This window comes from Micromonospora sp. NPDC005686 (assembly GCF_042871665.1).
Lineage (GTDB): Bacteria > Actinomycetota > Actinomycetes > Mycobacteriales > Micromonosporaceae > Micromonospora.
This window is the reverse complement of sequence record NZ_JBIAIY010000007.1, coordinates 1-344,014: the sequence shown is the minus strand read 5'-3', so window position 1 is coordinate 344,014 and position 344,014 is coordinate 1. Positions and strand designations below refer to the sequence as shown.

Here is a 344,014-nt window from a genome sequence, read left to right as displayed (position 1 = left end):
CCTCCACACCCCCCCCCCCCGCCGCGCCCCGCCCCCCCCCCCGCCGCGCGCCCCCCCCCCCCCCCCCCCCCCCCCCCCCCCCCCCCCCCCGGCCCCCGTTCTCAGTAGCGCCAGGGGTTTCCGGTCTCGCGGTACTCCTCCACCGGGACCAGTGGCACGCCGGGCGCCATCCGGTCGACGTAGAGGCGCCCGTCCAGGTGGTCGATCTCGTGCGCGACCAGCCGCGCCATCGCGTACTCGAAGGACGTGATCACCCGGCTGCCGTCCCACAGGGCGTGCTCCACGTCGATCCGCAGCGGCCGGGGCACCAGGCCGCGGTGGTCGAAGAAGGAGAGGCATCCCTCGTACTGCTCGTCGGTCTCCGCGGCGGCGTCCACCACCCGGGGGTTGAGCAGCACCACCGGGTCGGCCGCGCGGTCGGCCGGGCGCACGAGCGCGGCGGACCAGCCGATGCCGAGCTGCGGGGCGGCCAGGCCGACGCCCTTGCTGAACGGGTGCAGCTCGTCCAGGCGGGCCAGCATCACGGCGAGCCGGTCGATCACCTGCCGGGCGTGCTGTTCGTCGGCCGGGAGGTCGAACTGGCGGGCCCGCTGCCGCAGCAGGTCGTCGCCGCGCTGCACGATGCCCACGGCCCGCATCCGGTCGCTGGCCCGCACCCGGGCGCCGCCGACGGGCGCGCTGTCCGGCTCGGCGTCCGGCTCGGGGCTGCGGAACCGCCACTGCATCCGGTATCGGGCGTTCAGCGGCGGATCGTCGGTCCCCCAGCCGAAGATCACCCGGTCGCCGTCCACGGCCCGCTGGATCGGGGTACGCAGCGGCCCTTCCTCCGCCGACAGCGAGGTCTCCGCTCCCCACACCTTGGGGTCGAGGTCCGCGGGCAGGTCGAGCCGCACCGCCAGGTGCCGGGTGGGCAGGCGTACGGCGCGCTGGAACCAGGGGCCCCACTTGTCCCGGCCGACGCGGTACGCGTACTCGATGGTGACCCGGTCGCCGGGATAGAGCGGAAAGCGTCCCTCGTCGTTCTCGAACAGCACCCAGATCTCCTTGAACGCGTCCCGGTCGTGCTTGGCGCGCCAGTGCATCGGTTCGCGTCCGTTCCCGTCGTCCCGATACGCGGTGAGCTGCAGTTCGGCGAAGGTGAGCGGGTGTTCCCGGTGGTGCCGGTTGGAGCGGCCCGGGTCGTTGGGGTAGCGGTCGACGGCGACCCGGACCAGGTAGCGGGTGACCGGTTCGGTGCCCGCGTTGTACAGCTCCCGGCTGATCGCGCAGTGGTAGCCGTCCCCGGTGTAGGTGAGCGTGGCCATCTCCTGTTCCACCACCAGGCCGGTGCCCGGGGGCAGCCACTGGCCGGGAACCGTGTCACGGTGCGCCGCGCCGGCCCGGCCGTGCCGCAGCTCGTCGTACTCCCGGAAGCGCTGCCAGATCGCGCCGCCGGCCTCCAGGACGGCCTCGGCCCGGCGGGCGAAGTCCTCGGTGGGGCGGTGCCGGCGCCCTTCGACGTGGCTGACGTAGGACGGGTCGAAGCCCATGAGCGTCGCCAGCTGCTTCTTGGACAGCCCTCGGCCGGTACGGTGCTGGGCGAGTGCCGTCGCGAACGAGTCGGCGGCACGCTCGATCGGTGAGGTCGTCATCAGCTTCCTCGCACGCGGGAAGACCATTTTCACGTTCGGTGGCCGAACGTGTACGGAAACTGCCTCGTATTCGACATTCACCTTGACTTTTCAGCGACGTACGTCGATCATTACGTCGTCTGCCGCCGGCCTCCGGCGGCGTTTTTCGTCTCCCGGGCCGGGTAGTCACCGACCGAGCGGAGTGACCGGGACCTCCCCGCGATGCCCGGACGCCACTTCCCTCCCGCCTGAGGAGTAGTTAGGCTAGCCTTAGCTTTGGTCGACGGCACGCGCCGACCGGTACGGCGAGCAGACAGGGGACGCCAGGTGACTGCGGTGATGCCGGGGCGCGACGCCGCCACCCCGCTCGCCCCGGTGACCGCGACCCTGCGCGCCATGTTCGGCACCGACGACCTGCCCGGGCTCGCGCCCGGCCTGCTGGTCCACGACGAGCTGGACCGCTGGTCCCCCGCCACCCGGCTGATCGACGGCACGCTGCTGGCCCAGTTCCTGACCGCCGCCGGCCGCCGCTGGGGAGGCACCCCGCACGCCTGCGCCGCGCTGGCCTGGAAGTCCTACAGCTACTGGACCGCGCTGCCCGCGGTGCTCGGCTGGGCGTCCGCGCGCCGGGTGCCGCTGCTCGACGCGACCGACGTGCTCGTGCACTTCGAGGACCACCACCAGCTCCTCACGCTGGGGCTGCGCGCCTCGACGCCGGTGGCGGTGCTGCCCGGCGACCCGCTGGCGCTGGCCGGCGCTCCGGGCGTACGGGTGGTCCCGGACGAGGCGGCGCTGCTCGGCGCGCTGCGCGCGTCCCTGCTCGACGCCCACTTCGCCCCGCTGATCGCGGCCATCCAGGGCGAGGTCCGGATCGGCACCCGTACGCTGCTCGGCTCCGTGGCCTCCGGCATCGCGCACGGCATCCTGCGCGCGTCGGACGCGCTGCCCGGCTCGTCCACGGCGACCGTCGGCACGCTGCTCGACGCGCTCGATCTGAGCGACCTGGTCGAGCTGGTGCCCGGCCCGGCCGGCGAGCCGACGGTGCAGCGGCGCACCTGCTGCCTGGCGTTCACGCTGCCCCGGCCCAAGGTGTGCCAGGGCTGCTGCGTCCGCCAGGGCTGACCGCTCAGTCGACCAGCGGCCGGACGTCCCACAACCAGACCCCGCCGGTGCGTCTCGGCGTGATCCCGCTCAGCTCCGTCATCGCCCGGCGCAGCGCCTCCGCCTGCGGCAGCCGGGGGTCGAGGAGCACCGCCCCGGCCCGCCAGTAGCGGAGGTCGTCCACGGCGGCCACCCGGTCCTGCGGCGTGATCGGCGGCACCGCGTCGGTACGCCGTACCGTCTCGAAGAACGTGCTGGTGGGACGCGGCGGCGCGGTGAAAAGGGCGATCCGGTCCCCGCCGGGGCGGGTGTCCGGGTAGAGGAAGTAGCCGCGGGCCAGCGGCATGTCCAGCCGGGTCTCGGCGGACCAACGCAGCGGGACCGCGTACGTGGTGTCCGGTAGCGGCAGCGTGACGACGCTCCGGCCGTCGGCGACGTACGGACGCCAGGCGCCGGAGGTGACGAACGCCGGGGTCGGGTCGAGGCGCTTGGCGGGCAGCGGGGTGGGCAGGATCGGCACGAGCGCCATGGCGAGCACGGTGACCGTGGCGAACCGGATCCGGCCGTGCGCGTCCGGGTGCCGTACGGCGAGCCGCCGGGCCCGGTCCGCGCCGAACGCGAGCAGCACGCCGATGATCGGGGTGAGGGCGAGCGACCAGCGGGTGGGCACCACCGAGTGCAGGACCGGCAGGTTCTCCAGCGCGGCCCACGGGCCGGGTACACCGGTGTCCCGCCCGTCGTAGCGGATCTCCCGGCCGAGGGAGAAGAGGGCGAACACGAGCCCGAGCGCGGCGAGCCCGAGCACCACCGCGTTGCGGCGCAGCCACCAGACCAGCGCGATCACCAGGATCACCAGCGGCCAGCCGAAGAACGCGTTCTCCTCGGTGGCGTTCTTGACGAGCGGTTCGCTGCCCCGGGCGTCGCCAGCTACCGACTCCCGGGACCAGGCCAGGTACGCGGCGAGGTCGGTGGAGTAGCCCCGGATCAGCGTGGAGAGCCCGCTGTACGAGCCGGGGCCGAAGAACTGGACCCAGAGCGGGTATGCGAGCAGCGCCCCGGCGACCACCGCGGCCACCCCGAGTCCGGCGGCGAACGGGCGGGCCGCCGAGCGCAGCGCGGGACGGCCGAGCGCCAGCGCGAGGACCACCACGCCGAGGCCGATGGCGGTCATCAGCAGGATCTCCAGGTTGAGGAACGCCTGCCAGACGATCACCAGGGCGAGCAGTACGCCGTTGCGCAGCCACCGGCCGGGCTCGGCCAGCCGCAGCGTCCGCCAGATGATCAGCGGCACCACGAACTGACTGACGATGTTGGGGTGCGAGTTGGCGTGCGAGACCATCGCCGGCGCGAACGCGCAGAAAGCGGCACCGAGCCAGGCCGGACCGCGAGACTTCACGACAACTCGGGAGAGCAGGAAATACCAGGCCACTCCGGTCGCGGCGAGCCCGAGTGTGAGGAAGATCAGGAATGACCAGCGCGGCCCGGCCCAGAGCGTTATCGGGGCCAGCGGTATGGATACGGATAATACGGACGTATTAGCCATCAGATTGACGACGTCCGGCACATTCATCCGGTCGGAGGTGAACGGATAGGCGAAATCAGTGACGACTCGCGCACCGTGCGCCATCATCCATTCGAATTGCGCCTGATCTGTCCGATTATCTCGAATGCCATTGCGGGGATCCGCCCACAGGCGAGCCGTCACCCAGAGTGCGAGCAGCACGAAGCTCAGCACGGCCAGCGCGTCGCTCCGCCCACCCCGCCCCGATTTCGCCGGTTCCACGTCCGCGTCCGGAGTAGTCATGACATTTCAGAGCGTAGTCACGGAATGGCGGCCCCGTGCGAGGTTCCGCGGACTCACGTACCATGTGCCGGGTTCGCCGACCCGCCGATCCGGCGCCCCTCCGGACCACAATTCGGCCACCTCCGTCCCCCGATTTCCCCAACAGGCATCCAGATGGTTGACTCTGACGGTCCAGGCGCGGGTCAGTCATATCGTGAGGAATCGACGCATGGCAGAAATCACTGGGGATCAGCGCGTCCAGTCCGAGGTACTCGAAGGCCTGGCGACAGCTGTCAACCACCGGCAGTGGTTCGTGGAGCTGGCGGTGCCCTACCTCGGTGACAACCCGATCGAGATCGGCAGCGGCCTGGGCGACTACGCCTCGGCCTGGGCCGCCCACGCGCCCCGGATCACCGCCACCGAGGCCGACCCGGACCGGCTGATCCAGCTCAAGGAGCGGCTGTCCGACCTCCCGCACGTCGAGGTCCGGCAGATGCTGCTCCCGCACCACGAGCCCGGCGACTACAGCGCGGCCGTGTCCTACAACGTGCTGGAGCACATCGACGACCACGTCGGCGCGCTGCGCAGCATGCGGGAGCTGGTCCGTCCCGGCGGCGCCGTGGTCATCATCGTGCCGGCGTTCCAGTTCGCCATGAGCCCCGCCGACGTCGCCACCGGCCACGTCCGCCGCTACACGAAGAAGACGCTCGCCGCGGCGATGACCGAGGCGGGCCTGACCGTCGAGCGGATCCACTACGCCAACGCGCTCGGCCTGATCGGCTACTTCATGGCCACCAAGGTCTTCCGGCTGATGCCGAAGGAGGGCCCGATGGTCAAGGTGTACGACACCCTCGTCCTGCCCGTCACCAAGGCCGCCGAGCAGCGCTTCCGGCCGCCGTTCGGCCAGTCCGTCTTCGCCGTGGCCCGCGTACCGGCCTGAGGCCGGGGGCCGCGACGGCCCCCGGCCGCCGGTCACTCCTTGATCTGGTACGTCGGGCGGATGACCGCCCGTGCCAGGGTGTGGAACGCCAGGTTGAAGCCGACGAAGGCCGGGCTGGCCCCGGCGGGGATGTCGAGGCGGTCCACGTCCACCGCGTGCACCGCGAACACGTACCGGTGCGGGCGGTCACCGGCGGGCGGCGCGGCGCCGCCGTAGCCGGTCTCGCCGTAGTCGTTGCGGACGCTGAACGCGCCGCCCAGGTCGGCCTCCCGCACGCCGCTGGGCAGCTCGGTGACGGACGCGGGGAGGTTCACCAGCACCCAGTGCCAGAAGCCGCTGCCGGTCGGGGCGTCCGGGTCGAAGCAGGTGACCACGAAGCTCCTGGTCTCGGCGGGGAAGCCCGACCAGGACAGCTGCGGTGAGACGTTCTCGCCGCCGGTGCTGCCGTGCGCGTACCGGGCGTCCATCGGCTCGCCGTTGTGCACGTCGTCGCTGGTCAGGTCGAACGACGGCACCGTCGGCAGCAGCTCGTACGGGTCCGGGGCGATCGGTCGTTCCAGGGTCATCGAAACGGTCCTTCCGGGTACGCGAATGTCCTGCGCCCCTTCATACCCCGTTGTCCGCGCCACCGTGCTGTCGGCGCACCATCTCGTTGATCCAGACCGGCGCGTACGGCGACGTGCACCCAGGTGACGTCGGATAGTCCTTCAGCACCCCGAGCCGCTCGCCGATCCCGATCGCGCGCTCCCGGTACGCAGCATGCTCGATCCCGATCTGCGCCAGGCAGTGGTTCATCGCCCACTGGAGGTGCTCCGGCGCGCCGGCCATCTCCGCCTCGATCACGTCGAGCAGGGCGGCCAGGTCCAGCCCGTCCGGGTTCCGCGCCACCCGCTCGGTGGTCAGGGCCCACCCGGCGCTCGCCACCACCGGATCCGGATCGGTCGACCAGGCCAGGCGCAGCGGCTCCGCGTGCGGGCTCTTCTTCACCACGTAGTTCACCAGCCAGTCGTGCACCTTGGGCGTACGCGCCTCCCGCAGCATCGCGTCCAGCTCGTCCCGCCCGTACGCCTTCGGCCGGCAGATCAGCAGTGCCAGCAGCCGGGCCGCACTGTCGCCGGTCGCCCACAGCTCGCGGGCCAGGTCCTGCTGCGTCTTCAGCCGCTTGGCGATCACCCGCAGCTTGCCCAGGTTGACGCCGTGGTCGTCGCCGTGCCGCTCGTTGACCGCGCGGATCTTCGGGTCGTCGAGCGCGGCCAGCTCGGCCATCACCCCGGCCACCGTCGTCGTCTCTGCCACCCCGGCCTCCCGCCGTCGCCGCGACCCGCAGCCTACGGGTGGTCCGGCGCTCCCGCGCCCCAGTTCTGGACACGATGCTCGCGGCGTCACCGGCCAACAAGCGCTGACGGATTCCCACGGTCAGATTCAAGCCGAGGAAACGGAACTGGCGCTGATCAGGAAGCATGTTGCTGTCCAGGTGGCGGAGGGTGTGGGATTCGAACCCACGAAGACATCGCTGCCTTACCGGTTTTCAAGACCAGCGCCATCGGCCACTAGGCGAACCCTCCCGGCACGCCCCCGAGGGGTGCGCGACCGGGGACCAGTCTGCCACGAACGCCGTACCGGGCAAGCCGCCGTCCCACCTCCGCTGCGAGAACGGGTGCGTGTGGGAGAGCCCGGCAGTGGTGCTGATCAGCGGAATCATGGCCGCCGACGAGTCCACTGTGGCCGACAGGGCTGGCGCGGCGGCCGCCCCGGGCGGTGCACCTTCGCGACGACGTGTTCCGCCGCATGATCGTCAGCGGGGGGCCGACATGAGGGTGACGGAGATCCTCGCCCGCGCGTGGACCGACGGGCAGATCGGGTAAGACTGAACCATGCGCGCGATCACGATCACGGAACCCGGCGGACCCGAGGCGCTCGTCTGGACCCAGGTGCCGGACCCGGAGCCCGGCCCCGGTGAGGTGATCGTCGAGGTGCGCGCGAGCGCGGTGAACCGGGCCGACCTGTTGCAGCGGCAGGGCCACTACCCGCCGCCGCCGGGCGCGTCCGCGTACCCCGGTCTGGAGTGTTCGGGGACGGTGCGTGCGCTCGGTCCCGGCGTGACCGGCTGGTCGGTGGGCCAGGAGGTCTGCGCGCTGCTGGCCGGCGGCGGGTACGCCGAGCAGGTGGCCGTGCCGGCCGGGCAGTTGCTGCCGGTGCCGGCCGGGGTGGATCTGGTCGACGCGGCGGCGCTGCCGGAGGTGGCCTGCACGGTCTGGTCGAACGTGGTGGACCTGGCCCGGCTGGCCGAGGGGGACACGCTGCTGGTGCACGGCGGTGGCAGCGGGATCGGCACGTTCGCTATCCAGCTCGGCGTGGCGCTCGGCGCGACGGTGGTGACGACCGCCCGAGCGGCGAAGCACGAGCCGCTGCGGGAGCTGGGCGCCGCGCACACGATCGACTACCGCGAGCAGGACTTCGTCGACGAGGTACGCCGGGTCACCGGCGGCCGGGGCGCGGACGTGATCCTGGACATCATGGGCGCGTCCTACCTGCCCCGGAACGTGGCGGCGCTGGCAACCGGCGGGCGGCTCGTGGTGCTGCTGGTCCGGTGAGGGGTCAGCCCTGGCCGGGGCGCGGGAGCATGAGGCGCGGGCCGGGGCCCTCGGTGGCGAGCGAGTCGCCGGGGTTGTAGAGCGTGCAGCGCTGCAAGGACAGGCAGCCGCAGCCGATGCAGCCGTCCAGGTCGTCGCGGAGCTTGCCGAGCAGCCGGATCCGCTCGTCCAGCCGGTCCCGCCAGGCGCGGGACAGCGCGGCCCAGTCGTCGGGCGTGGGGGTACGCCCCGACGGCAGCGAGTCGAGCGCCGCCCGGATCTCCTCCAGCGAGACACCGACCTGCTGGGAGATCCGGATGAAGGCCACCCGGCGCAGCTCGGTGCGCGCGTAGCGGCGCTGGTTCCCGCCGGTGCGGGCGGCGTGGATCAGGCCGAGCCGCTCGTAGTAGCGCAGCGCCGAGGGGGCGACGCCGCTGCGGTCGGCGAGCTGCCCGATGGTCAGTGTTGCTTCGTGCATCACACGGCCTTGAGTTGAAGTTCGCTTCAAGTCGGAGGCTATCGGTATGACGACGACCACCGCCACCGAGTTGGGCGCGCTGCTGGACCGGGTGCGCGCCGGCCGCGAGTTCGGCGCCAACGTGTACTCGACGCTCGACGTGCTCCAGGTGCTCTACGACCGGGTGCTCCGGGTCACCCCGGCCACCGTGGCCGACCCGGACCGGGACCGCTTCCTGCTCTCCAAGGGCCACGCGGTCGCCGGTTACTACGCGCTGCTCGCCGCCCGCGGCTTCGTACCGCCCGAGTGGCTGGACGACCAGGGCGGCCCGGCGAGCCGGCTCGGCGACCACCCCGACCGCACGCTGGTGCCGGGCGTCGAGATCGGTTCCGGTTCGCTCGGCCACGGCCTCGGGCTGGGCGTGGGCACCGTGCTCGGCCTGCGGGCCCAGGGCCGCACCGGACCCCGGGTGTACGTGCTGCTCGGCGACGCCGAACTGGACGAGGGCTCCAACCACGAGGCGATCGCGTACGCGGGCGCGACCGGGCTGGGCAACCTGACCGCGATCGTGCTGGACAACCGCTCGGCCACGCACGGTTGGCCGGGCGGCGCGGCGAGCCGGTTCACGGTGAACGGGTGGAGCGCCACCACAGTCGACGGGCGCGACCACGACGCCCTGCACACCGCCCTCACCGGGCACGACGAGCACCGGCCGCACGTCGTCGTCGCGGTCGTCACGGACGGGGAGTGACGATGAGCAGCACCATGCGGGACGCGTTCGTGACAAGCACCGAGGAGGTGCTCGCCGATCCGCGTACGACAGTCGTGCTCGCCGACATCTCCGCCGACGCGTTCGAGCCGGCCGCCGCCCGGTACCCGGACCGGGTGATCAACGTGGGCATCCGGGAGCAGTTGATGATCGGGGTGGCCGGTGGGCTGGCGCTGACCGGGCAGCGGCCGATCGTGCACAGCTACGCCCCGTTCCTGGTCGAGCGGGCGTACGAGCAGATCAAGCTGGACCTCGACCACCAGGACGTCGGCGCGGTGCTCGTCGGCATCGGCGGCTCGTACGACCGGGCGGCGGCGGGACGCACCCACCTCGCGCCGGCCGACGTGGCGCTGCTCGACACGCTCCACTGCTGGACCGTGCACGTGCCGGGGCACCCGGACGAGGTCCGGCCACTGCTGCGAAACGTGGTGTGCGGGCAGGAATCGGCGTACCTGCGGTTGTCCGTCCAGACCAACGCGCAGGCGTACCCGCAGGCGGGCGACCTGCACGTGGTCCGGGACGCCGGGCCGGGCGCGCCGCTGCTGGTGGCGGTCGGTCCGGTGCTGGACGCGGCGGTGGCCGCGGTCGCCGGCCGGGCGGTCACCGTGGCCTACACCCACCGGCCGCGGCCGTTCGACACGGCCGGGTTGCGGGCGCTCGCCGGCACCGAGGTGATCCTGGTCGAGCCGTACCTGGCGGGCACCTCGGCGCGGGTGGTGTCCGAGGCGCTGACCGACCGGCCGCACCGGCTGCTCGCGCTCGGGGTGGGCCGCAGGGACCTGCGCCGCTACGGCAGCACCGAGGACCACGAGCGCTGGCACGGCCTGGACGCCGCAGGGCTGCGCCGCTCGGTCGATGCGTTCCTCACCTGAACGGCCCGGACACGACGGAACCCCGCGACCTCGGCTCGTGCCGGGATCCCGGGGTTCCGTCGGTGGGGCTCAGTGCGCGGCGGAGGGACCGGCCGGGCGGCGGCGGGCGCGCTCGCGGGCCAGGATCCAGATCGCCTCGACGCCGTCCTTCCAGGTGATCTTCTTGCCCTCCTCGCGGCCCCGCGCGCGGTAGCTGATCGGCACCTCGTAAGGGCGGATGCGGCGGCGCAGCAGCTTGCCGGTGACCTCGGCCTCCATGCCGAAACCACGGGCGCGGACCTCGAGCGAGCGGTACAGCTCCAGCGGCATCAGCTTGAAGCAGGTCTCCAGGTCGCCGATGTAGGAGTTGTAGAGCACGTTCGCGGCGAGCGTGACGCCCTTGTTGCCCATCACGTACCAGAAGCTGTACGAGCTGTGGCTGCCGAAGGTCCGGTTGCCGTAGACGACAGTCGCCCGGCCGTCCAGCACCGGCTCCAGCAGGCGCGGGATGTCCTGCGGGTCGTACTCCAGGTCGGCGTCGAGGATGACCATGTACTCGCCCTCGGCGCTGTCGACCGCCGTCTTGATGGCCGCGCCCTTACCGGCGTTGCGCTGGTGGGTGATCACCCGTAGGCGGGCGTCGTCGACCCGGCCGAGGACCTCGCCGGTGCCGTCCCGGCTGCCGTCGTCCACGACGACCAGCTCGATCTCGCAGGGGTAGTCGACGGCCAATGCCTGCTTGAGGGCATCCGCGATACGTTCTTCCTCGTTATAGACCGGCATGAGGATCGAGAGCTTCACGGAATCTCCACGGAGGCGATGGCAGGTCGGGGCATAGCGTAGCCTGGCACATTGCTCAGGTCACGACAGGCCAGGCACTCTATTCCTGGCGAAGCGGCACCACCACCAGTCGGGCCACGCTCTTGTCGCCGTCCTTCGCGCCGGCCACCCCGACCGTCGTACCGATCCTGATGTCGGTCGATCGGATCGTGGCCCGCCGCTCGACCACCCGCAGCTTCTCACCGAACGTCCACGTCGCTGTGAAGCCGTCGGTGGACTTGACGGTCATCGACCTGTCGTCGATCGCGGTCACCTCGCCGCGCTGAACCGCCACCGTCTTCGTACCGCCGTCCCTGGTCCGCACCACCGCCTCGCCGTGCAGCGTGTTGCGCCGCAGCAGCACCCGGGCCCGGTGCCGCTTGTGCCCCTCCTTCGCGCGCTCGCCCCTGCCGCCCGGCCCGGCCTGCGGCGTGCCCGACGGCGCCGGCGCGGCGACCGGATCCACGTCCAGTTCGCCGGCCTCCACGCCGAGCGCGGCGAGCGCCTGGCCGTCCACGCCCAGGGCGGCGCTCACCTCGACCGCCTCGCCGGGCGCCGGGCCGGACCGGGCCGCGCCGCACCCGGCGAGCCCGAGCGCCGCGACGGCGAGCAGTGCGGTGGCGCCGGTGACGATTCGCTGACGTGTCATCTGTGGTCCTCTCCTCACGGTGGTGGACCGAGCGTTCCGCACCGACGCGAGAGGACGGTCAAGCCGATGTTCGGGCCCGGTAAGGATCCGCGGGTACCCGGACCGTGAACGCGGCCCCGCCCTCCGGGGCGTGCCCGGCGGCGATGTCCCCGCCGAGCCGCCGGACCAGCCCGGCGGCGAGCGCAAGGCCGAGCCCGCTGCCCACCTTGCGCACCCCCCGGTACCGCTCGTGCAACGCGCCGCGCTCGAACGCCACCCTCAGGTCGTCGTCGGTGAAGCCGGGTCCGCCGTCCCGGACCTCCAGCACCCCGCCGCCGGCCGGGCCGGCCGTCCGCACCGCGAGCACCACCGGCGCCCCCGGGGGTACGACCCGCAGCGCGTTCTCCAGCAGCCCGTCCACCACCTGCCGGATCCGGCCCGGATCGGTGTACGCCGGCACCGGCTCACCCTGCGTCTCCAGCCGGAACGGCACCCCGAGCGCGGCGCACCGGCCGGACCAGGTGCGCTCCGCGTCGACGGCGATCCGGGTCAGGTCGACCGGCACCGGCTCCAGCGGGAAGTCGACCGCTTCCAACCGGGCCAGTGCCAGCAGGTCGCGGACCAGCCGGTCCAGGTGTTCGGCCTCGGCGAGCACGGTCCGGCCGGTCGCCGGCACCGCGTCGGCCTCGATCACCCCGTCGGCCAGCGCCTCGGCATAGCCGCGGATGGCGGTGAGCGGGGTACGCAACTCGTGCGAGACGGAGAGCAGGAACTCGCGCTGCCGTCCCTCGCTCGTGGCGAGCGCGGCGGCCAGGCCGTTCAGCGCGTACGCCAGGTCCGCCACCTCGTCGGGCGGCTCGACCGGCACCCGGACCGCCCGGTCCCCGGCACGCAGCCGCGCGGCGGCCGTGGCGGCGGTACGGATCGGCCGGGCCAGCCGGCGGGCGAGCAGCGCTCCGGCGGCCGCCCCGGCGGCGAGCCCGGCAAGCAGCGGCAGCCAGAGCCCACGCAGCACCTGCCGCCAGGGTCCGGTGCTACGGGCCCGGGTCAGCACCACCCCGTCCCGGCCGGGCAGCGCCCGCGCCTCGACCAGCCGGCGTTCCCCGTCGACCAGCCGCCGGCCGGAGACGTTCTCACCACCGGCCACCCGTGTCACGAGCGGTCTGGGCAGGCCCGGCCGGTCGGCCCGGCCGTCGCGGATCACGTACACCTCGATCTGCTGCTGTCGCAGTTGCCGGACGAGCCGGTCCCCGGCGCTGTCGCGCTGGCGGGCCGGCCGCACCCGGAGCACGTCGGCGGCGAGCCGGGCCTGGGCAGCGAGCGCCTCCTGGTCCCGGCGCTCCGCGCCGCGTACCGCCAGGGGCACCGCGACGAGCGCGGTGACGAGCACCGACACCAGCGCCACCGCGCAGGTGGCCAGCACGGCGCGGGCGGTGAGCGTCCGCCCGGGACGGCGCCGCGTCGGCCCGGTCCGTTGTTCAGGCATCGGCCGCGTATCCGACGCCCCGATGGGTGCGGATCACGCTCGCCGGGCCGAGTTTGGCCCGTACCTGCGCCACGTGCACGTCGACGGTCCGGGTGCCGGCGTGTGCCGCGTACCCCCACACGCCGGCCAGCAGTTCCTCCCGGGTGAACACCCGGCCGGGGCGGGCCATCAGGTGGGCCAGCAGGTCGAACTCGGTGGAGGTGAGCTGCACCGCCGTACCGGCGGCGGTCACCGTCCGGCGGCCCGGGTCGAGCGTGACGGCACCGAGCGTGCGGGGCTGGCCGGCGGGCGTGCCGGCGGTGCGGCGGAGCACCGCCCGTAACCGGGCGAGCAGCTCACGAGGGCTGAACGGCTTGGTGACGTAGTCGTCAGCGCCCAGTTCCAGGCCGACGACGCGGTCCACCTCGTCGTCGCGGGCGGTGAGGAAGATGACCGGCGTCCAGTCGCCGTCCGCGCGCAGCCTGCGGCAGATCTCGGTGCCGGCCAGGCCGGGCAGCGCGATGTCGAGCACGCAGGCCACCGGGCGCAGGCGCCGCGCGGCGGCCAGCCCGGCCTCGCCGTCACGTTCCAGGTGTACGCCGAACCCGTCCCGGGTCAGATAGAGCCGGACCAGGTCGGCGATGGCCGGCTCGTCCTCCACCACGAGGACGAGTCCGGGCGGGGCGGCGATGGTCACCGGCCCATGATGACCGACCGGTGGCCGCCCGGCGGCTCAGTGGATGTTCGGATCCGGTAAGGACGTCAGCGAGCCGTAGCCGGACGCAGCACCGGGGGCCGGGCGTCCGCGAGCGACTCACCGATGGTCGCCACCACCCGCTCGGCCGGGGTACGCAGGCGGGTCCGGAAGGCGTGGTTGAGCAGCGCGTCGAGCTGCCACACCTGCTTCGGATGACGGGTACGCAGGACGAAGCGCTCGCGTGCCCCGTCGATCGCGGTCGCCGCCAGTCCCACGCAGTGCGCGCGGGCGTCCGGGCTCCACGTCACGTTGCTCAGCTCGCGCAGTTCGGTGTTGAGGTGCAGGCGCAGCCGGTGCAGCACCCGGGTCTGCCGGGTGACCACCAGGCGGCGGTGGGTGAGCAGCATCAGGTAGTCGCCGCCGATCGGGTCGTCCGGGCGGCTGCATCGGGTGACCAGGATGGTCGCGTCGCCGGAGCCGACGCACCGGCGGAACACCGGCATGTGCCGGGTGACGGTCTGGGTCGCCAGGCCGGTGTCGGCGGCGGCCGGAAGGAACGTTCGCGAGAACACGTCCATGTCAGGTGCAACGAGCCGATGACCTGGGGTGATATGGGCCACGACCGATTTCTGGAACTTCCACACCTGCACGTCGCACCAGCGGTGCGACTCCGCCGCCGGTCGGATCAGAGCAGCTCGACGATCGTGGCGTTGGCCATGCCGCCTCCCTCGCACATGGTCTGGAGGCCGTAGCGGATGCCGTTGTCCCGCATGTGCTGGAGCATCGTGGTCATGATCCGCGCACCGGACCCGCCGAGCGGGTGACCCAGCGCGATGGCCCCGCCCCGGGGGTTGAGCCGCTCCGGGTCCGCCTCGGTCTCGGCCAGCCAGGCCAGCGGCACCGAGGCGAACGCCTCGTTCACCTCGTACACCCCGATCTCCTCGATGCCCAGCCCCGCGCGGCGCAGCGCCTTCGCGGTGGCCGGGATCGGCGCGGTGAGCATGGTGACCGGGTCGTCGGCGGCGACCACGGCGGTGTGCACCCGGGCCAGCGGGCGCAGGCCGTGCCGGCTGGCCCACTCGGCCGTGGTGACCGCGAGCGCGGCGGCGCCGTCGGAGATCTGCGACGCGGACCCGGCGGTGACCACGCCGTCGGCGCGGAACGGGGTGGCCAGCTCGCCCAGCTTCGCCAGCGAGGTGTCACGGCGGATGCCCTCGTCGGCGGAGAACTTGCCGCCGTCGGCGAGCGCCACCGGCGCCAGCTCGGCCTCGAACGCGCCCGCGTCCTGTGCGGCTGCCGCCTTCTCGTGGCTGGCCAGCGCGAACTCGTCGAGCTGAGTACGCGAGAGGCGCCACCGCTGGGCGATCAGCTCGGCTCCGACGCCCTGGTTGAACGGAAGTGGCGAGTCCGTGGCGACGCCCTCGACACCGCGGTAACGCTCCAGGATCGCCGGGCTGAACGGCATGCCGCCGGCGACGCTGGAACCCATCGGCACCCGGGTCATCGACTCGACGCCACCCGCGACAACCAGGTCGGCCTGGCCGGAGAGGACCGTCGCGGCGGCGAAGTGCAGCGCCTGCTGGCTCGACCCGCACTGGCGGTCGAGCGTGGTGCCGGGGACCGACTCCGGCCAGCCGGCCGCGAGCACGGCGTTGCGGGCCACGTTCCAGGACTGCTCGCCGACCTGCGACACGCAGCCCCACATCACGTCGTCGACCTGGCCGGGATCGATGCCGGTGCGCTCGGCGAGAGCGCGCAGCACGTGCGCTGAGAGGTCGACCGGGTGCACTCCGGCGAGGCTGCCCTTGCGCCGCCCGACCGGGGTCCGTACCGCGCCGACGATGACCGCGTCACTCATGTCTACTCCCGGGTAACCTCGCTTGCCCCGATACTACGTGCTGAGCCGACCGGTCGTCCTCCCCCGGCGTGCGGCCGGGGCGGCTGGCATGCTGGGCGGATGGATCCACAGTCGCCGCCGGCCCGGCAGTGGCGGGTGCCGCGCGAGGTGCCGGTGCTCAAGGCGCTCGGCGCGCTCGCGCTCGTCGCTCTGGGGCTGGTCTTCGCCGGCGGTGACCCGGTCCGTCCGGGGCTGGCCGGGCTGGCCGCCGCCGGTCTGCTCGGCTGGGCGCTGCGCGACGTGGTCGCACCGGTCCGCCTCACCGTCGACCCGGACGGGCTCACCGTGCTACGGGGGTTCGCCGGGCGACGCCGGCTGCCGTGGGACACGGTGGAGGCGATCCGCCTGGACCGGCGCAGCCGACGCGGGATCACCGCCGAGGCGCTGGAGATCGACGCCGGGGAGTCGCTGCACCTGTTCGGCCGCCGCGACCTGGACGCGCCGCTGGACGAGGTGGCGGCGGCGCTGACCGAGGCCCGCCCGACCGCGGGCTGACGCTCAGCCGAGCAGCGCGGCGGTGCGGACGAGGGTCAGGCCGATCAGCGCGACCAGCACGATCGCGCAGCCCGCCACCTGGAACACGGTCCGCCGCGACTGTGGCGCGTACGCCAGGACCAGCGCCACCAGCGCGCCGGCCACCAGGCCGCCGAGGTGCCCGGCCACCGAGATGCTCGGCACGGTGAACGTGAAGATCAGGTTGATCACCAGGATCGGCACGATCGCCGAGGTGTCCCGGCCGAGCCGCCGCATGATCACGAAGATGGCGGCGAACAGGCCGAAGACGGCGGTCGAGGCGCCGGCCGTGAAGCGGTTCGGCTCGGTGAAGACGTAGGCCGCGACGTTGCCGCCCAGCCCGGCGAGCAGGTAGAGCGCCAGGAAGCGCAGCGGCCCGAGCACCGCCTCCAGCGTCCGGCCGAGCACCCAGAGCGCCCACATGTTCAGCAGCAGGTGCAGCACGCCGTAGTGCAGGAACATGGCGGTGACCAGCCGGTACCACTCGCCGTCGGCCACCCCGCCGATGGTGTCGTCGGGGAAGCGCGCCAGGCCGAGCACCGCCCCCCACTCGGTGAGCGGGGTCCCGCTGCCCATCAGGCCGCCCAGGCCGCCACCGGCCACCGCGGCCCCGCTGCGGGCCGAGAGGATGGACAGCAGCATCATCGCCACGTTCAGCGCGATCAGCGCCTTCGTGACGTTGCCCCGGCGGCCGGCGGCACCGCCACCGAAGGCGGTACGCGCCGGCCGCACGCTGCGGCGTCCCTCGGCGACGCACTCCGGGCACTGGTGGCCCACGGAGGCGTCCCGCATGCACTCGGTGCAGACCGGCCGGTCGCACCGGCTGCACCGGATGTACGTCTCCCGACCGGGGTGCCGGTAGCAGACCGGAGTGGTCGGCACCGGACCCCCGGTGGCGTCGCCTGGCTGGCCGAAGCGCTCAGTCATGCGAGCAAAGGTACAGGCGTGCCGCTCAGGACTGCTTGCGCTCGATCTCGACCCGCTCGATCACCACGTCCTGCAGCGGCCGGTCGCTCGGGCCGGTCGGGGTGTTGGCGATCGAGTCGACCACCTTCACGGACTGCTCGTCGGCCACCTGGCCGAAGATGGTGTGCCGGTTGTTCAGGTGTGGCGTGGGCGACACCGTGATGAAGAACTGCGAGCCGTTGGTGCCCGGCCCGGCGTTCGCCATGGCCAGCAGGTACGGCCGGTCGAAGCGCAGCTCGGGGTGGAACTCGTCGGCGAACTTGTAGCCCGGACCACCGCGACCGGTGCCGGTCGGGTCGCCCATCTGAATCATGAAACCGCTGATCACACGGTGCGAGACGGTGCCGTCGTAGTACGGCCCGCTGCCCGGCTGACCGGTGCGCGGATCGGTGTACTCCCGGGTGCCCTCGGCCAGCTCCACGAAGTTGCGGACGGTCTTCGGCGCGTGGTTCGGGAAGAGCTCCAGCCGGATCGGGCCGGCGTTGGTGTGCAAGGTGGCGTAGACAGCCTCGGCCACGGGTACTCCTCACTCGTAGTTCAGTTCCTTGCGGATCCTCCCATGTGCCCGATCTGGCCATGCGGAGGCATTCGAAGGTGGAGGATGACGAAGGAACAACTCCCAGGAGGTGGGACCGTGTTTGGAATCGGGCGGCGAAAGACCCAGGGCCAGCTCGCCAAGGTCGAGTTGAACCAGGGCATCGGTCACCTGCGGCAGGCCGCGACGCACGCGGCGAAGGGCGCCGGCGCCACTGTCGGCCCGCGGGTCCAGGCAGCCCGGGTCGCCGTCGCGCCGACCGCGGTCATCGTGCGGGACCGGGCGTCCAGCGGCTTCGCGTCGACCGCCGCGGCGCTCGCGCCGGTGATGCTGGCCGTGCGCAACGCCCGGGTCGAGGCCGCCGGCAAGGCGTCGAGCGGCCGCAAGGTGATGGCCGCGAAGCAGACCGCGGTGACGAAGAAGGCGAAGAACATGAAGGCCGGAAAGAAGAAGCAGCGCAGGTCGCGGGGCATGACCGCAGGCCTGTTGGTGGCGGGCACCGTCGCCGGCCTGGCCGGTGCGATGGCCCTGCGCCGCCGTCGTGAGCAGCAGGAGTGGGCCGAGTACGACCCGACCGGCACGCTCAACTCGGCCGACACGCTCGGCGCGAGCGGTCGGGACAAGCTGGAGCCGATGCGGGAGGACGTGGACACGATCGTGGTGGAGACCCCGGACGCGAGCGCGAAGGTGACGCAGGCCGGCCCGACCGGCGCCGGTTCCTCGGCGGTGGCCAATGGCAGCAGCGCGTCGACCGCCACCTCCGGCAGCCAGCCGGTGATCCACCCCAACGACCAGGTCCCCTCCGTCGCCGAGGGTGCCCGGGACGTCACCGGTCGCCCGGCCGACGACATCACCAAGGCCGTGCAGGCCGGCAAGAACGCCGCGAAGGCCAGCGGTCGCCGCTGACCTCGTACCGTCGGATCAGCGCCGGCACGCGGGACACCCCGCGTGGCCGGCGCTTCCGCGTGTACGGGGAACCGGCCCGGCGGGGGTGACGTCGGTTACAGCCAGCCGTTGCGCCGGAACAGACGGTAGAGAGTGAAGGACGCCGCGAGCATCATCGCCCAGACGCCCGGATAGCCGTACGTCCATTTCAACTCGGGCATGTTGTCGAAGTTCATGCCGTAGATGCCGGCGATCGCCGTCCACACCGCACCGATCGCGGCCCAGGCGGCGATCTTGCGCATGTCGTTGTTCTGGTCGACGGTGACCTGGGCCAACCGGGCCTGCAGGATCGAGTTGAGCAGGTCGTCGTAGGAGTTCACCTGCTCGACCGTGCGGCTGAGATGGTCCTGCACGTCCCGGAAGTAGCGCCGCACCTCCTGCGGCACCGCGCGGTTGACCTGCGAGGTCAGCGTCATCAGCGGGCGCTGCAACGGCACCACCGCCCGCTTGAACTCGACCAGCTCCCGCTTCATCTGGTAGATCCGCTGGATCCGGCCGCTGCTCTGCCGGTCGAAGACGTCCGCCTCCAGCACGTCGAGGTCGTCCTCCAGCCGGTCGGCCACCTCCAGGTAGAGGTCCACCACACGGTCGGTGATCGCGTACGCGACCGCCCACGGGCCGTGCTCCAGCAGGTCCCGCTTCTCCTCCAGGTCGGCGCGGACCGGCGCCAGCCGGCAGGCGTCACCGTGGCGCACGCTGATCACGAAGTGCGGCCCGATGAAGAGCATCACCTGGCCGGTCTCCACCACCTCGGAGTTCTCGGTCAGCTCGGCGTGCTCGCAGTAGCGGGCGGTGCGCAGCACCAGGAAGACGATCTCACCGAAGCGTTCCAGCTTCGGCCGCTGCTGGGCCTTGACCGCGTCCTCCACGGCCAGTTCGTGCAGGCCGAAGGTGACGGCGATCTCGGTCATCTCGGTCAGGTCCGGCTCGTGCAGGCCGAGCCAGACGAAGCCGTCCCGCTCCTGCCGGGCGGCGGCCAGCGCCTCGGCGTAGTGAGGGCGGCCGGGACGGCGCTCGCCGTCGACGTACAGCCCGCAGTCGACGATCCCGCTGCGCTCCGGTCCGGCCGGCTGGGCCGTACGCGGGGAGCCGTCCGCGTTGAGGATGCGGGACATCGCGCGTACCGGGGCCGACCAGGCGCGGGGGCGCAGCGCCCGGTTGCTTTCGGCGCCGGCGGTGCGGTCGCGTGCCACCCGGTCCGTCATCTCTCGCCCCCTTCCCCTAGAGCTGCGGCTTGCAGGTTACGCCGACCGGCGGGAAGCGCAGTGCGGGCGCGGGACGGGCGGTTGCGACGGACGTCACGCGGCGGCGGCGCCGGGCGGGCCGGGCCGCGTCAGGGGGGTGAGGGGCGACACGGCCCACCCGGCACCCCTTGGGGGGCGGGAGTGATGCTGGGCGTACCGCCGGCCCGGCCGGTCGGGCCGGTGTACGGGCCGGTCACCGGCGAAAGGTGAATGGCACTCGCAGCATTGTGGGGTGTCGGCCGGTCCGGCGGGAGAGCCGGACCGGACCGCGAGCCGTTTTGTCAGAAACCCGACAGAAATCAGCCGCGCACGGCGGCCATCGCCTCGGCGAGACGCCGCACACCCTCGTCGATCCGGTCCGCAGTCACCGCCGAGTACGCCAGCCGCAGCGCGTGCCGACCGCCGTCGATCATGAAGTCGCTGCCCTTCACCACCGCCACGCCGCGCTCGGCCGCGGCCGGCGCGAGCCGGTCGACGTCGACGTCCTCCGGCAGCTCCACCCAGAGGAAGTAGCCGCCGTCCGGCTCCACGAACCGGGCCTCCGGAATGTGCCGGCGCAGCGACTCGGCCAGCACCGCCGACCGCTCCCCGAGCGCCGAGCGGACCGTCCGGATCGACTGCTCGATGGCGCCGGAGACGCAGAACTGGTGCACGATCGCCTGCGCCACCATGCCGGGCGAGATGTAGAGGTTGGTGGCCCGCTTGGCGATCGCCGCGATCAGCTCGGCCGGACCCACCAGGTAGCCGACCCGCACGCCCGGGCAGACCGTCTTGGTGAAGCTGGAGGCGTGCACCACCACGCCGCGCGTGTCCATCGACAGCATCGAGGGCAGCGGCTCGCCCCGGAACCGGATGTCCGCGTACGGGTCGTCCTCGAAGATCGTGAAGTCGTACTCGGCGGCGAGATCCAGCAGCTCACGACGCTTCTCCAGGGAGAGGGTCACGCCGGCCGGATTCTGGTAGTTGGGGATCACGTGCGCCAGCCGCGGGCGTACCCCGGACTCCAGCAGCTTGCGCAGCTCGGCGGTGTCCAGGCCGTCCGGCTGGATCGTCACGCCGTGCACCTCGCCGCCCATCTGCTTGAGGTTGAGCAGCGTGCGGTCGTACGTCGGGCGCTCGACCACCACCGCGTCGCCCCGGCGGACCAGGTGGTCGAAGAGGAACGCGTCGGCCTGCAACGAGCCGTTGGTGATCAGCACCTGGTCGGCCTCGACACCGTGCTTCTCGGCGATCCACTTCCGCAACGGCGGGTAGCCGACGGAGGTGCCGTACGCGGTGACCCCGGCGGGGTCGGCGTCGAAGGCGCGGACGGCGGCGGCCTTGAGCCCTTCGACATCGACGATGTCCAGCGAAGGCGCGCCACGGGCGAACGAGATCAGCTGCTCGGCGGTCATGCGCAGAGCCTAGGGCCTGGCTCGGCGGGTCCGACCGCGATACACGCGAAGTTCAACATGCGGGCGGCCGGCCGGGTCACCGGTGCGTCCGGGGGATCCGAGAACACCTCGCGCCTGTCTACGATCCGACGGACGCTGGCGCCGGTCCGACCGGACGCCGAAGGATGACGGGTCACGGCAGACCCGGGAGAACAAGGGATGGGGCTCGTGACCGAGGACGAGGCGGGACGGCTCGACGACCAGCGGTTCGCGCAGTGGCTGGCGGTCGAGGCCGGCGCGGTGCTCACCGCGCTGCGGGACCGGCAGGGCTTCGCCGACCCGAAGGCGCTCAAGGACGCCGGCGACCGCGCGTCGCACGAGCTGATGACGGCGGCGCTGGCCCGGCTGCGGCCGGCCGACGCGGTGCTCTCCGAGGAGGAGGCCGACGCGCGCCGCGCGTGGGCGGACGGCGAGCGCGCGCCCCGGCACGAGGCGGACCGGGTCTGGATCATCGACCCGCTGGACGGCACGCGCGAGTTCTCCGAGGCCGGACGCGACGACTGGGCGGTGCACGTGGCGCTCTGGCAGCGCTCCGCCGCCCCCGACGGCGCGCTGATCGCCGGTGCGGTGGGCATGCCGGCCCGGACCACAGGGGACGGTGCGCAGCTCGTGCTCGGCACCGACTGCCCGCAGCCGAAGCCGTCCGACGGGCCGATCCGGATCGCGGTGAGCCGCAGCCGCCCGCCGGCGTTCGTCGGCGAGCTGGTCGAGATGCTCGGCGCCACCGCCGTGCCGATGGGTTCGGCCGGTGTGAAGGTCTGCGCGGTGGTGACCGGCGAGGTCGACGCGTACGTCCACGCGGGCGGTCAGTACGAGTGGGACAGTGCCGCCCCGGTCGCCGTGGCGCTCGGTGCGGGCATGCACGCGTCCCGGATCGACGGTTCGCCGCTTCGCTACAACCGCGCCGACCCGCGCCTGCCCGATCTGCTGGTCTGCCGGCCCGAACTGGCCGATCAGTTGCTCGACGCGATCGCCCGGACCGGGGTCGAGATGCCCGCTTCGACCGTCACCGGCAGGCAGGGTGAAGCGTTCGGCTGAGTGTCACGGTACTAACGGCCGGGTGGATGAGGGTTATCGTCGGGCAGGGATGCATGACGATCTGAGCCCCGACACGGGCCGCCGACAGCCAGGGAGGGTCATGCCGGTCGACCGAGAGCCGCACAATGCCTTCGGGCAGCCGACCGGCCTGTGGCCGGGTCAGGACATTCCGCGCCAGGGGGGCGACCCTTCGCTGCCCTGGCCGGAAGCCGAGAGCACGCCGCCACCGCCGGCCCGCTTCGACGGTGACCTGCCCTGGCCCGAGCGGGACCGGCCCGACGCCGGTCACCACGGCGGGCCGGGGCACGACCCGGCGAGCTGGGAGCCCGTGCCCGCCACGGCGAACGGCTGGGCGCCGCAGCGTGAAGCGCACCACGACGCCTGGGCGGCGCAGGCCGGGCCGGCGCCGGACGGCTACGCCGGCTGGGCGCCGCACGACGAGCCCGGCCGGGTCGGCCCGGCCGGCGAGGCAGGCTGGGCCGCGGGCACCGCGGCGACCGCCACCCTGACCGGACCGCCCCCGGTGGACGTTCCGCACGGACCGGCCGCCGATGGGCCGGGCCAGCCGCCCGCACCGCCGCTCGCCCCGGCTCTTCCGCCATCATCCGGCGGCTCCCGGCGGCGCTGGCGCGTCGCCCTGGCGGCGGCCCTGGCGCTGGCCGTGGCCGGCAGCGGGGTCGCGGTGGCCGCGCTGCGGCCCGACGCCGCGAACCCGCAGGCCGGCGAGGCGCCGGGCGCGGTCGGGGCGGCGAGCTCGATGGGCCCGGGCACGCCCGGCGCGCCGAGTGCCTCCCCCGGCGCCGACCAGGGTCTCGGCGGTAAGCCCTCGGCTCGCCCGTCGGCCTCCGCGAACGCCGGGCCGGGCTTTGCCGGTACGCGACTGACGCTGCCCGGCGCCTCGATCGGCGTGCAGAACGGGGAGACTTTCGGCCAGGCGCTGGCCCGGTCCGACCGGACCTTCGGCAAGCTGCGGATGGCCCGGATCTTCTTCCCCGGCCTGCCGCCGGCCTGGTCCGGCAGCCGCGCCGACGTGGTGGACCGGACCGTGGTGGTGTCGTTCAAGGCGTCGCCGCAGGAGGTCAACACCGGCAAGTTCGACTCCCGCCTGACCTCCTGGTTCGCCTCGATTCCGCGCGAGCACAACGTCTACTGGTCGTACTTCCACGAGCCGGAGGACGACGTCGAGCGCGGCGCGTTCAGCACGGCGGCGTACCGGACGGCGTGGAAGCGGATCGCCGGCCTGGCCGACCGGACGGGCAACCCCAAGCTGATCAACACGCTGATCCTGATGTGCTGGACGCTCGACCCGAAGTCCGGGCGCAGCTTCGACGCGTTCTACCCGGGCGGCGACGTGATCGAGGCGCTCGGCTGGGACTGCTACAACTGGGGCAAGAAGTGGAAGCGGTACGCCCCGCCGCAGGAGATCTACGGCGCGATGATCAGCAAGTCCAAGGCGCTCGGCAAGCCGTGGGGCGTCGCCGAGACCGGCAGCGACCTGGTCCCGGGTGACGCGGGCGCCGGCCGGGCGGCCTGGATCCGGTCGATGACCGGCTTCCTCAACGGCCAGCGGCCGGAGTTCGTGGCGTACTACAACCAGACCGTCAGCCAGGGCGACTTCCGGCTGCTCGACCAGCCGAGCATCCAGGCGTGGAAGTCCTTCTGCACGGCCTGACCACGGCGGAACGACGACGGGCGGGCGACCGAGGTCGCCCGCCCGTTTCGCGTACGGCTCAGATGCCCCGGCCGCGCTTGTGCAGGGTGCGCAGCACCCGGTCGGCCTGTACCGCCCGGCTCGCCACGGCCAGCGCCAGATAGGCGCGCGGCTCCTTCGGGTTACGGGCCAGCGTGCGCCGGGCCCAGCGGACCGCGTCCCGCCGGTTGCCCATTGCGGCCTGCGCGAAGGCGATCTGACCGGCCACCCGCGCCTCGCCGTGCGGCACCGTGGCGAACTCCGGGTAGCGGCGCAGCAGCCACTGCAACGCGGTCGAGATGGTCTCCCAGCGCTGCGCGAAGTAGGACCGCTTGTGCCAGCGGACCAGCACGTACGGGCTCTCCACGTTCACCAGCGGGGCGTAACGGGCGGCGCGGAGCAGGAACTCGTAGTCCTCCGCGTAGCTGCCCGGGATCTGCTCGTCGACCAGGCCGATCGCGTCGAGCAGCGCGGCCCGGCGGATCAGGAACGTGGACGGGTGCAGCTCGGTGAGCCGGTCACGCAGCAGCGCCTCCAGCGAGATCCGGGCGCGGTCCAGTGAACGGTCCACCGTACGGTCGTCGTAGCTGACCCGGATGCCGCAGCTCACCAGCGCGCCGTCCGGGTGCGTGTCGAGCGCACCGAACTGGGCGGCCAGCTTGCCGGGCAGCCACTCGTCGTCGTCGTCGCAGAACGCCACCCAGTCGCCGACGGACGCCTCGATGCCGGTGTTGCGCGCGCCGGCCAGCCCGGCGGTACGGGTATTCGTGATCACCCGGACCCGCCGGTCCCCCCGGTCGCTCTCCAGCGACCGGTCCGGCTCGGACTGGTCGTAGACCACGATCGCCTCGATCAGGCCCGGGTGCGCCTGGCTGAGGATCGCCTCGAGCGCCGCACGCAGCAGCTCCGGACGGTCCCGCGTCGGTACGACGACCGAGATACTCGGCCCACTCATGCTCTCTCCACGGACTCGTCGGGTCCCCGCTGGCCCAGATAGCCGTAGCGGACCCGCAGGGGAAGCGTGGCCAGGCTGACCACGGCACGGCTGCGGCGCGGCAGGCGGTCCCGCCACGCCTCGTCCCGGCGCACCGTCAACGGCCCGCCGCTGAACCGCAGCGGGTTGCCGGCGACGCTGTGCGCGCGGAACGGCGCGGCCGGCTCGGACGCCACGCCGGTCCCGTCGGCCCCGGACAGGATGCGCAGCGCCGCCGGGTCGTCCGGCAGGCCGGCGAAGTCCCGCACCCCGCGTACGGTGCCGGCCGGGTCGGCGGTGAAGTCCTCGTACCGCAGCCGCAGCACCTTCGCCCGGGAGGCGAGCAGGTGGAACGCGGCGTTCTGCGCGGTCCACAGCTTGCTCACCTCGAACGGCGAGAAGGTCGGCATGAAGTCCTCGCCGTCGACCACCTCGGGGCGGCGCACCTGCTTGCCCCACGAGTACGCCACCGCCCGGCTGTCCCGGACCAGGTGCAGCACCCGCAGGTCGAGCCCTTCGGCCCAGCGCAACGCGAAGGCGAGCGAGGCGTGCTTGCTGGAGTCGACCACCACCCGCGCGCCGGTCGCCGAGAGCGCGGCCCGGTAGATCCGGGTGTACAGGTCGGCGTAGCGGCGCACGTCGGCCAGTTGGTCCGGCGGGAGCGCGTCCTTCGCCAGCCGGGGGATGTGCCGGGTCCGGTCGACCCGGTCCTTGAGGGCCAGCACGTCGTCCCGGTCGACAGCGGCCCAGCCGCCGAACGCCTGATCGCCCACCTGCCGCCAGAACGGGCAGGCGGTGAACCGCTCACCGCAACCGCACCGCTCGTCGGCGCCGAGCGCCCGCTCCCACAGGTGCACCACCTCGCCGACGGCACACACGTCGGCGCTCTGCGCCAGCAGCAGTTCCAGCAACGTCGACCCGCTGCGACCGAGACCGCCGACGAACAGGACCCGCGGCGGCGCCGGATCCGGGGCGCTCATCCGCGACGCCCGAGTGCTCGCTGTCGTACCCGGCGGGCCACCAGCTCGTCGATCACCGCGCCGACCCGGGCGACCGCCTCGGCGCGCGGGTCCGGACGGTTCGGGTCGGCGGCCAGCACGAACCGGCTCGGGTCGGCCAGCCCTTCGTCCAGCGCGGCGACCAGCTCGGCCTCGGACTCGCACAGCCGCACCATGCCCGCCGCGCCCAGCCGGCGGGAGAACATCTGCTGGTGGTTGTCGACGTGCTCGTCGTGCGTCGGGTCGCGGGGCACCACGATCGGCAGGTGGCCGTTGCGGCGGGCCTCGGTGATGGTGGCCGGGCCGCCGTGGCTGACCACGAGCGTCGACTCCGCCATCGCCCGCTGGAGTTCGTCGTGACCGAGGAACGGGGTGGCCTCGGGCAGGGCCGGGGTGCGGCTGTGCCCGTACTGGAGGACCAGCCGGACCTCGGGCCGGTTCGCGTGCCAGCGTTCCAGCCAGCCCACCAGCCGGTCGAAGCGGTGCACGTCGGTGCCGACCACGACGAGCACGTACGGCGCCGCGGAGCGCCGGTCCCGCTGCCGGGGGATCACAGGAGGTTCCCCACGACGGTCGCCTCCGGGTACATCCGGCGCTGCTCGTCCCACTGCACGAGCATCGCGGAGAGGAAGGGGCGGCAGAGCCGGGCGGTGAGCGTCGCGCTGTCGATCCGGTCGTACACCTCGATGTAGACCGTGGGGATCCTGCGCATCCGGGCCGCCACCACGAACGGCAGGGCGACCCCGGCGCCGGTGGTGACCACCGCGTCGACCTGACGACGGCGGATCACCTTGAGCGCGAGGAACGCGTTGCGTACCAGGTTCTTGACGTTGCGGGTGGTGGGGTGGTGCGCCCAGACCACGTCCTCACCGGCGAGCAGCGAGCGGGCGTCGGGGGTGTCGAACGTTACCCATGCGCGGCGCCGCTCCCGGTACCACGGTTCCAGGGCCAGGAGCTGGGCCAGGTGCCCGCCACTGGAACCCACCAGCAGGACCTGCCCCGAGTCCTCGGTTGACCCGCTCACCACAGACTTCCTCCCCGTACGCGGACGACCGCGTCCGGAATTTTGTGAATGCCCCTCGGACGCGTCCTGACAACCTACTGGCGCGGCCCTGGGCAACTGAAGGGGCCGTTGGACGGATACTGATGCGCCGGTCGGCTCACTCCTCGATTCCCGTCACTGGGACGTGCACCGACGGACCATCGACCAGGTCAGTCCGGTTCGCCCGGGACGCCGGGCCGGGCCACCGGAAGAAAGCGAGATGTGTCAGGATTCCGTCACCGCTCCGCACGAGGGCCGTCGGTGACGCCGGCTTGTCCGGGGGCAGGTCGGGCCCGACACCGGGAAACCCGCCAAATGGTCAGCGCCGATCGACCATTTCTACGCGGGCTGCCCACACCCGGGCAGGCTTACCGGAACGTGAGCAGACTTTCCCTCGTCGTTCGGATCGGGGACACTCAAGGCCACGGTCAGGTCCAGCTGTGCCGTGGACTGCCCGGCTCGGTCGAAAGGGAGCGACAGACTCTGATGCCCTCACCCCATTTGGCCGAGAGCGACGCTGACGGTCTTGCCCTGATGGCCTACCTGGGCTGGCTGCGCCGCCGCTGGTGGATCCTGCTGCTCGCCGCGGCCCTCGGCCTTGGTGGTGGGCTGGCGCTGAGCCAGATTCAGGAAGCGCGCTACACCTCGACCACCTCGCTGCTGGTGCGCCCGCTCGGCGCGGGGGCGGAGAGCAACCCCAACGCCAAGGTCAACCTCGACACCGAGGCCCAGGTGGTCCGCTCGCTCGTGGTGGCCGAACGGGCCAAGGCGCTGATGAAGGTCGACACCGGGGCCGACGTGCTCGTCAAGTCGGTGACCGTCAAGGTGCCGCCGAACAGCCAGATCCTCCAGGTGGTGTACGAGGCGAACAGCCCCGAGGGCGCCCAGTCCGGCTCGCACGCGTTCGCCCAGGCGTATCTGGACCTGCGCAAGGCCACCGCGCAGAAGGCGCTGGAGAACGAGACGAACGCGCTCAAGCAGCAGATCGCCGAGCTGAACAAGCAGCTCAGCGGCATCGCAGGGCGGATCGCGGCGGCGCCGTCCAACTCGCCGGAGCGGGAGCGGGCCGAGGCCGAGCGGAGCGTCGTGACCAACCAGATCACCGGCCTGAACAACCGGCTCAGCCCGCTGGTCTCGGCCGGCTCCGACCCGGGCGAGATCATTTCCGACGCCCGGCTGCCCGACTCGCCCAGCTCGCCGAACCGCACGCTCAACCTCGCCAGCGGCATGGGCGCGGGTCTGCTGCTCGGCATCGTGCTGGCACTGGTGCTGGACCGGCTGGACACCCGGATCCGGCGCGGCCGCGACATCTCCGACCGGGTCGGCCTGCCGCTGCTCGTGGAGCTGCCGTCGCGGACGCCCTCGCTCGCCGTCCTGCCGCCCACCCACCGGGTCTCCCGCGAGCTGGGCCGGCTGCGCAACGTGCTGCTGTCCGCCGTGCCCGAACCGGCGCAGGGCGGACGCGGCCGCCAACTGCTGCTCTGCGGCGCCTCGGCCGGCACCGCCGCCGGGTTCGTCGCCGCCAACCTCGCCGCCGCGTACGCCCGCACCGGCCAGCAGGTCGCGCTGATCACCACCAAGCCCGACTCGATGTTGGGCACCATCACCGGCGTGGCCGAGGGGCGGCACAACCTGGCCTCGGTGCTCCGCCGCGACGTCCCCCCGCTCAAGGCGCTGGCGCCGGTGCCGGGGCTGGGCCAGCTCCGCGTGCTGGTGCCGGGCGACCTGGACGCGGAGGTCGAGCTGCCGGTCGCCGGGCTGCTGGAGATCATGCACGAGCTGTCCGCGCGCTTCGACCACGTGATCATCGAGACCGCGCAGCCCACGTACGCCGTGGAGGCCCAGGCCCTGGGCCGGTACGTCGACGCGGTGATCATGGTGGCCGAGGCGGGCAAGACCCGCAGCGGCGAGATCACCGCCGCCCTGCAGCAGTTCGAGCAGGTGAACGCGCCGGTGATCGGCGCCGTGCTGGCCCCGCGCCTGCCCGCACCGACGGGCGGCACCGCCCGGCCGGCGGCCGGGAGCACGCCGAGCGGATCGAGCACGCCGAGCGCGCCGGCGACCCCGGCCAACCGGCCCAAGCCCCGGCCGAGCCCCGGCCCGTCCGCCGAGTCGACGATGGTCCTGCCGCGCATGCAGTCCTCCCGCCCCGCCCCGGCGAAGCCGGCTCCTGGCAAGGCCACCCCGCCGCCCGCCCCGCCGACCCCGCCCGCACCGGGCAGCCAGGGCCGGCCGGGTAAGCCGGCACCGCTGAACGGCACCGGCGGCACGTACCGCTCCCGGGGTGACGGCGACGGTCGCAGCTACGCCCTCGACTCCGGCGAGGACCTGGGGTGAACCGGCGGCAGATGCTCCGCGCCGCCCTCGCCCCGGCCGTCGTCCTCGGCGTCGGCACGGGGTGCAGCGAGCCCGAGCCCAAGCCGGGCAAGATCCAGGTGGTGGACCCGGGCGACGTCACCGCCTCGCCCTCGGCGGCCAGTGCCTCGCCGAGCCTGCCGGCCGGCCCGCTGACCGGTGCGCCGGTGAGCACGCCGGCCGCGGCGACCCGCCAGGCGGTCGCGGTGCCGCTGCGGGTGAGCCCCGCCACCACCCCGGCCGGCCTGGAGGCCGCCGACCTGGTGTACGCCGAGTTCGCCGAGTCCGACACGCTGCACCTGACCGCCGTGTTCCACTCCAGGGACGCCGCCAAGATCGGCCCGGTCACCGAGATCCGGCCGGTCGACATCCGGTCGCTCGCGGTGCTGCGCCCGTTCGTCGGGTACGACGGCGGTCCCACCGGCTTCCTCACCCAGTTCGAGAACTCCGACCTCGACGGCGTCACTCCCGACGACGACAGCAAGGTCTTCTCCGGCGACTACACGTCGACCGCCGCGCTGCTGAAGGCCGCCCCGAAGGGCGGCCAGCCGCCCACCCCGCCGATCGACCACGCCGGTGAGGGCGATCCGCTCGCCGTCCACGACATCGCGCCGGCCACCGAGCTGACCGTCACCGTCGCCGGTGGCCCGCCGATGGTCTGGCGGTACGACCAGGCGAAGTCCGTCTGGGCCGGCAAGGTCGGCAAGGTCACCGTGACCGCCGCCTCCGTCATCGTGCTGACCATGGAGTACCGCACGCTCGACGTACGCAACCCGTCCCCGCGCTCGCTGCCCTCGGCGAACGTCTTCGGTGAGGGCGCGGTGCTCGCCGTGTCCGGGCCGAACAGCGCGAAGGGCCGGTGGCGCAAGCCCGGCCTGGGCATGGTCTGCACGCTCGCCGACACCGGCGGCGACCTCCTGCGTCCGCAGCCCGGCAACGCGTGGGTGATCTACGCGCCGACCACCGCCAAGGTCTCCGTGAAATGAGCACCGCCACCCCGCCCCGCACCGCGCGCGGGACGGTCCCGGTCGGGGCGGTCTCGCCGCCGGGCGGGAACCGCCTCCGGCCGGTGACGGCACGGCCGGAGAGTTGGTCGTGGCGGCTGCCGACGGCATGGCCGCTGATCTCGCTCTTCCTGCTGTACCCGCTGTGGTGGGTGCTCGGCGTGTCGAGCTTCGTCTTCGTCATCTTCGCGGTGCCGATGGTGGTGCAGATGCGCCGGCGCGGCCCGGTCCGGGTGCCGCCCGGCTTCGGGATCTGGATGATCCTGCTGCTCTGGGTGTTCCTGTCGGTGCTCACGCTCGACCTCACCGCGCCGAACACGCTGTCCCCCGGTGGCAGCGGCAAGTACATCGGCTGGGGCATCCGGCTCGCCAACTACATCGCGATGACCGTGGCCATGCTCTATGTCTACAACCTGCGGCAACGGGAGCTCTCCCAGCGCCGGATGGTCCGGCTGTTCGGGTTCATGGGCGTGGTCGTGGTGCTCGGCGGCTGGATCGGCTCGCTCTTCCCGAACCTCAAGCTGGTCGCGCCGCTGCGCTTCGTCCTGCCCCAGTCGATCGCCGGCCACCCGTACGTCTCCTCGCTGATGGAGATCAAGTTCGCGCAGGTCCAGCAGGTGATCGAGGGGGAGGCCAGTTCGCCCCGCCCGTCCGCGCCGTTCACCTACACGAACTCGTGGGGCGAGAACACCGCGATCCTGCTGATCTGGCTGATCGCCGGCTGGATCGTGCTGGGCAAGCCGCTGCGCCGCACCGCCGGTTTGGCCATCGCCCTGGCGGCGATCTTCCCGATCGTCTACTCGCTGAACCGCGGCCTGTGGATCGGTCTGGGCATCGCCGCCGCCTACGTCGCGCTGCGGCTCGCCCTGCGCGGCCGGATGGTGGTGCTCGGCGGACTCGCCCTCGCGGTCGGGCTGATCGGGGTCCTGATCATCGCCACACCACTCGGCCGCACCTTCGACGAACGCCTCCAGAACGGGCACAGCGACGACATCCGCACCACGTTGTCCCAGGGCGCGGTCACCGCGGCGAACCATTCGCCGATCCTCGGGTACGGCGGCAACCGGGCACTGATCGGCAGCAACCGGTCCATCGCGATCGGCAAGTCAGACGACTGCAAGCAGTGCGGCAACCGGGAGCTGGGCAGCAACGGCCAGTTCTGGGCGCTGCTCGTCGGGCAGGGCTGGGTCGGCGCGATCTGCTACAACGCCTTCTTCATCTACGCCATCTGGCGCTATCGGCGCGACCACAGCGCGATCGGGATCGCCGGCACGCTCGTCCTCATCCTCATGCTGTTCTTCCAGTTCACCTACGGGGTGATGGAAGCGACGCTCGCCTACGCCCTGATCACGGTCGCCCTGCTGGCCCGCAACGACCGGATACGCCGGTCGCTCGCGCCGGCAGCACCGCAGGGCACGATCGCCGGGCTACGGGCCCGACTGGAAAAGACCGGTGACCGCTGATGGTGTTCCGCGTACCCCCGGACGGCGACGGCCGCGCCGCGTACCTCGGTGAACTGGCCGGGCTGATCTGGCCCGCGCCGGCGGAGCCCAGCCTGCGGCGTGGCGGCGCCGGCTGGGTGGTGGTGCCCTCGGCGGCCCGTCCCCGGCTGCTGGTGCCGACCGGCTCGGGCCGGGCGGCGGCGAGCGCCGTCCGGCACTCCACCGAGGCGGTCGGCCGCAAGGCCAAGCTGGTCCGGCAAGGGCTGGCCACCGCGTTCCGGCTCGGGCTGGGCCCGCTCGTGTTCCGCGACCGGTTGGTGGTCGACGGCGGCGGGCTGGACGCCCATCTGGCCGAGGTGCTCGGCGAGCCGGCGCTGGTGAGCCTGCACATCGGGCCGGCGCGGGCGAACCGCAAGCCGGTGCTGCAGCTGCTCGCCCCGGACGGCCGGGCCCTCGGGTACGCCAAGCTCGGCGTCGACCCGCTGACCCGCGCGCTCGTGCACGCGGAGGCCGACGCGCTGCGCCGCCTCGCAGAGGTGCCGCTCGGGCCGGTGGTCCTGGCCGGGGTACGCCATCACGGCGACTGGCACGGCCACGCGCTGCTGGTGCAGGAGGCGCTGCCGGTGCGGCTGCCCCGGGCCACCCCGGCCGCCGCGGAGGCGGCCGAACGCGCCGCCATGGTGGCGGTCGCCGGCTGTCTCGGCGTACGCAAGCAGTCGTGGGCGGGCAGCGGGCACGCGACGCGGCTCACCGCCGCGGTGGACGCGCTCGGCCCGCGGCCGGAGGCCGGCCGGCTGCGCGCGGCGCTGAAGTCGGTCGCGGACGCCGACCCGGTGGTGGCCTTCGGCGCCTGGCACGGGGACTGGAACGGCGGCAACAGCGCGGTGCTCGCGGACGGCCGGGTGCTGGTCTGGGACTGGGAACGGTTCGAGGCGGACGTGCCGGCCGGATACGACGCGCTGCACCTGGCGGTGCAGGGCGCGATGAGCCACGACGGGGTGGAGCCGGTCGAGGCGGCCCGGGCGCTGATCGCCGGCGCCGGGCCCACCCTGGCGCCGTTCGACCAGACCGGTGGGGGCGCCGATCTGGTCACCGTGCTCTACCTGGTGGAGCTGGCGGCGCGCTACCTGCGGGACCGGCAGGCGGAGGCGGGTGCGCGGCTGGGGCACGTCGACACCTGGCTGCTGCCCGCCGTTGAGGAACACCTGGCCCGCCGGGCCCGGTGAGAGTGAGGAGTGGGGACGTGACGGTAGCCAAGGAGCAGGCGCTCCGCGCGGTGAAGTCGGTGAGCCGGACGGTCGGACGGCTGACGGCCGGTTCGCGGATGGTGCCGGGATTCCTGATCGTGGGGGCGCAGCGCTGCGGCACCACCTCGCTGTTCAAGACGCTCTCGCAGCATCCCGGTGTGCTGCCGCCCGCGTACCACAAGGGCGTGCACTACTTCGACATGGACTACCACCGGGGGATGAGCTGGTACCTCGGGCACTTCCCCACCAACGGCAAGGCCGAGGCGGTGAAGGCCCAGATCGGGGTACGCGGGATCACCGGCGAGTCGAGCCCGTACTACATGTTCCACCCGCTGGCCGGGCAGCGCATCGCCCGGGACCTGCCGTCGGTGAAGCTGCTGGTGCTGCTGCGTGACCCGGTGGAGCGGGCCTACTCCGCGCACTCGCACGAGCTGGCCCGGGGCTACGAGCCCGAGGCGGACTTCGAGCGGGCGCTCGCGCTGGAGGAATCCCGTACGGCGGGCGAGCGGGAGCGCATGATCAGCTCCGCGTCGTACGCCAGCGAGCACCTGCAGCACAACGCGTACCTGGCCCGGGGCCGCTACATCGAGCAGTTGGAGCGCCTGGAGGCGCTCGTCGGCCGGGACCGGATGCACGTCATCGACAGCGACGACTTCTTCGCCGACCCGCGTCCCTCCTTCGACGCGGTCTGCGACTTCCTCGGGCTGCCCCGCTGGGCGGACATCGCGTTCGGCAAGCACAACTCGCGCTCCCGTTCGCCCATGTCGATGGAGCTGCGGACCCGGCTGGAGGACCACTTCGCGCCGTACGACGAGCGGCTGGCGACGTGGTGGGGACGCGTGCCGTCGTGGCGGCGGTGACCCGGACCGACGCCGGCGGCACCCCGACGCTCACCGCACCGCCCCCCGGGCCGGGCGCGGGGCTGGGCGGCGCGGCCCGGCAGGGCTTCGCCAACCTGGTCGGCGTCGGGCTGGCCGCGGTGGCCGGCTTCGGTCTTAACATCGTCATCGCCCGCGGCTGGTCGGTCAGCGAGGCGGGCATGTTCTTCGCGGCCACCAGCGCGTTCATGATCGCCGCCTCGGCGGCCCGGCTCGGCACCGACGTCGGCACCGTCTACTTCGTCAGCCGCCAGCGCACCCTCGACCGCCGCGACCAGATCCGGGGCACGATCCTGGCCGGGTTGCTGCCGGTGCTGGTGGTCGGCACGCTGCTCGGGCTGGCCGGCTGGCTGGCCGCACCGGCGCTGGCGCGGGCCACCATGCCGGAGGCCGGCCCGGAGGCGGTGACCGCGCTGCGCATCCTGCTGGCGTTCGTGCCGCTGGCCGCGCTCAACGACTACGCGCTCGCCGCCTGCCGTGGCTTCGGCCAGATGCGCCCGCTGCTCACAGTGGAGCGGCTGGGCCGCACGCTGGTGCAGTTCCTGGGCGTTGCGGTGGCCGCGTGGCTCGGCCTGTCCGCCACCGTCGGCCTGCCGCTGGCCTGGGTGGTGCCGTACCTGATCGCCGCGGCGGTCGCGCTGCTCTGGCTGAGCCGGCTGGTCGGCCGGGCGGGGCGGCAGGTGACCCGGCCGGTGCCGGCGCGCGAGCTGGCCGGGCCGTTCTGGCGGTTCACCGGGCCCCGGGCGATCAGCAGCCTGGCCGCGATCGTGGTGCAGCGGCTGGACATCGTGCTGCTCAGCGCGTTGCGCGGGCCGGCGGACGCGGCCGTCTACACGGCCGCGACCCGGTTCCTGGCGCTCGGTCAGCTCTCCAGCGTCGCGCTGTCCAGCTCGGTGCAGCACCGGCTGGCCGCCGCGTTCGCCCGCGACGACCCGGCCGAGGCGCGCCAGCTCTACCAGGCCGCCACCGGCTGGCTCGTGCTGCTGTCCTGGCCCGCCTACCTGATCTTCGCGGCGTTTGCCACGCCGATGCTGGCGTTGTTCGGATCCGGGTACGGCGACGGCCGCCGGGTCGTGCTGCTGCTGGCGCTGACGATGCTGCTGGCAACCGGCTGCGGCATGGTCGACATGGTGCTCAACATGGCCGGGCGCACCGCGTGGACGTTCTACAACGCGATGACCGGCACCGTGCTCAACGTGGTCGGGAACCTGCTGCTCATCCCGCGTTACGGCATCCTCGGCGCGGCCCTGGCCTGGACCGTCTCGATCCTGGTCACCAACCTGGTGCCGCTGACGCAGCTCTGGTGGTCGATGCGGCTGCACCCGTTCGGCGCCGGCACCCGTACCGCGATGGCGCTGGCAGTGGTCGCGCTGGGCGTGCCGCTGGGCGCGGCGAGCCTGCTCGGCGCCGATCCGCTGGTGCTCGCGCTGGTGGCCGCCGCCGGCTTGGCCGCGTACGCGGCGGGTGTCTGGCGCTGGCGGCGCACCCTGCACCTCGACGCGCTGCGCGCCCTGCGCCGTGGCCGCAACCGGGCCGGGGCGGACCCGGCCGCCCAGTCCTGACCGATCCTGCGCACCGATGGGACCTTCGATGACAAGCGACTCCCCCCTCACCTCGCCCTCCGGGCTGTCCACCGTGAAGGCCGCGAAGCTCGCCGCGGTCGGGCTGCTGGCCGACCGCAAGGAGCGCCGCGAGCTGGAACGGCCGGTGGAGGCGGGTGGCCGCCGGCTCACCCTGAAGGTGGAGCGGCCGATCTTCATCCTCGGCGCCCCGCGCTCCGGCACCACGTTCCTCGGCAGTTGCGTCGGCGCGCTGCCGGACGTGTCGTACCACTTCGAACCGCGGCTGACCAAGGCGGTCGCCCGCTGTGTCTACGAGGGAAGCTGGACGCCGCAGCGGGCCGCCCGCTACTTCCGCGGCTACTACGGCGCGCTGCTCGCCGCGTCCGGACACGGTGGACTGCGTTTCGCCGAGAAGGATCCGGAGAACTGCTTCATCGTGCCGTTCCTGACCGAGGTGTTCCCCGACGCGGTGTTCCTGCACGTCTACCGGGACGGGCGGGACGTGGCGGTGTCGCACGCCGAGCAGCCCTGGCTGAACGCGGCGTCCACCGGGAGCGGCCGCAGCGGCCGGGGCGGCACGCCGTGGGGCGCCGCGCCCCGGTTCTGGGTGGAGCCGGAGCGGCGCGAGGAGTTCACACAGGTCTCCGACCTGGGCCGGTCGGCCTGGATGTGGCGGCGCTTCACCGGCAGCGCGCTCACCCAGCTCGCCGAACTGCCGGCGGACCGGGTGCGGCACCTGCGGTACGAGGACGTCGTCACCCGCCCCGCGGAGGCGGCCGAGATCGTGGCCGACTTCCTGGAGGTCGGCGACCCGGCCGGGCGGGAGGCGCTGCACGCCCGCTTCGCCAAGGCACGGCCCGGCTCGGTGGGCCGCTGGCGGCAGCGACTGACCGAAAAGGACCTGGCCGACGTGATGGCTCAGGCCGGGCCGCTGCTGACGGAACTCGGCTACCCCGCCTGAGCGCCGCGTCACAGGTAGAGTGCCAGGGGTCGCCCGCCAGGCCCGGCGTGCCTCTCCGCCCCCGCGGATCGCAGGGCCCTCATGCCGTGGTCGGCGACCGTCCTGGGGAGAGGTTGCGGTGGTACGACGGTTACGACTGACGATGGCTGCCGTGCTGGGCCTGGCATTCCTGGCTCCGGCGGTGGCGGCCTGCGACTTCGGTTCCGAGCAGCCCGACGGGACGGCGACGACGGCAGTGCCGCCCCCGCCGACCGTGACACCGCGGACCGCGCCGGTCCGCACCACCGGCCGCGGGCCGGAGCTGCCGGAGGAGGGGGCCTGGCTCGGCGCCTGGGTCAAGCCGCAGTACCACAACGCCACCGGACGGGCCGCGGCGTTCGACGCGTTCAACCAGGCGGCCGGCGGCAAACTCGCCATCGCGCACATGTTCCACGAGTGGAACGAGCCGTTCCCGGGCAACACCGAGAAGTTGTTCCAGGCCCGGGGCAAGCTCCAGATGATCTCGTGGCAGGGCACCGACACCCGGTCCACGGTCAGCGGCGTCTACGACACGCTGATCCGGCAACGCGCGAAGGACGTCAAGGAGTTCGGCGTTCCGGTGCTGCTGCGCTACCGGTGGGAGATGGACCGGCCGAACCTGGCCGCGAGCATGCACTCGCCGGAGGACTACGTCGCTGCCTGGAAGCACGTCCGCGCCATCTTCACCGAGATGAACGTCACCAACGCCGCCTGGGTCTGGTGCCCGCACGCCGACGGGTTCGCGGAGCCGCAGCGCCGGGCCGCCGACTACTACCCCGGCGACGACCAGGTCGACTGGCTCTGCGCGGACGTCTATCCCAGCCCGGAGTGGAACAGCTTCACCGACCGGATGGACCACTTCATGGACTTCGCCAAGAAGCACCCACGGCCGGTCATCATCGGCGAGTACGGCCTGACCCAGGACGGGCGGCCGGGCCAGCGCGCCGACTGGATGAGCGAGGTCGGGCCGTACCTGAAGAAGCACCCGCAGATCAAGGGCGCGGTCTACTTCGCGGCCCGGCAGACGGAGAAGCCGCTGTACGACAGCACGTTCGGCGACGACCCGGAGAGCGAGCGGGTCTTTCGGGAGATGGCGACCGACCCGTACTTCCAGCCGCCTCTGCCCGACCTGAGTGTTCCCTCAGGGCAACCCTCTGTGTCCACCAGGTGATCGTCGCTCGTCTTTTCGTGTGACCCGGGCCGTTTCCTCGGCCAAAAAGGCCGAACCCGGGTGGACGGGCGACGCCTGAATGCGAGAAGGTATTGCTCTCACGTCTGCGGTCGGTCGAGTGACGCCCCGCCTCATGTCGGCACCGACCACGATCGCAGCGCCTCCGACGTTTCCCCCCGGAGTAGCCTGTGGCTTCCTCGATCCTGAGACACCGCTCGGTGTCCGCCTTCGGCGCTGCCGTGCTCGGCATCGCCACCCTGTTCACACCGGTGCCGGCGCTCGCCGCGCCGGCCTCGGCACCCGCGCCCGACCACAGCACGATGGTCGGCGAGGTGCCCTCGGACAAGACGCCGAACATCAACGACGGCAACGTCTTGGCCATCTACGACGCCGGCAGCAAGGTGATCGTCGGCGGCTCGTTCACGAACGCGCAGAACCGGGGTTCCTCACCCACTCCGGTCGACCGCCGCGGGCTGCTCGCCTTCGACAAGGCGACCGGCAAGATTGACAACGCGTTCGCGCCGGTGCTGGACAACGACGTCACCGCCGTCATCGCCGGCCCGACGCCGGACACCGTCTACGTCGCCGGCAAGTTCAACAAGGTCGGTGACAAGAACTTCCGCAAGCTGGTGCTGCTGAACGTCGCCGACGGCACCCCCGTCGACGGCTTCAAGGGCCCGGCGTTCAACGGCACCGTCAACGACATCGCGCTCGTCGACGGCCACCTGCTGGTCGGCGGCATCTTCACCACGGCGACCGCGACGATCAACCGCAACGGGCTGGCCTCGCTGAACCCGACCACCGGCGCGGTGGACGACTACCTCACCGTGGCGCTCACCGAGAACCACAACTGGACCCCGACCAACAACGGCGCCTCGGCCGGTGTCGGCGTGGAGAAGTTCACCGTCTCGCCGGACGGCAAGCACCTCGTGGTGATCGGCAACTTCAAGAAGGCCGACGGCGTCGTGCACGACCAGATCGTGCGGATCAACCTGGGTGCGAACTCGGCGACCGTCGCCGACTGGAACACCGACGGCTACTCCGCGGCCTGCAAGTACACCGCGTTCGACTCGTGGGTGCGCGACATCCAGTTCTCCCCGGACAGCAAGTACTTCGTCGTGGTCACCACCGGCGCGTCGTACCCGGGCACGCTCTGCGACTCCGCGGCCCGCTGGGAGACCGCCGCCACCGGTGACGGCCAGAAGCCGACCTGGACGAACTTCAGCGGCGGCGACACGTTCCTCTCCGTCGGCATCAGCGAGAAGGCCATCTACGTCGGCGGTCACTTCCGCTGGTCGAACAACCCGCTCGCCCGCGACAAGGCCGGACCGGGCGCGGTGCCGCGGGCCAGCATCGCCGCGCTCGACCCGGCGAGCGGCCTGCCGCTGTCCTGGAACCCGGGCCGCCACCCGCGCGGCTACGGCGTCACCGAGATGCTGGTGACCCAGGAGGGCCTCTGGCTCGGCAGCGACCAGGAGTACATCGGCAACTTCGACTACCAGCGCAAGCGGCTCGCCTTCTTCCCGCTGGACGGCGGCAACGCCCCGCACTCGACCAGCACCAAGGGCCTGCCGGGCAACGTCTACCAGGCCGGTCGCGCGGCGCAGACCGAGGTGCTCTACCGGGTCAACGCCGGTGGCCCGGCCATCCCGGCCACCGACGGCGGGCCGGACTGGGCCGCCGACAGCGCCACTGAGCCCAGCCCGTACCACAACACCGGCAACCAGGTCACCAGCTACACCACGAACGCGACGTTCGACCCCACCGTGCCGGCGAGCACGCCGGCCACGCTGTTCAACACGGAGCGGTGGGACGAGGCGACCACGCCGGACATGCAGTGGGACATCCCCGTCGCGGCCGGCACCCGGGTCGACGTCCGGATCTACATGGGCAACCGCTGGTCCGGCACGAGCAAGCCGGGCGCCCGCAAGTTCGACGTCAGCGTCGACGGCGTGCTCAAGCTGAACGACTTCGACCCGGTCGTCGCCGCCGGCGGGACCGACCGCGGCACCATGCAGTCCATCTCGGTGGTCAGCGACGGCGTCGTCGACATCGACTTCGGCCGGGTGCTCCAGAACCCGCTGCTGCACGGCATCGAGATCGTCAAGACCGCGCCCACGCCGGACGCCTCGGACGTGCTCTACCGGGTCAACGCCGGTGGCGACCAGTTGGCCGCGCCGAGCGGACCGGCCTGGGCCGCGGACAGCGCCACCGCGCCGAGCACCTACCACAACGCCGGCAACCAGGTGACCAGCTACACCACGAACGCCTCGCTCGACGGCACGGTGCCGTCGGGCACGCCGGTCGAGCTGTTCAACGCGGAGCGGTGGGACGAGTCGCCCGCGCCGGACATGCAGTGGGACTTCCCGGTCCCGGCCGGCACGCCGGTGCAGGTGCGTCTCTACCTGGCGAACCGCTGGGCCGGCACCGCCACCGCCGGCAAGCGCAAGTTCAACGTGACCATCGACGGCGTGGTCAAGCTGAGCAACTTCGATCCGATCGCCTCGATCGGCGCCACCAACCGGGGCACGATGCGCGCGTTCCCGATCACCAGCGACGGCAACATCGACATCGACTTCGGTCGCGTCTTGGAGAACCCGCTGGTGCAGGGCATCGAGATCGTCAAGCTGCCCCCGGTGCCGCCGGCCACCACCGTCGACAGCATCACCAAGCGGACGTACGACGGCGCGACCTCGGTCGGCAACGCGATGTCGGTGCCGAATGCGGACAGCACCCGCTGGTCGGGCGTCAAGGGCGCGTTCTGGGTCGGCGGTGACCTGTTCTACGGCGTCGGCGGCGACCTCTACAAGCGCTCGTTCGACGGCAGCGAGTTCGGCACCCCGAAGAAGCTGGACCCGTACCACGACGCCAAGTGGGACACGGTCGTCACCGGCTCCGCGCCGGAAGGCTCCACGTACGCCGGCATGACCGGCAACTTCGCCGCCGAACTGCCGAACGTGACCGCGATGTTCTACAAGAGCGGCCGGATCTACTACTCGCTGGCCGGTCAGAGCACGCTGTTCTGGCGTCAGTTCGCGCCGGACACCGGCACCGTCGGCGCCGAGCGCAACACCGTCACCGGCACCACGGCCTTCGCCGACGCGGGCGGCCTGTTCCTGGACGGCGACACGCTCTACGTCGTGTCCCGGAGCAACGGCAACCTGTCCTCGATGGCCTGGTCCGACGGCGTGCCGACCGGCTCCGCCACGGTGCGCAGCGGCCCGGCCGTCGACGACGTGGACTGGCGCGGCACCTCGGTCTTCGTCGGCCCCTGACGGGCGGACACGACCGAACAGCACGACGATGGCCCGGCCGGTATCGGCCGGGCCATCGCCCTTTCTCCGGCTTCTCCCTCGCCCGGGGGAGGATCAGGTCCGGTTCGGCGCGTGCTCTCCCGCCCAGACCCGCATCAGGTCCCGTACCGAGATCACTCCCGCCACCTCCCGCCCGTCGAGCACGACCAGGTGCCGGAACCCGCCCCGGGCCATCGCCGCGGCCGCCTCCTCGACCGTCCAGTCCGGGCCGGCGTAGACGACGTCCCAGGTCAGGTGTGCGCCGGTGCGCTCGACATCCGGGTCGAGCCCGGCGCCGATCGCCTTCAGCACATCGCGTTCGGTCATGATCCCGACCCCTTCGGAGTCCGGGTCGATCACGACCGCCGACCCGACACCGCGGGCCGACATCATCCGGGCCGCCTGCCGGAGCGTGTGCTCCGGCCCGACCACCAGTACCTCGCTGGACATCGCTTCGCGTACCTGCATCACACATCACCCCTGTGGGACGGCGACTGAGTACGGACATGGTGGGCCCTCGATGCGTACCGGGACAAGAACGGGCATCGCCGCAGACGGCGCGGATGGCTACTGTCGGAGGGTGCCTACCGAGCCCCTCCGCTGCGCCGGCGCGCTGATCGTCGACGACGACGCCCGCATCTTCATCCAACGCCGATCACCCGAGCGACGCCTCTTCCCGAACTGCTGGGACATCGTCGGCGGGCACCTCGAACCGGGCGAGGAGATCGACGACGCGCTGTGCCGGGAGGTCACCGAGGAGACCGGCTGGGCCGTCTCGCACGTGCTCGGCCTGGTCGGCGAATACCGGTACACCGCCGACGACGGGCTGACCCGGGTGGAGACCGACTTCCTGGTCCGGGTGGACGGCGACCTGAGCCGGCCCCGGCTGGAACCCGGCAAGCACACCGAGTTCCGCTGGCTGGCGGAGTCCGAGATCGCGCTGCTCGACGAGCACCGGGACGTCAACGAGGGGCTGATTCGGCGGATCGCCGAGGACGGCTTCGCCGCGCTGCGCTCGATCGGGTTGACGGGCTGACGGGCTGAACCACTGCGGGTCGGTGCCCGGCGATATCCTCGCCGGGTGGAATCGGGTCGAGAAGAGGAGCGTGTCGGCATGATCGGGATGGTGCTCGCCGCCGGTGCGGGGCGCCGGCTGCGGCCGTACACCGACACCCTGCCCAAGGCCCTGGTGCCGGTCGACGGGGAGACCACCATCCTCGACATCGCGCTGCGCAACCTCGCCGAGGTGGGGCTGAACGAGGTCGTGATCGTGGTCGGCTACGCGGCCGACGCGGTGCGGCAGCGCCAGGCCGCCCTGGAGGAGAAGTACGGCGTCACGCTCAACCTGGTGCACAACGACAAGGCCGAGGAGTGGAACAACGCGTACTCGCTCTGGCTGGCGCGGGAGCACTTCTCCCGGGGCGTGCTGCTCGTCAACGGCGACACCGTGCACCCGGTGAGCGTGGAGAAGACGCTGCTGGCCGAGCGCGGTCCGGGCATCCTGCTCGCCGTGGACACGCTCAAGCCGCTGGCCGAGGAGGAGATGAAGACCACCTTCGACGCGGCCGGCCAGCTCACCCGCATCACCAAGCTGATGGACCCGGGCGAGGCGTACGGCGAGTACATCGGCGCGACGCTGATCGAGCCGCAGGTGGCAGTGCCGCTCGCCGACGCGCTGGAGACGACCTGGCGGCGTGACCCGAACCTCTACTACGAGGACGGCTACCAGGAGTTCGCCGAGCGCGGTGGCGAGGTGCGGGCGGCCCCGATCGGCGACGTCTCCTGGGTCGAGGTCGACAACCACGCCGATCTGGCCCGGGCGCGGGAGATCGCGTGCCGCTACTAGCCCGCAGCGTCCTCACCCCGCTGCACATCGACGTGCGGCGGGGCGCGGTGGCCGACCTGGCGGCGATCCTGTCCGACGGCCGGATCTCGGCCGGTGGCGACGTCGCCGTGGTGGTCGGGCCGGGGCAGGGCGAACGGATCGCCGAACTGCTCCGGCCGTCGCTGCGCTCGGCGGACGTGTTCACCGTCGCCGGGGGCACGCTGGACGCCGCCGACGACCTGGGAGCGAAGCTGCGCAGCCGGTCGTACGACGCGGTGGTCGGCATCGGCGGCGGCAAGACGATCGACGTGGCGAAGTACGCGGCGACCCGGCGTGGGCTGCCGATGGTCTCGGTCGCGACGAGCCTCGCCAACGACGGCATCGCCTCCCCCGTGGCCAGCCTGATCACCGAGGGCCTGAAGGGCTCCTACGGCGTCCACATCCCGATCGCGGTGATCGTCGACCTGGACTTCGTGGACGCCGGGCCGGATCGGCACAACCGGGCCGGCATCGGCGACGTGATCAGCAACATCAGCGCGCTCGCGGACTGGGAACTCGCCCGGCGCGTACGCGGCGAGCGGGTCGACGGGCTGGCCGCCTCGCTGTCGCGGGCCGGCGCCGAGGCCGTGCTCAACCACCCCGGCGACATGAGCGACGACGGCTTCGTCACTGTGCTCGCCGACGCGCTGATCTCCAGCGGTCTGGCGATGGCGATCGAGGGCACCAGCCGGCCGTGCAGCGGCGGCTGCCACGAGATCATGCACGCGATCGACGCGCTGTTCCCCGGCACCGCCTCGCACGGCGAGCTGGCCGGGCTCGGCGCGTTGTTCTGCACGTTCCTGCGCGGCGACGAGCGCCGGTTCGCCGAGATGGCTGCCTGCCTGACCCGGCACGGGCTGCCCCGCCTGCCCGCCGAGGTCGAGCTGACCGACGACCAGTTCGTGGAGGCGGTGCAGTTCGCGCCCGCCACCCGGCCGGACCGCTACACCATCCTCGAACACCTCGCGATGTCCGCTACCGAGACGCGGGAGCGGCTGGCAGACTACGCCGGTGCCCTCCGCGACCACATTGGCTGAGCCCCGTCCCACCGTCGCCGACTTCCACCGGGTCAACCGGGGAGGCGGCCTGTTCAGCGAGTCGATCAGCCAGTGGATCGGGGCGGCGTTCGCGCTTGCGGCCCAGCGGTTGGGGCTGCGCCCGACCGCGCTGACGCTGACCAACCTGGTGCTGGGGCTGGCCGCCTCGGTCACCGTGGTGGCGCTCGCCGACGACGTGGCCGCCGGCACCGTCCCGGCCTGGGTGGTCGGGCTGGTCGCCCTGGTCGCCTGGCAGATCGCGTACGCGCTCGACTGCGCCGACGGTCAGCTCGCCCGGGTGACCGGTCAGAACAACGCGGCCGGGGCCCGGGTCGACGTGCTCTGCGACGTGGCCGCCCAGATCGCGCTGGTGGCCGCCCTGTCCGCCACGGCCGTGGCGCAGCGCCCGTCCACGCCGGTCTGGCTGGTGGCGGCCTTCGCCGGCACCTGGATGGTCAACCTGGTGACCTCGGTGATGCAGTCCGGGCCGAACGCGGCGAGCATGGTCACCTCGACCTCGTTCCCGGTACGCCTGGTCAAGCTGGTGCGCGACTACGGCGCCGTGATCTTCGTGGCCGGCCTGGTGCTGGCGTTCGCCCCCGCGCTGGCGCTCTGGCTGATGGTCGCGTTCACGGTCGTCAACGGCGGGTTCCTGCTGGCCAGCATCGCGTTCTCCGCCCGCGCCTCTTTGCGCTGAGGCCTGCCCTGGCTTTGCCGCTTGCGTCGGCCCCTCCGACGCTGCCCTGCGCTGTCGTGCCCTGCGCCGTCCTGTCCTGGCACCGTCCTGCTCGGTGAGACGGCCACCCGGGCGGGACGCGCCGATGACGCCTGCGCAGGCCAGCCCTTCTGCCGCCGCACCAGAGGCCGGTTACTGATAGTTACCTCCCAGGGAGGGGCGGGGTGCCTCTTCGGCGACTTTGCTCTGCAGCCATACGCGCACCAGGAACTCTCAGTTACCGCTGCCTCGATGGCTGCAGAGCGAAGGTGCGAAGGGGCATCTGTCGGCAAAAGCCAGCTTTCAGGTATTCGACCAGCTCAGGCTTATGATGGGTGACCCAGAGCAGGGATCGGCGACAAACCGACCGTCACAGATGGTGACCGACGCAGGGGCGCACCTACCAGTAACGCAAGGTGATCGAATTGCGTCAGGAGTGCCTCTGCAAGCCCGCGTAGACGTCGATCAGGCGCTTGGTGATCACGTCGGGGTGGAAGGTGCGCTCGTAGCGGCTTCGAGCCGCTGGGGCCAGCGCGGGCGCCTCGGCGGCGGCCAGCGGCAGGGCGGCGGCGAGCGCCTCGACCTCGGGCGCGACCACCCAGCCGGCCTCGCCGCGCTGCACCCCGGAGGGCAACGCGACCCGCCCGTCGCCCGGCGCCGAGGTGGCCACCACGGCCGGGCCGGTGCCGGCGGGCTCCCTCGGCCCGTCCGCGCCCACCAGGTACGGGATGCCGCCGAGCGCGGTCCCGAGCACCGGCCGCCCGGCAGCCAGCGCCTCGATGATCACGGTGGGCAGCACGTCGTGCCAGGTGGAGGTGGCCAGCACCACGGAGCTGTCGGCCAGCGCCGCGCGTACCCCGGAGCGGTCGAGCTGGCCCAGGTAGAGCACGTCGGGCCGTTCGGCGGCGGCCGCCTCGGCGAGCGGACGCAGCTCGCCGTCACCGGCGATGCGCAGCGGGCCGAGCGCGCCCACCGGGTGCCGCCGCCACGCCGAGAGCAGCAGGTCCAGGCCCTTCTCCGGGCTGAGCCGGCCCATGAACAGGAAGCCGTTCCCGGCCGGCGACGGGGTGCCCGGATCGGGCACCGCGTTCGGCTTGACCACGATCCGCTCGTCCGGGATGCCGTAGTCGCGCAGGTGGTCGGCGACCGCCGTGGTGAGCGCGATGAACCGGTCCACCGACTTCCAGGTGGGGCGGTGCACGGCCAGCGTGGTCGCCATCAGCGCGCTCTGCGCCCGGGAGTTGCGGTAGCAGCGGTGCACGATCGCCGGCACGCCGAGCGTCCGGCCCCGGCAGTCCTGGCAGATCACGCCGTCGCGGAAGTAGAGACCCGAGGAGCAGACCTGCCGGTAGTTGTGCACGGTCTGCACCACCGGCACGCCGCGCTTGTGCGCGGTCCGCACCACCCAGGGCGAGAGCAGGGGGTACGGGTTGTGCAGGTGCAACACGTCCGGCCGGTGCTCGGTGAGCAGGCGGTCGAGGTCGTGCTGGGCCTTCGGGGCCCAGATCGGCGAGATCGGCAGCAGCGCCTTGGCCGGCTTGGACATCGACGGGATCTCGTCGGAGCTGCGCAGGAACGGCAGCACCTCCACACCGGCGGCGGTGAGCTGGGCGATCTCCGCGTCGACGATGGTGTTCTCGCCGGAGGGCTGGGCTTCCCGGTACCGGTTGTGCGCCACCACGATTCTCACGGGAAAGAAGGCTACCGTTGGACGATGCCCGAACTACCGGAGGTGGAAGCGCTCGCCGGTTATCTGCGTGAGCGTGCGGTGGGCCGCCGCGTCGAGCGGTTCGAGGTCACCGCGATCAGTGCGCTGAAGACGTACGACCCGCCGCCGAGCGCGGTCACCGGCCGGACGGTCACCGGCACGGGCCGGCACGGCAAGTTCCTGGACGTCCGGTTCGACGAGGGACTGCACCTGGTGATCCACCTGGCCCGGGCGGGCTGGCTGCACTACCGGGAGGCGTTCCCGTCGGCGACCCCGCTGCGACCCGGCAAGGGCCCGATCGCGGTGCGGGTACGCCTCGACGACGGCTCCGGCTTCGACCTGACCGAGGCGGGCACCCAGAAGAAGCTGGCCGCCTACCTGGTCACCGATCCGGCGCAGGTGCCGGGCGTGTCGAAGCTCGGGCCGGACGCGCTGGAGGCGGACCTGCCGACCTTCGCCGAGCGGCTGCGCAGCCGCCGGGGCCAGGTGAAGGGCGTGCTGACCGACCAGTCGGTGCTGGCCGGCGTCGGGAACGCGTACTCGGACGAGATCCTGCACGCGGCGCGGCTCTCGCCGTTCGCGATCACCGACCGGCTCACCGATGACCAGCTCGCCGGTCTGCACGCGGCGACGCGCACGGTCCTGGCTGACGCGGTGCGCCGGTCGATGGGACAGGGGGCCGCGGAGCTGAAGGGTGAGAAGCGTTCGGGCCTGAAGGTGCACGCCCGCAAGGGACTGCCGTGTCCGGTCTGCGGCGACACCGTGCGGGAGGTCTCGTTCGCCGATTCGAGCCTCCAGTACTGCCCCACCTGTCAGACCGACGGCAAGCCGCTGGCTGACCGAAGGTTGTCCCGCCTCGTACGGTGAGTGATGGCATTCGCCGGTTACCGAGCGGAATCGACCCGCGATCACCCAAGGTCCGGTCCGCCCCTCTACCCGAGCCGTCATCCATCGGTATAGTGGCTCGGTCCCCGGCTTCACAACTGATTCGGAGCCGGCCAGATCTCACCGAGCACCAGCGGAGCGGCTTCCTCGCGGGGCCGGTCCGGGCCGGGCCCGCGTGGGAGACTGGGACGGTGAGCGACCCGGGCCCTCACGCCGAGTGAGGACGCGGGTCATGCGGGAGGACATGGGTTGAGGTGACGACAAGCCTCCAGCGCCCGGTAACCGAAAGAGGCCGGAGCAAGAGCGTGCGGCACGTCGACAGCTTTGAGATCCAGCCGCCGACTCCGCCGTCGCACAACGGCGTGCCCCGGTCGGCGTGGGCCCGCGCCCGGCGCCGGGTGTCCCGGTGGCACCGGCCCTACATCGTGTTCCTGCTGCTGCTCGACTTCGGCGCGGCGGCCCTGGCCAGCTTCCTGGCCGTGCAGATCTTCGAGCAGGCCGACTCCGGCTTCCGCAACTCGCCGCAGGTCTGGTTCTACACCGTGGCGTTCGTGCTGCTGCCGCTCGGCTGGCTGCTCTTCCTCTGGGGCAACCGGGCCTACGACCGGCGCTACCTGGGGCTCGGCCCGGACGAGTTCAAACGGGTGATCCGGGCCGGCGTCGCGGTGGCGGCGGCGGTCTCGTTCATCGCCTTCGCCACGAAGACCTACTCGCTGTCCCGGTGGACGGTCGGCTTCGCGCTGCTCGGCGCCCTGTTGCTGATCCTGCTCGGCCGCATGATCGCCCGGGCCTTCCTGCACGCGCTGCGCCGCCGCGCCGGCCACGCCGGGCACCGGATGGTGCTCATCGGCACGCTTCCGGAGTGCCTGGAGGTCTACACCACTGTCACCCGGAACCCGTCCGTCGGTCTGGTGCCGGTGGCCATCCACCTCACCGACGGATACGCCGCCGCGCGCGGCCTGGAGACCCCGGTGCCGGTGTACGCGGGCCGCGACGTGCTGGCCCTGGTGCGTGAGGTGGGCGGCGACACCATCGCGGTCTGCGGCTCGGCCAGTGCCGAGCCGGGCGAGCTGCGCCGGCTGGCCTGGCAACTGGAGGGCTCCGGCGTCGACCTGGTGGTCGCGCCCCAGCTCACCGACATCGCCGGTCCCCGGGTGCACATCCGCCCGATCGAGGGCCTGCCGCTGCTGCACGTCGAGGAGCCGACCCTGTCCGGGCCGGCGCTGCTGGCCAAGAACCTGATGGACCGGGTCGCCGCCGGGCTGGGCCTGCTGCTGCTGGTCCCGCTCTTCCTCGCCATCGGCCTCGCCATCCGCATCTCCGACCCCGGGCCGGTCTTCTTCCGTCAGCCCCGGGTGGGGCACGAGGGGCGGACGTTCCGGGTCTGGAAGTTCCGGACCATGTACGTCGACGCCGAGGAGCGGCTGGCCGGCCTGGTCGACCGGAACGAGACCGACGGCATGCTGTTCAAGATGAAGCAGGACCCCCGGGTCTTCCCGGTGGGCCGCTTCCTACGGGCCACGTCGCTCGACGAACTGCCCCAGTTGATCAATGTGCTCTGGGGCGAGATGTCGCTGGTCGGCCCGCGCCCGTTGCCCGCCGACGACGGCGACTTCCTCGGCGACGTCCGGCGCCGGCTGCTGGTCCGACCGGGCATGACGGGTCTGTGGCAGGTCTCCGGCCGCTCCGACCTTTCCTGGGACGAGGCGGTCCGGCTCGACCTCTACTACGTCGACAACTGGTCGCTGGCGTACGACCTGAGCATCCTGTGGCGGACCGTCGGCGTGGTGCTGGCCCGCAAGGGCGCGTACTAGCGCTACCGGGCCGACACCCGGCAGGATCGCTGCGTGGGTGGCAACCTCTCCGCCGTCTTGGCCGTCGTCTCGCTGGTCACCGCGTTGGCCGCGGCGCTCTGGGCGGTGCTGCGCCTGCGCGGTCGGCGGGGCATCGCCACCGCCACCCAGCGGGCCACGTACGAGGTGCTGCACACCGCCGGGCTCGCCGCCGAGCCGCTGCGGGCCGGCCTGACCGCGGCGGACGCGGCGAAGGCCGTACGCCATCTGCGGGCCCTGGTGGGTGCGGCCGGGCTGGCGCTCACGGACCGGGACGCGTTGCTCGCGATCGACGGGCAGGGGGCGCACCACGGCGACCAACTGGTCGCGGCGGCCCGGCGGGCGGCCGACAGCGGGCGCTCCACGGTGCTTGGCGACTCCGAGCTGCACTGCGACCTGGTCGACTGCCCGGTACGCGGCGCGGTGGTGGCGCCGCTGCGCGCGGACGGCCGGGTGGTCGGCGCGCTGGTGGCGGTGGCCGACGAGCGGCCGGCGCCGGGTCTGGTGCAGGCGACGCTGGAGACCGCGCACTGGGCCGGTGACCAGCTCGCGCTGGCCGAACTGGAGTCGTCGCGGGAGCGGCTGGCCCGGGCCGAGGTACGCGCGCTGCGCGCCCAGATCAGCCCGCACTTCATCTACAACGCGCTCACCGCGATCGGCTCGTTCGTGCGCACCGACCCGGAGCGGGCCCGGGAGCTGATCCTGGAGTTCGCCGAGTTCACCCGCTACTCGTTCCGGGCGCACGGCGAGTTCACCACGCTCGCCGAGGAGCTGCGCTCGATCGACCGCTACCTGACGATCGAGCGGGCACGCTTCGGCGAGCGGCTCCAGGTGCGCCTCCAGATCGCGCCCGAGGTGCTGCCGGTGACGCTGCCGTTCCTCTGCCTCCAGCCGCTCGTGGAGAACGCCGTCCGGCACGGGTTGTCCCGCAAGCCGGGCACCGGCATGGTGAGCATCGAGGCCCGGGACGCGGGCGCGGAGTGTCACATCACGGTGGAGGACGACGGGGTGGGGATGGATCCGACGACGCTCACCGCAGGCATCGCCGAGGTCTCCGGCGCGGCCGGCGACCCGGCCGACGACCCGGGGCAGCACGTCGGCCTCTCGAACGTCGACGAACGGCTCCGGTCGGTCTTCGGGAACGGTTTCGGCCTGGTCGTGGAGACCGGGCTGGGTTCGGGTACGAAGGTCAGCATGCGCGTACCGAAGTTCCACCCCGGGGTACGGGTGTCGTCATGACCGTCACCGGCACCGGGTTCCTGCGGGTGCTGGCGGTGGACGACGAGCCGCCCGCGCTGGACGAGCTGGCGTACCACCTGCGCGCCGACCCCCGGGTGGCCCGGCTGCACACGGCCGGCGACGCGACCGAGGCGCTACGCGTGCTCCGCGACGACGACGTGGACGTCGTGTTCCTCGACATCCGGATGCCAGGGCTGGACGGCATGGAGCTGGCCCGGGTGCTGCGCCGCTTCGCCCGGCCACCGGCGATCGTTTTCGTCACCGCGTACGACGACGGCGCGGTGGACGCGTTCGATCTGGGCGCCACCGACTACGTGCGCAAGCCGGTCCGCGCCGAGCGGCTGGCCGAGTCGCTGCGCCGGGTGATCGGTTCCCGGGTGGTGCCCTCGCATCCGGCCGCGCTGGCCAGGGCGGAGGAGGATCCGACCATCCCGATCGAGCTGGCCGGCACCACCCGGATGCTGCCCCGCTCGGCGGTGCGGTGGGTGGAGGCACAGGGTGACTATGCGCGGCTGCACACGGCGGAGGGGTCGCACCTGGTCCGGGTCTCGCTGGCCACGCTGGCCGAGCGCTGGGCCGATGCCGGCTTCGTCCGGATCCACCGCTCCTATCTGGTGCAGTTGCGGCTCATCGCCGAGCTGCGGCTGGTCAACTCCGGCTACGTGGTGGTGATCGACGGATCGGAGCTGCCGGTGAGCCGCCGGCACACCCGGGAGTTGAAGGACAAGCTGGTCCGCGCCGCGAAGCAGGACTGGAGCCGCTGAGGGACGGGGTGCCGACGGCATGTCGTCGGCTTGTCGCTGCGGCGCCCTGCCGTACACTGTACGGCAGACCGTACGACAGCATGGGGGACCGCATGTCCGACGCCCGCTTCGACGCCGCCGCCGAATTCGACAGTCAGCTCGACCGCCTCGTACAGCTCGGCTACCCGGCGCTGGCCGGACAGACCGAGGACGAGTTCCGCGCGCTGCTCAGCCCACTGCGCGACGCGGCCGTCACCGGTGCCGCCGGGCTGGCCGCCCCAACCGACGCGCGCGTGCCGTTCCTGCTGGTGACCACGCGGGAACTGGTGCCGGCACCGGAGCGCATCGCGCTCACCACGCTCGCCGGCAAGCGCAAGACCGGCGTCCTCGACCGGAACTTTCCCGCCGACGACCTGCCGGCGTTCCACCCGATCAAGGAGCTGGAGGTGCCGGCCGGTCCCGCGTACCTGCTGTTCGACGTGGACCGGGGCGAGGAGTACCGCAACGTGCCGCCGTCGGCCGCGCTGGAGGACATGACCGCGAAGGACCGGCTGCCGCTCACCATCGACGAGGGACTGGCCTTCGTCACGCTGCACCCCGCCGCGCTGGCGAGCAACAGGTGCTTCTCGCTTGTCGGGTCGCGCTGCGGCGACCGGCGGGTGCCGGCGCTGTGGATCAGCCAGGGGGCGCCGAAGCTCGGCTGGTGCTGGTTCGGCAACCCGCACACCTGGCTCGGCTCGGCGACCGCGAACCCGGTACGGGTAGGCCTGGACTGACCGGTGGTCGGGGCGGGCCGGAACGGTCCCGCCCCGGCACGGTCAGGAGGACGCCAGCGGGATCCGCGACCAGACCCGCGCGTCAGGCGTGAGGACCAGATGGTCCGCCTCCCCGTCCCGCCCGTCGTTCCGGCCGAACAGCCACGCGTAGCCCGGCGCGACACTCACCGAGGCGACCGGCATGCCGCCCGCCCGGGCCACGGCGAGGCTCCGGCCGTCGTCGCGGCTGACCCGCACCTCCGCGACCCGGTCGTCGCCCGCACCGGTCTGGGTGACGGCCAGCAGGGATCCGTCCGATCCCACTGTCAGATCCCAGTGCGCCACCTCCGGCAGCCCGGTGACCGTGGTGGACCAGGTCGTCCCGCCGTCCTGGGTCCGCTCCAGCGTCACCGCGCCGTCCGCGTCCGCGGCGATCTGGTAGCCCACCCGCCGGTCCACCCCGGCCAGCGCCAGAACCGTCTTCCCCGGGGCCGGCGTCCAGGTCGTCCAGGTCACTCCCCGGTCGGCGCTACGGGCCCCGACCGTCGTTCCGTTGCTCCCGTACGTGGTCCAGATGCTGCCGTCCGACGCGGGGTAGACGCCGGAGAACGCCAGTGGTGACGGCGGCTGCCCGCTGAGCCGGTAGACGTCCCCCGTCGACGGGTCCACCGCGAGCGGCTCGGTCACGGCCGGCGACGCCAGTCCGCGCGGGATGGGCCGGGCGGCGGGCGGGAAGGCCCGTACGGCGGTGATCGCCTGCTCGGCGTCCCGCCAGGTGCGGCCGTAGTCGGTGGAGAGCCGACGGACTCTCGTCGTGGACCAGATAGGTGCGGTCGCTCAGGACGGCGTAGTCCAGGCTCGTCGCGCTGCGGGCCGGACCGGGCTCGCAGTCGGCGGCCCGGTAACGCGCATCGTCCCAGTCGGTCCAGGTCCGGCCCCCGTCGGCGGTCCGGGCGAAGCGCAACACGCACGTCTCGACCCGTACGTCCACCCCGGAGGTCGGGCCGGTCAACGTGAAGTCGCCGGCCTTGCCCGGCAGGTTCGGCCCGGGTGGATCCGACGATCCGAACTGCGCGGACCGGCTCGCCAGCGGCGGGGCGACCAGGGCCGCCAGCACCACCAGGGCGGTGGCGCCCAGGACACCGGACCGACGTCGGCGGGAGTGGGCCACGGACCGCAGCGACGTTCACCGCGACCCGCCGCAGCCACGCCTCCGGATTCTCGAGCCGGGCGAACCTCCCGGGCGCGACCAGCGCCTTGGTGAACGCCTCCTGGACCGCCTCCTGAGCCTCGCTCAGGTCACCGGTCACCGCGTAAAGCTGGACCACCAGCCGGCGGAAGGACCCCGCGTACAGCTCCGCGATGAGATCACCGTCGGGCACCGTCACCCCCTCTCCCCACCTGTCCACTCACAGGACGGCGGGAAGGTTCCGGGGGCGTTCAGGAGATCTCGTAGTCCTGGCCGTCCTCGGGGAGATCCTGGAGGTCGTCGACCGTCCAGCATGCTGACATCCCGTCCGGTCGTCCACAACGACTCCGCGCCATCCACCGGGTTATCCACAACCGTGAAGCGTTATCCACAGGTTGTGCACAGGGCTCGGAATTGTGCTCTTGACATTCCCGCTGAGCGGGCGAGACTGCCGGGGGTGACCGGAGCCGAGGAACAGCACCCTTCGGGCCGGGCCGCCGAGGCCGCCCCGGTTCCGGGCCCGCGCGCGTCCCGCACGCCCGGCCTCCGCGAGCCGGGCAGCAGGCCGGAAAGCGGGCCGCAGCCGGCCGCCGCGCCGAAGCGGACGCGGATCGTGCTGGCCGAGGTCTCCAGGGTGGGCAGCCCGGCCGATCGCGCCCGCTCGGAGCTGACCCAGCAGACCCCGGTCGGCGAGACGCTCGTACGTGGGCTGATGCGCGCCCAGCTCTCGCTGGCGCTGCGGCTCAGCCTGCTGGTGCTGATCGGGCTCGGCGGCCTGCCCTGGCTGTTCGCCATCGCGCCCACCGTCGGCCGGGTCACCGTGCTCGGCGTCAACCTGCCGTGGCTGCTGCTCGGCGTGGTCTCGTTCCCGTTCCTGATCGTGGTGGGCTGGGCGTACGTGCGGCTGGCCGAACGCAACGAGCAGGACTTCGTCGACCTGATCCGACGGCCGGAACGCTGATGTCGAACGACTACGTGGTACCGGCGATCGTCGCCGTCACACTGGTCACCGTCGGCATCGGCTTCTACGGGCTGCGGCTGGCCCGGACCACCTCGGACTTCCTGGTCGCCTCCCGGTCGGTGAGCCCGACCTGGAACGCGGCCGCGATCGGCGGGGAGTACCTGTCGGCGGCGAGCTTCCTCGGCGTCGCCGGGCTGATCCTCAAGTACGGCGTGGACGTGCTCTGGTACCCGGTCGGCTTCGCCGCCGGATACCTGGCGCTGCTGCTGTTCGTGGCCGCGCCGCTGCGCCGCTCCGGCGCGTTCACGCTGCCCGACTTCTGCGAGGTGCGGCTCGGCTCGCGCCGGCTGCGCACGCTCGCCACCGTCTTCGTGATCTTCATCGGGTGGCTCTACCTGGTGCCGCAGTTGCAGGGCGCCGGGCTGACGCTCGCCACGCTCACCGGCTCGCCGTACCCGCTCGGTGCGCTGCTCGTCGCCGTGGTGGTGACCGCCAACGTGGCGCTGGGCGGCATGCGGGCGATCACGTTCGTGCAGGCGTTCCAGTACTGGCTGAAGCTCACCGCGCTCGCCGTACCCGCGATCTTCCTGGCGTTGCAGTGGCAGGCCGACGCCCGCCCGGCGGTGACCCCGCCCGACGGGCCGACGTTCCGGACCGCGACCACAGTGGTGGTCGAGCACCGCGCGACGCTCACCCTGCCCGACGGCGACATCCGGGAGGTACGCCCCGGCGACCGCATCGAATTCGCCGCCGGCGACCCGGTGCCGGAGGTGACCGGCGCGGCGAACGGCGCCGCCGAATGGCTGCTGCCGGACACCGCGGGCGAGGACGACCGAGGGCTGTTCGCCACGTACTCGCTGATCCTGGCCACGTTCCTCGGCACGATGGGTCTGCCGCACGTGCTGGTCCGCTTCTACACCAACCCCGACGGCGCCGCCGCCCGCCGCACCACGCTCGTGGTGCTGGCGCTCGTCGGCGTCTTCTACCTGCTGCCCACCGTCTACGGCGTGCTGGGCCGCGTCTACACCCCGCAACTGCTGGTGAGCGGCCAGACCGACGCGGTGGTGGTGCTGCTGCCCGAGGCGGCGCTCGGTGACGGCACCACCGGCCGGCTGCTCGCCGCGCTCGTCGCCGCCGGCGCGTTCGCGGCCTTCCTGTCCACCTCGTCCGGCCTGCTCACCAGCGTGGCCGGAGTGATCTCCACGGACGTGCTGGGACGCGGCTCGGTACGCGGTTTCCGGCTCGCCACGGTGATCGCCGGGGCGGTGCCGGCGGTGCTCTCCCTGAACGTCTCCGGGCTCGACGTGTCGCAGGTGGTGGGGCTGGCGTTCGCGGTGGCCGCGTCGAGCTTCTGCCCGCTGCTGGTGCTCGGCATCTGGTGGCGCGGCCTGACCGACCTGGGCGCCGCCGCCGGGGTGCTGGTCGGCGGCGGCGCGGCGATCGGGGCGGTGCTGCTCACCGTGCTCGGCCCGCCGCTGACCGGGTGGCCGGCGACGCTGACCAGCCAGCCGGCCGCGTGGACGGTGCCGCTGGCGTTCACGGTCATGGTGGTCGTCTCGATGGCGAGCCGGCGGCGGCTCCCGCGCGACGTCGGCGCCACCATGCTCCGCCTGCACACCCCGGAGTCGCTGCGGTTGTAGGGCAGGCGGTGCGGAGCGGCGATGCGACTCGTACCTCTCAGAAATGACGCGAGATCACCCTGCCGCCCGAGCAGCGGTTGGCCGGGGCCGGATACGGTCGGACCATGACCGATCAGCACCCGGCGCTCTCCCTTCGCGGTCTGGCCAAGCAGTTCGACACCAAGGTCGCGGTGGCGGGCGTCGACCTCGCCGTGCCGACCGGCTCGTTCTACGGCCTGCTCGGTCCGAACGGCGCGGGCAAGACGACCACGCTCTCCATGGCCGTCGGCCTGCTGCGGCCCGACGCCGGTGAGGCGCGGGTGCTCGGGTACGACGTCTGGGCCGACCCGGTACGCGCCAAGCGCCTGCTCGGTGTGATGCCGGACGGCGTACGCCTCTTCGACCGGCTGAGCGGGGCGGAGCTGCTGGCCTACCACGGTCTGCTGCGCGGCATGGACCCGGCGGTGGTCGATCAGCGGGCCGCGGAGCTGCTCGACGTGCTGGCGCTCTCCGACGCCGGCCGCACGCTCGTGGTCGACTACTCGGCCGGCATGAAGAAGAAGATCGGGCTGGCCTGCGCGCTGCTGCACGGTCCGCGCCTGCTGGTGCTGGACGAGCCGTTCGAGGCGGTCGACCCGGTCTCGGCGGCGCTGATCCGCGACATCCTGCACCGGTACGTCAGCGGTGGCGGCACGGTGATCTTCTCCAGCCACGTGATGGAGGTGGTCGAGCGGCTCTGCTCACACGTGGCGATCCTGGCCGAGGGCCGGATCAAGCGGGTGGGCACGCTCGCCGAGGTGCGCGGCGACCGGTCGCTGGAGGACGTCTTCGTGGAGGTGGTCGGCGGCCGGACCGCGACCGGCGAGGAGCTGTCGTGGCTGTCCCGGTGACCGTGCCCGAACGTCCGGCCCGGCGCGTGTCGCCCCGGCACTTCGTCCGGCTCAAGCTGCGGGTGCTCGCCAACAACTTCCGGGGCCAGAACTGGCGGATCGCGCTGTTCGTCCTCGGCCTGCTGTTCGGGCTCTGGTTCGCCGCCGTCGGGTTCTTCCTGCTCGCCGCGCCGGGGCTGGCCGGCGAGTCCCGGTACGCGCTGATGGTCGCCGCCTTCGGCGGTGGCCTGCTGACGCTCGGCTGGCTGCTCCTGCCGCTCGTCTTCTTCGGCGTGGACGAGACGCTCGACCCGGCCCGGTTCGCGCTGCTGCCGCTGTCCCGCCGCACCCTGGTCACCGGCCTGCTCGCCGCCGCGCTGGTCAGCGTGCCGGCCCTGGCGACGGTGATCGCGGCGGCCGGGCTGGTGGTCACCGCCGGTGCGCTGGGTGGATGGTCGGCCGCCCTGGTCGGCGCGCTCGGCGTGGTCGTCGGGCTGTTCGTCTGCCTGGCCGGCGCCCGCGCGCTGACCAGCGCGTTCGCCACCATGCTGCGGTCCCGCCGGGTACGCGACCTGGCCGCCGTGCTGCTGGCGGTGCTGGCCGCGCTGCTCGGGCCGTTGCAGTTGCTGGTGCTCGCGGCGGTACGGCAGACCGACTGGGACCGGCTGGACGGTGTGGCCCGGGTGGTCGGCTGGACGCCGTTCGGCGCGCCGTGGACGGCCGGTGTGGACGTGGCACAGGGCCGGGCCGGCACGGCGGTGGTGAAGCTGCTGATCGCGCTCGCGACGCTCGGCGTACTCCTGTTCTGGTGGTCCCGGTCGCTGGAGTCGGCGATGGTGGGCACGGCGAGCAGCGGCCCGGCGCGGGCACCGCGCGGCGTGGCCGGTGGCGCGGTGGCGCAACTCTTCCCCCGCGCGGTGGGCTGGGCCCGGCGGGGCCGGTTCGGGGCGCTCGTCGCCCGCGAGTGCCGCTACTGGTGGCGGGACGCCCGGCGGCGGGCCAACCTGATCACGATCGCCGTGGTCGGCGTGTTCGTGCCGGTGATGGTGAACCTCGGCGGCTTCTCGTTCAGCACCGACGACGGGGCGGCGTTCGGCGGGACCGCCGCCGACTCGTCGCCGGTGCTGGTCAGCATCTCCATGCTCTTCGTCGGGGTGCTCGCGTCGGTGACACTCGCCAACCAGTTCGGCTTCGACGGCAGCTCCTACGCCGCGAACGTGGTCGCTGGTGTGCCCGGACGGGTGGAGCTGCGGGCCCGGATGGCCGCGTTCTCGCTCTACGTGGTGCCGATGCTCGTCGTGATCGCGGTCGTGCTGGCGGTCGCGCTCGGGCGCCCCGGATGGCTCGGGGTGATGGTCGGGGCCCTGTTCGCGTCCTACGGCTGCGGGCTGGCGATCAACGGGTTCGTGTCGGTGCTCGGCGCCTACTCGCTGCCCGAGTCGAGCAACCCGTTCGCCATGAACAGCGGCGCGAGCTTCACCAAGGGACTGCTCACCCTCGTCTCCATGGTCGTCTCGGCGGTGGCGGCGGTGCCGTTCGTGGTGGCCGCCGCGCTGCTCGGCGACGTGTGGCTCTGGCTGGCGCTGCCGGTCGGCCTGGCGTACGGCGCAGGCGCGGCGCTGCTCGGCGCGTACATGGCGGGGGACACACTCGATCACCGGCAGCCGGAGCTGCTGGCCGCAGTCACCCCGAGGCGCTGATGCCTGTCGTCGAAGCGGTCACCACGGTCCCGGTTCCGCCGGAGCTGGCGTTCGCCGTCTCCCAGACCACCGCCCCGGTGCGGTACCGCTGGGACCCGTTCGTCCGCGAGCAGCACTTCGTCGACGGCGCGACGCGACCCGGCCGAGGCGTGCGCACGTTCACCCGCTCCCGGCACGGGCTGGTCATGGTCAGTGAGTACGTCTCCTGGTCACCACCGACGAACGTCGGCATGAAGATGGTGCGCGGACCGTGGTTCTTCGAGCGGTTCGGCGGCGGGTGGCGCTTCGCGCCCGGCCCGGAGCCCGGCACCACGATCGCGACGTGGCGGTACAACTTCCGCTGCCGCCCGGCGTTCCTGCGCCCGGTCGCCGAGCGGATCGGGGGATGGTTGCTCGGGCGCGACATCCGCCGCCGGATCGCCGGGTACGCGGCCGGCTGCGCCGACCCGGAGGTGCTGGCCGCCGCCCGTCTGTTGCTCGCCGACGGAACGCCGGACGGCGGCTGACCGGACGGCGGCGGGCCGGTCCGACGTCGACCGGTACGGCGGGTCTCAGCGGTCCCCGGCCGGTAACGCTCAGGCGGTCCGGCGCATCGCCGCGTAGAGAATGCTGCTCTCGCCGACGCTCGTGATGTTGATCAGCTCCCAGCCGTAGTTCGACAGGTGCTCGATCGCCTCCATGAGTGGCTGGAAGCTCTTGCGACCCCAGGAGGTAGCGCAGGCGATCACCAGGTGCCGGTGCGGATAGAGCCGCAGGTCGACCCGGCCCCCGACGATGGCGTCGGCGCTGACGACCCGTTCCTGGGCGAGCTTCTGCGGGGGTATGAGAGACATACCCGGCAGCGTAGGGCGCACCGGCGAGCGGCGCGGTCGCCGCAGGACCGGGCGGCCCGGGCGGCACAATGTTTCACGTGAATCCAGAGCCGGGCGCCGAGATCCATTCCACCGATCCGTTCGCGGCACCGGCCGCGCAACGCTCGCCGGCACGGCGGCTGCGCGGCCGGCTGGCTTCTCCGGTGACGCTCTGGACCGCGCCCGGCCCGGCCGGGCTGACCGTCTCCTCCACGCTCGTGGCCGAGGGGGAGCCGGACCGGCTGCTCGGGCTGATCGATCCGGAGTCCGACCTGTGGGCGGCGATCGAGGAGGCCGGGCGGTTCGCGGTGGCCCCGCTGGGCCCGCGGCACCGGCAGCTCGCCGACCGCTTCGCCGGCCTCTTCCCGTCGCCCGGCGGCCTGTTCGCCCTGGACGCCTGGACCGGGACGCCGTACGGCCCGGTGCCCGCGGACGCCGGCGGGTGGGCGGGCTGCCGCCTCACCGCCGCCCGGGAGTACGGCTGGAGCCTGCTGGTCGAGGCCACCATCGAGTCGGTGGACCTGCCCGGGGAGACACCCCCCTTGCTCCACTACCGAGGCCGCTACCACGACCTCCCCCACTGAGCCCCCTGCACGCCCGACGCCCCCGGGGGTGAGGGCTTTGCGGTTGGGCAGAGCGCGGGGGGGGGCGACCGGTTAGCGGAGTGATGTGGGTCACTGGGCGCAGTGGAGGTGCCGTTCGGCGCAGCCGTTCGCCGCCGGGCGGCGGAGCCTTCCGGGGCCGGGAGCGCGCTCTCTACGGTGCGCGAAACTCCCCACGCCTTGCGAAGGTGGTGATCCACAGATGTCCACGGACACACCCGCGTCCGCACCCGCCGAGTCGGCGGCGGAACGGTACCTCGCCGTCCAGCGGTCGGACGAGTTCGCCGGGTTGCGGCGCACTCTGCGCGGCTTCGTCTTCCCGATGACCGTCGCGTTCTTCCTGTGGTACGCGCTCTACGTCATCCTCTCCGCGTACGCGCGGGGATTCATGGGCACGAAGCTGATCGGCAACATCAACGTCGCCCTGGTCTTCGGCCTGCTCCAGTTCGTCTCCACGTTCGTCATCGCCTGGCTCTACTCGCGGTTCGCCAACCGCCGGATCGACCCGGTCGCCGACCGGATCCGCGACGAGATGGGGGAGGTGACCCATGAACACGGTCCTCGCGGCTGAGGCGGGCAGCACCACCGCCCGGAACCTCACCATCACGCTGTTCCTGGTGTTCGTGGCGATCACGCTGGCGATCACCGTCTGGGCCAGCCGGCAGACCAAGACCGCCACCGACTTCTACGCCGGCGGCCGTTCCTTCTCCGGCTTCCAGAACGGCATGGCGATCGGCGGCGACTACATGTCGGCGGCGTCCTTCCTGGGCATCGCCGGCATCATCGCGCTGTACGGCTACGACGGCTTCCTCTACTCGATCGGCTTCCTGGTCGCCTGGCTGGTGGCGTTGCTGCTGGTCGCCGAGCTGCTGCGGAACTCCGGCCGCTACACGATGGCGGACGTGCTGGCGTTCCGGATGCGGCAGCGGCCGGTCCGGACCGCGGCGGCGGTCTCCACCATCACCGTTTCGATCTTCTACCTGCTGGCCCAGATGGTCGGCGCGGGTGCGCTCGTCGCCCTGCTGCTCGGTATCAAGCCGGGCACCACCTTCCTCGGCATGGACGCCGGCACCGCCAAGGTCGCCACCATCATCATGGTCGGCGCTCTGATGATCATCTACGTGACGGTCGGTGGCATGAAGGGCACCACGTACGTGCAGATCGTCAAGGCGTTCCTGCTGATGGGCGGCGCGCTGCTGATGACGCTGCTGGTGCTCGCCAAGTACAAGTTCAACCTGTCGTCGCTGCTCGGTGACGCGGCGGCCGCGTCGGGCAAGGGAGCGTCCTTCCTCGAACCCGGGCTGCGCTACGGCGTGGAGACACCCGGCGACGCGCTGAAGACGTTCTACAGCAAGATGGACCTGCTCTCGCTGGGCATCGCGCTGGTCCTCGGCACGGCCGGCCTGCCGCACATCCTGATCCGCTTCTACACCGTGCCGACCGCGCGGGCGGCCCGCAAGAGCGTGCTCTGGGCGATCGGCATCATCGGCGCGTTCTACCTGCTGACCCTGGCGCTGGGCTTCGGCGCGGCGGCGATCGTCGGCGGGCAGGCGATCACCGCGCAGGACAAGGCCGGCAACACCGCGGCCCCACAGCTCGCCGAGGCACTGGGGATGGACTTCTTCGGCGGGAACCTGGGCGGGGCGACACTACTGGCGATCATCGCGGCGGTCGCGTTCGCCACGATCCTCGCGGTGGTCGCCGGGCTCACCCTGGCGTCGTCGTCGAGCCTGGCGCACGACTTCTACGCCAACGTGATGAAGAACGGTGAGGCGTCGGAGCGGCAGGAGGTGAACGTCGCCCGGATCTCCGCGCTGGTGATCGGCGCGGTCTCGATCGTCCTGTCGATCTTCGCGCAGAACCTGAACGTGGCGTTCCTGGTGGCGCTGGCGTTCGCGGTGGCCGCCTCGGGCAACCTGCCGGCGATCCTCTACAGCCTGTTCTGGAAGCGGTTCAACACCTCCGGGGCGGTCTGGTCGATCTACGGCGGCCTGCTCGCCGCCGTGGTGCTGGTCTTCTTCTCCCCGGTCGTCTCCGGCGCGGCGACGGCGATGTTCCCCGAGCACGACTGGCAGTGGTTCCCGCTGTCCAACCCGGGCATCATCTCGATCCCGTTCGGCTTCCTGTGCGGCTGGCTCGGCACGATCCTGTCGAAGGAGAACGACGAGGAGAAGTACGCGGAACTGGAGGTGCGCTCGCTCACCGGAGCCGGCGCCCACTGATCACCACGGTGGAGCGGGGCCCCTGCCTTACGCGGGGGCCCCGCCTCGCGTGTATAGGCTGACCGCCATGAAGGTCGCTCCCCGCTTCGGTACCGGACACCGCATCCTCGTCACCGGCGGCGCCGGTTTCGTCCCGTCCCACCTGGTCGACCGGCTCGTCGAGCGCGGCTGCACCGTCGTGGTGCTGGACAACTTCGTCACCGGGTCCAAGGACAACGTGGCCCACCTGCTGGACAAGCCGACCTTCACGCTCGTCGAGGCGGACATCTCCGACGGCCTGCCGCACCACCCGGCGATGACCGAGCGGTTCGACGCGATCCTGCACATGGCGTCCCCGGCCAGCCCCACCGACTTCGAAAAGCTGCCGGTGGAGATCCTCCGGGTCGGCTCGGTGGCCACGCTGGCGCTGCTGGAGCGGGCCACCGACGACGGCGCGCGGTTCCTGATGGCCTCCACCTCCGAGGCGTACGGCGACCCGAAGGAGCACCCGCAGCGCGAGACGTACTGGGGCAACGTCAACCCGATCGGCATCCGGAGCGTCTACGACGAGGCGAAGAGGTTCTCCGAGGCGGCCGCCATGGCCTACCACCGCAGCCGGGGCACCGACACGGCGATCGTGCGGATCTTCAACACGTACGGCCCGCGGATGCGCCCGGACGACGGCCGGGCCATTCCGACGTTCATCTCCCAGGCGCTGCGCGGGGAGCCGATCACGGTGCACGGCACCGGCAACCAGACCCGGTCGATCTGCTACGTCGACGATCTGGTGCGCGGCATCCTGCTGCTGCTGGACTCGACCGAGACCGGGCCGATCAACTGCGGCACCGAGCACGAGATGTCGATGCGGCAACTGGCCGAGACGATCGTGTCACTCACCGGAAGCAGGTCCGAGGTGAGCTACATCACTCGCGCCTCCGATGACCCGGAGATGCGCCGCCCGGACCTGACCCTCGCGCGCGAACTGCTCGGATACGAGCCGAGCGTCACGCCAGAGGACGGCCTCCGACGCACGATCGAGTACTTCCGCGAGCGTCTCGGGTACTGAACCCGCCGAGGACCCGGCTGACATCGGCGCGCGTACGAGGGCGTCGGTGGCCCGGCCGACCTACCCTCGGTTACATGTCAGCGACCTCGTCTGCCGGCGCACCGCTCCCCCGACACCTGAACCGGGGCGCGGGCCGCGCACCGGTTCCCGGCTCCGGCCGGGCCGCCACCGGGCGTACCCGGCCCTCGGAAGCCAGGTGGTACCCCGCACACGACGAGGCACCCCGCTCCGGCGGTCCCGGCGGCCCGGCGGGTCCGGCCGGTCCCGGTGGTCCGGGCGGCGGCGGTCCGGGCGGGTCCGGCCGGCGTGGTCCCCGGCCGCGCTGGGGGCGCATCGGCCTGGTGGCCGGCGTCGCGGTGCTGGTGCTGGCGCTGCTCGGCGGCCTCGGCGCCTGGTTCTACGCCCGCAACCTGGACGACGACCTGGCGCGTACCGACCCGTTCGCCGGACTCACCGGGGGCCGGCCGGCCAAGCAGGTCGACGGCGCGTTCAACATCCTGCTCGTCGGCAGCGACTCGCGTGATCCGGACGCCCCGGTCGACGGCTCCGGCAAGTGGCGCGCGGACACCGTGATCGTCATGCACATCCCGGCCGACCACAAGCGCGCCTATCTGGTCTCGGTGCCGCGCGACCTGTACGTGCCGATCCCGGAGAGCGCCGGCGCGTCCTGCGACTCCGGTTCCCGCAACAAGATCAACGCGGCGTTCGCGTTCGGCGGCCTGCCCCTCGCGGTGAAGACCGTCGAGTGCTTCACCGACGTACGGATAGACCACGTGATGGCCATCGACTTCGGCGGGTTCAAGGAGGTCACCGACGCGCTGGGCGGGGTCGACCTCAAGGTGGAGCGGACCATCACCTCGATCCACAAGCCGTACCGGACGTTCACCAAGGGCGTGAACCACATGAACGGCGCCGAGGCGCTGGACTGGGTCCGGCAGCGCAAGCAGTTCCCGGACGGCGACTTCGCCCGGATGCGGCACCAGCAGGAGTTCCTGAAGGCGCTGATGGACAAGGCGGCGAGCACCGGGACGCTCACCAACCCGAAGAAGCTCAACGATTTCCTCAAGGCGGTGACCGCCGCCGTCACGGTCGACCAGGGCTTCTCGTTGACCGACATGGCAGTGCAGTTCCGCAGCCTGCGGGGCGAGAACCTGACGTTCGTCACCAGCCCGCACCTGGGCGGCCAGACCATCGACGGCCAGTCGGTGGTGGTGTCCGATCGGGAGAAGGCGCTGGCGATGTACAAGGCGATCGCCGCGGACCGGATGGCCGAGTGGATGCAGGCCAACCAGAAGGATTCGGGCGACAGCGCGGGCGGCTGACGCCGGCACGGCATGACCGGTGTCGCGCGCTGGATCCCTCGCCACCACGGAGGCCAACCGCCGACCGGCTCCTTACTCCTGCCCGTTCGGCCACACCCCGAGGGTGCTGCCGGGATTGACGGGAATTGCCGCTCTACGAGGTCGCATAAACGAGAACCAGTACGTAAAGTGGTCCCGCCCCCGATCACCGAGCTGGAGCACGCATGCCGGTCCAGACCAGCCGTCGCACCCACTCACCGGGACCCGGATCATCCGGGCGGGTTCCTCCGGTCATCCCCCCACAGCCCGGTTCCGGCGGTCGCGGTCCCGGCGGTGGCAAGAAGAAGCGCACCAAGCGCAAGGACCCGCTCTGGGCGAAGCTCACGCTCGTGCTCGGCGCGGTGCTGATGGTGACGAGTGGCGTGGCGATCGTCGGCAGCAAGGCGGTCATCGGTCAGGCCACCAGCAACATCGCCCAGCGCAACCTGCTCGGCGAGGCGGGCAAGACCAAGGCCGAGGGCGGCAACAACCTCGAAGGCCCGATCGACATGCTGCTGCTCGGCGTGGACGCGCGTGCCCGCTGGGCCGCCGACGACGTCCGGGCCGACACGATCATCGTGCTGCACATTCCGGCCAGCCACGACCAGGCTTACCTGATCTCGATTCCGCGTGACACCGAGGCGCACATCCCGGCGTCCAAGAACGGCTTCAGGGGCGGCACCGACAAAATCAACTCCGCCTTCCAGATCGGCGCGCGCAACGGCGGCGGCTGGGAGGGCGGCGCCCAGATGATGGCCAAGACCATCAAGGGGATGACCGGGATCAGCTTCGACGGGGCCGCGATCATCAACTTCGGCGGATTCAAGAACGTCATCGACGAGCTCGGATCGGTGCGGATCTGCGTGACCGAGGAGGTCTCCTCCCTGCACATGTCGTACGTCGACGGCAAGCCGATGTGGAACGCGGACGCCAAGAAGACCGGCAAGCAGCGCAAGCCGGTGACGTACAAGAAGGGCTGCCAGGAGATGGAGGGCTGGCAGGCGCTCGACTACTCCCGGCAGCGCAAGACCCTCCGCAACGGCGACTACGACCGCCAGCAGAACCAGCAGCAGCTGATCAAGGCGATGGCCAAGAAGGCCTCCGAGAGCGGTACGCTGACCAACCCGATCAAGCTGAACGGGCTCATCAAGGCGGCCGGCAAGGCGTTCGTGCTGGACACCGGCGGCGTATCGATCGAGGACTTCATCTTCACGATGAAGGGTGTGACCGGCAACGACCTCGTCACCCTGCGGACCAACGGTGGCACCTTCAACGGCAACGGCAACAACCGCGAGGTGCTCAACCAGCTCAGCATGGACATGTTCCAGGCGGTCAAGGACGACAAGCTGGCCGAGTTCGTGGTGAACAACCCGGACGTCCTCTCCACCCGTAAATGACGTTCTGACCTGCGCGAAAGCGATACCGGTCGGCCGATCCCCCGTACCCTGGACGTGAGCGGGTCTCATGTCGCGGCTACGGGGGGATCGTCACGTCCAGGCCAGCACGGAACCGACGCGGGCGGGGTGGACCCGCCCGCTGGGCGCGGATCCTGCTCGGCGCCGGGCTCGCCCTGGTGCTGCTCGCCACGCTCGGCGTCGCCGGTCTGCGCTGGCTCAGCTCACGCTACGACCGCACGGTCGCCAAGGAGCAACTGCTCGACCCGGCCGCCCGGAAGAAGCGGACAGACCTGGACGGCGCACTCAACTACCTGCTGATCGGCTCGGACCACCGGCCCGGCGCGAGCCCGGACGACCAGCGCTCCGACAGCATCCTGATCGTGCACGTGCCGGCCGGGATGCGGCAGGCGTACCTGATCTCCGTGCCGCGCGACCTGCTGGTGGCGCTCCCCGCGACGCCCGGCTTCCCCGGCGGCCAGGACAAGGTGAACGCCGCGTACGAGCACGGCGGCGGCGGTGAGGGCGGCGCGCGGCTGCTCAGCGCCACCCTGAGCCGGCTCACCGGGATCCGCTTCGACGGCGCGGCGCTCGTCGACTTCTCCGGTTTCAAGCAGGTGATCGACCAGCTCGGCGGCATCCGGATGTGCGTGGACACGCCGGTGCGCTCGATCCACACCCAGCACCAGTTCGACGCCGGCTGCCAGCAGATGGACGGCGCGCGGACGCTCGACTACGTACGGCAGCGCTACGACCTGCCCGGCGGCGACTACGACAGGCAGCGGCACCAGCAGCAGATGCTGCGGGCGATGGTCGACCGGGCCGGCCAGACGCGGCTGCGCAACGACCCGGTCAAGCTGGACCGGGTGCTGCGCGCGGCGGGCGGGGCGCTGACCGTGGACACCAACGGCGTACCCCTGGACGAGCTGTTGTTCGCGCTGCGCGGCCTGCCCGCGGACGCCCTGCGCGGGGTCCAGGTGCCCTCCTACCCGCAGACCATCGACGGCGTCTCGTACGTGGTGCTGGACGACGACGGCGGCGGCGGGCTGTTCACCGCGCTGCGCGACACGCGCGTGCCGCAGTGGGCCGGCGCGAACCCGCGCTGGGTCAACCGGCTGTGAGCGGCTCGGGCGACTAGGCTTGGTTACCGTGTTCGGAGCCTCACTACCCAGCGTGCCCGCGTCGGCCGTGCCCGACGACGTCTACCTGCTCGACGTCCGGGAGGACGACGAGTGGGCCGCCGGCCACGCGCCGGCCGCCCATCACCTGCCGATGACCGAGTTGCCCGCCCGGATCGCCGAGATCCCGCAGGACCGCGACGTGGCGGTGATCTGCCGTTCGGGCGGACGGTCCGCCCAGGTGGTCGGTTACCTCATGCGCAACGGCTGGGACCAGGTGCGCAACGTCGACGGCGGGATGGGCGACTGGGCCGCCGCCGGTCGTCCGGTGGTCACCGACGACGGGCAGCCGGGCCGGGTCGCCTGAGCCGGTGACGCGTCCGTGACCGCCCCCCTGGTCTTCGCCCATCGCGGCGCCTCGTACGACCTGCCGGAGCACACGCTCGCCGCCTACCTGCGCGCCCTGGACGAGGGCGCGGACGGGCTGGAGTGCGATGTCCGGCTGACCCGCGACGGGCACCTGGTCTGCGTCCACGACCGCCGGCTGGACCGCACCAGCAACGGCCGTGGGCTGGTCAGCGCGCGAACGCTCGCCGAGCTGGAGGCGCTCGACTTCGGCTCCTGGCACCGGGCCGCGGCGCTCGCCGAGGACGACGTGCCGCTGGACGAGTCGCACACCCGGTTGCTCACGCTGGAACGGCTGCTCGACGCGGTGCTGGCCGCCGGGCGGCGGGTCCGGCTGCTGATCGAGACCAAGCACCCGTCGCGCTATCGGGGCGAGGTGGAGCGCCGCCTGGTCGAGTTGCTGCGCCGGTACGGGCTGGCCGAGCCGCGCCCGGACCATCCCGTCCAGGTGACCGCGATGTCGTTCTCGCCGTTCGCCGTACGCCGGATCCGGGAACTCGCGCCGGCGCTGCCCACGGTGCTGCTGCTGGAGGTCCTGCCGCGCCTGCTGCCGCTGGGCCGTTTGCCGTTCGGCACCCGGATCGCCGGTCCCGGCGTGGCTCTCGTCCGGGCCCGCCCGCGCCTGGTCCCCTCGCTGCGCGCCGCCGGCAACTCGGTGTACGTCTGGACCGTCAACGAGCCGGAGGACCTGGAACTCGTGCTCGAAGCGGGCGTGGACGGGGTGATCACGGACCGGCCGGCCCACGCGCTGGCCCGGTTGGGCCGGTGAGTCCCGTCGATCGGTACGGGGGGACGGTCGACCGGCCGGGGGTGTCCCCGACGCGCACGGCGCGGCACACTCGGGGCATGCCGGAGCGAACCGACTACCCCGCCTTCATCGCCGGCCACACCGCAGTGATCAATATGATCAACTCCGGCGAGTCCGGTCTCGCCGTGCTCACCCGCCTGCTCGGCGAGGTCCAGCCGACGGTCGGCGCGGCCGGCCTGGTCTTCGTGGAGTTCACCCCGGCCGGTGGACGGGTGATCGCGGCGACCGGCAACGCCGAGTTCGTGCTCGGCCGCCCGCTGCCCGCCAGCGATCCGGCCACCGTCTGCCTGCTCGCCGGCCCGCCGGTACGGGAGGTCCGGGTCGACGCGATCCCGGGCGCGCTCGCCGACGAGGTCGCCGGCCGTGGTCTCTGCCGGATGATCGTGGCGCGCGCCGAGATCGGCGGGCTCACAGTCGGCAGCCTGCACGCGCTCTACCCGCTGGGCGAGCCGCTGCAACCCTCGCAACGGGCCGTCATCGGCTACATCGCCGCGTGCGTCGCCCACATGTACGGCGACCAGACCGGTCTGCCGGTGCACGGGGACGGCCCGGTCGTGGCGGCGCTCGCCGACGGGCTGGCGGTGGTGGACCGGGACGGGCGGGTCCGGCTCTGGAACCCGGCCGCGGTCCAGGTCACCGGCCGGCCGGCGGACGAGGCGTTGAGCCGCCCGCTGCCGTTCCCGCTGCCGCCGCCCGGCCATGTGCTCGACCACCGGCTGCCCGACGGCCGCTGGCTGCGGATCACCTCCGGCGAGCTGCCCGGCCCGAACGCGCTGCGCGTGGTCACCTTCCGCGACACCACCGACCAGCAGCGGCGCGACCACGACCGGGATCTGTTCGTCGCGGTGACCAGCCACGAGCTGCGTACCCCGGTCACCGTCATCAAGGGGTACGCGGACACGCTCACCGACCACTGGGACTCGCTGAGCGACGGCGACCGCAGGCAGGCCGCCCGGATCATCGGCCAGCGCGCGAACGAGCTGGCCCGCCTGGTCGACCGACTGCTGACCGCCGCCACCGAGAACCGCCCCGGCGGTGAGCCGACCGCGCCGTTCGACCTGGTCGACGCGCTGCGCGCGGCGGTGACCGACCTGCCGGCCGACGTCCGGCACCGGGTCGTGCTCGACCTGCCCGCCGACCTGCCGAAGGCGCTCGGCGACCGGCACAGCCTCGCCACGGTACTCACCGAACTGGGCACCAACGCCGGAAAGTACTCGCTGCCGGACACGCCGATCGAGATCACCGCCGAGGCGAACGAGCGGACCGTCTCGTTCCGGGTGGCCGACCGGGGCATCGGCATCCGCCCGGAACACGTGGAGCGGGCCTTCGAACGGTTCTGGCAGGGGGAGTCCGGCGACCGCCGCCGCTATCCCGGGGCCGGGCTCGGCCTCTATCTCGTTCGCCAGATCGTTGAACAGCAGAAAGGATGGGTATCCCTACGGCCTAGAAACGGTGGCGGTACGGTCGCAGAGGTGCGGCTGCCCCGGGGCTGACCCGGGGCGCTCACGGGCGGGGAAGGAACTGCGGGTCGCCTGGCGGCTACGCCCGACCGAGCGGGGACCGAGCATCGAGCTACGGGTCACCGACGGCGACACCGGGGCCGGCCCGTGCATGCGTACCGCCTCGCCGGACGCGGCCGACGGGCGCGGGCTGCACATCGTCGCCGGGCTCGCCAGCGGCTGGGGGGTGGAGCGCGACGGTCTGGGCCAGAGCGTGTGGGCCCGGTTCGACCCGGTCCCGGCGCAGCGGACGGACCTGGTCGCCGCCGGCTGACCGACGCGACAGCCGGGTCCGGCCCCCACCGCCGGGGCTCGGCATCTAGGCTGTCTCGCCATGAGCGAGCGGAGCGGAGCGGGCGCATGAGCAAGCGTCGGAAGAACCAGCGGGCCGTCGAGGCCACCCCGAAGCGGGAGAAGGTACGCGACGTCTTCGTGCCCCGGCCGTTCGAGGGCTTGGCCGACGAGCCGGAGTGGATCGCCCTGCGCGAGCTGGTCCCGGCCGCGTCCGCGCCGCTGCGGCTGACCCCGGACCTGATCGAGGAGTACGGCGACCGGCCGGTCACGCTGGCCACGGTGCTGCCGATGGCCGCCCCGGCGATCACCAAGCCGGACGGGCGGGTCTTCATCGGCCTGCAGCGGCACCAGCAGTCCGGCGACGTCTCCCGGGACCTGGCCGACGCGCTGATCTCCGCGCTGCGCACCGAGCCGGGCGGCCAGGTGAGCGTGCCGCCGCTGCCCGGGCCGGGCCCCCGCCTCCAGGACATCCTGATGGACGGCCCGCTGGAGATCAGCATGCACGACGGGTTCGACTTCTGGCTCGACCCGGGCGCGGCCGACGACCCGAATGTGCAGGCGTCCCTGGAGCGAGCCAACTCGGCCATCTACCCGACCGTCAAGCTGGCCGCCGCGCGGGCCGCGTACTGGTGCCAGGTGCCGGAGAAGGCCCACGTTCGCCTGGTCCTGGCGGAGGACGAGGACGCCGCGCTGGACGCGCTGTCCCGGCTGGCCGCGGCGGGCGCGCTGACGCTCGGCGACGACACGAAGTTCGCGGGCATGTTCCGGGCGCACGGGCGGCTGGCGCCGGTCTGGGACCTGCCGGAGGACACCCCGGCCGCCGAGTGGGAGGCGCCGGTGGCGGAGTTCGCCAAGCGCTACGCCGAGGCGGTCGCGGAGCGGGAGCCACTCGACGCGGCCGGCCGCCGGGCCCGCCAGGGCCTGCTCGGCCGCCAGTTGACGCTGCGCTGACGTCTCCGGGTCAGGCGGCCCCGCCCTTCTCCCGCACCAGCGGGCAGGACATGCAGCGCGGGCCGCCCCGCCCGGAGCCCAGCTCCGACCCGGCGATGGCGATCACCTCGATGCCGGCCCGTTCCAGTTGCGCGTTGGTCTCCACGTTGCGCTCGTAGCCGACGCAGAGCCGGGGCGCGAGCGCGAGCGTGTTGTTGCCGTCATCCCACTGCTCCCGTTCGGCGGTGACCGGGTCGAGGCCGGTGTCGATCACCCGGAGCTGGTCGAGGTCCATCGCGTCGGCAGCGGCCCGCAGGAACGGCGCCGGCCCGTCGACCCGCAGGTCGTCGCCGTCCGCGCCGGCGATGACCGTGTACGCGGACAGCTCGTCGGCGACGTTCGGGTACATCAGCACGGCGTCGGCGTCGACCATCGTGCAGATCGTGTCCAGGTGCATGGTGGCGCGTTCCTGCGCGATCGGCACCACCAGGATGGTGTGTGCCAGGCCGGCCGCGAACACCTGCCGGGCCAGCCGTTCCGCGCCGGCCGGGGTGGTGCGCTCGCCGACGCCGACGGCGAGCACTCCTGGCGCGAGCAGCAGCACGTCGCCGCCCTCCAGGTGCTCCAGCCGGGGGTGGTAGACGAACTCGGTGCCGGCGAAGCGCGGGTGGTAGCGGTAGATGGCGTCGGTGAGCGTGGTCTCCCGCCGCCGGGCCGGCATGGCCAGGCTGGTCACACCGACCCGGTCGCCGATCCAGACCGACGAGTCGCGGGTGAACAGCAGGTTGGGCAGCGGGTCGATGACGAAGTCGTGCCGGTTCATCAGCGTCCAGACCAGACCGCCGGGGCGGTCGGCGCCGATCCGCAGTTCCTCGTGGGCCAGCCCGGCGGTGAGCACGTCGGCCAGCCCGGCCGGGTCGAGGTACGTCAGATGGTCGGCGACCCGGCGCCGCAGGGTGTGGCCGAGCCGGCGGGACCGCAGCACCTGCTCGGTCAGCTCGGCCCGGGCGTCGGCCACGGCGAGCGTCTCGACCAGCAGGTCGACCAGATAGAGCACCTCGACCCCGCGGGACCGCAGCGCCGCCGCGAACGCGTCGTGCTCCTCCTGCGCGCGTCCCACCCATGGGATAGCGTCGAACAGGAGACTGTCGTTGTTGCGTGGGGTGAGGCGGGCCAGTTCCGGTCCCGGACGGTGCAGCAGCACCGTCCCGAGGCGGGCGACTTCGCTGTCCACATAGTGGGTCACCCCCGCAGCCTAGGGCAGGCTTGCGCAGCATCCGGAAAAGAAGTGTGAATGAATATGGCATTCATCCGCACTCACTCCGGCGGTCCAACTTGCCGAGCCCCCGGGGGCGCAACGTAGGGTAGTGGAGACATAACTTCGAGAGACCTTTTGCCGGAGGTCGCGATGACTGTCTTTCCCGCTCGTCGAGCCGTATCGAGTAGGGCACTGCCGCCCCACACGGTGCCGCACTCCCGGGTCGAGCCCACCTCGGTGCTCGAACCGGCCCGACCGACTCCATTGGAGTGGGCCCGGCGTCGCCGGGCGGAGCGGGGGGCCCGCCGGTTGGAAGCGGCCGGGGCCCGCGCCCTGGGCCAACTCGACCACCTCGGTCCCGCCTGGCACGTCATCGAATGGCCCCGGACGGACCCGGCCGAGATGCTGCTCGACCGCGGCGGCGACGACCGCGCCGGGTTCCTGGCCATCGGGCCGAGCGGCCTGTTCGCGGTCACCATCGCCGACCACGGCCGGGCCCGGGTGCTGGTGGCCGGAGACGTGGTCCAGATCAACGGCAAGCGCCCGCCGTACGTGGCGGAGGCACGCCGGGACGCCAAGCGGGCCAGCAAGGCCCTCTCCGACGCGGTCGGCCTGCCGATCCCGGTTACCCCGGTGCTGACGTTCGTCGGCTCCGGGGTGATCAGCGTCTACGGCCTGCCGAAGGACTGCCTCATGGCCACCCACCGCGAGCTGGATCGCCTGCTGGTGGCCGGCGGAAACCGGATCAGCCCGGCCACCGCCGAGAAGCTCTCCCGCGTCGCCCAGGCACCGGCGACCTGGTTCAACGGCACGTACCGTCCATCCGCCGACTACCGGTGGTATGACGAGGGCCGAACGGCCGCTGACAAGCGGGCCGCCCGCCGGTAACGTCTCCGGCGACGCCACGCGGCCCCCGGCACCGCCCCCGACTGGTTCCGTCGGTCCGCGCCGTCGCCGGCCGCCCGGCAGCCGATGCTTCCGCCGCACCGACCGGCTAGCGTGGACAGACGGTCGGTGTACATAGGAGGCGCGGTGGCCCACGTCGAACTCTCACTCTCGGAAGTGTTCGCGCCCGCGGCATCCACCGAGCAGGAGTCCGACAACTTCGGGCAGTGGTCCGGCATGGTCTCCCGGGCCGCCGAGCCGTGCCTGCTGATCGACGCCGGCACCACTGTCGTGGCGATCTCCTCGTCCGGCTGCGGCCTGCTCTGCCTGGGCGCCCCGGAGGACGTGATCGGCCTGCCCCTGCTGGAGGGCGGCCTGCGCCTGGTCGACTTCACGGCCAGACCGAGCGAGCTGACCGAGCAGGAGACCGACAAGATCCCGCCGTTGCTCGCGCTGCACTCCGGGCGGCTCGCCCGCGGCCTGCTGCGCGTGCAGGGGCCCGGCTCCCACGCCGGCCGGACGGTCGACGCCATCTCCACGCCGGTGCTCACCGACGGCGCGGTGGCCGGCTCGCTCACCTTCCTCTCCGCGGTCTGACCCCCGCGACGGGACCCGGTGTGCTTCACCCGGGCCGGTCGACCTCCTACGATGACCTCGGCCCCGCAACACGACGACACCCCTCGATGTCGAGGACGCACACCGTGCCAGGCACCCCGCACCCCCGCCGCCACCGCCACCGCCCGCTGGCGCTGCTGATGCTGCTCGCCCTCACCGCCTGCGGCACCCCGCCCGAGCTGCGCGCACCACCATCCGCCGCCGCGACGCCCGGCCCGGCCCGGACGGCGTCCGCCACGCCGACCCCGAGCGCCACCCCGACCCCACCGGCGCCGGTCCTCCCGCCCACGCTCGCCCCGTCCGTGCCGTCGTCGGCGGCGCCCTGCCGGGGGCGGCCCTCCGGCGACCGGATAGTCGCGCTGTTGCGCGGCTCCGCAGGCGTGCTGCCCCGCGACGTCCGGGTCACCGTGACGACCGGTCCGCTCTGCGCCGACGGCTGGCAGTACACAGTGCTGACGGTCCCCGGGCACGAGGAGTTGCAGGTGGTCACCCGGGGCGAGACCGGCACGCCGAGGCTGGTCACCGCCGGCACCGACGTGTGCGGCGTCGAGGTACGGACCGTGGCGCCGGCCGGCATCCGCACCCTGGCCTGCGACGGCACGCCAGGTGCGTAGGCTGGTCGGCATGCCCGGAACACCGCCGACCCGCTTCATCTACCTGGGCCCCGAGGGCACCTTCGCCGAGCAGGCGCTGCGTACCGTGCCCGCCGCCGAGCGCGGGGACCGCACACCCGCCCGCAGCGTCGGCGAGGCGCTCGACGCGGTACGCGCCGGAGAGGCGGACGCGGCACTGGTGCCGCTGGAGAACTCCATCGGCGGCGCGGTCGGGGTGACGCTCGACGAACTGGTCGAGGGCGACCCGCTGGTGATCACCCGCGAGGTGGTCCTGCCGGTGGAGTTCGTGCTGGCCGCCCGCGCCGGCGGGCTGTCCGACGTCCGCGCCGTCGCGGCCCACCCGCAGGCGTCCACCCAGTGCCGGGGCTGGCTGCGGGAGCACCTGCCCGACGCCACAGTGGTCGACGTGCTCTCCAACGGCGCCGCCGCGGCCGGGGCGGCCAGCGGCGAGTACGACGCCGCCATCTGCGCCCCGATCGGGGCGACCCGGCACCGGTTGTCGGTGCTCGCCGACAAGATCGCCGACCACTCGGACGCGGTGACCCGGTTCGCGCTCGTGGCCCGCCCCGGACCGCCCCCGCCGCCCACCGGCGACGACCTCACCTCGCTCGCGGTGTTCCTCGCCCACGACCGGGTGGGCGCGCTGCTGGCGGTGCTGATGGAGCTGGCGGTACGCGGCGTGAACATGACCCGGATCGAGTCCCGCCCCACCGGCGAGGCGCTCGGCCGTTACGTGTTCTTCCTGGACTGCGCCGGGCACGTCGCCGACGTACGCCTCGGCGAGGCGTTGCAGGGGCTGCGCCGGGTCTGCGCCGACGTGCGGTTCCTGGGGTCGTACCCCCGGCACCGCTGGAGCACGGCGGTGGGTGAGCAGCCGGCGCCGGTGCCGCCCGGGCTCACGGACGCCGACTACGCCGACGCGGCGGCCTGGGTGGCCCGGCTACGGGCCGGAGAGCTGAGCTGACCGGCCCGGGGCGACCTCGCCGCCCCGGGCACCGGAGGGTCACTGAAGCAGGCCGCCGAGCACGCCGCCCTGCTGCTGGGAGCCGCTGCCGGCCACCGGAGGCTCCTCGGAGGGCTGGACCACCACGAAGCCCTGCCCGGCGAAGCTCATCGTGAACGCCTCGCCGGTGCTGCGGCCGAGCAGCGTGCCGAGGCCGAGCTGCTCAGCTCGGTGGTAGCCGGTCTGGAGGTTCGCCGACCAGCAGACCGCCGCCTGCGGGTCCACGTACGTCGGCGCGTCCACGTTCAGCACCACAGGGGTGCCCTTGGTGGTGATGGCGATCCGGCCGTGCCCGGTGAAGACGCAGTTGAACAGGCCGGAGGAGGACGCGAAACCGGCGCCGCCCACCATCTTGATGTCGTACTGAAGGGTCGGGTCGAACGCCAGCACGCTGGAACCGTTGATGGACAGCGCGTCGCCCGGCTCCAGGTCGATGATGTGCACGTCCTTGGCGAAGTCGGCGAGGAAGACGTCACCGCGCCCGGAGAGCTTCATCAGCGGCACGCCCTCACCGGTGAGCCGCTGCTTGATGAACTTGCCGATGCCGCCGGAACCGAGCGCCTGGAAGTGCACCTGCCCCTGGTAGGCGACCATCGACCCGACGCGGGCCATCGCCTCGCCGTTCAGCTCGATCTTCAGCATCTTGGCGTTCTGCAACCTCATGCCCGGCTGCTGGGACTCCTTCTCAAGGTTCTCTGCGGAGAACAGCGCGCTGCGCATGGGTCTTCCTCCTGCATCAGATCGGTCTGATCCGCAGGTTAGGGGACCGGCGCAACCGCCGGAATCGGCCGGGCGGGGACGCTCCGCAGGCCGGTCAGCCCCAGCCCAGGGCGTGCAGCCGCTCGTCGTCGATGCCGAAGTGGTGGGCGATCTCGTGCACCACCGTCACCGCCACCTCCTCGACGACGTCGTCGTCGGTGTCGCAGATCGCCAGGATCGGGTTGCGGTAGATCAGGATGCGGTCGGGCAGCACGCCCGAGTAGTCCCAGCCGCGATTGGTGAGGGCATGTCCCTCGTACAGGCCGAGCAGGTCCTCGCCCGGCGGCGGGTCGTCCTCCACCAGGATGACCACGTTGCTCATCAACCCGAGCAGTTCCTCGGGCACCTCGTCGAGCGCCTCGCCGACCAGTTCCTCGAACCGGTCCCGGCTCATCTCCACAGCCACGCGGCCCGGTCACTCCCTCCCGATCGGGCACACCGCAGGGCGAGGGCGTCCCGCAGGACACCCCCGCCGTGCCGTACGCGATGTCAGGCCAGACGGGCGTTCAGCGTGATCTGCGCGCCCGGGGACAGCAGCCGGGAGATCGGGCAGTTCTCCTTGGCCGCCTCGGCGAGCTTGGTGAACTCGGTCTGGTCGATGCCCGGTACCTGGCCCACGGTCTCCAGGTCGATGCGGGTCACCGTCATACCGGCGTCGGTCTTGTCGAAGTGCACCTTGGCGGTGGTCTCCACTGCCGACTCCTGGGCGCCGGCGTCGGCGAGCTGCTTGGAGAGGGCCATCGAGAAGCAGCCGGCGTGCGCGGCCCCGATCAGTTCCTCGGGGTTGGTGCCCTCGCCCTCCTCGAAGCGCGACTTGAAGGAGTAGTTGCCGGACAGGCCGCCCTTGCCGGTGCGGACGGTGCCGGACCCCTCGGTGAGGTTGCCCTGCCAGCGAGCGGATGCGGTACGGATAGGCATGGCACCGACGCTAACCGAAAGCGGGCCGCCCCGCACCGGACCTCGGGTCGCGATCCCGGCCGGTGGGCGTGGGCTGTGCCATGATTCGACCCAGGCCCGCGCACGGGAAGGGTGGCCATGTCGCAGGATCTCCCCGTTCCCCGGCAGGACAAGCGGATCCCCATGCAGGACAACCGGTCCGACGACACCACGATCGTCGAGTGGGGCGACACCGAGCCGGAGTCGTCCGGCCGGGCCGGGCGCTCGTTCGCCGCGCTGGGCCGGGACCGTCGCCTGCCGACGGTGCTCACCGGGCTCGGCGCGGTGGCCGCCGTCGCCTCGCTGATCGGCGAGTGGCTGGTGATCGCGGTGCCGGCCGAGGTCCGGGGCGGCGAGACACCCACCCGGCTGACGAACGGCATCTCCGACATCGGCGGGCTCGGGACGGCGTACCTGGTGGGCCTGCTCGGGCTGTCGGTCGCGGTGGTGCTGACGCTGCGCGGCGCCCCGACCGTACGGCGGCACGCCGGGCTGGCCGGGCTGGGCCTTGCCGCGGGCGTGCTCGGGGTGCTCGTCGCGACCGCCGCCTCCCTCGAACAGATCGCCCGGCGCATCCTGTTCTTCGTCGGCGAGCAGCGCCTCCAGGTCGAGCACGGACGCGGCCTGGTCAGCGCGTTCGTCGCCGTCGCGCTGCTGGCGGCCGCGCTGTACCTGGCCGGCCGGGCGCCCGGCGCCGAGGAGCCGGACGTGGACCGGCCCGGCCACGGCCGCCGGGCGGACGAGGACGATCTGCCCCCGGCCCCGGCGGACCTGACTGTGCAGCCCACGACGCCGTTCGCCGATCCCGGCCGGTCCCGCTGAGCCACGCCCGGCAGGGCGTACGCCGGCCACCGGAGCTTCGCCGCCGATTCGCCGGAAAGCCGTGGTTGCCGCCCGTCGCGCGAGATACGGTTGCTGCCCGCCGTCCCATGGTCGCGGCACCCGAGGACCTGGTCGGCCGGCGTGACGGCGGCGGGCGAAGGAGGAACCATGACCCGCCCGGGACTGCCCAAGCTGATCGCCACCGACCTCGACGGCACGCTCGTCCGCAGCGACGAGACCGTCTCCGCGTACACCCATCGGGTGCTGGACCGGGTGCGGTCCGCCGGGATCCCGGTGGTCGGCGCGACCGGCCGCGGACCGCGCCTGACCGAACTCACCCGCAACGACATCCGGGCCGCCGACTTTCTGGTGATGGCCGGCGGCGGCCGGGTGGTGGACCAGAGCGACCCCGAGGGGCCGCTGGTGCTGCGCGACGAGCGCCTGCCCGGCGAGGTGCTGGCCCGGATCCTCACCGACCTGGAGGCGGCGGTCGGTCCGCTGACGGTGATGGTGGAGGCGTCGGACGAGCACGACGCGCCGTTGTGGGGCGACTACCACCCGAGCTGGCCCTACCCGGACCGGTTCGAGGCGCGCAGCCGGACGGAATGCCTGTCCTGCGACGTCATCAAGGCGTTCGCCCGGACCGCCGACCACCACGTGGACGAGCTGCTGGCCGCGGCCCGCGCGATCGTGCCGCCGGAGGTGGCCACGCTCACCCAGGCCGGGCTCGGCTTCATCGAGATCTGCCCGCCCCGCACGGACAAGGCCAGCGGCCTGAGCGTGATCGCCGAGCGGCTCGGCGTGGACCCGGCGGACGTGCTGGTCTTCGGCGACCAGCCGAACGACCTGCCGATGTTCGGCTGGGCGGGATGGGCCCGGGTGGCGGTGGCGAACGCCCACCCGGAGGTGCGCGCCGCGGCGGACGAGGTCACCCTGCGCAACGACGACGACGGCGTCGCGGTCTACCTGGACCGACTACTGTCCCGATGATGGAAGATCCACCTCGGCTCGTCGCCTCCGACATCGACGGCACGCTGCTGCGCGACGACCGGACGCTCAGCCCGCGTACCGCCGCGGTGCTGGCCCGCATCGCCGCCGCCGGCACCCCGGTGGTCCTGGTCACCGGCCGTCCGATCCGCTGGCTCCAACTCGTGTACGAGCAGCTCACCGAGCCGCTGCCGGCCATCTGCGCGAACGGCGCCGTGGTGTACGACCCGCACACCGACCAGGTGCTGCGGGCCGACCCGTTCGCCCCGGAACTGCTGGCCGAGGTGGCCCGGCGGCTGCGCGCCGAGGTGCCCGGAATCAGCTTCGCGGTGGAGATCGTGGACAGCCGGCAGATGCGGCACGAGGCGCACTACCCGCTGCGCTGGGACGCCGACCACGACGCGATCCGGGCGATCGAGTCGCCCGAGGAGCTACTCGCCGCGCCCGCGGTGAAGCTGCTGGCCCGCGCCGGCGACCAGGACCCGGACGTGTTCGTCCGGGTGGTGGCGGGCGCGCTGGAAGGGCTGGCCGAGGCGACCCACTCGTCGTACAGCGGGCTGATCGAGATCTCCGCCGCCGGTGTGACGAAGGCGGCCGGCCTGGCCTGGTACGCGGAGCGGCTGGGCGTCGACGAGCGGGACGTGCTGGCCTTCGGCGACATGCCGAACGACGTGCCGATGCTGGCCTGGGCCGGACGGGCGGTGGCCGTCGCCAACGCCCACCCGGCCGTACGGGAGATCGCACACGAGGTCACCGGGCCGAACACCGAGGACGGCGTGGCGGCGTACCTGGAGAAGGTCTTCGGGGTGGACTGAGCGGCCGGGGCGCGCGACGCGCCCCGGCCTGCGGTCACAGGTACTGGCCGGGCGCGTGGCCCTCGGCGCTCCCGGGCATCCCGGGCATGCCCGGGATCACGCCGCCCGGGCCGCTGGGCAGCGCCTGACGGCCGGAACGCATCTGCTCCAACTGGACGCGGGCGGCCATCTGCTGGGCCACGAGCGCGGCCTGGATGCCGTGGAACAGCCCTTCCAGCCAGCCCACGAGCTGGGCGTGTGCGATGCGCAGCTCGCCCTCGCTCGGCGTCTGCTGCTCGGTGAACGGCAGCGAGATCCGCTCCAGCTCCTCGCGCAGCTCGGGGGCGAGGCCCTCCTTCAGCTCGACGATCGAGCGTTCGTGGATCTCCCGCATCCGGTTCCGGCTGGCGTCGTCCAGCGGCGCGGCCTTCACCTCCTCCAGCAGCTGCTTGATCATGCTGCCGATCCGCATCACCTTGGCCGGCTGCTCGACCAGCCGGGTCGGGTCCTCGCCCTTGTCCTCGTCGGTCTGCACCGTGCCGACCGGGCGGCCGTCCGGCCCGACCACCACCACGGTGCCGGGGATCCCATCGTTGCCCTGTTCGTCGTCGTGTCCGGCGGAATGCGCTTCGGTCATGGCACCCATCTTTACCCACGCGAACCAGGTGCACGCGGCCGGACCGGTGGCGCTACCGTCGCCGCATGCTCTCCGACCCGCGCGAGGTGCTGACCCGCCCGTCCCCGCCCCCGGATGCCACAGTCGCCTACGGCGACCATCCGGACCAGTGCGCCGACCTGCGCCGGCCGGCCGGCGACGGGCCACCCCGGCCGCTGGTGGTCGTGGTGCACGGGGGCTTCTGGCGGGCGGAGTACGACCCTACCCACACCGGTCCGATGGCGGCGGCGCTCGCCGCGCTCGGCCACCCGGTCGCGCAGATCGAGTACCGCCGGACCGGCCAGCCGGGCGGTGGCTGGCCGCACACGCTGGCCGACGTCCGCGCCGGGATCGCCGCGCTGCCGGAGCTGGCCGCCGCCGCACTGCCCGGCCGGGTGGCGCCGGCGCCGCCGATCCTGGTCGGTCACTCCGCAGGCGGGCACCTGGCCCTGTACGTGGCCGCGAAGGCCCCGGAGACGGTCGGCGGGGTGCTCGCGCTGGCGCCGGTTGCCGACCTCGCTCAGGCGTACCGGCTGGACCTGGACGGGGGTGCGGTGGCCGCGCTGCTCGGCGGCGGCCCGGAGGAGGTGCCGGACCGGTACGCGGAGGCGGATCCATCATCATTGGTGCCTTTTCGCACACGCACGGTAGTCATTCACGGCCAGGCGGACCTCCAGGTTCCGGTGGCGATCAGCCGGTCCTGGGTGGCCGCCGACCGGGCCGCCGGAGGCTCCGCCACCCTCGTTGAGCTGCCGGAATGCGAGCATTTCGGACTCATCGCCCCGGATTCCACCGCCTGGCCCCTGGTGATCGAGGCGTTGCGGTCGCTTCACGGTGATCTTCAGGGCATTGACGCAGCGTCTCCGAGCAGGTAGAACGCCGAAGGGGTGTGCACCATGGCCACCCTGTCGGGAAGGAAATCGGTGGCACAGATGAACCGCAGGCGGACGCTGCAACTGCTGGCCGCGCTGGGTACCACCGGACTGGCGGCGGGCTGCGGCTCCGGGGACGACTCCGGGGAGCAGGCCGGATCCGGCAGCCCGATCAAAGTCGGGCTGATCGTGCCCGGCAGCGGGGCGAACAAGGCCATCGGCGACGAGATCACGAACGGCTTCCAGCTCTTCCTCAGCATGCGCGGCCAGCAGATCGCCGGCCACCCGGTCACGCTCGTGGCCGCCGAGGAGGGCGACACCGCCGCCACCGGCAAGGCCGCCGTCGACCGGCTGCTCAAGGAGGGCGTTCTCGCGCTCACCGGCGTGGTCAACCCGGCCGTGATGACCGGCATCAAGGATGCCGTCGAAGAGGCCCGGGTGCCGCTGCTCGGCTCCAACGCCTCCCCGTCGACGCTCCAGGGCGTGGTCTACATCTGGCGCACGTCGTACGTGCTGACCGAGCCCGGCGAGGCGCTCGGCGAGTACCTGCGCCAGAAGCTGGACGCGTCGAGCCGGATCGCCATCTTCGGCACCCGCGGCCCGGGCAGCCAGGACGTCGTCGAGGGCCTGCGGCGCACGTACGAGCGGGGCCGCCGGCTCACCGAGGACCCGATCTTCACCGACGACGACCCCAACCCCTCCCGGACGCTCTACTCCGGGCCGATCAGCAAGGCGCTCGGGCGCAAGCCGGACGCGGTCTTCTGCCACTACTCCGGCGCGCAGGCCGTGCAGTTCGTCAAGCAGCTCTACGCGCAGGGCTACCGGGGACCGATCTACGCTCCCGGGTTCCTCACCGAGGGCACCGCGCTCGACCAGCTCGACGACGGGGAGAAGGGCCGCGAGCGCAAGCTGATCCAGTCGCACGGCATCGAGACCGCGCTGAACTACTCGGCCGACCTCAACAGCACCGCGAACCGGATCTTCGCCTCGGCGTACCGGAAGACGTTCAACTCGGCACCCACCACGTACGCGATGGCCTCCTACGACGCCGCGCTGGTGCTGGACAAGGCGATCCGGCTGGCCGGCGCGAACCCGTCGCCGCAGCAGGTCAACCTGGCACTCGGCAAGATCGGCCAGGTGGACAGCCCGCGCGGCACCTGGCAGTTCAACCAGACCCGTACCCCACAGCAGAAGTGGTACCTGCGCCGGGTGCAGACCGACGGCCGCCTGCTCTCCAACGTCGTGATCAACGAACTGGCCACGCTGGGCTGACCGGAACCCGTACGCGCCGAAGGGCGGTCTCCCCGGGGGAGGCCGCCCTTCGCGCGTCGAGGCGTGACGTCGAGGCGTGGCTCAGTGCCGCAGCTCGGCGATGCAGCACTTCACGCTGCCGCCGCCCTTCTTCAGCTCGGCCAGCTCCACCGGGACCGGGTGGTAGCCGGCCGCCTTCAGCTTGCCGGCCAGCCGGGTCGCCTCGTTGTTCAGCACCACGTTGAGCCCGTCGCTGACGAGGTTCAGGCCGAACGCCAGCGCGTCCTCGTCGTCCGCGACGATCGCGCCCGGGAAGAGCTGGGCCAGCACCTGCTGGCTCGCGTGGGAGAAGGCGCCCGGGTAGTAGACGATGTTCTCGTCGTCGATCGAGGCCAGCGCGACGTCCAGGTGGTAGAAGCGCGGATCGACCAGGTGCAACGAGACCACCGGCCGTCCGAGCGCCTCCTGCGCCTCCGCGTGCGCGGCCGGCTCGGTCCGAAAGCCGTAGCCGGCGAGGATCAGGCCGCCGTGCGCGTCCGGCAGGTACGCGAAGTCGCCCTCGCCCTCGTTCGTCTCGCTCGGCGCGATGAACCGCCAGCCCTGCTCCTCGTAGAACGCCCGGTGCGCGGCGGCCTCGGCGGACCGCTGCTCGTGCTTGAACCGGGCGCCGTAGGCGGTGCCGTCGACCACGAGGGCACCGTTGGCCGCGTACACCATGTCCGGCAGGCCCGCCTCGGGGGCGAGCAGGTGCACGTCGTGACCCAGCCCGACGAGCGTCTCCCGCAGCCGGTCCCACTGCTTGACCGCCAGTTCGGCGTCGACCGGCGTGGTCACGTCCATCCACGGGTTGATCGCGTACTCGACCGTGAAGTGCTCGGGCGAACACATGAGATATGTCCGCTTTCGCGGGACTCGCTGCTGGTTCACGGTCACCAACAGTAGGTACGGTACAACTTTGGTAACAGCCACAAGCATTGCTTCCCGGGAGCAGAACGTTGCAGATAGACGCGGTTGACCAGCGAATCATTGCGTTACTCGTCGCGGATGCTCGCGCCTCGTACGCGGACATCGGCAGCCGGGTGTCACTCTCCGCCCCCGCCGTCAAGCGACGGGTCGACCGCCTCCGATCCGCCGGGGTGATCCGGGGGTTCACCGCCGTCGTCGACCCGGCCGCGGTCGGCTGGACCACCGAGGCGTTCGTCGAGCTGTTCTGCGCCGGCCGGACCACTCCGGCGCAGATCGGCGCCGCCGCCCGCCGGCATCCCGAGGTGGTCGGCGCGTACACCGTCTCCGGAGAGGCGGACGCGCTCGTGCACCTGCGCGCCGCGGACATCTCCCACCTGGAGGACGCGCTGGAACGGCTGCGCGCCGAATCGTTCGTCACCTCGTCCCGCAGCACCATCGTGCTCTCCCGGCTCGTCGAGTCCCCGGGCGTCGGACCGTCCACTCCTTGACCTCAACCTCACTTCATGTCGTGCACTCGTCATCGGTGGACGACGAGGAGGCGGTATGCGTGCGGTGTGGCTACGAGAGTTCGGCGGACCGGAGATGCTCGTGCCCGGAACGGCGCCCGACCCGGCACCCGGACCGGGCCAGGTGCTCGTCGACGTGGCACACGCGAACATCACGTTCATCGAGACGATGTTCCGGGCCAGCGGATTCGGACCGTTCGGCACCGAGCTGCCGGTGATCCCCGGCAACGGCGTCGGCGGCACGATCACCGCGCTCGGACCGGACGTCGACCCGGCGCTCGCCGGACGCGTCGTGGTCACCGTGACCGGCGGCACCGGCGGGTACGCCGAGCGCGTCGTGGTCGACCAGGCCGCGCCCGTCCCCGTACCCCCGGGGTTGCCGCTGGACGCGGCGGTGGCGCTGATGGCCGACGGCCGGACCGCCCTGATGCTGGCCCGGGCAGCCGGGCTGCGGCCGGGCGACCGGGTCCTGGTCGAGGCGGCGGCCGGTGGCGTCGGATCCCTGCTCACGCAGTCGGCGGCGGCGGCCGGGGCGACGGTGGTGGCCGCCGCCGGCGGCCCGGCAAAGGTCGACCTGCTCCGCGCCGCCGGCCTCGACGTGGCCGTCGACTACCGGCAGGCCGGCTGGACCGACCGGGTCCGGGACGCCGTCGGCGCCGTCGACGTGGTGTTCGACGGCGTCGGCGGGCCGCTCGCCCGGGAGGCGTTCGACCTGCTGGACCGCGGCGGGCGGATGCTCAGCTTCGGGCTGGCCGGCGGCGCCTGGGCGGACATCCCGGCCGAGGCGGCAGCCGCACGCGGCGTCACGCTGCTGAGCCCACGCCCCGGCCCGGACGAGCTGCGCGCCCTCACCGAGGCGGCACTCGCCGAGGGCGCGGCCGGGCGGCTGCGACCGCTGATCGGGCAGCGTTTCCCGCTGGACCGGGCCGCCGCCGCGCACGCCGCGATCGAGGCCCGTCAGACGGTGGGCAAGACCCTGCTCGACGTACGCTGATCCGGGCTCAGAGGTACATGCCGGTGCGGTGCTCCTCGGCCCGCGCCGGCTTGTCGCCCTCGCCGAAAAAGCGCTTGCCGCCGAACTCGCCGTGCAGACGGTCGTCCAGCTCGTCCGCGAGACCGGTCATCACCTGCACCGCGAGCATCAGATGGGTGGCCTGGAAGTTGCGGCCGAAGACCGGGATCGACGCCCACACCGTGTCGTCGGCGCAGTAGAGCCGGCCGATCGGCATCCGGTTGGTCAACTCGGAGAGCTTCACGTAGAGGCGCTCGGTCGGCTCGACCTCGGTCAGCACCGGCGAGAAGACGTCCACCAGCGGCGGGTTGTCGCGCACCCGGACGAAAACCATGGCCGACCCGGCCCGGATGTTTATGTCACCGTCGGAGTCGACCTGGAGCTGGTCGGACGCGGACTTCAGCATCGTCGACACGACGGTGCGGACCCGCTCCTCCAGCGCCAGCACGTCGTTCTCGCCGGCCTGGGCGGCCGCCGCCGCGGCCAGCGCCTCCTCCAGGTCGGCCTCGACGTCGCGGTCCGGGCCGAACTCGCCGCGGGCGGTGCCGAGCGGCTCCACCGGTAGCGGCTCGTCCTCGGCGTCGTGCACCAGGTAGACGAGGAAGGCCGGGTGCGGGGCGCCGTAGACGTCACGCAGCGTCCGGGACAGCACGGCAGCCAGCCGGGTCGCCTCGTCGGCGCCGCAGTCCAGCCCGAACTGCTCGCCGGAACCCGCCACCACACCCGGCGGCGACCAGCCGAGCGCCACCATGTCGGCCACCGCCGCCCGGTCCAGCCGGTAGCCCTGCGGCAGCGTGGCGTTGCCGACCGCGCGGGCCGAGAGGCGTCCCTCCTCGCCGGCATCCGCACTCACCGAGTAGACGGCGTCCCCGGTGCCCGAGGCGGTCGGGTCGAGCGTCACCTCCAGATGCCCGCCCGTGGGCAGCCCGCGCAGCCGGTCGGCGAGGGCCCGGGCGAACTCCCGCCAGGCCTCGGTGACCTTGGCCCGGAGATCAGCAGTGGTCGGCTCGTCGAGCAGGATCGGCTCGTGGTGCTCCGGCGTGGCGCCGGTGGCCTGCTCCTCCGGCGCCGAGGGGTGGTCTGCCGTCATATATCGCCTCCGTCCGTTCCCGTCACCCTACCCAGGCGCGACGGGGACCGAATCCCGCGCGAGGCGCTATTCCTCAGGTGTGGAACCGCCCAGGTCCACCGGCCAGGAGCCGGCCAGCGCGATGAGCCGCTCGGCCGCCGCGGCCGGGTCCGCGCCGCGCCCCACCGCCACCCCCAGCAGGTACGCGGTGACCGGCGCACCGGGCCGGACCACCTGGTGGGCCACGTCCCGGGCCACGTCGAGCACTGCCGACACGGGCACGCCCGCCGGGTCCAGGTCCAGTTCGGCGCAGACCGCCGTGACCCAGTCGTCAAGCACCGTCATCTCGTCCACTCCTCCGCCCGGCGTACGTCCTCGTCAGTGTCGCAGTCGAACCAGGGCGGCGGCCCTGAGCCGGACCAGGACACCTCCCGTACCGGAATCCCGGCGAGCAGCCCGCGTACCGGCGCACCGTCGAGCGAGCCGCCGCGCGTCGCGGCGAGCCGGTCGAGGGCGGCCCGCAGGGCGGGCACCCGCCAGATGGCGCAGAGGTGCTGGCGGCGGCCGTCACCGTCCACGTAGCAGGCGAGCGCGCCGGCCGGCCCGTCGAGCGGAACGTCGAGCGCACGTCGCAGCTCGGCCACCGCTGCGGCAGTAAGTAGCGGCAGGTCGGCGGCGAGCAGGGCGACTGTCGTCGTACCGGGGTCGAGCAACGCCGACCCGGCCGCTGTGGCGGCCACCGGACCGCCCCCGGGCGGCTCCTCCCGGGTCGTCCGGACTCCCCTCGGCACCGGGCCGGACGAGCCGACCACGATCCGCTGGTCTGCGTCAGTCACCGCTTCCAGCACCCGGTGCAGCATCGGCCGGCCGCCGACCGCACGGGCCGGCTTGTCCACCCCGCCCATCCGCCGGGCCGCGCCACCGGCGAGCAGGATCGCCGCGTACCCCGTCACCGCCTCACAGTAGCGACAGCCACGACCGCCGCACCCCGGCTCGGGCCGGCGTTGTTCGGCGGTTCCGACGTCGATCGACCGCTCCTCGCCGAAGTGGTGGCGATCATCGGGCCGGGCAGGGCAGGCCGCACAGGCGAGGCGGAAAGGTGTGGGGCGAGGTGCGGGCGGCGGGGCGCCCGGGGAGGATGGCGGCATGGGACGGGCGACGGACAGGCATGCTGTGCTGCGGATCGACCTCGGCGCGCGGCACAACGGCCGAGGACGGATCCGGCGGCAGGACACCCTGGCGGTGGAGGAACCGCTGGAGATCCGCGTGGGCGCGGCCGGACCGGGCCGGCGCCGGCCGCTGGCGGTGACGATGCGTACGCCCGGCGACGACCTGGACCTGGCGATCGGCTTCCTGCTCACCGAAGGACTGATCCGGTCGGCGGAGGACGTGCACACCGCGCAACTCTGTGCCGGGGCGGAGACCCCGAACACCTACAACGTGGTCGACGTGGTGCTCTCGCCCGGAGTGCCCGAGCCCGTCACCGACCCGTCGCGCAACTTCTACACCACCAGCTCGTGCGGCGTGTGCGGCAAGGCGAGCATCGAGTCGGTGCGGACCCGCTCGCAGTTCGTGGTGCGGGACGACCCACTGGCGGTCAGCGACGAACTGTTGGCCGGGCTGCCGGACCGGCTGCGCGCGGCGCAGCGCGCCTTCGACCGCACCGGTGGCCTGCACGCCGCAGGTCTCTTCACCCCCGACGGGGAGCTGGTCGTGCTGCGCGAGGACGTCGGGCGGCACAACGCGGTGGACAAGGTGCTCGGCTGGGCCACCCGGGAAGGGCGGCTGCCGCTGGCCGGGCACGTGCTGCTGGTCTCCGGACGGGCCAGCTTCGAACTCACCCAGAAGGCGTGGATGGCGGGTGTGCCGCTGCTCGCGGCGGTGTCCGCACCCAGCACGCTCGCGGTCGAGCTGGCCGAGGAGGCCGGCATGACGCTCGTCGGCTTCCTGCGCGGGCCGACCATGAACGTCTACACCGGCGCGGAGCGCGTCGGCGGGTGACGGCTCACCCGCGTGGCCGGCGTCGGCGGCGCCGGAGGACCGCGCCGCCGTCGGAATCCGGCCACCCGTCCAGCGCGGCCGGGGCGACGCCGCGGCGGAGCGCCTCGTCGAGCAGCACCGCGAGCGAATAGCCGGGGTGGGCGGACAACACCCGTTCCAGGGCGACGGCCGCGAGTGCCCCGTATCCGGATCGCCAGGCGGCGAACGCGAGCAGACATCCCGGCGCGGCGATCAGGTCCGGCTCGGCGCGTCGCAGCACGTCCGTCCAGAGGCTGATGTCGTCGTCCCGGCCATCGGTGCGGGACCACGCGTGGTCGCGCACCGCCACGCGGGTGAGGAGCACTGTCAGCCAGGCCACCTCGTCGTCGTCCAGCCGCTCACCGCGCCGCTGCCGGCGGAAGGCGGCGCGCACGGCCGCCGTGCCCGCCGTCCGCACGGCCCGAGGCTCACCGCCCGATCCGGCACCGGCCACCGGGACCGACGGCTCCCCACCCACGCCGGCACCGTCGGCCCGGACCGGTGACTCCGGGGCCGGTCCGGGCTCGCCTTCCGGTGCGCCGCCCGCCGGAGGACTCCCGGCCGTCGGCGTGGACGGCCGTCCGGTGAGTGCGGCCAGGCGGAGACGGGCCCGGGCGGTGGCCCGGCGCATGGCGAGCCGGACCGGCCCGCCGAGCGGGGACACCTGCGCCGCGAGCGCCGCCCGGTCGGGCAGCGCCACCTGACCGGCGAACACCGCCGCCGCGCTGACCCGGCTGGCGGCCGGGTCGTACGGGGTGCCATCGGGTGGGCAGCAGGACGGCTCCGCGCACAGGTAGGAGAACCAGCGGCCCTCGGTGACCCGCAGCGCGTCGAGCACCACCAGGCCGGTGGCGGTCAGCGCCTCGCCGATCGCGTCCACGATCCCCGTCACCCGGGAAGCCGGACCGTAGCCGACGACGGTGGCGGCATCGGCGTCCTGCCGGGCCACCACCTGCGCCAGGTGCCGGGCCGCCGGACCGGGATCGGCGCCCGGTGCGGGCAGGTCGCCGCGGGCGGCGAAGAAGACGCGCCGGCCGCGTACCGCGACCACCACGATGCTGTCGGCGGGGTGGAAGCCGAGCAGGTAGGGCACGGCCGCCACCATGTCGGCGGGTGAGCGGACGGAGAGGCGCGCTGGCTCGGTGGAGTTCATGCCGGGAGCCTGGGCGGCCGGACGACACCGCGTCGGCCCCTGTGGACGACACGCGGTCCATCCACAGATACGGAGCGTATCGGCGCAGGTCAGCGGCGATCGGCGACGCCGCAAGGTACACAGATGTCCGGGGTACCCGTTACCTTGCGCACATGGACCTGGCGTACCTGCGGGCACACCCGGAGCACCTGCCGACCTTCCTGACCCACCAGCGGATCCGGGAGACCCCGGTCTCCGGCGGCGAGATCTGCGCCGCCTCCCGGCTCACGCTCGACGACGGGCACTCGGTGTTCGCCAAGACCTGGCCGGAACGGGCCGCGCGTCCGTTGCCGGAGGGCTTCTTCGCCGCCGAGGCGGCCGGGCTGCGCTGGCTGCGCGAGCCCGGTTCGGTGCCCGTACCGGACGTGATCGTCACTCTGCCCGGCCTGCTCGCGCTCGACTGGGTGGAGCCCGGCGAGCCGACGCCGGAGGCCGCGGAGGCGTTCGGCCGCGACCTGGCCGGGCTGCACCGCGCCGGGGCGCCTGCCTTCGGCGCGGACTGGGCCGGCTTCATCGGCGCGCTGCCGCAGGACAACACGCCCGACCCCGGCCCGTGGGCGGACTGGTTCGCCCGGCGCCGTCTCCTGCCCTATCTGCGCATGTCGGTCGACGGCGGCGCGCTCGACCGACCCGGGACGGCGCTCGTCGAGCAGGTCGTCGACCGGATCGGCGAGTTCGGCGGGGACGAGCCGCCGGCCCGGCTGCACGGCGACCTCTGGCCGGGCAACCTGATCTGGGGTGCCGACGACCGGGTCTGGCTGGTCGACCCGGCCGCGCACGGCGGGCACCGCGAGACCGACCTGGCGCAACTCGCGCTGTTCGGTGGCCCTCCGCACCTGGATCGGATCATGGCGGCCTACCGGGAGGCGTGGCCGCCGGGTGACGGGTGGCGGGAACGTGTGCCGCTGCACCAACTGCACCTGCTGCTCGTGCACACCGCGATCTTCGGAGCGGCATACGCGGATGCCGTGCGCTCCACCGCTCGGGCCGCCCTCCGAGGGCTCGACCGCGCTACGGTCGACGGATGAGCGCCCCCCGGACGACGACCGACGGCCTTCTCGCCGACCGGTACGGCCGTGTCGCCCAGGACCTGCGGGTCTCGCTCACCGACAAGTGCAACCTGCGCTGCACCTACTGCATGCCGGCGGAGGGCCTGCCCTGGCTGGCCAGTCCGCAGTTGCTCAGCGACGACGAGGTCGTCCGGCTGGTGGGTGTCGCGGTGACCCGGCTCGGCATCACCGAGGTGCGCTTCACCGGCGGTGAGCCGCTGATCCGGCCGGGCCTGCCGGGCATCGTCGCGGCGGTCGCCGCGCTCACGCCCCGGCCCCGCATCTCGCTGACCACGAACGGCATCGGCCTGGCCCGGATGGCGACGGCACTGCGTGCGGCCGGGCTGGACCGCGTGAACGTCTCGCTCGACACGCTGGACCGGGACCGGTTCACCGCGCTGACCCGTCGTGACCGGCTCGCCGACGTGCTCGCCGGGCTGGCCGGCGCGGCGGACGCCGGGCTGACCCCCGTGAAGATCAATTCGGTGCTGATGCGGGGCACGAACGACGACGAGGCGCCGGCGCTGCTCCGGTTCGCCCTGGCGCACGGCTACGAGCTGCGGTTCATCGAGCAGATGCCGCTCGACGCCCAGCACGGCTGGGACCGCTCGACCATGGTCACCGCCGACGAGATCCTGATCTCACTGCGCGCCGCGTTCGCGCTGACCCCGGACCCGTCCGATCGGGGTGCGGCGCCGGCCGAGACGTGGCTGGTGGACGGCGGGCCGGCCCGGGTCGGGGTGATCGCCAGCGTGACCCGGCCGTTCTGCGGCGACTGTGACCGCACCCGGCTCACCGCCGACGGCCAGGTGCGCAACTGCCTGTTCGCCACCGAGGAGTCGGACCTGCGCGGCGCGCTGCGTGACGGCGCGGACGACGAGGAACTGGCCCGGCGCTGGCGTGCGGCGATGTGGGTCAAGCGGGCCGGGCACGGCATCGACGACCCGACGTTCCTCCAGCCCGCGCGTTCGATGTCGGCGATCGGAGGCTGAGGGTGGAGCTGACCGTCCGCTACTTCGCCGGCGCCCGGGCGGCCGCCGGACGATCCGAGGAGACCGCATCCGCCGGCCGGTCGCTGGACGAACTCCTCGACGAACTGGCCGCCCGGCACGGCGAACGCCTCGGCGTGGTGCTGACGGCGGCGAGTTTCCTGGTCGACGGCGTCGCCTGTCATGATCGACGGGCGCTGTTGCCGGCCGGGGTGACGGTGGACGTGTTGCCGCCCTTCGCGGGCGGCTGAGGGGGGCACACGTGCTGGCCACGGCAACATTCCTGGGCTTCGTCGTGCTCGTGATCGGCCTGATCCACTTCTACCTGTGGAAGCGGCTGGTCCGGGACACCATGCGCCCCGGGCGGTGGCGGCGGGCCGGCACGGTGGCGATCGCGGCGCTGGCGGTGCTCGTACCGGTGACCCTGGCCGGCACGCGCACCGGCTGGTACTGGCTGGCCTGGCCCGGCTACCTCTGGGTCGCGCTCATGTTCTACCTGCTGGTGCTGCTGCTGGTGCTGGAGGCGCCGACCGCGGTGGCCCGGCTCGTGCTGCGCCGGCGGGCCCGCTCGGCGACCACCGCCGGTCCCGAGCCCGCGCCCGCACTCGTCGGCGCGGCCACCGCGGATGGTCCGGCGCCGCCGCCGGTCGACCCCACCGAGGCGCCGCCCGCCGGTACCGACGCGCCGGACCACGACCCCTCCCGGCGGCTGCTGCTCGCCCGTGGGGCGGCGATCTTCGCCGGACTCACCGCCGCCGGCATCACCGGGTACGGCGTGCGTACCGCGATCGGTCCACCGCAGCTCGACCGCGTGCAGATCCCGCTGGCCAAGCTGCCCCGCAGCATGGACGGGCTGCGCATCGCCACCGTCTCCGACATCCACCTCGGACCGTTGCGCGGCCGGGCGCACACCGAGCGGATCGTTGCCATGATCAACCGGATGGACGCCGACCTGGTCGCGGTGGTCGGTGACCTGGTCGACGGCACGGTGGCCGAACTGGGCGAGGCCGCCGAGCCGCTGCGCGACCTGCAGTCCCGGTACGGCAGCTTCTTCGTCACCGGCAACCACGAGTACTACTCGGGCGTGGAGGAGTGGGTCCGCGAGGTGGACCGGCTCGGCCTGCGGGTGCTCCAGAACGAGCGGCAGGAGATCCAGGCCCGGGGCGGTGTGCTGGACCTGGCCGGGGTGAACGACGTGAGCGCCGAGGGCACCGGGGTGGCCGGGCCCGCCGACTACGCCGCCGCCCTCGGCGACCGCGACCCGAGCCGGCCGGTGGTGCTGCTGGCGCACCAGCCGGTGGCAGCGCAGGAGGCGGCGAAGTTCGGCGTCGACCTCCAACTCTCCGGGCACACCCACGGCGGCCAGATGGTGCCGTTCAACCTGGCGGTGAAACTCGAACAGCCGGTGGTCTCCGGGCTCGGCGAGGTCGACGGCACGAAGGTCTACGTCACGAACGGCGCCGGTTTCTGGGGCCCGCCGGTGCGGGTTGGCGCGCCGCCCCAGGTGACGCTCGTCGAGCTGCGCGCGCAATAGCGTGCCGGGGCCGCCGAGTCCAGCACCGCATTGCTCAGGTCACCCGTACGCGTGGCGGCGGGCGGGCGGGGGACCGGACGTGACAGGATGCGGCGTGCCTCCGTTCAGCGCCGCACCCCCCGGTGGCCTCCCGCCATACGTCGCGGATCTGCACATCCACTCGAAGTACTCCCGCGCGTGCAGCCGCGACCTGACCCTGCCGAACCTGGCCTGGTGGGCCCGGCGCAAGGGCATCGGCGTGCTCGGCACCGGCGACTTCACCCATCCCGCCTGGTACGACCACCTGCGCGAGACACTGCACCCGGCCGAGCCGGGCCTGTACCGGCTCTCGCCCGACGCGGAGCGGGACGTCGCCCGGCGGCTGCCGCCCCGGCTCGCCAGCGAGGCGGAGGCCGACCCGGTCCGGTACATGCTCAGCGTGGAGATCTCCACGATCTACAAGCGCGACGACCGCACGCGCAAGGTGCACCACCTGATCTACCTGCCGGACCTGGACGCGGTGGCCCGGTTCAACGCCGCGCTGGGCCGGATCGGCAACCTCGGCTCGGACGGCCGGCCGATCCTCGGGCTGGACTCCCGCGACCTGCTGGAGATCACGCTGGAGGCGAGCCCGGACGGTTTCCTGGTGCCCGCGCACATCTGGACGCCCTGGTTCTCCGCGCTCGGCTCGAAGTCCGGCTTCGACGCGATCGCCGACTGCTACGCCGACCTGGCCGGGCACATCTTCGCGGTGGAGACCGGCCTGTCGTCCGACCCGGAGATGAACTGGCGGGTCGGCAGCCTGGACCGCTACCAACTGGTGTCGAACTCGGACGCCCACTCGCCGCCCGCGCTGGCCCGGGAGGCCACCGTCCTCACCGCCGCCCGCGACTACTTCGCGATCCGCGAGGCGCTGCGTACCGGCGACGGGCTCGCGGGCACCGTGGAGTTCTTCCCGGAGGAGGGCAAGTACCACGCCGACGGGCACCGGCTGTGCGGGGTGAACTGGTCGCCGGAGCGGACCCGCGAGGCCGGTGGACGCTGCCCGGAGTGCGGCAAGCCGCTGACAGTGGGCGTACTCAGCCGGGTCGAGGAGCTGGCGGACCGGCCGGCCGGGCACCGTCCGGCGCACGCGCGCGAGGTGACGCATCTGGTGCCGCTGGCCGAGATCCTGGGCGAGCTGAACCGGGTCGGCGCACGGTCGAAGAAGGTCGAGGGCAAGCTCAACGAGCTGATCGCCGCGCTCGGCCCGGAGCTGGAGATCCTCACGCGTACCCCGGTCGAGGAGATCGGCCGCGTCGGCGGCGAGCTGCTCGCGGAGGGCATCGGCCGGCTGCGCCGCGGCGAGGTGCGCCGGGTGCCGGGCTACGACGGCGAGTACGGCGTGATCACGCTGTTCGATCCGGCGGAACTGGGCGGCCCGGGTGCCGGCGCGGGGCAGGAGACGCTGTTCGACGTACCGGTGCCAGCGCAGCGGCGGCCGGCGGAGCCGGCGCCGAAGCCGAAGGCCAAGCGCCCGGCGGGGGCCCGGCCGGAGCCGAGGCGCACGCCGCCGCCCGCGCCTCCGATCGCGCCGCCACCGTCGCCGCACGAGCCGTTCGAGCCGATGCTCGCCGGGATGGAGGAGGTCGGCACCGGTCTGCTGGACCGGCTGGACGCGATGCAGCGGGTGGCCGCGTCCGCGCCGGGTGGTCCGCTGCTGATCGTGGCCGGTCCGGGCACCGGCAAGACGCGGACGCTGACCCACCGGATCGCGTACCTGTGCGCGGAGCTGAACGTCTTCCCGGACCAGTGCCTGGCGATCACGTTCACCCGGCGGGCCGCCGAGGAGCTGCGGCACCGGCTGGACGGGCTGCTCGGCCCGGTCGCCGAGGACGTCACGGTGGGTACGTTCCACTCGCTCGGCCTGACCGTGCTGCGGGAGAACGCGGCGGCGGCCGGGCTGCCGGCGGACTTCCGGATCGCCGACGACGCGGACCGGGCCGCGGCGCGCGCCGAGGCCGGTGCGGACGACGAGCGGTACGCGGCGCTGCTGCGCAAGCGGGACCTGGTCGACCTGGACGAGCTGCTGACGCTGCCGGTGGCCCTGCTCAAGGGGGACCGGAAGCTGGTCCGCGAGTACCGCGAGCGCTGGAAGTGGATCTTCGTCGACGAGTACCAGGACGTCGACGCGGTGCAGTACGAGCTGCTGCGGCTGCTCAGCCCGCCGGACGGGAACCTGTGCGCGATCGGTGACCCGGACCAGGCGATCTACTCGTTCCGGGGCGCCGACGTCGGCTACTTCCTGCGCTTCTCGCAGGACTTCACCGACGCGCGGCTGGTCCGGCTGAACCGCAACTACCGTTCCTCCGCGCCGATCCTGGCCGCCGCGGTGCAGGCCATCGCGCCGTCGTCGCTGGTGCGCGGCCGTCGCCTCGACCCGGCCCGGCTCGACCCGGAGGCGCCGTTGGTCGGCCGGTACGCGGCCAGTTCGGTCGCCGACGAGGCCGACTTCGTGGTCCGTACCGTCGACGAGCTGGTCGGCGGGCTGTCCCACCGCTCGCTCGACTCGGGCCGGATCGACGGGCGGGCCACCTCGCTGTCCTTCTCCGACATCGCGGTGCTGTACCGCACCGACGCGCAGGCCGCGCCGGTCGTGGACGCGCTGGCCCGGGCGAACATCCCGGTGCAGAAGCGCTCGCACGACCGGCTACGCGACCGCCCCGGTGTGCCGGCCATCGCCCGCGAGTTGCGTCACGCCGGTCTCGACGGTCCGCTCGCCACCCGGGTACGCCAGGCCGGGCAGATCGTGGCCGAACGCTTCGCCGTGCCCACGCTCGACGGCTCCGGCGCGGTACGCCCCGACGACGTCCGTACGGCGGTGGACCTGCTCGCCCCGCTGGCCCGGCGCTGCGAGGACGATCTCGACCTGTTCCTCAACCAGCTCGCCACCGGCGCGGAGGTGGACGCGCTGGACCCGCGCGCCGAGGCGGTCACGCTGCTCACGCTGCACGCCGCGAAGGGGCTGGAGTTCCCGGTGGTGTTCCTGGTCGGCGCCGAGGACGGGCTGCTGCCGCTGCGCTGGCCCGGCGCCGAGCCGGACGACGACGCGGTGGCCGAGGAGCGCCGGCTGTTCTTCGTCGGGCTGACCCGGGCGCAGGACCGGCTCTACGTCAGCCACGCGGGCCGGCGTGCCCGGCACGGCGCGGAACGCGACACCCGCCCGTCGCCGTTCCTCGACGTGATCGACCCGGCGTTGTTCGAGCGCCTGGACGCCGCCGAGCCCCGCCGCCCGAAGGACCACCAGCTCCGGCTGATCTGAGCGGCCCGCGTCAGGTCAGGACGGCGGCGAGCCACGCGCCGCCGAGCAGCGCCGGGCCGAACGGCACCGGCGTGTCCCGGCGTACCCGGCCGGTGGCGAGCAGGACGAGCACCGCGACTCCGGCGAGCACGTGCGGCAGGAGCAGCCCGAGGCGCAGGGCCGGCCAGCCGAGCCAGCCCAGCGGCAGCCCGAGCGCCGCGGCGAGCTTCACGTCGCCGAAGCCGAGCCGGGCGCGGGGCAGGAGCGTCAGCAGCGCGTACCCGGTGAAGGAGAGCGCGGCCCCGGCCACCGCGACGGCCAGGCGGCGCGGTTCGCCGGTGACCGCCGTGACAGCGGCCGGGCCGAGGCCACCCACGAGCGCGACCACGCCGACGAGCGGGTCCGGCAGCCGCAGCGCGGTCAGATCGGTGACCGCGAGGACCAGCCCTGCGACGGCGACGAGCAGCAGCGCGGGCAGCGCCGGATCGGCGCCCCGGGCGGCGGCGAGCCCGCCGAACACCACGCCGCCGACCAGTGCGAACGCCTCCCGGCTCGGCGTGTGTCTCCCGGCCATCCGATCCGTGCAGATCGACCGGCCGACCGGGACGGCAGCCCATCCGGCCGCCGCACCGAGCAGCGCGACCCCTGTCACCAGCACCGCCGACACGGGGCGGGACGCTACCGCCCGGCGGGCTTCCCGGCCGTCCCGTCGACGGCTGGTCGCGGGGACCGGCGCGGGCGGCCGTGGGCGAGTCCTGCAGCGGACAGACCAGCACGAGGACTGCCCAGATCAGTGCGGTCCGGCCGGTGGCGCCGCGGAATCGACGAGGTTCGTCGCACTCGTGGGGCGTGAGCTCATCGTGGGACCACGCTACGGTGGCCACGGCGTCGGCGTCGCCAGTTGGTGGCCGGCCCCTCAGCACTGGCGTACGCAGGAGGCGTTCATGTCGAACTTCGGTCCACCGGGCGGTGGCTCTACCGAGCCGTGGGGACGGCGCGACGACGGCTACGCCCCGCAGCCCGACCCGCGTTACCCCCCGCAGGGCGACCCGCGTTACGCCGCCCAGCCCGATCCGCGGTACGGCCCGCCGGACGCGCGGCCGTACGGCCCGCCCGCCGATCAGTACGGCCCGCCCGACCAGTACGGAACGCCCACCCAGCAGTACGGGCCCGCCGACCGGTACGGCCCGCCGGCCGATCAGTACGGCCCGTCGACGCAGCGCTACGAGCCGGGTCCGGCCTGGTCCCCCGGACCGCCGCAGCAGGGCCACCCGGCCGGCCCCTACGCCGGGCCGCAGTACGACGCCGGCCGGCCGCCCTACGCCGAGCCGACGCCGCCCAAGCGCGGAAAGGGCCCGTTGCTGGTGGTCGTGATCGTGCTGGCCGTGCTGCTGCTGGGCGGCGCCGGGGCGTACTGGATGCTGGGCCGGGACGAGCAGAGCCCGACCGGCGGCACGACCGCCGCCACCGCGCCGGCCGCGGATCCGACCGGGGCGGCGCCGAGCGAACCGGCCGACACGACGCCCACGACGGCGTCTCCGGCCTCCTCGACCGATCCGCGTTTCGTCAAGGCGGGCCAGTGCGTCGCCAACGAGGGTGGCGGCGGTCAGCCCAAGCTGGTGATCGCCGACTGCGGCCCGAAGACGTACGAGGTGCTGCGCCGCATCGACGGCGCGACGAGCGGCAAGAAGGACGCGGAGGCGAAGTGCGGGAAGGTGGCCGGTTACACCGACTGGTACTTCTTCGACAGCGAGCTGGACGCGCTCGACTTCGTGCTCTGCCTGAAGCGCCGCTGACGCTCCACGCGGGTCGGTAACCAAAACTAGGGCTGTCTAGCATCCACGCTAGACAGCCCTAGTTTTATCTCGACGCCGACACGCGGTAGCCGCCTCTACGCGCATCTAGCCTGGTCGCTAGAGAACCCGATACTGTGCGATTCGTGGATCCGGTCCGCAACCCGTACGCCCCGGGCGCCGGCCAGCGCCCGCCCGAACTCGCCGGGCGGGGGCGGGAACTGGACGTCTTCGACGTGGTGCTGGAACGGGTCGCCCGCGGTCGCCCGGAACGCAGCCTGATGCTCACCGGCCTTCGTGGAGTGGGCAAGACGGTCCTGCTCAACACGCTGCGCTCCGAGGCGATAAACCACCTCTGGGGCACCGGCAAGATCGAGGCCCGGCCGGACCAGTCGTTACGCCGGCCAATCGCCGCCGCGCTGCACATGGCGGTCCGTGAGCTGGCGCCCCGGCACCGTGCCCCGGACCGGATCGACGCGTTCCTCGGCGTCCTCAAGGCGTTCGCGCAACGCTCCGGGCCGACCGGCCGGGGCGGTGCGGCGCCCAAGCTGCGCGACCGCTGGCAGCCCGGCATCGACGTACCCGCCAGCAGCGGACGCGCCGACTCCGGCGACATCGAGATCGACCTGGTCGAGCTGCTGAGCGACGCGGCGGCGGTCGCCACCGACGTCGGCACCGGCATCGCGATCTTCATCGACGAGATGCAGGACGTCGGCGCCGAGGACGTCTCCGCGCTCTGCGCCGCCTGCCACGAGCTGTCCCAGCTCGGCGCGCCGCTGATCGTCGTGGGCGCGGGCCTGCCGCACCTGCCGGCCGTGCTCAGCGCCGCCAAGTCCTACTCCGAGCGGCTCTACCGCTACCAGCGCATCGACCGGCTCGACCGGATCGCCGCCGACCAGGCGCTCTGCGCGCCGGCCGAGCGGGAGGAGGTCGAGTACGAGCAGAAGGCCCTCGATCTGCTCTACGAGAAGTCCGGCGGCTATCCCTACTTCGTCCAGGCGTACGGCAAGGCCACCTGGGACCACGCGCCCCGCTCACCGATCACCGCGGCGGACGTCCGGGTCGCCGCGCCGGAGGCGGAGGCCGAGCTGGCGGTGGGGTTCTTCGGCTCCCGCTTCGAGCGGGCCACTCCCGCCGAACGCGAGTACATGCGCGCGATGGCCACGCTGGCGCTGGTGGACGGCGAGGAGGGCGGCCGGGACGACATGGACGCGGCGGTGCCGACCGCCGAGATCGCGCGCGCGCTCGGCCGCAAGCCGGCCAGTCTCTCCCCGGCACGGGACGCGCTGATCAAGAAGGGGCTGATCTACTCCGGTGAGCGGGGAACCGTGGCGTTCACGGTGCCGCACTTCGGCCGCTACCTGCGCACCCAGCCCGCCTGACGGTCCGGATCGCGTCGGCTCGGATCGCGTCGGCCCGGCCGCGTCGACTCAGACCCGCGACCACGGCGCCGGGAAGACCACCTCGCCGGCCGGCGGCGGTGGCTCGTCGCTCGCCGACGGCGGCAGCACCAGCGCCTGCCACGGCTCCCCCAGCCCGGACCAGGGACTGGTGAGGCCGAGCCGGGCCGCCGGGCCGAACCCGAACCGCCGGTAGTAGGCCGGATCGCCGAGCACCACCACCAGCCTTTCCCCCAGCTCGGTCGCGGCATCCAGCGCCGCCTGAACCGCGGCCGTCCCGTGCCCCAGCCGCTGCCGGTGCCGGGCCACCGCCACCGGGCCCAGTGCCAGCGCCGGCCAGGTGCCGCGTCCGGTGCGTACGCCGACGCGCGTGAGCAGCGCGTACGCCACCACCTCGCCGCCGTACTCGGCGACCATGGCCAGCTCCGGGATCCACGCCGGGCTGTGTCGCAACTCCTCGACCAGGCCCACCTCCGGTGGGGCGGCCACGTCGGGCCGGGCGAAGGCGGCGGCCAGCACCCGGGCCACCGGCGCCTCGTCGGCCGGGCCCTCCGGGCGCAGTCGCAGCGTCGTCACCCGCGCGACCTTACCGAACGCGACGGGTCCATCCGCGACTGTCGCTGAAATCGATACCGTTCGGACGTCCACGTCGGCCCATACCTTTCGTGTGTTGCGGGGATGACGACGCCGCCGACGGGGTAAGACTGAGCCATGAAGCCCGTGCGTTCCCTCGCCCGAGTCATGTTGAGCGGCATCTTCGTGGTCAGCGGCGCCCGCAACCTGCGCAACCCGGAACGCGTGGTGCAGGCCGCGGAACCGGTCACCGGGAAGGTCGCCCCGCTGATCCGGAACGTCCACCCCCGCATCCCCACCGACACGGTCTCGCTCATCCGCGCCAACGCCGCCGCCCAGCTGGCCGGCGGCCTGATGCTCGCCACCGGCCGGTTCACCCGGCCGGCCGCGCTGGTGCTCGCGGGCACGCTGATCCCGACCACCGCCGCCGGTCACCCCTTCTGGACCAACGACGACCCGGCCACGCGCACCAGCAACCAGGTCCACTTCCTGAAGAACCTCGGCCTGCTCGGTGGCCTCCTCCTCGCCGCCGCCGACACCGAGGGCAAGCCGGGGCTGCGCTGGCGCGCGGGCCACCGGATCGACCACTCGCGCCGGTCGGTGAAGCGTGCGGTCCGCACCGCGCGCCGCGAGGCGAAGATCGCCGTGCGCTCCGCGGCGACCGCCCGCCGGATGCCCGGCTGACCAGGCGTTTCGTACGGCCCACCACCCCCCGCCAAGGCCACCAATCACCTGAACCGTCCGACACCCGTTAACGCGGTGGAAATGTCGCAAACACGTGTGGGATCGGACACGGTCGTGTAACGCGGGAGGCAGCAACGTGAGGCGCCGTTCTAGGCTCCGTTCTGGACCTGAACGGGTACGACGACCTTGGTACGGGGGTGGCCACGCCATGCCGACGACAGTCGGTAGACGGACCAACCGCCTCGCCCCGGCCTCCCGCGTCGACCGCCGGATCGTGGTGCGTCTCGGCGTGGTCGCCGCCGTGTCGTACGCGGCGTGGCTCGCCATCGGCGCCTTCGGACGGCCCTACAACTTCTTCGACATGAAGATCTACCACGGCGCGGTGCTGTGGTGGGCCGGTGGCGACGGGCTGTACGACTTCGTCGCGCCCTCGACCACGCTGGGCTTCACCTACCCGCCGTTCGCCGCGCTGGTCATGCTGCCGATGTCCTGGCTCCCGGTCAACGGCGCCGGTTTCGTCAACGGGATGGCCAGCATCGGCGCGCTCGCTGTCGTCCTCGCGGCACTGCTCCGTCCCATCGTGGACCGGCTCGGCTGGCCGCTCTGGTTCAGCGTCGGCATCGCCACCCCGCTCGCCGTCGCCATCGAGCCGTCCCGGGAGACGCTCGGCTACGGGCAGATCAATCTGCTGCTGTTTGCGCTGATCATGGCGGACATGGTGGGCCTGCGCTGGCGGGCCAAGCGGGGCACCCACCATGAGACAGCCGACTCTCCGCTGGCCCGGTTCGTCTACAGCGGCGCCTGGGCCGGTGTGGGCATCGGGCTCGCCACCGCGGTCAAGCTCACCCCGGCGCTGTTCGTGGTGTACCTGATGCTCACCCGGCAGTGGCGGGCCGCGCTCACCGCGGTCGGCACCACGATCGGCGTGACCATCGCGACGTTCGGCGTGCTCGGTGAGGAGTCCCGCGCGTACTTCACCGGGGTTCTCTGGCAGACCGAGCGGGTCGGCGCGGCGGACATGACCGCCAACCAGTCCCTCGCCGGACTGCTGGCGCGGCTCTACGACTCGATCGAGACGCCCGGCCTGCTCTGGCTGGCGTTCTCGGTGCTGGTCCTGGCGCTGGGCCTGTCCCGGGCGATGAGCGCCCGCGCCGACGGCGACGAGCTGACCGCGTTCACGCTCGTCGGGCTCACCGCCAACGTGATCAGCCCGATCTCCTGGTCGCATCACCTGATCTGGGTCATCCCGGCGATCATCGTGCTGGCCGACGCCGCGGTACGCCGCCGCGAAGCCAGTCGCGGCCTGCCGTTGCGCGGCACCGGCGGCCCCTCGGCCAACGGCGTGCCGGCCCTGCGCCCGCCGATCTGGTACCCGACGCTGACCGGACTCCGCCACGGCGCCGGCGCGCTCGGGCTCTACCTGCTGTTCCTGATCTCACCGATCTGGCCGTACGAGCACCAACTCCCCGAGGTGTCCCACTACCAGGACGGCCTGTTCGGCGCGCTCATGGAGAACTCCCTGGCCATCGCGCTGATCGTGCTCGTCACGGCGCTGCCGTGGCGCCCCGGCGCCGAGCCGGCGTTCTACCACGACCGGTTGGGCCGCACCGCCGCCCTCGCCGCCCGCCGCTGAGCCCTCAGGGGCAGTTCACCCACTCCTCGGTGCCGTCGTCGAAAACCTGGCGCTTCCAGATCGGGAGCCGCGCCTTCACCTCGTCGACCAGCCGGGCGCAGGCGACGAACGCGGCCGCCCGGTGCGCCGTGCTGACCGCGGCCACCAGCGCCACGTCCCCGATCTCCAGCGGGCCGATCCGGTGCGACACCGCCACCGCGTACACCTGCGGGTCGGCTGCGATCTCGGCCGCCACCTCGCGCAGCACCGCCTCGGCGGTGGGGTGGCCCTCGTACTCCAGCCGGGTGACCACCCGCCCGTGGTCGTGGTCGCGGACCACGCCCTGGAAGGACACCACCGCACCGGCCCGGCGGTCGGTGACCGCCGCCTCGTGCGCGGCCAGGTCGAGCGGCCGGTCCGTGACCGTGCCGAGGACCACGCCTGCTCCCACCGTCACGACGTCTCCCGTCGGCTCGTTCGTCACGCTCACCCGAATCGCTCCCCCGGGGTCAGCGGCAGCGGCACGAGCGGCACCCGGTCGCCGGCCGCGCCGCTGGTACCGGGCCGGATCACCGCGAAGCCGTCGGCGCCGGCCAGCCCGCGCAGCATCGCCGAGCCCACGTGCCGCACCGGGTACGCGGTCCCGGCGACCCGGTCCCAGCGGGCCAGCGCCAGATGGGTGTAGGCGCCGCGTCCGGCAACCGGCTCGGCGAGCGTCACCTGCGGCAGCACCGGCATCGGCCGGCCGGTGAGACCGGCGAGCAGCGGCGCGACGAGCGACACGAGCGCCACCACGGCCGACTGCGGGTTGCCGGGCAGGCCGGCCACGAACCGGACCCGCCCGTCGCCGTCCACCAGCCGGGCGAGCAGCATCGGGAAGCCGGGGCGCACCGCCACCGTGTTCACCACGTAGTCGGCGCCGAGCGCCTCCAGCGTCGGGTGCAGGTGGTCGACCGGGCCGTGCATGGTGCCGCCGGTGGTGCAGATTACGTCGGCGTTGGCGAGCGCGCCCCGCACCGCAGCGACGTGCGCGGGCAGCGTGTCGGCGACCGGGCCGACCACGTCGGCCGCGCGCACCTGGCAGCCGTAGCGGCGCAGCCAGGCCGGCACCGACGGACCGAGCGCGTCCCGGACCCGCCCGGCGCCGGGCGGACCCGAGGTGAGCAGTTCGTCGCCGAAGACCAGCAGCGCGGCCCGGGGCGGGCGGCGGACCCGCAGCGTGTCGTGCCCGCAGGAGGCGGCCAGGCCGATCACCGCCGGGTCCACCGGCGTGCCGGCGGGCAACAGTTCCTCCCCGAGGCACGCCTCCTCGCCCGGCTCCCGCCACTCCGGCGCCGGGCGGGGCGTGCCGGTCACCAGGCCGTCCGCCGTACGTGTCGACTCCTCGATCCGCAGGATCGCCGTCGTGCCCTCGGGCACCATCGCGCCGGTGGCGATCTCCACGGTGCTGCCGTCCGCCTCCAGCGGCGGCGGGGTGTGCCCGGCGAGCACGCGCCCGACCACCCGCCACGGCCCGGGACCCCGCACCGCCCAGCCGTCCACACTGGAGGTCGGGAACGCCGGCAGATCGGTGCGCGTGCTCAACGGCTCGGCCAGCGTGTGCCCGTCGGCCTCCGCCAGCGGGCGGGCGACGGCGGGGAGCGCGGCGGACAGCCCCACCGCGTACACCCGGGAGCGGGCCTCATCCCACCCGGCGGGGGGTGGCGTGCCCGCCTCGGCCGCGGCGGCTTCGGTTTCCGTGCTCATCCGGCGAGCCTAGCGCCGGGACACGTGCCGCGCGGGTTCAGTGGTCGCCGCCGCGAAGCTGGTCCACGGCGTGGCGCAGGATCGGCCCGAGCACCGCCAGGCCGTCGCGGGCGCCGCCGCGCGAACCGGGCAGGTTGACCACGAGCGTCCGGCCGGTCACCCCGGCCAGCCCTCGGGACAGCGCGGCCGTCGGCACGGTGTCGCGGCTGTGCGCGCGGATCGCCTCGGCGATGCCGGGGATCTCGTAGTCGAGCAGCTCGCGGGTCACCTCGGGCGTGCGGTCGGTCGGGGTGACGCCGGTGCCACCGCTGGTCAGCACCACGTCGACGCCGTCGGCGCGGGCCGCGCGCAGGGCGTCGCCGACCGGTTCGCCGTCCGGCACCACCACCGGGGCGTCGACCTCGCACCCCAGCTCGCGCAGCCCGGTCACGAGCAGCGGGCCGCTGGTGTCCTCGTAGACTCCGGCGGCGGCCCGGTTGGACGCGACGATCACCCGGGCCCGGATCACGGCCGGTCCTCCGGCCGGGCCCACTCGCCGGTCTTGCCGCCCTCCTTGCGGAGCACCCGGACGGCGTCCACCGAGGCGGCCGGGTCGACCGCCTTGACCATGTCGACCAGGGCGAGGCCGGCGACCGCCACCGCGGTCAGCGCCTCCATCTCGACGCCCGTACGGTCGGCGGTCCTCGCGGTGGCGGTGATCTCCACCGTGTCGGCGGTGAGGTCGAGGTCGACTGTGACGCCGTGCAGCGCGATCGGGTGGCAGAGCGGGATCAGGTCGGGTGTGCGCTTGGCCCCCATGATGCCGGCGAGGCGGCCGACGGCGAGCGCGTCGCCCTTGGGCAGGCCGTCTCGGCGCAGTAGCTCCACCACCTCGGCCGTGGTGCGGAGGCGGCCGGCGGCGACCGCGAGCCGGCCCGAGACCGGCTTGGCGGAGACGTCGACCATCCGGGCCGCACCGGCCGGGTCGACGTGGGTGAGCTGCGTGGTTTCGGGCACGGCCCGACCCTATCCAGCAGCCGGATATCCACCAACTGTTCCTCCGCGCGCGCCGAACGCGCTGAATCAAAATTATCCGCACCCGGGTGGACTGTGCGAAATGCAGACTTATGGAAGATAGCACTCAATACTCCGCCGACGTTCCGGTGCCGGAGAGCGACGAGGCTTTTTCAGTGAGTTGTCGTGGCGGATGTTACGTAAGGGGAAACCGAACGGCTACAGACACCCGGTGCGGAGGAGCTTGATAATCCCACTTGAAAGGATGCACTGAATACGCGTTCAGTCTCCAACCAAAGACCGAGCGTAACAAGAACCAGGTGCATTGGCGCAATATGCGCATATGGACATCTAATGGGATGTATCAGGGCCTAAAAGCCATAACATGTTCGACGTTGGATGGGCCGGCAGCGCCGGTTCCGGGGGTCGAACGAAGGGGCGAGGCCATGCGCGGCAACGACTGGCTGTGAAGCGAACTTCCGAGGGCGCCTGAGCGGACCGTAGAGTACGGACACACGCACCGCTACGAACGAGCGCGGTGGAGGCAGACCACGTGACTCGCGCCCACGCACGCGACAATGGGACCGATCGGCGGCTCTTGCTGCTTGTCGGTCTCGTCGTGTTTCTGGCCGGCCTGGCCACGCTGGCGAGCATCCACCTGATCGCCGCCGGCGACCTGGTCACCCAGAAGGACGTCACCCGCGCGGCGACGATCGCCTTTCTGGTCGCCGCGGCCGCGACGGTGAATGTGCGAATCCGCATTCGCGCCACCACCCACGGCGTTTCCTGGACGGACGCGGCAACCGTGATCGGGCTCGCCGTCGCACCCGTGCCCTGGGTCGTCATCGCCACCGGCGTCGGTGTCGCCGTCACCCGCCTCATCGGTCGCCTCCCCCCGATCAAGCTGGTCTTCGGCATCGCCAAGGAGATGACGCTGGCGGCGGCCGGAGGCCTGGTCCTCATCGCCGCCGGCTGGTCCTGGCCCTGGTCCGGTCCGATCAGCCGCTCGCTGCCCGCCCTGGTGCTGGCCTACGTGACAGTCGTCGCCCTCGACGAGCTGCTCACCTTCCCGGTCCTGGCCTTCGCGACCGGGACGCCGATCCGCAAGCGCTTCCGGGAGCAGTGGGACCTCCGGCTGGCGAGCGTGCTCGCCCGCTTCTCGGTGATCGTGTGCACGCTGCTCATCCTCCGGATCGACCCGACCTTCCTGATCGTCGTACCCCCTCTCGTGCTGAGCCTGCATCTCGCCTACTCCAGCCGGCTTCGCAATCGCGCCGAACGGGAAGCCTGGCAACGGCTGGCCCGGACGACCGACGCATTGAATGTAATCGATCTGAATCGGGTACTCACGACGGCCGTCACACAGGCGACCGAGCTGTTCTCCGCCGACGAGGTGGAAATCGAACTGCGTGAGGAAGCGCTGGTGGTACGCGGCGTCGGCGGAGCGATCACCTACCGCGGCCCGGCCGGTGAACCGAGCTCGATCGAAGGTTCGGTGCTGACCAACCGCCTCGAAGGCCACGACCGGACCGTCGACGTCGGCGTGCTGCGGCTACGGTTCGCCGGGCCGGTGGAATTCTCCGAACGGGAGGAGTACACGCTGCGCACCTTCGCCTCCGCCCTCTGCACCGCGGTCCGCAACGCCCAGGCGTACGCCGAACTCGCCCGCATCGCCGAGGACCACGCCTACGCCGCCACCCACGACGCCCTCACCGGCCTGTCCAACCGCCGGCACCTGCTCGACGAGGGCGGCGCCCAGCTCACCACCCGGCACGCCGACGGCGTCACCGCCCTGGTGCTGATCGACCTCAACCACTTCAAGGAAGTGAACGACACCCTCGGCCACGGCGCCGGCGACCGGGTGCTCATCCAGGTCGCCGAACGGCTGCGCGACGCGGCCCGCCCCGACGACCTGGTCGCCCGGCTCGGCGGCGACGAGTTCGCCGTACTGCTGCGCGGCCTGCCCGCCCCGGCCGTCGCCGCCCACCGCGCCGAGGCCCTGCTCGCGGCGCTGCACGACCCGCTCGACCTCGACGGCATGCGGATCAGCGTCGAGGCCAGCGGCGGCATCGCCGTCGCCCCCGCCACCGGCGGCATGGCGGAACTGCTACGCCGCGCCGACGTGGCGATGTACCAGGCCAAACGAGCCGGCCAACGGGTCGCCACCTACGCGCCCGCCCGCGACACCGCCGACCTGAGCCGGCTCACCCTCGGCGGCGAACTGCCCCGCGCCGTCGCCGACCACGAGTTCACCGTCAACTTCCAGCCCATCGTCGACCTCGGCAGCGGCCAGGTGATCGGCGCCGAAGCCCTGGCCCGCTGGCACCACCCCACCCACGGGCTCATCGACCCGCTGCGCTTCCTCGAAGCGGTGGAACGCTCCGGGCTGCTCCCCGCGTTCGCCGAGGCCATCCTCGACCAGGCGCTCATCGCCGCCGGCTCCTGGCGCGACGCCGGCTTCGACCTGCCCGTCTCGGTGAACGTGTCCCCGCGCAGCCTCCTCGACGCCCGCTTCCCCGGCGCGGTGCTGGCCCGGCTACGAGCCCACGACCTCCCGCCGGACCGGCTCGTACTGGAACTCACCGAGACACTCACGCTCAGCCAGCTCGACGTGGTCGACCGCGTACTCAGCCGGCTACGTGACTCCGGCGTCCGGCTGGCACTCGACGACTTCGGCACCGGATACTCGTCGCTCTCCCTGCTCTCCCGCATCCCCGTACACGAATTGAAGATCGACCGCAGCTTCGTCGGCGCGATGGAGACCGCCCCCGAAGCCGCCGCCGTCATCCGCTCGACCCTCGACCTCGGCCGCAGCCTCGACCTCACAGTCGTCGCCGAGGGCGTGGAGAGCGAACCGCAACGCCGCGCGCTCTGGGAACTCGGCTGCGCCGCCGGGCAGGGCCACCTGTTCGCCCGGCCACTGCCCGCCGCCGCGCTGCTCGCCACCCTCCAACGCGGCCACGGCGGCCGGACCGGCGCGCTCGCACCGGCACTGCACGACGCTGGCGCCGTGATCCGCCTCCCCGGCCGCCGCACCGGCCGCACCCGCCCCTCACCCCCCGCCGCCACCGGCGACGCCCGGCAACCCTGACCCGGCCGGGGCACACCACCGGTCTGCCAGACTGGCCCGCGTGACCGCCCTCGCCGACCGACCGACCGCCCTCTCCCGCCGCTGGTCGGCGCTCGACACCGCAGCCGGCGGCCTCGCCCTCGACCTGGGCCTCTACGCCGCCGCCACGGCCTTCGCCGCGATCACCGCCGCCACCTCCACGCTCCCTCCGCACCGCGCCTGGGGCGCCGTCGCCACCATCGGGTACGCGCTCGCCACGCTCGCCGCCGCCACCCAACTGCTCGCCTACCGCCGCCACCCCGGCACCCCCCTGGCCGGCCTGCCCGCACGGTGGACGATCACCGGCCTCACCTGGGCCGCCACCGCGCTGCTGCCCGTCGTCACCCAGAGCGTCGAACGCGCTGCCGGACGCACCGACCGCGCCCAGGAGGAGGTGATCGTCGTCGAACACGCCGGCGCCCGCCTCGCCGAGCAGGGCACCCCCTACCTCGGACCCGACGCCATCGCCGCCCTGCCCCCCGGCGAGCAACTCCTCGGCTACACCCCCTACCAGCCCGGCATGGCACTGTTCGGACTGCCCAGAGCCGCCGTGGACGCCTGGTGGACCGACTCCCGCGTCTGGTTCGCAGTGGTCACCGCACTCACCCTCGTCGCCCTCGTCGCCACGCTGCGCGCACACGGCGGCCCCGCCGCACCCCGCCGCGACGCCGCAGTCCTACGCGCCGTCCAGGCCGCCACCGTCCTACCCGTCTGCACGCTCACCCTCGCCACCGGCGGCGACGACCTCCCCGTACTCGCGCTCTGCCTGCTCGCCCTCGCGCTCGCCGCCGCCGGACGACCCGGCCGGGCCGGCCTCGCGGTCGGCGCCGCCGGCGCGCTGAAACTCCTCGCCTGGCCGGTCGCCGTCGTCCTGATCTGCTGGGCCGCCACGCGCCGGGCCGTGCCCCGCACCGCCCTCGGAGCCCTCGGCCTCCCCGTCCTCGCCCTGCTCCCGGTGCTGCTGGTCGACCGCGACGCCCTCGTCGAGAACGTGCTGCGCTTCCCCCTCGGCCACGGCCTCGTCACCAGCCCCGCCCAGTCGCCGTTCCCCGGACACCTCATCGCCGAGGCCCTCCCCGCCGGACGCGCCGTCGCCGCCGCACTGCTCGTCGCCGCCGGACTCGCCATCGCCGCCCGGCTGCTGCGCCGCCCGCCCCGCACCGCCGCCGCCACGGCGCTCATCTGCGGGTACGGGCTGCTCGCCGCGATCCTGCTGATGCCCTCCACCCGCTTCGGGTACCTGCTCTACCCGGCCGCCCTGCTCGTCCTCGCCCCCGCGCTGGCGCTCACCCGACCGGACGACCCGGCCGCATTCCCGGCAACCGCCCCGCGCGATCCGGCCGGAAGGCGTACACCTGAGGGATGACCACCTACCGCGACCGGGCCGAGGCGGGACGGGAACTCGCCGAGCGACTCACCGACCTCGCCGGCCGACCCGACGTCATCGTGCTCGGCCTGGTCCGCGGCGGCGTACCCGTCGCCCGGGTGGTCGCCGACCGGCTCGGCGCACCACTCGACGTGCTCGTCGTCCGCAAGCTCGGCGTGCCCTGGGCGCCCGAGGTCGCGTACGGCGCACTCGGCCCCGGCGGCGTGCAGGTCCTCAACGAGATGGTCGCCGGCCGGATCAGCGAGAACGACAGGGCCCAGGTCCGCCGCCGCGAACAGGCCGAACTGGAACGCCGCGAGCAGCGCTACCGGGGCGGCCGGCCACCGCTCGACCTCACCGGACGCACCGCCGTCGTCGTCGACGACGGACTCGCCACCGGCGCCACCGCACGCGCCGCCGTCCAGGTCGCCCGCCACCTCGGAGCCGCCCGCGTCCTCGTCGCCGTCCCGGTCGGCTCCGAGCAGGCGTACGACATGCTCGCCACCGACGCCGACACGGTCGTGAGCAGCCGGCTCCCGCACGACTTCGCCGCCGTCGGCGCGTACTACGAGGACTTTCACGAGGTCTCCGACGACGAGGTCACGCAGGCGCTGACCGCCCCCGCGTGAGAACACCCGGTACCTTCGTTGTCATGCAGATGACCTGTCCCAAGTGCCGCGGAGAAATGCGCCAGTACGAGCGCAGCGGAGTAGTCATCGACCAGTGCGGCGAATGCCGCGGCATCTTCCTCGACCGTGGCGAGTTGGAGAAGCTGTTCGATGCCGAGGCCAACTGGAACCGGCAGCACGGCGGCGCCCCGCAGCAGCCCGCGCCGACCGGTGCCGGCTACCCGCCGCCCCCGCCACCCCCGCCCGCCGCCGCGCCGCACCAGCCCGGCTACGGCGCCGTCCCCCCGCCCCCTCCGCCGCCGCCCGGCCACGGCTACGCGCAGCCCGCGTACGGCCACAGCCAGCAGCAGCACTACGGCTACCACGGCCACTACCGGCGCAAGAAGAAGCACGGCTTCCTCGGCGAACTGTTCGACTGACCGCCGACCACACGCACGCCGGGTCGGTGCGCCGCACCGACCCGGCGCGCTCGTCGGCGTGCCGCACCCGCCACAGCGTGGCAGGCTGCACGGCATGAGCCCGATCCGGCAGCACGAGGCGCTGGCCCAGGCGTACGACGGCATCACCGCAGTGGTCAGCCCGCTCGACGACGCCGGCCTGCAACGGCCCACCCGATGCCGCGGCTGGCTCGTCGCCGACCTGCTCTTCCACGTGCTCTGCGACGCCCAGCGCGCACTCGTCGCCCTGGCCAGCCCCGCACCCGGACCGGCCGACGTGGACGACGTCAGCTACTGGCGTGCCTTCACGCCCGGCGATGACGACACGGGCATCAGGCACGCCTGGTGGGCCCGCCGGTCCGCCGTCGCCTTCGACCGGCCCACGGGCGTGGTCCGCCTCTGGGCCGACACCGCGCCCGCCGCCGTCCGCGCGGCAGCCACGGCAGACCCCGACGGGTACGTGACCACGCAGGGGCACGTGCTGCGCGTACCCCATCTGCTCGCCACCCTGACCACCGAGGCGGTCATCCATCACCTGGACCTGGTGGTGGACCTGCCGGACGCGCCGCGACCGGCGGCAGACCCGACGCGGGTCGCGGCGACCGCGATGGATGGTCTGCTCAGCGACGACGCGGTACGGCCGGCCGGCTGGGACGACCACGAATTCCTGCTGAAGGCGGCGGGGCGGGTGCCGCTCACCGACCGGGACCGGCTGGAACTGGGCGAGGCGGCGGGCTGGTTCCCGCTGCTCGGCTGACGCCGCTCAGACGATCGCCATGTCCACGAAGCGCGACAGGTGCAACTGGGCCGCCACCGTCACCGTGTCAGTCGGGCCATTCCGGTGCTTGGCGATGATGAAGTCCGCCTCGCCCGCTCGCGGCGACTCCTTGTCGTAGTAGTCGTCGCGGTGCAGAAGAATGACAACGTCTGCGTCCTGCTCGATCGAGTTGTGCGCGGCGATGCCGTTGGCGATGAAGTTGTGCGTGCCGAGCACCGTAGCGTCGTAGACGTCCTTCTCGCCGACGGATTCGATCGAGACGATCTCGTCCCAGAACACATCGTTCGTCGCGTGCAGGTCAAGATCCACGGAATCCAGGACTGCGGCGACCTTGACGAGACGTGACCGGCTGGGCGCACGCTTCCCCATCGCACTGCCGGAGAACTGGGTGCCGACGGCAGCCGCGAACTCTCGGTGACTCGTCTTGCGCTCCGCCAAGACCTCGCGAACCCGTGACCACACCTCCTTGGGCACCGTGTCCACGTTCGGATTGCTGACGACGGATTCGAGAATCACCAGCAGCGCCGCGCACCCGTTGGCGCGCTCGCCGTGCACACCGATCTCCCGAAGGAAGCGGAGTTGGTCGTCACGACCCGAGATGTCCAGGGTGTACTGCGGCCGGTGTTTAGTGACCGGAACCTGTCGCAACCGAGCAGAGATTCCGTAGCGCAGCAGCAGGCGTGAGATGTCCTCCAGCATCCGGCGCGAGGTGGAGGAGAAGTAGATTCGCCCTCCTCGACCGGACTTGTTGACGGTCACTGACCCGTCGGTGGCCCAGAGGTGCCGCAGGAAGAGGGTGATCTGCTCCTTAGGCAGGCCGAACACCGCTGGGGGCACGAACTTCTCGTGGGACCGCAGCCCGAACAGGCCCAAACCGTCCAGCCACTCGGCAATCGGGTTCCGCCGACCGCGGGCGAGCCGGAATGGTGCCGGTAGCCGGAGCGTGGTCACTCGGGCAGCCGGGTAGTCGTCTCGCACAGCCGTGATCCCGAAGTGCGTGGCCGCCTTCGTCACTGCCGCCAGGCTGGCCTCGTCGCAACTCGCGTAGCGGATCGGCTGCCGACGGACGAACGAACCGTCCCCGAGGAGGTGTGCCAGCATCACCACCTCCGGCTCGGCCCACGGCTGGATGTTCAACGGCGGCGGAATGTGCCGAGGCGCCGCAAGCCGAGTGCCAACCGTGAGTTCTCGCAGTGGCAGCCACCCGCCGAACGTGAGAAAAGGATGGTTGGCAGTCGCTTCTACCTGCTTGCCGGACGCAAGGGTCATCCGGAAGACCTCGCGCGTTCCGCTGGGGAAGGCGTGCGTGAGCGTTCGGGGGGTGTAGCGGAGACCCTCATCGAGTGCCCAGACGGGGATCTCCCTCAGGTTCCCGGCAAGAAGCGCCCCGAGAGTGATCTCCGAGTTGTCGTCGGCTCGAACGAGCCTGGTGTCGGCCGTCAGGCAGCCGGATTCGCGCAGATCGGAAAGCTGCGGCCGCTTGTCGGTACGCTGCTCGGGCCCACGGTTCAGCTGACTCACCGCGATCACCGGGCACTCGACCTCCTTCGCCAGCAGCTTCAGGCCACGGGACAGGTCCGCGACCTCCTGCTGCCGGCTCTCGGTGCGCTTCGGCGAGGTCATCAGCTGGAGATAGTCGACGACGATCAGCTTCAGGTCGTGCTTCTGCTTGAGCCGCCGCGCCTTCGCCCGGATCTCCATCAGGTTCATGCTCGGCGTGTCGTCGACGAAGAGCGGCGCCTCGCTGATCTCGCCCATGCAGCGCGCCAACTTGGTCCAGTCGTCGTCGGAGAGCTGCCCGCTCCGCAGCACATGCAGCGGCACGCGCGCCTCGGCCGAGAGGAGTCGCATGACGATCTCGACCTTGCTCATTTCCAGCGAGAAGATCGCCGCCGCCTGGTTGGCGCGAATCGCCGCATTTCGGGCGAAGTCCATACTCGCCGTGCTGTTGTGCGTCGGGATCATCGAGCGGCCCGCCAGATACAGATGGTCGGGATTGTCAACCGTCACACAACGCACCGGCACGCTCGGCACCGGACGAACATCCACGATGAACCGCGAGTGGGAGCGGACGTCCGAGGACGTCCGGCGTCGGGCCGCATGAGCGGTGCGCTTCCGGTCCAGCCGGAAGACCGTGTCCGGGGTGGAGAAGTTCAGCGTGTATGCGATCGACGATTCCTCGGTACGGCCGCGCACCTTGCGCTCGGTCATGGTGCACCGGTAGCCCAGGCTGACGACGAGTTCCCGAACGCCGTCGATCAGGCGCCGCGAGGTGGACGTGTACCGCAGGTTCCCGGTCGGCGCCACCGTGCCGTCGGTGTCCATGAGACCGGCGAGCAACGCCCGGCGCTGTGTTTCGGAGGCGCGTAGGTAGTCCCGCGGAATGTGCTTGTCGTTGGCCACCCCGACTCGGCGGAGCAGGGCCAGGAACGAGCCGTTCCGCTCGTGACACTCGGCGCAGCGGCGGGTTCCGGGGTTCTCCCGCAGGGCACGGGTGGAGCCGCCGCAGTCGACGCAGGTGCGGTCCACCGTCCTGGCCGGCGTGGGCAGCTGCACGCTGTAGACCATGGGGCCGCTCGGGCGTACCAGGAAGCCGTCCTGGGCCACGAGGTCGAGCATCTCCGCGTCCGCGGTGGTGAAGCGGCTGGCCCCGGTGTGCCCGTCGCCGAGCCACACCCCGAGGGTGTACGGCGGGACGACCAGATCGCGTTCCGGAAGTCGGAGCGGCGCGCAGTTCCGCACGGCGTGGTTGAGACGGCGGTCGGCCGTCTCGGTACGCAGCGTGGCCGCGATCTGCGCCGTCGTGACGATCCCGTCGTACTCGGCGCGGCTGCCGGCGTTCACCGGGCGTTCCGCGCGTGCACGGAGGCCGGAGACCAACGCGCCCACCGGGTAGCCCGGAGCCGTCCAGTTGCGTGTCTTGCCGGCCCGGGTCACCGGTCGGGTGGTGACCCGGCCGTTGGAGCCCACCGTGTGGAGCACGTTGCGGAATTCCGGGCCGGCCTGATCCAGGGTCTCCGCGAGAGTGACCAGCCGGTGCGGTTCGGCGGATGCGGCAGTCTCGGCCTCCCGCACCTTCGCCAACGCCGGCTCGGCCCAGTGGTGCCGCCGGCGTGCCTCCGGCTGACGTCGGCTGGCCCGGGTGGTGGTCTTCCACAGGTGCTCGGCGTCCGCCACGATGACGCTTCCGTCGGAGAACTCGACCTCGTAGCAGGGGCGGTCGTACATCACGTCGAAGACGTTGGTGATCGTCGTCGGAGTGCCGTCCGCGGCGAGGAGCTGCTCGCCGGCCCGCACCTCACCCATGGTGGTCCAGCCCTGTGGGGTGGGCAGCGGGGTGTCGAGTGCAAGCGCCTTACCGAGACCAGGCCGGCCGGCCACGATGATGAGCTGGCCGGCGTGCAGGCCGTTGAGCAGGCGGTCGAGGTCGGTGAACCCGGTCGGCACACCTGTCATCATCCCGCCCTGGGCACCGACCGCCTCGATCTCGTCGAGCGTCGGCTGGAGCATGTCGGCCAGGACGGCGAAGTCCTCACTGACACGCTTCTCCGTGATCTCGTAGACGGCCTGCTGGGCGAGGTCGACGATGTCGTCGACGTCGCGGCTGCCGCTCGGGCCGGTGCCGTAGCCGAGCTGCACGATCCGGGTGCCGGCCTCGACCAGCCGGCGGAGCACTGCCCGTTCGCCGACGATGCGGGCGTAGTAGGCCGCGTTCGCGGCGGTGGGCACGCTCGCGATGAGCGTGTGCAGGTAGGGAGCGCCGCCGATCCGGGCGAGGTCGCCGGAGTCGGCGAGCGCGGCCGCCACGGTGATCGGGTCGGCGGGCTCGCCACGTCCGTAGATGTCCAGGATCGCGTCGAAGATGGTGGCGTGGACCGGGCGGTAGAAGTCGTTGGTCTTCAGGATCTCCACGACGTCGGCGATGGCGTCCTTGGAGAGCAGCATGCCGCCGAGTACGCACTGCTCGGCGGCGACGTCCTGCGGTGGTGTCTTCTCGAACGGCGCGTCGCGCGGCGGCGGCTCGGGCGCTTGTCCCCCGGCCCGTTCCGCACGCGTCTCGTCGGTGACCGACACGGGTTCCCCCCTCGCTGCGTCGGATCGAGTCCAGCTCTATCGCCCGGGTGTGACAACTCCGCGCCGACCCTCCGGTCGATCGGGGGTCATCGCCCGGCGGTCGGGGGACAACGATACGGAACCCGAGGTCAGCCGCTCAACAAGGCCGGTGGACGAGCCTCGGGACAACCTGTGGACGCCGGTGCCCCCTCCTGTGCGCAGGGTGTGCACCAGGGTGTGGATAAGTGATGGGGAAATCCGGGCCTATCGCCTCTGACCTGCGGTTTTCCTGTCCCCACCCTGTGGACGAAAGATTTCCGGCTGAGCTTTGTCGTCGTTCGTCCCGTACTATCGCTGCGAACGGCGACACCTGGGACAGCGGGTTTACTTTCGGGTTGAGAGAGGTCACGCTCCGGCCGTGAGACACCAGGACTGGGGAAGCGGGGAGGACAGCCCGCGCGAGCGACGGCCGAGCGGTTCCTGGGACGAGCCCGCCGGCCGGCGCCGGGTCGACTCGTACGCGCTGGAGGGCCGTCGCACGGCGAGCCGGCGACGGGCGATCGAGCGTGGCCAGGACGAGCCGGTGGAGACGTACCTTCCTCGCTGGGCGCTGGAATCCGGGGTGAGTCGCGCGGACGGCGGCGGGCGGCATGCCGCGCCGGACGACGAGGTGGAGAAGCCCTCGTCGGCGGGCACCCGGCGGGATCTGCGCGCGATCGGTGCGGGTCCGCTGTCGGACCACACCGCCGAGTGGACGATGGACGCCCCGCAGGAGCGGGGGTACGTGGGCAACCGGCGGGCGGACGAGGACGACGAGCCGGTGTCGGGGGCGGCGCCCCGGAGTCGTCCGCGTCGCGCGGCGACGCGCCGGCCGCAGGTGACCTGGTCGGGGCTGCCGGAGTCGGCGGGTTCGGGCGAAGGGCCGGCCGGGCCGGAGGCCGGACTGCCGACGGATCGGCGGCGTCGGTCGGCGTCGGGCTCCTCCTGGCCGCCGGCGGGGTCGGACTCGGCCTGGTCGCGGTCGGCGGCCCCGGACGGCGCGTGGTCCCGGCCGGCGTCGGATGCCGAGTGGCCGGCGGTGCCGGATACGGGCTGGTCGCCGTCGACGGCCGCGGAGCCGGAGGCCACCTGGGGACGGACGGCGGCGTCCGCGAAGGCGGCGGAGCCGGAGTCAGCCCGGTCGCGGCCGGCGGCGAATCCGTGGCAGCGTCGCCGGGCGGCCGAGCGTGAGCCGGTGGAGCCGCCCGCTGTGGATCCGTGGGACGCGTCAGGGCTGCATGCCTGGGACCGGTCGGTGCCCGCGAGCGGCTGGGGTCGGGCGGAGAGCCGGTGGGACCGTACGGAGCACACGGGTGAGTGGGACCGGTTCACCGATACGGGTTTCCTGGAGCCGGTGCGGGACACCGACGACCGGTACGCGAATGCCGATCCGTGGGACCGTTCGGCGCCGCCGGTACGGGAGGGCTGGGCGTCGCCGGAGCGGGCCGAGGCGTTCTGGTCGGGTACCCGGCTCTCGGGTGACGATCCGCGGTGGATGGAGACGCCGCCGACGGCCCCGCGCTCGCCTGCCGTGGCGTATTCGGCGCCGCGTCCCCGTACCGCGCCTCGTCGTCGCCCGGTGGAGCCCGCGCCGTCGACGTTGCGGCGGCAGGTGGAGACGATCGGCGGCGGTTCGTGGGGCCGGCGACTGGAAGACGACCTGCTGGATCCGGATCCGGGTGGCCCGTTGCGTCCGCTGGTCTACACGGCGGCGTGCTATCTGGTGCCGGCGGTGCTGCTGGTGGTCGGTCTGCTCTTCCTGAGTGGCCAGCCGCCGGCGGGGTGTGTCACGGACATCACCGGTGGCGGCTGTGATTCGCCGCGTGCGCACGCGTTGGAGTCGTTGTTGTCGGCGGCGCCGCGGTTCGGGTTGGCGATGGTGAGCAGTCTGGTGGTGGCGGTGCTGTTGCGGCAGGTCGGGACGACGTGGCGGTCGGCGACCGTGGCGCTGGCGGCCGCGGTGGTGGGTGGTGGGCTGTCCACGGTGGTGATCAGCGCGGTGACGGGCAAGCCGCTCGGTTGAGCCGCTTCGGTCGAGCGGCCAGGTTGCGAAAGGCCCGCACCGGTTGCCGGTGCGGGCCTTTCACGTCGTGCTTCGGTGTCAGCCCTTGACCACGTTCAGGTCGAACTTGGCGGTCACCTCGGGGTGCAGCCGGATGCTGACCGGGTAGGAGCCGAGCGCCTTGATGTGACCAGGCAGCTCCAGCCGGCGGCGGTCCAGGGCCGGGCCGCCGGCGGCCTTCACGGCGTCGACGATCTCAGCCGGCGTGACCGAGCCGAAGAGCCGACCGCCGTCGCCGGCGCGGGCCTTCAGGTTGACCTTCAGGCCCTCGACCTGGGTCTTGACCTCGGTGGCGTGGCCGAGGTCGCGGATCTCGCGGGCCGAGCGGGCCCGCTTGATGACCGTGACCTGCTTCTCCGCACCCTTGGTCCAGGTGATCGCGAAGCCCTGCGGCAGCAGGTAGTTACGGCCGAAGCCGTCCTTCACCTCGACGATGTCGCCCGGAGAGCCGAGACCGGACACCTCCTGAGTCAGGATGATCTTCATGTCCGTGCCTCCTCTCAGCGGGCCGTGGCCGTGTAGGGCAGGAGCGCCATCTCACGGGCGTTCTTGACCGCACGGGCGATCTGCCGCTGCTGCTGCGAGGTCACGCCGGTCACCCGCCGAGCGCGGATCTTGCCGCGGTCGGAGATGAACTTGCGCAGCAGCGCGGTGTCCTTGTAATCGATATAGGTGATCCCGTCCTTGTCGAGCGGGTTCACCTTCTTCTTCGGCTTGCGCAGTGCCGCAGCCTTCGCCATTGCTCTTGCTCCTGGTTTGCGATCGCGGGCGCTCGGCGCCATCAGAACGGGGGCTCCTCGTCGAAGTTTCCGCCGCCCGAACCAGCGCGGGAGGGGGCGGGGGCAGCAGAGGCCCAGGGGTCGTCGAAGTTGCCTCCGCCGCCACCCTGGCCGCCACCACCACCGAAGCCGCCGCCACCGCCACCGGAGCGGGACATCTTCTGCACCTTCGCCGTGGCGTAGCGCAGCGACGGGCCGATCTCGTCGACCTCCAGCTCGATGACGGTGCGCTTCTCACCCTCACGGGTCTCGTACGACCGCTGACGCAGCCGGCCGGACACGATCACGCGAGCGCCGCGCTGCAGCGACTCGGCGACGTTCTCGGCGGCCTGGCGCCAGACCGTGCACGAGAGGAAGAGCGGCTCGCCGTCCTTCCACTCGCCGGAGGCCTTGTCCATGAAGCGGGGCGTCGAAGCGACCCGGAACTTGGCGACCGCCGCGCCGGAGGGGGTGAATCGCAACTCGGGGTCATCGGTCAGGTTGCCGATGACCGTGATGGTGGTGTCTCCTGCCATGACCATCTCCTCGCGCACTCATCGTTGTGCCGTACAGGCTCCCAGAGCCGTACGACAGCGTGGATGAGGCTTGATCCGGACGTGCCGGGTCTAGATGCTCAGCGCATCTCCGGACGGATGACCTTGGTGCGCAGCACCGACTCGTTGAGTCGGAGCTGACGGTCCAGCTCGCCAACGGCCTCCGGCGTCGCCTGGAGGTCGATGACGGCGTAGATGCCCTCGGCCTTCTTGTTGATCTCGTACGCGAGGCGCCGGCGGCCCCACACGTCGGTCTTCTCCACCGAGCCACCCGCGGTCCGGATCACGTTCAGATACGTGTCGAGCGACGGGGCGACGGTGCGCTCCTCGAGGCTGGGGTCGAGGATCACCATGACTTCGTAGTGACGCAAGACGTGCTCACCTCCTGTGGGCTAAGCGGCCACGGTCCTTCCGTGGCAGGAGGTCGTGCGTCGCTGCCCGCGCCGGTGCCGGGGGAACCCGGCCGGACACGGACAACCGCACCAGGATAGCCGGTCCGGACGATCATGGCCGCGCCGGTGGCTCCGGTGCGCCGGATGCGTGACAGGGGTCCACCTCCGGATGAGAGGTGGACCCCTGTCCACGGGACCGCGGGGCGTCCCGTCCGCATTCCTTGGGTGGGACCTGGGGAGGAACGACCACACCGATGAGGTTGGATCGAAGACGCCCCGCGGAGCTTTATCGTGTTGTCACCTGGTCTGACCATACAATGGCTCTCGTCACCACTTGGGGTAAATGGAAGAATTGGTCCTACTGCTGGTCTCCCGTACCGGAATGACGAGCGGATCCCGCCCCGTCGCGCCGGGCCGCACGGCGGGGCGTCCCGTTGCCGGGGGTCCACCCTCGCCCGTACGTGCTGTGGACCACGTGCGGGCGGAGCGTCGACCATCGATCCCATCTCGGACAACGACCGCCGGGCCCGGTGGTGACGCGTCCGACCCGCCGGACGCCTCGCGCGAGCGCGCCGACCGTCGCAGGCGCGACGTAGGCTGCCCAGCATGCGAATCGGAGCCCACGTCGATCCGACCGACCCGCTGGCCGAGGCGACCGCCCGGCAGGCCGAGGCGGTCCAGTTCTTCCTGGCCGACCCGCAGGGCTGGAAGGCCCCGAAGCCGCGCGAGGACGCCGAGCGTCTGCGCTCCGCCGACGTCGACATCTACGTGCACGCGCCGTACGTGATCAACGTAGCCACGCTCAACAACCGCATCCGCATCCCCAGCCGCAAGCTCCTGCTCGCCCACGCCACCGCGGCGGCCGACGTCGGGGCCAGCGGGCTGATCGTGCACGGCGGCCACGTCAACGCCGGCCACGACGTCGCCGTCGGCTTCGACAACTGGCGCAAGACCTTCGCGTACGCGGCGGATTCCGGCGGGTTCCCGCTGCCGGTGCTGATCGAGAACACCGCCGGCGGTGACAACGCCTGCGCCCGGCGCCTCGACTCCCTGGCCCGGCTCTGGGACGCGCTCGGCGACTACGAGGTCGGCTTCTGCCTGGACACCTGCCACGCGTACGCGGGCGGTGAGGAACTGCTGGGCCTGGTCGACCGGGTGAAGGCGATCACCGGCCGGATCGACCTGATCCACGCGAACAACTCCAAGGGCGCGTTCAACTCCGGCCAGGACCGGCACGACAACCTCACCGGAGGCACCATCGACCCGGAGCTGCTGGTGGCGGTGATCCGCGCGGCCGGCGCACCGGTGATCGTGGAGACCCCCGGTGGCGTCGAGGGCCAGGCCACCGACATCGCGTTCCTGCGCGGGCAGTTGGGCGCGGCGGCGTGACGACCGAGCAGTCCGGCACGACCGGACGCCGGTCCCGCGCCGGGACGCGGCCGGACGACGGCGCGAGCGCACCGGACGACACCGCCGGGGCGACCCCGCCCGGCGAGAGCGGGACCACGGGGATCGGGTCCGGCGAGGACGACACGGAGACGGCCGGGGCGTCCTCGTCCGACCAGGCCGGGAGTCCTGCGGGCAGCTCCGTCGAGGACGAGACCGCCGCCCCGGCGGTGAAGACCGGCAAGACGAGGAAGCCCGGCAGGGCAACCGGGGCCGGCAGGACAGCCGGGGCCCGGGACGGGACCGCCGCCGACGAGGACGACGCCCACGACACCCGGCCGAACGGCGGCGACGCCGATGACGGCGAGAAGGCGGACGCCGGGGACAGGAAGGCAGCGGGTACGGACGGCGACAAGCCCGCCGACCCCTGGTCCGCGTTCGGGCCGGCGCCGGAGCCGGTGCTCGGCCGGCCACGCCGGGCGGTCCGCGCGGTCGGCCGCTTCCTGGCGCACGAGTGGACGCTCGCCGCCGTCGCCGCGCTCGCGCTGGCCGCGGCGATGACGTGGCCCACGCTGCGCTATCCGCGGCACACGCTGCCGCAGGACTACTGGGATCCGAGCCTGCAGGCGTGGCAGATGGCGTGGTCCGGGCGCATCCTGCGCACCGACCCGGCGATGCTGTGGCACGCGAACACGTTCTATCCGGAGAACTGGAGCTTCGCGTTCTCCGACACGCTCCTCGGGTACGCCCCGGCCGGCCTGATCGGGGTCGGCCCGGAGCACGCCGTGCTGCGCTACAACATCATGTTCGTGCTGGCGCACGCGCTCGCCGCGTTCGGCGCGTACGCGCTGGCCCGGCAGCTCGGCGCGGGCCGCATCGGCGGCGCGGTGGCCGGGGCGAGCTTCGCCTACGCGCCGTGGCTGCTGGCCCAGGCGGGGCACCTGCACATCATCTCCAACGGCGGCATCCCGCTGGCGCTGGCCATGCTGGCCCGGGGTCACGGCTGGTCGCTGCGGCACGGCTACCGGCCGCGTCGCCGGCACGCGGGCTGGGCGCTCGCCGGGTGGCTGGTGGCCGCATGGCAGCTCAGCCTGGGGTTCGGCATCGGGTTGCCGTTCGCGTACATGCTGGCCGGGGCCGTGCTGGTCTCGGTGGTGCTGTGGTTCGTGCGGCGGCGCCGGGTGAAGCGTCCGTTCGGCCGGCGGCTGTTCCTGGCCGACGTGTTCGGCGGGCTCGCCTTCGCCGCGGTGGGCGCGGCGCTGGCGGTGCCCTACTTCAAGGTCGCCGAGATGCACCCGAACGCGGAGCGGACGCTCGGCGACATCGGGCTCTACTCACCACCCGCGAGCGGGTTCTTCACCGCGCCGGCCGAGTCGCGCGTCTGGGGCGGGCTGCACGAGGGCGCCCGCGCCGTGCTGCCCTGGCACCCGGAGATGACGCTGCTGCCGGGCTTCGCGCTCTACGCGCTCGCCGCCGGTGGCCTGTTCTTCTCGGTCTGGCGGGTCCGGCACCGGATCTTCCTGCTCGCCGGGGTGCTCGTGACGATGGCGCTGGCGATGGGCACCCGGTTCTTCGGCGGCCGGTTCACCTACGTGCCGTTGTTCGACTACCTGCCGGGCTGGAGCGGGCTGCGCACGCCGGGCCGGATGATGCTCTGGACCACGCTGCTGCTGGGTCTGCTCGCGGCCGGCGCGGTCACCGCGTTCTGCATGCGGGTCCGCGAGCTGGCCGCCGAGCGGGTGCCGCCGTGGCCGGGCCCGTGGCTGCGCCTGGCCACGCTGCTGCCGTTGGCGCTGGTGCTCGTGGAAGGGCTGAACGCCACGCCGCAGCCGGTGGTGCCGCAGCAGCCGGCGGCGCTGCGCACGGTGGACGGCCCGATGCTGGTGCTGCCGAGCAGCCAGAACCTGGACCAGCCGGTGATGCTCTGGTCCACCGACCGGTTCCAGCCGATGGTCAACGGCGGCAGTGGCTTCACGCCGCGCTCCCAGGCGCAGATCCGGGAGGCGACGGTGAGCTTCCCGGAATACGCGAGCGTCGAATACCTGCGGCAGATAGGCGTGAAGAACGTAATCGTGTTGCGCGACGAACTGGCGGGCACTCCGTGGGAGGGGATGCTCGACCGGCCGGTCGATGCGCCGGGGGTCACCCGGGAGCAGGTCGGCGAGGCGGTCGTCTATCGGCTGTGACATAAGGGCATGGTTCGCCCGAATGGTCGCACTTTACAGTCCGGCATCCCTTGACTAGCAAGATCCTCACTGCCATAGTCGCCTGACTACTAACGGGGAGCGTAGGGGTGCTGCGGTTCAGAATACTCGGGCCGTTGACGGTCCGGAGTGGGGATTCCTTTATCTCAATTTCGAGCTCACGTCAGCGGAAACTGTTGGCAGCGTTGTTGATCGGAAATTCGAAGAGCGTGTCGGTGGATCGCCTGATCGACGTGGTCTGGCCGGATTCCCCGCCAGTCACCGCGCGTCAACAGGTGCAGAACTGCGTGGGCCGGATCAATTCCTGGCTGATCCGGCACGAGCACCTGCATACGGTGCGGCGCTCCGGCTGCAACTACGTGCTCGAGGTCGAAGATGAATCGGTCGACGAACGCGTCTTCCGTGCCGAATACCGGGTCGCGGCGGAATTCGCGCGGGCGGGCAATTTGTCCACCGCGACCGCCCGTCTCCGGACGGCGCTGGCGATGTGGCGCGGGGAAGCGCTGGAGGACATCGGTTCCGAACGCCTCGTCGGGGAGGCCACGCATCTGCAGGAGATGCGGGTGCGGTCCCTGGAACAGTTGGCCGAATGGGAGTTCAGCCAGGGCCGGCACGGTGAACTGATCCCCGAGTTGAGTCTGTGGACCGAGTCCTATCCGTATAACGAGTACATGCACGGCTGCCTGGCGCGCGCGCTTCACCGCACCGGCCGGACGGCCGAAGCACTGCAGGTGCTCCAGCGGCTCCGCCGGCGGTTCGGGCAGGAGTTGGGACTCGGCCCCGGCCCGGCGCTGCTCCGCCTCGAAGACGACCTGCTGCGATCGGACGAGACGACCGAGCAGCACCCGCCGGCGATCCTTCCGATGCTCCGGGAGATTCAGTCCACTCTCAGCAACCTGTCCGAGGTCGTGCAGACTCTGATGATGAACACCGACGACCGGCAGTTGGTCGCTCCCCCGCCGGCGTCGACTCACGCCCGACGCGACGGGCCGGTGGTCGACTGCTCGACCACCGGCCGGAGCGGGAATGGACAGCCGTCCACCGTCCACTCATCCGCCTCGAACGGTGCCACCACCCACGTCGTTCAGACGGCCTGGGGCTCGGGATGGCCGGCAGAAGCACGGGAGCGCCAGCGCTGATACCAGGGTGCGTCGGCTGCGCCGTCGAGCACCCCGCCGTCCGGGTCGTCGGTGTAGGTGTGCCGGACCACGTCCAGTTCGGGCCGCAGGATGTCCCGGATAACGAGCCCGCAGAGCACCGCCACGGTGATCAGTCGCAGGCTCGACGCCAGCACGAAGACGCCTTCGGGGAAGACCGGCCGGGACATGGCCGTGCCGAGCAGTTCGCCGTAGAACGCGGCGAAGTAGCAGACCTCCGCGACCTGCCAGGCCAGGAACGCTCCCCAGCGCGGCCGGGCGAGCACCGCGAGCGGCAGCAGCCAGAGCACGAACTGCTGGGACCAGACCTTGCTGAAGATGAGGAACGCGGCGACCACCAGGAAGGCGAGCTGGGCCAGCCGAGGGCGGCGCGGGGCGAGCAGCGCCAGCCCGGCCACGCCGAGGCAGGCGAGGCCAAAGAGCAGGTACGACACCCAGTTGAGGGTGGAGATGTTGGCGTTCAGCCATTCGAACGGCCCGAGTTCCCCGGGCGCGGACGGGCTGATCCGGCCGTCCAGGTAGCGGCCGATGTACCAGAGCGTGCCCCAGTCGATGGGGCGTGTCGTGTTCAGATCGAAGAAGCGTTCCCAGTTCTCTCGGTAGGGGATCGCCACCGGCAGGTTCACCGCCACGAGCGTCACCAGCGCGGTCGCCGTGGCGGCCAGGCCGGCCAGGAGCTTGCCGGCGCGCAGCGTGAGGACCAGGATCGGGCCGAGGAGGAACAGCGGCCACATCTTGGCCGCGCCGCCCAGTCCGATCAGGACGCCGGCCAGTCCGGGCAGCAGTAGCGCGTACCGGTCGGGTCGGGCGCGCGCCCACGCCAGCAGGCCGAACGCGGCCAGGCCGATGGCGAGCAGGTCCCAGTTGACGGTGGCGGTGAGCACCAGGGCCGGGGAGAGCGCGAACAACGCGGCGTCCCATGGTCGCCGTCGGCGCAGGCTGAGGATCACGGCGACGGTGGCGACCGCGAGCGCGCCGAGCACCAGCGCGTTCAGGTTGTAGAACCACTGGCCCTGGTTGATGCCGGGGTTGTCGGCACCGAGGGCGTGCACCGGCAGGCCGAGCGCGCCCATGAAATAGCCGGTCAGCACCGGGTACTCCACCGGGTGGTCGGCGTAGGGCACCTTGCCCTCGTTGAGCCCTTCGGCGTAGTAGAGCGCCAGCACGTCCGTGTAGCACATGCGGGTGTACTGGACGTTGTTCTGCCAGGCCCCGTCCTGGCAGGGCGACTTCTGCACCCAGTGCAGGGCCAGCGTCAGGCAGACGAGTGCCAGCACGATCCGGCCGGCGGTCCAGAACCGGCTTTCCCGGTCGGCTGGCTGGTCCAGGGCGACGGCGTGGTCGCCGAGCGGCCCACCGATTGCCTCCGAGGCGCCGCGGACGAAACCGTCCGACCGGGACGGGTGGTCGCTCGGGCCGGCTTCGCCAGTACCCGGGATCGGCTGGATGCTCATGGCAATGCATCCTGCCGCAACCGGCTCGAGAGGACGAGTACCCTCGCGAGCTTGCCGGTCTCGCTCCGGTGAAGCTTGCCTGCGGCAAGCACCTCCTCACAGACTGGCTCGATTTGCACCCTTTAGCTCCTTATGAATCCCTTGACCGCCATCGACCGCGGGCTATGCTGAGCGCGGCTCGCCAGAGCCAGGAAGCGCAGCTCCACGGGGGAAAGAATGGAATATCGATTCCTTGGCCCTTTGGCCATGTGGTCGGAAAGCAAGACGGTTAGAATTTCCGGTGAGCGAAGTCGAAAATTGCTCGCCGGCCTTGTCGTAAATGCCAACCGAGACATCAGCATCGACCGCCTCATCGACATCGTATGGGGAGAGGATCCCCCGGCGACCGCTCGGCAGCAGATCCAGAACCGACTCGGCCGCCTCCGCTCAGTGGTCTCACTCAACGCGCCTGATCAGCAGGTCCGGCGACACGGCGACTCCTACCAGCTGACCACGGCCGAGGAGCATGTCGACGGGCTCAGGTTCCGCAGCCTCTGCGCCGAGGCGGAGATCGCCCATCGCCACGGTCACCTCCCGCGCGCCGCTGATCTCCTCCGGCAAGGGCTGACGCTCTGGCGCGGAAAGGCCATGCAGGACGTCCGTTCCGACGCACTTCAGGCCGATGCCGTCCGCTGGGAGGAATCGCGCCTGCGGGCGATCGAGCGCCTGGTCGCGCTGGAATTCGCCCAGGGAAACAGTGCCGCCACCATTCCGGAACTGCAATCCTGGGTCGACAGCCATCCCTATCACGAAAGTCTGCACTGTCAGCTGGCCGAGGCCCTGCACGCGGCGGGGCGGACGGCCGAGTCGTTGGCCGTGATCCGTGAGCTGCGCGCCCGGCTCGACACCGAGTTGGGCATCGCACCGGGCGTCACCGTCCACGAGGTCGAGCGCCGGATCCTGGTGGGGCAGGGCGGGGATTCCTCGACCGGCTTCCACCTCGACCGGGAGGCGGCCGAGGCGCTGCGACGTGCGCTGACCGAGACCACACGCGCGCTGTCGATCCTGACGGTAGCCCTCGCCTGAACCGCCTTCCGCCTCGGGCAGCGACGGCGGCCGAGCCCGGATGGCCGGCCGCCGTCGTCCCGTCCGATCGCGGTTTCCCGACCGCAGCCCGGTACGGCAGCGGGCGGCGTCGAATCCAGGATCAGTACTTGGCGGTGCAGTTGCGGACGTGCCGGGTCGTCATCGTCTCGTCGTCGTAGTAATACCAGCACGCCTGCGCGGTCATGCCCTTGTCGTTCACCATGAACGACCAGTCGCCCGAGGTCCCGTTGTCGTAGTACGTCTTGCGCAAGCTGCCGTCGGCCGCGTAGCTGCGGATCAGGACCCCGGTCAGGTAACCCCCGCCGCCGGTCCATCGTGCCCACGCCGTGCGGCACCAGGGGCTGTACCGCAGTTCGACGTCGGTGGAGGTCGCCACCGTCCTCCCGTCCTGGTAGCAGTAGCCGGCCTGACCGACGACCGCCACATAGGTCTGCGGGTCCTTGCCGTCACAGGAACTGCCGCAGCCGGTGGTGGCCGCGGAGGCGGCACCGGGAGCCACCATCGTCCCGGTGACCACGGCGGCGGCGACGACCGCGCCGAGGCGCGTGAAGGCCCGCCCCGAGGTGCCGACCGGATTCCGTCGCGTTCTGCTCAGCATCTGCATCTTCTCGCCCGTCCGCTCGGCTCGTATCGAATGAGCAGATCCTGGCGAGGATGGCCACGGCGACGTCACCGTGCGGTCATCACCGGCGCGGCCCACCGTGGAGACGGCGGCGGCCGGACCCACTCAGGGATCCGGCCGCCGCCGTCAGGTGGTACGCGTCAGTTCTGTCGTGTCGGTGGTGTGCTCGGTAGCAACCCGCCACCGCCACCGCCACCGCCGGGACGTCCACCGCCACCGGGGAGCCCGCCACCGGGGTTGTTGCCACCGCCGGGATTGCCGCCCTGGTTGCCGCCGCCGGGCGTGCCTCCGGGGCAGAACAGGCCCAGTGGGTCACAGTTCTGGCCGGGCTGGCCGGGCTCGTTCGTCGGCGGAGGCGGCGGAGCCTCGCCGTTACCGGCGTCGTCCTTGCCGATGTTCGCCGGCGGCGGGAAGTCCTCCTTGTCCTGGCCCTTCAGCGCGTCGTTCATGAAGCGCTGGAAGATGGCGCCCGGCATTCGGGAACCGGTGATGCTCTTACCCTGGTCGTCCTTGATCGCCTTGCGGGCGCCCTTGTTGCCGATCCAGACCGCTGTGGCGAGCTGCGGGGTGTAACCGATCATCCAGGCGTCACCGTTGTCGGCAGTGCCGTTACCGAGTTCCCAGGTACCGGTCTTCTCCGCCACCTTGCGCCCGTCGTCCAGCCGGCGGCTCACCTGGGCCGGGTACTTCTCCAGCACGGCGGTCACGTCCGCGACGACCTCCGGGCGGATGCGCTGCTCCGGCTTCAGCTTCTCGCCGCCGAGCGTGTCCCACTTGCCGGTGGCCGGGTTCTGCTTCTGGACCTTGTAGACGAAGTGCGCCTTGTTGTAGCGCCCCTTGTTGGCGAAGGTGGCGATGCCGTTGGCGTGGTCCAGCACGGTGATCGGGTACTTGCCGAAGCCGACGTTGTAGTAGAACGGCTCCGGGGCGACGTCGGCCGCCTTCACCTTGGTGAGGTCGTACGCCTTCGCCGGACTGGTGTCCGTCCGCCACATGGTGGTGACGCCGGCCCGCCTGGCCATGTCGACCACCTTGTCCGGGCCGATCTTCTCGGCGACGTGCCAGAACGGCACGTTCAGCGAGAGCAGCGTCGACCTCTCCAGGGTGCAGGAGTCGCCGCAGTCCGGATTGTCGTTACCGGCGTTGCTGATCTTGTCCTTGAAGCCTTCCGGCTTGAAGGCCTTACCCTTCCAGCGGGACTTGATCGAGATGTCGTTGTCCAGCGCCGCCGCCAACGTGTAGATCTTGAAACTCGAACCCGGCGAGTGGCCACCGGCCAGCACACCGTTGTCGATGTTCTTGCCGGCGTAGTCGAAGTCGGTGCCGTTGTCACCGCCGTAGTACGCCCGTACGCCGCCGGTCTTCGGGTCGATCGCGACCACGGCGGACATCAGGTGCTTCGGCTGCCCGGAGAGCTCCGAGCCCTTGGTCGCCGCCCGGGCCGCCTCGAGCGCCGCCTTCTGCGCCTTGGTGTCGATGGTAGTGGTGATCTTGTAGCCGCCTCGGCTCAGCGCCTTCGCGCAGAGCGGCCGGTCCTGGGTCGCCTCGGCCTCGTTGTCCGTGCAGAGCTTCATCTCGCGCAGTTCCTGCGAGACGTAGTTGACGATGTTGCCGTACGGGGTGTCGATGCCGAAGCTGCCGCCGTTGTTCTTCTTCGGCGGCGCGATCTTCTTCGGGTACTCGGTGGGGTGCTGCGGCGTGTTCGGCGCATCAAGCCACTTCTCCGTGATCATGCCGTTGATCACGTAGTTCCACCGGTCCAGCGCGTCCTGCGGGTTGATCGCCGGATCGTAGCCCCTGTGGGTCGCGCTCGGCTCCGGCTGCTTGATCACCGCGGCGAGCACCGCCGCCTCGGCCACCGTGAGGCTCTTGACGTCCTTGTCGAAGTAGGTCCGCGCCGCCGCCTGGATGCCGTACGCGCCACGCCCGAAGTAGATCACGTTCAGGTAGTGCTGCATGATCACGCGCTTGTCGTACTTGTCGTTCAGCTTGGAGGCGAGGACCGCCTCCTTCACCTTGCGACCGTACGTGTCCTGGTTCAGGTTCTCGAACGCGTTGCGCGCGTACTGCTGGGTGATGGTCGAGGCACCCTGCTTGTCACCGCCGGTGAGGTTGTTCCACGCGGCCCGGGTGATGCCCTTGTAGTCCACACCGGAGTGCCGGTAGAAGTTCCGGTCCTCAGCGGCCGCGACCGCGTGCTGGACGTGCTCCGGGATCTGGTCGATGGTGACGAGCTGGCGGTTCTGGTCGCCGATCTTGGCGATGGCGGTCTTGCCGGTGCGCTCGTAGATGGTGGTGGACAACGGCGGGATGGTGTCCTCGGGGAGCACCACCTTGGTGGAGTACCAGGTGAAGGTCACCACACCCATGCCGGCGAGCATGATGAACACGGCGAAGCCGGCGATCAGGATGTTGATCCGGCGGCGCTTCTTGGCGCGCGCCGGGTCCTCACCGCGGCCACCCCGGCCGGGGCCGGTCGGGCCGCCGGGGCCACCGGGACCGCCGCCGGCAGGGCCGGGCACCCGGGCGCGGCCACCGACCGCCGCCGCGCCGACTGTCGCCCGAGCGCCCACGCTCGCCCGCCCGCCGACGCCGGCCGCGCCGACGCCGGCCGCGCCGACGCTCGCCGCGCCCACCGAGGCACGCCCGGCCGGAGCGGCCGGGGAGACCGGCACGGACGCCCGGCCGGCGCCCGCACGTCCGGTGGCACCGGGTGCCGGCGACACCGGCACCGAGGCGCGGCCCGCACCGGCCCGGCCGACCGAGGCCGACCCGGACGCTCCGCGTGGCGCCGGAGCGGCGGGACCGACCGAGGCCCGGCCGCCCGCACCGTACGGTGTCACGGAGGCACGCGCCGAGGCGCCGCCGTCCGCCGCGCCGGACCAACCGTTCCCGCCCCGGCTCCCTTCGGAACCGGGGTCGCCGTTCGGGCCCGGGATCTGGGCCCGCGCACGCGAAGAACTGGAATCGCCGTAGTTCATTCCTCACACCCTGCCGGTCGCGGTGGGACGCGGGGGCGCCGCCACCGGGTTGCCGTGAGCTGGAACACGGGACGCTACCCGCCGGTGGTGCCGGCGCACGCCCGTCAAATCCGATCTATTCGGACCAGTTGCGCTCAAAGGCTGTCGTTCGTGCCACCCGGGGAATGGGCCGGCAGTGATCGGGACAGCCGTGTTCACCGTTGCGCCTCTCGCCTTCGCCGAGGGGTGGAGCCGTCGGCCGCGACCGCTTCGTCCGCGTCCTCCGCCAGACCGTCCCAGCCGAGCAGGAACTGCTCGACGAGATGGTTCCAGTCGCAGCCGGGGCAGACCTCCACCACGAACACCTGGAACTCACGCAGCGTCATGGCCAGGACGGGCAACTCAGCCCGGGTACGCGCCTGGCCGGCCGACTGCTTGAGCTCGTCACCGTAAATGTAGTGGACGTGGATCAGGTTCTCGCTGCGGCAGATCGGGCAGCGGTGGTCGGTCGGCTCGCCGTGGAAACGAGCAGCGTTCTTCAGGTACGGCGAGGCGTCGCAGACGTCGTACGTGCCGATCCGCCCGGCGAGCAGTTCACGCAGCACAGCCCGCTTCTGAAGCGAGTAGTCGACTACCTGGCGCTGCGTACGCATGCGGCAAAGGGTACGCGCTCCGGCGAACCCAGGCGACCATGGTCACGAGGCGTGACGAACGCGTCGCGTAAGCAGAGGGTTTGCCCCGACCCCACCTCTCCGCTAACGTGCGATGTATCGGTCCGATACATCGCGGTGGTCAGTGCTCCGCGCAGGGGAAAGAGGGGATGGCTCGTGCTCGAGTTCGCCATCCTCGGCCTCCTGCAGGAGGCGCCGATGCACGGCTACGAGCTGCGCAAGGAGCTGACCGCCAAACTCGGTGCCATCCGGGCGGCGATCAGCTACGGCTCGCTCTATCCGACGCTGCGCCGGCTCCAGGCGGCCGGATGGATCACCGAAGCCGCGGAGGCACCCGCGACCGCCGAGGAGGTTCCCGCGCTGACCAGCCGGCGCGGTCGGGTGGTCTACACCATTACCGCGGAGGGCAAGGAACGCTTCGCCCAGCTCATAGCGCAGGCTGGACCCGAGACGTACGACGACACGGGCTTCGGCGTGCACTTCGCGTTCTTCGCCCGGACCGACCAGGCCACCCGGCTCCGGATCCTGGAAGGTCGTCGCCGCAAGATCGAGGAACGTCGCGAAGGTCTTCGTGACGTGCTCGGCCGGGCAGCCGAGCGACTCGACGCGTACACCCTGGAACTGCAACGCCACGGGCTCGACGCCTGTGAGCGCGAGGTCCGCTGGCTGGAGGAGCTCATCGCCAACGAGCGCTCCGGCCGGGCCCCCGCCGACCCGCGACGCGGGACGGCCGGTGGCCGAGGAGACAACGACAGCCCGCCCACGCCTGGAACGTCCAGGACAGAGCGGCCGTGATGAAGAAGAAGGAGGCAGACGCTATGGGCTCCGTCCGCGTCGCCATCGTCGGTGTGGGTAACTGCGCCTCGTCCCTCGTACAGGGCGTGGAGTACTACCGGAACGCCGACCCGAACGACCGCGTCCCGGGTCTCATGCACGTCACCTTCGGCGACTACCACGTCTCGGACGTGAAGTTCGTCGCGGCGTTCGACGTGGACGCCAAGAAGGTGGGCATGGACCTCGCGGAGGCGATCGTCGCCAGCGAGAACAACACGATCAAGCTCTGCGACGTGCCGCCGACCGGCGTCACCGTGCAGCGCGGCCCGACCTTCGACGGTCTCGGCCAGTACTACCGCGAGATCGTCGAGGAGTCGGACGCCAAGCCGGTCGACGTGGCGCAGGCGCTGCGCGACGCCCAGGTCGACGTGGTCGTCTCCTACCTCCCGGTGGGTTCCGAGGAGGCCGACAAGTTCTACGCCCAGGCCGCGATCGACGCCGGCTGCGCGTTCGTGAACGCCCTGCCGGTGTTCATCGCCTCCGACCCGGAGTGGGCGAAGAAGTTCACCGACGCCGGCCTGCCGATCGTCGGCGACGACATCAAGAGCCAGGTCGGCGCCACCATCGTGCACCGCGCCCTGGCGAAGCTCTTCGAGGACCGCGGGGTCGAGCTGCTGCGCACGTACCAGCTCAACTTCGGCGGCAACATGGACTTCATGAACATGCTGGAGCGCAACCGCCTGGTCTCGAAGAAGATCTCGAAGACCCAGTCGGTCACCTCCCAGATCCCGCACGAGATGAGCAAGAGCGACGTGCACATCGGCCCGTCCGACCACGTGCCGTGGCTGGACGACCGCAAGTGGGCGTACATCCGCCTGGAGGGCCGTTCCTTCGGCGACACCCCGCTCAACGCGGAGCTGAAGCTCGAGGTGTGGGACTCGCCGAACTCGGCCGGTGTCATCATCGACGCCGTCCGGGCCGCGAAGATCGCGCTGGACCGCAAGATCGGCGGCCCGATCCTCTCCGCCTCCTCGTACTTCATGAAGTCCCCGCCGGAGCAGTACGCCGACCACGACGCGCACGCCGCCGTCGAGGCGTTCATCGCCGGCGAGATCGAGCGCTGACGCGCCGCACGAGCACACGAAGAAGGCCGGGTCCGTCGGACCCGGCCTTCTTTCTCTTCGCGTACGTCAGGACCAGGCTCGCCGCAGCGCCACGGACGCCTCCAACTCCAGCAGCGTCACCTTGCGCGGCAGTCCCCCGCCGAAGCCGACGAGCTTGCCGCCCGCGCCGACGATCCGGTGGCACGGCACGATCACCGGCACCGGGTTGCGGTTGCAGGCGACCCCGACCGCCCGGGCGGCTCCGGGGTCGCCGAGCGCCTTCGCCACCTCGCCGTAGGTGGTCGTCTCGCCGTACGGGATGCGGGTCATCTCCCGCCAGACGGCGCGTTCGAACTCCGAGCCCCGGGGTGCCGACACGGGAATGCCGAACTCGGTCAGCTCACCGGCGAAGTACGCCCGCAGCTCCGCCACCGCCAGCCGGGCCACCGCGTCGCCGGGCTCGTCGGCCGCCCCCGCCGCCCGGCCGAAGTGCGCGCCGCGCACCGCGTCGTCGTCGGTGCCGACGGAGAACTCCCCGATCGGCGAGTCGAGCACGGTCCAGCGCATGCCGCCCATTGTCGCGCGTACGCCGACATTCTCGGCGACCGGCTCTCTGAGGCCGGGCTGGACGACCGCTGAGCGAAGTCGATGTTGCGCGGAGTCGATACCGTGCAGGTCATGGCCACCGGGACGCTCATCTTCCTGATCATCGGCGGGATCGGGGTCGGCGTGCTGACCCTCGCCCTGCTCGGCTCGGGAGTACTCCACCTCGGCCAGCCGGACGTCGACGGCCCGGTCTCGCTGGAGGCGGTCGCCGGGTTCACCGGGGCGTTCGGTTTCGGCGGCGCGATCGTCAACGAGTTGCTCGGAGGCCGTACCCCCGGAATGATCGCGGCGGCGGCGGCCGGCGGCGCGCTGGCCGCCGTGCCCACCGCGTGGCTGGCGGCCCGGCTGAGCCGCGCGGCCCGCAACATGCGCACCGACGCCACCCCTACCCGCGACCACCTGGCCGGCGCGATCGGCCTGGTGGTCACCCCGATCCCCGGCGACGGTTACGGCGAGGTCCGGGTACACCTCGCCGGACAGCCGGTGAAGCTCAACGCCCGCGCCGCCCGGCCGATCCCGGTCGGCGCCCGGATCTTCGTGGTCGAAGCACTGAGCGAGACCAGCGTGCACGTCGAGACCTACTGACACCAAACCACAGACAGGAACCCCCATGCCCCTGCTCGTCGCCATCGGCGGCGCGGTCCTCCTCGCCGTCGTCCTCGTCCTGTTCGTGCTCTCCCGGATCAAGGTGGCCGGGCCGAACCAAGCGTTCATCGTCACCGGCCGCAAGGGCCGGACCACCCAGACCGCCGACGGGGCCCGGTCCACCGACATGTCCGGTCAGAAGGTCGTGCTCGGCGCCTCGGTCTTCGTGCTCCCGGTGGTGCAGAAGCTCCAGTCGCTCGACCTGTCCAGCCGCCGGATCGACGTCAGCATCCGCGGCGCGGTGAGCAAGCAGGGCATCCGGACCGAACTGCACGGCGTCGCCATCGTCAAGGTCGGCGGCACCGAGAACGCGATCCGGGCCGCCGCCCAGCGCTTCCTGAACCAGCAGGAGGAGATCGACAACTTCACCCGGGAGGTGCTGGCCGGCGCGCTGCGTTCCATCGTCGGCCGGCTCACCGTCGAGGAGATCATCCGGGACCGGGCGGCGTTCGCCAGTGCGGTCGCCGAGGAGGCCGAGCACTCGATGACCAACCAGGGCCTGGTCCTGGACACGTTCCAGCTCCAGGACATCCTGGCCGAGGGGTCCTACCTGCAGGACCTGGGCCGGCCGGAGGCCGCCCGGGTGCTCAAGGACGCGGCCATCGCCGAGGCGCGGGCCCGGCAGCAGGCCGAGCAGGAGCGGCTGCTCGCCGAGGAGGCGATCGCCGAGGCGAACCGGAACCTGTCGCTCAAGCAGGCCGGCATCCAGGCCGAGATCGACGCGGCGAAGGCCAGGTCGGCGGCGTCCGGCCCGCTCGCCCAGGCCGAGCGGGACCAGGCCATCCTCTCCGAGCAGCAGAAGGTGGCCGAGCGCAACGCCGAGCTGAAGCAGCGCCAGCTCGACACCGAGGTGCGCAAGCCGGCCGACGCGGCCCGGTACAAGGTCGAGCAGGAGGCCGAGGCGGCTCGCAACGCGGCGGTGCTCAACGCCGACGCGCAGCGGCAGGCCACCATCGCCGCCGCGCAGGCCTCCGCCGAGCAGGCGCGCCTCACCGGTGAGGGCGAGCGGGCCCGCCGCGCCGCGCTGGCCGAGGCGAACGCGATCGAGGGCGCCAAGGAGGGCGAGGCCGAGCAGCGTCGTCGTTCCGCCATCGCCGAGGCGGTCGAGCGGGAGGGCCAGGCCGAGGCGGCGGCCATCCTCGCAAAGGGTCAGGCCGAGGCCGACGCGATGGCCCGCAAGGCCGAGGCGTTCGCCGCGTACGGCGAGGCGGCGGTGCTGGACCTGCTGGTCAAGGTGCTGCCCGAGGTGGTCGGCGCGGCGAGCGCCCCGATCGGCGCGATCGACAAGATGACAGTGATCTCCACCGACGGCGCGTCGTCGCTGACCAAGTCCGTGGCCGGCAACGTCGCCCAGGGCCTCCAGCTCGGCACCGACCTGACCGGCATCGACCTGGCCGGGCTGCTGGCACGGCTGGGCAGCAACGCGCAGCCCAACGGCAAGAACACGGTGGACGGCAGCACCGTCACCCAGTGACGACGGCGACGCCCGCCGGTTCCCCTCGGGAGCCGGCGGGCGTCGTACTGTGGTTCAACCGGTGATGCCCTCGTCGCGCGCCCAGCGCAGCAGCTCCGCCTCGGCCTCGTCGCGGTCCAGCGGGCCGCGCTCCAGACGCAGCTCCTTGAGGTGCTGCCAGGCGCGGCCGACCACCGGCCCAGGCGGTACGCCGAGCAGCTCCATGATCGCGTTGCCGTCCAGGTCGGGCCGGACCCGGGCCAGGTCCTCCTCGGCGGCGAGCCGGGCGATCCGCTCCTCCAGCGCGTCGTAGTCGGCGGCGAGCTGGGCGGCCTTGCGCCGGTTGCGGGTGGTGCAATCGGACCGGGTCAGCTTGTGCAGCCGCGGCAGCAGGTCACCGGCGTCGGTGACGTACCGGCGCACCGCCGAGTCGGTCCACTCGCCCCGGCCGTACCCGTAGAAGCGCAGGTGCAGCCCGACCAGCTTGACCACCTGGGAGGTGATCTCCTTGGAGTAGCGCATCGCCTTCATGCGGCTCTTGGTCAGGCGGGCGCCGACCACCTCGTGGTGGTGGAAGCTGACCCGGCCGTCCGCGCCGACCGCCTTGGTGGCCGGCTTGCCGACGTCGTGCATCAGCGCGGCCATCCGCAGCACGAAGTCGCAGCCGTCGGACTCCAGCGACACGGCGTTGCTGACCACTGTGAGCGTGTGCTCGTAGACGTCCTTGTGCTGCGCGTGCTCGTCGATGGTGAGCTTCAGGCCGGTCAGCTCGGGCAGGAAGCGCTCGGCCAGCCCGGTGTCGACGAGCAGGCGCAGCCCGGTGATCGGGTCGGCGCCGCAGAGCAGCTTGGTGAACTCGTCCCTGATCCGCTCGGCGGTGATCCGGTCCAGGTCGCCGACCATCTCGGTCATGGCCGCGCGGACGTCCGGGTCGACGGCGAAGCGGAGCTGGGCGACGAACCGGGCCGCGCGCAGCATCCGCAGGGGGTCGTCGCGGAACGACTCCTGGGGCGTACCGGGGGTACGAATGATCTTGGCAGCCAGGTCGGCCAGCCCGCCGTACGGGTCGGTGAACCGGTGGTCGGGAAGGCTGACCGCCATCGCGTTGACGGTGAAGTCGCGGCGCTTGAGGTCTTCGGTGAGGCTGGTGCCGTACTGCACCACCGGGTTGCGGCTGACCTGGTCGTAGACCTCCGCCCGGAACGTGGTGATCTCCAGGTTGAGGCCGTCGCGCTGGCAGGCGATGGTGCCGAACTCGCGGCCGGTCTCCCAGATCGACTCCGCCCAGCCGCGGATGACCTTGATCGTCTCGTCCGGGTGGGCGTCGGTGCAGAAGTCGAGGTCGTTGCCGAGCCGGCCGAGCAGCGCGTCGCGGACGGATCCGCCCACCAGGTGCAGTTCGTGACCGGCCTGGGCGAAGCGCCGGCCCAGCTCGTCGGCGACCGGTGAGACTCGGAGCAGTTCGGCGACGGCGTTGCGCTGCGCGGCGGTCAGCTCGCGGCGGTCGGCGGCGTGGGAGGCGGAGGCTTCGGACATGGGATCGCCAGCCTATCGGGCCGGGGGCGGATCGACCGCGCCGGGCGCGGGTAACGGGCTCGGGTTGACTAAGGTTCCGGTTGGGCGGGGCCGGCCGGGCCCGGTTGCCACGTACCCCCTGGAGGCTGGCAGATGAGCGGCGGGCTCTACCGCAGCGCGAACGCGCACGGCGGCGGCCTGCCGCCGGACGACGGCGCCACCTTCATCTCGGCCGATCCGCTGAACCAGCCCGGCGCCGAGGCCGTCGCGCCCCCACAGGAGGTGGTCGCCGAGACCAGCGCCGCGGCGAACAGCGCGGTGATGGCGATCGGCAGCCTGGTCAGCCGGGGTACCGGCTTCATCCGCAACCTGATGATCGGCGCGGCGCTGGGCGGCGCGCTGGTCGGCGACGCCTTCACCACAGCCATCTTCCTGCCGAACCAGGTCTACGAGTTCCTGCTCGGCGGCGTGCTCACCAGCGTGCTGATCCCGGTTCTGGTCCGGCGGCGCAAGTCGGACCCGGACCGGGGCGAGGCGTACTCCCAGCGGCTGCTCACGCTGGCCGTGCTGGCCCTCGCCGCCGTCGCGCTGATCGCGATGATCGGCGCGCCGGTGCTGACCGCCATCTACGCGGGCGGCAAGGACGAGAACTATCGGAACCTCGTCACCGGCCTGTCGTACCTGATGCTGCCGATGCTGTTCTTCACCGGCGTGAGCGCGCTCATCGCCGCGGTGCTGAACACGCGCGGGCACTTCGCCGCCCCGATGTGGGCGCCGATCCTGAACAACCTCGTGGTGATCGGCGTCTGCGGGCTCTACATCGCGGTCTTCGGCGCCAAGATCATCGAGCCCGACGAGATGGGCTGGGACCGGATCCTGCTCATCGGCGGCGGCACGCTGCTCGGCGTCGCGGTCCAGACCGCCGGCCTGCTGCCCGCGCTGCGCAAGGTCGGCTTCCGGTGGAAGTGGCGGTTCGACTTCCGCGCCCTCGGCCTGAGCGAGCTGGCCCGGCTCGGCGGCTGGATGTTCTGCTACGTCGGGGTCAACCAGCTCGGCCTCTTCGTGGTGGTCAACCTGCTCACCCGAGCGGCCGGCGGCGACAACGCCGGCCTGCTGATCTACAACAACGTCTTCCTGTTGCTGATGATGGCGCACGGCATCATCGCGGTCTCGATCATCACCGCGCTGATGCCCCGGATGAGCGCTGCCGCCGCCGAGAACCGGTTCGGCGACGTCACCGCCGACCTGTCCCGCGGCACCCGGATGGTCAGCGCGGTGCTCGCACCCATCGCGGTCTGCTACGCGGTGCTGGCCGCCCCGATCTCGGTGGTGGTCTTCCGGTACGGCGCGTTCACCGGCGACAACGCGGTGGCCACCTCGACAGTGCTGCTGGTGGCGGCGCTCGGTCTGGTGCCGTTCGCGGTCAGCCAGCTCTTCACCTTCGCGTTCTACGCGCTGCCGGACACCCGTACCCCGGCTCTGGTCAACATCCCGGTGGTGATCCTGCGCGTCCTGCTCCAGGTGGGTCTGTTCCTGCTCTTCTCGAACACGTTCGCCGCGGCCGGGATGATGCTCGGCAACGCCGTGTCGTACCTGGCGGCGGCGATCATCTCGGCGATGCTGCTGCGGCCCCGGGTGGGCCGGATCGGGCTGGGCGGGATCGTGCGGACGCTCGGCCGGGTGGTAGTGGCAGCCCTCGGCGCGGCGGTCGTCGGCCTGCTCGTGGTGGCGGTGCTCCCCGGCGACCCGGAGAACCTGAGCTGGCTCGCCGCCGCGGCCCAGTTGGTGATCGGCGGCGCGGCGATCGGCGCGACCTACCTCGGACTCGCCATGGTGCTGCGGATCGGCGAGATCACCGAGGTGGTCGGGATGGTCCGGCGACGCCTCGGGCGTTGACGCCATCGGTGACCGACGGTGAACGAGGATCACCAGCCTGGGGATACGGCTGTGGATAACTCGGAATTCCCCCGTCCACTGGGCCTCTCGGCCTGTGGACAACCAACCGTACGGACGAGGGAGCGCAGGCCGGGGCGGGGGAAACCACTCCACCGCCGCACCGGTACGCCCCTGTGCCACCTCGTTGCCGTCAACCTCTAGATTGGCGGTGCGTGTCCGGCTCGCCCGCCGGGTGGGCGGGTGACCCGGCCGGGGCCAGTGGCGACTGGCCTTCCGGCCGGTCACAGCGGGAAGATGACATGTCGGAGAACCGGGCATCCCGGGTAAGGTCGCTCTCGACGGGTACGACCGGGATCGACGCGGGTGTCGAGACCGTCGGCCGTTCCACCGAAGGCAGAGCGGGAAGCCACATGCCCAGCAGCACGGGTCCATCGATCGACGCGATCACCGAGGGAGGACGGGTGACCCAGGTCGGCGAGGGTCAGGAAGCGGAGGAGACCACTCCTGCGAACGTGACCCTCGGTGCTCCCACGGTCGGTGAGCTGCTCGCCGAGCGGTACGAGCTGGTCGAGCACGTCAACAACGACAGCGCGGGCCGGCTGGTCTGGCGTGGTGTCGACGTGGTGCTGCGCCGTCCGGTCGCCGTGGTCCTCCGCTACCCGGGTGGCGACTCCGCCACCGAGATGCTTCAGGCCGCGGTCGCCGCGAGCCGCGTCATCCACCCCAACCTGGTCGGCGTCTACGACGCGATCGACGAGGACGACCGGGCCTACGTGGTCCGCGAGTGGGTCGACGGGCAGTCGCTGCGCGAGCTGGTCGCCGCCGACGGGCCGCTTGATCCGGCGCGGGCCACCGCGATCGGCAACGCCGTCGCCAGCGCCCTCGCCGCCGTGCACGCCACCGGCATGGTGCACGGCAACCTGCACCCCGGCACCGTGATGATCAGCGACGAGGGCCGGGTGGTGCTCGCCGACGCCCGTACCGACGGTGCGGACAGCCAGGAGAACGACCTGCGCGCGGTCGGCGGGGTGCTCTACTTCGCCCTGACCGGGCACTGGCCGCACGGTGAGGCCCCGCTGCACGGCGCCACCGCCGGGCACGGCCGCGCCGCCCTGCCGGACGCCGTCCGGGACGCCGGTGGCGCCATCGCCGCGCCCCGGCAGATGCGCGCCGGAGTGCCGGCCTACCTCGACGACCTGACCATGGACCTGCTCGACCCGGAGATCGCCCCGCCGTCGTCGGACGTGCTGGCCGCCGAGCTGAGCCGGCTCGACATCCCGGCCGACGAGCAGTTCCTGGAGCAGGCCGGCCCGCTGCGCTTCACCGCCGAGCCCGGCGAGGAGCCTTCCCCGCTGGCCGCGGCCGGCGGTCGCAAGGTCGCCATCGGCATCGCCGGTCTGCTGGCGGTGGCCCTGGTCGGGCTGCTCATCGGCATCAACGCGCTCGGTGGTGGCGACGACGGCGACAAGGAGCCGGTCGCCCAGCCGTCGAACAGCGCGCCGGCCACCGGCGGGGCCGAGCCCGCCGCGCAGGTCCGCAAGCTCACCATCGACGACGTACGGATCATCGATCCGGACGGCGACCGCGCCGAGGTGCGCAACGCCGAGAAGGTGATCGACGGTAACGACGACGAGGGCTGGGAGACAAACACCTACCGGACGAACGCCAAGTTCGGCGGGCTCAAGAAGGGCATGGGTGTCTGGATCGACCTGGGCGCCCCACACTCGGTCAAGCAGTTGGAGGCCACGCTCTCGGCCACCGGCGCCACGGTCGAACTGCGCGCCGGCACCCGCGGCGACTTCCCGTCCAGCTCCTCCGGCGACAAGCAGCTCGTCAACGCCTACTCGACGCTGATCGGTCCGCCGAACGAGGACGGCGGCACCAAGATGATCTTCAACGCCTTCGAGCCGGACCAGAAGTACCAGTACCTGCTGTTCTGGATCACCAAGCTGCCGGCGAAGGACAGCGGCAACTGGAAGCTCGGCGTCCAGGAGATCGTGGTCCAGGGCTCGTGACCCGGCCGCCGTCCCCGCCGCGCCACCTCCACCGGATGTGGTGATGGCGGAACGCGACGGCCTGCGGCCCGGCCGCACCGACCTGGAACTCCTGCGGGCGCACGTGGCCGGCGACCGGGACGCCTTCACCGAACTGTTCCAGCGGCACCGGGACCGGCTCTGGGCGGTCGCGCTGCGGACGATCGGCGACCGGGAGGAGGCCGCCGACGCCCTCCAGGACGCCATGCTGTCGGCGCACCGCGCGGCGGCCCGGTTCCGGGGCGACTCGGCGGTCACCACCTGGATGCACCGCATCGTGGTGAACGCCTGCCTGGACCGGATCCGGCGCCGGCAGACACACGCCACCGTCCCACTGCCCGACGGGGTGCACACCGACGGCGAGCCGGGCCGGCACACCGGCGGTCCGGAACCGGCCGCGCCGGCCCGCGACCACGACACCGCGCTCGTGGTCCGGCAGGCGCTCGCCGCACTGCCCGCGGAACAGCGGGCCGCGTTGGTCCTGGTCGACGTGCAGGGCTACCCGGTGGCCGAGGCCGCCGCCGTGCTCGGCGTCGCCGAGGGAACGGTCAAGAGCCGGTGCGCCAGGGGCCGGGCACGTCTCGCCGTGCTGCTCGGACACCTGCGGACCGGCACCGACGCCCCGGCCGGCGACGTGCCGCCGCTCACTCCCGGGAACCGTCGGCGTCCCGAGGGCGTCGGATCCTCGTCGGGAGCGTCCCGTCAGGCCGTCAGCCAGGAGGAGCCGTGACTTCCCGGGAGTTCAGCGAGGTCGACCACGACCTGCTCGCCGACTACCTCGGCGGTGCGCTGGACGGCACCCCCGAGCAGGCCACCGTGGCGCGGCTGGTCGAGCAGGACCCGGCCTGGCGTGCCGCGTACGAGAATCTCGCCGACGCGGTCGAGCTGGTCGGCGCCGACCTGGCCGGCTGGGCCGCGTCCTCCCCGCCGGAGATGCCACAGGCGGTGGCCGACCGGATCACGGCGGCGCTCGCCGGGGCAGGCCCGGCGCTGCGCGACGGTACGCCGCTCGTGCCGGCGCAGTCCGGCGGCCCGAGCCGGCCACCCGGCACGGCATCCCGTACCGACCGGCCCGGCGGCCCCGGCCGTCGCCCTCGGCGCTGGGCCCGCATCGCCGGGCCGGTGGCCCTGGCCGCGGCGTCGGTCGCCGCGGTGGGGCTCGGTGTCGGCCGGCTGGCGGACCCGGGCGACGGCGGTACGGCCGACCAGGCAGCCCGGGAGGCGGCGCCGATGGCCGCCGCGCCGTACCGGACCACCGGACCGGCCCTGCGCAGCGACACCGACTGGACACCGGAACGCCTCGCCGTCGACCGGATGCCCGCCCTAGCGAAGTCGATGCCGGCGGACATGGCCGGGCCGTCCGGCGCGGCGAAGGACGGCGCGGAGACGCCCCTGTACACCGAGAAGTACCGCGTCGGCGCCCTCGGCGGGCTGGACCGGCTGACCCGGCCGGAGACGCTCGCCGCGTGCCTCACCGCGATCGGTGCCGAGCACGCCGCCGGGCCGCTCACCGTGAACATGGTCGACTACGCCCGGTTCCAGGGCGCTCCGGCGCTCGTGGTGACGTTCGCGGACTCGACCGGCGCCCGCTGGGGCTGGGCGAGCGGGCCGGAGTGCGGCGTACCCGGGTCCGGCGCGGACACGCGCTTCCGTACGCGGGTAGGGTGAAAACGCGGTCATCACGCATGTCCCGCCACGTGACCTGACCCACCGGATGACCGGCTCGGGAATCCCCGCTTCGTACGATGACGTTCTGCAAGTCAGGCGCCGGCGCCGCTGAGCCGTCGGCACTCGGGATCGACATCGGTGCGGCCGGTGACGAACACACACATCGGGAGACGGCAGTGGACGAGGTCCGCAACCTGATCATCATCGGCTCCGGTCCGGCCGGCTACACGGCGGCGGTCTACGCCGCCCGCGCCAACCTGAAGCCGCTGGTGATCGAGGGCGTGCAGTCGGGTGGCGCGCTGATGACCACCACCGAGGTGGAGAACTTCCCCGGTTTCGCGGACGGCATCCTCGGCCCCGAGCTGATGGACAACATGCGCAAGCAGGCCGAGCGTTTCGGCGCCGAGTTCCTCACCGACGACGTGACCCGCGTCGAGCTGAAGGACACCGGCGAGATCGGCTCCGACACGGTGAGCACCGTGTGGGTGGGCGAGACCGCGTACCGCGCCCGCGCCGTGATCCTCTCCACCGGCTCGGCCTGGCGTCCGCTGGGCGTGCCGGGCGAGCAGGAATACCTGGGCCACGGCGTGTCGTCCTGCGCCACCTGTGACGGCTTCTTCTTCCGCAACCAGCACATCGTGGTGGTCGGCGGCGGCGACTCGGCGATGGAGGAGGCCAGCTTCCTCACCCGGTTCGCCGAGTCGGTGACCATCATCCACCGCCGCGACTCGTTCCGCGCCAGCAAGATCATGGCCGATCGGGCGCTGGGCAACGAGAAGATCAAGGTCGAGTGGAACTCCGTGGTCGAGGAGATCCTCGGCGACGACGGCAAGGTCAACGGCGTACGGGTGCGCAACGTGCACACCGGCGAGAGCAAGGTGCTCGACGTCACGGGCGTCTTCGTGGCGATCGGTCACGACCCCCGCAGCGAGCTGTTCCGCGGTCAGGTGGAGCTCGACGACGAGGGGTACGTGAAGGTCGAGGCACCGAGCACCCGTACCAGCGTGCCCGGCGTGTTCGCGGCGGGTGACGTGGTCGACCACACCTACCGGCAGGCCATCACGGCGGCCGGCACCGGCTGCGCCGCCGCGCTGGACGCCGAGCGCTTCATCGCCACCATCCAGGGCTGAGAGTTCGACGAGCAAGGTTCGGAGGAGGAGAGTTCATAGTGGGAGCAACCAAGGCGGTCACTGACGCGAGTTTCGTCAGCGACGTGCTGCAGTCCGACAAGCCGGTCCTGGTCGACTTCTGGGCGGAGTGGTGCGGCCCGTGCCGCAAGGTCTCGCCGCTGCTGGAGGAGATCGCCGGCGAAATGAAGGACCAGGTCACCATCGTCAAGCTGAACATCGACGAGAACCCGGAGACGGCCCGCGCCTACCGGGTGATGTCGGTGCCGACGCTGACGATCTTCAAGAACGGCCAGCCCGTCCAGTCGATCGCCGGCGCCAAGCCGAAGGGCGAGTTGCTCAAGCTCATCGAGTCGGCGCTCTGAGCCGTACCGACAGCGCCGGAACCCCCGTCACCCAGCCCGGGTGACGGGGGTTCCCGCTTTCCTGACCTGCATGAACACGAACCCGCTGGGTACCGGTCACGGTACGCTCCGTAAGCATCCGTCGGAGTTCCGGTCCTGCCAAAGTCCGTGCATAGGGGGTCGTCGTGCATCCGATCCGACCCGGTGACCAGGGACCGGCGGTGGCCGAGATCCGTACCGTGCTCGTCGGCCTGGAGCTTCTTCCCGCCGACAGCGGGGGCGACGACTACGACGCCGAGACCGAACGCGCGGTCCGGGCGTTCCAGCAGTCCCGCGGCCTCAGCGTCGACGGGCGCGTCGGTGCCGAGACCTGGCGGGCGCTGGACGCGGCCCGCTGGCGGTTCGGCGCCCGCGCGCTCTTCCACGCCGTACCCGAGCCGATCACCGGCGAGGACGTCCGCTCGCTCCAGGAACGCCTGCTGGAGATGGGGTACGACGTGGGACGCGCCGACGCCATCTACGGCATCCGAACCTCCCGCGCGGTGGCCCAGTTCCAGCGGGAGATGGGGCTGAAACCGGACGGCTCGTGCGGGCCGCACACCGTCAACGCGCTGCGCCGCCTCGGCCGGAAGGTGGTCGGCGGACGCCCGCAGTGGCTGCGCGAGTCCGACGCCATCCGGCAGGCCGGACCGGAACTCGTCGGGCGGACCGTGGTGATCGACCCGGGGCACGGGGGCACCGATCCGGGCGTGGTGGTGCCCGACGGCACGCTGCGCTGGACCGAGGCGGACCTCGTCCACGACCTCGCCAGCCGGCTGGAAGGGCGGCTCGCCGCCGCGGGCGTACGCGTGCAGCTCACCCGGGGCCCGTCGCCGGACGACTGCCTGCCGGACGCGGACCGGGCCGAGCTCGCCAACTCCCTCGGCGCCGACGTGTTCGTCTCGCTGCACACCGACGGGCACGCCAACCCGGAGGCCGAGGGGGTGGCCACCTACCACTACGGCACCGACAACGGCGTCACGTCGGCGACCGGCGAACGCCTGGCCGGGCTCGTGCAGCGGGAGATCGTGGCCCGCACCGGGCTGCGCGACTGCCGTACCCACGCCAAGGCGTGGGAGCTGCTCCGGCTCACCCGGATGCCCGCGGTACGTGTCGAGGTCGGCTACCTCACCTCACCTGACGACCGGGCGCGGCTCGTCGACCCGCGATTCCGGGACCGGGTGGTCGAGGCCATCGTGGCCGGCGTGCAGCGCATGTACCTGCCGATCGAACGGGACGTGCCGACCGGCTCGATCGACGTGAGCGAACTGCGGGCGATCGTCGCCGCCGGCAACGTGGTCGACTGACCCGCGGCTCAGCCGGTGGAGCGGGTGGCGGGCGCCGGGCGGACCGGCCGCAGCAGCGTCTCCGGGCTCATCGAGCCGAGCAGCTTCTCCAGCGCGTACTCGACGTCCGACTTCCAGCTCAGCGCCGTTCGCAACTCCAGCCGCAGGCGGGGGTAACGCGGGTGCGGCCGGACCGTCTTGAAGCCCACCGAGAGGAAGAAGTCGGCGGGCGCCACGCAGGCTCGGGCCGGGTCGTCCGCGTCGTCGCCGAACTTCGCGTCGCCGAACGCCTCGATCGCCTTGATGCCGCGCTTGGTCAGGTCGCGGGCCACACCCTGCACCAGCATCCGGCCCAGGCCGCCGTCGGCGAAGGCGGGCACCACGTGCGCCGTCATCAGCAGCGCCGCGTCCGCCGAGACCGGCGAGGTGGGAAACGCCATCGAGCGCGGGACGTACGCGGGCGGGGCGTACATGACGAAACCGGCCGGCATGCCGTCGACGTAGATGAGCTTGCCGCAGGAGCCCCACTCCAGCAGCGTCTGGGAGACCCACGCCTCCTTCTCCAGGCCCGGGTCGCCCGCGGCGCAGGCCCGCTCGGCGGAGACCGGATCCAGCTCCCAGTAGACGCACTGCCGGCAGGATCGAGGCAGGTCCTCCAGCGTGTCGAGGGTCAGGCTGACCAGACGTCGCGACATGAGCGCACCCCACCACTAGGCTCGGAGCGCCGGTGACCCCGCGCCCTCCTGCTCCCGACGAGCGATCGTACGCGTCTGTCCGGCGATACGGGAGGGAACGCGCGAACGCCCGCCCGGACCGGCGGGGGCGGGTCCGGGATGTGGACGTGTCCACACGGCCGGTGCCGCCGCCGTCACCGGGGACTACGATCGACAAACGGCCCCCGCCGCCAATGGATGTCGGCATCGCGGGTACCACACCGGGCGGCAGCCCCGCCGACACCCGATCGAGGTGATGTCATGACCGGCACGACGCTCGACGACTACACCGACCGGTACGCCCGGCGCGTCCGCGGGATGACCGCCTCGGAGATCCGGGCGCTCTTCGCGGTGGCCAGTCGGCCGGAGGTCGTCTCGCTCGCCGGTGGGGCACCCTACATCGCGGCGCTGCCGCTGGACGCAGTCGGCGAGATGCTCGGCCGGCTCGGCTCCGACCACGGCGCCACCACCCTCCAGTACGGCATCGGCCAGGGCACTCTCGAGCTGCGCGAGCGGATCTGCGAGGTGATGTCGCTGTCCGGGATCGACGCCTCCTGCGGCGCCTCACCGGAGGACGTGGTGGTCACGGTCGGCGGCCAGCAGGCCCTCGACCTGGTGGCTCGCCTCTTCCTGGATCCGGGTGACGTGGTGCTCGCCGAGGGCCCGACGTACGTCGGCGCGCTCGGGGTGTTCCAGGCCGCCCAGGCCCAGGTGGCCCACGTGCCGATGGACGACGAAGGACTCATCCCGGAGGCGCTGGAGGTGGCCATCGCCGACCTGGCGCGCGCCGGCCGGCGGGTGAAGTTCCTCTACACGATCCCCACCTACCAGAACCCCGCCGGCGTGACGCTGAGCGAGGAGCGGCGCGAACGGGTGCTCGACATCTGCGAGCGCGCCGGACTGCTCGTGGTGGAGGACGACCCGTACGGTCAGCTCGGTTTCGAGGGTGAGGCGCCCGCACCGCTGCGCGCCCGGCGCCGCGACGGCGTCTTCTACCTGAGCACGTTCTCCAAGACGTTCGCGCCGGGCCTGCGGGTGGGCTGGATCCTGGCGCCGCACGCGGTCCGCGACAAGCTGGTCATCGCCAGCGAGGCACAGATCCTCTGCCCGAGCGCCTACGCGCAGGCGGCCGTCTCGACGTACCTCGGCACCATGCCCTGGCGGCAGCAGCTCAAGGTCTACCGCGAGGTCTACCGCGAGCGCCGGGACGCGTTGCTCGACGCGATGGCCGACCTGATGCCCGAGGGCACCACGTGGACCAGGCCGCAAGGCGGCCTGTTCGTCTGGGCGACGCTGCCCGGCGGCCTCGACTCCAAGGCGATGATGCCGCGGGCCGTTGCCGCCCGCGTCGCGTACGTGCCGGGGACCGGCTTCTACGCCGACGGCACCGGCACCGGCAACATGCGGCTCAACTTCTCCTTCCCGACGCCGGAGCGGATCCGCGAGGGCGTTCGCCGGCTCGCCGGGGTGATGGAGCAGGAGATCGCCATGCGCAGGGTCTTCGGCGCGGTCGGCGGTGCCGGACCTCGCCGTCGCCAGGGCGGCTCGGACGCGCCCGGCCCCGACTTGGCATGATGCCCGCATGTCTGACAGCACCGCCGCACCCTCTCCCGTGACCGGATCCTCCGTCGACGAGTTGCACGTGCTCGTGCTCGCGGGTGGCCTCTCCTACGAGCGGGACGTCTCGCTGCGCTCCGGTCGCCGGGTCCTCGACGCGCTGCGCGCGGTGGGCGTACAGGCGGAACTCCGCGACGCCGACGTGACGCTGCTGCCCGCCCTGACCGCTGACCCCCCGGACGCGGTGGTGATCGCCCTGCACGGCGCCACCGGCGAGGACGGCTCGCTGCGCGGCGTACTCGACCTCTGGGACGTGCCCTACGTCGGCTGCGACGCCCGCTCGTCCCGGCTCGCCTGGGACAAGCCGTCGGCGAAGGCGGTGCTGCGCGAGGCGGGCATCCCCACGCCCGACTGGGTGGCGCTGCCGCACGACCGCTTCTCCGAGCTGGGCGCGGTGGCCGTCCTGGACCGGATCGTCGAGCGCCTCGGGCTGCCGCTGATGGTCAAGCCCGCGCAGGGCGGTTCGGGACTGGGCGCCGCCGTGGTCCGGGAGGCGGCGTCGCTGCCGGCCGCGATGGTGGGTTGTTTCGCGTACGACCAGACGGCGCTCGTGGAGCGCTACGTCCCCGGAATGGACGTGGCGGTCTCCGTGCTCGACCTCGGCGAGGGCCCGCAGGCCCTGCCCCCGGTCGAGATCGTGCCGCGCAACGGCGTCTACGACTACGCGGCCCGCTACACCGCCGGGCGTACCACCTGGCACGCGCCCGCCCGGCTCGACGCCGCGACCACCGCCCGGGTGACCGAGGTGGCGCTCGCCGCACACGCCGCGCTCGGCTTGCGCGACCTGTCCCGGGTCGACCTCATCGTCGACGCCGAGGGCGAGCCGCACGTGCTGGAGGTGAACGTCTCGCCGGGCATGACCGAGACGTCGCTCCTGCCGCTGGCGATCCAGGCGGCCGGGCTGGACTTCGGCCGGGTCCTGGGCGCGCTCGTGACCCGGGCCGCCGCCCGCCGCCGCTGACCTCAGCTCTCCGGGGTACGCCCCGCGCCCGGCCGGTCGTCCGGGACGTTCTTCGGCTCGTCCTCGTCGTCGCTGGTTGGATCGCCGCTCGGTGCGCTGTTTGATGCGCTGTCCGGCGCGCTGGCCGGCGCCGGGCCGGCCTGCGGCACCGGGCCGGGCTCCGAGGGGTCCGTCGAGGGGTCTGAGAGGTCCGCTACCGCGTCGGACTCCGGGATCTCGTCCGCAGCCTCGATGACCGACACGGACTCCTCCTCGATCTCCTCAGGGGTGTTCGCCGGGGAGGTCGCGGAGAGAGTCGACGGCGCCTGCCAGTGGATGCGCGGCGGCTCGGCCAGCGGACGGCCGCCGAACTCGGCGAGCCACGCGGCAACCATGGCGAGGTTCTCCCGCCACTGCTCCTCGGAGATCGGGGGCAGGATCGAGTCCCACAGCGACAGGAACGTGCCCCGCAGTTGCAGCCGCCCGTACGGCCGGGCCAGGAACCACAGGTGCAGGTGCGCCGACCCGTCGCCCCACCGGTTCACGTGAACCCGAGCCACCCCGTCGAGCGAGCGCACGGCCCGCTCCAGGCGCACTGTCATCACGCCAAGCTCGGCGGCGAGCAGGTTCGGCAGATCGCCCAGATCCAGGTGGGAGCGGGATTCCAGGATCAGGACCATCGGCAGGCCGGTGGGCCGGTCCATGGCGCGGACGCGCCACCGCTCACCGACCCAGATGTACGCCTCGTCGGGCGCGTTGCAGGCGGTGCACTCCCGGTCCGCCTCGCCACGGCGGGGAGGTTCGAACGGTACGGGGTCGTCGAGCTGCTTGACGCGGAGATCGCCCTCGAAGGGGAAGGACGGCCACTGGGTGAAGTCGGGAACTGAGGGAGGGGTGTCCGGCACGACGCTGACCCTAACCGAGTTGGCGACGCCTGTCCCTACCCGTTCCACTGACCGCACACAGGTTGTCCACCGCGTTGTCCACAGGCTGGCGAGATCACCAGCACAGCGCGTCATGCACTGCTCAGTAAGGGTTTCATCGCTCCGTTTCACGTGAAACGGAGCGAGCCTGTGGACAACCGCTGTGGATAACCCTGGGTGGATCCCGGGCCCGTTCATCAAACGATCCAGCGACGGATCGGCACCGGCGGTGGTGGCTTCTGGTATTCGTTTCACGTGAAACGGCCCGGGCGTCGTGGTCGCTGCTCTGCTCCGCGGCCGGCGTTAGCACCGCGCCTCGCTCTGTCTCAGATGGCCGCTTTTCTGGCCGGCGGCAAGTCATGGCACGGCGACGGCTGAAGCTGTCCGAGTGCGAGCTGCTGCTGTCGATCGGTCATGGGTCAGGGGTCTAGCCGACGACCGACCGACAGCGCGTCCTCGGTTGGATCGGGCGGCTTCGCCGCACCCGATGTCGGAGTTGCTGTTTCACGTGAAACGGCCGTCCTCGTCAGTCACCACACCGGAGCGCAAGAGTTGCGGGCTGGATGTGGTTCGGTAGCGGGAGGCCTCATCGCCGGAGCCTTCGACTGCCTCGGTCTGAACCAAGGGTGTCGGTCCTCGGATCTACCGCGCGTGACGTCGGCGAATGGGGCCAGGCTGTGCCGGAGCATCTACTCGCCAGGAGTGCCCCGTGGCTCGTCTTCGTCGCCATACTCCGGCGCCTGAGCCCGCCGCGCTCTGCTCAGCGTGACCCGCCGGAGGGTGGCAGGTCCGGGCTGCCCCACCCGAGCACGCTGATGCGGACTACAGCCGTCGGACCTCTACACGCCAAGGGTCAGGCTCTCCGGCTAACCGCTTGCGGCCACCGTTCGCGGTCTCCACCCGTTTGACTCCGTTCCCGGCTCGGCTTGGCGGCAACGGCTAAGACCAACCCGGCTCAGCGTGCCCAGCTAGGACCAACCCGGCTCAGCGGTCCCCAACTTCAGCGCTCCCGAACTCAGCGCCTCACCCGGCTGGCGCCTCACCCGGCTCAGCGGCGATCTGGCTCACCGCGTGGCGGCTCGCTTCGCGGCTTTGCGCGCCGCGGCTCGCGCACTTCGAGGCTTACGGTGCACGGTGCACGCCCAACGGCCGTGGCTCGCGCTTCAAGGCACCCCTCCAGCATCCGCGCTTCGCGCCCCAACGCTCAGCGCGCCACCGTTCAAACGCCCTGGCTCCCTTAGGCCCTCTTCGGCCCTCGGTCTTCGCCTGCCGACACGCCCGCTCGCCAGTTCGGGCTCGTCAAGCCACCGCAGGGTCGGCCGACCGCAGTCAGGCTCGGCCACAGGCTCTCCGTTTCACGTGAAACGGCGGTCAATGTCGGGGAGACTCCTCGCCCGCTCAAAGACCGGGAGGCGAGAGCCCTCGCTTCAACCTCCCGACCGGGGCAAGGCCCGGAAACGTTGATCCGGCCGCACCCCCTCGGCGGGGTGCGGCCGGATCAACGACCTGAGAAGCCGGGCTACGCCTCGGGCTGCCCCTCCTCGCCCATGCCGATGATCCCGACGATCCGCTCCAGGTCGTCAACGGTGGCGAACTCGATCGTGATCTTGCCCTTGCTGCGGCCGATGTCGACCTTCACCCGGGTGTCGAACCGGTCGGAGAGCCGGTCCGCGAGATCGGTGAGGGCCGGGGCGTGCGCCTTCGGCCTGCGCTTGGCCGCGGCGGACTTCGCCGGCTCCTCGGCGAGCGCCAGGTGCACGAGTTCCTCGGCGCCGCGTACGGTGATGCCCTCGCGCACGATGCGCTCCGCCAGCGCCTCCTGCGCCTCTGCGTTGTCCAGGCTGAGCAGGGCCCGGGCGTGGCCGGCGGAGAGGACGCCGGCGGCGACCCGGCGCTGCACGGCCGGCGGCAGGTTCATCAGCCGGATGGTGTTGGAGATCTGCGGGCGGCTACGGCCGATCCGCCGGGCCAACTCCTCGTGCGTGGCGCCGAACTCCTCCAGCAGTTGCTGGTACGCCGCCGCCTCTTCGAGCGGGTTGAGGTTCGCGCGGTGGATGTTCTCCAGCAGCGCGTCCCGGAGCATGGCGTCGTCCTTGGTGTCCCGGACGATGGCGGGGATGGTCTCCCGGCCGACCGCCTGGGCGGCACGCCAGCGCCGCTCGCCCATCACGAGTTCGAACTTCTCGAGGTCGAGCTGGCGAACCACGATCGGCTGGAGGAAGCCGACCTCCTGGATCGAGGTCTTCAGCTCCTCCAGTGCCTCCTCGTCGAAGACGTGCCGGGGCTGCTTCGGGTTCGGCACGATCGCGTCGACCGGGATCTCCGCGAAGCGGGCACCGGGCACCGGGCTCAGATGAGACTCGGGCTCGGCCGGCGGAGGCGGGGTGCTCCCGACGCCACCGGTTATGGCAGCGGTGGCGTCGGCAACCGGGGTCGGGGCCGACGGAGACGCGCTGCCAACTGACGGCTCCGGCTCGACGGCAGCCGGTTCGGTGCCCGGTACCGGGCCTGTGGGGATGAGTGCGCCGAGCCCTCGGCCCAGCCCGCCGCGGGGACGGTTCTTCATACGACGCCTCCCAGCGACATCTCCGCACTACGCATTCCGGCTCACCGGCTCCTTGACGCCTCGCTCCGCGATCTCCTGGGCGGCCTCGAAGTAACTCGTGGCCCCCCGCGAACCGGGATCGTAGGTCATCACCGACTGGCCGTAGCTCGGTGCCTCGGAGACACGCACGTTGCGGGGAATCACCGCTTGGAGCACCTTGTCCCCGAAGTGGTTCCGGACGTCCTGCTCCACCGCGTCGGCCAGCCGCGTACGCCTGTCGTACATGGTGAGCAGAATCGTGGAGACCTCAAGCTGCGGGTTGAGGTGCTGGCGAACCAGGTTGATGTTGTTGATCAGCTGGTTGAGGCCCTCCAGCGCGTAGTACTCGCACTGGATCGGGATCAGCACCTCCTGCGCGGCCACGAGCGCGTTGACGGTGAGCAGGCCGAGCGACGGCGGACAGTCTATGAAGACGTAGTCGAAGTGACCCGGGTACGCGGCGATGGCCCGCGCCAGACGCGACTCCCGAGCCACCACCGAGACCAGCTCGATCTCGGCGCCGGCAAGGTCGATGGTGGCCGGTACGCACCACAGGTTGGGGATGCCCTCGACCGCCTGGGCCACCTCTTCGAGCGGCACGCTGTCGATCAGGCAGTCGTACACGTCGGGTACGCCCGTGTGGTGCGGCACGTTCAGACCGGTGGAGGCGTTGCCCTGGGGGTCAAGATCGACCACGAGCACCCGGTTGCCGTGCAGCGCGAGCGCCACTGCGAGGTTCACGGTGGTGGTCGTCTTGCCGACGCCGCCCTTTTGGTTGGCGACGCACATCACCCGGGTCCGGTCGGGACGCGGCATGGTGACCTCGCCACTGGGATTCAGGATCTGCACGGCGCGCATCGCCTCCATAGCCAACGGTGGATCATCCTCTTCGCGCGTCGGGGTTTCACGTGAAACGTACGTGCTGGCGTCTACCTGGTCTCCGTACCCGTCCGCCTGTGGCGTGTCGGACGGCGTCACGGTGGCCTCGGGGGCGGCCTGGTGCGGTACGGCCGAAACGGGCGGCTGGGGTTCGTAGCGGGTGGGTACCGCGGCGTTCGCCCGCACTGCGGGCGGACGCGGGGTCGGCGCGTTCACCGGACCGTCGGCCGGGTCGAGCGGATCGCGGGCCGGTGGCACATTGGCAGGCACGGACGAGACCGGACGCATGCCGCCGGCCGACGACTCCCGTCGGTTCGCCGGCTGGTGCGGAGAGGACGGCTCGCCGGACTCGTTCACCGTCCACTCCTGGTAGTTGGTTTCACGTGAAACGGGGTCGGCGGAGGGCTTGCCTCCTGGTCCGGTCAATCGTGGATCGTCGTACCTGCCGTCGTCATGCACCTGTCATCCCTACCCGCTCCGGATGGTCGGTCCGCACCCGTCGAATCGCGTCCGCGCCGCGCGCGGCGCCATCGGCTCGGCGGGAACCGTCGGGCTCGAGTGCCGCCCGGCACCGCCGTTTCCACACTATCGACGCGCGGTCAGCCTACGGCCGACGGGCGTGGTGGGTCCATGTCGGGTTGTGATCGATCACGTCACGCCTACCGGTCCAACGACCGGACCGGGCGTGCGGAATGGCGTACCCGGTCAGCGGTCGCCGCGACGGCGGCCGCCCCGCGACCGCTTCGGCTTCTTGGGACGGCGCGGGTTGACCACGCGCTCCCGGACCACCTCGACCACAGTCGCCGGGGGTTCGATCACGCCGTCCCCGCACCGGTGCAGCTCCGGCGTCCCGCCGCCAAGGCGGATCACGGCCTCGGCGTGCTCGGCGATCTCGTCGGCCGCCGAGGCGCCCTTGAGGGCGACCAGGCGGCCGCCGGGCACCACGAGCGGCAGGCACCACGAGGCGAGCCGGTCCAGCGGCGCCACCGCGCGGGCCGTCACGACGTCGGCGCTCAGCGGTTCCCGGTCGCGCGAGCCGGCCGCCGCCTCCTCGGCCCGCCCACGGAACACACGCACGTCCCGGGTCAGGCCGAGACGCTGTACCGCCTCGATCAGGAAAGTCGTGCGCCGGGCCAGCGGCTCCACCAGCGTCACGGTGAGGTCGGGACGCGCGATCGCCAGCACCAAGCCGGGCAGCCCGGCTCCGGAGCCGACGTCGATCACGGTGGCCCCCTCCGGGATCCGTTCCGCCACCACCGCGCAGTTGAGCAGGTGCCGCTCCCACAGCCGCGGCGTCTCGCGCGGGCCGATCAGGCCGCGGACCACGCCGTCGGTGGCGAGCAGTTCGGCGTACGCGGCGGCCAGGTCGAGTCGGTCCCCGAACAGCGCGCGGGCGGCCTCCGCCAGTTCCGGCGGAAGCGTCGCCGACGCCGGGTCGGGCTCAGCCGGACCGTCCACCAGGGACGGTCCGTCCTCCGACGGCTCCGCGAAGAACGGGTCGGCCGCCGCGGCCGGGCCGACCGGCGTCACCTCCGCCGGGGGCTCACTGGAGAAGGCGGGCGTCACGTCCACCCCGGGATCGGCCGGCTCGATCCCGGTCACCACCTCCGGTTCGCCGGAGAAGGCAGGCTCGCCAGGGTCGGTCACGGCCCTTCCCGGGCACGCCGGTTCGGCCGTCCCGTTCTTGCCGGAGAAGACCGGGTCGACAGTGGGGTCGGGGCGCGCAGCCGACGGCCCGGGCGGCGTACCGCCCGGGCCGCTCACGGCTCCTGCCGTCGTCTCGTCGGAGATCACTGACCTCAGTCCGCCACCGGCCGGACGACGATGCGGCGGTTGGGCTCGACGCCCTCGGACTCGCTCTCCACCCCGCTCATCGCGTTCACCACGTCGTGCACGCACTTGCGCTCGAACGCGGACATCGGCTCCAGGCGCACCGGCTCACCGTGCTCCTTGACCTTCTCGACCGCGTTCTTCGCCACGGCGGCCAGCTCCTTGCGCCGGGTGGCCCGGTAGCCGCCGACGTCGAGCAGCAGCCGGCTCGGCGTGCCGGTCTGGCGGAACACGGCCAGCCGGGCCAGTTCCTGGAGCGCCTCAAGGGTCGCGCCGCGCTGGCCGACCAGGTTCTGCAACCGGCCACCGACCACCTCGACGACCGGGCGGCCACCGGACACCAGCTCGTCGATGTCGCCGTCGTAGTCGAGGATGTCCAGCAGACCCTCGACGTAGTCGGCGGCGATCTCGCTCTGCCGGAACAGGTCGCTCTCGGCCGGGGCCTTCTTCTCCCGGGCCTCGCCCGCGGCGTCCTCGGTCTCGGTGGCGGCGGTAACGGGGGCCTCCTCGTCCAGGGACTGGTCGGCGCTGGGGATGCTGGTCTCGGTCACGGGTCTCATCTCCGTACTCGCTCGGCCGGACCGTCGGGGGTCCGCTGGTCTCCCGGGGCCGGCGGGAGGTTCGCCGGGTGCCCTCGGGCACGTCTGTACGGGCCAGTTTCGCCCGTGTCCGCGCTCCGCGCGGCGATTCCGGCCGGGCGCCGACTCCTCGGATGGCAGCACGCGGCCGGAACGGGCCACCGACGACGTCGCGCCGGTGGCCCGAGGGCTCAGCCCTGTCGCTTGGCGGGCCGGTTGCCGCCCTTCTTCGGGTTGGCCGGCTTGGCGCCCGGCTTCGGGCCGGCCACCTTCGGCGCCGCGGCCGGAGCCTTCGCCGGCGGCTGCGCCGCCTTGCGGCCGAACAGGCCACCGGCCTTGGCCGGCTGCACCGGGCCCTTGGCGGCGCTGGTGCTCTTGGCGGTCACCGGCGGCGGGAACTTCCGCAGCACCCACTGCTGCTGGCCGAGCGTGAAGAGGTTGTTGGTGACCCAGTAGATGATCACACCGATCGGGAAGATCGCACCCGAGATCAGCAGCGACAGCGGGATGCCGTAGAGCATCAGTCGCTGCACCATGCGCTGCTGCGGGTCCTCGGCCCACCCGGTCTTCAGGATCATCTGCCGGCTGGTCAGGTAGGTGGTGGCGATCATGATGACCACCAGGATGCCGGCGACCACCTTGACCGTGCCGGTGCTCGCGCCCAGCCGGCTCAGCTCCTCGGCGGTGGAGCCGAACTTGCCGGAGATCGGCGCGGTGAACAGCGTCGCGTTGGAGGCGCTGTTGAACTGGTCGACGGTCCAGCCGTACAGCGTCTTGCCCTGGTTGTCGGGGCTGAGGCGGCGCAGCGTGTGGAACAGGCCCAGGAAGACCGGGATCTGGAGGAACATCGGAAGGCAGCCCATGAGTGGGTTGGCCTTTTCCTTCCGGTAGAGCTCCATCATCTCCTTCTGGAGCGTCTCCCGGTCACCCTTGTGCTTCTCCTGGAGCTCCTTCACCTTCGGCTGGAGCGCCTGCATTGCACGCTGCGACTTGATCTGCTTGACGAAGACCGGGAACAGGATCACCCGGACCGTCACCACGAGGAAGATGATGGCGAGGATCCAGGCCCAGTTCGTACCGATCACGGTCCCGACCGGCACTCCGATGGCGTCCCAGGCCGAGTGCCAGGTCAGCAGGATCCACGAGATCGCGTAGTAGATCCAGTCGAGACTAAACACTCAGGCTCCAGTCACGTCGGAACGGCGGCGGTCGCCCGGCTCCGGGACCGGGTCGTGTCCACCTGGGTGGAAGGGATGGCAGCGCGACAGCCGACGGACCGTCAGCCAGGCACCCCGCAGCGCACCGTGCCGGGAAACCGCCTCCACGGCGTAGGCACTGCACGACGGGTAGAACCGGCAGCGGGCCGGCAGAGCCGGACTTATCCACCGACGGTACGCGATGATGGGCGCCAGCAGCATGCGGGCACCGGTTGTGGGGGACGGCGTCGCCGTCGTCGGGCCGTTCACCGCGGCCGCCGTCCCCGGGAGGACCGCGCCGCGGCGAGGGCGGCGTCCAGGTCGGCCCCGAGCCGGGCGTACGTCGCGTCGGCGGACGCGGGCAGCGCGCGTACCACGACTGTGGTGCCGGCGGGCAGCTCGGCCAGCCGCTCGCGGACCAGGTGCCGCAGGCGACGGCGGACCTTGTTGCGGACCACGGCGCCGCCGACGGCCTTGGACACGACGAAGCCGGCGCGGCTGGGTGCGGAGGTCTCCGCACCGTTGCTTCGCGCCGGCTCCGGCAAGGGTGTCGCTGTGGTGCCGATCGGCTCGGGGATGGTCAGGTGGACCACGACGGCGCCACGGCCGACGCGTCGGCCACTGCGAACCGCTGCGGCGAAGTCGCTACTGCGCCGCAGTCGTTGCGCGGCTGCCAGCACGACTGCCCACGTCCCCGGACCGGACCTGTCGGCGTCAGGCCGACAGGCGCGCGCGGCCCTTGGAGCGACGGGTCGAGATGATGGCGCGGCCGGCACGGGTGCGCATGCGCAGCCGGAAGCCGTGGGTCTTCGCGCGCCGGCGGGTGTTCGGCTGGTAGGTGCGCTTGCTCACGTCAGGCTCTCCGTTGTCGTACGCCCCGCGCGGCGGATCGCCCGGGGTCGTGTGCTGGTTCAGATCACCTGTCGGTGACCTCCGATCGGCGCTGCCGTGACACTCGCCCCGGCGATGCGGGATGACAGCCACGGACAGCAAGCATCAATCACCCTAGCAGAGGGCGAGAGAGCAGCCGCTCCAGCCTACGCAGGGTCGCAATGACCGTCAACGTCACACTCAGGCGCCCGACCTGCGCGCAACCGCGACCGAAGGGGCGGTTTCACTGATGTTGCCAAGGTCGTCAGGGTGTCGCCGGTTGATGCTGTGGGGTCCGCGCTGTTAGCGTGCGCGATTGCGGTCGGCGTCGGGGTCCGGGGTTTGTCGCCGATCGGCAAGACCGGACACGCTGTTGAATCGTTCGGCACGGTGAACCCGCTTCAACGCCCCCGTGAATCGAGGGGGCAGGTCCGACCCGCGTCCGGCGGGCGGCCACAATCGGTCGGTACACAGGCTGTGGATAACTTGTGGATGACGACCGGTCAGCCGTCCGGGCGGGCGTGAGAAGGAGCAGGCGAGGGGGTGGGACGACGGTGACCGGAGCGACCGACCTTGCCGCGGTGTGGACGGCGACCACGGACGAACTCGCCGACGAGATCATCTCCGCGCAACAACGGGCATACCTCCGGCTCACCCGGCTACGGGCGATCGTCGAGGACACCGCGCTGCTCTCGGTGCCGGACGCCTTCACCCGGGACGTGATCGAGTCCCGGCTCCGCCCGGCCATCACCGAGGCGTTGAGCCGGCGGCTCGGGCGGCCGATCCAGGTGGCCGTCACCGTACGGGTCGCCGACGACCCCGCCGCCCGCCCGGCCGGCACGGTCTACCGCAGCAACCCGGAACCGCTGCCCGAGCACGACGGCGCCGCTCCACTGCCCGGTTTCGACCAGCCCGGCCCGTCCGCCCCGACCTACCCGTCACGGCGCCCGCAGTCCGGGTACGGCGAGCCCGGGTACGCCGATTCCGGATACGGCGAGCCCCGGCCGGAGCAGCCGGTCGACGAGCCGGCACCCCGCCAGCGGACCGCCGACACTTCCCGCTCGCACCTGATCCCGGCCGGCCGCGACGCGCAGGACACGCTGTTCAGCGCCGCGTTCGGCGAACCGGTGCGTACCGCGCCCGAGCGCCGCGCCTTCGACGAGCGCACCCGCGTCGAGCCGCCCGTGCCCGACGCCGGGGGGTACGAGCCCCGGTACCGGGAGAGCCCGGCCGCCGACCGCGCGCCGATGCGCGGCCTGCCCCGCGACGGCGCCACTGACAGCGGCCCTGGCCGGGGCGGTGCCGACCACCGCCGCCCGGGTAGCGGCCAGGCCGACCGCAGGCTCCCCGGCGGTACGGAGAGCGGCGGCAACCGGCTCAACCCGAAGTACATGTTCGAGACGTTCGTCATCGGCTCGTCCAACCGGTTCGCGCACGCCGCGAGCGTGGCGGTGGCCGAGTCGCCGGCGAAGGCCTACAACCCGCTGTTCATCTACGGCAGCTCCGGGCTGGGCAAGACCCACCTGCTGCACGCCATCGGGCACTACGCCACGACGCTCGGCAACGCGCGCTCGGTCCGGTACGTCTCGACCGAGGAGTTCACGAACGACTTCATCAACTCGCTGCGCGACGACAAGACGAGCGCGTTCCAGCGCCGCTACCGGGACGTGGACATCCTCCTGATCGACGACATCCAGTTCCTGGAGAACCGGGAGCGGACGCAGGAGGAGTTCTTCCACACGTTCAACACGCTGCACAACGCGAACAAGCAGATCGTGATCACGTCCGACCGCTCGCCGAAGCAACTGGCGACGCTGGAGGACCGGCTGCGTACCCGGTTCGAGTGGGGCCTGCTCGCCGACATCCAGCCGCCGGACCTGGAGACGCGCATCGCGATCCTGCAGAAGAAGGCGGCGCAGGAGCGGCTGTTCGCCCCGCCGGACGTACTGGAGTTCATCGCGTCCCGGGTGTCGAACTCGATCCGCGAACTGGAGGGGGCGCTGATCCGGGTCACCGCCTTCGCCAGCCTGACCCGCTCCTCGGTCGAGCTGTCGCTGGCCGAGGAGGTGCTGCGGGACTTCATCCCGGACGGCGCCGGCCCGGAGATCACCGCTGACCAGATCATGGTGTCCACGGCCGACTACTTCGGCGTGAGCATGGAGGACCTGCGCGGCCACTCCCGTTCCCGGGTGCTGGTGAACGCGCGTCAGGTGGCCATGTACCTGTGCCGCGAGTTGACCGACCTGTCGCTGCCCCGGATCGGGCAGGCGTTCGGCGGCCGGGACCACACCACTGTGATGCACGCGGACCGCAAGATCCGCCAGCAGATGGCCGAACGGCGCTCGCTCTACAACCAGATCGCCGAGCTGACCAACCGCATCAAGCAGAACACCTGACCCTCTCGCGGTCCCACCCTCCTCTGGCTCCCCGCTTCGGCGGTGAGATCAAGGAGTTCGTGGAGGCAGACCGCGTGTTTTCCGTCCCAAACTCCTTCGTCAACAGGAGAACCCGGGCGCCCGGACACAGCTGGAGCTGACGGGCGATCATGAGGTTGCCTATGACAAATCGGACGGTCGACGCCGTCAACCTCATGATCGACCTGAGCCGCGTCCGGGTGGGCGGATCGGCGTGCCGGCTGACGTGAGTGAGGCGACAGGTCGGGGGGCCGGGTTGGCGAGTGGCGGGAAGCCGACAACGGAACTTGTTGACCCTTGACCCGGTCGAGGGCCCAGGATCGGTCGCGTGCTCGTCCACAGCTCGTACCCGTTGTCCACAGCCCCTGTGTCACAGGCGGTGGACAACCACGCTTCGCACTCGGCCGGTTACCCACAGACTGTGGACAACTCCTGGGGACGAGCCTGTGGACGCCTGGGGACGACCGTCACGTTGTCCCCAGACGGCGGCACGGCTGTGGGCGGCCTGTTGAAGGTTCTGTGGATGACGGTCGCCGGCGCTGCCGCGGCTGTCCACAGAGCTGGGGAGAAAACCGGTGGATTACCGGTGGACAACCGGTGGACAGCCGTGGAAAACCCGGCGGCTGGCGAGGGCTGTGGACCGGGACACGAGTTCCACCCCTGGTTCTCCACAGCCAACCCACCTGTAGATAACGTGTCTGACCTGCGCGGACGCGGGTTCTCCACAGTTTGCACAGGTGCGATGAAGACGATGAGTTATCTCTTCTAAACAACAAAAACCAATCATCACCGTTGGACTTCCTGTGGATCGGGCCACGGCACTGCCGTCGGCAGTCGCCCGGGCACCTGGATCCACGGGGTCGGGCGCACAGCCGATGCCCGCGCGCCCTAAGGTGCGATGGGTACCCGCACGGTCGGGCGGGACGGGTGGCAGCGGTCGGCATGAGAGAGTTGTCGCTGACGTCGACGCGGAGGCATTGATGAAGTTCCGAGTGGAGCGCGACGCGCTCGCCGAGGCGGTCGCGTGGACCGCCAAGAGCCTGCCCAACCGACCCTCCGTACCGGTACTTGCCGGGGTGATGCTCCGGGTGACCGACGGCAACCTCCAGGTCTCCGGCTTCGACTACGAGGTTTCCAGCCAGGTCACCGTCGAGGTGCAGGGTGACGCGGACGGCGCCGCCCTGGTTTCCGGCCGGCTGCTCGCCGAGATCACCAAGGCCCTGCCGGCCAAGCCGGTGGACATCGCCGCCGTCGGCGCCCACCTGGAACTGGTCTGCGGCAGCGCCCGGTTCACGCTGCCCACCATGCCGGTGGAGGACTACCCGACGCTGCCGGAGATGCCGGAGAGCGCCGGCACCGTGGACGCCGCCGCCTTCGCCGCCGCCGTGGCCCAGGTGGCAGTCGCCGCCGGCCGTGACGAGACGCTGCCGATGATGACCGGCGTACGCCTCGAGCTGAGCGGCAGCACGATGGCCATGCTGGCGACTGACCGCTACCGCCTCGCGCTGCGTGAGATGGAGTGGAACCCGGACGACCCGGAGATCAGCCTCAACGCGCTGGTGCCGGCCCGCACGCTGCACGACACCGCCAAGGCGCTCGGCCCGCTGGGCGGCCACGTCACCATGGCGCTGTCCTCCGGCGGCGCCGGTGAAGGCATGATCGGTTTTTCCGGCGGCACCCGCCGGACCACCAGCCGGCTGCTCGACGGCGCCAACTACCTGCCGGTGCGTTCGCTGTTCCCGGCCGACCACAACGCCGAGGCCCGCGTCGCCGTCTCCGCGCTCATCGAGGTGGTCAAGCGCGTCGCGCTGGTCGCCGAGCGCACCACACCGGTCCTGCTGAGCTTCAGCGCCGACGGTCTGGTGGTCGAGGCGGGCGGCACCGAGGAGGCCCGGGCCAGCGAGGCCATGGATGCCACCTTCAGCGGCGAGCCGCTGACCATCGGGTTCAACCCGCAGTACCTCATCGACGGTCTGACCAACCTGGGCGCGCAGCACGCCCTGCTCCGGTTCGTCGACGCGTTCAAGCCCGCGGTCATCTCCCCGGCCGGCGAGGATGGCGAGGTCATCCCGGGGTACCGGTACCTCATCATGCCGATCCGCGTGTCCCGCTGATCGCAGGCAGCACGACCCTGACGTACGGAGGTAGGAGCAGATGCAGCTCGGCCTGGTAGGACTCGGCCGGATGGGCGGCAACATGCGGGAGCGGTTGCGCGCCGCCGGGCACGAGGTGGTCGGCTACGACCGCAACCCGGAGATCAGCGACGCCGCGAGCCTGGCTGAGCTGGCCGAGAAGCTCCAGTCGCCCCGCGCGATCTGGGTGATGGTCCCCGCAGGCGTCACCGACGCCACCATCGACGAGCTCGCCGGTGTGCTCGGCGAGGGCGACATCATCATCGACGGCGGCAACTCCCGGTTCAGCGACGACGCCCCGCGCGCCGAGCGGCTGAACGAGCACGGCATCGGCTACCTCGACGTCGGCGTCTCCGGCGGCGTCTGGGGCCGGCAGAACGGGTACGCGCTGATGGTCGGTGGTGCGCAGGAGCACGTCGAGCGCCTGATGCCGATCTTTGAGGCGCTCAAGCCCGAGGGCGAGTTCGGCTTCGTGCACGCCGGCCCGGTCGGCGCCGGCCACTACGCCAAGATGGTGCACAACGGCATCGAGTACGGCCTGATGCACGCCTACGCCGAGGGCTACGAGCTGATGGCCGCCTCCGAGCTGGTCACGAACGTCCCCGGCGTGTTCAAGTCGTGGCGTGAGGGCACCGTCGTCCGGTCCTGGCTGCTCGACCTGTTGGACCGGGCGCTCGACGAGGACCCGGAGCTGGCCGAGCTGAGCGGCTACACCGAGGACACCGGCGAGGGCCGCTGGACCGTGGACGAGGCGGTCCGGCTCGCCGTACCGCTCAACGTCATCACCGCGTCGCTCTTCGCCCGGTTCGCCTCCCGGCAGGACGACTCGCCCGCGATGAAGGCCGTTGCCGCGCTGCGCCAGCAGTTCGGCGGCCACGCCGTCCACAAGCGTTGACCGGTATCCACAGCCTGTGTACGTCCGCCGGCTCGAACTGGTCGACTTCCGCTCCTACGAGCGCGTCGGCGTAGACCTGGAGCCGGGTCCGAACGTGCTCGTCGGCGCCAACGGCGTCGGCAAGACCAACCTGGTCGAGGCGCTCGGCTACGTGGCGACCCTGGACTCGCACCGGGTCGCCACGGACGCCCCGCTGGTCCGGATGGGCGCCACCTCGGCGGTGATCCGCTGCGCGGTGGTGCACGAGGGCCGCGAACTGCTGGTCGAGCTGGAGATCGTGCCGGGCAAGGCCAACCGGGCCAGGCTCGGCCGGTCCCCGGCCCGGCGCGCCCGGGACGTGCTCGGCGCGCTGCGTCTCGTGCTGTTCGCGCCGGAGGATCTGGAACTGGTCCGCGGCGACCCGGCCGAGCGCCGCCGCTACCTGGACGACCTGCTGGTCACCCGCCAGCCCCGCTACGCGGGGGTACGCGCCGACTACGAGCGCGTGGTCAAGCAGCGCAACGCGCTGCTGCGTACCTCGTACCTCGCTCGCAAGACCGGCGGCACACGCGGCGGCGACCTGTCGACGCTGGCCGTGTGGGACGCGCATCTGGCGCAGCACGGCGCGGACCTGCTCGCCGGCCGTCTGGAGCTGGTCGCCGCGCTGACCCCGCACGTGGCGAAGGCGTACGACGCGGTGGCCGCCGGCCGCGGCGCGGCGGGCATCGCGTATCGGCCCTCGGTCGAGCTGCCCGAACCCGGCGCCGACCGGGCGGCGCTGGCGGAGGCGCTCGCCGCCGCGCTCACCGCGAACCGCGCCGCCGAGATCGAGCGCGGCACCACGCTCGTCGGCCCGCACCGCGACGACCTGGCCCTCACCCTCGGCCCGCTGCCCGCAAAGGGGTACGCGAGCCACGGCGAGTCCTGGTCGTACGCGCTGGCGCTGCGGCTGGCCGGGTACGACCTGCTGCGCGCCGACGGGATCGAGCCGGTGCTGGTGCTCGACGACGTCTTCGCCGAGCTGGACACCGGCCGCCGGGAACGGCTGGCCGAGCTGGTCGGCGGCGCCAGTCAGCTCCTGGTCACCTGTGCTGTTGACGACGACGTGCCGGCGACGCTGCGCGGCACCCGGTACGCGGTGGGCGAGGGGACGGTGCGGCGTGTCTGACGACGAGGTTCTGCTCCCGCCCGCGCGACTCGGGCCGGGACGCGACGCGCGTACCCCGGGGAAACCGGCGGACGGTGCGCCGGCCGCGAGCCCGCCGGAGGGCGCGGCCGGGCCGGAACTGGCCCGGGCGGTGCTCGACGCGGCGAAGGCCCGGCGGCAGGCAGCGGCGCCCCGGCGGCGCGGCGCGGTCCGCGGCGACGGCGAGAAGCGGCTGCGCGGCTATTCCGGCCCCGGACCGGACCCGCGCGACCCGCAGCCGCTCGGCGCGGTGCTGGACAAGCTCATGAAGGCGCGCGGCTGGCAGCAGCCGGCGGCCGAGGCGACGGTCTTCGGCGCGTGGGAGAAGGTGGTCGGCGCGGAGGTCGCGCAGCACAGCCGTCCGGTCAAGCTGGAGAACGGCGAGCTGACGGTGGAGGCCCGTTCGACCGCCTGGGCGACCCAACTGCGCCTGCTGGCGGGCTCGCTGCTCAAACAGATCGCCAGCGAGGTCGGCCACAACGTCGTGCGAAAGCTGCACATCCACGGCCCGGCGACGCCGTCGTGGTCGCGCGGCCCTCGACGGGTACGCGGGCGCGGCCCCCGCGACACCTACGGCTGACCGACACCGCCCGAACGCCGCGCCTCACGCCGGGCGCGCTTGAGTTCGCGCTGCTCGCGGCTCCACTGCTTGCGCCGCTCCAGGTCCTGCTTCCACGCCTCGCGGGCCAGCTTCGAGCCGCCCTGCACCGCGCCCTGCACCTGGGAGGGGCCGGCGAGGTTCTGGAACACCCAGCCCAGCAGGCGGCCACCCTTGCCGGAGGCGTCGCCCACCTGCTCGTCGTCGCTCATCCGCCGCCCCTCTCCCTGCTTTGTGTACAAACCATTGGTACACCAATCGTTGCTACGATCGCAACGACGACGAGGAGGACGCGGTGACCGATCCGATCGAGGATCCCCTGGCGCTGGAGCAGCAGGTCTGCTTCGCGCTGTCCGTCGCCGCCCGGAGCGTCGTCGCGGTCTACCGCCCGCTGCTGGAGCCGATGGGCCTCACCCATCCGCAATACCTGGTGATGCTGGCGCTCTGGCAGCACGCACCGCTGTCCGGGCGGGATCTGAGCCGGCTGCTCCAACTCGACCCGGGCACGCTGTCACCGCTGCTCAAGCGACTGGAGGCGGCCGGCTACGTCCGACGCGAACGGGACGCCGCCGACGAGCGCAGCCTGGCCGTCTCGCTCACCGCCGCCGGGCAGGCGCTGCGGGCGCAGGCCGAGCGGATCCCGCCGGCCATCGTGCAGCGCCTCGGCCTGCCGCTGGCCGACCTGCGGCACCTGCACACGGCGCTGACCGAGGTGATCGCCGCGGCCAACCGGGCCACGGCCGCCGTCTCCGAGCATGGATCGCGCGGGCCCGGCCCGGCCGCTCAGGCGTCCGCGTAGACCGCGAAGCCCCGCTCCGCGCAGCGCCGGTAGAAGGCGGCCAGCACGCTCAGCTCGGCGCAGGTGAAGTTCCACTGCGGCGGGTCGCCGCTCTCGTCCCGCAGCCGGTCCAGCCGGCTGTCCAGCCAGCGGAGCTGCTGCTCGGCCAGCCGGCCGTCGCCGAGCAGCGCGCGCAGCACCTCGCTCACCGACTCGAACGTGACCGACTCGCCGTACGGCCGGTGCCGGGCGACGAACTTCTCCACACCCTCGGCGATCCAGGAGCAGCCCTCCGGGTCGATCACCGGGTCCTCGTCCTCGACCGCGTTCTCCGTGGCGTAGAGCACATTCTCCAGCCCGAGGATCAGGTCGACCAACTCGGTGTACGCGGTCGCCCGTACCGTGCCGGTCTTCGCGATCAGCTCGGCGAGCGCCGCGGTCGGCGCGGAGATCCGGGGCACGTCCACGATCTCGCCGAAGTCCACGAACTCAGCCGGCGCGACCGGGTCGTAGAAGCGGCCGGTCCGCGGCCAGTGCACCGCGACGTTGTCCAGCCCCATCTGGCGTCACCTCTCACCAAGCGTTTTCGGACCATCTTCGACGATCGTCCCGGTTCCGGGCGCAAAAGATCAAGACCGCAACGGCGGCGCCGCAAAAGCTACGGCACGCCGGGCCCGGCCGCGACCCCCGGGCGGCGCACTGCCGATCGCCGGCCGGACGACCGGCCGCGGCTCACGGTGGCCGGTGGCGTGGGATCGGCCCGTTGGCGTGTAGGGGGAGTAGCGGGCGGAGCGGTTCGTCCGGCTACGGCATTCTCAGCCGCCCCGGAGAGGGTGCCGAGTGGCGGTTTGGTCGGCTCCGCACAGTAAGATTGAGGGCGAGACGAAAGACCCGAGACGGAGCGACGGACAGGGGCCCGCATGAGCCCTCGATCATAGTCCCGCATCGGGTCCGAGCCGATCGCGATCCGCGGGCAACCGCGGCGCCCGGCGTACGTGATCCGAGCCTGGCGATCCCAGGGGCGGTCCATGCGCGCCGACGTCGCGTCCTGTCCGCCGAACCCGTGCCCCCGCGCCCCACGCGCGGCCGGTGCGAGAAAGTGGCCGAGCGTGGCAGCGGAGGACAACAAGAAGTACGGTGCCGAGTCCATCACCGTTCTCGAGGGCCTGGAAGCGGTCCGGAAGCGGCCCGGTATGTACATCGGGTCCACCGGCGAGCGCGGTCTGCACCACCTGGTGTGGGAGGTCGTCGACAACGCGGTGGACGAGGCGCTGGCCGGGCACTGCGACACCATCGACGTGGTGCTGCTCGCCGACGGCGGCGTCCGGGTGACGGACAACGGCCGTGGCTTCCCGGTCGACCTGCACCCCAAGCTGAAGAAGCCGGGTGTCGAGGTCGCGCTGACCGTGCTGCACGCCGGCGGCAAGTTCGACGGCAAGGCCTACGCCGTCTCCGGCGGCCTGCACGGCGTCGGTGTCTCCGTGGTCAACGCGCTGTCCACCAAGATGGCCGTGGAGATCCACAAGGACGGCTTCGTCTGGCGGCAGGAATACCACCACTCCAAGCCGACGCCGCTGGAGAAGGGTGAGGCGACCGACCGCACCGGTTCGGCGGTCTCCTTCTGGCCCGATCCGGACGTCTTCGAGACCGTCGACTTCGACTTCCACACCATCTACCGGCGCCTGCAGGAGATGGCCTTCCTCACTCGGGGCCTCACGATCCACCTGCTCGACGAGCGGGTGCCGGAGGACGAGGACGGCAAGATCCGCGAGGTCACCTTCCACTACGACGGCGGCATCGCCGACTTCGTCCGGCACCTCAACGCCTCCAAGACCCCGATCCACAAGACGGTGGTCGAGTTCGGCGCCGAGGAGACGGGCATGTCGGTCGAGATCGCCATGCAGTGGAACGAGTCGTACGGCGAGTCGGTCTACACCTTCGCCAACAACATCAACACCCACGAGGGCGGCACCCACGAGGAAGGCTTCCGGGCCGCGCTGACCAGCGTCGTCAACCGCTACGGCGCTGAGAAGAAGCTGCTCAAGGGCGACGAGCGCCTCTCGGGTGAGGACATCCGCGAGGGCCTGGCCGCGATCATCTCGGTCAAGCTCACCGACCCGCAGTTCGAGGGCCAGACCAAGACCAAGCTGGGCAACACCCCGGTCAAGGGCTTCGTGCAGCGGGTCTGCAACGAGTCGCTCGTCGACTGGTTCGACCGCAACCCGGCCGAAGCGAAGATCATCATCCAGAAGGCGTCCCAGGCGGCGCGCGCCCGGATCGCCGCCCAGCAGGCGCGCAAGCTCGCCCGGCGCAAGTCGCTGCTGGAGTCCGGGTCGATGCCCGGCAAGCTGGCCGACTGCCAGTCCACCGACCCGCGCGAGTCCGAGGTCTTCATCGTCGAGGGCGACTCGGCCGGCGGCTCGGCCAAGCAGGGCCGCGACCCGCGCGTCCAGGCGATCCTGCCGATCCGCGGCAAGATCCTCAACGTCGAGAAGGCCCGCATCGACCGGGTGCTGAAGAACAACGAGGTGCAGGCGCTGATCACCGCGCTCGGCACCGGCATCCACGACGACTTCGACATCGAGAAGCTGCGCTACCACAAGATCGTGCTGATGGCCGACGCCGACGTCGACGGCCAGCACATCCAGACGTTGCTGCTCACGCTGCTGTTCCGCTTCATGCGTCCGCTGGTCGAGCTGGGCCACGTCTACCTGGCCGCCCCGCCGCTCTACAAGATCAAGTGGAACAAGAAGGGCGACGACGCCCAGTACGCGTACTCGGACCGCGAGCGCGACGGGCTGATCGCCCTGCGCCAGCAGAAGAAGCCCAACGCCCGCCCGGACGACATCCAGCGGTTCAAGGGTCTCGGCGAGATGAACTACCCGGAGCTGTGGGAGACCACCATGAACCCGGGGACGCGTACGTTGCGCCGGGTCACGCTCGACGACGCCGCAACCGCGGACGAGCTGTTCAGCGTCCTGATGGGTGAGGACGTCGAGGCTCGCCGGTCGTTCATCCAGCGCAACGCCAAGGACGTGCGGTTCCTGGACATCTGACGGACGCGCCGGGCCGGCCGGAGATCCACCGGCCGGCCCGGAAGTCCACAGAGTTATCCACAGCCTGGCCGCTTTCCACAGCCGTTATCCACAGCGAGACCACGACTGAAGAGTCTGATAAGGGTTAACAGTGACCGATACTCCCGAGTCCACCCCGAACGAGCCGGAGACCCCGGAGACACTGGCCGCGGTCGTCCAGCACGACCGGATCGAGCCGGTCGGCCTCGAGGTCGAGATGCAGCGCTCGTACCTCGACTACGCGATGAGCGTCATCGTCGGGCGGGCCCTGCCGGACGTCCGGGACGGGCTCAAGCCGGTCCACCGCAAGATCCTCTACGCCATGTTCGACTCCGGCTACCGGCCGGACCGCGGGTACGTGAAGTGCTCCCGTGTCGTCGGTGACGTGATGGGCCAGTTCCACCCGCACGGCGACTCGGCCATCTACGACGCGCTGGTTCGGATGGCGCAGCCGTGGTCGCTGCGCTACCCGCTGGTCGACGGCAACGGCAACTTCGGTTCGCCCGGTAACGACCCGGCCGCCGCCATGCGGTACACGGAGTGCAAGCTCGACCCGCTGGCCATGGAAATGCTGCGGGACATCGACGAGGACACCGTCGACCTGCAGGACAACTACGACGGCCGGGCCAAGGAGCCCACCATCCTGCCGTCGCGGATCCCGAACCTGCTGATCAACGGCTCCGAGGGCATCGCGGTCGGCATGGCCACCAAGATCCCGCCGCACAACCTGCGCGAGATCGGCGCGGCGGTCCAGTGGTGCCTGGAGCACCCGGAGGCCGACGAGGCGACCACTCTGGAAGCCCTGCTGGAGATCGTCAAGGGCCCGGACTTCCCGACCCACGGCCTGATCGTCGGGCAGGCGGCCATCCAGGACGCGTACCGGACCGGGCGCGGCTCGATTCGCATGCGTGCCGTGGTCGAGGTCGAGGAGGACAAGCGCGGGCGGCCGGCGCTCGTGGTCAGCGAGCTGCCGTACCAGGTCAACCCGGACAACCTCGCCGAGCGCATCGCCGAGCTGATCAAGGAGGGCAAGCTCGCCGGCATCGCCGACATCCGCGACGAGTCCTCCGGGCGTACCGGCATGCGGATCGTGCTCGTGCTCAAGCGCGACGCGGTCGCCAAGGTGGTGCTGAACAACCTCTACAAGCACACCCAGCTTCAGGAGACGTTCGGCGCCAACATGCTGGCGCTGGTCGACGGTGTGCCGCGCACGCTCAACCTGGCCCAGTTCATCCGCTACTACGTCGAGCACCAGATCGAGGTGATCCGGCGGCGGACCGCGTTCCGGCTGCGCAAGGCCGAGGAGCGGGCGCACATCCTGCGCGGTTTGTCCAAGGCGCTGGACGCGCTGGACGACGTGATCGCCCTGATCCGGCGCTCGCCCACAGTGGATGACGCACGGCAGGGCCTGATCCGGCTGCTGGACATCGACGAGGTCCAGGCGACCGCGATCCTGGACATGCAGCTTCGCCGGCTGGCCGCCCTGGAGCGGCAGCGGATCCTGGACGACCTGGCCAAGCTGGAAGTGGAGATCGCCGATCTCAAGGACATCCTGGCCAAGCCGGAGCGGCAGCGGCGGATCGTCTCGGAGGAGCTGGGCGAGATCGTCGCGAAGTGGGGCGACGAGCGGCGTACGAAGATCATCCCGTTCGACGGTGAGGTCTCGATGGAGGACCTCATCGCCCGCGAGGACGTGGTGGTGACGATCACGCGCACCGGGTACGCGAAGCGGACGAAGGTCGATCTCTACCGGTCACAGCGCCGCGGTGGGAAGGGCGTCAGCGGGGCGACGCTCCGCCAGGACGACATCGTCAGCCACTTCTTCGTATGCTCTACCCACGACTGGATCCTGTTCTTCACGAACAAGGGTCGGGTCTACCGGGCGAAGGCTTACGAGCTTCCCGAGGCCAGTAGGGTGGCCAAGGGCCAGCACGTGGCCAACCTGCTCGCGTTCCAGCCCGACGAGCAGATCGCGCAGATCATTGAAATCCCGAACTACCAGGTGGCGCCCTACCTGGTACTGGCCACGAAGAACGGCCTGGTGAAGAAGACGCGGCTCGAGGAGTTCGACTCCAACCGTACCGGCGGCATCATCGCGATCAACCTGCGCGATGAGGACGAGCTGGTCGGTGCGGTGCTGGCCGCACCGGAGGACGACCTGTTGCTGGTGTCGAAGAACGCCCAGGCGATCCGCTTCAACGCCACCGACGAGGCACTGCGCCCGATGGGCCGGGCCACCTCCGGCGTGATCGGCATGCGCTTCAGCGGCGAGGACGAGTTGCTCGCCGTCGAGGTGGTGCGAGAGGGTCTTGACGTTCTGGTCGCGACGAACGGGGGTTTCGCGAAACGTACCCCGATCGAGGAATACCCGGTCCAGGGCCGGGGAGGTAAAGGCGTGCTGACCGCGAAGATCACCGAGCGACGCGGTGGCCTGGTCGGCGCGGTCGTGATCGATCCGGAGGACGAGCTGTTCGCCATCACGAGCAACGGCGGCGTCATCCGGACTCCGGTGAAGCCTGTACGGCGTACGCGTGACCGGAACACAATGGGGGTCAAGCTGATGGACCTCCCGGACGGCGTGACTATCGTGGCGATTGCTCGCAATGCCGACGAGCCTGACGAACAGGACTAGTTGATGACGGAGACACAGGCGAAGTCGGGGAACAAGGGGACCTCGGCCAACCCGGTCGAGGAGGAGGCCGCGCAGGGCGGCACACCAGCGACCGGCCGCGCGGCCGTGGGCCGGGCCACGGTTCCCGCCGACGCGCCTGCCCCGAAGTTCACCCGGGCTCCCGGCATGGTCCCGCCTCCGGACAAGCCGGGCGAGGACTCCGGTTCCCGGGACTCGACCGAGACCAAGGTCGACGCGCCGACGTCGGCCGACGGTCTGGCCGCTCCGGCCGCCAAGTCCGCGAACCCCACGAACACCCAGGCGACCAGGATGCCGTCGGCGTCCGGCCGGGCCTCCACCGGCACGACCGGCACGCAGCCGCGGATCGGCGCCGGCCTGGGCACCGCCCCGAAGGCGTCGCCCGACGGCTCGCGCCCGGCCAGCCCTGGAAGCGCCCAGGCCCGGCCCACGAACGGCGGCGGCCTGCCGCCGGGCATCAGCGGCGCGGCAGCCGTCGGCGCCGCGCGCGTGGGTGAGGCGGTACGCGCCGCGCGTACCTCGGTCGGCTCGGCCGCGTCGCGCGGACCGCGACGGGCCCGGCTGAACCTGAAGCGGATCGACCCCTGGTCGGTGATGAAGTTCGCCTTCGCGGTGTCCGTGGTGCTCTTCATCGTGGTCGTGGTGGCGACGTCCGTGCTCTACCTGGCGCTTGACGCGATGGGCGTGTTCAAGAGCGTCAACGACAGCCTGACGGACCTGGTGAACGCCGGCGGCGGCCAGGGTGGCGGCGGCTTCCGGATCACCGCCAAGGGCGTGATCCTGACGTCGGCGCTGATCGGCCTGGTGAACGTCGTGCTGTTCACCGCGCTGGCCACGCTCAGCGCGTTCGTCTACAACGTCTGCGCCGACCTGGTCGGCGGCATCGAGCTGACGCTCGCCGAGCGGGACTGATCGGTCGACGCCGGGGCACCGCGTAAAGCGGTCGCCCCGGCGTCGTGCGTCCGGGTAGGTTCGAGATGGCGGGTGCTTCCGCCACGGACCCCGATTTGGGCGCGGTGGAGGCGATGGGTTAACCTAGCTCGTCGCTACGCGGGGCTATAGCTCAGTCGGTTAGAGCGCAGAGCTGATAACTCTGAGGTCGCTGGTTCGATTCCAGCTAGCCCCACCGCACATCGTCCGACGGCAGTCGAGCGCGAGGGGTCAAGCAACATGTTCAAGAAGCTCCTGATCCTGGCCGGCATCGTCGGTGTGGCCGCCGTCGTGGCCAAGAAGGTCAAGGCCTCGAACGACGAGCGCGCCCTGTGGCACGAGGCGACCACGGCGCCCGACCTGCGCTGAGCGCCGTCACGGGGCCCTAGCTCAACTGGCAGAGCACTGCCTTTGCAAGGCAGGGGTTAGGGGTTCGAGTCCCCTGGGCTCCACAACACACACCGCCTGTCTCGGGTGGCATCTACCGGTGGGCCGCAGCACGCAGGACATCACCGATGACACCGCGCCAGCCGGGAACCGGCCGGACTGCCGACGTGTCTAGTCCCACCACATGCTTGACGAATCCGTCCCGACTGATGCTTGCATCCGACAGATCGGTTGGGCATCCTTCCACGATCGCGCGCTGTCACGGCGGTCGCGTCGCGATAGCGGCGACCGACTCCAGGTCTTCTCTGCCTCTAGGGCTGCGACGTGGCCGTCGGGGAGATCGGCGCAGCCAGCAAGGTGCGGGTGTCGTTGTACGAGTTCACCCAGGAAGGCCAGGCAGAGGTCATCCGCGCGATATCCCCGCTCGTCAAGTACGTCGTAGCTGCCCTCGTCATGAATCACTTGGGCGATGGGGCGGGCGCCGCCAGCGATCCCGCGAGTGGTCAGTGCCCACGAGTCTGGGCCGACGGGGAACGGGAACTCTGGTTCCAACTCGCCGACCAGGCGCCAACCGCCCGCCGGGTGCTCATGGACCGGTAGCCAGGAGAAGGCTTGGCGGTCGCGACTACTCGCTGTGGCTTCTTCCGCCCAGGGCCAGAGGCCGTTTCGGTCCGGCCACACCAACTGCTGGAAGGGCACTGCCGCCCCTCGATAGAAGCGGGACGCCGTGCCGAAGAGGGCATCGTGCCAGGAGTCGTGCACCGGCCGAAGCTGCGTGGGGAAGTCCTCGATCACCCCGTGGAACGATTCGTTCTCACCGGGCCAGTCATGCTCGCGGGCATGGTCCACGTAGGCGTTCAGCCAGTGCTGCATGCCCTGGCCGTCGAGCCCGAACATCACTGCCTCTGGACGACGGAAGGTGTGCCACAGACCGACCGTATACGCGAAGTCCATCCCCCCGGTCACCCAACACCGACCAGCCGTGCTCGCGCACCTTCTCGGCTGTACCGCCATCCCGGCCTGGGGCACTTCCGCTGCAGATCAGGCACGAGCAACCCTCAATCGCCACCGGGCGATCCTACCGGGACCGCTACGGGATCCGCTTCCCGCACGAACGGGCACCACAACACCGCAACCGGCCAGGCGTTCCGGACAGCTCCACCGGGCGGGACGATCTTCCAAACTGACGGTGCGAGCTGTCGCTACGAGGTAGGTCCGACCGCAGCCCACCAGGCAACAAGCCGATCTGCGACGGAGTCGACGTCGTAGCGTGTCGGGTCCAGGCCGAAGTGGTCTTCAAGCTCGTGCCACAGAAACTCGCTGATCTCGGCGCGGCCCGCCCCGGCTCCCAACCTGCCCAACAACGGCCCGAGCATGCAGTCGTACTCGTCCGGCGCAATCTCGGCGACCCCGATGGGATCCCACTCGTTGAGCAGGTACCTCAGGTGCAGGTCGGCCAAGTCCATCCGTTGATCGTGCCAGCTGTGCGCGTGGGCCGTACAGCCATCCGTGCAGCCAAGCGTTCGGGTGGCCCGTGACCGCGAGCCGGGCGTGACGGTCGAGTAGATCGCCAAGGACGTCGGGGTGCACCCGATGACGTTGTTCAAGTGGCTGCGCGAGGCCGCAAGCGGATCCGGTTGTTGGAGCAGGAGAACGAGGTCCTGCGGCGGGCCGCGGCGTACTTGTCGCAGGCGCATCTCCCCGGAAAGGCTCTACCCCGCTCGTGAGCGAGCTGGCCACTGACGGGGTCCCTGTGCCGAGCGGATTCCGCCCGTGTCCACACTTCCTGAACCGTGTGTCGCAGTCCCGGCAGGGTCCGGCGCTGAACGGCTAGTCGCCGACGAATCGGAGACGCAGGTCTGGAGCGACGAGGCATCGCCCGGCAAGCCCACGAATGGCGTCGATCACCTGGCGCTCGCCGACGTTCTGGACGTTCCCCACGAGAACATCCAATTCGCCGAGGAACTGAGTCATCTCGGCGGGCGTGAGTTCCAGCAGCCCGCAGGGATCGATGCGGTCCAACATCGGAGTCCTGCCGTTGTGCTGCGAGCGCTCAAGCACGGCAGCGAACCGGAAGTGCGCGTCACCTACTACAGCTACTTCAAAATCCCGTCGGTGGCGCGGGCTCGTACCCAGCTGTTCGACCCTGATCAGCTCAACGTCTACGCCCACGCCGAGAACGCTAGCAACGGCACCTAACGGCAGACGACCGACCATCAGCAGTCCCCAAGGCGTGCCGGACCGCTCGCCTTGGTTCGAGCACCCGCTCCAGGCATTCAGCGAGATCCACAGCCCGCACGGTAGGCGACGAATTCAGCGGTGGTCACGGGCGAGCCGCAGGCCAGTAGCCGGGGTGCCAGTTTGCCCGGAGGTAGGTGCTTGACGATCTTGCCAGCGAGCGTGGGGCACCATTCCTGCGGTAGGGCCGTGCTGGGCTGAGGTCGATACTTCGACCTGATCGACAACGAGAGGTACAGAGGGATGGACGAGCATGCCGCCGAGCAGGCAGGGCCCTCGGCAGAAGAACTCGCGCGCCGAACCAGGTGGTTCGAGCAGTATGTCGAGGCGTTGAACCAGCGATCGGTAGTGGCAGAAGCAGGTGGCGAACCATACGCGTGTCCCTGCTGTCGGCACCCGACGCTCGAAGGGCGAGGTCAGTTCGAGATCTGCTTCGCCTGCGGCTGGGAGGACGACGGGCAGGATGGCGAAGACGCTGACACGGTGCGCGGCGGTCCCAACGGTTCGCTCAGTCTGACTGAGGCACGGCGCGCTTACGCCGAACGGCCGGTCACTCTGGCGGATGCGCGGCGTGCGTACGCCGAGCGAGAAGCCCGTTGGGAGGGTCGACGCCGGCGGTCGGCGCCCGAGGAGGACTTGAGGTGCCGGACCGCACAGCGGATCGCTTCCGGGCTCTCGGGATCATGGAAGCATGCGTCACGTCCTGGACGATCCTTCGGGGTTGTCACCGAGAGCCGTTCGCTTCCTGAGGCATGCTGCGGAGCGAACGTCGTTCGACGTGTCGACCGGGCCCGCGACGGACGATCTCCGGTCGTTGTTGAGTCAGATGCCGGGCGTGGACGTCCAGGCAACGCTGACCCTCTTCCGGCGAGCGGTGGCCCGCTACGGGGGTCTGCGGTACCGCAGCGTCGCTTGGTCGTTCGAAGAAACCGTCACGTTCGTGCCGGCCCCGTGGGCGGCAGAAGACTACGGTCCCGAGGACCAGGACGCGATGGCCGACCTCATCGAGCACGACGTCGCGCACCCGTACGCGGTCTGGCTGCGCGGCGACGGCACTGTCGTCTACTGCTTCACGGGCTCGCACTCAGCGCCGGTGGTGCCCGTCTTTCCCGGCATCGACGCGATGCTCGAAGCCGAGGCGCTCTACCGGGATTGCGCCACCTGGATGCCGGTATCGCTCGACGACGCGCCAGGCCTGGCGGCGGTCGAGGCACACGCCGTGCACCTCACCCCGATACCGGAGGCGTGGGGGTACACCGAGCGCTGGTGGGAGCAGGACGGCTACCGGCTGCACGTCTGGAAAACATTCGCCACCGTGTTCCCCGGCTCTGGAGCCCGGTGGGCGGTGTGGGCCCGTGACCGTTCAGGCGAGTTGGCCGCCCGATCCTTCCTCACGCAGGCAAGGACGTAGCTACAGTCGCGTCTGCTGGTCCAGCGATGCCGGGTGAGGCTCAGTAGAGTGCATCGACATGAGGCGTCGTATCGCTGTGGCCGGGGGCGGCCCCGCGGGCCTCACCTTCGCTCGTGTCCTGCACCGCCACGGCCACCCGGTCACCGTCTTCGAACGAGATTCCGGCCCCGACGCCCGTCCGCCGGGCGGCACGTTGGACCTGCACGAAGGGCTGGGTCAGCTGGCTCTGGCCAAGGCCGGAGTGCTGGCGGAGTTTCAGGCGCTGTCCCGCCCCGAGGGGCAGGCCATGCGCATCCTGGACACGGCCGGGAATGTCCTGCGCGACTGGCGACCGCGGCCGGACGAGCGGGCCAATCCCGAGATCGACCGCAGACAACTGCGTGACCTGCTGCTCGTCCCGCTCGACGTCCAGTGGGGACGGCGTGTGACGGGGGTCGTGCCGGGCACTGCTGACGGCGTCGTGGTCCAGTTCGACGACGGGCGGACGGAGACGTACGACCTCGTGGTCGGCGCGGACGGCGCCTGGTCCCGGGTGCGCCCGGCGGTCTCGCCGGTGACGCCGCACTACACCGGCGTGACCTCGATCGAGACCTCCCTCGACGCCGTCGACGCCCGCCATCCCGACCTCGCCCGGTTGGTCGGTGACGGTTCGGTGGCGGTCTACGGCGTGCACCGATCTCTCGTCGCACAACGCAACAGCGGCGGCCACGTCAAGGTGTACGCCCGCTTCCGCGCGCCGCTCGACTGGCACACGAACCTGGACCTGGCCGACGTCGAGGCCGTCCGGGCGAGCATGCTGGCTCTGTTCGACGGCTGGGCCGATTCCGTCCTCGACCTCCTCCTCCAGGGTGCCACCTTCACCCACCGTCCGCTGTACGTACTGCCGGTGTCCCACACCTGGACCCACGTCCCCGGGGTGACACTCCTGGGCGATGCCGCCCACCTGATGCCTCCGTTGGGGGCGGGTGCGAACCTCGCGATGCTGGACGGTGCCGAACTTGCCGAGTCCGTTGCCGCCGGCCCCGCCGATCTGGACGAGGCGGTCCGCGCCTTCGAGGAACAGATGTGGGCGCGGGCCGGCAAGTGGGCGGAGGTCACGACGGCGGGCCTGGAACGCCTCGTGAGCCCGGATCCCGCCGAAGCCCTCGCCCTCTTCGACGAGGTCCAGCCGGGCTGACCGCGGACGCAGGTCGTGCGACTGGACTCGCCGTCGCAGGCCGGAGCTCTCTCTTCAGCAGCGCGCCCGCCTGGCGGCGCGGAAACTCGGCCGCGAGCAGCGCGCCCGCCGCGGACAGCGGGCGCGCGGCTCCGGCGATCACTTCGGTAAGACGAAGATCAGGAAGTACGGCGACGAACGCCACGAGGACGCGCAGGCAGACGGTGGCATCGGCGGGAGCTACGGCGACGGTGGCGGGTACGGCGACAGCAGCAGCGGCAGCTCGTCCTGGTGATCGTTCAGCGCGTCCGGGGAGCTACGCGACGAAGCGGGCGCGGCGTCGGCGTCCGATGACGTAGCCCGCGCCGCCGAGGAGCAGCAGCGCTCCGCCGATGCCGGCCGCTGTCGCGGTGTCGGCGCCGGTCACGGGCAGGCCGCCACCCTCGCCGCCGCCGTCACCGCCGGGGACGCCCACGGTGGTGGAGGGGGCGGCGGTGGGCGGTACGACGGTCGTCGTGGCGCTGGGCGTCGCACTCGGCACCGTCGTCGGCTTGGACGTCGGCGTCGGCGTCGGCTGGGACGCGCAGTCGAGCGCACGCGCCGCGTACAGGTCGTCGTTCAGGTAGGCCAGGTAGGCGTCGTCGGAAGGGTTGTCGAGCACCTTTTGCGCGGCTGCCCGCACATTGGGGCCGGCACCCGTCAAGGTCTGGCCCACCGAGATGCGCAGAGCGGTCGACCACGTCCTCTGCAGGTCGTTCCTGAGGAATGCGCGAAGGTCGTCCGAGGTGCCCTTCAGCCGCTCCTCGATCGCGCCCGGCAGAACGGGCAACGATTCGGCTTGCGCCTCGGCCAGCAGCCGGTACGCCAGCACCCGCAGCTCGGAGATGGTGGCGGTGTCCAGGTCGATGGTGACAAGCTCGCGGAAGTCCTTGTACACCTTGCGTTCGACCGTCTGGCAGGACTCGTTCAGCCCGGGCGCCACGGTCTGAGCCGTTGCCGGTGCCGCCGGAATCATGAATGCCAGCGCCACCAGGGCGCCGGCCGGAATTTTCCACTGCATGTGGACTGTCCTCCCCGTGGAGATCAAAACATGGAGATGTTACCGGCGTCCCGCAGAAAGGGAAGGGAATTCGTTTCGCCGTTTTGCGTACACGATTCGGGTGAACGGATCAGGGCGACGGCTGATCGACTGCCTGCCCTATCAGCGCCACCCGGGTCGAGAGCGGGCCTGCCGGCACGTCAACGAGGTCGAATCCGGCCTCCAGGTAAGTCAGTTCGTGGACCCGCTCGAAGAGGAGTGATTCGGCGAAGCTGATCCGGCGTGCCGCGGTTGCTTCGACAAAACCCTGGTGGCGTACGAAGAAGACGGTCCGTTCGTACCGGCGCTCCGCCGTCATGCGCTCGATCTCGTCCGTAAGGGCCGACGGGACCGGCAGGTCGAGGTAGCGGCACAACGCCAGCGTGCACAGGGGTGAGCGGTCGTGGAAGACGACATCCGAGCCGTTGGCCTCGGCTCGGCGGCAGCGCTCCCGCTGGAGAGCCAGCACCTGGTCGGCGAAGTCCGGCTCACGCCACGGTTCTGGTCGGCCGAGTGCCTGGTGCAGCGCGATCACGTCGGTAGCGGCCTCCTCCACGACGGGATACCCGTCGACCTCCAGGTGGCGCAGGATCGCTGTCTTACCGGAGCCGGGAGTGCCGGTGAGGATGTATCCGGGCATGAACGTCCTCCGATGCGGGCAACTCTCTTGATAGGCAAGCTGCTGCTTGCATATGGTGGTGACGTGGGCGACCTGTACCAGGCGCTGGCCGATCCCACCCGCCGCCTGATCCTCGACGAGCTGACCGAGCGCGACGGTCAGACCCTGTTCGAGATCTGCGGCCGGTTGGCCACCAAACACCAGGTCACGTCGTCCCGGCAGGCGATCTCCCAGCACCTCGACGTTCTGGAGGCCGCCGGCCTGCTCGTCACGCGGCGGCAGGGTCGCTACAAGTTCCACCACCTCGACACCCGCCCGCTGCGGTCCATCACCGAGCGATGGCTCAGGCCCGCCGCACCCACCCAGGAGAACCCATGAGAATCAACCTCACCAGCGTGTACGTCGACGACCAGGCCAAGGCCCTGCGCTTCTACACGGAGGTGCTGGGCTTCGTGACGAAGACAGACGTGCCGACCGGGGAGTACCGCTGGTTGACGGTGGTGTCACCGGACGCCCCGGACGGCGTGGAGCTGCTGCTGGAGCCCGACGCGCACCCGGCCGCCAAGGCGTTCAAGGAGGCGCTCGCGGGTGACGGCATCCCGCTGACGCAGTTCGCCGTGGACGATGTGGCCGCCGAGCACGACCGGCTGCGGGGCCTCGGCGTGCTGTTCACCCAGGAGCCGGTCGACATGGGCCCGGTGACCACCGCGGTGTTCGACGACACCTGCGGCAACCTGATCCAGATCGCACAGTACCGGTAGCGGCGGGCCACGGCCGGAGCGGCGACCCGGCGGAGCCCTGAGCCGGCCTGGCTCGTCGTGGACGCTCGCGGGGCCGGTGACCGTGGGCCACCCCGGTCGAGCCGGTCCAGGAGTGCGCCGTGACTCGGCGGCGAACCGCTGGACACGATCGGTCACCCTGACGGCATGATGGTGTGGCGGCGTCCGTACTCGCTGGACCTGACCACCGGCGGCGCGTTGGGCAGCGCGGTGGTCACGGCCGGCCTCCTGGTCTTCTTCGTGCTCGGTGGCCTTCGTGGCTTGCTGTCGGTTCCGGAGGCGACGTTCTGCGGGGTGTGGACCGCCGCCTCCGGCCTCGCCGTCGGGGTCCGCCGCGCGATGCTCGGCGTCTGGGTCAGCGACGCCGGCGTACGCTCGCGCTCGCTGTTCCACACGACCACCGTGCCGTGGGCGTCGGTTGCGGAGATCCGCAGCGGTGCCGGTTCGATACTGGGTCTCGACATGGGACGCGACGCGATAGTCATCGAGCGGATCGACGGCGATCCGGTGCAGACGCCGCTGCAGTCCGGCTCCCTCATCCGGCCGTTCCGCCCGGAGCTGACCCGGCTGGTCACCTGGCCGGAGCACTACGACGAGATCCTCGCGGCCCTGCGGGAGTGCCACCGGAACGCCCGGCCCCGGGAGCAGAGCCCGGCGCCGGACCCGGTCCCCGCCGACCGTCCGGACGAGCCGGAGCAGATCCGGAGACCCGCTCCGAGCGCCGCGCAGCGCGTGACATCCACGCGCTGACCAGGCAGTACGAGCGTGGGGTGTTGACCGGCGCCGAATACGCGGCGGCCCTGGCGCGGCTGCGGGGTGACGGGTAGGCGTCAGCCGAGCCGGTTGAGAAGATCGCGGCTGCGGCTCACCACCAGCGCGGTCGCGTCGGCGTCGTACGAGGGCAGCGAACTGTCGGTGAACAGGTGCCGGTCGCCGGGGTAGACGTACAGCTCGCCGCGCTCGGGACCGACGATCGACACCAGCTCGCGGGCGGCGTCCACGTCGCCTTCCAGCCCGAAGAACGGATCCCGCTCCATGCCGTGCACCTGCACCGCGACCCCGTCGGGCCAGGGACCGATCGCCCACTCGCCGGTGACCGGCAGGCAGGCTTCGTAGAGCAGGGCGGCCCGGGCACCGGCCCGGGTCTGGGCGAGCCGCTGGGCGGTCGCGGCGCCGAAGGACACGCCCGCGTAGACGAGGCCGGCGGGCAGGTCGGCGACGAACGCGTCCGCGCGCTGGTCGAGGACGTCGCCGCCGATCCGCTTGACCAGTGCGGAGCCGTCCTCGACGGTGGCCGGCCGCTCGCCGTCGAAGAAGTCGGGGGCGTGCACGGTGTGCCCGCCGGAGCGCAGCGAGTCGGCGAGCGCGCGTACCCCGTCGGTGAGCCCTTGAATGTGGTGGAAGAGCACGATCTCGGCCATCACTACACTCCTGGATTGTCGAACCAGAGTTATCGAACGAACCAGAATCTTAGAACGGTCGAGAAATGTCGGTCAATCAGCGGATCCCGGACTACGACCTCGACGACCTGCTCGTGGTGACCGCCGCGGAGCAGTTGCGTGCGCTCGCCGACCCGCTGCGCGGCACGCTGCTGGAACTTCTCCTGGAACGCGCCGCGACCGTGAACGAGCTGGCCGGTGCCGTCGGCCGGCCCAAGAGCAGCGTGGCCTACCACGTGAACCAACTGGTGGACGCCGGTCTGCTGCGCGTGGTGCGGACCCGGCGGGTACGTGCCATCGAGGAGCGGTTCTACGGGCGCGTCGCCCGCACCTACTACGTCGGCGCGCTCAGCCGGCCCGAGGACAAGCGGGTGGCAGCCGGGATCAACGGGCTGGCGGAGGCGGCCGCCGAAGCGGCTGCCGCGCACGCCGCCGACGAGCTGCGGTGCACGCTCGTGCACGCCCGTATCCCGATCGAGGATGTCCGGGAGTTCTGGGCGGAGGTCCAGGCGCTGGCCCGGCGGTTCACCCAGATTCCCCGGGCCGGTGACCAGGTGTACGGCTTCGCCGCCGGCCTCTACCCGACCGACGCCCCCACGCTCCCCGACGTGGAATCCGCCTCCGACCCGGCAACTGAATCCGGGCCATGACGGCACCTGGGCGAAAGAGAGATGTCTGGTCCGCCGCGACGCGCCCGGCCGCACGACCCGCCCGGCCCCACCACGGCGGGTAGGCGGCGTGCCCTCGGGGTCCTGCGGGGAGAGCGACGCGGGCAGGCTAGCGTCGGAAGTGTGAGCACCGGATCCCCGCGCGTCCTGCCGGCCGAACACGGCATCGACGAGGCAGCCGCCGTCCTGCGCGCCGGCGGGCTGGTCGCCTTCCCCACCGAGACGGTCTACGGCCTGGGCGCGAACGCGCTGGACGCCCGGGCCGCCGCGCGGATCTTCGAGGCGAAGGCCCGGCCCAGCTTCGACCCGCTGATCAGCCACCTGGCCGACGCCGCCGACCTGGCCGCGCTGGTGGGCGAGGTGCCCGTGGCGGTGGCCGCGCTGGCGAAGCGGTTCTGGCCCGGCCCGCTCACCCTGATCGTGGACCGGCCGGAGATCATCCCACCGATCGTCACCTCCGGCCTGGACACCATGGCGGTACGGGTGCCGGACGAGCCGTCGGCGCGGGCGCTGATCGCGGCGGCCGGTGTGCCGGTGGCCGCGCCGAGCGCCAACCGGTTCGGCCAGCTCAGCCCGACCCGGGCCGAGCACGTGGTGGCCGGGCTGGGCGGCGCGGTGGACGTGGTGCTCGACGGTGGGCCCACCCGGTGCGGCATCGAGTCGACGATCGTGGACGCCCGGGGCGAGCGGCCGGTGGTGCTGCGACTGGGCGCGCTGCCGGTCGAGGCGCTGGTCGACGCGGTCGGCCCGGTCGAGGTGCGCCAGGGCAGCTCCGGCCAGCCGGTCGCGCCCGGGACGCTCGCCGCGCACTACGCCCCGCGTACCCCGTTGCGGTTGGGCGCGGCGGCCGAGCCCGGCGGTGGCCGGCGGGGGTTCCTGGCCTTCCGGGAGCCACCGGCGGACGGTGACTGGGCGGCGGTGGAGGTGCTGTCGCCGGACGGCGACGTGACTGCGGCGGCGGCGCGCCTGTTCGACGCGCTGCACCGGCTCGACGCCGCCGGGGTGACCGAGATCGTCGCCGAGCCGGTGCCGGAGACCGGCGTGGGCCGGGCGATCAACGACCGGCTGCGCCGGGCCGCCGCCACCTGGCACTAGGAACCGTCAGGGCGTCAGGGGGACCGTCTCGCCACGACTGACGGTACGGACCTGGCCGGCGAAGCCGCGTCGCCTCGCCTCCTCGACGAAGTGCCGCAGCGGGGACCGGAACACCGGGTAGTCGTCATAGTGGATCGGCACGGTGAGTCGCGGCCGGATCAGCTCGACCACGTCGGCGCCCTGCCGGGCGTCCATGGTGAGCAGGATGCCCGCGATGCGGGTGCCGCCGAGGTGGATCAGCATGGCGTCGATGTCCGGGAAGCGGGCGGGGATCTCGGCGAGCTGCGGGCGGCGCAGCGTGTCCCCGGTGACGTAGAGGCGGAACCGCCGCTGCCCGCCCTCCTCCAGGTCGATCAGGCTGCCCATCACGTCGGGGAGCGCGTGGTCCAGCAGCCCGGGCAGCGCGGTCAGCCGCAGCGTCTCGTCGCCCCGGTGCAGCTCGTACGCGCGCCACGTGGGCAGCCCTTCCGCCGCGCCGAAGCCCCAGCGGCGCAGCTTCCGCTGGGCCTGAGGTGTGGTGAGGATCGGCAGCGCCCGGTCCAGTCCACGCCGGGCGACCCGGTCGAAGTGGTCGCCGTGCAGGTGGGACAGCACCACCGCGTCCAGTGCGGGCAGTTCGGGGATGGTCAGCGCGGGATCGGTGCTGCGCTTGGACCACAGGCCCCGGCCCAGGTACGCCCGCTGCCCCCGGTGCAGGAAGTTCGGGTCGGTGAGCAGTGTGAAGCGGCCGATCCGTAGCACAGTCGTCGCCGTACCGACGAACGTCACCTCAGGCGTCATGCCCTTCGCCGTACCCCTGATCGGGACGCCCATGCGAGCCGGGCTGCGGCAGGCGGTCCATCAGCTTGGTCAGCGTGCCGTTGGCGAACGTCGCGCCGAGCGCCGAGCCGGTGGCGATGGTCCAGCCCACCGGGCCGAGCGGGGTGCAGCCGAAGAACTGGCTGACACCCGGCGTCTGCACCACCGCCACGAGCACACCAACCGACGCGGCGGTGGCGGCGAGCACGCTGGGGCTGGTGCCGCCGGCCAGCACGGTCTGCCCGAGCTGTGTGCCGACCAGGGAGGCGAGCGCGACGGTGCTGGCACGCCGGCGGGTGCCGGTCCACCTGGCGATGGTCCAGCCGGCGGTCGCGCCCAGCGTGGTCGACGCCGCGCGTAGCCCGATCTCCCGGGTCATGGTGACGCCGAGCGAGGAGTCCGGCCCCTCCCGCAGCAGGTGGTCGGCGCTGTCGTCGGCGGGCGGACGGACCGCGATGGCGAGCGCGGGCGCGAGGTCGGTGAGCAGGTTGACCAGCAGCAACTGCCGGCCACCCAGGGCGGACCGGCCGGTCGCGGCGGCGCTGAGCACGCTGAACGCGATCTCGCCGAGGTTGCCGCCGACCAGGATGCTCAGCGCGTGCCGCACCGACGACCACATGGCCCGGCCCTCGACCAGCGTGGCGATGATCGTCTCCAGCCGGTCGTCGGTGACCACCAGGTCGGCGGCGGCGCGGGCGGCGGGAGTGCCGCGCTGGCCGAGCGCGATGCCGACGTCGGCGAGGCGGATCGCCGGTGCGTCGTTGGCACCGTCACCGGTCATCGCGACAGTGCGGTCCTGGCGCTGCAACGCCTGGATGATGCGTACCTTGTGCGCGGGCGTGCAGCGCGCCACCACGTCGGTGGCCATCAGGCGCTCGGCGAGCGCGGCGTCGTCCAGCCGGTCCAGGTCGGTGGCGGTGACGACGCGCTGCCCGCCGTCGTCCGGGCTGATGGTGGCGGCGATCGCCTCGGCCGTGGCCGGATGGTCGCCGGTGATCATGATGGTGTGCACACCCGCCGCCCGGATCCGGGCCACCGCCGGCCGGGCGCTGTCCCGCACCCCGTCGGCCAGGGTCAGGAAACCCACGAAGACCAGGCCGTCGACCTGCTCGTCGCTCACCTGCTCGGTGGAGACCGGGCACTCGGCCACGGCCAGGACGCGGTGCCCGGCGCCCGCCCGCCCGGCCAGCATCGCCTGCACCTCCTCGCGTCCGGCCGCGTCAAGCGGCCGGTCACCCCCGGCGGTGCGCCGGGACGCGCAGCGCGGCAGCACCGACTCGGGGGCGCCCTTCACACTCAGCAGCAGCCCGTCTGCCGCCCGCCCGACGGCGGCGCTGTAGCCGCGGGACGGCTCGAACGGCAGCCCGGCCGTCGCGGCCCAGTCCGCCGCACCGGTCCGCTCGGTCACCCCGGCGGCATCCGCGCCGTGGCGTACCGCCCGGTCGGTCTGCTGCGGCAACTCGTCCGGGTCGTCGGCGGCCGGGGTGGCCCGCACCGCGGCGGCCAGCGTCGACCGGAGCGGCTCGTCCAGTTCGTCCAGCACGGCGTACCGGCCGTCGCCCGTACCCACCCCGGCCAGCAGCAGCTTCCCCTCCGTCAGCGTGCCGGTCTTGTCGAAGCAGAGCACGTCGACCCGGCCCAGCGCCTCGATGGTCCGGGGGTTGCGGACCAGGGCGCCGTGCTCGGCCAGCCGCCGCGCCGCCGCCAGCTGCGCGGCGCTGACCAGGAACGGCAACCCCTCCGGCACCGACGCCACGGCCAGGTTCGCGGCGGTCGCCGCCGTTTCGGCAAGGGGTACGCCCCGAAGCAGCCCCGCCCCGGCCACCGCGATCGCCGAAGCGGCCGCCATGGGTACGGCGCTGCTGGTCAGCTTGCCCAGCCGCGCCTCCACCCCACTCGCGGGCGGGGCCTCCCGGGCCATCGCGAGGCTCCGCCCGGCCTCGGTCTCCGCGCCGGTGGCCACCACCACCGCGGTGCCGTGCCCGGCGGCCACGGTGGTGCCCTCGAACAGCATCGAGCGCCGTTCCGCGATGGCCGCCGCCACCACGGGTTCCGGGCTCTTCAGCACCGGCAGCGACTCGCCGGTCAGTGACGACTCGTCCGCCTCCAGCCCGTCGCTCGTCAGCACCCGGCAGTCGGCCGGTACGGCGTCCCCGGAGCTGACCGTGATCACGTCACCGCGTACCAGCTCCTCGGCGGGCACCACCCGCTCGGCGCCGTCGCGCAGCACCCGGGCGGTGACCGCCGAACGGGACAGCAACTCGGCCAGGGAGCGTTCGGTGTTGCGCTGGTGCACCGCGCCGACCAGCGCCGACCCGCCCACCACGCCGCCGACCAGGGCCGCGTCGACCAGCGAGCCGAACGCGGCGGAGAGCACCGCACCGGCGGCCAGCACCGGAGTGAGCGGGTTGGACAGCTCCTCCACGAACGCGCGGAGCAGTCCGGCCGGGCCGTGCTCGTCCCCGACCTCGACGCGGCGGCGACGGACCGCCTCCTCCTCGGCCAGCCCGGACGGGTCGGTGGTGAGCTGGTCCAGGACGGTCTGCACCGGCATGAGATGCCAGGCGGTGAGCGCGGGCATCGGGGCTCCGGTACGGTCCGGCAGCCGGTGCGCCCGGAACACGCCGTGCGCGAACGCGAGCGCCGCCGCGCCGTTGACCGCCGCCAGGGCCGGGCGGGGCAGCCGTCGCCGGTCCGCGGTGAACGCGGCGAGCGCGCCCAGCCCGCTGCCGGCCATCGCGATCCGGACGTTCTGCGCGGTCATCCGGCGGGCCACCCCGGCGGCGTCGATGAGCAGGGCGGGTATCCGCAGGTCGTCGCCGACGAGCAGGTGCGCGCCCCACGGTGGCAGGTCGTCCGGGCCGTACACGCCGAGGCCACAGTCCGAGGCGGCGAGCGCCGACCGCTCACCGGAGACCACCATCACCACGGCGCCCTCGCGTTGCAGGTCGTGCACCCCGTCGGCGAGCCGGGGACCACCGGGCACCAGCAGGTCCGCGAAGTCGTACCGGCCGTCGTCCGCGCCGCCGACCACGAGCCGCAGGCCCGCCTGCCGGGCGGCCGACGCCAGCGCGTCCACCCCGGGCGCGGGCTCCGGCTCGATCCGCAGTACGGCGGCGAGCCGGCCGTTCCCGGCCAGCCCGAGCAGCCGTCCACCGTCGGCGCGCAGCCGGGCGCTGTCCGGGGTGTCACCGGGATCGTCGGCACCGAGGCGGTCCAGCGGGCCGATCCGCCAGCCGTCGGCGGCGCGTACCGCGTCCGGCTCGGCCGGGTCGAACAACGCGAACGCCCGGGCGGCCACCTGCCCGGTGTCGGCGTCGGCCAGCGGCGCGAGATCGGCCAGGATGCCCCGGTCCGAGCCGAGCACCGCCGCGTCCAGCACCACGGTGTCGATCCGGTCCAGCTCGCGCAGCACGCTGCGGTCCATCGCGATCACGCCGCGCCGGGCGAGCATCCGGCCGAGCTGGGCGCCGTACCCCTCGCGGCCGGAGCCGGGCGCCTTCGGCAGCGAGGACAGCGCCAGCGCGGCGGCCCGCTTCGGCCCCAGCACCGGCAGCGCCGCCGCCCCGGCGACCGCGCCGGCCGGAAGCACCCGCTTGGCGTACCGCTCGGGCTGCCCGTCCGGCACCGGGCAGGGCCGCTCGCTGTCCGGCACTCGGGCGACAGCCCGTTCCGGGTCACCGGTCAGGTGCGGCTCGGCCCGCCGCCACGCGACCAGTTGCGCGGCGCCCTCGCCCCACTGCACCACGCGCTGTGCGCCGTCGAGCACGATGCCCGCCCAGCCGCCGGTGAGACCCTGCACCACCGCCTCGGCCAGCGGGAACAGCACCTCGGCCCGGGGGTCGGCGCGGATACCCAGCCCGGCCAGCGTGTGCAGCTTCGGGTGCAGGTCGACCGCGCCGAGCAGCCCGGCCACCTCGGCCGGAACGGGGGTGAGCGGCAGCACCCGGGTGGCCGCGGAGATGCTCAACCCGAGGGCGTCGGACAGCAGCGCGCCGAACGTCCGCGCGGTGCGCGGGCCGTCCTCGGGCGGCTGCGGCGGTTCGATCTCCGGGTCCGGCTCGTACGGGCTGGCCCGCTCGACGCGCGCCACGGTGGCGATCAGGTCGCGCAGTCTCGGCGCCGGCTCCCCGGTGGCCACCACCACCCGGCCCGACGGCGCGTTGACCCGCGCCCAGGTGACGCCCGGCATCGACTCCAGCGCCGCCTCCACCTGGCGGGCCAGCCGGTCGCCGCCGTCCTGGCAGACGCCGTGCACCTCGATGTGGTGCCGGCCGTCGTGCGACCACACCCGTCGGCTGGTCAGACCGGTGAGGCGGGCCAGCCGGGCCGCGGCCGTACCGACACTGCCCGCAACCTCGGTGACCCGGGCCGGCACGGCGTCCGTGGGCAGGGCCGATCCGACGGTACGCGCGACGCGCGCGGCCGCTCCCGGTACGGCGGTCGGCGACAGCAGCAGGCCGGCGAACCGTGCCAGCGCCATCTCGCCTCCCGGTCTCGTCCCGGCGGCCCGACTTCCCGGCGCGGCGTCCGTCATGCCACCCTGACGGCAGAAGTTTCGGCGTGTGCGCCACCGTTCCCTCCGTTCCGGGTGTCCTGCCGTTCCCGGCGTCCCCGGGCGGACGAGACGCGCGACACAGTTGACCTCAACCGGGGGTGAGGGCCGAGGCTGAACGCCATGACCAGCACCGCCGCCGTACCGACTGATCCACCCGTCGACCTGTGGTCGCCGCGCCTGCGGGCGATGACCGTGGGCAGCGTCGCCCTGGTGTCCCTGCTCGCGTTCGAGGCGCTGGCGGTGGGCACCGCCATGCCGACCGTGGCACGCAGCCTCGATGGGCTCGGCCTGTACGCGCTGGCGTTCGGCGGCCCGTTCGCCTCCAGCGTGGTGGCGATGGTCGCCTCCGGCATCTGGTGCGACGCGCGCGGACCACGCCCGGCCATGTGGCACGGGGTCGTCTGGTTCGTCGCCGGGCTGGTCGTGGCCGGTGCCGCGACGACTATGGAAGTGCTGGTCGTCGGGCGGGTGGTGCAGGGCTTCGGCTCCGGACTGGTCTCGGTGGCGCTCTACGTGGTCGTCGGTCAGGCGTACCCGGAGCAGTTGCGGCGGCGGATCTTCGCCGCGTTCGCCGCGGCGTGGGTGGTTCCGTCGCTCGTCGGCCCGGCGCTGGCCGGGCTGATCGTGGAACACCTGGGCTGGCGGTGGGTGTTCCTGGCGGTGCCGGCGGTGGCGATCCCGGCTGCGCTGCTGGTCCAGCCGGGGCTGCGGGCGCTGACCGGGACCGTGGCGACCCGCCCACCGGCCGGCGCGCTGGCGCGGCTCGGCTGGGCCTGCGGGGCGGGGGCGAGCGCCGCACTGCTGCACTACGGGGGGCAGCAGCGCGGCGCGCTCGCCGCCGGCCTGATCGCCGCGGCGCTGGCCGGGCTGCTCGCCTGCGTACCGCATCTGTTGCCGGCCGGGTTCCTGCGCGCGGCACGAGGGCTGCCGACGGTGATCGGGCTGCGCGCGCTGGCGTCGGCGGCGTTCGTCGCCGCCGAGGTGGTGATCCCGCTGATGCTGTCCCGGGAGCGCGGTTTCTCGCCCACCGGCGCCGGCCTGGTGCTGACCGTCGGGGCGCTGTCCTGGTCGGTGGGCTCGTGGATCCAGGGCCGGATCAGCTCACCGCGCTCGGCGGCGACGCTGCCCCGGGCCGGGCTGGCCTGCATCACGATCGGTACGGCGGGCGTGGCGTCCGCGCTGCTCCCAGAGCTGCCGGTGCTGCCGGCGGTGCTGAGCTGGTCGGTGGCCGGGCTGGGCATGGGCCTGCTCTATCCGTCGCTGTCGGTGCTCACCCTGGCCCATTCCGCCCCGGCCGAGCAGGGACGCAACAGCTCCGCGTTGCAACTGGGCGACTCGCTCGCCGCCGCAACCGTGCTGGCGCTGACCGGCGCGGTCCTGGCCGCCAATTCGTCCCCCGGCCCGGCCGGCTACGCGACCACGCTGGCCGTGGCCGCCGTTTGCGGCCTGCTCGGCCTGGCCGTGGCCGGCCGAGTGGTTCCCCGCCCCACCCCCTGACCACCCCACCGCCCGCCCCTCCTCGCCGATTGATCAAGGAGGGGCGGGCGGGGCTGAGGCGGGCGGGGTGATCCGGGCCGGGCGGACCGTCGGATGGCGCAGGATCAGGTGAGGGCGATGCCGGGCCGGCGACTGTCACGATCCGGGTCGGCGTTCCGTCCCAGAGTGGAGCCGCGGTGTGGCGGCTGCGCGTTTGTGGAAGGAGTGGCGATGCGGGTGCTGGTGACCGGGGCGACCGGGCGGCTCGGCCGGGTGGCGGTGCCGCGGCTGCGGGACGAGGGCTTCACGCTGCGGGCGGTCAGCCGCCGGCCGCGTACCGGGGACGGGGTCGAGTGGGTGACCGCCGACCTGGCCACCGGCGCCGGACTCGCGGAGGCGGTCGCCGGGATGGATGCGGTGCTGCACCTGGCGTCGTCGCCGCAGCGGCGTACCCACGACGTCGACGTGCTCGGCACCCGCCGTCTGGCCGTGGCCGCCGGGCACGCCGGGGTGCGCCACCTGGTGTTCGTCTCGATCGTCGGCGTCGACCGGGTGCCGCTCGGCTACTACCGGCACAAGCTGGCGGCCGAGCAGGTGGTGGCCGCCGGACCGGTGCCGTGGAGCGTGCTGCGGGCGACCCAGTTCCCGGAGTTCCTGGCCGGGCTGCTGAGCGGCGCGAGCCGGCTCGGCCCGGTGATCGGGGACCGCGCGGTGCTCGCCCAGCCGGTCGACCCGGTCGACGTGACGGACCGGCTCGCGGTCCTGCTGCTGGCCGGGCCGTCCAACCGGATCGAGGACTTCGGCGGACCGGAGGTGTTGCGCTTCGACGAGGCGGCCCGCGCCTGGCTGGCGGCCCGCCGGGTACGTCGTCCGCTGCTGCCGGTCCGGATCCCCGGCCGTCTCGGGCGGGAACTGCGCGCGGGTGGCCTCACCACGACTGCCACGCCGACCGGCACCCGGACCTGGGCCGACTACCTGGCGGACACGTACGGGGGAACCGGCGGAAGATGAGAAACGGTCGGGTCCGCACCGGCCTACGGTGACCGCATGCTGGTCTTCGTCGCCACAGTGGTCCTCTACGTCTTCGGGTTCGTCTTCCTCTACGGCGTGATCCGGGTCGGCGTCCGGCACGGCATCGAGGACGCCGAGGCGAACCGTCCCGAGGTGCTGCGCCGCCGGCAGCTCACCACCGCCGAGAGCCGGGACTTCGCCCAAGAGAACGCGTTCCTCAGCAATCCCAACTGAAGGGCGAGGGCCGGGGTCCGGCGGGCCGATCCGCAGGGCGGGTGCGAGGATCGCGGCATGATGGGGACGCTGAAGACGGAGCCGGCCCGGACGCGGCTCGACCTGCTGGCCCCGCCGGTCGCCGCGGTTGTGCAGGTGTGGCCGGCCGAGGCCCCGGTGGACGTGGACGACGTGCTGGTCGCCCCGATCGACGCCGACCTGGCCGACACCGCCGCCTTCTGCGAGGCGTACGAGGTGGGGCTGGCGGAGTCGGCAAACTGCGTGGTGGTCGCCGGTAAGCGTGGCGGTGAGACCCGGTACGCGGCCTGCGTCGTGCTCGCCACCACCCGCGCCGACGTGAACGGCGTGGTCCGCAAGCTGCTCGACGTACGCAAGGCGAGCTTCGCGCCGATGGCCGAGGCGGTCGAGTTGAGCGGCATGGAGTACGGCGGGATCACGCCGATCGGCCTGCCGGCGGACTGGCCGATCCTCGTCGACTCCCGGGTGATCGCCACGCCGCACGTGATCATCGGATCGGGCGTACGGCACAGCAAGATCGCCCTGCCCGGGCCGGCGCTCGGCGCGCTGCCCGGGGCGAGGGTGGTGGAGGACCTGGCCAAGCCGGCCTAGGTCCTCATCCGCATCGATCTTGTTCCACGTGAAACATCAGGCTGCCGCTTCGCGCTGCGCCACCTCGCGCAGCGCGGCGAGCAGCGTCTCCGGCTCCTGGGCGCCGGTGACCGCGTACTTCCCGGCCAGCACGAACGTCGGCACGCTGGAGACGCCGAGCTGGTGGGCGGTGCTCAGGTCGGCGGCGACCTCCCGGCGGCCCAGGTTCGACTCCAGGTACTGCCGCGCCTCGCTCTCGTCCAACCCGGCCTCACCGGCCAGCGTGACGAGCGCGTCGGTCGAGCCGACGTCGACGCCGTCGTGGAAGTGCGCCCGGTAGAGCCGCTCGACCATCTCGGCGGAGCGGCCGTGCTCGGTGGCGAACCGCACCAGCCGGTGCGCGTCGAACGTGTTCGCCGCCACGGCGCGGTCGAACCGCAGGTCGAGGCCCGCGCCCGCGGCGACACCAGTGACGTGCGCGGCCATCCCCTCGGCCTTGTCCCGCCCGCCGAACTTGTCGCCGAGCGCCTCCAGCAGCGGCTTCGGCTCGGTGACCGGCGTCGGGTCCAGCTGGAACGGCCGGAACCGGACGTTCACCTCGCCGTCGTACGACTCCAGTGCCTGTTCCAGCCGGCGCTTGCCGATCCAGCACCAGGGGCAGACCACGTCGGCGTAGATCTCGATGTCCATGACCAGCGACAACCCGCCGGTCAGGAGATCTGTTCCCGGACCTGGCGCTTGAGCCGGGCCAGGATGGCGGTGCCGCCGCGTACCCGCAGCGGGCTGATCGCCTGCGCCAGGCCCATCCGCTGGTAGAGGTCGTCCGGTACGGCCAGCACCTCCTCGGCGCTCGCCCCGGCCAGCCCTTCGGCGAGGATGCCGGCGAACGCGCGGGTGGTGGGCGCCTCCGGCGGGCAGTCGAAGACGGTGCTCACGGTCTTGTCCGCGTTCACCTCGGCGCGCAGGAAGAACGCGGTCTGGCACTCGGGGACCTGCTCCAGCTCCTCCCGGCTCACGCCCTCGGGCAGGGGCGGGATCACGTCGGAGAACTCCAGCAGCATCTCCAGGACGACGTCGCGGGGCGCGGCGGCGAACTCGTCGACGATCTCGGCCAGCTTGGTCGGCATCTCGGGCATGGGTCGAGGCTATCCGCCGCCGCGCGTCGCCACGCGACGGTGTCGAGCGGGGCCTGCGACGGTGCCGAGCGGGCCCCGCGTCACGCGAGCGGGGCCCGCCCTCACATGTTCGGTGCCGCCTCGCTGATGTCGCTGAGCGCCGACTGGGGGTCGAGCTGCATGGCGAGGTCACCGAGGGAGACGATGCCGACGAGCTTGCGCTCGTTGTCGCACACGAGCACCCGGCGGATGTTGCGCTCGCGCATCAGCGCCGCCGCCTCGTTCGCCGTGCAGTTCTGCTCGATCATCACCACCTCGCGGGTGATGATCGAACCGATGGTCGTGCTGCCGGGGTCGGCGCGTTCGGCCACCGCCCGAACCACGATGTCGCGGTCGGTCAGCATGCCGGCGAGCGTGGCACCGTCGGTCACCACCACATCGCCGATGTCCGACTCCTTCATCACCCGGGCCGCCTCGTCCAACGGGGTCTCTGCCGGGAGGTAGACCACCTGCCTGGTCATGACGTCACTGACGCGGAACATGAGAGCCTCCGAACGCTTCGGTCGATCCGTTTGCGGTACCCGGTGGCGCGATTGCTACACCCCGTCGCGGTGCGTCGCGCGTACCTCGTCGCGCAATCGCTCCACGATGGCCTCCACCGGCAGTTCGGTGCGCTCACCGGTAGCCCGGTCGCGCAGTTCCACGTACCCCTCGGCGAGGCGACGGCCGACCACGACGGCGCGCGGGATGCCGATCAGCTCGGCGTCGGTGAACTTCACCCCGGCGGACACGTGCGTGCGGTCGTCGACCAGCACGTGCAGGCCGGCGGCGGCGAGCCGCCCGCCGAGGTCGAGCGCCGCGTCGAGCTGCGGCCCCTTCCCGGCGGCGATCAGGTGTACGTCACACGGCGCGACAGCGGCCGGCCAGACCAGCCCTCTGTCGTCGTGGTGTTGTTCGGCCACGGCGGCGACCGCCCGGGACACGCCGATGCCGTAGCAGCCCATCGTCGGCCGGACCGGCTTGCCCTGAGGGCCGAGCACGTCTACCGCGAAGGCGTCGGTGTACCGGCGGCCGAGTTGGAAGATGTGCCCGACCTCGATGCCCCGCCGGATGGTCAGCTCGCCGTCGGCGCAGGCCGGGCAGGGGTCGCCGGGCCGCACCTCGGCCGCCTCGATCGTGCCGTCCGGAACGAAGTCGCGCCCGCACACCACGTCGGTCGCGTGTCGGCCCGGCTCGTTCGCGCCGGTCAGCCAGGCGGTGCCGGACACCACGCGAGGGTCGACCAGGTAGCGGATGCCGTGCTTGGCCAGGATCTGCGGCCCGATGTAGCCGCGGACCAACTCCGGGTGGGCGTCCCAGTCCTCGAAGACCGCCACGGTGGCGGGGGCCAGCACCGCCTCGACCCGCTTGAGGTCCACCTCGCGGTCGCCGGGCAGCCCGATCACCAACAGCTCGGCCTGCTCCGCACCGGGTCGGCGGACCGTGAGGACAACGTTCTTCAACGTGTCGGCGGCGGTCCAGCCGGTGCGCCCGCCCAGTTTGCGGGCCTCGGCCAGCTCGACCAGGGCGGCGATGGTCGGCGTCTCCGGGGTGTCGTGCACCTCGGTGGACGGGTGCGCGTCCGGGTCACCGGCGGCCGGGGCGCGGGTCACCACCGCCTCGGTGTTCGCCGCGTAGTCGCAGGCGGTGCAGCCGACGAACGTGTCCTCGCCGACCGGCGTGGCGGCCAGGAACTCCTCCGAAGCGGAGCCACCCATCGCGCCGGACATCGCGTGGACGGTGGTGAAGTCCAGCCCGAGCCGGGTGAAGACGCGCTCGTAGGCGGCCCGGTGGCGGTCGTACGCCTGCTGGAGCCCGGTCTCGTCCAGGTCGAACGAGTAGGCGTCCTTCATCAGGAACTCGCGCCCGCGCAGCAGACCGGCCCGGGGCCGGGCCTCGTCGCGGAACTTGGTCTGGATCTGGAACAGCGTCACCGGGAAGTCCCGGTACGACGTGAACAGGTCCTTCACCAGCAGCGCGGCCAGTTCCTCGTGGGTCGGCGCGAGCAGGTGCTCGGCGCCCTTGCGGTCGGCGAGCGTGAAGATGTCGTCCCCGTACTCGGTCCACCGCCCGCTGGTCCGGTACGGCTCGGCCGGGAGCAGCGCCGGGAAGTGCACCTCCTGGTCGCCGATGGCGGTCATCTCGTCCCGCACGATCGCGGTGATCCGGTCCAGCACGAGCTTGCCCAGCGGCAGCCACGTGTAGCCGCCCGGCGCGGCCCGGCGGACGTATCCGGCGCGCAGCAGCAGCCGGTGGCTCGGCACCTCCGCGTCGGCCGGGTCCTCGCGCAGGGTCCGGAGCAGCAGGGTCGACATGCGCAGCAGCATTGCCGCAGCTTATGGCGCGAGTGGACGGCCGGGCGACCCCTTTCGGTGTCCGTGTGGACCGCTCGTCGCCAGCTCGGCGAGGTGGCGGTATCGACGCCAACCGGATGCCGCCACCCCGCCGAGGTGGCGCGGACGGGCCAGAAAATGCCGCGAGGATGGGGTAGGAATGCGGCATGGCTGAGCGACCGCTGATGAAGCTGACGACCACGGTGCTGGACGCGCCGTCCGCAGAGGACCTGGCCGCGTTCTACGAGCGGCTGCTCGGCTGGATCCGGCACGAGGAAGAACCCGAGTGGGTCGTGCTCGCCCCGCCGGAGGGCGGCCACTGGCTGGCGTTCCAGGACGAGTCGGCCTACGTGCGGCCGGTGTGGCCGGCCGGTCCCGGTGACCAGCAGATGTCGGTCCACCTGGACATCAAGGTCGACGACCTGGAGGCGGCCGTGGCGTACGCGGTGTCGGTGGGCGCGACGCTGCCGGACTTCCAGCCGCAGGACGACGTCCGGGTGCTCCTCGACCCGGTGGGTCACCCGTTCTGCTTCTATCTCTGATGACCGGTGGCGCCACTCCGTCGGCTCGCGCGACCAGCCAGTACGCGACGACGACCGGCAACCTGACCGCCCGCATGGCGCTGCACTCCCGGACGAGTTGGCGGTTCCGGCCGTGGAGCCGATCCTGGCCTACATCGCCAGCATGATCGGGTCGCTCACCGCAGCGCAGGAGGCGGCGGCGCGGGAGGTGGTGGGCGCCCGCATCGACGCCGAGGGCGCCTTCCGGGTACGCAAGCACACCGTCCTGGTCAGCGCGGTGCGCGGCTCCGGCTGACGCGGATGAAGGACCGCCAGGCATCAGGTGTGAAGGTGAGCACCGGCCCGGTCGGGTCCTTGCTGTCCCGCACCCCGACCACACCGGCAAGGTTGTCCGCCACCTCGACACACTCGCTCTGGCCGCTGCGGGTGGACTTGCGCCAGACCGCGCCGATCAGCTCCACGACTCGACCACTTCCTTCATCAGCTCGATCGACTGCCGGCGGGACAGTGCCTCGCTTCGGACGCTCTCCCATCTGGACAGCAGGATAGCTACGTCCTCATCTTTGTCGATCACTGTTCCGCCGAGTTGGTTCTCCAGGTAGCCGAGCCAACCCCCGTCGGCGCCCCGAGCGAGGGTGAACGGCCCGGTCAGTCCGATATGCAGGCCCACGTCTGCCGGAATGATGTGAATCGCGATGTGCGGGTGGCTGCTCGCCTCAATCAGGTGCGCCACCTGCTGGCTCATCAACCCGCGAAAGCTCTCGTCGGCGCGGCGCAGGACGGTCTCCTCGATCACCGCGACGAACTTAGGTGGATCGGCGACGGCGAGCACTGCCTGCCGGTCGAGTCGGACCGCGAGCCGCCGTTCTGCTTCCTGCTCGGCGAGCATGTCGTCCGTGTCGCGCTCGGCGAGCGTGAGCAATGACATCAACAACCCACCCGTGCCCAGCACCTCGTCGGCGCGGCGCAGGAAGAACCGGTCCAGCGGCCGGTGACCCAGCTCGACCGCCGACACCTGGGAGCCGGAGAAGTGCACCAGTTTCCCGAACTCTTCCTGACTCAGCTCGGCCCGTAAGCGCAGCCGCCGCAGTTGTGTGCGGATCAACTCGGCGGTCGGCTCGTTCTCCACACGCCCTCCCCGGTCGGCCGCCGGTCTCCCGGCCCTTTCCCGGACCAGCCCCGACGACTTCCGAGCGTAGTGGCGTTCTCAGCAGACTGTCACGCATGAACCTTCCGGTACCCCGACTCGGGCCGTACCCCGATCGGCCGCGCCCCTACCCGCCGGGCCAGCCCGCCCACCTGCCAATCCGGCCGCTGTGGCTTTGCCGCGCCTGCGGCGGACCGTGGCCCTGCGCGCAGGCCCGCCTGCTGCTCAAGGCCGAGTACGCGGACCACCCGGTCGACATGGCCGTCTACCTGTCCGGGCTCTACCACGAGGCCACCCACGACCTGTTCCGCCTCAACCCGCAGGACGGGCCGACCCCGCGCGAGCTGTTCGAGAGGTTCGTCGGCTGGGGGCCTTACCGGCGCGGCGCCACCGATACGATGCCGGCGACATGACAGCGCCCGGGGACTTCGAGCTGACGACGGACGAGCTGCGCGAGGTGGCGCGGTACGCGGTCCGGCACGCCGAGGACGTCCTCCCGGTCTACGAGCGGGCGGTTCCCGGCGACGGCCGTCCCCGCGCGGCTGTCGAGGCGGCCTGGACGTTCGTGCGCGGTGCCGCCCGGACGAAACTCCAGCGGGTCGCGTCCCTGGAGGCGCACCGCGCCGCCCGGTCCGCTCCCACCGAGTCCGTGCGTCTGGCCGCCCGGGCCGCCGGTGACGCGGCGGCCGCCGCGTATCTGCACCCGATCGCGAAGGCCACCCAGGTCGGTCACATCCTGCGGGCCGCCGCCAACGCCGCGCGGGTCGCCGAACTGGAGGCCGGTGGCGACGAGACCGTGGGCGAGGCGGTGCTGGACCGGTACCGGCGGCTCGCCACACCCGTGTTGGTCGACGTGCTCCGCCGCTACCCGCCGGTGACCGGCGGCGGCGGCCGGGTCGCCCGGCTCATGAGCACCTTGGACCACGACCTACGCCAGGGCGGCGCCGGATCGGAGGCCGGGCCATGATCCTGCCGACGGTCCGCGATCCCCGGTTCATCACCAGCCGCCGGGGCGGGACGCTCACCGACGAGCACCACCACCTGCTGGCGCTCTGGGCGGCCACCTGCGCCGAGCACGTCCTCGGGCTGTTCGAGGCGGTCCGGCCGGACGATCCGCGTCCGCGCGAGGCGATCGAGCACGCCCGGGCCTGGGTGCGGGGCGAGGTGAAGATGATGCAGGCGCGGACGGCCGGTGGGCACGCCATGGGCGCGGCCCGGGACCTGCGCGGGGCGGCCCGCCACGCCGCGTACGCCGCCGGTCAGGCCGCCGTCGTGGCCCATGTCGCCGCGCACGAACTCGGCGCCGCCGCGTACGCGATAAAGGCGGTACGCGCGGCGGCGCCCGTCGGGCTCGGCGAGGCGGCCGGGCGTGACGAGTGCCGGTGGCAGCGCGACCGGCTCCCGGCGGAGATCCGTGACCTGGTCCTGGACGACCAGCGCCTGCGCAACGACATCTGCTGGTCGGTCTTCGACTGCTGACGCCGGCCGGAGCCGGTCGGGAAAGAGTCACCGGCGGCGGCAACCATGGCGTGGACAGGTGGCGTCTCGGAAGGCGTCACGCTGATGCACCACCTGACCCCAAGGACCGGCTCGTGTGGACCCTCTCCTGAATGAGTTCGACCTTTTCGTCCGAACTCGCACCGCCGCGTTACTGCGATCCGCCTACCTGCTGACCGGCGACCAGCATCTGGCCGAGGATCTCGTCCAGTCCGCGCTCGCCCGTACCCACCGTGCCTGGAACCGGTTGCACGAGACCGGCAACGCGGAGGCGTACACCCGGAAGATCATGTACCACCTCCAGGTCTCCTGGTGGCGGCGCCGCCGGGTGGCCGAGTCGATGCCGGGCGACATGCCCGAGCCGCGCGGAGGCGGCTCGGCCCCCGACCACGCCCAGCAGACCTCGCTCCGGCTGACCCTCCGGGCCGCGCTGGCCCGGCTGTCGGCCAAGCAACGGGCCGTGCTGGTCCTGCGGTTCTTCGAGGACCGCACCGAAGCCGAGGCCGCCGAACTACTCGGCGTGACCGTCGGCACCGTCAAGAGCCAGACGTTCAAGGCGCTGGCGAAGCTGCGCAGCGTGGCCCCGGAGCTCGCCGAGCTGTACGTCACGGAAGGAACCGCCCGATGAACCAGGACCGACTGCGTTTCGACCTGTCCGACCTGGCCGAGGAGGTCACCCCGGTCGACCTGCGGGACCGGGCGCTGCGTACCTCGCGGCGACTCGGCATCCAGCGGGCCGTCGCCACCTCCGCCGCCGCGCTCGTGGTGCTGGCCGCCGCGACCGGAACCGCACTGGCGATCCGGCCGAACAGCCAGGCGCCCGCACCCGCCGGGCCCTCGGTGACCGTCACCGCCCCGCCGGTCGAGCCGTCCCGTACGCCCTCCACCGACCCGTCCCGCACGACGTCGACCGCGCCCGACGGCACCACCGATGGTGGGTCCAGCGCCGCCGCGACGTTCGGGCGGATGGTCTACGGGCCGTCGCTGCTGCCGGACGGCACGTCCTCGACGAGCACCGTCCGTCTCCAGTCCTGGCGACCGGGCGGCGACCCGGTCCGCCTGCTCGGCGTCCCGTACGAGGCAGCGGTGCTCAACGTCGCGGTGTCGCCCGACGGAAAGCGGGTGGCGTGGGCCGACGAAGCCGGTGCGGTCTGGGTGTCGGACCTCGACGGCTCGGGGCGGCGCAAGCTCAGGGACGGCCTCGACAACCTGTGCTGGTCACCCGTCTGGTTGCCGAACTCGCAACAGCTCGTCGTGCGGGTGACCGCCGGCGGCGACACCGGCCTGCTGGACGCCTCCTCCGGGAAGTTCACCAAGGTCACCGGCCTCGACGGCTGTCACGCCGTGTTCGCGGCGAACGGAACGCTGGCGTTCGCCGACGGCTCCGACGGCACGATCGTCCTCACCGACCGGAACGGCAACGGGCGGCGGACGATTCCGGACCTGGGCACCAAGGGCAGCCGGTACGTCGCCTTCGACCTGTCCAGTCTCTCCCCGGACGGCCGGCGGATCGCGCTGTTCCGGATCGACCGCAGCGGCACGTACGGCGACGCGGCGCGGGACCTCGACGTCAACGCCGTGCTCGACACCCGCACCGGCAAGGAGGTGGCGCTGCCGCTGGAGGGGCGTCAACTGCGGCAGGTCTTCTTCCAGCCGGACGGGTCGATGGTGGTCCGGGTCCGCAGTGGTGACGGCTACACGGTGATCCTGGTGGACGCGGCGGGCAAGAAGCTCGCCGAGCGGGCGGAGCCCTCGGCGCTGCGGAACATGCAGATCGTCAACGCGCTCGGCTGAGCGACTCATCGGGGCGGGCCACCGGAAGGTGGCCCGCCCCTCGTCGTTCCAGCGCGGTCGAGGCGGTCGAACTTTTCTCGATCAGGCGGCAACCACGCAGAACGAAATCGACGTCTGGGAGTGCGTCAGAGACGCGCACCACCAACCCCCGAGGACCGAATCGTGAACGTCATCGTCACCACCGCCCGCGGACTGCGTACCGTCGCCGCCCTCGCCGCCGCCGCGTTCGTCGCCGTGGGTGTGAGCGCTTGCGGCGACGGCGGGTCCGAGCCGTCCGCTCCCGCAGCCGGGCAGTCGTCCGCCGTCGCACCGTCGTCCGCCGCACCGAGCCCGTCGGACGCCTCCTCCGCCGCACTGCCCGGCACCCGGTACTACCTGTCGTTCGGCGAGCAGGCCGCGGAGGTGCACGTGGTCAAGGGCGGCATCGACCGGGTGAGCGCCAGCGTCCCCTACGGCGGCGGCGACTGCGTCCGGAACACCATCACCATCTCCCCGTACGGCGAGCGGCTGGCCTGGGTGGAGGGGGGCGCTGGGGCGGAGGCCGGCGCGCTCGTGACCACCCGGATCGACGGCAGCGACCGGGCCACCATCGCGGCGGAGTCGCCCTTCTCCGGCAAGGCGCCCTGCGACGGCGGCGACCCGCTCGTGTGGAACACCGACGACCGGGTGCTGGTGCAGCAGGACGGCCACATGGCGCTCATCGACCTGAGCAGCCGCAAGCCCGCCGACGGCGACGCCGGCAACGAGACCCTGAAATGGTGGACGCCGGACGGCCGCAACTGGGCCGCCGTCTCCGAGGGTCGGCCGTACGCGACGACCGACCCGAAGGTGAGGTTCTACCGCTACACGCCGCCGGCGGTCCAGGCGGCCCGCTACGACGGCTGGCGGGTCCGCAGCGTCTCGGCGGACGGCCGGTACGTGGCCGTCGGCTGGATCAACAAGGACGAGACCCGCAACGACGGGAGCTTCGCGGTGGTCGACACCACCATCAGCAAGACCGTCGAGCTGCCCGGCGAGGGCGCGGTCCGCAGCATCCTGTTCAGCACCGACGGCACGGTGCTGGTCCGGCGCGACAGCGGTATCAGCGTCCTGGACAAGCGTTTCCAGCCGGTCGGGACCGTGACCGAGCCGGTCGGGCTGAGCGGGGCGGCGCTGCTGGCGTACGTGCCTGCCTGACGACGGGCGACGCGGGGCGGGTCACCGAGGGGTGGCCCGCCCCGCGTCGTTTCAGCGCAGGACGGTGATCGCCGCGTCCGCGCTGACCTGCTTCCACGGCACCAGCACCACGGTGCCGTCGCGTTCCAGCACCTTTGCGTCGCTGCCCTCGGTGCCGGCCGAACGCGGCGCCTCGGCCAGCACGTCCACCTTTCCGGTGGCCGGGTCGATCCGGACCAGCCGGGGGGCGAGATCCCGCCGGTCGCCCACCTCCCACGCCAGCACACCCTGATCGTCGAGGCGGATCAGTTCCACCTCGCTGTCGGTGTGCCCGGCCGACACCCAGCGCCGCTTCCCGGTGGCCAGGTCGATCGCCACCACCTGATTGGCCTGGCGCATCCGGTCGCCGACCGGAGAGGCTTCGGTGGGCAGGTAGAGCGTGTCCGCGTCGGCCAGGTACGGCCTGATCTCCGGCCCCTCGACCGTGTTGGAGCGGTTGACCGCGAGGTCGCTGAACCGCGTACCGTCGACGGGGTTGCCGAAGGTGGCCCGCTCCTTGCCGGCGGCGTCGCGCGCGACGAACGTCTCGCCGACCAGGCCGGGCAGGCTGACCAGCGGGTCGGCGCTCAGCACCCCGCCGCTCTGCTGCGCGGCCGGCAGGTCGTGCTTCCAGCGCGGCTTGCCGGTGGCCGGGTCCAGGCCGAGCAACGCTCCCCGGTCGCCGTCGCAGAGCGCGGTGACCACGGCCTGGTCCCCGGTGGCCTGCGCGTCGGCCAGGCGGCAGTCGCGGCCGGGCAGCAGCCGGTCGGCGTCGGCCTGCCACAGCCGCTTGCCGTCGGCCAGCGAGTACCCGAGGACGCTCTGGTCGCTGCGCACGACGACCTGCCCGTTCGTCACCGACAGGTCCGGCGCGGTGACCGTGGACCGGCCCTTGCGGCGTTCGACCGGGAACGTCGCCCGCCACGTCCGGGTGCCGCCGGCCGCGTCGAACCCGACGAGCGTGTCGCAGGACTCGGCGGATCCGAGCGCCACCACACCACGCCCCTCGGCCAGCGTCTGCGCCGCCGCGCACAGCGATGTCGCCTGTGGCGCGGGCACACCCCACGCCTGGGCGCCGTCGCCGAGCCGGTAGGCGATGATCCCGTCCGGCTGGGCCCGGACCACCGCGTCGCCGACCAGCCAGGCGCCGAACATGTCCTGCCCGTCGTACGTCTTCAGCCCGTTGCGCTGCAGTTCCGGGAAGTCGAGCACCCACGCGGTACGCAGCTTCCGCCCGTCGCCGTCACCGCCGCCGACCAGCCGGGACACGCCGTAGGCGGTGCCGCCCGCGACCGCCAGCACGGCCACCAGGCCACCGGCGACGAGCAACGCCAGGCGTCCGCGTTTCCCGGGCGCCGCGGGCGGCGGGGCCACCGGCGGCGGCCAGCCCGCCGGGGGGTACGCGGGGGGCGGCTGCTGCTGGTGCTGATACGTCATCAGTCGTCTCCGTTCCCGGTCAGCGCGCCTGCGCGCGGACGTAGTCAGCCCAGCCGGCCTGGAACTCGTCGAGCGACACGCCGAGCACGTCCCGGGCGGCGCGGTCGGTCGGGGTGCCGGCGTAGACGGCCTCGACGAAGCGGAACAGCTTCGGCTCACCGTGCTTCTCGGCGAGGTGGTTCATCGCGGTGTGCCCGAGCCAGTAGTGGAAGCTCAGCCGGTCGGGGTTGTCCCACTCGCCGTTGCCGGGCAGCTTGCCGTTCCACCCGTTGCGGACCAACTGCCGGGCCGGCGCGGTGCGTTCGCTGGCGGTCAGCGGAAGGCCGCTGAAGGCGATGTACTCGGCGAAGCCCTCGACCACCCACTCGTCGAGCTTGTTGAACTCGTCCACGGCGGCCAGGTCGGTGCGGAGCGTCATCAGCGAGTGCGCGATCTCGTGCCGCAACACCATGCGGGCGTCGTTGTCGCCGCCGGAGCGGGTGAAGTAGCGATCGGTGGTGTCCACCACGATGCGGGTGCCGCCGATCGTGGCCTTGCCGTCCTTGCGCTCGGCCGCGACCATGCCCACCGAGAAGCCCGCCGCGGTGGCCTTCTCGGTGCCGATCCGGTAGAGCGAGGTCATCTCGTCCTTGCCCGCGGCGAACGTGACGACGAACTTGCCCGTCATCGGTTCGGGCGGCGCGTTGGCCCGCCACACGGCCAGGTTGTCCGTCACCGACCTGTCGACGGCCAGGGCGTACCGTACCGCCAGGTCGGCCCGGGCCGCGTCGGTGATGATCAGGGCGTACGCGGTCCGCTCGACATGGATCTCCTGCCACTTGTCCCACGGCCCGGGGTAGTAGACGGTCTTCGAGTCGCCGTTGCCGCCGGCCGGTGCGCCGGTCACAGCGGTGACCCGGATCGGCGCGTCCTTGCCGGCGCGGACGATCGTCCAGCGGTACCACTCGGCGACCGGGGCCAGGTCGAAGCCGTCCAACTGGTGCACGAACGAGACGTCGAGCTGGAACGTGACGCCCTGCCCGAACGCGTCGCTGGCGCGGCCCTGCTTCTCGACCGTCTCGTAGCGGGCCACCGACAGCGGCAACTTCGCCAGGTTGCGGAAGAGCTGGGTCTGCCCGGCGATCAGCTCCTCGCGGGCCGGGTCGAACGCGGCCAGGTAGCCGTCCAGGTCCTTCGCCGCCAGCGCCTTGCTGTGCCGGTCGAGCAGGGCGTTCAGCTCGGCGTCCGTGACGGTGACGCCGTTCGCGCCGGCTGCCGCCTTCGGCGCCGGGCCGTCCTCGTCGTCGCCGCGCAGGCCCAGCCCGACGCCGACCGCCGTGCCGGCGCAGACCGCCAGCGCGAGCGCGCCCGCCGCGAGACCGATCCATAGCCCTCGGCGGGACTTCGGCGCCCGGGGCGGCGGCGGCCCCCACGGGACCGGCTGCGCGGGCGGCGGTGCTCCGCCGTACCGGGGGTCGGCGTTGCCGGGCGGCGGCCAGCCCGCCGCGGGAGGGTGCCCCTGCGTCATCTGGTTCCTCGCTCGTGCCGTGTGCGGGACCGGCCGGACGGTTCCGCGCGGCCGGACGACGGGAGCCATCATCCCCGGTCCGGACGACGGATTCTGCCCCGGCTGGCGTGTCTGGTCGATTCGTCCCCCCGGGTGCCGCTCGTTGCAGGACGTCGAGACATCCGCCACGTCCGGCGTCCAGGGCCAGCGGGATCGGTCCGCGCGGTGACAGACTGTGCGATGCACTTCTGCCGGGACGTCTGAGGGAGGCGCCGTGCGCTGGCGCAGCTACGTGGCGGTGGGCGACAGCTTCACCGAGGGCATGGACGACGCGTATCCGGACGGCAGCTACCGGGGCTGGGCCGATCTGGTCGCCACCCGTCTCGCCGCCGAGGCCGGACCCGACTTCGGGTACGCCAACCTGGCCATCCGGGGCCGGCTGTTCCCGAACGTGGTGGCCGAGCAGGTGCCGTCCGCGCTGGCCATGAAGCCCGACCTGATCAGCTTCGCGGCCGGTGGCAACGACGTGCTGCGCCGCAGCTTCGACCCGGACTCGTTCGTCCCCCGCTTCGACTCGGTCGTGCAGCGGCTGCGGTCCGTTGGCAGCGACGTGGTGCTGTTCCGGTTCGCCGACGTGATGTCCCGGCTGCCCGGCCAGCGGATGATGGCCCCGCGCGTGGCGTTGCTCAACCGGGTGGTGGGCGAGGTGGCCGAGCGGCACGGCGCGATCCTGGTCGACCTGTACGCCGACGACACGTACCTCAACCCGCTGCTCTGGAGCACCGACCGGATTCACCTCTCCGCGGAGGGCCACCGCCGGGTCGCCGCCCAGGTGCTCACCGCGCTCGGCGTCGGCTGCGACGAGGAGTGGCTGCTGGTCCCGCCGCACCCGGCGCCCAGCCCGTGGATGGCCGCCCGTGCCGCCGATCTGCGCTGGGCCGGCAAGCACCTCGCGCCGTGGCTCAAGCGTCGGCTGACCGGGCGGTCCTCCGGGGACTTCCTCACCGCCAAGCGGCCGGTGCTCGGCCCGGTCGACGCCGACTGAGCGTGCGTACCGTCCACGCCGCCGACCTGCTGCGGCTGACAGCCGACGACCCGCCCCGCGCCGGGTTGGCCGTCGTGGTCGCCGGTGACCGGGTCGAGGCGATCGTGCCGACGGCCGAGTTGTCCGGCGCGTACCCCGGGGTGCGGGTGCGGCGGTGGGCCGGCACTCTCGGGCCGGCGCTGGTGCACGACGGCCCGCTGCCCCCGGCGCCCACGCCCCGCGAGCGGGTGCACGCGCTGTTCCGGCTCGGCGTCGCCGCCGTGGTCGAGGAACACGTCACCGATCCGGCGCTGCGGTCCGCCGCGTTCCGCAACGACGTGGCGGTGCTGACCGCCGCCCGGCCGTCCGCGCTGGTGACCGGCGGTCGGGCCGACCTCGCCGTGTTCGGCCTGGACGGCTCCTGTCTGGCCACAGTGGTCGCCGGTCGCCTGGTGCACCGCCGCGCCTGAACCGGCCGGACGGCTCGACCTTCACCGTCGATCGTCCGATCTGCTTCCTCGCCCGGCTATTGGGATCGCCCGATGTCCGGCCGGATGGATAACATCCGCTGCCTCCGTCGATCACGTACGGGGCGACATCGGGGAAAGGTGGATGGGGTTTGACCCTCATGCCTGACAGAAATCGACGTCGGAACGGCCGGCGAGGTCTGCTCGCCGCCGCGCTGTCGATCGTGACCGTGGCCGGAACGGTGACCGCCACCGCGGCGCCGGCCGCCGCGTACGACATCCGCTACGAGACGAACACCTCCTGGGCCTGGACCGACTCGCGCTCACCCGCCAAGATCAATATCGATCAGCCCGGCGACCTGCCGGTCGGCACCTGGACGGACGCGAAGGGTCGCCCGCACACGTCGCGCGCCTACTTCACGTTCGACATCTCCCGCTACCGGGGAGCGGAGATCGAGACGGCCAAGCTCGACGTCAAGGAGACGGCCGGCGCGGACTGCACCAAGCGCCCGAAGATCGAGCTGTGGCGCACCGCCGCCTACACCGCCCGGTCGAGCTGGCAAAAGCCGCCGGCCGACCTGGCCCTTGTCGACAGCCGCCAGCTCACCGACCAGACCGTCTGCCCGGCGCCCCGGGTGGAGTTCGACGCGGTCGAAGGGCTGCGCCAGGCGCTCGCCGAGGGCCGGTCGACGCTGACCCTCTCGCTGCGGCTGCCCGCCGACGCCGAGCGGGACCCGGCGCTGGGCCGGAAGTTCGCCACCAAGGTCGGCATCTCGGTCGACTACAACTTCCGCCCGGGCGTGCCGACGGAACTGCAGACCACCGACGGAACGGCGTGCACCACCGCCGAGCCGTACCAGGTGATCCGGAACCCCACGATCTCCGGAGTGGTGCACGACCGGGACCGCAACGACGGCGGCGGCACGGACCACCTCGAAGTCTCCTTCGCGGTCTGGCCGGTCGACGAGCCGGAGGCGCGGATCGAGCAGACGGACAACGCACGCGACGGCGAGCGCGCCACCGGCCGTTTCGACCACATGTATCCGTCGCCGTTCGAGCACGACCGGACGTACGCCTGGCAGATGCGGGCAGCCGACAGCCGGGCCACCGGCGAGTGGAGCCCGGTCTGCTACTTCCGCCTCGACATCCGTGGCCCGGCCACCGCGCCCACCGTGACGTCCACCGACTTCCCGGACGACCGCGAGTGGCATCCCGCGCTGCCCGGCGAGTTCACCTTCACCGCCAACGGCGCCGCCGATGTGGTGAGGTACGGCTACTCGTTGGACTCCGGGGGCCAGAAGACGGTCGATGCGGACCGGACGGGCGGTACGGCCACCGTCACGCTCACCCCGGACCGGGGCCCGAACACCCTGCGGGTATGGAGCCTGGACGCGGTCGGCAACCGCTCGGCGACCACCGAGTACACATTCCTCGCCGAGGACGTGTCGCCGGTCATCGAGGGACGGCTGAACGAGATCGGGGTGCCGGCCACGTTCCAGCTGCGTCCGCAGATGGACGGGGTGGTGCGCTACCGCTACGGCCTGGACGGCGACCCGGAGCGGACGGTCGAGGCCGCCGCCGACGGCTCCGCCGCGATCACCGTCACCGCGACCCGGGGCGGCTTCCGCACCCTCACCGTCACCAGCGTCACGGCCGGCGGCGTGGAGGTCACCGGCAGCCGGGAGTTCCAGTTGCTGACCGAGCCGAAGATCTCGGCCACGGTCTACGAGGACTGGGGCTCCGGCGGCGGTCCGGGCATCCCGGGTGTCTTCACCTTCACCCCACGCCTGCCCGACACCGTCAGCTACCGCTACCAGTTCAACCGCGAGCCGGGCACGGTGGCCGCGAAGGCCGACGGCACCGCGTCGATCACCTGGACCCCGACCGGTGAGGGCTGGGTGGACCTCGCCGTGTGGAGCGTGAGCCGGGACGGCACCGAGTCGGAGCCAGCGACCTGGTTCTTCCGGGTGCGGGACCTGCGACCCGCCGTCTCCGCCGACCCCTACCGGGCCGACTGGCCCATGGGGGGCCCGGGCCAGCCGGGCGAGTTCCGGTTCACCTCGGAGATCGAGGAGACGGTGGCCTTCCTCTACCGGTTCGACGACGGCGCCGAGCAGCGCGTCGAGACGGGCAACCGGGCGACGGTGAGCTGGACGCCCACCGAGGGCGGGACGCACACGCTCACTGTCGTCGGGGTCGCCGCGGACGGCACCCGCTCGCCCGAACAGGTCTGGACGTTCCTGGTCAACGACGCCCCGCAGGTCCGGTCGGCGGAATACCCGGAGAACGACAGCAGCGGCCTGCCCGGAGTCGCCGGGACCTTCACCTTCACGCCGCAGCGGTCGAACGTGGTCAAGTACCACTACTCGTTCCAGGGCGCGGAGACGACGACTGTCGACGCGGCGGCCGACGGCACCGCCACCGTCACCTGGACGCCGGAGAATCCGGGCTGGCACCAGTTGACGGTGATCGCGGAGACCGCCGACGGCACGCGTACCGGGCAGCGGGAATACCAGTTCACCGTCCGGGACCCGCAACCGCGGGTCATCTCGTACCTGTACAGCGAGTGGGGTTCGAGCGGCGGCATCGGCGTGCCCGGTGGCTTCCGCTTCCACTCCGACCTGCCGGACACCGTGGCGTTCGTCTACCGGCTCAACGGCGGGCCGGAGCAGACCGTCGACGTCAACGACGGGACCGCCGCCGAGCTGACCGTCACCCCGGACCGGGCCTTCCGGAACACGCTCACCGTCCGGGCCCGCTCGGCGTCCGGCGAGCTGTCCCCGGAGGCGAGCTTCTCGTTCCTGGTCAGCAGCACGCCGGGCGTCAGCTCGACGACCTACCCGATCGGCGGGTCGGGTGGCGGTCCGGGCGTGCCGGGTGTCTTCACGTTCACCCCCGGGATGCCGGACGTCGACAGGTACGTCTACCAGCTCGACTACGCGCCGGAGGTCACCGTGCCGGCGGGTGCGGACGGCTCCGCCTCGGTCACCCTCACGCCGGCCGAGGCCGGCTGGCACACGCTGACCGTGTACGCGATCGACAAGGCCGGCAACCAGTCGGACCCCACGTACCAGTGGTTCATCGTCGAGGGCTGATCGTCTGATCGCACCGGCCCCCACCACCTTTCGCAAGGTGGTGGGGCCGGTGTCACATCCGTCGCCCCGGATCCGGCGTACCTTGGGGATCATGCCTGTGCCGAGCGATCCGCATCCCCACCTCCAGTCGTACGCCGACCCGCAGCGCCTGGTCACCACCGAGTGGCTGGCCGAGCACCTGGGCGACGAAGGGCTCGTGGTGGTCGAGTCCGACGAGGACGTGCTCCTCTACGACACCGGCCACATCCCCGGCGCCGTCAAGGTCGACTGGCACACCGAACTCAACGACCAGGTCACCCGCGACTACCTGGACGCCGCGAGCTTCGCCGAGATGTGCGCGGCCAAGGGCATCGGGCGGGACGACACCGTCGTCTTCTACGGCGACAACTTCAACTGGTGGGCCGCGTACGCCCTCTGGGTCTTCACGCTCTTCGGTCACCCCGACGTGCGGCTGCTCGACGGCGGCCGGCAGAAGTGGATCGCCGAGGGACGGGAACTGACCCGGGACAAGGTGAGCCGGCCCCGCGCCTCGTACCCGGTGCCGGAGCGGAACGACGCGCCGATCCGCGCGTACCGGGAGCAGGTCATGGACCACGTGGCGGCCGGCCGGCCGCTGGTGGACGTGCGTTCGCCGGGCGAGTACACCGGCGAGATGCTGCACATGCCGGACTACCCGCAGGAGGGCGCGCTGCGCGGCGGGCACATCCCGGGCGCGGTGAGCAAGCCGTGGAAGTCCGCCGCGAACGACGACGGCACGTTCAAGTCCGCCGACGAGCTGCGCGCCATCTACGCCGACCAGCTCGGCCTGAGCCCGTCCGACGACGTGGTGGCGTACTGCCGGATCGGCGAGCGGTCCAGCCACACCTGGTTCGTGCTGCACCACCTGCTCGGGTTCCCGCAGGTGCGCAACTACGACGGCTCGTGGACCGAGTGGGGCAACCTGGTCCGGGCCCCTGTCGTGAGGGGCGACCAGCCCGGCGGCCTGACCCGCTGAGCGTCCCGGCCGGTCCCGCCGTCACCGCGCGGTGGGACCGGCCGCGTTCCGGGTCGGTCAGCGGGCGGCGATCGACAGCCGGCCCGGGACGTCGCTCGCCACCCAGTCGACAGCGCCGGTCTCCGGCCGCCACCGGGCCAGCCCGGCGTCGTAGCGGAACAGCAGCGCGCCGTCGGCGGTCCAGCCGTACACCTCGCAGCACCCCTTCGCCCGGTCCTCGCGGCCCAGGTCGAGCAGGCGGGTCACCGCCCCGGTCCGGGCGTCGAGCACCGCCACGCCCTCGGCGCCGATCATCGTGCCGGCGATGCCCGCGGTGGTGGTCCACCCGGCCTGCCCGATCCGGTCGCCGCGCTGCCAGCCCCGCCCGTAGACCTCGTTCACCTGGTAACCGGGGGGAAGCTCACCGGTGGTCACCGGCCGCCGCTGCGGCGCGCCACCGGAGGCGGGGAACCGGTGTACGGCCAGGCCGCCGTCCCCGGACCAGCCGCCGACAGCGAACAGGTCGCCGGACCGGGCCGGCTCGGGTACGACGAGCGTCCAGGGGTCGACCGGGAGCTTCCGCGCCGATCCGGTGCGCCGGTCCAGCTCGTACGCGGTGTCGTTGTCCCCGACCACCAGCCGGTCCCCGGCCCAGACAACGTGCTCCAGGTAGCCGGTGAGCGGGTAGCGGCGGACCGCGCCGTCGGTCAGGCCGACCACGACGACCTCGCCGGTCTGCGCGAACGCGGCGGTACGGCCGTCTGGCGACAGGCTGCCCGGCTTGAGCGGAGCGGCTTCGTTGCCCCCGGCGTCGCGGGTGGGCGCGAGCGTCACCACGTCGAGTTCCCGGACCATGCCGTCGTCACCCAGCACCCGGACCGGGCCGGCCTCGCCGGTATCCGGGTCGATCGGCTGATAGAGCGCCAGCGCGCGGCGCACCGGGCGGTCGGAGAGGCGGTAGGCGACCGGGTCGCCGAGCCGGCCCAGCGGGTCGTCCGCCTGTCCGAGCCGGTCCGGGGGCCGTTGCACCACCGGAGCGCTCGGCGCCGAGGTCACAGTCGGGCGGGCCGGTGTGGCGGGGGGCGGGCCGGAGCGGTGCAGCAGCACCGTCGTACCGCCGCCGAGCAGGACCACGGCGACGGCCGCGGCGCCGGCGGCCCGGCGGGCGCGGCGGACCCGCCCGGCCCGCTCCCATCCCGTCTCGGCCGACCGGGTCGGCCGGATCTCCTCGGCGGCCCGGGTAAGCAGCCCGGTCAGCTCGGGTTCGTTCACGGGTTCGCCTCCATCCCGGTCACCAGGTCGTCTCCGGACGTGCCGGGGGCGGGTACGACGTGGCGCAGCCGGCGCAGCGCGTCGTGGCACTGGCTCTTGACGGTGCCGACGGTGACGCCGAGCGCCTCGGCGGTGGCGACCTCCGTCAGGTCCTCGAAGTAGCGCAGCACCACGACGGCCCGCTGGCGCGGTGGCAGCCGGTCCAGTGCCGCGCGCACGGTGAGCCGCAGCGCGGCGTCGGCGTCCGCGCCCGGCCGGTCCGGCGGGTACGCGCTGAGCCACTCCCGTCGCCGGCGCCGCCACCAGGAGACGGCGTCGCGGTAGAGGATGGCGCGCACGTACGCGGCCGGGTCGCCGTCGCGCACCGACGACCAGCGCAGCGCCAGCTTGAGCAGCGCGTCCTGGAGCAGGTCCTCGGCCTGGTGGCGGTTCCCGCAGATCAGGTACGCGGCGCGCAGCAGCCGGTGCTGGTGCGCCTCGACGAAGGCGAGGTAGTCCGCCCGCCCGTCGTCCGCGTTCCGCCCCATCCGGCTCCTCCCTCCGTCACCCGCCAGACGCGCGGGACGGGGGCAAAGGTTGGGTCAGGTAGCGCTGAATCGTCGGGCCGACCCAGGTGGTCAGTTCCTCGGGGTCGAGGTCCACCACCGGCGGCAGCCGGACGACGTACCGGGTGAGCGCGAGACCGAGGATCTGGCTGGCCACCAGGCCGGCCCGGCGGGCGGCGGTCGCCGGGTCGGCGACGGAACGGGCCACTGCGGCGGCGAGCTGGTCGGCGAAGACGCCGCGCATCCGTTCGGCCGCGCCGGGGTTGGTGGCGGCGGCCCGGAGCAGGGCGACGAGTGTCCCGTCCGCCTCCCAACGGCGTACGAAGTGCCGGGTCAGTGTCTCGCCGAGCCGGTCCGGCGGCACCTCGGCCAGGTCGGGCAGGCGCAGGTCGAACTCGGCCGCCGCGGCGAAGAGTCCCTCCTTGCTGCCGTAGTAGCGCATCACCATCGAGGGGTCGATGCGGGCGTCGGCGGCGATGGCCCGGATGGTGGCCCGGTCGTAGCCGTCGGTGGCGAAGCGTTCCCGGGCGGCGCGCAGGATGGCCGCCCGGGTGGCGTCCGAGCGGCGGGCGCGGGTGGCGGGTTCAGTCACGTCCACGACTGTAGGCCAACGCGTGTTGACATCGGCTCTACAGTGGGGTCAACAAGCGTTGGCAAACAGTTGTTGACCCGAGCCCGGAGGTGGAGCGATGCTGCCCGAACACACTGACGTCCTCGTGGTGGGAGCCGGGCCGACCGGCCTGGCCGTGGCGGTGACGCTGGCCGGGCACGGCGTGACCGCGACGGTCGTCGACCGGCTCGCCGAGCCGCCGGTCACGTCACGCGCCGCAGTCGTGCACGCCGGAACGCTCGAAGTGCTGGACCGGATCGGGATCGCCGCGCCGCTCGCCGCCCGAGGGCTGCGCTCGGCCCGGTTCAGCGTCCGCGGCCGGGACCGGGTACTGCTCACCGTCCCCTTCGACAGGTTGCCGTCGCGCTACCCGTACGCGCTGCTGATCTCGCAGGCCGAGACCGAGGCGGTGCTCACCGACCGGCTCACCGCGCTCGGCGGGCGCGTGCTGCGGCCGTACGAGATGACCGGGCTGGACCTCGACGCCGACGGCGCCGTCGCCTGCTTCGACGGCGACCGCGCGGTCCGGGCACGCTGGATCGTCGGCGCGGACGGGATGCACAGCCGGGTCCGCGAACTCGCCGGCATCGGCTTCGGCGGCCCGGCCGACCCCGGGGAGTCGTTCCTGCTCGCCGACGTACACGTGGACAGCGCGCTCCCGCGCGACCAGGTGAGCCTCTTCCTGTCCCGGCAGGGTCCGCTGGTCTGGGCGCCGCTGCCCGACGGCACGGTCCGGCTGGTCGCCACAGTGGACGACGCGCCCCGCGACCCGCAGGCGCACCACTTCCAGGCGCTGCTCGACGAGCGCGGTCCGGCGCGCCGGCCCGACCGGATCACCGGCATGGCGTGGTCGTCCCGATTCCGGATCCACCACCGGATCGCGAGCACGTACCGCTCCGGCCCGGTGCTGCTCGCCGGGGACGCGGCGCACGTGCACAGCCCCGCCGGTGGGCAGGGGATAAACCTCGGCCTGCGGGACGCGGTCGCCCTCGGCGACGCGCTCGCCGCCGGCCCGCAGGCCCTCGACGGGTACGCCGCCGATCGCCGTCCCCTCGCCGAGGAGGTGCTCGGTTTCGCCGCCGGGCTGACCCGGCTCGCCGCCGTCCCACCGGCCGTGCGACCGCTGCGGAATCTGCTGCTCCGGGTGGTCTCCGCGCTGCCGCCGGCCCGCCACCGTATCGCCGTCCGCCTGGCCGGCTTCGAACCCACTCCCTCCCGCCCCCGTCCTTGACCTCGCTGATCTTGCAGTGGCGGCCCCTTCGCCGTTCCTTGTGTACGCCCTTGCCCGGGCGAAAAGTGCAAGATCGCGGGGAGTTGGGGCGAGGGTGAGACGGGACGGACACTGTCGGCGCTGACCGGTACGGTGAGCGCCGAAATCCGAACCGGGAGCGCGATTGGACCGCACCTTCCAGGTCGACCTCCGTGGCGTGGTCGACCTGCTCAGTCATCACCTCTACGGCAGTCCGCGGGTGTACGTGCGCGAGCTGCTCCAGAACGCCGTCGACGCGATCACCGCGCGCCGGTCCGCCGAGCCGAAAGCCCCGGCCCGGGTCCGCATCGAGCCGCCGGAGCTGACCGGCGACGGCACACTGCGCGTGCACGACACCGGCATCGGCCTCACCGAGGCGCAGGTGCACGAGCTGCTCGCCACCATCGGCCGCAGCTCCAAGCGCGACGAGCTGGGCTTCTCCCGGCACGAGTTCCTCGGCCAGTTCGGCATCGGCCTGCTCTCCTGCTTCCTGGTCGCGGACGAGATCCGGGTGGTCACCCGGCACGCCGACGAGCCCACTGTGCTCTGGACGGGCTGGTCCGACGGGCGGTACGCGGTGCGCCTCGCCGAACCGGAGCAGGCCCGGGACGAGCCCGGCACCACAGTCACGCTGGTGCCCCGGCGCGACGCCGACCAGTGGCTCGGCGTACCCACCGTCACCGAGCTGGCCCGTCTCTACGGCAGCCTGCTGCCGGTCGACATCCGGGTCGGTGACACGCCGACCACCGCCGGCCCGCCGCCCTGGCCGACGACGCCCGGAGCGCCGGTCGACCGCGTCGCCCTCCATCGGTACGCGCAGGAACTGCTCGGGGTCGTCCCGTTCGACGTGGTGCCGCTGTCGGTGCCGGAGGCCGGCCTGACCGGCGTGGCGTTCATCCTGCCCACAGCGGTGAACCCGGCCGCCCGGACCGGGCACCGGGTCTACCTGAAGCGGATGCTGCTCAGCGAGCACGCCGACGGGCTGCTGCCCGAGTGGGCCTTCTTCGCGCACTGCGTGATCGATGCCGGCGAGCTGCGTCCCACCGCCAGCCGCGAGGCGCTCTACGAGGACGCGCTGCTCACCTCCGTCCGGGAGGCGCTCGGCGACCAGATCCGGGGCTGGCTGGTCCGGCTGGCGAAGCACGACCCGCGCCGGCTCGGCGAGTTCCTCCAGGTGCACCACCTCGGGGTCAAGGCGCTGGCGATGCACGACGACGAGATGCTGCGGCTGGTCGACCAGTGGTGGCCGATGGACACCAACGTCGGCACGATGACGCTCGCCGAGTTCCGGCAGCGCCACGGCGTGCTCCGGTACGCCGCCAGCCTGGACGAGTTCCGCCAGCTCGCCGCAGTGGCCGCCGCGCAGGACCTGGCCCTGGTGAACGGCGGTTACACGTACGACACCGAGCTGATCGAGCGGCTGCCCACCGTGGATCGCTCGGTGCTGATCGAGCGGTTGGAGCCGAGCGACCTGACCACCCGGTTCGAGATCCTCGACTCGGCGACCGAGCTGGCCCTGCGGCCGTTCCGCACCGCCGCGCAGCGGGCCCTCGAACGGCTCGGCTGCGAGGTGGTGATCCGGGCGTACGACCCGGTCTCGCTCCCCGCGCTCTACCTGGTGTCCCGCTCGGCGGCGTTCCACGACCAGCTCGTCGCCAGCCGCGACAAGGCCGATGAGTTGTGGGGCGGGGTGCTCGACGCGCTCGCCGCCACGGCCCCGCCGGACCGCCCGCAACTGGTGCTCAACCACCGCAACCCGCTGGTGCGCCGGGTCACCACGCTCGCCGACCCGGAGCTGGTCGGGCTGGCCGTCGAGGCGCTCTACGGGCAGGCGCTGCTGCTCGGGCACCACCCGATCCGGGCGGCCGACGCCGCACTGCTGAACAGTTCCTTCCTCGGCCTCCTCGGCCGGGCCGTACCGGGAGAGACCCGTGACTGACGACGACCTCTGGCGCATGCACCACGAGATCGAATCCATGCCGTACGGCCCGGGGCAGATCGCCGCGCTGGAGCAGTTGCTGCGCCGCGCCGACGCGGGCGACGACCGGCACCTCGCCTTCGCCGCCCGGATCATGGGCACCACCGCGTACGTCTACGGCGGCGAACCGGCGAAGTCCTTCGTCACGTTCTCCTGGTGCCTGTCCGAGTACGACAAGGATCCGCAGCCCTACCACCAGCGCTACACGCACCAACTGCTGTGGTTCTTCAAGTACATGGTCAACGCCATGGTGAAGTTCCCGGAGCTGCCGCTGGACCGGACGTACGCGGTCCTCGACGACATGGAACGGCGCTACCGCGAGTCCGGGCACTCGCTCCAGGCGGTCTACAAGCACCGCTACCTGGTGGCCGCGCACCTGGGCGACGAGGAGGCGGCGGACGGGTGGTACCGCAAGTGGATGACCACGCCCCGCGACGCACTCTCCGACTGCGCCGGCTGCGACCCGACCACGCAGGTCACGCACCTGGTGCGGCTCGGTCGCCACGAGGAGGCGGTGGCGCTGGCCGAGCCGGTGCTCGCCGGCCGGCTGACCTGTAACGAGCAGCCACAGGGGATCCTCACCGCGCTGCTCACGCCCTACCGGGAGACCGGCCGGACCGACGCCGCGCGGGACGCGCACCGGGAGGCGTACCGGCGGGTGCGCGGACACCTCGCCGACCTGTGGGACATCGCCGACCACATCGAGTTCTGCACCGTCACCGGCAACGAGGCGCGCGCGTTGGAGCTGGTCGAGCGGCACCTGGACTGGCTGGACCGGGCGCCCACCCCGGCCGCCGCGATGCACTTCGCGGCCGCCGCCTCGGCGGCGCTGCGTCAGGTGCCGGCCGAGCTGACCGTGCACCGCCGCGCCTCCGGTGAGCGGCCGGCCGCGGACGTGCCGGCGGGCGCGCTCGCCGACGAGCTGGCCGGTACGGCGACGGCGCTGGCCGAGCGCTTCGACGCGCGCAACGGCACCACGCACCAGTCCGGGGTGATCGCCCGCAAGCTGGCGGCCGGGCCGGTCGGCGAGCACCTGCCGCTCTCCGCGAGCATGCGTCGCCCGGCGGTGCCCGCCCCGCGTACCGGCTCGGACGCTTCGGTGGCCGTCGCGCAGCCGGTCGCCGTGCCCGCCGACGCCGGTGCCGACGAGTTGCTGGGGCTGGCGGAGGACTACTGGCGCACCAACCGCCGGGACGGTCTGGGCGCCGCGTTGCACGCGTACGACAAGCGGTTCGGCGACGCCGACGTGCCCGCGAGCACCCGGGCCTGGCGGCTGGAGCTGCGGGCCGGTGAACTGTCCCAGGACGACGACGGCGTGCCGGCGGCGATCGCTGTCAACCAGGAGGCGCTCGCCGCATGGCGGGACGTGCCGGATCCGCTGCGCGAGCAGGTGGTGGCCGGGCGGCTCGGTGTGCTGCTCAGCATGGTCGACGAGAGCGCGGACGAAGGGCTGGCTCTGGCCCGGGAGTCGGCCGAATACCTGACCGCGAACGGCGAACCGCGCGACCGGGCCGCGGGCTGGGACCGGCTCGCCCTGGCCCACGTGCACCGCGGGCGGTGGGCGGAGGCGCTCGACGCGCTCGACCGGGCCGAGCCGGACGCCGACGCCGATCCGTGGCTGGCCGGCCGGGTCGCGCTGCACCGCACGCACGTGCTGGAACAGTTGGAGCGGGCCGAGGAGTTCCGGGACGCGGCGGCGCGGTCCCGCCGGCTGGCGGGCGAGCTGGGCGACACCGACATGCTCATCGGCGCCTGCCTGGCGTACGCCCGAGCCGCCGACGATCCGGCCGACGCGGTGGCCGCGTGTGACGAGGCGCTGTCGGTCGCCCCGCCCGGCGTCCACCTGCCGCTGCGGGTGACCCGGGGCCGGGCGCTGATGGCCGCCGACCGGGCCGGCGAGGCGGTGGAGGATCTGGCCGAGGCGGTCACCCTCTGCGTCGAGCAGGGGCTCGACGGCGACGCGCTGCTGCGCTGGGAGCTGGCCGAGGCGTACCGGGTGGCCGGGCGGCTCACCGAGGCCGCCGAGGTGGCCGAGGAGGCGGTGCTCGGGCTCGACCGGGCCGGCGCGCAGGCCGAGGCGGACCGGTGCCGGCACCTGCTGGCCGGCATCTACGCGGGGCTGGGCGAGACGGACCTGGCGCTCACCGCGCTCGACAAGCTGGCCGAGAACCTGGACGGGCCGGACAACCTCCCCCATCGGGCGCAGGTGCTCGAAGAATCAGGTGGCCTGCTCTACGACGCCGACCGGGACGCCCTGGCCGCGCAGCGGTTCGCCGCGGCGGCGACCGCCTGGCGGCTGGCCGGCTATCAGGTGGACGAGCTGCGGTCCCGGCGGCGGGAACTGCTAGCCCTGCACTGGTCCGGCGATCTGCCGGCCGCGGTGGCCGCGATCGACCGGGTGGACGAGGCGGCGGCCGCGCTCCCGGGCGGGGCCGACGAGCCGCCGGTGCTCACGTACGAGCGGGCAATGGCCGCCGACGCGGTGGCCCGGGTGCTGATCGGCGAGGACCGGATCACCGCCGCCCTGGACCGGGTGGACGGCGTGCCGGAGCGCCTGCGGTCGATCGAGGCGTTCGGCGAGGCGGCGCAGGTCGAGGTGCTGACCGGTGAGCTGCTGCTGCGCGACGGCCGGCCGGAGCAGGCCGAAGGACTGCTGCGCCCGGTCCTCGCCGGGCTGCCCGCCGGTTCCCGCCCGGCCACGCAGGCCGCCTGGCTGCTGGCCCGGGCGCTCGACGAGCAGGGCCGGGAGGCCGAGGCGGCGAAGGTCCGCGCCGAACACGGCATCGAGGAGGACTGAGACGGCGAGCCGGGGCAACAGTCCACCGCGGCTGCCCCGGCTCGTACGCGAGGTCTAGGCTGGGCCGGTGGCGGTGGAACAGCAGGCACGGGGGGCGGCGGGTGCGGCCCGGCGGCGGTCCCGGCGGGACGAGATCCTGGAGATCGCGGTCGGCCTCTTCGCGGCGCGCGGCTACCACGGTGTGTCGATGGACGACATCGGCGCGGCGGCCGGGGTCACCGGGCCGGCGCTCTACCACCACTTCGCCGGCAAGGAGGCGATGCTCGCCGCCGCGCTGATCCCGGTGAGCGAGGGGTTGCTCGCGGGCGGGCGGGAACGGGCCGCCGCCCATCCGGGCGATCCGCGTGCCGCGTTGGAGTCGTTGATCGATTTCCATGTCGACTTCGCGCTGGCCCATCCGGCGGTGATCGCGTTGCACCTGCACGAGCTGGACCGCCTCCCGGACGAGCCGCGCCGCCGGATCCGCCGGCTCCAGCGGATGTACGTCGAGGAATGGGTCACCGTGCTGACCGCGCTGCACCCCGGCCTGCCCGACGGCGCGGCCCGGGTGCTCGCCCACGCGGCGTTCGGCCTGATGAACTCGACCCCGTTCCTCGGCGGGGAGGTGGACCGCCGGCGCCGTGCCGAACTGCTGCGCGGCGCGACCCTCGCGGCCCTGCTCGCGCCCACCGATCCGGCCTGACACGCCGCGCGCACCTTAACGCGTGTTAAGAAGAGACCCCGGCTTTGCGTCGAGAAGGGGTCATGTCCGTGCAGAAGATGATCGAATCGTTGTTGGTCGCGAATCGGGGGGAGATCGCGCGGCGGATCATTCGTACCGGCAGGCGGCTCGGGATCCGGACGATCGCTGTCCACTCGGAGGCCGACGCCGGCCTGCCGTTCGTGACCGAGGCCGACGAGGCGGTCTGTGTCGGCCCGGCCAACCCGGCGCAGAGCTACCGCAACGTGGAGGCGATCCTCGACGCCGCCCGTAGCACCGGCGCGCAGGCGATCCACCCCGGCTACGGCTTCCTGTCCGAGAACGCGGACTTCGCCCGTACCGTCGAAGGGGCCGGCCTGATCTGGGTCGGGCCCGGCGCGGACGCGATCAGCGCGATGGGCGACAAGATCAATGCCCGGAACCTGATGGCGGCGGCCGGTGTCCCGGTCGCGCCCGGCACCACCGAACCGGCGACCGACCTGGCCGCGGCGGTGGCCGCCGCGGAGATCGGCTACCCGGTGATGGTCAAGGCCGCCGCTGGTGGCGGCGGCATGGGCATGGGCGTGGCGGCCGACGAGACGGCGCTGCGCACCGAGTACGACAAGGTCCGCGCGTTCGCCGAGCGGATGTTCGGCGACGGGTCGGTGCTCATCGAGCGGTACTTCCCCCGGGTGCGCCACGTCGAGGTGCAGATCCTCGGCCTGGCCGACGGCCGGGTGGTGGCGCTCGGCGAGCGGGAGTGCTCGGTGCAGCGGCGTAACCAGAAGCTGGTCGAGGAGTCGCCGTCCCCGGCGGTCTCGCCGGAGCTGCGCGAGCGGTTCCTGGCCGCGGCGGTACGGGCGGGCGAGGCGGTGGGTTACCGCAACGCGGGGACCGTCGAGTGTTTGCTGGTCCCGCGTGAGCGGGATTTCAAGGGCGACAGCTCCCTCGTCGAAGAGTTCTTCTTCCTGGAGATGAACACGCGGCTGCAGGTCGAGCACCCGGTCACCGAGTACGTCTACGGCGTCGACCTGGTCGAGGAGCAGCTGCGGGTGGCGTCCGGCCTGGCGCCGACGTTCGACCCGGACGCGCTCACCCCGCGCGGTCACGCCATCGAGCTGCGGATCAACGCCGAGGACCCGAAGCGTTTCCTGCCCGGCCCGGGCACGATCTCCACCTGGAACGAGCCGACCGGCGCCGGTGTGCGTGTCGACTCCGGCTACGTCGCCGGCAACACCGTCACGCCGTTCTACGACAGCCTGATGGCCAAGCTGATCGTCAGCGGCGCGACCCGCGAGGAGGCGGTCGAGCGGGCGCGGGCGGCGGTCGCCCAGTTCGAGATCGCCGGCCCGAAGTGCAACCTGCCGTTCTTCGCCGAGCTGCTGGAGAACCAGGAGTTCCTCTCCGGCGACTACGACACCGGCATCGTCTCCCGGATGCGCTGACGCCACCCGGTGTCACGCTTGAACCAAGTGAGGTGAACCTGATGGCGCAACGTCCGGAATCCGTGAGCATCCGTGAGGTCGGTCCCCGCGACGGCCTCCAGAACGAGGAGCCCATCCCCACCGACGCCAAGGTGCGGCTGCTCGACGCGCTGTCCCGTACCGGGGTCCGGCGCATCGAGGCCGTCTCCTTCGTCCACCCGAAGGCGATCCCGCAGATGGCCGACGCCGACGAGGTGTGGCAGCGGGCGGAGAAGGTCGACGGGGTGCGCTACTCCGCGCTGGTGCCGAACACCCGGGGCGCGCAGCGGGCGCTGGCGGCCGGCTTCACCGAGATCGAGGTGGTGGTCTCGGCCAGCGACACGCACAACCGCCGCAACGTCAACCGTTCCACGGACGAGTCGCTCGACGACATCGCCGAGCTGATCGACCTGCTGCACGGCGCGGGCGCCACCGCCGAGGTGATCGTGGCGACCAGCTTCGGCTGCCCCTACGAGGGTGACGTCGACGCCCGCCGGGTCGCCGCGATCGTCGATCGCGTCGCCCGCGACGGCGCGGACCGCGTCGCCTTCGGCGACACCACCGGCATGGGTACGCCGCGGCGGGTCCGCGAACTGGTCACGGCGGTCCGGGACCGTAACGCCCACCTGCCGGTGCTGCTGCACTTCCACAACACCCGGGGCACCGCCCTGGCGAACATGCTCACCGCTATGGAGCTGGGCGTCACCGAGTTCGACGCCAGCGTCGGCGGTCTGGGCGGCTGCCCGTACGCCCCGGGCGCCAGCGGCAACCTGGCCACCGAGGAGGCGGTGCACATGCTGCACGACATGGGCATCGACACCGGCATCGACCTGGATGCCCTGATCGAGGCCGCCGAACTGGCGGAAACCCTGGTGGGCAAGAAGCTCCCGTCCGGAGTCCTCCGAGCCGGCCCTCGCACCCGCCTGACTCCCCTTCCGACCTGACCCTCCCCGCCGCCCTCGCCCCTCCCCACCCCGTTGATCAAGAAGTTTGTGTCCTCGTTCGGGTGCCCGGAGGACACGAACTCCTTGACCACGGGAGTGGATGAGTGGGTGGAGTGGGCGGGGGCCAGCGGGTCGCCGGGAGGGGCGGCGTTGGGGTAGCCTAACGATCGTTCAGGTCGGTGGCGCCCTGCGCGGGCGGTGGCAACGGGAGTCGGCGTGACGCTCGATGGTGAGGCTCTGGAGCAGCTACGCAAGCGCGCCCGCGCCGGCGGCGCGGACAAGTACCACGCGGCCAACGCCGCGAAGGGCAAGCTGTTCGCCCGTGAGCGCGTGGCCTACCTGGTCGACGAGGGCTCCTTCGTCGAGGACGGGCTCTACGCCAACGCCATGGCCGACGGGCTGCCCGCCGACGGCGTGGTCACCGGCACCGCCACCATCGACGGGCGCCCGGTCTGCCTGATGGCCAACGACTCCACGGTCAAGGCCGGAAGCTGGGGCGCGCGTACCGTCGAGAAGATCATCCGGATCATCGAGCGGGCGTACGCGACCGGCGTCCCGATGGTCTACCTGGTCGACTCGGCCGGCGCCCGGATCACCGACCAGGTCGACCTGTTCCCGGGGCGGCGCGGCGCCGGCAAGATCTTCTGGAACCAGGTCCGCGCCTCCGGCTCGATCCCGCAGGTCTGCGCGCTGTTCGGCCCGAGCGCGGCGGGTGGGGCGTACATCCCGGCGTTCTGCGACGTGGTGGCCATGGTGGACGGCAACGCCAGCATGTACCTCGGCTCCGACCGGATGGTCGAGATGGTCACCGGCGAGAAGACCACGCTGGAGGCGATGGGCGGCGCGAAGGTGCACTGCGCCGAGTCCGGCGTGGGTCACTTCCTCTGCAAGACCGAGAACGACGCGCTCGACGTGGTGCGGACTTACCTGTCGTACCTGCCGTCGAACTGGAAGCAGGACCCGCCGGCCGCCGAGGCGGTGGCCGCGCCGGAGAAGGCCGACCTGGCCGCGCTGGTCCCGGCCAGCGAGCGGCAGGCGTTCGACATGCGCCGGTACGTCAAAGGGCTGCTCGACGAGGGCAGCTTCTTCGAGATCCAGGCGCTCTGGGCCAAGGAGTTGACCATCGGGTTCGGCCGGCTGAACGGCGAGGTCGTCGGTGTGATCGGCAACAACTCGATGTTCAAGGGCGGCGTGCTCTTCGTCGACTCGGCCGACAAGGCGACCCGGTTCGTGCAGCTCTGCGACGCGTTCAACGTGCCGCTGCTGTTCCTCAGCGACGTGCCCGGGTTCATGGTCGGCAGCGCGGTGGAGAAGCAGGGCATCATCCGCCACGGCGCGAAGATGATCACGGCGATCTCCGAGGCGACCGTACCCAAGATCTGTGTGGTGGTCCGCAAGGCGTACGGCGCGGGTCTGTACGCGATGGCCGGCCCCGGCTTCGAGTCGGACGCCACGATCGCGCTGCCCACCGCGAAGATCGCGGTGATGGGCGCGGAGGCCGCCGTCAACGCGGTCTACGCCAACAAGATCGCCGCCATCGAGGACGAGGCCGAGCGGGCCGCGTTCGTGGCCGCGAAGCGCGAGGAGTACGAGCGCGACATCGACGTGGTCCGCCTCGCCAGTGAGCTGGTGGTGGACGCGATCGTCGAGCCGCACGAGCTGCGCGTCGAGCTGGTACGCCGGTTCGCCGCCGCGCGCGGCAAGGAGCGGCACTTCTCCCGGCGCCGGCACGGCGTCACCCCGGTCTGACCGACCCACGCACCGGCGTCACGAGCGCCCGGCCCGTCCGCACCGCCGTCCCACCAGGAGGATCAGATGGACTTCCGGCTCAGCGACGAACAGGAGGCGCTGCGCTCCAGCGTGCGGGAGTTCGCCCGCGACGTGGTCGCGCCCACCATCGCCGAGCACTACGAGCGGCACACCTTCCCGTACGAGATCGTCCGTCAGATGGGGAAGATGGGCCTGTTCGGTCTGCCCTTCGCGGAGGAGCACGGCGGCATGGGCGGCGACTACTTCGCGCTGTGTCTCGCGCTGGAGGAGCTGGCCCGGGTGGATTCCAGCGTGGCGATCACGCTGGAGGCGGCGGTGTCGCTCGGCGCGATGCCGATCTACCGGTTCGGCACCGAGGAGCAGAAGGAGCGGTGGCTGCCGAAGCTGCTCAGCGGTGAGGCGCTGGCCGCGTTCGGGCTCACCGAGCCGGGCACCGGGTCGGACGCGGGCGGCACCCGGACGCGCGCGGTCCTGGACGGGGACGAGTGGGTGATCAACGGCTCGAAGGCCTTCATCACCAACTCCGGTACCGACATCACCGCGCTGGTCACTGTCACCGCCGTCACCGGTACGCGGCCGGACGGCGGCAAGGAGCTGTCCACGATCATCGTGCCGTCCGGCACGCCCGGCTTCACCGTCGCGCCCGGCTACTCGAAGGTCGGCTGGACCGCGTCGGACACGCACGAGCTGACGTTCGACGACTGCCGGGTGCCGGCGGCCAACCTGCTCGGCGAGCGCGGCCGGGGCTTCGCCCAGTTCCTGCGTATCCTGGACGAGGGACGGATCGCCATCGCGGCGCTCGCCGTCGGCCTGGCCCAGGGCTGCGTCGACGAGTCGATCAAGTACGCGAAGGAGCGCCAGGCGTTCGGTCAGCCGATCGGCAACTACCAGGCCATCCAGTTCAAGATCGCGGACATGGAGATGAAGGCCCACACCGCCCGGCTGGCCTACTACGACGCGGCGGCCCGGATGCTCGCCGGTGAGCCGTTCAAACGTCAGGCGGCCATCGCCAAGCTGCACGCCAGCACCGTCGCGGTGGACAACGCCCGCGAGGCGACGCAGATCCACGGCGGGTACGGCTTCATGAACGAGTACCCGGTCGCCCGCTTCTGGCGTGACTCCAAGATCCTGGAGATCGGTGAGGGCACCAGCGAGGTGCAGCGCATGATCATCGCGCGCGATCTCGGTATGTGACATTCACCCGCGTCCTCGTCCTGTCGGATAACGGCGGTGGACGGTCGGGTGGTTGACGATGGGCTGTGGAGCGTCGGACTCCATCCGTACTCTTCGTGGCCATGACTCCGGATCATGACCGTGCGCGGGGCCCGGGCGGTCGCGCCGGTCTGTCCGAACTGTTACGCGGGCACCGGCTCGCCGTCGGCCTGACCCAGGCCGAGCTGGCGGACCGGGCCGGCGTGGGCGTACGGACGGTCCGCGACCTGGAACGGGGACGCGCCACCCGGCCCCAGCGCACCACCGTCGACCTGCTGGCCGACGCGCTCGGTCTGACCGCTGAGCGGCGGCGGGAGTTCGTGGACTCCGCCCGGCCCGCGGCACTCCGCCCGCCCGCCACGGGTGCCACCGACGATCCGCCGGTCGCGCTGCCCCAGCCCGTACCGCTGCTGGGCCGCGAGCGGGACGTGGCGGAGGTGTCCGGCCTGCTCGACGCGTACCCCGTGGTGAGCCTGGTGGGGCTCGCCGGGGTGGGCAAGACCGCGCTGGCCGTCTCGGTCGCGCACGTGGTGGCGGCCCGGCATCCGGCGGGCGTGGCCGGGGTGCTCGTGGGCGAGGGCTCGGACACCGCCGACGTGCTCGCCGCGTCGACCTCGATGTTCGGCGTGAACCGGCTGGCCGACCTCGCCTGCCGGATCGGCGACCGGCGGGCGTTGCTGGTCGTCGACGCCGTGGACCGGGCGCCGGACGCGGTGGCTGGGGCACTGCGTGCGCTGACCGCCGCCGCGCCGACGCTGCGGGTGCTGGTGACCGGCCGCCGCCCGGCCGGCCTGCCCGGCGAGCTGGTCCGGCCGGTCGCGCCGCTCGACGTGCCACCGGCCGGCGTCGAACCCGCGTACGCCGCCGACCTGGACCGCTGGCCGGCGGCGGCGCTGTTCGCCGCCCGGCTCGCCCAGGTCCGCCCGGAACCACCCACAGCGGCCGAGCTGCCGGCGCTCGCCGCGCTCGTGCGCCGGCTCGGCGGACTGCCGCTGGCCATCGAGCTGATGGCGGCACGGGGACGCATCCTCGACGTCGTCGAACTGCTCGACCGCTACGGCGACCGCGTCCTGGACCTGACCGGCGTACGCCCGGGCTGGGAGCCCGCCGACCCGTCCGCCGGCAGGGTGACGCTGCGCGACGCGGTGGCGACCAGCTATCACTCGCTCGCGTCCGCCGACCGGACGGCGCTGCGGTGGCTGTCCGCGTTCCGTAACCGCTGGTCGGTCGAGCTGGCCGAGGAACTGCTCGCCGACGGCGGCCGGCGGTGGGACGCCGCGCCGATGCTGGACCGGCTGCGCGAGCTGGGCCTGCTGAGCGTCCGCGGCACCGGCCGGTTCCGGTTCCGCCTGCTGGACGCCGTGCGTGACTTCGCCGCCGAGCAGGCCGACGTCGAGGGCGAGACCCACCGCGTCCGGTCGCGCCACGCCTCGGTGATCGCCGGTCTGGTCAACCGCACCGCGCCAGGGCTGGTGGGCCCGCGGATGGCCGGCGCGGTGCACGTGCTCGACGAGGTGACGAGCGACATCACCGCCGCGCTGGCGTACGCCGCCGAGCACGCGCCGGAGACGGCTCTCCTTCTCGCCGCCTCACTGCCGCGATGGTGGCGGCTGCGTGGGCGGGACGTCTCCGGCCGGCACCGGCTGCGCGGGCTGCTCGCCGATCCGCGTACCGCAGGCGCCCGGCCCACGCTGCGGGCCTGGGCCATGATCGGCGCGGCCCGGCTGGCCGTCGAGCACGGCGCGGGCGCGGAGGAACTGCCCGCGGCCCGGGCTGCCCTGGTCATCTTCACCGAGGCGGGCGACGTGACCGGCGAGCTGTCCGCCCGGTCCGTGCTCTGCGCGCTCCTGCCCGGGCTCGGCGCGCACGACGAGGCCCGCGCGCAGGCCGAGGCCGCGCTGGCGGCGGCCACCCGGCAGCACCGGGTACGCGAGATGGCCGTGGCCCAGTCGCACCTCACCTGGCACGACGTACGCGAAGCGAAGCTGGCCGGTGCCCGGCGGCGGCTGGCCACCGTGGACCGGCTGGCGGCGCAGTGCGGTGACCAGCGCCTGCGTGTGCTGGCGCGGGCCGATCAGGCCGAGCTGACCCGCCTGGAGGGCCGGTACGCGGAGGCGGTCGAGCAGGGGCGCCGGGTGGCGTCCGCGCTCACGGAGCTGGGCGATCCCGGGCGGCGGCGCCGGACGATCGGCGCGGTCGGGCTGGCCCTTGCCCACGCCGGGCGCGTGGACGAGGCGCTGGCCACCGTGGCCGAGCTGTGGCCGTCGGGGGCGGTGCCGGACCGTCGTCGGCCACCGGCGGTGGAGATGCTCGACGCGCCAGGCTCGGCCGGGGACGCCCGCACCGGGGACGCGCTGCGCGGTTTGATCGAGGGGCATGTGGCGTTGCGCCGGGGGGATCGGGATCTGGCGGCGGAGTGGTTCGCCGCGGCGGCTGACGCGGCCGAGGGCGTCGCCGACCGGCGGGATCTGGTCGAGGCGCTCGTGGGGCTGGCGGTCAGCACCGCCGACCCTGGTGTGCTGGACCGGTTGGACGCGGCGCGGCGGGTCACCGGCGTCAGCCTGCTGCCGCAGGAGGAGGAGTTGCTGTTCTCCCTGATGGGTCGTCGGGCGCGATGAGCGCTGTCAGCGTTGCGACGGCCCGGGCGCGGGGCGGTGGAGGGCGCGGGGGTGGCACGAGCGAAGTAGCCCCCTGGTGCTGCCCCTCGCTCAACGCTCGCGCCAGCACCCCCCGGTGCCCCCCGCGCTCGGGAAGACTATCGAGGTCGGACGATCGATTCGCGATTACTTATGCTGGTTTGTCTGACCGCTTGGCCGATTCTGCCGGTCATTCTGCCGGTGACCGGCGGGTAGCCGTCGCAGGCCGTCAGGCGACGTCCTCGGCCAGGTCGGTGCTGCCGGCGGTAGCGCCCGGATGGACCGCGTCGCGTACCCGGCGCAGCCCGTCCAGCAGCCCGGCGAGCTGCGCCGGATCGAGCTGGCTGGTGAACCACTGCTCGATGATCCGCAGATGGCCGGGAAGCACGGCGTCCAGCCGGCCAAGTCCCGCGGCGGTCACCACCGCGAAGGAACTGCGCCGGTCGGACGGGCAGGCACGCCGGCGGATCAGCCCGTCCCGTTCCATTCGGTCCACCACGCGGGTGACACCGCTGGTGGAGAGCGAGGTCTGTGCGGCCAGGTCGGTCATCCGCAACTGGTTGTTGGGTGAGCGGGCGAGTCGGGTCAGCACCTCGAACTCGACCGGAGAGAGGCCGTGCTCCTCGAATTGGGCGGCGAACCGGGCGGCGAGCCCGGCGTGCGCCTCGACGAGCAGGCCGACGGCAGTGATCCGGGGGTCGTCGAACACGTTCTGGTCCACGCCACCATCCTAGCAACACTTGACACGGGGAATATTGTCTAAACTATAGTTGCTTAGTCAGTCGTTGGGCACCTAAACATTCTTCTCCGGAGGAGAGCATCATGACCAGCAGCACCGAGGCGACTACCCGCGACTGGGAGGGTCTCACCATCCCCACCCCCGGCACCTACGTGCTGGACGCCGCGCACAAGCGCGTCGGCTTCGTCGCGCGGCACATGATGGTCAGCAAGGTACGCGGTGAGTTCGCGGACGCCACCGCCACCATCACCGTCGCCGACGACCCGATGCAGTCCTCGGTCACCGCCAGCATCCAGGCGGCCAGCATCAACACCGCCCAGGCGGATCGTGACGCGCACCTGCGCAGCCCGGAGTTCCTCGACGCCGAGCAGTTCCCGACGCTGGAGTTCCGCAGCACCGCTGTGAAGTCCCGCGAGGGCAACGAGTTCGTGCTCGCCGGCGAGCTGGCCATCAAGGGCGTGACCCGCCAGGTCGAGCTGGAGGTGGAGTTCGAGGGCGTGGGCCGCAGCCCGTTCGGGCAGGACATCTTCGGCTTCTCCGCCTCCACCGAGATCGACCGGGAGGACTTCGGCCTGACCTGGAACGTGGCGCTGGAGACCGGCGGCGTCCTGGTCGGCCGCAAGATCAAGATCGAGATCGAGGGCGAGGCCATCCGCCAGGGCTGAGCCCGGCACCGGCCCGTGGGGCCCGCACCGTCCGCCGACGGTGCGGGCCCTTCTTGTGTACGCCCCGGCGGTGCGAATCGTCATGTGACGTTCTCCGCACGGATGTGCTGGTGACGGTGGTGACGGGGTACAGGTGCAGACCTGTCGCCCGCCCAGCAGGACGACGGCACGGGCGCACTTACGCCCATCACGCGAATGGTTCACAATGCGTTGCGGAACGGGTACGGTTCCGTCGCACCGGCGCCGGGAGGACACATGGGCAGAGACGTCGAGCAGGGCGCCTTCTCCCGCGAGGATCGGGTCCGCTACCGGCAGAAGGTGCGGCGGTGCCTGGACGTCTTCGCGCTGATGCTCGACGACTTCGGCTTCGACGCCGACCGCCCGATGACCGGGCTGGAGATCGAGCTGAACCTGATCGACGCCGCCGCTGAACCGGCCATGCGCAACGACCAGATCCTGGCCGACATCGCCGACCCGCTCTTCCAGACCGAGCTGGGACAGTTCAACCTCGAACTGAACGCCTCGCCCCGGCTGATCGAGGGCGGCGGCTTCGCCGACTACGAGCAGGACCTGCGCAGCAGCCTCAGCCGCGCCGACGAGCGGGCCGCCAAGTCCGACGCGACGATCATGATGGTCGGCATCCTCCCCACGCTCACCGAGCGCCACCTGGTCGCCGACAACCTCTCCACGAACGAGCGGTACCGCGTCCTCAACGACCAGATCGTCGGGGCCCGGGGCGAGGACATCGAGCTGGACATCAACGGTGTGGAGCGGCTGCGTACGCACACCGACTCGATCGCGCCGGAGGCCGCCTGCACCAGCCTCCAGTTCCATCTCCAGGTCGCGCCGGACAGCTTCGCCGACTACTGGAACGCGTCCCAGGCCATCGCCGGCGTGCAGGTCGCCGTCGGCGCCAACTCGCCGTTCCTCTACGGCCGGCAGCTCTGGGCGGAAACCCGGATCGCGCTGTTCCAGCAGGCCACCGACACTCGCCCGGACGAGCTGAAGGCTCAGGGCGTACGCCCCCGGGTGTGGTTCGGCGAACGCTGGATCACCTCGATCTTCGACCTGTTCGAGGAGAACGTCCGCTACTTCCCCCCGCTGCTGCCCATCTGCGAGGAGGAGGACCCGGTCGAGGTGCTGCACGCCGGTGGCGTGCCACAGCTCGGCGAGCTGCGACTGCACAACGGCACCGTCTACCGCTGGAACCGTCCGGTGTACGACATCATGAACGACCGCCCGCACCTGCGGGTGGAGAACCGGGTGCTGCCCGCCGGACCGACAGTGGTCGACATGCTCGCCAACGCGGCGTTCTACTTCGGGCTGGCCCGCGGCCTCGCCGAGTCCGATCGTCCGATCTGGAGCCAGCTGACGTTCAGCTCGGCGGAGGAGAACTTCCACGCCGCCGCCCGGCGCGGCATCGAGGCGGTCCTGCACTGGCCCCGGCTCGGCGACGTGCCGGTCACCAAGCTCGTCCTGGACACGCTGCTCCCGGTGGCCGAGCAAGGGCTGGACCGGTTCGGCGTCGCGCCCGCCGAGCGGGACCGCCTGCTCGGTGTGATCGAGGGCCGCTGCCGTACCGGCCGTAACGGCGCGGTCTGGCAGACCGAGACGGTGTGGACGGCCGAGCGGCACCGGGGCCTGGATCGGGAGGCCGCGCTGCACCACATGGTCAAGCGGTACGCCGAACTCCAGCGCGGCAACGAGCCCGTCCACACCTGGCCGGTCGACTGACCCTGTCACCCCGCCCCGCCCGCCCCGCGCGGGTGTCGCTTCAGCGGCCTCGACGGCGGGTGCTCCCGGTGGCCGGCGGATCGGTCTGGCCTGACGGCGTGGTCGGGGACGGCGTGGTCGGGGAGGAGGAGTCGTCCTGGGGCGCTGCGGCCGTACTCTGCGGGTCCGGCCCCTCGGCGCTCGGACCGGCCGGCACGACCTCCGCGGATGCCTCGGGCTGCCGCTGCGCGGGCACGGCCCGGCTGCGACGGCCGGTGGTGGACCGGGTGGCATGTCCACGATTCGCCTCTGGCCGGCCGGGTGCCGTGCCCGGTGCGTCCTCCACTGCCGCATCCACGAGATCCGACGCCGACCGGCCCGACGCCGACGTGCCGGACAGGGCGGACGCCGACGTGCTCGACCGGCCCGACGCTGCCGCGCCGGCCACGGTCGACGCTGCCGCGTTCGACTGCGACGTGTCGGACGTCGACGCGTCCGACGGGGGCGTGCCCGGCTCGGCCGGGTCCGCGGCGACCGGCTCGGCCTCCGCGCCGATCGGATCCGGCTCACCGGTGCGCCGGCGGGGCGCAGCCGTCCGCTCGGCGCTACGGCGATCGCCGCGCTGGGCCAGCGCGGCCATCACCATCGAGCCGCCGACGCCCGCGATCACCGCGTACGGGGCGATCAGATGGGCCGACAACTGCTCCGCGGCGATCCCGGCCAGACGCGGTACGGCAAGCAGGTACGCCAGCGCGACGAGCAGCGGTCCGGCCGCCCCGGAGGCCGCCGCGCCGACCCGGATCTCCGGTGCGCGAGCGGCTCGCCGCGCCGCCACCAGGCCGATCACCAGAGCGGAGAGCACCGACAGCAGCGCGCCGGGCCAGTAGAAGTAGTCGCGGATCCAGAACGCGCCACGGTCCGCGCTGATCTGCCAGATGCCGAGCTGGGCGGTGGTCAGGCCACGGCCGGCCACCACACCGTCCACCACCGACACCACGGCGAGCAGCCAGAGCCAGCCGGTGGTGGCGATCAGGTTGGTGGCGGCGGCACGGGTGTGCAGCGCCCAGACGGCCAGCAGCACGCCGAGCACCAGCCCGGCACCCGCGTACGCGGCGGCGACGGCCTGCGGCGAGGAGACGTCCGGCACCCGGGCCGCCCGCGCCGGAACCGCCACCAGCAGTACGGTGACGAGCGCGCCGACACCCGCGGCGAGCGCCAGCCCGAGCCGGGGCGGCGCGGCCTGCGGCTCCTCGTCGTGACCGCGCAGGCGCTGGGCGCAGACCGCACCGACGACGACCGAGGTCGCCGCGATCCAGGTCGCCCAGGCGAGGCTCGCCACCCAGGCCGCCTCGTCCCGTACCGCGCCGGCCGGCGACCAGTCGATGATGCCCAGCCCGTACCCGAACCCGAGTTGCGCGGCGCCCGCGCCGGCGGCGACGCCGAGCGCGGCGGCTGTCGATCCTCCCCAGCCCCGTCTGACCATGCCGGGGAGCGTAACGTCCCGAGGTCGGCGCGGCGAGTCGTAGCGACGGGCCGTGACCGCTTGGCGGCAAGGGATACGGTCGTCGATGATCGGGGCGAGGGAGCATGACGGACGAGCAGCAACCGGCAGACGAGGGCACCCGCCCGGGGCGGGCCAGGCTGCTCGTCAGCGGCGGCCTGGCCGTGGTCCTGCTGGCGGTGATCGGCGCCGGCGTCGGCTGGATCCTGGCCGGCGAGCCGGAGCGCCGGGCCGCGCCCGCCGGCACTCCACCGGTCGGCGCCACGCCCACGTCGGCCTCCCCGTCCACAGCGCCGTCGACCGCCACCGCCTCGCCCACCGGCACGCGCACGAGCGCCCCGGCCGGGCTCACGGTGCCCGAGGTGGTGGGCGCCGACTTCGAGCAGGCCCGCCGGGACCTGCGCGAGCGCCGGCTCGGCTGGCGACTGGTGTTCGGTACGGGCACCGGACGCACCGTGGAGCGCGCCTCACCGCCGCCCGGCACCCCCGTGAAACGCGGCATAACCGTCACCGTGTGGGTCTCCGGCCCGGCGCCGGCCGTCACCGTGCCCGCCGTGGACACGCTGTCCTGCTCCGACGCGGCAGACGATCTGGTGGACGCCGGGCTCTATCCCCGGTACGCCACCGGCCGCCAGGGCCCGGTAACGGCCCAGGATCCGGTGGCGCGCAGCACTGCCCGGTGGAACGACCAGGTCACGTTGACCTGCGGTAATGCGGTGTCGACGCCGCCGGCGGCGTCGCCGTCGCCGACTCCCTGACGAGCGCGGGCGCGCTGATCCCGGCCGAGCGGGCCGGGGCCCGCTACGGTGGACGATCGAGGGCCGTGCGCCCCGTCCCGGTGGGGAAAGGACGTGCCATGAGCGACGACCGTCAGGAATCTCCCGCCGGTGACGCGGACGCGACCCGGGCGCTGCCCCGGAACGCAGGTGGGGAGGACGCCGACGCGACCCGCGCCATGCCGCGGAACGCGGGCGACGCCACCCGTCCATTGCCCGGCGGCCCGGTCGGACAGGGCGGGCCACCGGTGCCGGGCCGTCCGCTCGACGCCACCACCCCGCAGGAACCGGTGGGTGCCTGGTCCGGCCGGGCCGGGGTGCCGCCACCACGGCCGGCGGGCTATCCCGAGCCCGGAAGCGAGTGGTACGGCGAGGAGCAGGCCGGGCGCCGCTGGTGGATGCCGATTCTGCTCGGCATCCTGGCGCTGCTTCTGCTCGCGTTGATCGGGGTGGGGGTGTGGCTGGCGCTGCGTGCCGCCGACCGGGACTCCGATCCGGGCCCGCCGGTGCCGAGCATCTCGGCGCAGACGAGCGCCGCCCCGACGACCGCCGCACCGACCAGTGCCGCGCCGAGCAGTTCACCGCCGAGCATGCCGGCCACCACCGCGCCGGTCGAGGTGCCGATGCCGCCGCTCGTGGGGCTGCCGGAGGCCGCTGCCCGCGCGGCGCTCGATCGGCTGGACGTGGACTACCGGGTGCAGCGGCGGGCGTCGGACCGCCCGGCCGGTACGGTGATCGCCACCGATCCGGAGGCCGGCTACCCGGTGGGTGAGGACGACCGGGTCACCATCGTGGTGGCCGTACCCGCTCCGCCGACGAGCGGTCCGAGCACGCCGGGCTCCGCTCCGGCGACGACCACGACGCCCTGAGGTTCACGGCGCCGAGCATCCGAGGTCACCACTGGCGCCTGCGAGTGCCGACCAGGCCCAGCCCGGCCAGCGAGATGGCGAGCCCGAGCAGCCCGGAGTAGAACAGTGACCGGCTGAGGTCGTCGGTGCCGGCGGCCGGCCGCTCGGCCAGCGTGCCCTCGCCGCCCCCGGTGCCCGCCGGCGGGTCGTCCTCGTCCTGTGAGGTGTCGGTGGCGGCCCAGCCGTCCTGGTCGTCGGCCGTGTCGGACGCCGCCGGGCCGGAACCGGCCGCATCGGATCGAGCCGCATCGGACTCGGTCCGGCCGTCCTCACCGGCCACGGTGATCTCCGGGGCCGGCACCGGCTCGGCGAGCTGCTGGGTGGCGGAGAAGGCGGGGTGGCGTACCGCGAGCGCGAGCGCTGTCGCGGTGACGAGGAAGAGGAAGAGACCGAGGGCATAGCCGACACGGAAGCGGTGGTGCCGCCGCGCGGCGGGCAGATTGACCATGACCATCCCAGGTTCGGGGTCCATGGCGCGCGGGGTGGAACGTGCCGGGGTGGGCGTACCGATTCTATGGCGACGGCACGCCCACCCGACCGGGAATCGGCAGGTCAGCCGATCCGGACCGGAGTCCGGACCACCGGGCGGCGGGCCGTCCGCACGGTGTGCTGCCGCGGAGCCGGCGCGGCCTGGAGCTGCCGCAACCCCTCCTGGAGTACGAAGATCGACCGCCGGCTGACCGCGTCCCCCGCCGCGTTCAACTCGTAGCCTTCGAGCCAGAGCCAACCGTCGTAGGTCGGCCAGTCGAGCACCCGGATGACCCGGAACATGATCGGTCTGAGGAACTGGACACTCGCCGCGCGAGTCACGTGCAGTACGTCACCGGAGCGGGGAAGCACATGGGCTCCTGGGAGGGTCGGCCGGCCGGGACCGGCGAGGCGGATCGGGTCGGTGCGGTCCGGTGACGGGGGTTGCCTCGTGGACCGACGGTCTGTGGGTCGGTGGTGGTCGGGCAGTACCCGCGGTGGCGGACCGCCACCCGACCATCACCCGGCTGCTCCCGGTTACCGCTCCCGCCGCCGCAGCCAAGCTGGCGTGCAGCGACGGGGTCTTCATTCCGGGACAGGTCGCACGGCGCGGGACGGCTCCCCTCCGGCCGTCCCGCGGACCGTGGTGCCACCACGCCCGGAGATCAAGCGAAGACGGTGAGTAACCCGTGCCATACGGACAGCCTGCATCAGGGACGTGCGACATGCAAGTTGCACGTCGACTTTTGCCGATAGGTGAGTCGGACACGCAATCGGCGATACTTGAAGCGTCAGGCACCAGAACGGCACACTGGACGCCGGTTTCGCCCGTCGCGGCCGGTCGACGACTGGCACCACCCTGCCGCGAACGTTCGCCCGCCGCCCCGGTCGCGCCCGCGGTGGGTTCCGAATCGGGGCGCGACCGACCGGAGGTAGCTGTGAATCGTGGTCCCGCCAGCCGATGGATGGCGCCGTGACCGAACGGCGCAGCCCTACCATCCGGCGACGCCGGCTGGGTGCGGAACTTCGCCGGCAGCGCGAGGCGGCGGGCATCACCATAGAGGTGGTCGCCGAGCAGCTGGAGTGCTCCGCGTCCAAGATCTCCCGGATCGAGACCGGCCACACCACAGCCACCCCGCGCGACGTGCGCGACATGCTCCGCATCTACGGGATCGTCGGCGCGGAGAGCGACGAGCTGGTGCAGATCGCCCGGGAGGCCCGGCAGAAGGGCTGGTGGCATCCGTACAGCACGGTGCTCGTCGGCGCCTACGTCGGCCTGGAGGCGGCGGCCGGCTCGATCCGCACCTACGAGCAGCAGGTGGTGCCGGGGCTGCTGGAGACCGAGGAGTACGCCGGCGCGATGATCCGCGCGGCCCGTCCGGACATCACCGACGATCAGGTCGACCAACGGGTGCGTGTCCGTCTGGGCCGTCAGTCGTTGTTGACGCAGGATGATCCGGTCGATCTGTGGGTGGTGCTCGATGAGGCGGTGCTGAGTCGGCCGGTTGGCGGCGACGCGGTGATGCGTGGTCAGCTCAAGCGGTTGGTGGAGGTGGCCGAACTGCCGAACGTGACGGTGCAGGTCCTGCCCTTCGCGGTGGGAGCGCACGCCGGCATGGACGGGACCTTCACCATTCTCAGCTTCCCCGAGCCGAGTGATCCCGATGTCGTGTACGCGGAGAACGCCACGGGTGGGCTCTTCCTGGAGAAGAGCGACGAACTTCAGAAGTACAGCTTCATCTTCGATCACATTCGAGCAGCGGCCATGCGCCCGGAGGAGTCCGTCGCATACATCGCGAGACTGGCAGAGGAGCCACTGTGGAAATGGCGACCAAGGAGTTCCCCGTGGACCTGACGCAGGCGACGTGGTTCAAGAGCTCGAAGAGCGGGCCGAACTGCGACAACTGCGTCGAGGTCGCGTACGTGACCGGGGCGGTCGGAGTGCGGGACTCAAAGGACAAGGCCGGCCCGGCCCTGGTCTTCGCTCCGGGTGACTGGCACGCCTTCGTCGCCCGCGCGCGAGGCGGCGCGTTCGGCCGGAGCTGACCGGCAACGAAGTGTGGTCCCGCCCGGCAGCGCCGCCGGGCGGGACCATTCGCGTTCCCGGGCCCGTGCGGTGGCGGGCACCCGTCGCCAGTTCCGATCCGCCTCGTTGAACCGCACGGATCGGCAACCGAACGAGGCAGGCGAGACGGATGACGACGATCGGTTCAGAGAACCTCACCAGCGGCCCGGGCAAGCCCGAGCGGTTCGGTGGCAAGTACCGGGGGGCCCGCCGGGACACCGTCCTCACCGAGGTGGTCTCCGGCGACGGTGAGGACGCGCGCGAGGGCAGCGTCCCCGAGCCGGCCGCGGCGCCGCTGTCCCTGCCGTCGCTGGACCCGAACCCGCTCACCGAGCCGTCCTTCCCGCCGAGCGGCTGGCCGGTCGAGCAGCAGGAGTCCCTGGTGGACCATCCACTGCTGCGCGGCCTGCTGATGGAGCTGCCCCCGAAGGGCAGCGTGCCCCCGCCCGGCTGGCTGGACCGCTGGTTCGAGGCGACCCGCGCGATCCTGGAACTGCTATACGTGCAGGGCACGAGCCGGTCGCGCTGACACCGCCTCGGCCGCCGGCATCGCCCGCTCGGCGAGCCGGTTGTGCCGCAGCGCGTGGCGTACCCCGATCGCGCACGCACCGAGCACCCCGACGGTGGTCACCGGCCCGGCGACGCCCGGCGCGGCGAACAGGTCGACCCCGACCGACGGCAGCACCGCCACCAGCACCGCGATCGCCGTCACCTGGAGAGGCAGCGCGATCAGCGGGTGCGCGGCCGCCGCGCGCAGTCCGTGCGGGGCGGGCGTGCCCGGTGCCGCCGCGAACGCGCCCGCGCCGGACCGCAGCCGCCGGACCCGCCGTACCGTGCAGACCGCCACCACGGCCGCCGGAAGCGCCGCGACACCGAGCGCGGCGGCGGCGCGGTCCACAGTGGTGCCGTCGGCGCGTTGCAGGCCCGCGGCGAGGACCGCCGCGGTGAGTGCGAGGCCGGTCAGCACCAGGGCGGACAACCATCCGGTACGCCGGCGCAGCGCCCGGGCGCGGTCGAGCCCGGGCAGGCCCTCCGCGACCAGTCCGGCGGCGAGCCAGACGGCGGCGACGGGAAGCAGTACGGCGAGACGGTCATCCATGCCCCCTAGCCTTGCCCGGTTCGGCGTTCGACGAATCCGGGACGGCACCCGGGTTCGTCCCGTACCCGGGCCCGTAGGGGTCGAGGGCTCAGACGTCGAACGTGGCAGGACGCCCGGTGGCCGGCGCCGGCGGAGTGGCCTTCCACAGCCCGGTCTTCTGGGCGGCGAGCCGGGCCAGGTAGGCCGGGTTGAGGATGACGTACCGGCGCCACAGGCGCTTGGGCTCCAGACCGAGCCGCCAGAACCACTCCAGTCCGGCGCGCTGCATCCACGGTGGCGGGTTGCGCAGCAGGCCGGCGTGATAGTCGAAGGCCGCGCCGACAGCCATCAGCGGCATGTCCAGCAGCGGGCGCATGGCGTACGCGAAGATCTCCTGGCGCGGGCAGCCCAGCCCGACCAGGACGAGGCGGGCGCCGCTGGCCCGGATCCGGTCGGCGATCTCGGCGTCCTCGCCCGGTGCGACGGCCCGGAACTTGGACGGCTCCACCCCGGCGATCTTCAGCGCGGGGAACTTGCGCTCCAACGCCGGGACCAGCCGGGACAGGGTCTCCTCGGTGGAGCCGTAGAGGTAGACCGGCAGCCCTTCCTCGGCGAACCGGGCGAGCACCCGCAGGGTCAGCTCCGGGCCGTAGACGCGGTCGGTGAGCCCGGCGCCGTGCAGCAGGTTGAGCGCCCAGCGCACCGGCTGCCCGTCGGGGGTGACCACGTCGAAGGAGTTGAGCCGGGCGTTGTGCGCCGGGTCGAGCACGCCTGTCATCACGCCGTGCACGGCCAGCGCGGTGAGCGCCAGCGGGCGGCGCTCGTGCGCGGCCGCCACCACGGCCTCGGTGGCCCGGGCGTAGTCGGTCGCGTCGACGCCCACGCCGAGCACGTTGCGCTTGGTCCCGGTGGTCATGCCTTCGGTACCCACTTGTCGGCGTTCGCCTCGTAGATCTCGCGGAGGATCATCGGCACGTCGTACGTGATCTTCCAGGACGGGTAGTGCTCCTCGAACCGGGCCATGCTGCTGACGTACCACTGGTGGTCGCCGGTGCGGGCCTGCTCGACGTAGTTGATCCGGGCCTCGCGGCCGGTGATCTCCTGGGCGACCCGGAACGCCTCGATGTGCGAGGTGTTCGAGTGCCGGCCGCCGCCGAGGTTGTAGACCTGGGCGGAGCGCGGTTCGCGGAAGAACGCCTCGAACGCGGTCAGCACGTCGTGCGAGTGGATCGCGTCCCGGACCATCTTCCCCTTGTAGCCGAAGAGGTTGTACGTCCGGCCCTCCATCACGCACCGCATCAGGTACGCCAGGAAGCCGTGCAGCTCGGCGGCGGAGTGCGCCGGGCCGGTCAGCGTGCCGCCCCGGAAGCAGGCGGTCCTCATGTCGAAGTAGCGGCCGTACTCCTGCACCATCACGTCCGCGGCGACCTTCGAGGCGCCGAAGATCGAGTGCAGCGACTCGTCGATCGACATGTCCTCGGTGATGCCGCCGTACCAGCGGTGGTCCTCGGGCAGCTCGTAGCGGGTCTCCAGCTCGATCAGCGGGAGCGAGTTCGGCCGGTCGCCGTACACCTTGTTCGTGGAACAGTGGATGAACGGCGCGTCGATCGCGTGCCGCCGGGTGTTCTCCAGCACGTTGAGCGTGCCACCGGCGTTCACGTCGAAGTCGGTGAACGGCTCCTTGGCGGCCCAGTCGTGGCTCGGCTGGGCAGCGCTGTGGATCACCACGGCGATGTCCTTGCCGTACCGCTTGAAGACCTGCTCCAGCCCGTCGCGGTCGCGGATGTCGACGGCGTGGTGGGTGTACGCGGAGCCCAGGTCGGCGGCGAGCCGGTCGAGGCTCCAGGCGGTCGAGCCGTCCTCACCGAAGAAGTACCGCCGCATGTCGTTGTCGATGCCGACCACGTCGAGACCGAGTCCGGCGAAGTGCCGGGCCGCCTCGGAGCCGATCAGACCGCCGGAACCGGTCACCAACGCGACAGTCACACGCCACTCCTGGTCCATGGGAGGCAGGGAAACCATCGGAGCATAGCGTGACGTCCGGAACGCCCCGATACGAAGCGAGGGCCCCGCAGTATGCGGAGCCCTCGTCCTGGTGGGGATGGGGGGAGTTGAACCCCCACGTCCTTTCGGACACACGGACCTGAACCGTGCGCGTCTGCCATTCCGCCACATCCCCGTGGCTGACCTGCGACACCATATCGCATCCCGCGCCCGCCATCTGCGGCGGGTGCCGGGACATATTACGCTGTCCACTGGCCACGCCACGAACGATCACCGCTCGTGGCGGGCGAAACTTTAGCACGTCCGCGGGCCTGGTCACGAACAGGCCGACGGCAGCCGGCCGAGCGGCGTGTGAGCTGCGGAGGCGGTGTCCGGATACCATCATTGCCTCGGGACCCGAGGAGGAGCCGGTGAGCGTGCTGCAACGCTTCGAGAAGCGTCTGGAAGGCCTGGTCGAGGGGGCCTTCGCCAAGGTCTTCAAAGGGGTGGTCCACCCCGTGGAGATCCTCAACGCCATGCAGCGGGAGGCCGAGGCGCACAAGGCGATCCTGGCCGGTGGGCGCACCCTTGTGCCCAACCGCTACGTGATCGATCTCTCGCCGTACGACCACAGTCGGTTGGCGCCGTACGCGGCCGCGCTGGCCCAGGAGCTGGCCCAGTCGCAGGCCGAGTTCATCGGCGAGCAGGCGTGGACGGTCTACGGCGACGTGATCGTCGAGGTCGAACGCGGTGAGGGCCTGGACACCGGCATGTTCCGGGTCACCGCCGAGGTCTACACGGGCGGGGACGTCGCCCCGGTCTCCGCGCCCGGCGGCTACGACGCCGGCCCGGCGTACCCGGCGTACGACCAGGGTGGCGGCTACGGCCCCCCGCCCGGTCACGGCGGTGGCCGCAACGTCCGCCTGGTCTCCGGCGACGGTCGCACCTACCCGCTCCAGATGGGCTCGACCGTGATCGGCCGCGGCGACCAGGCCAACCTGCGCCTGCCCGACGTCGGCATCTCCCGGCGCCACGCCCGGCTCGACTTCGACGGCGGTCAGGTGGTGCTCACCGACCTGGGCTCCACGAACGGCACCATGGTCAACGGCCAGCGGGTGTCGGCGGTCGCCCTCAACCCCGGCGACATGATCCAGCTCGGCACCACGACGCTGACCTTCCGCGTGGACGGCTGATCCGCGTTGCCGGAACTGGTCATCACCGTCGCCCGGTTCGGGTTCCTGATCCTGCTGTGGATCTTCGTGTTCACGGTGGTCGGCGTGATCCGCCGGGATCTCTTCGCCGGCGCCCGGTCGGGCAAGCTCGTGGCCGCGCCGCGGGGGATCGGCGCGTCGACCGGGCAGCAGCAGGGGAAGCCCGCCAAGGCCAAGCGCGGCCGGGCCGCCCACCAGTTGGTGGTCACCGCCGGGCAGCTCGCCGGCACCCGGATCACCCTCGGGGAGGCCCAGATCACCATCGGCCGGGCGGAGGACTCGACCCTGGTGATCACCGACGACTACGCCTCGGCGCGACACGCCCGGCTGATGCCCCGTGAGGGGCAGTGGTACGTCGAGGACCTCGGATCGACTAACGGCACCTATCTCGATCGCGCTAAGGTCACCGGACCAACCCCCGTCCCCCTCGGCGTGCCGATCCGGATCGGCCGCACTTCCCTCGAATTACGGCCATGACTCTGACCCTGCGCTACGCGGCCCACAGCGACCGCGGTCTGATCCGAGACGGTAATCAGGATTCCGTCTACGCCGGACCGCGGCTGCTCGCCGTGGCCGACGGCATGGGCGGCATGGCCGCCGGTGACGTCGCCAGCAACATCGTCATCGGTGCCATGGCGCCACTCGACGAGGACGTCCCCGGTGACGCCCTGGTCGACGCGCTCCGCTCCGCCGTGGGCACCGCCAACCAGCAGCTCCGCGACACCGTGGACGCCAACCCGCAGCTGGAGGGGATGGGCACGACGCTCACCGCGACCCTCTTCTCCGGCAGCAAGCTCGGCATGGTCCACATCGGTGACTCGCGGGCCTATCTCCTGCGCAACGGCGAGTTCGCGCAGATCACCAAGGACGACACGTACGTCCAGATGCTCGTCGACGAGGGCCGGATCAGCGCGGAGGAGGCGAGCAGCCACCCCCAGCGCTCGCTGCTCACCCGGGCGCTCGACGGCCGTGACATCGACCCGGAGTACAGCGTCCGCCAGGTGCTGCCCGGTGATCGCTACCTGATCTGCTCCGACGGGCTCTCGGGCGTGGTCAGCGCGGAGACCATCGCGGACGCCATGCGGGAGTACCCCGAACCGCAGCGGTGCGTGGAACGCCTGGTGCAGCTCGCGCTGCGCGGCGGCGGCCCGGACAACATCACCGTGATCATCGCCGACGCCACCGACCAGGACATCGTCGAGGCGTCCCCGATCGTCGGCGGCGCCGCCGCCCGCGACCGGGGCATGGCGACCTCGGCCGACGACTCCACCCCGGCGGCCCGCGCCTCGGCGTTGTCCGCACCCCGGCCGCCCGCGCCCGAGGAACCGGTGGACAACCGCGACGACGAGCCCGAGCGGCGTCGCCGCCGGCCGCTACGCACCGTCGCGATGGTGCTGGCGCTCGCGGTGATCGTCGGCGGCGCCGGGTTCGGCGGCTGGACGTACACCCAGCGGCAGTACTACGTCGGCGCCACCGACGACGGCCAGCTCGCGGTCTTCCGCGGGGTGCCCGGGCAGATCGCCGGGCTGGACCTGTCGGACGTGCACGCGCGCAGCGACGCCCGGCTCGACGACCTGACCCTGGCCGCCCAGGAGCGGGTGAAGCAGGGCATCCAGGCCCGCAACGAGCCGGACGCGGAGCGTCGGCTGGCGGAGTTGACCAGCGAGGACCCGGCGAACCCGAACCTCAAGCCGCTCTGCCCGCCCGAGCCGTCGCCGGGCCTGACCAGCCCGGCACCGGCGGCGACGCCGAACGCGCTGACCCCGCAGCTCAACGGCAGCCCTGCACCCTCCGCGCCGCCCGCCGGCTCGCCGACCTCGACCATCACGCCCGACGCCGTACCCTCCGACACCGTTCCGCCGGCCGACCCGGCGGGTTGCCGGTCGCCGGAGTGAGTGCCCGTTCGATCCTGAGGACGTATCCGTGACCGCAGCCGCCGTACCGGCCGCCTCGCCCGCTTCGACGGGCGGGGAGTCCGGCGCACGCCTGGCCCGGTCCCGGCGTAACGCCGAACTGTCCCTGCTCCTGCTCGCCATGGTGCTCGTGGCGGCGTACGCGGCGATGGTCGAGGCGAAGGCGCTGGACACGATCACGCCCGACTTCTGGATCCCGGCCGCCGCGCTGGGGCTGGTCTTCCTCGGCCTGCACCTGGTGATCCGCTGGCTGGCGCCGTACGCCGATCCGGCGCTGCTGCCGGCGGTGGCCCTGCTCAACGGCATCGGCGTGGGCTTCCTGCGCCGCTACGACCTGGCCAAGGCCACGCCCGCGGAGCGGGAGGACCTGGCCATCTTCGCCGGCACCGGCGGCCGGCAGCTCGCCTGGACGCTGGCGGCCGTGGTGCTCGCCGCCGGGCTGCTGGCGATCCTGCGCGACCACCGTTCGCTGTCCCGGTACGCGTACACGCTGGGCCTGGCCGGCATCGTGCTGGTGATGATCCCGGCGGTGCTGCCGAGCCGGTTCTCCGAGATCAACGGCGCCAAGCTGTGGATCAAGTTCGGCGGGTTCTCCATCCAGCCCGGCGAGTTCGCCAAGCTTGCCCTGCTCACGTTCTTCGCCTACTACCTGGTGCGCAAGCGTGAGGTGCTCTCGCTGGCCAGCCGGCGGGTGCTCGGCATCGACTTCCCGCGCGGGCGCGACCTCGGCCCGGTCCTCGTGGTCTGGCTGATCAGCCTCCTGGTCCTGATCTTCGAGAAGGACCTGGGCACCTCGCTGCTCTACTTCGGCATGTTCGTGGTGACGCTCTACATCGCCACCGAGCGGGTCAGCTGGCTGCTCATCGGTCTGCTCCTGTTCTTCGGCGGCGCCTATCTGGCATACGTGCTGGGCAGCACCGTGGGCGGCCCGTTCGCCAACTTCTACGACCGGGCGCAGATCTGGCTCGACCCGTTCGCCGAGCCGTACGACAGGGGCTACCAGCTGGTGCAGGGCCTGCTGACGCTCGGCACCGGCGGCCTGTTCGGGGCCGGCCCGGGTGGGGGCCAGCCGGCGCTGCTGCCCGAGGTGCAGACCGACTTCATCTTCGCCGGCATCGGTGAGGAGATCGGCCTGTTCGGTCTCTCCGCGCTGCTGGTGATCTACCTGCTGATCGTGGAGCGGGGCCTGCGGGCCGCGCTCGCGGTGCGGGACTCGTTCGGCAAGCTGCTCGCCGGTGGTCTGGCGTTCACGCTGGGCCTCCAGGTCTTCGTGATCGTCGGCGGCATCAGCAAGCTCATCCCGCTGACCGGTCAGACCACCCCGTTCCTGTCCGCCGGTGGCTCCTCGCTGATGGCGAACTGGCTGCTCATCGCGGTGCTGCTGCGCGTCTCCGACGGCGCCCGCCGTTCGGTGACCGGTGGCGGCGGTCCGGCGGCCCGGCCGTCCGGCGGTCCGCCCGAGCAGTTGCACGGCGCCCCGACGGAGGTGATCCGGCCGTGAACGCCCCCCTGCGCCGTGTCGGCGTTGTCGTGATGGTCCTGTTCGGGCTGCTGTTCGCGAACCTGAACTGGATTCAGGCCTACAAGGCCGACGAGTACCGCAACAGCGACTACAACGGCCGGGTCCAGGTCGCCGAGTACGACCGCAAGCGCGGCAACATCGAGGTCGGCGGCACCGCGTACGCGCTCAGCAAGGAGACCGGCGGTGAGCTGAAGTACCAGCGCACCTACCCGGGCGGGGAGATGTACGCGCACGTGCTCGGCTGGAAGCCGGTGAACGGCAGCGCGAGCGGCATCGAGCGGGTGGAGAACGACTTCCTGGCGGGCACCAGCGACGTGCTCATCGCCAGCCGGATCAAGGACATGTTCACCGGTGACGAGACCGGTGGCGGCAACGTGCTGCTGACGCTCTCCAAGCGCGCCCAGGAAGCGGCGTACAAGCAGCTCAACGACAACCAGGTCGGCGCGAAGAAGGGCGCGGCCATCGCTATCGACCCGCGTACCGGCGCGGTGCAGGCGCTGGTGTCCATGCCGAGCTTCGACCCGAACCCGCTGGCCAGTCACAACAGCACCGAGGCGGACCGGGCGTACAACACACTGGAGAAGGACAAGGACCGGCCGCTGGCGAACCGGGCGCTGTCCGAGACGCTGCCGCCCGGCTCCACCTTCAAGATCATTATGGCCGCGGCGGCGCTGGAGAACGGCGTCGGGCAGCAGACCCGCATCCCGGCCGGCTCCAGCTACACCGCGCCCGGCGCCGGCCAGCCGATCCGCAACGCCGCGCCGTCCATCTGCCCGGAGTCCCAGGTGACGCTCCGGGAGGCGGTGACCGAGTCCTGCAACACCGGTTTCGCCCAGCTCGGCGTACGCCTCGGCGCGGACAAGGTCAAGGAGAAGGCGAAGCAGTTCGGCTTCGAGCAGGAGGACCTCACCGTCGGGCAGCTCGGCGAGGGCGGCCTGCCGGTGGCGGCCAGCCGCACCGGCGACATGCAGAACCCGGACGGCAGCACCGACCCGGCTGCGCTCGCCCAGTCGTCGATCGGCCAGAACAACGTGCGGATGACGCCGTTGCAGGGCGCGCTGATCGCCGCCGCGGTGGCGAACAAGGACGGCAAGCAGATGCGTCCGTACCTGGTCAAGCAGCTGCTCGGGCCGGACCGCACCACCGTCTACGACGCCGCCCAGCCGCGCGAGCTGCGCCGCCCGATCAGCGGCCAGGTCGCGGCCGACCTGCGCGACATGATGCAGAACGTGGTGAAGGAGGGCACCGGCCGCCGGGCCGCCATCGACGGCTTCGTGGTCGGCGGCAAGACCGGCACCGCCGAGTCCGGCCCGAACACCCCGGACCACGGCTGGTTCATCGGCTTCGCGCTGGACAAGGACGGCACGCCTATCTCCGCGGTCTGCGTAGAGCTGGAGCAGGCGGGCAGCGGCGGCAGCGCCGAGGCGGCCCGCATCGCCGGCCGGATCATGGCGGCGGTCATCACGGACTCCGGGAGGCGCTGACGTGCTGGCCCCGGGAGTGAAGCTCGGCAACCGCTACCGCCTCGACGAGCGGATCGCCAGCGGTGGCATGGGCGACGTCTGGCGCGGCACCGACCAGGTGCTGGGCCGTACCGTCGCGGTCAAGAGCCTGCTCCCCGCGCTGCTGGACGAACCGGGCTTCGCCGAGCGGTTCCGCGGTGAGGCCCGGACCATGGCCACCATCAACCACCCCGGCGTGGTCGACGTCTACGACTTCGGCAGCGACCAGCACATCGCGTTCCTGGTGATGGAGTACGTCGAGGGCGACGCGCTCTCCGCCACGCTCAGCCGGGTCGGCCGGCTGACCCCGGCCCGCACGATGGCCCTGCTGGCGCAGGCCGCCGACGCGTTGCACGCGGCGCACGAGAAGGGCATCGTGCACCGCGACGTGAAGCCCGGCAACCTGCTGGTCCGGCCGAACGGCACGCTCGTGCTCACCGACTTCGGCATCGCCCGCTCGGAACTGATCGGCCAGCTCACCGCCGCCGGATCGGTGCTCGGCACCGCGTCGTACATCTCGCCGGAGCAGGCCACCGGCGCGGTCGCCACCCCCGCCTCGGACGTCTACGCGCTGGGTGTGGTCGCGTACCAGTGCCTGGCCGGCCGCCGCCCGTTCGAGGGGGACAACCCCCTTGAAATCGCCATGAAGCACGTGCGGGACAACCCACGCGCGCTTCCGCCCGACATCCCGCCGCAGGTGCGGGCGATCGTCGAGCGGGCCATGGCGAAGGATCCGGCCGCGCGCTGGCCCAGCGCCGCCGCCCTGGCGAGCATCGCCCGGCAGGCCAAGCTCGCGCTCTCCCAGGCGGCCCGCGCCGGGCACCCGATCTCCGGCGTGCCCGCCTCACCGGCCGCGCCCGTCGCGCGGGCCCAGGTGCCGGCCGCCGCGCCGCGTCCGCAGCCAGCCGCCGCGCCGCGCCCGCAGCCCCGGCCGCCCGTGTCCCCGGCCCGCCCGCCGGTCACGCCGCACCCGGCCGTGGTCGCGCACCCCGCCCCGCAGCCCCGTCCGCCGGTGGCGCCGCGCGGCGCGGCCCCCGTCCCACAGCCTCGCCCCATGCCCCACCACAACCCCGTGGGGTACCCGCGACCGCCCGCCGCCGCAGCACCCCGGCGCTCCCGGTCCGGGCTGTGGACGACGGCGATCGTGGTGGCCGTACTGGTCATCCTCTGCTCGGGCGTGATTTCGTTCCTGTACCGGAAATACGGTGCTACCGCAGCCGCTCCGGCGAGTGTGAGCGTGACCTCCGGCGCGGTGCGGCCGTACGAAGGCGACTATCCGGTCCGTACGTCGTACCGTCGTGAGGTACGCCTCCTGCCGGCCGGCGGCGGTACGACGACGAGCGAAGGACGAGAGACGCGATGACAGCGCAGGCCCGCCTGCTCGGTGGCAGGTACCAGGTCGGCGAGCTGCTGGGCTACGGCGGCATGGCGGAGGTGCACCGCGGCCGTGATCTCCGGCTCGGGCGCGATGTCGCGATCAAGATGCTCCGTACCGACCTGGCCCGCGATGCCACCTTCCAGATGCGGTTCCGCCGCGAGGCGCAGAACGCCGCTTCGCTCAACCACCCGGCCATCGTCGCCGTCTACGACACGGGGGAGGAGACCGCCCCCACCGGCGAGACCCTGCCGTTCATCGTGATGGAGTTCGTCAACGGCCGGACCCTCAAGGAGGTCCTCGGCGTCGAGGGGCGGCTCCAGCCGCGCCGGGCGCTGGAGATCTGCGCCGACATGTGCGCGGCGCTGGAGTTCAGCCACCGGCACGGGATCATCCACCGGGACATCAAGCCCGGAAACGTGATGCTCACCCAGACCGGCCAGGTCAAGGTGATGGACTTCGGCATCGCCCGGGCGCTCGCCAGCGGCGCCACCACGATGACGCAGACCAGCGCGGTCATCGGCACCGCGCAATACCTCTCCCCGGAGCAGGCGCGCGGCGAGGCGGTCGACGCCCGCTCCGACGTCTACGCGGCCGGCTGCGTGCTGTTCGAGCTGGTCTGCGGCCACCCGCCGTTCGTCGGGGACAGCCCGGTCAGCGTCGCGTACCAGCACGTACGGGAGCAGCCGCCGACGCCGAGCACGATCAACCCGGACGTCAACCCCGCTGTCGACGCCATCGTGCTCAAGGCGCTGTCGAAGAACCCGCTCAACCGCTACCAGAGCGCCGGCGAGATGCGGGCGGACCTGCTCCGCGCCGCCGCCGGCCGGCCGGTGCTCGCCACCCCGGTGATGCCGGCCGACGAGACGATGCCGATGGGCGCCGCCGCGGGCGGCGGGTACCAGCAGGCGCAGCAGACCCAGATGATGGGGCCGCAGACCCGCCAGCAGCCGGTGGCGCGGGTGGGCGACCCGGGCAAGCGCAAGAGTTCGTCCTGGGTCATCGCCGCGCTCGCCGCGATCGGCGTGCTCTCGGTGATCGCGCTCGGCACCGTGCTCTGGCTCAACCAGTCCGGTGCCGAGAAGGTCTCCGTACCGCAGTTGGTGGGCCGTTCGCAGGCCGAGGCGCAGGCGGCACTCACCCAGGCCGGGCTGCGGTTCAAGCCCGGGGCCCCGGTGCAGAACACCACGTGCGAGAAGGGCTCGGTGGTCGACCAGAGCCCGTCGTTCGGCCAGCGGGTGGAGAAGGACACCGAGGTAACCGTCAACGTCTGCACCGGCCCGGGCCAGGTGAACATCCCCACCGGCCTGAAGGGCAGCACCCTGGCCGCCGCCGAGTCGCGTCTGCGCGAGCAGAAGCTCATTCCGGTGGTGGAGCAGGTGAACAACAGCGCGCCGAAGGACCAGGTCGTCTCCGTGTCGCCCACCGAGGGCAGCCCGGTCGCCGAGGGCAGCAAGGTGACGCTCAAGGTCTCCCGGGGCAACGTCAGCGAGGTGCCGAACGTCCGCGGCTACACCGAGGCGCAGGCGACGCAGCGGCTCAAGGAGGCCGGCTACGAGGTCCGGGTCCAGGAGGGCGAGGAGGTCGATCCGGCCGAGGCGGGCAAGGTCAGCAGCCAGTCGCCCCGCGCCGGGACCAGCCTGGAAAAGGGTGAGCGGGTGACCATCAAGGTCGACGTGCCGCGCGAGGAGGAACCCACCAGCCCGACGCCGAGCGTCACCCCCAGCACGACGCCGAGCACGCCGGGTGGCGGTGGCGGCAACGGTGGCGGCAGTGGCTTCCCGTTCCCGACCATCGCGCCGACACGTACCGACCGCTGACCTTCACCTGACCCACCGCGGCGGTGTCCCCGATCCCCGGGGCCGCCGCCGCGCCCGTTTCCCGCGACGATCATGAAGTTAGCGGCGCCGGACGTCCGATTTGTCCCCGCTAACTTCATGATCAACGGGGAGGGCGGGAGGGCGGGACGCGCGGGGGCGCGGGGGCCGGGGTGGGAGGCGCGGGGTGGGTCAGGCTGCGGAGAAGGCGGCCTGGCGGCGGGCGTCCACTTCGGCGGCCAGCTCCGGGGCGCGCTCCAGCGCCGCCGGGAAGCCGCAGGCGGCCAGCCAGTTCGCCAGCATCAGGTGGCCGCCCTCGGTGAGCACCGACTCGGGGTGGAACTGCACACCCTCGATCGGCAGCGAGCGGTGCCGCATCGCCATCACCACGCCGGAGGTGGTCCGGCCGGTGACCTCCAGCTCGTCGGGGAGCGTCTCCGGCAGTACGGCCAGCGAGTGGTAGCGGGTGGCGGTGAACGGGTCGGGCAGGCCGGCGAGCACGCCCACGCCGTCGTGGCGTACCTCCGAGGTCTTGCCGTGCAGCAGCTCGGGCGCGCGGGCGACGGTCGCGCCGAACGCCTCGCCGATCGCCTGGTGACCGAGGCAGACGCCGAGGATCGGGAGCTTGCCGGCGTACTCGCGGATCACGTCCAGGCAGATACCGGCCCGATCCGGGCTGCCCGGACCGGGCGACAGCAGGACACCGTCGGCGCCGACGCGGCCCACCTCGGCGACGTCGATCTCGTCGTTGCGTCGCACCTCGCAGTCGGCCCCGAGCTGGCCGAGGTACTGCACGAGGTTGAAGACGAACGAGTCGTAGTTGTCGATCACCAGTACGCGCATCGGGTCACCTGTTCGGGGTGGAGGGTGGGGCGTTGTTCGTCTCGGTGCTGTACGGCAGCTCCTCGCCGGGCGGCCCGCTGTCGCCTGGCACGCCGGAGTCCTGGGTGACCTGCACGTCGTCGAAGGGCAGCAGCGGTTCGGCCCAGGGGAAGACCACGAGCCAGAGCAGCGCGACGGTGGCGGTGGCGAGCAGCAGCGAGCCGATCAGCTTGCCGGGCAGCCCGAACGGCAGTTTGCGCCAGATCCACGCGTACACGGCTCACGCCTCCAACTCGGCCGGGCGGCCCGCCGACTTCGCCTGCGCGTGGTCCAGCCGGGCATGGATGATCAGCCGCTGGTAGTTGTCGAACTTCGGGTTGCAGGTGGTCAGCGTGAGCAGCTTCTCGGTGGCCTTCTGTTCCGGCTTGTCCGGAACCGGCGCGACCACCTCCACCTGGGACGGCTTGACGATCCGTTGCTGGTAGACCCGGTAGACGAGCCAGTCGCTCCTGGTCTCGACCACTATGGCGTCGCCGGCCTTCAGCTCGTCCAGCCGCCAGAACGTGGAGCGGATGCGGTGACCGGCGACGGAGAAGTTGCCCACCTCGCCGGGCATGGCGCTGTCCGGGTAGTGGCCCGGGGCGTACCGGATGTTCTCCGGGTCGACCCCCTCGACCACGACCCAGTGCTTGTCGAACTGGGGGATGTAGAGGCCGGCGACCGGCTGCCCCTTGGCCGGTGGCTTCGGCTTGACGGCCGGGCGGCTGGTCGGGCCGACAGTCGGGTCCGCCGGCGTGTCCCACTGCTGGGCGAGCTGGCTGCTCAGGTCGTTCTGGTGGGCCTCGACGATGACCGACTTGCCCCAGATCTCGTACCCGACGAAGAGGAGCACCACGAGGCCGAAGGTGATCAGCAGTTCGCCGGTGCCCCGCACGACGGTGCGCACCCGGGAGCCGACGGTGGGACGGGTCAGCTCGGAGTGGACGCTTCGGTATCCGTCGCCGGTCTGCTCCGGCCGCAGTCGCACCACCCGCTCGCCGCGACGGGGACGGGGCGGCTCGGCCGGTGGGCCGTCGTCGCCGGTGTCCGGCGCCGGGGGCACCGCGCCCATCAGCCCGGTGGCGTCCAGGCGGGGATCGGTGGGCGGGCGGGGAACGGCGGGCAGCACCGCTGTCGCTCCGGGGTCGACCGGCGGATTCCGGTCCGCGCCGGTCGGCCTGCCGAGACGGGGTACGCCGGGCGGCCGGGGCGCGCCCGCGGAAGGCTCGCGCGCCGGCGGGCGGCGCCGGGGGTCGGCCTCGGGATGGGAGGCGCCCAGGGGCTGATGCGCCCGGCTGCCCGGCCACGGCGGCGGGGCGGTCCGGGGCGGAGTGCTCCGGGGCGGTGCGGGCGGTGGTGTGGTGGTCCGCGGCGGTGCGGGCGGTGGGAGGTGCGGCCGGTGGGCCGGGCCGCGCCGGGCCGGGGCGGTGTGTGCCGGGCCGGCGTCGGGCCAGGGCAGGTCGAGCGGCTGTGGCGACCCCGGGGCGGGTGCCGGACGCTCGACCCGGGGGAGGAACGCGGTGGGTTCCTCCTCGCGGTCGTGACCGGCGCGTGCCCGCGGGTCGCCGCCGGTCACCGAGGCACCGTCGCCGACTGCAACGCGGTGGAGTCCTCGAACGCCGGCACGGTGACTGTGGAGACGCGCTCGGCGTACCCGAGTTGGTAGTGGTCGGCCACTTCCTTGAACACCCGCACTCCCTCAGAGGCGGCGAGCGCCCGCTGGAGTTCCGCGGGATCGCCGATTGCCACGATCTTGAAAGGAGGGGAGTACACCCGGCCGTGCAGCAGCAGGGTGTTACCGACGCAGCGTACCGCGCTGGTGCTGAGCACGCGCACGTTCATGATTGACATGGCTTCCGCGCCGCCGGCCCAGAGCGCGTTCACCACCGCCTGGACGTCGCCCTGGTGCACCACCAGGTCGTCGTTGCTGGCGCCCTTGGGCAGCGGCTGGTCGGGCCGGCGGTCGGCGTCGTTCAGCTCGACTGTCACGCCGCTGCCGGTGAGCGCGGTGAATCCGGCGGCCTGGCGGCTGGCGGCGGCCCGGTCCCGCTCGGTCTTGATCGGGCCGTCGGCGCCGGCCAGCGCGGCAGTCTGCTCCTCCACCTCGGCGCGGAGGCGGGCGGCCTTCGCCTCGCTGGCGGCGACCTCCTCGCGGCGGTCCTCGATGAGCTGGGTGAGCTGGGGCCGCCGGTCCTCGCGCAGGGGTGTGCCGCCCGCGGTGGTGGCGGTGGTGGTGAACAGCAGACCGGCCGCGGCGGCGATCAGGGGTACGCCGACGGACCAGCCCGGGCGGCGCTGGCGGGCGCGCCGGGGCAGCAGGGCGGCTACCGCGCGGCGGAGGACCTTCTGCCAGGAGGCGGCGCCGGACGTGTACTCCACCGGGCGTTCCCTTTCCCGTCGTCTCGTTTCCGGCCCGCGCCGGTGCGAGCCGACCTGCTCGACCCGGAAAGTCCGCTCTTTCCGGTTACTGAGTGCACCGTCCTGGCCCCATTCGTGGCCTGGAGGGTCCGTCGGGACTACGCTAGCTGTCGAACATTATTGGCCATGGACCGTCGCCCTCGCGCCCGGTTGTCAGGCCGGACGAGGTCGTACCCCCCTCTGGAGAGCGTCGTGCCCAAGTCTCAGGTTCGTAAGAAGAAGGTGTACACCCCGCCGACGGACGTGCGTCCGACGGCGACGGCGTCGACGCGCAAGCCTAGCCCGATCTGGCTGCCGGTCACGGCGGTCGCGCTGATCGTGGTGGGTATCGGCTGGCTGGTGATCTATTACCTCTCCGAGCAGGCGTACCCGGTCGCCAGCTGGGGTTACTGGAACCTCGCGGTGGGCTTCGGGGCGATGGTCTCGTCGCTGATCCTGCTCTCCCGCTGGCGCTGATCGGGCGCTGCGCCGCCACGGCGTAGGTCACGCCACGCCGCCCCTGCCCGGCGCTTCGACGCCGGTACACCTAAGGTGTGCGCAGGGCGGCGTGGCCTGGTGCGAGAAGACTCACGTTACTGCTGGGTAACCTTGCGCGTAGGCTGCACGGACAAGCAGCAGACCGGGAGGCCAACTCGATGGGCAGCGTCCAGATCGTCACCACGATCCTCGCGGCCGCCATCACCGCCGTTGCGGTGTGGCTTGCGGTGCGCGCGGTCATGAAGATGACCGCCGTCATCCGGCTCGGCCAGCCCGCGCCGGAGCGGTTCGGCGACAAGGGCGCGCGGACGACGAAGATGCTGGTGGAGACCGCCGGTCACACCCGCATGCTCAAGTGGAGCGTGGTCGGCGCCGCCCACTGGTTCGTGATGGTCGGCTTCATCGTGCTGTCGCTGCTGGTGCTGGAGGCCTACTTCGAGGTGGTCTCGACCGGCGGCGGGCTGCCGATCATCGGCCACTGGACGATCTTCGGCCTGGTCACCGAGTGGATCGGCATCCTCGGCCTGGTCGGCATCGTCGTGCTGATGGCGATCCGGCTGCGTAACCGCCCGAACCGCGCGGAGAACCGCTCCCGGTTCACCGGCTCGACCATGTGGCAGGGCTACTTCGTCGAGTGGGTCGTCCTGCTGGTCCTGATCTTCGGGTTCGTGATCCGGGGCTTCAAGGTCGCCACCGACCACTTCGAGTACCCGGTCTGGGCCGCCCCGCTCAGCCACGCGATCGGCTCGGTGCTCCCGAGCTGGGAGGCCGGCGTCAGCGTCGCCGCGCTCATCAAGATCTGCATCTCGATGACCTGGCTCATCGTGATCTCGCTCAACGTCACCATGGGCGTGGCCTGGCACCGTTTCCTGGCCTTCCCGAACATCTTCTTCAAGCGCGACCCGGAGAAGCCGGCCGGCTCCGGCCTGGGCCCGCTGCGCCCGATGACCAGCGAGGGCAAGCCGCTGGACTTCGAGGAGGCCGACCCGGAGAAGGACCAGTTCGGTGTCGCCCACGTCGAGCAGTTCACCTGGAAGGGTCTGCTCGACTTCAGCACCTGCACCGAGTGCGGTCGCTGCCAGTCGCAGTGCCCCGCCTGGAACACCGGCAAGCCGCTCTCGCCGAAGCTGCTGGTGCTGAGCCTGCGCGACCACGCGTACGCCAAGGCGCCGTACCTGCTGGCCGGTGGCGGCAAGGACCTGACCGGCGAGGAGAAGGCCACCGAGGCGCAGCTCGCCCACATGGACGTGCTGGCCCTGGCCGAGGCCGACCGGCCGCTGATCGGCACCGCCGAGGAGGGCGGCGTCATCGACCCGGACGTGCTCTGGTCCTGCACCACCTGCGGCGCCTGCGTCGAGCAGTGCCCGGTCGACATCGAGCACGTGGACCACATCGTCGACATGCGCCGCTACCAGGTGCTGATCGAGTCGAGCTTCCCGTCCGAGGCCGGCGTCATGCTGCGCAACCTGGAGAACAAGGGCAACCCGTGGGGCGCCCCGCAGAACACCCGCGAGGACTGGACCAAGGGCCTCGGGTTCGAGGTGCCGCGCGTCGGTGAGGTCGACGACTTCGAGTACCTCTTCTGGGTCGGCTGCGCCGGCGCGTTCGAGGACCGGGCCAAGAAGACCACCCGCGCGGTCGCCACGCTGCTCAACGAGGCCGGCGTCAAGTTCGCCATCCTGGGCGAGGGCGAGACCTGCTCCGGCGACCCGGCGCGGCGCATCGGCAACGAGTTCGTCTTCCAGATGCTCGCCCAGCAGAACGTCGAGACGCTGAACGAGGCGTTCGAGGGCCGGGAGAAGAGCAAGCGCAAGATCGTTGCCACCTGCCCGCACTGCTTCAACACCCTTGGCAACGAGTACGGCCAGCTCGGCGGCGAGTTCGAGGTCGTGCACCACACCCAGTTGCTGGCCCACCTGGTCAGCGCCGGCAAGCTCACCCCGGTGCAGCCGGTCGACGGCGGCGTGACCTACCACGACCCGTGCTACCTGGGCCGCCACAACCGGATCTTCGCCGCGCCGCGTGAGGTCCTCGGCGATTCCATCCAGGGCGAACTCACCGAGATGCCCCGTAACAGCGAGCGCTCCTTCTGCTGCGGGGCCGGCGGCGCCCGGATGTGGATGGAGGAGAAGATCGGCAAGCGGATCAACGTGGACCGGGTCGAGGAGGCCATGTCCACGGGCGCGAAGACCATCGCGGTCGGCTGCCCGTTCTGCTCGACGATGCTGAACGACGGCGTCAACGGCAAGGGCGCGGGCGAGCAGGTCGAAGTCGTCGACGTGGCGAGCGTGCTGCTGCGCTCGGTCAAGCCGGAGGCCCCCGCCGGTGAGCCGGAGGTCGCGCCGAGCGCGAGCTGAGGCGTACCCCGGCAGAAGCCGGACCACGACGGCGGCGGCACCCGTGCGGTGCCGCCGCCGTCGCGTTCAGCTGGTCGTGGCGGTCATGATGGCGGCGCTCGTCGTGGTCGTCATCACGACCAGCAACGCGGCCTGCATCTCCTCGATCGCCTTCTTGGTGGCGGCCGACGCCCAGTCGCCCGCCGCGATCTCGTCGATCCGGGCCTTGACGCGCTCCTTCGGCAGCTCGCGGAAGATCTTGCGGTCCAGGCCGACGGCGCGGGTCAGCGTGAGCAGCGCGGCGGTCCGGGCGTCGACCGGGGCGTCGGTGGTGAGCGCCGCCGTCATCCGCTGCCGGGCCGCGGTCTCCGCCGGCGGCTCCGCGCCGGTCGGCGAGGGATAGCGGGTACGCGGGAAGACCAGCAGCACTTTGTCGGACTCCCGGCGCAGCACCCCGGCGTCGACGAGCCCGCCGAGCACCCGGTCCGGCAGCCCCGGGGCGAGCTTGCCGATCCAGTCCTTCGGCTTGCGCGCCCGGCCGGTTCCCACAGTCGCCAGCGCCTCGTCGAGCAGCGGTACGCCGGTCGGGGCGGGATCGGTCACCACGAGCCGCTCGTCCGCCACCTCCGCCCGCCCGGCCAGGGCCAGTTCCAGCAGCACCGCACCGGCGAGGCCGTAGCCGAGGTGCGTACTGCCGAGCTGGTTCGTGCCGTCGTCGTCGTACGCGAGCAGGACCAGTTCATCAGTGAGCAACAGGCCGTCCATGCGTGCCACGCTACCGGGGGGTACGCCATCGTCGCGCGCGTGCCACAATCACGCCCATCGACGGCCTTCTGCTTCTGACGCTGTTGCCACTGGTCGGTTTCGTGCTGCTGACCGCCGGCAACGCCTTCTTCGTCGCGGCCGAGTTCGCCTTGGTCACCGTCGACCGGGCGGAGATCGGCAGGCGGGCCGACGAGGGGGACGGCCGGGCCGCCACGGTACGCCGCGCGCTGCGCGAGCTGTCCTTCCAGCTCTCCGGCGCGCAGCTCGGCATCACGCTCACCGCGCTGCTGACCGGCTACCTGGCCGAGCCCGCCCTGGCCCGGCTCGTCGCGCCGCTGCTGCACCCGCTCGGCGGCGCGGAACGCTTCACCGGCCTGCTCGCGCTGGCCCTGGCCACGCTCATCTCGATGCTCTTCGGCGAGCTGGTGCCGAAGAACCTCGCGCTGGCCCGCCCGATGCCGGCCGCGCTCGCCACCGCCGCGCCGATGCGGGCCTTCTCGCGCACCTTCGGCTGGCTTATCCGGCTGCTGAACGAGTCCGCGAACCGGCTGGTGCGCCGCCTCGGCGTCGAGCCGCAGGAGGAACTGGCGAGCGCCCGCTCCCCGGAGGAGCTGGGACTGCTCGCCGCCATCTCGGCACGCGCGGGCGCCCTGCCGCCGGACACCGCGATGCTGCTGCGCCGCACCATCCGCTTCGGCGACAAGCGGGCCGCCGAGGCCATGACGCCCCGGGTCGACGTGACAGCGTTGCGCGCGACCGCGACGGTGGCCGAGTTGCTGGAGGCGTCCCGGCGGACCGGCCGGACCCGGTTCCCCGTCTACGAGGAGACGCTCGACCTGGTCACCGGCGTCGCCGGGGTGCCCGACGCGCTCGGCGTGCCGCTGGCCCGCCGGACGGCCACCACTGTCGCCGCCGTCGCCCGGGAACCGGTGTACGTCCCGGAGAGCCTGAACCTGAACGGGGTGCTGGCCGCGCTCAAGGCCGCCGGGGCGGACCTGGCGATCGTGGTGGACGAGTACGGCGGCACCGACGGTGTGGTGACCGTCGAGGACCTGGTCGAGGAGCTGGTCGGGGAGATCGCCGACGAGTTCGACCCGGACGCGCTGGACGGCTTCGGGCCGATGGAGCTGACCGTGCCCGGCGGCGAGCGGACCGTCCTGGCCGACGGTGTGCTGCGCGCTGACGAGCTGGTCGAGCAGACCGGTTTCCGGCTGCCCGACGGGCCGTACGAGACGCTCGGCGGCTTCCTCATGGCGCGGCTCGGCCACATCCCGGTGCCGGGCGAGACGGTCGACGAGGCCGGGTACGAGTTCACGGTGGTGGAGGTCGACCGGCACCGGATCGAGCAGGTGCGGGTGGTGCGCCCCGAGGAGCCCGACGACGGTGCCTGAACTACTGGTCGCAGTGGGCCTGCTGCTCGGCAACGCGTTCTTCGTGGGCAGTGAGTTCGCGCTGATCGCCTCCCGCCGTACGGTGATCGAACCGCTCGCGGCGACGTCGAAGCGGGCCCGGTGGGCACTGGCCGCGATGAACCAGATCCCGTTGATGATCGCCGGGGCGCAGCTCGGCATCACCGTCTGCTCGCTCGGCCTCGGCGCGATCGCCGAACCGGCGCTGGCCCACCTGCTGGAGCCCTCGTTCACCGCGCTGGGGCTGCCCGCCCCGGCGGTGCATCCGGTGGCGTTCGTCATCGCGCTCGCCGTGGTGGTGTTCCTGCACACGGTGGTCGGCGAGATGGTGCCGAAGAACATCACGCTGGCCGGGCCGGAGCCGTCGGCGCTCTGGCTCGGCCCGGCCATGCTGGCGTTCTGCCTGGCCACCAAGCCGCTGCTGCTGGCGATGAAGTGGGCGGCACGGCAGGTGCTGCGGTGGTGGCGGGTGGAGGCGACCGACGCGGTGAAGACCGTGTTCACCGCCGAGGAACTGGCCGGTCTGGTCTCCCAGGCGCGTACCGAGGGGTTACTCGACGCCGAGGTGCACGCGCGGATCACCGGCGCGCTGGCCCTGCACAGCCGTACCGCTGCGGACGCGCTGCAACCCTGGTCCACGGTGACCACAGTGGCCGAGGACGTCTCCCCGGCTTCGCTGGAAGTGCTGGCGACCCGTACCGGCCGGTCCCGCTTCCCGGTGGTGCAGCGGGCCACCCGCCGGGTGCTCGGGTTCGTGCACGTCAAGGACGTGCTCGGGTACGCGGGGGCGAGCCGCCGGGCGCCGGTGCCGGCCACCGTCTACCGGCCGCTGGCGGTGGTGCCGCCGGACCGTACGCTGGCCGACCTGCTGCTCGCGATGCGCCGCGAACGCCGCCACATGGTGCTGGTCAGCGACGGGCGCCGGCCAATGGGAGTGGTCACGCTCGATGACGTATTGACGGCCATCGTCGGAAGGTGAAACGAATACCCTTGGTGTGCAATCGATTGCGGAAACGTGATGAAACAAACGGTCGCCTTGATTCCACCGGACGCCTTCCCTAATGTTGGGCACCGACCGCTGTGGGTCGTCTGCCTCGATCTTCCCTCTCGCGAGGCGCCCGGCGGTCGGTTGCAAAGGAGTCCGTGCCGGTGGCAACCACGCCCCCTCAACGTCACGCCCCGAGCGCACCACCCATCCGGCGGGCCGGGTTCCGACGGGTGGTCCACCGTCTGGTCACCCTGGTCGCGGCCGCCGCGGTCGGCGCCGGAATGCTGACGGCCCCGGCGCACGCGGCGCCGTCGGTGGACGAGATCGACGCGCAGATCGACAAGCAGTGGCAGCAGCTCGAACCCACGATCGAGCAGTTCAACAAGGTCCGTTCGCAGCTGCGCGCCAACCAGAAGAAGTCCAAGGCGTTGAAGGACAAGATGGTGCCGCTGGAGCTGGCCTCCACGCTCGCCATGAACAAGGTCGGCGACATCGCGGCCCGCTACTACATCCAGGGCCCGTCGCAGGAACTGGGCGCGCTGCTGGTGAACTCCAAGCCGGGCGCGCTGGCCGAGCAGCTGGTCATGCTGGACCGGATCGCCGAGGACCAGCGCCGCCAGATCGCCGGTGTGCTCAAGGTGCGCGACGAGTACAACAAGCAGAAGGAGAAGCTCGACGCGCTGATCGCGCTGGAGATCAAGCAGCAGAACGATCTCGCGGCGAAGAAGAAGCAGATCGACTCGGAGATCAAGCGGCTGACCGCCATGCTGCCGGTGACCTCGATCCGCCCGGCGGGCTGCCCCGCCGTCGACGGTGTGGTGAGCAGCGCCGCGCGGACCGCGATCAAGACGGCGTGTGCCCAGGTCGGCGACCCGTACGTGTGGGGTGCCACCGGCCCGAACTCGTTCGACTGCTCCGGCCTCACCCAGTACGCGTACAAGGCGGCGGGCATCTCGCTCACCCACTTCACCGGCGCGCAGTGGAACGAGGGCCGCAAGGTGTCCCGCTCCGAGGCGCGACCTGGTGACCTGGTGTTCTTCGGCTCCGATCTGCACCACGTCGGGCTCTATCTCGGCAATGGGGTGATGGTGCACGCGCCACGAACCGGTAAACCGGTCCAGGTGTCGAGCATCAGCACCCAGCCGCTCGCCGGCTTCGTCCGGGTCGCCTGACCCGCACCTCGTACCACGCGAGAGGCCCCCGGTCCGCATGGACCGGGGGCCTCTCGCCGTACGGTGACGGGATCAGCGCGGCGCACCGACCGGGGACGGCAGGATCAGCACGTCGTCCAGGTTCACGAACATGATCCGGTGGCCGAACTGGACCTGCACGTAGCGGTTCTCACCGCGTACCACGGTCCGGTCACCCGGGGCCGAGCCGTCGAACGAGACGGCCCGGTAGTACTCGCCGGGCAGCACTCCGCCGACCGCGTACCGCTGGCCCGCCGCGAACGTGTACTGAAGCGGCGAGATGGTCTGGTACGGGATGGTGTCCGGGTAGGCGGCCTGCTCCGGGTAGGCCCGCCCGTACACCGGGATGGTGGCCTTGCCGGGCCGCGGGGTCACCACGAAGCCGGTGGCCCACTTGGCGGTCGGCGCGGAGGCCGGGTTGAGGAACCATGCCTTCTGGCCGAGGTACCAGATCGCGGTCCAGTCACCCTGCCGGCCGGCGAGCGCGTACGTCTGACCGGCCGAGGCGCGGGCGCCGTGGTCGGAGATGTACATCGTGTCCGGCGTGCCGTCCGGGCGCAGCCCGAGGTCGTTCACGAGCGGGGCGTCCGGGCTCGGCGCGGTCCGCAGGATCACCGAGGATGAGCCGCGCGACGGGCACGGCTCGGCCGGCGGCCTGGGCGTCGGGACGCCCGGCGGCTGCTGGTTGCAGCCGACGAACGCCGGCCGGTTGGTGGCGAAGTCCGGGTCGATGGTGACCAGGCCGGTCCGCGCCGTGCCGGTGGTGCGGAACGGCGCCTTCATCAGGTCGAAGTAGTGCGACCAGTCCCAGTAGGGTCCCGGATCCCAGTGCATGCCGCCCACCGCGCCGGCGTTGATGCCGGGCACGTTGTCGTGGCCGATGATGTGCTGCCGGTCCATCGGGATGCCGAGCTTCAGCGCCAGGTGGCGCACCAGCTTGGCGGAGGTGCGGTACATCGCCTCGGTGTACCAGGTGCCCTGACCGGCGAAGCCCTCGTGCTCCAGGCCGATGGACTTCGCGTTCACGTACCAGTTGCCGGCGTGCCAGCCGACGTCCTTGGTCTTGATGTGCTGGGCGATGTAGCCGTCCACCGAGCGCAGCGTGTAGTGCCAGCCCAGGTAGTCGGCCCGCTTCACCAGGTCGACGCTCGGGCCGAAGTAGCCCTCGGTGTCGTGGATGACGATGTACTCGATCTTCTGCTGCTTCGGCCGGTCGCCCAGGTCGTGGTTGCCGTAGTCGCCCGGGTCGTCGCTGAGCTGCTCGTACGGCGCGGGGATCCACTCGCAGGCCAGCCGGACCGGGCACTCCAGCCCGTCCGGCCGCTCGGCGTTGCGCAGGCCGAGCCGGGCCAGCCGGGAGCGGTCCGGCTTCGCGGCGGTGGCGGCGAGCGTGACCCGCTGGCCGTCGTCGGTGGTCCGGCTGGCGCCCTGGCCGAGCTGGTCGTACACCTCGTCGGCGAAGGCCGCCGCGCCGTCGGTGGTGTCCGCGCCGGAGTACCGGGCCACCGCCCCGTACCAGGCCGCCGGGTCGGTGCCGGCGCCGACCGGCCCGCCCAGGGCCTTCTGGTACGACGCCAGCAGCGCCGCGCCACCGCGGATGTTCGCGGCCGGGTCGGTCCGCAGCGTCCCCGCGTCGAGCCCGGTGAGCGCGGCGGCGGCGTCGAGCGTCTGGAGCGAGGCGGGCGGCAGTGGGGTCTCCCGCTCCGGCGTGGCGGCCGTGGCCGGGTCGAGCTTCAGCGGGCGGGAGTCGTCGCCGCGCGGGTCCTCGTCCTCGTCGACGTGGGCGCTGCCCGGCGTGGCGAGGATGTGCGCGGCGTCGGTCAGGTGCATCGGGCCGTATCCGCCGCTGGTGCTCGGCTGCCCGGTGTGGGTGTCCCAGCGGGACTCCAGGTAGGAGACACCGAGCAGCACGTTCTGCGGGACGCCGTACTCGGCGGCCGCGGCGGCGTATTGTTGTTGCCTGTCGCTCGCGGGCGCGGACGTGTCCGGCGCGGCGTTCACCGGGCCGGTCGTCGCCAGCGCGGTGGCGGTCACCACGGCGGCGGCGAGCAGTATCCGTCTGCCTGACGGCGGGGCGGAGAGGTGCATCGAACCTCCTGGACAGGGATGGGGGTCACTGCGTTTCCACCCTCACTCCGCACACCCGCGATGGTCAATACCTTTCCAGTGGGTAATCAGTCTTGAAAGAAAATTTCGCCTCCGCTCGCGGCGCGCTGCCGCATCGCGTACGGAGTGTCACGCCGCCGGAAGTTGCGGATCGATAACTGTGGTCCCTACTCTGGTGAATCGTCGGCCGCATGTCTCACCGTCCACCCCGGTCGGTGACGGTCCGGCACCGCCGAGTCGCCCACGGGCGAGCCGGGGAACCAGGTACCTGGGGTGAATCCGCAGCGCTGCTGCGGTAGGGCGGCTCCCTTCCCGCCCGAATCCGTCAGCTAACCCGGTAGGCGGAACTGAAGAAGGAGTACGGACGCCCGGTGGCACTCCATGCCCCGCGGCCGTCGTCGAGCCGGTCGGTCGACCGGTTCACGGCTGTGCCGCGTACCCGCTGGTCCCGCTTCACCACCGCACTCGCCGCCCTGGTCGGCACCGCCGTCGTCCTGACCGGCGGCGCCACGGCGGCACACGCCGAACCCTCGGTCGCCGAGATCGAAGCCCAGATCGACCGCGACTGGAACAAGCTCGAACCGGTCATCGAGCAGGTGAACGCCGTACGCGAGCAACTCGCCGCGCGGCGCAAGCAAGCCGACGCGCTCGGCCGGCAGATCGCACCCCTCCAGGCCCGGGTGGACGCCGCGCTCGGCCAGGTCGGCGGGCTCGCCGCCGACGCCTACAAGGGCGACAACCTGTCCACTGTCAACGCGCTGCTCGGCAGCCGCTCGCCCGGTGACCTGGTCAACGGCCTGGAACTGCTCGACCGCTTCGCGCACCGGCAGCACGAGCAGGTGCGCTCCGTCGCGGCGCTGCGCGACGAGCTGGCGGCGAAGAAGAAGCCGCTGGACGAGATGATCGCCGGGCTGGCGCGCACCGAGGCCCAGCTCGCGGCGAAGAAGAAGCAGATCGACGCCGAGATCGCCCGGCTGCAGAAGCTGCGGCTCAAGGTGTACGGCAAGGGTGGTGGCGGCCCGCTGCGCCCGGCGCCCTGCCCGGCCGGTTACCCCGGTGGCGCGGCCGGTGCGGCGGTCAAGTTCGCCTGCGCCCAGATCGGCAAGATCTACGTCTGGGGCGCGGCCGGGCCGGACCACTTCGACTGCTCGGGCCTGACCATGGCGGCCTGGGCCAAGGGCGGTGTGTCGCTGCCGCACAACGCGCGCCAACAGCACGGCGTGACGAAGCGGATCAGCCGGGCCGAGCTGCGTGCCGGTGACCTCGTCTTCTACTACGGCGACCTGCACCACGTGGCGATGTACGTGGGCGACGGCTGGGTGGTGCACGCCTCCCAGTCCGGCAAGCCGATCACGATGAAGCGGGTCGACGACGGCGACATCAACAGCTACGGCCGGGTGTGAGGAAGGGCCCTCTCTTGACGCCTCCGGCAGCGGAGGGGGCCCCTCTCGACAGCCGCGGGCGCCGTCAGCGCGTCGGCCAGGTGCGCCAGCTCTGCCAGGACCGGCTCGGCGTCGGGCCGCGCTGGCCCTGGTAACGCGAGCCGTAGACGGCCGAGCCGTACGGGTGCTCGGCCGGCGAGGAGAGCCGGAAGATGCAGAGCTGGCCGATCTTCATGCCCGGCCAGAGCGTGATCGGCAGGTTCGCCACGTTCGACAGCTCCAGCGTGACGTGGCCGGAGAAGCCCGGGTCGATGAAGCCGGCGGTCGAGTGGGTCAGCAGCCCCAGCCGCCCCAGGCTCGACTTGCCTTCCAGTCGCCCGGCGAGCTGGTCACCCAGCGAGATCACCTCGAGCGTGGAGGCGAGCACGAACTCGCCCGGGTGCAGCACGAACGGCTGCCCCTCCGGCACCTCGACCATCGAGGTCAGGTCGTCCTGCTGCTTCGACGGGTCGATGTGTGTGTAGAGGTGGTTGTTGAAGACCCGGAACAGCCGGTCCAGGCGTACGTCGATGCTCGACGGCTGCACCAGCGTCGGCTCGAAGGGCTCCAGCGCGAGCGTGCCGGCCTTGATCTCGGAGACCAGGTCGCGGTCGGAGAGCAGCATCGGAACACCATAGCGACCGGTATGGGTGACCTGCGTGTCGCACTACATCTTCGTACATGTGTTCGATAGAGTGTCCACATGGCTTCCTGGTCCGAATTCGCCGCCGACGAGCCCTGCCTCGCCGACGAGATCCGCCTCCTGATGCAGCAGTACGGGCCGGGCTTCGGCTACCTCGCCACGGTCCGAGCCGACGGCGGCCCCCGGGTCCACCCGGTCTCCCCCGTGATCACCGCCGACGGGCTCTGGTGCTTCGTCGTCGACTCGCCGAAGCGCCGCGACCTGGAACGCGACGGCCGCTACGCGCTGCACTCGTTCCCGCCGGAGGAGAGCGACGACGAGGCGTACATCGCGGGGCGCGCGCAGCCGGTGACCGACCCGGCCACGGTCGCGCGGCTGGCCCGGATCGCCCGGGCGTCGCCCCAGGGCGACTGGCGGCTGTTCGAGTTCACCGTCGAGGCGGCGATGCTGACCCGGCGCGACCCGGTGGCCCAGCCCGGCGCCGCCCCGCCGCAGGTGCGGGTCTGGCTCGACCCGCGCGGGGCCGAACCGGCCCGGCGCGAGCCGGTCGCCGCGGAGGGCCTTCGCGGCCGGCACGGCTTCGACACCCGCCGCCCGGCCGCCTGACCACGACCCGAAACGAACGGTGCCGGCCCGTCCGAGGACAGGGCCGGCACCGGTGTACGTGGTGCGATGAGGTCAGGCTGCGCGGTAGGCGTTCCACGCGGTGAGCATGCGGCTCGCCTGGCCGGCGGTGAACTGGTACATGCAGGAGTCGTACGTGTAGTCCATGAAGTTGGTGATCGGGTCCTTGCCGGTGGTCGAGCAGGTGTCCCGCCCGGTCGGGCACTGGTACGCCGGGGACGACTCTGCCGGGGTGTCGGAGACGCTGTCGCCCGAGCCGGAGCAGCCGCCCTGGAAGGTGTGGTAGAGGTTCAGCCAGTGGCCGACCTCGTGGGTGCCGGTGTCACCCTGGTTGTAGTTGGTCGCGGTGCCGCCGGGCAGCGACTCGTTGAGCACCACCACGCCGTCCATCTTGTCCAGCGTCCGCTTCGGGAACGTGGCCCAGCCCAGCAGGCTGTCACTCAGCTCGCCGAGGTAGATGTTCAGCGTGTTCTTGCCGCCCACACGCAGCGAGGTCTTCATCGAGCGCTCGGCGGAGGAACCCTGCACGATCGGGTACCACGACGTGTTGGTCACCCGGTTGATCTTCGTGAGCTGGAACCCGAACGCGGTGGCGGCGCCGCCGGTCGAGCCCGCGTACGCCTGGTTCAGCACGGTGATCTGCTGGTTGATCATCGAGTCCGTGATGTTGCCGCCGGCCCGGGTGCTGTTCTCCTGGATGACGTGCACGACGACCGGGATCGTCACGGTGGCCAGCGGGGCGACGGCGCCGGTCCGGAAGTTGGCCCGCTCGCGCTGCGCCGCGGCGAGGTCGGCCTCACGGTCGCGGACCTGCTGGGCGGTCAGGTGGTTGGGGTCGAGCTTGGCGTTGCCGCCCTTCGCGACGCGGGCGTTCGCGTACTCGTCGGCGTGGGCGCCGACCGGCTCGGCGCAGACGCCGGCCGGGGCGGCCGAGAAGGCCGAAGCAGCGGGGACGACGCCGACGGCGGCGGTGCTGAGCAGCAGCGCGAGGGTCGACGTCGCGACACCGGCGGTACGCCGGGTCAGCAGGTCGGGACGGAGTCCCATGGGCCCACCTCTTTCTGACGGCGTGCCAGGGGGTGTGTCACGCCGGTTCGGAAACGTGGGGCAGACGTTACATCGCATCGACGCATTTGAGAACGCCCATAGGTTTCCGGCGTGCAACTTCGCGCCTGGGGGTACCTGGGTGCACGGGCGTGGTGACCTCAGGTAGAGTGATGCCGCCTGCGGGTGTAGTTCAATGGCAGAACATCAGCTTCCCAAGCTGACAGTGCGGGTTCGATTCCCGTCACCCGCTCCACGCGGAAGGCCCTGGTCAGGATGCGAGTCCCAGCCAGGGCCTTCGACGTTTCTTGGGCCACGAGCACCCGTCGGGCCATCCACGGGCCACTGGCCACGCTTCTTGCTCTCGCCCTTGGCCTTGTCCGAGGAGCCGCGCGCCGACTTCTTGGCCTTCTTGCGCTCGGCCTTCACCGCGTCGCTCACCGCCTGGGCGACAGCACGGCACAGCAACACCCGGTCGCCGTCCCGAAGAACGGTCGTAACGATTCGGGCTCGACCCAGGGCTGCCGGCGGAGATCGGCGTCCATCGTCGCCACGGGCCTTCACCGTCGGCGGATCGACTGACACAATGCGGCGTGCGATCACGTCTGCGGATGATCAGAGTGACGACCACGCCGGTGCAGGTACGGGAGACGGCCACCGTCGACCTGCCCACCAGCGCGGAGGCGGCCTTCGGCTTCATGTGGGATCCGGCCTCGTCGGTCGCGATGCACGATTCGGTGGAGCTCGGCGTCACGCTGCCCGGCCCGGAGGGAGTCGGCGAGATCCAGGCGTTCGTGCATCGGACCCCCACGGACCGGATGGGCGTCATCCACGAGGTCGTCGAGATGGAACCGGGTCGTCGTGCCGTCACCCGTACCCTGACGGCCGGATGCCCCAGCGGCGGCGTGCTCACCGTCGTGCCGCTCGGTCCCGACTCCTGCCGTCTCACCCAGGAGTTCTGGCTGGAGCTTCCGGCGGGTATGCCGGCGGGCACCGACAGGCAGGTACGTGACGAGTACCGGACCCGGCTCGCTGAGCTGACGCGGCGGCTCGCGGCCTGGGCCGCTCACGCGCCCCGGGACGCCGCTCGCTGACACGCCCTCGGACCGAGCACGCGACGCATCGTCGTGAGGGCGGTCAGGCCCACCGCTCGGCATCGGGCAGGCCGAGCCGGCGTCGGGCCACTTCGTCGAACAGGTGATTCCGGCGGCGATGAGTCGCGGATCGTCGGCGGGTCTACCGGTTGACGGAGCGGAAACCGAAGGAGCAGACCCATGGGTACGTTGATCGTGACCGAGTTCCTGACCCTCGACGGCGTGGCGCAGGCGCCCGGCGAACCGGACGAGGACCGCGAGGGCGGCTTCAGCCACGGTGGCTGGCAGATGCCGCTGCTGGACGACAAGTCCGGCGCGGTGATGTTCCAGCGGGCGAGCAGCATGGACGCGCTGCTGCTGGGCCGCAAGACGTACGACATCTTCGCCGGCTACTGGCCCAAGGCGCCCGCGGACATGCCCTTCACCGGGCTGCTCAACGGCGTGCCCAAGTACGTCGCCAGCCGCACCCTGACCGAGCCGCTGGCCTGGGCGAACTCGACGCTGGTGAGCGGCGACCTGGCCGAGCGGGTGACCGAGATGAAGGCCCGCCACGACGAGGTGCACGTGATCGGCAGCCTCGACCTGGTGCAGTCGCTGCTGCGCGCCGGCCTCGTCGACCGGCTCAACCTGTGGCTGTATCCGGTCGTGCTCGGCACCGGCAAGCGCCTGTTCGGCGAGGGAACGGTGCCGAGCGCGCTGCGGCTCACCGAGTCGGTCACCCACGCGCACGGCACGCTGCAACTGACGTACGAGCCGGCCGGCGCACCCGTCTACGGGGACGCCGCCGCGTAGGGCGCGCGGAGGTCGAGCACGTGTCGCAGGCCGGGCTGCCCGTCGAGATCCACCTCGCAGTCGGAACCCGTGCCGTCCGGCACGAAACCGGCACGCCGGAGCACCGCCAGTGAGGCCGGGTTCGCCAGCGCCGCCGAGGCGACCAGCCGGCGCAGGCCGTACGTCGTGCGGGCCAGCTCGCACACGCGCCGTACGCCTTCACTCGCGAGCCCGCGCCCGGCGGCGCGCTCGGCCACCCGGTAGCCCAGCTCGGCGCTGCCGTCCGCCACGTCGACCAGGTTGAACCGCCCGAGCACGGTGCCGTGTTCGTCGACCAGCACGTGGAAGTGGCAGGTGCCGCGTTCCTGCTCGTCCAGGAGGGCCGCGTGCCGGGCGGGGTACCGGGTGAAGTAGTCGTCGCCCCGGTCGGGGACGTACCGGGCGAAGTACGCCTGGTTCTCCCGCTCGAACCGCAGCACGGCGGGTGCGTGGTGAGCGGCGAGTCGTTCCAGCTCCGGCATCGGACCAGGTTAGGCGTCGGCCGGGTAGGAGCGCAGTTCGATTGTGTTGCCGTCCGGGTCGCTGACGTAGATCGAGGTGCCGGTGCCGCGCGCGCCGAAGCGCGGTACCGGGCCGGTCAGCACGGTGAAGACCCCGGAGTCGACCACCCGCTGCCAGTCGACCGGCTCGACCACCAGGCAGAAGTGGTCCACGTTGGACCCGCCCGGCTCGCCCCGTACCAGGTCGATGATGGTGCCGGCGTCGACGCGTACGGACGGGAAGGGCACCTCGCCGGCCCGCCACCTGTCGACCCGCACCGGGGCCAGGCCGAGCGTGCCGCAGTAGAAGTCGAGCGAGCGTTCGACATCGCTCACCGAGAGCACGAGGTGGTCGAAACCGGTCACCGTCACGAGATCGTTGTGCATGCGTCTACCCTGGTCCGCCGCACCACCGGGACCAAGCCCGATCCGGACTACGATCGTTGACCCGCAGGCAACGACGGAGGTGCTCCGGTGCTGGAGCGGTACGAGATCGAGACGTTCCTGACCCTGGCCGAGGAACTGCACTTCGGGCGGACCGGCGAGCGGCTGCGGGTGAGCACCGGCCGGGTCAGCCACGTGGTGCGCAAGCTGGAACGCCGGATCGGCGCGCCGTTGTTCGAGCGCACCAGCCGGGTCGTCCGGCTCACCCCGATCGGCGTCCGCCTGGCCGAGGAGATGCGCCCGCTGGTGGCCGGCATCGAGGCGGCGGTCCAGCGGGCCGTGGACGCCGGGCGCGGGCTCACCGGCGAGCTGCGGGTGGCGTACGTGGGCGAGTCGACGGCTCCGGTGCTGTTGCGTGCGGTGGCCCTGTTCACCGAGCGTCACCCGGACTGCGAGGTGCACGTGCACGAGGCGCCCCTGGCCGGCACCCGGTCGAGCCTGCGGGACGGCACGATCGACGTGCTGATCGCCTCGTACCCCTTCGACGGGATGGCGAACGGCCCGGTGCTGATGCGCGAACGCCGGGTGCTCGCGGTGGCCGCCGGCCATCCGCTCGCGGCCGAGGAGTCGGTGTCGCTGGAGGTGCTCGGTGACCATCCGGTGGTGCAGTACCCGGCGGTGACCTCGGCCGCGTTCAAGCAGGACCGCACGCCGGTCCGCACCCCGGCGGGCCGTCCGGTGCCGGAGGGCCCGGTCGGCGGCAGCTTCTCCGAGATGCTGGCGCTCGTCGCGCTGGGGCGCGGCGTGCTGCCGGTGGGCGAGCAGACCCGGCAGTTCTACGCCCGTCCGGACGTGGCCTATGTGCCGATCCACGACGCGCCGCCGATCAGTCGCGGTCCGGTGTGGATGGCCGAGAACACCACTTCCCGGGTACGCGAGTTCGTCCGCGCGGCGGCCGACGCCAACCCGCTCCCGCCGGACTGACCTCGTCGTACCCGGCTGGCAGCATCGGCGGGATGCGGAACGAGATCCGGGCACTGGTCGACGAGCTGGCGCCGGGCGACGAGCAGGAGGCGCGGCACCGGGAGGCGGCGCTTGCCTGGCTGGCCGGCACGGAGGACATCTTCCGCCGGGCCAAGCCGCGCACCCCGTCGCCGCACCTGGTCGCGTACTTCCTGCTCCGCGACCCGGCCGACGGCACGGTGCTGCTGGTCGACCACCGTCTCGCGGGCATGTGGCTGCCCAGCGGCGGTCACGTCGAGCCCGGCGAGCACCCGGCCGACACGGTGCGCCGCGAGCTGCGGGAGGAGTTGGGCGTGGCGGCGGCCTTCGCGCCGCCGTTCGGCGAGCGCCCGGCGTTCCTCACCGTCACCGAGACGGTCGGCCCGCCCGAGCTGCGGCACACCGACGTGAGTCTCTGGTACGTGCTGTCCGCCCACCGTGACCAGCGCTTCACGCCCGATCCGGTGGAGTTCGCCGGCATCCGCTGGTGGACGCCCGCCGAGGTGGCGGACGCGCCGGCCGGCACGATCGAGCCGCATCTGGGCCGGATGCTGACCAAGCTGGCGGCAACCACGCCTTGACCCGTCCCCTGCGGCAAGGCCCAGCGTGGTCGGTGCCGGTCGCGGTGACCGGCACGAGGAGCGCGAGGGAGGACACGTGCGACTGCTGACCATCGGGGCGTTCGCCCGCGCGACCGGCCTGAGCGCCAAGGCGCTGCGCATCTACGACGACTGCGGGCTGCTGCCCCCGGCCGCGGTGGACCCGCACTCGGGCTACCGCTACTACGCGCCGGAGCAGCAGGACCGGGCCCGGCTGATCGGCGGGCTACGCCGGGCCGGGATGCCGCTGGCCGAGATCCGTACCGTCTGCGGCCTGCCGCCCGCCGCCGCCGCCGAGGCGCTCGACGCCTGGTGGCGGCGGGTCAGCGCGGACACGGCGGCGCGCGGCCGGGCCGTCGCGCTCCTCGCCGACACACTCAGCGAGAGGGGCACCACCATGTCCGAGACCACCTTCCGGTACGCGACGCGCTGCGAGACCGGCGCGGTCCGCGACTCCAACGAGGACACCGCGTACGCGAGCGCGGCGCTGCTGGCGGTCGCCGACGGCGTACGCGGTCCGGCCGGGTCCACGGCGAGCGCGGCGGCGGTGGACGCGCTGCGGCCGCTGGAGCAGGCGGACGCGCCGCAGGGCGACCTGCTCGCCGCGCTGGCCGACGCGGTGACCCGGGCCGACCGGGCGGTACGCGCGCACGCCACCGACGCCGACCAGCCGGCCACCACGCTCACCGCGCTCGTGCGGCGCGGCACCCGGCTCGCGCTGGTGCACGTCGGGGACAGCCGGGCGTACCTGCTGCGCGGCGGCGAGCTGTCCCGGCTCACCCAGGACCACACGTACGTGCAGACGCTCGTCGACCAGGGGCGGCTCACTCCGGCCGAGGCCGGGGCGCATCCGCAGCGGGCGCTGCTGGCCCGGGCGCTCGGCGCGGGCGCGGAGGTGGAGGCGGATCTGGCGCTGCGTACGGCGCTGCCCGGCGACCGCTACCTGCTCTGCTCCGACGGCCTGTCCGCGGTGGTGGAGCCGGGCGCGTTGCACGCCGCGCTGACGGAGGCGGACGGTCCGGAGACCGCCGTCGAGCGCCTGGTCGAGCTGGCGTACGCGGCCGGCGCGCCGGACAACGTCGCCTGCGTGGTCGCCGACGTGGCGGCGTGATCCCCGCGACCCGGGTCGGACTGTCCGGCCCGGGTCGTACCCTGGCGATCATGCGAATCGGCATCGTGATCCTGCCCGACCAGCGCTGGTCGGAAGCGCGCCGGCGGTGGGCCCAGGTGGACGAGTGGGGCTTCGACCACGCCTGGACCTACGACCACCTGGGCTGGCGTGACCTCGTCGACGGCCCGTGGTTCGACTCGTGGACGACGCTTACCGCTGCGGCCGGCGTGACGTCCCGGGTGAAGCTGGGGACGCTCGTCGCCTCGCCGAACTTCCGGCACCCGGCGGCGTTCGCCCGGCAGGTCACGGCGCTCGACGACGTGTCCGGCGGCCGGGTGCTGCTCGGCCTCGGCGCGGGCGGCATCGGCTTCGACTCGGCCGTGCTCGGCGGCGAGACGCTGCCGCCCCGGCAGCGCGTGGACCGGTTCGCCGAGTTCACCGAGTTGCTCGACGCGATCCTGCGGGAGGACGGCACGACCTGGCGCGGGGAGTGGTTCACCGCTGTGGACGCCCGCAACAACCCGGGGTGCGTCCAGCAGCCCCGGGTGCCGTTCGTGGTCGCCGCGAACGGTCCCCGCTCGATGCGGCTGGTCGCCCGGTTCGGGCAGGGCTGGGTCACCACCGGGCTCGGCGGCGACGACATCGAGACCTGGTGGGGCACGGTGGCGGAGCTGTCCGAGCGGATGGACCGCACGCTGGAGCAGGCCGGCCGTGACCCGGCGACGCTCGACCGCTATCTGTCGCTCGACTCGGCGCCGGTGTTCTCGCTCACCAGCGCCGACTTCCTCGTCGAGCAGGTGGCCCGGGCGGCCCGGCTGGGCTTCACCGACGTGGTGACGCACTGGCCCCGGGCCAGCAGTTGGTACGCCGGTGACGAGGCGGTGCTGGTCGAGGCGGCGGCGCTGCTGCCGGAGCTGCGCCGGGCCGGTTAGGTGCCGACGCTGCCCTCGGTGGAGACCAGCCGGAACCGGAGGCAGACGATCCGGGTGTCGTCGGTGACCGGCGTGCCCTGCCGGGCCCAGTAGGCGCCGTGGCCCTCGCGCCACTCCTCGATCGACCGGTCGCCCTCGCCCTCGGCGCGGGCGAAGTCCCACGGCACGTCGGCGAAGCGCACCACCTCGACGCCGGTCACCTCGATCACGGCGACGAACCGGTCGTCGTCGTCGACGAGCACCTGCCGCTCGCCGACGTACTCCAGTTCCTCGTTCTCGTCGTCGTACTCCTGGACCAGCCCGGCGGTGGCGGTCTTCACACCGGAGAGCACGAGGGTGTTGAGTCGGGTGCGCAGCTCGCCGGGCGTGCCGAGGGCGAGCGCGCGCAATCCACCGATGCGGGGCCACATGCCGCCGACGCTACGGCACGTTCCGTCACCATCGGCGGGCTCACGGCAGGTCGGCGCCGGTGAGCAGGGCGCGCAGCCTCAGCCGCCCGGCCACCTCGGGCGGGCAGGTCGCGACCAGTGCGGCGGCGCCGATCAGGTCGGCTCCGGCGTCCGCGACGACCCGGCGCAGCGCGTCCAGTTGCGCGCCGGTGTCGACCCAGTCGTCGACCAGCAGCACCCGGTCTCCGGGGTTCAGCCGCCGGCCGTCCACGCCGACCCGCAGCCGCCGTCCCCGGTAGTCCGGGGGCGTCTGGGCCCAGCGCGTCGGACCGGCCCGGCGGCGCTCGCCACCGTCCTTGTACGCGGGCAGGAAGCCGGCGCCGGCGGCGACCGCGACGAGCGGGCCGAGCAGCAGCCCGGTCACCTCCGGGGCGATCACGACGGTTGGGCGGTCACCCGGGAACAGCCCGGCCAGTGCCGGCCCGACCTGGGCCAGCACGTCGGGGTCGCGCCACCAGCCGGAGATGTCGCTGACCAGGTGGGTGCTGCCCGGCCCGGGGTCGATCCACCGGAACAGCTCGACCAGGCGACGAGTCAGCACGGGTTCCATCCTGGCGGATCGGTGGGCCGTTCGGCCGATCGACTGTGGCGCGATCGGCTACACGTACCAGGGTAAATACGGGCATAACGCCATGATCACGTTGACTTCGGAAGTGCTTCTCTCGTTACGGTCCGGGCGGTTTGTTCAATTGACGAAAGGACCGGGCCGGTGGCTGCTAGGCACCTTCGTACCCGCAAGTTCTCCTCGCCCGCCGCCATCGCCGCGACCGCCGCGGTCGGTGTGGCCCTCGCGGTCGGCGGCACCGTCGGCGCCGTGCGGCTCACCGCCGGCGAGCCGCCCGCCGCGCCGGTCGCGGTCGAGACCCTGCCCAGCACGCCCGCCCCCACCTCGGTCGCCCCCTCGCCGAGCGCGTCGGCCTCGCCGAGCGCGAGCCTCAGCCCGTCGCCGAAGGCCACCCCGAGCCCGAAGGCGAGCCGTACCCAGGCGGCCTCCCGGAGCAAGCCCCGCACCACCGCGCCGTCGCCGACGGCGAAGAAGACGAGCAGCCCGAAGGTCGTGGACAGCGGCTCGTGCGGCGCCTCCTTCTACGCCGAGGGCCAGATGACGGCGAACGGCGAGACGTTCAACCCGAACGCGCTCACCGCGGCGCACAAGACGTTGCCGTTCAACACGAAGGTCCGGGTCACCAACCCGGCCAACGGCAAGTCGGTGGTGGTGCGGATCAACGACCGCGGCCCGTTCATCGACGGCCGGTGCCTGGACCTGTCCCGCGCCGCGTTCGCGACCATCGCCGCCACCGGTCTCGGCCACGTGAACGTCCGGTACGAGGTGCTGGGCTGACCGGCCACTCGGGCAGAACTTCCACAACCGACGGGCCAGGTTCATTCTCCCGCTCACATCCATCAGGCATGCTGTCCGATGTACGCACGCAACCCTTCCAGCCGGGCCGAGGCCCGCTGAGTCCCGGATCCCGCGCCGGCCTCGGCGCGGCCCTCGCGCTGCTCGCGATCGTGGTGGCGGTGGAGCTGGCCGACGGCCGCCCGGCGCACTACCTCGCGCTGATGGCCGTCGCGCCGTTCCTCGCGGCGGCACTGGCGTCCTGGCGGGTGGTGCTCGCGGTGGGCGGCCTGGCCACCGCCATCGGGATCGCCTTCGCCTTCGCCGAGCGGGGTAGCCCGCTGGTGACTGTCGTCAACGTGACGGCGGTCGGGGCGGCCACCGCGATCGCGGCGGCCACGGCGGCGATACGCCAGCGCCAGGCAGAGCGGATCGCGGAGCTGACCCGACTCGCCTCGGTGGCCCAGCAGGCGGTGCTGAGACCGCTCGGACCGCAGGTCGGCACGCTCGCGGTGGCGGCGCGGTACATCTCCTCCACCGCTACCGCCGCGATCGGCGGCGACCTGTACGAGGTGATGGACACCCCGTACGGCGTTCGCATGATCATCGGTGACGTACGCGGAAAGGGGCTGGACGCGGTCCGCCTGGCCAGCATCGTGCTCGGCTCGTACCGGCACGTCGCGTACGAGCGGGCCGACCTGCGCGCGGTGGTGACCGACCTGGACCGCGCGGTGGCCCGCAACGTCGGCGACGAGGACTTCGTCACGGCGGCCCTGGTCGAGGAGCGCGGCGGCACGCTGACCATCGTCAACTGCGGGCACCCACCGCCGCTGCTGCTGCGCCGGGGCGCGGTGATCCCGTTGGAGCCGCCCGCGCCCGCGCCGCCGCTCGGGTTCATGCCCGTGGTCCGGCCCCGGGTGGAGCGGCTGGAACCGGGTGACCGGCTGCTGCTGTTCACCGACGGGCTGGGCGAGGCACGCCGGGACGGCGAGTTCTTCCCCACCGCCGACCGGGCCTGGCGGCTGCTCGGCCACGGCACCGTCGGCGACGGGCTGGCCTCGTTGGAGACCGCCCTGGTCGAGTGGGTGCACGGGCGGCTCGACGACGACATCGCGCTGGTCCTGATGGAGTACGTCGGCCCGCGCAGCGCCACCGCCGCCGCGGTGCCGAGCTGGGAGGTCGGCGCCGCCGACGGATGAACGGGAAGTATGTAATCGCTGTCACTTCCGAGATCCGCTTGTCGTTGCCTACCGGCGAGTAATACAGTCTGGAGTTACTGATCGGTAACACCTGTCCGGAAGCGGGGCCAGCGAGCATGACCCACTACAAGAGCAACGTGCGGGACCTCGAGTTCAACCTGTTCGAGGTATTCGGGGCGGACCGGACGCTCGGTCAGGCCCCGTTCACGGACCTGGACGTCGACACCGCCCGCAGCTTCCTCGGCGAGGTCGACCGCCTCGCCCGCGAGGACCTGGCTGCCAGCTACTCGGACAGCGACCGCAACCCGCCGGTCTTCGACCCGGCGACGTTCACCGCGCCGCTGCCGGAGTCGTTCAAGAAGTCGTACAAGGCGTTCATGGACTCCGAGTTCTGGCGTCTGGACCTGCCGGAGGTCCTGGGCGGCACCAACGCTCCGCGCGCCCTCTGGTGGTCGCTCGCCGAGCTGGTGCTCGGCGCCAACGCCCCGATCTGGATGTACGCCTCCGGTCCGTCCTTCGCGCACGTGCTGCACGTCGAGGGCACCGAGGAGCAGAAGAAGTGGGCCCGGCTGTTCATCGACAAGCAGTGGGGCTCGACCATGGTCCTCACCGAGCCGGACGCCGGCTCCGACGTGGGCGCCGGCCGTACCCGCGCGATCCAGCAGCCGGACGGCTCGTGGCACATCGAGGGCGTGAAGCGCTTCATCACCTCCGGTGAGCACGACCTGAGCGACAACATCGTCCACTACGTGCTGGCCCGTCCGGTCGGCGTCGAGGGCGTCGGCGGTCCGGGCACCAAGGGCCTGTCGCTGTTCGTCGTGCCGAAGTTCCACTTCGACCCGGAGACCGGTGAGCTGGGCGAGCGCAACGGCGTCTACGCCACCAACGTCGAGCACAAGATGGGCCTGAAGGTCTCGAACACCTGCGAGGTGACCTTCGGCGAGCACGGCGTACCGGCCAAGGGCTGGCTGCTGGGCGAGAAGCACGACGGCATCCGCCAGATGTTCATGATCATCGAGTACGCCCGGATGCTGGTCGGCACCAAGGCGATCGCCACGCTCTCCACCGGCTACCTCAACGCCCTGGAGTACGCCAAGAACCGGGTGCAGGGCGCCGACCTCACCCAGATGGCCGACAAGACCGCCCCGCGGGTGACCATCACCCACCACCCGGACGTGCGCCGTTCGCTGCTGCTGCAGAAGTCGTACGCCGAGGGCCTGCGCGCGCTCGTCTGCTACACCGCCACCTGGCAGGACAAGGTCACGATCGCCGAGGCGGCCGGTGACGAGAAGGCCACCAAGCTGGCGAAGCGGGTGAACGACCTGCTGCTGCCGCTGGTCAAGGGCGTCGGCTCGGAGCGCGCGTACGAGTTGCTCGGCCACGAGGCGCTGCAGACCTACGGCGGTTCCGGCTTCCTCCAGGACTACCCGCTGGAGCAGTACGTCCGGGACGCCAAGATCGACACTCTGTACGAGGGCACCACCGCGATCCAGAGCCTCGACCTGATCTTCCGGAAGATCGTCCGGGACAACGGCAAGGCCCTGATGGCGGTCGCCGCCGAGATCCAGGAGCACATCGCCTCCGAGGCCGGCAACGGCCAGCTCAAGGAGGAGCGTCAGGCGCTCGGCAAGGCGCTCGCCGAGATCCAGAACATCCTCGGCGTGATGACCGGCTGGCTGGGCGAGGCCCAGGGCGGCGACACCCGCGCGCTCTACAAGGTCGGCCTGAGCAGCCGCCGGTTCCTGCTGGCGATCGGCGACCTGGTGGTCGGCTGGCTGCTGCAGAAGCAGGCGGACGTGGCGCTGAAGGCGCTGGCCGGCGAGGTCTCCGCGGCCGACAAGTCCTTCTACACCGGCAAGGTCGCCGCCGCCCGGTTCTTCGCCCGCGAGGTGCTGCCCCGCATCGGCGCCGACCGGCGGATCATCGAGGGCACCGACCTGGAGATCATGGACCTCCCGGAGGAGGTTTTCTGAGCCCTTCCGGGGGCTTTCACCCCTAGAACGTCACTCTTCCCCTCATGACGACGGCCGGCGGGCACCAGCCCGCCGGCCGTCGTCGTGCGCGTGCCCGGGGTGGATAGGCGGCCCGGTGGCGGGTAACCGTCGCGGACCACGACCGGAGTACGCCCAAGGCCATCGCACGGGGGAGTGCAGCGCACATGGGCATTGGTAGCGCCATCTTTCTCATCGCGCTCGGCGCGATCATGACCTTCGCCATCCGGGCCAACGTCTGGTGGATCGACCTGCGCGCGGTCGGCTGGGTGTTCATCCTGGCCGGGCTGGGCGTCCTGCTGACCACGCTGTGGTTCTGGCAGGACCGCCGCAAGCGGGCCCGCACGCTCATCGTGGAGGAGAACCGGCTCTCGCATCCGACCGCGATGATGCCGCCGCCGCCCGACCCGCCGCCGCCGACGGCCCCGCCGTCCTGACGCCGCGTCTCAGCGGCCGATCCGGTCCAGCTCGGCGAGGTCCTCGCCGGAGAGGGCCCGGCCGGCGCCCGTGATGTTCTCGCGCAGGTGCGCGACGGATTTGGTGCCGGGGATCAGCAGGATGTTCGGCGAGCGCCGCAGCAGCCAGGCCAGGGCGACGCCCATCGGCGTCGCCCCCAGGCGTTCGGCCACCGCCGACAACGCCGAGGACTGCAACGGGGTGAACCCGCCGAGCGGGAAGAACGGCACGTAGGCGAGGCCCAGCCGGGCCAGCTCGTCGATCAGGTCGTCGTCCTGGCGGTGGGCCAGGTTGTAGAGGTTCTGCACGCAGACGATCGGCGCGATCGACCGTGCCTCGGCCACCTGTTCCGGCGTCACGTTGCTCAGGCCCAGGTGGCGGATGAGGCCCTCCTGCTGGAGCGTGGCGAGCGTTTCCAGCGCCTCGGCGAGCGACCCGGGCTGGGGCCCGGCAGCGTCGCCCAGCCGCAGGTTGACCAGGCCGAGCGCGTCCACGCCGAGCGTCTCCAGGTTCTCCTGGACCTGCCGGCGCAGGCTCTCCGGACCCCGTGCGGTGGGCCAGCCGCCCTGCCGGTCCCGGTCCGCGCCGACCTTGGTGACGACGTGCAGCGAATCCGGGTACGGGTGCAGCGCCTCCCGGATCAGCCGGTTGGTGAGGAACGGCCCGTACGCCGCGCTGGTGTCGATGTGGGTGATGCCGAGCGCGACCGCCTCGCGCAGCACCGCCAGGGCGCCGTCGTGGTCGGCTGGCGGTCCCATCACCCAGGGGCCGGCGAGCTGCATCGCGCCGTAGCCGAACCGGGTGACGGTCAGGTCGCCCAGCGTCCAGGTGCCGCCGGGAAGGTTGGTGGGGGCCATACGTGTACCTCTTGGCTCTCGTCGTCCGTCATGGGCGCCGCCGGATCGCGGCGCCCGGCCTCCACTATCGGGGTGTAACTTTCCGGGGGGAAGTAGGCACCCAAAAGTGCGTAGCTCACCGGCGTGGCAGGAGCAGAGAATGAGCAAGGCGGAGTACGACGCGTTCCTGGCCCAGTGCCCCAGCCGGCAACTGCTCGACCGGATCACCGACAAGTGGGTCACGTTGGTGCTGGCCGCGTTGCGCAGCGACGGCTCGCACCGGTTCGGAGCGGACTGCGCCGGCGAGCCGCGACCGAGGCGATACTCCGAGCTGTTCCGCACGCTGCCCGGGGTCAGCCAGAAGATGCTCACCCAGACGCTGCGCGCCCTGGAGCGCGACGGAATGATTACCCGCACCGTGGAGCCGACGGTGCCGGTGACTGTCACCTACGAGCTGACCGACCTCGGGTTCTCCCTGCACGAGATGATCCGGGGCCTGAAGACCTGGGCGGAGACGCACATGGACGACGTGCTCACCAACCGGGCGGCCTACGACAGCCGGGTCTGAGTCGTACCGGTCAGGCGCGGGCGGTGTGGCGGCCGGTGATCGGCGCGTTCCCCGGCGCGAGGTCGGCCCAGCGGGTCGTCGGCCGGTGCACCACCAGGTCGGTGGTCCGTAGCCCGTCCGGGTCGGCCCGCTGCGGATCGAGCAGCGCCGACAGCAGAGAGATCCCCGGGTTGTGCGCGACGAGCAGCACCGTCCCGGCGGTCGGCTCGACCGTCCACAGCAGCTCCAGCAGCTGATCCGGAAGCGCGTCGTACGCGCTCACCTCGTATCGCACCGCGGGAGCCGAGCCCGCCGGACCGCCCTCCGGCGGGGAACCGGTCATGCCCGTCGCCACGTCGTGCCAGGTCTGCCGGGTGCGCCGGGCCGGTGAGCAGAGCACCACGTCGGGAAGCAGCCCTTGCCGGGCCAGCCAGGCGCCGGCCGCCGCCGCGTCGGCGTGACCGCGCGCGGTGAGCGACCGCTCCGCGTCCGGGCCGTTCGCGGACTGCTCGGCCTTGGCGTGCCGCAGCAGCACCAGCCTCCGCTGCGCGTTCCTGCCGTCCGTCATACCGCCCAGCTTGCCTGATTGACGATCAGAGCGCCTGGGTATGTCGATGTGTGCCGCTACCTCATCCATGGCCGCGGCGGGCAGGAAACGCCAGCAGTACGCCAAGGAGGCGACGTCATGGGCATCGGTGCCAGCATCTTTCTCATCGCGCTCGGCGCGATCTTCGCGTTCGCCGTGGACGCCGACCTGGGGTGGCTGAACCTCAACGTGGTGGGTTGGGTGCTCATGCTCGCCGGGGCCGCCGGCCTGCTCACCACGCTCTACTTCTGGAACAGCCGCCGCCGGGTGGTGGCCGCCCCGGTGCGCGAGCAGGTGGTCGCCGAGCCGGTGGTGCCGGTGCGCGACGACCGCGTCGTGCGCGAGGAGTACCGCGAGGTGCGCCGTCCGGGTTCGGGCTACCCGGCCTGACCCCTGAGAACCCGAGGGCCCCGCGCCGTTGCGGGGCCCTCGCGCATGTCCGGGGACAGGCTTCGGTTCCGTGAGGCCCGGCTCAGGCGAACAGCGCGAAGTAGATCGCGATGTGGTGGCAGATCGCCGCGACGACAGTGCAGGCGTGGAAGAACTCGTGGTGCCCGAAGACGGTGGGCCACGGGTTCGGCCGGCGCAGCGCGTAGAACACCGCGCCCACGCTGTAGATCGCGCCGCCCACGCTCAGCAGCACCAGCGCCGTGACGCCGCCGCCGCGCAGGATCTGCGGCAGCATGGCCACCGCGACCCAGCCGAGCGCCAGGTAGAGCGGGGCGGAGACCCAGCGCGGCGCGTGCGGCCAGATCAGCTTGACCGCCACGCCGGCCAGCGCGCCACCCCAGACCAGGCTCAGCATGATCGTGGCCTGCCCGTTGTCCAGCAGCAGGACGCAGAACGGCGTGTAGGTGCCGGCGATGAACACGAAGATCATCGAGTGATCCATCCGGCGCATGATCTGGTAGCCGCGTTCGGACCAGACCCGCCGGTGGTAGAGCGCGCTGGTGCCGAAAAGCCCGCACACGGTGAAGCTGTAGATCAGGCAGCTCACCAGCGGCGCCCAGCCGGGACGACCGGCGGCGACGGAACAGAGCACGATGCCGCAGACGAGAGCGGCGAAGAACGCGTAGGCGTGCAGCCAGCCGCGCATGCGCGGCTTCCCGATGTCGGCCGGCCGTAGCCGGGACGGTGCGGAGGTCGTCACCTCCTTAGGTTACGACGGCGTAGGTTACTTGCAAGTAGTGTGGACCGTCACCTCACCCGACGGCAGGATGACCGGATGCGGATCCGGCCGGTCGGGGCGTACGCCCTGCTCCTCGACTGTGACGACGCGGCCCAGGCACAGGCCTGGCGGGCCGAGCTGTGGCACCGGCGCGAGGCGGGCGAGCTGACCGCCACCGAGATCGTCCCCGGCGCGGCCACCGTGCTGCTCGACGGCGTACCGGACCCGGAGGCGGCCGCCGCCCGGATCGCCGGCTGGCGCCCCCGCACCACCGACTCCGGCACGGCCACCGCCGAGGTCCGGGTGCCGGTCGTGTACGACGGCGAGGACCTTCCGCTGGTCGCGGAACACTGGCACGCCGACGTACCGGCGGTCGTCGACCGGCTCCGGCGTACCGAGTTCCGGGTCGCGTTCTGCGGGTTCGCGCCCGGGTTCGCGTACCTGACCGGGCTGCCGCCCGAGCTGGCGGTGCCCCGGCTCGCCACGCCGCGTACCCGGGTGCCGGCCGGCTCGGTGGCGCTCGCCGGCCCGTACGCGGGCATCTACCCCACCGCGTCCCCCGGTGGCTGGCTACTGGTCGGTCGCACCGACCTGCCGCTGTTCGACGTGCACGCCCACCCGCCGGCCCGGCTCACCCCCGGCGCCCGCGTCCGGCTGGTCGACGCGCCGTGATCGAGGTGCTGCGGGCCGGGGTGCTCACCACCGTTCAGGACCAGGGCCGGCCCGGGTGGGCGCACCTCGGCGTACCTCGTTCCGGTGCCCTCGACCCGGCCGCCCTGCGCCTGGCCAACCGGCTGGTGGGCAACGACGAACGCGCCGCCGGCTTGGAGATCACCATGACCGGCTGCGTACTGCGGGTGACCCGGGCGATCGCTGTCGCGCTCACCGGCGCTCCGGCCGACGTGGTCGTCGAGTGGCGGGCCGGGGACACACAGCCGCGCCCGGGGGACGTGGGACGCGCGCTCTCGCTGCCGGCGGGCGCGGTGCTGCGCGTCGGGCCGGCCCGCGCCGGGGTACGGACGTGGTTGGCGGTCAGCGGCGGGATCGCCGTCGAGCCGGTGCTCGGCAGCCGCGCCACCGACACGCTCTCCGGCCTCGGACCACCACCGCTGCGCGACGGCGACCGGCTGCCGCTCGGCACCCCGGCCGGTCCGCCCGCACCCGTCGACCTCGCCGTCACCGGGCCGCTCCCGGACGAACCGCGGCTCGCCGTGCGCCCGGGCCCCCGGCAGGACTGGTTCACGGCTGACGCGCTGGACCTGCTGTGCCGTGCCGCGTACACGGTGAGCCCGGACAGCAACCGGGTCGGCGCGCGGCTGGCCGGTCCGGCGCTGCCCCGCGCGGTCGCCGGCGAACTGCCGAGCGAGGGCCTGGTGCTCGGCGCGGTGCAGGTGCCGCCGGACGGCCGGCCCCTGGTCTTCCTGGCCGACCACCCCACCACCGGCGGGTACCCGGTCATCGGGGTGGTGGACGACGTGACCCCGCTCGCCCAGGCCCGGCCAGGCACTACGGTGACGTTCCATGGACCTCAACGCTGACCTGGGCGAGGGATTCGGAAGCTGGCGGCTCGGCGACGACCAGGCGCTGCTCGACCTGATCAGCTCCGCGAACGTCGCCTGCGGCTTCCACGCCGGTGACGCGCCCACCATGCACCGGGTGTGCGCCGCCGCCGCCGAACGCGGCGTCGCGGTGGGCGCGCAGGTCGGGTACCGGGACCTCGCCGGCTTCGGCCGGCGGCACATCGCGTACGACTTCGCCGAGCTGCGCGACGAGACGATCTACCAGCTCGGGGCGCTCGACGCCTTCTGCCGGCTGTACCGCACCCGGGTTCGCTACCTCAAGCCGCACGGCGCGCTCTACCACGCGGCGGCCCGCGACGAATCGCAGGCCGCCGCGCTGGTGGCGGCGATCAGCGGGTACGACCACGAGCTGCCGGTGCTCTGCCAGCCCGGCACCGTGCTGGCCCAGTTGGCGGCCGGCTCGGGCCTACGGGTGGTGGCCGAAGGCTTCGCCGACCGCAACTACCTGCCGAACGGCGCGCTGGTGCCGCGCAGCTCACCGGACGCGCTGGTGACCGACCCGGAGCAGGTGGCCGTCCGGGCGGTACGGATGGCGGTCGAGCGCACGCTGGTCGCGATCGACGGGACGGTGATCCCCGCCCTGGTCGAGTCGATCTGCCTGCACGGCGACACCCCCGGCGCGGTGCGGTGCGCGGAGCTGGTGCGGGCCGCTCTCATCGACGCCGGGGTGACCCCCACCCCGTTCGCCTGAACGGGACGGTCAGGACTCGTCCAGACCCCGCAGGACCAGCGGCACGCGGCTCGCGCCGCCGGTGACCACCCGGACCGGCACGCCCCAGTCCTGCCGCGTCAGGTGGCAGGCCGCGTGCTCGACGTCGGCGTCGCAGGTCGCTGCCTGAGCCGTCACCTGGAGCACCCCCTGCGCCACGTCGCCGCTGAGCACCAGCCTGCGGGACAGGTCGGTGGTCGTGCCCGCGCCCTCGACCAGCAGCTCCGGCGGGGACGCCGAGACCACCAGCCGGGTCGACGGCCCGTACGTCTCGTCCAGCTTCTGCCCCGGCGCCGGCGTGAAGATCACGTCCAGGGCCAGCTCCCCGGCCGCCACGTCGGTCGGCTTGCGCTCCAACCGGTGCCGGGGGCCGTCCACCGTGTTCGCCCCGGCCGACGTCAGCGCGCCCGGCGCCAGCCGGGTCAGCCGGTGCGCGGCCGACTCGACCACCAGCACGTCGCCCTCGCCGGTGAGCACCAGGTCGCTCGGCTCGGCCAGCCCGTCCGCCACGGTGCCCACCTGACCCGTCTCCGGGTCGAAGCGGCGCACCGCCCCGTTGTACGTGTCGGCGATCAGCACCGAACCGTCGGGCAGTGCGCACACCCCCAGCGGGTGCTGGAGCAACGCCTGGTCGGCCGGGCCGTCCACGTGCCCGAAGTCGAACAGGCCCTGTCCGACGGCGGTGTGCATCACGCCGCCGGAGACCCACCGGATCGAGCTGGTCTCGCTGTCCGCGATCCAGAGCCGGCTGCCGTCGGCCGACACCGACAACCCGGACGGCTGGGCCATCCACACGTCCGGCAGCGGGCCGTCGCGCAGCGCCTCGACAGTGGTGCCGGCGTACATGCCGGCGGTCCGCTTGATCGGGTCGAACCACCAGAGCTGGTGGATGCCGGCCATCGCGACGATCACCCGATCGTCGTACCAGGCCACGTCCCACGGGGAGGACAGGTCGACCACGCGGGCGTCGTGCGCGTGGTCGTCGACAGTCGAGCGCCACTGCCGCCCGGTGCCGGCCACCGTGACCACCTCGCCGGAGGACAGCCGTACGCCGCGCAGCAGGTGATTGACCGTGTCCGCGACGACCAGGTCGTAACCGGCCACCTCGGCCACGTGCGGCGGCAGCAGGCACAGCCCCTGCGGCTCGGCGAACGTGGCGGCGGAGGGCGGGCCGTCCGTACGGCCCCGGGAACCGGCGCCGATGCGGCGGACCACTGTCTCGCCGTCGGCGGCCAGCTCGACCACCGAGTGCCGGGCCGAGTCGCTGACCAGCAGGTTCCCGCCTTCGAGCGGTACGGCCTTGCCGGGGAACCGCAGGACGGTGTCCGGCTCGGCCGGCGGCACGTACGGCCCTTCACCCCGGTGCAGCGTCCCCTTCGCCTCGTGGGCAGCGATCAGCTCGTCGAGCAGGCGGGCCAGCCCTTCGGCGTGTCCCTCGCCGGCCATGGTGGCGACCACGTACCCCTCGGGGTCGATCACGGCGAGCGTCGGCCACGCCTTGGCCGCGTACTGCTGCCACATGTCCATCTCGGCGTCGTCGAGCACCGGGTGGTGCACGCCGTACCGCTCGACCGCGGCAGCCAGCGCCGCCGGGTCCTTCTCGTGCTCGAACTTCGGCGAGTGCACCCCGATCACGACCAGGACGTCGCCGTACTTCTCTTCGAGCGGACGCAGTTCGTCGAGCACGTGCAGGCAGTTGATGCAGCAGAACGTCCATAAATCTAGGATGACGCAGCGACCTCGAAGGTCCCGCAATGTCAGATTTCGTCCGCCTGTGTTGAGCCAGGCTCGGCCGCGAAGTTCGGGCGCTCGTACGCGGGGCGAGGTAGCCATACGGCAACCCTCCCACGGGGTCGCCGAGGGCGGCGCGGGGGATCGGTCAACGTGATGCGGCGAACGGCAGGCGGCCGAGGTGGTGGCCCTCGCCGCCCTCGTTGGCCTCTCGGCGCTCGAGCACGAGGATCACCCGAAGCGCCTCGCCGAGCTGCCCGAGACGCCGGACCGCTGGGAGGACGTCCCGACCGGCGAGACCTTCCGCCAGGTGTGGGACCGGGACCCGGAAGGGCGGAACGAGATCCTTCGGACGGCCGGCGTCCGGGTCTTCGTGACCCGCGAGCCGCGACGCCGCGGAACCCCCGCCGATGTCCGCTTCACGATGGGCGAGTTTGACGACCCAGAAGCGCGGCGCCTGGCCGAGATCGCGGCCGAGGAAGCTTTCTAGCCGACGCCAGTCCTCCGCCGTAGCTGCACGGGTCCGAGATCGGCGATCCCGCTCGTATGGACGATCGATGCCACCAAGTGTCCCGTGGCGGACTTCCTCGCGTGGTACGGGGCGGTGGCGGTGCGTCTGCGGCCTGCTCTGGCGGGCGTGTCCTGACCGTCGCCGAGTGCCGCCGCCCGCCGAGCCAGCACCCCGCCCGGCGTGGGCGGACGAGGCGACGGACGCCTACCCGCAGCCCGGCCGGTCCCCCTGGTTGACATGAGGCCAGGCGTACCGCGCGAACGCGGGGCGGCGCTGGTGAGCCTGCACCGGCCGCAACGCCCGGCCTGGAACTGCGAGGCGTGTAAACAGCCGTACCCGTGTCCGGAAGCGCGGGCGACCCTGGCGGTCGGCGACGCCTGGGCGACGGCGACCTACCTCGCGGGTCTCTTCGTGACCGCCGTGGACGATCTCCCGGCGGTGCCGGTGGCGGATCTCTACGCGCGCTTCATGCTCGCCGTGCCTGTGCGGGGGTCGAGAGACGGCCGCCGACGGCCCAGGGCGGCCCGGCCGTAGGTAGGACCGGGGTCCGGGCCGTCCGGACGCCTGAGGTTGCCCCTAGAAGCCGAAGCGCTCGCGGTCGCTGATCGGGTCGGGGCCGGTCGCGCGGGTCGCTTCAAGCCGCTCCCGTAGCGCGGCGCGCCGATCGGCCAGGGATGAAACACCCTCGGGTAAGTCGTCGTCCTCCGCGTGCTCTATGACCATGCGGGCGCGCTGCCGGTCGACCACGGTCGCCCCTAGACGCTCTTCATTCATCCGCAGCTCGGCCAACAGCGCGGCCGATGGACGTTTCAGGATGGCTTCATAGACGAGAGCAAGCACGCCCAGTCGACGCCAGTCCGTGCGCTCGAAGATCGCCGCTTGCGGAGAGTTCCGCCAGTCAGCGAACCAATCCAACGTGCCGGCGGCCGACGGGTCCGGACGGGCGCGGGGTGAAGGTGTTCGGGCAGCCCGGCGCTTCGCACGGGCGCGGGGTCAGACGGTCAACGTCAATCACGGCGGGTCCAATCCAGGAGGGGCGGTCGCCGTGGTCAGCGGCGACCGTAGAACGCTGACGAACTTCAGGTAGGCCAGCTCGGCGCTCTCGCGCAGCGACCCTCTCCCTCAGAAGTCGGGCGCGGCGTCGAAGGACCGGTAGGGCTTCCCGACGGTGGTGAACCGGACGGGTCGATTTGGGCTGATCAGCTACAGCGTTAAGCGCGCCCGAATAGGCACCATCTGCACGGCGAAGGGATGAGTCGAGGCGTCGGCCGAACGGCTAGATCAACTGCACTGTCTGGCATGGACACGCACAGGCACGCACCGAGCCCCACGGGCGCAGCGTGCCCGCTCACCTGGGATAGAGCTACAGCGCTTCGAGCGCTGAGGACAGCGGCGCTCCCGCCCCGTACCGTCGCCGTCGTGACGACCGAAGAGCAGACCGGCGCCGCCGTGAGCGGCCGGCACGCGATCATCCTCGAATACCTTCGGACGGCCCCTGCCGTCCTGGGCGCCTTGGCCGGTCTCCTCGGCGCCGTGACGGCGCTCCTCGCTCTACTGGTCCGTTGAGCGCCGCCGGTCGACGTACGCCGCCCACGACGGGTACGCCGGATCGCCGCACCGGACGACCTCGTAACCGGCCAGCTCGACCGGCGGCGGTCAGGCGGACGCGCCGGATCAGAACCGAGTCGGCGTCGAGGCGGCGCGGGACAGGGCCAGGCGGCGGCCAGGCGGCGTCCATGGGCATTGGGCGGTAGGGCATGGGAACTCCTCGGCGTGATCGGTCGTAGCGGGCCCCGGGTACGGTGCGCGGCATGGGTGCTCTCAAGCCGTGGCACATCGCCACGCTGTGCTGTCTCGTCACGTCCGCCGCGCTTATCGGGGGCCTGGTCTGGTTCCTGATCAAGCGGACTGGTCGCCGCTAACCGGGGCCGACCGGAACGATCCGGCCGACCCCGGCGGGCGGTCAGGCGCTCGCCAGTGACGGCGTGCGGGCGGTACGTCGGCCCGCTGGCGGCACCTTGTCGGCAGGCAGGTAACGGCGGGCGGTGCGCTCGCTCACGCCCAGGCGTGCGGCGACCTGAGCGGGCGTCGCGTCGGGCGTCTCGGCGAGCACGGCGGCCACCCTGACGGCGGTCGTGGGCGGTGCCGCCGCCGGGTCAGGCGCGGCGGGCGGCGTGCCGACAGCGGCGACCAGCGGCAACGTCCGGGCGCCGGGCGGGACGACGGGCGGACGCGGGCGAGGCGCGGGCGTCGGTGCCTCGACGGCGGGCGGGGGCAGGGTGACCGCCTCGGCCAGCTCGGGCGCGCGCCCGGAACGGGCCAGGACCTCGACGGTCAGTAGCAGCGCCACGGCGGGCCACGCCGAGACGACCCGGGCGGTGGCGTCCGGCGGGGCGACGATCACGTTCGCGGCTAGCGAGGCAGCCACGCCGAGGACGAAGGCGAGCCACGCCGACCAGCGAGACCGGCGACCGTCGCCCAGGGCCAGCGTCGCCACGAGGATCATCCCGTCGACAGAGAGCGGCAGCAGGGAGGCCAGTAGCGGCGGCTGTCCGGCGCGCTCGGCCAGCTCGCGCATGTGGTCGTAGGAGGCAACGGCGGCGATGACGGTCACGGCGACCGTGCCAGCGAGGGAAGCGAAGCGGCGGGCGTTCACCGGGTCACCGCCAAGGCGTCGCCGAGGGACAGGACCGGGACGCCGAACAGGGCGGCGTAGACGGCCTCGGGGGAGTCCTCAGCCCCGGGCAGGATCACCACAACGTCAGCCGTGCGGGCGGCGTCCATGTCGGCGGCGACGTCGGCGACCAGGCCCGCGGCGTCGGCGGGGTCGGCGTCCGTCGCCGAGGTAACCAGGTAGCCGGCGGCGACGAGGGCGCCAGGGCCCGGCCGAGGTCGGCGGCGGCGAGGGCGGAACCGGCGAGGTAGGCGCGGAGGTGGGTAGGGTTGTGGGTCATGGCGGAAGCTCCGTTTCCGTCTAGGGCCTCGGAGGCGTTGCAGTCGCCTTTCCGGGGCCCGCCTTTATTGGTTAGCGGGTGAAATCTGTTAGGCGTCCAAGGACGCAGGGGCCGGTTCGTCGGCCCACGTGAACCGGAGGCGCGCTGCTGGGTCGAATCGCACGCCCCGGCGGCCATTCGCGGGGGCGACGGTTACGGCGTTCAGGGCCAGACCGAGGAGGTCGCGTCGGTCGGCGACGGTGGCGACGTCCCATGCTTCGCGGGCCTGTACCGGGTCGAGGAGCGGCGAAATATCGGCCTCGGGCAACGGGAAGTCGGCCAGGTTGCGACGCAGCCCGGCGACGCGGGCGGTCAGGCGTTCGTGTAGGCGCTCCCAGCGCTTCACGGCCTCGGGGCCGACAAACTCGCCGCGCAGATACCGGGCGTCCTCCAGGTCGACCAGGGAGGCGTTCGCGTCCTCCAGAGCGGTCGTGATGGTCGCCCGTTCGCGGATCACGTCCGGGTCGTGCCGGGCCACCCATCGTTCCGCCACGGCGTCTAGCAACGGATCGCCAGGTTCGGTCGCGGCCAGGCGGCTAATAAAGGAATCGACCACGGCGCGGTCTACGGCGGCGATCATCGCCGTGACGTGCGCCGGGCACGGGTGGCCGAGGCGGCGACCCTGGCAGACGTACGACTGACCGGCGGCGGACATACGACGCCCGCACGAACCGCACCGAAGGAAGCCGGTCAGGAGGTGCGAAGTCTGAGCACGGACGCCCCGGGCCCGGCCGGTCGGCTCGGCGACGGTGCGGGCTTCTAGGGCGCGGGTGATCTGTAGTTGTTCGGCGGGCGTGATGATGCCCCGGCCAATCTCGACGGTCTCGCCAGTCTCCGGGTCCCGCCAGGGGACGACCTTCCCGGTGTACTTGCCGTCACGCTTCACGGTCTCGGGCAGTAGCCCGGCGAACGCGGGGGACTTGAGCAGGACCGACAGGGACCCGACGCCCCATTTTCCGCCTCGGGTTGCGGGGATCTCTCGGGCGTTCAGGTCGCGGGCGATACGGACCAGGGGTTCACCGGACAGGGCGCGGTCGGCGATCTCCCGGGCGATGGGCGCGGTGCGCGGGTCATGATCTAACTTCCCGTCCTCGGCGACCGCCAGGCCGTACGGCGGCTGTCCGCCGATCCAGCGACCGAGGTTGCGAAGGTGAGCCTTCGCCGAGGCGACGCGAAGACCGATGTTCGCTGACTCGCTCCGGGCGACCTCGGACAGCAACGCCAGAACTAGAAGCGACTGTTGCTGCGTGGTGTCTAGACCGTCCTGGACGAAGACGATTCGCCCGCCGACCTTCTCGACCTGGTCCAAGACCTGTCCGACCTGGCCCATACCGCGCCGAGACAGGCGGTCGACCTTCCAGACGACCAGGGTCCCGACGGTGCTGGTCGTCAGGGCGGATATGGCGGCGTCGAACCCAGCGCGGTCTACCGACTTGTAACCGGACCGGCCCCGGTCAATATGAACGGTGCGAACTTCCAACCCGTTGCGCTCACACCAGGCCCGGCAGTCGGCCTCCTGGCGTTCGATGGCGGTCTTTCCCTCGCGGTCAAGGGATAGGCGTAGGTACAGGTCGGCGAGGTGTTCGTGATGGGACATGCCGAGGACGTTAAGGCCCTCGGCGCTGAGTTGCAAGCTTCTTCTAGGATTTCCAGAAGTCGAGCAGGACGATCCTGCCGCGCAGATCGGCCAGCGTGACGGCCTTGCCGCCGGTGTTCAGCCAGGCCCGACCCCGCAGTTCCGGTGCCCGTACGCGTGCGCTCATGCCCCCCATCGTGCCGCACCGGCGCGGCGCGTTCCCGGCGGTCGCGGCGTGAACAGACGCACACCCGGAACGGCGCGGAGCGCCCACCCCGGCGAGGGATGGACGCTCCGCGTACGTGCGGTTACTGGCCGGCCGGCTTCAGGCAGAGCACCCGGGTGGTCCCGCCGCTCTCCACCGAGACCGTCGGCTGGGACAGGTCGGCGCACTTGTCCTTGTTGTCCACCTTCGACACCACACTGAACGCGCCCGGCTCGCCGCAGTCGGCCGCTGCCGCGCTCGTGCCGGTCTGCTTCACGCAGGAACCGACCGCCGGGTCGAAGCCCGCCGACTTGTCGTCGCCGACCTTGCCGAGCAGCGTCAGCAGACCCAGCGGCACGGCGAGAATGAGCACCGCCGCGATCAGCACCGCGGCGAGCACCCGGCCGTTGCGCACCTTGGGCGGGGGCGCCTCGGTCTGCGACTCGGCGTCCGGCTTGAACGAGTCGAAGCGGCCCTGCTCCTGCTCGCCGCCGGAAGCGTCCTGCGCCCAGGCCGGAGGGGCCTGCTGGGGCGACGGGAAGGCGTTCATCCCACCGGCCGGGCCCTGGCCGGGCACCGCTACCGAGGCGCGTCCCCCGGCCGACGGGCCGAACCGGTCCGGCTCGCCGAGCGGCGCCTGCTGACCGGCCGGCCCACCGAACGCAGCCGGCCCGCCGAACGGCTCGGGTCGCCCGGCCGGGCTGCCGAACGGGGACTGCTGCCCGGCCGGCCCGTCGAACGGATCCGGCCGGCCGCCCGGGGTGCCGTACGCGTCCTGACCGCCGGGGGTGCCGTACGCGTCCGGCCGACCGCCCGGGGTGCCGTACGCGTCCGCCCGGCCGCCCGGGGCACCGTACGCGTCCTGGCCGCCGTACGGGCTCTGCGGACCGCCGTACGGGTCATGTGCCGCGTCGGGCTGCTCGTCGCCCGGGTGCACGCCGTTGGCGGGACGGGTGTTGCCGGGCGGGTCCACGAAGGACGGCACACCGACCGGGAAGGACGGCGGCGCGGCCGGCGAGGAGGACGCTCCGGCGTACCCGTGCGGGCCGTCGGCGTCCTCGGACCGCGCCTGCCGGCCCGGACCGGGGAAGCCGGTGCCGTGCGGCCCGTCCTGGCCGGGGTACCCGGCCTCTTCGGGTTCGCGGGCGTCCTCGGGCTCCGGACGGGCGGGCCGGCCGTACACCCGGGGCTGCGGCGTCGGGGCGCTGGTCGGCAGCGGCTGGTCGGACGGCGGGGTGACCCGGCTGGCCACCGGGACCGACGCGCTCGCCGAGACCGGGCCGCCCTCCGGGGAGGTACGCGGCGTGGGAACGGCAGGCGGCTGCGGCTCCTCCGGGCGGTGCGCGCCCCGGGCGCCGTCGCCGCGCTCCGGCTCGTACCCCTGGGGTTCGGTGCCCGGGCGGTTGGCGGGCGGCGCAGCGGCCAGCGCGGCGCCCGGCACCCGCTGCTGCTGCGCCGGCAACGGCACCGCGTTGCCGGGGGAGATGCCCGGCGCGGGGGCGGGCTGGTAGGCCGGAGCGGAGTCCTCGGACCGGCCCCACGCCTCGGCCGGCGACCACGGCTCGGGCGACGGTGCGGCCGGACGCTCGTCCTGGTTGCCGCCCCAGCCGGAGGGCGCGTCGGGAGACGGTGCGGGCACGCTCGCGCGGGCCTCGGCCGGCGCGGCGGCGCCCCAGGCGGGCTGCGCCGGTTCGTCCGCCGGACGCCCGCTCTCGTGCTGCTGCGGTACGGCGGCCGCGCCACCCCAGGCGCCGGCCTGCTCACCGGAGTCACGCTGCTGCGGTACGGCGGGGGCGTCGTTCCAGCCGCCGGCCTGCCGGCTCTGGTCCGGCTCCCAACCGCCCGGCTGCGCCGCCTCGGCCGGGTTCGCGGCCCGCCCGGCGGCCCAGCCGCCGGAACGGTCCGGGTCCTCGTTGCGGGCCGGCTCGTCCCAGCCGCCGGACCGGTTCTCCGCCTGCGGGGCGGGCCAGCCGCCGGGGCGGTGTCCCTCGTCGTGCGGCGCACCCGACTGCCGCCAGCCGCCGCTGTCCTCCGGCGAGCGGCCGTCCTGATCGGACTGCTCGGCGGCGGACCAGGCGTTGTCCGGGCGGGCGGCGCCGGGCACCGAGACCGCGGCGGCGGCCCGGGCGGGCGGGTCGGCCGGCGGCCAGGTGGCGCCGGTCTGCTGACCCGGTGCCCAGGCCGGCTGGCTCTCCCGCGGATTCCAGCCGCCCGAGCGGTTCGGGTCGTCGGACGCGGCGGGCTGCTCGTCGCGCGGGTTCCAGCCGCCGGAGCGGTTCGGGTCGTCCGGCGGCGGCGCGGCGGCCCAGCCGGCGGCGCGGCCGGGAGCGTCGTCGTGCTGCCGGCCCGTGGGCGCGAAGCCGCCGGAGCGGTGCGGGTCGTCCGCCGGGGCGGGCGTGACCCAGGTCTCGTTCGGCACGGTGGCCGGGGCGGGCACGTAACCGGTGCCGCGGGCGGGCTGGTCACCTGAGGGCGACCAGCCCGGCTGCTCGCCGGAGCCCCGGCCGGGACGGTTCTGCTCGGCGGCCCAGGGGGCCTGCGCCGGCTCGGCCGGGCTGCCCGGCGGCGTGGTGGCCCAGGCGGGCGGCGACGGTTCGGCGGCGCGGTCCGGTCCGGGCTGCTCCTGGTTGCCCCAGGCGGGGCTGCCGGAGCCGGCCCAGGCGGGATCGCCCTGGTCGTTGCCGCCCCAGGCGGGCTGCGGGACCTGGGCGGTCGCCCGCCCGGTCACCGATTGGCCCGCGGGTGGGGCCCACGCGGGTGGCTGGTCGTCGTTCGCGGCCCAGGCCGGGGCCGGCTGCGCGGGCCGACCGGCCGGCGGGGGCGGTGCCCAGCCGAGGTCGGGCGCGCCGTTGTACCCGTTGTCCTGCTGCGCCGGCTGATCGCCGTACGGCACCGGTCCGCCGGTGCCCGGCGACACCTCGCCCGGCTCCTGGCCGGGGCGGTGCGGAGCCTCGGACGTCATGGGTGCGCCTCCTCCATCACAGGTCGGCCGCCGATGCCGGTCGGGGAACCGTCGGCATGGCTGCCGGCGTCGCCGGCGGGTACCGGCCGTGCGGGCTCCCCGCACCGTATCCGGTGGTCGCCCGAGGCCGCTCGGGGGAGCATCAGCGGTCACCGAATGTCACCGGACGACGTCGATGGGTTTCGCTGTCTCTCGTTCGTCCGGAGTCAGCCGGTTGGCGACCGTGCCAACCGTACCGGGCGGTGGAGCGAGGTGGAATCCCGGTGCCGACCGAGACCGGTACGCCGAAGACCCGCCCGGTGCCGGGCGGGTCTTCGGACTGGAGGAGGTGAGAAAGGTCTGTGGCGTCAGCTCAGGTGACGCTGGGCGATGGCGAGAAGCTCCTCGCGGACCGCGGGCGAGTTGGCGGAACGCAGCGCGTGCTCGATGGCGCGGGCGCGGCGGTTGGCGTCGCGGCGGGTGCGGATTCGCTCGATCATGCTCATCTCGGGTCTCTCCTCCTGGCTATTCGGTTGTCAGCCCCTTGATGTCTCTATTTAAGCGCACCGGGCGGCCGGTTGCCATCGATTGTTAGGTGAGCTGAACCACTTACCTAAGGATCGTAGATCCACAGGGCTGGGACCCTACGATTCCTTTCCCGCAAACGGCCACGGCCGGTGTGCCGGGCGGTTCACCCATTGGCACACCGGCCGTGACCGGAGCGGTGGTACGTCAGGTCCAGGCGAGCAGCGCCGCCTCCGGGTCGGCCAGGAAGTCCCCGATGTCGCGGAGGAACTTCGAGCCCAGCTCACCGTCGATGATCCGGTGATCGAAGGACAGCCCCAGTGTGGTCACCAGGCGCGGCTTGACCTTGCCCTTGTGCACCCACGGCTGCTCGCGTACCGCGCCGAAGGCGAGGATCGCCGACTCGCCCGGGGGCAGGATCGGCGTACCGGTGTCGACGCCGAAGACGCCGACGTTGGTGATGGTGAGCGTGCCGCCGGACATGTCCGACGGGGACGTCCTGCCCGACTTCGCGGTCTGCACCAGATCCGTCATCGCGTCCGCCAGCTCGCGCAGCGAGAGCCGCCCGGCGTCCTTGATGTTCGGCACGATCAGACCGCGCTCGGTGGCCGCCGCGATGCCGAGGTTGACGTACTCCTTCACCACGATCTCGTCGCCGGCCCAGGTCGAGTTGACCATCGGGTGCCGCTTGACCGCCAGCAGCACCGCCTTGGCGACCAGCAGCAGCGGCGAGACCCGTACGTCCCGCCACTCGCGCCGGTCGCGGAGCCGGTCCAGCGCCTTCATCGCCCGGGTCACGTCGACGGTCAGGAACTCCGTGACGTGCGGGGCGGTGAACGCCGAGCGGGCCATGTTCTCCGCGGTGAGCTTGCGTACCCCCTTGACCGGGATGCGCTGCTCGCGGTCCGCGCCGAAGCTCGCGGCCGACGCGGCCGGTGCCGGGACCGCCAGCGGCTCGGCCGCCGGGGTCGCGCTCGCCGCCCGCTGTAGGTCCTCGCGGGTGATCGAGCCGAGCGGACCCGAGCCGGTCAGCGTGGCCAGGTCGATGCCGAGATCCTTCGCCAGCTTGCGGACCGGCGGCTTGGCCAGCACCGGCACGGCGACCCGCCCGTTGCCGTTCACCGCCGGCGCGGGCGCCACCGGTGCGGGGGCGGCGGGCTGAACCGGGGCGGCGGCCACCGGCGCGGGCTGGGCCGGCGCGTCGGCCTTGCGCAGGCGGCGCTTGGCCGGGGCGTTGCGCGGCCCGTAGCCGACCAGCACCGCGGTACGCCCACCCGGGGCCACACCACCGATCAGGCCCGGCTCGACCATGCCCTCGGCGGGCGCGACCTGGACCGCCGCCAGCGACGCGGCCGACGGGGTGGGCAGCTCCGACGTCGGGGTGGCAGTCGTCGACTCCGCGATCGGCCCGGCGCCGGGGTCGGTGTCGATCGCGATGATCGGCACGCCGACCTCGACGGTGGACCCCTCCGGGTGGAAGATCGCCTGCACCCGTCCGGCCCACTTCGCCGGGATCTCGACCGCCGCCTTGGCGGTCTCCACCTCGACGATCGGCTGGTTCAGCTCGATGTCGTCGCCGACCTTGACCAGCCAGGCGAGGATCTCACCCTCGGTCAGGCCCTCGCCCAGGTCGGGAAGGTTGAACTCCTTGATCCGGGACATGCCGCTCACCAGCCGAAGGTGCGGTCGACGGCGTCGAGCACCCGGTCCAGGTCGGGCAGGTACTCCTCCTCCACCCGGGCGGCCGGGTAGGGGGTGTCGAAGCCGGTCACCCGCAGAACCGGGGACTCCAGGGAGTAGAAGCACTCCTCGGTGATCCGGGCCGCGATCTCCGACCCGAGACCCAGGTTGCCCGGGGCCTCGTGCACGACCACGCAGCGGCCGGTGCGCCGCACCGACTCGTACGCGGCGGTCAGGTCCAGCGGTGAGATCGTGCGCAGGTCGATGACCTCCAGCTCCCGGCCGTCCTCGGCGGCGGCGGTGGCCGCGTCCAGCGCGGTGCGGACCATCGGGCCGTACGCGAGCACCGTCGCGTCGGTGCCGGGCCGCGCGACCCGGGCCGAGTGCAGCGGGTACGCGTCGGCGATCGGCGCCTCCAGGTCCACCGGACCCTTCTCCCAGTAGCGCCGCTTCGGCTCCAGGAACACGATCGGGTCGTCCGACGCGATCGCCTGCTGGATCATCACGTACGCGTCCTGCGGGTTCGCGCAGCTCACCACCTTGAGACCGGCGGTGTGCGCGAAGTACGCCTCCGGCGACTCGGAGTGGTGCTCGACGGCGCCGATGCCGCCGCCGAACGGGATACGGATGACCATCGGGATCCGCACCTTGCCCTGCGAGCGGTAGTGCATCTTCGCCACCTGCGACACGATCTGGTCGTACGCGGGGTAGACGAAGCCGTCGAACTGGATCTCGCAGACCGGCCGGAAACCGCGGATGGCCAGGCCGACAGCGGTGCCGATGATGCCGGACTCGGCCAGCGGGGTGTCGATCACGCGCTGGTCGCCGAAGTCCTTCTGGAGGCCGTCGGTGATCCGGAACACGCCGCCGAGCTTGCCGACGTCCTCGCCCATGATGACGACCTTGGGGTCGCTCTCCAGGGCCCGCCGCAGACCGGTGTTCAGTGCCTTGCCGAGGGTGAGCGTCTCCGTGGCCATCAGTGCGCGCTCCCCTCGAAGGACTCCATGTACTGCGTGAACCGGGCCCGCTGCTCGTCGAGCTCGGGAGAGCCGTTGGGGTAGACGTGGTCGAACATGGTCACCGGCTGCGGGTCGGGCATCGCGAGCACGCGCTCGCGCAGGTGCACCGACTCGGTGCGGGCCTGCTCGTCGACCTCGGTGAAGAACGACTCGTCGGCGATCTTCTGCTTGGTCAGGAACGCCTTCATCCGGGCGATCGGGTCCTTGGCCTGCCACGCCTCGACCTCGCTGGCGATGCGGTAGCGGGTCGGGTCGTCGGAGGTGGTGTGCGCGCCCATCCGATAGGTGTACGCCTCGATCAGGCTCGGGCCCTGGCCGTTGCGCGCGTTGTCCAGCGCGTGCCGGGTCACCGCGTACGACGCGAGCACGTCGTTGCCGTCCACCCGGACGCCGGGGAAGCCGAAACCGCCGGCCCGCCGGTACAGCGGCACGCGGGTCTGCCGCTCCAGCGGCTGGGAGATGGCGTACTGGTTGTTCTGGCAGAAGAACACCAGCGGCGCGTTGAAGACGCTGGCCCAGACGAACGACTCGTTGACGTCGCCCTGGCTGGTGGCGCCGTCGCCGAAGTAGGCGATGACCGCCTCGCCGTCCTCGCCGCCGGTCTTGCCGTCCATGGCGACACCCATGGCGTACCCGGTCGCGTGCAGGGTCTGCGCCCCGATGACGATCGTGTACATGTTGAACTTGAACTCGTTCGGGTCCCAGCCGCCCTGGTCGACGCCGCGGAACAGGCCCAGCGGCATGATCGGGTCGATGCCGCGGCAGTAGAGCACGCCGTGCTCGCGGTAGGTCGGGAAGGCCATGTCCTGCGTACGCAGCGCCCGGCCGGAGCCGACCTGCGCGGCCTCCTGGCCCAGCAGGCTGGCCCACAGGCCCAGCTCACCCTGACGCTGGAGGGCGGTGGCCTCGGCGTCCAGCTTGCGGACCAGGACGAGGTCGCGGTAGAGCCCGCGGTACTCCTCGTCGGTGAAGTCGACGCGGTACTCGGTCCCGTCCGGGCCGAGCGCGGTCTCGATCCGCTCACCCTCGGGGGTCAGCAGCTGTACGAGTTCTGGTTCACCGGGCGCGGCGGCGCGTCTGGTGCGGGGTGCGGCCCGCTTGCTGCGGGTGGCGGCCCCGGGGTCGCCCTTTGCCATCCGTCTCTCCCTGTCTGTCTGCGCCGGCGCCGGGGGTGACCCGAGCCGAGCACCTCGTGCGCCGCCCGGCTGGTGCCGGGTCGGTCCCTGGCGACCGCGCCTCACCCCGGTAGGGGTTGCCGCGCGGCGTGAGCCGGAGTCGGTCGGGGGACGGACCCTGGCCCGGGAGCGCCGGCACCGTTCCGCACCAGCCGCGGGGTACGCGGAGGTGTCGGCTGCGTTGCCGTCATGTCTGAATGATTGCAGAGGAGGTGAGCGGGCCCACAGTATGGCCTCCCTCGCAGGTGAGGTTCGGTCGGGTTGACGACGGATCGGCGGTTTTGTCCGCAGTGGTGAGAGCGCCCGACGTACAAAATGTGTGTCGACACGCGGTTGCGGCTGGTGAACTGAGCGTCACTGGGTCAAGCTGACGGCGAGCCCTAGCGCGGCATTTGTCCTAATCCGCGCGCTCTCCCGTCCCGTCCGCGCGTGAGGAGTGTGCCGGTGTCCGAACCAGAGGGTCCACCCGGTACGCCTCTCCTCGGCCGGCACCGGGTGCTGCCCGCCTCGCCGTACCGCCCGATCGTCGGCGTGCACCGCGCCCCCGGAACCGGCGGTCCCCGCCGCGGCTACCTGCTCACCGTGGCGCTGCTCGCCGGCACCGCGTCGATGCCGATCCTCGCCGCGATCAGCACCGGGTCGGCCACCGTCGGCAACAGCGCGCTCCCCGACACCAGCACCCCGTTCCTGCCGACGCCCTCCATCGGACCGGTGGTCATCCCGATGCCGCACGGCACCCAGGCCCCGGTGCCGTCCACGCCCATGCCCGCCGTCGACGTGACCTCGGTGCCCCCGGCGCGGCCGTTCCTGCCGGTGCTCCCGGCGGCACCGGCCCTGCCCGACGACAGTGACCTCGGCGGCCGGCGCCGGTCCCGCCCGGTCGCCGTACCCCCGCCGCCGTCCACGCCGGTCCGGCCCACCCCGGTACGCCCGCCGCGCCCGTCGCCGGTGCCGTCGCCGTCGCCGTCGCATCCGGGTACGCCCGGGCCCAGCCGGACGCCGAGCCCGAGCCCGAGCCCCAGCCCCAGACCGGAGCCGTCCGTCACGACCGTCGAGCCGACGCCCTCGGAGAGCTCGTCCGAGCCGTCCGGCCCGTCGGATCCGTCCGAACCGCCGGCCACCTCGCCGTCGAACTCCACCGCCGAGCCGACGTCATCCAGCGAAGACCCCGAGGGAGCGCCGGCACGCCGGGGCGCTACCGCCTAAGGCCTGTCCTGTCTGTCATGGAAGCCAGATGATGGCCGCGATGAGGACCAGGCTGGCCTGGTAGAGGGACGCGCGTTTGGCGTAGCGGGTGGCCAGGTCACGCCACTGCTTGAGCCGGTTGAAGCAGCGTTCCACGACGTTGCGCTTCTTGTAGATCACCTTGTCGAAGGCCGGTGGTCGCCCGCCGTGGCCGCCCTTGGCGGCCCGGCGAGCGATCTGGTCGCTGCGTTCCGGGATGACGTGCCGGATCCCGCGTTGTCGCAGGGCTCGCCGGGTCGAGTCATGCGCATAGCCCTTGTCCGCGATCAGCACCTCCGGTCGCTTGCGGGGCCGACCCGGCCCGGGCTCGTTGACGCGGATCGCGTCCAGCAGCGCCAGGAGCTGCGGGTTGTCGCCGGCTTGGCCGGGGGTGAGCAGGATCGACAGCGGCCGTCCGCGTCCGTCGACGGCGAGGTGGATCTTCGTGCTCAGTCCGCCGCGGGATCGGCCGATGGCCTCGCCATCTTGCGCACCAGGCGTCGTCGGACTTGTCGGGGAGCCCCCTTTTTGCGGGCGCCAGCGGCATGCTGGTGCGCCCGCACGATCGACGAGTCGATGCTGATCGTCCATTGCACAGGTGTGCCGTCGTCGTGAACCTGCGCTGTGGCCAGGATCCGATCCCATGTCCCGTCAGCGGTCCAGCGGCGCAGCCGCTCGTGGCAGGTCTTCCACGGCCCGAAGCGTTCTGGCAGGTCACGCCACGGCGCGCCCGTACGCAGCTTCCACAGGATCCCGTTGATGACCTGACGGTGATCCCGCCACCGCCCCCGCGCACCACCAGGCTCCGGCAACAGCGGCGCGATCACCGCCCACGCCTCGTCAGTCAGTTCACCACGACGCACCACCGGCACATCGTCAACGACCCAGCGCTACAAGATCGGCAGGACACGCCCTAGGCCGGGTCGTCGGTGAGGCGGTGACGGTTCGCCTCGATCCAGGCGTTCAGCGCCTCCGGGTCGTCCGGGTCCACCCCGTCCGCCATCAGCTGGGCCACCGCCGCGGTGGCCGGGCTGCGCCGCTCGCCGGTGCTGTAGAGCCGGGCGAACTCCGGGACCATCTCGGTGATCGCCTCGTCCGTCCGGGCGGCGGCCGGCTGCGACAGCCCGCGCTGGCGGGCCGCGTACGCCGCCCAGGCGCGCAGCACCCGGGGGAGCATCGCCGCGTCGTCCATGTCCAGCACGGCCCGGCGGTGCACCCAGTCGAGCAGGAACAGCTCGGCGACCATCGGGCTCCACCGCATCGGGTCGGCGTCCGGGAAACTGGCCGCGTGGTCGAGCAGCAGGCCCAGGCAGAAATGCAGCGAGGCCAGCTCGCCGTCGGCCACCTCGGGCAGGCCGAACCGGGTCGCCTCCGGCGAGTCGAGGAAGGCCCGGACCAGGCGGGTGCGCTCCTCGTCGGTGGGCGGCGGCACGACCGCCGGACCGGCCGGCGGCGTCGGCCCCGGTAGCGCGGCCAACCGGGCGCCCACCAGCGCCCGGTCGGTTGCGAGCGAGCCCTGCGCGGGCAGCTCGGCGAGGTCGTCGGTGACCGCCAGGTGACGGCTCACCTCGGCGTGCATCCGGGCCGGGTCCTCGGTGCGGAACCAGGTGAACTCGTCCTCGGTGCAGATCTCCCGGGCCTGCTCGACGATCCGTCCGGCCGGACCGCCGACGAAGACGTCCTTGGTGATGCCGATGTTGTGGTCGACGAGGGCCACCAGGGCGTGCTCCGGGCCGCCCTCCTCCTCGTCGTCGTACGCGAACGTGGCGAGGTAGGAGGTCTGGTCGCCGTACACGTCGCCGTAGGCCCAGGCGCCTGTCACGCGCACCCGGCCGAGCTGGCCGACCCACGACGGGGCGTACGCGCCGGGCCGGACCCGGGCGGCGCCCTCGGCGTCGGGCACCAGGGCGGCGAAGACGGCCCGCAGGGTGGTCGCGGCGGCGCTGCGGCGCCGGGACGTGGCGGCGAGGAAGCCGCTGACGAACTCGCGGACGGCCTGCTCCCGGTCGTGCTCCGCGACGGCGTAGACGCTGCCCAGCAACGCGGCGCCGAGCATCTCCGCGTCCAGGGCCGAGTCGAGCCTCGTCACGTCGCGCGCGGCGTGCAGCACCGCGTCGTAGGGGGTCTGTGGCGTGGCCATGCGTCGACCCTACGCCGCGCGCGCCGCCCTCACACCGGTCAGCGCGCCGGGCTCAGCGCCGCCCGGCGTCGCGCAGCGCGTCCCGAGCCGTGCCGTAGCGCGCGAGCACCGCCCAGGCCGGGTCGAGCACGTACTTCTCGCTGACACTGCCCACCGACGTGAGTAGGCGTTGCTCGGCCCGCGCCCGGGCCCGCCGGGCCGCCCACCCGACCACCGGCCGGGTCACCGCCGCGATCAGCGCCCCGGCCAGCAGGCCACCGAGCAGCAGGACGGTCGGCCACGGCACCACGCCGAGCGTCGGGTGCTCCAGCGGCGGCAGGCCGAGCAGGCGCAGCGCGTACCCGAGGAGCAGCCAGACCAGGCCGGCCAGCGCGGCCAGGGTGACCACCCACTGGAGCACGCCCACCACCCGCCACCAGGCCGGCCGCCGCTCCATGCCCAGGTCTGTCGCCGCGACCGCGTGGTCGAGCGCGCCCGGCAGGTCGGCCTGCCGGGACCGGGCCGCGGCGGTCACCGCGGCGGGCCACGGCGCCGGCAGGCCGGCCCCGGAACGCTCGGCCACCGCGCGGATCGCCAGCGTGACGGCGGAGCGCTGCGCGGCTGTCGGATCGGGTACGGAGGTGGCCGCGACCAGGCTCTCCCCCGGCGCGTCCGGATCCCGCCCGGACAGGTGCAGGCGGCGCAGCGGATCCGGCCGCAGTTTGCGCCAGCTCCGCAGCAGCGGCCAGCCGGTGTTGCTCACCGCCCGGTGGCGGTACGCGCCCTCCACCGCCGCCGCCACCGTCGGCACCCCGGCCGCGCCGGCGAGTGCCCGGGTCAGCTCCCGCGCCGAGGCGTCACCGGGCCGGGTGCGCGGCGGCTCCGGCCCCACCAGCGGTTCGAGATCGGCCACCACGGCGTCCACGTCACCGGAGAGCCGGCGCAGCGCGGCCTGACGCTCGGCGACCGTACGCTCCAGCTCGGCCCGCAGCCCGTCCAGCCCGTTCGGGTCCACCGCGACGGTGGGCAGCAGCGGCACCCCGTCCAGCCCGTCGGCGTCGAGCAGCCGGCGCAGGTCGTCGAGGACCTTGGGCAGCTCGGTCGGGTGCAGCCGGTCGGCCTGGTTGAGCACCACGACCGTGACGTCCTTGTGCCTGTGGAACTCGCGCAGGTAGCTGGTGTGGATCACGCGGTCGGCGTACTTCTGCGGGTCGACCACCCAGACCACGAGGTCGACCAGGCCGAGCAGGCGGTCGACCTCCAACCGGTGGCCGTGCTGCACCGAGTCGAAGTCGGGCAGGTCGAGCAGGACGAGGCCGTGCAGGTCCGACTCGTCGTCGCCGTCGAGCGGGCTCTCCCGGACGAACCGGTGCCGGGGCAGCACCCCCACCCAGTCCAGCAGCCGGACCGCGCCGTCCAGCGGGCCCCATACGCAGGCGTGCGCGACACCGGTGGTGGGCCGGCGCACGCCGACCGGGGAGAGGTCGAGCCGGGCCAGCGAGTTGAACAGGCTCGACTTGCCGCTGCCGGTCGCGCCGGCCAGCGCGACCACCGTGTGCCGGCCGGACAGCGCGAGCCGGTCACCGGCGCGCTCGACCACCGTGTGGGCGGGGACGAGCTGGGCGTCGGGCACGTGGCCGTCCACCGCGCCGAGGAACCGCTGGATCGCGGTCAGCCGCTCGATCAGGACGTCCGGGTCGACCCGCTGCTCACCCCGCATCGCCTCGCGCATCCGTCCCACGATGTTGCTCACGGTGCCTTCCTCGCGCTCACGGGGCACGTCCTTGTTCGCGACTGCGGGGCTCGCAGGACCGGCTCGCTCCTCGCGCTCACGGGCGACCGTCCTGCTCGGGGGTCGGGAACAGACCACTGCGGTGCCGGGCCCGCTCGACCTCGACGGACGCCCAGCGCAGCGCCGCACCGGCGTTCGCGGCCGGGCGTTCGGCCTCGGTGCGGGTCAGGTAGCGCGCGGCCTCCTCGGCCAGCAGCTTGCCGACCCGGTCGAGCAGGTCGACGCGGGCCTTGCGGGACAGGTTGCGGACCGCCTGGTCACCGAAGATCGCCTGGAGCACCGTCTGCCCGGCCACCGCGGTGCCGGTGCCCGCGGCGACCTCCAGCCCCGTCGGGATGAACGCGGTGGAGGCGAAGACGCCGATCATGACGACGAGGCCGGTGGCGTTCACCGCGTACGCGGCCGTGCGGGCCACGAACCGCCGGTCGCCGCCCTCGACCCGCACCAGCTCCAGCACGCCGCGCTGCCAGTCGCGGACGAGCTGCTCGGCCCGCTCGGGCAGATCGGCCGAGGGGTGGGCCAGGTCCGGCTCCAGCAGCGCCGCGCCCGCCGGGTGCGCCTTCCAACTGGTGTACGCGTTCTCCGCCGCCTCGGCGGTCACTCCGCGCAGCAGCGTGACGAGCTGGGACTCGATCGCGGTACGCAGTTCCGCAGCGGGCGCCGGCCGTCCGGTGACCGCGGCGACCACCCGGTCGCGCAGCCGCCCGATGCGGGCCTCCAGGCCACGGAAGAACTCGCCGGTGCCGACGAACTCCTGCCAGCGGGCCAGCACCTCGCCGCGCAGCAGCCGCCCGTCCTTGAGCCCTTGGTCGACGCTCCGCTCCGCGCCCCGGTACGCGGCCTGGACCCGCTCGTCCAGCGCGTCGGCGGCGGTGACCTGCTCGTCGGCGGCCTCGGCCAGCGCCTCCACCACCGGGTGCAGCGCGGCGAGCGCGCCGTCGAGCGTCTGCCGGACCACGGCGGCGCGGGCCTCGGCGTCGGCGGCCAGCCGGGTGAACCAGTCGCTCAGCGGTGCGGTGATCCGGTCCGGCAGCAGCCCCTGCCCGTCCACCCAGGTCTCCGGCAGCACGAACAGCGGCGCGGCGCCCAGTTCCTGCTCGGCGAGCATCTCGGACAGATGGGTGGCGATCTCGTCGGCAGCCTCCGGGGGCACCCGGTCCAGCACCATCGCCACAGCGGTGCCCCGGGCGCGGGCGCTGCGCAGCAGTTCCCAGGGGACGGCGTCGGCGTAGCGGGCGGCGGTGGTGACGAACAACCAGAGGTCGGCGGCGGCGAGCAGTTGGCCGGCGAGCGCCCGGTTGGCGTCGACCACCGAGTCGATGTCGGGCGCGTCCAGGAAGGCCAGGCCGGGCGGCAGCGCCGGGGCGGTGACCAGGTGCAGGGTGCCCGGCTGGTCGCTCGGTTCGGTGGTCCGGGTCAGGCCGGGCAGCAGCTCGCCCTGCCGGAACCAGGAGGCGTCGGCCGGGCTGCACACCAGCACCGGGGAGCGGGTGGTCGGGCGGAGCACGCCGGCCGCGCTGACCCGCGCCTTGACCAGGCTGTTGACGAGCGTCGACTTGCCGGCGCCGGTGGAGCCGCCGACGACCACCAGGAGCGGGGCGTCGAGCCGGGCCAGCCGGGGCAGCAGGTAGTCGTCGAGCTGGTCGGTGACGCTCGCCGCGGCGTGCCGGGCCGGCTCGGCCGAGGGCAGGGTGAGCGGAAAGCGGGCGGCACTGATCGCCGCCCGCAGGCCGGTGAGCGCGGCGGGCAGGCCGTCGGCGCCGTGAGCAGGCTGGTCGGCGCCGTTGGTGGCTCCGGTGCGGGCTGCGACGGCGGGCGCGCCGGCACGGGTGGCGGAATCGCCATGCGTCGTCACCGCTAAAGCGTGCCCGACCGACGCAAGGTAAGACAACCGGACGGTAGTAACGGTCGGGTTGCGCCGGGTCGGCTCAACCTCGACTTGCGGATTGGCGACCGCGTGGCACTATTGAGTCAAGTTCACTCAACTTGTGGTGCGGTCGCTTCCGGGCGGCCCGCCGGGCAGGCCGTCTGACCTGCTCACCCGTTATGAAGCGAGGAAGCGAACATGGCACGTGCGGTCGGCATCGACCTCGGCACGACGAACTCCTGCGTCAGCGTTCTCGAGGGCGGTGAGCCCACCGTCATCGCCAACGCCGAGGGCTCGCGTACGACTCCCTCGATCGTCGCGTTCGCCCGCAACGGCGAGGTGCTCGTCGGTGAGGTCGCCAAGCGCCAGGCGGTGACCAACCCCGACCGGACCATCCGGTCGGTCAAGCGTGAGATCGGCACCAACTGGACCGTCGACATCGACGGCAAGAAGTACACCCCGCAGGAGATCTCGGCGCGCACGCTGATGAAGCTCAAGCGGGACGCCGAGGCGTACCTGGGCGAGCAGATCACCGACGCGGTGATCACCGTCCCGGCCTACTTCAACGACGGGCAGCGCCAGGCCACCAAGGAGGCCGGTGAGATCGCCGGCTTCAACGTGCTGCGGATCGTGAACGAGCCGACCGCGGCGGCCCTGGCGTACGGCCTGGACAAGGGCTCCAAGGAGCAGACCGTCCTGGTCTTCGACCTCGGCGGCGGCACCTTCGACGTGTCGCTGCTGGAGCTGGCCGAGGGTGTGGTGGAGGTCAAGTCCACCAGCGGTGACAACCAGCTCGGTGGTGACGACTGGGACCAGCGCATCATCGACCACCTGGTGAAGACGTTCCGCGGCGAGCACGGCATCGACCTCTCGCAGGACAAGATGGCCATGCAGCGGCTCAAGGAGGCGGCCGAGAAGGCCAAGATCGAGCTGTCCGCCGCCACCACCAGCAACATCAACCTGCCGTACATCACCGCCGGCTCGGCCGGTCCGCTGCACCTCGACGTGACGCTCAGCCGCGCCGAGTTCCAGCGCATGACGCAGGACCTGCTGGACCGCTGCAAGGGCCCGTTCGAGCAGGCCGTGAAGGACGCCGGGATCAAGATCTCCGACGTCGACCACGTCATCCTGGTCGGCGGCTCGACCCGGATGCCGGCCGTGACCGACCTGGTCAAGCAGCTCACCGGCCGCGACCCGAACAAGGGCGTCAACCCGGACGAGGTCGTCGCCGTCGGCGCCGCCCTCCAGGCCGGCGTGCTCAAGGGCGAGGTCAAGGACGTCCTGCTGCTCGACGTGACCCCGCTGAGCCTGGGCATCGAGACCAAGGGCGGCATCTTCACCAAGCTCATCGAGCGCAACACCACCATCCCGACCAAGCGCTCCGAGGTGTTCACCACCGCCGACGACAACCAGCCGTCGGTGCTGATCCAGGTGTTCCAGGGCGAGCGGGACATCGCCGCCTACAACAAGAAGCTCGGCACCTTCGAGCTGACCGGTCTCCCGCCGGCCCCGCGCGGCGTGCCGCAGATCGAGGTCACGTTCGACATCGACGCCAACGGCATCGTGAACGTGCACGCGAAGGACCTGGGCACCGGCAAGGAGCAGAAGATGACGATCACCGGCGGCTCCTCGCTGCCGAAGGACGACATCGAGCGGATGCGCCGGGACGCCGAGGAGCACGCCGACGAGGACAAGCGTCGCCGTGAGGAGGCCGAGACCCGCAACGTGGCCGAGGCGCTCCAGTGGCAGACCGAGAAGTTCCTCGCCGAGAGCGGCGACAAGCTGCCCGGCGAGAACCGCGACCAGCTCAACGAGGCGCTCGGCGAGCTGCGCAGCGCCCTCGGCGGACAGGACATCGAGAAGATCAAGTCCGCGCACGAGAAGCTGGCGCAGGTCTCCCAGCAGGCGGGCTCGCTGCTCTACGCCCAGCAGCAGGAGGGCGAGCAGACCGCCCCGGGCGCGGCCGGGCCGGGTGCCGGCGCGGGTGCGGCCGGTGGCCCGAAGGCCGGTGGCGCCGACGACGACGTGGTCGACGCGGAGATCGTGGACGAGGACAAGAAGTGACATCCGGTCCCGGACACGACTCGACGGCAGAGGGATGAGGTAACCGCATGACGGACAAGCCACGAGCGGCCGACCCGGGTGCCACCGGGTCGGCGCCGGGCGCCGGCAAGGACACCGGCGACGAACCCCGGGTCGTCATCCGCGACAAGCGCAAGCTCGGCAAGGTGACCGAGCAGTCGGCGAACGACGCCTCGGCGGCCGACGCGGCTTCCGACGCGCCCGCCGAAGGGCTGGTCGAGGAGGCCGAGGTCGTGGTCGACGAGATCGGCGGCGAGGCCGAGGTCAGCGGTCCGACAGTGGTGGTCGACTCGCCCGCCGAACCGGACGGCGGGACCGGCACGGACGCGCCACTCGGCGCCGAGTTGGAGTCGCTGCGCACCGACCTGGAGGAGCGCACCCGCGACCTCCAGCGGGTGACCGCGGAGTACGCCAACTACCGCAAGCGGGTCGACCGGGACCGCAACCTGGTGCAGGAGCAGGCCACCGGGGCGGTGCTGACCGCGCTGCTGCCGATCCTCGACGACCTGGACCGGGCCCGCGAGCACGGCGACCTGGTGGGGCCGTTCGGGAGCGTGGCCGAGCAGCTCACCGGCGCGCTCGCCAAGTTCGGCCTGACCGCGTTCGGCGAGAAGGGTGACCCGTTCGACCCGACCCAACACGAGGCGGTGGCGCACCAGACCTCCGCCGACGTGACCGAGCCGACCTGCGTGCAGGTCATGCGTCGGGGTTACCAGCTCGGCGAGCGGCTGCTGCGGCCCGCCATGGTCGCGGTCGCGGACCCGGAGTAGTGCCGACCCGTGACGTCCCGCCCGCCCGCACCGGGCGGGCGGGACGACCGGGATTCGACCCGTGGAAGGGGGTGGACCGGTGAGTTCCAAGGACTGGATCGAGAAGGACTACTACGCCGCGTTGGGCGTGGACAAGTCCGCCTCCTCGGACGAGATCAAGAAGGCGTACCGCAAGTTGGCCCGGGAGTCGCACCCGGACCACAACCCCGGCGACACCGGGGCCGAGGAGCGGTTCAAGACCGTCTCCGAGGCGTACGCGGTGCTCGGTGACGAGAAGAAGCGCCGCGAGTACGACGAGATGCGCTCGCTGTTCGGCTCCGGCGCCTTCCGGCGCAACTCCCGCGGCCCGGGTCAGCCGGGCGGCATGCCGTTCGACGTCTCCGACCTGTTCGGCGGCGGCGCCGGCGGTGGCGACAGCCGGTTCGGCGGTGGCGGCTTCACCGACCTGTTCAGCACGATCTTCTCGGGTGGCGGCGGGGGCGGTGGCCCGGCGCGTCCGCGCGGCCCGGCCCGTGGCCGCGACGTCGAGGCCGAGGTGGCGCTCGACTTCACCGACGCGGTAAGCGGCGTCACGCTGCCGCTGACGCTGCGCGCCCCCGGGGTCTGCGACACCTGCCACGGCAACGGCGCGAAGCCCGGCACCCAGCCGGTGGCCTGCCCGGTCTGCCACGGCGCCGGGGTGACCACCCGCAACCAGGGGTCGTTCAGCTTCTCCGAGCCGTGCCGCAACTGCCAGGGCGTCGGCACGATGGTCGAGGAGAAGTGCCCGGAGTGCCACGGCACCGGCGGGGTCACCAAGACCCGCACGCTGACCGTGCGCTTCCCCGCCGGGGTGGCCGACGGGCAGCGGATCCGGCTGGCCGGCCGGGGCGAGCCCGGCGAGCGGGGCGGTCCGGCCGGTGACCTGTTCGTGCAGGTGAAGGTCCGCCCGGACGAGCTGTTCGGGCGTACCGGGGACGACCTGACCCTGAACGTCCCGATCACGTACGCCGAGGCGGTTCTCGGCACGGACCTGCGCGTACCGACCCTGGACGGGACGGTGACCCTGCGGGTGCCACCGGGTACGCCCGCTGGGCGGGTGCTGCGCGCCCGCGGCAAGGGCGTCGTACGCAAGGACGGCCGCGCCGGTGACCTGCTGGTCACGCTCGACGTGGTGGTCCCGGCGAAGGTCTCGGACGAGGCGCGGGCGGCGCTGGAGACCTTCGCGGCGCAGACCCCGCCCGCCGCGCGGGAACATCTCGACGCGCGGGTACGTCGATTCAGTTGACGGCGGCAGCGGAGGTGAGCGGGCATGTCGGAGGAGTACGTCGGCTCGGGTGACCCGGCCTACGAGGCCAAGGTCTTGATGATCTCGGTGGCCGCGCGGATGGCGGGGATGCACCCCCAGACGCTGCGCCAGTACGACCGGCTGGGCCTGGTGCAGGCCGGCCGGGCGTCCGGCGGCGGTCGCCGGTACAGCGTCCGGGACGTGGTGCTGCTCCGCGAGGTGCAGCGGCTCAGCCAGGACGACGGGATCAACCTGGCCGGGGTCAAGCGGATCATCGGGTTGGAACGGCTGCTCGAAGAGGCGCAGCAGCGGGTGGCCCGGCTGGAGGCGGAGCTGGACGCCGCGTACCGGCGGATCACCGAGCTGGAGTCGCTCGGCGGCTTCCCCCGCGGTGACCTCGTGCCCACCAGCCGCACGTCCACCGCGCTCGTCGTCTGGCGTCCACGCCGCGCACCCGACCGCTGACCTCGTACCGGAAGGCCGGCGCGCCCCGCTCCCCCGGGGCCGCGCCGGCCTTCGTCGTCGCCCGGGCGGTTCGCGGGCCGGGTCGGGGAAAACGGGGTACAGCAGGGCGCGGTCCACTACGCTTTTCCATAGGGGCAAAAGCCCCGAATGCGGACTCCGGGCTGGCGGGGGGAGCCATGACGGAACCGGCGAAGAAGGTGGCCGAGCGCGCGGAGGAACGGCTGGAGAAGGTGGCCGAGAACGTCCGCGAGCGGTTCGACCGGGTCACCGAGGGACGCTTCAGCGACACGGTCAAGGAAGGGCGCTTCGCCGACCAGACGGACCACGGCGTGGACCGGGCGCGGGACGACGAGCGGCGCCGCAAGCAGGGCGGATCGACCTGACGATCCGCCGACGTGCGGGCCGGGATCCACGGGGGATCCCGGCCCGTTCGTCGTTTGCTCAGAGGCGGCGGTTCTCGCGGACCAGGCCGCCCTCGCACCAGTCCCGGTAGACGAAGAGGTCCGGCCGGGCCAGCAGCACCCGGCTGTTGTGCGCCCAGTTGATCATCAAGTCGTCGCCGGACTTCTCCGCCTGCTCGACCAGCTTGCGGAACCGGCGCTTGGGGTGGGCGCGGAAGTTCGTCCGGATGCCGTCGGCGGCGTAGATGTAGAGGCAGTGCAGGGCGAACCGCCGGGCCGGGCAGCTCTGGTCCATCGCCAGGTCGAACAGCGTCTGCACCAGGTGGTCACCGGCGACCAGCAGATCCCAGTCCGGCGGCATCGAGGTCAGCGGCACCGAATCCGGCTGATACGCCCACGCCCGCAGTTCGGCGGGCGAGGGATCGACCGGGTTGGCAAAGCCGCGGAACGTACCTTCCTGCACGCTCACCGGCCGACCTTCCGCTTGCGCTGGCGGGGGCGCGCGCCACCCGCGGACCCTGGCTGCTGGGCCGAAACGTTAACGCGGTTTGACGGAGCAGGGGTAGACCTTCCCGGGATCAATTTGACAACGCCGGGCCGGATCTGCCCTGCGGCTGATCCGGCCCGGCCCCGGGTCAGTCGCCGGAGCCCAGAGGCAGCGGCGTGGGCGGCCGTACGGCGGCGGCGCGGGTACGCAGCCACTGCTTGAACCACCGGGTGTCGGGCAGCCGGGCGAGCAGCGGCCCGGTCACCACCGTGATCAACACGTACGCGGTGGCGAGCGCGGCGAGCTTCGGCTCCACCGGGTAGACGGCCGCGACGGCGAGCCCGGCGATGACGATGGAGAACTCGCCGCGCGGGGTCAGCGCCAGCCCGGCCCGCCAGCGTCCGGGCTCGGCGATCCCGACCCGGCGGGCGGCCAGGTAGCCGGTGGCCACCTTCGTCGCCATGGTCACCACTGCGAGCAGCAGCGCGGGCAGCAGCACCGGAGGCATGTCCAGCGGATTGGTGACCAGCCCGAAGAACACGAAGAAGACCGCGGCGAACAGATCGCGCAGCGGGGAGAGCAGTTCGGTGGCGTGGTGCGCCACCGGCCCGGACAGCGCGATGCCCACCAGGAACGCGCCGACCGCCGCCGACACCTGGAGCTTGGCCGCGACGCCGGCGACCAGCAGGGTCAGGCCGAGCACCCCGAGCAGCAGCGCCTCCGGGTCCTTCGCGGAGAGCGCGGCGGAGATCAGGTGGCCGTACCGGATCGCCACGCCCAGCACGAGGACCACGGTGAACACCGCGACGGCGAGCGCGATGCCGCCCTTGGTCAGGCCGACCCCGGCGAGCAGCGCCGTGACCAGCGGCAGGTAGAGGGCCATCGCCAAGTCCTCGATCACCAGGACGGAGAGGATCACCGGGGTCTCCCGGTTGCCGACCCGGCCCAGGTCGGCGAGCACCTTGGCGATCACGCCGGACGACGACACCCAGGTCACGCCCGCCAGCACCACGGCCGCCACCCAGCCCCAGCCGAGCAGGAGCGCGAAGGCGAAACCGGGCAGCGCGTTGAACACCGCGTCGATCAGGCCGGCCGGCGCGGCCGAGCGGAGGTTGCCCACCAGCTCGTTGGCGCTGTATTCCAGGCCGAGCATGACCAGCAGCAGGATCACGCCGATCTCCGCGCCGACGGCGAAGAACTCCTCGCTGGCGTTGAGCGGCAGCAGGCCACCGTGCCCGAACGCCAGGCCGGCGAACAGGTACAGCGGGATGGGTGAGACCCCGACGCGGCGGCTCAGGCGGCCGAGCAGGCCGAGCAGGAGCAGCAGCGCACCGACTTCGATGAGCAGGATTGTGGTTTCGTGCATACGCGTCAGCCGTCCGGGTCGGTCTCGGCGAGGATCGCTGTCACGCCGTCGAGCCCCTGACGGGTACCGACCACGACGATCACGTCGCCGGCTTCGAACCGGAAGGTGGGTTCGGGTGAGACGTTCACGGCGCCCTGACGCAGCACGGCCACGATGGACGCGCTGGTCCGGGTGCGTGCCTTGGTGTCCGCGAGCCGCCTGCCCACGTACTTCGACCCGGCCGGCATGGCGATCTGCTCGGTCAGCAGCCCGGCGGCCTGCTCGCGCAGACCGGAGAGCTGACCCAGCATCAGCGACGCGCCGAGGATGTCGGCGAGCGCCTCGGCCTCGTCGTCGGTCAGCGGTATGTCATGTTGACAGGAGTCGGGATCGTCCGGGTCGTAGAGGACCAGGTCGCGGCGGCCATTGCGGTGGGAGACCACGCCGAGCCGGCGGCCGGATTCCGTCATCAGATCATGACGTACGCCGATCCCGGGCAGGGCGGTCTGTTCGACACGTACTCGCACGCGGGTGAGGCTACCGCTGCCGCGCACCTGCCGCGTTCGGGGTGGATCGGCCGCCCGGCGGTGCGGGATCAGGGGGCGCCGAGCGGACCCCTTGCGCCCCCGGCCGGACCGGCGGACGGTGACTCACGTCACAGGGATGGAGTTGAGCGGAATAGACTCAACTCTGGTTGTGTCATGTCCAGTGGACACGCCGATCCGGGGGAGCCCATGAACACGGAACGTCTCACCACCAAGAGCCGCGAGGCCATCACCGGTGCCGTCGCGCTGGCGAACCAGCGCGGTCACGCCACCGTGGAGCCCTGGCACCTCCTGCTGTCACTGCTGGAAACCGAGGGTTCGACCGCCGCAGGTCTGCTGCGTGCTGTCGGGGCCGACCCGGCCGAGCTGCGCCGCGTCGCGCTGCGTTCGGTCGACGCGCTGCCCGCCGCCCGCGGGTCGAGCATCGCCGAGCCGACGCTGGCGCGCGAGTTCGTCAACGCCATCGGCGCCGCCGAGCAGATCGCGCGGCCGCTGGGCGACGAGTACACCTCCACCGAGCACCTGCTGGCCGGGCTGGCCCGGGTCGGCGGCGCGGTCTCGGTCGCACTGAAGAACTCCGGCGCCACCGAGGAGAACCTGGTCGCCGCGTTCCCCACCGTCCGGGGCGGGGACCGCCGGGTCACCACCGCCGACCCGGAGCAGACCTACCAGGCCCTGGCCAAGTACGGCGTGGACCTCACCGCCAGCGCCCGCGACGGCAAGATCGACCCGGTGATCGGCCGGGACTCGGAGATCCGCCGGGTGATCCAGGTGCTGTCCCGGCGTACCAAGAACAACCCGGTGCTGATCGGCGAGCCGGGCGTCGGCAAGACGGCGATCGTGGAGGGCCTGGCCCAGCGGATCGTGGCCGGCGACGTGCCGGAGTCGCTGCGGGACAAGAAGCTCGTCTCGCTCGACCTCGGCGCGATGGTGGCCGGCGCGTCCTACCGCGGCCAGTTCGAGGAGCGGCTGAAGTCCGTGCTGGAGGAGATCAAGAACTCCGACGGCCAGGTCATCACGTTCCTCGACGAGCTGCACACCGTGGTCGGCGCGGGCAAGGGCGAGGGCTCGATGGACGCCGGCAACATGCTCAAGCCGATGCTGGCGCGCGGCGAGCTGCGGATGGTCGGCGCGACCACGCTCGACGAGTACCGCGAGCACATCGAGAAGGACCCCGCGCTGGAGCGGCGCTTCCAGCCGGTGCTGGTCGGCGAGCCGACCATCGAGGACACCATCGGCATCCTGCGCGGGCTCAAGGAGCGCTACGAGGTGCACCACGGCGTACGGATCACCGACGCCGCGCTGGTGGCCGCCGCCGCGCTCTCCGACCGGTACATCACCGACCGGTTCCTGCCGGACAAGGCGATCGACCTGGTGGACGAGTCCGCGTCCCGGCTGCGCATGGAGATCGACTCGCGGCCGGTGGAGGTGGACGAGATCGAGCGGGCGGTACGCCGGCTGGAGATCGAGGAGATGGCGCTGGCGAAGGAGCCGGACGCCGCCTCCGCCGAGCGTCTGGAGCGGCTGCGCAAGGAGCTGGCCGACAAGCGCGAGCAGCTCACCGCGCTCTCCGAGCGCTGGCAGACCGAGAAGAGCCACATCACCAAGCTCTCCACCGCAAAGGAGGAGCTGGAGCGCCTCGGCGGCGAGGCCGAGCGGGCCGAGCGCGACGGCGAGCTGGAACGCGCCGCCGAGCTGCGGTACGGCCGGATCCCCGCGCTGTGGGCCGAGCTGAAGCAGGCCGAGGAGGAACTGGCCCGGCTCCAGGCCGACGGCGCGATGCTCAAGGAGGAGGTCGGCGCGGACGACATCGCCGCCGTGGTCGCCTCCTGGACCGGCATCCCCGCCGGGCGGCTGCTGGAAGGCGAGACGGCCAAGCTGCTCCGGATGGAGGAGTCGCTGCGCGACCGCGTGGTCGGCCAGGCCGAGGCGGTCGGCGCCGTCTCCGACGCGGTCCGCCGCGCCCGGGCCGGCGTCGCCGACCCGGACCGCCCGACCGGCAGCTTCCTGTTCCTCGGGCCGACCGGCGTCGGCAAGACCGAGCTGGCCAAGGCGCTCGCCGAGTTCCTCTTCGACGACGAGCGGGCCATGGTCCGCATCGACATGAGCGAGTACGGCGAGAAGCACTCCGTGGCCCGCCTGGTCGGCGCCCCGCCCGGGTACGTCGGCTACGAGGAGGGCGGCCAGCTCACCGAGGCGGTACGCCGCCGCCCGTACTCGGTGATCCTGCTGGACGAGGTGGAGAAGGCGCACCCGGACGTCTTCGACGTGCTGCTCCAGGTGCTCGACGACGGCCGGCTCACCGACGGCCAGGGTCGTACCGTGGACTTCCGCAACGCGATCCTGATCCTCACCTCGAACCTGGGCTCGTCGGTCATCAGCGACCTGACGCTGACCGAGAACGAGCGCCGGGAGGGTGTGCTGGCGGTGGTCCGGTCGCACTTCAAGCCGGAGTTCCTCAACCGGCTCGACGACATCGTGGTGTTCGCCGCGCTCCAGGGCGAGGACCTGCGGTCGATCGTCGACATCCAGCTCGACCGGATGCGAACCCGTCTTGCGGACCGCCGGCTGGGCCTGGAGACCACCGACGCGGCCCGGACGTGGCTGGCCGAGCACGGGTACGACCCGATCTACGGTGCCCGCCCGCTGCGCCGGCTGGTGCAGTCGGCGATCGGCGACCAGCTCGCCAAGGCGCTGCTGGCCGGTGACATCCGTGACGGCGACACGGTCCGCGTCGACCTGTCCGACACCAAGGAGTCCCTGGCGGTGACCGCCGCCTGACCCGCACCACCCCGCGAAGGCCCGGCCCTCCAGGCCGGGCCTTCCGCCGTGAGGGCCGGAGCGGGAGGGGTGACGGGTCGGCGGGGTGGGCACATAGTGAGGTATGAGCGGGACGTGGGAGCGGGAACTGGACGAGGCGGCGCGGGAACTCGACCGCGCGGACACCCTCGCCTTCGGCGGGGTGGGGCTGGCGGGGCAGATGCTGCCCGCGACCGAGGCGTACCGGCGGTTGGAGCAGGGGTTGCGGGAGCACCCGGAGGCGGCCCGCAAGCGGGTCGACAAGCTGCTCCGCAAGGGTTCGCCGGCCGGTCGGGCGTACGCGGCGACGCTGCTGGAGGCGGTCGACCCGGCCGCCGGGCGGGCGGCGTGGACCCGGCTGCGCGACCACGACGGCGAGTTCACCACGTTCTCCGGCTGCCTGATGGGCCGGGCCACGCTGGGCGAGTACGCGGCCGACCGGCTCGCCGGCCACGTCGGTAACTGAGCGGATACTCAGCGTCCAGGACTTCAGCAGGCGTGCGTGCGGTTGTTACCGTTCCCGCCGAGCACCTTGGGGAGGCGGCTGTGAACGGTTCAGTGGCGTGGCTGGTGACGACGCTCGGGTGCCTGGTCGGGGTGGCCGGTGTGGTGATCGCCGTGATTGCGATGCGGAAGTCCCGGTCCGCGTCCGACCCGAAGACGAAGGCGGCGCCGGGTGACCCGTTCCGGGACCGGGACGCCGACGCGCTGCGCGGCGACCCGCGCGGGCTCAAGCCCGGCGACATCGTCGAGATCCGCGCGGTGCCGTACACCGTGCGCGGCTCGGTGCACCTGGTCGAGGGCGGCTGGAGCTGGGCGGAGCACCTGCTCGACGACGCGGGCGGGGTGAAGCGCTGGCTCTCCGTCGAGGCCGACCCGGATCTGGAGCTGGTGCTCTGGACCAGCGAGCCGGGGGCCACCGTGACGCCGGGTGCCCCGACGTTGGAGATGGCCGGCCGCCGCTACAACTGGGACGAGTCCGGCCAGGCCCGGTACACCGCGACCGAGGGCACCGGCCTCGATCCGCGCGGCACCATGCGCTATCACGACTACCAGGCGCCCGGCGGCGCGCGGCTGTCGTTCGAGGCGTACGGGGAGTCGGGCTGGGAGGTCAACCTCGGCGAGGAACTGCGCCGCGCCGAGGTGATGATCTACCCGCAGGGTGGCCCGGAAACGGTGCGCTGACGTGCTCGTCTGCCTGGACGCGCCCTACATCGACACCAGCGCCGCCGACCTGAGCCTGGCCCTCGGCGGCCCCGAGCTGCCGGCGCTGGCCGTACGCGACCTCGACCTGCCCGGCCTGCCCCGGCTGCGGCTGCGCCTGCTCGGCGCCTCCCACCAGGTGGTGCTCGGCGGGCTCACCGAGACCGTCGCCTGCCTGCCCGGCCGCCCGCCGCACCTGCCGAACGCCCTGCACGACGAGACGACCGGTTACCGGTTCCTCGCCACGGTGCTCCGGCCGGACGGCGACGGCCTGCGTACCCGGGTCGCGGCGCTGCGCGCCGAGCTGGCCGACGACCCGTACGCGCTGGTCGGGGTCTTCCCGGGCGACGAGGACGCGGTCACCGCGCTCTCCGTCCGGCCCCGCCCGCCGGACGGCGCGCTGGCCTGGCGTACCTGGCACGTCTACCCCCAGACGAACGAGCTGGTCCTGACCGAGACCGTGGTGGAGGAGCTGTGACATACCGACGGTGGTTCGTGGTGGGCGTGGCGGTCGCCGTCGTCGGTGCGCTCATCGCCGCCTTCGCGATCTTCAACGGCAACTTCTCGCCCCGGGGCTACGTGCAGGACACCTTCCGCCGTGCCCCCACGCGGGACATCGGGTCGCAGGCGGTCGCGTACACCTCGAACAAGACGCCGAGCCAGGTGTCCAAGCAGATCACCGACAAGTGGAAGCCGGCCGACCAGTATGTCGACGGCAGCGGCGTCTACCTGCGCTACGACGACGACTCGGTGGTGATCCTCCCGCTCGCGGTGGGATCGGTGATCCTGCTGGAGAGGATGACCACCGCCTATCCCCGCTACCACACCGTCGTCGGCAACAGCTGGGGCTGGGGCCGAGGCAGCACGGTGCGGGGCGGTGGCCCCGGTTCCGGTAAGTAGTCATTCGCTCTATCCCCTCACTCTGGAGTCTTCTGTGGAGAACCTTGTCACCGATCTGCTGGTCACCCTCGCGTACGGCGTGGTCGGCGTCGTCCTGATGGCCGTCGGGTACGTCCTGGTCGATGTGGCCACCCCGGGCAAGCTTCACGAGTTGATCTGGGTCGAGCGCAACCGCAATGCGGCGCTGTTGCTCTCGTCGAACCTGGTCGGGGTGGGCACCATCGTGGTGGCCGCGATCGTGGCCAGCGCCAACGACTGGAAGCTGGGGCTGGTCGGCGCCGCCGCGTACGGCATCCTCGGCCTGGTGATCATGGCGGCGGCGTTCGTGCTGCTCGACGCGGTCACCCCGGGCAAGCTCGGTGAGCTGCTGGTCGACCCGCAGCCGCATCCGGCGGTGTGGGTCTCCGCCACGGTGCACCTCGCCACCGGCGCGATCATCGCAGCCGCGATCATCTGATGAGCAGCACTGCCTCCAAGCACTCGACGTCGCAGGGCACGGGCAAGCTCACGAGTGTGTTGGCCTGGACCCTGGTCGTCGGGTGCCTGGTCGGCCCCTGCGTCATCGGCGTCATCATCGGGTTGAGCGAGGATTCGGACACCTCCGTACCCGCCCCGGCGGACGACGAGCGTTCCGGCGCCGTGCCGATCCTCCGGGCCGCCGCCGACAGCCAGGGCATCTGCTACGGCTGGGAACTGCTCGACCGGTCCGACCAGGTGAGTGTCGGCTCCAACGTCGGTGACGGGACGCCCGTGGCCGACGCGTCCGGCTGCACGCGCTGGATCCAGGTCTCCGCGGAGATCAGATACACCTCGTCCAGCAGCGAGGTGGAGGACTCCGTCATCGTCCGGGTCGAGGGCTCGGACGACATCGAGGTCGCCGACCTGACCGCGATCAGGAGAGGGCTGGGCCGCTTCGGGCTGGACGCGGGCGCGTTCCTCGACGACCCGGGCCAGGCCGTCACCCGGGCCGCCATGATCCTTCCGCTGCTCGCCGCCGAGCGAGGGCTCGCCGAGCCGGCCGCGACGCCGTCCGCCGGCCCGTCCGCCGCCCCGGCCCCGCTGCCCGACGCGGGCAACGACTTTCTGCGGGACCGGTGGGTCCTGCTGCTGGTGACCGCCGGGCTGTTCGCGTTCGCCGCGCTGTTCCTCGCCGTGGGCGTCCGCCAGCGCCGCATCGCCGTCGCGTCGAAACCCGCCCCGCCGGGCGCACCCTTGCCGAAGCGGGGAGCGCCCCTGATCCCGGAGCCCACGAGGCGCCTCGAGATCGCTCCCGCGCGGCGTACCCGGGGCGAGCGGTGACCGCCGACGTGGCCGCGCGGCCGCGGTGGCGCCTGGCCCGCGCGGCGGTCCTGCTCGCGGTCTTCGTCTGCGCGGCCTGTGGCCTGGTGTACGAGCTGGCGCTGGTCGCGCTCGGCAGCTACCTGATCGGTGACACGGTCGGCCAGGCGTCGATCGTGCTCGGCGTGATGGTCTTCGCGATGGGCGTCGGCGCGCTGCTGGCGAAGCCGTTGCAGTCCCGGGCGGTGGTCTCGTTCGCGGTGATCGAGCTGACGCTGGCGCTGCTCGGCGGCCTGTCCGTGCTCGGCCTCTACGCCGCGTTCGCCTGGCTCGATCTGTACGGCCCGGCGCTCGTCGGGACCGCGTTCGTGCTCGGCCTGCTGATCGGCGCGGAGATCCCGCTGCTCATGGTGATGCTGCAACGCATCCGGGAACAGTCCGCGGGCAGCGCGGTGGCCGACCTGTTCGCCGCCGACTACGTGGGCGCGCTGCTCGGCGGGCTGGCCTTCCCGTTCCTGCTGATCCCGGTCTTCGGCCAGCTCAAGGGCGCGCTCGTGGTGGGCGCGGTGAACGCGGTCGCCGGTGTGGTGCTCGTCTTCACCGTGTTCCGCGCCGAACTCAGCCGGCGGGCGCGGGCCGCGCTGGGCGCGGCCACCGTCGTGGTCGGCCTGCTTCTCGGGTACGCGTGGGTGACCGCCCAGGACTTCGAGGTGACCGCCCGCCAGCAGCTCTACCGTGACCCGGTGGTGCACGCCGAGCGCAGCCGCTACCAGGAGATCGTGCTGACCCGCTCGGTGCGCGAGCCCGGCCACTCCGACACCGACCTGCGGCTGTTCCTCAACGGCGACCTCCAGTTCAGCTCGATCGACGAGTACCGCTACCACGAGGCGCTCGTGCATCCGGCGATGCGCGGGCCGCACGGCGACGTGCTGGTGCTCGGCGCCGGGGACGGGCTGGCCGCGCGGGAGATCCTCAAGTACCCGGACGTGCGTTCGGTGACGCTCGTCGACCTCGACCCGGCGGTGGTCGAGCTGGCCCGCCGCGAGCCGCAGTTGCGCGAGCTGAACCGCGGCTCGCTCACCGACCCCCGCGTACGGGTGCTCAACCTGGACGCGTTCGCCTGGCTGCGTACCGCCACGGACCGCTTCGACGTGGTGATCGCCGACCTGCCGGACCCGGACGAGACGGCCACCGCGAAGCTCTACACGATCGAGTTCTACACGCTGATCCGGCCGGTGCTGGCCCCTGGCGGGCGGCTCGTCGTGCAGTCCGGCTCGCCCTACTTCGCGCCCCGGTCGTACTGGTCGATCGAGCGGTCGATCCGCGAGGCCGGCTTCGCCACCCTGCCGTACCACGTCGACGTGCCGAGCTTCGGCGACTGGGGATTCGTGCTCGCCGCACCCGGTGACGTCGCGCCGGAGCTGGCGCTGCCGGACGACCCGCCGCCGCTGCGCTTCCTCACCCCCGCGGTGCTGGCCGCCGCCGGCACGTTCCCCGCCGACCGGGCCCGCCTGGACGTGCCGGCCTCCACCCTGCTGCGACCGAGGGTGCTGGACTACGCCCGCGAGGAGTGGCGCGGCTACTAGGTTTCGGGACATGCCACCCGAAGCGCTGCGCAACCGACCCGGAATCGGCTGGCTGGTCCGCCGGTTGCCGACCCGGGCGATCGAGGCGGCGTCCTACCTCCAGGGGTTCGTGCTCTCCGGCGTGGTCACCGTGCTGGCCGTACGGGCGTACCTGAAGGCCACCGACTATCCCCAGCTCGGCGGCGGCGGGCTGCACATCGCGCACGTGCTCTGGGGCGGTCTGCTGCTCGCCGTCGGCCTGGGCATCCCGCTGGTCTTCCTCGGCGACGCCTCGCGCAGCGCCGGGGCGGTGGTCGGCGGCATCGGGTTCGGGTTGTTCATCGACGAGGTGGGCAAGTTCGTCACCACCGGCACCGACTACTTCTACGCCCCCGCCGCCGCCATCATCTACGTCGCGTTCGCGCTGCTGGTCCTGCTCATCCAGGCGGTACGCGGGCGCACCGGACGATCCCGGCTGACCCCGGCCGAGCGCACCGCGAACGCGCTGGACATGGTGCTCAGCGGCCTGCCGGGCGGGCTGACCGATCGCCGCCGGGTCGCCGTGCTGCGGCTCGTGCAGGGCACCGGACCGGCCACCGAGACCGCTGTGGCGCGACTGCTGGACGCGGTGCCGCACCGGGAACCGCCGCCGGTGCGGCTCTGGCAGCGGGCGGCGGACCGGGCCCGGCGCCTCGCCGTCTGGGCGGCCGGGCGCCGTTGGCTCATCTGGCCGGTGGTGGTCTACCTGGTGGTGGAGCCGGTGCTCGCCGTGCTGGCGGTGTTCCTCGACGGCGTGACCGGGCACCTGGGCCAGGAACGGGAGTGGGGCGCGATTCTGGGCGTGAGCGCCAGCGCGCTGGTCACCGCCGTGCTCGGCCTGTGGGCCGCCTGGCTGCTGCGCCGCAACCGGGCCGAGGCGTTCCGCCTGTTCAAGCTGGCGCTGCTGGTCGACCTGCTGTTCGGGCAGGTCTTCAACTTCACCGTCAACCAGTTCGGCGCGGTCTCCGCTGTCGCGCTCGATCTCGCGCTGCTCGGCGTGGTCACCGCCGAGCACCGCCGGTTGCGCCGCGCCGTCGAGAAGTAGCCGGTCCAGGGTGCTGAGCTGGTCGGAGATCGCTACGGTGGGGCATCTGATCTAGGAAGGGAGAGTCATGGTCGATGCCTCGGGCACCCCGCCCCGCGCGCGTCCCGGTGTGGTGACGCTTTCCAGTTGGCTGCTCATTCTCGTCGCCGCGATCCAGGTGGTGAACCTGATCGTGGCGCTGACCGTCATCGGCAAGATCCGTGACGTGCTCAGCGACGCGTACGCGGGCACCGGCGCCGAGTCGGTCGGCGACATCGCGTACGCGTTCAGCCTCATCACGGCTGTCGTGTCGCTGCTGATCGCGGCCGGGCTGGTCGTGCTGGCGCTGTTGAACAACAAGGGCAAGAACGGCTCCCGGATCACCACCTGGGCGCTGGGCGGCATCCTGTTCTGCTGCACCGCCGGCGGACTGATCAGCGGCATCTCCGGCGGCATGACGGGCAGCGGCACCACCACCGGTGACGCGCCCAGTCCGGAGGAGATCCAGCGTCGGCTGGAGGACGTGCTGCCGTCCTGGTACACGCCCGTCAACCTGCTGCTGGGCCTGGTCGCGCTGCTCGCCCTGCTGGCCGCGCTGATCCTGCTCGCGCTGCCGCAGGCGAACGAGTTCTTCCGCAAGCCCAAGGCCGGCTGGGAGCCGCCGGTGCCGGGTGGCGCCTACCCGGCGTACCCGGGCCAGTCGGGGGACCCGTCGTACCCGTCGTACCCGCCGGCGCCCGGCACGCCGCCGCCCGGTGGCCAGCAGCAGTTCCCGTCCGGCGGTCAGCCGCAGTTCCCGTCCGGCGGTCAGCCGCCGTCCGCACCCGGCGGCCAGCCGGGTGAGCGCCGCGATCCGGAGCCGCCGTCCGGAAGTTGACCTCCGGATTGCAGCGACGCCGACGATCCCTCCGAGTAGGTTGCAAGCCGACGCCTACCGGAGGGATCAGTCGTGTCGTACCCCGATCGGGCCGCACCCCGTCGGCCGGGCGCCGTCCTCGCCGCGGCGGCGCTGCTGCTGGTGATGGCGGTCGGCGCTGTGGCGTACGCGGTGGTCAACCTGGCCGTCAGCGGCGGCACGGTGGACCGGTTCCGGGTTGCGGCGGCCCAGCGGACCGGCGCGGGCGGCGGCGACATCGACCAGGTGGCCGGCCTGCTGCGCGGCTCCACAGTGCTGGCCGCCGTGCTCGGCGTGCTCGCCGGGCTGCTGCTCCTCGGGCTCGCCCTGGGCCTGCTCGCGGGCCGTTCCGGCGCCCGGACCGGGACCTGGGTGGTCGCCGGTACGGGCCTGCTCTGCGGCTGCTGCGGTCTGGCGGTGCTGGTGGGCCAGCGGGCCGTCCCGCTGCGGCTCGGCACGGACGACCGGGTCACCGCCGACCTGCTGGAACTCGTCGGTGACGCCTACCCGTCGTGGTGGATCCCGGTGAACGCGACGCTGTCGGTGGCGCAGGTCCTCGGCTACCTGGTGGTGGCCGCGCTGCTCACGTTGCCGTCGGCGGGCGCGTTCCTGCGCCACCGCACCGCACCGCTGCGGCTGTCCGGTTACGGGTCGACCGTCTCCGGCACGCAGGCGCCCGGTCCCACGCCCTGGGGCCCGCCCGCCGGCCTGCACGAACCGTCCGCGCCGCCCGCCTCCGCGCCGCCGCCAGGTGGGTTCCCGTCACCACCCGAGGACCCCCGATGACAGGTGACACCCCCTCCCGTCGTCGAGCCCTGATCACCGGCGCCAGCCTGGGCATCGGTGAGGCGTTCGCCCGCCGGCTCGCCGCCGACGGCTGGGACCTCGTCCTGGTGGCCCGCGACGCCGCCCGGTTGGACGCGTTGGCGGCCGAGCTGACCGGCCGGCACGGCGGCGACGTGGAGACGATCGCTGCCGATTTGTCCACGGAGGACGGCTGCGTCGCCGTCGAACACCGGCTGGCCGCTGGTACACCGATCGAGCTGCTTGTCAACAACGCCGGCATCACTCTGAACACGTCGTTCGTCCGGTCGTCGGTGGCGGACGAGTCGCGGCTGGTGCGGCTCAACGTGCTCGCGGTGCTGCGTCTGACCCATGCCGCGCTCGGCGCGATGATCGAACGAGGCCACGGGGAAGTGATTAATGTCTCTTCCGTTGCGGGCTTCGGTGTCCCCATGCCGGGATCCACGTACTCGGCCAGCAAGGCGTGGGTGACGAATTTCAGTGAATCGATCGGCCAGTCCGTCGCGCCGTTCGGCGTTCGTGTGATGGCGCTCTGCCCCGGCTACACACGAACCGGAAATCACGAACGCGCGGGCATCGACATGTCGCGCCTGCCCGCCTGGGCCTGGCTGCGCGCTGACGATGTGGTCGTCGAAGGGCTGCGTGACCTGCATAAAGGTAAGTTCGTGAGTGTCCCGGACTGGAAGTACAAGGTGGCGGTGGCCGGGCTGCGGTACGCGCCGAAGCGCCTGCTGCGCGGCTTCCGGCAGGACACCCGGGGCGCGGTCGGCCGGCAGCGCGGCTGACCAGCGGCGGGCCGCACGCGGCCGGTTCGACGGCCGGCCGGGATGGACGGTCGCACAGCGTAGCCGCTCATCGCCACCGTCCGGTCGCCCGCAGGGTTGACCAGGGCGGACCCGAAGCGCGGCGCGCAGACTTGCGAAGTACGCTCTTGGGCCATGGGCGACCGCGACGACCTGCGCAAATTCATCACTGACCTCGCTGTGGTGCACGGCCGTGTGGTGCTCTCGTCGGGCCGCGAGGCGGACTGGTACGTGGATCTGCGTCGCGTCACGCTCCATCACGAGGCGGCTCCGTTGATCGGTCGGGTCATGCGTGACCTCACCGCCGACTGGGCCTACGACGCGGTCGGCGGGCTGACCCTGGGTGCCGATCCGGTGGCCGCCGCCATGCTGCACGCCTCGGCGGGCGCCGGTCGCGCGGTCGACGCCTTCGTGGTCCGCAAGGAGGGCAAGGCCCACGGTCTTCAGCGGCGGATCGAGGGGCCGGACGTCTCCGGGCGGCGAGTGCTGGCGGTCGAGGACACATCCACGACCGGTGGAAGTGTGTTGACGGCGGTCGAGGCATTGCGTGAGGCAGGGGCCGAAGTGGTGGGTGTGGCGGTTATTGTTGATCGAGGTGCCGGCGGCGCGGTGCGAGCCGCCGGATTGCCCTATCGGGCGGCCTATACGTTGGCTGACCTCGGCCTTGTGGCGTAAAAGTTTGCCGATTCGGATCTGCTGATATGCAGGCGGATCGATGCTGCTGGTGGAAGGATGGAATACGTGGGAACTGCGTTGGCTGAAATGACCATGCCTCAGATCTCGCCGCTTGCCGGCGAGCCGATCGAACGTGCCGACGCCGAGCGGCTCGCGGGGGTCCTCAAGGCCCTCGCGGACCCCGCCCGGCTGCGGCTGCTCAGCCTGATCCAATCGGCTCCCGAGGGGGAGGCGTGCGTGTGTGACCTCACCGCGCCGCTCGGCCTCTCGCAGCCGACGGTCAGCCACCACCTGCGTATCCTCACCGAGGCCGGCTTGCTGGAGCGGGAGAAGCGCGGGGTCTGGGCGTACTACCGGCTGGTGCCGTCCGCGATCGCCACGGTCGCGGATCTGCTCACCCCGCCGCGGAAGCGGGCCACGAAGAAGGCTCGCTGAAACCTTCCGGGCCGACCCGATCGAGGGTCGTCCCGACCGGGTGACCGGTGGCGTGCGAGGGGTGGCGCCATCAGCGCGCGGGTGACGGCTGTCGTCGTTCCGTGTGACCCGGCTGGAGCAGTGATGTCCGAAGGCCGGTCCTCGTCAGAGGGCCGGCCTTCGGCGTCCGTACGTGCTCAGCGCCGGTGCTGGCCGCCGTCCCCGGGCCGGTGCTCCTCGATGCCCTCCCGGGCGGCCTCCACAGTGCCGGCCACTGTCGCCGCGGTGATCACCGCGACCGCCTCGCCGCGCTTGCGTGCCCGCCGGTCCCGCAGGAACTCGAAGAAGATCGGCAGTACCGAGATCACGATGATCAGCGCGACCACCGGCAGGATGTACCTGTCGATCTTGTCGCCGATGGCGTCGTAGATCTGCCGGGCCAGCAGGTAGCCGATCAGCAGGATGCCGTCCACCCAGAGGACCGCCCCCACCACGTTCCACACGAAGAACTGGCGGGCCGGCATGCCGAGCACCCCGGCCACCGGGTTGAGGAACGTCCGCACGATCGGGATGAAGCGGGCCAGCACCACGGCCTTCGCCGGGCCGAACTTCTGGAAGTAGTACTCCGCCTTCTCCACGTACTCCCGCTTGAACAGGCGGGAGTTGGGCTTCTCGAACATGCGGCGGCCGTACCGGGCGCCGAGCCAGTGCCCGAGCTGGGCGCCGGCGATGGCGCAGAGCGGACCGCCGATCATCAGCCCGGCCAGGGACAGCCGCGTGCCGTCGCCGAAGATGGCGTCGGCCACCGGGGAGGCGGCCACCCCGGCCAGGAACAACAGCGAGTCGCCCGGGAAGAAGAAGCCGACCAGCAGCCCGGTCTCGGCGAAGAGGATCACCCAGACGCCGATCATGCCGAAGGTGTGGATGAGGTCCTTCGGGTCGAGCGGGTTCAGCGCCACGCTCTCGGAGAACATCCGCGTCTTCTCTGCTGTGTCCACGGCCACACAGGGTACTCCGGCCCGGTCCCCTCCCGCCGACGACCGTGGCCCGCTACCTCGAAGCCGTGATGCCGCCGCGATGAGCTGCCGGTGAACGCGCGATGGCGGCGCCTGCCACGGTTCTCGCACGCAGGTACCGGAGCATCCGGGACCGGAAGGGGAAACTGTCATGAGGGCACGCATCCGAACCATCGTCGCGACCCTGGGCATCGCGGTGACGGCGGCGCTCGCCGTACCGTCGCCGGCCAGCGCCGTGCCTCTCCCGGGCGAGGAGACGCCGACGGGCGCGGGCATCCCCCTCTCCAAGCTGCTGCAGAGCGGCTGCGGATCGGCCTGCGACCAGCGCGACCCGCAAACCTTCAAGATTTACTACGACGGGTCGAACTACGCCACCTGCGCCACCGGCCGGAGCGGGAAGAACGAAGCGGCGTACGACATCGACAGCATCTGGTTCGCCAGCGGCACCATCACGCTGCGCTACAGCCCCATGTGCCAGACGGTCTGGACCCGGCGGAGCGGAAACATCTACCCGGTCACGAAGAGCTACTACATGAACGGCTCCAAGCGGACCGAGGCCAGAGGGCCGCTGTCCGGCACCAACTGGACCGCGATGCTGAACGACGCCGGCCTGCTCGGCCAGAGCTGCGCGAGCGACGGCCCGGCGGTCGGCTGCACGGTCAAGTACTGATCCCTGTGGGGCCGGCGGTGCCACCGCCGGCCCCACCGACCGATCGCCTACAACCTCGGGTCGACCGGCTCGGACTCGCAGGCGAGGATCGCGAACACCAGCTCGTGGCGGCGCCACAGCGGGGCGTCCTCGGCCAGCGCGTCCAGGGCGGCCAGACCCAGACCGTGCTCCCGCAGTGCCATCCCGCGCTTGCGGCCGAGCGATCGGCGGCGCAACGCGGCGAGCTGAGCCGGGTCGGTGTACCCGGGACCGTAGATGATCCGCAGGTACTCCCGCCCACGGCACTTGATGCCCGGCTGGAGCAGCGAGCCCTTCGGTGAGCGGGCGGCCAGGCCCGCGTACGGCTTGACCACCATGCCCTCGCCGCCGGCCGCGGTGAGCGCCAGCCACCACTCGGTGGCGTCGGCCACCGCCGTCTCGTCGGCCAGGTCCACCACCCGCCGCCGGGTCGGCGTGAAGAACTCCGGGTCGGCGGCGCAGAGCCGGTCGGCAAGCGCCAGATGCCAGCCGTGGTCGCGGTCGGCGTAGCTCGCCCCGGCCCCGGCCAGCACCGCGAACGGCGCCAGCGTCACTCCGCGCAGGCCGTCGGTCGGCCGGACGTACGCCCGGTAGGCCGCCGAGTAGGCGGTGACCTCGGCGGCCCGCCCGGCCATCCGGTCGCGCAGCCCGGCCACCGGCAGCCCGCGCCCGGCGGCGGTGTCCAGCGCGGCGAGCACCGCCGGCAACGCGGCCCGCCCGGCCGCGCCGACGCTCGCGTACTGCTCGCGGATCAGCCCGCCCGCCTTCGCCGACCAGGGCAGCAGCTCGGTGTCGAGCAGCAGCCAGTCGGTGTCCAGCTCGGCCCAGAGGCTGGCGGTACCGATCGCTGCGCGCACCCGGGTCAGCAGCTCGTCGTGCAGCGGCGGGTCGAAGAACGGCCTGCCGGTACGCGTGTGCACCACCCCGCCCTCGAATCGGCCCGGCTCCCGCTCCACGAGCACCACCGCCCGCGAGCCCATGTGCTTCTCCTCGCAGACCACCCGCTCCACGCCCGCGCTGCGGTAGTCGGCGAACGCCTCGGCCGGGTGCTCCAGGAAACCGTCCACGCTCGACGTGGAGCAGGGCGCCATGGTCGGCGGCAGCCACACCAGCCGGCCCGGGTCGATCGCGAACCGGCTCATCACCTCCAGCGCGGCGGCGGCGTTCTCGGCCGGCACGGTGAGCGACCCGTACGCGTGGGTGAGGTGCCGTCGCCCGGTCACGTCGGCCAGGTCCAGCACGGTGTCCGGCCGCGCGGGCGCGACCGGGACCAGCGGGCGGGCCGGGGCGTACCACTCCTTCACCGCCGGGACGGCCACCAGCTCCTTCTCCGGGTAGCGCAGCGCGGTGAGCTGCCCGCCGAACACGCAACCGGTGTCCAGGCAGATGGTGTTGTTCACCCACTCCGGCTCGGGCGTCGGCGTGTGCCCGTACACGACCATCGCCGAACCCCGGTAGTCCCGCGCCCACGGGTAGCGCACCGGCAGGCCGTACTCGTCGGTCTCGCCGGTGGTCTCGCCGTAGAGCGCGAACGACCGCACCCGGCCGGACGCCCGCCCGTGGTAGGCCTCCTTCAGCCCGGCGTGCGCCACCACGAGCCCGCCGCCGTCGAGCACGTAGTGGCTGACCAGGCCGTCGATGAACGTCTCCACCCCGGCGACGAACTCCGGCGGCTCGGCGGCGAGCTGCTCCATCGTCTCGGCCAGGCCGTGGGTCAGCCGGACGTCCCGGCCGCGCAGCTTGCGCAGCAGCTTCTGCTCGTGGTTACCCGGCACGCAGATCGCGTGGCCGGCCGCCACCATGCCCATCACCAGGCGGAGCACGCCGGGGGAGTCCGGGCCGCGGTCCACCAGGTCACCGACGAACACCGCGGTACGCCCCGACGGGTGCGCCGCGTCCACCGGGCGGCCCGCGTCGTCGCGGCGCAGCACGTAGCCGAGCCGGGACAGCAGCGCCTCCAGCTCGGTACGGCAGCCGTGCACGTCCCCGACGATGTCGAACGGCCCGGTCAGCTCGCGCCGGTCGTTGAACAGCTTCTCGTAGCGGATCTCCGCGGCGTCGATCTCCTCCACCCCGCGCAGCGCGTGCACCTTGCGGAAGCCCTCGCGGGCCAGCCGCCCGTACGACTGCCGCAGGTCGCGGCGCATCCGGGTGAGCACCTGGCGGCCGTGCGTCCGGTCGACGCGCGCCTCGGTACGCTCCCAGGCCACCGCCTCCGGCACGTCCAGCACGATCGCCACCGGCAGCACGTCGTGCTCCCGGGCCACCCGGATCAGCCCGGCGCGGGCGTGCGGCTGGAGGTTCGTCGCGTCGACCACGGTCAGCAGACCCCGCCGCAGTCGGATGGCGGCGACGTGGTGCAGCGCGTCGAACGCGTCGGTGGACGCGGCCTGGTCGTTCTCGTCGTCGGCCACCAGGCCGCGGAACGTGTCCGAGGAGAGCACCTGGCTGGGCGCGAAGTGCCGCCGGGCGAACGTGGACTTGCCGGAGCCGGAGACGCCAACGAGCGCCACCAGTGCCAGCTCGGGGATGTCCAGGACGGTCATCGGTTCGTCGCCTCCTTCCGGTCGTTGCTGTCGTTCCGGTCGCGCTGGTCGGCCCGGTCGCGCTGACCGGCGCTTTCGGCGCGGGTGAGCACCGCCATCTGGGTCGGCGTGCCCACCTCCGGGTCGTCGTCGCCGACACCGCCGAGGACGGCCGTGTAGCCGTGCGCCGCCGCCACCCGCTCCACCCAGGCGGCGAACTCGGCCCGGGTCCACTCGAACCGGTGGTCCGCGTGCCGGAACCGGTCCGGCCCGAGCCCTTCGTAGCGCACGTTGTACTCGACGTTCGGCGTCGTCACCACCACGGTGCCGGGCCGGGCGTGGCCGAACACCGCGTCCTCCAGCGCGGGCAGGCGCGGCGGATCGAGGTGCTCGATCACCTCCATCAGCACCGCAGCGCCGTACCCCCGGAGCCGGTCGTCCCGGTACGTCAGCGCAGACTGCCACAGCCGGATCCGGTCCCGCTGGCGCTCCGGCAGCCGGTCCAGGCGCAGCCGCCGGGCCGCCATGCCGAGCGACCGGTCGGACACGTCGACGCCCACCACCTCGGTGAACCGCCGGTCGGCGACGAGCGCGGTGAGCAGTGCGCCGCCGCCGCAACCGAGGTCCAGCACCCGGCTCGCGCCGCTGTCCCGCAGCGCGGCGAGCACCGCCTCCCGCCGCCGTACCGCGAGGGAGGCCCGGCGGGCGTCCCCTGCACCGTCGCGCTCGGCCGGGCCGTCGCCGGACGGCTCGATGCTGTCGTCGGCGGACGGCTCGTCGGCCAGCCGCAGCTCGGTGAGACGGGCCATCGCCTCGCCCGCGAGCGCCCGGCGGTGCGCCAGGTAGCGGCGCGTGATCAGGCCCCGCTCGGGATGACCGGCCAGCCAACCGGCGCCCGCGCGCAGCAGCTTGTCCACCTCGTCCGGCGCCACCCAGTAGTGCTTGGCGTCGTCGAGCACCGGCAGCAGCACGTACAGGTGGTTGAGGGCGTCGGCGAGCCGCAGCGTGCCGGTCAGCGTCAGGTCGACGTAGCGGCTGTCACCCCACTCCGGGAACGTCTCGTCGAGCGGGATCGGGGTGGCGGTCACGGTCCAGCCCAGCGGGGCGAAGATCCGTACCGCCAGCTCGGCGCCGCCCCGGCAGCGCAGCACCGGCACCCGTACGGTCAGCGGGATCGCGCTCGCGGCCAGCTCAGGACGATCGCGCGCCTCGCCCCGCAGGGCGGAGCGGAACACCTTCGACAGCGCCGACGAGAGCAGGCTCGACGCCGCGTACGGGCGGTCGTTGACGTACTGCCCGAGCGCGAAGCCCTCCGGCGCGCGGTTCCGGCGTCCGCCGCCCAGCTTCAGCGGATCGACCTCGACCAGCAGCGCCGCGGTGCAGCGCGCCTCGTCCGACTCCGGGTAGAACACATGCGCGGCGCCGGCGGGCAGGTCGAAGCTCTGCACGCGGTCCGGATGCTTCACCAGGAGGTAGCCGAGGTCGGTCGCCGGGCGGTGGGTCGTGGTCAGGGTCAGCAGCACTCGTCGATGATCTCGTTCTTCACCGGCTTCTGTCGTGGGGGTTTCCGGGCAGCCGGCACGCCACCGCAATGTTCCGGCCGCCCGGGACCGTCCATCTATGCGGGACACCCGGGAGGTGCAGTGACGTACGAGGAGTTCGCCGACGCGCGGTTGGGCGCCCTGCTGCGCTACGCGGTCATGCTGACCGGGGATCCGCACCAGGCCCAGGACCTGGTGCAGGAGACCATGGTCCGGGTCCAGCTCAACTGGCGGCGGGTGGCCCGCACCGACGCCCCCGAGCGGTACGTGCGCCGGATGCTCACCAACCAGGCCGCCGCCCACCCGGGGCAGGTGACCGCCCTGCGGTGACCGGGTGCCGGGTCAGCGGTAGTCGTCCTCGTCGGCGGTGACGACACGGGCCTGCTCCATGGCGTCCCAGTCGTCGACCTCCATGCCCCGGTGCGGCTCACTGTCTGTGTCGTCCGGGGTCGCGGCGGTGGCCTGCTCGACCGCGTCGGCCGGCTCGGTCTCCAGATCCCGCTCCTCCGGGGCGAGGTGGTCACTGGGGGCGAAGTCCTCTTCGGGCTGACCCATCGTGCCTCCCTGTTCTCCGTGCGGGCGCTGTCCCCACCACCGTACGGGCTGCTCCGGGCCACCGCAGGGGGGCGGGCGGAACGGCGGAGTCGGCGATTGTCCCGCTCCCGGCGCGCGGCCGGTGCCAGGATGGGAGGCATGGGCTTCCTGATCCGACTGGCGATCACCGCGGTCGCGCTGTGGGTCGCGACGCTGATCGTGCCCGGCGTGGAGGTGAGCGGCCGCGACACCGGCAACAACCTGCTCACCCTGATCGTGGTGGCGCTCGTCTTCGGTGTGGTCAACGCGGTGCTCAAGCCGCTCATCAAGGTGTTCGGCTGCGTCTTCTACCTGCTCACGCTCGGCCTGTTCGCGCTCGTGGTGAACGCGTTGCTGTTCCTGCTGACCGACTGGATCGCCGGGGTGCTGAAGCTTCCGTTCCACGTCGACGGCTTCTGGGCCGCGTTCTGGGGCGCCATCGTGGTCGCGGTGGTGAGCTGGCTGATCAGCGTCGTCGTACCGGACCGGCTGGAGAACAGGTGAGCGGCGTCCGGGCCGGTTGCGCCCCGCTCACACTCCTGCGGGATACTGCCCGCGGTGGACAGCGCGGTCCGGCGCACCCATGGACGTCAGCGACCGGAACGGTCGGCCCCCGGGAACCCCGGGGCCGGAACGGCCGCCCTCCATGGAAGACAGCGGCCTGCACGGCCGAGAGCGGTAAGTAAGGAGCGTTCGACATGCCCATCGCTTCCCCCGAGGCTTACGCGGAGATGCTGGACCGGGCCAAGGCCGGCCGGTACGCGTACCCCGCGATCAACGTGACCTCCTCGCAGACGCTGAACGCGGCGCTCAAGGGCTTCGCCGATGCGGAGAGCGACGGCATCATCCAGGTCTCCACCGGCGGCGCGGAGTACCTGTCCGGCCCGTCCGTGAAGGACATGGTGACCGGCGCGGTGGCGTTCGCGGCGTACGCGCACGAGGTCGCCAAGAAGTACCCGGTCAACATCGCGCTGCACACCGACCACTGCCCGAAGGACAAGCTGGACAAGTTCGTCCGGCCGCTGATGGCCATCTCGCAGGAGCGCGTCAAGGGCGGCCAGGAGCCGCTGTTCCAGTCGCACATGTGGGACGGCTCGGCCGTGCCGGTGGCGGAGAACCTGGAGATCGCCGAGCAGCTCCTCGCCGAGGCCGCCAAGGGCAAGATCGTCCTCGAGATCGAGGTCGGCGTCGTCGGTGGCGAGGAGGACGGCGTTGAGAACGCCATCAACGACAAGCTCTACACCACGGTCGAGGACGGCCTGGCCATGGTCGAGGCGCTCGGCCTGGGTGAGAAGGGCCGCTACATGGCGGCGCTGACCTTCGGCAACGTGCACGGCGTCTACAAGCCGGGCAACGTCAAACTGCGCCCCGAGGTGCTCAAGCAGATCCAGGACGCGGTCGGCGCCAAGTACGGCAAGGACAAGCCGCTCAGCCTCGTCTTCCACGGCGGCTCCGGCTCGCTGCTGTCGGAGATCCGGGAGGCGCTGGACTACGGCGTGGTGAAGATGAACATCGACACCGACACCCAGTACACCTTCACCCGGCCGGTCGCGGATCACATGTTCCGCAACTACGACGGCGTGCTGAAGGTCGACGGCGAGGTCGGCAACAAGAAGCTGTACGACCCGCGCGTCTGGGGCAAGGCCGCCGAGGCCGGCATGGCCGCCCGCGTGGTCGAGGCCTGCGAGCACCTGCGTTCCACCGGCACCACCATGAAGTGATCCCCCGCTTGTGAGGAAGGGGCCCTTGTTGACGCGCCGTGTCAACAAGGGCCCCTTCCTTTCACCGCACCAGCACCCGGACGGCCTCGCGTACGTCGTCGGTCAGGTGGATGGTGTGCGACAGGTCGCCGAACGGCGACGCGGCGAACAGCGGCCGCAGCAGCGACTCCACCGGCAGCTCGGTGGTCCAGTACGTGCGGTCCAGGAAGATGTACGCCCCGCTCGCTCCGTCGGTGCCGTAGAACGTCTTGGTGGCCGCCTGGAACACCTCCTGCACGGTGCCGGCCTTGCCGGGCGCGAACACGATCCCGCCCCGGGCCAGCCGCAGGATCGTGTCCTCCCGGATGGCGTTGGAGAAGTACTTCGCGATCCGGCCCGCGAACAGGTTCGCCGGCTCGTGGCCGTACAGCCAGGTGGGGATCGCCAGCCCGCCGGAGCGGGCCCACTCGGTGCCGGGTGCCGCCGGGCGGGGCGAGGGCAGCGACGGGCCGTCCGCGTACCGCTCGCGCACCGCCAGCGCCGCCGCCGTGTACCGGTCGTGGTCGGTGAAGTCCGGCGCGACGGCGAGCACGTCGATCGCGGCGGTCAGCTCCTCGGCCGGCCAGGCCGCGAGGAACGCGCCGAGGTTCGCCGCCTCCATCACGCCCGGACCGCCGCCGGTGACCACCAGGCGGTCGGCCCGCGCCAGCTCCCAGCCCAGCACCGCGGCCATCCGGTACGCGACGCTGCCGCGCGGCACCGCGTGCCCGCCCATCACCCCCACCACCGACTGCGGCCCGTGCGCGGCCAGCCACGACCGGGTGGCGTCGGCCAGCGCGTTGTCCACGCCGTGGTCGTGCAGCCGCTGGCCGAGCGCCTCGCGTACGTCCGGCAGCGCGCCGCCGTGCGCCCGGAAGTGCGCGTACACCCGGGTGTCGTACATCCCGGCGAACCCGCCCTCGGCGAACCCGGCGGCCAGCTCGTCGGCGGTGTAGAGGTGCGACGGCTGGGTCGGGTAGGGCAGCCCGGAGAACGGCGGGACCACGTTGGCGCCCCGGCGGACCAGGTCCGCGCCCACCTCGCGGCCGGCGAAGCGGCAGCCCACGAAGAGCGTGCCGGTGACGTCGACGTCGCGCATGTCGGGGACCGGGTCGAGGTCGAGGCGCAGGCCCTGCACGGTCAGCCCGGCCAGGGTCCCCCCGGCCAGCCGCTGCTCGAACGCGGTGCGGGTCTCGATCTCGTTGACGTGGGGGGCGTGCGGCTCGATGACGTCCGCGGGTGGTGGGGTCGGCACCCCGTCATCCTGCCCCCGCACGGCAAGTGCCGAAACCGGGACGGGAACGACAGGAGCCCGGCGGGCACGCCGCCGGGCTCCTGCGTAACCGGGTCCTGGGGAGGCTCCGGATCTGTATTTGTAGTGCAAGAACCACTGCGGCGGCATGGGCCGCGGGTACGTGTGCTCCCGCCGCAGGCGTGACGAAACCCTCAGCCGTTCAGCCAACCGTACGGGCGGGCCCTCTCGCGTACCCGGGGGCGAAGCGGGTTGAATGGGGCGATGCATAACCTGTTACCTGAGCCACCGGCCACCCTGCTCCCGGCCCACGAGGAGGCCGACGCCGCGCTCGCGGCGGCGGCCGAGCAGGGCACCGACGAGGCGTACGCCGAGGTCGCGGCCCGCTTCCCGACCTACAGCGCGGCCTGGGCCGCGCTGGCCAGCCGCGCGCTCGCCGCGGATCAGGTCGTCACCGCGTACGCGTACGCCCGCACCGGCTACCACCGGGGCCTGGACCAGTTGCGCCGCAGCGGCTGGAAGGGCCACGGCCCGGTGCCCTGGCCGCACGAGCCCAACCAGGGCTTCCTCCGCTGCCTCTACGTGCTGTCCCGTGCCGCGGGGGAGATCGGCGAGGCGGACGAGGCGGCCCGCTGCGCCCAGTTCCTCCGGGACTGCGACCCGGTTGCCGGGGACGCCCTGTCCGGCGAGTGACCACCGCCGCGACGGCCGGCCCCGACCCGGGCGCCGGCCGTCGCGCCCGTCCTACAGTCCCTCCGCCACGGAAGCGGCGATCTTCAGCCAGGCGTCGCGGGTGGCGGAGGAGAGCTGCCCGTACCGCAGCGGCTCGCCGGTGTCGATGAGCCGCTCGTACGGCGCCAGCAGCACCGCCCGGGTCCGCGCCGCGAAGTGGGCCTGGATCGCGGGCAGGTCGATCTCCTTACGCGACGGCGGCATCGACACCACCGTGACCGCCTGCCGGACCAGCCGTTGCCGGCCGCTCTGCTCCAGGTGGTCGAGCATCCGGGCGGCGGTCTCGGCCGAGTCGTTACGCGCCGACATGGTCACCACGAGCTGGTCGGTGGCGTCCATCGCGGCCTGCCAGTTCTGCGCCCGGACGTTGTTCCCGGTGTCCACGAAGATCAGCTTGTAGAACCGGCTGACCACCTCACGGATCTCCGCGAACGCGGCGGCGGTGAGCATCTCGCCGCCGGTCGCGGACTCGTCGGAGGCCAGCACGTCGAACATGCCCTCGCCCTGCGAGCGGACGTACTGCGACAGGTCACCGACCCGGCCGTGCGGACCCTGGAACTGGGCCAGGTCGCGCAGCATGTCCCGCACCGTACGGGCGTGGAAGTCCTGCTGGGCCCGCATGCCGAGGGTGCCCTGGGTCTCGTTGTTGTCCCAGGCCAGCACGTACCCGCCGCGCCTCTGGCCGAACGTCATGGCGAGCAGCAGGATGGCGACCGTCTTGCCGGCGCCGCCCTTCGGGTTGACCACTGTCACCTGGCGCAGCCCGCCGAAGTTGCGGCGGACCATCTCGATGTCGCGCCGCACCTCCTGCTCGTGCCGGCCGGGTGCGAGCCGGACCAGCCCGATCTTGTTGACCACCGCGCGTACGCCCATGGTGGCCACCGGGTCGACCGGCCGGGCCTGACGGCGGCGGGCGAAGTCCTCGGCGGTCGGCGGCACCGCCTGCTGCGGCGTCCAGCCCTGCTCCGGCGGGGCATGCGGTGGAGGGGGCGCGACGGGACCGGACACCGGCGCCTGCGGTGGCACCGGACCGCCCGGCTGGGGCGGGCCGGCCTGGGGCGTCCAGCCGGGCGGCGGGTACCAGCCGGCCTGACCGGGCTGCGGCGGGTACCCGGGCTGCGGGTACCCGTTGCCGTAGGGGGACGGCTGCGCCGGCACGCCCGGCGACGGCGGGAACGGTCCGAGGCGGGGCGGCTCCGGGGTGGGATCGCCCGGCCCGGCCGGCCCCGCACCGGATTCCGGCTGCGGGAGCGTTGCCCCGGCAACCGTGGCGCGGCCGAAGGCGATGCCGTCTTCGGGGAGGGCGTCGGGTGGCGGTGGCCCGGCGACCGTGGCGCGGCCGGAGGCGGTGCCCTCGGCCTGGAGGGCGTCGGGTGGCGGTGAGGCGGTGACCGTGGCCCGGCCGGAGGCGGTGCCGTCGTCCTCCGCCGCGCCGGACCACGTGGCCGTGCCGTCGGCGGGAGCGGGATCAGGCGTGGTGGCGCTCTCCGGCGCGGTCCGCTGCGGCGGCTGTGCCCACGGGGAGGTGGCCCGCCCGTTCCCGGTGCCCTCGCCACCGGTCCCCGGGACGGGCGTGGCCTCCGGGACCGGCGTCGTCTCCGAGGCAGGCACGGCCGCCGGGGCGTGCGTCGCCTGCGGCGCCGGCGAAGGCGGGCTCACCGGCGTCGTGGCCGGCGAGCCGGACGTCGCCGGTTCCGGCTGGGCCGGTGCCGGGCCGGAAGCCGCCTGGTCGAGTGTGAACGGCCGCTCCAGGTCGACAGCGGGCGCCTGTGGCACCGGGACGTCCGCCGCCGGCGTGGGAGTGTCGGCCGGCGGGAGCGGCCAGGGCACCGACGCCCACGGCGGGATCGCGGCCACCGCCGCGTCGCTCTCCTCCGGCGGCCAGAGCGGCTCGACGTCCCGCTGCGGCACCTGCGGTCGGCCCGGTACGTGGGCCCGGTCGTCGTTCTCGTGCACCACGGTTCCTCCCCCATTCCTTCCGCCGAGGATAGGCGGTTCGGCCAGCGGCGCGAGCCGGGTGGGGATCGACCGAGGTCAGCCCGTCCAGACCGCCCAGGCGCCCGGCTCGGTCCACCAGGAGCGCTTGCGGCTCAGCTCGCCCTCGACGCCGTCGTCGAGGAAGGGCACCTTCTCGTCGCGGGGAACCACCGCCACCGCGCGTCCCCGCGCCCGGCGTACCTCCAGCCGGACCTTCTTCCGGCCCAACGCCGACCGGGTCACCACGGGCACGGCGACCCCCACCGTCACCCGTCCGTCGGCCGGATCCGGGTCGGCCAGCAGATCCACCTCGCCCAGGCGCGCGTACCCGCCCGCGTTGCCGATCGCGCACGCGGTGATCGGCTCGGAGCCGTCGCTGAGCACCGTGCCGTCGACCTCGACCCGGGCCCGCCAGTGCAGCGGCCGGCCCGCGTCGTCGGCGGCGCCGAGCAGCGCGCCGTCCAGCGTCACCGAGCCGCCGTCGTTGCGCAGCAGGTCCAGCCGCCGGGCGGTGCCGTCCAGCACCGCGGCGGCCACGCCCGCCGGATCGCGGGGCAGCCCGAGCTGCGCGGCCAAGTCCCGCGCCGTCCCGGACCGGGCCGGATCGAGCGGGAGTACGCCGACCGGGGGCAGGTCGGGCACCGTACGGTTGTCGGCCAGGTCCGCGGGGCGGCGGCTCGGCGGTGGAGCGTACCGGCGGACCAGCCGGCGCAGGACGGCGCGCAACTGACCGTCACTCGCAGTGGCGACGATCAGCCGGGTCTTGCCGTCGGAATCCGGCCAGGTGAGGCCGTCGGCGCGCGGCGGGCCGTCGAGCCGGGCCAGCACCTCGTCGATTTCCTTGTCCGACCGGGCGGTCACGGTGGTCACCCGGGCGCCCCGGGCGGTCAGCTCGTCCACGCAGGCCAGCACCGGCACGCGCGGCGTCTCGCAGCGCTCCTCGCCGCTCCCGGCGGCGGTGCCGTCCGTGCCGCCGCAGCAGGCGCCGCCGCTGCCGCAGCCACCACCGGGAGCGTCCCGCTCCGAGCCGAGGGTGAGCAGCACCACGTCGTACACGAAGGAGCCTCCTGCTTCTTGACCAACCCCTGCTGGTCCCACCGTCACTACTTGTTAGCCTGACACCCCGGGCTCGCTGACCGGTAGCCACCTGGCACCCGAGCCTTCTGGAGGCGAGAAGATGCCAGCGATCGTGCTGCTCGGCGCCCAATGGGGCGACGAGGGCAAGGGCAAGGTTACCGACCTGCTGGGGGAGCGGGTCGACTACGTCGTGCGCTACTCCGGCGGCAACAACGCGGGCCACACGGTGATCACGCCGGACGGCCAGAAGTACGCGCTGCACCTCATGCCGTCCGGTGCGCTGTCACCGAGCGCGATGATCGTGATCGGCAACGGCGTGGTGGTCGACCCGAAGGTGTTGCTCCAGGAGATCGACGGGCTCGCCGAGCGGGGTGTGGACGTGTCCCGCCTGCGCATCTCCGGCGACGCGCACCTGATCATGCCGCACCACCGGGCGCTGGACCGGGTGGTCGAGCGCTACCTGGGCAGCTCCCGCATCGGCACCACCGGTCGGGGCATCGGTCCCGCCTACGGTGACAAGGTCGCCCGGATGGGCATCCGGCTCCAGGACCTGCTCGATCCGGGCATCCTGCGCAAGAAGCTGGAGCTGGCGCTCCGCGAGAAGAACCAGCTCCTGTTCAAGATCTACAACCGTAAGGCGATGGACGTCGAGGAGACCGTCGAGGAGTACCTCCAGTACGCCGAGCGGCTGCGCCCGTACATCGCCGAGACCCGGGTGATGCTCTGGGACGCGCTCGACCGCGGCGAGACCGTGCTGCTGGAGGGCGCCCAGGCCACCATGCTCGACATGGACCACGGCACCTACCCGTTCGTCACCTCGTCGAACCCGACGGCCGGTGGGGCGTGCGTGGGAGCGGGCATCCCGCCGACCGCGATCACCAAGGTCATCGCGGTGAGCAAGGCGTACACGACGCGCGTGGGTTCCGGCCCGTTCCCGACCGAGCTGTTCGACGACAACGGGCAGCACCTGCGCAAGGTCGGCCACGAGTACGGCACCACCACCGGCCGGGAGCGCCGGTGCGGCTGGTTCGACGCCGTGGTGGCCCGGTACGGGTGCCGCCTCAACGGCGTCACCGACCTGGTGGTCACCAAGCTGGACGTGCTGACCGGCCTGGCCAAGGTGCCGATCTGCGTCGGGTACGAGATCAACGGCGAGCGCTTCGACGACATGCCGATGACGCAGACCGACTTCCACCACGCCAAGCCGATCTACGAAGAGCTCGACGGCTGGTGGGAGGACATCACCAAGGCGCGGACCGAGGACGAACTCCCCGAGAACGCGAGGCGCTACATCGCAAGAATCGAGGAGCTCACCGGCACCCGCGTGAGCGTGGTAGGCGTAGGCCCAGGCCGAGAGGAAAACGTCCTCCGCCACCCCCTCCTCCCCTAACCCCCCACCCCCACCCCCACCCCCACCCCCACCCGCCTCCGCTCAGTTGATCATGAAGTTAGCGGTCGTTTTGTAGATCCACATCGCCGCCAACTTCATGATCAACCGCGCAAGGCGGGAGGGGCGAGGGGAGGCGGCGGGTTGTTATCCACAGGGTGGGGTGGGTCGTCCACAAGGGCTTCGCGCGGGTGGGGTTCGCGGGGACGCTCGGTGGGTGGAACGGGCTTGGGTGATCCGGCAGATTGCGAGTGACCAGGGTGGCGTCGTCACCCGTGCGCAGGCGCTCCGGGCGGGCTACAGCCGGCACGAGATCGACAACCTCCTGACCTCGCGTCGGTGGCGGCGGCTGGCTCGCGCGACCTACGCCGTCGAGCGCGCCGGGCCCGACGGACCGGAGCGGCGTCGTCAGATCCGGGCGGCGGTCCTGTCGCTCGGTCCGGAGGCGCACGCCGTTCTCGGCACGGCCGCCGAGCTGCACGGGATCGCAGGGCTGCCTGGAACGGGCGCGATTCACGTCGCGGTCCCGGGGCGCGCGGCCCGGCCGGCCCGCGTCAAGGATCCCGCCGTGACGTTGCACCAGTTCGAGCATCCCGAGCAGGCGCTGACGACCGTCGACGGCATTCCGGTGACGGCTCCCCCGCACACGCTCGCGGAACTCGTCCTCCGGGTGCGCCGCTACTTCGCGGTTGCCCTGCTCGACTCGGCGCTCAACCAGGGAAGGATCACGGAGGAGGAGTTCGGTGCCATTCCCGCGCTGATCGCGGGCCGGCGGGGCGTGGTGGACGCGCGTCGCCACCTCGCCGAGGCGAACGGCGCCGCCCAGTCGCCGCTGGAGACGCGTACCCGGCTGCGGTGCGTCGACGGCGGCGTTCCGCCGGACGCACTCCAGGTCGAGGTGCGTGACGCCGACGGTTACCTGCTCGGCATCGGTGACATGGGCTGGCGGGCCGGCCGGGTGATCGCCGAGGCGGACGGCAGGGATCCGCACTCCACGCCCGGCGCGCTCTTCGACGACCGGCAGCGGCAGAACCGCCTGACCAACGCCGGCTGGACCGTCCTGCGATTCACCTGGCCCGACACCCTCCGCCCCGACTACATCCCCCAGGTCGTCCGCGCCGCGCTGGCCGCGAGGGCCAGGCGTTGACCATGAAGTTGACGGCGATGTCGATCTCACATCCTGCCGTCAACTTCATGATCGACGGGGTGGGGTGGGGTGGTCAGTAGGATGCCGGTCGTGCGCGTACTTCTTGTGGGTGGTGGTGGGCGGGAGCACGCTCTCGCGCTCGGGCTGGCCGGGGATCCGGCCGTCGAGGCGCTCGTCGCGGCGCCGGGGAATCCGGGGATCGCTGCTGTGGCGTCGCTGCGGGAGGTGACACCCAACGACCCGGCGGCCGTCGCGGCCCTCGCCGTCGAGGTCGCGGCCGACCTGGTGGTCATCGGGCCGGAGGCGCCGCTGGTGGCGGGCGTCGCCGACGCGGTACGCGCCAAGGGCATCGCGGTGTTCGGCCCGAGCGCGGAGGCGGCCCGGCTGGAGGGCTCGAAGACGTTCGCCAAGGACGTGATGACGGCTGCGGGTGTGCCGACCGCGCGCGCGTACACCTGCGAGGACGCGGCTGCGGTTGCGCACGCGCTGGACGAGTTCGGCGCACCGTACGTGGTGAAGGACGACGGGCTCGCCGCCGGCAAGGGCGTGGTGGTCACCGACGACCGGGCCGCCGCCGAGCGGCACGCCGCGGAGTGTGGCCGGGTGGTGATCGAGGAGTACCTGTCCGGTCCCGAGGTCTCCCTGTTCGTGGTCACCGACGGTGAGGCGGCCGTGCCGCTGCTGCCCGCGCAGGACTTCAAGCGGGTCGGCGACGGCGACACCGGGCCGAACACCGGCGGCATGGGCGCGTACGCGCCGCTGCCCTGGACTCCGCCCGGCCTGGTCGACGACGTGATGCGCGACGTGGTGCACCCGACGCTGGCGGAGCTGCGCCGCCGGGGCACCCCGTTCGCCGGCCTGCTCTACGTGGGCCTGGCGATCACCCCCTCCGGCCCTCGGGTGATCGAGTTCAACGCGCGCTTCGGCGACCCGGAGACGCAGGTCGTGCTCGCCCTGCTGGAGACGCCGCTGGCCGGGCTGCTGCACGCCGCCGCCACCGGCACGCTGGGCGCGCACCCGCCGCTGCGCTGGCGCGACGGCGCGGCGGTCACCGTCGTGGTGGCGGCCGAGGGCTACCCGGCGGGCCCGCGTACCGGTGACGCGATCACCGGCGCGGACCGCGCCGGGATCATCCACGCCGGCACCCGCCGGGACGCCGACGGCACGTTGCGCTCCGCCGGTGGCCGGGTCCTCTGCGGTACGGCGACCGGGCCGGACCTGGCCGCCGCGCGCGACGCCGCCTACGCCCTGGTACGCGACGTCGAGCTGGCCGGTTCCCACCATCGCACCGACATCGCCGCCGCGGCGGTCGGCGGGCGGGTCACGGTTCCCCGCTGATCCGGGCAACCCGCCCGGTCGCTTCCTCCGTTTGAAGGGGAAGCGAGGAGGTGGCCGGGTTGCCGGTGGACATTGAGGGTTACCGCGCATATGTCGTGGCGCGCATGGAGCCGCTGCGGCGTACCGCGTACCTGCTCTGCGGGGACTGGCACACCGCCGACGACCTGGTGTCGGCCGCGTTGCTCCGACTGCTCCGGCACTGGCGCCGGATCTCTGCGATGGACAATCCCGACGCCTACGTCCGGCGGACGCTGCTTCGCCTGTGGTTGGACGAGCGTCGCCGACCCTGGCGGCGGGAGCGCTCCTGGGCGGAGGTGCCGGACACCGGAGTCCACGCCGTGTCGGAGGACAGCGTCGAACGTCTCAGCCTCCTCGCTCTGCTGGCCGAGCTGCCACCACGACGGCGAGCCGTCCTGGTGCTGCGCTACTTCTGCGACCTGTCGGTCGAGGAGACGGCGCGGGAACTCGGCTGCTCCCCGGGGACTGTCAAGAATCGTTAGAAGCTAGGGTCGATGTTGCCGACACGGACGTCGATCTAGGGGGACGGTTCTGATGGTACGGCGGAAGACCCGGTCCGGAAATCGGGGCCGGTTCGAGAGCAAGGACGCGCTGCTGGCCGGTGGCGTAGAGGTGCGGGCGTTGCGGTATCAGCGCGCGAGTCAGGACAAGAAGGAGCAGGGCAAGAGCGTCCACGACCAGGGTGTGCTCAACCTGGCGGAGATCACGAAGCGGTCGTGGACGGACGCGGGGTCGTTCACGGACAACCACCGCTCGGCTAGCCGGCGCGCTACCAAGGAGCGTGAGCAGTTCGAGTTGCTGATCGAGCAGATCCGCGCGGGCAAGGGCGATGTGCTGGTGGTCTGGGAAATCTCCCGCAAGGAACGCGACTTGGCCGTGTTCGTGAAGATCCGGGACATGTGTCACGAGGTCGGCCTGTACTTCTGGCTGGTCGGTGGGGTGTTGTATGACCTGCGGGACAAGAACGACCGGATGATGCTCGGTTTCCAGGCGGTGCAGGCCGAGTGGATGGCCGAGGCGATCCGCGACAACGTGCTGCGCGGCATCGTCGGCGCCGCCGAAGCGGGTCGCCCGCACGGAAAGATCACCTACGGGTATCGGCGGATCTACGACCAGCGCACCCGAGCGCTGCTGCGTCAGGAGCCCGACGACGAGATCCGCACCGCCGTGGCCGCCGACGGGACGGTGACGGAGTATTCCCACGCTCAGGTAGTGCGGGACAACTTCCGGCTCATCGCCGCCGGGATGCCGTTGACGGCGCGGGAAGCCGAGTTGAACCGGCTCGGGATCCCCGCCTCCCAGGGCGGGGTCTGGCGGCGGGGGATCCTGCGCAAGCAGGTGATGAACCCGGCCTACATCGGTAAGCGGGTCCTGCGCGGGGAGATCGTCGGCGACGGGATCTGGCCCGCCCTGGTGAGCGAGGAGACCTACTGGGCGGTGGTGCGCATGCTCGGCGACCCCGCTCGCACCACGACGCGTCCGGGCCGGGCGGTGCACCTGCTGTCCTACATCGTACGGTGCGGCGTGTGCGACGGGCCGCTGTCCTCGCAGCGGCAGAACCGGCACGGCTGGACCGGGCAGGTGTACTCCTGCCTGCACAAGCGGCACGTCGGAGTGAAAGCACCGATCCTCGACGAGTACGTGCAGCGCGCCGTAGTGGCGTGGCTGTCCCGCCCCGACGTCCACGACATCCTCACCGCCGCCGCCGGCAGCGACGAAGACGTCACCCACGCCCGCGCCGAAGCCCAACGCCTGCGCGGAGAACTCGAGGACTGGCGCCGCCTCGCCGAAGACGGCGACGTCACCGCCATCGCCTACGCCCGCGCCGAGAAAGGCCTCCTCGCCCAGATCGCCGAGCACGAACAACGCGCCGCCGACGCCGGCATCCCCGCCGTGCTGCGCGGACGCATCGGCGACCACGCCGTACAGGCATGGCAAGAACTCGACGGCAACACCCCCGTCAAACGAGAGATCATCCGCCTCGTCGCCGACATCAAACTCCTACCCGCCGCCTACAAAGGCGACCGCAGCCCCTTCGGCCGCCACCGCCTCCACTGGAACTGGAACTTCGACCCCCACCACCACCCGAAGGCCTGACTCGCGCGTTCCAAAATCGAGAAGGTCCTCCCGGCAACCAGCGGTTCGATCAGCAATTACTCACGTGCGATTGAAGCAGAGGCAAGAAGGCTGTATCGCAGTTGCGCCGCCGTCGGCGCCACCGTCGCATTGTCGTGGTTCGGTAGCGCCCGTTCGAATAGGTGTATGTCGACGGCGGTGTCGATGCCATCGGAACTGCTGTTCAAGCCCGATAGAGATTCTCGGCGGCGCGGAGCAGCGCGAGGTCCGATCCAGGATTTGCACTCAAGGCTGGCCGTGACGACGTCGTGAAGTTCGCCGACCCGGTCCCGCGTCGCTTCGAGGGTGAAGACGTCTGCGCCGTTCGGTCCGGCCTCATCCTCGTCGTGTTTCCGAGGACGGCCGAGGAGTGCCAGGTTGGCGCACAGGATCGGCGGCGTTGGCACGTTGGCACCCAAACTCATGCGGAAGCAGAGAATGTCGTACGGCTGCGAGCCTGGACCGAGGCCGGCAGCCGTGTTCCCCAGTGGACAATGACGGAGGCCCGCCGCCACCGCGAGTCAGGGCAGGCCACGAGGCTGTTGAGAATGGGTAAAGGCAACGACGTCTGTCGTTCTCCGAAGTCTTGTGGCGGTGAACGACTCTTGCTACCTTCCGTGAACCATCGATCACGCTACCTGGGAGGACCGGTGCGACGTCGCACAGCTCACAAGGCTGCCGCGCTCTCGGCGGCGACTCTGCTCGCCCTAGCCGCAACGCCGACAGCGCAGGCTGTGGCCTCTTCCGCTCCAGCCGATGCGACCACTGCCGCCACCGAGGACTATGCGCGGCTCAACAACGTGGGCATCGACAAGGCCACTGACGCAATCCATGACCAGAAGAACGTCGTGGAGTTAATCTCCCGCACCGGCGTCACACTCGGGGTCGACGCCGACGTCTGGATCGAGCAGGACTCCGGTGGCCAGATACTGCGGGTGCGCACCGTGCGGAAAGATGTCGCATCCGCCTTCGCCGAACTGCGGCTGTCCAGCCTGACCACCGTCTCGGTGGTCGATGGAACACCGATCAGCAGCAGGCGACCCGAGCTGACGGCACAGGTCGAGGCTGCAGTACGCCAGGTTTCCCCGGGGGTGCAGGGCATGTACGTCCGGACGGCAGACGGAGCACTGGTCATCGAAACCACAGACAGCGGCAGTGGGTCAGTAGCTCAGGCGGTGAAGGACCGTACCGGTTTTCCCGAGGTCGTGCTCAAGCACCTGCAGGACGCCGGCGGTGACTCTGCGCTGACGGTCCGGGGCGGGGTAGCGCTGACCAGCTGTACCGCAGGCTTCTCCGCGAAGAACGGTTCCGCCATCGGATACTTCTCCGCCGCCCACTGTGGTCAGACGCAGAACATCTACCCCAACACCGCAGGCACCGGCGTCTGGGAAACCAGCACCAGACAGGCCCAGAACTACGGCGCCAACGCGGACATCGCGTTCTACAGCGTCGCCGTCGGCACCGGGAACTCCATCTCCAACACGTTCTACGGGTCATCCTCATCAAGTCCGACGATCGTCGGGGGACCGCAAGACGTGCCGGAAGGCATTACGGCATGTCATCGGGGCAAGACGACCGGTTGGAAGTGCGGCACGATCACCTCGATCGCCTACAAGCCGACCTGGTCCGGCGCCTGCCCCGGCACGACATGCAATTCGGTCTTCGTCAGGGTGAGCGCCGACCAGGCCGGAGGCGACAGCGGCGGGCCGTGGGTGAACGGAAGTAACGCGATCGGGATCCATAAGGGCGGGGGTAGCGGGTGGAGCGTATACTCCAAGATCTACCGAATCCCGTCAGGCACAACCCTCTACTACTAGCAGAGTTGGTGACGGATGAATCGTGCTGTTCTGCGTCCCCTGCTCGCAGCCTGCCTGATCATGGCTTGCATGAACGGCTGCTCCCGTTCGCCCGACGATGCCTTTGACGCCAACTCGGCGACATTTGCCCAATATCGAGACGAGGAGCCAGGCGTCGGCGACAGCGCGCTACTGGAGGGCACCGTCTCGAAAAGAGATGAGTGCCTGAGCGTCACCGATTCCACATCAGGCACGGTCTACGTGCCGATCTTTCCTACCTCCTCACTGAGTCAGCCCCAGTCGCTCAAGACCGGCGACAAGGTCTCTTTGCGAGGAGGATCAGTGGAGGCAGCAGCCCCAGAGGGTGCCCAGTTGCCGACCCGATGTCCAACGGCCGGACCGTTTTGGGTCGTCGTGGCTTCCTGAGCGCCCGCCTGTAACGGCAAGAGACGTGGGCCGAACCGACCGGTCCGGCCCACCGTCTGGGTGTACTGCCCAGGCAGGCTGGTTGAGGTCGTGTGACGACACGGCGTAGATAGACGTGATGACGAAGGCCTCCGGTTGTGGAGTGGAGCTGTGTAGGAACCGCTCCGGCAACCAGGAGGCCTTCGTGTCCCACGCTAACGCCGCTTTGACCCCTCGTGCACGTCTTCGCCTGGCGCGTTTGATCGTGGATCACGGGCGGCGCATTAATGCCGAGCTCGGCGCTGACGCGATGGCCGACCGGTCGTCCGGCCGTGCTCGGCCGCCACCGCCTCGACTGGCGGTGGAAGTTCGTCCGCAGGACCAGCGGGTGATCTGACGACTTGACCTTCAGGCAGAGATGAGCGTCGATCGTGTCCGTCGTCCCGCCGTGATCGGGCGGGGCGGCGTGACCCGTCGACGGAAGGTTCTCGCAGTGCCCCGCGAACGACTCAGAGCGTGTTTGAGATCGGGTTGATCAGGTCCAGGTGAAGGTGCGGCGGGCTTGGCGGCGTGCGGGTTGGCCGCGGGTGATGCGGCGGGTCATGC

The 344,014-nt window shown here is 72.3% G+C and carries 327 protein-coding genes, 5 tRNA genes, 4 pseudogenes and 1 riboswitch; of the genes and pseudogenes, 205 read left to right on the top strand and 131 right to left on the bottom strand.

Annotation, left to right across the window (positions count from 1 at the left end; genetic code table 11):
• Window positions 1-101: 101 nt before the first annotated feature.
• On the bottom strand, window positions 102-1,631 hold the full coding sequence (locus ACFYON_RS18840) for a peptide deformylase (protein WP_354866720.1): 1,530 nt from the start codon (window positions 1,629-1,631) through the stop codon (window positions 102-104).
• 318 nt (window positions 1,632-1,949) lie between these two features.
• Here ACFYON_RS18840 and ACFYON_RS18835 point away from each other — a divergent pair, with 318 nt between their 5' ends.
• Window positions 1,950-2,732: a hypothetical protein gene (locus ACFYON_RS18835; RefSeq protein WP_355014993.1), complete on the top strand. Its 783-nt coding sequence runs from the start codon at window positions 1,950-1,952 to the stop codon at window positions 2,730-2,732.
• 4 nt (window positions 2,733-2,736) lie between these two features.
• Here the strand turns inward: ACFYON_RS18835 and ACFYON_RS18830 are convergent, their stop codons facing one another.
• Window positions 2,737-4,515, bottom strand: coding sequence for a hypothetical protein (locus ACFYON_RS18830; RefSeq protein ID WP_354866719.1), 1,779 nt, complete (start codon window positions 4,513-4,515; stop codon window positions 2,737-2,739).
• 208 nt (window positions 4,516-4,723) lie between these two features.
• On the opposite strand from ACFYON_RS18830, the gene ACFYON_RS18825 reads away from it, so the two are divergent.
• The gene (locus ACFYON_RS18825) at window positions 4,724-5,434 is read left to right on the top strand and encodes a class I SAM-dependent methyltransferase (RefSeq protein ID WP_354866717.1); all 711 of its coding nucleotides are present in this window, start codon (window positions 4,724-4,726) and stop codon (window positions 5,432-5,434) included.
• A gap of 32 nt (window positions 5,435-5,466) precedes the next feature.
• On the opposite strand, the gene ACFYON_RS18820 is transcribed toward ACFYON_RS18825, so the two are convergent.
• The 3 genes from ACFYON_RS18820 to ACFYON_RS18810 form a co-directional block, all read right to left on the bottom strand.
• Entirely contained in the window at window positions 5,467-6,000 is a 534-nt protein-coding gene (locus ACFYON_RS18820; RefSeq protein WP_387320959.1) for a YbhB/YbcL family Raf kinase inhibitor-like protein, read from the bottom strand.
• 40 nt (window positions 6,001-6,040) lie between these two features.
• Window positions 6,041-6,730 carry a DNA alkylation repair protein gene (locus ACFYON_RS18815; RefSeq protein WP_354866713.1) on the bottom strand — a complete coding sequence of 230 codons (690 nt, stop codon included), beginning with the start codon at window positions 6,728-6,730 and terminating at the stop codon, window positions 6,041-6,043.
• 179 nt (window positions 6,731-6,909) lie between these two features.
• Window positions 6,910-6,999: transfer RNA gene (locus tag ACFYON_RS18810), tRNA-Ser, on the bottom strand.
• 309 nt (window positions 7,000-7,308) lie between these two features.
• On the opposite strand from ACFYON_RS18810, the pseudogene ACFYON_RS18805 reads away from it, so the two are divergent.
• A pseudogene (locus ACFYON_RS18805) lies at window positions 7,309-8,016 on the top strand (NAD(P)H-quinone oxidoreductase); the annotation flags it as partial.
• A 16-nt stretch (window positions 8,017-8,032) separates the two neighbouring features.
• Here the strand turns inward: ACFYON_RS18805 and soxR are convergent.
• Window positions 8,033-8,485 (bottom strand): redox-sensitive transcriptional activator SoxR, encoded by a 453-nt coding sequence (gene soxR, locus ACFYON_RS18800; protein ID WP_354866709.1) that lies wholly within the window; start codon window positions 8,483-8,485, stop codon window positions 8,033-8,035.
• A 46-nt stretch (window positions 8,486-8,531) separates the two neighbouring features.
• On the opposite strand from soxR, the gene ACFYON_RS18795 reads away from it, so the two are divergent.
• Together ACFYON_RS18795 and ACFYON_RS18790 are read left to right on the top strand one after the other, a co-directional pair.
• Entirely contained in the window at window positions 8,532-9,215 is a 684-nt protein-coding gene (locus tag ACFYON_RS18795) for a transketolase (protein ID WP_354866707.1), read from the top strand.
• Window positions 9,216-9,229: 14 nt separating this feature from the next.
• Window positions 9,230-10,105: a transketolase gene (locus ACFYON_RS18790; RefSeq protein WP_354866794.1), complete on the top strand. Its 876-nt coding sequence runs from the start codon at window positions 9,230-9,232 to the stop codon at window positions 10,103-10,105.
• Between the two features lie 69 nt (window positions 10,106-10,174).
• Here ACFYON_RS18790 and ACFYON_RS18785 read toward each other — a convergent pair whose 3' ends face one another.
• The 6 genes from ACFYON_RS18785 to ACFYON_RS18760 form a co-directional block, all read right to left on the bottom strand.
• The gene (locus tag ACFYON_RS18785) at window positions 10,175-10,885 is read right to left on the bottom strand and encodes a glycosyltransferase family 2 protein (RefSeq protein ID WP_354866705.1); all 711 of its coding nucleotides are present in this window, start codon (window positions 10,883-10,885) and stop codon (window positions 10,175-10,177) included.
• Between the two features lie 79 nt (window positions 10,886-10,964).
• A complete protein-coding gene (locus tag ACFYON_RS18780) occupies window positions 10,965-11,552 on the bottom strand; it encodes a hypothetical protein (protein ID WP_354866703.1) in 588 nt (195 codons plus the stop codon).
• Window positions 11,553-11,610: 58 nt separating this feature from the next.
• Entirely contained in the window at window positions 11,611-13,017 is a 1,407-nt protein-coding gene (locus ACFYON_RS18775) for a HAMP domain-containing sensor histidine kinase (protein WP_354866701.1), read from the bottom strand.
• The gene (locus tag ACFYON_RS18770; RefSeq protein ID WP_354866699.1) at window positions 13,010-13,693 is read right to left on the bottom strand and encodes a response regulator transcription factor; all 684 of its coding nucleotides are present in this window, start codon (window positions 13,691-13,693) and stop codon (window positions 13,010-13,012) included. The genes ACFYON_RS18775 and ACFYON_RS18770 overlap by 8 nt, the downstream gene beginning before the upstream one ends.
• 65 nt (window positions 13,694-13,758) lie before the next feature.
• Entirely contained in the window at window positions 13,759-14,271 is a 513-nt protein-coding gene (locus tag ACFYON_RS18765; protein WP_354866697.1) for a hypothetical protein, read from the bottom strand.
• Between the two features lie 107 nt (window positions 14,272-14,378).
• Window positions 14,379-15,551 (bottom strand): acetyl-CoA C-acyltransferase, encoded by a 1,173-nt coding sequence (locus tag ACFYON_RS18760; RefSeq protein WP_354866695.1) that lies wholly within the window; start codon window positions 15,549-15,551, stop codon window positions 14,379-14,381.
• A 99-nt stretch (window positions 15,552-15,650) separates the two neighbouring features.
• On the opposite strand from ACFYON_RS18760, the gene ACFYON_RS18755 reads away from it, so the two are divergent.
• Entirely contained in the window at window positions 15,651-16,085 is a 435-nt protein-coding gene (locus ACFYON_RS18755; protein ID WP_354866693.1) for a PH domain-containing protein, read from the top strand.
• Between the two features lie 3 nt (window positions 16,086-16,088).
• On the opposite strand, the gene ACFYON_RS18750 is transcribed toward ACFYON_RS18755, so the two are convergent.
• Window positions 16,089-17,030 (bottom strand): rhomboid family intramembrane serine protease, encoded by a 942-nt coding sequence (locus tag ACFYON_RS18750; protein WP_354866691.1) that lies wholly within the window; start codon window positions 17,028-17,030, stop codon window positions 16,089-16,091.
• A gap of 25 nt (window positions 17,031-17,055) precedes the next feature.
• A complete protein-coding gene (locus tag ACFYON_RS18745; RefSeq protein WP_354866689.1) occupies window positions 17,056-17,586 on the bottom strand; it encodes a peptidylprolyl isomerase in 531 nt (176 codons plus the stop codon).
• 84 nt (window positions 17,587-17,670) lie between these two features.
• On the opposite strand from ACFYON_RS18745, the gene ACFYON_RS18740 reads away from it, so the two are divergent.
• Window positions 17,671-18,510 (top strand): hypothetical protein, encoded by an 840-nt coding sequence (locus ACFYON_RS18740; protein ID WP_354866687.1) that lies wholly within the window; start codon window positions 17,671-17,673, stop codon window positions 18,508-18,510.
• A 95-nt stretch (window positions 18,511-18,605) separates the two neighbouring features.
• Here ACFYON_RS18740 and corA read toward each other — a convergent pair whose 3' ends face one another.
• Complete coding sequence (gene corA / locus ACFYON_RS18735) at window positions 18,606-19,754, bottom strand: magnesium/cobalt transporter CorA (protein WP_354866685.1); 1,149 nt, start codon at window positions 19,752-19,754, stop codon at window positions 18,606-18,608.
• A 338-nt stretch (window positions 19,755-20,092) separates the two neighbouring features.
• Window positions 20,093-21,187 (bottom strand): PLP-dependent aminotransferase family protein, encoded by a 1,095-nt coding sequence (locus ACFYON_RS18730; RefSeq protein ID WP_354866683.1) that lies wholly within the window; start codon window positions 21,185-21,187, stop codon window positions 20,093-20,095.
• A gap of 198 nt (window positions 21,188-21,385) precedes the next feature.
• On the opposite strand from ACFYON_RS18730, the gene ACFYON_RS18725 reads away from it, so the two are divergent.
• Together ACFYON_RS18725 and ACFYON_RS18720 are read left to right on the top strand one after the other, a co-directional pair.
• Window positions 21,386-22,264, top strand: coding sequence for a 3'(2'),5'-bisphosphate nucleotidase CysQ (locus tag ACFYON_RS18725; RefSeq protein ID WP_354866681.1), 879 nt, complete (start codon window positions 21,386-21,388; stop codon window positions 22,262-22,264).
• Window positions 22,265-22,364: 100 nt separating this feature from the next.
• Entirely contained in the window at window positions 22,365-23,936 is a 1,572-nt protein-coding gene (locus ACFYON_RS18720; protein ID WP_354866679.1) for a hypothetical protein, read from the top strand.
• A 58-nt stretch (window positions 23,937-23,994) separates the two neighbouring features.
• Here ACFYON_RS18720 and ACFYON_RS18715 read toward each other — a convergent pair whose 3' ends face one another.
• From ACFYON_RS18715 to ACFYON_RS18700, 4 genes are read right to left on the bottom strand one after another with little or no spacing between them, the layout of a single operon-like run.
• Window positions 23,995-24,909, bottom strand: coding sequence for a glycosyltransferase family 2 protein (locus ACFYON_RS18715; RefSeq protein WP_354866677.1), 915 nt, complete (start codon window positions 24,907-24,909; stop codon window positions 23,995-23,997).
• Window positions 24,906-25,907, bottom strand: coding sequence for a sulfotransferase (locus ACFYON_RS18710; RefSeq protein WP_354866675.1), 1,002 nt, complete (start codon window positions 25,905-25,907; stop codon window positions 24,906-24,908). Before ACFYON_RS18710 ends, ACFYON_RS18715 begins: the two co-directional genes overlap by 4 nt.
• Complete coding sequence (locus ACFYON_RS18705; RefSeq protein ID WP_355014937.1) at window positions 25,904-26,479, bottom strand: glycosyltransferase; 576 nt, start codon at window positions 26,477-26,479, stop codon at window positions 25,904-25,906. The genes ACFYON_RS18710 and ACFYON_RS18705 overlap by 4 nt, the downstream gene beginning before the upstream one ends.
• Window positions 26,476-26,952 (bottom strand): UDP-N-acetylglucosamine--LPS N-acetylglucosamine transferase, encoded by a 477-nt coding sequence (locus tag ACFYON_RS18700; RefSeq protein WP_354866671.1) that lies wholly within the window; start codon window positions 26,950-26,952, stop codon window positions 26,476-26,478. The genes ACFYON_RS18705 and ACFYON_RS18700 overlap by 4 nt, the downstream gene beginning before the upstream one ends.
• Before the next feature lie 501 nt (window positions 26,953-27,453).
• Here ACFYON_RS18700 and ACFYON_RS18695 point away from each other — a divergent pair.
• The 9 genes from ACFYON_RS18695 to ACFYON_RS18655 all read left to right on the top strand — a co-directional run bounded on the left by ACFYON_RS18695 (window position 27,454) and on the right by ACFYON_RS18655 (window position 40,880).
• Window positions 27,454-29,304, top strand: coding sequence for a Wzz/FepE/Etk N-terminal domain-containing protein (locus ACFYON_RS18695; protein ID WP_354866669.1), 1,851 nt, complete (start codon window positions 27,454-27,456; stop codon window positions 29,302-29,304).
• The gene (locus ACFYON_RS18690) at window positions 29,301-30,308 is read left to right on the top strand and encodes a DUF3048 domain-containing protein (RefSeq protein WP_354866667.1); all 1,008 of its coding nucleotides are present in this window, start codon (window positions 29,301-29,303) and stop codon (window positions 30,306-30,308) included. The genes ACFYON_RS18695 and ACFYON_RS18690 overlap by 4 nt, the downstream gene beginning before the upstream one ends.
• The gene (locus tag ACFYON_RS18685) at window positions 30,305-31,789 is read left to right on the top strand and encodes an O-antigen ligase family protein (protein ID WP_354866665.1); all 1,485 of its coding nucleotides are present in this window, start codon (window positions 30,305-30,307) and stop codon (window positions 31,787-31,789) included. The genes ACFYON_RS18690 and ACFYON_RS18685 overlap by 4 nt, the downstream gene beginning before the upstream one ends.
• Window positions 31,789-32,994 (top strand): hypothetical protein, encoded by a 1,206-nt coding sequence (locus ACFYON_RS18680; RefSeq protein ID WP_354866664.1) that lies wholly within the window; start codon window positions 31,789-31,791, stop codon window positions 32,992-32,994. Before ACFYON_RS18685 ends, ACFYON_RS18680 begins: the two co-directional genes overlap by 1 nt.
• A 17-nt stretch (window positions 32,995-33,011) precedes the next feature.
• A complete protein-coding gene (locus tag ACFYON_RS18675) occupies window positions 33,012-33,875 on the top strand; it encodes a sulfotransferase domain-containing protein (RefSeq protein WP_354866662.1) in 864 nt (287 codons plus the stop codon).
• A complete protein-coding gene (locus ACFYON_RS18670; protein WP_355014938.1) occupies window positions 33,842-35,455 on the top strand; it encodes a flippase in 1,614 nt (537 codons plus the stop codon). The genes ACFYON_RS18675 and ACFYON_RS18670 overlap by 34 nt, the downstream gene beginning before the upstream one ends.
• A 28-nt stretch (window positions 35,456-35,483) precedes the next feature.
• Window positions 35,484-36,416, top strand: a complete 933-nt coding sequence (locus tag ACFYON_RS18665; protein WP_354866658.1) for a sulfotransferase — start codon at window positions 35,484-35,486, stop codon at window positions 36,414-36,416.
• A gap of 142 nt (window positions 36,417-36,558) precedes the next feature.
• Window positions 36,559-37,605 carry a glycosyl hydrolase gene (locus ACFYON_RS18660; RefSeq protein WP_354866656.1) on the top strand — a complete coding sequence of 349 codons (1,047 nt, stop codon included), beginning with the start codon at window positions 36,559-36,561 and terminating at the stop codon, window positions 37,603-37,605.
• 188 nt (window positions 37,606-37,793) lie between these two features.
• The gene (locus ACFYON_RS18655; protein ID WP_357709933.1) at window positions 37,794-40,880 is read left to right on the top strand and encodes a malectin domain-containing carbohydrate-binding protein; all 3,087 of its coding nucleotides are present in this window, start codon (window positions 37,794-37,796) and stop codon (window positions 40,878-40,880) included.
• Between the two features lie 93 nt (window positions 40,881-40,973).
• Here ACFYON_RS18655 and ACFYON_RS18650 read toward each other — a convergent pair whose 3' ends face one another.
• A complete protein-coding gene (locus ACFYON_RS18650) occupies window positions 40,974-41,366 on the bottom strand; it encodes a CBS domain-containing protein (protein ID WP_354866652.1) in 393 nt (130 codons plus the stop codon).
• A 112-nt stretch (window positions 41,367-41,478) separates the two neighbouring features.
• On the opposite strand from ACFYON_RS18650, the gene ACFYON_RS18645 reads away from it, so the two are divergent.
• From ACFYON_RS18645 to ACFYON_RS18630, 4 genes are all read left to right on the top strand, one after another.
• Window positions 41,479-41,934 carry an NUDIX domain-containing protein gene (locus ACFYON_RS18645; protein ID WP_355093758.1) on the top strand — a complete coding sequence of 152 codons (456 nt, stop codon included), beginning with the start codon at window positions 41,479-41,481 and terminating at the stop codon, window positions 41,932-41,934.
• Between the two features lie 78 nt (window positions 41,935-42,012).
• Window positions 42,013-42,744 carry a phosphocholine cytidylyltransferase family protein gene (locus tag ACFYON_RS18640; protein ID WP_355093762.1) on the top strand — a complete coding sequence of 244 codons (732 nt, stop codon included), beginning with the start codon at window positions 42,013-42,015 and terminating at the stop codon, window positions 42,742-42,744.
• Window positions 42,732-43,799 carry an iron-containing alcohol dehydrogenase family protein gene (locus ACFYON_RS18635; protein ID WP_354866648.1) on the top strand — a complete coding sequence of 356 codons (1,068 nt, stop codon included), beginning with the start codon at window positions 42,732-42,734 and terminating at the stop codon, window positions 43,797-43,799. The genes ACFYON_RS18640 and ACFYON_RS18635 overlap by 13 nt, the downstream gene beginning before the upstream one ends.
• Window positions 43,774-44,496: a CDP-alcohol phosphatidyltransferase family protein gene (locus ACFYON_RS18630; RefSeq protein ID WP_355093756.1), complete on the top strand. Its 723-nt coding sequence runs from the start codon at window positions 43,774-43,776 to the stop codon at window positions 44,494-44,496. The genes ACFYON_RS18635 and ACFYON_RS18630 overlap by 26 nt, the downstream gene beginning before the upstream one ends.
• 448 nt (window positions 44,497-44,944) lie before the next feature.
• Here the strand turns inward: ACFYON_RS18630 and ACFYON_RS18625 are convergent, their stop codons facing one another.
• Window positions 44,945-46,204 (bottom strand): glycosyltransferase family 4 protein, encoded by a 1,260-nt coding sequence (locus tag ACFYON_RS18625; RefSeq protein WP_355093754.1) that lies wholly within the window; start codon window positions 46,202-46,204, stop codon window positions 44,945-44,947.
• Window positions 46,205-46,228: 24 nt separating this feature from the next.
• Between ACFYON_RS18625 and ACFYON_RS18620 the strand changes: the two genes are divergently transcribed.
• The 5 genes from ACFYON_RS18620 (at window position 46,229) to ACFYON_RS18600 (ending at window position 51,697) form a co-directional block, all read left to right on the top strand.
• Entirely contained in the window at window positions 46,229-47,089 is an 861-nt protein-coding gene (locus tag ACFYON_RS18620; RefSeq protein ID WP_355093752.1) for a DNA-formamidopyrimidine glycosylase family protein, read from the top strand.
• Window positions 47,090-47,412: 323 nt separating this feature from the next.
• On the top strand, window positions 47,413-48,921 hold the full coding sequence (locus tag ACFYON_RS18615) for a sugar transferase (protein WP_354866640.1): 1,509 nt from the start codon (window positions 47,413-47,415) through the stop codon (window positions 48,919-48,921).
• A gap of 33 nt (window positions 48,922-48,954) precedes the next feature.
• Entirely contained in the window at window positions 48,955-50,178 is a 1,224-nt protein-coding gene (locus ACFYON_RS18610; RefSeq protein ID WP_354866638.1) for a histidine kinase, read from the top strand.
• Window positions 50,175-50,942, top strand: coding sequence for a LytTR family DNA-binding domain-containing protein (locus tag ACFYON_RS18605; protein ID WP_013289288.1), 768 nt, complete (start codon window positions 50,175-50,177; stop codon window positions 50,940-50,942). Before ACFYON_RS18610 ends, ACFYON_RS18605 begins: the two co-directional genes overlap by 4 nt.
• Window positions 50,943-51,022: 80 nt before the next feature.
• Entirely contained in the window at window positions 51,023-51,697 is a 675-nt protein-coding gene (locus ACFYON_RS18600) for a DUF5701 family protein (RefSeq protein ID WP_354866636.1), read from the top strand.
• 42 nt (window positions 51,698-51,739) lie between these two features.
• On the opposite strand, the gene ACFYON_RS18595 is transcribed toward ACFYON_RS18600, so the two are convergent.
• Both ACFYON_RS18595 and ACFYON_RS18590 read right to left on the bottom strand, forming a co-directional pair.
• Window positions 51,740-52,363, bottom strand: coding sequence for a hypothetical protein (locus ACFYON_RS18595; RefSeq protein ID WP_354866634.1), 624 nt, complete (start codon window positions 52,361-52,363; stop codon window positions 51,740-51,742).
• Window positions 52,360-53,004: a sigma factor gene (locus tag ACFYON_RS18590; RefSeq protein ID WP_354866790.1), complete on the bottom strand. Its 645-nt coding sequence runs from the start codon at window positions 53,002-53,004 to the stop codon at window positions 52,360-52,362. The genes ACFYON_RS18595 and ACFYON_RS18590 overlap by 4 nt, the downstream gene beginning before the upstream one ends.
• 471 nt (window positions 53,005-53,475) lie before the next feature.
• Between ACFYON_RS18590 and ACFYON_RS18585 the strand changes: the two genes are divergently transcribed.
• The 5 genes from ACFYON_RS18585 to ACFYON_RS18565 all read left to right on the top strand — a co-directional run bounded on the left by ACFYON_RS18585 (window position 53,476) and on the right by ACFYON_RS18565 (window position 58,520).
• A complete protein-coding gene (locus tag ACFYON_RS18585) occupies window positions 53,476-53,826 on the top strand; it encodes a hypothetical protein (RefSeq protein ID WP_354866788.1) in 351 nt (116 codons plus the stop codon).
• Window positions 53,826-55,466, top strand: coding sequence for a cation acetate symporter (locus ACFYON_RS18580; protein WP_354866632.1), 1,641 nt, complete (start codon window positions 53,826-53,828; stop codon window positions 55,464-55,466). The genes ACFYON_RS18585 and ACFYON_RS18580 overlap by 1 nt, the downstream gene beginning before the upstream one ends.
• 104 nt (window positions 55,467-55,570) lie before the next feature.
• Window positions 55,571-56,335: an ABC transporter ATP-binding protein gene (locus tag ACFYON_RS18575; protein ID WP_354866630.1), complete on the top strand. Its 765-nt coding sequence runs from the start codon at window positions 55,571-55,573 to the stop codon at window positions 56,333-56,335.
• Window positions 56,320-58,014 carry an ABC transporter permease gene (locus ACFYON_RS18570; protein WP_354866628.1) on the top strand — a complete coding sequence of 565 codons (1,695 nt, stop codon included), beginning with the start codon at window positions 56,320-56,322 and terminating at the stop codon, window positions 58,012-58,014. The genes ACFYON_RS18575 and ACFYON_RS18570 overlap by 16 nt, the downstream gene beginning before the upstream one ends.
• On the top strand, window positions 58,014-58,520 hold the full coding sequence (locus ACFYON_RS18565) for an SRPBCC family protein (protein ID WP_354866626.1): 507 nt from the start codon (window positions 58,014-58,016) through the stop codon (window positions 58,518-58,520). The genes ACFYON_RS18570 and ACFYON_RS18565 overlap by 1 nt, the downstream gene beginning before the upstream one ends.
• A 69-nt stretch (window positions 58,521-58,589) precedes the next feature.
• On the opposite strand, the gene ACFYON_RS18560 is transcribed toward ACFYON_RS18565, so the two are convergent.
• The gene (locus tag ACFYON_RS18560) at window positions 58,590-58,847 is read right to left on the bottom strand and encodes a hypothetical protein (RefSeq protein WP_354866624.1); all 258 of its coding nucleotides are present in this window, start codon (window positions 58,845-58,847) and stop codon (window positions 58,590-58,592) included.
• A 68-nt stretch (window positions 58,848-58,915) separates the two neighbouring features.
• On the opposite strand from ACFYON_RS18560, the gene ACFYON_RS18555 reads away from it, so the two are divergent.
• The 12 genes and pseudogenes from ACFYON_RS18555 (at window position 58,916) to ACFYON_RS18500 (ending at window position 70,543) form a co-directional block, all read left to right on the top strand.
• The gene (locus ACFYON_RS18555; protein ID WP_354866622.1) at window positions 58,916-59,449 is read left to right on the top strand and encodes a flavin reductase family protein; all 534 of its coding nucleotides are present in this window, start codon (window positions 58,916-58,918) and stop codon (window positions 59,447-59,449) included.
• 220 nt (window positions 59,450-59,669) lie between these two features.
• Complete coding sequence (locus ACFYON_RS18550) at window positions 59,670-60,038, top strand: DUF485 domain-containing protein (RefSeq protein WP_354866620.1); 369 nt, start codon at window positions 59,670-59,672, stop codon at window positions 60,036-60,038.
• Window positions 60,016-61,689, top strand: coding sequence for a cation acetate symporter (locus tag ACFYON_RS18545; protein WP_354866618.1), 1,674 nt, complete (start codon window positions 60,016-60,018; stop codon window positions 61,687-61,689). Before ACFYON_RS18550 ends, ACFYON_RS18545 begins: the two co-directional genes overlap by 23 nt.
• Window positions 61,690-61,756: 67 nt before the next feature.
• Window positions 61,757-62,734, top strand: a complete 978-nt coding sequence (locus ACFYON_RS18540) for an NAD-dependent epimerase/dehydratase family protein (protein WP_354866616.1) — start codon at window positions 61,757-61,759, stop codon at window positions 62,732-62,734.
• A 74-nt stretch (window positions 62,735-62,808) separates the two neighbouring features.
• Window positions 62,809-64,056 (top strand): LCP family protein, encoded by a 1,248-nt coding sequence (locus ACFYON_RS18535; protein WP_354866614.1) that lies wholly within the window; start codon window positions 62,809-62,811, stop codon window positions 64,054-64,056.
• A gap of 203 nt (window positions 64,057-64,259) precedes the next feature.
• Window positions 64,260-65,471 carry an LCP family protein gene (locus ACFYON_RS18530; RefSeq protein ID WP_354866612.1) on the top strand — a complete coding sequence of 404 codons (1,212 nt, stop codon included), beginning with the start codon at window positions 64,260-64,262 and terminating at the stop codon, window positions 65,469-65,471.
• A 176-nt stretch (window positions 65,472-65,647) separates the two neighbouring features.
• On the top strand, window positions 65,648-66,589 hold the full coding sequence (locus ACFYON_RS18525) for an LCP family protein (protein ID WP_354866610.1): 942 nt from the start codon (window positions 65,648-65,650) through the stop codon (window positions 66,587-66,589).
• Between the two features lie 28 nt (window positions 66,590-66,617).
• Window positions 66,618-66,953 carry a rhodanese-like domain-containing protein gene (locus ACFYON_RS18520; protein WP_013289303.1) on the top strand — a complete coding sequence of 112 codons (336 nt, stop codon included), beginning with the start codon at window positions 66,618-66,620 and terminating at the stop codon, window positions 66,951-66,953.
• A gap of 15 nt (window positions 66,954-66,968) precedes the next feature.
• Window positions 66,969-67,760, top strand: coding sequence for a glycerophosphodiester phosphodiesterase (locus ACFYON_RS18515; RefSeq protein WP_387320955.1), 792 nt, complete (start codon window positions 66,969-66,971; stop codon window positions 67,758-67,760).
• Between the two features lie 77 nt (window positions 67,761-67,837).
• Window positions 67,838-69,292, top strand: a complete 1,455-nt coding sequence (locus tag ACFYON_RS18510) for an ATP-binding protein (protein WP_354866606.1) — start codon at window positions 67,838-67,840, stop codon at window positions 69,290-69,292.
• A 19-nt stretch (window positions 69,293-69,311) separates the two neighbouring features.
• A pseudogene (locus ACFYON_RS18505) lies at window positions 69,312-69,572 on the top strand (ATP-binding protein); the annotation flags it as partial.
• A gap of 86 nt (window positions 69,573-69,658) precedes the next feature.
• On the top strand, window positions 69,659-70,543 hold the full coding sequence (locus ACFYON_RS18500; protein WP_355093746.1) for a DUF5926 family protein: 885 nt from the start codon (window positions 69,659-69,661) through the stop codon (window positions 70,541-70,543).
• A gap of 10 nt (window positions 70,544-70,553) precedes the next feature.
• On the opposite strand, the gene ACFYON_RS18495 is transcribed toward ACFYON_RS18500, so the two are convergent.
• The gene (locus ACFYON_RS18495; RefSeq protein WP_354866602.1) at window positions 70,554-71,768 is read right to left on the bottom strand and encodes an arginine deiminase; all 1,215 of its coding nucleotides are present in this window, start codon (window positions 71,766-71,768) and stop codon (window positions 70,554-70,556) included.
• A 162-nt stretch (window positions 71,769-71,930) separates the two neighbouring features.
• Between ACFYON_RS18495 and ACFYON_RS18490 the strand changes: the two genes are divergently transcribed.
• The 4 genes from ACFYON_RS18490 (at window position 71,931) to pheA (ending at window position 74,858) form a co-directional block, all read left to right on the top strand.
• Window positions 71,931-72,668, top strand: coding sequence for a hypothetical protein (locus ACFYON_RS18490; RefSeq protein ID WP_355093742.1), 738 nt, complete (start codon window positions 71,931-71,933; stop codon window positions 72,666-72,668).
• A gap of 144 nt (window positions 72,669-72,812) precedes the next feature.
• Window positions 72,813-73,262 carry a hypothetical protein gene (locus tag ACFYON_RS18485; RefSeq protein ID WP_354866598.1) on the top strand — a complete coding sequence of 150 codons (450 nt, stop codon included), beginning with the start codon at window positions 72,813-72,815 and terminating at the stop codon, window positions 73,260-73,262.
• 86 nt (window positions 73,263-73,348) lie between these two features.
• A complete protein-coding gene (locus tag ACFYON_RS18480; RefSeq protein WP_387188641.1) occupies window positions 73,349-73,894 on the top strand; it encodes a hypothetical protein in 546 nt (181 codons plus the stop codon).
• A 10-nt stretch (window positions 73,895-73,904) separates the two neighbouring features.
• Window positions 73,905-74,858, top strand: coding sequence for a prephenate dehydratase (pheA, locus tag ACFYON_RS18475; RefSeq protein WP_354866597.1), 954 nt, complete (start codon window positions 73,905-73,907; stop codon window positions 74,856-74,858).
• A 39-nt stretch (window positions 74,859-74,897) separates the two neighbouring features.
• Here pheA and ACFYON_RS18470 read toward each other — a convergent pair whose 3' ends face one another.
• The 3 genes from ACFYON_RS18470 to ACFYON_RS18460 form a co-directional block, all read right to left on the bottom strand.
• Window positions 74,898-75,617 (bottom strand): AIM24 family protein, encoded by a 720-nt coding sequence (locus tag ACFYON_RS18470; protein ID WP_354866595.1) that lies wholly within the window; start codon window positions 75,615-75,617, stop codon window positions 74,898-74,900.
• 94 nt (window positions 75,618-75,711) lie between these two features.
• Window positions 75,712-76,056: a metallopeptidase family protein gene (locus ACFYON_RS18465; RefSeq protein WP_354866782.1), complete on the bottom strand. Its 345-nt coding sequence runs from the start codon at window positions 76,054-76,056 to the stop codon at window positions 75,712-75,714.
• Between the two features lie 89 nt (window positions 76,057-76,145).
• A complete protein-coding gene (locus ACFYON_RS18460; RefSeq protein ID WP_354866593.1) occupies window positions 76,146-76,574 on the bottom strand; it encodes an OsmC family protein in 429 nt (142 codons plus the stop codon).
• Between the two features lie 117 nt (window positions 76,575-76,691).
• Here ACFYON_RS18460 and ACFYON_RS18455 point away from each other — a divergent pair, with 117 nt between their 5' ends.
• From ACFYON_RS18455 to ACFYON_RS18445, 3 genes are all read left to right on the top strand, one after another.
• Entirely contained in the window at window positions 76,692-77,414 is a 723-nt protein-coding gene (locus ACFYON_RS18455; RefSeq protein WP_354866591.1) for a hypothetical protein, read from the top strand.
• Window positions 77,415-77,582: 168 nt separating this feature from the next.
• Window positions 77,583-78,404, top strand: a complete 822-nt coding sequence (locus ACFYON_RS18450) for an HAD family hydrolase (protein ID WP_354866589.1) — start codon at window positions 77,583-77,585, stop codon at window positions 78,402-78,404.
• Window positions 78,404-79,216, top strand: coding sequence for an HAD family hydrolase (locus ACFYON_RS18445; RefSeq protein WP_354866587.1), 813 nt, complete (start codon window positions 78,404-78,406; stop codon window positions 79,214-79,216). The genes ACFYON_RS18450 and ACFYON_RS18445 overlap by 1 nt, the downstream gene beginning before the upstream one ends.
• A gap of 34 nt (window positions 79,217-79,250) precedes the next feature.
• Here ACFYON_RS18445 and ACFYON_RS18440 read toward each other — a convergent pair whose 3' ends face one another.
• Complete coding sequence (locus ACFYON_RS18440) at window positions 79,251-79,841, bottom strand: bacterial proteasome activator family protein (protein ID WP_354866585.1); 591 nt, start codon at window positions 79,839-79,841, stop codon at window positions 79,251-79,253.
• 56 nt (window positions 79,842-79,897) lie between these two features.
• Here ACFYON_RS18440 and ACFYON_RS18435 point away from each other — a divergent pair, with 56 nt between their 5' ends.
• Together ACFYON_RS18435 and ACFYON_RS18430 are read left to right on the top strand one after the other, a co-directional pair.
• Window positions 79,898-80,725, top strand: a complete 828-nt coding sequence (locus ACFYON_RS18435; protein WP_387320953.1) for an alpha/beta hydrolase family protein — start codon at window positions 79,898-79,900, stop codon at window positions 80,723-80,725.
• A 48-nt stretch (window positions 80,726-80,773) separates the two neighbouring features.
• Window positions 80,774-81,994 (top strand): ABC transporter substrate-binding protein, encoded by a 1,221-nt coding sequence (locus ACFYON_RS18430; RefSeq protein ID WP_354866581.1) that lies wholly within the window; start codon window positions 80,774-80,776, stop codon window positions 81,992-81,994.
• An 81-nt stretch (window positions 81,995-82,075) separates the two neighbouring features.
• Here ACFYON_RS18430 and ddaH read toward each other — a convergent pair whose 3' ends face one another.
• Window positions 82,076-82,909, bottom strand: coding sequence for a dimethylargininase (gene ddaH, locus ACFYON_RS18425; RefSeq protein ID WP_357709896.1), 834 nt, complete (start codon window positions 82,907-82,909; stop codon window positions 82,076-82,078).
• 59 nt (window positions 82,910-82,968) lie between these two features.
• Between ddaH and ACFYON_RS18420 the strand changes: the two genes are divergently transcribed.
• A complete protein-coding gene (locus tag ACFYON_RS18420; protein WP_354866577.1) occupies window positions 82,969-83,427 on the top strand; it encodes an Lrp/AsnC family transcriptional regulator in 459 nt (152 codons plus the stop codon).
• 55 nt (window positions 83,428-83,482) lie between these two features.
• Window positions 83,483-84,439 (top strand): zinc-binding dehydrogenase, encoded by a 957-nt coding sequence (locus tag ACFYON_RS18415; RefSeq protein WP_354866575.1) that lies wholly within the window; start codon window positions 83,483-83,485, stop codon window positions 84,437-84,439.
• A 7-nt stretch (window positions 84,440-84,446) separates the two neighbouring features.
• Here ACFYON_RS18415 and ACFYON_RS18410 read toward each other — a convergent pair whose 3' ends face one another.
• The 3 genes from ACFYON_RS18410 to ACFYON_RS18400 form a co-directional block, all read right to left on the bottom strand.
• The gene (locus tag ACFYON_RS18410; protein ID WP_387189227.1) at window positions 84,447-85,547 is read right to left on the bottom strand and encodes a hypothetical protein; all 1,101 of its coding nucleotides are present in this window, start codon (window positions 85,545-85,547) and stop codon (window positions 84,447-84,449) included.
• Between the two features lie 66 nt (window positions 85,548-85,613).
• Complete coding sequence (locus tag ACFYON_RS18405) at window positions 85,614-85,871, bottom strand: DUF6457 domain-containing protein (RefSeq protein WP_354866571.1); 258 nt, start codon at window positions 85,869-85,871, stop codon at window positions 85,614-85,616.
• A complete protein-coding gene (locus ACFYON_RS18400; RefSeq protein WP_354866569.1) occupies window positions 85,868-86,479 on the bottom strand; it encodes an NTP transferase domain-containing protein in 612 nt (203 codons plus the stop codon). The genes ACFYON_RS18405 and ACFYON_RS18400 overlap by 4 nt, the downstream gene beginning before the upstream one ends.
• Window positions 86,480-86,672: 193 nt before the next feature.
• Here ACFYON_RS18400 and fdhD point away from each other — a divergent pair, with 193 nt between their 5' ends.
• On the top strand, window positions 86,673-87,527 hold the full coding sequence (gene fdhD, locus ACFYON_RS18395) for a formate dehydrogenase accessory sulfurtransferase FdhD (RefSeq protein ID WP_354866567.1): 855 nt from the start codon (window positions 86,673-86,675) through the stop codon (window positions 87,525-87,527).
• A gap of 4 nt (window positions 87,528-87,531) precedes the next feature.
• Here the strand turns inward: fdhD and ACFYON_RS18390 are convergent, their stop codons facing one another.
• Window positions 87,532-88,698, bottom strand: a complete 1,167-nt coding sequence (locus ACFYON_RS18390) for a DUF4192 domain-containing protein (protein WP_354866565.1) — start codon at window positions 88,696-88,698, stop codon at window positions 87,532-87,534.
• 152 nt (window positions 88,699-88,850) lie between these two features.
• Here ACFYON_RS18390 and ACFYON_RS18385 point away from each other — a divergent pair, with 152 nt between their 5' ends.
• The 5 genes from ACFYON_RS18385 to ACFYON_RS18365 all read left to right on the top strand — a co-directional run bounded on the left by ACFYON_RS18385 (window position 88,851) and on the right by ACFYON_RS18365 (window position 95,589).
• Window positions 88,851-89,765: a fructosamine kinase family protein gene (locus tag ACFYON_RS18385; protein ID WP_354866563.1), complete on the top strand. Its 915-nt coding sequence runs from the start codon at window positions 88,851-88,853 to the stop codon at window positions 89,763-89,765.
• Complete coding sequence (gene moaA / locus ACFYON_RS18380) at window positions 89,762-90,778, top strand: GTP 3',8-cyclase MoaA (RefSeq protein ID WP_387189211.1); 1,017 nt, start codon at window positions 89,762-89,764, stop codon at window positions 90,776-90,778. Before ACFYON_RS18385 ends, moaA begins: the two co-directional genes overlap by 4 nt.
• 2 nt (window positions 90,779-90,780) lie before the next feature.
• Window positions 90,781-91,026, top strand: a complete 246-nt coding sequence (locus tag ACFYON_RS18375) for a MoaD/ThiS family protein (protein WP_354866559.1) — start codon at window positions 90,781-90,783, stop codon at window positions 91,024-91,026.
• A gap of 11 nt (window positions 91,027-91,037) precedes the next feature.
• Window positions 91,038-92,309: a metallophosphoesterase gene (locus tag ACFYON_RS18370; RefSeq protein ID WP_354866557.1), complete on the top strand. Its 1,272-nt coding sequence runs from the start codon at window positions 91,038-91,040 to the stop codon at window positions 92,307-92,309.
• A gap of 94 nt (window positions 92,310-92,403) precedes the next feature.
• Window positions 92,404-95,589, top strand: coding sequence for a UvrD-helicase domain-containing protein (locus tag ACFYON_RS18365; protein ID WP_354866555.1), 3,186 nt, complete (start codon window positions 92,404-92,406; stop codon window positions 95,587-95,589).
• 10 nt (window positions 95,590-95,599) lie between these two features.
• Here the strand turns inward: ACFYON_RS18365 and ACFYON_RS18360 are convergent, their stop codons facing one another.
• Complete coding sequence (locus ACFYON_RS18360; RefSeq protein WP_354866553.1) at window positions 95,600-96,235, bottom strand: A24 family peptidase; 636 nt, start codon at window positions 96,233-96,235, stop codon at window positions 95,600-95,602.
• Between the two features lie 691 nt (window positions 96,236-96,926).
• On the opposite strand from ACFYON_RS18360, the gene ACFYON_RS18355 reads away from it, so the two are divergent.
• Window positions 96,927-97,364, top strand: coding sequence for a hypothetical protein (locus ACFYON_RS18355; RefSeq protein WP_387188684.1), 438 nt, complete (start codon window positions 96,927-96,929; stop codon window positions 97,362-97,364).
• A 143-nt stretch (window positions 97,365-97,507) separates the two neighbouring features.
• Window positions 97,508-98,743: an ATP-binding protein gene (locus tag ACFYON_RS18350; RefSeq protein WP_354866549.1), complete on the top strand. Its 1,236-nt coding sequence runs from the start codon at window positions 97,508-97,510 to the stop codon at window positions 98,741-98,743.
• Between the two features lie 48 nt (window positions 98,744-98,791).
• Here the strand turns inward: ACFYON_RS18350 and ACFYON_RS18345 are convergent, their stop codons facing one another.
• Complete coding sequence (locus ACFYON_RS18345; protein WP_354866547.1) at window positions 98,792-99,337, bottom strand: N-acetyltransferase; 546 nt, start codon at window positions 99,335-99,337, stop codon at window positions 98,792-98,794.
• Window positions 99,338-99,472: 135 nt separating this feature from the next.
• On the opposite strand from ACFYON_RS18345, the gene ACFYON_RS18340 reads away from it, so the two are divergent.
• Window positions 99,473-100,018, top strand: a complete 546-nt coding sequence (locus ACFYON_RS18340) for a DoxX family protein (RefSeq protein WP_354866545.1) — start codon at window positions 99,473-99,475, stop codon at window positions 100,016-100,018.
• Between the two features lie 208 nt (window positions 100,019-100,226).
• Window positions 100,227-101,651 carry a glycosyltransferase 87 family protein gene (locus tag ACFYON_RS18335; protein ID WP_354866543.1) on the top strand — a complete coding sequence of 475 codons (1,425 nt, stop codon included), beginning with the start codon at window positions 100,227-100,229 and terminating at the stop codon, window positions 101,649-101,651.
• A gap of 4 nt (window positions 101,652-101,655) precedes the next feature.
• Here the strand turns inward: ACFYON_RS18335 and ACFYON_RS18330 are convergent, their stop codons facing one another.
• From ACFYON_RS18330 to moaC, 4 genes are read right to left on the bottom strand one after another with little or no spacing between them, the layout of a single operon-like run.
• Window positions 101,656-102,081, bottom strand: coding sequence for a molybdenum cofactor biosynthesis protein MoaE (locus ACFYON_RS18330; RefSeq protein ID WP_354866780.1), 426 nt, complete (start codon window positions 102,079-102,081; stop codon window positions 101,656-101,658).
• A gap of 35 nt (window positions 102,082-102,116) precedes the next feature.
• A complete protein-coding gene (locus ACFYON_RS18325) occupies window positions 102,117-103,376 on the bottom strand; it encodes a molybdopterin molybdotransferase MoeA (RefSeq protein WP_354866541.1) in 1,260 nt (419 codons plus the stop codon).
• Window positions 103,377-103,413: 37 nt separating this feature from the next.
• The gene (locus ACFYON_RS18320) at window positions 103,414-103,884 is read right to left on the bottom strand and encodes a MogA/MoaB family molybdenum cofactor biosynthesis protein (protein ID WP_354866539.1); all 471 of its coding nucleotides are present in this window, start codon (window positions 103,882-103,884) and stop codon (window positions 103,414-103,416) included.
• Window positions 103,881-104,372: a cyclic pyranopterin monophosphate synthase MoaC gene (gene moaC / locus ACFYON_RS18315; RefSeq protein WP_354866537.1), complete on the bottom strand. Its 492-nt coding sequence runs from the start codon at window positions 104,370-104,372 to the stop codon at window positions 103,881-103,883. The genes ACFYON_RS18320 and moaC overlap by 4 nt, the downstream gene beginning before the upstream one ends.
• 550 nt (window positions 104,373-104,922) lie before the next feature.
• Between moaC and ACFYON_RS18310 the strand changes: the two genes are divergently transcribed.
• From ACFYON_RS18310 to ACFYON_RS18290, 5 genes are all read left to right on the top strand, one after another.
• Complete coding sequence (locus ACFYON_RS18310; protein ID WP_387320951.1) at window positions 104,923-107,460, top strand: putative bifunctional diguanylate cyclase/phosphodiesterase; 2,538 nt, start codon at window positions 104,923-104,925, stop codon at window positions 107,458-107,460.
• A gap of 40 nt (window positions 107,461-107,500) precedes the next feature.
• Entirely contained in the window at window positions 107,501-108,844 is a 1,344-nt protein-coding gene (locus tag ACFYON_RS18305) for a glycosyltransferase 87 family protein (protein WP_357709876.1), read from the top strand.
• Window positions 108,841-109,473, top strand: a complete 633-nt coding sequence (locus ACFYON_RS18300) for a phosphoribosyltransferase (RefSeq protein ID WP_357709873.1) — start codon at window positions 108,841-108,843, stop codon at window positions 109,471-109,473. Before ACFYON_RS18305 ends, ACFYON_RS18300 begins: the two co-directional genes overlap by 4 nt.
• Before the next feature lie 23 nt (window positions 109,474-109,496).
• Window positions 109,497-109,892 carry a zf-TFIIB domain-containing protein gene (locus ACFYON_RS18295; protein ID WP_354866529.1) on the top strand — a complete coding sequence of 132 codons (396 nt, stop codon included), beginning with the start codon at window positions 109,497-109,499 and terminating at the stop codon, window positions 109,890-109,892.
• Between the two features lie 94 nt (window positions 109,893-109,986).
• Entirely contained in the window at window positions 109,987-110,667 is a 681-nt protein-coding gene (locus tag ACFYON_RS18290; protein WP_354866527.1) for a maleylpyruvate isomerase N-terminal domain-containing protein, read from the top strand.
• 6 nt (window positions 110,668-110,673) lie between these two features.
• Here ACFYON_RS18290 and ACFYON_RS18285 read toward each other — a convergent pair whose 3' ends face one another.
• On the bottom strand, window positions 110,674-114,762 hold the full coding sequence (locus tag ACFYON_RS18285; protein WP_357709870.1) for a replicative DNA helicase: 4,089 nt from the start codon (window positions 114,760-114,762) through the stop codon (window positions 110,674-110,676).
• Window positions 114,763-115,159: 397 nt separating this feature from the next.
• On the opposite strand from ACFYON_RS18285, the gene ACFYON_RS18280 reads away from it, so the two are divergent.
• Window positions 115,160-116,803, top strand: coding sequence for a hypothetical protein (locus tag ACFYON_RS18280; protein ID WP_357709867.1), 1,644 nt, complete (start codon window positions 115,160-115,162; stop codon window positions 116,801-116,803).
• 78 nt (window positions 116,804-116,881) lie between these two features.
• On the opposite strand, the gene rplI is transcribed toward ACFYON_RS18280, so the two are convergent.
• The 4 genes from rplI to rpsF all read right to left on the bottom strand — a co-directional run bounded on the left by rplI (window position 116,882) and on the right by rpsF (window position 118,525).
• Window positions 116,882-117,328, bottom strand: coding sequence for a 50S ribosomal protein L9 (rplI, locus tag ACFYON_RS18275; RefSeq protein ID WP_354866521.1), 447 nt, complete (start codon window positions 117,326-117,328; stop codon window positions 116,882-116,884).
• Window positions 117,329-117,342: 14 nt separating this feature from the next.
• Window positions 117,343-117,582: a 30S ribosomal protein S18 gene (gene rpsR, locus ACFYON_RS18270; protein ID WP_007073789.1), complete on the bottom strand. Its 240-nt coding sequence runs from the start codon at window positions 117,580-117,582 to the stop codon at window positions 117,343-117,345.
• A 41-nt stretch (window positions 117,583-117,623) separates the two neighbouring features.
• Entirely contained in the window at window positions 117,624-118,154 is a 531-nt protein-coding gene (locus tag ACFYON_RS18265) for a single-stranded DNA-binding protein (protein ID WP_175438580.1), read from the bottom strand.
• Between the two features lie 80 nt (window positions 118,155-118,234).
• Window positions 118,235-118,525, bottom strand: a complete 291-nt coding sequence (rpsF, locus tag ACFYON_RS18260; RefSeq protein WP_013289357.1) for a 30S ribosomal protein S6 — start codon at window positions 118,523-118,525, stop codon at window positions 118,235-118,237.
• A gap of 627 nt (window positions 118,526-119,152) precedes the next feature.
• Between rpsF and ACFYON_RS18255 the strand changes: the two genes are divergently transcribed.
• The 3 genes from ACFYON_RS18255 (at window position 119,153) to ACFYON_RS18245 (ending at window position 123,275) form a co-directional block, all read left to right on the top strand.
• Window positions 119,153-119,935: a deoxyribonuclease IV gene (locus tag ACFYON_RS18255; protein WP_354866519.1), complete on the top strand. Its 783-nt coding sequence runs from the start codon at window positions 119,153-119,155 to the stop codon at window positions 119,933-119,935.
• Between the two features lie 227 nt (window positions 119,936-120,162).
• Entirely contained in the window at window positions 120,163-122,118 is a 1,956-nt protein-coding gene (locus ACFYON_RS18250; protein ID WP_387188686.1) for a hypothetical protein, read from the top strand.
• A 233-nt stretch (window positions 122,119-122,351) separates the two neighbouring features.
• Complete coding sequence (locus ACFYON_RS18245) at window positions 122,352-123,275, top strand: BTAD domain-containing putative transcriptional regulator (protein WP_354866515.1); 924 nt, start codon at window positions 122,352-122,354, stop codon at window positions 123,273-123,275.
• Here the strand turns inward: ACFYON_RS18245 and ACFYON_RS18240 are convergent.
• Complete coding sequence (locus ACFYON_RS18240; RefSeq protein ID WP_354866513.1) at window positions 123,221-124,747, bottom strand: glycosyltransferase 87 family protein; 1,527 nt, start codon at window positions 124,745-124,747, stop codon at window positions 123,221-123,223. The two genes, ACFYON_RS18245 and ACFYON_RS18240, sit on opposite strands and share 55 nt — an antisense overlap.
• A 216-nt stretch (window positions 124,748-124,963) precedes the next feature.
• Here ACFYON_RS18240 and ACFYON_RS18235 point away from each other — a divergent pair, with 216 nt between their 5' ends.
• Window positions 124,964-125,812: an AfsR/SARP family transcriptional regulator gene (locus ACFYON_RS18235; protein WP_354866511.1), complete on the top strand. Its 849-nt coding sequence runs from the start codon at window positions 124,964-124,966 to the stop codon at window positions 125,810-125,812.
• A 121-nt stretch (window positions 125,813-125,933) separates the two neighbouring features.
• On the opposite strand, the gene ACFYON_RS18230 is transcribed toward ACFYON_RS18235, so the two are convergent.
• The 3 genes from ACFYON_RS18230 to ACFYON_RS18220 all read right to left on the bottom strand — a co-directional run bounded on the left by ACFYON_RS18230 (window position 125,934) and on the right by ACFYON_RS18220 (window position 130,068).
• Window positions 125,934-126,431 (bottom strand): DUF2690 domain-containing protein, encoded by a 498-nt coding sequence (locus ACFYON_RS18230; RefSeq protein ID WP_354866509.1) that lies wholly within the window; start codon window positions 126,429-126,431, stop codon window positions 125,934-125,936.
• Window positions 126,432-126,595: 164 nt separating this feature from the next.
• On the bottom strand, window positions 126,596-129,436 hold the full coding sequence (locus ACFYON_RS18225; protein WP_387320949.1) for a transglycosylase domain-containing protein: 2,841 nt from the start codon (window positions 129,434-129,436) through the stop codon (window positions 126,596-126,598).
• A 194-nt stretch (window positions 129,437-129,630) separates the two neighbouring features.
• Window positions 129,631-130,068 (bottom strand): DUF5318 domain-containing protein, encoded by a 438-nt coding sequence (locus ACFYON_RS18220; protein ID WP_354866505.1) that lies wholly within the window; start codon window positions 130,066-130,068, stop codon window positions 129,631-129,633.
• Window positions 130,069-130,242: 174 nt separating this feature from the next.
• On the opposite strand from ACFYON_RS18220, the gene ACFYON_RS18215 reads away from it, so the two are divergent.
• Both ACFYON_RS18215 and ACFYON_RS18210 read left to right on the top strand, forming a co-directional pair.
• Window positions 130,243-130,881 carry a PadR family transcriptional regulator gene (locus ACFYON_RS18215; RefSeq protein ID WP_354866503.1) on the top strand — a complete coding sequence of 213 codons (639 nt, stop codon included), beginning with the start codon at window positions 130,243-130,245 and terminating at the stop codon, window positions 130,879-130,881.
• Window positions 130,882-130,904: 23 nt separating this feature from the next.
• Window positions 130,905-131,984 carry an inositol-3-phosphate synthase gene (locus tag ACFYON_RS18210; protein ID WP_013289364.1) on the top strand — a complete coding sequence of 360 codons (1,080 nt, stop codon included), beginning with the start codon at window positions 130,905-130,907 and terminating at the stop codon, window positions 131,982-131,984.
• A gap of 66 nt (window positions 131,985-132,050) precedes the next feature.
• On the opposite strand, the gene ACFYON_RS18205 is transcribed toward ACFYON_RS18210, so the two are convergent.
• Window positions 132,051-132,530, bottom strand: a complete 480-nt coding sequence (locus tag ACFYON_RS18205) for a methylated-DNA--[protein]-cysteine S-methyltransferase (RefSeq protein WP_354866501.1) — start codon at window positions 132,528-132,530, stop codon at window positions 132,051-132,053.
• 81 nt (window positions 132,531-132,611) lie between these two features.
• Between ACFYON_RS18205 and ACFYON_RS18200 the strand changes: the two genes are divergently transcribed.
• On the top strand, window positions 132,612-133,154 hold the full coding sequence (locus ACFYON_RS18200) for a hypothetical protein (RefSeq protein WP_354866499.1): 543 nt from the start codon (window positions 132,612-132,614) through the stop codon (window positions 133,152-133,154).
• 25 nt (window positions 133,155-133,179) lie between these two features.
• Window positions 133,180-134,688 (top strand): SPFH domain-containing protein, encoded by a 1,509-nt coding sequence (locus ACFYON_RS18195; RefSeq protein ID WP_354866497.1) that lies wholly within the window; start codon window positions 133,180-133,182, stop codon window positions 134,686-134,688.
• A gap of 54 nt (window positions 134,689-134,742) precedes the next feature.
• On the opposite strand, the gene ACFYON_RS18190 is transcribed toward ACFYON_RS18195, so the two are convergent.
• Window positions 134,743-136,203, bottom strand: coding sequence for a CCA tRNA nucleotidyltransferase (locus ACFYON_RS18190; protein ID WP_354866495.1), 1,461 nt, complete (start codon window positions 136,201-136,203; stop codon window positions 134,743-134,745).
• 132 nt (window positions 136,204-136,335) lie between these two features.
• On the opposite strand from ACFYON_RS18190, the gene murJ reads away from it, so the two are divergent.
• The 7 genes from murJ (at window position 136,336) to ACFYON_RS18155 (ending at window position 144,596) form a co-directional block, all read left to right on the top strand.
• Complete coding sequence (murJ, locus tag ACFYON_RS18185) at window positions 136,336-138,078, top strand: murein biosynthesis integral membrane protein MurJ (RefSeq protein WP_355093995.1); 1,743 nt, start codon at window positions 136,336-136,338, stop codon at window positions 138,076-138,078.
• A 410-nt stretch (window positions 138,079-138,488) separates the two neighbouring features.
• A complete protein-coding gene (locus ACFYON_RS18180) occupies window positions 138,489-140,093 on the top strand; it encodes a protein kinase family protein (protein ID WP_354866491.1) in 1,605 nt (534 codons plus the stop codon).
• 43 nt (window positions 140,094-140,136) lie between these two features.
• Window positions 140,137-140,841 carry an RNA polymerase sigma factor SigM gene (sigM, locus tag ACFYON_RS18175; protein WP_355093993.1) on the top strand — a complete coding sequence of 235 codons (705 nt, stop codon included), beginning with the start codon at window positions 140,137-140,139 and terminating at the stop codon, window positions 140,839-140,841.
• Window positions 140,838-141,779, top strand: coding sequence for a hypothetical protein (locus ACFYON_RS18170; protein WP_387320947.1), 942 nt, complete (start codon window positions 140,838-140,840; stop codon window positions 141,777-141,779). Before sigM ends, ACFYON_RS18170 begins: the two co-directional genes overlap by 4 nt.
• A 176-nt stretch (window positions 141,780-141,955) precedes the next feature.
• Window positions 141,956-142,909 carry a thioredoxin-disulfide reductase gene (trxB, locus tag ACFYON_RS18165; RefSeq protein ID WP_354866486.1) on the top strand — a complete coding sequence of 318 codons (954 nt, stop codon included), beginning with the start codon at window positions 141,956-141,958 and terminating at the stop codon, window positions 142,907-142,909.
• A 38-nt stretch (window positions 142,910-142,947) separates the two neighbouring features.
• A complete protein-coding gene (gene trxA / locus ACFYON_RS18160) occupies window positions 142,948-143,271 on the top strand; it encodes a thioredoxin (protein WP_030499495.1) in 324 nt (107 codons plus the stop codon).
• Between the two features lie 164 nt (window positions 143,272-143,435).
• Window positions 143,436-144,596, top strand: coding sequence for an N-acetylmuramoyl-L-alanine amidase (locus ACFYON_RS18155; RefSeq protein WP_354866483.1), 1,161 nt, complete (start codon window positions 143,436-143,438; stop codon window positions 144,594-144,596).
• A gap of 8 nt (window positions 144,597-144,604) precedes the next feature.
• Here the strand turns inward: ACFYON_RS18155 and ACFYON_RS18150 are convergent, their stop codons facing one another.
• Window positions 144,605-145,270, bottom strand: coding sequence for a GNAT family N-acetyltransferase (locus tag ACFYON_RS18150; protein WP_354866481.1), 666 nt, complete (start codon window positions 145,268-145,270; stop codon window positions 144,605-144,607).
• Window positions 145,271-145,549: 279 nt separating this feature from the next.
• On the opposite strand from ACFYON_RS18150, the gene ACFYON_RS18145 reads away from it, so the two are divergent.
• Both ACFYON_RS18145 and ACFYON_RS18140 read left to right on the top strand, forming a co-directional pair.
• The gene (locus ACFYON_RS18145) at window positions 145,550-146,863 is read left to right on the top strand and encodes a PLP-dependent aminotransferase family protein (RefSeq protein WP_354866479.1); all 1,314 of its coding nucleotides are present in this window, start codon (window positions 145,550-145,552) and stop codon (window positions 146,861-146,863) included.
• Between the two features lie 7 nt (window positions 146,864-146,870).
• The gene (locus ACFYON_RS18140) at window positions 146,871-147,866 is read left to right on the top strand and encodes a D-alanine--D-alanine ligase (protein WP_354866477.1); all 996 of its coding nucleotides are present in this window, start codon (window positions 146,871-146,873) and stop codon (window positions 147,864-147,866) included.
• A 2-nt stretch (window positions 147,867-147,868) separates the two neighbouring features.
• On the opposite strand, the gene ACFYON_RS18135 is transcribed toward ACFYON_RS18140, so the two are convergent.
• The 9 genes from ACFYON_RS18135 to rpmH all read right to left on the bottom strand — a co-directional run bounded on the left by ACFYON_RS18135 (window position 147,869) and on the right by rpmH (window position 156,687).
• Complete coding sequence (locus ACFYON_RS18135; RefSeq protein WP_357708177.1) at window positions 147,869-148,750, bottom strand: hypothetical protein; 882 nt, start codon at window positions 148,748-148,750, stop codon at window positions 147,869-147,871.
• 1,537 nt (window positions 148,751-150,287) lie between these two features.
• Window positions 150,288-151,334, bottom strand: a complete 1,047-nt coding sequence (locus tag ACFYON_RS18130; protein ID WP_354866473.1) for a ParB/RepB/Spo0J family partition protein — start codon at window positions 151,332-151,334, stop codon at window positions 150,288-150,290.
• Window positions 151,335-151,361: 27 nt separating this feature from the next.
• The gene (locus tag ACFYON_RS18125) at window positions 151,362-152,690 is read right to left on the bottom strand and encodes an AAA family ATPase (protein ID WP_387320945.1); all 1,329 of its coding nucleotides are present in this window, start codon (window positions 152,688-152,690) and stop codon (window positions 151,362-151,364) included.
• A 246-nt stretch (window positions 152,691-152,936) separates the two neighbouring features.
• Window positions 152,937-153,692, bottom strand: coding sequence for a 16S rRNA (guanine(527)-N(7))-methyltransferase RsmG (gene rsmG / locus ACFYON_RS18120; RefSeq protein WP_354866778.1), 756 nt, complete (start codon window positions 153,690-153,692; stop codon window positions 152,937-152,939).
• Between the two features lie 338 nt (window positions 153,693-154,030).
• Entirely contained in the window at window positions 154,031-154,621 is a 591-nt protein-coding gene (locus ACFYON_RS18115) for a R3H domain-containing nucleic acid-binding protein (protein WP_357708172.1), read from the bottom strand.
• Window positions 154,622-154,830: 209 nt separating this feature from the next.
• On the bottom strand, window positions 154,831-155,817 hold the full coding sequence (gene yidC / locus ACFYON_RS18110) for a membrane protein insertase YidC (RefSeq protein WP_354866467.1): 987 nt from the start codon (window positions 155,815-155,817) through the stop codon (window positions 154,831-154,833).
• Entirely contained in the window at window positions 155,818-156,057 is a 240-nt protein-coding gene (gene yidD / locus ACFYON_RS18105; protein ID WP_013477538.1) for a membrane protein insertion efficiency factor YidD, read from the bottom strand. It lies immediately after the preceding gene.
• 44 nt (window positions 156,058-156,101) lie between these two features.
• Window positions 156,102-156,515, bottom strand: coding sequence for a ribonuclease P protein component (gene rnpA / locus ACFYON_RS18100; protein WP_354866465.1), 414 nt, complete (start codon window positions 156,513-156,515; stop codon window positions 156,102-156,104).
• A gap of 34 nt (window positions 156,516-156,549) precedes the next feature.
• Window positions 156,550-156,687: a 50S ribosomal protein L34 gene (rpmH, locus tag ACFYON_RS18095; RefSeq protein ID WP_091100492.1), complete on the bottom strand. Its 138-nt coding sequence runs from the start codon at window positions 156,685-156,687 to the stop codon at window positions 156,550-156,552.
• A 572-nt stretch (window positions 156,688-157,259) separates the two neighbouring features.
• Between rpmH and dnaA the strand changes: the two genes are divergently transcribed.
• The 5 genes from dnaA (at window position 157,260) to ACFYON_RS18070 (ending at window position 163,891) form a co-directional block, all read left to right on the top strand.
• On the top strand, window positions 157,260-159,101 hold the full coding sequence (dnaA, locus tag ACFYON_RS18090; protein WP_354866463.1) for a chromosomal replication initiator protein DnaA: 1,842 nt from the start codon (window positions 157,260-157,262) through the stop codon (window positions 159,099-159,101).
• A gap of 998 nt (window positions 159,102-160,099) precedes the next feature.
• Window positions 160,100-161,233 carry a DNA polymerase III subunit beta gene (gene dnaN / locus ACFYON_RS18085; protein WP_387320943.1) on the top strand — a complete coding sequence of 378 codons (1,134 nt, stop codon included), beginning with the start codon at window positions 160,100-160,102 and terminating at the stop codon, window positions 161,231-161,233.
• A 40-nt stretch (window positions 161,234-161,273) separates the two neighbouring features.
• A complete protein-coding gene (gene gnd / locus ACFYON_RS18080) occupies window positions 161,274-162,146 on the top strand; it encodes a phosphogluconate dehydrogenase (NAD(+)-dependent, decarboxylating) (RefSeq protein WP_354866459.1) in 873 nt (290 codons plus the stop codon).
• Between the two features lie 16 nt (window positions 162,147-162,162).
• Entirely contained in the window at window positions 162,163-163,293 is a 1,131-nt protein-coding gene (recF, locus tag ACFYON_RS18075) for a DNA replication/repair protein RecF (protein ID WP_354866457.1), read from the top strand.
• Complete coding sequence (locus ACFYON_RS18070) at window positions 163,286-163,891, top strand: DciA family protein (RefSeq protein ID WP_354866455.1); 606 nt, start codon at window positions 163,286-163,288, stop codon at window positions 163,889-163,891. Before recF ends, ACFYON_RS18070 begins: the two co-directional genes overlap by 8 nt.
• On the opposite strand, the gene ACFYON_RS18065 is transcribed toward ACFYON_RS18070, so the two are convergent.
• On the bottom strand, window positions 163,882-164,121 hold the full coding sequence (locus ACFYON_RS18065) for a hypothetical protein (RefSeq protein WP_354866453.1): 240 nt from the start codon (window positions 164,119-164,121) through the stop codon (window positions 163,882-163,884). The genes ACFYON_RS18070 and ACFYON_RS18065 overlap by 10 nt on opposite strands.
• Before the next feature lie 83 nt (window positions 164,122-164,204).
• On the opposite strand from ACFYON_RS18065, the gene ACFYON_RS18060 reads away from it, so the two are divergent.
• The gene (locus ACFYON_RS18060) at window positions 164,205-164,708 is read left to right on the top strand and encodes a MarR family transcriptional regulator (RefSeq protein ID WP_354866451.1); all 504 of its coding nucleotides are present in this window, start codon (window positions 164,205-164,207) and stop codon (window positions 164,706-164,708) included.
• On the opposite strand, the gene ACFYON_RS18055 is transcribed toward ACFYON_RS18060, so the two are convergent.
• The gene (locus tag ACFYON_RS18055) at window positions 164,693-165,247 is read right to left on the bottom strand and encodes a hypothetical protein (RefSeq protein ID WP_354866449.1); all 555 of its coding nucleotides are present in this window, start codon (window positions 165,245-165,247) and stop codon (window positions 164,693-164,695) included. The genes ACFYON_RS18060 and ACFYON_RS18055 overlap by 16 nt on opposite strands.
• A gap of 549 nt (window positions 165,248-165,796) precedes the next feature.
• On the opposite strand from ACFYON_RS18055, the gene gyrB reads away from it, so the two are divergent.
• From gyrB to ACFYON_RS18025, 6 genes are all read left to right on the top strand, one after another.
• A complete protein-coding gene (gene gyrB, locus ACFYON_RS18050; RefSeq protein WP_354866447.1) occupies window positions 165,797-167,743 on the top strand; it encodes a DNA topoisomerase (ATP-hydrolyzing) subunit B in 1,947 nt (648 codons plus the stop codon).
• Window positions 167,744-167,873: 130 nt separating this feature from the next.
• Window positions 167,874-170,393: a DNA gyrase subunit A gene (gyrA, locus tag ACFYON_RS18045; RefSeq protein WP_355093727.1), complete on the top strand. Its 2,520-nt coding sequence runs from the start codon at window positions 167,874-167,876 to the stop codon at window positions 170,391-170,393.
• Between the two features lie 3 nt (window positions 170,394-170,396).
• Window positions 170,397-171,323, top strand: a complete 927-nt coding sequence (locus ACFYON_RS18040) for a DUF3566 domain-containing protein (RefSeq protein WP_354866443.1) — start codon at window positions 170,397-170,399, stop codon at window positions 171,321-171,323.
• 140 nt (window positions 171,324-171,463) lie between these two features.
• Window positions 171,464-171,537, top strand: a tRNA-Ile gene (locus ACFYON_RS18035).
• Between the two features lie 44 nt (window positions 171,538-171,581).
• Window positions 171,582-171,710: a DLW-39 family protein gene (locus ACFYON_RS18030; RefSeq protein WP_013283222.1), complete on the top strand. Its 129-nt coding sequence runs from the start codon at window positions 171,582-171,584 to the stop codon at window positions 171,708-171,710.
• Between the two features lie 10 nt (window positions 171,711-171,720).
• A tRNA-Ala gene (locus tag ACFYON_RS18025) sits at window positions 171,721-171,793 on the top strand.
• A gap of 106 nt (window positions 171,794-171,899) precedes the next feature.
• On the opposite strand, the gene ACFYON_RS18020 is transcribed toward ACFYON_RS18025, so the two are convergent.
• The gene (locus tag ACFYON_RS18020; RefSeq protein ID WP_387320941.1) at window positions 171,900-172,682 is read right to left on the bottom strand and encodes a DUF4262 domain-containing protein; all 783 of its coding nucleotides are present in this window, start codon (window positions 172,680-172,682) and stop codon (window positions 171,900-171,902) included.
• 248 nt (window positions 172,683-172,930) lie between these two features.
• Entirely contained in the window at window positions 172,931-173,194 is a 264-nt protein-coding gene (locus ACFYON_RS18015; RefSeq protein WP_354866439.1) for a hypothetical protein, read from the bottom strand.
• A 307-nt stretch (window positions 173,195-173,501) separates the two neighbouring features.
• On the opposite strand from ACFYON_RS18015, the gene ACFYON_RS18010 reads away from it, so the two are divergent.
• From ACFYON_RS18010 to ACFYON_RS17995, 4 genes and pseudogenes are all read left to right on the top strand, one after another.
• Window positions 173,502-173,927 (top strand): hypothetical protein, encoded by a 426-nt coding sequence (locus ACFYON_RS18010; protein WP_355093725.1) that lies wholly within the window; start codon window positions 173,502-173,504, stop codon window positions 173,925-173,927.
• Between the two features lie 282 nt (window positions 173,928-174,209).
• Window positions 174,210-174,497: pseudogene (locus ACFYON_RS18005) on the top strand (CPCC family cysteine-rich protein); the annotation flags it as partial.
• A gap of 160 nt (window positions 174,498-174,657) precedes the next feature.
• Window positions 174,658-175,377: a hypothetical protein gene (locus tag ACFYON_RS18000; RefSeq protein WP_387320939.1), complete on the top strand. Its 720-nt coding sequence runs from the start codon at window positions 174,658-174,660 to the stop codon at window positions 175,375-175,377.
• Between the two features lie 58 nt (window positions 175,378-175,435).
• Window positions 175,436-176,554 (top strand): NAD(P)/FAD-dependent oxidoreductase, encoded by a 1,119-nt coding sequence (locus tag ACFYON_RS17995; protein WP_354866431.1) that lies wholly within the window; start codon window positions 175,436-175,438, stop codon window positions 176,552-176,554.
• A gap of 295 nt (window positions 176,555-176,849) precedes the next feature.
• Here ACFYON_RS17995 and ACFYON_RS17990 read toward each other — a convergent pair whose 3' ends face one another.
• Window positions 176,850-177,593: an LPXTG cell wall anchor domain-containing protein gene (locus ACFYON_RS17990; protein ID WP_357708191.1), complete on the bottom strand. Its 744-nt coding sequence runs from the start codon at window positions 177,591-177,593 to the stop codon at window positions 176,850-176,852.
• 109 nt (window positions 177,594-177,702) lie between these two features.
• The gene (locus ACFYON_RS17985) at window positions 177,703-178,251 is read right to left on the bottom strand and encodes an AAA family ATPase (RefSeq protein WP_355093722.1); all 549 of its coding nucleotides are present in this window, start codon (window positions 178,249-178,251) and stop codon (window positions 177,703-177,705) included.
• A 12-nt stretch (window positions 178,252-178,263) separates the two neighbouring features.
• Between ACFYON_RS17985 and ACFYON_RS17980 the strand changes: the two genes are divergently transcribed.
• The 3 genes from ACFYON_RS17980 (at window position 178,264) to ACFYON_RS17970 (ending at window position 179,759) form a co-directional block, all read left to right on the top strand.
• The gene (locus tag ACFYON_RS17980; RefSeq protein WP_354866427.1) at window positions 178,264-178,608 is read left to right on the top strand and encodes a helix-turn-helix domain-containing protein; all 345 of its coding nucleotides are present in this window, start codon (window positions 178,264-178,266) and stop codon (window positions 178,606-178,608) included.
• Window positions 178,605-178,991, top strand: a complete 387-nt coding sequence (locus ACFYON_RS17975; RefSeq protein WP_354866425.1) for a VOC family protein — start codon at window positions 178,605-178,607, stop codon at window positions 178,989-178,991. Before ACFYON_RS17980 ends, ACFYON_RS17975 begins: the two co-directional genes overlap by 4 nt.
• Before the next feature lie 165 nt (window positions 178,992-179,156).
• Entirely contained in the window at window positions 179,157-179,759 is a 603-nt protein-coding gene (locus ACFYON_RS17970; protein ID WP_354866423.1) for a PH domain-containing protein, read from the top strand.
• A gap of 80 nt (window positions 179,760-179,839) precedes the next feature.
• Here ACFYON_RS17970 and ACFYON_RS17965 read toward each other — a convergent pair whose 3' ends face one another.
• Window positions 179,840-180,430, bottom strand: coding sequence for a dienelactone hydrolase family protein (locus ACFYON_RS17965; protein WP_354866421.1), 591 nt, complete (start codon window positions 180,428-180,430; stop codon window positions 179,840-179,842).
• A 65-nt stretch (window positions 180,431-180,495) separates the two neighbouring features.
• Between ACFYON_RS17965 and ACFYON_RS17960 the strand changes: the two genes are divergently transcribed.
• Together ACFYON_RS17960 and ACFYON_RS17955 are read left to right on the top strand one after the other, a co-directional pair.
• Window positions 180,496-181,098, top strand: a complete 603-nt coding sequence (locus ACFYON_RS17960; RefSeq protein WP_354866420.1) for a helix-turn-helix domain-containing protein — start codon at window positions 180,496-180,498, stop codon at window positions 181,096-181,098.
• Window positions 181,099-181,263: 165 nt separating this feature from the next.
• Window positions 181,264-182,211 carry an L-threonylcarbamoyladenylate synthase gene (locus ACFYON_RS17955; RefSeq protein ID WP_354866776.1) on the top strand — a complete coding sequence of 316 codons (948 nt, stop codon included), beginning with the start codon at window positions 181,264-181,266 and terminating at the stop codon, window positions 182,209-182,211.
• Window positions 182,212-182,217: 6 nt separating this feature from the next.
• Here ACFYON_RS17955 and ACFYON_RS17950 read toward each other — a convergent pair whose 3' ends face one another.
• Together ACFYON_RS17950 and ACFYON_RS17945 are read right to left on the bottom strand one after the other, a co-directional pair.
• Window positions 182,218-182,991 carry an MBL fold metallo-hydrolase gene (locus ACFYON_RS17950; protein WP_387320937.1) on the bottom strand — a complete coding sequence of 258 codons (774 nt, stop codon included), beginning with the start codon at window positions 182,989-182,991 and terminating at the stop codon, window positions 182,218-182,220.
• The gene (locus ACFYON_RS17945; RefSeq protein ID WP_354866416.1) at window positions 182,981-187,492 is read right to left on the bottom strand and encodes an HAD-IC family P-type ATPase; all 4,512 of its coding nucleotides are present in this window, start codon (window positions 187,490-187,492) and stop codon (window positions 182,981-182,983) included. Before ACFYON_RS17945 ends, ACFYON_RS17950 begins: the two co-directional genes overlap by 11 nt.
• Window positions 187,493-187,687: 195 nt before the next feature.
• Here ACFYON_RS17945 and ACFYON_RS17940 point away from each other — a divergent pair, with 195 nt between their 5' ends.
• From ACFYON_RS17940 to ACFYON_RS17925, 4 genes are all read left to right on the top strand, one after another.
• Entirely contained in the window at window positions 187,688-189,064 is a 1,377-nt protein-coding gene (locus tag ACFYON_RS17940; protein WP_354866414.1) for an MFS transporter, read from the top strand.
• Between the two features lie 210 nt (window positions 189,065-189,274).
• On the top strand, window positions 189,275-190,054 hold the full coding sequence (locus ACFYON_RS17935; RefSeq protein ID WP_387320935.1) for an SDR family oxidoreductase: 780 nt from the start codon (window positions 189,275-189,277) through the stop codon (window positions 190,052-190,054).
• A gap of 36 nt (window positions 190,055-190,090) precedes the next feature.
• The gene (locus ACFYON_RS17930; protein ID WP_354866410.1) at window positions 190,091-190,288 is read left to right on the top strand and encodes a hypothetical protein; all 198 of its coding nucleotides are present in this window, start codon (window positions 190,091-190,093) and stop codon (window positions 190,286-190,288) included.
• A 60-nt stretch (window positions 190,289-190,348) separates the two neighbouring features.
• A complete protein-coding gene (locus tag ACFYON_RS17925; protein WP_354866774.1) occupies window positions 190,349-190,897 on the top strand; it encodes a YbaK/EbsC family protein in 549 nt (182 codons plus the stop codon).
• A gap of 36 nt (window positions 190,898-190,933) precedes the next feature.
• Here ACFYON_RS17925 and ACFYON_RS17920 read toward each other — a convergent pair whose 3' ends face one another.
• The 4 genes from ACFYON_RS17920 to ACFYON_RS17905 all read right to left on the bottom strand — a co-directional run bounded on the left by ACFYON_RS17920 (window position 190,934) and on the right by ACFYON_RS17905 (window position 194,357).
• Entirely contained in the window at window positions 190,934-191,566 is a 633-nt protein-coding gene (locus tag ACFYON_RS17920) for a DsbA family oxidoreductase (protein ID WP_354866408.1), read from the bottom strand.
• 20 nt (window positions 191,567-191,586) lie between these two features.
• The gene (locus ACFYON_RS17915; RefSeq protein ID WP_354866406.1) at window positions 191,587-192,012 is read right to left on the bottom strand and encodes a SufE family protein; all 426 of its coding nucleotides are present in this window, start codon (window positions 192,010-192,012) and stop codon (window positions 191,587-191,589) included.
• Window positions 192,013-192,113: 101 nt separating this feature from the next.
• Window positions 192,114-192,533: a CBS domain-containing protein gene (locus tag ACFYON_RS17910; protein ID WP_354866404.1), complete on the bottom strand. Its 420-nt coding sequence runs from the start codon at window positions 192,531-192,533 to the stop codon at window positions 192,114-192,116.
• Between the two features lie 54 nt (window positions 192,534-192,587).
• Entirely contained in the window at window positions 192,588-194,357 is a 1,770-nt protein-coding gene (locus ACFYON_RS17905) for a proline--tRNA ligase (RefSeq protein ID WP_354866402.1), read from the bottom strand.
• 173 nt (window positions 194,358-194,530) lie between these two features.
• Between ACFYON_RS17905 and ACFYON_RS17900 the strand changes: the two genes are divergently transcribed.
• Window positions 194,531-194,905 carry a VOC family protein gene (locus ACFYON_RS17900; protein WP_354866400.1) on the top strand — a complete coding sequence of 125 codons (375 nt, stop codon included), beginning with the start codon at window positions 194,531-194,533 and terminating at the stop codon, window positions 194,903-194,905.
• A 112-nt stretch (window positions 194,906-195,017) separates the two neighbouring features.
• On the top strand, window positions 195,018-195,179 hold the full coding sequence (locus ACFYON_RS17895) for a hypothetical protein (protein ID WP_354866398.1): 162 nt from the start codon (window positions 195,018-195,020) through the stop codon (window positions 195,177-195,179).
• Here ACFYON_RS17895 and ACFYON_RS17890 read toward each other — a convergent pair.
• Complete coding sequence (locus ACFYON_RS17890) at window positions 195,154-195,345, bottom strand: DUF397 domain-containing protein (RefSeq protein ID WP_354866396.1); 192 nt, start codon at window positions 195,343-195,345, stop codon at window positions 195,154-195,156. The two genes, ACFYON_RS17895 and ACFYON_RS17890, sit on opposite strands and share 26 nt — an antisense overlap.
• Window positions 195,336-196,013: a DUF5753 domain-containing protein gene (locus ACFYON_RS17885; protein WP_354866394.1), complete on the bottom strand. Its 678-nt coding sequence runs from the start codon at window positions 196,011-196,013 to the stop codon at window positions 195,336-195,338. Before ACFYON_RS17885 ends, ACFYON_RS17890 begins: the two co-directional genes overlap by 10 nt.
• Before the next feature lie 95 nt (window positions 196,014-196,108).
• Between ACFYON_RS17885 and ACFYON_RS17880 the strand changes: the two genes are divergently transcribed.
• From ACFYON_RS17880 to ACFYON_RS17855, 6 genes are all read left to right on the top strand, one after another.
• A complete protein-coding gene (locus ACFYON_RS17880; protein ID WP_354866392.1) occupies window positions 196,109-196,444 on the top strand; it encodes a hypothetical protein in 336 nt (111 codons plus the stop codon).
• Window positions 196,441-196,998, top strand: a complete 558-nt coding sequence (locus ACFYON_RS17875) for a putative immunity protein (protein WP_354866390.1) — start codon at window positions 196,441-196,443, stop codon at window positions 196,996-196,998. The genes ACFYON_RS17880 and ACFYON_RS17875 overlap by 4 nt, the downstream gene beginning before the upstream one ends.
• Window positions 196,995-197,510, top strand: a complete 516-nt coding sequence (locus ACFYON_RS17870) for a putative immunity protein (RefSeq protein ID WP_354866388.1) — start codon at window positions 196,995-196,997, stop codon at window positions 197,508-197,510. Before ACFYON_RS17875 ends, ACFYON_RS17870 begins: the two co-directional genes overlap by 4 nt.
• Window positions 197,511-197,625: 115 nt before the next feature.
• Window positions 197,626-198,156 (top strand): SigE family RNA polymerase sigma factor, encoded by a 531-nt coding sequence (locus ACFYON_RS17865; RefSeq protein WP_387320933.1) that lies wholly within the window; start codon window positions 197,626-197,628, stop codon window positions 198,154-198,156.
• The gene (locus ACFYON_RS17860; protein WP_354866384.1) at window positions 198,153-199,322 is read left to right on the top strand and encodes a hypothetical protein; all 1,170 of its coding nucleotides are present in this window, start codon (window positions 198,153-198,155) and stop codon (window positions 199,320-199,322) included. The genes ACFYON_RS17865 and ACFYON_RS17860 overlap by 4 nt, the downstream gene beginning before the upstream one ends.
• Window positions 199,323-199,484: 162 nt before the next feature.
• Window positions 199,485-200,498: a hypothetical protein gene (locus tag ACFYON_RS17855; RefSeq protein WP_354866382.1), complete on the top strand. Its 1,014-nt coding sequence runs from the start codon at window positions 199,485-199,487 to the stop codon at window positions 200,496-200,498.
• Between the two features lie 51 nt (window positions 200,499-200,549).
• Here the strand turns inward: ACFYON_RS17855 and ACFYON_RS17850 are convergent, their stop codons facing one another.
• A complete protein-coding gene (locus ACFYON_RS17850; protein ID WP_354866380.1) occupies window positions 200,550-201,953 on the bottom strand; it encodes a PQQ-like beta-propeller repeat protein in 1,404 nt (467 codons plus the stop codon).
• 19 nt (window positions 201,954-201,972) lie between these two features.
• A complete protein-coding gene (locus ACFYON_RS17845) occupies window positions 201,973-203,460 on the bottom strand; it encodes a hypothetical protein (RefSeq protein WP_354866378.1) in 1,488 nt (495 codons plus the stop codon).
• Window positions 203,461-203,713: 253 nt separating this feature from the next.
• Here ACFYON_RS17845 and ACFYON_RS17840 point away from each other — a divergent pair, with 253 nt between their 5' ends.
• From ACFYON_RS17840 to ACFYON_RS17825, 4 genes are all read left to right on the top strand, one after another.
• Window positions 203,714-204,484 carry an SGNH/GDSL hydrolase family protein gene (locus ACFYON_RS17840; protein ID WP_354866376.1) on the top strand — a complete coding sequence of 257 codons (771 nt, stop codon included), beginning with the start codon at window positions 203,714-203,716 and terminating at the stop codon, window positions 204,482-204,484.
• Window positions 204,485-204,486: 2 nt separating this feature from the next.
• Window positions 204,487-204,933, top strand: coding sequence for a hypothetical protein (locus ACFYON_RS17835; protein ID WP_354866374.1), 447 nt, complete (start codon window positions 204,487-204,489; stop codon window positions 204,931-204,933).
• Window positions 204,934-205,091: 158 nt separating this feature from the next.
• Window positions 205,092-208,025: a hypothetical protein gene (locus ACFYON_RS17830; RefSeq protein WP_354866372.1), complete on the top strand. Its 2,934-nt coding sequence runs from the start codon at window positions 205,092-205,094 to the stop codon at window positions 208,023-208,025.
• A gap of 91 nt (window positions 208,026-208,116) precedes the next feature.
• The gene (locus tag ACFYON_RS17825; protein WP_354866371.1) at window positions 208,117-209,019 is read left to right on the top strand and encodes a sulfurtransferase; all 903 of its coding nucleotides are present in this window, start codon (window positions 208,117-208,119) and stop codon (window positions 209,017-209,019) included.
• Between the two features lie 57 nt (window positions 209,020-209,076).
• Here the strand turns inward: ACFYON_RS17825 and ACFYON_RS17820 are convergent, their stop codons facing one another.
• Genes ACFYON_RS17820 through ACFYON_RS17810 form a run of 3 tightly spaced genes read right to left on the bottom strand, consistent with a single transcriptional unit; the run spans window position 209,077 to window position 211,413 of the window.
• Window positions 209,077-210,270 (bottom strand): hypothetical protein, encoded by a 1,194-nt coding sequence (locus ACFYON_RS17820; RefSeq protein WP_354866369.1) that lies wholly within the window; start codon window positions 210,268-210,270, stop codon window positions 209,077-209,079.
• Window positions 210,267-210,797, bottom strand: a complete 531-nt coding sequence (locus ACFYON_RS17815) for a SigE family RNA polymerase sigma factor (RefSeq protein ID WP_091413638.1) — start codon at window positions 210,795-210,797, stop codon at window positions 210,267-210,269. Before ACFYON_RS17815 ends, ACFYON_RS17820 begins: the two co-directional genes overlap by 4 nt.
• A gap of 16 nt (window positions 210,798-210,813) precedes the next feature.
• The gene (locus ACFYON_RS17810) at window positions 210,814-211,413 is read right to left on the bottom strand and encodes a TetR family transcriptional regulator (protein ID WP_354866367.1); all 600 of its coding nucleotides are present in this window, start codon (window positions 211,411-211,413) and stop codon (window positions 210,814-210,816) included.
• Window positions 211,414-211,504: 91 nt separating this feature from the next.
• Here ACFYON_RS17810 and ACFYON_RS17805 point away from each other — a divergent pair, with 91 nt between their 5' ends.
• The 9 genes from ACFYON_RS17805 to ACFYON_RS17765 all read left to right on the top strand — a co-directional run bounded on the left by ACFYON_RS17805 (window position 211,505) and on the right by ACFYON_RS17765 (window position 226,135).
• Complete coding sequence (locus ACFYON_RS17805) at window positions 211,505-212,656, top strand: FAD-dependent monooxygenase (protein WP_354866365.1); 1,152 nt, start codon at window positions 211,505-211,507, stop codon at window positions 212,654-212,656.
• 163 nt (window positions 212,657-212,819) lie between these two features.
• Entirely contained in the window at window positions 212,820-214,613 is a 1,794-nt protein-coding gene (locus ACFYON_RS17800) for an HSP90 family protein (RefSeq protein WP_354866364.1), read from the top strand.
• Window positions 214,606-217,449 (top strand): hypothetical protein, encoded by a 2,844-nt coding sequence (locus ACFYON_RS17795; protein ID WP_355014966.1) that lies wholly within the window; start codon window positions 214,606-214,608, stop codon window positions 217,447-217,449. The genes ACFYON_RS17800 and ACFYON_RS17795 overlap by 8 nt, the downstream gene beginning before the upstream one ends.
• A gap of 67 nt (window positions 217,450-217,516) precedes the next feature.
• A complete protein-coding gene (locus ACFYON_RS17790) occupies window positions 217,517-218,131 on the top strand; it encodes a helix-turn-helix domain-containing protein (protein WP_354866360.1) in 615 nt (204 codons plus the stop codon).
• Window positions 218,132-218,208: 77 nt separating this feature from the next.
• Entirely contained in the window at window positions 218,209-219,573 is a 1,365-nt protein-coding gene (locus ACFYON_RS17785; protein ID WP_354866772.1) for a biotin carboxylase N-terminal domain-containing protein, read from the top strand.
• 41 nt (window positions 219,574-219,614) lie between these two features.
• On the top strand, window positions 219,615-220,535 hold the full coding sequence (locus ACFYON_RS17780; RefSeq protein ID WP_387320930.1) for a hydroxymethylglutaryl-CoA lyase: 921 nt from the start codon (window positions 219,615-219,617) through the stop codon (window positions 220,533-220,535).
• A gap of 216 nt (window positions 220,536-220,751) precedes the next feature.
• Window positions 220,752-222,284, top strand: a complete 1,533-nt coding sequence (locus ACFYON_RS17775; protein WP_355014968.1) for an acyl-CoA carboxylase subunit beta — start codon at window positions 220,752-220,754, stop codon at window positions 222,282-222,284.
• Window positions 222,285-222,350: 66 nt separating this feature from the next.
• A complete protein-coding gene (locus ACFYON_RS17770) occupies window positions 222,351-223,499 on the top strand; it encodes an acyl-CoA dehydrogenase family protein (protein ID WP_354866354.1) in 1,149 nt (382 codons plus the stop codon).
• 101 nt (window positions 223,500-223,600) lie between these two features.
• Entirely contained in the window at window positions 223,601-226,135 is a 2,535-nt protein-coding gene (locus ACFYON_RS17765; protein ID WP_387189493.1) for an ATP-binding protein, read from the top strand.
• 247 nt (window positions 226,136-226,382) lie between these two features.
• On the opposite strand, the gene ACFYON_RS17760 is transcribed toward ACFYON_RS17765, so the two are convergent.
• Entirely contained in the window at window positions 226,383-226,874 is a 492-nt protein-coding gene (locus ACFYON_RS17760; protein ID WP_354866351.1) for a MarR family transcriptional regulator, read from the bottom strand.
• Between the two features lie 101 nt (window positions 226,875-226,975).
• Between ACFYON_RS17760 and ACFYON_RS17755 the strand changes: the two genes are divergently transcribed.
• A complete protein-coding gene (locus ACFYON_RS17755) occupies window positions 226,976-227,557 on the top strand; it encodes a YceI family protein (protein WP_355095378.1) in 582 nt (193 codons plus the stop codon).
• A 255-nt stretch (window positions 227,558-227,812) separates the two neighbouring features.
• Entirely contained in the window at window positions 227,813-229,291 is a 1,479-nt protein-coding gene (locus tag ACFYON_RS17750; protein ID WP_354866347.1) for a glutamate--cysteine ligase, read from the top strand.
• 40 nt (window positions 229,292-229,331) lie between these two features.
• On the opposite strand, the gene ACFYON_RS17745 is transcribed toward ACFYON_RS17750, so the two are convergent.
• Window positions 229,332-230,753: a hypothetical protein gene (locus ACFYON_RS17745; protein ID WP_387320928.1), complete on the bottom strand. Its 1,422-nt coding sequence runs from the start codon at window positions 230,751-230,753 to the stop codon at window positions 229,332-229,334.
• A gap of 104 nt (window positions 230,754-230,857) precedes the next feature.
• On the opposite strand from ACFYON_RS17745, the gene ACFYON_RS17740 reads away from it, so the two are divergent.
• Window positions 230,858-231,529: a PASTA domain-containing protein gene (locus tag ACFYON_RS17740; RefSeq protein ID WP_387320926.1), complete on the top strand. Its 672-nt coding sequence runs from the start codon at window positions 230,858-230,860 to the stop codon at window positions 231,527-231,529.
• A 98-nt stretch (window positions 231,530-231,627) separates the two neighbouring features.
• Entirely contained in the window at window positions 231,628-232,416 is a 789-nt protein-coding gene (locus ACFYON_RS17735) for a PASTA domain-containing protein (RefSeq protein WP_387320924.1), read from the top strand.
• Between the two features lie 25 nt (window positions 232,417-232,441).
• On the opposite strand, the gene ACFYON_RS17730 is transcribed toward ACFYON_RS17735, so the two are convergent.
• A complete protein-coding gene (locus tag ACFYON_RS17730) occupies window positions 232,442-232,909 on the bottom strand; it encodes a hypothetical protein (RefSeq protein WP_354866770.1) in 468 nt (155 codons plus the stop codon).
• A 98-nt stretch (window positions 232,910-233,007) separates the two neighbouring features.
• On the bottom strand, window positions 233,008-233,295 hold the full coding sequence (locus ACFYON_RS17725) for a hypothetical protein (RefSeq protein WP_354866340.1): 288 nt from the start codon (window positions 233,293-233,295) through the stop codon (window positions 233,008-233,010).
• A gap of 601 nt (window positions 233,296-233,896) precedes the next feature.
• Between ACFYON_RS17725 and ACFYON_RS17720 the strand changes: the two genes are divergently transcribed.
• The 3 genes from ACFYON_RS17720 to ACFYON_RS17710 all read left to right on the top strand — a co-directional run bounded on the left by ACFYON_RS17720 (window position 233,897) and on the right by ACFYON_RS17710 (window position 235,517).
• A complete protein-coding gene (locus ACFYON_RS17720; RefSeq protein ID WP_354866338.1) occupies window positions 233,897-234,778 on the top strand; it encodes a helix-turn-helix transcriptional regulator in 882 nt (293 codons plus the stop codon).
• Window positions 234,748-234,969, top strand: coding sequence for a DUF397 domain-containing protein (locus ACFYON_RS17715; RefSeq protein ID WP_099163142.1), 222 nt, complete (start codon window positions 234,748-234,750; stop codon window positions 234,967-234,969). The genes ACFYON_RS17720 and ACFYON_RS17715 overlap by 31 nt, the downstream gene beginning before the upstream one ends.
• A gap of 149 nt (window positions 234,970-235,118) precedes the next feature.
• Window positions 235,119-235,517 (top strand): hypothetical protein, encoded by a 399-nt coding sequence (locus ACFYON_RS17710; protein ID WP_387257233.1) that lies wholly within the window; start codon window positions 235,119-235,121, stop codon window positions 235,515-235,517.
• Here the strand turns inward: ACFYON_RS17710 and ACFYON_RS17705 are convergent.
• The 4 genes from ACFYON_RS17705 to ACFYON_RS17690 all read right to left on the bottom strand — a co-directional run bounded on the left by ACFYON_RS17705 (window position 235,485) and on the right by ACFYON_RS17690 (window position 238,245).
• Window positions 235,485-236,087 carry a hypothetical protein gene (locus ACFYON_RS17705; protein ID WP_387257235.1) on the bottom strand — a complete coding sequence of 201 codons (603 nt, stop codon included), beginning with the start codon at window positions 236,085-236,087 and terminating at the stop codon, window positions 235,485-235,487. The two genes, ACFYON_RS17710 and ACFYON_RS17705, sit on opposite strands and share 33 nt — an antisense overlap.
• Window positions 236,088-236,175: 88 nt before the next feature.
• Entirely contained in the window at window positions 236,176-236,982 is an 807-nt protein-coding gene (locus ACFYON_RS17700) for a WecB/TagA/CpsF family glycosyltransferase (protein WP_387257237.1), read from the bottom strand.
• Window positions 236,979-238,088, bottom strand: a complete 1,110-nt coding sequence (locus tag ACFYON_RS17695) for an NAD-dependent epimerase/dehydratase family protein (protein ID WP_387257239.1) — start codon at window positions 238,086-238,088, stop codon at window positions 236,979-236,981. Before ACFYON_RS17695 ends, ACFYON_RS17700 begins: the two co-directional genes overlap by 4 nt.
• A 71-nt stretch (window positions 238,089-238,159) precedes the next feature.
• Window positions 238,160-238,245, bottom strand: a tRNA-Leu gene (locus ACFYON_RS17690).
• A gap of 208 nt (window positions 238,246-238,453) precedes the next feature.
• On the opposite strand from ACFYON_RS17690, the gene ACFYON_RS17685 reads away from it, so the two are divergent.
• The 7 genes from ACFYON_RS17685 to pknB are packed head-to-tail and all read left to right on the top strand — an operon-like array spanning window position 238,454 to window position 247,392.
• Window positions 238,454-239,242, top strand: coding sequence for a DUF3662 and FHA domain-containing protein (locus ACFYON_RS17685; protein ID WP_026267912.1), 789 nt, complete (start codon window positions 238,454-238,456; stop codon window positions 239,240-239,242).
• A gap of 6 nt (window positions 239,243-239,248) precedes the next feature.
• Window positions 239,249-239,737: an FHA domain-containing protein gene (locus ACFYON_RS17680; RefSeq protein WP_354866330.1), complete on the top strand. Its 489-nt coding sequence runs from the start codon at window positions 239,249-239,251 to the stop codon at window positions 239,735-239,737.
• Window positions 239,734-241,155, top strand: a complete 1,422-nt coding sequence (locus ACFYON_RS17675; RefSeq protein WP_387257240.1) for a protein phosphatase 2C domain-containing protein — start codon at window positions 239,734-239,736, stop codon at window positions 241,153-241,155. The genes ACFYON_RS17680 and ACFYON_RS17675 overlap by 4 nt, the downstream gene beginning before the upstream one ends.
• 28 nt (window positions 241,156-241,183) lie before the next feature.
• Window positions 241,184-242,674 (top strand): FtsW/RodA/SpoVE family cell cycle protein, encoded by a 1,491-nt coding sequence (locus ACFYON_RS17670; protein ID WP_354866326.1) that lies wholly within the window; start codon window positions 241,184-241,186, stop codon window positions 242,672-242,674.
• Window positions 242,671-244,179, top strand: coding sequence for a peptidoglycan D,D-transpeptidase FtsI family protein (locus ACFYON_RS17665; protein ID WP_387257242.1), 1,509 nt, complete (start codon window positions 242,671-242,673; stop codon window positions 244,177-244,179). Before ACFYON_RS17670 ends, ACFYON_RS17665 begins: the two co-directional genes overlap by 4 nt.
• A 1-nt stretch (window position 244,180) precedes the next feature.
• Window positions 244,181-245,560, top strand: a complete 1,380-nt coding sequence (locus ACFYON_RS17660) for a protein kinase (RefSeq protein WP_354866322.1) — start codon at window positions 244,181-244,183, stop codon at window positions 245,558-245,560.
• Window positions 245,557-247,392 carry a Stk1 family PASTA domain-containing Ser/Thr kinase gene (pknB, locus tag ACFYON_RS17655; protein WP_355014970.1) on the top strand — a complete coding sequence of 612 codons (1,836 nt, stop codon included), beginning with the start codon at window positions 245,557-245,559 and terminating at the stop codon, window positions 247,390-247,392. The genes ACFYON_RS17660 and pknB overlap by 4 nt, the downstream gene beginning before the upstream one ends.
• 189 nt (window positions 247,393-247,581) lie before the next feature.
• Here pknB and ACFYON_RS17650 read toward each other — a convergent pair whose 3' ends face one another.
• The 4 genes from ACFYON_RS17650 to ACFYON_RS17635 are packed head-to-tail and all read right to left on the bottom strand — an operon-like array spanning window position 247,582 to window position 250,629.
• Window positions 247,582-248,232: an aminodeoxychorismate/anthranilate synthase component II gene (locus ACFYON_RS17650; RefSeq protein ID WP_354866318.1), complete on the bottom strand. Its 651-nt coding sequence runs from the start codon at window positions 248,230-248,232 to the stop codon at window positions 247,582-247,584.
• A 4-nt stretch (window positions 248,233-248,236) separates the two neighbouring features.
• Entirely contained in the window at window positions 248,237-248,488 is a 252-nt protein-coding gene (locus tag ACFYON_RS17645) for a hypothetical protein (RefSeq protein ID WP_354866316.1), read from the bottom strand.
• A 3-nt stretch (window positions 248,489-248,491) separates the two neighbouring features.
• Window positions 248,492-249,826, bottom strand: a complete 1,335-nt coding sequence (locus tag ACFYON_RS17640; RefSeq protein WP_387320921.1) for a class E sortase — start codon at window positions 249,824-249,826, stop codon at window positions 248,492-248,494.
• The gene (locus tag ACFYON_RS17635; RefSeq protein WP_354866312.1) at window positions 249,823-250,629 is read right to left on the bottom strand and encodes a DUF881 domain-containing protein; all 807 of its coding nucleotides are present in this window, start codon (window positions 250,627-250,629) and stop codon (window positions 249,823-249,825) included. The genes ACFYON_RS17640 and ACFYON_RS17635 overlap by 4 nt, the downstream gene beginning before the upstream one ends.
• Window positions 250,630-250,860: 231 nt before the next feature.
• Between ACFYON_RS17635 and ACFYON_RS17630 the strand changes: the two genes are divergently transcribed.
• Both ACFYON_RS17630 and ACFYON_RS17625 read left to right on the top strand, forming a co-directional pair.
• Entirely contained in the window at window positions 250,861-251,124 is a 264-nt protein-coding gene (locus ACFYON_RS17630) for a cell division protein CrgA (protein WP_091062038.1), read from the top strand.
• 179 nt (window positions 251,125-251,303) lie between these two features.
• Window positions 251,304-253,502: a (Fe-S)-binding protein gene (locus ACFYON_RS17625; protein ID WP_387189483.1), complete on the top strand. Its 2,199-nt coding sequence runs from the start codon at window positions 251,304-251,306 to the stop codon at window positions 253,500-253,502.
• Window positions 253,503-253,568: 66 nt separating this feature from the next.
• Here the strand turns inward: ACFYON_RS17625 and ACFYON_RS17620 are convergent, their stop codons facing one another.
• Window positions 253,569-254,246: a GPP34 family phosphoprotein gene (locus ACFYON_RS17620; RefSeq protein WP_355014974.1), complete on the bottom strand. Its 678-nt coding sequence runs from the start codon at window positions 254,244-254,246 to the stop codon at window positions 253,569-253,571.
• 83 nt (window positions 254,247-254,329) lie between these two features.
• On the opposite strand from ACFYON_RS17620, the gene ACFYON_RS17615 reads away from it, so the two are divergent.
• The 3 genes from ACFYON_RS17615 (at window position 254,330) to ACFYON_RS17605 (ending at window position 257,815) form a co-directional block, all read left to right on the top strand.
• On the top strand, window positions 254,330-255,637 hold the full coding sequence (locus ACFYON_RS17615; RefSeq protein WP_354866306.1) for a hemolysin family protein: 1,308 nt from the start codon (window positions 254,330-254,332) through the stop codon (window positions 255,635-255,637).
• Window positions 255,630-256,634 (top strand): hemolysin family protein, encoded by a 1,005-nt coding sequence (locus tag ACFYON_RS17610; RefSeq protein WP_354866304.1) that lies wholly within the window; start codon window positions 255,630-255,632, stop codon window positions 256,632-256,634. Before ACFYON_RS17615 ends, ACFYON_RS17610 begins: the two co-directional genes overlap by 8 nt.
• A 170-nt stretch (window positions 256,635-256,804) precedes the next feature.
• Window positions 256,805-257,815, top strand: coding sequence for a C40 family peptidase (locus tag ACFYON_RS17605; protein ID WP_387188385.1), 1,011 nt, complete (start codon window positions 256,805-256,807; stop codon window positions 257,813-257,815).
• 72 nt (window positions 257,816-257,887) lie between these two features.
• On the opposite strand, the gene ACFYON_RS17600 is transcribed toward ACFYON_RS17605, so the two are convergent.
• The gene (locus tag ACFYON_RS17600; RefSeq protein ID WP_354866300.1) at window positions 257,888-259,921 is read right to left on the bottom strand and encodes a peptidoglycan recognition family protein; all 2,034 of its coding nucleotides are present in this window, start codon (window positions 259,919-259,921) and stop codon (window positions 257,888-257,890) included.
• Between the two features lie 238 nt (window positions 259,922-260,159).
• Window positions 260,160-260,298: riboswitch (cyclic di-AMP (ydaO/yuaA leader) on the top strand.
• Window positions 260,299-260,310: 12 nt separating this feature from the next.
• Here ACFYON_RS17600 and ACFYON_RS17595 point away from each other — a divergent pair.
• Complete coding sequence (locus ACFYON_RS17595; protein WP_354866298.1) at window positions 260,311-261,342, top strand: NlpC/P60 family protein; 1,032 nt, start codon at window positions 260,311-260,313, stop codon at window positions 261,340-261,342.
• A gap of 64 nt (window positions 261,343-261,406) precedes the next feature.
• Here the strand turns inward: ACFYON_RS17595 and dcd are convergent, their stop codons facing one another.
• Window positions 261,407-261,985, bottom strand: a complete 579-nt coding sequence (gene dcd, locus ACFYON_RS17590) for a dCTP deaminase (protein WP_354866296.1) — start codon at window positions 261,983-261,985, stop codon at window positions 261,407-261,409.
• Between the two features lie 78 nt (window positions 261,986-262,063).
• Between dcd and ACFYON_RS17585 the strand changes: the two genes are divergently transcribed.
• The gene (locus ACFYON_RS17585) at window positions 262,064-262,609 is read left to right on the top strand and encodes a pyridoxamine 5'-phosphate oxidase family protein (protein WP_354866294.1); all 546 of its coding nucleotides are present in this window, start codon (window positions 262,064-262,066) and stop codon (window positions 262,607-262,609) included.
• Between the two features lie 72 nt (window positions 262,610-262,681).
• Here ACFYON_RS17585 and ACFYON_RS17580 read toward each other — a convergent pair whose 3' ends face one another.
• Window positions 262,682-263,674, bottom strand: coding sequence for a zinc metalloprotease (locus ACFYON_RS17580; RefSeq protein ID WP_355014975.1), 993 nt, complete (start codon window positions 263,672-263,674; stop codon window positions 262,682-262,684).
• Between the two features lie 179 nt (window positions 263,675-263,853).
• On the opposite strand from ACFYON_RS17580, the gene ACFYON_RS17575 reads away from it, so the two are divergent.
• The 3 genes from ACFYON_RS17575 to ACFYON_RS17565 all read left to right on the top strand — a co-directional run bounded on the left by ACFYON_RS17575 (window position 263,854) and on the right by ACFYON_RS17565 (window position 265,557).
• Window positions 263,854-263,927: transfer RNA gene (locus ACFYON_RS17575), tRNA-Gly, on the top strand.
• Window positions 263,928-264,282: 355 nt separating this feature from the next.
• Window positions 264,283-264,765: a hypothetical protein gene (locus ACFYON_RS17570; protein ID WP_355014976.1), complete on the top strand. Its 483-nt coding sequence runs from the start codon at window positions 264,283-264,285 to the stop codon at window positions 264,763-264,765.
• 180 nt (window positions 264,766-264,945) lie between these two features.
• Window positions 264,946-265,557 carry a dihydrofolate reductase family protein gene (locus ACFYON_RS17565; protein ID WP_355014977.1) on the top strand — a complete coding sequence of 204 codons (612 nt, stop codon included), beginning with the start codon at window positions 264,946-264,948 and terminating at the stop codon, window positions 265,555-265,557.
• Here ACFYON_RS17565 and ACFYON_RS17560 read toward each other — a convergent pair.
• Both ACFYON_RS17560 and ACFYON_RS17555 read right to left on the bottom strand, forming a co-directional pair.
• Window positions 265,536-266,057: a GNAT family N-acetyltransferase gene (locus tag ACFYON_RS17560; RefSeq protein WP_355014978.1), complete on the bottom strand. Its 522-nt coding sequence runs from the start codon at window positions 266,055-266,057 to the stop codon at window positions 265,536-265,538. The genes ACFYON_RS17565 and ACFYON_RS17560 overlap by 22 nt on opposite strands.
• A gap of 9 nt (window positions 266,058-266,066) precedes the next feature.
• A complete protein-coding gene (locus ACFYON_RS17555) occupies window positions 266,067-266,462 on the bottom strand; it encodes a VOC family protein (RefSeq protein ID WP_355014979.1) in 396 nt (131 codons plus the stop codon).
• Between the two features lie 87 nt (window positions 266,463-266,549).
• Here ACFYON_RS17555 and ACFYON_RS17550 point away from each other — a divergent pair, with 87 nt between their 5' ends.
• The 4 genes from ACFYON_RS17550 (at window position 266,550) to ACFYON_RS17535 (ending at window position 270,103) form a co-directional block, all read left to right on the top strand.
• Entirely contained in the window at window positions 266,550-267,443 is an 894-nt protein-coding gene (locus ACFYON_RS17550) for a LysR substrate-binding domain-containing protein (protein ID WP_355014980.1), read from the top strand.
• 32 nt (window positions 267,444-267,475) lie between these two features.
• Entirely contained in the window at window positions 267,476-268,042 is a 567-nt protein-coding gene (locus ACFYON_RS17545; protein ID WP_355014981.1) for an NUDIX domain-containing protein, read from the top strand.
• Between the two features lie 76 nt (window positions 268,043-268,118).
• Window positions 268,119-269,171 (top strand): MerR family transcriptional regulator, encoded by a 1,053-nt coding sequence (locus ACFYON_RS17540; protein WP_354866274.1) that lies wholly within the window; start codon window positions 268,119-268,121, stop codon window positions 269,169-269,171.
• A gap of 50 nt (window positions 269,172-269,221) precedes the next feature.
• Window positions 269,222-270,103: an LLM class flavin-dependent oxidoreductase gene (locus ACFYON_RS17535; RefSeq protein WP_354866272.1), complete on the top strand. Its 882-nt coding sequence runs from the start codon at window positions 269,222-269,224 to the stop codon at window positions 270,101-270,103.
• Here the strand turns inward: ACFYON_RS17535 and ACFYON_RS17530 are convergent.
• Entirely contained in the window at window positions 270,100-270,513 is a 414-nt protein-coding gene (locus ACFYON_RS17530; protein WP_354866270.1) for an ASCH domain-containing protein, read from the bottom strand. The genes ACFYON_RS17535 and ACFYON_RS17530 overlap by 4 nt on opposite strands.
• A 40-nt stretch (window positions 270,514-270,553) precedes the next feature.
• Window positions 270,554-271,102, bottom strand: a complete 549-nt coding sequence (locus ACFYON_RS17525; protein WP_354866268.1) for a phosphoribosyltransferase — start codon at window positions 271,100-271,102, stop codon at window positions 270,554-270,556.
• A 159-nt stretch (window positions 271,103-271,261) separates the two neighbouring features.
• Between ACFYON_RS17525 and ACFYON_RS17520 the strand changes: the two genes are divergently transcribed.
• The 4 genes from ACFYON_RS17520 (at window position 271,262) to ACFYON_RS17505 (ending at window position 275,518) form a co-directional block, all read left to right on the top strand.
• Window positions 271,262-271,894, top strand: coding sequence for a septal ring lytic transglycosylase RlpA family protein (locus ACFYON_RS17520; RefSeq protein ID WP_354866266.1), 633 nt, complete (start codon window positions 271,262-271,264; stop codon window positions 271,892-271,894).
• Window positions 271,895-271,962: 68 nt separating this feature from the next.
• Window positions 271,963-273,090 carry a PP2C family protein-serine/threonine phosphatase gene (locus ACFYON_RS17515; protein ID WP_354866264.1) on the top strand — a complete coding sequence of 376 codons (1,128 nt, stop codon included), beginning with the start codon at window positions 271,963-271,965 and terminating at the stop codon, window positions 273,088-273,090.
• A 116-nt stretch (window positions 273,091-273,206) separates the two neighbouring features.
• A complete protein-coding gene (locus ACFYON_RS17510) occupies window positions 273,207-275,063 on the top strand; it encodes an acyl-CoA dehydrogenase (RefSeq protein ID WP_354866263.1) in 1,857 nt (618 codons plus the stop codon).
• Between the two features lie 185 nt (window positions 275,064-275,248).
• On the top strand, window positions 275,249-275,518 hold the full coding sequence (locus ACFYON_RS17505) for a DUF6458 family protein (protein ID WP_013283345.1): 270 nt from the start codon (window positions 275,249-275,251) through the stop codon (window positions 275,516-275,518).
• Between the two features lie 9 nt (window positions 275,519-275,527).
• Here the strand turns inward: ACFYON_RS17505 and ACFYON_RS17500 are convergent, their stop codons facing one another.
• Window positions 275,528-276,394 (bottom strand): aldo/keto reductase family oxidoreductase, encoded by an 867-nt coding sequence (locus tag ACFYON_RS17500; protein WP_354866260.1) that lies wholly within the window; start codon window positions 276,392-276,394, stop codon window positions 275,528-275,530.
• Between the two features lie 139 nt (window positions 276,395-276,533).
• On the opposite strand from ACFYON_RS17500, the gene ACFYON_RS17495 reads away from it, so the two are divergent.
• Window positions 276,534-276,941, top strand: a complete 408-nt coding sequence (locus tag ACFYON_RS17495; protein WP_262012819.1) for a helix-turn-helix domain-containing protein — start codon at window positions 276,534-276,536, stop codon at window positions 276,939-276,941.
• Window positions 276,942-276,951: 10 nt separating this feature from the next.
• Here ACFYON_RS17495 and ACFYON_RS17490 read toward each other — a convergent pair whose 3' ends face one another.
• The gene (locus tag ACFYON_RS17490) at window positions 276,952-277,488 is read right to left on the bottom strand and encodes a histidine phosphatase family protein (protein WP_354866258.1); all 537 of its coding nucleotides are present in this window, start codon (window positions 277,486-277,488) and stop codon (window positions 276,952-276,954) included.
• A gap of 117 nt (window positions 277,489-277,605) precedes the next feature.
• Between ACFYON_RS17490 and ACFYON_RS17485 the strand changes: the two genes are divergently transcribed.
• Window positions 277,606-277,896, top strand: coding sequence for a DUF6458 family protein (locus ACFYON_RS17485; protein WP_354866256.1), 291 nt, complete (start codon window positions 277,606-277,608; stop codon window positions 277,894-277,896).
• A gap of 82 nt (window positions 277,897-277,978) precedes the next feature.
• Here ACFYON_RS17485 and ACFYON_RS17480 read toward each other — a convergent pair whose 3' ends face one another.
• A complete protein-coding gene (locus tag ACFYON_RS17480; RefSeq protein WP_354866254.1) occupies window positions 277,979-278,656 on the bottom strand; it encodes a hemolysin III family protein in 678 nt (225 codons plus the stop codon).
• Between the two features lie 75 nt (window positions 278,657-278,731).
• On the opposite strand from ACFYON_RS17480, the gene ACFYON_RS17475 reads away from it, so the two are divergent.
• The 3 genes from ACFYON_RS17475 to ACFYON_RS17465 are packed head-to-tail and all read left to right on the top strand — an operon-like array spanning window position 278,732 to window position 280,945.
• Complete coding sequence (locus ACFYON_RS17475; protein ID WP_354866252.1) at window positions 278,732-279,346, top strand: allophanate hydrolase subunit 1; 615 nt, start codon at window positions 278,732-278,734, stop codon at window positions 279,344-279,346.
• Entirely contained in the window at window positions 279,343-280,212 is an 870-nt protein-coding gene (locus ACFYON_RS17470) for a biotin-dependent carboxyltransferase family protein (protein ID WP_354866250.1), read from the top strand. The genes ACFYON_RS17475 and ACFYON_RS17470 overlap by 4 nt, the downstream gene beginning before the upstream one ends.
• A complete protein-coding gene (locus ACFYON_RS17465) occupies window positions 280,196-280,945 on the top strand; it encodes a 5-oxoprolinase subunit PxpA (RefSeq protein ID WP_357708118.1) in 750 nt (249 codons plus the stop codon). Before ACFYON_RS17470 ends, ACFYON_RS17465 begins: the two co-directional genes overlap by 17 nt.
• 9 nt (window positions 280,946-280,954) lie before the next feature.
• On the opposite strand, the gene ACFYON_RS17460 is transcribed toward ACFYON_RS17465, so the two are convergent.
• Window positions 280,955-282,796: an NHL domain-containing thioredoxin family protein gene (locus ACFYON_RS17460; RefSeq protein WP_355093900.1), complete on the bottom strand. Its 1,842-nt coding sequence runs from the start codon at window positions 282,794-282,796 to the stop codon at window positions 280,955-280,957.
• Window positions 282,797-282,875: 79 nt separating this feature from the next.
• Between ACFYON_RS17460 and ACFYON_RS17455 the strand changes: the two genes are divergently transcribed.
• The gene (locus ACFYON_RS17455; protein WP_355093898.1) at window positions 282,876-283,184 is read left to right on the top strand and encodes a hypothetical protein; all 309 of its coding nucleotides are present in this window, start codon (window positions 282,876-282,878) and stop codon (window positions 283,182-283,184) included.
• Window positions 283,185-283,781: 597 nt separating this feature from the next.
• Here the strand turns inward: ACFYON_RS17455 and ACFYON_RS17450 are convergent.
• A complete protein-coding gene (locus ACFYON_RS17450; RefSeq protein WP_357708115.1) occupies window positions 283,782-284,045 on the bottom strand; it encodes a hypothetical protein in 264 nt (87 codons plus the stop codon).
• A 579-nt stretch (window positions 284,046-284,624) separates the two neighbouring features.
• On the opposite strand from ACFYON_RS17450, the gene ACFYON_RS17445 reads away from it, so the two are divergent.
• Window positions 284,625-284,771 (top strand): hypothetical protein, encoded by a 147-nt coding sequence (locus tag ACFYON_RS17445; protein WP_355093894.1) that lies wholly within the window; start codon window positions 284,625-284,627, stop codon window positions 284,769-284,771.
• 397 nt (window positions 284,772-285,168) lie between these two features.
• Here ACFYON_RS17445 and ACFYON_RS17440 read toward each other — a convergent pair whose 3' ends face one another.
• From ACFYON_RS17440 to pdhA, 9 genes are all read right to left on the bottom strand, one after another.
• Entirely contained in the window at window positions 285,169-285,861 is a 693-nt protein-coding gene (locus tag ACFYON_RS17440; protein WP_355093892.1) for a DUF2637 domain-containing protein, read from the bottom strand.
• Entirely contained in the window at window positions 285,858-285,989 is a 132-nt protein-coding gene (locus tag ACFYON_RS17435) for a hypothetical protein (protein ID WP_355093890.1), read from the bottom strand. The genes ACFYON_RS17440 and ACFYON_RS17435 overlap by 4 nt, the downstream gene beginning before the upstream one ends.
• Before the next feature lie 258 nt (window positions 285,990-286,247).
• Complete coding sequence (locus tag ACFYON_RS17430; protein WP_355093888.1) at window positions 286,248-287,795, bottom strand: recombinase family protein; 1,548 nt, start codon at window positions 287,793-287,795, stop codon at window positions 286,248-286,250.
• Window positions 287,796-287,838: 43 nt separating this feature from the next.
• Entirely contained in the window at window positions 287,839-287,961 is a 123-nt protein-coding gene (locus ACFYON_RS17425) for a hypothetical protein (RefSeq protein ID WP_355093886.1), read from the bottom strand.
• Window positions 287,962-288,082: 121 nt separating this feature from the next.
• Window positions 288,083-290,941, bottom strand: a complete 2,859-nt coding sequence (locus ACFYON_RS17420; RefSeq protein WP_354866244.1) for a hypothetical protein — start codon at window positions 290,939-290,941, stop codon at window positions 288,083-288,085.
• 347 nt (window positions 290,942-291,288) lie between these two features.
• Window positions 291,289-291,426 (bottom strand): hypothetical protein, encoded by a 138-nt coding sequence (locus ACFYON_RS17415; protein WP_176730560.1) that lies wholly within the window; start codon window positions 291,424-291,426, stop codon window positions 291,289-291,291.
• Between the two features lie 226 nt (window positions 291,427-291,652).
• Window positions 291,653-293,107 (bottom strand): dihydrolipoamide acetyltransferase family protein, encoded by a 1,455-nt coding sequence (locus ACFYON_RS17410; RefSeq protein ID WP_354866768.1) that lies wholly within the window; start codon window positions 293,105-293,107, stop codon window positions 291,653-291,655.
• Window positions 293,108-293,112: 5 nt separating this feature from the next.
• Window positions 293,113-294,102, bottom strand: a complete 990-nt coding sequence (locus ACFYON_RS17405) for an alpha-ketoacid dehydrogenase subunit beta (protein ID WP_354866241.1) — start codon at window positions 294,100-294,102, stop codon at window positions 293,113-293,115.
• The gene (gene pdhA, locus ACFYON_RS17400) at window positions 294,102-295,280 is read right to left on the bottom strand and encodes a pyruvate dehydrogenase (acetyl-transferring) E1 component subunit alpha (protein WP_354866239.1); all 1,179 of its coding nucleotides are present in this window, start codon (window positions 295,278-295,280) and stop codon (window positions 294,102-294,104) included. The genes ACFYON_RS17405 and pdhA overlap by 1 nt, the downstream gene beginning before the upstream one ends.
• Window positions 295,281-295,763: 483 nt before the next feature.
• Between pdhA and ACFYON_RS17395 the strand changes: the two genes are divergently transcribed.
• On the top strand, window positions 295,764-296,525 hold the full coding sequence (locus ACFYON_RS17395; protein ID WP_354866237.1) for a hypothetical protein: 762 nt from the start codon (window positions 295,764-295,766) through the stop codon (window positions 296,523-296,525).
• Window positions 296,526-296,540: 15 nt separating this feature from the next.
• Here the strand turns inward: ACFYON_RS17395 and ACFYON_RS17390 are convergent.
• The 4 genes from ACFYON_RS17390 to ACFYON_RS17375 form a co-directional block, all read right to left on the bottom strand.
• A protein-coding gene (locus tag ACFYON_RS17390; RefSeq protein ID WP_354866766.1) for an IS5 family transposase occupies window positions 296,541-297,406 on the bottom strand; the annotation gives its coding sequence in 2 pieces (ribosomal slippage) (window positions 296,541-297,073 and window positions 297,073-297,406; 867 coding nt in all).
• A 50-nt stretch (window positions 297,407-297,456) separates the two neighbouring features.
• Entirely contained in the window at window positions 297,457-298,683 is a 1,227-nt protein-coding gene (locus ACFYON_RS17385; protein WP_354866236.1) for a hypothetical protein, read from the bottom strand.
• 52 nt (window positions 298,684-298,735) lie between these two features.
• Window positions 298,736-300,394, bottom strand: a complete 1,659-nt coding sequence (locus tag ACFYON_RS17380) for a GTPase (RefSeq protein ID WP_354866764.1) — start codon at window positions 300,392-300,394, stop codon at window positions 298,736-298,738.
• Window positions 300,395-300,491: 97 nt separating this feature from the next.
• On the bottom strand, window positions 300,492-302,309 hold the full coding sequence (locus tag ACFYON_RS17375) for an ABC transporter (protein ID WP_354866234.1): 1,818 nt from the start codon (window positions 302,307-302,309) through the stop codon (window positions 300,492-300,494).
• A 210-nt stretch (window positions 302,310-302,519) separates the two neighbouring features.
• Between ACFYON_RS17375 and dnaK the strand changes: the two genes are divergently transcribed.
• From dnaK to ACFYON_RS17350, 5 genes are all read left to right on the top strand, one after another.
• Entirely contained in the window at window positions 302,520-304,385 is a 1,866-nt protein-coding gene (gene dnaK / locus ACFYON_RS17370; RefSeq protein ID WP_354866232.1) for a molecular chaperone DnaK, read from the top strand.
• 47 nt (window positions 304,386-304,432) lie between these two features.
• A complete protein-coding gene (gene grpE / locus ACFYON_RS17365; RefSeq protein WP_354866230.1) occupies window positions 304,433-305,173 on the top strand; it encodes a nucleotide exchange factor GrpE in 741 nt (246 codons plus the stop codon).
• A 79-nt stretch (window positions 305,174-305,252) separates the two neighbouring features.
• Entirely contained in the window at window positions 305,253-306,440 is a 1,188-nt protein-coding gene (gene dnaJ / locus ACFYON_RS17360) for a molecular chaperone DnaJ (protein ID WP_354866228.1), read from the top strand.
• A gap of 24 nt (window positions 306,441-306,464) precedes the next feature.
• Window positions 306,465-306,905: a heat shock protein transcriptional repressor HspR gene (locus ACFYON_RS17355; RefSeq protein ID WP_354866226.1), complete on the top strand. Its 441-nt coding sequence runs from the start codon at window positions 306,465-306,467 to the stop codon at window positions 306,903-306,905.
• Between the two features lie 176 nt (window positions 306,906-307,081).
• Entirely contained in the window at window positions 307,082-307,288 is a 207-nt protein-coding gene (locus ACFYON_RS17350) for a hypothetical protein (RefSeq protein ID WP_354866224.1), read from the top strand.
• Between the two features lie 58 nt (window positions 307,289-307,346).
• On the opposite strand, the gene ACFYON_RS17345 is transcribed toward ACFYON_RS17350, so the two are convergent.
• The 3 genes from ACFYON_RS17345 to ACFYON_RS17335 all read right to left on the bottom strand — a co-directional run bounded on the left by ACFYON_RS17345 (window position 307,347) and on the right by ACFYON_RS17335 (window position 309,665).
• Window positions 307,347-307,775: a hypothetical protein gene (locus tag ACFYON_RS17345; RefSeq protein ID WP_354866222.1), complete on the bottom strand. Its 429-nt coding sequence runs from the start codon at window positions 307,773-307,775 to the stop codon at window positions 307,347-307,349.
• A 166-nt stretch (window positions 307,776-307,941) separates the two neighbouring features.
• The gene (locus tag ACFYON_RS17340) at window positions 307,942-309,159 is read right to left on the bottom strand and encodes a cation:proton antiporter (RefSeq protein ID WP_354866220.1); all 1,218 of its coding nucleotides are present in this window, start codon (window positions 309,157-309,159) and stop codon (window positions 307,942-307,944) included.
• Window positions 309,160-309,164: 5 nt separating this feature from the next.
• The gene (locus ACFYON_RS17335) at window positions 309,165-309,665 is read right to left on the bottom strand and encodes a cation:proton antiporter regulatory subunit (RefSeq protein ID WP_354866218.1); all 501 of its coding nucleotides are present in this window, start codon (window positions 309,663-309,665) and stop codon (window positions 309,165-309,167) included.
• Window positions 309,666-309,872: 207 nt separating this feature from the next.
• On the opposite strand from ACFYON_RS17335, the gene clpB reads away from it, so the two are divergent.
• From clpB to ACFYON_RS17265, 14 genes are all read left to right on the top strand, one after another.
• Window positions 309,873-312,464 carry an ATP-dependent chaperone ClpB gene (gene clpB, locus ACFYON_RS17330; protein WP_387320918.1) on the top strand — a complete coding sequence of 864 codons (2,592 nt, stop codon included), beginning with the start codon at window positions 309,873-309,875 and terminating at the stop codon, window positions 312,462-312,464.
• 103 nt (window positions 312,465-312,567) lie between these two features.
• A complete protein-coding gene (locus ACFYON_RS17325) occupies window positions 312,568-312,948 on the top strand; it encodes a hypothetical protein (RefSeq protein ID WP_354866214.1) in 381 nt (126 codons plus the stop codon).
• 80 nt (window positions 312,949-313,028) lie between these two features.
• A complete protein-coding gene (locus ACFYON_RS17320; RefSeq protein WP_354866212.1) occupies window positions 313,029-313,667 on the top strand; it encodes a DUF4178 domain-containing protein in 639 nt (212 codons plus the stop codon).
• A gap of 1 nt (window position 313,668) precedes the next feature.
• Window positions 313,669-314,163, top strand: coding sequence for a DUF2617 family protein (locus tag ACFYON_RS17315; RefSeq protein WP_354866210.1), 495 nt, complete (start codon window positions 313,669-313,671; stop codon window positions 314,161-314,163).
• Window positions 314,160-314,585 (top strand): DUF4247 domain-containing protein, encoded by a 426-nt coding sequence (locus ACFYON_RS17310; RefSeq protein ID WP_354866208.1) that lies wholly within the window; start codon window positions 314,160-314,162, stop codon window positions 314,583-314,585. The genes ACFYON_RS17315 and ACFYON_RS17310 overlap by 4 nt, the downstream gene beginning before the upstream one ends.
• 34 nt (window positions 314,586-314,619) lie before the next feature.
• Window positions 314,620-315,042: a DUF350 domain-containing protein gene (locus ACFYON_RS17305; RefSeq protein ID WP_354866206.1), complete on the top strand. Its 423-nt coding sequence runs from the start codon at window positions 314,620-314,622 to the stop codon at window positions 315,040-315,042.
• Window positions 315,042-315,884, top strand: coding sequence for a hypothetical protein (locus ACFYON_RS17300; RefSeq protein WP_387189459.1), 843 nt, complete (start codon window positions 315,042-315,044; stop codon window positions 315,882-315,884). Before ACFYON_RS17305 ends, ACFYON_RS17300 begins: the two co-directional genes overlap by 1 nt.
• Window positions 315,881-317,449: a polyamine aminopropyltransferase gene (locus tag ACFYON_RS17295; protein WP_354866203.1), complete on the top strand. Its 1,569-nt coding sequence runs from the start codon at window positions 315,881-315,883 to the stop codon at window positions 317,447-317,449. Before ACFYON_RS17300 ends, ACFYON_RS17295 begins: the two co-directional genes overlap by 4 nt.
• 64 nt (window positions 317,450-317,513) lie before the next feature.
• Window positions 317,514-318,512 (top strand): hypothetical protein, encoded by a 999-nt coding sequence (locus ACFYON_RS17290; RefSeq protein ID WP_355094082.1) that lies wholly within the window; start codon window positions 317,514-317,516, stop codon window positions 318,510-318,512.
• A 67-nt stretch (window positions 318,513-318,579) separates the two neighbouring features.
• Entirely contained in the window at window positions 318,580-319,368 is a 789-nt protein-coding gene (locus ACFYON_RS17285) for a hypothetical protein (RefSeq protein WP_354866201.1), read from the top strand.
• A 72-nt stretch (window positions 319,369-319,440) separates the two neighbouring features.
• A complete protein-coding gene (locus tag ACFYON_RS17280) occupies window positions 319,441-320,172 on the top strand; it encodes a hypothetical protein (protein ID WP_354866199.1) in 732 nt (243 codons plus the stop codon).
• The gene (locus ACFYON_RS17275; protein ID WP_387189456.1) at window positions 320,169-320,975 is read left to right on the top strand and encodes an SDR family NAD(P)-dependent oxidoreductase; all 807 of its coding nucleotides are present in this window, start codon (window positions 320,169-320,171) and stop codon (window positions 320,973-320,975) included. Before ACFYON_RS17280 ends, ACFYON_RS17275 begins: the two co-directional genes overlap by 4 nt.
• Before the next feature lie 153 nt (window positions 320,976-321,128).
• Window positions 321,129-321,668, top strand: coding sequence for an orotate phosphoribosyltransferase (pyrE, locus tag ACFYON_RS17270; protein ID WP_354866195.1), 540 nt, complete (start codon window positions 321,129-321,131; stop codon window positions 321,666-321,668).
• Window positions 321,669-321,725: 57 nt separating this feature from the next.
• Entirely contained in the window at window positions 321,726-322,103 is a 378-nt protein-coding gene (locus tag ACFYON_RS17265) for a metalloregulator ArsR/SmtB family transcription factor (protein ID WP_354866193.1), read from the top strand.
• A 176-nt stretch (window positions 322,104-322,279) separates the two neighbouring features.
• Here the strand turns inward: ACFYON_RS17265 and ACFYON_RS17260 are convergent, their stop codons facing one another.
• Window positions 322,280-323,056 carry a VTT domain-containing protein gene (locus tag ACFYON_RS17260; RefSeq protein WP_354866760.1) on the bottom strand — a complete coding sequence of 259 codons (777 nt, stop codon included), beginning with the start codon at window positions 323,054-323,056 and terminating at the stop codon, window positions 322,280-322,282.
• A gap of 193 nt (window positions 323,057-323,249) precedes the next feature.
• Between ACFYON_RS17260 and ACFYON_RS17255 the strand changes: the two genes are divergently transcribed.
• A complete protein-coding gene (locus ACFYON_RS17255; RefSeq protein ID WP_354866191.1) occupies window positions 323,250-323,768 on the top strand; it encodes a DUF2690 domain-containing protein in 519 nt (172 codons plus the stop codon).
• A 47-nt stretch (window positions 323,769-323,815) separates the two neighbouring features.
• Here ACFYON_RS17255 and ACFYON_RS17250 read toward each other — a convergent pair whose 3' ends face one another.
• Entirely contained in the window at window positions 323,816-326,332 is a 2,517-nt protein-coding gene (locus ACFYON_RS17250) for a polynucleotide kinase-phosphatase (protein ID WP_354866190.1), read from the bottom strand.
• Window positions 326,329-327,834, bottom strand: a complete 1,506-nt coding sequence (locus ACFYON_RS17245; RefSeq protein ID WP_354866188.1) for a 3' terminal RNA ribose 2'-O-methyltransferase Hen1 — start codon at window positions 327,832-327,834, stop codon at window positions 326,329-326,331. The genes ACFYON_RS17250 and ACFYON_RS17245 overlap by 4 nt, the downstream gene beginning before the upstream one ends.
• A 120-nt stretch (window positions 327,835-327,954) precedes the next feature.
• On the opposite strand from ACFYON_RS17245, the gene ACFYON_RS17240 reads away from it, so the two are divergent.
• On the top strand, window positions 327,955-328,182 hold the full coding sequence (locus ACFYON_RS17240) for a sigma factor (protein ID WP_354866186.1): 228 nt from the start codon (window positions 327,955-327,957) through the stop codon (window positions 328,180-328,182).
• A 12-nt stretch (window positions 328,183-328,194) separates the two neighbouring features.
• Here ACFYON_RS17240 and ACFYON_RS17235 read toward each other — a convergent pair whose 3' ends face one another.
• Window positions 328,195-328,407, bottom strand: a complete 213-nt coding sequence (locus ACFYON_RS17235; RefSeq protein WP_354866184.1) for a hypothetical protein — start codon at window positions 328,405-328,407, stop codon at window positions 328,195-328,197.
• Between the two features lie 138 nt (window positions 328,408-328,545).
• Between ACFYON_RS17235 and ACFYON_RS17230 the strand changes: the two genes are divergently transcribed.
• Both ACFYON_RS17230 and fbaA read left to right on the top strand, forming a co-directional pair.
• Window positions 328,546-328,929, top strand: a complete 384-nt coding sequence (locus ACFYON_RS17230; protein ID WP_354866182.1) for a phage holin family protein — start codon at window positions 328,546-328,548, stop codon at window positions 328,927-328,929.
• A 194-nt stretch (window positions 328,930-329,123) separates the two neighbouring features.
• Complete coding sequence (gene fbaA, locus ACFYON_RS17225) at window positions 329,124-330,146, top strand: class II fructose-bisphosphate aldolase (RefSeq protein WP_355094080.1); 1,023 nt, start codon at window positions 329,124-329,126, stop codon at window positions 330,144-330,146.
• A gap of 61 nt (window positions 330,147-330,207) precedes the next feature.
• On the opposite strand, the gene ACFYON_RS17220 is transcribed toward fbaA, so the two are convergent.
• Window positions 330,208-331,419: a hypothetical protein gene (locus ACFYON_RS17220; RefSeq protein ID WP_354866178.1), complete on the bottom strand. Its 1,212-nt coding sequence runs from the start codon at window positions 331,417-331,419 to the stop codon at window positions 330,208-330,210.
• A gap of 261 nt (window positions 331,420-331,680) precedes the next feature.
• On the opposite strand from ACFYON_RS17220, the gene ACFYON_RS17215 reads away from it, so the two are divergent.
• Window positions 331,681-332,109 carry a DUF3151 domain-containing protein gene (locus ACFYON_RS17215; protein WP_354866176.1) on the top strand — a complete coding sequence of 143 codons (429 nt, stop codon included), beginning with the start codon at window positions 331,681-331,683 and terminating at the stop codon, window positions 332,107-332,109.
• Window positions 332,110-332,160: 51 nt separating this feature from the next.
• Here ACFYON_RS17215 and ACFYON_RS17210 read toward each other — a convergent pair whose 3' ends face one another.
• On the bottom strand, window positions 332,161-334,107 hold the full coding sequence (locus ACFYON_RS17210; protein ID WP_387189450.1) for a chromosome partitioning protein: 1,947 nt from the start codon (window positions 334,105-334,107) through the stop codon (window positions 332,161-332,163).
• A gap of 75 nt (window positions 334,108-334,182) precedes the next feature.
• On the bottom strand, window positions 334,183-335,181 hold the full coding sequence (locus ACFYON_RS17205) for a diacylglycerol kinase family protein (protein WP_354866172.1): 999 nt from the start codon (window positions 335,179-335,181) through the stop codon (window positions 334,183-334,185).
• Between the two features lie 121 nt (window positions 335,182-335,302).
• Here ACFYON_RS17205 and ACFYON_RS17200 point away from each other — a divergent pair, with 121 nt between their 5' ends.
• The 5 genes from ACFYON_RS17200 (at window position 335,303) to ACFYON_RS17180 (ending at window position 341,189) form a co-directional block, all read left to right on the top strand.
• Entirely contained in the window at window positions 335,303-336,592 is a 1,290-nt protein-coding gene (locus ACFYON_RS17200; RefSeq protein WP_354866170.1) for an adenylosuccinate synthase, read from the top strand.
• Between the two features lie 229 nt (window positions 336,593-336,821).
• A complete protein-coding gene (locus tag ACFYON_RS17195; protein ID WP_354866168.1) occupies window positions 336,822-337,736 on the top strand; it encodes a type IV toxin-antitoxin system AbiEi family antitoxin domain-containing protein in 915 nt (304 codons plus the stop codon).
• A 90-nt stretch (window positions 337,737-337,826) separates the two neighbouring features.
• On the top strand, window positions 337,827-339,074 hold the full coding sequence (purD, locus tag ACFYON_RS17190; RefSeq protein ID WP_355093827.1) for a phosphoribosylamine--glycine ligase: 1,248 nt from the start codon (window positions 337,827-337,829) through the stop codon (window positions 339,072-339,074).
• Window positions 339,075-339,124: 50 nt separating this feature from the next.
• On the top strand, window positions 339,125-339,574 hold the full coding sequence (locus ACFYON_RS17185) for a SigE family RNA polymerase sigma factor (RefSeq protein WP_387189447.1): 450 nt from the start codon (window positions 339,125-339,127) through the stop codon (window positions 339,572-339,574).
• 130 nt (window positions 339,575-339,704) lie between these two features.
• Window positions 339,705-341,189: a recombinase family protein gene (locus ACFYON_RS17180; RefSeq protein WP_387189445.1), complete on the top strand. Its 1,485-nt coding sequence runs from the start codon at window positions 339,705-339,707 to the stop codon at window positions 341,187-341,189.
• 56 nt (window positions 341,190-341,245) lie between these two features.
• Here ACFYON_RS17180 and ACFYON_RS17175 read toward each other — a convergent pair whose 3' ends face one another.
• Window positions 341,246-341,614: a hypothetical protein gene (locus tag ACFYON_RS17175; RefSeq protein WP_216931375.1), complete on the bottom strand. Its 369-nt coding sequence runs from the start codon at window positions 341,612-341,614 to the stop codon at window positions 341,246-341,248.
• A gap of 243 nt (window positions 341,615-341,857) precedes the next feature.
• Between ACFYON_RS17175 and ACFYON_RS17170 the strand changes: the two genes are divergently transcribed.
• Together ACFYON_RS17170 and ACFYON_RS17165 are read left to right on the top strand one after the other, a co-directional pair.
• Window positions 341,858-343,024: a S1 family peptidase gene (locus ACFYON_RS17170; RefSeq protein ID WP_357468606.1), complete on the top strand. Its 1,167-nt coding sequence runs from the start codon at window positions 341,858-341,860 to the stop codon at window positions 343,022-343,024.
• A 589-nt stretch (window positions 343,025-343,613) separates the two neighbouring features.
• Window positions 343,614-343,778 (top strand): annotated as a pseudogene (locus ACFYON_RS17165) (IS481 family transposase); the annotation flags it as partial.
• Between the last annotated feature and the right edge of the window lie 236 nt (window positions 343,779-344,014).

Coding starts and splice junctions, on each gene's coding strand:
- ACFYON_RS18840 (WP_354866720.1), bottom strand. CDS start 1,631: ATGACGACCTCACCGATCGAGCGTGCCGCCGACTCGTTCGCGACGGCA.
- ACFYON_RS18835 (WP_355014993.1), top strand. CDS start 1,950: ATGCCGGGGCGCGACGCCGCCACCCCGCTCGCCCCGGTGACCGCGACC.
- ACFYON_RS18830 (WP_354866719.1), bottom strand. CDS start 4,515: ATGACTACTCCGGACGCGGACGTGGAACCGGCGAAATCGGGGCGGGGT.
- ACFYON_RS18825 (WP_354866717.1), top strand. CDS start 4,724: ATGGCAGAAATCACTGGGGATCAGCGCGTCCAGTCCGAGGTACTCGAA.
- ACFYON_RS18820 (WP_387320959.1), bottom strand. CDS start 6,000: ATGACCCTGGAACGACCGATCGCCCCGGACCCGTACGAGCTGCTGCCG.
- soxR (WP_354866709.1), bottom strand. CDS start 8,485: ATGCACGAAGCAACACTGACCATCGGGCAGCTCGCCGACCGCAGCGGC.
- ACFYON_RS18795 (WP_354866707.1), top strand. CDS start 8,532: ATGACGACGACCACCGCCACCGAGTTGGGCGCGCTGCTGGACCGGGTG.
- ACFYON_RS18790 (WP_354866794.1), top strand. CDS start 9,230: ATGCGGGACGCGTTCGTGACAAGCACCGAGGAGGTGCTCGCCGATCCG.
- ACFYON_RS18780 (WP_354866703.1), bottom strand. CDS start 11,552: ATGACACGTCAGCGAATCGTCACCGGCGCCACCGCACTGCTCGCCGTC.
- ACFYON_RS18775 (WP_354866701.1), bottom strand. CDS start 13,017: ATGCCTGAACAACGGACCGGGCCGACGCGGCGCCGTCCCGGGCGGACG.
- ACFYON_RS18765 (WP_354866697.1), bottom strand. CDS start 14,271: ATGGACGTGTTCTCGCGAACGTTCCTTCCGGCCGCCGCCGACACCGGC.
- ACFYON_RS18760 (WP_354866695.1), bottom strand. CDS start 15,551: ATGAGTGACGCGGTCATCGTCGGCGCGGTACGGACCCCGGTCGGGCGG.
- ACFYON_RS18755 (WP_354866693.1), top strand. CDS start 15,651: ATGGATCCACAGTCGCCGCCGGCCCGGCAGTGGCGGGTGCCGCGCGAG.
- ACFYON_RS18750 (WP_354866691.1), bottom strand. CDS start 17,030: ATGACTGAGCGCTTCGGCCAGCCAGGCGACGCCACCGGGGGTCCGGTG.
- ACFYON_RS18740 (WP_354866687.1), top strand. CDS start 17,671: ATGACGAAGGAACAACTCCCAGGAGGTGGGACCGTGTTTGGAATCGGG.
- corA (WP_354866685.1), bottom strand. CDS start 19,754: ATGACGGACCGGGTGGCACGCGACCGCACCGCCGGCGCCGAAAGCAAC.
- ACFYON_RS18730 (WP_354866683.1), bottom strand. CDS start 21,187: ATGACCGCCGAGCAGCTGATCTCGTTCGCCCGTGGCGCGCCTTCGCTG.
- ACFYON_RS18725 (WP_354866681.1), top strand. CDS start 21,386: ATGGGGCTCGTGACCGAGGACGAGGCGGGACGGCTCGACGACCAGCGG.
- ACFYON_RS18720 (WP_354866679.1), top strand. CDS start 22,365: ATGCCGGTCGACCGAGAGCCGCACAATGCCTTCGGGCAGCCGACCGGC.
- ACFYON_RS18715 (WP_354866677.1), bottom strand. CDS start 24,909: ATGAGTGGGCCGAGTATCTCGGTCGTCGTACCGACGCGGGACCGTCCG.
- ACFYON_RS18710 (WP_354866675.1), bottom strand. CDS start 25,907: ATGAGCGCCCCGGATCCGGCGCCGCCGCGGGTCCTGTTCGTCGGCGGT.
- ACFYON_RS18695 (WP_354866669.1), top strand. CDS start 27,454: ATGCCCTCACCCCATTTGGCCGAGAGCGACGCTGACGGTCTTGCCCTG.
- ACFYON_RS18685 (WP_354866665.1), top strand. CDS start 30,305: ATGAGCACCGCCACCCCGCCCCGCACCGCGCGCGGGACGGTCCCGGTC.
- ACFYON_RS18680 (WP_354866664.1), top strand. CDS start 31,789: ATGGTGTTCCGCGTACCCCCGGACGGCGACGGCCGCGCCGCGTACCTC.
- ACFYON_RS18665 (WP_354866658.1), top strand. CDS start 35,484: ATGACAAGCGACTCCCCCCTCACCTCGCCCTCCGGGCTGTCCACCGTG.
- ACFYON_RS18660 (WP_354866656.1), top strand. CDS start 36,559: ATGGCTGCCGTGCTGGGCCTGGCATTCCTGGCTCCGGCGGTGGCGGCC.
- ACFYON_RS18650 (WP_354866652.1), bottom strand. CDS start 41,366: ATGCAGGTACGCGAAGCGATGTCCAGCGAGGTACTGGTGGTCGGGCCG.
- ACFYON_RS18640 (WP_355093762.1), top strand. CDS start 42,013: ATGATCGGGATGGTGCTCGCCGCCGGTGCGGGGCGCCGGCTGCGGCCG.
- ACFYON_RS18620 (WP_355093752.1), top strand. CDS start 46,229: ATGCCCGAACTACCGGAGGTGGAAGCGCTCGCCGGTTATCTGCGTGAG.
- ACFYON_RS18605 (WP_013289288.1), top strand. CDS start 50,175: ATGACCGTCACCGGCACCGGGTTCCTGCGGGTGCTGGCGGTGGACGAC.
- ACFYON_RS18600 (WP_354866636.1), top strand. CDS start 51,023: ATGGGGGACCGCATGTCCGACGCCCGCTTCGACGCCGCCGCCGAATTC.
- ACFYON_RS18580 (WP_354866632.1), top strand. CDS start 53,826: ATGTCGAACGACTACGTGGTACCGGCGATCGTCGCCGTCACACTGGTC.
- ACFYON_RS18575 (WP_354866630.1), top strand. CDS start 55,571: ATGACCGATCAGCACCCGGCGCTCTCCCTTCGCGGTCTGGCCAAGCAG.
- ACFYON_RS18565 (WP_354866626.1), top strand. CDS start 58,014: ATGCCTGTCGTCGAAGCGGTCACCACGGTCCCGGTTCCGCCGGAGCTG.
- ACFYON_RS18560 (WP_354866624.1), bottom strand. CDS start 58,847: ATGTCTCTCATACCCCCGCAGAAGCTCGCCCAGGAACGGGTCGTCAGC.
- ACFYON_RS18555 (WP_354866622.1), top strand. CDS start 58,916: ATGTTTCACGTGAATCCAGAGCCGGGCGCCGAGATCCATTCCACCGAT.
- ACFYON_RS18550 (WP_354866620.1), top strand. CDS start 59,670: ATGTCCACGGACACACCCGCGTCCGCACCCGCCGAGTCGGCGGCGGAA.
- ACFYON_RS18545 (WP_354866618.1), top strand. CDS start 60,016: ATGAACACGGTCCTCGCGGCTGAGGCGGGCAGCACCACCGCCCGGAAC.
- ACFYON_RS18540 (WP_354866616.1), top strand. CDS start 61,757: ATGAAGGTCGCTCCCCGCTTCGGTACCGGACACCGCATCCTCGTCACC.
- ACFYON_RS18535 (WP_354866614.1), top strand. CDS start 62,809: ATGTCAGCGACCTCGTCTGCCGGCGCACCGCTCCCCCGACACCTGAAC.
- ACFYON_RS18530 (WP_354866612.1), top strand. CDS start 64,260: ATGCCGGTCCAGACCAGCCGTCGCACCCACTCACCGGGACCCGGATCA.
- ACFYON_RS18510 (WP_354866606.1), top strand. CDS start 67,838: ATGCCGGAGCGAACCGACTACCCCGCCTTCATCGCCGGCCACACCGCA.
- ACFYON_RS18500 (WP_355093746.1), top strand. CDS start 69,659: ATGAGCAAGCGTCGGAAGAACCAGCGGGCCGTCGAGGCCACCCCGAAG.
- ACFYON_RS18490 (WP_355093742.1), top strand. CDS start 71,931: ATGACTGTCTTTCCCGCTCGTCGAGCCGTATCGAGTAGGGCACTGCCG.
- ACFYON_RS18480 (WP_387188641.1), top strand. CDS start 73,349: ATGTCGAGGACGCACACCGTGCCAGGCACCCCGCACCCCCGCCGCCAC.
- pheA (WP_354866597.1), top strand. CDS start 73,905: ATGCCCGGAACACCGCCGACCCGCTTCATCTACCTGGGCCCCGAGGGC.
- ACFYON_RS18470 (WP_354866595.1), bottom strand. CDS start 75,617: ATGCGCAGCGCGCTGTTCTCCGCAGAGAACCTTGAGAAGGAGTCCCAG.
- ACFYON_RS18460 (WP_354866593.1), bottom strand. CDS start 76,574: ATGCCTATCCGTACCGCATCCGCTCGCTGGCAGGGCAACCTCACCGAG.
- ACFYON_RS18455 (WP_354866591.1), top strand. CDS start 76,692: ATGTCGCAGGATCTCCCCGTTCCCCGGCAGGACAAGCGGATCCCCATG.
- ACFYON_RS18450 (WP_354866589.1), top strand. CDS start 77,583: ATGACCCGCCCGGGACTGCCCAAGCTGATCGCCACCGACCTCGACGGC.
- ACFYON_RS18445 (WP_354866587.1), top strand. CDS start 78,404: ATGGAAGATCCACCTCGGCTCGTCGCCTCCGACATCGACGGCACGCTG.
- ACFYON_RS18440 (WP_354866585.1), bottom strand. CDS start 79,841: ATGGGTGCCATGACCGAAGCGCATTCCGCCGGACACGACGACGAACAG.
- ACFYON_RS18435 (WP_387320953.1), top strand. CDS start 79,898: ATGCTCTCCGACCCGCGCGAGGTGCTGACCCGCCCGTCCCCGCCCCCG.
- ACFYON_RS18415 (WP_354866575.1), top strand. CDS start 83,483: ATGCGTGCGGTGTGGCTACGAGAGTTCGGCGGACCGGAGATGCTCGTG.
- ACFYON_RS18410 (WP_387189227.1), bottom strand. CDS start 85,547: ATGACGGCAGACCACCCCTCGGCGCCGGAGGAGCAGGCCACCGGCGCC.
- ACFYON_RS18405 (WP_354866571.1), bottom strand. CDS start 85,871: ATGACGGTGCTTGACGACTGGGTCACGGCGGTCTGCGCCGAACTGGAC.
- fdhD (WP_354866567.1), top strand. CDS start 86,673: ATGGGACGGGCGACGGACAGGCATGCTGTGCTGCGGATCGACCTCGGC.
- ACFYON_RS18390 (WP_354866565.1), bottom strand. CDS start 88,698: ATGAACTCCACCGAGCCAGCGCGCCTCTCCGTCCGCTCACCCGCCGAC.
- ACFYON_RS18385 (WP_354866563.1), top strand. CDS start 88,851: ATGGACCTGGCGTACCTGCGGGCACACCCGGAGCACCTGCCGACCTTC.
- moaA (WP_387189211.1), top strand. CDS start 89,762: ATGAGCGCCCCCCGGACGACGACCGACGGCCTTCTCGCCGACCGGTAC.
- ACFYON_RS18340 (WP_354866545.1), top strand. CDS start 99,473: ATGAAGCCCGTGCGTTCCCTCGCCCGAGTCATGTTGAGCGGCATCTTC.
- ACFYON_RS18335 (WP_354866543.1), top strand. CDS start 100,227: ATGCCGACGACAGTCGGTAGACGGACCAACCGCCTCGCCCCGGCCTCC.
- ACFYON_RS18325 (WP_354866541.1), bottom strand. CDS start 103,376: ATGAGCACGGAAACCGAAGCCGCCGCGGCCGAGGCGGGCACGCCACCC.
- ACFYON_RS18300 (WP_357709873.1), top strand. CDS start 108,841: ATGACCACCTACCGCGACCGGGCCGAGGCGGGACGGGAACTCGCCGAG.
- ACFYON_RS18295 (WP_354866529.1), top strand. CDS start 109,497: ATGCAGATGACCTGTCCCAAGTGCCGCGGAGAAATGCGCCAGTACGAG.
- ACFYON_RS18290 (WP_354866527.1), top strand. CDS start 109,987: ATGAGCCCGATCCGGCAGCACGAGGCGCTGGCCCAGGCGTACGACGGC.
- rplI (WP_354866521.1), bottom strand. CDS start 117,328: ATGAAGATCATCCTGACTCAGGAGGTGTCCGGTCTCGGCTCTCCGGGC.
- rpsR (WP_007073789.1), bottom strand. CDS start 117,582: ATGGCGAAGGCTGCGGCACTGCGCAAGCCGAAGAAGAAGGTGAACCCG.
- ACFYON_RS18255 (WP_354866519.1), top strand. CDS start 119,153: ATGCGAATCGGAGCCCACGTCGATCCGACCGACCCGCTGGCCGAGGCG.
- ACFYON_RS18240 (WP_354866513.1), bottom strand. CDS start 124,747: ATGAGCATCCAGCCGATCCCGGGTACTGGCGAAGCCGGCCCGAGCGAC.
- ACFYON_RS18235 (WP_354866511.1), top strand. CDS start 124,964: ATGGAATATCGATTCCTTGGCCCTTTGGCCATGTGGTCGGAAAGCAAG.
- ACFYON_RS18230 (WP_354866509.1), bottom strand. CDS start 126,431: ATGCTGAGCAGAACGCGACGGAATCCGGTCGGCACCTCGGGGCGGGCC.
- ACFYON_RS18225 (WP_387320949.1), bottom strand. CDS start 129,436: ATGAACTACGGCGATTCCAGTTCTTCGCGTGCGCGGGCCCAGATCCCG.
- ACFYON_RS18220 (WP_354866505.1), bottom strand. CDS start 130,068: ATGCGTACGCAGCGCCAGGTAGTCGACTACTCGCTTCAGAAGCGGGCT.
- ACFYON_RS18210 (WP_013289364.1), top strand. CDS start 130,905: ATGGGCTCCGTCCGCGTCGCCATCGTCGGTGTGGGTAACTGCGCCTCG.
- ACFYON_RS18205 (WP_354866501.1), bottom strand. CDS start 132,530: ATGCGCTGGACCGTGCTCGACTCGCCGATCGGGGAGTTCTCCGTCGGC.
- ACFYON_RS18200 (WP_354866499.1), top strand. CDS start 132,612: ATGTTGCGCGGAGTCGATACCGTGCAGGTCATGGCCACCGGGACGCTC.
- ACFYON_RS18195 (WP_354866497.1), top strand. CDS start 133,180: ATGCCCCTGCTCGTCGCCATCGGCGGCGCGGTCCTCCTCGCCGTCGTC.
- ACFYON_RS18190 (WP_354866495.1), bottom strand. CDS start 136,203: ATGTCCGAAGCCTCCGCCTCCCACGCCGCCGACCGCCGCGAGCTGACC.
- murJ (WP_355093995.1), top strand. CDS start 136,336: ATGAGCGGCGGGCTCTACCGCAGCGCGAACGCGCACGGCGGCGGCCTG.
- ACFYON_RS18180 (WP_354866491.1), top strand. CDS start 138,489: ATGCCCAGCAGCACGGGTCCATCGATCGACGCGATCACCGAGGGAGGA.
- sigM (WP_355093993.1), top strand. CDS start 140,137: ATGGCGGAACGCGACGGCCTGCGGCCCGGCCGCACCGACCTGGAACTC.
- ACFYON_RS18150 (WP_354866481.1), bottom strand. CDS start 145,270: ATGTCGCGACGTCTGGTCAGCCTGACCCTCGACACGCTGGAGGACCTG.
- ACFYON_RS18145 (WP_354866479.1), top strand. CDS start 145,550: ATGACCGGCACGACGCTCGACGACTACACCGACCGGTACGCCCGGCGC.
- ACFYON_RS18140 (WP_354866477.1), top strand. CDS start 146,871: ATGTCTGACAGCACCGCCGCACCCTCTCCCGTGACCGGATCCTCCGTC.
- ACFYON_RS18130 (WP_354866473.1), bottom strand. CDS start 151,334: ATGAAGAACCGTCCCCGCGGCGGGCTGGGCCGAGGGCTCGGCGCACTC.
- ACFYON_RS18115 (WP_357708172.1), bottom strand. CDS start 154,621: ATGAGACCCGTGACCGAGACCAGCATCCCCAGCGCCGACCAGTCCCTG.
- yidD (WP_013477538.1), bottom strand. CDS start 156,057: ATGCTGCTGGCGCCCATCATCGCGTACCGTCGGTGGATAAGTCCGGCT.
- dnaN (WP_387320943.1), top strand. CDS start 160,100: ATGAAGTTCCGAGTGGAGCGCGACGCGCTCGCCGAGGCGGTCGCGTGG.
- gnd (WP_354866459.1), top strand. CDS start 161,274: ATGCAGCTCGGCCTGGTAGGACTCGGCCGGATGGGCGGCAACATGCGG.
- ACFYON_RS18065 (WP_354866453.1), bottom strand. CDS start 164,121: ATGAGCGACGACGAGCAGGTGGGCGACGCCTCCGGCAAGGGTGGCCGC.
- ACFYON_RS18055 (WP_354866449.1), bottom strand. CDS start 165,247: ATGGGGCTGGACAACGTCGCGGTGCACTGGCCGCGGACCGGCCGCTTC.
- ACFYON_RS18040 (WP_354866443.1), top strand. CDS start 170,397: ATGACGGAGACACAGGCGAAGTCGGGGAACAAGGGGACCTCGGCCAAC.
- ACFYON_RS18030 (WP_013283222.1), top strand. CDS start 171,582: ATGTTCAAGAAGCTCCTGATCCTGGCCGGCATCGTCGGTGTGGCCGCC.
- ACFYON_RS18020 (WP_387320941.1), bottom strand. CDS start 172,682: ATGGACTTCGCGTATACGGTCGGTCTGTGGCACACCTTCCGTCGTCCA.
- ACFYON_RS18015 (WP_354866439.1), bottom strand. CDS start 173,194: ATGGACTTGGCCGACCTGCACCTGAGGTACCTGCTCAACGAGTGGGAT.
- ACFYON_RS18000 (WP_387320939.1), top strand. CDS start 174,658: ATGCGTCACGTCCTGGACGATCCTTCGGGGTTGTCACCGAGAGCCGTT.
- ACFYON_RS17995 (WP_354866431.1), top strand. CDS start 175,436: ATGAGGCGTCGTATCGCTGTGGCCGGGGGCGGCCCCGCGGGCCTCACC.
- ACFYON_RS17990 (WP_357708191.1), bottom strand. CDS start 177,593: ATGCAGTGGAAAATTCCGGCCGGCGCCCTGGTGGCGCTGGCATTCATG.
- ACFYON_RS17985 (WP_355093722.1), bottom strand. CDS start 178,251: ATGCCCGGATACATCCTCACCGGCACTCCCGGCTCCGGTAAGACAGCG.
- ACFYON_RS17980 (WP_354866427.1), top strand. CDS start 178,264: ATGCGGGCAACTCTCTTGATAGGCAAGCTGCTGCTTGCATATGGTGGT.
- ACFYON_RS17975 (WP_354866425.1), top strand. CDS start 178,605: ATGAGAATCAACCTCACCAGCGTGTACGTCGACGACCAGGCCAAGGCC.
- ACFYON_RS17970 (WP_354866423.1), top strand. CDS start 179,157: ATGATGGTGTGGCGGCGTCCGTACTCGCTGGACCTGACCACCGGCGGC.
- ACFYON_RS17965 (WP_354866421.1), bottom strand. CDS start 180,430: ATGGCCGAGATCGTGCTCTTCCACCACATTCAAGGGCTCACCGACGGG.
- ACFYON_RS17960 (WP_354866420.1), top strand. CDS start 180,496: ATGTCGGTCAATCAGCGGATCCCGGACTACGACCTCGACGACCTGCTC.
- ACFYON_RS17950 (WP_387320937.1), bottom strand. CDS start 182,991: ATGACGCCTGAGGTGACGTTCGTCGGTACGGCGACGACTGTGCTACGG.
- ACFYON_RS17945 (WP_354866416.1), bottom strand. CDS start 187,492: ATGGCGCTGGCACGGTTCGCCGGCCTGCTGCTGTCGCCGACCGCCGTA.
- ACFYON_RS17940 (WP_354866414.1), top strand. CDS start 187,688: ATGACCAGCACCGCCGCCGTACCGACTGATCCACCCGTCGACCTGTGG.
- ACFYON_RS17935 (WP_387320935.1), top strand. CDS start 189,275: ATGCGGGTGCTGGTGACCGGGGCGACCGGGCGGCTCGGCCGGGTGGCG.
- ACFYON_RS17930 (WP_354866410.1), top strand. CDS start 190,091: ATGCTGGTCTTCGTCGCCACAGTGGTCCTCTACGTCTTCGGGTTCGTC.
- ACFYON_RS17925 (WP_354866774.1), top strand. CDS start 190,349: ATGGGGACGCTGAAGACGGAGCCGGCCCGGACGCGGCTCGACCTGCTG.
- ACFYON_RS17920 (WP_354866408.1), bottom strand. CDS start 191,566: ATGGACATCGAGATCTACGCCGACGTGGTCTGCCCCTGGTGCTGGATC.
- ACFYON_RS17915 (WP_354866406.1), bottom strand. CDS start 192,012: ATGCCCGAGATGCCGACCAAGCTGGCCGAGATCGTCGACGAGTTCGCC.
- ACFYON_RS17910 (WP_354866404.1), bottom strand. CDS start 192,533: ATGTTCCGCGTCAGTGACGTCATGACCAGGCAGGTGGTCTACCTCCCG.
- ACFYON_RS17905 (WP_354866402.1), bottom strand. CDS start 194,357: ATGCTGCTGCGCATGTCGACCCTGCTGCTCCGGACCCTGCGCGAGGAC.
- ACFYON_RS17900 (WP_354866400.1), top strand. CDS start 194,531: ATGGCTGAGCGACCGCTGATGAAGCTGACGACCACGGTGCTGGACGCG.
- ACFYON_RS17880 (WP_354866392.1), top strand. CDS start 196,109: ATGAACCTTCCGGTACCCCGACTCGGGCCGTACCCCGATCGGCCGCGC.
- ACFYON_RS17875 (WP_354866390.1), top strand. CDS start 196,441: ATGACAGCGCCCGGGGACTTCGAGCTGACGACGGACGAGCTGCGCGAG.
- ACFYON_RS17870 (WP_354866388.1), top strand. CDS start 196,995: ATGATCCTGCCGACGGTCCGCGATCCCCGGTTCATCACCAGCCGCCGG.
- ACFYON_RS17860 (WP_354866384.1), top strand. CDS start 198,153: ATGAACCAGGACCGACTGCGTTTCGACCTGTCCGACCTGGCCGAGGAG.
- ACFYON_RS17850 (WP_354866380.1), bottom strand. CDS start 201,953: ATGACGTATCAGCACCAGCAGCAGCCGCCCCCCGCGTACCCCCCGGCG.
- ACFYON_RS17845 (WP_354866378.1), bottom strand. CDS start 203,460: ATGACGCAGGGGCACCCTCCCGCGGCGGGCTGGCCGCCGCCCGGCAAC.
- ACFYON_RS17830 (WP_354866372.1), top strand. CDS start 205,092: ATGCCTGACAGAAATCGACGTCGGAACGGCCGGCGAGGTCTGCTCGCC.
- ACFYON_RS17825 (WP_354866371.1), top strand. CDS start 208,117: ATGCCTGTGCCGAGCGATCCGCATCCCCACCTCCAGTCGTACGCCGAC.
- ACFYON_RS17815 (WP_091413638.1), bottom strand. CDS start 210,797: ATGGGGCGGAACGCGGACGACGGGCGGGCGGACTACCTCGCCTTCGTC.
- ACFYON_RS17805 (WP_354866365.1), top strand. CDS start 211,505: ATGCTGCCCGAACACACTGACGTCCTCGTGGTGGGAGCCGGGCCGACC.
- ACFYON_RS17785 (WP_354866772.1), top strand. CDS start 218,209: ATGATCGAATCGTTGTTGGTCGCGAATCGGGGGGAGATCGCGCGGCGG.
- ACFYON_RS17780 (WP_387320930.1), top strand. CDS start 219,615: ATGGCGCAACGTCCGGAATCCGTGAGCATCCGTGAGGTCGGTCCCCGC.
- ACFYON_RS17770 (WP_354866354.1), top strand. CDS start 222,351: ATGGACTTCCGGCTCAGCGACGAACAGGAGGCGCTGCGCTCCAGCGTG.
- ACFYON_RS17765 (WP_387189493.1), top strand. CDS start 223,601: ATGACTCCGGATCATGACCGTGCGCGGGGCCCGGGCGGTCGCGCCGGT.
- ACFYON_RS17755 (WP_355095378.1), top strand. CDS start 226,976: ATGACCAGCAGCACCGAGGCGACTACCCGCGACTGGGAGGGTCTCACC.
- ACFYON_RS17750 (WP_354866347.1), top strand. CDS start 227,813: ATGGGCAGAGACGTCGAGCAGGGCGCCTTCTCCCGCGAGGATCGGGTC.
- ACFYON_RS17745 (WP_387320928.1), bottom strand. CDS start 230,753: ATGGTCAGACGGGGCTGGGGAGGATCGACAGCCGCCGCGCTCGGCGTC.
- ACFYON_RS17740 (WP_387320926.1), top strand. CDS start 230,858: ATGACGGACGAGCAGCAACCGGCAGACGAGGGCACCCGCCCGGGGCGG.
- ACFYON_RS17735 (WP_387320924.1), top strand. CDS start 231,628: ATGAGCGACGACCGTCAGGAATCTCCCGCCGGTGACGCGGACGCGACC.
- ACFYON_RS17730 (WP_354866770.1), bottom strand. CDS start 232,909: ATGGTCATGGTCAATCTGCCCGCCGCGCGGCGGCACCACCGCTTCCGT.
- ACFYON_RS17715 (WP_099163142.1), top strand. CDS start 234,748: ATGGCGACCAAGGAGTTCCCCGTGGACCTGACGCAGGCGACGTGGTTC.
- ACFYON_RS17710 (WP_387257233.1), top strand. CDS start 235,119: ATGACGACGATCGGTTCAGAGAACCTCACCAGCGGCCCGGGCAAGCCC.
- ACFYON_RS17705 (WP_387257235.1), bottom strand. CDS start 236,087: ATGGATGACCGTCTCGCCGTACTGCTTCCCGTCGCCGCCGTCTGGCTC.
- ACFYON_RS17700 (WP_387257237.1), bottom strand. CDS start 236,982: ATGACCACCGGGACCAAGCGCAACGTGCTCGGCGTGGGCGTCGACGCG.
- ACFYON_RS17695 (WP_387257239.1), bottom strand. CDS start 238,088: ATGGTTTCCCTGCCTCCCATGGACCAGGAGTGGCGTGTGACTGTCGCG.
- ACFYON_RS17675 (WP_387257240.1), top strand. CDS start 239,734: ATGACTCTGACCCTGCGCTACGCGGCCCACAGCGACCGCGGTCTGATC.
- pknB (WP_355014970.1), top strand. CDS start 245,557: ATGACAGCGCAGGCCCGCCTGCTCGGTGGCAGGTACCAGGTCGGCGAG.
- ACFYON_RS17650 (WP_354866318.1), bottom strand. CDS start 248,232: ATGCGCGTACTGGTGATCGACAACTACGACTCGTTCGTCTTCAACCTC.
- ACFYON_RS17625 (WP_387189483.1), top strand. CDS start 251,304: ATGGGCAGCGTCCAGATCGTCACCACGATCCTCGCGGCCGCCATCACC.
- ACFYON_RS17620 (WP_355014974.1), bottom strand. CDS start 254,246: ATGGACGGCCTGTTGCTCACTGATGAACTGGTCCTGCTCGCGTACGAC.
- ACFYON_RS17600 (WP_354866300.1), bottom strand. CDS start 259,921: ATGCACCTCTCCGCCCCGCCGTCAGGCAGACGGATACTGCTCGCCGCC.
- dcd (WP_354866296.1), bottom strand. CDS start 261,985: ATGCTGCTCTCCGACCGCGACCTGGTCTCCGAGATCAAGGCCGGCACG.
- ACFYON_RS17585 (WP_354866294.1), top strand. CDS start 262,064: ATGGCTTCCTGGTCCGAATTCGCCGCCGACGAGCCCTGCCTCGCCGAC.
- ACFYON_RS17580 (WP_355014975.1), bottom strand. CDS start 263,674: ATGGGACTCCGTCCCGACCTGCTGACCCGGCGTACCGCCGGTGTCGCG.
- ACFYON_RS17570 (WP_355014976.1), top strand. CDS start 264,283: ATGATCAGAGTGACGACCACGCCGGTGCAGGTACGGGAGACGGCCACC.
- ACFYON_RS17565 (WP_355014977.1), top strand. CDS start 264,946: ATGGGTACGTTGATCGTGACCGAGTTCCTGACCCTCGACGGCGTGGCG.
- ACFYON_RS17560 (WP_355014978.1), bottom strand. CDS start 266,057: ATGCCGGAGCTGGAACGACTCGCCGCTCACCACGCACCCGCCGTGCTG.
- ACFYON_RS17555 (WP_355014979.1), bottom strand. CDS start 266,462: ATGCACAACGATCTCGTGACGGTGACCGGTTTCGACCACCTCGTGCTC.
- ACFYON_RS17545 (WP_355014981.1), top strand. CDS start 267,476: ATGCGGAACGAGATCCGGGCACTGGTCGACGAGCTGGCGCCGGGCGAC.
- ACFYON_RS17535 (WP_354866272.1), top strand. CDS start 269,222: ATGCGAATCGGCATCGTGATCCTGCCCGACCAGCGCTGGTCGGAAGCG.
- ACFYON_RS17530 (WP_354866270.1), bottom strand. CDS start 270,513: ATGTGGCCCCGCATCGGTGGATTGCGCGCGCTCGCCCTCGGCACGCCC.
- ACFYON_RS17525 (WP_354866268.1), bottom strand. CDS start 271,102: ATGGAACCCGTGCTGACTCGTCGCCTGGTCGAGCTGTTCCGGTGGATC.
- ACFYON_RS17515 (WP_354866264.1), top strand. CDS start 271,963: ATGCTGTCCGATGTACGCACGCAACCCTTCCAGCCGGGCCGAGGCCCG.
- ACFYON_RS17510 (WP_354866263.1), top strand. CDS start 273,207: ATGACCCACTACAAGAGCAACGTGCGGGACCTCGAGTTCAACCTGTTC.
- ACFYON_RS17505 (WP_013283345.1), top strand. CDS start 275,249: ATGGGCATTGGTAGCGCCATCTTTCTCATCGCGCTCGGCGCGATCATG.
- ACFYON_RS17500 (WP_354866260.1), bottom strand. CDS start 276,394: ATGGCCCCCACCAACCTTCCCGGCGGCACCTGGACGCTGGGCGACCTG.
- ACFYON_RS17495 (WP_262012819.1), top strand. CDS start 276,534: ATGAGCAAGGCGGAGTACGACGCGTTCCTGGCCCAGTGCCCCAGCCGG.
- ACFYON_RS17490 (WP_354866258.1), bottom strand. CDS start 277,488: ATGACGGACGGCAGGAACGCGCAGCGGAGGCTGGTGCTGCTGCGGCAC.
- ACFYON_RS17485 (WP_354866256.1), top strand. CDS start 277,606: ATGGGCATCGGTGCCAGCATCTTTCTCATCGCGCTCGGCGCGATCTTC.
- ACFYON_RS17475 (WP_354866252.1), top strand. CDS start 278,732: ATGCGGATCCGGCCGGTCGGGGCGTACGCCCTGCTCCTCGACTGTGAC.
- ACFYON_RS17465 (WP_357708118.1), top strand. CDS start 280,196: ATGGACCTCAACGCTGACCTGGGCGAGGGATTCGGAAGCTGGCGGCTC.
- ACFYON_RS17460 (WP_355093900.1), bottom strand. CDS start 282,796: ATGGCTACCTCGCCCCGCGTACGAGCGCCCGAACTTCGCGGCCGAGCC.
- ACFYON_RS17435 (WP_355093890.1), bottom strand. CDS start 285,989: ATGGACGCCGCCCGCACGGCTGACGTTGTGGTGATCCTGCCCGGGGCT.
- ACFYON_RS17430 (WP_355093888.1), bottom strand. CDS start 287,795: ATGTCCCATCACGAACACCTCGCCGACCTGTACCTACGCCTATCCCTT.
- ACFYON_RS17425 (WP_355093886.1), bottom strand. CDS start 287,961: ATGAGCGCACGCGTACGGGCACCGGAACTGCGGGGTCGGGCCTGGCTG.
- ACFYON_RS17420 (WP_354866244.1), bottom strand. CDS start 290,941: ATGACGTCCGAGGCTCCGCACCGCCCCGGCCAGGAGCCGGGCGAGGTG.
- ACFYON_RS17415 (WP_176730560.1), bottom strand. CDS start 291,426: ATGAGCATGATCGAGCGAATCCGCACCCGCCGCGACGCCAACCGCCGC.
- ACFYON_RS17410 (WP_354866768.1), bottom strand. CDS start 293,107: ATGTCCCGGATCAAGGAGTTCAACCTTCCCGACCTGGGCGAGGGCCTG.
- ACFYON_RS17405 (WP_354866241.1), bottom strand. CDS start 294,102: ATGGCCACGGAGACGCTCACCCTCGGCAAGGCACTGAACACCGGTCTG.
- pdhA (WP_354866239.1), bottom strand. CDS start 295,280: ATGGCAAAGGGCGACCCCGGGGCCGCCACCCGCAGCAAGCGGGCCGCA.
- ACFYON_RS17385 (WP_354866236.1), bottom strand. CDS start 298,683: ATGGCCACGCCACAGACCCCCTACGACGCGGTGCTGCACGCCGCGCGC.
- ACFYON_RS17380 (WP_354866764.1), bottom strand. CDS start 300,394: ATGCGCGAGGCGATGCGGGGTGAGCAGCGGGTCGACCCGGACGTCCTG.
- dnaK (WP_354866232.1), top strand. CDS start 302,520: ATGGCACGTGCGGTCGGCATCGACCTCGGCACGACGAACTCCTGCGTC.
- grpE (WP_354866230.1), top strand. CDS start 304,433: ATGACGGACAAGCCACGAGCGGCCGACCCGGGTGCCACCGGGTCGGCG.
- ACFYON_RS17355 (WP_354866226.1), top strand. CDS start 306,465: ATGTCGGAGGAGTACGTCGGCTCGGGTGACCCGGCCTACGAGGCCAAG.
- ACFYON_RS17350 (WP_354866224.1), top strand. CDS start 307,082: ATGACGGAACCGGCGAAGAAGGTGGCCGAGCGCGCGGAGGAACGGCTG.
- ACFYON_RS17340 (WP_354866220.1), bottom strand. CDS start 309,159: ATGCACGAAACCACAATCCTGCTCATCGAAGTCGGTGCGCTGCTGCTC.
- clpB (WP_387320918.1), top strand. CDS start 309,873: ATGAACACGGAACGTCTCACCACCAAGAGCCGCGAGGCCATCACCGGT.
- ACFYON_RS17325 (WP_354866214.1), top strand. CDS start 312,568: ATGAGCGGGACGTGGGAGCGGGAACTGGACGAGGCGGCGCGGGAACTC.
- ACFYON_RS17300 (WP_387189459.1), top strand. CDS start 315,042: ATGAGCAGCACTGCCTCCAAGCACTCGACGTCGCAGGGCACGGGCAAG.
- ACFYON_RS17285 (WP_354866201.1), top strand. CDS start 318,580: ATGGTCGATGCCTCGGGCACCCCGCCCCGCGCGCGTCCCGGTGTGGTG.
- ACFYON_RS17275 (WP_387189456.1), top strand. CDS start 320,169: ATGACAGGTGACACCCCCTCCCGTCGTCGAGCCCTGATCACCGGCGCC.
- pyrE (WP_354866195.1), top strand. CDS start 321,129: ATGGGCGACCGCGACGACCTGCGCAAATTCATCACTGACCTCGCTGTG.
- ACFYON_RS17265 (WP_354866193.1), top strand. CDS start 321,726: ATGGAATACGTGGGAACTGCGTTGGCTGAAATGACCATGCCTCAGATC.
- ACFYON_RS17260 (WP_354866760.1), bottom strand. CDS start 323,056: ATGTTCTCCGAGAGCGTGGCGCTGAACCCGCTCGACCCGAAGGACCTC.
- ACFYON_RS17255 (WP_354866191.1), top strand. CDS start 323,250: ATGAGGGCACGCATCCGAACCATCGTCGCGACCCTGGGCATCGCGGTG.
- ACFYON_RS17250 (WP_354866190.1), bottom strand. CDS start 326,332: ATGACCGTCCTGGACATCCCCGAGCTGGCACTGGTGGCGCTCGTTGGC.
- ACFYON_RS17235 (WP_354866184.1), bottom strand. CDS start 328,407: ATGGGTCAGCCCGAAGAGGACTTCGCCCCCAGTGACCACCTCGCCCCG.
- ACFYON_RS17230 (WP_354866182.1), top strand. CDS start 328,546: ATGGGCTTCCTGATCCGACTGGCGATCACCGCGGTCGCGCTGTGGGTC.
- fbaA (WP_355094080.1), top strand. CDS start 329,124: ATGCCCATCGCTTCCCCCGAGGCTTACGCGGAGATGCTGGACCGGGCC.
- ACFYON_RS17215 (WP_354866176.1), top strand. CDS start 331,681: ATGCATAACCTGTTACCTGAGCCACCGGCCACCCTGCTCCCGGCCCAC.
- ACFYON_RS17200 (WP_354866170.1), top strand. CDS start 335,303: ATGCCAGCGATCGTGCTGCTCGGCGCCCAATGGGGCGACGAGGGCAAG.